We start from the raw sequence: 461373 nt of genomic DNA, 5'->3' as shown, positions 1-461373 counted from the left end.
CACGTCGAGGCCGTCGAACATGCGCTCCACGGTCCACGGCGAGCCGGGGTCGGGGACCGGGCAGTCCCCCGAGACCTGGGCGATCTGTCGCCCCGTCTCGCACTGGGTCGCCGGGGGCAGGGTCGAGGACGCGCCGCAGGGGGCCTCCTGGCTGATCGGATCGTCGCCCGTGTCCGCGCTGGTCTCGGCGTCGTCGCCCGCGTCGTCGAGGACGTAGACATCGTCGATGGCCTCGAGCGCGCCGCCGCGCAGGTGGGCGTCTTCGTCGTGAAGATCGCAGCCGGCGGTCAGGCTGGCGAGGCTGGCGAGGGAGAAGGTGAGCTGGCGAGAGAACTTCGGGCTTGCGGTGACCATGCTTGGCGCTCCGCAGCTCCCTTTGCGCGCCAGGGCGAGTGTCTGACGCTCCCTCGTGCAATCGGCCGCGCGCGCGGCCCGAAGCCGGGCGTGGGGCTCAGAGCAGGGCGTAGCGCAGGCCGCGATCGCGGATCACCAAGGTGTCCGCGCCGCAGTGCTCGAGCAGCGCGAGCAGGAGCGTCGCGCCGGTGACTATCAGGTCGGCGCGGCCCTTGCCGAGCAGCGGCACGGCCTGGAGGCGCTCGAGGCTCCAGGTCGCGAGCTCGTCTCGCAGCGCGCGGATCCGGTCGATATCCAGGCGCAGCCCGTCGACACGGTCACGCTCGTATCGCTCGAGGCCCGCGGCCAGGGCTCCGATGGTGGTCACCGTGCCCGCGAGGCCGACGAGCTCGGGCGCGGGCGCGAGCGGCTGGGCGGCCAGGCAGTCCCGCGCGGCGGCGGCGATCGCCGCGATCGCCGAGGCGCTCGGCGGGTGGCCGTCGATGAAGCGCTCGCTCATGCGCACCGAGCCCATGCGGTGGCTGACGGCCTGCTCGATGTCCAGGCCGCGGCCGACGATCAGCTCCGTGGACGCGCCGCCGATGTCGACCACGCGCAAGGGCTGGTCCGCGGGTTGCTCGAGGGCGATGGAGCGGTAGGAGAGCGCGGCCTCCTCGTCGCCGGAGATCATCCGCACCGGGGCGCCGAGGATTTCGGCGGCTGGCTCGAGGAAGTCCTCGGGGTTTTCGGCCATGCGCAGGCCCTCGGTGGCCACGGCCTCGAGGCTCTCGATGCCCTCGGCCGCGGCGATCGCCCGGTAGCGGCGCAGGACCTCGAGGGCGCGGGCCACGGCCTCGGTGGCCAGGCGACCGCTGGCCGCGACGCCCTGGCTGAGCCGGGCGACCGTGGCCTCGTCGCGGGCGATGGCCAGCGCGCCATCGGGGCCGCGGCTGGCGATCAGGAGCAAGATGGAGTTGCTGCCGATGTCGATGACGGCCTTCATGGCCGCGGCACGATCGCCCGCGGGCAGGGGCCTGTCCATGCCCCCGCCGCGCGTTCGTCTTTGATCTCGCCAGCGCGGGCTCAGGCCGCGGGTTTGTCCTTGCCGCCGCCGCCAAAGAAGTACTGGATGCCGCCGCCGAAGAAGAAGCCGTCCTTGATGCCGCCCTCGATGTTGATGCCGAAGGTGTCCTTGACGATGATCCGGAAGCTCCCGAGGACGTTGATCAGCGGGTAGACCGGCCAGGTGCCGCCGGTCTGGCGCGAGCCGAAGGCGTCGAGGTCTCCGCCGCGGCACTTGTCGCGGGAGCAGCTGGCGAAGGTCGTGCCCGTGGAGATCAATCCGCCGGGCGCCATGCCGCCGTTGTCGTCGACGTCCTGGCGGGAGATGTCGGACGCGTTCCCGTCCCCGTCCTGGTCCGTGCCGGGGTCGTCGTAGTAGCGCGGGGTGCACTTGCGGAAGTCCGCGGTGTCGCTGAGCGTGTTGCAGTCGGGGCCGACCTCGGGGCCGCCCAGGGGCGTGCGCGAGATGCCGTCGCCGACCAGCACGCCGATGCCGACGCCGCCGCCGCCGCCCAGCTGGATCTCGACGTCCTCGTTGCGATAGAGCGTGCCGCGGCCGATGAAGTTGACCTCGACGGTGAACATGCGCAGGTCGATCTCGGTGTAGTCGGCGGCCGTGAGGTCGCAGCTCGAGCCGGGACCCTCGTTGACCGTGCAGCTGTCGCGGTCCCACTCGCCGTTGTCGATCCACAGCGCGTCGGGCGGGGTGATGTTCAGGTAGCCGAGGTTGACCGAGATGTCGAAGGCCCGGGAGATCCGCCGGGTGTAGCCGCCGTTGACGTAGAAGTTGCAGCCGTCGACCTTCACCAGGCCGTTTTCCTCGCCCCAGTTCCCGACCTCGTTGCGACACACCGAGTTCGCGTAGGAGGCCAGGGCCTTGTTGAGGAAGTAGGAGGGGATCAGGTGGATGCCGCCGCTGACCCCGATGGCGTTGGCGTTGAAGTCGCCCTTCTTGACCGGCCCGGTCTGCTCCTCGAATTCGTCGTCTTCGTCCTCGCCCTCGATGTCGACCGGGTCGCCGCCGACGGGGTCGTCGGCCGGGGCCTCGCTGGGCCCCTCGACACCCTCGGCGCTCTCGCCCGCTTCGCCAGCAGCGTCAGCCGCGCCGGCCTCGGGGTCCGCGCTCGCGTCCGCGCCTGCCTCTGCGTCCGGCGGCGGCGGCTCGGCGAACCAGCTTTGCAGCTGCGGTGCGTGCGTGAGCTGGTGGACGTCCCCCGGGGTCAGCTGCACCGAGAAGGGGCTGGCCTCGGCGAGCCCTGGGATGGCCAGGGTCAGGGCGAGGGCGGTCGAAGGCAGAAGCAAGCGCATGGACCGATGATACGCCCGTGCGCTGGATGACCGCAAAAAGCTCCAGGTTGGTTGGACTCGAGCTGGCTCCGCCCCGAGGTGGTCGGGTGTGGGACCTCGCAATGTCACAGCTCGATCTCGCGCCACCCTCGGCCCAGAAATTTCCCCCCCATGGCCAGGCCCAGACCCCACACGTAGATCACCGCCGCCGTCCAGATGCCCTCGAGGCCCAGGCCCAGGTGGGGCCCCAGAAACCAGCTGAGGGGGACGAGCAGGCCAAAGTGGAGCAGGCCCTCGGCGACCATCACATAGGTGTTGGCCCCCGCCCCATAGAGCGCCTGGGAGAGCACCAGCCCGACGACCATCATGGGCAGGCAGGTGGCGATCAACCGCAGGGAGGTGGCCGCCGCCGCGGGCACCGCCGGATCGTTGGGGGCCCACAAGGTGATGATCTCCTGGGGGAAGAACCAAAACGCCAGGCCGATGGGGATCACGGCCAAGATCCCCAGGCGGACCGAGTCCCAGGCGTAGCGCGCCGCGAGCTCGGGCTTGCGCGCGCCCAGGCTCTGGCTGACGGCCGTGGCCGTGGCCGTGCCAAAGGCGAACAGCGGCATGAAGCACAGCGCGCCGGTGTCCATCAGCGCCTTGGTCGCCGCGGAGTAGGTGTTGCCGGTGCCCTCGGCGAAGTCGATCTGCCCGACGAACTTGAAGAAGAGCAGGAAGCCCGCCATCAAGATCACGCTGGCCGAGCCCGAGGGCAGCATCAGCTTGACGATGTTGCGGACCACCGCGCCGTCGAAGTTGCGCCGGCGGTAGAAGTCGAAGCGCAGGCGGTAGCGGGGCAGCGCGCTGACCCCGATCATGATCGCCATGCCCAGGTAGGTGGCGATCATCGAGGCCCAGCCGGCCCCGGCCAGGCCCATGCGCGGGATCCCCAGGGCCTCGTTGCCGTAGATCAGCAAGTAGTTGAGGCCGATGTTGAACACGTTCATGACCACGGCGGCGATCAGGTGCACGTAGGTGCGGCCGATGCCGTCGAAGAAGGCCTTGTAGGCCGCGGTCACGACCATCGCCCCGATGCCCAGGGCGCGCAGCTGCACGTAGGTGGTGCCGAGCTGCTTTTGCTCGAGGCTGGCCTCGGCCAGGAAGTCGACGGCGGCGGGGCTGAGGAACCAACCCACGAGCATGCCGACGATCCCCGCGACGACCGCGACCAAGGCCGCGTTGAAGAGCACCTGGCCGGCGCGCTTTTCCTGGCCCTCGGCGAAGCGCCGGCCAGTCATGGCCTGGGTGCCGTAGGAGACCGCGGCGAAGAAGCCGCCCACCGCCCAGTACAGGGGCATGCCCAGCCCCAAGGCCGCCTGCGAGGCCGTGGCCTCCTCGGCCTCGAGGCGCCCGACCATCAGGTTGTCCGCCGCGTTGACGAAGTACTGGGTCAGCATCGCCAGCATCACGAAGGAGCCCAGGTAGAGCACCTTGCGGATCAGCGGGAGCTCGGGGAGCAGGTGGAGGCCCTGGCGGGGCCGATCATCGAATTCGGTGAGCTCGACCAAAGCTGCGGGCGTTGTAGCTGTTTTTGCCGGGTAGGCGCGAACGCTGAGGTGGATCGGCCGTGGGTCGCAAGGAGCTGCCTCGTCGCGTGTGCGCGCGGATCCCGTGGCCTCGGAGGCGGTCGCACCGGCCACAGGGCCGCAGCGACCGCCGTGTGGCGCAGGGCACGATTCGAGCGCGGTGCAGCGCGCACGAGCGCGAAATTCAGGCCGCCTGCGTGGGCGTCGGCTCGCCGCGGTCCAGCCAGCGGTTCATGACCACGCAGGCCGTGAGGTCGCCGCTGACGTTGACCGCCGTGCGGCTCATGTCGAGGATCCGGTCGACGCCGATGATCAGCGCGATGCCGCTGGCCGGGACACCGATGCCCGTGAGGATCGTGCCGAGGATCACGATGCCCACGCCGGGGGTGCTCGGCGAGCCGATCGACGCTCCGATCGTCGTCACCATCATCATGATCAGCGCCGTGGTCGTGAGCTCGATGCCGTAGACCTGGGCCAAGAAGATCGCGGCGGTGACCTGATAGAGCGCGGTCCCGTCCATGTTGATGGTCGCGCCCAGGGGGATGATGAAGTCGGCCACCGGGGCGTCGACCTCGAGCTCCTCTTTGGCCGTGGCCATGGACAGGGGCATGACGGCGGCCGAGCTCGAGGTCGAGAAGGCGAGCAGCTGCACGCCGCGGATCGCCGCCAGGAACTTCAGGGGGCCGCGCCGGCCGAACACGGCGACGATCACCAGGTAGACCGTGAGCAGGCCGAGCAGGCCGAGGAGCACCGTGCCCACGTAGATGCTCATGCCCAAGATCGCGTCGAAGCCCACGCGGATCGTGATGTCACAAAGCAGCCCGAACACGGCCAGGGGCGCGATCGCCATGGCCCAGCTGACGACCTTCATGGTCGCCTGCTGGATCGCCTCGGCGAGCTCGAGCAGCGGCCGGCGCTGGGTCTCGGGCATGGTCACCAGCACGACGCCGGCGACGATCGCCAGGATCACGACCTGAAGCATGGCCTGGTCGAGCTGGGCCTCGAGGGGGTTGGTGGGGATCAGCGCGGTGAGCTGCTCGGGGATGCTGCGCTCGGGGAGCTCGGTCGACGTGGCGATGCCCCCGGCCTCGCCGACGGAGGCGATCAGCGCCGAGTCCACGTAGTCGCCGGGGCGGATCAGCAGCGCCAGGCCCGCGCCGATGCTCACGGCGACGGCGGTGGTCGCCACGAAGTAGGGGGCGATGCGCAGGCCGACCTTGGCGAGGAATTCGCGGTCGCCGGTGGAGTTGAGCCCGACGACGATCGAGGTCGTGACCAGGGGCAGGACGACCATCTGGATCAGCCCGAGGAAGACCCCGCCGGGCAGGGCGACCCAGTCGGCGACGAGCAGCGCGGTCTCGGCCGAGAGCAGGCCCACGCCGCTGGGGGCGAGGAGCAGGCCCACGCCGATGCCGGCGATCATCGCGGCGATGATCTGGGCCCACAGCTTGCTGCGCAGCAAGAACTCGATCTTGGCCAGCAGGGTCTTGGGGTCGAAGGTCTCGACTTCGCGCTTCACCGGGCGAGTGTCTCGTCTGAGGCTGCGGGGTCAACGACCACGGAGGGCTCTTCGCGCGCAAAACCCGGGTCATGTCGCGTCCGCGGGCCGTGGATTCCGATCACTGCGTGCTGCTAGCATCCGCCCCGTGCCCAAGACCTTGTCCTTCGACTGCTACGGGACCCTGATCGACTGGGAGTCGGGGATCGTCGCGGCCATGCAGCCAGTGATCTCCCGCCACGAGCTGGTCTGCTCCTCCGAGGATGTGCTGGCGGCCTTCGCCCGGGCGGAGTCGGCGGTCGAGGCCGGCGCCTACCGTCCCTACCGCGAGGTCCTGCGCCGGACCTTCTCGGGCATGGCCAAGGACCTTGGCTTCGCGCCCCAGGCCGACGAGCTCGAGACCCTGGTCGAGGCGCTGCCGAGCTGGCGACCCTTCCCCGACACGGTCGCGGCCCTGCGCGCGCTGAAGGCCGCCGGCCACCGCCTGGTCCTGCTCTCGAACATCGACGAGGACCTGTTCGCGCCGGGGACGGCCGCGGCCCTCGAGGTCGAGTTCGACGCGCGCTTCACCTCGGCGCAGGTCCGCGCTTACAAGCCCAACTCGGCGCTCTTCGAGCACGCCCGGGCGCGCCTGGGCCTGAGCGCGCGCGATCACCTGCACGTCGCTCAGTCGCGCTACCACGACCTCGAGCCCTGCCAGCGCCTGGGCATCCCGGCGGTCCACGTCGTCCGCGATAGCGGCCGCGAGCACCGGGCCACGCCGATGATCGAGGGCGCGTCCTCGGCCGCGTGGACCGTCCCCGACCTCGCGGCGGTGGTCGCCCTGGTCGCCGAGCTCGAGGCGGGGGCGGTGGCGGAGGCCCAGCGTTGAGCCCCCGGCGCGCCAAGTCGCTGGCCACCCTCGAGAAGCAGGTGACCCGCTGCCGGGCCTGCGATCGTCTGGTCGAGTGGCGCGAGGCGGTGGCCGAGAAGAAGCGGGCGGCCTTCATCGACGAGACCTACTGGGGTCGGCCGGTGCCGGGCTTTGGTGACCCGCAGGCCAGGCTGCTGATCGTCGGCCTGGCCCCGGCGGCCCACGGCGCCAACCGGACCGGGCGCATGTTCACCGGAGACCGCTCGGGCGACTGGCTCTACCGCGCCCTGCACGAGACTGGCTTCGCCAACCAAGCCAGCGCGCGAGCCAAGGACGACGGCCTGGCCCTGCGCGGGGCCTGGGTGACCTCGATCGTCAAGTGTGCGCCGCCGGCCAACAAGCCCACGGTGGACGAGCGCGACGCCTGCCTGCCCTTCGCCCACGAGGAGCTGCGCCTGCTGAGCCAGGTCCGGGTGCTCGTCGCCCTGGGCAACTTCGGCTGGGACGGGGCCCTGCGCCTGCTCGCCGCGCGCGGGCACCGGGTCCGGCCCAAGCCCAAATTTGGCCACGAGGTCGAGGTCGAGGTCGGGCCCTACACGCTCCTGGGCAGCTACCACCCCAGCCAGCAAAACACCTTCACCAAGCGCCTGACCCGGCCGATGCTGCGCGCCGTGTTCGCGCGGGCGGCCGCGCTGACGCGCGAGGCTTGAACCCATGGGGATCGGCGAGACGCTCAGCGACGAGCGCAGCACCCTCGCGGGGGTGGCCACGGGTACGCCCGACGGTGGCGTGGCGATCGTGCGGATCAGCGGACCCGCGGCCACGCGCGTCGCCGCGGCCCTCGTCGAGGGCGCGCTCCCGGCCGCGCGCCGGGCTGGGCTGCGCCACCTGAGGCTGCGCCCTGAGGCAGACGCGGGCGCGGCGAGCGAGCCAGTCGAGCACGGGACAGAGCAGGCCGTGGTCGTCGTCATGCCTGGGCCGCGCTCCTTCACTGGTGAGGACGTCGTCGAGCTGCAGATCCACGCCGGCGAGCGCAACGTCGCCGAGGTCCTCGAGGCCTGCCTGGCCGCGGGGGCCGTGGCCGCGGGCCCCGGGGACTTCTCGCGCCGCGCCTTCGAGCTCGGCCGCATGACCCTGGACCAGGCCGAGGGCGTGGCCGCGCTGATCGGCGCGCGCACCCAGGCCGCCCTCGAGCAGGCGCGGCGCCTGGTCGCTGGCGAGCTCGGCGAAGAGGTCGAGGACATGCGCGCCCGGGTCGGGCAGCTGCGCGTGGAGATCGAGGCAAACCTCGACTTCCCCGAGGACGTCGCCGCCGCAGACGAGGCTCGCTTCGCCGCCACCGCCCAGGCCCTGGCCGCCCGGGTCGAGGGCTGGCTGGCGCGCTTCGAGGCCGGGCGTCGAGCCCGAAGCCGCGCGCGAGTCGTGATCGCGGGCCCGCCCAACGCAGGCAAGAGCGCGCTCTTCAACGCGCTCCTGGGCCGGCGCCGGGCCCTGGTCTCGGACCTCGCCGGGACCACCCGGGACTTCTTGGAGGCCGAGCTCAGCGTGCCCAAGCTCGGCGTCGACGCAGAGGTCGAGCTGACCTTGGTCGACACCGCCGGCCTGCGCGAGGACACGGCCGACGAGCTCGAGCGCGCCGGCGTGGCCCTGGGCCGCGAGCAGCTCGAGGGCGCGGACCTGATCGTCTGGGTCGAGGGCGCGGATCAGCCCGCCGGCAGCGAGGACATCCCCGCGCTCGCGCAGCTGCGCGTCGAGAACAAGGCCGACCTCGAGGTCGATTCGCCTCGCCAGGGCTGGCTGCGAGTCAGCGCGCACACGGGCGCCGGCCTCGACGAGCTGCGCGCGGCCATCGGCGACGCGCTCTCGCCTCCGGGGGAGCAGTGGATCGGCCTGGCCCGCCACCGCGAGCGCGCGGCCGAAGCTCTGGCCGCGCTCGTCGAAGCGCGGGCGCTGCTGGCCGGCGGAGAGGGCCTCGAGCTGGCCGCGTTCTCGCTGACCGTGGCGGACCGGCGTCTGGGGGAGATCACCGGGCGGGCGGCGCTGGGGCCGATGGGGGCGGAGATCCTCGACGCGATCTTCTCTCGCTTTTGCATCGGCAAGTGAGCCCTGCGCAGAGAGGGTCGTCGGGGATCGATACAGTCGATGATCCGCCCTGAGTTAGGATCGCAGTCATGAGCGACGGGAGCGCCATCGAATGGACCGACGCCACGTGGAACCCGGTCCGGGGCTGCTCGAAGATCAGCCCGGGCTGCAAGCACTGCTACGCTCAGACCTTCTCGGAGCGATGGCGTGGGACGCCGGGGCACCCTTACGAGCAGGGCTTCGACCTTCGGCTGGTGCCCGAGAAGCTGGCAGATCCGCTGCGCTGGTCGCGTTCGCGGACGATCTTCGTCAACTCGATGAGCGACCTGTTTCACAAGGGCGTGCCAGACACGTACGTGGGCGCCGTCTTCGACACGATGATGCTGGCCAACTGGCACATCTATCAAGTCCTGACCAAGCGCGCGCGCAGGCTCCGTGACTTCACCCGGCGCGAGTATCCCGAGCTCGCAGATCACAAGCACATCTGGCTCGGTGTCAGCGTGGAGGACCGCCGCTGGGGCTTGCCGAGGATCGACGAGCTGCGCGAGACGACAGCCGGCATCAAGTTCTTGTCCGTGGAGCCGCTGCTCGAGGACCTCGGCGAGGTCGATCTCTCGGGCATCGACTGGGTGATCGTGGGGGGAGAGAGCGGCCCTGGTGCCAGGCCGATGAAGCCCGAGTGGGCGCTCTCGATCCGCGATCAGTGCCAGGTGGCTGGCGTCCCCTTCTTCTTCAAGCAGTGGGGTGGGCTCCGAAAGAAGCTCGCCGGCCGCGAGCTCGAGGGGCGCACCCACGACGAGCTGCCGGCGCTTCAGCGGGCGTCGCCTCCGGCCCGGGCGGAGCGGCATCGGCGGGTCGAGATCCTCGAGCGGCAGCTCGCGGCGGGCTGCTGACGCTACTCGCGCTGGCCGAGGCGCATCGACAGCTCCACGTCGTCGGGGAGCCCGAGCGACAGATAGCCGCTGCCCGGGTCGCGCACGTAGCTCGCGTAGTCCGGGCACATGTCGGCGTTGTCGGCGATGACCAGCGCGCCCGGTCGCAGCCTGGCCTCCACGCGATCGAGCACGTCGCGGTAGAGCGCCTTGGCGCCGTCGAGGAACACGAGGTCGATGGTCTCGGGCAGGTCGCGGGCGAGGGTCTCGAGCGCGTCGCCGGGGCGGAGCTCGACGAGGTCGGCCAGGTTGGCCTCGGCCAGGTTGGCGCGGGCGCGGGCGATCTTCGCGGGGGCGAACTCGGTGGTGATGACCAGGCCGCCGCCGCCGTCGCGCAGGGCCGCGGCCAGGTGCAGGGTCGAGATCGCAAAGGAGGCGCCGAACTCGACGATCGTCCGCGCCCGGGTGCTGCGGGCGAGCATGTAGAGCAGGCGCGCCGTGGCCTGCGAGACCGCGAGCGGGACGGCTTCGAACGCGGCGTAGAGCCGTAGGTAGTCGGTCTTGCTGTGAACCATCGCCTGGAGCTGCTCGCGCGTGAAGCCGGTGGGCTCGGGCAAGGGCGCGGCGTTCTCGGCGAACAGGCGCTCGAGCAGGGCGGGGAGGGGTGCTCGGGACAGGGTGCTCATCACCGTGTTAACGTGGCGGGGATCGCCCGGGCTGGCGATTCGCGTTTGGGCGAGGCGGATGAGCAAGGCCAAAACCCCGCAGCTTTACTCGAGAAAAGCGCCGCAGCAGGCTCGCTCGGCCGAGCTCGTGGGGGCGATCCTCACCGCGGCGGTTCAGGTTCTGGACCGCGAGGGCGCCGAGCGCTTCACGATGAAGCGAGTGGCCGAGCGCGCGGGGGTCAGCGTCGGCTCGCTCTATCAGTACTTCCCCAACAAGGCCGCGATCTTGTTTCGGCTCCAGTGCGACGAGTGGCGCGAGACCACCGGCGCGCTGCTGAAGATCCTCGACGACGAGGGCGCGCCGGCCAGCGAGCGCATGCGGGCCCTGGTCTTCGCCTACATCCGATCGGAGGTCGCCGAGGCGCCCTTTCGTGAGGCCCTGGGCGAAGAGGCGCCCGGCTATCGTGCGCTGCCCGAGCGCGAGCAGACGCAGGCCGAGGCGCTCGCGGCCCTGGAGCGCTTCGTCGATGGCCTGTGTCCGCGCGCGCCCACGGGCGAGCGCGCGCTGATCCGCGAAGTGATCGCCACGACGCTGAGCAGCCTCGGTGAGACCTTCTCTCGCCAGCCGCGGACGTCAGGCGAGGTCGAAGCCTACGCGGCGGTCGTGGCCGAGATGCTCGGCGTGTACACGGCGCACCTCGACGAGACTCGGCGCGTGTCGGGGGTCCGCGAAAATTTACTTGGAAACAAGCCCTGAGACCGGGTTAGCGCGCCGAATTTTTGACATTGGAGGTCGTCCGAAACCACCATCTGCGATGCCCAAGCAGCAGACCCGGGACAAGAAGAAGAAAAAGAGCCCTGCGGGTATTGCGAAGTACAACCCCGGAAAAGACGTGAAGTGGCACGGAATGATGGGCCGCGCGCAGCCGGGCTGGAACACCGACGGCATCAAGAAGCGACCTCGACGGTCCTTCATGGGCAACCGCGAGTCACAGGTGCTGCGCCATGTGTCGCGGCAATTTTTCCCCTATCTCAAGAAGGTGAAGAAGGCCAAGCCCATCGAGATTCAGATGATGTGGGCGAACGACAGCTTGTTCGTGGGGACGAACAAGGACACGCCGACGCGGGCGCTGGCCGAGGTCATCAACGATCCCGACGAGATCGCCAACGCGCTGGGGAGGGTGTGGGGCAAGTCGGGCGAGACCCACGAGCGAACGAAGCGCAGCGTCGCCAAGCTCGAGCGCCTCGCGAATTTCGACTTCTCCGTGGACGTCGATGGCTTCGACGTCGACCAGCTGGCCGATCTGGCCTCTTATGACGAGGCCTATCAAATATACACAATGTTGATGACGAAGGTCGCCGAGGCGCTGGACTGCAAGAACAAAAATGCGGCGATCAAGGCCCTCAGTCCCACGCACGCCGGGCGGCTCTACTATGTGCTCGAGGGCAACAACCGTGGGCGTCACATCGAGGAGAAATTCATCGACATCCTCGAGGCCGCCAACTTTCGCGGTCCGGCGATCATCGCGGGGGTCAAGCGGCCGTGCGGGACGTGCTGGATCCGCCTGAACAACGCGGTGAAGAAAAGTGGGATCAACGTCGAGTTCAGCCCCTACCCCGGGCAGATCTGGAAGGGCCAGGCCGAGTCGCTGAAGGTGAGCAAGAGCGATCTCGACAAGTACGTCGAGACCGGCACCTATCAGAGCTTTCCGGGGGGGACGGACTACGACTCGGGCTCCGACTCCGAGGATGACGAAGAGATGTTCTGATGAAGCCCGACGCGTCACTCGGGCTTCATCAGCAGGCCGGTGCAGTCGAGCTCGAAGCGCCACGTCCAGTTGGCCTTGGGCTCGACAAAGAGCACGGTGCAGGCGGCGTCGTAGGCGATCTCGTAGGGGTCGCCATAGGGGAAGAAGGAGACGTAGTCGAGCTGTGTCTGCGGATCGAGTGGATCGGTGCAGCTCTCGGCCCAGCTCGGCTCCCCACAGTCGGGGGCGCAGTCGCGGCGCAGGGCGACGACCGTATGGGCCGCAGAGTCGTCGCCGCAGCCCGCGAACTCCCAGTCTTGTATGAAGGGGGTCGAGATCATGTAGCCGCCGCCGGCCAGCTCGCGGCTGCGATCGAGGATCCTCGCGCTCGCATCTCCCTCGTGAGCGACGTCGAGGGCGATGCGCTTGCCCACGCCCATGCACTCGTTTTCCTGCGTGGGGCAGAGCATCGGGTCGACGGCGGCGAAGCTCAGCGGGGCGAGCCACTGCGCGGCGTCCAGGTCCAGGGCCGCGAGTATCCCCGGGCTCGGGGAGAAGTCGTTCCCGAAGGTGTAGAGGCCGAGGAGGGTGTGATCGCTGGCGCGGCGGATCGTGTAGCTGTCGCTGCAACCCTCGCAGCCCCAGTGCGTGCCCTGCAGACGCAGCTCGGCGCCGACGTGGAAGTCCATGGGCGGGGCCCCGTCGCCGACGCTGCGGATTTCCAGCCAGCCGTCGCTGACGCCGTCGAGGACGTCGGGGGCCGGCTCGGGGAGGCCGCAGCAGTCCGCGCAGGCGATCTCGACGGGGCCGCCGCTGGCGGGCGGCTCGTCGTCGCCGAGGGAGAGCGTGTCGCCGTAGCCGAGGGCGCCGCGGGAGCCGTTCCCCCAGCAGTAGAGCTCGTCGTCGACCAGGGCGCAGCTGTGGAAGAACTCGGCAGACACGGCCGTGACCGGGCCGGGAAACTCGAGGGCGTCGGCCGCGGTGGGCAGCTCGTCGTCGCCGAGGTTGGAGCCCTCGAGCTCGGGGTGTCCGATGGCGGAGGCGTGCCCCCAACAGTAGAGCGCGCCGGACTCTCCGATGGCGCAGCTGTGCGAGGCGCCGAGGCTCAGATCGATGATCGGCTCGGCGAGGGGCACGGGGCCGGCCTCGGCGGGGCTGGGGTCGAAGCCGACGGGCAGCGTGTGGCCGTAGCCGAGCTGACCGCTTGCGTTGCTGCCCCAGCAGCGCAAGCTGTGATCGTCGAGGAGCGCACAGATGTGGCCGGCGCCCGCCTCGATGGCGATGGCGGGCCCGCCGAGCTCGACAGGGGGGGCCGCGGAGGGCGGCTCGTCGTCGCCGATGGCCTCGCCGGGGTCCTGGCCGAGGCTCGGTCCGTAGCGGCCCCAGCAGCGCACGGCCCCGCCCTCGAGCAGGGCGCAGCTGTAGCCGTTGGCGAGGGCCATGTCCTCGACCAGGCCGCCGACGTCGATCACGCCCACGCTGCTGGGCAGCTCGTCATCGCCGACGACGAATAGCTCGGGGTCCGCGTAGCCCAAGACCGGGCTGTTCCAGCCGCTTCGCCCCCAGCACACGAGCTCGTCGCCAGCGGTGCGGACGCAGCTGTGCTCGGGTCCGACCCACAGCGCCGTGGCCGGCTCCGTGAGCGGGACGGGGCCGACGTCGATGGGGCGCTCGTCGTTGCCGATGTTGTTGACGTTGCCCTGGCCGAGGGCGCCGTTGAAGCCATAGCCCCAGCAAAACACCTGGCCGTCGTCCCGCAGGGCGCAGGCGTGCTCGTCACCTGCACCGATGGCGATGGCCGGCCCGCCGATCTCGACCCGGCCACAGGGGAGCTCGTCATCGCCGAGGTCGTAGGCGTGGCCCTGGCCGAGCTGACCGACTTCGTTGTAGCCCCAGCAGGCGACGCTGCCGTCTTCGAGGCGGGCGCAGCTGAAAAAGCGACCGACCGCGAGCTCGACGGCTGGAGGCGAGGGCTGGGGTTGGCCCATGTCGGGGATCCAACCCGTGTCCACGGTGTCGGTGTCGGTGTCGGTGTCGGTGTCGGTGTCGGTGTCGGTGTCGAGATCGGTTTCGCTCTCGTCGTCGGCGTCGGTCTCGCTGGTCCCCGCGTCGCTGGTGTCGTCCGTCGTCTCGAGCTCGCTCGATTCCGCTCCCGTATCCGTATCAGTCTGCGTGGCGCCGACCGAGTCCTCGGCTTCCTCGCTGCCAGGGGACTCGGGAACACACGCCAAAGGCCCCAGAAGTCCAAGATATCCGACGAATTTCCACGGGCGCCGCACCAGCATAGCGGGGGAGCGTAGCCGGAGAGTTGGGGCGGACAAGCTCGAATTGTCTCCGGCTCGGGGCCCTTCTCGCTCGACGCAATTCGAGCCGAGCGCTGTGAACCCTGCGATGTCTGGGCCGAGGCCGCGCTCAGGTGCGGGGCCGCTCGAGCGCCTCGACGAGGGCCGCGAGCTCTGGCGGGAGCGGCGACTCGAAGCGCACGCGGCCCCGGGCGGGGTCTGGATGATCGAAGCCGATCACCGCCGCGTGCAGGGCGTGGCGGCCCAGGCCATCGGCGAGGGCCCGCAGCCGCGGCTGCTTGGGTCGGCGGCCGTAGAGCGGATCCGCGAAGATCGGGTGACCCACGTGGCGCGCGTGCATGCGGATCTGGTGGGTGCGCCCCGTCTCGAGCTCGAAGCGCAGCAGCGCCGCGTCCTCGCCGAGCTGGCGCACGCGCGTCATCTCGGTCACGGCCCGGCGCTCGCCCTGGTCCGGTGCGAAGCGTCGGCGATCCCCGGGGTCGCGGCCGTGGCGAGTCTCGATCCGGCGCCGCTCGAAGTCCGGCCGACCCAAGACCACGCCGAGGTAGGCGCGGTCGATGCTGTGCGTGCGAAACTGCTGGGCGAGGCGCTCGAGGGCGGCCGCCGTCTTGGCGACGACCAAGAGTCCGCTGGTGTCGCGGTCGAGGCGGTGGACGATGCCGGGGCGCTCGGGACCGTTGCCCGGGAGCGAGGGCAGGCTCGAGGCGTCGTCCGAGCCAGCCGCGTCGCCCGGGCGCTGGCCGAGGTGATGGAGCACCGCGTTGACCAAGGTCCCGCGCGCGTGCCCCGGCCCGGCGTGGACGACCATGCCCGCGGGCTTGTCGATCACCAGCAGCTGGGGATCTTCATGGACGATCGCCAGGGGGATCGCCTCGGGGAAGGCGTGGGCCAGGTCGGGCGCCGGCGGCAGGCGGACGCGGACGTGGACCGGGCGCTCGAGCTTCATCGAGGCCTTGGCCGGCTTGCCGTCGACCTGGACGGCGCCCTCGGTGAAGGCCCGGGCCAGCTGCGAGCGCGTCAGCGACTCGAGGCCTGGGCGCTGGGAGAGGGCGCTGACCAGAGCGCGATCCAGGCGCTGGCCGAGGGCGCCTTCGCCGAGCTCGAGCTCGATGGGGTCTGTCATGTGCTCGGCCCAAGGGGCCGGAAGTCGTCGGCCCAAGGGGCCGGAGGGGGCGCTACCAGATCGTCGTGTCGAGGTTGGCCATCGTCTTGATGACCCGGTCGACGATCGCGCGGTCGAAGTAGTTGCGCCGGAACAGCTCGGGGGTCACGCGGCTGCGAAAGAGGTCGCGGCCCTCAGTGATCTCTTCGCCGAGCAGCTCGAAGAAATTGTCGTTGCGCAGCCCCTCTTCGATCTTGGCCTTGTTGTAGAGCTGGATGTCCGAGGCGATCGCCCGGGCGAGCTGCTGAGCGCGGGCTTCGTTGTCGATGATCTGCTGGGCCACGCCCCAAGTCTGCCACAGGCCCCGGCGAACCCGGGAATTTTGCGGCGGTGGGCGGGCTCGGATGGGGCAGGGACCCGCGCAGGACCGGCCAGGCGCGCTGCACGAGGGTTCAGGCGCGCTTGCCCGATGCGGCGATGGGGTCTAAGCAGCGCGGGTGCTGCTCCGCGTGCCGCACGAGACCAAGCTGCTCCCGGGTCGCCTCGTGGGCCGCTACAAGCGCTTCATCGCGGTCATCGAGCTCGACTCGGGGCCGCGGGTGCGGGCTCACTGCGTCAACCCGGGGCGCATGGAGGGCCAGGTCCGGCCGGGGGCGCGCTGCTGGGTGTCCAAGGTGCCCGAGGACAGCACGCGCAAGCTCCGCTACACCTGGGAGCTGACCGAGGAAGCAGGGATGATCGTCGGGGCCAACACGGTGGTCCCCAATCGCATCGTCGAGGCGCTGCTGGCCGCGCGGGTGCTGCCGGGCCTGCGTCGCTACCGAGCGCTGCGCCGCGAGGTCGGCTACGGCGAGCGCTCGCGCATCGACTTTCTGCTCGAGGGCGCCACGCCTCACTTCATCGAGGTCAAGAACGCCCACCTCGTCTATCCCGACGGCCGCGGCTACTTCCCCGACTCGGTCAGCGCCCGGGCGAGCGAGCACCTGCGGGCGCTGATGGCCGAGGTCGCTGGCGGGGCCAAGGCCTCGGTGCTGTTCACGATCCAGCGCCCCGACGCCCAGGGGATCCGGCCCTCGGACGTCCACGACCCGACCTTCGCCGCGACCGCCCGCGAAGCAGGCGAGGCCGGCGTGCGCTTTCGAGCCGTGTGCATCCGACCGACGCTCTCGGCCTACGAGGTCCTGCGCGAGATCCCCGTGGATCTGCGGGTCTACGACACGCAGCCTCGGGAGCGCTGGCGGGCCGAGCGGGCGGCCTGCTCGGGCTGGTCGCGGGCGGACCCGCCGAAGACCGAGGGCTAGAGCGGCGACCAGTTTGGATTCGCACCCTCAGGCACATCTGGGCGGCCCCGTGGTCTTTGTCGCTCGGCGCTCACAGTGGGTCCACCACAGCTTCGGCCTCGCTCCTCGCCACGAGACCGCCCAGACGCACCTGAGAGCACGCCTCCAAACTGATCGCCGCTCTAGGATCCCTGAACGTCCGCGCGTGTAGTCGAAGGTGCGGTTTTTTTGGGGCCCGGCCCGGCCCGCGGGAGACTGGGCCCGGTGCTTCGTCCGCTGCGGACCCTGCTTTGCCTCGCGGTCCTCGTCTTGGGGCTGTGGGCGGCCTTTGCCGTCGACCTCGGCGGTAAGACCTTCGCCGATCACGTCGACGCGATCAGCGAGACCCCCGAGGCCCAGGAGCTGATCGAGGGCGCGCGCGAGGAGATCAACCCCGCGCTCTCGGACCTGCGCGATCGCGTGCTCGGCGAGTACGTCGAGGCGCCGACCTGGATCCCCCCCGAGGCGCAGGGCCAGGCCCAGGTGGGGGAGGTGATCATCGATGATCCGCGGGTGCCGACCTCGACCCTCGGGGCCCGTGACCTCGGCCCGCAGGGGCGCCACCTGCCGGGCGCGCGCAACCTCGACGCGCCCGAGCCGAGCGAGGCACGCGAGCCACGCGAAGCGGAGCCCGGTCCGGACCTGGACTTCGGCTCCATCTACGCGAGCGACGATGATGACGATGACGGGGATGACGGCGATGACGACAGCGATGACGAAGATCTCGACCTCGGCGCGCCCCCGCCCGAGGTCGGCGAGGCGCCGCCGCTGCCGGGCGCAGCCACGCGAAGCGCCAGTCGAGCCATCGACGCGCCCGCTCTCGCGTCTGGTTCGAGCTCTGGCTCCGCGTTTGAAGTCGAGGGGAGCGAGGGCGCGATCGGAACGAAGACCAGCGATGCCGGCTTCGCGACGAGGTTCGTGGGCCAGTGGCGAAAAGAGCAGGCCGAGCGAAGCGTGCGAGCGCCCACCGAGGACGCCTCGCCCTGGGAGCCGCCGCTGCCGGGAGCCCGCTGAGCTCGGCCGGATCTCGCCGAGCTCGGCCGCGTGTGGGTCGAGGCGCGGCGATATGATGGCGCCCGTGCCCATCCCCGCGCCCTTCGCCGACGAGAGCCTCTACACCCCCGAGCACTGGTACATCCACGACGTCGTCGAGCTCGACGAGGAGCGGGTTGTTGGGATCTGCGACACGGCTCGCCTGGCCGACGAGCCCTTCGTCCGCGCCCAGCGAGCGTGGCCCGGCCAGCCCAAGCACGTGCCCGGCGTGGTCATGGTTCAGATCACCGGGACCTTGGGCAACATCCACGCCGTGTGCTCGCTGGGCCTGCTGATGAGCGAGGGCTGGGTGGGCTTCGGCACCAACATCCACGAGGCCCGCTTTCGCGGCATGGGGGCGATCGGCCCGCAGATGCGCTGCGAGCTCGTGGTCGAGCGGGTCCGGCGGCTGCGGGGCAGCGTGTTTGCGACCTACCGCTTCTCCTTCGATCAGGACGGGCGGCCGATCTACCGCGCGCGCCAGAGCGCGAGCTGGCAGCCCGAGCCGCGCTGAAGGGGCGCGGTCGGGGCGGCCGGGTCTCGCGCTGGGCTCGTTGGGCTCACTCGCCCAGGGCGGCGTCGACGTGGGCGTAGAGCGTCGCGCAGTCTCGGTCCTCGGGGTGGAGGAGCAGCTGGAGGCGCCGCTTCAGGCGGGCCTGGGGCTGGCCGAGCTGAGCGAGGACGCGCTCGCGCTGGGCGGCGTCTCCGGCGAGCTCGGTGAGGACGAGATCGGAGGCGCCGAGCTGCCCGTCCTCGGTGTCGCGCAAGTAGGCGATCGCGAGCTCGATGTTTGGGTTCTCGCGCAGCGCGGCCAGGGCCTCGGGCCGCTTGCCGAGGCCCAGGAGGACGCCGTAGTAGTCGCTGCGATAGCGCGTCTGTAGCTCCTCGGCGAAGGCCGGGTCGCGCTCGGCGAGCTCGAGCGCGATGACCAAGAGCAAGGTCCCGCTCGCCGCGCTCTTCGAGTCGAAGAGCGCAGGTCCCTCGCGGACGCCGGGCGCCGTCGCGTAGCTCTCGCGGGCGGACTCGAGGCTGGGCGCGAGCCAGTTGAGCTGGTAGCGCATGGCCCACTCGAGATAGTCGATGAGGGCGAGCTGCTCGGGCTCGGCAGCGTCGCCCAAGGTCGCGCGCAGGGCCGCATAGCGACGCAGCGCGCCGTGGCTCGCGGCGAAGACGTTCTCGTCGAGTTCACCATCGAGCCACATCTGGTGGCGCTCCCGCGCGTCGCGATAGTCCAAGGAAGCGGCCTGCGCTTCGCCGAGCAGGCGCTCGAGGCCGGCGAGGTCGTTGGCCACGGACGAGGCGTCGAACTCCCCGTCGTAGCCCTCGGGGTTTCCTGGCGCGAGCGCCCGCGCGCGGCGCTGCGCGTCGAGGCTTCGCTGACGAAGCCCGGACACGCGAGCCCGCGCGGCGTCGAGCTGGTCGCGGGGGAGCGAGAGCTCGAGCTGGGCGAGGGCGAGCTCCACGTCGTTACACGAAAGTGGCAGGTCAGCCGTGGGCAAGAGCGCGTCGAGCAGCGCCCGCTCGGCCCAGCTGTCGAGGAGCTGCGCGTAGTTGGAGATGGTGAGCCAGTTGTCGGGGGCGCGGCCGATCGCCCGCTCGTAGAGCTCGGCCGCCGCGCGCAGGTGACGAAGGTCGCCCGTGGCCTCGTAGCGGTACTGAAGCGAGACGGCGGCGTTGTTGGCCACGGTCGGGTTGGCTGCGCTCCCGCTGTCCTCGAGGAGCTTTGCGTTGACCGCGTAGGCCTTGTCGAAGAGGCGGTCGGCGAGCTCGTAGTTGCCCTCGCGCATCGCGAGCTGGCCGTCGACCTCGAGCAGGCTCGAGCGCACGAAGTCGGTGTCTTCGTCGGCTCGCTCGAGCCACGCGCGCCTGTCTTCGATGTTGGTGGCGAGGGTCGACAACGCGGCCGCTGCCGCCAGGGCGAAGTCGTGGTCCTCACCGGTCAGCGAGATCTTCGCGTGGGCCCGCTCGAAGAGCTCCCGGGCTCGGGCGTACTTGCCGAGGTTGCGATAGGTCTCGGCCGCCAAGAGCAGCTGCTCGGGGTCGTTGCTGTCGATCAGGATCTGGAGCTGGGCGTCGCCCTCCTCGGGGCGGCCGAGGCGGTGGCGGACCTGGGCCAAGGAGGCGTGATACTGCGGCATGCCCTGGGCCTCGCCTGCGATGGCCATGAAGCTGCGCTCGGCGTCGGCGAGCAAGCGCTCGCGGGCCTCGCCTTCGGTCGCGCGGGCCTGCTCGATGCGCACCGTGCCCAGGAGCAGGGCGGCGGGCACGATGTCGGAGGCGAGGGTGTAGCGCTCGCGCAGGGCGGTGAGCGCAGCGTCGCTGGCCTCGGCCTGAGCCAGCCAGCTGGAGAAGGCCTCGCGGATCGCGTCGTCGTCGCCCGTGAACGCCTCTCGATACTCGCTGGGAACCTCGCCCGCGTCGGCCTTGGCGATCAGCTCGTCTCGAAGCGCCGAGTAGACGGCGTCGTAGCTGCGCGAGATGTCCTGCAAGATCAGCAGGCGGACGTCGACGCTGGCCGCGAGGCGCTCGGCGGCCTCGTCGAGCTCGCCGCGCTCGAAGGCGATCGCCGCGGCCAGGTATTGGACATTGTGGATGGTGTGGCCGGGCTGGCCGAGGCTGTCGAGGCGCGCGGCGGCCTCGTCGAGCTCGCCGCGGCTGCGCAGCGAGGCGGCGAGGGCGAGGCTGAGATCCTGGGCCGCGGGCTCTCGCTCGAGGGCGGCGCGGAGGGCCGACTCGTCGCTCGCCTCGAGCAGCGCCGCGCGCTGGGGATCGTCGCGCAGCGCCTGCCCGCGCGCGCTCAGGGTGTTGGCGCGCTCGAGGGCGCCAGGTCGCAGGCCCGCCTCGGCGCAGCGCTTGGACCAGCGCGAGAGCTCGGGCTCGAGCTCGACGAAGAGCGCCGGGCTGTCGGGCAGCGTGTCGACGATCGTCGCGATCTCGGCCAGGACCTCGGGGTCGGCGGGGATCAGGTCGAGCTGGCGGATGGCCTCGGCTGGCCAGCGCTGGGCGATGCCGCGGGCCGAGCTCAGGCGCAGTTCATGAAGGCTGGACGCGACGCGAGCGCTGCGGCGAGCGTCGGCCAGCGGCGCGGCGAGCTGGAGGACGGCCAGGCGGGCGTTGGTGGCGTCGTCGTCGCCTTCGAGCTGGGCCTGCCAGTCGAGCAGGGCGTCGACCAGAGGCTGGGCCGGCGCGCCCTTTGTCATCACCCAGGGCATGGCCCGGAAGCGAGCGACGATCCCCTCGACGGTGGCGAGGTCCGCGGCGCTGGCCGGCTGCGAGAGCGCGCGGCTGGCCGCGGCCACCCACAGCTCGCTCGCCGTGACGAGAGACTGCTCGTTGGGCTCCTTTGGGCTCTCGCCCTGCTCGCCCTGCTCGCCCTGCTCGACCTGCTCGATCTGCTCGACATAGGTCGTCACCGCAGCCTCGTAGCGGCTCAGCGCGGTCTCGGGATCCTCGTCGACGATGCCGCTGGTGGTGATCTCGCCGAGCTCCCGGGCGAGGGCGCGCTCGGGTGACTGAAGGTAGCGGAGCGTGGGGATCGAGATGGCGAGGGCGATCGCCAGGCCGAGCAAGCCGCGTCTCCACCAGCGCATGGCCGAGGACACGGGGACTTTGCCCTGAAAGTAGTAGCCGTCGTCGGCCTCGTGGACCCGATAGGCGTCGACGGGCACGAGGGGCAGCCACAGCGCGGTCACGAAGCGCGTGGTCACGTAGCTGCCGTCCTCCCAGGGGTCGCGGTGGCCGTAGGTGCGCAGGCCGAAGCCGTTGATGGCGAAGAGCACCGGGGCGCTGTCGATGGCCTCGGGGCTCTCGACGACTCGCTGGGCGAGCGCGTCGAAGGGGGCGGGGGCCCGCTCGAGGCTCGCGGCGACGGCCCTGGCCTCGGCGTGGTGCCCGTTGCCGAGCAACCACTGGGCGTGGCGCAGGCGCGTGAAGGTGAGCGGCTCTCTAATCGCGGCGGCGTAGTAGCGGCGGACATGAGGTAGCTCGCTGACCGCCCGACAGCGCTCGAGCAGGGCCTTGGCCTCGCGGCTGCGCTGCCCGGCCGCGAGCAGTGCCGCGGCCCCACCTGCGCGCGCGACGAACAGCGCCAGCAGCTGGGTGCGCTCGTCCTCGTCGGGGGCCGGATCGAGCTCGAGTTTGCCTTCGGAGAGGCGCTCGTGGACATCGAGGAGCTCGTTGCCCAGGGCGTCGACGCGGTCGAGGAGGGCTCTCTCTCCCACCCACGTGCGGTTGGGATCGGGGTCTTGGGCGATCAGCAGCTGGCCCAGCTCGCTGACTCTACTCTCGTGCATGTCGGCGTTCATTGGGCCTCATGGTGAACCGGGTATGTGTGTCACACAAGCGTAAAACCATGCGAGGGCCGAGCTCGACGCTCGCCTCGTGATTGGGGGCGCACGGACGACATGTGGTCAGGGTTCGGAGCAGTCTGGCGGATGGTCGCTTTCGAGCTGGGCTGATAGCCTCGTCGCGCCATGAAACTGCACCTCGCGTTGCTCTCGAGCATCATCCCGCTCTCGCTCTCGGCATGTGCCGCTGGCGCCGACGGTGGCGATGACGGCTTTTTGATCTCTGCTGGCAACGTCGACGACGGCGACAACGCCGACGAGGTGTCTGGGACCGCCGAGGAGACGGGCGAGGGCACGGGCACGGAGAGCGCCGGCGATACGACCACCGAGTCGACGGGGTCCGAGTCGACCGGCGAGACCGAGACCGAGACCGAGACCGAGACCGGGCTCGAGGCGCTACCCTGCGACGAGGGCTTCATGATCTCGCCGAACCCCGCGGTCGCGGGGCAGGCCTTCGAGGCGGCCTACGCCAACGCGCAGCCCTTCGCGTACATCGGGATGTCGGTCGAGCAGATCGAGGGCGCCGGGGCGCCGGTGACGGGGAACGAGGATATTGGGGACGACGGCGATGGGAATTATGTCTGGACCTATACGGTCAATGGGCACGGGACGGGGATCGTCGAGCTGACCTTCACGAAGGAGATGGGGCAGGTCCAGGCGACCTGTCAGGTGCACGTGCTCTGAGTCATGAGGAGTCGCGGTCGCTGTGCCCGAGGTCTCGCTCGGGGGCGATCTGATCGCGGACGAGCTGCTTGAGCTCCTTGCTCTCGGGGAAGCGTCCGGCTTGCCCGCGGTCGAAGAGCGGCTGACCGTCGAGGCTCACGCGGAAGCGGCCGGCTTCGCTGGCGGGGACCAGGGCGACCTCGCCGAGCTCGTCGACGAAGGTGGTGAGCAGCTCTTGCGCCATCCAGGCGGCACGCAGTAGCCAACGGCAGCGGGGGCAGTACTCGATCTCGACGCGCGGGGTGGGCATCGATCCCAGCCTACATATGGTGACGCCTGGGCGGGGCTCGGTGGGCGCTAGCGCGCTGCGAGGGCGGCTGAGGCGAGGAAAAGCGGGGAGCGATCGGCGCAGACCCGCGAGCGGCGACGAAGGGGGGCGGTTGATCGTGGTCGCAGGCGCCGCCTGATGATGCGTATCGACTCGCGAGTTTTGCGCATTCGTGAAGGCGATGGTTTCGGCACACCATAGTCCCGGTGGCTGACGGCTCGAGAGCAGCCGTGGTCAGCACGGCTACGAAACGCGCGAGGTGACACCTCGCGTCGTCGACACCCAAGGACGAGACCGGCGTCCATTGTCACCCTGCGGGCGAAGACATCATGACTCAGCGAACGACCACCTTGATGACCACACTCTTGTCGGCGAGCTTGCTGACGCTGGCTTGTACCGACGACGACGTCCCGATCGGCGAGACGGACGACACCAGCTCCGACGACGAGATTGGAGATCCGACGACGGAAGAGTCGACGGACACGACGACAGAGGAGTCGACGGACACGACGGAGGAGTCGACGGGCACGACGGAGGAGTCGACCTCGGAGGAGTCGACCTCGGAGGAGTCGACCTCGGGGACGGAGGAGAGCGCCGACACCCTCGGCGATGACCTCGACGAGATCCCCCCGGAGGAGTGGGAGCCGACGCCCAACCCCGACGGCATCCCCTCCCCCGACGGGGACGTCTACGAGGACCTCGGCGAGGCGGACCCCGACGATGGCTTCCGTGCGCTGATCGGCCTGGACCTGCGCGAGCGCGACGCCCTCGAGGACTTCGTGCTCGACGTCTCCGACCCGAACAGCCCGGCCTTTGGCCAGTACATGACCGTCGATGAGCTGCTCGAGAACCACGCGCCGCTGGAGGAGGACTTCACCTTGCTCCAAGCCTGGCTCGAGTACGAGGGCCTGTCGGTCAACTACCTGGCCAGCAACCGCATGCTGATCCAGTTCAGCGGCCTTGTCGGCCAGTTCAACGAGGCCTTCAACACCACGCTGCACGTGTGCATGCGCGAGAACCCGCAGCAAGGCAACGACGACATCCCGGTCTACTGCACCCCGGACCCGATGACCTTGCCGATCTTCGTGGCCGACCGCAGTCCGGGCATCGTGGCCGCGGACTTGCCCGTCGAAGAGGGCAGCTTGCCCAACGAGCTCGGCGAGATCGAGGTGATCCCGCCGAGCGATGCGACCTCCGGCTCGTACCTGACCCCCGCCCGCGTGGCCCAGGCCTACGACGTGGACGATCTCTACGACCTCGGCTACGACGGCAGCGGCCAGAAGATCGGCGTGATCGTCGGGGCGACGATCCACTTCAAGTGGGCGCAGACCTTCTGGCAGAGCTTCGAGATCTCGCGCACCAACCCCGAGGTCATCCAGCTGATGGAGGCGCCGATCACCCGTTACATCGAGACGCAGCTCGACAACACCTGGGCCGGCGCCATGGCGCCGGGGGCCGAGATCATCACCTACGGCGCCCCGGACTCGCGCAACACCTCGATGGTGTTCGGCTACAACGAGGCCCTGACCCGGGCGCAGCTCGACGAGGTCTCGGTGGTCACGACCTCCTTCGCGCACCGCGAGGACTCGGAGCCCGAGGTGGTTCGCAACCAGTACGACGACTCCTCGCTGGTCGGCGCGGCCCTGGGCGTCACCGTGTTCGCGGCGACCGGCGACTCGGGACAGACCGACACGCCGAGCTCGAGCCCGTGGGTCACTGGCGTCGGCGGCACGCGCCTTTACTGGAGCTCGAACACCCTCACCGCGGAGGTCTTGTGGGACGAGTCCGGCTCCGGTGAGACCCTGAGCTTCGACATCCCCGAGTGGCAGATGGCCGCGGTCGCGGACTATCCCGACTTCGACTCGGACCACCGCATGACCGCCGACCTCTCGGCCGCAGCTTCACCCTTCTCGCCCTACTGGATCTATTACGACTCGACCTGGGCGCGCTACGGCGGCACGAGCTTCGCGTCGCCCGTGGTCGCGGGGATCATGGCGGTGATCAACCAGTACCGGGCGGAGAACGGCATGGCGCCGATGGGCTACCTCAACCAGATCCTCTACACGGACGAGGCGGTGCAGGCGACCTTCCGCGACATCACCTCGGGGTCGACGGAGTCCCACGCCGCGGCCTCGGGCTGGGACCCCGGCAGCGGCTGGGGGACGCCGCAGGCGCTGGACCTGGCGCAGACCTGGCCGACGCCCTAGGCGCCGCTCGTGCGCGATCAGAGGACTCGACGGGGCTCAGGCAGAGCACCGTCGAGTTCTCTCGTCATGCAGGCGGCCTCCGATAGGCGGCCCTCGATAGCTCACCATGCGCTCTTGGCGCAAACAAAAATCGAAGGACGGCCCAAATTCAGATGGTTTTTTCGGGATGCTGAAGGAAATTCGAATTATGGCGAATTGGGCGTCTCCGAGCAGAAGTGCGTGCCTCGCGCTTATGTTTATCGACAAAAAGACCAGAATTGAATTATTTTTATAGCGCTCTGAACAAAAATAAAGGCACATCTGCGGGCTACGCGCGAATCTTCGAGCGCTATGGCCTCGATCCCAGCTTGCTGTGGCGTCGCTCGGTGATCCGCGACGACACCCGCCCCCGTATGAGCGAGGTCGAAGATGGTCAGCTCGTCGAGAGCTTCCCACGTAGCTACCGACGTGGCGACGACGACTTCGATCACCTCGTGTTCGCGCTCAAGTACGACGGCGTTCATCCCTATGCGCTCGTCAAAGCGTTCCACTTCACCGACCGCGAGGCGCTCGCGCGACGTATCAGCGACCAGCCCACGTCCAGCTATGCCCGCCGGATCGCGTTCTTCTGCGAGCAGCTCGCGGGCCATGAGCTCGACATCGAGGACGCAAACCAAGGTCCGTGGGTGAGCGCCGCCGACCCTGAGCAGCAGTTTTGTGCGGCACCCCGTCGCCACTCTCGCTACCGCGTCGAGGACAACCTCCTCGGCGGTCGCGGGCTGTGTCCACTCGTGCGCCGGAGCGAGGCGATTGAGGCCGGCGTCGCCAAGCAGCTCGACCGTCGGATCGCCGAGATCATGGACGGGATCGATCTCGCCTTGCTCAGGCGCATCACTGGCTACCTCTACGCCAAGGAGACCAAGAGCTCGTTCGAGATCGAACGCGAGGAGCCAGGCACGCGCATCAACCGCTACCTCGCCCAGCTCGCCCGCGTCGACCGTCTACCCCTCGACGAGCTCGCAGGTCTCGTCGAGCTACAAAACTCTCTCGTCGATCCTCGCTACGCCGACACGAATATTCGCCAGGAGGGCGAACCCGAGGTCTATGTGGGTCAGACGATCGGCTGGCGCGAGCACGTGCACTTCGTCGGCGCGCCGAGCTCATCAACCCCGGCCCTGACCGAGGCCTGGCTGAAGCTGCGCGAATTCACTGGGCCCGGGGCTGCGGTCGCCGAGGCGGCTGCGCGCGCCTTCGCCTTCGTGTTCATTCACCCCTTCAGCGACGGCAACGGCCGGCTCCACCGCTTGCTCATTCACCACACCCTCGCCCGCCGAGGGTTCACCCCGCCGGGCTGCATCCTCCCTGTCTCGGCCGTCCTGCTCGCCGATCCCTCCAGCTATGACGCGGCGCTCGAGGACTTCTCGACCAAGGCCATGCGGCACACGGACTACGAGCTCGATCGAGACGGCCTGCTCACGATCCGTGACATGGATCTCGATCTGTACCGCTACCCTGACCTCAGCGCCCAGGTCGGCGCGACCTTCGTCTGGCTCGAGCGCGCCATCGAAGACGGGTTCGTTGGCGAGGCCGACTTCTTGCGCCGCTATGACCAGACCATCGCCCGCATGCGTGAGCTCGTGGACATGCCCGACCGCAAAGAGCAGCTGTTCATCACGCTGTGCCGAGACAACGGCGGCCGCCTGAGCAAGCGCAAGCGCAAGCAGTTCGCCGAGCTCGACGACGAGCTCGTTGCCGCGCTCGAGCAGATCGTCCGCGACGCCATGGGCTGAGGGCTGACGCGACGCTCGCTACCCGCCGGAGGCCAAGAACATGGCCGCCCATGGGTCTCGAACCCCGCGCGAGGCCAGGTCACTCGCAGACGGCCGCGCAGGACTCGAGCGCCTTCTCGACGCAAAACTCGTCCCAGGCCGTCTCGCAGCAGAAGTCATCGATGGCGCAGGTGCAGTTCTCCACGAAGGACACCTGGCAGCCCGGGGTGTCCTTGGCCGCACAGCAGTCGCCGTCGTTGCAGGTCGAGACGTCGAAGTAGTCGCAGTTGTCCGCGCACTGCAAGGTGCCCTCGCCGTAGCCATTGGTGGCGCAGGTCTCCCCGTCGAGGTTGCTGCCGTCGCAAGACTCGCCCTCGTCGATCGCCCCGTTGCCGCAGGTCTCGAGGGTGCAGGCGCTGGTGTCGTAGCTGTCGCAGTTGGCGTTGCAGGCCAGCTGACCGCCGGTGAAGCCCTGGGAGATGCAGCCCTGGCCCGCGAGGGCGGTGCCGTCGCAGACCTCGCCCTCGTCGACCTGGCCGTTGCCGCAGGTCTCGATCGTGCATCCGCTGGTGTCGAAGGCCGAGCAGCTCTCGGTGCAGGCGAGCACGCCGCCGTCGAAGCCCTGGGTGATACAGTTTTGGTTGTTGAGGTCGGAGCCGTCGCAGACCTCGGCGTCCTCGACGAAGTTGTTGCCGCAGGAGTCGCTGGCGCAGCCGCTGATGTCGAGGTCGGAGCAGTCGTCCTGGCAGACGAGCAGGCCGCCGTCGAAGCCGAGGCCGAGGCAGTTCTGGCCGCCGACGTTGAGGCCGTCGCAGGTCTCACCGGGCTCGATCTGGCCGTTGCCGCACACGGGGCCGCCGTCGTCGTCGTCCTCGTCTTCGCCCTGGTCGGCGGTGTCTTCGGTGTCGTCCTCCTCGCCCACGTCCGTGTCGGCGCCGGTCAAGGTGATCGAGGCGGCGAAGGTGTTGTTCGTCTCCTCGGCGCCGCTCGAGCAGGCGCTGGCCATGGCCGCGAGGGCGAGCAGGGCGTGAGGTGCGAGTCCGAGGCGGGGGGAGCGGGCGGAGGTCTGCACGGGAGAGAGGATTGTACATGTCGACGCCGCTGCGCTCACGCAGGGGGGCCTGGCCGATGGCGGTGGAGCTGTGACGCGCGCGGAGGGATCGCGTGTGCGGCGCGTGGACGCTGGCGTGGCGCACGGAGTGGAGCCGCTCGCGCGGACACCTACGCTGGAAAATTGACCTCGAGTGTAAGCCCTTGCAAACGTGGGCTGGGCAAGCTCGACCTCCCCGCCAGATTGTGTGGAGGTCGAGCTGCAACTGATGACGGGGACGACATGCCCAAAAAGTGCATGAATAAAAAGTGTGACAATTATGACTCTGTCGTCCCCGTGTCCAAAGGCTCGATGCCCGCGTGTCCGCTCTGCAAGGGCCTGCTGAGGACGGTCAGGGAAGACATCACGAAGAAGAAGAAGACCACGCCGGTCAAGAAGAGGCCTGTTCCCAAGCGGAAACCAAAGCCCATCGTCATCGAGGAAGAAGAGGACTCCATCGTCCTCGCGGGGGCGACCGCCAGGGACGTGAAGATCTGCTGTCTGCCCTACGGGAACGCGACGGTGACCCTCTTTCGCCAGACCAAGGGGCAACCCGAGGACCCCGGGATGCTGGTCTTCGTGGCCCACGGCGCCCAGAATTCGACCGCGACCATCGGCTTTGGGACCTCGGCGTTCGGCTTCCTCGTGCGCAACGGCCACAACCTGGTCCGCGACAACTACAACAATCGCCTCGTCGGCTTCGTGACCAAGTTTCAGTCGGCGCCCTACGCCTTTGCGACGGCGGGGACGCCCGACGTCTATGTCGGCTATCACGACGCCTACGAGCTCCAGAAGAACCTCGCGACCTTGGCGAGCGTCTTGCCCCTTTGCGACGTTGCGATCGTGACCGACGTCCGCGACGCCCAGCAAAAAGCCGCGAGCATGCTGCTCGAGGGCAAGGTCCCGCTGCCCATGGTGGTCGACAGGCTCGCGCTGATGGGCTACCGGCGCTACCTGATGTTCACCTGCCGGACGTCGACGACCTCCGGGCTCAAGGGCAAGGGCTACGCGGACGCGATCTGGACCTACGACGACGAGTTCCACATCAACGCCGACGACAGCGATTTTCGTCGGGTGACCGACAAGAGCGCCTTCGACTACGACGTGGAGAAGAACACGAACATCTGAGGGCTCAGGGCGTCCAGGCGCGCCAGCTGGTCGCGCTGGTCGCGGGCGCTCGGGGCAGCTCGGGGTGGGCGAGCTCCTCGCGCTGGGCGGCGTCGAGGGCCTCGGTCAGGGAGGTGGCGTCGAGGCGGGCCTGACCATAGAGCGCGCGGCTGAGGGCCAAGGTCGCGCGGTCGTCGACGTCTCGGGTCGGGGCGATGACGAGCTCGGCGCCCGCGAGCAAGAAGGCGGCGGCGAGGTTCATGCCGCCGTCGATGGCCTGGGGATCCGCCCGCCCGGCGCTGCAGGCCGCGAGCACGACCAGGGCGGGTGCGCGGCCGTTGGCGACGATGTCGGCGGCCTCGAGGCGGCCGTAGCCGGGGAGCTCGAGGGCGCTGCGCCAGCCGCCTTGCTCCCGGGCGTAGCGGCCGTGGCCGGCGTAGTGGAGCAGGGCTGGCTGGCGCTCGCTCGCGGGGGACCAGCTGTCCTCGACGCGCCAGCCGAGGGCGCGCAGCCGGGCCGTGGTCGCGCGGACCTCCTCGGCGACGGCGGCGAGGTCTTCGGCGCCGGCGATCACGGCGGCGAGGTCTTCGGCGCTGGTGCTCACGGCGGCGTCCCCCGGGGCCGCTCGTCGTTCGGGCGGGCGGCCCAGGCCCAGGGAGTAGCGCAGGCTCGGGGCCCGCGGGCCGAGGCGCTCGAGCAGGGCGCGCTGGATGTCGACGTTGACCAGCGCCCCGGTGGGGATCAGCCGCAGGCGCTCGAGCGCGCCGAGCTCGGGGGCGAGGCGGGCGAGGGTGTCGGCGAGCGCCTCGTCGGCGCTGGCGGCTCGGGCGATCGCCTGGCTGGGCCCGTCGCCGCCGTCGAAGGCGAGCAGCAGCCACGGCCGCTGGTCTTCGCCGGCGAGCATGACGAGGGTGCCCTCGCGCGGTTCGCCTGCCTGGGGCAGCACGGCCTCGCAGGACCACGCGGGCGCGCGGGCCTCGAGCAGTCCGGTGGCCTCGGCGATCCAGCCGCGGGCCTGGTCTCGCCCGGCCCGCAGCTCGCCCTCGAGGGCGGCCAGCTCGGCGTCGCTCAGGGCCCAGGCCTGGTCCATGCGCGCGTCGACCTGCTGGCGGTGGGCGCGGTGGCGGGCGAGCAGCTCGCGGTAGCGGGCGCGCTCTTTTTTGGGCAGGGCCGGGCGCAGCCGCGACCACAGCGCGCGCAGGTGCCTGGCGCGGCTGGCCGCGGCGACACAAAAAGCCTCCCGCTCGCGGCCCGCGTCGACCAGCAGGGCCACGCGCTCGGCGTCGGCGTGGGCGTGGCTGGTCACGAAGTCGCTGCGCCCGGCCTCGCCGGGGATCGCCAGGGCGAGGGCGTCGGCGACCTCGGCCGCGCGGGCGTGGGCGCGCAGGGCCGCCTCGGGGCGAGCGCGGGCGCGCTCGAGGGCCGCCCGGGTCACGGCCAGGCGCCACTCGTGCTCGCGGTCGTCGGTGAGCGCGGCGTAGCGCTCGGCCCGGGTCAGGCGGGCCTCGGCGGCCGCGAAGCGACGCCGCGCCACGGCGAGCTCGGCGGCCGCGAGCTCGACCCAGACCAGGTAGTGCGGATCCAGGGCCTGGCGATCGATGGCCGCGAGCGTGGCCGCGCCTGCGTCGAGCTGCTCGCCTTGGAGCTGCGCGAGGGCCAGGTTGAGGCGGGCTCGCTCGGCGCCGGCGTGGTCCTCGAGGGCCTCGAAGCCGGCGACCACGGCCTCGAGGCGGGCCAGGAGCGCGGCGCGCTGGGCCGGCGTCGCGCCTCGCTCACCGCGGAGCAGGGCGATCCACGCCGCGTTCGCGCGGATCTTCAGGGCCAGGGGGTCGGCGCCCTCGCCGGGCTCGAGGTGGGCCTCGACCTCGGCGGCGAGGGCCTCGGCCTCGGTGAAGCGCCCGAGGCGGGCGAGGGCCACGGCCTGCATCACCCGCGCGGCTGCGTGGGACTTCTGGGCGCCGGCGCGCATGGCCAAAGTGGCCGCGGCCTCGAACTCGACCAGGGACTCGTCGACGCGGCCGAGGCGGTGCTCGAGCAGGCCCTGGAGGTAGCGGACGCTGACGCGCGCGTCGATGGCGAGGGGGGGCAGGGCGCGGACAGCCTCGAGGTGACGCTCGACCGCGGCGAAGTCCGGGCGCTGGTCCAGGCTGACGAAGGCCGCCTGGATGTGGAGATCCGCCAGGCAGCTCAGGGGCGTGAGCGTGTCGTCGCTGGCCGCGGCGACGCGGGCCGGGGCCTCGAGCACGGCGTCGAGCTCCCCGGCGGTGTAGGCGATCTGTCCGGCCACGCAGCGCGCGAGCACGGCCTCTTCATGAGAAAGACCTGCGCTGCCGCGGGCGAGGCGATCGCGGGCCGTGTCCATGTCGCCGCGACGGGCCGCGTCGATGGCCTGCTTGCGGAGCGCGCGGTAGTCGGCGGAGAGCTCGACGAGCGCCACGGACCAGCTGCGCCCGCGCTCGTCTTCGAGGCGCAGGTTGCCCGTGGCCGCGGGCGGCTCGAGTTCGAACCATGCGCCCTCCGGGTCGCGCTCGATCGCCACCTGTCCGAGGGGGCGGCCGTCGACGAAGAGGGTCAGCGAGCGCGGCGGATCTTCGCCGGGGATCCACAGGCGCAGCGGTCGAGCCGCGGCCAGCAGGCAGCGGGTCGTGCCCTTTGCGAGAGTGATCGCCGAGCACCCGCGCAGGGCCAGGGGCGGCGCGGGCTCGAGGCGCGCGTCGAGCTCGGGCCTGGTCGCGGAGACAGTCGCGGAGACGGTCGCGGAGACGGTCGCGGAGACAGTCGCGGAGACGTTCGCGGAGACGTTGCGGCCCGCGGCGATGGCCTCGCCCGCCCGGGCGGCCCGGCAGGCCGTCGTGCTCGCGATGGCGACGGCGACGGCGACGGCGATGGCGGGGGCTCGCGTGGACCACAGCCGCGCTCGCCCTCGCCTGCGCAGGCTTCGACGGCTGCCCGCGGGTTCGCTCGGTGGGCGCTCGCTCAGGGCTCCCGCACCTCCGCGGCCGCTGGCGCCTGCCAGTGCCCCGACTTGCCGCCGCGCTTTTCGACCAGGCGCAGCTCGACGACCTCCATGCCGCGATCCATCGCCTTGCACATGTCGTAGATCGTCAGCGCCGCCGCGCTCGCGGCACACATGGCCTCCATCTCGGGCCCCGTGCGATCCACCGCCTCGACCGTGGCCTCGACGATGACGCCGGGAAGCTCGCGCGCGATCTCGAAGGCCACGTCGACGGCGGTCAGGCGCACGGGATGGCAAAGGGGGATCGAGAGCGAGGCCTGCTTGGCCCCGGCGATGCCCCCGAGGCGGGCGACGCCGAGCACGTCGCCCTTGCCGATCTCCCCGGCCTCGATCCTCGCCAGGGTCGCCGGCGCCATCTTGAGCCGGGCCCGCGCCCGAGCCATGCGCGGCGTCTCGGGCTTTCGAGAGACGTCGACCATGCGCGCGGCGCCGGCGGCGTCGAAGTGGGTGAGCTGGTCCTCGCGCTCTTCGGACATGGCGCGAGGGTAGACGAAAACGACGCGCGCGCAGGTGAGACCCCGGTGGTCACCTGCGCGGCGGCGGTGGAGGGCGCGCGCGCGAGCGAAGCCCTGCGGGGCTCGGCCCGCGATGCGCGAGGCTCAGCCCGTGATGCCGGGCTGGATGATGGGCAGGCTGCTGCGCTTGCGCTCCGGGCGGGCGACGACCGTCGAGAGGTCGCAGACCCAGCCGGTCTCGCCGGAGACCGCGGTGACGATCGCCGCGCGGGCGGCCTCGAGGTCGAGGCCCGACTCGTCGGCGCGGTGCAGAGCCTTGGCGGCGGACTCGAGCAGCGCCTGCATGCGCGGCGAGGGCTCGCGGTCGGCGTCGCTGCGCAGGCGGTAGTGCAGGGCGAAGCGACCCGTGGACACGAAGGCCGGGCGGCCCTCGTCGGGGTCGACCATCAAGTCGAGGGGCGCGGACTCCTCGGCGTGGATGAAGCGCAGGCCGCCGTCGGGGCGGTTGCGCACGAAGGTGGTGGGGCGCTCGCGGGCGTCGAGGACCGCGAGGCGTGCGTCGAGGGTGGCCTCGTCTGGCTGCTCGACCCCGCGGGCACGCATGCCGGCGCGGAGCAGCTCGCGGGGGTTGTCCGAGCGCGCCGAGAGGGCGCCGGTGCCCCGGGCCAGGCGGTGGGACTCCTCGAGGCCCGGGCAGAGCATGCCCACGCTGCACGAACCGCAGGTCTGCGTCGGCCAGACCCGCCCCTCGAGCTGGTGCCCCGAGTCGTAGTACTGGTTGGGACCGCGGTGGTCCATGTCGAAGTACTGCTCGTCGATGGCCAGCACGCCGAGCTCGTGGGCGTGGTCGGCGTGCGCCCCCAGGTGGCAAAGGGGCACGTTGTAGAACCAAAAATCCGCGCCGAGCTCGTCGAGGGTGTCGCCGAGGCCGACGAAGTCGACCTCCTCGTAGCCCAGCGCCCGGCTCTGGCCCTCGTCGACTCGGGCCAGGGCCCAGCCCTGGAGCGACTCGAACTTGAACTTGAAGCGCATCGGCACGTTGCTCAGGGACTCGACCACGTAGCGCGAGATCTCGACGAGGTGCTCGTAGTTCTCGCGGCAGACGACGACGTTGACGATCGTGAACAGCGAGCCGGTCGCGTCGATCTCGGCCATGGCCTTGGCCTGGCGATCGAAGGTGACCTTGTTGCGCGAGATCCCGTTGGCCAGCTCGGGGCTGTGGCCGTGGATCGACAGCTCGATGAAGTCGAGGCCGGCGGCGACCAGGCGATCGATGAAGCCCGGCTTGGACAGCACCGTGCCGTTGGTGGTCACGCCCACGCGGGTGTAGCCCAGGGACTTGGCCCGCGAGATGATCATGGGCAGGTCCTTGCGAAAGAAGGTCTCGCCGCCCATGAAGGTGATGTGCACGGCCCCGCGCTCGCGCAGGCGCTCGAGCACGCCGTAGACCTGCTCGGTGCTGGGGTCCACGAACTCGCTCCACGAGCGATCTTCCTCGAGACAAAACACGCACGCTTGGTTGCAGCGCTCGGCGATGTACAAGATGGCGGTGTGCATGGCTCGTCGTGATGATAACGCGTCCGACTGACACAACGAGCGGGCGCCACGAAGCTGGCCACGACCTGACCAGTTTGGACAGGCGCGCGGAACCGATCTCGCGGGCCGGTTTTAGCGGTAGCCCTCGGCCTGGAGGCTAAACAACCGCGCGTAGCGCTCGCCGCGAGCCATGAGCGCTTCGTGCGAGCCAGACTCGATCACGCGGCCATGGTCGAGGACCACGATGTGATCCGCGCTGCGCACGGTCGAGAAGCGGTGGGAGATCAAGATCGCCATGCGGTCGGCGGTCAGGCTGCGCACGTGCTCGAAGACCGTGGCCTCGGCCTCGGCGTCCATGGCGGCTGTCGGCTCGTCGAGCACGAGGATATCGGCGGCCGTGCGCATGAACGCGCGGCTCAGGGCGATCTTTTGCCACTGGCCCCCAGACAGCTCGCGGCCGTTCTCGAACCACCGCCCCAGCTGGGTCTGGTAGCCCTCGGGCATGTCGCGGATGAACTCGTCGGCCATGCCCATGGCGGCGGCCTGGCGCCAGCGCGGCTCCTCGGCGAAGTGGTCGACGTCGCCGGCGCCCACGTTCTCGCCGACGATCATCTGATAGCGGGCGAAGTCCTGGAAGATCACCCCCACGCGCCGGCGCAGCTGGGCCGGATCCCACTCGCGCAGGTCGAGGCCATCGAGGAGCACGCGGCCCTCGCTGGGTTGATAGAGCCGGGTGAGCAGCTTGATCAGCGTGGTCTTGCCCGAGCCGTTCTCGCCGACGAGGGCCAGGGATTGGCCCGGCCGCAGGTGGAGGTCGACGCCCTGGAGGGCCGGGGTCTGGGCGCCGGGGTAGGTGAAGCTCACGCCTTCGAAGCGGATCCCGTCGCCTGGTGCCGGGCCCTCGAGCTGGGTGCCGGCCTCGTCCTCGACGGCCTGGTCGAGATATTCGTAGAGGTTCGAGAGGTAGAGGTTGTCCTCGTACATCCCGCCGATCGCCGACAAGCTGGCCGAGACGGCGGCCTGGCCCTGGCGAAAGACCAGCAGGTACATGGTCATCTCACCAAGGCTGATCTGCCCGCGCACGGCGGACGCGGCGATCCACGCGTAGGCGCCATAGAAGGCCGCGGTGCTCAGCAGGCCGAGGCCAAAGCCCCACGCGCCGCGGCGCAGGGTCAGGCGTCGGTCCTCGGCGAAGACCAGCGCGAAGATCTCGCGGTAGCGCTGGAGCAGCAGCGGGCCGAGGCCGTAGAGCTTGACCTCCTTGGCGTAGTCCTCGCGGGCGAGCACCGTCTCCAGGTACATCTGCTTGCGGGTCTCGGGCGAGCGCCAGCGAAACAGGCGGAAGGCGTCGCCGGAGAACTTGGCCTCGGCGATGAAGGCCGGGAGCCCGCCGAGCACCAGGATCGCCACGGCCCAGGGCGAGAAGGCGAGCAGCAGGGCCGCGTAGCTGACCAGCGAGATCCCGTTTTGAACCAGGCCGAAGGTGCGGTTGACCAGGCTCAGCGGCCGCGACGAGGCCTCGCGCCGGGCCCGGGTGAGCTTGTCGTAGAAGGCCGAGTCCTCGAAGTGCGCGAGCTGCAAGCTCAGCGCCTTGTCCAGGATCATCACGTTCACCCGGTGGCCGAGCATCGCGCGCAGCAGCGACTGGCACACGCCCAGGCCCTTTTGGGTGCCCGAGAGGCCGATCATGATCCCCCCCTCGAGGGCGACCCAGGTCAAGGCGAGCTCGTAGACCGGCGCCCCGCCCTGGGCGACCACGCCCGCCGCCGCGACCACGGCGTCGACGATCTGCTGGCTGACCCAGGCCGCCGCCGCCGGCAGCAAGCCCGCGACCAGGGTCAGCGCCGCCAGGAAGACCGTCAGCTTGCGCGAGGTCGTCCACACCAGCTCGATGGCGCGGCGGCTGTAGCGGAACACGCCGAAGAACTCGCGCACGCCGAGCTTGGCTTGGGCCTCGCGGCGGGCTCTCGCGTGGGGTGGGGACATGGCGCGGACGCAGTGTGACGCCTGGGTGCGCGCTTGTCTGCCTGCCCGAGTGGATTGGTTGGGGCGCGGCCCACTCCTCGGTTGGACCCAAGGGGCAGATCATGTAGCGTAACGCCGTGCTGCGGAAGATCCGCATCGAGAGGTTTCGCGGCTTCGAGGAGCTCGAGGCGGAGTTGCACCCCACGACCGTCGTCGTTGGGCCGAATTCCTCGGGCAAGACCACGCTCCTCTACGCGATCCAGCTCGCGCTGAAGGCTCTCGACGACGGGCTCCACGCTGGCTCGTCGCGACTCGCCAGGGAGGGGGCCGAGGACGGGTGGATCGAGGTCGTCTACGGCGCCTTGATCGGGGATCACACCCGGTACCTCTCCGTCGCCGACTGGCAGGCGCTCTTTCACAACCAGCGGGTGGGAGACAGCGAGCGCTTGTCCATCGCGCTGTCTTTCGACCAAGGCGACCGGATCCGCGAGATCAAGGTCGATGTTCGCTGCGGCCGAAGCGCTCAGATCCGCCTCGACATCTGGATCTGCTCACCCGAGCTCGCCGCACGCCTCGAGTCCTTGTCCAAGCGAGGGGGAGCCGCCAACCGGGAGATCGTCGACTACGTCGGCCAGCATGGGCCGCAGGCGGTGCTGGTCCCCTCCTTTTATGGAGTCGTGCGCGAGGAGGAGTACCGCGCTGGTGTCGTCGTCGACCGCCTGCTCGGGGCTGGAGACCAGAGCCACATCGTTCGCAACCTCGTCTCGCGCCTGTCTGCCGACGCGCTCACTCGCCTCAACGCCTTCTTGACCGAGTCCCTCGGCGCGCGGATCGTCGAGCGTACTGCGGCCGCGGACTCGGAGTCCGTCTACCCCCTGGTCGTGCGCTTTCGTGACGAGGACGGCCCCCTCGAGCTGTCCGCTGCGGGAGCGGGGCTCATCAACCTGATCGCGCTCTACGCCGCACTCGAGCGCTTCCGCAGCGAGCAACGCCAGCGCTCGGTAATTTTTTTGCTCGATGAGCCGGAGGCGCATCTGCACCCGCGGCTGCAAGGCGAGATGGCCGAGCGCGTGACGTCGCTGATCGTGCGCGAGTTTGGCTCGCAGGTGGTCATGGCCACCCACGCCGTGGAGATCGTCAACCGCCTGTTTCGCCGGGAGGATACGGCGGTCTTGCGCGTGGATCGTGGCGCGCAGCGGGTCTCGCTGCTCCAGGGCCAGTCGGAGGTCGTCGCGGAGCTCGGTGAATGGGCCGACCTGACGCCTTTTTCGTTGATCAACTTCCTGGCCAGCCGTCAGATCCTCTTCTACGAGGGGGAGAGCGATCGCATCATCCTGGAGGGATGCGCACGGCTGCGCTTTCGGACGGACCTCGTCCGTAGGGATCGCTTCGAGTCGTGGACTCTCGCGCCGCTCCTGGGCAGCGGCAACGACAAGCTCGCGCGTCTGCTCCAGCGCCTCGTCGACAGCCAGCTGATCTCTGGACTCTCGAGCGGGGCGCCCCTGAAGGTCATGGTGGTCCTCGACCAGGACTATGAACGAGAGCCTGGCGTGCACGAGGAGCCCTCGGAAGGGCGCGTCCAGGGGACTCGAGTGGTCTGGCCGATGCACAGCATCGAGTCGCTCTTCTTGCGTCGGGAGGTCCTCTCGGCTTGGCTCAAGGCGCGCTGGGGAGCAGACACGCCCTCGGCGCTCGGTCAGTGGATCGATGACGCGCTGGCGGCGGCGGATGAAGACGACAAGCTCCTGCGGGCTGCCGAGTCCCAGCTACTCGCCAAGATCATATCGCGTGGGATCCCGGGGAAAGACGGGCAGCCCCTGCGTAGCGAGCAGCTGAGCAAGCATGCGCACCGGCTAGCCGTCGAGCGGGTCGCCGCCGAGCCGTCCAAGTGGCAGCGCGGCCACGACCGAGGCCGCTTCGTGCTCGGGAAGATCCGTGCGCGACTGCCTGCCAAGTTGGATGGCCATTTTCCGAGCAACATCCACGCGCTGATCGAGACGACACCCCTGGATCAGGTCGGCGCGCCAGATCGAGCGATCCCCGCAGAGCTCCGCGAGCTCCTCGAACTCATGGTGGCGCCGCCTCCGGGCGCGAGCTGAGGCTTTGAGCCGAAGGGGGCCAGGCGTGTGCCCGCGCTCGGGTGGTTGGACGGGGCGCCGGACCAGGAAGTAGGATCCAGGTCCGTGAGCGCGACCAGCGAACCCGCCGTCTTCACCGGCACCGTGTTGGTGGTCGACGACGAGAAGAACATCCGTCGGACCCTGCGCATGGTCCTCGAGGGCGAGGGGGCCACCGTCGTCGAGGCCGAGACCGGGGAGCAGGCCCTCGAGTACCTGGCCGCCGCGGTCTCCGCCGAGGCCGAGGACGAGTCGGCCGCGGCCTTGCCGGACGCGGTGATCATGGACGTGATGCTCGGGGGGATCTCGGGCATCGAGGTCCTCGAGCAGCTCGGCGGTCTGGGCGAGGGCGGGCGGCCGCCGGTGCCGGTGATCATGATCTCCGGCCACGCCTCGGTCCCCGACGCCGTCAAGGCCACGCGCCTGGGCGCCTTCGACTTCTTCGAAAAGCCGCTGTCGCGCGACCGGGTGATCGTGTCCGTGCGCAACGCCCTGCGCCAGAGCCGGGCCGAGCGCGAGCTGCGAGAGCTCCGCCACCGCATCCACGGCGAGATCATCGGGACCAGCGACCCCATGCGCGAGCTGATGCGCATGGTCGCCAAGGTCGGGCGGACCAAGGCCCGGGTGCTGATCACCGGCGAGAGCGGCACGGGCAAGGAGCTGATCGCCCGGGCGATCCACGAGGCCTCGGAGCGCCGCGACCACCCCTTCGTCAAGGTCAACTGCGCCGCGATCCCCCGCGAGCTGATCGAGTCGGAGCTCTTTGGCCACGAGCGCGGGGCCTTCACCGGGGCCACCGGCCAAAAGAAGGGCCTGTTCGAGGTCGCCGACCGCGGCACCCTCTTCCTCGACGAGATCGGCGACATGGATCTCGACGCCCAGGCCAAGGTCCTGCGCGTGCTGCAAAGCGGCGAGCTCACCCGGGTCGGCGGCCACGCGCCCACGCAGGTCGACGTGCGCGTGCTCGCGGCCACCCACCGCAACCTGCAAGAGCTGGCCGCGGCCGGGGAATTCCGCGAGGACCTGTTCTTTCGCCTGGCCGTGGTCCCGATCCGCATGCCGCCGCTGCGCGAGCGCCGGGAGGACGTCCCCCTGCTCGCCCGCCACTTCATCCGCCAGGCCTGCGAAGAAAACGGCCTCGCCCGGCGAGAGATCGCCCCGGGAGCCGTCGAGGCCCTGCGCCGTCACGAGTGGCCGGGCAACGTCCGAGAGCTGCGCAACGTCATCGAGCGCATGGTCGTGCTCAGCGACGGCGACCTCGACCTCGACGACGTGCCCCCGGAGCTGCTGCCCGAGCGTGGCGCGAGCGCGGGCGAGGACGCCGGCCTGGCCCCGGGCGAGGGCCCCTTCGCGGAGCTCCTGCGCGAGAGCTCCGACCTCCCGCTCAAGGCCTTTCGCGAGGCGGTGGAGCGGGCCTATATCCTCCAGCGTCTGCGCGAGCACGACTGGAACGTCTCGCGCACGGCCGAGGCCCTGAGCATCGAGCGCACGCACCTGCACCGCAAGCTCAAGATCCTGGGGATCCAGCGGGGGGAGCAGTAGCGATGGCGAGGGCTGCCGAGTGGGCACGCGTCGCGCTGGTCACCGCGCTGGTCGCCGCGCCGGTTTTGGGCTGCAAGGACGGCAAGGACGACGCCAAGGCCGAGCAGGCGAGCACCGAAGCCAGCGAGGCGCCCCTGCCCGAGGACGCCGAGGCCTTCCTGGCCGAGCTCTCGCCCCTCCCGGCGGGCGCGACCGGCCTGGAGATCCGCTACGAGGTCCGGGGCAGCCTGGCCGAGGGCGAGCTGACGATCCAGCAGGCCCCCGGCGGCTATCGCCGCGAAGACTGGACGATCCGCTGGGCGAGCGAGGACCCCGGCCACCCCGTGGTCAACGAGGGCACCACGATCATCACGCCCCGGGCGGTGTGGACGGCCCAAAAAGGCGAGCCCGGTGAGCTGGGCGAGCGCGACTTCGGGGCCCTCGCCGACGCCTGGCTGGCCCTCGACGAGGCGCCGCGCCGCGCCGTGGTCGAGGCGATCCGCGAGTGGCATGCGCTGCTCACCGAGCAGCGCGCAGCCCACCCCGGGGAGCGCGACGCGGTGCTCGAGGTCAGCTGTCTGCAGACGCGCATGGCCGCCCAGAACCTGTGCCTGTGGGAAGAGGCCGGGCTGTTCTTGCGCTACGAGGGCGCGGCCTTCGAGATCGTGGCCACCAGCATCGAGCGCGAGGCGAAGCTCGAGCCCTCGCGCTTCGAGATCCCCGCGTCGGCGCGGGCCGAGGCCGAGACGGTCGAGCTCGAGGGCCTGAAGGTCGACGCGATCCTCTCGGCGCTGGGCGAGGGCAGCTACGAGATGATGACCGGCCTGCTGACCCCGCGGGTCCAGCTGGCCGCCCTCGAGGCGCCGCCAAAAGCCGAAGCCGAAGCCGAAGCCGAAGCCGACTCGGCCGCAGGCGAGGCCAAGGGGCCCAACGCGGCCGAGTAGATCGCGGCCTTCAAACCGGTCGCCGCGCTCGCGGCCGTGAGCCAGGCCGAGGCCCGATGGCGTCGCCCCGCGCCGGCCTGGATGCGCACGCGTGAGTCATGCCGGGGTGGGGGGGCGAGGTAGGGGGGCGAGGTAGGGGAGCGAGGTAGCGAGTGGCCTCGAGTGACCGCGATGGCCACTCGCCGCCACTCACGAGAGGTGACGGCCACTGCCCGAGGGGAGAAGATGCGCCAACGATGGGTATGACTCGACGAGCCCTCCTGCGCCGCGCCGGCCTGCTCGGCGCCGCGACCTTGATCCCGCGCTTCACCGCCGGCTGCGGGGGCGGTGGCGAGGGCGAGGGCAGCGACGATGGCGATGGCGATGGCGATGCCGAGAGCGATACGGCGGGGGAGACCGGCGGCGACGATCTGCCGAGCTACGAGTGGGAGGGCGCGCTCGGGCCCGAGGGGATCTTCGCCCACGGCGTGGCCAGCGGAGACCCGCTGACCGACGCGCTGATCTTGTGGACCCGGGTCAGCCCCGCCGACGCGGACGAGGCCGTGGAGGTCTTCTTCGAGGTCGCCCTGGACCCCGAGTTTCAGCAGCGGGTGGCCGCCGACACCCTCCCGAGCCCGACGACGGCCGCGCGCGACTTCACCGTCAAGCTCGACCTCGACGGCCTCGACGCGGGGACCACCTATTACTACCGCTTCTACGCCCAGGGTCGCGTCTCGCCGATCGGCCGCGGGCGCACGGCCCCCGACGCGGCCAGCGAGCACCTGCGCATGGCCCTGTGCTCGTGCGCGAGCCTGGGCCACGGCTACTTCCACGCCTACACCGAGCTCGCCGCCCGGGCCGACCTCGACCTGGTGCTCCACGTGGGCGACTACATCTACGAGTACGGCTCGCTGGTCTATGGCGAGGCCCGGGAGTACGAGCCCTCTCACGAGTGCGTGAGCCTCGACGACTATCGCCGCCGCTACGCCCAGTATCGGCGCGAGGCCTCGCTCCAGGAGGTCCACCGCCAGCACCCCTTCGTGACCACCTGGGACGATCACGAGACCGCCAACAACGCGTGGTCGGACGGGGCCGAGAACCACGACCCCGATCAAGAGGGCGACTGGGAGGCGCGCCGGGCCGCCGCGCGCCAGGCCTACTACGAGTGGCTGCCCCTGCGCGAGGGCGAGGCCGGGAAGATCTACCGCGCGCTCGGCTATGGCGGACTCGTCGAGCTGATCGTCCTCGACACGCGTCTGGAGGGCCGCGAGGAGCAGCTCAGCCCCAACGAAGAGGGCGGCCTCGCGGGCATGTACGCCGCCGGTCGCCAGCTGCTCGGCGCCGAGCAGGAGGCCTGGCTGTTCGAGCGCCTCTCGGCCAGCGCCGCCCAGTGGAAGCTGATCACCCAGCAGGTCATGCTCGCGCACCTGACCTTCACCATCGATCAGGACACGGGCCTCAAGTGGCCGCTGCGCGGCGACACCTGGGACGGCTACGACGACGCCCGCCGGCGCCTGCTCGCCTACGTCGAGGACGAGGGCCTGCGCGACGTCGTCGTGCTCTCCGGCGACATCCACACCTCCTTTGGCAACGAGGTCACCTACGATCCCCTCGACGGCTACGACCCGGAGACCGGCGAAGGCGCGGTGCTCGTGGAATTCGTCACCCCCGGCGTGACCTCCCCGGGGCTGCTCCTCGACGACGCCACCCAGGCGGTGATCTCGGCCCAAAACCCGCACCAGCGCTACGTCGAGACCTTCCACCGCGGCTACGTGACCCTCGACATCACGCCCGCGCGGATCCAGGCCGACTGGTGGCACTTCAGCGGCGGGCAGATCGGCCAGGAGACCTTCTCGGCCAGCGCCCACGGGGCGGGGCGCATCGTGCAAAGCGGGAGCGCGCGCCTGGTCGAGGCGGCAGAGCCTGCGGCCGCCAAAGTCGACGCGCCCGCGCTCGCGCCCTGAGCTCGCGCGCGCTCATTTTGATCTTTGGACCGATGTCGCGATGACCTGGTCACCAAAGTTCGCCCGCCCGCGCGCGAACTTCCGGTGACTGTCCTCAACTATCGAGGCATGAAAATGCGCGGTCGAACGCTTGCGCGGGTGTGGGACACAAACGTACATACACGTCCCATGACCACGCTCTACGTCGGTGGACTGGGACCCGAGGCCGATGAGGGCGCGATCCGTGCGCTCTGCGTCGAGCACGGGGCCGTCGCCGAGGTCCGCGTGGCCCTCGACGAGGAGGGTCGCTGCCGGGGCTTCGCCTACGTCGACTTTGGCGACGACCTCGGGGCTGTCCGGGCGCGCGGCGCCCTCGATGGCCGCGAGATCGGCGAGTGGACGCTGCGCGTCGCGCTGGCGACCTGAGAGTCTGTGAATCTTTCCCCAGCGACGCACCTGACGACCTGCGGGAAAAATTCACAGACTCTGAGCCGAACGCTCCGCGGCTGGAACGAAAGCAGGCGCACCACTGGGAGGTGATGCGCCCAGGAGCGAGCGATGCGTGCCCGCGCGCGGCCGACTACTCGGCGGGCGCGTCCTCGGCCGGGGCGCCAGCGGCGTCCTCGGCCGGGGCGGTCTCGGCGGGCGCGGGCGCGGCCGCGCCGACGCTGTAGGTGGTCTCGAGCTCGCTGTTGGTCGCAAAGGAGAAGCTCTGACCGCCGGCGTCGATGGTGGTCTCGCTCTGGCTGTAGCCCGAGATCGAGACCGGCAGGCCGGCGTCGATGTCGAAGAAGATCGTGAACGCGGACTCCTCGAGCGAGGAGATCATCGCGGTCTGGCCCTGGCCCGAGAGCTCGGTCGCGCCGCTGCCCTCGACGGTGACGTCGAACTCGGCGATGTGCTTGCCGCCGCTCTCGTCGATGCCGCGCAGCGTCCAGGACTCGTCGATCTCCATGGGGATCTCGCCGAAGGGCATCTGCCGGGGCTCCTCGTAGGTGGGCAAGGTGACGGTCTTGCCGACCTCGAGGTCGACGGCGGGCAGGTCGGGGAGCTCGAAGAGCCCGAAGTCCGCGCCCGAGTCGTCGCTGCCTTGGTTTTGGGGCAGGCCCTTGGTCGCGTCGTCGTCGGTCTCACCCTTGTGATCCACGATCGACCAGGCCTCGGAGGCACGCAGCTCGGCGAGGAAGTCGAAGTCGGTCTGGCCTTGCTCCTCGGCCTGCTTCTTCATGAACTCGGGGTCGAGGTTGCCCGAGCCGGTGAAGTCGACGAGCTCGATGAGCTTGCCGTGGACCTCGAGCTTGTCGCCGGCGGGCTTGGCCTCGATCTGGCTGCGGGCCTGGAGCTCGGCCGCGCCGGAGCCCTCGCTGGTGGTCAGGTCGACCTCGAGCTTGGTCTCGGCGGTGAGCGTGAAGTCGTCGGCGTAGCGGTAGGCCTCGCCGCCCGCGCTGGGGACCGCGTCCTGGCCGGCGGCGCCGTCTTCGGGGGCCGCGCTCGCACTGCTGCCCTTGTCGCAGGCGCTGGCTCCGAGGGCGAGGGCGAGGGCGAGGATCGTCCCCGAGAGGCGGGGAGAGGTGCAAAAAGAGCTGCCCGGACGAGTCATCGGCGGCAACGCTACTCGCGCCCCATGCAGAGGTCAACGCACGTGACAGGTCTCGTCTGCGCGAGTTGAGCGGGTGCATGGACCCCAGGCTGGATTTTGTTAAAAGTCACGGCTGGTGCTCGACTTCCTCTCAGCGCTCTTCGGTCCGCGGATCAAGCTCCCCAGCGATCGGACCACTCGAATTTCCCGCAAGGTCCGCAAGGCCGCGAAGGAGCAGATCGCCACGCTCCAGCGCATCGTCGATGATATCGGCGGGCTCGAGGGCATCGCCGACATCGGTCAGAGCAAGCGCGTCCCCCGTGGCTTCTATGACCGGGTGGGCGACATGCACGCTGCCTTCGACCTCTACATCGCCAAGGTCCGCGAGGGCCTGGCGCTCGAGGGCGCGGTGCAGGCGGGCACGCCGGAGGGCCGCGGTGCCTGCTACGCGGCGCCCTTTGGCGTCTCGGGCATCGAGTCCCTGGCGATCTACCGGGAGATCCGCACCTGGAAGGACTTCCCCCAGGTCGCCCAGCGCCTGGCGGAGCTCGGCGAGCAGCAGTTCAAGGACATCCAGGCGGGGCACCGCGGTAGCGACCCCGAGAAGATCCGCATGACCAGCAAGGCGGCTGGCATGGGGCGCAAGCAGTTCGCCGAGCGCGGGGAGCCGTGCCCTTTCCTGGATCAGGGCAAGGGGCGCTGCCGGATCTGGGAGCGCCGGCCGGCGGTGTGCCGGATGCAGCACATCACGGGGGATCCGACGCTGGCGGATCCCCGCCACGAGCGCCACGAGCAGGTCGAGGTGGTCAACATCCGGCTGCCGGTGCGGCCGCAGGTGTCGCTGTCGCAGATCGACAAGCGCATGGGGTTGGGGATCTCTCCGTTTTTGTATGCGGGGGTGCTTCAGTTGCTTCAGCTCAGTGAGGGGCAGATGTTGCTGGAGGTTGGGGAGGCGCCTCGGCCGATGCAGCAGGATGGGCGCGTGGTGCAGCGGGCGAATCGCAATGTGAAGCATGCGAAGAAGTATCAGAAGAAGAAAAAGAAGAAGAAGAAGTGAGAAGGGGGTCCTCTGTTGAAGGGGGTCCTCTGTTGAAGGGGGTCCTCTGTTGAAGGGGGTCCTCTGTTGAAGGGTCCTCTCGTGGTCTTTTGCGAGGGTCTGCTCGCTCGGCAGACACGCGCACGGGACAGCAGGGGACCCTCTGCGCTCAGACAGGCTTGCTGACTCCGACGAGGGTCTCGTCGAAGGGATGGTGGCCTTCTCGGGGGTAGTCGCTCCGAAGGCTTGGTACGTACGCAAAACTCGCTCAGAGGGTCCCCTGCTGTCCCTTTTGTGCGCGTCTTTGGCGAGGAGGATCTCCGTCGCCGACGGTGGGGGGACGGTCTGCGAGCGAAGGGCAGTCTGCGAGTGAAGGGGTTACCTGCTAACGAAGGCGATCCGCGGGCGAAGGGCGATCTGTGAGCGAAGGGGCAGTCTGCGAGCGAAGGGCGACCTGCTAGCGGAGGGCAGTCTGTTAGCGAAGGGGTGATCTGCGAGCGAAGGGGTGATCTGCGAGCGAAGGGCGATCTGCGGGCGAAGGGCGGTCTGCGAGCGAAGGGCGATCTGCGAGCGAAGGGCGATCTACGGGCGAAGGGCGGTCTGCTAGCGAAAGGCGATCTGCGAGCGAAGGGCGGTCTGCTAGCGAAAGGCGATCTGCGGGCGAAGGTCAGTCTGCTAGCGGGGGGTGGTCTGCTGGGGAAGAGGTGTAGTCTGCCGGCGGGGGCTTGGAGATGGACGAAGCCCGCATCCGGCGGGGCCGGAGGCGGGCTCGTTGGGGGCGGTGTGCCCGGGGAGTGGTGGGGGATCAGTCTTCGCGGCGGCGGCGGATGCCGAGGGCGAGGAGCAGGAGGATGGCGGTGCCGGAGAAGCCGACGTTGGTGTCGAGCTCGGCCACGCTGCAGCCCTTCTTTTTGGCGGGGGGGTCGATGGGCGGGGGGGCTTCGCTGCTCTCGCTGGCGCCGTCGTCCTCGTCCTCGTCGTCCTCGCCGAGGTCGTCCTCGTCTTCGTCGAGGTCGTCGTCCTCGTCCTCGTCCTCGTCCTCGTCCTCACCGGCGTCCTCGGCCTCGGGGGCTTCGCGGCCGGTGTCGACCAAGGTGACCTTGCCCTTGGCGACGACGAGGTCGCGCTTGCCGTTGTTTTGGACGATCTGGACGCGGTACTCGCGGTTCTTGTTGAAGCCGATGTTCGACTCGAGGAGGATCGTGGTCGTGTAGAGCCGCGAGCCCTCGTAGTTCGGGTCCTCGTGGCGGTAGACGATGTACTCCTCGCCGTTGACCGTCTGATAGAACTCGGTGTAGGCGGGGCCAGGGGCGGCGTACTTGCCCATGCGGGCGTGGAGCTTGAGCTCCCAGTCGTCCTCACCAGGGATGCGGTCGACCTCGTCGGTCTTGGTCGCGGCTCCCTCGGCGGTGAGCTTGCCGTTGTCGTCGGTCTCGAGGGAGTCCACGCCGGTGCCGAACCAGATCTCTTCGGACTCGGGGCCGGCGGCCATGGCCGTGGTCGGGCTCAGGCTCACGGCGGCGGTGGGGACAGCGAGGGAGGCGGAAATCAGCAGGGCTCGCAGAATCGGTCGCATGGTCGTCTTCCGAGCCGCTCGTATACCACGCGAAGGCGCGAACGATGGCGGCGAGATGGGCTTCGCGTGCACGATACCGAGGGGCAGACTCTTGGTGCCCAGCCCTCGGTGGGGGAGTTTCGGGTGCGAGCGATGCGCGAGCGTGGGGTGTGGGGGTTTAGTTATTTATCCGAACTCGATCAGGAGCTCGTCGAGGGGCTTGCGAGTGAGCTGGGGGACCTCGCAGCCGGGGGCCGGGTAGCCGACGGGGAGGAGCATGAAGGCGCGCTCGTTCTTGGGGCGGTCGAGCAGCCGGGTCAGGAAGTTCATGGGGCTCGGAGTGTGGGTGAGCGTGGCCAGGCCGGCGTCGTGCAAGGCGGCGATCAAGATGCCCAGGGCGATGCCGCAGCTCTCCTGCACGTAGTAGTTCTTGCTGCGCTCGCCGGCTTGGTCGAGGTCATAGTCGACGCGCAAGACGACGATCAGCGCGGGGGCGTGCTCGAGGTAGGGCTTGTCGGCGTCGGTGCCGAGCGGAGCCAGGGCCGCGCGCCACTCCTCGCTCATGCGCCGCTCGTAGGTCTCGCGCTCCTCGGCCTCGGCGGCCTCGCGGACGCGGCGCTTGAGCGAGGGGTTGGTGATCAGCGCGAAGCGCCAGGGCTGCTTGTGGGCGCCGCTCGGGGCCTGGGCGGCGGCGTGGATCGCCTGGCGCACGACCTCGAGGGGGATCGGGTCGCTGGCGAAGTGCCGCACGCTGCGGCGGCGCTGCATGAGCTCGAAGAAGGCCTGCGCCCGGGTGCGCATCTCGGCTTCGGGGCGGCGCTCGAAATTCAGGGCCTCGGTCGGGTAGCGCTCGGTCACCACCAGACAATGGCCCGCGGTGGCCCGAGGTTGCGCGCGCGAAGGGGATGAAGCTCGTCCGTCGCAGTGAGCTCGCTCTCTCGATTCGCGCTGGGCTCTTGCCAGGGCGGCGCGTCGACGCGTATCACCGCTGCATGTCGTCGTTGCATCGTCTCCAGAGCGCTGGTGGTCAACATCGTTTCAGGCGGAGCTCGGGTCGCTCGTGGCTCTTGGTGCCCCTCGGCCTCGCGCTGCTGGCGAGCCCGGCGGCGGCCAACGAGGGCCAGTGGAAGCCCGCCCAGATCGCAGAGATCCACGAGCGCGCGGCAGCCCAGGGCCTGGCGCTCTCGGCCGAGGCGCTGTGGAAGCCCACGGGCGACGAAAAAGACGGCGGGCTGATGCGCGCCTCGGTCAACATCGGCGGGTGCTCGGCGGCCTTCGTGAGCGCCGAGGGGCTGATCGCCACCAACCATCACTGCGCCTACGGGGCGCTCCAGGCCAACTCGAGCGTCGAGCACGACTACCTGAAGGACGGCTTCGTGGCGATGACCCGCGCCGAGGAGCTGAAGGCGCCCGGCGGCTCGGTCAAGATCCTGCGCACGATCACCGACGTCACGACCAAGGTGCAGGGCGCGATCGCGGCGGTCGAGGACGAGGGCGAGCGCAAGGCGGCCTTCGACAAGATCAAAAACGAGCTCGTCGACGCCTGCGAGGCGGCCGGCGAGGATCGCCACTGTCGTGTGGCCGGCTTCTTCCTGGACTCGAGCTTCGAGCTGCACGAGTACGTCGAGCTCGACGATCTGCGCCTGGTCTACGCCCCGCCCTCGGCGATCGGGGAGTACGGCGGCGAGACCGACAACTGGATGTGGCCGCGGCACACCGGCGACTTCTCGCTGCTGCGCGCCTACGACGGCGACGGCAAGCCCTACGCCCCGGCGCACTGGCTCGAGCCGGCGACCGAGGGCGTGGCCCCCGGGGACTTCGTGGCCGTGCTCGGCTACCCGGGCAGGACCGAGCGCTACCTGTGGGCCGCCGAGCTCGAGCGCCATCAAAAGCAGTGGCTGCCCCAGTGGGTGATCATGTACGGCGAGTGGATCGACATCCTCGAGGCCGCGGGCGCCGAGGACCAGGCCGTGGGCATCAAGGTCGCGGCGCTGTCGAAGAGCCTGGCCAACCGCCACAAGAACGCCCGCGGCAAGATCGCGGGGCTCGAGCGCATGAAGCTGCTCGAGGCGCGGATCGCCGAAGACGAGAAGCTCGCGGCGACGGACGAGGGCGCCAAGGCGACCCTCGAAGCGCTCGAGGCCCTGTCGACGGCGCGCAGCAGCCGGGGCGCGCGGGCCTTCTTGATCCACAACCTGGGCTACGGGCCGCGCAGCTTGACCATCGCCCTCGAGCTGGTCGAGTGGGCCAAGCAGCGCGACCTCCCGGACCTCGAGCGCAAGTCCGGCTACCGCGACCGCGACCGCGAGCGCGTGGTCGAGCGCCTCGATCGCATGGCCAAGGACCACGACGCCGGCGTGGACGCGGCGATGCTCGCCTCCTTCTTGCGCTACGCCGACGCCCTCGAGGGCGAGCGCGTGGCGGGCTTCGACGCGATCATGGGCGCGGCCAAGGGGGCGGGCGCCGAGGCCCTCGACGCCTACCGCGAGTCCGCCGCGGCGGCGCTGAAGGGCTCGACCATCGCCACGGCCGAGGACCTCGCGGGCATGCTCGACGATCCCGCAAAGGTCGCCGCGAGCAAGGACCCGATGATCGTCCTGGCCCGGGCCCTGGTCGACGAGCGGGCGGCGCTCAGCGAGCTCGAGCGCGCCGAGGCCGGCCGCCTGCTCCGCCTCGAGCCGGCCTACTTCGCGCTGATCTCCAAGCTGCGCGAGCAGCCGGTCTACGCCGACGCCAACGCGACCTTGCGCCTGTCCTACGCCACGGTCCAGGGCTACGACAAGTGGAACGGCGAGACCCAAAAACCCCAGACCGTGCTCGCCGGCGCCGTGGCCAAGCACATCGGCGAGGGGGACTTCGACCTCCCCGACGCCGTGCTCGAGCGGGCCAAGGTCGCCGGCGCCAGCCGCTGGGCCGACCCGCGCCTTGGCGACCTGCCGCTTTGCTTCCTCGCCGACGGCGACACCACCGGCGGCAACTCGGGCTCACCGGTGATCAACGCCAAGGGGCAGCTCGTCGGCTTCAACTTCGATCGCGTGTGGGAGAACGTCGCGGGCGACTACGCCTGGCGGCCCAGCCACTCGCGCAACGTGATCGCCGACGCCCGCTACCTGTACTGGATGCTCGAGGAGATCGCCGGGGCCGAGCACCTGCTGCGCGAGCTCGGGGTCGCCGACTACCAGCCCAGCAGCGGGGCCGAGTCGGCGCCGGCCGGGGCCGCGGCGACGCCAGCAGCGGACGGGGCCGATGCCGCCACCGCCTCGTCACCTCGCTCGGGCTGCGGTTGTATGGCCGTCTCGGGTGATCGCGGGTGGTCCGGTGCGGCCCCAGGGCTTGGCCTGTTGCTGGCGCTGTTCGCCGTGGGCGGCCGCCGGCGTCGCTGGCTCGAGGAGGGGCGATCATGAGCGCCGACCAAACTGGTCGGATCGGAGACATGGCCCCTGGCGCGGCGCGCAGGAGTCGCTAGGACAACTATCGGTGGCCAACGAACCCGAGCCGTTGATCCGCGGGCGCTTGGTCCGAAAGATTGCTGCGTCCCTCGAGCGCCTGAGCCCGGACGAGGCCGTCTCGCTGCGGACCGAGCACGACCCGCTGCTTCAGGAGCTGTTCCGGGTCCCGGGCGAGGGCTGGGTCCCGCAGGCCAAGGTGATGCCGCTGCTCGAGACGATCGGGGAGCGCCTGGGGCCCGACGACTACTTCGAGATGCACCGCCAAGGCGGCCGCGAGGCGGTGCGCGGGCCGCTGATGTCGGGGATCCAGGACGGCTCGCTGCGCCTGTTCGACCTCGAGCCGCGCAGCGTCTTGACCCTGATGCCGCTGCTGTGGGGGCAGACCCTGCGCGGCTGCGGGGGCTTCGAGCCGGTCGACTTCATCGGCGAGTGCATGGCGCGGGCGACCTTGCGAGGGGTGCCGGTGGCGTTGCTGGGGAAGCTGTTTCGGGAGGCGGCGCGGGGGATCTTGGCGGGGACTTTGGATCTTTGTCGGGAGGGGGTTGGGGAGGTGGAGTTTGTCGAGGGGGAGGGGGCTTGGGTGTTCGAGGCTCGGTGGGTTGAGCTCTGATTTTTGGCGGGGGGGTCTCGGTGGGGCTGCTTGGTGGAGAGGGTCTTCTTGGTCTTTGGTGGGGGGCTGCTTGGTGGAGAGGGTCTTCTTGGTTTTTGGTGAGGGGCTGCTTGCTCGGCAGACACGCGCACGGGACAGCAGGGGACCCTCTGCGCTCAGACAGGCTTGCTGACTCCGACGAGGGTCTCGTCGAAGGGATGGTGGCCTTCTCGGGGGTAGTCGCTCCGAAGGCTTGGTACGTACGCAAAACTCGCTCAGAGGGTCCCCTGCTGTCCCTTTTGTGCGCGTCTTTGGCGAGAGGTGTCTCCGTCTCCAACAAAAGAAAGCGTCTTCGTCTCCGACAAAGGACGGCGTCTTCGTCTCCGGCAAAGGACGGCGTCTTCGTCTCCGGCAAAGGAAGGCGTCTTTGTCTCCGACAAAAGAAAGCGTCTTCGTCTCCGACAAAGGAAGGCGTCTTCGTCTTCGTCTTCGTCTTCGTCTTCGTCTTCGACTTTGAGAAAGGACGGCGTCTTCGTCTTCGAGAAAGGACGGCGTCTTCGTCTTCGAGAAAGGACGGCGTCTTCGTCTCCGATAAAGGAAGACGTCTTCGTCTCCGACAAAGGAAGACGTCTTCGTCTTCGAGCGGTTGATTCGGGCCTCGGGTGGTCGAGGTCGGTCCTTGGTCTTCGAGATATTGATGTGGCTGCTCGAGCGGGTTGAGGTTGGCCGCTCGAGCGGTTGATTCGGACATCGGGCCTCGAGTGGTTGGGGTCGGCCCTTGGTCTTCGAGATGCTGATGTGGCCGCTCGAGTGGTTGGGGTTGGCCGCTCTAGCGGTTGGGGTGGCCTTGGTCTTCGAGCGGTCGAGGTCGGCCCTTGGTCCTCGAGAGATGAGGTCAGTTGAGGCCGGCTCTCGGTCGTCGAGCGGTTGGGGTCGGTCCTCGAGAGTTGAGGTTGGTCTTCGGGTGGTTGAGGCAGGCTCCTCGGGCGGAGGTGGGTTGGGTGGTGGCGATGGTGAGGGGGTCGTGCTAGCCCGAGGGGCATGCCTGATCCGATGACTCCGGTTCAGCGAGCGGCTGCTGGGCAGGTGCTCCGTGAGGCGCTCGAGGCCAGGGAGCTCCTCGTCGTTTCTTTGTGTGGGGCCCACGCGTATGGGTTCGCGTCGGCGGACAGCGATGTGGATCTCAAGGGGGTGTGGGTCGCTCCGGCCAGGCGGCTGCTCGGATTTGCTGGGGTGCCGGGGGCGGTGGATCGTCAGGAGTGGGTTGGGGAGGTGGAGGTGGACTTCACGGTCAACGAGCTTGGTCAGGCGGCGCTGGGGGTGCTCAAGGGGAACGGGAACATGATCGAGCGGATCATGGACGGGGCGCCGCTGCATGCGGGCGAGGGGCTCGACGAGCTGCGGGCGCTGACTCGAAAGAGCCTTTCAAAGCGGGTCTACAAGCACTATCGCGGCTTTGCGACGGGGCAGCGCAAGGCGGTGGACCCAAAGGCGGTGTCGGCCAAGAAGCTGCTCTATGTGCTGCGCACGACGACGACGGGGGCCCACCTGCTCGAGAGCGGAGAGGTGATCCCAGACCTGTCGGCGCTGTGGGAGCGCTACGAGCTGCCAGAGGTGCCCGAGCTGATCGGCCTCAAGCGCGAGGCCGAAAAAGGCGTGCTGCCGAGCGAGGTGTGGACCATGGCGCGGGTCGAGGCCCTGATGACGCGCGCGTTCTCCCGCCTGGACCGCGCGCTCGAGGCCTCGAAGCTGCCCGAGCACCCCAGCGAGGACGACCAGGCCGCGATGGAGCGCTGGCTGATCGAACGCCGGCTGGCGAGCCTGAGCTGAGCGCTGCCCAAAGCCACCCGCCAGCCAACTTCTCTCGCAAGGGTGACAATGACAGCCCCCCACAGCGGAGGTGCCGTCACCGTCACGATCATCGTCACCATTACGACAATTGTTGAAGTCTGGCGCATGGCCAAGGCCTCGCACCAAAGAGACGCCCTTCCTTGGTTGGAGACGGAGACACCCCTCGCCAAAGACGCGCACAAAAGGGACAGCAGGGGACCCTCTGAGCGAGTTTTGCGTACGTACCAAGCCTTCGGAGCGACTACCCCCGAGAAGGCCCCCATCCCTTCGACGAGACCCTCGTCGGAGTCAGCAAGCCTGTCTGAGCGCAGAGGGTCCCCTGCTGTCCCGTGCGCGTGTCTGCCGAGCAAGCAGCCCCTCGCAAAAAACCAAGAAAGCCCCCAAGAAGCAAGACAGTCAGTGCCTCCCAAGCGACCCCCCAAAACTTGGGTCACACTCCCCCCGTGAACCAGCCCCCACCCAAGCGCCTGGCCAATTCCACCAGCCCCTACCTCCGCCAGCACGCCCAAAACCCCGTCGACTGGTACCCCTGGGGCCCCGAGGCTCTCGAGCGCGCCAAGTCCGAAGACAAGCCCATCTTGCTGTCCGTGGGCTACAGCGCGTGTCACTGGTGCCACGTCATGGCCCACGAGTCCTTCGAGGACCCCCAGACCGCGGCGCTGATGAACGCCAACTTCGTCTGCATCAAGGTCGACCGAGAAGAGCGCCCGGACATCGACGCGATCTATCAAAAAGTCGTCGCGCTCATGGGCCAGGGCGGCGGCTGGCCGCTGACCGTGTTCTTGACCCCGGACCAGCGCCCCTTCTACGGCGGGACCTACTTCCCCCCAGAAGATCGCTACGGCAGGCCCAGCTTCCGTCGGGTGCTCACCGCCCTGGCCGAGACCTGGGCGGACAAGCGCGAAGAGGTCGAGCGCCAGGTCGAGAGCTTCATGGGCGGGCTCGAGGACATCGCTGGCGCCCTCGACGAGGGCCTCGCCGGGGCCGGCGACGCGGGCTCGCTGATCCAGGCGCAGACGCTGAACGAGGCCGGGCGGCGGCTGCTCGCGGTCTTCGACGGCGAGCACGGGGGCTTTGGCAGCGCGCCGAAATTTCCCAACGTGCCGGCGCTGACGCTGCTCCTCGTTTTGGCCACGGCGGGCGAAGAGGACGCGGAGGCGGCCCTGCGCCTGGGCCTCGAGAAGATGTGGCGGGGGGGGATCTACGACCACCTGCGCGGCGGCTTCGCCCGCTACAGCACCGACGAGCGCTGGCTGATCCCCCACTTCGAGAAGATGCTCTACGACAACGGCCAGCTGCTCGAGCTCTACGCCCGAGCGGCCGTGGCCTTCGATGACCTCGGCTGCGCGCGCCGGGTCGTGGAGGAGAGCGCGGCCTACCTCGCGGCCGACATGCGCGACGCCGAAGGTGGCTTCTACTCGGCCACCGACGCCGACAGCGAGGGGGTCGAGGGCAAGTATTTTTGCTGGACGCCGGCGCAGCTCGAGGCGGCGCTGGGGGCCGAGGAGGCGGCGCGGGTCATGACCCTCCACGGCGTGCCGAGCGGGCCGACGGGCAACTTCGAGGCTGGGATGAGCGTGCTGTGGCGGCCGGTGCTGAGCGCGGCCGAGCTGGGGGGCGAAGGCGGGCCTGAGGGGCGCGCCGAGACGGAGGCCGAGCTCGACGCCGCGCTCGCGCCGGCGCGGGCCAAGCTGCTCGCGCTGCGCTACGAGCGGGTCCCGCCCCTGCGCGACGAGAAGATCCTGACGGCCTGGAACGCGCTGGTGATCGCGGGGCTGTGCGCGGCCGCGGACGCGGCCGAGCTGGCCTGGGAGGACGCCGAGGCGGCGGCGCGCTGGGACGAGCTCGCGCGCGCGGCCGCGGACTTCTTGCTCGCGCGCCACCGCGACGCAGGCGGTCGGCTGCTGCGGGCCTCGTGGCAGGGCCGCGGCCACACTCGCGCCTACCTCGAGGACCTCGCCCTGCTCGCCCGGGCCTGCCTCGCGCTGCACGAGCGCAGCCTCGAGCCGCGCTGGCACGAGGCGGCCGAGGCCCTGGGGATCGAGCTCTTCACCCACTATCGCCGCGAGGGCGGCGGCTTTCATACGGTGGCCGACGACGGCGAGGCGCTGCTCGAGCGCAGCGAGAGCCAGCACGACTCCCCCCTGCCCAGCGGCGTGAGCGTGGCGGTCGAGGTCCTCGCTCGGCTGGCGCTCGGGGGCGTGGCCTCGTCTGCGAGCGCGCCCGTGGAAGACGACGAGCTCGCGGCCCACCTCGAGCAGACCCTGGCGCGCTTTCGCGGCGCTCAGGCCCGGCCGTCGGCCAACGCCGGCTTGATCGTGGCCGCGCGCTGGCTCGGCCCCGCGGCCACCCACGTGACCCTCAGGGCCGAGCGCCACGATCACCCCGCGCTGCGTGAGCTGGTCGCCGAGCTCCGGCGGCTGCGTGGCCGCTCGCCGCGGCCGATCACCTGGAGCTTCTCGGCCCACGCCGGCGCTGGCGCCCACGCCCTGGTCTGTCGCGCGCAGACCTGCTCCATGCCGATCTCCGAGGTCGACGCCCTGCGCGAGCAGCTGCTATAGCAACGCCGCGATGCCCTACGTCGAGTACGCCAGCGAAGGCCGCCTGCTGTTTCGCACCGAGAGCACCGAGGGCGCGCAGCTCGTCCCGCGGATCCACGAGATCGTGGTCATCGACGACGAGCCCATGCAGGTCGTCGACGTCGAGTACTGGGCGCGGCGCGTGGGCGCCACGGATCGCCGCAACGTCTGGGCCACGGTCTACCTGATCCCGATCTCCAAGGACGACTGGCAGCTGCGCCTCGAGCGACGCACGCCCCGAGACAAGCCCGCCGGTCCGCCGGTCCGCTACTGAGAGGCGCCATGAAACTTCGACCCGACCTCGTCTTCGCCCTGCTGCCTGAGGAAGAGCGCGCGCGCGTCGAGGCCTACGTCCTCGACGACGCCGGCTTGGGCACGGACGTGTTCGGGACGACCACCGAGGGCATGGGCATGGCCTACGCCCTGGCCTACTGGCTGCATCGCTACTACTTCCGGGTCGAGTCCGCGGGCCACGAGAACGTGCCGGCGACCGGGGCCGGGGTCGTGGTCGGCAACCACAGCGGGGTCCTGCCCTTCGACGCGATCATGATCAGCGCCGACGTCTTTCGTCGCCTCGAGCCGCCGCGCCTGGTCCGCTTCATGGTCGACTTCTTCGTCTACCGCATGCCGGTGATCGGCACGCTCTTTCGCAGCCTCGGGCAGATCCCCGGGACCCGCCGCAACTTCGACGCGCTCATGGAGCACGGCCACCTCGTGGGCATCTTCCCCGAGGGCACCGACGCCCTCGGCAAGCCGGCCGACGAGCGCTACCAGCTCTACCCTTTCACCCACGGCCACGTCGAACTCGCGGCGCGCCACGGCGTCCCGGTGATCCCCTTTGGCGTGGTCGGAGCCGAGGAGCAGCAGACGGTGATCACCAACTTGCGCCCGCTCGCCCAGGCCCTCGGCCTGCCCTACATCCCGGTCACGCGCACCTTCCCGCTGTTCGGGCCGCTGGGGCTGCTGCCCAAGCCGGTGCGCTACTACATCCACTACGGCGAGGCGCTGACCATCGACCCCGCGGTGCTCGAGAGCATCGAGGTCCGCAGCCGCGAGGTCGAGCGCGTGCGCTCGGCCGTCGCCGAGCAGATCCGCCTGGGCCGCGAGGTCCGTGAGCGCAGCGAGGGGGAGCGATGAGCGAGGCGAGCTCGAGCTTGCTGCGTCCCGGCCAGCGCCGCGTGCTGGTCGCTGGTGCCCACCGCAAGATCGCCATCGCGCTGATCGAGCGCCTGCTCGCCGACGCGCGCGTCGACAAGGTCCTGGCCGTCGCCGAGGGCCCCTGCCCGGCCACGCTCTTGGCCCACGACCCGGAGCGCTTCATCTTCACCCAGGCGGCCCTGGCCAGGCGCCGCGCCGTCGACAACCTGTTCTTGCTCGAGCCCTTTCGGGACACGCCCGTGGATACGGTCTTGCACCTGGCCTTCTCGGGCAACCCCAAGGGCTACGACGTCTCGCGCCACGAGTACAACGTCAACGCGACCCGCCATCTGCTCGACGCCTCGCTGCGCCACGGCGTGGGCAAGTACGTGTTCTTGTCGAGCGACGCCGTCTACGCGGTCGGCCCACGCGGGGACTATCAGGTCGGTGAAGACGCCGAGCTCAACCTCGACCCGCAGGCGCCGTCGACCGTCCGCGACATCATCGACGCGGAGTTCTTGTGCCGCGCGAAGATGGACCACCCGGCCTGCGAGGTCATGGTCCTGCGTCCGGCCGGTGTGATCGGCGGCGGGGTGATGTCGGGGCTCAATCTGCTGTTCGAGAGCAGCCCCCCGGTGCTCCCGATCGGCTTCGACCCGATGATCAACCCCACGAGCAAGGAGCGCCTCGCTCGTGATCTACAGCTCGCGCTGATGCTCCGCGGTAAGGGCGTCTACAACGTCGCGGGGCCCGACTCGGGCCCATTGAGCCGCTTTTTGGAGGCCCGCGGGATTACAGCCATGCGGGTGCCTGGCCCCATGTTGCGCGGCGCGAACCGCTTTCAGCGGATGATCGGTCATACCCGCTATCACGCCGAATATCAGCCCAAGCGGCTGTTCTACTCGCTCGTTCTCGATGATGCGCGATTCGAAGCGGCCTTCCGCGCACACGCCGATGAAGTGTGAGGATTGGCGTTGCGCCGATCGCCGCGTGGGCAATTCGGCCAATTCTCGAGATATTGGCCAATTGGATCGGGGAGGCGCGAATGGCGAGGTGATCTCCCCCATCATCTGATTTGGGCGGGTACCTTCACTGGCAAGCTTCTTGCTCAGTGACTATGGCGAATTGAATTATCGATCCCCTGCCGGCTCAATCTGTTGAATTTGGCCATTTCAGGCCATGTGTGAGCTCCCTCGTAACGAGGGCACGATGTGTAGGTAGGAAACAAATGGGGCGAAGGCCCGGCCTTTGCGCCGGTGGCGTGCGCATCTGCGTCCCCCACAATGGGTCGCCGGCCTCCGCTTGACCGAGCGCCACGAACCACCGCCTCGACCCGTCGACCATCAGGGAGGGGCGGTTCCCGCGGCCCGCGACACTATCATTATGGCGAACCGAGCGTGCAGAACGACGCGGCCGATCGGCGCACCCCAAGCGCGCCGAGCTCGTGCCCCACGAGCGACCCACGAGCGACGTGGGTGGCATCCGCGAACGAACCCCCGAGCCCCACGGGCCTTGACCTCGCTGCGTCGTCTGGCGCAGCTGGTGGCCTTGCTGTGGATGGCGGCCTGCGCCGAGCAGGCCGTCGAGCAGCCCAGCGGCGGACAGATGGGCGCCTTCGTGCTCCTCGAAGACCCGCCGGTGCCTTCGCTGTCGACCATCGTCCACGCCGTGCGCGAGCGCAGCGGCACGGAGCAGGGCGAAGGGAGGGGCACCACGCGAGACGCGGACCCGGCGTCGCGCGTGCCCAGCTACGTGTGTGAGCGCTTCGAGGTCCGCATGCGCGAGGGCGGCCGGAGCTGGCATCGGCGCCTGCGTCGGACCTGGACCGAGGCGGATCGCGTCCGCTTTCGTTCCCTCGTCGAGCTCGTCGCCAAGGAGATGGGCGCCGAGCCGCGCCTGCTCGAGCTGTGGGCGCTGCGGGAGTCGACCTACAACCCCTACGCGATCCACGTGCTCAACCCGGATCTCGAGGCTTCGGCGACCAGCTGGCGAAAGCACCGCTGGGATCCCGAGCGCGCGGCGCAGCTCGAGGAGTCGATGGCGGCGCTCGGCGCCCGCGACCCCGAGTATTGGCAGGCCAAGGCCGAGCTCGCCCGGATCTCGCGCTTTCGCGGCAACGACTTCTACGACGCCCTCGTCGAGTTCGAGGTCGTGGATCGCGATGGCGCGCGTGCCCGCCGACGGACGAGCTATTGGGGCTACGGCTACGGCCCCTACGGCTTCAATCCGACCTACTTCCTGGCTACCTGGGACGCCGAGGCGCCGCCTTGGGTGTTCTGCAACGACGACGGCCTGGCGGCGATCGTCACGGCGATCTGGGCCGCCCGCGAGCACCAGCGCGAGTGCGAGTCGCTCGGCTTCGAGGGCAGCTACGAGGTCGTCAACCGCCGGTTCTCGGCCGGCCACTGCGCGGCGCGGCCCAAGGCGGACCGTCGCTTTGGCGAGCGCGCCCGCCGACGCGGCCTCGCGCCCGAGTCCGAGGCCAAGCTGGGCCGAGACTGGCCGGCCGACGCCAGCGATCGCGCCGTGCTCCTCGAGCACCTGCGCACCAAGGCCGCTGCCGAGGGGTTGCTCAGCCGCTACGCCCTCGAGGAGCGAGAGCTCGCTCGCTTTCGGCCAAACCCCCCCCAACCCGAGGTCGGCGCCGACGCGACGCAGGCGAGCGCGCACGGGGGCTGAGCGCCCTCGAGCGAGCGTCGGCCCATGCGCATGGTGGGTGCGCACGAGTCACATCGACGGTAGCTTTGGCAGTTGGTGAAGCCTGTGATCGGCGTCACCGAAAACCGAGGCTCCTGATATGGTTCGCGCGATGGCGACCCCGAGCTCTCCCACCATTCGCCACGTCGCCGAAGGCTTCGACAAGCTCCTGCCCTTCCTGCTCACGGCCGCGGGCCTGCTCCATCCGAGCCCGAGCACCTGGTACGCCTGCCTGGCCGTCGCCTTCGTGGCCATCGCGGGCCCGCTGCTCGCGGGCGCCGGCGTGGCGACCTGGTTCGCGGAGCGCTCGACTCGACGCATCCAGGGCCCACGCACCAAGCCCGCGGCCATCCTCGACGCCGCCCTCGAGTCGGCGCGGGCGTGCTGGGTGGCGGCCTGCATGGCCGCGTGGCCGCTGGCGCAGTGGCGCCTGGGTCAGCCGACCGGAATGATCCTCGACCTCGACGCGGCCGGGTTGAGCGTGGGCATGGTCGTGCTCCAGACGATCCTCGGCGTATTCGTCGTGGACGCGTGGCTATATTGGAAGCATCGCCTGCTGCACACCCGGGCGCTCTTCGTCTTCCACAAAAAGCACCACGCCTTTCGCGACCCCACCCCCTTCGCCGGCTTCGCCGTCGGCCCGGTGGAGTCCCTGCTGACCTTCTGGCCGATCTTGCTGCTGTGCATCCCCGCCGCCACCCACTGGGCCCCGCTCTACTTCGCCCTGGTGGTCGGCTTCATCTGCCTCAACTTCTACCTGCACTGCGGCGTCGCGCTGCGAGCCCTCGAAGCCGTGGTCCCCAAGACCGGCCTCAACACCTCGGCCTTCCACAACATCCACCACTCCCACGCGGTCGTGAACTTTGGCGAGGCGATGACCCTATGGGATCGCCTGTGCAAGACTCGCCTGGAAGATCAGGCCAAGTCGGCCGAGGTCTGAGCCCCAGCGCTGAGCCGCGCGCGCATCGACCATCGAAACGCGCCCTCCTCCGATCGGGCAGAGCGCCCTCGATGTCATCGCACGAACTCGTCGGCGACCTGCATCTGCACCAAACAATCCACGCAGACGCGACCGAAGTCAGGGATCTGTCCGAGTCGCATCATGCGGGAGTCTTCGCGGCAGAGCGGGGAGGCTCTCCGATAGCGGGAGGCTCTCCGAGAGATCACGAAGACCACCCCGCTGACCGAGGCTGAGCCGCTGACCGAGGCTGAGCCCCCTCCTGATCGAGGCTGAGCCCCCTCCTGATCGAGGCTGAGCCCCCTCCTGATCGAGGCTGAGCCCCCTCCTGATCGAGGCTGAGCCCCCTCCTGATCGAGGCTGAGCCCCCTCCTGATCGAGGCTGAGCCCCCTCCTGATCGAGGCTGAGCCCCTCCTGACCGAGGCGGAGCCACCCCCTGACAAAGACGCGCACAAAAGGGCCAGGAGGGGACCCTCAGGGCGAGTTTAGCGAACGTAGCCGCCCCGTCGACGCGCATCTCTTCATCAAAGGAAGGCAATCGCTCTGCGCAGAGACGGCCGCAGTCAGCGTCTGTCTGAGGCCTGAGGGTCCCCTGCTGGTCCGTGCGCGTGTCTGCCGGTCACCTCCATCCTCCTAAAAAGACCAAGCAGACCCGTGCGAGTGCCTGCTCCGCCCCCCCCGACCTTCACCGACCGAGGCGGAGATACCCCCCGACATAGACGCGCACAAAAGGGCCAGGAGGGGACCCTCAGGGCGAGTTTAGCGAACGTAGCCACCCCTCGACGCGCATCCCGTCATCAAAGGAAGGCAATCGCTCTGCGCAGAGACGGCCGCAGTCAGCGTCTGTCTGAGGCCTGAGGGTCCCCTGCTGGCCCGTGCGCGTGCATGCCGTCAGCACCCCCACCTCGAAAGACCACGAACCCCCCCTGCTGGCCCGTGCGCGTGCATGCCGTCAGCACCCCCACCTCGAAAGACCACGAAGTCCCCTGCTGACCCGCGCGCGTGCCCGCCGTCAGCACCCACCTCGAAAGACCACGAAGTCCCCTGCTGACCCGCGCGCGTGCCCGCCGTCAGCACCCCCACCTCGAAAGATCACGAATCCCACCGCCGCTGATACACAGCGACCCGAAGATACTCCCCCTCGACATGCCCAGGCCAAACGGGATGGTCGCCCCCCGGCCCCCACGACGCCACGCGCGTACAAGCTCGACCGCTGCGCTCAGCCGCCGACCACAGCGCACGATCGAGGGCGTCGCCCCCGAGGTGGTGACTGCAAGAGCAAGCCGCGAGCAGCCCCGCGGGCGCCAGGCGCGAGAGCAGCGTCGTCATCGTCCGCGCCATCGCGCCCGTGGCCCGGTCGAGATCCCGGCGGCTGCTCGCGATCTTGGGCGGGTCGAAGACCGCCGCCGCGAAGGGTCCCGCGAGGGCGTCGTGGTCGAGGGCGCCGAACATGTCCGCGGACACGAACTCGACGCGATCTTGGAGGCCGTTGGCCGCCGCGTTTTTGCGCGCGTGGGCGAGGGCGTCGCGGCTCTGGTCGACGGCGACGACCCGCCGACCCGCGCGCGCGGCCGCCAGCGCGAAGCCGCCGACGTGACAGCCGAGGTCGAGCACGGGGAGCTCGGGATCGATGGCCTCCCCGCCCAAGAGCGTGGCGAAGTGCGCCCGGTTGTCGCGCTGATCGTGGTAGGCCCCGGTCTTTTGAGCCGGCGGCGCGGGGGCGGCCATGCTCAGGCCTCGCTCGCGCCAGCGCAGCTCGCTGGGCGCGTCTTCACCGACGACGCGCAGCGGCAAGTCGAAGCCCTCGCGCGTCGCCGCGGACTCGGGCGCGAGGACGATCAGCCCGCGCAGGTCATCGCCGGGGCGCGGGCCGAGGTGCGCGACGAGGGCCTCGACGCGGGCGGCCATGGGCGCCGTCGTGATCTGCGCGACACGCCAGTCGGCGAAGCGATCCACGACTAGACCGGGGAGCCCGTCGCCCTCGCTGTTGACCTCGCGGTAGCCGGTGGTGGACGCGTTGGCGCCAGCGCCGAGGCCCATGGCCGCCCGCCCGGCGATGGCCGCGTCGAGGCGCCGCTCGAGCCAGTCGGCCGCGGGCGGGCGTTGCCCCAGGAGCCGCAAGATGATCGCGGACTCCGGTGAGTAGAGGCCGTAGCCCAGGGTCTCGCCGCGATGATCGACGAGCTCGGCGATGGCGCCGGGATCCGGCGGGCCGAGGACCCGGGAGATCTGCTTGCGGCGGACCCAGGGTCCCGCGCGCCGATCGAACCTGCCTGCGCTCTTGCGCCACTCGAGCCGTGGAGACACGCGGGGATGCTACCCGCGATTGGATCGACGAGGCGAGCGGCTCGGCGCGGGGGAGGGCGCGGCTACCCGAGGGCGAAGATCGCGGCTATGGTGCCCGCGATGCCGCAACTCCTCGCGCCCGCGTTGATCGCCTCGCTGTTGGCCGCGCCCGCAGTGGGCCGCGAGGCGCGTGCGGCTGCGTGGATCGAGGGGGCGCTGGCGCCTGCGAGCGGGGATGCGTCTGGGAGCAGTGACGCGAGCAGTGACGCGTCTGGGAGCAGCGACGCGCCTGGGAGCAGTGACGCGAGCAGCGACGCGCCTGGGAGCAGCGATGCGCCTGCGAGCGGGGATGCGTCTGGGAGCAGCGACGCGCCCGGGAGCAGCGACGCGCCCGCGACGACGGAGGGCGCGGCCCCGCCGGCCCCTCACCTCGAGGGTCTCCCCGCGCAGCCGGAGCAGCTCCCCGAAGACCAGCGCCCCGCCGGCGTGGGTCCCGAGCAAGAGCCTCCGCCGAGCGAGAACCTGCCGGGCACGCGCCCGCCGGGCGAGGGCCCCGGTGGCCCGCAGGTCCCCGAAGAAAACGAGCAGGGCATCGACCCCGAGCTCGAGGCCGAGTTCGCCCTGCGCGAGGACCTGCCCTACTTCCCCACGGCCGCGCGCAAGTCTGCGATCCGCCGCAACAACGAGGTCATGGTCCGGCCCTTCCGTCGCCCGGTCTACACGGTCGCGGGCGCGGCGAGGCTGGGCATCTTGCTCGGCGATGGCCGCGAGCTGGTCTCGTCCGTGGGCTGGGGCGCGGCCTTGCAGCTGGGGCTCTACTTCTTGCCGGTGTTCAAGTCGCGCTTTGGCCTGGAGTTCCAGGCCGGCCACTCGCGCTACCAGAGGCGCAGCAACTACGAGAACTTCTCGGGCGGCTCGGTCACGCGGGTCACCTTGCTCTCGCACTCGGACTTCAGCGGCGGACCCTCGGTGCAGATCCCCCTGGGGGCCGTGTTCTTGCGGGTCAGCGGCGCCGCCGGGGTGTCGCTCTCGACCTTGCAGCGCCCGATCTCCTCCGACTCCATCGAGGACGAGCTGGTCAGCCAGCCCGACTTCATGCTCCGCGGCGGCGCGGGCCTGGGGATCCCGATCCTCAACCGCCACGGCCTGTCCGTGGGCGTGGCGGCCCAGCACGTGTTCTCTCGCCGCGAGGTCGCCAAGGACCTCGGCGACGACGTCGACAGCGACGCTGGCGACGAGGACGGCAGCGAGACCTTGCTGCCCTTCTCGACCTCCCTCGAGGTCTTCTTGGCCTACCAAGCTTGGTTTTGAGCCTGGTTCGAGCTGGACCCGCGCTCAGCCGGCGATGGCCGCCGCAGGTTTCTGGGCGCGGATCGACAGGCGGTAGACGCTATTTTCGGTCTCGACGTAGAGCACCGAGTCGTCCGAGGTGGTCAGCACCCGGCGCACCGAGGTGGTCACCATGCGCCGCCCGTTGGGGTCGCGGAAGAGCACCATGCCGCGGCCGACGACGGGGGTGGACAGCAGGTAGCCTTCGTAGATCCTCCCGGTGGTGGAGGTCTGCAGCGAACCATCCTTCGCCGCGCGGATCTTCGTTGCGACCACCGAAAGCACCAGGAAAAAGAGTATCGCTCCACTTCCAACGATGCCACGGCATTTTTGGGTGACTGTGTGCCGCGATGTAGGAGCAATGACCTCGATTCAATCGGCGGCGCGTACGCCAGTTCGCACCATGCGGTCCAGACGGGCGATTGACTCGCTCTTGGTCCAGCCCTCGAGGCCCGCAGGCAGACGCACGCGCGTCCAGCCAGAGCGCTCTTCGAGCACGCGCACACGAGATCCGCCCTGCACGCGCAGGGCGATGGGCGAGTGAGCGCCCGGTCCATCGCGCAGCTCGACGGTCATATCCAAGACGATCGCCTCGGGATGTTGATGGATGGCGGACCACGACAGGGCATGGAGTCCGCCGCCGATGGCGAGGATCAGCGCGAGGGTCCACGCGGCCACGCTCGAGACGCGCTCCTTGCCTGGATCGGCGCCCGCGGGGCGGCGCCTGGCCCACGCGCGCGCGAGCACGACGAGGAGCAGAGCCCAGCCGGCGATCATGCTGAGCCACGCCAAGGCGGGGCCGGCCATGGCAGCGATCGCGAGGTCCCACCAGCTCGGTGGCTGCGAGATCTGGGCGTCGTCGGCCTTGGCGGCGACCTCGGCCTGGCGGCGGACGACGCCGAGGTTGCGCCGCGTGAGCTCGGCGAGCTCGACGCTGGGCCGCGCCTCGGGCTGGAGCGCGCGCTCGAGGTGATAGGTGGCACGCCCGAGCTCGCCGAGCTCCGCGTAGGCGGTGCCGAGGTCGTAGTCCAGCTGCGCCGAGCGACCCGGGAGCAGCTCGAGGGCGTGCTGCCAGTGTTCGGCCGCGCTCGCCCAGTCGCCGGCGTTGGCGGCCTCGCTGCCCGCGGCGTAGGCGTCGTCGACGACGTCGGCGCGGGCGATCCTCGGCGTCGCCAAGGTCGCGCACGCAGCCGTCACGGCCACGGCCAGGGTGAGGCCGGCCAGGCTCGACCTGGCACGCTTCGCGCCCACGCTCACTTGGGCCTCCAAGTTTTTTCGGCGAGGAGCGTCCGCGCGCGGGTGAGCTGCTCTTCGCGCTGGGCTGCGTCCCCAGCTCCGGCGCCAAAGCGCGCGGCGTCACACTCGTCGAGGAGCGCGCGCAGCTGCTCGAGCTGCGCTCGGGGGACGCCGCGCTTGGCGAGGAGCTCGATCAGCGGGCCGCGGGCCAGGCCGACCCCCTCGCCTCCAGCGCGGGCGATGGCGGCGTCCTGGAGGGCGCGCGAGAGCTTGTGGTGAAAGCCCTCGCCGGACTCGCTCGCGGCGGCGGCCTCGGCGAGGAGCTCGCGGCGTTGCTTGCCCAGCGCGGCGCGGCGGCGGGTGGCCTCGTCGGGGCCAAAGCGGTCCACGAGCCGCGCGCCCAGCCAGCCCAGGGCGAGCAGCGCAGGCGCAGCGAGCGTCCCGGTGCGCCAGCGCTCGTGGCTCAGCCAGCGCTCGCGCGGGCTGACGCGCTCGAGGGAGGCGCCGGCCAGGGGCGAGGCGAGGAGCTCGCGCTCGTCGTCTTCGCCGCGCTCGTCGTCCTCGCCGCGGCCGTCCGCGCTGCCTGGGGATCCCTCGGTGCCAGCGGCTGGCGCGGCGTTGGGATCCGCCGAGACCGACAAGGAGATCGGCTCACTGCGAGCGACGCGGTAGGCCTCGGCTTCGGGGTCGAAGTAGTGCAGCTCGAGGGCGGGGATCTCCACGGTCCCGGGCTGCTCGGCCACGAGCAGCATGGTGATCTCTCGCGAGCCCTCGAGCGCGCGGCCGCTGCGGTCGAGCTCGGGGGTCTGGGCCTTGGGCTCGTAGCTGCGCACGCCCTCGATGGTCGGCCACGGCTCGAGCTCGACGAGGTTGATGTTGCCGGCCCCGGAGATCGTCGCGCTCAGGCGTACGGCCTCGCCCTGGATGATCTCGGCGCGGTCGAGGCTGACCTCGAGGTCGAACTGGCCGACGTTGTTGGCCGGGAAGTTGGGCGGCTGGCCCGCGGCGGGCAGCGCCTTGACCTCGACGGCGAGGTCGGGCCCGCGGAAGCGCTGCGGCGCCCGGGGCCTGCGGCCAAAGCCGGAGAAGAGCGAGCGGACCTCGAAGGTCGGCCCGCCGATGGTCAAGGTGCCCACCTTCTGGGGGAAGAGCGCCCGGCGCATGCTCGGGTGCACGCGATAGGGGACGCCGTCGATCATCCGTCGCGGGGCTCGGCGCAGCTGCGGGACGGCGAGCTCCTCGCTCCAAAAGTCCTTGAAGGTCGGGGCGGTGGAGTACTCGGGCTGACCCTGCGTGCGCTCCCAGACCTGGAGCTCGTAGAACACCTGCTGGCCGACGTAGACCGAGGCGTCGTCGACCACCGGCCAGACGATGAGCTCCTCGGCGTTGCTCGTGGGCTGCGCCAGAGCCTCGCCGGGGGCGATGACCTCCGGGGCCGTGGCCCCCGTGGCCGTGAGCTTGGGCGTGCTCGCCGGGCTGTAGCGCTTGCCGTCGACCTCGACCTCCACGGGGATCTCGATCTCGCCGGGGGCGAGGGGCGCGAGCACGTAGCTGAAGGACTTCGTCGAGCGCCGGACCGTGCGCTGGCCGGTGCCAAAGGAGGCCGAGAAGCCCGAGGACGACCCGCGGGCCTCGAGCTCGACGTTCTTCAGCCCGGGGAACTCGGGGTCCGAGACCTGGCCGCCGTTGGTCTGCACGGTGATCTGCAAGAGCACGGCCTGACCGACCTCGACCGTCGAGGCGCCGAGCGAGGCCTCGATGACGACCTCCGCGGCCGCGGCCACGCCCGCGCGCAGGCCCACGGCCAGGCCGGCCAGGGCGGCGGCGCCCAGGCTCGTGTGCAAGAAGCGGCGGCGATCCAGGTGGCGGCTCACCAGTCCTTCTCCACGGGGCGCTGCTGGCCGCGGGGGCGACCGAAGAGGAACTCGTCTTGGCGATCGAGCGCGTCGAGGGCCGCGTCGAGGTCTCCCGCCTCGACCGGCTGAGCTTGCTGCTCTTGCTCTCGCTGCTGGTCGTCCTGCTGCTCTTGGTCGTCCTGTTGCTGCTGGTCGTCCTGCTGCTCTTGGTCGTCCTGTTGCTGCTGGTCGTCCTGTTGCTGCTGGTCGTCCTGTTGCTGCTGGTCGTCCTGTTGCTGCTGGTCGTCCTGTTGCTGCTGGTCGTCCTGCTGCTCTTGGTCGTCCTGCTGCTGCTGGTCGTCCTGCTGCTGCTGGTCGTCCTGCTGCTCTTGGTCGTCCTGCTGCTCTTGGTCGTCCTGCTGCTGCTGGTCGTCCTGCTGCTCTTGGTCCTGCTTCTCTTGCTCCTCTTGCTCTTTCTTCTCCTGCTCCTCCTTGCGGAGCAGGGCGAGCTCGAGGTTCCACTTGGCGTTCTCGTGGGTCGGCACCGCGCGCAAGCACTTGGTGTAGCTGGCGATGGCCGCCTCCCAGTCCTCGGCGTCCATGTCGAGGTTGCCGAGCTCGTAGAACGACGACGCGAGCACCTCGAGGTGCTCCGACTCGGTGCCGTGCTCGAAGTCCGAGCGCGCCCCCTCGGCGTCGCCCTTGGCCAGGCGGACCAGCCCGCGGTCGTAGAAGAGCTCGGGCCGCTCACCGCGGCGGGCCATGGCGGCCTCGATGTGGGCGAGGGCCTCGTCGAGGCGATCGGCGTCGAGGGCCTCGATCGCTGCGTCGACGTCGCTGTCGGTGCTCGCCAGGTTGCGGGCCAGCCACCCGGGCTCTTGCTCGTCGAGGCCGAGGAGATCGAGGAAGCGGTCGCCCAGATCGCCGGACAGATCGCCAGATAGCTCGACGAGGCCGAGGCTCAGGCCGAGGCCCAGGACCAAGCTCGCGCGCGCGCTCATGAGCGCACCTCCTTGGCGGTATTGCTGGCGCCGTGGGTGGGGGGATGGTGGACGGTCTCGAGGTGCGCGGTGCGGCCCTGGCTGGGAGGACGGCGGCGATCCCCGATGCCCAGAGCCGCGCTGAGCAAGACCAGCGCGGGGATCAGGAAGAAGGTGAAGCCCTCCTCGCGGTGGATCTGGATCGAGGACTCGCGCTGCGCCGTGGCCAGGCCCTCCATGAGCCCGCGGACGGCGTCGAGGCCGAAGCGGTCGGGGGAGACGTGGACGTACTCGCCGGCGGTGGCCTCGGCGAGGTCCTTCAGGGTCTCCTCGTCGAGGCGGGTCATGATCGGCTTGCCCTCGGCGTCGGTGGCGTAGCCCGCGGGCTCGCCCTCGGCGTCGTAGGTCATGATCGGCTCGCCGGAGGTCGAGCCGATGCCCACGGTGTAGATCCGGATGCCGAGCTGGGCCGCGCGCTCGGCGAGCTCGAGGGGGCGGCCCACCGTGTCCTCGCCGTCGGTGAGCAAGATGATCACCTGATCGGCCTGGGCCGGGGGGATGTCCGCGTCGTCGCCCTGGGCAGCGCCCGCGTCATCGTTGGCGTCCTCGTCATCGTCGGCGCCCTCGCCCTCGGCGCCCTCGCGGCGCACGGCGACCAGGAGATCGATGGCGCGGTCGAGGGCCTTGCCGATCGCCGTGCCCCCGGGGTTTTCGAAGCGCGGATCGGCGTGGGTCAAGAACAGCTCGAGCACGCTCATGTCGCTGGTCACCGGGAAGCCCCGGGCCTCGCCGGCGAACACGACCACGCCGACCCGATCTCCGCGCCGCCCGGACTCGTCGATGAAGCGGGTCAGCTCGGCCTCCAGGCGCTCGCTGCGGCTGGGGTAGACGTCCTGGGCGAGCATCGACTTGCTGTAGTCGACGGCCAGGACGATGTCCAAGCCGCGGGTCGGCAGGACCTTGGCCACGCCGCCGTACTGGAGGCGCATGAGCCCGAAGATCGTCGCGGTCATGGCCAGGAGCACGAGGATCGCCCGGGCCAGGCGCTTGCCCGGGTCCACGGTCGCCGTCAGGCGCTGGATCATCGTGGAATTGCCGAGGCGCTCCACGGCCTTGCGGCGGGCGTAGGCCCCCCAGGCGTAGGCGCCGACGGCCGCGAGGACGAGCAGCAGCAGCCAGCCCAGGCCGAGCTTGGCGAACACGAGCTCGCTCATGGGAACCTCCGAAGGCGGGTGTTGCGAAGGGTGACGTCGAGGAGCAAGAGCAGCAGCGCCGGCCACAGCAGCCAGTGGAAGAGCTCGGCGCGGATCTGCTCGCCCTGGATCTCCGAGGTGTCGAGGCGATCGAGGACGTCTTGAAAGCTGGTCTGGAGCGCCTGGATGTCCGTGGCCACGTAGGCGTAGCCGTCGGTGGCGCTGGCCAGGCGCTCGAGCTGGGCCGCGTCGACGCTCGTGGCTCCGAGCTCGCGGCGACCCATGAGCACCGTGTAGATCGCCACGCCGCGCTCGGCGGCCTTTTGCGCGACCGAGTCGGGGTCGACGCCCGGCGCGTTGTGGACCCCGTCGGTCAGCAGCAAGATCACCTTGCTGTCGGCCTCGGAGCCCTCGAGGCGGTTGAGGGCCACGCCCAGGCCCGCGCCGATCGCCGTTTGGTTGCCGTCGACCACGCCCAGGCGCAGCTGCGCGATGAGCTTGCGGAGCACCGCGTGGTCCATGGTCAGCGGCGCGACGGTCGAGGCCTGCGCGCCGAAGCCGACCAGGGCGATGCGGTCGTTGGGCCGGCGGGCGATGAAGTCGTCGATCACCAGCTTGGCCGCCGTCAGCCGGTTGGGCGGGAGGTCTTGGTTCTCCATCGAGCCCGAGAGGTCGATGGCGATCGCGATGTCGATGCCCTCGTGCTCGACGTGCTCGCTCATGCGCGTGGACTGGGGCCGGGCGCAGGCCAGGGTCAGCAGCAGCAGCGCGCCGAAGCGCAGGCCGTCGGGGAGGTCGGCGAGGACCACCCAAAAATTGTTGCGCAGGCCCGGCGTGCGCTGGAGGCTGCGCGTCCGGGTGAAGCGCATGGCCGCCGGGCGCGGGCTGAGCAGGGCGCGGAGCACCAGCGCCAGCAGCGGGAGCACGATCAGGGCGAGCGCCCAGGGCTGAGCCAGGACCACGTGGCGCAGGCCCTCGCCGAGGATCGTCAGGACCACGCCGATGGCGACGGCGGCGCAGAGCAGGCCGAAGCCCAGCACGCTCAGGGTCCAGCGCGCCGACCAGCTCACGACTTCACCTCCGCGTCGTTGGGGTCGTTGGGGTCGTTGGGGTCGTTGGGGTCGTTGGGGGCGCTCGGCTCGTCTCGCTTGGCCTCGGTCGAGGTCGGCGAGCTGGCAGCTGCGGCCGTGGCGGTGACATCCTCGGCTGGCGCCTGCGGGGGCGTGGCGGGGGCGTCTTCGGCCGCAGCCTGCGTGGGCCGCTTGGCCACGGGCTGGTCCGGGTCCCTGGGCTCGCGGGCAGGGGTCGGGGTCGGGGTCGGGGCTTCCGCGTCGCCCTCGTCGCCTTCGTCCTTGGGCATGCTGCGCTCGACCATGCCGCGGACGTGGCTCAGGGCCTCGCGGGCCTCGTCGGCCGGGGGCGAGAAGCGGGCGAACTTGATCAGGTCGCAGTCTTGCAGGAAGGCCAGGACCTCGCGCGGCTCGAGGGGGTCGATGGACACGCCGCCGCGGCCGAGCAGATCCTGGATCTCCTCGGTGGTCCGGTCGAGGGCGTCGAAGCCGAAGCGGTCGCCGATGTAGCGCTTGGCGATTTGAGTGAGGCGCACGTAGTAGTCCTGGTAGGCGTCGGCCTCGATCAGCGCCTCGCGCTCCTGGGCCAGGGCCTCGAGGTCGGCCAGGGCGCGCTCGTGGGCCGGCACGGGCGGGGGCAGGACCTCCGGGCGGATCCGCCGGCGCCACTGGATCACCACGAAGGCGATCAGCGCGGCGAGCAGCAGCCCGGCGAGCACGCTGTAGAGAATCGTGACCAGGCGGATCGCCGGATACTCGAGGGAGATCGGCGGATCCTCGCCCATGCGCTGGGGGTCGGACTCGTTGGCGAGCAGGCGCTCGACCTCGAAGGGGTGGGCCGCGACCACGTGGGTGTGGACCTCGCCCTCTGGGTCGACCCAGGTGATCGGGAAGCTCGGCACCGTCGCCGCGCCGACGTCGAAGTGCTGCAAGGTGATGGTGAAGCGCTTGCGCAGGTCCTGGCCGGTGGACTCGACCTCGCCCTCGACCACGTCGACGCGCTCGAGGGGCGCGAAGTCGAGGGAGATCGGCAGGTTCACGCTGTGCCCGGCCGGGAAGGCCACGATGACCTCCAAGGTGAGCAAGTCGCCGATGTGCGAGGGGTCCGGGGTCAGCCGGGTGGTGACCGTGATCGGGGAGTTGGGGTCGTTGGCCGGGGGAGGCGGCGCGGCTGCGGGGGCGCCCGCGCTGCTGGGGGCGGCGCCCATGCCCGGGCTGGGCTCGGCAGGGTCCGCGCCGGCGCTCGGTTCGGCCGGGTCTGGGCTCGCGTCCGGGTCAGTGCCGGGCCCCGGGTCGGCGGGCTCGGCCGGGTTTGGGTTCGCGTCTGGGTTCGCGTCTGGGTTCGCGCTGGGCTTGGGGTCGGCTGGCGCTGCGGGGCCGGCCTGGCCCGAGGCGCCCGGGGCAGGGGTGGCTGGGTTCGCAGCGTCGTCGGTCGGCGGCGCGAACACCAGGCTCAGGCTCAGCGCCAGTGCGTCGAGGCCGATCATCGCCGCATCCTCCGGGCGCGGCGCTCGAAGAAGGCGACCAGCGGCTTTTGCCAGTTCTCACCGCAGCGGATCGTCATGGTCTCGAGGCGAAGGCGACGCATCACGCCCTCGAAGCCCGCGCGCTCCTTGGCGACCTGCTTGGCGTAGCGCCGCGCTCGGCGGCCGCCGAGGTCGAAGAGCCCGACGCGGGCCTGGCCGAGGCTCTCGAGGTCCTCGAAGGCGACCAGCCCCAGGCCCGGGAGCTCGAGCTCGATGGGATCCTCGACGCGCACGGGGATCACGTCGTTGCGCCGGCGGACCAGCTTGAGCGCGCGCTCGAAGCCGGCTTGCTCGCCGGTCTGGGCCAGGCCGGCGTCGATGAAGTCGGAGATCAAGATGACCACGGCGTGGCGGCGGCCGAGGCGAGCCATGGTCTCCAGGCCCACGCGCAGGTCCGTGCGTCGGCTGCGGGGCTTGTGGGTGAGGATCTGCTGGACCACGGCGAGGACGTGCTTGCGACCCGAGCGCGGGGGCACGAAGACCTCCACGCGGTCGGTGAAGCCGATCAGCCCCACGCGGTCGTTGTTGCGGATCGCCGAGAACGCGAAGGTCGCGGCCAGCCGGGCCACGAGGTTGCGCTTGTCGGCCTCCGTCGAGCCGAGGTCGAGGCTCGCCGACATGTCGACCAGGAGCATGACGGTGAGCTCGCGCTCCTCGGTGAAGAGCTTGACGTGGGGCTCGCCGGTGCGCGCGGTGACGTTCCAGTCGATGGTCCGCACGTCGTCGCCGGGCTCGTAGGCGCGGACCTCCGAGAAGGCCACGCCGCGGCCCTTGAAGAGCGACTGGTAGGAGCCCGAGAGGTGCTGATCCACGAGCCTCGAGGTCTGGATCTCGATGCGTCGGACCTCGCGCAGCAAGGCCATGGTGGCCTCGCGGGCCTGGTCTTGCTCGGCTCGCTGCTTCGCTAGTGCCTGATCGGCGCGCGCCATGGGGCCTCGCAGGGGCTCAGGGGACGTTCACGTGCTCGAGGATCACGCGGACGATCTCCTCGACGGTCTTGCCCTCGGCCTCGGCCTCGTAGGAGAGGATCACGCGGTGACGGAGCACGTCCGGGGCCACGGCCTTGACGTCCTCGGGGGAGACGTAGCCGCGCCGGCGCAAGAAGGCGTGGGCGCGGGCGGCCTGGAACAGGGCGATGGTGGCGCGGGGCGAGGCGCCAAAGTCGATGAAGGGGCTCAGGCCCGACAGCTGCGCCGCCTCGGGCTCGCGGGTCGCCCCGATCACCGAGACGATGTACTCGCGCACGGGCTTCTCGACGATGATCTCCTCGAGGACCTTGCGGACCTTGGCGATGTCCTCGGGGCCGATGACCGCCGAGAGCTCCGGGGCCTTGGCCTCGCCGGGCTCGGCCACGCGCTCGATGATCTCCAGCTCCTCCGCCGCGTCGGGGTAGCCCACGCGGATCTTGAACATGAAGCGGTCGAGCTGGGCCTCGGGCAGGTTGTAGGTGCCCTCCTGCTCGATCGGGTTTTGCGTGGCCAGGACCAGGAAGGGCCGGGGCAGGGGGTAGGTGGTGTCGCCGATGGTCACGCTGCGCTCGGCCATGGCCTCGAGCAGCGCGCTTTGGACCTTGGCCGGGGCCCGGTTGATCTCGTCGGCGAGCAGCAAGTTGGTGAAGATCGGGCCCTGCTTGTTCGTGAACTCACCTTTTTGGTGGTTGTAGATCACGGTGCCGAGCACGTCCGAGGGCAGCAGGTCCGGGGTGAACTGCACGCGCTTGAACTGGAGCTCCAGGCAGCGGGCGAGGGTGTTGACCGTGAGCGTCTTGGCGAGGCCCGGGGCGCCCTCGAGCAGCACGTGGCCGCCGCAGATCAGGCCCATGAACACGCGCTCGACCATCTCTCGTTGGCCGACGACGACCTTTTGTACCTCGGAGAAGAGCTTGTCGACGAAGGCGCTCTCACGCTCGACGAGCTCGTTTTTCACGCGAATGTCGTATGCAGAAGTCATTTCGGCTGGCGGGTGTTTGCGCTGGCGGCGGCCCTGAACGGGTGAAGGGCGGCTCTCACGGCGCGGCTCGACCTTCGGCGGCCGAGCCGGAGTATAGGTCCGGCGCGCGCGAACCCAAGCCCGGCGGGATGATTCCCACCTCTCGGGAGAAAGTCTGTTCGCCTGGCTCCAAGTGGTCCTGAGCGTCATTTGCGCGGAAGCACGCAGGCGCCCCGTGCCGACCTTTGACCTCGGCGAGCGCAGCGTCTAAAACGCGCGACCATGGCTATCCGTGACCCCGAGCGCTACTTCGATCTGCGAACCGTCAAGCGGCACATCAAGCGAGGTCACGTGACCGAGACGGACTACGACCGCTTCATCGAGACCCTGCCGGACGTGACGGACAACATCACGCCGCCCGAAGAGGGGGGCGACTCCGACGGTTACGAGGAGAGCCAGGGCATCGAGGACGACTCGCCTGCCGCCGCGCCTGCGAGCCCGGGTGCTCCGGTCGCGGCCGCCCCGGCTGCGGCGCCCGCCCCCGCGGCCGCGCCCGCAGCTGCCCCGGCTGCGGCGCCCGCCCCCGCGGCCGCGCCCGCCCCCGCAGCAGCGCCCACGCCTGCCCCCGCAGCCGCGCCCACGCCTGCCCCCGCAGCAGCGCCCACGCCTGCCCCCGCAGCCGCGCCCACGCCTGCCCCCGCAGCCGCGCCCACGCCTGCCCCCGCAGCCGCCGCGCCGGTGAGCTCGGAGCCCGCGCCGGCACAGCCTGCGGCCAGCCCTGCGCCCGGCGGCGAGTCCCCTGCGCCCGGCGGAGAGTCCCCGGCGCCCGGCGGCGAGTTCAAGGAGAGCTGAGCCCGATGGCCGCCGCGTCCTCGGCTCGCCACGTCCTCGCCTTCGCCCTCGCGGTGGTGGCTGCGGTGGGCTGCCGGCGGGTCGAGGAGCAGGCGAACGAGCAAGAGCCTGCCATGGTGCGTGTTCGGCCCGAGCCCGCGCCGCTCGCGGTCGATAGCCAGGCGAGCGCGGCCGTCGTGGAGCTCCCCAATTTTGCGAGCGTCGCCGAGGACGTCGGGCCCTCGGTGGTCGGCGTGATCTCCACGGTCGAGACCGGCGAGACCAAGCTGCGCGGCATCGGCTCGGGGATGATCGTCTCGGCGCAGGGCCAGATCCTGACCAACGAGCACGTGATCACCGGCGCCCGCGCCCTCGAGGTGCAGCTCCCCGACGACACCGCCGTGGCCGCGGACCTGATCGTCGCGGATCCCCTGCTCGACCTGGCCCTACTCCAGCTGCGCGGCGACTTCAGCGGGCTCTTGCCCGTCGAATTCCGCGACCGCGACCCCAGGCCCGGCGAGTGGATCATGGCCATCGGCCAGCCCTTCGCGCTCGGCGACACGGTCACGGTGGGGGTGGTCTCTGGCCTCGGCCGCGACTACGCGGACCTCGGGCGTCCGCGGGACCTCGACCCCGCGGGGATCTGGTCGTTCATCCAGACCGACGCCTCGATCAACGTCGGCAACTCCGGCGGCCCGCTCGTCGACCTCGAGGGCAAGGTGGTGGGCATCACCACGGCCGTGCGCCGCGACGGGCAGGGCCTCGCTTTTGCGATCCCCTCGGCCATGGCGATCCGCTTCGTCGACGAGGTCCGCACCTACGGGCGCATGCGTCACACTCGCCTGGGGATCGGCGCCGACGACGAGTACGACGTCCCTGGCCTGGCCTCGGCCGTGCGCGTGACTCGAGTCGACCGCGACGGCCCCGGAGCTCGGGCGCAGCTGGAGGTTGGAGATCTGGTGATCGCAATCAACGGCCGCCGCGTCTCGCGTGTCTCGGAGGTCGCCTACCTGACCCAGCTCGCTGGGGTCGGGACCAAGCTGACCTTGACCATCGTGCGCGGCAAGGACGAGCGCACCCTCCAGCCGGTGATCGTCCCCGAGCTCGCGACTTGATGGGCCGGCGTCTCGCTCACAGATAGAAGAAGGTCCCGCTCTCGGTCGATCCCTTTGGGTCGCGCTTGTCGCCCGCGCCCGCGAGGTCGAGGGTCGTCGGCTCGCCGTGCTCGCGCTTGGCTTTGGGCGGGCCGGGGCGGTCGACGGGGATCGCCAGCGCCAAGGGAACGAGTGCGCGGGGTGAGAGCTTCGCGTCGAAGAGGTCCATGGCTGCCGGTCCTGTCGAATGCGGGTGTGCCTATTTGTGGCCACCTGTCCCTTCGACCAAAAAGGTGTACCAAGGGACAGGGGCTCGGGGCCAATGGTTTTTAGGTATCAAACTGGGTTAAATTGAAATGAAAGTAGTCTGGGTTGCTAAAAGCGCGTTCATTTGCGCACAATTCAGCTCATTATGATGCAATTTGGAGAGTTAAATCACCTCAGATGATATAGATATCATGAGTGTTCGATAAACATACATAAACATACACAATCTTCGCTGTCTCAATTTCAATTCATCACGCTTTGCCCACCCATTGGCTGGTCTTTTGCGTGAACCACCGTGATAGCGTCTGCCATGATCAAATCCCGTTCGCACTGGGCGACGTCGTTCTCCACGCTGTTTGCGCTATTTCTGACCGCCTGTCCCAGCGATGATGGTGGGGGCTCGGAGGGGGACGAGAGCGAGACCGGCGAAGACGAGGTCGGCACGACGGACGGCGCCGACACCACGGACGGCGCCGAGGGCACGACAGGGAGCGAAGAGGAGGGCACGGGGAGCGAGACGGGCACGGAGTCGGACACCGAGACGGACACCGACACCGACACCGACACCGACACGGACACCGGGGTGATCGAGCCGGACCCGCGCCAAGATGAGCTCGAGCGCTACGCGCCGCGGGTCTACTTCCCCGCGGACGAGTCCTACTGGCCGTCCTCCGTGGAGTGGAGCTTCGACTACACCGAGCGCTTCCCCGACGGTGAGGGCAGGTACTGGGTTCGCTCTCAGACCGAGCTCGACTCGCCCTCGGAGATCCTGCCTTACTTTGCAGGCGAGCTCGAGACCGCGCCGGTCTACGGCTACTGGGCGGAGAAGGAGGGGGGCATCGTCGACCTCGTCTACTTCATGTTCTACCCCTACAACCGCGGCAAGGAGGTCGCGGACACGATCTGGGGCAACCACGTGGGCGACTGGGAGCACATCACCGTGCGTCTGCAGACGACCGCCGAGGGCTACGAGCCGACCCACGTCTACCTCTCGGCGCACAACTTTGGCGGGGCCTACGAGTGGAACGGCGGCGAGGTCGAGATCCTCGACGGCACGCACCCGGTGGTCTACTCGGCCTGGGGTTCCCACGGGATCTGGGCCCAGCCTGGAGACCACAGCTACATGAGCATCGGGGAGGAGGCGCTCGGCTTGTGCGTGACGCTGATCTGCACCGACTTGGTGGACAGCACCTCGGCGGGGGTGGCCTGGGACACCTGGGAGAACGTCCAGGGCATGGACTTCTTCGCGCAGGAGGGGCTCGAGGGGGCACAGTGGCCGGTTTGGATGAGCGATGACTTCACGAACCCGGGGGAGGGGGATCCGCTGGTGCCGGGGATGGGGGCGATCTATCGCTGGGGAAACCAGGAGGACTGCTCGGTGTTGGGGATTCCGATTGATATTACGGATATGATTGGGATCTGTCGGCTGGAGGATGGGCCTACGGGGCCGGTGTCGAAGAGCACCTGGGGGGCGGAGCTTCAGTAGGGCTCTCTCTCGGGTTTTGATGGGGCGGCTCTCTTTCGAGGGTCGTCTTCATTTTTGGTTCCGGGGTTGGTCTTTTTAGGAGGGGGGAGGTGACCGACGGACACGCGCACGGGCCAGCAGGGGACCCCCAGGGCTCAAACAGATCGCTGACTTCGGGCGTATGTGCGTGGGGCGATCGCCTTCTTGGATGAAGGGAGATGCGTCGAAGGTAGGGTACGTTCGCTAAACTCGCCCTGGGGGTCCCCTGCTGGCCCTTTTGTGCGCGTCTTTGTCGGGGGGTGGCTCCGCCTCAGGCCGGTGGGGGGCGGTCTTTGGCGAGGAGTGGGCGTGGGGAGGGTGGCTCCGCCTCGGTCGGTGGGGGGCGGTCTTTGGCGAGGAGTGGTTGTGGGGAGGGTGGCTCCGCCTCAGGCCGGTGGGGGGCGGTCTTTGGCGAGGAGTGGGCGTGGGGAGGGTGGCTCCGCCTCGGTCGGTTGGGGGACGGTCTTTGGCGAGGAGTGGTTGTGGGGAGGGTGGCTCCGCCTCAGGCCGGTGGGGGGCGGTCTTTGGCGAGGAGTGGGCGTGGGGAGGGTGGCTCCGCCTCGGTCGGTGGGGGGTGGTCTTTGGCGGGAGGAGTGGGCGTGGGGAGGGTGGCTCCGCCTCGGTCGATGAGGGGCGGAGGAGAGCTCGTGGCTCGTTCGTTGTGGTTCTGGTCAGCTGCGCAGGCGCTGGATCTCCAGGCTGGTCTTGCAGCTGGGGCAGCGCGAGGCTTCGATGCGGGGGTGGAAGTTGCAGCTGGGGCAGGGGCGGCGGAAGAGGCGGCGCTCGGCGGCGCGGCGGGTGTAGAGGGCGACGACGGCCATGAGGGTGGCGAGGAGGACGAAGGCGAGGGCGATCAGGGGGGAGAGGAGGAGGGCGATGGTGAGGCCGAGGACGCCGCCGAGCTCGAGCCAGGCCAGCCAGGTGCGGGGGTTGAGGAGGTGATCCCCGAGGCCGGAGAGCTGCTCGTGGAGGCGGGAGCGGAGGTGGTGGGTGGCGACGGCTCCGCCGGCGCCGATCAGGGCGGCGCCCCAGTCGGGGAGGAAGGTGAGGTCGGCGGACTGGAGGTAGGTGGCGGCGAGGGCCCCGGCGCCGGCCCGGAGGGCGTAGGCGAAGAGGTCGACGAGGGCGCGGAGGTCTTCGTCTTGCTCGGCGAGCTCTTCGATCACGACGAGGGCGAGGAGCAGGCCGAGGCCGACGTTGCTGCTCATCCAGTCCTGGGGGTCCTCGAAGTGCGCCGCGCGGCTGGCGATGGCGAGGATGAGCAGGGTGAGGCTCGAGCGGGTGCCAGTGAGGGAGCTGGCGGTGAGCAGACGGGCGAGGGATTCGAGGATCACTCGAGCCACTCCAGTGCCCAGTCGAGGCTGGCGATGAGGAAGGTGAAGGCGAGGACGAGGAGGATGGCGGCGCCGACCAAGGTGGCGAGGGCGAGGGCGAGGGCGATCCACTCGCCCGGGGCGATTGGCTCGCCGGCGGCTTCGCGGCGGAGCTGACGGTGGATGTAGGCGCTCACGGCCCAGGCGGTGAAGATCACCTGGCCGGCGCTGATGATGGCTTCGAGGGGGAGGCCGATGAGCGGGAGCAAGGTCAGCAGCTGGGTGACGATCACGGCCAAGGACACGCCCACGCCCATGAGCGTGCGGGCGGTCCAGCGAGTCAGGGCTCGGCGCTTGACCCCGAGCATGGCGCTCGCGGGTTGGAGGATGCCCACGCGGATCCACGCGGCCGCGGCGAGCAAGGCGATGGCGCCCAGGAAGGGGATCCAGCCGAGGACGAGATGGAGAGCGCCAACGGCGGCGCTGACGAACCACAGCCGGCGGTTGCCCCGGGCTTTGACGGCGTCCGCGAGGTGCACACCCGCGAGCTCGGGGTCGATGGGGGCCTCGCAGCGCGGACAGGGCGCGAGGCGGAAGAGTGAGCGAGCGCCCAAGAGCTCGGCGCAGCTGGGGCAGCGGCCGTCGAGGAGCAGGGCGCGGTGATGGGCCTGCAGGGCGCCCTGCAGCGCGCTTGGGCCCAATCTATTCGAGGCGGAGGGGAGAGGGTCGAGCGTGGTCATCGAGGACCAGCCTACCAGCTGGCGGGCCGCGGAGGGGACGGCTCTCGACAAGCGCCTCGCTCTTTTCCACCCTAAGCCCAGCCATGGCTCGGTTTGCTCCGCTTCAGCTTGCCTTCGTGTCCGCCATCGCAGTCGCAACCGCCGGCCCGGCCTGCAGCTCGGGTCAGGGGAGCGACGCGAGCGACTCGTTTTACTCCTACGGTGGCGGCGGCGAGGTCGGGGGCTCGGATGTCCAAGACACGGAGTCCGACGATGGCGATGATCCTTGCGGTGGGGTCACGCCCTGCGAGGACGCGATCGCCGACATCCCGATCACGGGGGGGGTCGGGACCGCGTCCTTCCCCAGCGCCGAGCTCGATACCTCGGCCTGGGACGCCGTGGGGGGCACCGAGATCCCCGGGAGCGCCTCGAGCGAGAACCTGGTCGGGACCGAGGACAACGACACCATCGACGCCCTCGAGGGCAACGACACCATCGACGGCCTCGGCGGAGACGACCTGCTGATCGGCGGCGCGGGGATCGACGCGATCGAGGGCGGCAGCGGCAACGACCGCCTCGAGGGCGGGGCGGGGCTCGACACGCTCACGGGCTCGGCGGGCACGGACCTGCTCTACGGCGGGGCGGGGGACGACGTGATCGAAGGTGGCGCCGACGCTGACGTGCTCCTGGGCGAGGCCCAGAGCGACCAGCTCTACGGCGAAGAGGGCGACGACCGGCTCTTTGGTGGCGAGGGAGACGACCGCCTCGAGGGTGGGACCGCCAACGACGAGCTGTGGGGCGAGGACGGCGACGACAGCCTGCTCGGCGGCTTTGGCAGCGACTCGCTGATCGGCGGGCCGGGCAGCGACACGCTCAGCGGTGGGAGCGACGACGACGTCTACTACTGGCGCGTCGGCGACGGGGACGACCTGATCTCGGGGGAGGACAGCGGCAGCGATACGCTGTGGATCGGCGGCTACGCGGTCGAGCAGCTCAGCGCCCTGCGGGCCGGGAACGACTACCTGCTGATCCTCCCCGACGCGACCATCCGGATCGTCGGCTTCTACTCCAACATGAACCAGATCGAGTCGATCCAGACCGAGCTCTGAGCCCTCAGAAGTCCTCGAAGCAGGCCGGGCACAGGCCGTGGCTGAACAAGGTGTTGGGGTCGAGCAGCTCGGCGGCGACGTCGTAGGGGTACCACTCGTCCTCGGTCGAGCGCAGCGCCTGGCAGCTGCTGCAGATCGTGCTCACCGGCCGCGACTGCGCGGACCCGCTGACGTGGCGGGCGTGGAAGTGCACGAAGTTTGGGATCATCGCCCGCAGCTGCGCGGGCATGCGCTCGATGCCCTCGTCACCGTCGAGCTGCGAGGGCGTGGCGCTGTTGAAGCGGTTGATGGCCAGGCCCGCGTCGCAGACCTGCATGATCCGCTCGTACTCGGCGAAGTCGCAGGCCTTGCGCAGGCGCAGGTCGGCCGCGCGCTGGTGCGGGCCCTCGCGGCAGGCCAGCCAGGTCAGCTTGAGCAGCCGGCTCCAGCGCTCGTGGTTGGGGACGATCGCCGGCATGCTGAAGAGCTGCGCGAGCTCGTCGATCTCGATCACGCTCGCGTCCATCTGGACCAGCGAGAGGCTGTGATAGACGAAGCAGTAGGTGTTGACGCAGCGCAGCGAGAGGATCGCCAGCAGGGCTTGGACGACCTGCGGAGGCAGCGGCGCGGGCTCGACGAGGATCTTGCGGATCTCTGGCCAGCGCGCCTCCAACACGCCCTGCTCGGCCATGCGCTGATAGAGCTCGGGGACGCCGCCGCCGAAGAGCGAGCGGATCTCGTCGATGACGACCCGGGACATCGCTGCTTGATAGCAGCTCGCTATCGCGCGTCAGCGCGGGTCGACCGAATGGTCGTTTCGCGGCGAGAGAGCGCCGCGCAGGAGGGCTGGAGCCACCCCGCCGAGGCTCGCTGCGCCCTGCGCGGGCCCTCGGTCACCTGCGCTCTGGGCGGCGCTTTGGACTTGGGGGCTCAGGCGGCGTTGAGCTGGTCGCGCAGCGACTCGACGGCCGAGCGCAGATCGTCGTCGTCGGCCTGGAGGGCCTCGATGCGCTTGCAGGCGTTGATCACCGTGGAGTGATCCTTGCCGCCGAAGCGCATGCCGATCTCCGGGAAGCTCGCCTTGGTCAGCTGGCGACACAGGTACATGGCGATCATCCGCGGGCGCGAGATCCCCCGGTGGCGGCGCTTGCCCTTGAGGTCGCTGATGCGCACCGAGTAGAAGCCGGCGACGGCCTTTTGGATGGTGTCGATGGTCAGCGGGCTGCGCTCGCCGGCGACGCCCTTGCCGAGCACCGCGCGCACGAACTCGGCGTCGATGGCCGCCCCGCGCAGCTCGGCGAAGGCGGTGATCCGCAGCAGCGCGCCCTCGAGCTCGCGCACGTTGGAGGGCACGAGCTCGGCGATGGCCAGGGCCACGTCGCTGCGCAGGGGGATGCCGTCGCGCTCGGCCTTGGCCTGGACGATGGCGATGCGCGTCTCGAGGTCCGGCGCCTGGACGTCGGCGACCAGGCCCCAGTTGAGCCGCGAGGTCAGCCGCTCCTCCATGCCGGCCATGTCGGCGGGCACGCGGTCGGCGGTCACGACGATCTGCTTGCCGCTCTCGTAGAGCGCGTTGAAGACGTGGAAGAACTCGTCCATGGTCCGGTCGCGGCCGGCGATGAACTGGACGTCGTCGATCAGCAGGCAGTCGCAGTCCCGGCGGTAGCGCGTGCGGAACTCGTCGAACTCGTTGTTGCGGACCGCGGTCACGAACTCGTTCATGAACTGCTCGGCGCTGAGCAGCACGATGCGCATGCTCGGGTCCTTGCGGTGGAGCTCGTGGCCCACGCCGTGGAGCAGGTGGGTCTTGCCCAGGCCCACGCCGCCGTAGATGAACAGCGGGTTGAAGCGGGTGCCGGGCTCGTCGGCGGCGGCCATGGCAGCCGAGGCCGCGAGCTCGTTGCAGGCGCCCTTGATGAACGTGCCAAAGCGATAGCGCGGGTGCAGGCCCACGGGCGGCTGGGGCTGGCGACGGAGCGCGGGTGCGGGCGCAGGGGCGTACTCGCGGCGGGGCGCCGGCGTCGGCTCGACCTGGGCCGCGGCGGCGCGCCCGTTCGCTCGTTCGTCCGCGTCGCGAGCGGGCAGCTCGAGGTCCTCGACGACCTCGATCTTCACGGCGAAGCGGCGCTCGTGCCGAGCCTCGAGCTCGTCGAGGGCGAGGTCGAGATAGTGCGTCTCGAACCATTCCTTGAGGAAGCGGTTCGGCGCGTGGAGCTCGAGCAGATCACCTTCGACCCCCGACAGCCGGATCGGGCGTAGCCACATGTCGAAGGTCTGCTTGTCGAGACGCGGCTCGAGTTCGTGCAGTGCTTCGCTCCAGATGTCCGGCATGGCCCTCTTATCCACAGGTTCGGTCGGGGTTGTGGAAAACGTGTAACTTGTTGAAATCAAGGCGATTATTTTTGATACAAAGGGTCCCTATTCACAGCCTCGAGGAGAGACTGTGGCCTGGGGCTTCCGCTATCGAGAGGGAAGCAGCGACGAGGGCTGATCAGATCGTCCGTTCAGGTCGTCGGCGCGGATTTGCTGCCGCTGTCCAGCTTGGCGCGGGCCGCATCCGGGCGGGCCTGGGGTTGTACTCACCCCCCGGTGGGGCGATCAAGCGCGGGATCTTCGCTAGAAGTCAAGTGCTTGAAATTATTATGTTTCACGATCTGTGGCGGACATGCGACCGCAGCGCCAAGCTCCTGAAACCTACCCACCTGGATCTCCAACGCATTGAGATCACTTTGCTTTTGGAGGGCGATCGGCAGCCCGGGGGAGGCCGCCCGCAAGAGCAGCGAGTTTGCGGCCTCTCGGCGCCGCAAGTCCGCTTGTCAGGCGGGTTTGCGGGCGCGGCCCAAAGTGACGTCTCAACTTTCAAACTCCCGTGCCAACTACAAAAACAGCACCCCGACCTGGATCGAGGCTGTTCCACGGGGATCCATGATCTTTGGATCAAGACGCTGGTTCGGGCCGCGCTGCGCCTGCGACCTTCGAGTCACGGCGTGCGAGAGATCCCTCGTCGGAGCTGGCGCATTCTTGGCAAGTGATCCCATCTCGCGGTTTGACAGTGTCGACGGCCGCTGCTATCGATCCGCTCCTTTCGCCCCCCGGCCTGGGTTTGTTTCGAGGCATGCGGCGGGCTGGAGATCTTCGTCATGAGCAAGCGTACCTACCAGCCGCACAACATCAGCCGGGCCCGCACTCACGGTTTTCGGGCGCGCATGGCGACCCGCAATGGCCGCAAGATCATCGCCGCCCGCCGCCGTCGCGGGCGCAAGCGCCTCACCGTCAGCACCGGCGGCAAGTGAGCCCCCGTCCTCGGCGCGCCGCGCCGAGTGAACTGGACCCTCTTTCATGCGCCCGCGAGGATTCCCAGCCCAGCTGCGGCTCAAGCAGCGGCGGGAGTTTTTGCGGGTTCAACGTGGCGGACGCAAGATTCACGTCCGTCACTTCATCGTCTTCGTGAAGCGACGCCCTGCGCCGCGATCCCCCCAGGCCACCGAAAGTGGCGCTCGGGCTCGGGGATCGCAGGTCCAGGGCGCCTTGCTTCCCACGCGCTGTGGCATCACAGTGACCCGCAAGGTCGGCAAGGCCGTGGTGCGCAACCGGATCAAGCGCTTGGTCCGGGAGGTCTTTCGTCACGAGCGCACGCGCCTGCCTGAAGGGCTCGATGTGGTCTGGGTCGCCAAGCAGCAGGCAGCGGAGGTGAGCCTCGCCGGCGTCAGCGCGGACTTCGACCAGCTCCGCGCCGCGCTCGCGCAGCCGGCCAAGCGTCGCAGCGACAGCCGCAGCAGCGGCAGCAGCCGAGGCAAGGTGCGCGGCGAGGGTGGTGGCAACGAGGGGGGCAAGAAGCGCGGCCAGCGGCGCTCCGAGGGCGCTGGCAAAGCGCGAGATCGGCGGCACGCCGGCGGTCGAAGCGAGCGGGTGGTCGAGCCGCGACCGAGCGAGCGAGGAGATGGCGAATGAGTGAACCAGCGAGTGCCGAGATGACGACGAACGCGGGCTGGCGCACGCTCTTGCGGCTCCCGAGCCTCATGGCGATCGCCCTGGTGCGGGTCTATCAGCTGGTGATCTCACCGATGATCGGCCCGCACTGCCGCTTCACGCCGAGCTGCTCGCGCTACGCCTGTTCGTGTCTGCGCGACCACGGCCTGCTGCGCGGAAGCTGGCTCACGCTGCGGCGACTCGGGCGTTGTCATCCCTGGCATCCTGGCGGCTATGATCCGCCCCCGCCGGGCGCTGGTTGGCGCGCGGCGACGAAGCCGAGCGCCCTCGAGGCGTCGGCAATTCAGGCCATGAACGAGCATAGCGATCAAGTTGGGCGCCAGGACGAGCCTCGCGTCGAGCAAGAGCGAGAAGAGGCGAGCGACTGATGGAGATGAAACATCGCATGGTGCTGGCCGGGGCGCTCTCCGTCCTGATCCTGATCGGTTTCAACTACTTTTTTCCTCCGCCCACGCCCACCGAGGTCGAGGCTGAAGGAGACGAGATCGCCGCCGAGGGTGGCGAGCAGGGCGAGGGCGAGCAGGGCGAGCAGGCCGAGGGTGAGGCCCCCGAGAAGATCGAGGCCGCTGGCGGCGAGCAGCCCGGCGGCGAGCAGGCAGGTGGCGAGCAGCCCGGGACGAGCCCGGCGCCCGCGCAGGAGCGCGTCGAGCACCGCCTGACCAACGACCTCCTGGCGATCACCGTCGACAACCAGGCCGGTGGCCTGATCACCGGCGTGGAGCCGCTCTCCGAGCAGTTCCGCGACGAGGAGAGCGGCGAGGGCCTCGACTTCCTGCTGCTCGGCGACAGCCGCACCCTCGAGCTCGGCTTCGTCGCGGGCGAGACCGACTTTGGCTGGTCGCGGATCCCCGCCGAGGTCCGCTCCAAGACCGACCAGAGCATCGAGCTCGTCCGTCGTCAGGGCGACATCGAGGTCGTCGAGACCCTGACCCTGCTCGATGGCTACGAGGCCAGCTACCAGGTCATCGTCCGCAACTTCGGCGCCGGCGCGGTCAAGCACCGCGTCGAGCTGCGCACGCGCATGGGCCTGGGCGCCAAGAGCCGCTACGACATCCACCGCGGCCTGTGCCGGAGCACCGAGGACCTCGAGGACTTCGACGCCGGCGACGTCGAGGACGAGCACGAGGTCGTCAAGGGCGGCCTCGACTGGTTCGCCCTCGACAGCAAGTACTTCCTCCAGGCGGTCGTCCCCGGCGAGACCTTCTCGGGCTGCGAGGTCAGCAGCGACGAGGACAACCTGGCGATGCTCAACGCGGGCATCGGCCGCGAGGTCACCCTCCAGCCTGGCGAGCAAAAGCGCTACGAGTTCGGGATCTACCTCGGCGCCAAGGTCGACTCGATGCTCGCGGCCTTCCCGGCCAGCGAGGGCCTCGAGCTCCCCGCCATCGACATGGGCGAGGCCGTGGACTGGGGCTGGTTCGGCCGCCTGTCCAAGTACCTGGGCTCGATGATGCTCGACCTGCTGCGGTGGTTCTACGGGCTCACCGGCATCTGGGGCGTGGCGATCATCATGCTGACCGTCGTCGTCAAGCTGGTGCTGCTACCGCTGACCATCAAGCAGTACCGCTCGATGCGCAAGCTCAAGGAGATCAACCCCGAGATCCAGAAGCTGCGCGAGAAGTACGGCGACGACAAGGTCAAGATGAACCAGGAGATGCAGGCGCTCTTCCAGCGCGCCGGCACCTCGCCGCTCTCGGGTTGCCTCCCGATGCTGGTTCAGTTCCCGGTGTGGATCGCCCTGTACGCCATGCTCGGCGCCGTGGTCGACCTCTACCACGAGTCCTTCTTGTGGCTCCCGGACCTGACCCAGCCCGATCCCTTCTACCTGCTGCCGATCGGCATGGGTGGCCTGATGTTCCTCCAGACCCGGATGAACCCCAACACGGGCGACGAGATGCAGGCCAAGATGATGCAGTGGATGATGCCCGGCATCTTCGTGGTGATGATGCTCTTCCTGCCCTCGGGCCTGGGTGTCTACATCTTCGCCAACATCACGCTCTCGCTGATCCAGAGCTTCATCCAGCTGCGCATCCCCACCGGGGACGACGAGGGCAAGGCCGCCAGCGGGGCCTGAGGGCCCGTCGAGCGCGGGCCTTCCGCCCCCCCTTCCCAAGCCCCCCGCCGCACACTAGAGTTCACCACTCGGAGCCGCCAAAGGTCATGGCAGAACAAGATAGCCGCAAGGAAGACGATCTCGAGCAACGCATCACCGGGGCCGTACCGGTGGTCCGCTCTTTCCTCGAGACGGTCCTCGGTCTGCTCGGCGTCGAGGTCGAGGTCGACATCGACGTGGAGGACGACGGGCTGCACTGCGACCTCAACACCAGCGAGGAAGAGGGCGGGCTGCTGATCGGGCGCCACGGTGCGACCCTGGACGCGCTTCAGTACCTGACCTTGCGGGTGCTTCAGGCCGAGGGCCTGGGACGCATGCGGATCACCCTCGACGTCGGTGGGTATCGCAACCGGCGCGAGAAGGTGCTGCGCGACATGGTTCAGAACGTGGCCAAGAAGGTGCTCGACAACGGGCGGCCCTACCACTTCGAGCCGATGAGCGCGATGGAGCGGCGGGTGGTTCACATGGCGATGAGCGAGATCGAGGGGCTGCGGACGGAGTCCGAGGGTGAGGGGCGGCGGCGGCACGTCGTGGTGTTCCGCGACTGAGGGTGGAGCTTCTCTCTTCGAGGCCCTGGAGCTTTGCTCTGGGGCTTTTTCTTTTTTGGGGGTGCTTGGTCTTTTTGGGGGTGCTTGGTCTTTTTGGGGTGCTTGGTCTTTTTGGGAGGGGTGCTTGGTCTTTTTAGGAGGGTGGAGGTGACCGGCAGGCACGCGCACGGGCCAGCAGGGGACCCTCAGGCCTCAGACAGACGCTGACTGCGGCCGTATCTGCGCAGAGCGATTGCCTTCCTTTGATGAAGGGATGCGCGTCGAGGGGTGGGTACGTTCGCTAAACTCGGCCTGAGGGTCCCCTGCTGGCCCTTTTGTGCGCGTCTATGTCGGGGGGTATCTCCGCCTCGGTCGGTGGAGGGCGTGGGTTGGCGGAGGGAGGGAGTGGGTTGGTGGGGTCAGCTCAGCTGTTCGAAGGTTTGGCCGCCTTGGGCGTCTAGCTCTTGGTTGCCGACGAGCTCCATGGGGCGGTTGGTTTGGCGGGCGTCTTGGACGGCGTCGCGGAGCTTCTCGAACAGGGCGCGGTGGTTGGGGAGGCCGTGGAGGTCGAGGTTGGGGTCGCTCTGGTCGGTGCTGATCAGGGTGATGCGGCCGTTGCCGAGGAGGCGGTCGAGGACGCTTTGGGTGTACTTGACGTCGAGGACGCGCCACAGCTCGAGGCTGTCGACGGACTTGCCGAGGACGCCGTGCTCGGTCTCGACACGGCGGCCGGTGATCTTGAATTTGGTGGAGGTGTGCTCGAGGTAGGTCCAGGCGAGGCCGGGGACGCCGACGAGCCACAGGAGGCCGAGGATCCAGCCGGGGACGCCCCACTCCATCATGTTGATGAAGATGGCGATGGCGCCGGCGACGAGGGTGACCAAGGTCCACTTGAGGTAGCCGCCGAGGCTGGCGCTGTGCTTTGCGATGCCCTCGAAGAGGACCTCGCCGGAGCCGGGCTGAGCCATGGAGCCCTGCGGCGGCTGGGCGACGGGGCGTGTCTGCGGCGGCTGAGGCTCGGTCATGGACCCAAAGCTAGCAGGCCGGTGGAGAAGGCGACACACCTGCGGGCACGGCTTGTGTCGATGCGGCACAGTCGGCGAGGGCGCGAGTGATGGTTCGACGTGGGTGAGGGGCGTGGTGATGGCCGAAGCGGGTTTTGTGGGCGTTTGGATGGGACTTTGGATGGTGGTCAAAGGGCTGGCACAGCCTTCGCAACGCTGGGAGAGCGAGGGATGACTCGGCCCCGGACCACGACACGGGGGCGCGAGCACAACCACCAACACCATCCCTGAAACAGCACCAAGACAAAGGAGAACGATATGAACTGGACACAGGTCGAAGGACAATGGGATCAGATCAAGGGCAAGGCGCAGCAGAAGTGGGGCAAGCTCACCGATGACGACGTCGAGCAGTGCGCGGGCCGCCGCGAGCAGCTGGCCGGCAAGCTCAAGGAGCGCTACGGCGAGACCAAGGAGTGGGCCGAAAAGCAGCTCGATGAGTTCCTCTCCAAGATCTGATCGAGTCCACTGGAGGCGACGAGCGACCCGCTCTTTGCGAGGATTGTGCGAAGAGCCGCTCGCGGCCCGCGAGCTGGGCCGCATTCGAGAACCCACGCGCGAGGACGAGGTCTTCACCGGTGTATGCCGGCGGGGCCTCGTCCTCGTTTTTGGCTCCTAGGAGCCCGTGGTGAAACCCAGCGCGGCTCCTCGCGCTGGGATTTTCGTCGAGGGCGAGAAGCCAAAACGCCGCTGTACCGGGCGTACTGCAAGTTTTGGCGACAACGCCCTCGGCGAAAAGAGCAAGCGAGGTGTCGTGTTGGGCTTCACCACGGGCTCCTAGAGCGCGCGGGTTTTGGCCAGGTAGGGGCCGATGGCGTGCAGGCCGGGGAGGTCGCGGATGTCCCCGTCGAGGCGGGCGACGATCAGCTTCAGGGCGTCGGCGGGGAGCGAGGTGCAGAGCTGACGCACGGCCTCGAGGGCGCGGTGGTTGGCGTTGGCGGCGTCTTGGCGGACCTCGTGGAGGTGCTCGAGCATGGCGGCCAGGGCCTCGCGATCGTTGCGCGCGAGCTCGTCGCCAAAGAGCTCGACCAGGGCGGCGTCGACGTCGAGCTCGCCGGCCTCGGTGACGATGTCGATGGGCGCGGTGTGGGTCAGGCGCTCGTAGCTGCGGTTGAACACGGCCACGTCGATGTGCACGCCGCGGCCGGCGATGCCCGCGGCCAGGGCCTCGGCGTCGATCAGGTGGGTGGCGTCGCTCGAGCTGACGAGCACGAAGCTCGTGTCGGCGTCGCGGAGGATGTTCTGGATCGAGGAGGCGCGCTCGTGGAAGCCCTCGCGCATGCCGTAGAAGGCCTCGAAGAAGGCGACGGTCTCGTCGACGAGCTCCTTGCCGACCACGACCTGGAAGAGCTTGATCGCGGCGGCGCCGGAGCCCGCGAGCAGCTTGGCCCGCCAGCCCTTGTTTTGGCCGCCCTGGCTGATGAACCACTTGACCACGCCCTCCTCCAGGAAGGTGGCCAGGCGCGAGGGGGCGTCGAGGATGTCGAGGGCGTTGCGGGCCGGGGGGGTGTCGAGGACGACGAGGTCGTAGCGGCCGGAGTGCATGACCTCGTGGAGGCGCTCCATGGCCAGGTAGGCGTGGCTGCGGGCCAAGGTCCCGGCCATGGCCCGGTAGACGCGGTTGCGCAGGACCTTGTCGCGGGTCTCCTCGTCGGGGGCGACCCGGGCCATGAGCGCGTCCATGCTCGCGGCGTTGTCGAACATCGCGGCGTGCAGGCTGCCGGGGACCTCGACGCCCTGCGCGACCAGGTCGTCGGTGGGCACCTCGCGGATGTTGTCGTCGAGGCCGGTCAGACCGAGGGCGTCGGCGAGGCGGCGGGCCGGGTCGATGGTCAGGACCAGGGTCCGGCGCCCGAGCTCGGCGGCGCGCAGGGCGATGGCCGCGGACACGGTGGTCTTGCCCACGCCGCCGGGGCCGACGGCGACCAGCAGGCGCCGGGTCCTGAGCAGCTCGTCGAGGTCGGCGCTCACGAGACCCTCCCGCGGGACAGGGATTGATCGGGGCGGTGGCCGTCTGCCTCGCCGGACATCACGGCCTGGATGTGCTCGCCGAGGGTGGCGATGGTGTCGAGGTCGAGGTCGCGGCGGGTCACGCTGGGTAGCTCGATCATCGGCATGCGGATGTCCCGGCGCATGCGGTTGATCTGCGCGCGGGCGTTGGCCTGGTAGCGCATCGCTCGGCGGGCGAGGGCCACGTCGTCGAGCAGGGCCGCGCGCCCGGCCTGCTCGGCGCGCAGCTGCACGCGGTCGAGCAGCCCGGCCTGGGCGGGGCTCAGCGGGCGCTGGGGGACTTGGTTGACGAAGAGCAGGCCGAGGGCCACGTCGTGGTGGCGATCGAGGCGCTGCCACAGCTCGAAGGTCTCCTGGGCGGGGAGCTCCCGCGGCAGGGTGACCAGGCTCAAGACCGTGCGCTTGGGATCCGTGAGCAGGCTCGAGAAGCCGTCGATCAGCCGGCGCATGGGGCCGTCGCCGATCAGCCCGTCCATCACCGAGGGCAAGTTGAGCAGCATGATCGCGTGGCCGGTGGCGTCGAGGTCGACCAGCAGCATGTCCCAGCGCGGGCGCGAGGGGTGCTTGGGGTCGCGCTCGGCCTCGAGCAGGCTCAGCTTGTTGAGGGTCGCAACCTCGGACACGGAGGGCGCGGCCTGAAAGAACTTCTGCAGCGTCTTGTTGCGGGTGATCGCCCGGGCGACGCGACGCACGGGGATGTGGGCCTCGAAGTACTCGGCCAGGGCCGAGTCGAAGTCGAGGTTCATGGCCCACACGCCGCGGCCGACCTCGCGCGGCTCGTAGCCGATGTGGCCGGCGTCGAAGACGGCCTCCATGGAGGCGCGGTGGCCGAGCTCGACGATCAGCGGGCGCCGGCCCTGGCGAGCGGCCTCGAGGGCGAGGGCCGCGACCACGGTGGTCTTGCCCACGCCGCCTTTGCCGGTGAAGAGCAGCAGCCGGCGGTCGAGGAGGGTGGTCGGGGGGAGGTCGGACACGGGCGAGGCTCCCGGCGGTGCGTAACCCAGGGGACCTCCAAAGTCCACCGCGGGGTGCGCGGAGCGCCCAGGGGGCCGTGGGGCGCAGTCGGTGACGCCGTGGTGGTACCGTGGCGACGATGCAGCCCTGGTCGGCATGGCTTCAGGCGTCGCGCCCGCTGGCGGCTGCCAACGTCGCGGTCCCGCTCATCCTCGGGCAAGCCCTGGCTTTCGGCACGCGCGGCCAGTTCTCGTGGCAGCTCTTTGGCGTCGTTCAGCTGCTCGGCGTGCTCGTCCAGCTCTTCATCGTGTTCGCCAACGACTTCGCCGACCGCGAGGCCGACGCGCTCAATCGCTCGCCGACCCTGCTCAGCGGCGGCTCGCGGGTGATCCAAGACGGCAAGCTGCCCGCCCACGCGCTCAGCCTCGGGGCGTGGATCATGCTCGGCGCGCAGCTGGTCGTGGGCCTCTACCTCGGGTGGAGCGCGGGTCGCTGGTGGACGCTGGCGCTGCTCGGCCTGGCCGCGCTGCTGATGTGGGCCTACAGCTACTCGCCCCTGCGCCTGTCCTACCGCGGTCAGGGCGAGCTCCTCCAGGGTGTGGGCGTGGGCGTGGTCTTGCCGGTGCTCGGCTTCTACGTCCAGGCCGGGAGCTTCGCGGACCTGCCGATCTGGGGGCTGGGACCCTGCTTCATCCTCGCCTACGTCGGCAACCTGCTCACCGCGCTGCCCGACTACGAGGGGGACAAGGCCGCCAAAAAGCGCACCTACCCCGTGCGCTTCGGGCAATTCCAGGCCCGGCGTCACGCCCTGCAGATGTCCATGGTCGCCGTGGGCTTCGGCTGGCTGGTGGTCCCGGGCCTGCCCTGGTGGGCGCGGGTGTTGATCGTGACGATCCCACAGATCCCCCTGATCGCGGCCGCTCGCCTGCTCGGCACCGCCGACGCCAGCAACCAAAACGAGTGCCTGCGCTTCGTGCTGTGGGTGTCTGGTGCGGCGAACCTGGCGATGTTGGCCTGGACGCTGGCTGCGCTGATCCGCGGCTGGGTCGCCTGGGCGGGGGCCGGCCTGGCGTGAATCGTGCTTGCTTCGCGCGCGCCAACCCCGGATGATCTTTCGGCGCGGGGGGCAGGGAACCTGTCCGGCGGCTCGGTGTCTCGGGCCGCAGAGCGTCCTCCGTGCTTGCCCACCGCCCCGTGACCGCCCAGGAAAGCCGAGCCGAAGCCGCGCCGAGCGGATCGGCGGATCAGAGTGACGCCGCTGGTGCGTCCGACTCCAGCGGAGGCGAGGTCCAGCCGGAGGTCGACGCCGCCAAGGCGGCCCGCGACGCCCGTGACCGCCGCCTCGTCCGTCGCCTCAAGCAAGGTGACGAGCGGGCCTTTCAAGAGCTCGTCCACACCTACCAAGACCGGATCTTCGGGCTGATCTACCGGATGATCGGCAACCGCCAGGAGGCCGAGGACATCGCCCAGGAGGTGTTCATCTCGGTCTACCGGGGGATCGGCAACTACCGCGGCGAGGGCCGCTTCTACACCTGGCTCTACCGCATCGCCTCGAACACGACCAAGAACCGCCTCAAGTACCTCAAGGGCCGCAACTTCCACCGCGCCTCGGACATCGACGAGACCCCCGCCGCCCACGTCCACGGCCAAGACGGCGGCCCGGTGGTCGCGCTCCAGAGCCAGGTCCCCGGGCCCGAGGCCACCGTGCAGGGCAACCGCCTCGAGCAGATCGTCCAGCGCGAGATCGCCAACCTCGAGCCCGAGCACCGCCTGCTGATCGTCCTGCGTGACATCCAGGGCATGAGCTACGCCGAGATCCTCCAGATCACCGGGCTGCAAGAGGGCACCCTCAAGAGCCGCCTGCACCGCGCGCGCCTGGCCCTCAAGCAGGCCCTCGCGCCGCACCTGGAGTAGCGCGAACAAAGAGCTTTACCCGCGCCCGAGCAGGACTAGACTCAAGGAAGCACCGCGACCATGGCCGCCGACTCCAACGCCGAGCTGATGACAGCCTACCTCGACGACGCGCTCGAGGGCGGCGAGGCCGAGTCCTTTCAGCGCTGGCTCGACGAGTCGCCCGAGGCCCAGCAGGAGGTCGAGGACCTGCGCAAGCTGCTCTCGGTGGTCCGCGAGCTGCCCGAGATCGAGGCGCCGCCGGACTTCTACGAGAAGGTCGCCAAGAAGATCCGCCGCGGCAAGTTCGGCCCGCAAAACAACGCGCTGTCGCTGATCTCCCTGCCTTTTCAGGTGCTCAGCGTGATCGTGATCATGGTCGTCGCGGCCACCTATCTGATGCTCGAGATCGACCGGGACAGCGCGCGCATCGAGAAAGATCCGAGCGCCGCCGAGGCCCAGGAGCGGGCCCAACGCGAGCGCACAGCCGCCCAGTCCAAGGGCGCGCTCGAGCGCGAGTAGCCGCTGGTCGGCGCCGTCGTGAAGGGGAGCTCGAAACAAGCCCGCGGCGAGGCCTCGGCGCCCCTGCCGATCGCGGCGCTGCTGCCCGCGCTGCGCGAGCCCGGCCGCGCCGGGCAGAACCTGGTGATCGAGGCGCCCCCGGGCGCGGGCAAGACCACCGGCGTCCCGCCTGCGGTGCTCGAGCGCCTCGACGCCCAGGGGGATCCGCGGGCGCTGATCGTGCTCCAGCCCCGGCGCCTGGCCGCGCGCATGTCGGCCCAGCGCGTGGCGGCGCTGCTCGGCGAGCAGGTGGGCGAGCGCGTGGGCTACCGCGTGCGCTTCGAGTCGGCCGGCTCGAAGCACACGCGGATCTGGTTCATGACCGAGGGCGTGCTGCTCCGCCGCCTGCGTGAAGACCCCGAGCTCGAGGGGGTCGCGGCGGTGATCCTCGACGAGTTCCACGAGCGCAGCCTCGACGCGGATCTGCTCCTGGCCATGCTGCGTCGGCTCCAGCGCAGGCGCGAGGATCCCCTGGAGCTGATCGTGATGTCGGCGACCCTCGACGCCGAGCCGGTCGCCGACTACCTGGGGGCCGAGCGCCTGCGCAGCGAGGGGCGCAGCTTCCCGGTCGAGGTCGAGTATCGAAGCGGGCGCAGCCGCAGCGGTGAGCGCCCGCTCGAGGCCCAGGTCGCCGCGGCGGTGCTCGAGCTGATCGAGTCGGGGGTGCTCGGCGAGGGCGGCGAGGGGGGAGCTCGCGGAGGTGGCGAGCCAGGGCACGCGCTGGTGTTCTTGCCGGGGGCCCGGGAGATCCGCGCCTGCGCGGCGCGCTGCGCTGCCTTGGTCGAGCGCGCCGGCGTCGAGCTGCACACGCTCCACGGTCAGCTCCCGCGCGAGCAGCAAGACCGGGCCGTGGCCCCCTCGGCGCGCAGCAAGCTGATCTTGAGCACCAACGTGGCCGAGACCTCGATCACCGTCGACGGCGTGGTCGCGGTGATCGACAGCGGCCTGGCTCGCGTCGCCGACCTCGACCCGGGCACCGGCCTCTCGCGCCTCGAGCTGCGCCCGATCTCCCGGGCGTCGGCGGCCCAGCGCGCCGGCCGAGCCGGGCGGACCCGGCCGGGGATCTGCCTGCGCCTCTACAGCCGCCACGACCACGATCACCGCCCGGCCTTCGACCTGCCCCAGATCGCGCGCCTGGATCTCAGCGGCGCCCTGCTCGAGCTCGCGGCCGTCGGCGTGCACCCGGACTCGGCGGGCGACGCTGGCCAGGGCTTCGCGTGGTTCGAGGCGCCGCCCGAGGCCGCCCTGTCCGGGGCGCGCGGGCTGCTGGAGAGCCTCGGCGCCCTCGGGCAGGAGGGCGCGCTCACGGACATGGGCCGGGCCATGCTGCGCTACCCCCTGCATCCCAGGCTCGCGCGCTTGCTGGTCGCGGGCGTCGAGGGTCGAGTCGGCGCGGCGGCGGCCGGCGTCGCCGCCTTGCTGGCCGAGCGAGCGCTGCGCCGCCCGGGCACGCCGGCGCGGCGCAGCTGCGAGGCCGACGTGATCGAGGACCTCGAGCTCCTCGACGCGCGCCGGGACCGAGGGATCCCCCCCGAGGTCGACCCCGGGGCCCTGGCCGCCGCGCGCCGGGCCGCCGAGCAGCTGCGCAAGCTGGTCGCCAAGGCCACCGGCGGGGCCCAAAAGGGAGACGCGCCGCGCGGCGCCGAGCGAGACGCGGCCCTGCGCCTGGCCGTGCTCGCCGCCCACCCCGACCGCGTCGCCAAGGTCCGCGTCGACGAGCACGATCGCCGCGAGCTGGTGTTCGCCTCCGGCGGCTCGGCGCGCCTGGCCGAGGACAGCGGCGTGCGCTCGAGCTGGGCCGTGGCCCTGCGCAGCGAGGCCCGGCGCGAAGGCACGCGTCGACGCGTGGAGGTCCGCAGCGCCTGCGCGATCGCGGCCGAGTGGCTCTTGGACCTCTTCCCCGACGCGATCGAGGACGACGAGCAGGTCTACTTCGACGCCGCCCGCGAGCGGGTCGTCGGCGAGTCGGCGCTGCGCTACGGCAAGCTGGCGATCGAGTCCTCCGCCCTGTCTCGCCTGCCCCCCGAGCGCGCGACGGCGGTGTTGCGCGAGGCGGCTCGGGCCGCGGGCGCGGCACGCTTTTGCCCCGAGGATCGCGGCGTCTCGGCCCTGGATCAGCTGCGCCACCGGGCCGCGCTGGTCCACCGCGAGCGCGGGGACTTCCCGATCCTCGACGACGCTCGCGTCGCGGCCTGCCTCGACATGCTCTGCGAGGGCCGCAGCAGCTTCGCCGAGCTCGAGCAGGCAAACTTGCTGGCGACCCTCGCGGCCGAGCTCGGTACGGCCTACGGGGATCCGCGAGTCCTCGACCGCCTCGCGCCCGCGCGGGTCGGCCTGGCGGGCGGTCGCAAGCTGACGATCCACTACGAGCCCGACCGCGCGCCCTGGGTGGGCTCGCGGCTGCAAGACTTCTTTGGCACGGACCAGGGCCCCAGGATCCTCGACGGCGAGCTGCCCGTGGTCCTGCACCTGCGCGCGCCCAACCGCCACGACGTCGCCGTGACCACCGATTTGGCGGGTTTTTGGCGCGAGCACTACCCCCAGCTGCGCCAGCGCTTGAGCCGGCGCTACCCCAAGCACGACTGGCCCGAAGATCCCCTGAGCGCCTCGCCGCCGGCTCCCCGGGGCCCTCGCCGAGGTGGGCGTCGACGCTGACCAACGCCCTATCTGGGCGCCACCAATCGGGCGTAACCGAGACTCTTTGTCCAAACACCGCGGGCACGGGCGTGCATCGAGGCGGTATAAAAGCCGCATGTGTCTGCGTGCTTCGGTTCTCGACAAAGGTCGTCGCTGGGCTCGCGTCGCCGCGGTCGCCTGCGGCCTGAGCTGCCTCGCCCCGGCCACCGCCTCGGCCTTTTGCGGCTTTTATGTCGCGGGCGCCGGGTCCGAGATGTTCAACGACGCCACCGTGGTCGTGCTCATGCGCGACGGCAAGCGCACGGTGATCTCGATGCAGAACAACTACCAGGGCCCGCCCGAGGGCTTCGCCATGGTCGTCCCCGTGCCCACGGTGCTCGGCGAAGACGACGTCCGGATCCTCCGCAGCGAGCTCTTCGAGCGCGTCGACACCCTGTCCGCGCCGCGCCTGGTCGAGTACTGGGAGCGAGACCCCTGCGAGCTCGGAGGCACGATCGGCCTGGGCAACCTCGGGCTGATCGGCAAGGGCGCCGGCGGCGGTGGAGTCGGATACGGCCGCGGATCCGGCGGCCACACCGTCGTCGTCGAGGCCGAGTTCGCCGTGGGCGAGTACGAGATCGTGATCCTCTCGGCGCGCGAGTCGAGCGGCCTCGAGGCCTGGCTGCGCGAGAACGACTACGCGATCCCCGAGGGCGCCGAGCCGCTGCTGCGCCCCTACGTGCAGCAGGGCATGAAGTTCTTCGTCGCCAAGGTCGACCCCAAGAAGGTCAAATTCGAAAACGGCCGGGCCACGCTCTCGCCGCTGCGCTTTCACTACGACAGCGACCAGTTCAGCCTGCCGGTGCGCCTGGGTCTGATCAACGCCCCGGACCCCGAGTCCGGCGGCAAGCAGGACCTGATCGTCCACATCCTCGCCCCGCGCACGCGCTACGAGGTCGCCAACTACCCCAAGGCCACGATCCCCACCAACCTCGACGTCAAGCCCGAGACCGCCGAGCACTTCGGTGAATTTTATGTCTCGCTCTTCGACCACACCCTCGCCGAGGCGCCGCGGGCGGTGGTCACCGAGTACGCCTGGAGCGCGGGCGGCTGCGACCCCTGCCCCGGCCCGGACGCCGCGCTGACGGCCAAGGAGCTGCTCGAGTTCGGCGGCGACGTGCTCCCGAGCTGGTCCGACGAGCTCAGCAAGAGCAGCGTCGCCGTGGCCCGGGTGCGCCCGGGCAAGCCCGAGGTCAGCGGCGGCCTCGCCGAGGACATCGTGCGCCGGATCGTTCGCGCGCACATCAACGAGGTCCGCGCCTGCTACAACGACGGCCTGAGCAAGGGGCAGGCCCTGGCCGGCACGCTCGGCGTCGACTTCGAGATCGACGCCCTGGGCGAGGTCTCCAAGTCCGAGCTCGTGCGCTCGACCTTGAAGGACGAGGACGTGGGCGCCTGCGTGGCCAAGCGCATCGAGCGGTGGCGCTTTCCCAAGCCAAAGGGCGGCGGAGTCGTGACGGTCAGCCAGGGCTTCGATCTGACCGGAGGCATGGGCGGCCCCCTGCCGGCCACGGCGAGCTCCTTCGTGCTCACCCGCCTGCACGCGCGCTACGACGCCGAGGGCCTGGGTGAGGATCTGGTGTTCGAGGCCGCGCCGGCGCTCATCGGCGGGCGGGAGCTCATGGACAGCGCGGGCGAGCTCGAGCGCGGGGCCAGGTTGGCGTCGGAGGCCAACTACGGCTTCGTCACGAACAACAATTTCCAGGCCCGCTACGCCATCCGCCACGAGTGGACCGGGGAGATCGCCTGCGAGTCACCCCAGCGCGGGCGCTGGGGCGGGCCGCCGGCGCAGGGCGACAGCAGCGAGACCGTCGTCGCGCGCCAGCTCACCGGGGTCTCCCGGGGCGGCTCGCTGGGCAGCTTCATCACCGCGGGAGCCAGCGCGCAGCTCGGTGTCACGGCCGTGGCTGGGCCGCCCTCGACCCCGGATCCGCCAGCCGAGGACGCGAAAAAAGACGCGCCCGCCAGCGCTGCGGCCGACGACTCGGAGGCCGCCAAGGCGCCGGGCGAGCCCGAGCTCGAGGGTGGTGAGACGCCCGGGGCAAAGGGCTGCACCTGCGCCAGCGAGGCGCGACCGGGCTCGGCGGCTGGACTCGGCGGTCTGGGCTTGCTCGCCCTCGTGGGCTTCGGGCAGGCTCGACGACGTCGACGTCGTCGCGGGCCGTGACCGCGGCCGCGACCGCAGCTGCGAGAGGACACCATGAAGACACGCCGCGCGAGCGCTTCGATCGTTTTACTGAGCCTGGCTACGCTCGGTTGTCGAGGGGGCGGCCAGCCCGAGGCCGCGCCCTCTTCGACTGCCAAGACCGAGGAGGCGCAGGTCGAGCAGGCCCCCGCGAGCGCTGAGCCTCCGGCGAGCGAAGTCGACGCGAGCAAAGCTGCGCCGGGCGACGAGCCCCCGAAGCCCGAGGACTCGTCCGACGCGGTGGAGGCAGCTGCGTCCGCCGAGCCACCGGGCCCCGCGCTCTCCCTCGCCTTTCGCAGCGACAGCTTGATCACGATCTTCGACTCGGGGACCCAGGCCTTCATCATCTATGACGATGGGGTCGTCCCGCTGAGCGCCAAGCTCACGCGCGCGGAGATCCTCGCCGCGCCGAAAGCCTCCTGGATCGGGCGCTCGGCGCTGATGACGACCGTCGCCTACGTCCAAGCCGACGACGGCCGGGCCTGGTGGACCCTCGACGGCAGCCACACGCGTTCGCCGATGGTGGAGATCACCGACTATGTCCTGCGCGACGGTCAATGGAAGGCGGACTCGGCGGGCAACAGCGAGCACCTCGATCGCTACTTTTCCGAGTACCTGCGCGTGGGGGATCGCGTACTCGGCGTGCCGGCCTACACCCTGGCTGCCAAGTGGGAGGACGAATTTCAAGACGAGTCCGAGGCGTTGGCCGAGGCGGTCGAGCGCGAGCTCGCGGCGGCCTCGCGGCGCTTCGTGGACCTCAGCGACTCGGCGGGCGGCCCAGGCTCCAGCGAAGCGCTGCCGCCAGAGCCTCCCGAGGGCGCGATCTTGGGAGACATCGTCGGCGGCAGCGACGGCTGGATCTACGCGGTGGCCATCGGGTCGGGCGAAGATGGGCAGTTCCCCGAGGGTAGTAGGCAGCTCATCGCTTGGTCGCCCGGCGCGAGCGAAGCCAGGGTGCTCACCTTTCCCGATCCCGACTTCGAGCCGAAGACCCTGCGCCAGGACAACCATGGGGTGCTCGTCAGCGATCGTCTGCGCTTGATGGCCGTCGAGGCCGGCGTGTTCACCCCGGTGAAGCTCGAGCTACCCGCCGCGGCCCTGGAAGACATCAGTCTAGCGAGGCCACTGCGGGACATCGCGCGTGCGGACGACGGCGGGCTGTGGCTGCTCCTCAACCCGCAAACGAACTCCGACAGGTCGCTGTGGCACCGCGACACCGCGGGCCGCTGGACCCAGCTCTGGCTAGAGATCCCCGAGGCGCTCAGCGCCGACGTCGAGGCCGACAGCAGGTCGAAATGGGCGAGCCCTCTGCTCCTCGCCTGGTCCGAAGGCGCCCTGTGGATCGACGCCGAGATCGGCGTGCTGTGGACCTCGGACAACATCGACGACCGCGACATCGTTCGCTGGGGCATCTACACCACCGCCAGCTTCGACGCGCCGATCGTGCTCGACGAGACCCCCGCGGCCGAGCTCGCCGAGCTACGCGAGAGCTCGGCGATCTACTGAGACTGCGCAGCGCCCAGACGCGCCTCGAGGGGAGCCCGACGCTCCCCGAGGATGAGCCCGGCATCTCTCGGCGGCGGATACACCCCCGCAAGAGACCACGCCCCATCCACTCCCAGAGGCGGCGGGTACAGCCTCGGCAAAAGAGGCGCACAAAAGGGCCAGCCGGGGACCCTTCCCGCGAGTTTCGCGTACGCTCAGCAGCTTCGGAGCGACACCCCTGACGAAGGACAGGGACAGCCCTCGGACCAGCGGTAGACGTCAGCGAACTGTCTGAGCGGGAAGGGTCCCCTGCTGGCCCGTGCGCCTGCACCGACGTCGGCACGACCCTCGCAAGAGACCAAGCCCCATCTACTCCCGGAGGCGGCGGGTACAGCCTCGGCAAAAGAGGCGCACAAAAGGGCCAGCAGGGGACCCTTCCCGCGAGTTTCGCGTACGCTCAGCAGCTTCGGAGCGACACCCCTGACGAAGGACAGGGACAGCCCTCGGACCAGCGGTAGACGTCAGCGAACTGTCTGAGCGGGAAGGGTCCCCTGCTGGCCCGTGCGCCTGCACCGACGTCGGCACGACCCTCGCAAGAGACCAAGCCCCATCTACTCCCGGAGGCGGCGGGTACAGCCTCGGCAAAAGAGGCGCACAAAAGGGCCAGCAGGGGACCCTTCCCGCGAGTTTCGCGTACGCTCAGCAGCTTCGGAGCGACATCCCTGACGAAGGACAGGGACAGCCCTCGGACCAGCGGTAGACGTCAGCGAACTGTCTGAGCGGGAAGGGTCCCCTGCTGGCCCGTGCGCCTGCACCGACGTCGGCACCCACCCCGCAAGAGACCACGCAAAAGCCCCCGAAGGCGATCTCGAGCTCGGCCCCGCGCACCCAAAAGACAACGGCCGAGCCCCCAAGAGAGACTCGGCCGCAAGACCCCGCCGCGCAAAGTCAGCCAAGAACGCGCGAGCTCAGACCTCGTCCCAAGCCGCCTGCCCACCCACGGGCGTCTCGAGCAGCTTGTCCACGTCCTCCATGGTCAGCTTCTTCCCAACCTTGGTGTCCCGCCCAAGCGCCGACTCGGCCACCTTGCGCTTCTCCGCCCCGAGCTCGACCATCTTCTGCTCGACGGTGTGCTCGACCACCAGGCGGTAGACCATCACCGGCTTGTCCTGGCCGATGCGGTGCGCCCGGTCCGTGGCCTGATCCTCGACGGCCGGGTTCCACCACGGATCGTAGTGGATGACCGTGTCGGCCTCGGTCAGCGTCAAGCCGGCGCCGCCGGCCTTGAGCGAGATCAGGAACACCGGCGGCCCGCTCTTTTGCTGGAAGCGCTGGACCAGCTCGTCGCGGTTGGTGCTCCCGCCGTGTAGCCACAGATACTCGATCTCGAGCTCGTCGAGGGTCTCGGTGATCAGCTTTTGCATCTCGACGAACTGCGAGAACACCAGCGCCTTGCGGCCAGAGCCCACGCACTCGGCGATCAGATCGCGGAAGGCCTCGAGCTTGGCCGACTTGGGCACCGCGCTGCCCTCGGGCAAGTTGAGCAGGCGCGGGTCCGTGCACACCTGGCGCAGGCGGGTGAGCGCCGCGAGGATCGTCATCTGCGACTTCTCGATGCCGACCTCGCCGATCCGCGAGTCGATCTCCGACTTGGCGGCCTTGAGGATCCGGTTGTAGAGCGCGAGCTGGCTGCGCCCGAACTGCACGAAGATCGTCTGCTCGGTCTTCGGCGGCAGCTCCGAGGCCACGTCCTCCTTGCGCCGGCGCATGATGAACGGCCGGATGCGCGCGCGCAGGGTCTCGAGCGCCTTCTCGTCGCCGTCCTCGATCGGCTTGACGTAGCCCTTTTGGAACTCGCTGAGCTTGCCCAAGAAGCCCGGGGCCAGGAAGTCGTAGATCGCCCACAGGTCGACGAGGTGGTTCTCGATCGGCGTACCCGAGAGCGCTAGGCGGTGCTCGGCCTTGAGCTTCTTGGTCGACTTGGCCGTGCTCGTGGTCCAGTTCTTGATGTACTGGGCCTCGTCGAGGATCACGTAGCGGAAGCGGATCTTGGCCAGGTCGTCGATGTCCCGGCGCAAGATCGCGTAGCTGGTCACGACCACGTCGGTCTTCTTGAGCAGGCGGGTGTTCTCGGCCCGGTCGACGCCGTGCCAGACCAGCACCGAGAGGCTCGGGGCCCACTTCTTGACCTCCTGGCGCCAGACCCCGAGCACCGAGGTCGGGCCGACGATCAGCGAGGGCCGCTCGCCGTCGACCTCCTTGGCCTTGGTCAGCAGCGCCAGGGCCTGGACGGTCTTACCGAGGCCCATGTCGTCGGCGAGGATGCCGGCCATCTGGTTCTCGTGCAGCTGCCACAGCCAGGCGTAGCCCGACTTTTGGTAGTCGCGGAGCTTGGCGGTGAGCGCCTTGGCCTTGCGCGGGGCCCGGGCCGAGCGCTCGCCCGTCATGTTGGCCATCAGCTTCTTGACGTCCTTGGCGACCTTGGCGTCGGGGACCTCCTGGAGCAGGCGCGCGAGGGTGCCGAGCTCGAGGGTGCTGACCTCGGCGTTGCCCTGCTTGTCGAACTGCATGGCCCCGGCGGCGTCGGCCACGGGCTCGAGGATCTTGGGGTCGAGCTTGGCCACGGAGCCGTCGGCGAGCTCGACCCAGCGCCGGCCCTCGTGCAGCCAGCGCAGCAGGTCGCGCATGGAGATCAGCTCGGTCTCGCCCTCGACGTCGACCAGGGCCTCGACGTCGAGCACCGAGCCGCCCTTGTTGCGCACCGAGATGCTCGGCTTGGGGGCCTTGGAGCGCAGCTTGGGCAGCGCGGGGATCTTCTTGTCCCAGGCCTCGGGGAGCAGCGGCAGGCCGGCGACGATGAACTCGATCGCCGTGTCGCCGAGGGCCACGAAGGCCTCGTCGGCGTCGCTCCAGCGCAGCTTGCCGTCGTAGAGCACCTGGCGGGCGCGGGCCTCGGCCTCGAGGTCGCGGTAAAAGGCGATGCTCTCGTCGCCGATGGTCGCGGCGTAGCGGGCCGACTCGGGCTCGTGGCCGGAGATCGCCAGGGTCACGTTGTCGTAGCGGGCCGCCAGGGTCAGGGCGATCTTGCTGGCCCCGCCCTCGATGGTGACCACGAAGTTGTCGACCTCGCGGGCGTCGCTGGCGAGCTCGAAGAGGTCGCGCTTGGGCACGCCGACGGACTGCAGGCTCTCGCTGAGCGCGTCCATGTCCTCGGCGGCCACGCTCGCGTCCATGATGATCCGCGGCTGCTTGGCCACGGCCTCGAGGGTCCACGGCGGGGTGTCCGGGACCAGGAAGATCTCGGCGGTCGGCGGCCACAAAAACCAAGTCGGCGCGCCGGCGATCACCCGGCCCTCGTCGACCTCGAAGGTGCGCTCGCTGGCCTTGTGCTCCAAGAAGGCGTGGAGCTCGACGCGGGACTTCTTGGACTCGGCCCTGATGCGCAAGACCAGCGGCTCGGTGACGAAGATCAGCTTGCCGATGCCCTTGATCGAGACCGAGGCCTCGCGGGCAAAGTAGAGCATCCCGGCCAGGGCCACGTCCTCGAGCATGGCGGCGCCGTCATCGGTCTCGTCGACGGCCTGATCGAGGTAGTGGTTGATCAGCTTGTCGACGGCCGCCATGCCTTTGCGCTTGCGCTTGGCGGCGGTCACCGCGGAGCCGGAGCCGAACACGCTGACCTGCCACAGGCCGTGGCGCTGCTGGATCTGGTAGCGGTTGCGCGACTTGGCGTCGACGCTGGTGACCCAGGGGTTTTGGGTCATCGTCAGGTCGCCGCCCGAGAGGTACTGCTGGCGCAGCTCGAGGGCGAGGGCGACCCCGTGGTGGCAGATCTTCTCCCAGCCGTCGGTGAAGGTCGGGCACGAGCAGTTGCACTCGAGCTTGATGCGCTTGCCCCCACCGGCGACCACGCGCTTGAGCGTGGTGCTGTGGGGGACGGCGTGGGTGCCCTTGACCTTGCCGCGCACGGCCTCGCCGTCGATCACGACGTCGGTCACGGCGCGGTTGTTGAACAGCTCCTGTCCGGCGGTCATCGCCTTGGGGCTGGCGACCCGGACGAGGGCCTCTGGTTCGAGCAAGGGCAGCAGATTGTCGAGCGTGCTCAATTGCCGGTCTCCGTCGAGCGGCCTGCTCTGCGCGCTCTGGGACCTACGACCGGCCGCACCCTCGTTTGGTACGCGAACCCCAGTCGGCCCCGAGTGCGCGCGAGCCGGAAAATCGGGAAGCGCGAACGCGGGCGCACGAAGTCGTCAGATACGAGATTCGTGCGAGCTGGACGGGGTCTATCACGGAGATCTCTCTCGGTCTATACGTGAATTCAACGCCGCGGGCGCCGCGGACCGGCTTCGCGGCCCACTTGCGGCGGTTGTGCCTCGACGACGGCTCGCCTTCGCGCGAAGGTTGGGGCGATGACGCGGCGCCGCGCTGCCACTGGATCCGACGAAGAGCCCCGCCCAGGAGGTCTCGAAGGCCTCAATCCCGACGATCCTGGCGTCCGCTTGCTCGCCCGCGCCGTGGCTCAGGAGGAGCCCGAGGGCCTGCTCTTGGTCCATTGTGGCGAGCTGCCGGGCCTGCGCCCTGGCGCCACGCGGCTAATCCTCGACGTGCGCGAGCGCACGGGTTCAGCGCATCGCTGTGTGCCAGACGTGGATCCGCTGCCCGACGAGCTGTCCACAGCCAGCTTCTCGGCCGCCCTCGTCTGGCCGCGGGCGCACCTGGGCAAGGACTTCTCCGCGGCCTGCCTGGCCCGCGGCGCGCTGAGCCTGCGCCCCGGCGGGCGGCTCTACTGTGCGGCGCGCAAGCAAAAAGGCGGCAAGAGCCTCGGCCGGACCATGAAGGCGCTGCTCGGTGAGGACGCCGTGCAGGTCGAGGCCCGCGAGCGCGGCTATCACCTGTGGGTCGGCGAGCGCGGCCCGGGCTTCGACGAGGCCCTCGCTCGCGAGCTCGTCGGGCGGCGCTACGAGCTCGAGGATCCGATCCTCCGCGAGCTGACCCTCGCGAGCCGACCGGGGGTGTTCTCCCGCCGCGAGCTGGACGCCGGGACCCGGGCGCTGCTGGGCGTGGCCGAGGCCGTGGCCGCGCAGTGGGAGGGCCTCGGCCTGAAGCCGCTGCGGGTCTTGGATCTGTGCGCCGGCGTCGGCCCGCTGGCGCTGTGGTCGGCCCAGCGCTGGCCGCAGGCGCGGGTGCTGGCCGTGGAGAGCAACCTGCGAGCGTGTGCGATGCTGCGGGAGAACGCCGCACGCAACGGCCTCGACGAGCGGGTCAGCGTGCTCGAGCACGACGCCATGCCAGCCGTCGACACCCTCGAGGGGGCGCTCCGGGGCTTCGCCGGGTCGGTCGATCTCGCCCTGCTCAACCCGCCGACCCACGCCGACCCCGAGACCCTGCGTCGGCTCTTCGACCTGCGCGCCTGGCTCGCTCCCAACGCGCCGATGCTGCTCGTGGTCAACCGCCCCGGTCGCAGCGCCGAGCTCTTGCAGGAGCTCGGCGCGAGTGTCGATGGTGGGGAGCGCGACGGTTATTTCATTCTCCGTGCGGTGTTCGGCCGGTGATCGGTCGATTTGTCAGTCGAGGCAAAGTTATACGCAGTGTCGTTTTGAAATGAACATGGGGTCACTTCGAATCGAAGTTGACTGTTCATAGCGAAGGGCTGGCCTGCGCTCGAGCGTGGGCCAGTCGTGGGGATAGGCATACGCAAACGAAAATGTGAACATTCAATGTGCGCACTTTGCGTATCCTCGCGTGGCTGCGTTCATGCGAGAGTCTTGGCCAAAATGCGATTATCAATGCAGATAGGGGGCCATCCAATGAGTCTGCACATATGCCAATCTCGAGGTGTGGTGGCCTCGATAAATCTGCCGTTCTCAGGGTGTGCTCATTTTTAAGCTCCGTAAAATAACGGCGCTCAGGGGCGTGCCCGCGCGGTGTTTGTAGAATAGAAGCAATTGAGTCATTGCCATGATTCAAAAGGTGACATAGGTTGAGGGCAAGCCCTGGAGTTTGACCTTTACCTGGTGGTGAGTCTCGTGCGCCTCATGACGGAGCACTGTACGAATTTTGGCAAGTTATCCGACCTCGGGTGCGCGTGGCGTTCCGAGGGGGAATTTGAACTTCATGCTGGCGGCGGCTTCCTGCGCAGCGAAACTGCGAAGCAGCTGACCGCCGGTGACGGCCTGGTGATCGAGCTGGAGGTGAGCGAGCGCGTATGCCTGAGCTTGGTCGCCTGTGTCCGCTGGATCAGGGTCGACGACCGCGTGGGCCCAGTCGGCGCCTGGGTCGACTTTCACGAGCCCGAGGGCGAAGACCAGGCGCGGATCTATGCGTGCTTGCGGGAGAACCGCGGGCGGGTCGGGCCGCTGCTGATCCGCGGCGTGATCGAGCGGCGCTGCTGTCTGCGTCGCTTGTCGAGCGCCCGAGAGTCACGTTGCATGCTTTATGTGGGGCTCAGCGGCCGGCTCGAGCCGGGCCTGGCCGAGCTCTTCGCTCGCGAGCTCGACGAGCATCTATGTGAGATGCGCGAGCGCAGCTCGAGCCTGGCGCTGTTCTTGGACGCCGGTGAGTTCCGGCCCTCGCCCGCGCCCAGCCTCGACCACGTGCGCCGCTGGCTGGAGATCCTCGCCGCGGCGGTGCCCTTGCTCGGGGTGCTCCACGGCGGCGGCTCGGTCGCGATGATGCAGCTCAGTCGGATCGTCCGCGAGGCTGGGGTGGCCGACTCGCTGATGCGCGTGGACGAGATCGACGCCGCGCGAGCGACCTGGACGATGCTCTGCGACGAACTCGCGCAGCTCAGCCCCGTGAGCTGAGCTGAGCTGAGCTGAGCTCGCTCGCATCCGCGCGGAGGCCTGGGGGGCGCTCCTCCCCCTCTCTTTTTCTCCCCTCTCTCTTTTCTCTCCCTCTTCTTCTCTCCGATCCCCTCGATCCCGAAAGGACCCATGGCCAAGACGCTCCTCCTCGTTGATGACAGCCGCACGGCGCTGATGCTCCAGCGCGCGATGCTGGCGGAGACCGGCTACGAGATCGACACCGCCGCCAACGGCCGCGCGGCCCTCGACCGCGCCCGCGAGCGCCGGCCCGACCTCGTGCTCATGGACGTGATGATGCCCGAGATGGACGGCTTTCAGGCCGTTCGAGCGATGCGCGCCGACGCCGAGCTCGCGAGCGTGCCGATCATCATGGTCACGACCCGCAGCGAGTCGGTCAACGTGGCCGAGGGCTTCGCGGCGGGCTGCACGGACTACCTGACCAAGCCCTTCAACGCCCGCGAGCTGCTCGACAAGATCCGTGAGCACCTCGATCGGTGCGAGGAGGCGGCGGGCTCGTGATCCCCATGGAACTCGAGGAGGACCTGCTCGCGGCGCTCGAGCGCACCCGCGAGGCCCTGGCGATGCTGGCCGCCGACAGCGAGCAGCGCTCGTTGCTGATGATCAGCCTGACCCGGGAGCTCGGCGAGCTCGAGACCAAGATCTCCGAGGCGGCGGCGGGGGGCGAGCCCCTGCGGCGCAGCCGGGCGCTGAGCCAGGCGAGCTTGGCCGAGCTGCTCTCGGCCCTCGACGAGGGCATCGGCGGGTGCGAGCGCGAGCGTCAGACCTTGATCACGCGCTTCGAGATCGCCGAGCGCAGCGTGGCCGCGCTCGGTTCGCGGATGATCAGCGTCGAGGAGCGGCGCGAGACCCTGCTCAACTTGTGGGTCGCGGGCTCGCAGCTGCAAGAGGCGGAGAGCCGCGAGCGCGTGCGCGCGGCGATCCTCGAGGTGATCATCAACTTGATCGGCTGCGAGGAGCTCGGGGTGTTCGAGCTGCGCGAGGACGGGGGCGAGCGCCGCCTCGAGCTGCGCGCGTCCATGGGCCTCGACGAGGTCAGGCGCGAGCCGATCTTGCTCGAGGCGGAGGCCGAGGACGCGGGCGAGGCCTGGCTGATCGCGCGGCTGACGAGCCCACGCCCGGTGCCCTTCTTGGCCTCGCAAAAGGGCGCGAGCGTCGGCGGGCCGCCGGCGGTCGGCCGCGGCGCGGGCATGAGCGCCTGCTTGCCCCTGGTCGTCGACGGCCGCCTCGAGGCCCTCGTGCTGACCTGGGGTCTGCTCGGCCACAAGCTGCGCGGGTTCACGGACCTCGACCGCGCGCTGCTGCGCCTGCTCGCCGCCCACGCGGGCTCGGCCCTGGTCGCCGCGCACACCCGCGGGCCCGCGCAGATCCCCGAGCTCATCGGCGTCGCCGAGCGCTGAGTCGCCGATGACCGCCACCACCATCGACGCCAGCCCTGGCGCTCAGGGCTGGCCGCTACCCACCCCCATGTCTGGAGAACCCCGATGACCATCGAGCTCGGCGAACAAATGGCTGAGATCCTGGCCGAGTTCACCCTCGAGAGCCGGGAGCACATCGACCAGCTCGAGGACGCGATGCTCTCGCTCGAGCGCGACCCCAGCGAGGAGGCGGCGATGGCCGCCGCGTTCCGGGCCCTGCACTCGATCAAGGGCAACGCCAGCCTGCTGGCCCTCGAGCCCTTCGAGGCGCTGACCCACGCGGGCGAGACCGTGCTCGGGCGTGTGCGCAGCGCTGAGCTCGACCTCGAGGGGCCGGTCGTCGACGCGCTGCTCGGGCTCGTGGATCTGCTGCGCCGCATGGTCGATCGCCTCGCGGCGCTCGAGCCCGGGGCGAGCTTCGAGGCCCCCGAGGTCGGGCCCGCGCTGCGCAGCCTCGCGCCCTGGCTGGGCGGCGGACAGCAGCCCGGCCAGGGCGGGCCCGAGCCCGGCCAGGAGCTGCTCGCGCTCGCCGAGCACGAGGGCGAGGGCGAGCTGGCGACCGCGGCGAGCAAGATCCGCGTCGACGTGGCGCTGCTCGATCGCCTGATGAACCTCGTGGGCGAGCTCGTCCTGGCGCGCAACCAGATCCTCCAGCACGCCAGCGAGGGCCAGCTCAGCGCCGTGCTGGCCACGGCGCAGCGCCTGGATCAGGTGACCATGGCGCTCCAGGACGCGGCCATGAAGACGCGCATGCAGCCCGTCGGCACGATCTGGACGCGCTTCCCACGGGTCGTCCGCGACCTCTGCCACGAGCTCGGCAAGCGCGCCCGGGTCGAGATCTTTGGCCGCGAGACCGAGCTCGACAAGCAGATCGTCGAGGCCCTGCACGACCCCCTGACCCACCTGCTGCGCAACGCCGTGGATCACGGGATCGAGACGCCCGAGCGCCGGGCGGCGGCCGGCAAGGGCCGCGAGGGCACGATCCGCATCCGGGGCTTTCACGAGGGCGGCCTGGTCAACCTCGAGATCAGCGACGACGGGGCCGGCGTCGACCCGGCAAAGATCCGCCGCCGGGCCGCGAAGCTCGGGTGGAGCGCGGAGGCCCTCGACGCCCTCGACGAGCGGGCGCTGCACGAGCTGCTCTTCGTCCCCGGGTTCAGCACGCGCAGCGAGGCCGGCAAGCTCTCCGGTCGCGGCGTGGGCCTCGACGTGGTCCGGACCAACATCGAGCGCCTCGGCGGGACCATCGAGCTGCACAGCCGCCTCGGGCGTGGGACCACGGTCCGGGTCAAGATCCCCCTGACCCTGGCGATCGTCCCGGCGCTGATCGTGACCTGCGCCGGACAGCGCTTTGCGATCCCCCAGGTCAACCTGATCGAGATCGTGCGCGTGCCGGCGGCGGCTCGCCGCGAGCGCTTCGCGACGATCCACGGGGCGGCGGTCCTGCGCCTGCGCGGGCACCTGCTGCCGATGACCGCCCTCGCCCGGGCCCTGGCCCTCGGCGAGGGCCGCGGCGGGCCGAGCGAGGCCGAGCTCACGGGTGAGGGCGCCAGCGAGGGCGAGCCGCGAGACGCGACGGTGGTCGTGCTCCAGGCCGACGAGCAGCGCTACGGCCTGCTCGTCGAGGCCGTCCACGACACCGAGGAGATCGTCGTCAAGCCGCTGTGGTCGGTGCTCGACGAGCTCGGCTGCTACGCGGGCGCGACGGTGCTCGGAGACGGCGCGGTCGCGCTGATCCTCGACAGCGTCGGCCTGGCCGCGCGCGCGGGCCTGCTCGACGAGGTCCTCGCGGGGGAGCAGGAGCAGGCCCAGCGCGAGCTCGTCGAGGAGCCGGCGCGGCGGCGCGGGAACGCCACGGCCGGCCCGCAGCGTCAGTACCTGCTGTGTCGCAGCGCCGGCGCCGAGCGCCTGGCGATCCCCCTGGCCGAGGTCTCGCGCCTCGAGGAGATCCACGCCTCGAGGGTCGAGCGCATGGGCCCTCAGGAGGTCATCCAGCACAACGAGGAGATCGTGCCCCTGGTCCGGCTCTCGCGGCTGCTCGGAGGAGAGCTCGGCGCGGGGGCGCGCGCCGAGGCGCCTGGGGAGATCGGGGGCGAGCTCGATCGCCTGCAGCTGGTGATCCACCGCGTCGACGGCCGGCCCGCGGGGATCATCGTCGACGAGCTCCTCGACATCATCGAGAGCGGGGCGCCGGTCCAGCGCCCCGCGGCTCGCCCGGGGGTGCTCGGCTCGCTGGTGATTGACGGCCAGGTCACGGAGCTGCTCGACGTCGAGGGCGCGCTGCGCCTGGGGACCTCGAGCTTCTCGAAGGAGCACACACGATGATGACGAACACGCGGCGTCAGGTCTGCACCTGTTGGATGGCCGGGCAGCACCTCGGCCTGGAGATCGAGCACGTCCAGGAGGTCCTGCGCGTGCGCGCCATGACCCCGGTGCCGCTGGCTCCGCCGGCGGTCTGCGGGCTGATCAATCTGCGCGGCGAGATCGTCCCGGCCCTGGATCTGCGGGTCTGCTTCGGCCTCGCCAAGCGGCCCTTGGCCTGCGCGGAGATCGGCGCGGGCTCGGCTGTGCCCGGGGACGAGGACGCGGCCGAGAGCGAGGCGCACAACCTGGTCTTGCGGACCAGCGAGGGCCCGATCAGCCTGGTCGTCGACGAGATCGGCGACGTGCTCGAGCTCGACGAGCTCAGCTGCCAGCCGCCGCCGCCGAGCCTGCGCGGCCGGGCGCGGGCGCTGATCCGCGGCGTCCACGAGCTCGACGAGGGCCTGCTGCTCCTGCTCGACGCCGCGGCTCTGCTGGCGAGCGCGCGCGGAGAGGTCCAGGCCGCGGAGGAGCGCACGCCGTGAAAGGTGGCTCGCTTGCGCTGCTCGTCGAGGACAACCGGACGACCCGCCGGGTGGTCCGCAGCATGCTCGAGGAGCTCGGCTTCGTGGTCGCCGAGGTCGCGAGCGCCGGCGAGGCCCGGCGCTTCGTGGCCGGGAGCTCGAAGCTGCCGCGGGTGGCCTTCGTCGACTGGGGCCTGCCCGACGCCGAGGGCGTCGACCTGATCCGCGAGTGGCGAGCCCAGCCTCGCATGCACCGCTGCGCCCTGGTCATGTTGACGATCCGCGCGCAGATCGAGGCGATCAACGAGGCCCTCGAGGCCGGGGCCGACGAATTCGTGATGAAGCCCTGCACCGTCGAGGGTCTGGCGGCCAAGCTCGAGCTGCTCGACTTCCCCGAGCTCGATCGCTGCGAGGTCGGGCCCGTGGGCGCGGGGGACCTGCCTCCGCGGCGGCTGCTGATCGTCGACGACTCGGCCATCGCCCGGCGGATGATCGAGCTCGCCTTGCGTGGGCGCGAAGACGTCGAGCTCGTCGGCGCCGTGGCCAACGGTCGCGTAGCCCTCGAGCGGGTGCTCGCGGAGCAGCTCGAGCTGCTGATCCTCGACCTCGAGATGCCTCAGATGGACGGGATCGAGCTGCTCCGCGAGCTGCGCGAGGTCTCGCCGAACACAGAGGTGATCGTGTTCAGCAGCCACAGCCAGCGCGGCGCCGAGCAGACCGTGGAGGCCCTGCGCCTCGGGGCCCGGGACTACCTGCTCAAGCCCGAGCGCATGGACAGCATCGAGCAGAGCCTCGACTACGTGCGCGAGCAGCTCGGCCGGCGGATCGAGGCCCTGGGGGAGCGAGCCATGCCCGCCCTCGCCGCGCCGCCCCCCGTGGCCTCGGCGCCCGCCTTTCAGTTCACGCCGGCGCCCGGCGAGTGGGTCGAGCCCGAGGTCTTGCTGATCGCCGCGTCGACGGGCGGCCCGATGGTGCTCACGCAGCTGCTCACCGCCTTGCCAGGGCCGCTCGCCGTGCCCGTGGTCGTGGTCCAGCACCTGCCCGAGGACTTCATCCCGCTCTTCGCCGAGCAGCTCGCCGAGGCCTCGGGGCTGCACGTCAAGGTCGCCGAGCCCGGGGAGATCGCGACCGCGGGCGGGGTCTGGCTGGCCCCGGGCACCGCCCACCTGCGCCTGCGCCGTGACGAGCGCGGGCTGCTGTGCTTCGAGCACAGCCGCGGGCCGCGGATCCACGGCTGCCGACCTGCGGCCGACGTGCTCTTCTCTTCGGCGGCGCGCAGCGTGGGCGACCGCGCCGTGGCCGTGGTGCTCACCGGCATGGGCACCGACGGCTGCGAGGGCGCGCGCGAGCTGGTCGCCGCGGGCGGCCGGGTGTTCGCGCAGGATCGAGACAGCAGCGTGGTCTGGGGCATGCCCGGCGCCGTGACCCGGGCCGGCCTCGTCGAGCGCGAGCTCGAGGCCGACGAGCTCCCGGACGCCTTGGTCGCGCTCGTGGGCGAGCTCGGTGCGCAGGAGGGTCGACAGTGATGGGCACGGCCCCGCGCCCGAGCGCGGCCTTGGGCGCCGAGCAGCTCGACTTGCTGGCGGTCATGGTCGCCGAGCACACGGGCGTGCAGCTCTCGGTCGGTGAGGTCGGGATGGTCGAGGCGCGGCTGCTCGAATTCATGCGCGAGCGCGGGCTGAGCCTCGAGCAGGTCCTGGTCGAGGCCGCCTGCAACCGCAGGGGCGCGCTCGCCCGCGAGCTCGCCGAGCGCTTGACCAACGCGGAGACCAGCTTCTTTCGCGACCCGCTGCTCTTCGACGAGCTGCGCACCTGGGTGCTGCCCGAGCTGCTCGACGCGGCCCGGGGGCGGGAGCCCGTGGTTTTTTGGTGTGCGGCCTGCTCCACCGGGCAGGAGCCCTACAGCCTGGCGATGTTGCTCGCGACCTGGTTCCCCGAGGCCCTGGCCGCGGGCCGGGTGCGGCTGATCGCCACCGACGTCTCGCGCCGCAACCTCGAGCGCGTGCGCGCCGGCTGCTACACCCGCGGCGAGATCAACCGCGGGCTGCCGGCGGCCATGCTCGTGCGCTGGTTCGAGGACGAGGGCGGCTGCTGGCGGATCCACCCGCGGCTGCGCGAGCTCGTCGAGCTGCGCCACCTGAGCCTCATCGATCCCTGGCCCGCGCTGCCGAGCGTCGACCTGCTCTTGCTGCGCAACGTGCTGCTCTACTGGCCCATGGACCGCCGCGAGCTCGCGCTCGCCCGCGCGGCCAGGCAGCTCGCCCCGGACGGCCTGATGGCCGTGGGCGGGGCCGAGATTCTCCCGATCAAGTCCGCCTTCGAGGCGGTCCAACGCAAACGCTGGCGCTTCTACCGACCTACTTCGACCGCTACGCCTCTCTAAGGAGTGAACATGTCCGAGCAACCCGCGACCTCCGCTGTCCTCGAGCGCCCGGCTTTCGCCGCGGCCATGCTCGATTCCCTCGCCCACGCCGTGATCCTGCTCGATCCCGGCCTGAGTATCCGCTACCTCAACACCGCGGCCCTGCGCGCCCTCGAGGCCCTCGGCCCCGCGCTGCCCTGGACCGCCGGGGACTCCGTCGGCAAGTCCTTCGCGCTGCTCTGCGACGCCGCCGAGCTCCGTGATCGCGGCCGGCTGCCGTGGACCACCGAGCTCAGCCTCGGCGACGCCAAGATCCGCGTCGAGGCCACGGCGCTCTACGTCGGCGGCGACTACCACGGCCCGCTGCTCCAGTGGACGGCCCTCGACGGCTGCGAGGCGACGCGCTTCGGCCCGGTCGCGATGGCCGAGTTCGAGGGCTTGCGCACCTTCTCCCTGCGCCTCGAGCTCGGCCGCGAGCGGCAGATCACCGAGGTCAGCGAGGGGCTGGCGGAGCTGCTCGGCTTTGACCGCGAGGAGCTGCTCGGGAAGCGCTACGATCAGTTCGTGGCCGCCCCGGAGCGGTCGACGAGCGAGTACCGCGAGCTGTGGGAGGCCCTGCGCGCCGGGAAGATCCACGGCGGCGACTTCTTGCATCGCGGCCGCGGTGGCCGAGAGATCTGGCTGACCAGCCAGTACATGCCCCTCGGCAGCGAGGCCGACCCCGCCGGGCGTGTGGTGATCTACACCGGCGACATCACCGAGCCCAAGGTCCGCGCCGCGGACTTCGAGGCCCAGCTCGAGGCGATCTCCCGGGCCATGGGCAAGATGCACGTCGCCCTCGACGGCACCGTGACCGTCGCCAACGACAACATGTGCGCGCTGCTCGGCTACCCGAACGGGAGGATCGAGGGCATGAACCACACCGAGCTCGTCGGCGAGGTCGAGGCCCAGAGCACCGAGTACCGCGAGCGCTGGACCCAGCTGCTCGGCGGCGGGTTCATGGCCGGCGAGTTCCCCTACCTGCTCGCCAACGGCGAGACGATCTGGCTCAACGCCAGCTACAACTCGATCCTCGGCCTCGACGGGCGGCCCAAGGAGATCGTCGTCTACGCCGTCGACGCGACCGAGCGCCGGCGCCAGGCCGAGGAGATCGTCCGCCTCGGCGACCAGGCCCGGCGCGACGCCGACGAGCTCGTGCGCCGCGTCGACGCCATGCTCGCGGTCGTCAACGCCGCCGCCGAGGGCGACCTCAGCGGGGAGATCGAGATCGAGGCGCAGTACGAGGGCAGCGAGGACGCGCTGACCACGATGGCCCGCGGCCTCGCGCGCCTGCTCGCGGATCTACGCGACAGCATCGGCGCGATCGCCCGCAACGCCAACCTCGTCGGCGCCGCCTCGAGCCAGCTCTCGAGCCTCAGCGAACGCATGACCACCAACGCCGAGGACACCTCGGCCGGGGTCGTGGCGGTCGGCGAGGCCGCGGCCGACGTCGGCAGCAACATGTCGACGGTCGCCGCCGGCATCGAGGAGCTCGGGGCGAGCATGCGCGACATCGCCAAGAACACCATCGAGGCCGCGAAGATCGCCACCCGCGGCGTCGACGTGGCGCGGACGACCAACGACACCGTGCACGAGCTCGGGGTCGCCGGCGCCGAGATCGGCAAGATCGTCAAGCTGATCACCTCGATCGCCCAGCAGACCAACCTGCTGGCCCTCAACGCGACCATCGAGGCCGCGCGCGCCGGCGAGGCCGGGCGCGGCTTCGCGGTGGTCGCCAACGAGGTCAAGGAGCTCGCGCGCGAGACCAGCACCGCGACCGACGAGATCAGCGAGCGGATCACCGCGATCCAAAAGAGCACCGACAGCACGATCACCGCGATCGGCGACATCGGCGGGATCATCAAGCAGATCAACGAGATCCAAAGTGCGATCGCGGCGGCCGTGGAGCAGCAGAGCGCCACGACCAGCGAGATCAGCCGCAACGTCAGCGTGGCGGCCAAGCGCTCCAACGAGATCGCAACGACGATCGTCGCCGTGGCCGAGACCGCCGAGGGGGCCTCGAGCGTGGCCGGGGACGTGCAGGACGCCGCCGGACAGCTGCGCGAGATGGCCGAGACCCTCCAGGCCAGGGTCGGTCGCTTCCGCGGGGCCTGAGCTCGGCCCGGCTCGTCTCGTCCCAGGCACGAACACAAAAACGAACGCTCGCGCGAGTCGGCCCTTCGTTGGGCGCTCGCGCGAGCGTCTTTGTCTGGCGGGGTGTCAGGCGCTGGGGGCGTCGGCCTGCGCCCCGCTCAGTACATGATCCCTGCGCGGCGGTAGAGCGCCGCGAGCAGCCACATCGGGCCGATCAGCAGGAACTGGAGGTCCTCGAAGAAGGAGGGCTTCTTGCCTTCGATCTTGTGGCCGATGAACTGCACGATCCAGGCGACCACGAAGATCGTCAGCGAGCTGGCCCAAAGCGGCGTCGAGAGCCCGGCCATGAAATTGACGATGGTCAGCACGATCATGCCGAAGGCCGCCATGCCGATGGCCAGGGGGATCGAGAGCATCGCGTAGTAGAACACCGCGAAGGCCAAGAAGGCCGTCGCCCAGCTGAGCCACACGCCCTCGAAGGGCCCGGGGATCGCCGCGAGCAGCCCGAGCAAGCTGACGATGATCGAGGGGATGCAGATCCAATGGATCGTTTTATTGGTCGGGTTTTGATGGCTCTCCCCGTACGCATCCAGCCACTGTTGTGTGCTTCGCATGTCTGCCTCGTGTATCCGTCGAAGAGGGCCGGGACCAAGTAAACACCCGAAACCTCGACTCGAACCGGATTTTAGTCGAGGTCCCGGCGCCCGGGTCAAGCAAGAAGCGCCCGCGCGGGCGGGAAGACGGCCAAGGGCACTCAGTGCGGGCGGCGCGCGACGATCCACACGTAGGCAGGATCGTCCGGATTTGTCCCAAAAGGCCCCTCTGGCAGGGGGTGGGCCTCGATCGCCGCGAGGTCGAAGCCCGCGTGGCGCAGCAGCGAGCAGGTCTCGCTGACCGTGGTGATGCGCAGGTGATCGTGCTGCTCGAAGTACTGCCCGCCGACCGCGGCCCAGCGCCGCTCGTGCACGCGGCCCTCGACGGAGATGATCGTGGCCTGGCGACCGAGCTCGAGCGCGCGGCCGTCGGGCAGGCTCTCGTGGCGCACGCGCTTGCGGCCGAACACCGGCCACATCGCCAGCAGGTTGCGGTGATCGAGGATCAGCAGGCCGCCGGGGCGCAGGGCCTTGCGGAGCCGTCGCAGGGCCTCGAGCTGGGCGGGCTCTTCGGGGAGCAGGGCGAGGCGACCACGCAGCAGCAGGCAGGCGTCGAATTCGGCCTCGGCGAGGACGGTGCGGGCGTCGCCGTGGTGGACCCGCGTCGACAGCCCGCAGGCCTGGACGTGGTGGCGACAGGCGATCACCGCCTCGCGCTGGATGTCGAGGCCGCGCACCCAGTAGCCGCGGCGCAGCAGGGGGATCAGCGTGGTCCCCAGGCCGCAGCCGACCTCGAGCAGCTCTCGAACCTGGCGCTGCGCGTGTGCCTCGAAGCTGCGCTCGAGGATCCTCAGCTCGCTGGCCAGGGGCTCGCGCGCCTCGAGGGCCTGCAAGCTCGCGCGCCCGCCGGCGAGTTCGAACTCGAGCTCGCCGATGGCGTGGCCGGCCGCGAAGTCGCGCTCGCGGGAGTCGGAGACCACTCGGGTGGACACGGCGCGAGAATAACGCGCCAGGGCTCATGCATATGATCTGCATGAGTGCATGTCGAAAAACCCTGCATGTTGGCCGAACCCGGGGGAATTGCCGCTCGCGCCCGCCCAAGGCGAGTTTTCCCACGAGCGGCCCCTTGGATTTCATGCACATCCCCCAGTAGCGTGCGCCCGTGAAGCTTCACCAACTCGAGGGCAAGAGGGTCGGTCTGTGCGTCTCCGGCGGGCTCGACAGCAAGACCGTGGCGTCGCGCTTGATGCAGGCCGGGGTCGATGTCGTGTGCTTCACCGCTGACCTCGCGCAGCCGGACGAGGAGAGCATCGAGGGCGTGCGCGAGAAGATGCGCCCGACCGGCGCCGAGACGGTGATCGTCGATCTTCGCCAGGACATGGCGCGCGCCTGCTTTCGGATGATCCGCACCCAGGCCGTGTACGACGGCGGCTACTGGAACACCACGGGCATCGCCCGCGCGGTCACGGTCCGCGGTCTGCTCGGCCCGATGCAAGCGCGCGGCTGCACCGTGCTCGCCCACGGGGCCACGGGCCGCGGCAACGACCAGCTCCGCTTCGAGCGCTACACCAACGTGCTCGCCCCGAAGATGGGGGTCTACGCGCCCTGGCGCGACCCGGCGCTGCTCGAGCAGTTCCCCGGGCGCAAGCAGATGATCAGCTACCTCGCCCAGCAGGGCATCGAGGTCGAGACCGGCGGCGAGCGCAAGCGCTACTCGACCGACGCCAACTTGGCCGGCCTGTCCCACGAGGCCGAGGACCTCGAGGACCTCGAGACGACGATGACCATCGTCGAGCCGCTGATGTGCGTGTGGCCCAAGGACGCCCCGGACACCACGGAGACGGTCAGCCTGCGCTTCGAGAAGGGCGACTGCGTGGCGATCGACGGCCAGGCCATGGATCCCTTGCAGTGCATGCTGACGGCCAACCGCGTCGCGGGCCGCAACGGGGTGGGCCTCAACAACGCGCTCGAGAACCGGATCATCGGGACCAAGAGCCGCGGGGTCTACGAGGCGCCGGGCCTGACCTTGCTCGGCTACGCCCTGCGCGTGGTCTACCAGGCCGTGATGGACCGCCGCTCGACGCAGCTCTTCCACACGCTCTCGCAAAACTACGCCCAGCAGATCTACGACGGCCGGCTCTACGATCCCCAGGCTCGGGCGATCCTCGCGGCGGTCGACGTGCTGGCCGACTTTGCGACGGGGACGGTGGAGCTGGGGCTCTACAAGGGCAACATCTTCTTCAAGGCGCTGCGCGACTGCCCGCACTCGCTCTACAACCCGGCGGACGCGTCGATGGAGGCGAGCGACGGGCTCAACCCGGTGTCTTCGCAGGGCTTCGTGGAGGTGCTCGAGGTCGAGGCGAAGGCGCTCGCGCGCTCGGGGCAGATCGTGGGGTGAGCGCTCGTTTTCGAGGGCTCTCGAGGGGGGCTCCTGGTTCGGCTTCGTGCTGGCTGGGGGCCTTCTTCTTTTCTTGGGGGTGAGGATCGGATTGGTCTTTTGCGGGGATGATCTTGGGGTGAAGATCGGGTTGGTCTTTTGCGGGGATGATCTTGGGGGTGAAGGCCGGATTGGTCTTTTGCGAGGGTGTTCTTGGCCGGCGGGCACGCGCACGGGACAGCAGGGGACCCTCTGGGCTCAGACAGGCTTGCGGACTCCGACGGGGTGGCTGTGAGAGGGTTGTTGGCCTTTGCGAGAGGTGTGGCTCCGAAGTTTGGGTACGTATGCAAAACTCGCCCAGAGGGTCCCCTGCTGTCCCTTTTGTGCGCGTCTTTGTCGGGGAGTGGTTCCGCCGCGGGGAGGCGGAGGGGGTGGCTTCGTTGGAGGAGAGTCTCCGTCGAGAGGGAGGCGGAGGGGGGCTTCGTTGGAGGAGAGTCTCCGTCGAGAGGGAGGCGGAGGGGAGCTTCGTTGGAGGAGAGTCTCCGTCGAGAGGGAGGCGGAGGGGGGCTTCGTTGGAGGAGAGTCTCCGTCGAGAGGGAGGCGGAGGGGGGCTTCGTTGGAGGAGAGTCTTCGTCGGGAAGGGGGCCGGTTGGTCTTTTGCGGGGATGTTCTTGGGGGTGAGGATCGGATTGGTCTTTTGCGAGGGTGTTCTTGGCCGGCGGGCACGCGCACGGGACAGCAGGGGACCCTCTGGGCTCAGACAGGCTTGCGGACTCCGACGGGGTGGCTGTGAGAGGGTTGTTGGCCTTTGCGAGAGGTGTGGCTCCGAAGTTTGGGTACGTATGCAAAACTCGCCCAGAGGGTCCCCTGCTGTCCCTTTTGTGCGCGTCTTTGTCGGGGAGTGGCTCCGCCGCGGGGAGGCGGAGGGGGTGCCTTTGTTGGAGGAGAGTCTCCATCGAGAGGGAGGTGGAGGGGCGCTTCGTTGGAGGAGTGAGTCTCCGTCGCAAAGCTAGCTGCGAGGGGGCGAGGGGAGGTTTGGACCGTTCTACGAAGAAGCTCTTGGAGGCTTCGACGAAGCGGCGCGAGAAGGAGGATAGAGCCCGACCGTCCCCCAGATCGGAGACCCCTTCACCCTCTCCAGGGCCAGAGAGCTCCCCAATAAAAGACGCGCACAAAAGGGCCAGCAGGGGACCCGTTGGCCGAGTTTAGCGTACGCACCCCACCTTCGACGCGCCTCCCCTCATCAAAGAAGGCAACCGCCCACGCAGACGCGGCCGCAGTCAGCGTTTGTTTGAGGCCAGCGGGTCCCCTGCTGGCCCGTGCGCGTGCTCGCTACCGAGAGCTCCCTCGTCCAGAGACCGGAGACCCCCCGCCGGCAAGCACCCCGAGTCGAAAGACCGGAGACCCCCCGCCGGCAAGCACCCCGAGTCGAAAGACCGAAGACCCCCCGCCAGCAAGCATCCCGAGTCGAAAGACCGAAGACCCCCGCCAGCAAGCACCCCCGAGTCCAAAGACCGGATCAGACCCCCTCAGTCATCCACCGGCACCAGATCATCGTCATCCCCCCCATCGAGCTCATCCCCCGGCATCCGCTCGAGGTCGAAGCTCGCCACCAGATCGTGGTCCGTCGCATCCAGGACCCGCACCCGATGCACCTCCCCCGGCTCCGCCGTCCCGTCGCAAAGGATCACCTTCCCGTCGATCTCCGGCGCCTGCCCCTCGTGCCGCCCATCGAGCAGCAGCTCGCTCTCCGCCGACAGCCCGTCCACCATCACCTCGATCACCTCCCCGATCATCTCCTCGAACTTGCGCGCCCGGATCTCCGCCTGCATCTGCATCAGCTCCGTCGCCCGGGCCTCCGCGACCGCCGTGTCCACGCGCTTGGGCTGCATCGCCGACACCGTCCCGTCCTCCCGCGACCACGGGAACACGCCAAGGTGATCGATCTGGCCCTCGCCCACGAACTCGCGCAGGCGCGCGTAGGCGGCCTCGTCCTCGCCCGGGTGGCCGACGAGCATCGTCGTGCGCAGCCACAGGCGGCTGCCCGCGCGGGCCTCGGCCGCGCGCAGATCCTCGACGAGCTGGCGGACGACCTTCTCCGTGTAGCCGCGGCGCATGCTCTTGAGCACCCCCGTGTCGACGTGCTGCAAGGGCACGTCGAGGTAGGTCGCCACCTTGGGGTGCTCGACGATGCGCGAGATCAGCCCCGGGGTGACGGCGGTCGGGTAGGCGTAGTGCAGCCGGATCCAGCGCAGCTTCGGGATCTCGCCCAGGGCGTCGAGCAGGCCCTCGAGGTTCGAGGGCGCCATGCCGCGGGCGGCGAAGTCGGTGCCGTAGGTGGTCAGGTCCTGGGCGACCAGGCAGACCTCGCGGGTGCCGGCCTCGACGAGGCCGTGGACCTCCTCGACGATGTCGAAGACCGGCCGCGAGCGCTGCGGGCCGCGGAGCTTGGGGATGATGCAAAAGCCGCAGGGGCGGTCGCAGCCCTCGGCGATCTTCACGAAGTTGCTGTGCCCGGCCCCGTAGGTGCGGCGCGGCGTGGCGTGGTCGTAGAGCCACGCGCGACGGTCGAGCTCGCTGACGCCGAGGCGCGGGGCGGCGCCGGCGAGGACCCGCTCGAGGCCCAGCATGTCGGCGCTGCCCAGGAAGTGATCGACCTCGGGCATCTCGTCGGCGAGCTGCGTGGGGTAGCGCTGGCTCAGGCAGCCGGTGACCACCAGCTGCTTGGCCGCGCTGCCCTCGCCCCGAGTCGCGCCGGTCTTGACCGCCGCGAGCTCGAGGATCGTCTCGATCGACTCCTCCTTGGCCGCGTCGATGAACCCGCAGGTGTTGACCACCAAGGTGTCGGCGGCCTCGGGGTCGTCGACGAGCTCGTGGCCGCCAGCCTCGACCACGCCGAGCATGACCTCGGTGTCGACTTGGTTCTTCGGGCAGCCGAGGCTGACGAAGTAGACCTTCTTTTTGACGTTCGAGCTCGCGCTCGGGCGCCCGCCGATCACCGGGAGGGTCAGGGACATGGCGTCGACGTGTAGCCCCAGACCCGGCGTCCCGCAAACGGGGAGGGGGCGAGGGGGAGGGGGCGAGGGGGAGGGGGCGAGGGGGAGGGGGCGAGGGGGAGGGGGCGAGGGGCGAGGGGCGAGGGGAGGGCGCCGCGTGCTCACATCTTGGACTTTTCGCAGCCGCCGCCCGCGGCCTCGAGGCCGGCCTGGCGCAGCGCGTGCGCCGTGGGGCCCTCGCCCAAGGCGGCGCGGGCGTCGGCGCCGTGACCCTCGCCAAGCACGTCGCGCAGGTAAGGCTCGAAGTCGAAGGTGTCGGAGTGGTCCTGAGTGTGGCAGCCCAGGCAGAGGCTGCGCGGGGGCTCGAGCTGGATGTTGTCGGTGCGCGGATCCTCGACGTGGAGGCTCCCGGGGCCGTGGCATTGCTCGCACTGCACGTCGCGCAGGCCCTCGTTCTCGACGACCTCGCTGCCCCCGGGCTCGCGGAAGCCGGTCACGTGGCAGCCCACGCAAGACAGGTCGTACTGCTTGTTGGCGACCGCCAGGGTCTCGTAGGCGCCAGCGTGGACCGTGGTCTTCCACAGCGCGACGGCCTCCTCGTGGCAGTCGGCGCAGGCCTCGACGCCGACGTAGCCGGGCTTGCCCGGGGCCGGCTCGGGCGGCTTCACGCCGGCGAAGCGCTCGGCGTTCTTTTGCGCCACCCAGCCGTCGTAGCGCGACAGAGCGGTCTTCGCGGCGTCGTCCTCGGGCAGGCGGCAGCTGACCTTGGTCTGCGCGGTGATCACCGCGCCCGCGACCTCCGCGGGGATCGAAGGATCCTCCAGCTGGCTCTTCAGTGCGTCGCGGTCGGCCTCGAGGCGGGCGAGGAAGGCCGCGTCGGCGGCCGGATCCTCGGCGAGCTTGGCGAGCTTGGACTCGAGGCGCTCGAGCTCGGCGGTGAGCTGCGTGGCCGAGGGCTGGAGCGTCCAGGACTCGGGCAGCTCGCCCTCGGGGAGCTCGGGGCTGAGCGAGAAGGTGAGGTGGCTGATGCTCTGGCCGCGATCCCCGGGCTGGAGCAGCCAGGTCTGGCCGATCTGCACGGGCGCGCTGCCCAGGCGGCCGAGGTCCGCGTTCTCGAGCACGCCGCCCATGACGACGACGTCGAGGCCCTCGACCTCGCGGGCCACGGTCTCGGCCAGGTCGCGGGGGCCGTGGACGACGACGACCTGGAGATCTGCCTTGGCCAGCGCGGGCGCGAGGCCAGCGAGGGCCTCGACCGGGGCCTGGAGCGCGGGGAAGTCCGCCGCCCAGCTGCCCCGGGCGGCCTCGGCGAGCGCGGGATCGACGACGACCGTGACCGCGGCCTCGAGGCCGTGGCCGAGGGAGATCACCCGCAGCGGCTCCACGCCCGCGGGGTTCGCCGCGCCCTCGCCAGCGCCAGCGCCCTCAGTGGGGGCGACGTTGCCCAGGACCCGGGGCAGGGGGAAGGTTGCCAGGGACTCGGCGCCGGCCTCCGGCTCGGCGTAGTCCGTGGGGCCGAGGCCCGAGACCAGGCCATCGAGCTGGGAAAAGCGGGACTGGAGCAGCTTGGCTCGCTCCGCGGCCTGGGCCCAGGCCGCCTCGTCGACGGGGCCCTCGGGGCCCTCGGGATCCGGAAAGAGGAAGGAGCCCGGCTCGAGGATGAGGCGCTGGCCGGCCTCGGACTCGGCCTCGATGTAGCCGAAGGCGTACTGGAGCCCGCCCAGGGGGTCGGTGGTGCAGCCGCAGGGTGCCACCGTGCCCAGCTGCCGGCCGAAGGCGAAGAGATCGATCTCCACGCGCTCTGGGCGCGAGGCCTCGTCGGTGGTCCGCGGGGGGGCCTGCTCATCGCCGTTGGCCTGGGAGCCCGGGCCGTTCTTGCCCTTGCAGGCGCTGGTCGCCAGGCCGGTCGCCGCCGCGAGCGCGAGCAGGCAAAAGGACGCAGAGCGGGCGAGGGCGGCGGAGGTCATGCGATCACTCATGAACGAAGTCTTGGATGCGAAGGAGAGCCCGTGAAGGCGGCCTCGGGGACGATCCAGGCGCGATCCAAGCGCCCATGTCGAGGGACGGGGGTGGCCTGGCTCGGCCCCGAGGTTGACGAGGGGCTGTGCCCCCGCTAGGTTCGCGGGCCCTTTGGCCGCACGAGCGGCCGATTTCTCGTTCAGTCTTTCCGAGAGCACCATGGCCGTCAAGATCAGGCTCGCCCGCGGTGGCGCGAAGAAGCGCCCCTTTTATCGAATCGTTGCTTCCGACGCTCGCTCGCCCCGCGACGGGCGCTTTCTCGAGAAGCTCGGCACTTACAACCCCATGGTCGAAGAGGGTGGCCTCGAGATCAATCGCGCCCGCATCGAGTACTGGATGAGCGTCGGCGCCCAGCCGACCCACGCGGTCCTTCGTCTGCTGCGCAAGCAGACCACCACCGCCGCCTGAGCTCGCTCCGCTGCGCTCTCGATCCCTGCTCCCGAGGCGGGGGAGGCCGTAATCGATCGGCGATCATCGCCGTCCCACCCGGGCACCGAGGTCGGTCCCGGGTGCGGCCAATTCCACTCTATGCCTAGCCGCCATGGCGAGGCTGTGGGATGCTGGAGGGAGCCGGCTCTCCTGCCTCGCTCTCGACACGCTCTCTCGCTCTTCTCGCTCTCGGAGGCCCAATAATCATGTCCGCCAACGTCTCGCTCAAGGAGCTCATCGAGTTCATCGCCAAGGCCCTCGTCGACAGCCCCGAGGACGTCGACGTCTCGGAGATCGCTGGCGAGCAGACGGTCGTGCTCGAGCTGCGCGTGGCCAAGGACGACCTCGGCAAGGTGATCGGCAAGCAGGGCCGCACGGTCAAAGCGATGCGTGCGATCCTCAACGCCGCCTCGTCGAAGGTGCGCAAGCGGGCCGACCTCGAGATCCTCGAGTAGTCGATGTCCGAGCGTCTGGTCCTGCTGGGCTACGTCGCGGGCGCGCACGGCGTCCGTGGCGCGTTGCGGGTCAAGCTCCACAACGCCACCTCGAGCACCCTCGAGCCCGGCGTCGCGCTGCACCTGCGTACGCGCGGTGCAGGTGCAAAAGAGGGCGCGGGTGATGGCGACGCCGGGGAGATCAAGATCCTCAGCCGCTTCGCGCCCAAGCCCGGCAGCGACATGGTCCGCATGTGGCTCGAGGGCGTGGACAGCCGCGAGGGCGCCGACGCCCTGCGTGGCCGCGAGGTGTTCGTGCCTCGGGCCGCGCTGCCCGAGCCCGAAGACGACGAGTACTACCTCGACGATCTCGTCGGCTTGCCCGTCGTGCGCGAGCGCGAAGGCGGCGAGCCCGAGTCGCTCGGGACGATCACCGGGCTGAGCAGCAACGGCCTCCAGGACCTCCTCGTGATCCGCCTGCGCGGCGCCGAGTGGCTGCTGCCCGCGCTGCCCGTGTTCATCGTCGCGATCGAAGCGCAGCGCGTCGTCGTCGATGTCCACGACGACATGCTCCCCGAGTCGAGGTGAGCGAGGTGGAGGAGCACGCTCAGGCGGAACGCGGCGCCGACAGTGGTGCCGAGGGCGGCATCGCCTTCGAGGTCTTCACGCTCTTCCCGGAGATCGTCGAGGCCTTCGTCAACGCGGGGCTGATGGGCAAGGCCGTGACCCGCGGCCTCGTGCAGGTGCACTGCACCAACTTTCGCGACTTCACCCACGACCGCCACCGCACCGTCGACGACGCGCCCTTTGGCGGCGGCGCGGGCATGGTGATCAAGCCTGAGCCCGTCGTCGACGCCCTCGAGGCGGTCACGGCCGCGCGCGGCCCCATGCACCGCATCCTGCTCACGCCCTCGGGCGCGACCTTCGATCAGCGCGCCGCCGAACGCCTCGCTCGCATGCCTCGCCTGGCGCTGCTGTGCGGGCGCTACGAGGGCATCGACGATCGCGTGCGCGAGGGCTGGGTCGACGAGTGCCTGTCGATCGGCGACTTCGTGCTCAACGGTGGCGAGGTCGCGGCGGCGGTGATCATCGAGGCCGTCGGCCGCCTGCGCGAGGGCGTGCTCGGCAACCCCGACTCGATCGTCGAGGAGAGCCACCACGACGAGGGCGACTGGGGCACGGTGCTCGAGCACCCTCACTACACGCGGCCGGCCGAGTTCCGCGGCCGCGAGATCCCGCCGGTGCTCCTCGCCGGTGACCACGGCAAGGTCGAAGCGTGGCGCCGGCGTCAGGCTTGCCTGCGGACCTGGGCGCTGCGCCCCGAGCTGCGCCCGCGCTGGCGCCTGCCCGCGGAGCACCCCTGCACCCTGGTCGCCCCCGCCGACACGCCCGAGGGAGATCTCGAGGTCCTGCGCGAGCTCGCCGCAGCTGCCGGCTGGGGAATTCGAGTGATCGGCTCCAACATGAGGGATCTCAAGCAGCTGCGTCGGGCGCTTCGTCGGCGCCACGGCGCCGAGCCCTGGTTCGTCGGCGTCGGCCCCTGGCGCCCCGCAGATCCCCTCCCGCCTCGCGGCCCGCGACTGGTCCTGGATACCCTTGCCTTCGAACGAAGGGCGTTTCCTGGGCCTTTGGCGCTGTGGCTGGGCGAGCCCCAGGATCCCGCGGCGGCGGGGCTGATCTCGGCGTGGCTCGCGCTAGACACGGGCGAGGGCGCGCACGAGGACGTGAGGAGCAATCATCGCCGACGACTTGCGATCGCCTCGGCTTTGATCGACATTTCGCAGCCCCCCGCGGCGCGTGCCTCGGCCGTGTCGCTCGCTCAACTCGTCCTCGCGGCGATGCGGGCGGAGGGGTTGCTCCCGGCCTCGGCCTAGATCTAGGCCGGTGGAGCCCAGCCGAGGCACCAAGCAGAGGTTTTTCTCATGAGCCACGCCAGCCCCCTGATTCAAGAACTCGAGCAGGAGCTCGTCCGCCAGGACATCCCCGAGTTCCGGCCCGGAGACACCATCGCCGTCCACGCCCTGATCTCCGAGGGCGGTAAGGAGCGCGTTCAGGTCTTCGAAGGTGTCTGCATCCACCGCAAGTACAAGGGCCTGCGGGGATCCTTCACCGTCCGCAAGGTCACCGACAACATCGGTGTCGAGCGTGTGTGGTCCCTGGCCTCGCCGCGCGTGACCAAGATCGAGCTGGTCGCCCGCGGTCGTGTCCGTCGCGCCAAGCTCTACTACCTCCGCGATCGCCGTGGCAACGCCGCCCGCATCAAGCGCAAGGTCGGCGACTACAAGTCGGCGATGGCCGCCCTCGAGGCCGAGAAGGCCGAGAAGGCCGAGGCCAAGAAGGCGCGCAAGGATCGCAAGAAGGCCAAGCGCAAGAAGAAGAAGGACGCCAAGGATTGAGGCGTCGACCCTCGCGTCTCGTCGCCTGACGAGCGCGCAGCGGTGAACGAAAACGAGAGCCCGCCGACCTTCGAGGTCGCGGGCTCTTCGTGCTGGGGGCGCAGAGCTTTCTTCGCTCGGCGTGCACGCCTGGCCCGCGCGGGCCGATACCTCCAGCGTGGAGCCTCAGCACACCCGCGCTCGTGGTCAGGACGGTGAGCAGCGAGCCGCCGAGCTCCTGCGCCGCGCGGGTCTGGAGATCCTCGCGTGCAACGTCAGCCTCGCGCGCGCCGAGATCGATCTGATCGCCCGCGAGGAGGGTGAGGGAGGCGAGGTCACGGTCGTCTTCGTCGAGGTCCGCGGCCGCGCCGACGATCGCCGCGGGCACCCCTTCGAGACCATCGACGCGCGCAAGCAGGCGCGGGTGCGTCGGGCCGCGAGCGCGTGGCTGATCCGCCAGGGCTTGTGGGAGCGGGTCGCGGTTCGCTTCGACGCGGTGGCCGTCGTCGGTGAGCGCCTCGAGTGGTTGCGCGACGCGTTTTGAACCAAAACAAAACGGGCAGCGAATCTTCGCTGCCCGTCTTGGCTAGGGAGGGGGTGCCGGGCTCAGCCGGTCTCCTCGTCGCCGTAGCACTCGAGCCAGGCCTCGCCGGTGTTCGGCTCGCACTCGGCCTCGAGGTCGTCGAGGGTGTCGAGGTCGTCACGGCACACGCACAGGCGCTGGCAGCAGAACTGGCCGAGGCGCTGAAGCACGGTGCAGGAGAAGCCGGTGCTGCAAGAGGTCTCGTCGTCGTCGACCGCGGGGCGGTTGTTGAGCGAGGTGTTGTTGCAGTCGTCGTCGCTCGAGCAGGTCTTGGAGCACATCGAGCGCTCGAGCACGTAGTCGAGGCTGAGGCGGCAAGCATTGTTGACGCACTCGAAGATCTGGGCGTCGCCGCCGGCCGAGGAGTTGCACTCCGCGGAGGACGAGCACGCGGTCTCGGGCACCGTCTGCTCCTCACCGTAGACGCAGAGCAGGTCGCTACAGGAGAGCGCGGGGAAGGTGACCAGCTTGCTCGTGGGCGGCTCGACGGTGCCGTGGTTACACGGCGCACCAACGTCACCCTGGGAGCACCCAGCCAGCAAGAGACCGCCGACGAAAAACGCCGCAGCAGCGAAGGGGGAGGACTTCAGGCGGTTGATGAGCATCGAAGGGTCTTCCGTGCGTTCCTCGAGCGCTATGAGAGGCGTTGTCGTCGACGCCACGGCCGCATAGCGGGCGAGGGGAGCTGCATTCGGCATCCTACACGTCGAGAATCTAGGGTCAAGTGCGCGTTCACGACGTTCCGCTGAACGCGCTTCTCCCCGCGGGGCGCAGTCTGGCTCGCTGGTGTCGTACGCAGCGCCCCCGGGAAGGGGCCGTCGGCGCGGGGGGATGCGTGCGGCGAGAAGACGCGGCGACGAGAGATCTCGGTGACCTGAACGGATCTCGACGATCGAGGCTCACGTTTGGCATCGAGGGTTGGATTGGGGGTGAGCAATGCGCGCAGACTGGGTGTCCATTTGGAAAATTCCGCGGCGTCTAGATCTGCACCGGGGTCTCTCCCGTTGGTTTGCGCCGTTGAAGAGCCCTGCTCCAGCACTGCACCGAAGGGCGCCCCAGGTCCCGATCTCCTCGGGGTGCGCCTCGGGCTTGGATCCACGTTCGGGTGTCGCGGGTCCCGCTCGCTCCAGCTCGGAGGAAATGCGGGTGCCGCAACACACCGGGCTCGCCGGTCGCGGTCGTAAAGCCCGCTTGGAGGCGCCTAGCCGCGCTTGCGATCGTCGACGGGCCGCTGGTAAGGTCCCGTCGCCCCTACATGGGTCCAACGCGCCAGCGATCGCGATGAAAAAGCTCAGCCTGCTCAAGTCACTCCCGCTCCTCCTCGGCCTCGCGTTCGGAGTCGCTTCGGTGACGGCTTACGCCGCACCGCCGCCACCTCCGCCTGGCGACAGCGCACCGCCGCCGCCGCCCGGAGACAGCGGACCCCCGGCCCCTCCTGGACAAGACGGACCTCCGGCCCCTCCCGGACAGGACGGCCCGCCGGCCCCTCCCGGAGCGAGCGGCACGCCCAGCAACGAGCAAAACCAGGCCGAAGAGGCCTACAAGGCCGAGAGCTACGAGGCCTCCGCCCTCGTGTTCTACAAGGTCGCCTACGAAGGTCAGTCCGGCGACGCGACCCGTGCTCAGTTCTGGCTGGGCAAGGCGCTGTTCCAGATGGGCTTCTACGCCGGCTCGCTCGCGGTCTTCGACGAGATCGTCTCCGTCGGCCCGAGCCACCCCTACCACCAGCTCACGCTGCCCTGGCTCGCGTCGCTGAGCCGCAAGCTCCCCGAGGGCGCCGGCGTGCTCGAGAAGGTCGGCACCTACCGCCCGCAGGACCTCGAGAACGAGGCCTTCGACTCGGTGCGTGACGAGCTCTACTTCCTGCTCGGCCGCTACCACTACCGCAACGGTGACCTCGGCCAGGCGATCGCGCTGCTGTCTCAGGTCCCGCGCGAGAGCGACTACTTCATCCCGGCGCAGTACTTCCTCGGTGTCGCCGAGACCCGCGAGTACCACGGCCCCGAGGCGGTCGAGGCGTTCAAGAACGTCCTCCGCAAGAACCTCGAGCTGCGTCAGATGCAGGGTAAGAAGAGCGACCGCGAGGCCAAGAAGCTCGCGCGCATGTCCGACAAGAAGAAGCGCCGCCTGGGCATCTCCACGGCCGAGCTCGACTTCGCGGACCAAAACAAGCGCTTCGAGGAGCTCGCCAACATCGCCCTGGGCTACATCTTCTACCAGGTCGGCAAGTTCCCCACCGCGCTCAAGTACTTCAACAAGATCAGCATCGAGTCGCCCTACTGGCTGGACTCCGTGTTCGCGGCGGCGTGGTCCGAGTTCCGCCTGGTCGAGGTCGAGCCCGAAGCGGCCAACCGCCACTACCAGCGCACGCTCGGGTACATCCACACCCTCAACGCGCCCTTCTTCTACGACTACCTCTACCCCGAGGGCCTGATCCTCAAGGCGGTCACCTACTACTTCAACTGCCGCTACGCGTCGGCGAAGGCCTCGATCGAGGAGTTCAGCTCGCGCTACGTGCAGACCAAGCAGGACCTCCGGGATCTGATCGACTCCGCGCCCGAGGACTACGCCCTCTACGAGCTGTCGGTGAAGATCCGCGAGGAGCAGTCCGACCTCGAGCCCTTCGTGGAGATGGTCGCTCGCAAGTCGCTCCAGGATAAGACCCTGGAGAAGTACTACGACTACGTGAACCGCCTGGTCTTCGAGCAGGAGACCCTGTTCAAGGAGCAGAGCAGCGAGTTCCAGGGCAGCGGCCTCGGGGTGCTCTTGCTCGAGAACCTCGACCTGTCGCTGTCGATCGCCAAGGAGCGCACCGGCGCTCAGGCGCGTCTGCGCATCAACGACCAGATCGCCGAGATCAAGAAGCTCGAGAAGGAAGCGATCAAGGTCGAGTACGAGATCGTCGAGAAGCTCAAGAAGCTCGGCGAGGAGGGGGCCGGCGAGGACATCAAGATCAAGCCGGGTCCCGAGGAAGAGCGTTACAACTACAACGGCGAGTATTGGCAGGACGAGCTCGGCTACTACTACTACCGCGTCACCAGCGTGTGCGCCGAGTAGCGACTCCCACGGGAGTCACCGAGCGAGTCACTAGGTTCGAAGGAACACCGAGGCGAGCGGCGCTCTGAGCGTCGCCGCCTCCACCGCAAAAGGTCCAAGATGAGGTCGCACAACCGCTTCAATAGGTCCCGCACCATCGGTCTGATCACTGCGAGCAGTGTGGCGGCGATGCTGCTCGTCGCTGATGTTGGCTACGCGCAGGAGCCAGACGACAGCAACGTTCGCTACAACCGCCAGTCCAAGAAGACCAAGGCCAAGTCGGATCTGCTCGACACGAAGTTCAAGGAGCAGAAGCAGGCCGAGGAGAAGCGACGCGAGCGCGGCGTCCAGATGATGGAGGGCTCGCAGTTCGCTGCCCAGCAGCGCAAGGCCGTCGAACAGGAGATGGCCGACAAGCAGATCGAGTTCCTCAAGCGGCTGATCAAGACGACCGAGGCCTCGGACCCCGAGTATCCGGACTACCTCTTCCGCCTCGCTGATCACTACCTCGAGAAGAAGGCCTACTTCGACCTCCAGGCCGGCTCGCTCTACGAGAAGATCTACGAGGCCGAGGACGCCAACAAGGGCAAGCTCGCCAGCCAGCTCAAGGAGCAGCAAAAGCGTCACATGAAGGACGCCCGCTCCGCCAGCGAGGGCGCGGCCCGGATCTACGAGGCGCTCGTCAGCAACCCTCAGTTCGCCAGCTACAAGCGGATGGACGAGGCGCTGTACTACTACGCCTTCGAGCTCGGCGAGCTGGGTGAAGAGACGAAGATGCAGGCGGCCTACCAGCGCCTGATCAACGACTACCCCAACAGCCCCTACATCGCGAACGCCTACCTGGCCTTCGCGGACTACTACTTCGGCAAGGGCCAGATCGGCAACGCGGTCCGGCTCTACGAGCGGGTCACCCAGTTCAAGGACAGCCCGGTCTACGCCTACGCGCTCTACAAGCTGGCGTGGTGTCACCTCAACCCCATCGGTGAGTTCGACGCCCGCTACGACAAATCGCTGCACTACTTCGTGGAGACGATCAACGCCACGAAGGAGGGCCGCGCGGGCTCCGAGGCCAACGGCAAGCAGCTGCGCCGCGACGCTCGCCGCGACCTCGTGCGCGCCTACGTCCACGCGTCCAAGCCCTCGAAGGCCTGGGACTTCTTCCAGAAGGTCGGCAACGGCCCGGGCGCCGACGAGAGCGACGCCCGCAAGATGATGGAGCTGCTGGCCAACCAGTACTTCGGCGACGGCCAGTACCCCGAGTCGACCTTCGTCTACAAGGAGCTCCAGAAGATCTTCCCCGACGATCCGATGACCTGCGAGTGGCAGGGCAAGATCGTCGTCAACACGCTGGCGACCGACAACAAGGAGGTCCAGTGGAACGAGACCAACGCGCTCGCCTCCTACTGGACCAAGTTCAAGGACGCCGACGTCAAGAAGGCCGTCAAGAAGAAGTGCCGTGACAACGCCCTGGCCACCATGAAGCAGATGGCCACGGTCTGGCACGACGAGGCCGAGAAGACCAAGCTGCCGCGGACCTACGAGCTGGCCGAGAACGCCTACGGCGTGTTCCTCCAGACCTTCCCGGGGGACAAGGACGGCTACGAGCTCCAGTACTACTACGCCGAGCTGCTGTGGGCCCTGGCCACCAACTCCTACAACAGCAAGGACAAGGACGAGCGCCAGCGCGGCCTCGACTACTTCAAGAAGGCGCACGACCAGTTCGTGCGCACCCTCGAGCTCGACCCCGAGGGCAAGTACACCGCGGACGCTGCCTACGCGCAGATGCTCGCGATGAAGAACTACCTCGAGTACGACGAGACCGGCGGCAAGAAGAAGTCCTGCCAGCTCGACGATCAGGGCGTCTGCATCTACCGCGAGGAAAAGAAGAAGAAGCCCAAGAAGAGCAAGGACACCGAGGTCGACGCCGAGAACGACTTCCCTGAGACCGAGTACACGGACGAAGAGAAGCAGATGCTCGGCTCGTACGACATCTACACGAAGTACGTCAAAAAGAAGGACGACAAAGAGCTGCCCAAGATCATGTATCACCGGGCAAAGCTCATGATGGAGCACAACAAGTTCGACGAGGCGAAGCCGCTCCTGATGGAGATGGTGACCAAGTTCGACGACGTCAAGGAGGCGCAGATCTACGCCGCTTGGTGCTCGGCGATGCTCATCGACTTGCTGACCATCCGCTGGCTCGACAAGGACAACAACCCGGCCGAGGTCATCGCGGCCAGCGAGGAGCTCGAGGAGTGGGCGACCAAGCTCCAGGGCATGAAGATCTGGAACCACCCCGAGAACTCCTCGGTGCGCGAGGCCGTGCCCACGCTGCTCGCGGGCATCGGCTGGAAGAAGGGCATGGCCTACCGCGACGCGGGCGCGGCCTACGTCAACGGTGAAGAGGGCGGCGACCCCAAGGGCTTCGAGAAGTGCGCCGCGCAGTTCATCGAGGTGTTCAACAACTTCGAGGACCACGACAGCGCCGCCACGCTGCTGTGGAACGCCGCCGACTGCTCCGACGCCGCCTACCAGGTCGGCCAGGCCATCCAGATCCGCCAGGCGCTGCTCGATCGCTTCCCCGACAGCGAGCACGCCCAGGACACGCTCCACTTCCTCGCGGAGTCCTACCAGGCCGTGGCCTACTACGCGGACTCGGCCCAGCGCTACGAGGAGTTCGCCGAGCAGTACCCGAAGGACGACCGGTCCAGCAACGCGCTGCAAAACGCCTACCTGTTCCGCCTCGGCCTCGGTGAAGAGAGCAAGGCCAAGGAGAACCTGGGCAAGTACGAGTCCCTCTACAAGAAGAAGGACATCGACAAGGCCGCGAAGATCTTCTGGTCGCAGCACGACCTGCTCGAGAGCGAGGGGGCCAAGCGCTCCCACGCCGAGCAGTACCTCAAGACCTACGGCAAGCGCGGCGGCATCGACCGCAACGTGGTCGCCGAGGCCGTGATCGCGCAGATCGACTGGCGCCGCTCCTGCGAAGAGCCGCTGCTCTACGACTCCTGCATCACCATCAAGCGTCGTCGCGTGCTCTCGGGCGTCGAGGAGATCGAGCGGCGCAAGAAGATGGAGGAGAAGCAAAAGGCCGCCGAAGAGAGCGACGAGAAGACCCGCTTCCGTCCCCCCAGGCGCTGCGGTAGCCCCACCCAGGGCATCATCACCGTCCACCGCCGGGGCAAGAAGCGCCGCGAGGCCGCGCAGGCGCGCTTCAAGAAGATCCTCAAGCTCGTCGGCAACGGCAGCAAGATCAAGCTGCCCGAGGACGACGTGAAGCGCATCGAGGACTTCAAGAACGCCTGGGCCATGTCCATGGTCTACCGGGCGGACTCCAAGTACGAGGAGTACTTGACGCTCAAGATGCCCGAGGATCTCGATTTCACGGTCCTCGACTACTACAAGGACACCGGCGTCCCCTCGCTCGAGCGCAAGTACGAGGAGTCGCTCAAGAAGGCCGAGGACTCGAAGAAGCGCTTCGGCGAGTTCTTCCAGGAGAAGGTCAAGCTCGGCCAGGAGCTCAAGGACGAGTACGCGGCCGTCAAGGACACCGGCAGCCCCTACTGGGTGCTGGCCGCCGCGGCGCGCACCGCCTCGGTGCTCCAGAACTTCGCGGACCAGCTCTACCGCGCCGACGTGCCCCAGAGCTTCCGTACGCAGGAGCAGGTCTGGGCCTACTGTGACGCGCTCGCCGATCAGGCGCAGCCGCTGCAGGACGAGGCGCTCGCCGCCTACACCTACTGCATCGAGCGCTCGACGGAGTTCCAGTTCTTCAACGAGTTCTCGCGTCTGTGCGAGGAAGAGATGCAGCAGCGCGACGCCGAGAAGTACCCGGCGACCAACGAGCTGTTCGGCGTGTCCATCTACACCGCGAGCCGGATCGAGAAGGTCGGCGTGCTCGAGGATCCGATGGGCGGGCGCAAGAACCCGGTCAAGAAGAAGCAAGAAGAGACCGGGGGCGCGAGCGCCTCGGCCGACGCGGACGAGAGCAAGGAAGAGGAGGAGTAATCATGATCATCGATAAACTCTCCCCCATCGCGCTGTGCCTGGGCCTCGCCGTGGCCGGCTCCATGGTCGGCTGCAAGAAGAAGGGCGGGGACTCCAAGAACCCCGACAACAAGGAGCTCAAGGACGCCGGCAACGCCGAGGTCCCCGACGAGCAGGCCAAGGCCCAGTTCGCGGAGGCCTACGAGGCCTACGAGACGGCCAAGTCCGACGGCTCGCTGTCCGCCGCCGAGTGTGAGCGGGTGGCCAAGACCTTCCAGGAGGTCTACGAGAGCAACAAGCGCTCGATGCTCGTCGCTCGCTTCAACGTCGGCGCGCTCTGGGAGGAGTGCGGCGACATGGAGAAGGCCGCCAAGGTCTACCAGGAGCTCGGCGACAAGAACTTCCACCTCGCGCTCAACAACCTGGGCGTGATCGCGTGGAACAAGGGCGACACCAAGAAGGCCCTCGACCTGTTCAAGAAGTCCGTCGACGCCGACAAGAAGCAGGCCTTCGCCGCGCGCAACAACCTCGCTGCTGCGCACCGCGATCGCTACGCCGACAAGGTCAGCCAAGAGGACTTCGAGATCGCCGAGAAGCAGATCCAAAACGTCCTCGCCGTCGACACCAGCAACAAGGCGGCCTACGAGAACCTCGCGCGGCTCTACTACGACCGCGGCCGGCTCAAGGATCCCTCCTACCTGGTGCTCGCCAACCTGGTGGTGACCCAGGCGATCCGCGTGCTCGAGAAGGACAAGCAGGACAGCGCGGACATCCGCAACCTGCAGGGCCTGCTCTTCATGCAGCAGGACAACCAGATCGACGCGCTCAAGGCCTTCAAGAAGGCCGTCTCGATCGACGCGAACCACGCCGACGCGAACCGCAACATCGGCTTCATCGCGATCCGCTTCCGCGACTACCCGACCGCCGAGAAGGCCTTCGACACCGCGCTCAAGGACGCCAGCGTCAAGCGTGACATCGAGGTCTACATCGCCATGGGTGTGGCGAAGCGCGGCCTCAAGAAGTTCACCGAGGCCGAGGAGTGGTACCGCAAGGCCATGGAGATCGATAAGAAGGACCCGCGGCCCTGGTACAACCTGGCCGTCCTCAACCAGGACCACCTGGTGGGTCAGGACGACGTCGATCAGACCAAGCTCGAGGCGTTCTACAAGACTGCCCAGGAGCACTGCGGCAAGTTCATGAAGATGGCCGAGGGCAACAAGAAGTACGCCGACGCCTACGCCGATTGCGTCGACCGTGACGCGATCATCAAGGACACCTTCGAGACCTTCAAGGTGATGGCCGAGCTCGAGAAGAAGGCCAAGGAGCTCGAGGCCCTGGAGAAGAAGCAAGAAGAAGAGCGACGCAAGCGCTTGCTCGAGATGGAGCAGCAGGCCGCGGCCGCGGGCGAGGAAAGCCCGATGGAGGCCCAAGAGGCCGCCGCGGACGCAGAGGGCGGCGAGGGCGGCGAGTAAAGCCAGCTCGACGAGCATCCTCCGAGAGGGCGGCCCGGCATCCGGCGCCGCCCTTTTTCATGCGCTGCGTTTCCGCCTCGGCCCGGGCCCGCGCTCTCGACGCGGAGATTCGAGGGGGATCGAAGAAGATCCAAGCGGCAGGGGTGCTCGTTTGGGAGCTGGCCGTGGTTTCAGGAGCGCAGGCTGCGGCTCTCGACGCGGTCCGAGCGGCCGCGATCTCGCGGTGATCGCAACCATCCCCGAGCGCAAAAGATCGATTCTCGCCGCCTCCAAGCGCAATACGATGGTTTACACACATTCCTCGCACCGCTAATATCCCCAGCGAGGTTTCGCCTCGGCCGTCCCTTGGGCGGTGTGCTCCCCAGGAGTCCAGCCATGAAGTTCTGCAAGTCGATGCTCGTTTTTTCCGTCGCGTTCCTGCTCTCGGCCACCGCCTGGGCCGCCCCGGAGGACGCTGACGCGGCCGCCATGCGTGGGTCCGATGGTGGCGTCACCGTCTACGACTTCGAAGACGATGACGTCGACGGTGAGGTCCTCTCGCCCGAGGGCGCCAACCTGAGCTCGCGCGGCCGCAGCAAGCACGCCAGCATGATCACCATCCGGCCGCACTTCATCTCCGAGCTCATCAAGATGGCCAACGACATCTGAGGCCGGGGAGTGGCCAGCCCTCGCAGCAGGGGCTGGTCACGCCGCTCTGTGCGCGTGCTCACGGACCAGGTCCAGGACCTCGGGAAGAAAATCGCAAGCGCCAGGAACCTGCCCAGTAAGTCGCTGTCCAGACGCCCGAACCCGAACCCACTTCTCAACGACCGCCTGCGTGTGACGGTCTCCCAATCCCGAAGGGAGCGCACACGAGGCCCGACCGCCCGCAGGCGAACCAAGTATTTCGAGGACCGATGTCCAGCAAGACGCTCACGCTGAAAATTTTCCGGGCAGACGAGCTCGTCGACACCAAGACGCTCAGCCAAGACGTCATCAAGATCGGCAAGCTCAAGAGCAGCCACCTGTGCCTCGAGGACGAGGCCGTGGCGCGCATGCACGCAGTGATCGAGGTCTCGGGCAACGATGTCCGGATCATCGACCTCGGCAGCGCGACGGGGACCGTGCTCAACGGCGCGCCCATCGACAAGAACGCCTCGGTCAGCCAGGGCGATGTGCTGACCTTCGGCCCCTACCGCGTCGAGATCTCGTCGATCGCCGACGCCCAGGCCGTCGCGCCGGCGCCCGCTGCTGCGGCGCCGGTGGCCGCCTCGCCGAGCACCCCGCCGCCGCGTCCGGTGGCCGCCGCCGCGCCGATGGCCGCCGCCGCGCCCCCGATCCAGATCGACGTCGGCGCCGTCGAGGTCCAGGACGGCCGCCAGGTCGCCGAGGTCGTGGCGATGTACGGCCGCACCGCCCTCGACGTCGCGCACGTCGGCCAGGTCAAGAGCCGCAAGGCGAGCGCGCCGATCTTCATGGGCATCGGCGGCATCATGCTCGTCGGTGGCCTCGCGCTCTTCGGCTACGAGGTCACGCAGGACTGGGAGAGCTACTCCAACGAGCTGCGCGAGGCCAAGCAAGCCAAGATGACCGAGCCGACCAAGCCGGGCGCGGGCACCGGTGCCCTCGGCCTTGGGCTGGCGCTGCTCGGCATGATCCCCTTCGTCGCCGGCGCCATGCGCCTGAGCGAGAAGACCGTCGTCGACTACACCATCGGCGAGGGCCACAACGCGGTCTTCCACGTGCCGCCCCAGGGTCTGCCCGACTCGGTCGCCTTCCCGCTCGTGCGCAGCAGCGGCGGCGAGTTTGCGCTCAACTTCACCAAGGACATGTCCGGCGAGGTCACCCTCGACGGCCAGACCCTGTCCCTCGAGGAGCTGGTGTCCTCGGGCCGCGCTGGCGGCTCGGGCTCGCACTACAGCTTCCCGATGCCCCGCGGCGTCCAGGGCAAGGTCAACTATCAGGACATCACCTTCCACATCAACACGGTCAACCCGGGGGCGGTCGTCGCCGGTCGTGGCGACGTGGACTGGCCGTTTTGGGCCTACGTGGGCGGCACCGCCGTCATCGGCATCACCTTCTACCTGCTGATGCGCAGCATCCCCGACGACCTCCTGGCGATCAGCCTCGAGGACGGCGACGGCGAGCCGGCCTACGCCCGCTTCATGCACCAGCCGGACGAGACCAAGGAGGAGGAGCCGCCGCCCGAAGAGGAGACCGAGGCCTCCGACGACGCCGCTGGCGGCACGGGTCAGCGCCACGCCGGTGAGGAGGGCAAGATGGGCAAGCCTTCGAGCAAGTCCAAGTCCGGCCTCTACGCCATGAAGGGCCCGAAGAACGCGGTCCCGCAGATGGCTCGCAACTTCGACCCCGACATGGCTGCGCGCAGCGCCGGCATCCTCGGTGTCATGCAGCAGCAGGGCGGTAGCTTCCTGGCCTCGCCCCACGGCGGCGCGTTCGCGGTCGGCAACGACGACGAGGACGTCTGGGGTGGTCTGACCGGCAGCGAGGTCGGTGAGGCCTACGGCGTCGGCGGCCTCGGCCTGGTCGGCACCGGTCGCGGCGGCGGTGGCACCGGTGAGGGCACCATCGGCCTCGGCAACACCGGCCTGATCGGCAAGGGCGGCGGCGGTGGCTCGGGCTCGGGCTACGGCCGTGGCTCGGGCGCTGGCTTCGGTGGCCGCGGCAAGCGTGTCCCCAAGGTCCGCCAGGCCAAGGCCAAGGTCCAAGGTGCGCTCGACAAGGACATCATCCGTCGCATCGTCCGCGCGCACATCAACGAGGTCCGGTCTTGCTACAACGCCGGCCTGACCAAGGACCCCAACCTCCAAGGTCGCGTCGCCGTCAACTTCGTGATCACCGGTACGGGCAAGGTCGGCTCGGCGGTCGTCCAGGAGTCGACGATCAAGGACAAGAGCGTGGGCAACTGCATCGCCAAGGCGGTCAAGCGCTGGAAGTTCCCCAAGCCCCGTGGCGGCGGCAACGTCATCGTCACCTACCCCTTCAACCTCAGCCCCGGCTGAGTGACGCCCGCGCTGCACAGCGGCGCAGGGGATCGAGAAGAGCGGGCCTTTGGTCCGCTCTTCTCGCGTTCTCGGCCGCGAGCGCAGGATCGAGGGTGTCCTGCCATCACCGCAGTTGTAACCAGTAGCCCTGCTCGGTATCATTCCGCGCCCCTGAAGGTCTTCCGATGCGCCGCCACTTGACCGCAGTCTTCCTCGCCGCCGCCTTCTTGCTCCCCGCTTGCAACCTGACCAGCCAGGCGCGAGTGGACTCGATCAAGGCGATGAACGAGGGCATCCAGCAGCTGAACAAGAACAACATGTCCGGCGCCGAGCGGGCGATGCAGGAGTCCATCAAGAAGGACCCGACCCACGCCGAGGCCTACCTCAACCTGGGCAAGCTCTACCGCAAGCAGCAAAAGTGGGTCGACGCCGAGAAGGCCTTCCGCGGCGCCATCGAGAACATGGGCGAGGGCCAGCGCGGTGACTACTGGTTCGAGCTCGGCGCCGTGCAGGTCGCTCAGGCCGCCGAGCCCGGGACGAGCCGCGCCGAGCAGGAGACCAAGTGGCGCGAGGCGATCACCTCCTTCTCCGAGGCGATCAAGCTCAACCCCAACCTCTACAAGGCCCACTTCCAGATGGGCAAGCTGCACGAGCAGCTCGACGAGCCCGAGCAGGCCGACCAGGCCTACCGCAAGTGCATCGAGCTCAACGGCAACTACAGCCCCTGCTTCGTGTCGTTGGGCAACATGTACATCGACTACGGCTTCTCGAACGTGGCCATGGTCGTGCTCGAGACGGGCACCAAGGTCAACGAGACCGACGCCGACATGTGGAACGGCATGGGCCGCGCCCTGCTGAACCTCAACAAGCCCAAGGAAGCGGTCGACGCCTACAAGAAGGCCAAGCTGATCGACCCCGACAAGCCCGACGTGCTCTTTGGTCTGGGCATGGCCTACGCCGAGATCCCCATGCGCGAAGAGGCCGAGAAGACCCTCAACGAGTTCATGGACAAGGCCGGGAACTCGCCGGAGCACATCAAGAAGGCTGCGCAAGACACGATCATGCGCATGCAGGGCCCGATCTGATCTTCTGATCTTCTGCCCTGAACACCGGGCTCCAAACCAAGTCCAGGAGTGGGTCCAGGGCTGGGTCCGGAGCCTGGCCCGGCGCGCCGGGTCCTCGCGCAGGCAGATGTCGGACCGAGCCGCGTGGGCCGGCCCGCGAGCCCGGGGCTCCGCGAAGGGCTGATCCAATCTACAGCGCCTGGCCGTGAGGCCTCGTCCGTGCGGGCGGTGGCTCCGGCAAAAACGCGTTCTCGGGCCTGCGGGTTCACCGTGAAGGTGGTCTCGTGGCGTCGCCATGGTCGAGTGCGGCCCCGCCTGGAGCCGCTCTCGAGGTGCGCGACTTGGTGCCCGAGCGCGCGTCGTCGAGGTCGCAGAGCGCTCGGCGTGCAGGCGCCGCGTTGAGTGGTTTGGAGCCGACGTGTTATATCGGCGCCCCAGCCAGTGAAAATCCTCTGTGATGCTGGCAGGATAGGGCCCAGATGGAAGTCACCCAGCGGATCAAGGCGCGCCTCAAGCAAGTCCAGGACTGGAACTCTGTCATCGACGAGATCGAGCAAGAGGCCGCCGGCCTCCCGGACGCTTCCCAGCAGTCCCTCGCGCTCTTCGAACTCGCGCGCGCTTGCGAGGTCATGCTCCTCGACAAAGCGCGCGCGATGCAGTGCTACCAAAAAGCGTTCAAGCTCGATCAGAGCAACGTGACCGCTCTCGAGCATGCCCGGTTGATCTACCGGGACATGGCACACCTCGAGATGGTCAACAAGCTGATGAGCCTCGAGCTGCGCATCAACCAAGACCCCGCGCGCGCGCCTCGGCTGAACTACGCCTTTGGTTGTGCGCAGCTCAACTCGGGGCAGATCGACGCGTCCAAGCCTTACCTCGCGGCCGCGGCCAACGAGGAGCCGGACAACACCGTCTATCAGGCGCGCTTCCAGGAGACGCTCTACGATCGCAGCAACTGGAACTTCGGGCTCGACACGACCTTGGATCAGCTGCGCGCGCTGACGGGGGCCGACGATCCGCTGGCGGCCGACGTCGCCAACCGCGGTGAGCAGATCGGTGCGCTCTACATGCGCGCCGCTCGGATCCTCCAGCAAGAGCAGCCCGACGATCCGCGCCTGCTCCCGCTGCTCTTCAAGGCCCTCGACGCCGACCCGGTCAACGACGAGGCGGCCTTCGTGGCCGAGACGACCCTCGCCTCGGGCGGCCACCTTCAGCACATCCAGCAGCTCCAAGATCGCCGCGCCAGCTTGATCGCCGACGAGGCCGATCGCGTGGCGATGCTGACCGAGTTCGGCAACATCTGGCAGGTCCGGCTGCAAAACCCGGACATGGCGGCCTACTTCTACCGCCAGGCCCTCGAGCTCGCCTACGCCTCGGGCACCGCCTTCCCCGGTCAGCTCGCGGCCTATCGCGCCGTCAAGCTCGCGGGCGCGGAGAGTGGTCAGTACGAAGGCGTCGTCGAGCTCGCCGAGCGCGGCATCGCGATCGCCGATGCCGACGACGCCACGGTCCTGGCGCTTCAAGCAGGCGAGCTCGCCTGGCAGACCGAGGACATCGACGCGGCCCGGCGGCTGCTCGGTCGCGCGGCAGCCGACGCGGCTGGCAACCCGTTGATCGAGCAGTTCGAGGGGGCCTTCGGTCCGCTCGAAGCTGGCGACGATCAGGCCGAGGCGGCGGCAGCAGAGGCGGCGGCAGCAGAGGCGGCAGCAGCCGAAGAGGCGGCGGCAGCCGAGGCGGCAGCGGCAGCAGAGGCGGCGGCCGCCGAAGAGGCAGCGGCGGCCGAGGCAGCGGCGGCAGCGGAGGCCGAGGCTGCTGAAGAAGCAGCGGCGGCGGCGGCCGAAGAGGCGGCGGCAGCCGAGGCGGCGGCGGCCGAGGAGGCAGCGGCGGCCGAGGCAGCGGCAGCAGAGGCGGCGGCGGCCGAGGCAGCGGCGGCCGAGGAGGCCGAGGAGGCAGCGGCGGCCGAGGCAGCGGCAGCGGAGGCGGCGGCCGAGCAGGCGGCGGCCGAAGAGGCGGCGGCAGCGGAGGCGGCGGCGGCCGAAGAGGCGGCGGCGGCCGAGGCGGCAGCGGCCGCGGAGGCAGAGGACGACTCTGACGACTCCGACTCCGACTCCGACGCGGACGCGGACGCGGACGCGGACGCGGACGACGACGAGCCGCGGGCAGCGTCCGCAGACGACGGCAGCTACACCGAGGAGGAGCAGGCGCTCATCGACAAGGCCGAGCAAGCGTCCAAGAAGGGCGGCAAGCGGGCCATCGACGCCTGGCGGGCGGCGGTCAGCGCCATGCCCCTCAAGCAGATGCCGCGCGACCGGCTCAAGCAGCTCTACATCGACAACAACAAGTGGAGCAACGTCGCCGATCTCTACAAGGATCACATCAAGCACGTCAGCGACGAGGAGTCGATCCCGCTCTACTGGGAGCTGCTCGACCTCTACCGTGAGCGCCTCAAGCAGCCCGGCCTCGTGGTCACGACTTTGTCGCAGCTCGAGAAGCTCGTCGAGGCGACGGGCGACAACGAGGCGCTGCTCGAGGTCGTCGAGGCCCAGCAAGCGCAGTTCGAACAGATGAAGCGCTGGCCGGATCTGATCAGCCGGATCCGCCGTCGCGCCGAGCTCTACGAGGACCCGGCCAAGAAGACCGAGCTCAACCTCGAGGCTGGCCGCCTCTTCCTCGACAAGTTCAACAACCAGGCCGAGGCGATCAAGAGCTTCGAGGCCGTGATCGAGACCGACGAGTACAACGTCGAGGCCCTCGGCAAGCTCAAGGAGCTCTACTCCCGTCGCCGCGACTGGGAGAAGATGATCATGGTCCAGCAGCGGGAGCTCTCGCTGATCGAGGACCCCGCCGAGCGCCACGAGCAGATGCTCGAGGTCGCGCGCACGGCCGGCAAGAAGATCAAGAAGCCGGCGCTGGCGATCCAGCTGTGGAGCGCCGTGCTCGAGGGGGATCCGACCAACCTCGAGGCCCTCGAGCACCTCGAGAGCATGCAGGAGCGCGAGAAGGACTGGGAGGCCCTGGCCAAGACCCTGTCCACGCTGTGCGAGATCCTCGACGACGACAAGAAGAAGAGCCAGCTGCTCGTCAAGCTCGGCCTGCTCTACGCGGACAAGCTCGACGACAACGCCGCGGCGATCCGCACCTGGGAGACGCTGCACGAGCTCGAGCCCGACAACCGTCGGGCCCAGGACGCGCTCAAGAAGCTCTACCTGGCCGAGGGCGACATGGACTCGCTCGAGAGCTTCTACGCCAAGCAGGACAAGTGGTCCGAGTTCATCCGCGTGCTCGAGCGCGAGGTCGACAACGTCGAGGACCCGGAGCAGGCGACCAAGCTCAACCTCAAGGTCGCCAACCTCTACAAGACCCAGCTCGACAAGCCCGATCGGGCGGTCCGCTCGCTCGAGAAGGCGCTCGCCAAGGACGAGAACAACCTGACCTTGGCCGAGGCCCTGCTCGAGCTCTACGAGGAGGCCGGCGACGAGCGGCACATCTCGACGCCGCTGCAGATCAAGCTCCAGCACAACGAGGACCCCTACGAGCGCCAGCAGCTGCTCGCGCGCCTCGCCGACCTGGCGGAGCGGGTCCACAACGACCAGGCCCAGGCCTTCCAGTACTGGAAGCAGTCCGTCGACGAGGACCACACCCAGGCCGAGTCCGCCGACCACATGCGCCGGCTGGCCGAGGACACCAACCTCTGGGGTGAGCTGGTCGCGTCCTTCGAGCAGGCCTACGCCAAGTACGGCCCCGACGCCGAGAGCCTGCCCCTGCGCCTGACCGTGGCCGAGGTCTACGAGAAGCGCCTCGCCGACCTCGAGAAGGCGCTGACGGTCAACCAGGAGATCCTCGAGATCGATCCCGAGCAGGAGGTCGCGCTGGCCTCGCTCGAGAACCTCTACCTCGCGCTCGGCCGCGAGGAGGACCTGCTCAAGGTCCTGACCACCCAGCTCGAGCTCGCGACCGACGACGACGAGCGCCGGCAGATCCAGACGCGGATCGGCTCGATCCACGAGCAGCTCGGTCACGCCGAGCAAGCCGTCGCGGCCTACAGCGCCGTGCTCGACATGGGCGTCGAGGATCCGGCCGCGCTCGCGGCCCTCGACCGCCTCTACCTCGGGCTCGAGAGCTGGCAGGAGCTCGCCGACATCCTCCGCCGCGAGCTCGCGGTCGTCGAGGAGCAGGGCGAGGAGAGCGAGGCGGGGATGAAGCTCCCCGATCGCGCGACGATCCGCCATCGCCTCGGCGTGATCTTACAAGAGCACCTCGACGACGCCCCCGAGGCGATCGAGCTGTTCCGCGAGGTCCTCGAGTACGACCCCGACCACGAGGACGCGCGCCAGCGCCTCGAGAGCTGGCTCGAGCACGACGAGCTCAAGGTGACCGTCGCGACGATCCTGCGCGAGGTCTACCAGCGCCGCGAGGAGTGGCCGCAGCTGGTCACCGTGCTCGAGATCCTGGCCGCGGCCGAAGAGGTCACCCCGGATCGCGTGGTCTTGCTGCTCAAGATCGGCGAGATCCAGGCGACCGCGCTCGGCGACAGCCGGGCGGCCTTCGACGCCTACGCGCGCGCCTTCAAGGCCGACCCCGAGGACGAGACCGCCCAGGCCTCGCTCGAGCAGATCGCCAGCCTGGACGAGCGCTGGGCCGACTTCGCCGAGCTCTACGAGGGCGCGGTCGCCAAGGACCTGCCCAGCGAGCTGATGAAGCAGCTGCTCCACAAGCTCGCCTCGGTCTACGACACCCAGCTCGGCCAGGCCGAGCAGGCCGTGACCTGCTACCAGCGGGCCGTCGACATCGACCCCGAGAACCGCGAGGCCCTCGACGCGCTCGAGGAGCTGTTCCAGCGCGCCGAGAACTGGGCCCAGCTGCTCGAGGTCTACCGCAGCAAGGTCGAGTTCGAGGACGACCCCGAGCTTCGCCAGGGGCTGCGCTTCAAGATCGCCTATCTCCAGGAGGAGATGCTCCAGCAGCACGCCGAGGCGATCTCGACCTACAACGAGATCCTCGCCGACGACGACACCAACATGAAGGCGATCGTCGCGCTCGATCGCCTCTACCAGGGCCAGGAGAACTGGGCCGACCTCGCCGAGATCCTCGATCGTCAGCTCGCGCTGGCCGGGGATCCCGACGACATGATCCAGCTCAGCTTGCGCCTGGGTGAGGTCCGCCTGAGCAAGCTCGGGCAGGCCGGCCTGGCCGTCGAGATCTACCGCCGGGTGTTCGACTACGACCCGGGCAACGCCGACGCGCTCGCGGCCCTCGAGACCCTGCTCGACGACGAGGAGCAGCAGCTCACCGTCGCCAAGATCCTCGAGAACATCTACCGCTCGAGCAACGAGTGGGCCAAGCTGATCCGCGCCTACGAGATCATGGTCGCGCGCTCGCTCGACCCGACCGAGCGGATCGCCTTGCTCCACCAGATCGCGGAGCTCTACGAGATCGCCGGCGAGCAGCCCGATCAGGCCTTCGAGGCCATGGGCCGCGCGCTCAAGGAGGACCCGGCCAACGAGACCACGCAGCAGCGCCTCGACAACCTGGCCAACCAGATGGGCACCTTCGCCGAGCTCGTCGCGCTCTACGAGTCGGCGATCGAGGACATCGTCGACGACCAGCTGAGCATCCAGATCCTCGACAAGGTCGCGCAGATCTACGAGACGGTGCTCGACGATGCCGCGTCCGCGGCGGCCAGCTACGGCAAGATCCTCGAGATCGACCCGGGCAACTTCGCGGCCATCGACGCGCTGATCGAGGTCCACCGCCGGACCAACAACTTCGAGGCGCTGGTCGCTGCGGTCACCCGCAAGGCCGAGATGGTCGAGGACGCGGAGGACCGCAAGGCCCTGCTGCTCTACGCCGCGGACATCCGCGAGACCATGATGGAGGACGCCGAGGGGGCGATCGAGCTCTACCAGCAGGTCCTCGGCCTCGACGACGCCGACGCCCGGGCCCTCGACGCGCTCGAGAAGCTCTACCTCGGGCTCGAGAACTGGGAGGCCCTGCGCGACGTCTACCAGCGCAAGACCGAGCTGGCCGAGACCGCCGAGGACCGCCGCCAGGCCCTCCACGTCCTCGGTCAGGTCCACGACCGCGAGCTCGGCGACGTCGAGCGTGCGATCGACACCTACCAGGCGATCCTCGACATCGACCCCACGGACTACGACGCGATCCAGGCCCTCGACCGGCTCTACGGTCAGGCCGAGCGCTGGCACGACCAGCTGCAGATCCTCGAGCAGGCCGTGGAGGTCGCCGACCGCCACGAGGAGCAGACCGCCCTGCGTCACCGCATCGGCGCGCTGTGGGAGAACCAGCTCGCCGACCCGGTCCGCGCGGTCGAGTCCTACCGCGAGGTCCTGGCCCACGACCCCAACCACGAGCCGACCATCGAGGCCCTGGGTCGCATCGCCCACGGCGACACCCAGCCGATGATGGCCGCCGAGGTGCTCGAGCCCTTCTACGAGCAGCTCGCCGAGTGGGAGAAGCTGATCGACCTCTACGAGGTCATGGTCGAGCACACCGAGGACCCGCTCGCCAAGATCGAGCGCCTGCACAAGATCGCCGACACCTACGAGCGCCAGCTCCAGGAGTTCGACAAGGCCTTCGACACCTACGCCCGCGCCCTCGCCGTGGACAAGGAGGACGAGACCACCGTCGAGCAGATGACCCGGCTCGCCGAGGTCACCGGCGACTGGGAGAAGTACGCGCGGATCCTCGACGAGCAGTCCGAGGACATCATGGACCCGCTCGTCAAGGCCAAGATGCTCAAGCGCGTGGCCGCGGTCCGCCTCAACCAGCTCTCGGACGTCGAGGCGGCCATCGACCGCTACCGCAAGGTGCTGCTCGAGGACCCCGAGGACCGCGAGGCCATCGAGGCCCTCGACGCGATCTTCAGCCACCTCGAGCGCTGGGGTGACCTCGTCGAGAACCTCCAGCGGCAGATCACGATCACCGAGGACGAGGACAGCTCCATCGCCCTGCAGTACCGCATGGGCCAGACCTACCAGATCAACATGGGCGACCTGCCCAACGCGATCGAGGCCTACCGGGAGATCCTCAACATCCAGCCCGAGCACTCGCCGAGCCAGCAGGCCCTCGAATTCATCTTCTACGAGGGCGAGCATCAGCACGAGATCGCCGAGATCCTCGAGCCGATCTATTTCGCCGCCGAGCGCTGGGAGCCCCTGGTCAAGCTCGGTGAGGCCCGGCTCGAGTCGATCGAGGAGGCCGCCGACCGGTTCACGGTCATCCAAAACGTGGCCGAGATCTGCGAGCGTCGCCTCGGCGACATCGGTCAGGCCTTCTTGTGGTGGCTGCGCGCCTACATCGACGATCCGATGAGCGTGCAGATCACCGAGGAGATCGAGCGCCTCGGCGAGGCCACCCAGGAGTGGGGGGCGATCGTCGACGTCGGGGATCAGATCCTCGAGGACGCGGACTCGGTCTCGCCGGAGGTCCGCCAGCAGGTCCTGGCCCGCAGCGCGCGGATCCTCGACCAGAAGCTCCAGGACTACGGTCGGGCCATCGGCTACTACCGCGCCGTCCTCGAGCTCGACGAGGACAACGTGCCCGCGCTCGCGGCCCTCGATCGCCTCTACACCCAGGCGGCGATGTACGTCGAGCTCGCCGAGATCCTCCAGCGCCGGATCGGCGTCGAGATGGACTCGGAGCTGCTCGTCGAACTTGAGCTGCGCCTCGCGCAGAACTTCGAGGCCTACCTGGGCAACATCGACGAGGCGATCGCCGCGTACACGCGGGTGCTCGACAACGCCCCGGATAACGCGGCGGCGCTCGCGCGCCTCGAGGCGCTCTACCTCAGCCAGCATCGCTGGTCGGATCTCTTCGACAACTACCAGCGCATGGTCGACGTCGCGAACACCGACGACGACATGGCCGGCTGCTACCAGCGCATGGCGAAGATCGCCTCCGACGCCCTCGACCGCGAGTCCGACGCGGTCGACCTGTGGGGTCGCGTGCTCGACCTGCGCGGCGAGGATCCGCTCGGGCTCTTCGAGCTCGCCGGCCTCCACGAGCGGGCCGAGCGTTGGGAGGAGCTCGTCGAGATCCTCGAGCGCCTGACCTACGTGCTCGAGGAGCCCGCCGCCCGCGTCGAGGCCTACCAGCGCCTCGGCCGGACCTACGGCGAGAAGCTCGAGCGTGATCTCAACGCCCTCGAGGCGTGGACCAACGCCCTCGAGATCGACCCCGAGAACCTCGAGACCCTCGAGACCCTCAAGCGGCTCTACGAGGACAGCCAGGCCTGGGTCGAGCTGATCGACATCCTCTCGCGGATGGTCCAGCTGCCCGCGGGCGTGCTCGCCCACGAGCGCCTGCGCGACCTGTGGGCCCAGATCGGCCAGATCCAGGGCGAGTACCTGATGGCCACCGACGACGCGATCGCGGCCTGGCTGCAGGTCCTCGCCATCGTCCCCGGTGACATGGAGGCCCTCGCCGCGCTCGAGGAGCTCTACACCACCGAGGGTCGCTGGCAGGAGGCGATCCAGATCCTCGAGCGCAAGGCCGGGGTCATCGAGGACGAGGAGAGCAAGATCGACGTGCTCATGCAGGTCGCGTCGATCTACGAGGAGCAGCTCGAGAACAAGATGCAGGCCAGCGGGGCCTACCTCGAGATCCTCGACCTGCGCCCCGGTCACCCGCCGGCGGCCGACGCCCTCGACGCGATCTACCGCGAGACGGAGCAGTGGGACGCGCTCACCGAGCTGCTGATCACCCGCGCCGAGGTCGCTGAAGACGACGCCGTCGAGGAGAAGGTCTCCTTCCTCCAGCAGGCCGCCAGGGTCTACGAGGAGCAGCTCGGCGACCTCGACACGGCCTTCGCCATCCTCCAGGCGGCGTTCAACGTCGACTACTCGAACGAGGACACCTCGCGCGAGCTCGAGCGGATCGCGACCGCCGCCAACAAGTGGGGCGAGCTGCTCAACGAGTACAACGCGATCGTCAACGAGATCGAGGACCCGCTCGAGCGCTGCGAGCTGTGGGTCAAGATCGGCCGCTGGTACGGCGAGCACCTCGACCGCCCCGACTACGGGATCCAGTCGCTGCACAAGGCCCTCGAGCTCAACCCCGAGAGCGTCAACGCGCTGCGCGAGCTGTCGAACTTCTACCGCCGCGCCGGCCAGTCCGCCGAGCTCGCCGAGACCCTGGCGAGGATCGTCCCGCTCGAGCCCGAGCCCGAGGTCCAGGCGGCCACGCTGCTCGACCTGGCGCAGGTCCAGGAGGTCGGCCTCGGTGATCTCCCGGCCGCGATCGAGAGCTACCGCCGCGTGCTCGAGATCGACAGCGAGAGCACCGTCGCCCTCGACTCGCTCGCGCGCCTGCACGAGACCCAGGGCGAGTGGAACGAGCTCGTCGCGGTCCTCGACCGCCGCGCGCAGATCATGGACGACCCGGACGAGATCCTGGTCATCCGCAAGCGCATCGGCATGGTCCAGGAGGTCAGCTTGATGGACGCCGCGGCGGCCATCGAGACCTTCAAGGACATCACCGCGAGCGAGCCCACGGACCGCGACGCGCTCCAGGCCCTCGAGCGGCTGTACATGAGCCAGGGCAACATCGAGGACTACCTCGAGACCCTGGAGGCGGAGCTCGACGCGACCGCCGACGTCGAAGAGCAGATCCAGATCTACGACAAGATGGCCACGGCCCTCGTCGAGCACGCGGACGACAAGGAGCGGGCGACCGAGACCCTCGAGAAGATCCTCGAGCTCGACTACACCCGCGACGAGACCTACCGCCGCCTCGAGGAGCTCTACTACGGGCTCGAGAAGTGGACCGAGCTGGTCGAGACCTACCGCAACCACGTCGAGGCCATCGGCGACGTGGACATGAAGATCGCCCTGCTCCTGGCCATGGGCGAGTGCTTCGAGAAGCAGATCCAGGACGTCGATCGCGCGATCGACTGCTACCGGGAGATCCTCGAGCTCGACCCCAACCACTTCGAGGCCGCCAACACCCTCAGCCGCCTCCAGGAGGCGATCGAGGACTGGCCGTCGGCGGTCGAGACCATGGATCGCCTGGTCCAGCTCAACCAGGATCCGCAGGCTCGCCTCGAGCTGCTGACCCGCATGGGCCGGGTCTACTTCCAGAAGCTCGAGGACCAGGCCGAGTCCGAGCGCCGGCTCAACGACGCGCTGACCATCGACCCCGGCCACGTGCCGGCGCTGGTCATCCTCGCCGAGCTCTACAAGGCGCGCATGGACTGGCTCAAGGCCGCGCGCACGCTGCAGTCGGCCTCGGACTACGCGACCAACAACTTCGAGAAGACCAACCTCGCCGCCGAGGCCGGGTTCATCTTCCTCGAGGAGCTCGAGGACGAGGGCGCGGCCACGAAGATGTTCGCGACCGCGATCAGCATCGACCCCGAGCACGTCAAGGTCGGCAAGGTGCTCTCGCGCGTCTACTACGCGGCCGAGCGCTTCGACGAGGCCGACCCGATCTTCGACATGCTGGCCCGCAAGTCGGACCAGCTCGAGCTCGACGACGAGGAGCTGCGCGAGCTCTACCTGCGCGCCGCTCGGGTCGCGCGCAAGCTCGGTCAGGGCGAGAAGGCGCTCAAGCGCTACAAGTCGGCCTACGACATCGACTCGACCAACCACGAGGTGCTGACCGGCATGGCCGACCTGCTCTTCGAGCAGGAGAACTGGGACCGGGCCTTCAAGCTCTACCAGACCATCTTGGTCCAGCACCGCGACAGCCAGAGCGACGACGACACCGTGCTCGTCTACTACCGGCTGGGTACGATCAAGCGTCGGCAAAACGAGCCCCGCAAGGCGCTCAACTACATGGAGAAGGCCCTCGAGGTTCAGCCCTTCAACCGGAAGGTGCTCGAGGCGGTCATCGAGCTGCAGTCGGCGGCGAATGACTGGGAGGGCGTGATCCAGGCCAAGCGGGCCCTGGTCGACGTCGTCGAGAGCGACGAGGAGCGCTTCGAGCTCTACAAGGAGATCGGCGAGCTCTACACCGAGAAGCTCGACAACCGCAGCAAGGCGGCCGAGTCCTTCAACTCTGCCCTCGACCTGCGGCCGACGGACTTCCCGATGCTGCACACCCTGCTGGCGCTCTACCAGGAGACCAAGCAGTGGGACGATCTGATCAGCATCATCGATCGCATCGTCGAGATCGAGACCGAGGGGCTGCGTCGCAGCCGCTACAACTACACGGCAGCGGTCGTGCTCCGCGACAACCTCAAGGCCCAGGACGAGGCGATCGATCGCTTCAACACGGTCCTCGACGACGACCCGACCTACCTCAAGGCCTTCCAGGCCATCGACGCCTTGGTGACCAAGACCAAGGACTGGAAGACCCTCGAGCGCTCCTATCGCAAGATGATCAAGCGCCTGCCCGCCGATGGGGAGGACGAGCTCAAGCTCGCGCTGTGGAGCAATCTCGGCGAGATCTACCGGACCCGGCTGAGCAACTTCCAGTCGGCCGCCGAGGTGTTCACGATCGTCGCCAACCAGTACGACCCGAACAACCCCAAGTGGCAGATCATCCTCGCGGAGATCTACGAGCGCCTGCTCGATCAAAACCCGACCGAGTTCGCGCCCAAGGCCGTGGCCGCGCACCAGGCCCTGATCGCCCAGGAGCCCTACCGGATCGAGAGCTACCACGCGCTCTACAACATCTATCGGGCCAGCAATCAGCTCGATAAGGCGTGGTGCCTGGCGCAGGCGCTGGTCTTCCTCAAGAAGGCCAACGACGAGCAGCAGGCGCTCTACGAGGAGCACCGCCAGGAGGGCTTCGTGCGGGCGCGCCAGCGCCTGAGCGAGACCACGATGCGCAAGCACGTGTTCCACCCGGATCAAGACGCGTTCTTGACCGGCATCCTCGGCCTCGTCGCCCAGCCGCTCGCGGCCTGGCGGGCCAAGGAGCTGCCGCCCACCATCAAGGCGGACAGCCGCACCGACATCACCCTCGATCCCTCGCCCTTCGCCCAGGTGGCCAAGTACGTCAAGGACGTGCTCAACGTCAGCGCGCCCGACGTCTACCTGCGCCCCAACGAGCCCGGCGACATCACGGTGATCAACGTCAAGCGCGACGGCTCCGTGCACCCCTCGATGGTCGTGTACTCGAACATCCTGCGCGGCAAGAAGGAGCACCACCTCGTGTTCGCCCTCGGCAAGCACATGATGGAGCTCTACCCGCCGCACTACGCCTACGTGACCATCGACCGCTCGCCCCAGAGCCTCAAGCAGGTGTTCATGGCCTGCATGCGGATCTGCGGCATGCCGGTCCAGGGCGACACCGCCGCCCTCGACTCCATCGCCCGCGAGATCAAGGGGCGGATGAGCGCCGGCCACGTCGACCAGCTCGGCAGCCTGATGAAGAAGTTCATCCAGGCCGGCGGCTCGACCGACGTCAAGCGCTGGGCCGCGGCCGTCGAGCTGACCGGCTACCGCGTCGGCTTGCTGATGTGCGGCGATCTGCAGACCGCCGCGCTGATGGTCTCGCAGGAGCAGAGCCTGCTCGGGTCGACGATGACGCCGAAGGACAAGATCAAGGAGCTGGTGCTCTACTCGATCTCCGAGGACTACTTCGACGCGCGTCGGGGCATCGGCATCCAGGTCGGGTGACCGAGCGAGGCCTCGCCTCGCCACCAACAAACAAAGCAGGGACCTTCGCGGGTCCCTTCTTTGTTGGTTGCAGGCGGGGTCTCGGCGTCAGTCCGCGCTGGCCTGGGCCGTGGCGAGGCGCTCGGGCTCGAGCTCGGCGGTCGAGAGCATGGCCTCGAAGGCGCGGATCTTGGGCCCGTCGAGGGCGAAGAGCTCGGCGAGGAAGCGCGGCGACAGGGGCTGGTAGTAGGCGCGGACCTCGACGCTGTAGGGGCCGGCGGCGGCCGGGGCGTCGAAGACGTAGCTGAGGCTGTCGCCGCCGGCGACGAAGTCGAGGTCCGCGGCGACGCCGACGGGGGCGATCTCGGCGTCGGCGAGCTGCGCGTCCCAGCCGGCGGGGAGCAGGCGATCGTCCTTGTAGTAGGTCGCGCCGCGCAGCAGGCGGTAGGTGGGCGCGCCCTGGTCGTCGGCCATGATCGCCTCCCAGATCTGGGCCTGGTCCGCCGCCGAGATCTCGGCGTAGTGGGGCGCCGTGGGCCCGCCGGCGAGCTCGCTGGGCAGGACCTCGCCCTCGCCGTCGAGCAGGCGGCCGCGCTCGTCGAAGGCGCCCGAGCCGAACACGAGCTTGTCGTTGGCGTCGCGGACCTCGATCCACGCGAACACCCGCCGGCTGGGGAAGCTCGTCGGGAGCTTGTGGCCGGCGAGGTTGGTCAAGGTGATCGGCACGCGTAGCTGCTCGCCCTCGCGGGTGATCGTGCCCAGGTCGAGCTGGGCGGTGGCGCCCTGGAGCTGGTCGCGGGTCGCGGCGATGGTCGCGTCGAAGGCCGCGCTGGGGGCGTCGGGGTTGAGGACCTCGGCGTAGTCGCGCAGCAGGCCGAGGACCAAGGTGTTGCCGCCCACGAAGACGTGGCGCCCGTAGGGGCTGCGCGGGAACACGTTGTTGGGGAAGTCGTCGCCCGGTGGGCGGTGGGCGATGGCGGTGGTCGTCTGCACGCCGCCCTCGGAGCGCTTGGGCGCGTGGCAGTCCTGGCAGCTTGCCGCCGCCGGCCCGGGCTCGCCGAGCTCGGTCGAGTAGGCGGAGTTGCGCCACTCGAGGTAGGGCGCCTGCTCGGCCAGGGTCGAGCCCGTGGCCTGGCCGGCGGCGTCGAGGGCCTCGGTGTGCAGGGTGTGGCAGGTCGCGCAGGTCGCCGACTCGAGCATGTGCGGGCTCTCGACGGGGCTCATGTCGACGTGGTTGAGCATCGGCATCGGGAAGGGGTCGGCGTGCGGCCCGTAGATCCGCCCCTCGCCCGCCACGGTCCACCCGCCGGAGAAGGACGTCGGGGCGCCGAGCTGCTCGTCCTCGATCTGGTGACAGAGCGTGCACGAGACCCCGTCGCGGCCGAGGGCGCCGTGGTCGGTGTCTTCGCCGAGGGCAGCGATGCTCGGCGCGCTGGCGCCCGTGAGCTCGAGCTCGGCCGAGAGCAGGGGCGCGTGGCAGCGCATGCACTTGGCCTCGATGGCCGCGGCCGCGGATGGGGTCGAGAGGACCTCGCCCTCGACCATGGCGTGCCAGAAGGGGTCGCGGCCGGCGTTGGCCATCATCGTCCCGCGCCACAGGTTGTGCGGGGCGATCGCCCGGTCGAGCTCGTCGCGCATGGCCTGGGCCTGGTCGCTGTTTGCGTGGCAGTCCTCGCAGGTGTGGGCCGTGGCGACGCGGCCGGTGTGGACCTCGTGGCCGGGAGGGAGCGCGAGGGCCGAGAGCGCCCCGGCGTCGCCGGTGTCCTCGGCCTCGCTCGAGTCGGGCGAGTCGCCCGAGTCTCCAGCTTCTCCAGCTTCTCCAGCTTCTCCAGCTTCTCTGGAGGACGAGGACTCGCCGCCGCCCGAGCTGCCTTCGCCGCCGACCTCGTCGTCGCCGCTCGGGGTCCCATCGTGGGCGCATCCGAGCACGAAGAGCGCGAGGGAGAGTGTCGACGAGCGAGGGAGGGCGAGGCGCGAGTTCATGGCCCCCGAATAAGCACAGATCGTACCGAGCCACACTGTGACAAATGGCGCCTCGGATGCGCCGCCGCGGGCCCGATCTTGCTCTACGTCTGTCCCTGGGCGCCGCCCTGCGTCCTTTCCTGAAACGCGGCGTTGAAACCCGCCTCGTCCAGCCTGCGACAGAGCGTCGCTATTGGGGCTCTTGCGTGGTCCGGAAGGGCGCGGTGTGGTGGCGGCGAGGGGCCGCGTCGCCGGCCGGGGTCTCGCGCATGCCGGTGACGTTCCAGATCTGGATCGGCTCGCTCTTGCCCTTGACCTGAACGGGGCGGCGCTGCTCGGCGATGATGTAGTCGGAGGCGTGGCCCATGGTCGTGGGCGAGATGATGATCTCGCCGGCCTTGGCCACGCTGCACAGCCGAGAGGACACGTTCACGGCGTCGCCGATGACCGTGTACTGGAGGGTCTGCGAGGAGCCGATGGCGCCGGCGATCACCGGGCCGGTGTTGAGGCCGATGCCGATCTGCACGGGCTCCTGGCCGGCGTTGGCCCGGGTGTGGTTGAACTCCTCGAGCGCCTTGAGCATGTCGAGGGCGCAGCGAACGGCGCGGATCGGGGCGTCGGGCTGCACCACGGGGGCGCCGAACAGGCCGATGATCTCGTCGCCGACGTACTTGTCGAGGGTGCCGCCGTGCTTGAAGAGCACGTCGACCATGAACTCGAAGTAGGCGTTGAGGGTCTCGACCATCTCTTCGGGCGTGTGCCGCTCGGACATCGAGGTGAAGCCCCGGATGTCGGCGAAGAGCATGGTGACCTCGCGCCGGGCTCCGGCCTGGTCGAGGGTCAGGGCGCCGGACACGATCTCTTCGACGAGGTTGGGCGAGAGCAGGCGCTGGAACTCGGCCCGGGTCGCCGCCTCGTGCTCGATCTTCTTGGCCAGGCGGTGGTTTTGGATGGCCACGGCGGCCTGGGTGGCGATGCCCGAGAAGAGCAGCAGGTCCTTGTCCTGGAAGGCGCCGGTGGCCAGCATCGAGTCGACGTGGAAGGCGCCCACGAGCTGGTCGCCGACGAGCAAGGGCACGCACATGGTCGAGCGGATGCCCTGCATGATGATGCTCTTGGCAGCCTTGAAGCGCTCGTCGACCATGGCGTCCGAGGACAGCACGGCGGCCTTGTTGCGCTTGACCTCCTCGAGGATGGTGTTGCTCAGCTGGATCTGCTCGTCGGGCCGCTTTTGGCGGACGTAGGCGGGGGTCAGCGCGTCCGAGTCGTTGTCGTAGAGCAGGATCACGGCCCGGTCGGCGCGGATGATCTGGAAGGTCTCGTCGACGATCTGCTGGAGGAGCTTGTCGAGGTCCGTGTCGAGGGCGAGCTTTTGGGACAGCTCGTGGGCGACGCGGAGCTTCTCGTAGTCGGCCTTGAGCGTGGCGATGTCCTGGATGTCCGCGACGGGCAAGAAGCGCTTGCCGGCGTCGATGCGGTTGCGGACCTCGCTTTGGACCTGGCCCGGCATCATGGTCACGCGGGCGTTTTGCGCGGCCTGCTGGGTCTGGTGCTGGGGGTTGGACTCGACGAAGCGGAAGGTGGTGTTGCCGAGCTGGAGCTGGTCACCGTCGTTGAGCGCGCCCTCGCCGACGCGCTCGCCGTTGACCATGGTCCCGTTGAGGCTGCCCGCGTCGCGGATCATCCACCGGCCGTTGGGCCCCAAGGTGATCCGGGCGTGCTCCTTGGACACGATCCGGTCGAGCACCTGGATCGTATTGTCGGGGTGGCGACCGAGGGTGTTGAAGGCGGTCAGGGGATACTCGATCTGAGTCTCCCCGAGCAGGATGAGTTTGGCGGACATCGCCCAGTCGGTCTCGTCGTCGGTGTAGCCGGCTCGAAGCGCGATCCTAGGCTAGCTGTACCGCTCGATCAACTGGAGCGAGAGGGATGCCGCAAAGCGCGCATCAGGCCGGCCTCTTCGGAGGTGCAGGTCAGCCGCTGGCGGGCTTGTTTCGCACGTTGATGTCGACCTCGGTGCCCCCACCCTGCTCGCTCTCGTCGAGGTTCGCGCCGCCCTCCGGGGGGAGCTTGAGCACCTGGGTCGAGCAGGTCCACGCCGCGCCGCGCCCGGAGCGGGAGCAGGTCATCTCGATCTCGTAGACCCGTTCGAAGGGCTCCATGAAGGCGAGCTCGATCCACGCGGAGTAGAGCACGCCGAAGCGCGCCTGGTTGTCGTCGTCGACCTCGATCCAGTACTCGGCGTTGGGATCGTCGACGCCGACGAGCTGGAGCTCGCTGATCATCTTGTTGCGCAGGCGCTTGAGCTGGTCGGGGTTGGCCATCATGTACCCGGACTGCCCGGTGAAGTCCGAGGAGGTCTCGTCGATGACGCGCACGGCCTCGGACTTGCAGATGACCACGGGGATGAACACGTAGACGAGGTAGGCGCCCAACACGAGCCCGAGCAACAGCGCCACGACGACGATGTTGAACTTGCGGGGCTTTTTATAGCTGACGAAGTCGTTCACGGACCTGCCCGGACGCAAGTATACGCCCAAGGTCCAGGCGGGCGGCGAGGAAAGCCGGCGCATGTCCGCCCGTTCAGCAGCGCGCGCGGGCAGGGGGCCGAAACACCCGAGCAGGGTCGGCGGGCGGCGCTGTGAGAACCTGGTATCTTGCGGGGACTCGGCGGCGAGGAATGCCGCTATCATCTCGGTCCGCGTGTACCACTTGCCCGCATACCTCGCGCTCGAGCGCTGGGTACTCGCCCGAACGGTGGTGGTCGTCCAGCCCAGCGGGCCGGAGGGGCCGCGCCGACTGCTGAGCGCTGGCGCGCGCCAGGTGCTGGTCATCGGCGCGGACTTTCCCTCGGAGCCTGGCATGCAGGTGCGCCCAGCCACGGGCGCACGCCTGCCGCTGCGCGACGCGAGCGTGGACTTGGTGGTCTGCGTCGAGGCCTTTGGCTCGCTGCGTTCGACGGACCGCCGCGAGCTGCTCCGCGAGGGCCACCGAGTGCTGCGCGGCGAGGGGCTGTTCTGCGCGTGGATCGAGCAGCGCGAGGTCGAGGCCTTTGGTCGGACCCTGGCCGGCTCGTCGCAGCTCGACTTTTGGGGCCTCGAGGATCAGATGGCCGCGATCTTCTCGCGCGTCGACATGCTCGCGCAGATGCCCTGGCAGGGCTTCTCGCTCGCGCCGATCGTCGACGATGACGCCGTGGCGGGCGCGGGCGCGGGCGAAGAGCCGATGCTCGCCCTGCGCGAGGAGCTGCTCGAGGAGCCGCCGGAGGCCTCGCACTACCTGGCGGTGGCCAGCAAGTCGCGCACGCCCACGGGCCTGGCCCGGGAGTGCCTGCTGATCCCCCTGCCGCGCAGCGAGGTGTTCGGCTTCGATCCCCAGGCCGAGCGCGACAGCGCCGAGATCGAGGAGCTCCGCGACGAGCTCGACCGTCTGCGCGAGGAGCTGAGCCTGCGCGCGGCCAAGGTCGCGGCGGCCCACGGGCGCGTGCGCGAGCTCGAGGGTCAGCTCGAGAGCCTGCGCGCGCGCAGCAGCGAGGTCGAGGCGGCCGAGGTCGATCGCCTGCGCGACGGGCTGACCGAGGCCGAGACCCAGCTCAGCATCCTGCGCGCCCGCGAGCAGGAGCAGGGCTCGCAGCTCGCCAGGGTCGAGGACGAGCGCCAGGAGCTGCTCGCCGAGCTCCAGGCCGCGCGCGCCGAGCAGAGCGAGCGCGGGCGCAGCGTCGACGAAATCGAGGCCGAGCTGCGCGCCGCCCTCGAGCAGGCCAAGATCCGGGCGCGCGCGGCCGAGGACCAGATCCGCGGCCTCGAGGAGCGCCTGCGCAGCCAGGAGACGGATCTTCAGATCCTGACGCGGACCTCGAGCGAGCAGGACAAGGCGGTCGAGCGGCTCACGACGCAGCTCGAGAGCGAGCGCGCGGCCCTCGAGCAGGCCCGCGAGGACGAGCGAGGGCTGCGCGAGCGCATCGAGGCCCTCGACGGCGAGCGCCAGGAGCTGCGCCGGCAAAACGAGGTCTACGTCGCCGAGCGCGAGGGCGCGCGCAAGCTCGCCCAGCGCATGGAGGCCGAGCTCGAGGTCGCGAGCCGCCGCAGTCAGGCGCAAGACCACGCGCTCTCGGCCAAGATCGAGGAGGCCTCGCGCCTCGCCGGCGAGCTCCAGGCCATGCGCAAGCGCCTCGAGGAGGCCGAGCGCAGCTTGGCCCAGACGCGCACGCGGGCCGAGGAGCTCACGGCCACGGCCGCCCAGGGGGCCGAGCAGGGCCGCATGCTCGCCGACGTGGCCGTCGACCGCGACCGCCTGCGCGAGGAGCTCAGCCAGCGCACGCGCCAGTCGGAGGAGCTCGAGGCCAAGCTGTGGGAGACCCGCGAGGCCCTACAAAAGGAGCGCCTCGAGGGCGTGCGCGTGGCCAGCGAGGTCGAGCGCCTGCGCGAGCAGGTCGAGCGCGCCCGGGCCGAGGAGCAGCGCCGCGCGGGCGAGGTCCAGTCGCTCAGCCGAGAGCTGCGCGAGCTCGAGGTCTCGGGGGCGCAGAGCAAGGCGCTGCTCGAGGCGCGCGGCGAGCAGATCGCCCGACTCGAAAAGGAGGCCGCGGCCCTCGCCGGCCAGTCCGCCGACGTCGACTCTCTGCGCGCCGAGCTGCGCGAGCGCAACCACAGCATCGCGTCCTCGTCGGAGCAGCTCGCGGCCCTCGAGGCGCGCGAGCAGCAGGCCACGGCCGCCGCCGAGCAGCATGCCGCGAAGCTCGAGCAGGCCAGCGCGCGCATCGACGAGCTCGAGGGGGAGCTCGAGCTCCAGCAAGACGGCTCGGCGCAGCTGCGCGACGAGCTCGAGGTCCGCCAGGTCGAGGTCGAGCAGCTCGGCGCGACGGTCGAGAGCCTCCAGGCTCAGCTCGAGGAGGCCCGCGAGCGCGCCAAGCTGCGCGCCGGCGAGAAGCAGGCGATCCAAGGTCAGCTCGAGGAGGCCGCGGCCCTGCGCGACAGCCTGCGCCGGCAGCTGCGCGAGCGCGAGCAGCAGGTCGAGCGGCTCAGCAGCGATCAGGACAGCTCGAGCGAGCTCTCGGCCCTGCGCCGGGACCTCGAGGCCGAGACCGAGCGCGCGTCTGCGGGCGGCGAGGGGGCGGGCGAGGGGACGGGCAAGGGCCCCAGCAAGGACGAGATCGACGCCTGGCCGAGCTCCGCCCGCGCCGAGCTCGAGCGCCTGCGCGCGGCCCTGGCCCAGTCGACCCGCGAGCACGTCCGCGAGCTCTCGGCCCTGCGCGCCAGCGTTGGCGGCGGCAGCGAGAGCGAGCGGGTCGAGCGGCTGCGCCTCGAGCTGCAGGTGCGGACCACCGAGCAGGAGTACATGCTCGCGCGCCTCGACGGCGCCGAGCAGAAGATCTGGGAGATGACCGACGCCTCGGACCGCAACGCGGCCCGCTTCGCGGCGTCCTTGGCCCAGCTCGAGAAGCACAAGGAGACCGTCGACTCGCTCCTCGACGAGCTCGAGGTCACCCGCAACCTGCTCGCCGCCGAGCAGGCCCGGGCCCTCGAGCAGGAGCGGCTGCTGGCCAGCGAGCGGGCGAAGCTCGCCCGGGCGGGCATCGGCATCGAGGGCTTCCCCGCGGCCCGGCCCGACGACGAGGATCCCTTCGCCGACTTCGCCGGCTCGCTGATGGACCTCGACGGCGACAAGAAGAGCGCCAAGAAGCCGAGCGTGGCCGCGGGGCTCAAGCCGCGCCCGGCGGGGGGTCCACTCGCGCCGCCCGGGGCGAAGGCGAAGGGCGAGGGCGAGGAGGGGCCCACTGCCCAGGAGCTGGATCATGCCCTCGCGAGCTTGACCGACGACGACGATGAGGGGGTCAGCTTCGCCGACCTCAACCTCGACGAGTCGGGCCCGGCGCCCGCGGCCAAGGCCGCGCGCGAGGCCTCCGGGGAGCGGGCGAAGCAGGTCGACGCGGGGGACGAGGCCGGGGCGGGCGAGGCCGCGGCCAAGCAGGAGGGCGAGAGCGAGGCGCAGGCGCAGGCGAGGGAGGACGACGCTCCCGTGGCGCGCGGGCGCGGGCGCTCATCTTCTTCGGTGCAGGCCGCGAGCGGGCGTCCACGCTCGGGCTCGGGTCCCCAGGCCCGGCCGCGGGAGGACAGCCGGCCCGTGGTCACGCAAAATCAGGTCGGGCGCGCGCGGATGACCGTCGAGGCCGTGGACGACGACGAGTGGCCCGAGGACTGAGTCAGCCGGCCGCCGCCGCGAGCACCTCTTCGGCGTGCACGCCCGGGTCGACGTCGGGGTAGACCTCGATGATCTTGCCCTCCGCGTCGAGCAAGAAGCTGACGCGCTTGGTGTAGCCGGCCTTGACCGGGACGCCGAAGGCCTTGGCCCAGGACTCGTCGGTGTCGGCGATCAGCGGGAAGGGCAGCTCGTGCTCCTCGGCGAAGGCGCGGTGCGAGGCGTCGTCGTCCGTCGACACGCCGACCACGAGCACGCCGGCGGCCTGGTACTTGGCCCACACGTCTCGGAAGGCGCAGGCCTCGGTGGTGCAGCCGGGGGTGTTGTCGCGGGGGTAGAAGTAGATCACCGTCGGCTTGCCGAGGGCGCGCAGGTCGATGGCGGTGCCGTCGTGGGCGGTGGCGCTCAGGGCCGGGGCGAGGTCGCCCTTGGCGAGCAGGCCCTCGCCGCCGTCGGGGCGCTGGGTCTCGCCGCAGCCGAGCAAGCCGGTGGCGGCCACCGGGAGGCCGAAGGTGAGCAGCGAGAGCAGCACGAGCGAGGCGCGGGGAGGGCGAGGCATCGCATCGGCTATGGCCGATCGTCCCCGCGCTTGCAAGCGGCGCGCGCTGGGCTTGGGTAGATCCGTCGAAAAGGCGCGGGCCCGACCCCAGCTTGCTACTGTCCGCGCGTGCCAGGGCCTGGAACGCCACCGATGGCTGCCTTGCGTGTGGGCCCGCGGGCGCTGCTGCGCGGGCTGCCTGGGCTGGCGCCCGCGGCGGTGGTCGTGGCGCTGATCTTCTGCCTGCTGGTCCCGCTGCCGACGACGGTCGTGGATCTGCTGCTCTCGCTGAGCCTCGCCGGCGCCGTGCTGGTCCTGGTCGCGGGGCTGCGCCTGCGTCGGACCGCCGACTTCCTCGGCTTCCCGAGCCTGGTCCTGCTGCTGACCTCGTTTCGCCTGGTGCTCAACGTCTCGACCACCCGGCTGATCCTCGTGCAGGGAGACGCCGGCCGGGTCGTCGAGGCCTTCGCGCGGATCGTCGTGCGTGGCGACCTGATCGTCGGCGTCGTGATGTTCGCGGTGATCACCGCGATCCAGTACTTCGTGATCGCCCGCGGGGCCGAGCGCGTCGCCGAGGTCGCGGCTCGCTTCGCCCTCGACGGCATGCCCGGGCAGCAGGCGGCGATCGACGCGGACCTGCGCGCGGGGGCGATCGGGGCCCGCGAGGCCCAGGCCCGCCGCGCCGCCCTGGCCGAGCGGGCGGACTTCTTTGGGCGCATGGACGGGGTGATGCGCTGGGTCAAGGGCGACGCGATCGTCGGCCTGATGATCACGGGGATCAACCTCGTCGGCGGCCTGGGGATCGGCAGCTCGCGCGACGGCCTGAGCGTCGGCGAGAGCCTGGTCCGCTACGGCGAGCTGGCGATCGGCGACGGCCTGCTCGCCCAGCTGCCGGCGCTGCTGATCGCCCTGGCGGCGGCGCTGCTGGTCGCGCGGGTGGACAAGCATCGCCCCCGCGCCGAGCTGGCCTGGCTGGCCCCGGAGATGCTCGTGGTTCCGGCGGTGCTGCTCGGCGCGCTGGCCATGGTCCCCGGCATGCCTGGCCTGGCCTTCTCGACCACGGCCGTGGGCGCGCTGGCGCTGGCGCTCTTTCTCGGCGGGCGCCAGGGCGAGGCCGACCTGCGCGTCGAGCCGCGGCTGCGCCTGTCGGCCGCGGCGGGGGAGGGGCGGGCCCAGAGCGTGGACCGCCAGGCCCTCGAGCGCGGCCTCGAGAGCCTGCGGCGGCGCTGCGAGCAGGCCCTGGCGGTCGCCATCCCGCGCTTCGAACTCGAGGGGACGCCCGCGTTCATCGCTGGCGCCGAGCTCGAGCTGCGGCTGGGGGATCGCGTGATCGGCCGAGAGGTGGTGGCGGGTCGGGCCGATCTCGACGCGGTCTTGCTGGCGAGCTTCCACGCGCTGATGAGCGGCGCGGAGCACCTCGTCGACCTCGAGCTGATCGAGGCCGAGCTCGAGCGCGAGCGCCAGCGTCGGCCGGCGCTGGTCCGCGCGGCGCTGCGCGAGGTCGAGCTCACCGAGCTGCTGGCGATCGTCCGCGGCCTGCTGCGCGAGCGGGTGCCAGCGCCGAGCACCGAGGCGCTGCTGTCTGCCTTCGCCGAGCGCCGCGCGCTGCGAGACCCCGCGGAGCGCTCGCGCTGGCTCGAGCACGCCCGCGAGGCCCTGGCGGATCGCTGGGTGCGGGAGCTGTGCGACGGCGTCGCGCACCTCGGCGCGCCGCGCTGGCTGCGGCCGAGCGCGGACCTCGAGGACTTGGTGATCTCTCGCAGCGAGGCGCGAGAGCTCGGGCGAGAACACGCGCTCCACCTCGGGCCGGCGCAGCGCCGCCGGCTGCTCGGGGAGATCCACGCCGACGCGGGGCGACCGACGATCTTGGTGTGTGGGCCCGAGGCACGCCCGGCCTTCGCCGCGCTCTTGGCCGGCGCGCGCCCGCATGTGCCGGTGTTGGCGATCTCCGAGGTGAGGGCCGCTAAAATGGAGCTTCCGGCGACGGCGCGCCTCGAACTCCTCGAGCACGAAGACGGGGCGCCATGGTGAAAATGGACGGTATGCCAATACCGTGATGGCTTTGCTCTCGGCTCCCTGTCCCTCGATCCCGTGAACACGCGTTCTGGCTGGCGCACGCGCTGTTCGCACCAGATCATAAAAGGTGTAAGATGTTCGCTACCTGACTAGGTGTAGCGGCAAAGCGTCGCGCACCCATGCCGAGGCTTCGAGCCGATGCCAAAGCCGCCAACGGTTTCCAATCTGCGCCGAGGCGCGAGCACGCCGCCCAACCTGCCCAAGCGCACGATGGTCGGGAGGGGGCCAAAGCCCTCCGAGTCCGCCTCTGCCCCGCAGGTCGAGGTCCCGCCCCAGCCGAGCGCCCAGGCGCCGCAGCCTCCCCGCGCCGTCGCGCCCCCGAGCGCGACCCCCAAGGCCGCCGCGTCGTCGCCCACGCTGATCGCCGCGCCCGGGAGCATGCCGGGCCAGCGCGGGGCCGCGGCCGCCGAGTCGGCGGCCGGGATGGTCGTCGAGACGACGGCCGAGTCCATGGCGCAGTCTGCCGCGCAGAGCCTGACCGGGCGCCAGCTCGAGGCGCCGCTGCGCCCGACCGAGGAAGACTTCCAGGCGCGGCGCCACGAGCACCGCGGCACGCAGATGTCGGGCATCGAGCACCTCTCGGAGCCCGGGGCGGATCAGCCGCGCGTGCGCCTGGTCCCCGGCAAGGCCGTGCCCGGGACCCGCTACCGCATCCTCCGCTGGCTCGGCGAGGGCGGCATGGGCGTGGTCTACGAGGCCGAGCACATCGACATCGAGCGCAAAGTGGCGCTCAAGATCCTGCGCTTCGACCTCTCCCAAGAGGCCCAGATGGCCCAGGTCTTCCGCGACGAGGCCCGCGCCGCCAGCCGCGTCGGCTCGCGCAACATCGTCGAGATCTACGACTTCGGCGAGCTCGCCGACGGGCGCCTGTTCTTTTGCATGGAGCTGATCCCCGGCGGGGATCTGGTCCCGATCAGTCAAGACGACTGGATCGAGCCCCCGCGCCTGCTCGGCCTGCTGCGTCAGGTCTGCAAGGGCCTGGCCGCCGCGCACAAGGTCGGCGTCATCCACCGCGACATCAAGCCGGAGAACATCATCGCGGTCAACGAAGAGGGCCGCGAGGTCGTCAAGATCGTCGACTTCGGCATCTCGGCCATGGTCGCGGCTGGCTCTCAGGGTCAGACCAACATCGCCGGCACGCCGCACTACATGGCGCCGGAGCAGATCACCGGCAAGGAGTTCGACGGCCGCCTCGACATCTACTCCGTGGGCTGCATGGCCTACGAGCTGCTCGTCGGCGTCCCGCCCTTCGACGACGAGGACATCCAAAAGCTGCTCGAGAAGCAGCTCAAGGCCAAGCCCCAGCCGCTGACCGAGGTCCGGCCCGAGCGCGAGATCCCCCAGGCCCTGTCCGACGTGATCATGAAGTGCCTGGCCAAGGATCCCGAGGATCGCTGGCAGGACATGGTCGACCTCGAGGCGGCGCTGTGCGAGGCGCAGATCGCCGCGGGGCTGACGACGCCCTGGGACGACCTCCCGCTGCCCGACGTCGACCCCGAGCGCCGCGCGCGGCTCGTCCACGACATGCCCAACCCGAACACGATCGTGCTCGAGCAGGGCAACCGCTGGCTGCTGCCGCTGCTCGCCGGGATCGGGGCGCTGCTGATCGGCGTGGGCGTGACCTGGGTGCTCGTGGGCGGGGATCCGACCCCCGAGGAGGTCGACATGATCGACCAGCTCAGCGACGAGGCCCACCTCGCGGGCGCGAAGACCCAGTGGGTCTACCCGCCGGCCACCGACCCCGGCGCGCCGACCTCCTACCAAAAAGTCATCGCGCTCGAGAACCTCACCGGCAGCGCCGAGGAGCCCGGCGACGAGCGGGCCTCCGAGCTGCGCGAGGAGTTCTTCGAGACCCTGCGCGTGCTCGGTGATCGCTACTGGGACGTGCCCGGGGCGCGCAATTTGTCGCGCGACTACTACGCCATGGCCCACCTGTTCAAGCCCGAGGACGAGCTCGCGCGGGCGCGCTCGGGGTGGAGCATCAGCGAGCTCGCCGACTTCCGCGAGCGCGCGGCCGCGGGCGAGTTCACCCCCGACGAGCTGTCCGTGGCGCGCCTGCTCGACGCCTTCGCCGAGGAGGACGAGGCGCTGCTCGGTGAGAAGCTCGAGGAGCTGCTCGCCGGCCAGCTCGAGGGCCGCTCGCTGCTCGCGATGACCAAGGCCATCGAGGCCGCCCGGGGGATCGGTGTCGAGGTCGACCCGCTGCCCGGGTTCGCGCGCACGCCCGAGGAGCAGCCGGTCGAGGTCGGCGAGGACGAGGGCGAGGAGGCTGGTGAAGAGGCCGGCGAGGACGAGGGCGAGGTCGTCGAGGAGGGCAGCAAGAAGGGCGGGCGCAAGGGCGGGCGCAAGAGCGAGACCCTGGGCGGGAGCGGCCGCAACCCGGGCAAGGCCGCCGACCTGGCGAGCGAGGGCGAGGCGGCCCTGCGCGCCGGCAAGCGCACCGAGGCCAAGAGCCTGTTCGATCAGGCGATCTCCTACGACAACAGCAACGCCAAGGCGCTGATGGGCCTGTCGGACGTCTACTTCGACACCGGCGGCTCCCAAAAGGCGCTGCTCTACGCCGAGAAGGCGGTCAAGGCCGCGCCGCGCAACAGCAACTACCGCATCAAGCTCGGCGACGCCTACTACAAGGCGCTGCGCTACCGCGACGCCCTCGAGCAGTACGAGCGCGCCAAGTCGCTGGGCGCGTCCAAGGCCGACGCGCGCATCGACAAGGTCCAGGAGAAGATCGGCAAGTGAGGCGCGCTGGCGCGTCGCCGCGCCAACGCATGTCCGCGCTCAGTCGACCCGGTGCGGGCGCAGGGCCGGGCCGATGACGGGCAGCAGGCGCTCGGGGCAGCGGCACCAGGTCGTGGCCTGCTCGCCGGAGGTGGGCGTGGGTGTGGGGGTCTCGACGCCGGTCTCGCAGCCGCCGAGATCCTCGCGGACCAGGAACTCGTCGAGGTGCACGCGGAAGTGCTCGGCGGTGCCGAGGGCGTCGGCGCCGAAGAAGTCCCAGGATAGGCGCCGCGGCGGATCCACGAGCCAGTGCTGGGCCCGGGCCGCGAGCGTCGCGAGCGAGGCCATCAGCGTGTGGTCGTCGTCGACCTCGATGAGCTCGACCTCGGGATGCTCGGCGATGTAGCTGCGCGAGCTGTCGATGGGCACGACGGTGTCGCGGGTCCCGTGGATGATCGTGGTCGGGCAGGGCACGGCCGGGCGCGGCGGGTGCTGGCGGCCGTCCTCGACGAGGCCCCAGTGGACCTCGACGGGGGCGCCGGCGGGGCCGGGCATGGGCAGGCTGCCCGCTCGCTCCCAGTCGGCGAAGGCCTTGTCGCCGAGCAGCTGCGGCCAGCGCTGGGCGAAGTCGAAGGCCGGGCACAGCAGCAGCAGGCGATCCACGCGCTCGGGGTGGAGCGCGGCCCAGCGCGCGGCCAGGTAGCCGCCCATGCTCGAGCCGATCAGCCGCCAGCGCGCGGGCTCGGAGCGGGGGGAGCGGCCAGCGTCGAGCTGGCGATCGAAGCGGTCGAAGGCCTCGAGCATGCCGGTGTAGCTGAGCTCGGCGAAGCTCGGGTAGTTGAGGTCCGGGAGGTGCAAGGTCCGACCCAGGCCGTCGAAGACGCGGCGCAGGGCCTGGCCCTTGGCCGAGAGGCTGGAGGAGGCGAAGCCGTGGAGGTAGGCGTAGCGGATCGACATGGGTTCACCACAGCCAGGCGGCCCCGCGCACGCCGCTGCTGTCGCCCTGGGCCGGGGGCAGCAGCTGGGTCGCGATGTCCTCGGAGAACACGTGGCCGACCCACAGCGAGGGGATGCGCTCGTAGAGCAGCTTGCAGTTGGAGAGCCCCCCGCCGAGGACGATGGCGTGGGGGTCGAAGAGGTTGATGACCGAGGCGAGGGCCCGGGCGAGGCGCTCGGCGTAGCGCTCGAGGCTGGCCAGGGCGCTGGGCTCCCCGCGCGCGCCGGCCTCGACGATGGCCTTGGCGGAGTCGAAGGGCGCGCCGCCGCAGCGCGCGTGGTCCCACAGCAGCCCGCGGCCGCACAAGAAGGCCTCGATGCAGCCGAGCCGCCCGCAGTAGCAGCGCGGCCCGGGGCGCTCGTCGTCGCGCATGCGCGGCAGAGGGTTGTGACCCCACTCGCCGGCGATGGCGTTGACCCCGGTCAGCGGGCGGCCGTCGACGACCAGCCCGCCGCCCACGCCGGTCCCGAGGATCACGCCGAAGACCGTGGGCATGCCCTCGGCCGCGCCCCCGGGGGCGGACTCGGACACGGCGAAGCAGTTGGCGTCGTTGGCCATGCGGACCGGGCGAGCGAGGGCGGCCTCGAGATCCGCGGCGACCGGGTGGCCCATGAGCACGGTCTGGTTGGCGTTCTCGAGCAGCCCGGTCTGCGGGACGATGGCGCCGGGGTGACCCACGCCCACGCTGCAGCGTTGGTCCGCGCCCAGCTTGCCCTGCTCGCGCAGCTCGGTCTCGAGGCCCTGGATCACGCCGACGAGGGCGGCGAGGGCCTCGGGGTAGCTGGTGGTCGGCGTGGGCACGCGCCGGCGCAGGTGGAGCTGGCCGTCGTCGGAGAACACGGCGCCTTCGATCTTGGTCCCGCCGAGATCGACGCCGATGCGCAGGGGCGTCGCGTTCATGGCTTCTCGGGGGTAGGCGCGGGGGCCTCGACCGGCGGTTGCGCGCTGGGGTCGGCGGGCACGAGCTCGCGGGTGGCGGGGAAGGCGAAGATCCCCGGGTCGAGCTCGACGTTGGCCGCGAACTCGGTGGTCTTCTCCTCGAGCTCGAGCAGGCCCGTGATGCTGCTGCGCTTGGTCATCGCGAACTTGTAGCCCTCGACCTCGCCATAGTCCTCGACGGTGATCTCGACGGGCATGGTGCCCATCGACGTGACCTGGTCGGTCTTCATGGTGCGGATCAGCTTGGTCTCGACGTCGAGGCCCAAGGTCAGCTCGGGGCCGTCCGCGGACTGGAGCTCGACCTCCCAGATCTCGCCGCCATCCTCGAGGGTCTTCTTGCCCTTGGTCACCGCGGCGCTGAAGTGCTCGCGCCACTGGTGGGCCGGGAACATCATGGCGCTCTGGAGGTAGGAGGCGGCCTCCTCGCCCTCGAGGCGGCGCAGGCCGGTGATCGGATCTTCGGTCCACATCACCTCGCCGTCGTAGCCGGCGCGGCTCTTGCCCACGCCCTCGATCTCCTGCTCGACGTAGAACTCGCCGCCCTTGCGCCACCACAGCTCCGACTCGCCGCGGAGCTTTTGTTTGCCGGTGTCGATCTTGCCCTTGGCGTGGACGCTCTCGAACCTGGCGATGGCCTGCTCGCCACCGCTGGCCGCGACACACTCGGCGAGCAGCGCTTCACCGGCCGGGAGCGCCGGCGCGGCGGGGGCCTCGCCCGCGTCTTCGGCCGCGCCGGGGCTGGCTTCGTCCTTGGCGGCGTCCGTGGAGGGGGCGTCGGCTTTGGGCCCCTTGTCCTGGCTGGTGCAGCCGGCGGGCGCGAGCGCGAGCAGAGAGAGGCAGGCGGTGAGGAGCAGGCGCTTCATGGCGGTCGAGTCTGGTCTGTGCCAGAGCCGCTGGCCGCGTGGCCGGGGCTCAGGGCGAAGGTTCGGGGGAGGGCTGAGCTGGAGCGGGCTCGGTGTCTGGAGCGGGCTCGGTGTCTGGAACGGGCTCTGGCGTGGCCCCGAGCTGCTCGCGGAGCAAGGCCGCGGCGCTGTCGAGGACGGGGTCGCGGCCGGCGACGTAGTCGGCCCGGGACTCGTCGACGGCGTGCCCGGGGATCACCCCCTCGCCCTCGGCGGCCGCGCCCTTGGTGCTGTGATAGTCGCCGACCACGTACTGGAGCAGGCCGCCGTCGGGCAGCGTCTCGATCAGCGAAGGCAGGGCCATGCCGGCGCTCGGGCCGGCGCCGACGATGGTCACGCGGCCGATATCGCGCATGCCCATGGCGAAGATCTCCGAGGTGCTGGCCGTGCCCTCGTCGACGAGGATCGCCACCGGGCCGGTGAAGGCGTCGGGGTTGGCGTCGACCTTGAACTCCTGGTTGAACTCGCGCATCTGCAGCCGCCCGAGGCTGGCCGGCTTGTCGACGAAGATGCGCGCGATCGGGATCGACATCGCCCCGACGCCGCCAGGGTTGCCGCGCAGGTCGATGATCATCCCGCGCATGCCCTGGCCGCGCAGCTGGGTGACGCCGGCGCGGACGCGCTCGACCATGGGCAGCATCCAGTAGTTGAACGCCAGGTAGCCGATGTCGCCGTCCGCGTCGCCGTCCGCGTTCCCGTCGAGCATCCGCCAGTCGACGGTGGTCGGGAGGTTGCGGAGGTTGCCCAGGCTGATGCGCTCGCCCTCGGGCATGAAGCAGGGTACGGTGATCTCGCGGATCTGGTCGTCGGCCGCGGGGTCGAGGACGCTCAGCGCCTTGCTGCCCTCGGCCGGGCAGCTGAGCGTGGCGTCGATGGCCCGGCGCACGGCGAAGGCGACCTCGTTTTGGCTGGGGTCTTCGAGGCTGGCGATGGTCTCGGCGGCGAGCTCGGCGATGGACTCGCCCGCGACGGCGCTCAAGATCGCGCCCGTGGGCACGCCGCTTGGGTGTCCGCCGACCGCGGCGTCCACGATCACCGCGCCGCGCTCGCTCGAGCCGGGCGCGAGGGGGATCCAGCGCACGGCCACGGGGACCACGGCCGGCCCGCGCTCGCGCGCGTGGGTCTTGGCGTTGCCGCTGGGCGGCGTCGCCATCAGGTGGCTCTGGCCGAGCAGCCCGAGCAGCTCGTTGATCGCCGCGTAGGCGGCCTGCGTGTCCTCGCCGGCTTCGGCGACGCGCTTGGCGTACTGCTCGCGCAGCGCCGGCCAGTCGAGGCAGGACAGGGTGGGGTCGAAGTGCTTTTGCGCGACGGTCCGCCACACCGCGTCGAAGGTGGCGACGTGCGGACCTTCGGGCAGGGGCGGAAGCGAGCCGAGCTCGAGCTCAGCCCAGGATTTGCAGTCGGGCGTGTGCGGAGGACCCTCTGCCTCGAGCTCGGACAGGGAGTAGGGGTCCTCGCGCCCCTCTTTTTTGCCGCCCTTGCAGGCGGGGAGCGTCAGCCAGGCGCCGGCGAGGGCCAGCGTCGCCAACGCGCGAGCAGGCCGACGCATGGGCTACTCGTAGGTGACCGCCTCGAGGGCGCTGAGGTCGAGGACCACGATCTCCTGGCGGCTGAGCTTGAGGATGCCCTCTCGCTGCATGCGGTTGAGCGCCCGCGAGATCTCCTCGCGTACGGTGCCCAGCCGGGCCGCGACCGTGTTCATGTCGAGGGCGCGGGGGATCGTGTGCGCCTTGCCCTGCTCCGCGCCGCTGCGGATCGCCAGCGTGTAGAGGAAGCTGGCCAGGCGGCGCTGAACCGAGCGCAGGGACAGGTCCAAGATCAGGTCGATCAACCGGTTGGCCCGGAAGGCCTGGTGGCGCATCAGCGCGAAGGCCATGCCCTCGGACTGGGAGAGCAGCTTGATGACCAGATCCGAGTCGAAGCGCCAGACCTCGCCGTCGGACATGGCGAAGGCAGACGCGGCGCACTGGACCTCGCGGGGCAAGAAGCCCTCACCGATCAGCTTGCCCGGCCCTGCCAGGTATAGAATTTGCTCCCGCCCCTCCGAGGAGATCAGGCTGAGCTTGAATTCCCCAGAGCGAACGAGGAAGAGCCCAGGTCCTGGATCTCCTCGACGAAATACTGGGCGCTTGCGCTTGAGTTCCAGGCGTGAAGCTCCTTCGCAAAGGGGCTTCATGACCTCTTCTGGGACCTTGTCCCACCCGGTGTAGCGCAACAGATGGTTGCGGATTTCTTCGGCTTCCGCGGGCTCGACGGCCATGCGGGCGAGTGTAACGGTTTGCGGACGTGACGCCAAAGGGGCCCGGCGTTAAATCACGTCCTTTTGTCCCGACCTCGGCCCCCCTGAACAGGCGGCTATGCGAGAATCCGGCGCGCCGCCGTGACGGCCTGCATCAGGCCGAGGGCTCGCGCGGACGCGTCGCCACCGAGGGCGGCCACGTGCAGGGTCTCGTCGAACACGCGGATCGACTTGACCCCGAACTCGCGCTGGGCTCCGTTGCGCTTGATGCTCGCCTTGGCCCGGCCGCGGGCCACGATCGGTGTGATCGCCGCGAGCATCTCGAGATCGAGGTCCGTCTGGCTGTGGGAGACGATCATCCCGCGATCGTCGGCGATCAGCACCACGTCGATGCCTGCACGCTCCACGGCGCCGGACAGGGCCAGCTCGAGGGCGTCGGCCGTGCGGTTCGTGCGGTTTTGGCGGCGTTCCGTGACCCGGCGGCCGGGACGGGGGAGGGGAGTGATGCGAAGGGGCGTGCGCGCGGTCGATTGCATGGCGTTCTCGCTGGATGGCGCCCGAGTCTGGGCGGTGCTCAAATATCCTACATGTAGGACGAGGTGCTCCAGAAAAAAATGACGAAGCGGGCCAGGGAAGATCGCGCACCGGGGAACCCCGCGAGTCGTTGGTGGACCAGGCCGATGCCCTCCTTCACCATGAAAGTCGTGTCTTCGTCTCGCTGGTCCTTGTGCTTGGGTGCTTGCCTGGGCGTCGCCGCGACCTTGGTGGTGCAAGCCGCGATGCCCGAGGCCCAGGCCGAAAAGCGCCACCAGGCGCCCCTCGACCGGCAAAACTTCCACGCCAGCTTGGATCTGGTCCTGGATCGCCACGTGGACCCGGTCAACGCTCCGGATCTGCTGGCCCGTGGCCTCAAGCACATGATCAGCGGGCTGGATCCCTACAGTAATTATCTGACCGCGGCGGAGCGGGAGCTGGCCCGCGAGCGCCAGCGTCAGGGCGCCGAGGCTGGCCTGGTCACCAAGCTCCACCGCAAGGGCGAGCGCGCCGAGGTCGAGGTCCTGGCGGTGCATCCCAACAGCCCCGCGGCCAGGCGCGGCCTCGGCCCGGGGGATCGCCTGCTCGCCGTGCGCGGCGAGCCTTGCGAAGACATGCTCAGCAACGTCGAGGTTCAGATGATGCTCGCCGGGGCGCCGGGCGAGCGCATCGATCTCGAGGTCGACCAGGGGGCGGGCCGCGTCGCGTTCGCGCTCGAGCTCGCCAAGCTCCGCGTCGAGGATCTCGTCAGCGCGAGCCTCGAGGGCGAGGGCGGCGGGAGGATCGGGCGCGTGGCGATCCATGGCTTTCGCCCGGGCACGGCGCAGCGCGTCGAGGCCGAGCTCGCCGAGCTGCGCCGCCAGGCCGGCGCGGAGGGGCTCGACGGGTTGATCCTGGATCTGCGCGGCAACCCGGGCGGCGAGGTCGACGAGGCCGTGCTCGTCGCCGACATGTTCATCGCCCAGGGCGTGATCACCCGGACCCGCGGTCGCGGCGGGGTGATCTCTCGCGAAGAAAAAGCCACCGCCGCCGGCACGGATCGGAGCACGCCCTTGGTGGTCCTCCAAGACGAGCGCTCGGCCTCCGCCGCCGAGCTGCTGTCCGTCGCGCTCCAAGACAGCGGCCGCGCCCGGGTGGTCGGCGAGCGCAGCTTCGGCAAGGGCATGGTCCAGGAGGTGATCGGCATCGCCGACGGCTCGCTGCTGACCTTGACCGTCGCGCGCTACTACTCGCCGGAGGATCGCAGCATCGACGGTCGCGGGGTCACGCCGGACGTGCGGGTCAGCGACGCGAGCGGGGCGGCCGGGGTCCGGGCGGCCGTCGACGCGCTCGCCGACTGAGAGTCTGAGCGCGGCGCCGACTGAGCGCGGCGCCAACCCTGGTTGCTTCGAAAATACGAGAGCCGCGCGCGACTGCTGTCGCGGCGGCTCTTCGCTTTGCCATCCGAGTTTGGCCAGGCTTCTGGCCGGGGACGCTCGGCCTGGCTCAGGCGGCTTCGGTCTCGCGGGCTTCCTGCGGCTTGCTCGGCTGATGTGACCGGAACATGGCCCGGGTCTCCGAGGCGCGGCGCAGGTCGTCCAACATGGGGCGGACGATGACGGCGTCGACGAAGCGGTTGATGAACTCGATGTGGTTGGGGTCGTAGCGGAACATGATGTCGTCCTCGGCGTGGGGGGTGACTCGATGGCAGCGCATATGTGCGCGAACTCGCGTTTATTGCGATGCACGGCTCATGCCACATCGAAGATCGACGACTTCATGTGCAATCTTTGAATTCAGCCTCCTCGACACCCTCCTGTTTGCACAGGATCAGTTGCGTCCTTTGGCTACGTGTGTGGCCACATGTCCCGAAGTCCGTGTAAAGCGCACCGTGAGGTTGTTGGCTGGCATGTCGGCGACGTGGTCGAGGTGCAGGCCCTTCGTCGCTGCCAACTCGGTGAGGTGGTCGAGGTCGCGAACACCCCAGCGGGGATCTCGAGCGCGCAGGCGTTCATCGAAGGCCGCGTTGCTGGGTGCCGTGTGGGCACCTTCGCGCATGAAGGGGCCGTAGAGGATCAGCACGCCGCCCTGCTCGAGGACTCGCGCCGAACCGTCGAGCAGGCCGAGGCAGGCCTCCCAGGGCGCGATGTGGATCATGTTGGCGCAGAAGATCGCGTCGCAGCGCTCGACCGGCCAGGGGTCGTGGGTGGTGTCGAGGTGCAGGGGCGCCTGGACATTGTCGAGGTCCTCGTTCCAGGCGCGGATGCTGGGGAAGACGGCCGCGTCGATGTCCGTGGGCTGCCAGCGCAGCTTGGGGAGCGCCCGGGCGAAGTGGGCTGCGTGCTGGCCACTGCCGCTGGCGATCTCGAGCAGCACGCCGCTGGCGGGCAAGAGCGCGCGCAGCTGGGCGAGGATCGGCTCGCGGTTGCGGTTGGTGGCGGGGTAGTCGAGTCGGGGATCCTCGGACACGAGCCCTGCATAGCGCGCGGCTCCTCGGGTGGCCACGGCGGTGGTCATGGAACTCGGTGCCGCGTGTGCTCAGAACACCGCGCGAAAGCCGAGCGAGGGCAGCACGTAGCGGATCGCCTGGGGGTTCACGCAGCCGCGCAGGATCTCGGCGCTGGGATCGTCTGTCTCGGCCAGCGAGTCGCAGCGCAGCACCTCGCGGGCCAAGTTGGCGTTTGTCAGGTCGAGGTAGAGGTGGAGGCGAAGGTCGCGGAGCGTGAACACGCGCTCGACGCGGGCGTCGAGCTGCAAGAAGGCCGGCAGCCGGGCGTTGTTGCGGTGCTCGGCCATCGCGGTGTTCAGATCCTCGAGCGTGCCGTCGTCGAGGCGCTCGACGGTGGTGTAGGGCCGGCCGCTGTTGACGTGGAAGCGCCCGCCGAGGCGCCACTTGGAATTGATCGCCCAGCCGGCGACGGCGTTGAGGATGTGGCGCTGGTCCCAGGTCGCCGGGGCCCACCCGCCCACGGGGAAGTCGCGGTAGGACCAGCTCAGGGTGTAGGCCAGCCAGCCGTAGAAGCGCCCGTCGGGGATCAGCCGCAGCATGGTCTCCACGCCCCAGCTCCAGCCCGAGACGCGAACCAGGAAGTCCTCGTACTCGTCGACGGCGAAGCCCTCGCTGAGCTCATAGTCCTGCATGTTGCTCAGCCGCCCGAGGTAGGCGTCGGCGCTCAGCTCGGCCCACTCGGCCAGGCGCCACTCGAAGCCGAAGGCGCCCTGGATGTTGCGCTGGAGCCCGTCGCTGAGGCCGATGCTCTCGATCCCGGGGATCGGCAGGGGCGGATCCGGGGGCTGGTGGTAGACGCCCAGGCTCTGGCGCAGGGTCCAGCGCGGGGAGAGTCGCTCGCGGACCTGCACGCGCGGGTCGACGCCGATGGCCGTGCTCATGCTGCGGGCCTGGGGCAGGTAGGGGCTGACGCCGCGCTGGACCCACAGATCCACGCGCACCCCCGGGCGGATCTCGAAGCGCCCGCGGCGGTAGCTGAGGTCGGCGTAGAGCCCGGTGACCGAGACCTCGCGCTCGCCCAGGAGCAGCGCGAGGTCCTCGACGTTGGCGCCCAGCGAGGCGCTGGTCAGGCCGGCGGGCAGGCGGAAGATCTGCACCTCCTGATCCAGGCCGAGGCCGAGGTCGAGGTGCTCGCCCAGGGGGACGCGGGCGTCGATGCGCGGGGCCACGCGCCACTCGTCGATGCGGATGTCCTGGACGCCCGAGCGATCCAGGCCCAGGGCGAGCTTGTAGTCGATGCGCCCGCCGCCTCGCAGGCGCTGGCGTATGCGCTGATCGATGCGGTGGAATTCGAAGCGCACGTAGGGATCGGGGTCGTCGTCGACGGTGCTGACGACCTCGCCGTCTTCGTCGATCTCGTCGACGAGCGCCTGGGCCGGGCCGAGCTCGTCGTAGCTGCCGAAGACCAGCGCCGTGTAGCGAGCGCGCCGGCCGAGGTCGTGGTCGAGGCGCAGCTGGTAGTCCCAAAAGCGCAGCTTGATGTTGAGGCTGGGGATCGCCGAGAGGATCAGGCCGGTGTAGCTGTAGCGCCCGGCCATGCTCAGCGTGCCCCGGCCGGGGCCGCGGCAGTCTCGTCGGCGGCTGCGCTCGGCCTGCTTGCGGGCGCGTGCGCTGGTGGGCGTCGACGCGCTCTCCAAGCCAGCTTCGGCCTCGGCTGCGGCCTCGGCCTGGGCGAGGCAGTCGCGGTCGAGGGGACGATCGAAGGGGATCTCGAGCAGCGCCCCGGCGTCGGTCAGGCGCAGGTCGACCTCGCCGCGCAGGCGGTCGCGGCCGGCCTCGCGCGTGCGCCCCTCGACGATGCCGCTGGCGTAGCGGCCGAGGCGGACGGGCGCGCCCCCGGCGTAGAAGTCGACCTCTTCGATGAAGTAGGGGTGGATCACCGAGGGCCCGGCGGCGACGTGAAAGAGCAGGGGCACGCGCACGCCGTCGAGGTAGTAGCCGGTGTTGCCCGGAGCGGCCCCGCGCACGACCACATAAGGCAAGAAGCCCGCGACCTGTGAGGCGCCGGGGAGCGAGCGGACGACCGAGAAGGGGTCCCCCGCGCTGCCCGGGAGCTCGTGGATCTCTTCTTCGCGCAGCTTGGTCCGGCTCAGGGCGATCTCCGCCCGCTCGCTCTCGACCACGGTCCGATAGCGGTTGCCGCCGCGGGCTTCTTCGAGGCGCAGCTCGAGCTCGGCGCGCTCGCCAACGACGAGCTCGACCTCGAAGGTCAGCGCCTCGAAGCCCTCGGCGCGCAGCTCGAAGCGGCGCAGGCCGGGGGTCTGCCAGGCGCGCAGGCGGCCGCGCTCGTCGGTCTCGAGCGGCTCGGCGGTGGCGCTGACCTGCGTGTCCGCGGCCTGGCCGTCGGGCTCGGCCGCGGAGGTCGACGGGAGCGGGTAGACGCGCGCGCCGGCCACGGGGTCCCGGCGACCGCGGACGAGGACGGTGAGCACCAGCTGGGCGTGGGTGGCGGGGCCGGGCTCGGGCGAGTCGGGCTCGGGCGGGTCGGTCTCGGTCTGCCCGGTCTCGGGCGAGTCGGACTCGGCCTGTCCGGACTCGGCCTGCCCGGTCTCGGCCTGCCCGGACTCGGCCTGCGCTGAAGTCGAGCGCTCGCGGGTCGCCGCGTCGGTCTCGTCGCGCGGGGGGGCTGGTGGACCCAGCACCACGCTCGCGAGCAGGATCGAGGCGCCGAGCACCGGCGCATGATAGCGGGTCTGGGGTCGCTCGGCTGCGCGGGCGACTCGAGGGGCCGTCAGCCGAGGCCGCTGGCGACCTTGGCCGCTTCTTGGATCGTGCGCGCGAGCACGGAGCGGATGCGTCCGTCCTCCATGGTCAAGATCCCCGCGATCGTGCAGCCCGCGGGCGTGGTCACCTGGTCCTTGAGCGCCGCCGGGTGCATGTCGGTGTCGAGGACCATGGCCGCCGCCCCGCGGAACACCTGGGCCGCGATGGTCACGGCCACGTCCCGGGGCAGGCCCATCATCACGCCGCCGTCGGCCATGGCCTCGAGCATCACGTAGACGAAGGCCGGCCCGCTGCCGTTGAGGCTGGTGACCGCGTCCATGTGCTTGGGCTCGAGCTCGAGGGTGACGCCCACGGAGTCGAAGATCCGCCGGGCCAAGCTCAGCTGGTCGTCGTTGGCGGCGTTTGGCTGGTCGGCGTCGCGGCGGCACAGCACGGTCATGCCCTCGCGGATCAGGCTTGGCGTGTTGGGCATGGCGCGGATCAGCGCGGTCTCGGGCAGCCACGTTCCGAGCTTGTCCAGGGTCACGCCGGCGGCGATGGAGATCAGCAGCTTGCCCTTCAGGGCCTCGCGCATCGCTGGCTGATCCAAGATCCCGAGGTAGCGCTGCGGCTTGAGGCAGACGAGCACGACCTCGGCCCCGCGGCAGGCCGCGAGGTTGTCGGTGGTCGCCTGCACGCCGAGGCGGGCGTGGAGTTCCTCGGCCACGGCCTTGCGCCGGGCGGTGACGACGACGCGATCGGGGCTCAGCCAGCCGGCGCGCAGCAGGCCCTCGGTGATGGCCTCGCCCATGGTTCCACAGCCGAGCACGCACAGGCTCCCAGGGGTGTCGAGCATGACCGCGGTCGTAGCACACACTCGCAGATCGCGGCGAGTCTGGGCGCGGTAGCCTCGTAGGGCGGCTGTCACCCCCGGAGCTTCGAAGCGGCCCCGCGCGTGGTGGAAAGATTCTCGGACTCTCAGGTCTCGACGAGCGAGTCGAGCACGAGGTCGAAGCCCCGCTCGGCCTTGCCGCGATCTTCGTCGGGCACCTGGGTGTAGATCACGAGGGTGCGCGCCTCGAGCTCGACGAAGTAGATCTCGACGGTGTGCGCGACAGATTCGCCGAGCACGGAGGGCGCGTAGCGGACCTTTCGGCCCTCGCGCTCGGCCCCGAGCAGCTCGCGGTGGATCACCGGGCGATCGCCGCCGTCGAGTTCCTCGACGCTGGCGATGTCGGGGGTGCCCTCCTCGATGCCGAGCATGAAGTCGGCGGCGAGCTGGTCGTAGTTCAGCGGCACCGCCGGCGTGAACTGCTGGACGATGACCATGGCGTTGCCGTACTTCGACTGCACGTAGACCGTGGTCAAGGTGACCTCGTCGATGTCCTCGCGCTCGACCTGGGTCTCCCAGTTGCCGGGGTGGTCGAAGGCGAAGCCGTCGTCGGTGAAGTGCACCGGGTTGTCGACGTCGGCCTTGGGCTCGCCGAAGAGCCCGCAGCCCGCCGGCGCAGCGGCCAGCAGGCAAGCGGTCAGGAGCGACACGAGGAGAGACCGCGGCGAGCGCATGGCGAGAGGATAGCGACTTCGGCCGCGTCGCTGCTACCGTGCGAGCATCTGCACGCCCATGGTCTGTGGCCGGTGGCTCAGGGGCGGGCCGTCAGCGCGCGGCTCGGGCCAGGCGATCGGCGACGCCGGCCCAGCGTGCATCGTGGGCGGGATCGGGTACGGACTCGATCAGGATCGTTGCGCAGCCGAGCTCTTCCAGGGTGTGCAGCGCGGCATAGAGCATGCGGCCGTAGGCCAGGGGATCGTCGGGCATGCTCAGGGCGTGGACGCCCGAGATCGCGCTCGTATCGGCGTGCATGACCAGGGCGCCCACCAGCCCGCCATGGCCCGGCGCAGCGAGGCGCTCGACGAGGTCCTCGCGGCCCAAAATGTGGACGTGGGCGTCCGGCGCGTAGTGACGTTCGACCATGCCCGGCGACGCGCGGGGGAGCCCGTCGGCGATCACCGTGCCCCGCGTGAGCGGGCCGGTCAGCGCCTCGAGGGTGGGGATGGGCAAGCCGCCGGGCCGCAGCAGCGTGGGCCGCTCGCCGGACAGATCCAGCACCGTGGACTCGATGCCCACGGGCGTGGGGCCAGCGTCGAGGATCAGCGCCGCATCCTCACCCAAAGAGCGGCGCACGTGGGCCGCGGTGGTCGGTGACACGCCCTGGAAGCGGTTGGCGCTCGGGGCCGCGATGGGGCGCCCCGCGGCCGCGAGCAGGGCCCTGGCCACGGGGTGCGCGGGCGCACGCAAGGCGACCGTGTCCAGGCCGGCGGTCACGAGGTCGGGGACCTCGGCCCGCTTGGGCAAGATCACGGTCAAGGGTCCCGGCCAAAACGCGTCCGCCAGGGTCGCCGCCAGCGGCGGCCAGTCTTCGACGAGCTCGCGGGCCCAGCTCGCGTCGAGGACGTGGACGATCAGCGGGTTGTAGCTCGGGCGACCCTTGGCCGCGTAGATCCGCGCGACGGCCCGCGGCTCGAGGGCGGCGGCGCCCAGGCCGTAGACCGTCTCCGTGGGGAAGGCGACCAGGCCGCCCTCGCGGATCACCGCCGCGGCGCGCTCGATCGGCGCGGCCTGGGGCTGGTGAGGGTCGACGGCGAGGACGGCCATGGCCGGGCAGGGTAGCGCGGGTTTGGGGCGCGACCAAGCGCGGCTCAGTGAACCCACTCGCCGTTGTCGCAGGTGGCGTAGCACTGTCCGCTCGCAATGCAGTCGTAGCCCGGCCAGGCGCCACCGATGCAATACCCGTCGAGCTTCGCGCTGCAGGTCGCGCCCAGGGAGTGCATCGTGCCGTGGGCGTACTCGGTGCCGTTGAAATAGCAAGAGGCATCGCAGCCCGCGGTTGGGCAAGAGTCCTCGCAGGCGTCGCTGGAGCACTGCACGGCGGTCTCACCTTCGCACTGGACATAGCCAGAGGCGCTGTCGCTACAGACTTGGTCGCTGATGGTGCACTGTGAATCACACGATGTGGAGACCAGGCTTCCGTCGGCACACTCCGCCGTGCAAGAACCCCTGAATTGTTGCTCGCCGAAGGTCGTGCCAGTGTCGAGGGAGTCTACGTCGGTGTCGGCATTGGGGGCTTGTTGCTCGAGGTCCTCGTCCGATTGAATGTCGACGCAGGAGATCGACGCGAACATGGCCAAGGCCGCGAACAGAGTGCCATGAAGAGGCTTGCTGACATGCATGGCGGCGGTCTAACAGCTCGACGTATCACCGCGCAAACTAGTCGATTGGGACACGGTGTCAGACATGTGTCTGGCGTGCGCCTTTGATATATTTGTCATTCGTGATACGAGCGTTCGGGATACGAGGTGCAAGCACATGCACATTCTCGGGGATCGTCGACCGACCCCTCCGCAGGGGGGCAGGGCACGAAACCGTCGGGGGCCATCCCTCCGCACATGTCGGAGTTTGTCGGGCACGAATGACCGACGAGCAACGACGTCAGGTGCCGGAGCCCTTTAACTCCTCTGCATCGCGAACTAGACTGCGCCCGTGCGCACGCTTCATCTTCGCTGCGGCAGCGACATCCGCGACTCCCTCGGCGCCGCGGGCTTGCTCGAGGACGCCGACTTCCTCGAGTGGGCGGACCCCGTCTGCCAGGGGCCCGTCCTCGATCTCCCCGAGGCCGAGTACTTCGCGCGCCGCCGGGCCTGGATCAGCGCGGCCTGGGAGATCCCCCTGGCCGAGCTCGAGGCCAAGCTGATCTCCACGACCAGCCTGATCGCGCGGCTGCACGACTACGCCGAGGTCTGCCTGTGGTTCGAGCACGACCTCTACGATCAGAGCATGCTGATCCAGGTGCTCGCGGCCCTGGCCGAGCACCCCGAGCTCCACGATCGCCTGCGCATCGTGTCCATCGATCGCCACCCGCAGCTGCGCCGCTTCATCGGCTTTGGCCAGCTGCGCCCCGAGCACTTCCCGGCGCTCCACGAGGGGCGCCAGCGCCTGACGCCGGCGGCCTTCGAGCTCGCCCAGGCGGCCTGGAGCGCGCTGCGTCAGCCGGACCCCACGCGCCTGCGCGAGGGCGACTGGCGCAGCGAAGCGCTGCCTTTCTTGGCGGGGGCGCTCGCGCGTCACCTCGACGAATTTCCCGGCGAGGTCGACGGCCTCGGCCTGACCCAGCGCCTGAGCCTGGAGATCATCACGGCGCTCGAGGCCAGCCAGGGCGCGGCCTTTGCTGCCCAGGTGTTTGGGGCGCTGCTCCAGGGCAGGGAGCCGATGCCCTGGCTGGGCGACACGATGTACTGGAGCTACCTGCGCGAGCTCGCGGACCCGGCCGCGCCGCTGATCACCATGCTCGGGGACTTCCCCGGCGAGCAGCTCTCGCTCACGGACATGGGCCGAGCGGTGCTCGCGGGCACGTCCAACTGGCTCGACTTGGCCGGCCCGCCCGCGCTCGGGCCGTCTCGCTGGCGCGGCGGCGTGGAGATCATCGGCGCCCGCGGCTGAGCGCGGGCGCTCGGGCGGTCTTCGCTGGTTCAGCGCGCGCGCAGCTCGAGGCCGCGGCGGCTGGCGATCCACAGACCACCGTCGACGGCGAGCACCTTGGTGACGTCCTCGAACAGCCCGACCTCGGCCGCGCGCCAGCGCTTGCCCTCGCGGACCAGCAGGCCCTTCATGGTCGCGGCGTGGAGCGCCCCGTCGACGACCCGCAGGCCGCCCGGGTTGACCCGTCCGCCGCCGAGGACCTCGACCTTCCATTCTTCTTTCTGTTCGGGGGAGGGGCGCAGGCTGACCACGCCGCCGGCGTAGCTGCCCACGTGCACGACTTCGACCCCACCTTCGTTCTCCACGGCCAAGGCGGTGACCCAGTTGTCCTCGAGGTGGCCGGAGAGCATCGAGAGGTGGCGCCAGGTCCCGTCGGGGCGCCAGCGGATCAGGCCCTGGGTGGTCCCCAGCCACAGGCCGCCGTCCTTGGCCGGGGCGACGGCCCAGGTCGCCCAGCGCCGGGCCTTGCGGCCGAGGGGGCGCGGATCTCCCTGCTCGTCCATGAGCACCACGCCGGCGTGGGTGCCGACGATCAGCTCGCCCGCGGCGGTGGTCGCGAGGCTGAGCACGCTGTCGTGGGGCAGGCCCTGCTTGGTGGTCCAGCGCGTGACCGCGCCGCGGCTGTCGGTGCGCAGCAGCCCGCGGGCGGTGGCGATCCACAGCGCGCCGTCGGGGGTGCGGGCGAGGGCGTTGACCTGGGGATCCACGATGCCCTCGGGGTCGGGCAGGGCGGTCCAGCGGCCCTGCTCGAGCACCATCACGCCGCGGTCGAAGGTCGCGGCGTAGAGGCGATCTCCGACGCGCAGGAGGTCCGTGATGTCGCCGGAGGGCAGACCGGCGTCGAGGCTCGGGCGCCAGTCGTGGCCGCCCTCGTCGCGGGTCCACAGGCCCTCGGCGCTGGCCAGGCAGCGCCCGCCGTCCATCCCCCACAGCTGCCGGGCGGGGGCGAGGCCGTGACCGTCGAGGTCGACGAGGCCCAGGCCGCGGTCGGAGATCTCTAGCGCGCCGTCGACCATGGCCAGGGCGCGCGCGTCGTGGTTGCTCACCGTGATCGCGGCCTCGGCGCCGCGGTCGAGGGCGAGCACGCCGGCGAGGGTGCCGGCGTAGAGGCGGTCGTGGTCGACGGCCAGGCTCCACACCAGGCCGTCGACGCCGGGGAGCAGCTCGGCGCCGGAGATCCACGCGCCGGCGCCGGCGCTGGCCACGACGAGCTCCCCGTCCCAGGCCGCCAGGGCGGTGATCCGATCTGCGAGGGGCTGCTTGGCCAGCGCGGCTGGCTCGCTGCCCGCGAGGGGGACGAGCTCGTCGCCGCGCAGCTCGAGCACGCCCGCGCCCCAGGTGCCCACGTAGGTCCGACCGTCGAGCTCGAGGACGGCGCGGACCGGCGCCGAGCGATGGACCGCGAGCACGCGCGGGCTCGCCGGGCCGGCGTCGGGGTCGGCGGGATCGTGGTCGAAGGTGACCTTTGCGAGGCCGCCCTCGGTGCCGACCCACAGCTGATCCGCCTGGCCGTCGACGGCGGCGACGACATGGCTGCGGGTCTCGGGCAGGCCGTCGAGGGCGGTCAGGGGCGCCGAGGCTCGACCGTGAGCGTCGACGAGGACCAGCCCGCCCTCGGTCGCGGCCGCGCTCAGGCCATGCTCGAGGGCCGCGCAGTCGCGCACGTCTCGGGTCGCGGTGTGGACCTCGAGGGGTTGGCCGAGGACGCCAGCGGCGAGGCTGGCGAGGACCCAGGTGGTCGCGAGGGTGCTCATCGTCGCGGCTCCGAGTCCGAGTCCGGCGGCGCGAGCGGGAGCTCGGCGCGGCTGTAGTTGAGGGCGCGGTCCGTGACCACGACGCTGACGGTGGCCGGCCAGCTGATCGCCCCGCGGGGCTGCCAGCGGCGCGCGAAGTTTCCGGCCGTGCCGCGGCGCAGGTTCAGCGTCTGCCCGTCGGGCATCAGCAGCTCGACGCGGCGGGCGTCGAGGGTCGCGGCCTGCTCGGGCGCGCTCGGGTCGTGCAGGCCCTCGGCGCGCTCGCGGGCGGCGTCGGCCTCGGTCAGCACCTGGTGGGCGAGCACGTCCCAGGCGCCATCGTCCCGCGGGCGCAGCTCCAAGCTCAGCGCCGGCGCCTGCACGTCGATGGTGTAGTCGAGGTGGAGGATCTCGACGTGGCCGTCGGCGTGGGTGATCCGGACCAGGACCGCGTAGGTCCCTGGCTCGGTGTCGTCGTCGACCAAGAAGCGCACCGTCCACTGGCCGAGGGCCTCCTCCCAGCGCGCGGCCTTGGTCTCGCCGAAGGGGAACACGACCTCGACGGATTGGGCGTCGCGCGCGGCCGGGATGTGGATCTCGGGGTCGCCGGGCTGAAGGTCGCCGGGGCCGAGGTAGGGCGAAGGATCCCCACCCTCGAGGTCGCGGCCGGAGACCTGGGGATCTCGCTGCTCGGCCGCCCGCTGGCTGCGGCGCTCGATCTGGTAGCGCTCGTAGGCCTCCTCGCTCTCGAGCACGAGCAGGGCCGTGTGCTTGGCGAGCACGCCGTGCTCGACCGAGAGCGCCACGGCGCCGGCCTTGTCCCCGGCGGCCTCGAGGGCCTGGAGCTCGCGGGCCGCCCACTGCTGGCGGACGCCCACGGCGGGCTCGGGCGCGCCCAGGTCCACGCGCCGGGTCAGGACCTCGTCGCGCAGGAAGGTCTTGGCGTGGACCAAGATCGCCTCCGGGGCCGGCGCGTCGGCGGGCAGGCGCAGGTGGACCACGGGCTGCTCGCCCTCGAACCATGTCTTGCGCAGCGGCCCGCGGACCGAGGTGAGGGGGTCTTCGCTCGAACCTTCGAGGCCGGGCAGCTCGAGCTCGACCGCGCTGAGCCGGCGCAGGCTCGGGGCTTGGCGCAAGAATGTGGCGAAGGCCCGGGCTTGCTGCGGGGACTCGGGGCGCATGGTCCGGCCGCCGCTCGCTCCGCTGAGCGACTCGAGGGTGTCTCGGCTCTCGCGCTTGCCCAGGCTCAGGGCGTGCAGCGGGGCCCCGGCCAAGCTGGCCGCCGCGAGCTCGGCGAGGGCGGCCGGCTCGGTGGTGCCCCAGGTCGGGGTGCCGTCGCCGACGTAGACGACCTGGGTCAGGCTCGCGCCAGCGCTCTGGTGCAGCAGCGCGCCGACCTCGTCGAGGGCCGCGCCGAGATCGCTGGCGCCGTCGGGCTCGATGGCGGCGAGGAAGGCGAGCGCGGCGCGTCGGGTCTCGGCGCTGGCGCTCACGAAACCCTGGCCAAAGCGCCGCGTCTGGAGATCCGCGGCCACCAAGGCGAAGCTGTCGCGCGGGCCCAGGCTGTCGATCAGCGCGGCGACGGAGTCCTGCGCCAGGCCCCAGGATTCGAGGGCGCTGCGCGAGCTGTCGACGACGATGACCACGCGCCGGCCCGCGCTCGGATCGACCTCGGGGGCGGGGACCGTGGACCAGTCGAGCTCGACGCGGGCCGCCAGGTAGCGCTCGCCCGCGGCGCCTCGCTCCTGCACGTAGGCCGGCGCGGCGGCGACCTCGACGGGGACATAGAGGTTCTCGGCGGCGTCGTGATCGTCGACCGCGAGCACGGATTGACCGTCGACCGAGACCTCGACGTGGGGGATCTTGCCCTGCATCGCCGGCGCGGCCGTGGGCACGAGCAGCGCGCGGCCGCTGGGCGAGTCGGCGTGGGCGACCTGGGCCGCCTGATAGCGGAGGATCACCCGCTTGCGCTCGCCGGGCTGGATCGGGAACACGCGCAGCTTGAACACGCGCCCGGCCTCCCACTCGAGCAAGGCGGGGTCGCGCATGCTGTCGACGATCTCCTCGTAGATCTCCCGGGCGCGGCTGCGCTCGAGGATCTCGCCTTCGATCAGCTGGCCGTCGACCTCCATGGCCAGGCCGGTGACGATCGCCCCGCTCGGCATGGGGAAGCGGAAGGTGCCCTCGAGCAGCGCGTCGCCGGGGTTTTCGAATATGTGCTCGACCTCGTAGCGGGCGTAGCTCCCCGCCTGGTGCACGTCGACGCGCAGGGCGGTCAGGGCCAGGGGCGTGGTCTCGCCGCCGGCGGAGTCGACCTCGAGGCTGCCGGGGCCGAGGGGGGCCTGGGCGGCCTCGATCTGCGCGAGCCAGGTGGTCTGGGCCGCGTCCGGGTTGGTGGTGGAGGCGGCGACGCTCGTGCGCCCGGACTGCGGGTTGGTGGCGGCCGTGTTGACGCAGCCGGTGGCGAGCGGCAGGAGCACGGCCAAAGACAATAGGGGGGCCCAGGGGCGCATCATTCGTTCTCCTCGTTGTTGGCGGTCTCGACCTCGATCTCGGCCACGCGCACGGACTGGCCGACCCTGGGCAGCACGTAGGGGAAGACGTGCTGCGCCTCGCCCTCGCGGCCCTCGTCGACCACGATCATCACCTCGCCGCGGGCTTCCTTGAGCGCGCTGCCGCCAAAGTAGTGGACCTCGACGGCGTAGGTGCCGGCGGCGGCCTCGGGGGCGGTGAAGCTCTCGGGGCCGTAGCCGGTGGTCACGTCGTCGAAGAGCTCGCCGCCGAAGCGACCCTTGCGGTGCTGGTAGTAGACCTTCTCGCCCTTGGGGTTGGTGACCCACAGGTCGACGTCGGTGCGGTCCGTGTCCCAGCTGAGGTAGACCTTGATGTCGTTCTCGGACCCGCCGCGCAGCTCGAGGGCGTCGATCTTGGCGCTCCACTCGGCCCGCGCGGCGTCGCTGGTCTGGGCGCGGCGGTGGGCGGCGTAGATCTGGCCGAGGCGCTGGCGAGCGGGGTAGCGCAGGGCGGTGGGGGCATCTTCGTTACCGGCGATGGCCTCGAAGCGGGCGGCGGCGGTCTCGAGCTCGCCGCGGCGCATCGCGACGTCGGCGAGCTCGAAGCTCAGGCGCTGGTCCTCGGGTCGCAGGGCGATGGCGACCTCGAGGCGCTGCTGCGCGCCCTCGAGCTCGCCGCGGGCTTCGAGCACGCCGGCCAGGGCGCGCTGGGCCTCGGGATCTTCGGAGAGCAGCTCGGTGACGGCGGAGTAGGTGCGCAGGGCCTCCTCGGGGCGGCCGAGGTCGCTGAGGATGTCACCGATGAGGCGGACGACGACGAGGTTGTAGGCGTCGATGGCTCGCCAGGCGCGGGCGGCCTCGAGGGCCTGCTCGAGCTCGCCGGCGTCGATCAGCGCGTGAGTGAGGGCCTGGCGGTGCGCTCGCTCGCGCGGCTCGTCTTCGATGGCGGCGCGCAGGCGCTCGATCTCGGCCTGGCGCTCGGGGGTGGACTCGCGAGGCGGGCGCTGGTCGATGGGGGTGACCGTGAAGTTTGGCGCGGCCAGGAGGAGGGCGCTCAGGCATAGGGTTGGGGACATCTCGGGCGGGGGACGTCTTGGGCGCTGGGGGGTATTCCTTTGGGGGGAAGGTGCCTGGGCAAGCGCGGCGTGCTCGCGCGGATCCGCGGGTAGTCATCGGGCGAGCCCGCCTCGCAGGGCCAGGCCCGCGAGCCATCCCTACTCGAGGACGAGGGCGAGGATGGCCACGCTCAGCATCGCGCCGATGGCGAAGGCGATCAGCAGGAGCCTGAGCTTGGGCGCGATGCCAGGCGCGTCCTGGTATTCGGATTCGGGCCCGTCGGGGAGGTCGTCGGGGACGCTGCCGCCGTGCGCGAGGATCAGCTCGGCGAGCTGGGCCCGGAGCGCGTGGAGCTCGGGGAGCTCGCGCGAGGCGAGGACGCTGACGAAGGGGCCCGGGGAGGTCTCGGGCTCGGTCTCGGGGAGCTCGAGCAGGGGGCGATCGAGGAGCTCGGCGAGGGCGCGCAGCTCGTGCTCGGCTTCGAGCATGTGGCGCTGGATCGACTCGAGGTGCAAGCTGATCTCCTCGCTGGCGTAGCGGCGCAGGGGCAGCGAGCGGGTGTCGGCGATGATCGAGCCGAGGGTGATGTAGACGTCGCGCAGGCGCTGGGCGGTGTCGTTGGCGTCTGGGCGGGGGGTGGTCATGGGCTTCGAGGCGCGAGGGTGGATCACAGGGCGGGGAAGATGGCGTAGATGAAGAAGATCAGCGCGACGACGCAGGCGCCCGCGCCCAGGAAGGCCGAGGCGATCGGGTGGGGCTTGCCGGCCCTGTCGGCCAGGCGCCCGATGACCCCGAAGGCGAGGGGGGCGAGCCACAGGGCGCTGAGCTGGATCAGCGCCGTCTCCGAGAGGCTGTCGAAGAAGACCAGGTAGATCGAGCCGGCACCGAGGCCGCCCAGGCCCATGGCGCCGTTCCACAGCCAGGGGTGGCGAGGCTGCGCGGGCAGGGCGGGGGCCTGCGGGCGAGGGAGGGCGGCCGGGAGGGTCTGTGGCGCGGGCGCGTGGAGGAGCTCGAGGGCCGCGCGGGCGCTGGGGCTGCGCTTGCCGACGATCGGCTCGAGCATGGCCGAGAGCGCGCGGCGCAGGCCCGGGCTCAGGGGCAGGCCGAGGGCGTCGAGGTCGACCTTGCCGCTGTTCTCGTCGAAGGGCAGGTCCTCGGGGTAGCGGTGGCTGGCGGTGACGACGAGGGTCATGGCGGCCGCGAACAGGTCCGAGGCCGGGCGGGCCTGGCCCATCATCTGCTCCATGGGGATGAAGCCAAAGGTGCCGACGCTGGTCGAGGCCACGGAGTCGGCCGCGCGGGCGCTGCTCTGGATCGCGCCGAAGTCGACCAGGGTCACCTGCGGGCCGCTCGGGCCGGTGGCGAGCATGACGTTGGCGGGCTTGATGTCGCGGTGGACGAGCGGCGGGTGCAGGCCGTGGAGGTAGTCGAGGAGCTCGAGCAGGGCGCGGAGCAGGGCCTCGAGGGTGGCCGCGTCGAGGCGCTGGCCAGCGGCGATGTGCTCGGCCAGGGAGCGCCCCGGGGCGCGGGACTGGACCATCACCCAGCGCGCGGCGGGGCGCTCGGGCGTGTCGGCGTCGCCGCCGGGGTGCAGACCCGCGTCGAGGGGGTGGGCCCGCTCGCCGTCCCACACGAAGTGCTCGAAGGTCCGCGGCACGCCCGGGTGATCCAAGCTCGCCAGCGCCCGAGCCTCGCGCTCGAACAGCTCCATGGCCTTGAGGTCGTCGAGGCGATCCACGCGCAGGACCTTGAGCACGACCTCGGCCGCGTCGGACTCGCGGCGGGCGGCGTAGGTCTCACCAAAGCCTCCCCGGCCGAGGCTGGACTCGAGGGTGTAGCGATCGCTCAGGCCACACAGCTCGGTCCCGGGAGATAGCGCAGCGCTCGACATGCGCTCGCCACTCTAACAGCTCGGGAGCAGGCGGCTTCAGCTAGCTAGCTAGCTAGTTAGCTGGTCATTCGTCGTGGGTGATGATCCGCAGCGAGGGCTTGTCGAGCATCACCGTCGAGCGCGGGGCCACGCTGTGGGTCAGCCACACGTTGCCGCCGATCACCGAGCCGCGGCCGATCACCGTCTCGCCGCCGAGGATCGTGGTCCCGGCGTAGACCGTGACCTCGTCCTCGAGGGTGGGGTGGCGCTTGCGGCCGCGGGCGCGCTCGCTGACGTCGACCGAGAGCGCGCCCAAGGTCACGCCCTGGTAGAGCTTGACCCGCGCGCCGATCACCGTGGTCTCGCCGATCACCACGCCGGTGCCGTGGTCGATGAAGAAGCTCTCGCCGATGGTCGCGCCCGGGTGGATGTCGATGCCGGTGCGCCCGTGGACGAGCTCGGTCATCATCCGGGGGATCATCGGCACGCCGCGGCGGTAGAGGTGGTGGGCGATGCGGTGCACGGCGATGGCCGTGATCCCCGGGTAGGCGGTGATCACCTCGGAGCGGCTGCACGCGGCCGGGTCACCGTCGATGGCGGCGCGGACGTCCGTGGCCAGCAGCCCGCGGATCTCGGGGATGTGCGCGAGCAGGTCGATGGCGTGCTCGTGGGCCTCGACGGCGCCGATCTCGGCGGTGCAGGACCGACGCTCGCGCTGGATGTTGGTCGCCCGGGCGATCACGCGCTCGAGGCTGCGCAGGCTGCGGACGCAGCGCTCGCCCACGAAGTAGCGCGAGCTCAGCTCGTCGACCTCCTCGGCCCCGAGGTAGCCGGGGAAGATCAGCGAGAGCAGGTCGTCGAGGAGCTGGCCGATCTCCGCGCGCGAGGGCAGGTTGCTGCCGTCGAGGTGGTTGATGTTGCCGTGCTCCTGGTACGAGCCCAAGATGCCGTCGATCGCCGTCGCTAGCTGCCGCTTGATGTCGGGCACCTCGGCACTGTAGCTGGTTGCGCGAGGGAGGTCGTCGGCGCCGAAGCCGACCTCTGAAAATCCGATGGCTTTTGGGCGCATGGAGCCTCGCGGCGTACAATCGCTCGCGCCCGCCTGGAGGTTTCCTCGCTCGTGGATCACGACCCCCTCGACGACATCGTCCGCGAGCTCCTGTTGGAGCGCACCCGAGACCTCGACGGCCCGCGCCTCGCGGCCTACATCGACGGCTGGGGCAGCCTGCTCAAGCTGCTCGAGCGCAGCGAGCTGATCATGCCCTCGGCGCCCCCGCAGCTGCGCGAGGGCGTCGACATGCTCTTGCGGCGAATCCGCCTGGCGCAGACTCGCGTGCTCGAAGACGACGAGTAGCGCGTGCGCGCGCCAGGGCGCTGGACCTGGCGGGCGCGAATTCGGCGCAGCTTTCCGGCCAGGCCGCCGGAGGGTTAAGCTGACCCCACATGCCGCAGGTCGCCAAGGCCCTCGAGGGGCTCGAGCCCGCCGAACTCTGGCGCCAATTCGACGCCATCCGTCGCATCCCGCGACCCTCGCTCCACGAGGCCGGCGTGCGCGAGTACCTGCGTGCGCTCGCGTCGGCCCAGGGCTGGGAGTGTGAGACCGACGAGGGCGGCAACCTCGTGCTCCACGCCCCCGGCAAGGGCCGCGGTCGGGACAGCTCCCCGCTGGCGATCCAGGGTCATATGGACATGGTCTGCGAGAAGCGGCCCGACGTGGCCCACGACTTCTTTCACGACCCGATCAGCTTGCACCGCGAGCAGGCCGAGGTCGCCGGCCGAAGCCGCGAGATCCTCCGGGCCGAGGGCACGACCCTGGGCGCCGACAACGGGATCGGCTGCGCCACCGCCCTGGCCATCGCCCTGAGCCCCGGCCTCGACCACCCGCCTTTGGATCTGCTGTTCACCGCCGACGAAGAAGAGGGCATGAGCGGGGCCTTCAGCCTCGAGCCGGGCATGCTCCGCGCCCGCCGGCTGCTCAACTTCGACGCCGAGCAGGAGGGCAGCGTCTACCTGTCTTGCGCCGGCGGCCGCGAGCTCCACGCCAACTGGCGCCTGGATCGCGGCCCGCGCTGCAGCGACGACGAGGTCGTCCGCCTCAGCGTCGGCGGCCTGCGCGGTGGTCACAGCGGCGTCGACATCCAAGAGCCCCGGGCCAACGCGATCGCCTTCCTGGTCGAGCTCATGGTCGCCCCCGAGGTCGTGCTCGAGGGCGTGCGCCTGGCCAGCTGCGACGGCGGCGGGCGACCCAACGCCATCGCCCGCGAGGCCGAGACCTTGCTGTGGTGCGCCCGCTCCCGGGTCGAGGCCCTCGGTCAGGCCTTCGAAAAAGCCGGCGCGCGCCTGCGCCTGCCCTTCGCCGAGGGCGACCCCGGCCTCGAGGTCCGCTTCGAAGTGCTCGACGCCGAGCAGGCCGCCGCCGTCCCCGATCCAGTCTCGGCCATGACCAGCCGCGCGATCCTCGAGGCCCTCCGCGCCCAACGTCACGGCGTGCTGAGCTGGTCCACCGTCATCCCCGGCCTCGTCGAGACCAGCAACAACATCGGCTCGATCACCACCGACGGCGAGTGCCTGACCCTGGTCCAGATGGCCCGCTCGTCCAAGCCGCGCGCCGTCGAGATCTTTCAAGAGCGCTGCGAGCTGACTTTGGAGGCCTCGGGCGCCGTCGTCGAATTCCGCCACGCCTTCCCGGGCTGGGAGGCGCGCACCGACAACGAGCTCGTCGAGGTCGCCAAGCAGGTCTACCGCGAGCTCTTCGGCCGCCCCCCCCGGCTCGAGGCGATCCACGCCGGGCTCGAGTGCGGCGTGCTCGGCAGCCGGGTGCCAGGCCTGGAGATGATCTCTTTCGGCCCGGACATCTTCAACGCGCACACACCGAGCGAGAGCCTGGGCTTGGCCTCGGTGGAGCCTTTTTGGCGCTTCGCGGTCGGGGTGGTGGCGGCGCTTTGTGACTGAGGGTCGCGCGCGCGCTGCTACCATCGCCCCCATGCCGACCAAGCTCGAAGGCCTGCGCCTGTACGACAACAACTGGGCCCCGAGCCCGCGCCGGGTACGGATCTTCTTGGCCGAGAAGGACCTCGAGGTCGAGCTCGTGCCCGTCGACCTCGGCGAGGGCGGCCAGTTCGCGGAGCCCTTCGCGTCGCGCAACCCCTTCCAGGCGGTGCCGGTGCTCGAGCTCGAGGATGGGCGCAACATCGCCGAGTCCCAAGCGATCTGCCGCTACCTCGAGCACCGCTTCCCCACGCCGCCGCTGATGGGCCGCGACGCGGTCGAGGTCGCGCAGATCGAGATGTGGACGCGGCGGGTGGAGATCGACGGCTATCTCCAGGTCGCGGCGGCGCTGCGCCACAGCCACCCGGCCTTCGCCGGTCGAGCGGTCCCTGGGGTCCGCGAGGGCTTCGAGCAGATCCCTGCGCTGGTGGATCTCTCGAAGCAGGTGTTTGCGCGGATGATCGATTGCGTGGAGTCCCAGCTTGGCGAGCATCCTTTCGTGGCGGGGGAGAACTTCTCGGTCGCGGACATCGTGCTGCTCGTCACGCTGGACTTTGCGAAGGGGGGGAAGCGGATGGATTTGACGCTGCCGGAGCACACTGCGCGCTGGTATGAGGAGATCAGCGCTCGGCCGAGCGCTTCGGCCTGAGCGGAAGCTTTGCGGTCAATCTTTTGGAGGCGATCTTCGTCTACGGCTTCGCCAGGCAGCTCGGCGAGCACGCGCGTGGGGCAGGAGGCCTCGTGGTTTTTTGCGAGGGTGTTCTTGCTCGGCAGACACGCGCACGGGACAGCAGGGGACCCTCTGCGCTCGGACAGGCTTGCTGACTCCGACGGGAGGCTCGTTGGAGGGATGGTGGCCTTCTCGTGGGTGATCGCTCCGAAGGGGTGGTACGTACGCAAAACTCGCTCAGAGGGTCCCCTGCTGTCCCTTTTGTGCGCGTCTTTGGCGAGGGGTGTCTCCGTCGCCGGCAACGGGGGGTCTTCGAGTGGTTCTCGTTTGAGGGGGCCTCGTGGTTTTTGGCGAGGGGTCGGAGGACCTCGTGGTTTTTTGGCGAGGGTGTTCTTGCTCGGCAGACACGCGCACGGGACAGCAGGGGACCCTCTGTGCTCGGACAGGCTTGCTGACTCCGACGGGTGGCTCGTTGGAGGGATGGTGGCCTTCTCGTGGGTGATCGCTCCGAAGGGGTGGTACGTACGCAAAACTCGCTCAGAGGGTCCCCTGCTGTCCCTTTTGTGCGCGTCTTTGGCGAGGGGGGGCTCCGTCGCCGACAAAAGAGAGGTCTGCCTCTCGAAGCATGATCTTCCGCAAAAGGCCCCCCTCGAGCGCCCGAGCAAGGGCCATCCCCGCGAGCGCCGGCATGTTCTCCGCAAACGTAGAGCAGGCCGCTCGAGCGGAAGGGGCCCGCGCCGAGCACCGAGCCGGCTATGCTGCTTCGTCATGTTGGTCGCCCGCGACCCGGCGAGAGCGCAGGGGTGGGAAGGTTTCCGCCGAACAGGCCGCGGTGCAGCTTTCGAAGCAGAAGACCCCGCAAAAAGCCCCCCGCGAGCGCCCGAGCAAGGGCCATCCCCGCGAGCACCGGCATGTTCCCCGCAAACGTAGAGCAGGCCGCTCGAGCACAAGGGGCCCGCGCCGAGCACCGAGCCGGCTATGCTGCTCCATCATGTTGGTCGCCCGCGACCCGGCGAGAGCGCAGGGGTGGGAAGGCTTCCGCCGAACAGGCCGCGGTGCAGCTCTCGAAGCAGAAGACCCCGCAAAAGGCCCCCACGAGCGCCCGAGCAAGGGCCATCCCCGCGAGCGCCGGCATGTTCTCCGCAAACGTAGAGCAGGCCGCTCGAGCGGAAGGGGCCCGCGCCGAGCACCGAGCCGGCTATGCTGCTCCATCATGTTGGTCGCCCGCGACCCGGCGAGAGCGCAGGGGTGGGAAGGCTTCCGCCGAACAGGCCGCGGTGCAGCTCTCGAAGCAGAAGACCCCGCAAAAGGCCCCCCTCGAGCGCCCGAGCAAGGGCCATCCCCGCGAGCACCGGCATGTTCCCCGCAAACGTAGAGCAGGCCGCTCGAGCACAAGGGGCCCGCGCCGAGCACCGAGCCGGCTAGGCTGCTCCATCATGTTGGTCGCCCGCGACCCGGCGAGAGCGCAGGGGGGGAAGGCTTCCGCCGAACAGGCCGCGGTGTAACGACCGAAGCAGAAGACCCCGCAAAAGGCCCCTCATCCAGAAGCGAGCCCAAACCCAGGCGCCTGCGAAGCCGCCATCCGCCGCGGATTCACGATCGCCTCCCCCCGCATCCAAGTCTCCGCCCGATCCTGCATCGCCCCGCCCTCCGGCCCCCCGATCAGCTCCCCCAGCGCATAGCGAGCGCACTCGCGGTGCAAGAGCATGTCGACGGCGCTAAAGCTCCGCACGGCCTCGTCGAGCAGCCGCCGAGCCGCGCCCGACTCTCCCTCGAGGTTGCGCAGACCAGCCTCGGCCAGGGCCGCCAGTCCCGGCGCAAAGCATGCCTCGTCCTCCCGCAGCACCTCGAGCTGTCGGCGCGCGTCGGCGATCAGCCGCGCGTAGCTCCACGGCTCGGGCGCCCGACCCGGCATGCGGGCGGCGGGGCTGGTCCCCTTGCCCCGCAAACGATCCCGCAGCCGCGCCACGCTCGGCTGGCCATCACGCTGGTGGCGCTCGGCCACGGCCAGGGCCACGCGGCAGCGCGCCGAGCTCAGCTCCAGGCCCACGGTGCGCATGGTCGTGAAGTAGGCCAGCTCGAGCTCTCGCCACTGGGCCAGCAGCGCCGCCCAGGCCTCGCCCGGCTCCCCGCGGTAGAGCCCGATGTGCGCCTGGGCGATCAGGTCGCGGTAGTGCTGGCGTCGATAGCTGCGCTCGGGCCAGGTCGCGCCGGGCTGCGGGCTGATCCGCCGCAGCGCCGCGGCAGCGTGGCTGTGGGCCAGCTCGGCCCGGTCGGCGGCCAGCCACGCCAGGGAGGACTGACCGCTGAAGGCCTCGAGCAGGGCGAAGGGCTCGTCGCGCTCGACGGCCAGGGCCGCGGCGTCGGTCAGGCGGCGGCGCAGGCTCGAGAGCTCACCTTGCCAGGCCAGGGCGAAGTCGTGGTAGCTGGCGATCGTGGCTCGCTCCCAGGCGACGCCGGGCTGATCGGAGAGCAGGGCCTCGGCGGCCTCGCAGGCCTCGGCGCAGCGTCGCCAGCGACCTTGGGTGAACTCCTGGGCCGCGATCGCGCTGTGGTGCCAGGCGGCGTCCAGGGGGTCCTCCGTGCGCGCGCAGAGCTGGGCGCAGGCCCGCAGCAGCCGCGCGGCGGACTTCTCGAAGGGCGCGCCGATGTGGCTCTCGACGGCGACCTCGTAGGCCAGCGCCCGGGCCCGGGCCGAGTCGCCGCCCTCGCGGACGATGGTCTCGAGGTGCCGGGTTCGCAGGGCGTCGGCGAGCGAGCGGCTGATCGCGGTCAGCCGGGTGGAGATGAACCACAAGGTGTCGAGGCGGGCCTGCTCGCGTTCGTCGAGGTCGCTGTCGCCGGCGCTGCGTGGGCCGTCGATGAGCTGGCCGAGCTCGCGGCGGCGCAAGATCAGCCGGCTGCGTCGCCAGTTGGCGCCGACCAGGGCCTCGGCGGCGGAGCCGGGGATCGGGACGGCGAAGGCCCGCAGCAGGCTCTCGAGCACGCGCCAGGCCGCGTCGAGGGCCCCGTCGGCGATGTAGAGGGCGGCGGCGCGCAGCTCGAGCTCGCGGACGCGGGCGTCGGTCTTGGCGCTGCCCAGCATCTGCGCGGCGACCAGGAGGTGGCGGGCCGCGTCCTGGCGCTGGCCGAGCTCCGCCTGCGCCGAACCGAGCTTGATCATCAAGTTGGGGTGCTGGGCGTCGGGGTGGCGCTCGTCGAAGCGGGCGAGGGCCCGGCGGTAGGCGGCCGTGGCCCGGGCGAAGGCGAGGCGGGAGAAGGCGAGATCGCCGGCGGCGATCGCCTCTTCGATGCCGTCGGGGGCGTGCAGATCGGGCGGGCTCGCGCTCGCGTCTGCGTCGAGATAGGCCGAGAGCGAGTCGCCCGGGGGAGCGCCGAGCGCCTCCGCGGGCTCGTCCACGCGAAGCTCGAGAAGCTCGATGTCCGCGCGCTCGCGCTGGCGCGCCAGCCAGGGCAGGACGCCGAGGTCGCCGCGCTCGGGCGCGTCTTCACCCTCGGCGTCGCCACGGGTCTCGGCCTCGGCGTCGCCACGGGTCTCGGCCTCGGCGTCGCCACGGGTCTCGGCCTCGGCGTCGCCACGGGTCTCGGCCTCGGGGCCTCGGTAGCCGGCGATCACCAGCAGGCGAAAGTCCTCGCCCTCGTGGAGCTCGTCGTCGCGCAGCAGGACCTCGAGCAGCGCCCGGGAGTCCTCGTCGCCGGCCGCGATGTCGTCGAGCTCGAGCAGCACGGGTCGCCGCGCGGACAGGGCGACCAGCAGGGTGCGCAGCGCCTCGAAGGCCTGGCGGCGCAGCTCGTGGGGCTCGCTCGCCGGCGGTGGGGTAGGCAGGGCAGCGAAGCGAGGCAGCCTGGCGAAGGCGGGGAAGGCCACGCGCAAGGCCGCGGCGCCCGCGGGCAGCGGGGGCAGGACGTCCTCGGAGGCGGCGAGGTGCTCGAGCAGATCGACGAGGTGATCGACGCCCACGCCGAGGGCGTTGAAGCAGCCGCCGCCGCAGGGCGAGCGCAGGCTCCAGACGCGGCCAGCGACGGACTGGCGCAGCGCGCTGCCGAGCTCGGCGCGGGCTGGGGCGGGGCCGCGCAGGTGCAGGCACAGCGGCCGGCGCTCGGCCGTGACGCGCGCGAGCGCCTGCTCGAGGAGGTCGGGGGACCCCGGCGGGGCTTCGGGCTCGTCTGGCTCGGCCACGGCCTCTCGACGGTCTCCCGCGAGAGGTCGAGCCGTCAAGCGCCCGGATTCAGATCGGATCAGATTGGATCAGATCGCGTCGATTCGGTTGATCAAGGTCGCCGCGTAGGCGGCCCCGAAGCCGTTATCGATGTTGACCGTGGTCACCCCGGCGGCGCAGCTCGTCAGGCACGAGAGCAGGGCCGAGAGCCCCTCGAAGCTGGCCCCGTAGCCGGTGCTGGTCGGCACGGCGATCACCGGGCAGTGGACCAGGCCGGCGACCACGGAGGGCAGCGCGGCCTCGAAGCCGGCCACGCAGATGATCACCCGGGCGCGCTCGAGGGCCGGGAGCTCGCCCAGCAGGCGGTGCAGGCCGGCCACGCCGACGTCGGCCAGGGCCTCGACGCGGTTGCCCATGACCTCGGCGCAGCGCTGGGCCTCGATGGCCACGCGCTGGTCGGCGGTCCCGGCCGAGAGCACCAAGATCGTGCCCGGGTACCGGGTCTCGCGCGCGCGCCACAGGCTCAGCAGGCCGGAGCGAGGCTCCCACTCGAGCGACGCGTGCAAGGCCGCGGGCAGCCGCGCCTTGGTGGCTTCGAAGCCGGCCGCGTCGGCGCGGGTGCACAGCACGTTGGGGTTGCGGGCGGCCAGGCGCTCGATGATCTCGGCGATCTGCTCGGGGGTCTTGCCGGGGCCGTAGATGACCTCGGGGAAGCCCCGCCGGCGGGCGCGGTCGTGGTCGATGCGCGCCCACTGGAGGTTCTCGACGCGCGGGGCGTCGCCCTGGTCCAGGCGCATGCGCAGGCGCTCGAGGGCCTGCTCGCGGTCGATCTCGCCGGCCAGCAGGGCGTCGAGGATCGCTTGGTCCGCCTCGTGGCTCACGCGACCTCCCCCGAGCTGGAACCAGGGCCCTGGATCACGTTGAGCGAGCCCGAGCGAAAGCCCGCGAGGTCGAGGGTCACGAAGCGGTAGCCGGCGGCCTTGCAGGCGGCGAGCAGCTCGGCGCGCAGCTCGACGGCGCGGGGCAGGTCTTTGGGCGGGAGCTCGACCCGCGCGACCTCGCCGTGGTGACGCACGCGGAAGATCGAGAAGCCCAGGGCGCGCACGCCAGCCTCGGCGGCCTCGACCTGGGCGAGGACCTGGGCGCTCACGTGGGTGCCCGCGGGCACCCGGCTGGCCAGGCAGGGGGCGGCGGGCTTTTGATGGTTGGGCAGGCCCAGGCGGCGCGCCACGGCCCGGATCTGCGCCTTGCCAAAGCGGGCCTCGACCAGCGGCTTGCGGATCGACAGCTCGGCGGCGGCGCGCAGGCCCGGGCGGTGATCCCCGAGGTCGTCGAGGTTGTCGCCCGAGGCCACGGCGGCGAAGCCCTCGCTGTGGGCGAGGTCGACGAGGCGCTCGAAGAGCTCGGTCTTGCAGTGGTAGCAGCGGTCGCCGGCGTTGGCTCGATAGCCGGGGCGGGCGAGCTCGTGGGTGTCGATCAGCTGGTGGCGCAGGCCGAGCTTGGTGGCCAGGCGCCCGGCCTGCTCGCGCTCACTCTGGGCCAAGGAGGGGGAGACCCCGGTGACCGCGAGGGCCTCGTCGCCGTGGACGCGGGCCGCGACGGTCGCGACCAGGGTCGAGTCCACGCCGCCGGAGAAGGCGGTGATCGTCGGGCCGTAGCCGCGCAGCACCTGCTCGAGGCGCTCGAGCAGCGCGGCGGGGTCGTCGTCTTCGGGGGGAGGCAGTCGCAGCGCGTCCATGGCTTTGTCGACGGGTCTCAGCCGGGGAGCACCGACTGGTGGGCGAGGCGCTCGATGGCGGCCCGCACGTGGTGCAAGGGTAGATCGTGGGCCGCGGCGATGCGCGCGAGGTCGTCGTGCTCGGCCTTTGTTCGGCCGCCAGCCCGCTTGACGCGCACGGGACCCCAGGGCGAGTCCAGGGTCTCGATGCGCCGACGCAGCACCGTGCGCGCGACCAGCTGCTCGCGCACGCCGATGGCGGCGCTCTCACCGAGGATGCAGGCCAGCGCCGCGTCCCGGGCGGCCGGCGGCGCGAGGACCGTGAGCGCGACCCCGGGGCGGCCCTTCTTCATGGTCAAGGGCGCGTAGGCGACGTCCACGGCGCCGCGCTCGAGCAGGCGCTCGGCCAGCCACGCGAGCTGCTCCGGGGTCTCGTCGTCGAGGTGGGTCTCGAGCACCACGATCTCGTCGCGCTCGAGCTCGCCGGCGAGGGCCGCGAGGGGGCCCTCGGACTTCGAGGCGGCCCCGGGCCGCGCCAGGGTCAGGCGAAGGACGCTCGACGAGCGCGTGCCGGCGCCGTAGCCCGCCCGCAGCGGCTGGAGCTCGAGCTCGCCGGGGCGCAGCGCTCGGCCCCAGGCGGCGAGCAGGGCCGCGCCGGTGGGCGTGACCATCTCGCCCTCGCCCTCGCCGGGGCGCAGCGTGAAGTCGGTGAGCAGCTCGACCACCGCCGGCGCGGGGCAGGGCATGTCGCCGTGCTCGCAGCGGATCGTCCCCGAGCCGCCGGGCAGCGGCCCGCACAGCAGCGCGTCGACGCCCAGGCGATCCAGCCCCGCGCTCACGCCACAGATGTCGAGGATCGCGTCGGCGGCCCCGACCTCGTGGAAGTGCACGTGGTCCACGGGCACGCGGTGGACCCGGGCCTCGGCCTCGGCGAGCAGGCAAAAGGCACGATCCGCCATGGCCTTGGCCCGCGCGCTCAGGCCCGAGGCGGCGATGCGCTCGCGGATCTCCGGGAGGTGGCGGTGGGAGGTCTCGTCGACGACGCGAAAGTCTGCCTTGGTGCAGCCGAGGTGGCGGCGCATGGTCGCCTGAACCTCCAGGGCCCAGTCGGGCAGGCCGAGCGTGGCCAGCTGGGCGCGCAGCCACTCGACCTCGACGCCGAGATCGAGCACCGCGCCCACGAGCATGTCGCCAGCGAGGCCGCCAAAGGGATCGAGGAGCGCGATGGTCTTGGGGGCGGACACGTCGGGCGGATGTACAGCATCCACGCAGCCCGGACCAGCGCGCGCCAGCTTGCGCGCAGACGCGTGCAGCGTCGCGCATGGCTGAACTGGGCGCATGAATTGGGCTCACTCTTCGGTGATCACACCACTCGCGATCGCGGCCTCGCGTGAGCCTCGTCCACGCTGCGACAGGTCTGCGATGCGCGAGGAGTCGCGCTCACGCGTCGCGGATCACGGCCGCGGCGGCGGCTCGATAAAAGGCCACGCGAACGGGCGCGCGCGGGTGCATGCGCAGATCCACGAAGCGTAGCCCGCACTTCTCGAGCACGGCGATCGACGCGCGATTGCCCGGCATGGCGCAGCCGTCGAGGAGCGGGCAGCCGAGCGCGTCGACGGCCAGCGTGGCCAGTGCGCGCGCCCCCTCGGTGGCGAGGCCGCGACCCCAGGCCGCGCGATGCAGGCGGTAGCCGAGCTCGAGGGCATCCTCGCCCTCGGCGATGCTCGGGCGCAGGTGAAACCAACCCACGAAGGCGCCCTCGTGGAGCGCCGCGTAAAACCCCACGGGGTCGTCGGCCGACCAGGCGAGCATGCGCGGGAGCAGACCCTGCGTCTTGGTCTCGCCCTCGCCCTCGCCCTCCCCGACATAGTCGCGGCGCGTGTTGGGCACGCCGCCAGAGATGTAGCGCATGACCTCGGGATCCGAGTCGAGCTCGAGGAGATCGTCGAGGTCGCCGGCGTCGAGCTTGCGCAGGTGCATGCGTGCGGTGTCGAGGGTGAAGGGCACGTCTGGAGCGTGTCCGAAAACCCCGGCGGCTACAGCGCTTCATGCTGGAGGACCGGGTTGGGAGCGTGCGGCACGCTCGGTCCTGGACGGCCACGCAGCCCCGCTTTGCTGGCTGTTGGCGGCCCCACGCGTCGCGCAGTGTGCGTGAAGCCAGCGTAAACTGCGGCATAAGCGGACCCAAAGCTGGACTGCGCGGGCTGCATGGTGGCTCGTGTCGTGGCATGCCAAGAGCCGTGGGTGTGCGACCGTCGACTCTGGTCCCCTGGCTCTCGCTCTCGCTCTCGCTCTCGGGCTGCGCGGCGACGCCGGGCCCCGCCGGGGCCTCCGGCGACGAGCAGGGCGAGGTCGGTGTCGCCGACGAAGCTGGGCAGACCGCCCAGCCCCGCGGCACCCTCGAGGCGCTCGACGCGGCGCTGCGCGAGAGCTGGTCGGCGGCGGGGGTCGAGCCCAGTCCCCTCGCCGACGATGCCGAGTATCTGCGCCGGGTCAGCCTCGACCTGATCGGCCGCGTGCCCACCCGCGGCGAGGTCGAGCGCTTCTTGGCCGACGACGCCTCCGACAAGCGGGCTGGCCTCGTCGACGCCCTGCTCGCGAGCGAGGATCATGCTGCCTACTGGGCGGGGCGCTGGGCCGGGCGGCTGCTCCCCGATGACCGCCGGACCAAGCGCGTCGCCGAGGGCCCGCTCGAGGGCTACCTGAGCCAGGCGCTCCACGAAAACCGCCCGTGGACCGAGGTCGTCGACGCGCTGCTCACCGGCGAGGGCGAGCTCGACGACGCGCCGCAGCTGGGCTTCCTCGCCGCGCGGGCCGTCCGCGGTCAGGGCCGCGAGGCCGCGGTCGCCGAGCTGAGCTCGACCACCGCGCGGGTCTTCCTGGGCGCGCGCATCGAGTGTGCCCAGTGCCACGATCACCCCTACGTCGACTTCTCCCGCGAGGACTTCTGGGCGACGGCCGCCTACTTTGGTCGGACCAAGGTCAACATGGTGCGCGGCGAGGGACCGCCGAAGGTCACGGTCTCGGAGCGCCCCAAGGGGCAGCTGCGGGTCGCCCTCCAGGACGACGCCGACGCGCGCAAGCAGGTCGTGCGCCCGCGCTACATGGGCGCCGCGGCGGTCGACGCGGATCCGCCGGCCGAGACTACCGACACCGACTCGCCCGCGCAGCGTCGTGATCGCCTGGCCGCGGCGATCATCGCCGACCCGCGCTTCGCCGAGGCCACCGTCGGCCAGCTGTGGACGCAGCTGCTCGGCAGCGGCCTCGTCGAGCCCTGGGACGACCTGCTCGTCCACCGAGGCGAGCGCCCCGCGGCCCTGACGATCCTCGCCGAAGACTTCCGCGCCCACGACCACGACATGCGCCGGCTGCTGCGGACGATCGTGCTCTCGCAGGCCTACCAGCGCAGCTCACGGCCCAGCCCCGGCGTCGACACCAGCCCCGCGGCGACCCACGCCCGCGAGGCCGCCTTCGCCCAGGCGGTGGTCCGACCGCTGGGCGCCGAGCAACTCTTTGCTTCGGTGATGACCGCCACCGGCCTCGAGCAGCTGAAGGGGCGAGCCTTCCGCAAGGCCGTCCGTCAGCGCGAGCAGGTCGCCCTGCTCGAGTACGCGGCGGTGTTCGCCGACGACGAGCTCAGCTCGGCCGACGCGGCCGGCGAGGGCTTCACGGGCAGCGTCCCCCAGGCCCTGCTGATGCTCAACGGCGGGCTCACCAACCAGGGCGTGATCGCCCGGGCGGGGGGCAGCCTGGCTCAGATCCTCGCGAAGAGCGCCGACACCGATGAGCGCCTGCGCGACCTGTGGCTCACGGTCTACGGCCGCCCGCCGCGGGCCGAGGAGCTGGAGATCGGGCGGCGGGCCGTGGCCGCGAAGGGGGGCGGGACTGCCCAGACCGAGGTCTGGGAAGACCTGATGTTCGCCGCCCTCTACTCCACGGAATTTTCCTCCAACCACTGAAGCGAGCGAGCGCAGCCATGACCATCACCTCCATCGATCGTCGTCTCTTCTTGCGTGGCTCTCTCGCGGGTCTGCTCGCCGGCGCCGGCCTGGCCGCCGGTGCTGGCCTGGCTGGCGGTGGCAGGGCGCTCGCCGGCAGGCCAGACGCCGCCGGGATCCGCCCGGCCAAGCGCTGCGTGGTCTTGTTCATGAACGGCGGCCCCAGCCAGATCGACACCTTCGACCCCAAGCCCGGGCGAGCCAACGGCGGTGAGTTCGAGGCGATCGGGACGAGCCTGAGCGGTCTGCGGATCAGCGAGCACCTGCCCCAGCTCGCCGAGCGCATGGATCGCCTGAGCCTGATCCGCAGCCTCAGCGCCAAGGAGGGCAACCACGACCGCGCCCGCTACCTGATGCACACCGGCTTCGCGCCCCAGGGCGGCGTGGAGCACCCGGGCCTGGGCACGCACCTGGCGAGGCGCCTCGACGCCCTGCGCCAGGGCAGCGCGCCCAGCGACCTCCCGCGTCAGGTCAGCCTCAACGGCCCCGGCGCAGGACCGGGCTACCTCGGCGCGCGTTGGTCGACCTTCGCCGTGCCCAACGCGAGCAAGGCGGTCCGCAACCTCGCGCCTCCCCTCGACCTCGGCCGCGCCCGCGAGGACCGACGCGTCGCGCTGTGGCGGGAGCTCGAGCAGGGCTTCGCCGCGGAGCACCAGTCCGCGCGGGTCGAGGGCGCCCGAGCCGTCGGCGAGCAGGCCGTGGCCATGAGCTCCGCGGCCGAGCTCGCAGCCTTCGATCTCAGCCGCGAGCGCGAGCAGACCCGCGCGCGCTACGGGATCGCGAGCACAGGCGCGGACACGGTCAACGCGGGCATGGGCGGCCGCGGTCAGCGGGGGAGCTTCGCCGCCGGCTGCCTCATGGCGCGGCGCCTGCTCGAGGCCGGCGTCGACTATGTCGAGGTCGGCATGCGCGGCTGGGACACCCACGAGGACAACTTCAACCGCGTCCGCACCCTCAGCGGCGAGCTCGACATGGCCGCCTCGGCGCTGATCGACGACCTCGTCGCCAGCGGGCTGTGGTCGGAGACGCTGCTCGTCTGGGTCGGCGACTTTGGCCGCACCCCGCGGATCAACGCCCGCGGCGGCCGCGACCACTTCCCCAAGATCAGCGCCGTGCTCCTCGGCGGCGGGCCGATCCGCGCCGGCCAGGTCGTGGGCGAGACCGACGTCGACGGCCAGGAGATCCGCGAGCGCCCGGTGAGCGTGCCCGAGCTCTTTGCGACCCTGGCGACGGCCACGGGGATCGAGGGGGGAGAAGTGCACGTCACGCCGGCGGGGCGGCCCGTGACGACTGTCGACGAGGCGGGGAAAGTGATCCCAGAGGTGCTGTGACGCGACACACCGGTGGGAATTGGCTGGCCAGCTCGTCCTCGAGGCTGGCCGTGGATCTCGAGCGGCTGGTGTTCTAGATTGTCAGGGCATGGGCACTCCGGCAGACGACCAGCGTCTCATTCGGGGCATCGATGCATCCATGCTCGTGGAGCCGAGCGGTGACGAGATCGTCGTCGGTGGGCAGCTCGCGGCGCTCGTGGCTCTCAATGGGTTGTCCGAGCTCGATGATGGCGCCCGTGCAGGTGTCGAGTTTCTTTGCGGTAGAGTCCGAAAGCTGTTCATCTCACCTGCGCTCGAGACGACGTCTCGTGACGGGCTATACGAGCTGTGGTCGTCGCGTTCGGGGCAGGTGATGCGCGTGCTGGATGCGATCGCGGTGCTGCTCTACGAGGCGGCTCGCGCGACGCAAAGTGAGGTGATCTTTCGACGCCTCGAACATGGGGATCGAAGCGCGCTCTCTCGATGTGCCGATATTTTTCGAGAAGGCGGAGAGACCGAGGCCGGGGACGAGTTGATGAGAGCGCTCGCGTTGGCCGAGCAGGCTCGCCGACGTGTCATCGAACACCTCGAGAGAGAGGACGAGGACGGCGGGGACGGTGAGGACGGCGGGGACGGTGAGAAGGAGAACCCTCCGCTCTTCTTCAAGGCCTATCGACTCAACAACCTCATCGGTTTTCTCGGCGCCTTGCTCTGTCTCGAGGTTGGAGAGCGCCTCTTCAGCGCCCCGCTGACAGGGGGAACGCTGCGCGAGGGTCTCGCTCGAGAGGCCGTGGAATTTGCCGCAGAGGGGGCCCGCGGAGCGGCTTATATGGCTGCGGTCATCACGGGTATGGGTCTGAGGCGGCCTTCATCCTCCGAGAGACTGGAGACCTTCATGTCCTCGGTGAAGCGCGTGGACTTCATGCTCCAGGCGACGCGCCAGATCCCGCGAGTGTTCGGCGCGGACGTCCGCTTCTCCCTCGCCTTCCTCGAAGACCCCGAGCTCCCCGAGGACGACGATGTCCTCATGGTGATCGACACGAAGGCCGACCCCGACGAGGCCGTGCGTCTGCTCGACCAGCTGTGCGATCAGTGGTGGGATGAGGCCGCCGCCGCGCTCGGTGTCGAGCTCTTCCCTGTCCTGGGTGCCCTCGATGATTGATTGACGGAAAGTGAAGACGAGCGCAGATGAGTGAAGCCCGAGAGCCCTTCTCATGGGTCGCCTTCTTCGAGTTGGCGGAGACGCTAGCGAAGAACGACGACGAGGCGTCGCTGCGAACGGCTGTCAGCCGCAGCTACTACGCTGTCTACAATGGTGCCCGACTACTCCTGGAGGAACTCGACCCAGACTTCTCGGCGCACAGAACCCAAGAGAGTCACTCGCAAGTTTGGGAGCGCGTCTCCAGCTTGCCCCAACGCCAGGCCAAATCAATCTGTCGCAAGGGCCGAAGCCTGCGGGCCAAGCGGGTGAGCGCGGACTACGAAGCCAACGCAGGCCACTGGAGCCAGAACAGCGACTCCGCGCTATCCGAAGCATGCAGCGCCTTGAACGCGATTGAAGACCTGCTCTCCCGTCACGGCCAGTCGTGAGTTTTCCACGCCGGCCGTCTTGATCTGCACGCGCTGCCGAGAGACTCCCCAGCCGTGCGCTTCGCCCCTGCATTGCTCTTCCCCGCCCTCTTCTCCGCCGCCGTCGTCTTCGGCTGCGCCTCCGACCCCGAGCACTTCGAGTTCGAGGACATCGGCGAGGCCTGCGTCGTCGCAAAGGACGAGTCCCACACCATCGAGGCCGTCGTCGACGGCTGCGCCTCGCCCTGCGCCGAGAACATGGAGGTCGGCTGTGAGGTCAGCGTCGAGGGCGAGGTGATCGAGATCTCGACCTGGCTGCGCTACGACCTCGACCAGCAGCAGGACTGCATCGAGTCTTGCCTGATCGTCGAGGCGAGCTGCGAGGTCCCGGCCCTCGAGGATGGGGTCTACACCGTCCGCATGGGCGACGCCGAGGCCGAGCTCGCGGTCCCCGACGCCGGCGAAGAGGTCTGCGTCGAGGTGTAGCGGACACGAGAGAGGGGACCGAGGTCCCCAGCGCTTTGCCCGGTCTCCCGAGGCGCCCGCCGAGGCGCGCGGCCTCAGGGATGCAGGCTGCGCACACGGAAGCCCTCGCCGGCCCGGGTCAGCACGTAGACGTAGCCGAGCTCGTCGACATCGATCTCCAGGACCTCCTCGCCCTCGACCTGCTCGTCGACGTAGGTGTGGAGCCACTCGACCTCGCCGAGCCCGTCGACGTGCCCGATGAACATGTCGGCGCCCTGGGCCTGGGGCGCGCCGAGCACGACGCCGCCTCGATCCGCGCGCAGCCGAAGGGTGCTCTCGCCGAGATTGCCGATGCTCGAGAGCAGCTGGCCGTCGGCGTCGAGGCGAAGCAGCGTGCCCTCGCCGCTCGCGCTCGCACCCACGAAGAGCTGGCCGTCGCTCACGGCCACGGCGTGTAGCGAGGTGCCGGCGTCGTTGCTCTCGTAGACGCTGCTCATCTCGCCGTCGAGGTCGTAGCGCACCACGCTGCTGTGGGTGTGGGGCTCGTCGTCGTCATCGAGGATGGTCTCCTGCATGGGGGCGAGCAGGTCGCCAGCGTCGTCGAAGGCGAGCTGTCCGAACCTGGTCTCGACGGCCTCGACGCTCCCGGGGGCCTCGTACCAGCTGATGTGCGGCTTTTCGCCTGGCCCTTTGGTGTCGAACATGAAGAGCAGCGGCTCGCCGATGCCCCACGAGGCCTGGAGCGCGAAGCGGCCGTCGTGGACGACGATGTCTTCGATCTCGAGATTCAGGTCCCCGGTGTTGCCGATGTCCGAGACCCAGCGCTGCTCACCGACGCGGGAGTAGCCCGCGAGGTTCAAGCTACTATCGTCGATGCCCGCGACCAGAAATTCTCCAGTCGCGGTGTCGAGGGCGAGGGCCTCGGCCGCGAAGGGCAAGCTCGCCGCCCAGGTCAGCTCGCCGTCGCGTGCGATGGTCCCGAGCTGATCGCCGGCCACGATCGCGGCGCCGCCTGGGGTTGCGACGAGGTCGGGGGTCGTGGACAGCTCGGACAGCTCCAGGGTCCAGCGCAGGATCCCGCGCTCGGGGAGCTCGACCGAGACTGCGACGGCCTCGCTGTCGTCGATGTCCTCGGCGATGGCGACCGCCTGGAAGGTCCGCGGGCCGTTGTCGGCCACGCTGGCGGCGATCCAAAACGCCTCGAAGGGGGCCTCGACGTCGCTGGCGATCAGCTCGCCACGCTCGAGGTCGTAGAAGTCGACGCGCTCGACCTCGCCCGTGACCTCCGCGTGCAGGGTGACGACGCTGGCTTCGTCGATGGTGACCTGCTCGGTCTCGCCGTTGACCGTGAACGAGAGCAGATCGGGGTCCACGGAGGGCGCCTCGCCGGAGTCGGTGGAGTCGCCCGTGTCGGCCTCGCCGGAGTCGGTGGAGTCGGTGGAGTCGGTGGAGTCGGCGCCAGAAAAGTCACCGGTCTCGTCGCCAGCCGAGTCGGTGTCCTCGGCGAACTCCTCGGGCGAGGCGCAGGCGAGGGTGAGGAAGGTGCTCGCGCCGAGGACGAAGGGGAGGCGGGAGAGGGCGAGGGGTCGAGGGAGGGTGAGGCGAGGGAGGGTGAGGCGAGGGAGGGTGAGGTGAAGCTGGGGGAGCTGCGGTCGGGGAAGGCGAGGGGAGGGGATGTTCCGTTTGTGCATGCCACCCCCTTGAGCAACGCCTGTGCCACGGCTAAAGGGGGTGCTAGTGGCCGAATTCGGGGTTTGGTGGTCTACGCTGGACCCACTTCCGGGGGGATCGGGTGGATCCGAATTGAACCCACCTCGGTCCGCCTCGAGCCGTGATGCGCGGGTTCGAAGCTCGATGGCATCGAGTCCGGCGCGCATGCGCGCGCCAAGGGAGGTGCGTCAGTCGTGGCGGGCCCGCGAGCACCGGTCCAGCCCACATTTATTTGGACGCCCGAACGCAGATAGCTGGCAGAGCTGGCCCGAGTCGACCCCAGCCTGCGCTCGCGCAGCCCTCGGGGGTCCGAATCGACCCCGCCCTGCGCTCGCGCAGCCTTCGAGGGTCCAAGTCGAACCCCCCGCCCGCGAGCGACCCTGATCGGGTCCGAGTCGACCCCGCTCGCCCGCGAGCGACCCCACGCGGGTCCGAGTCGACCCGATCCTGCCCTCGAGTGCCTCGCTACTCGGGGTCGTAGATGCCGAGCTCCTTGAGCCGCTTGCGCAGGCGGTTGCGCCCGATCTTCAGGTGCTTGGTCGCCGCCCGGATGCTGCCGGCCTCCTCGAGCACGCGGGGCAGGTAGGCCCGGTCGAAGGCGAGGTGGCTGTCCTCGTAGCCGAGCTGCTGCTCGATGATCTCCCCGACCCCCGAGGCCATGCTCGCGCGCCCGCCGAGGCCGAGGTCTGCGCTGCTCAGCTCGCCGCGCTGCTTGATCAAGACGGCCCGGCGCATGACGCTGCGAAGCTCGCGGACGTTGCCGGGCCAGGGGTAGAGCAGCAGCGCCGCGCGGGCCTCGGGGCCCAGGGTCACGGCGAAGTCGTACTCGGCGCACAGGTCCTCGGTGAACAGCTCCGCGAGCAAGAGCGCGTCCTGCTCGCGCTCGCGCAGGGGCGGCATGGTCAGCAAGAACTCGTCGCCCAGGCGGTGGTAGAGGTCCTGGCGAAAGCGCCGCGACTCGACCTCGGCGAGCAGGTCGCGGTTGGTCGCCGCGACCACGCGCACGTCGATGGGGCGCTCGAAGCCCGGCTGGCCGAGGCGGCTGACCCGGCCGCGCTCGAGCACGCCGAGCAGCTTGAGCTGCAAGGACAGCGAGAGCTCGCCGATCTCGTCGATGAACAAGGTGCCGCCGTCGGCCTGCTCGAACAGCCCGGGCTGCTCGCGGGCGGCCGCGCCGGTGAACGCCCCGGGCACCGAGCCAAACAATGTCGCGTCGGCCAGGGTCTCGGGCAGGCTCGAGCAGTCGAGGGTCACGAAGGCCTGGCTGGCGCGCAGCGAGAGCTGGTGCAGCGAGCGGGCGGCGACCTCCTTGCCGGTCCCGGTCTCGCCCTGGATCAGCACGCGCAGCGGGGTCGCGGCGACTCTCTCGAGCTGGTGGAAGAGCTCTCGCATGTTGAGGCTCTTGCCGTAGAGCTCGCCGCAGCGCTCGTCGGCGTAGGCGAGCACGTCGACCTCGCCGATCTCGACGAGCTCGAGGGCGCAGTCTCCCGCCTTGAACACGTCGCCGGGGCCCAGGATCATGTGAAGGACGCGACGGCCCCCGAACCACAGGCCATTGCGGCTGCCGAGGTCGCGCAGCTCGGCGCCGGCGGTGGTCGGGCGCAGCTGGAAGTGGCGCTTGCTGACCGAGGCGCCCTCGAGCACGAGGTCGGTCGAGGGGCTGCGGCCGGCGATGACCGTGGGCTTGGTCAGCTCGACGTGGGTGCCGGCCTGGGGGCCGTCGAGGATCTTGAGGCCCAGGCGACCCGGGCGAGTCTCTCGCGTGCGCGCGCCGACGGACTTGCGCGTGGTCCGAGTGAAGTCTCCAGACATCAGCGGGGCTCAGTAGCCGCGGAGCTTGCGGAGCTCGCGGAGGTCCTTTTTCTTGGGCCGGCCGGCCCCACGCTCGCGGGTGACCACGGCGGCGGTCTCCTCCTTGGGAGGGGGCGGCGGGGTGTGGTCGATGTAGAGCGTGCGGGCGACGGAGGCCGGCCCGCGGCGCTCCCCGAGGGCGACGACCTCGAGCTCGCGGGGACCCCCGGGGGTGAGCACGTCGATGTGATCCCCGGCCTTGACGGGCTTGGCGGCCTTGACCGACTCACCGTCGATCTTGACGTGCCCGGCCGTGCAGGCGCTCGAGGCCGCCGAGCGGGTCTTGAACATCCGCGCGGCCCAGAGCCACTTGTCGACGCGGACCGAGCTTGGGGGGTCGCCCATCTCGACTACTATTTCGCAACTTTGCTCGCGGGGCAAAGTCACCGGGCAGGGCGCGCTAGCGTCGCAGCCATGGGCTCCTAGGAGCCCGTGGTGGAACCCAGCGCGGCTCCTGGCGCCGGGATTTTTGTCGAGGGCGCGAAGCCAAAACGCCGCTGTACCGGGCGTACTGCAAGTTTTGGCGACAAAGCCTTCGGCGAAAAGACCAAGCCAGGTGTCGTGTTGGGTTTCACCACGGGCTCCTAGGCCCTCGACGCGATCGTCCTCAGCGAGTGATCCGCCGCCAGATCCGCCGGCTCTCGAGGGAGAAGTTCTCGACCAGCACGTAGGCCGAGGGCAGGAAGATCAGGGTCATGAGCGTGCTCGTGGCCAGGCCGGCGGCGATGATGATCGCGATCGAGTGGTAGTAGATCCCCGCCAAGGTGGGGTGGTGGATCAGCATCGGGATCAGCCCGAAGATCGTGGTCGCGGCGGTCATCAGCACCGGGCGCAGGCGGTCGCGCCCGGCCACGGCGAGGGCCTGCTCGCGGGCCATGCCCGCGGCGCGCAGCTGGGTGACCTTGTCGACGAGCATGATCCCGTTGTTGACGATGATCCCGATCAGGATGAACAGGCCGATCATCGCGACCAGGTCGAAGGTGGTCTGCGTGGCCCACAGCGCCCAGGGGGCGCCAAAGCAGCCGAGCAGGCCGGTGACCAGGATCGCCCCGGGCTGCAGGAAGCTCTCGAAGAGCGAGGCCATGACCGCGTAGACGAGGATCAGGCACAGCCCGAGGTTGATGGCCAGCTCGACCATGTCGCCCTCCTCGACGCCCCAGCGCGTGCGCTCGCCGAAGGTGTAGCCCTGGGGGAGCACGAAGCCCTCTTGCGCGCGCTCGATGGCCGCCTGGTTGGCCTCGCGGTCCTCGCTGAAGAAGCGCACCTTCATGCGGACCTCGGTCTGACGATCGATGCGCTGGACCCAAAAGGGGCTGCGGGTGACCTCGACGGTGGCGATCGAGGCCAGGGGGACCTCGGTCGCCCCGCCGGCGGTGGGGGTGCTCAGGGGGATGCGCAGGTCCTCGAGCTCGTCGAGTCCGGGGCCGTCACCGGGGCCGTCGGCGTCGGCGTTGGCCTGGCCGGGCTCGGACAGGGAGCCCGTCGACAGGCGCAGCTCGACCTCGCCCTCGGGGCTGCGGATCTGGCCCAGCGACACGCCCTGGAAGGCCAGCGAGATCACCTCGGCGACCTCGCTGGCGCGCAGGTTCAGGCGCTGGAGGCGGTCGCCGTCGAGGCGGACCTGGAGCTCCTGGTTGCCCTCGTTGAAGGGCCCCGTGATCGTGTCGTAGGCCCCGGGCTCGGGGTCGTCGGGGTCGCCCTTCTCCAGGCGCTGCTCGAGGTGCTCGGCGAAGCGCTCGGACAGGGCGAAGAGCTCGCTCATGTCCTCGCCGCGGAGCACGAACTGGACCTCGCGGGGGTCGCGGTCGCGCATCCACCAGCCCTCGCGCTCGCCGACGTGGTAGCGGATCCCCGGCTGCTCGGGCAGCGCCGCGGTGATCCGCTGCTTGAAGTCGGCCATCTCCTGCTCGGACTGGATCTCGCCCGCCGGGTAAGCGTCGCAGTCGCCGCCCCAGTCGCGGTAGCGGCAGGTCAGGGTGTCGATGCCGATCCCGGCCTTGTCGGCGAGCAGCGCCGCCTCGGCGAAGGCCACGCGGGCCTCGACCTCGGCGAAGTCGCGGCTGCCCGTGAACTCGAGGCGGATGGGCATGGCGACGAGCTCCTCGTCCATGCCCATGTCGATGGTCATGTTCTTGGTCGGGTAGACCACCGTGGCGCACAGGCCCAGGCCGACGAGCAGGGTCAGCCGAGGGTGGCGGATCGTCCAGCGCACGAAGCGGGCGTAGACCCGGGCCACGGGCTCGAGCAGGACGTTGCGGGTCAGCTTGGGCGGCTTGGCCGGGTTGGGCGAGCCGGGCTTGCCCGCCCGCGAGCGGTAGCCGAACACCGTCAGCAGCGGCACGGCGAGCTGCGAGACCAGCAAGCTCGCGACCAGGGCCGTGACGAAGGTGGTCCCCAGCGGGATCATGAAGGTGTACATGTCGCTGGGCCCGCCGCCGATGATCATCGGCAAGAACACGATCACGCTCGACATGGTCGAGGCGACCGTGGCCAGGCCGACCTCGCGGGCGCCCTCGCGGGCGGCGACCAGGGCCGTGGCCCCGCGCTGGCGATGGAGCTCGATCGCCTCGACGATGACCACCGCGTTGTCGATCAGCATCCCGACGCAGAGCACCAGGGCCAGGAGCACGATGCAGTCGAGCTCGCTGCCGCGCAAGAAGAGCACGCCGCAGGCCGCGAGCACGCTCAGCGGGATGCAGGCCGCGGCGATCAGCGTGGTCCGAAAGCGGTGCAGAAAGCCGAAGAGCACGAGCACGCCGATCAGCCCGCCGTAGATCCCCGTGTCGCGCAGGTCCGCGAGGGTCTCGAGGATCATCTCACCTTGGTCCTCGAAGACGGCGACGTCGATGCCACCGAGGGCCGGGTCGCCGCGCAGGGACTCGACGACCTCGCGGACCTGCGCAGAGACCTCGACAGGGGAGGCGCCGGCGTCGGCGAAGATCTCGAGGTTGATCGCCGGGCGCCCGTTGAGCCGGCTGCCCTGGCGCTTCTCCTGGGGGTGGATGCCGACCGCGGCCACCTCGCCCACGCGGGCGAAGCTGGGCACCGACTGGCTCGTGCCATCCTCGACGATGGCCACGGCGTCGCCGGCATCGAGGATGGAGGTGGTCGAGGTCGTGCTGGTCGAGGTCGTCGTGCTCGAGGACTCGGCGCTCGCGGTCGCGCCGCGGCTCACCGGCAGGGAGGCGAAGTGCTCGGCCTGGGGTGGGGCGCTGGGGCTGCGCACGCCGACGTCGCGGGCGCTGCGGTTCAAGGTGCCGAGGCTGCGCCCGCGCTGGGCCTGGCGGATCACGTTGCTGAGCTCGGCGAGGTCGACGCCGTAGCCCTTGGCCGCGTCGAGGTCGAGGGCGATCTCGAGCTCGTTGGCCTCGACGCCGTCGAGCTCGACCCGGGCCACGCCCTCGATGCGCTCGATCGGTCGCATCACCCTGCGCTGGAGCAGGTCGTAGGACCCGTCGAGGTCCTCGTCGCTGGCGATGCGGACCTGCATGATCGGCTCGTCGGCGGCGCCCGAGGACGAGCTCATGTCGATGTTCTGAACGATCTCCGGCAGGTCACCGCGCGCACGATCGATGCGCTCGCGCAGCTCGAGCTTGCGCGCGTCGATGTCGGTGCCTGGCCGAAAGGTCAGGTGCATGCGCACGCCCCAAGATCCGCTGCTGACCCGCATGCCCTCGAGGTCGCGGACGCCAGCGATGACCTCCTCGAGCGGGCGGATCACCTCGCGCTCGATCGACTCGGGCGAGCTGCGGGTGAGGTTGACGCTGACGCGGACGAACTTGGTCGAGCCGGCCGGCAAGAACGCGAGCGGGAGCTTGTCGAGGGCGATCAGGCCGAGCAAGAAGGTTGCGACCAGCAACATCGTGACCGTGATCGGTCGCGCCAAGGCAAGGTCCGAGAGGCTCCAGCGCCGCACCCATGGACGGTAGCAGCTGGTAGTAGCGGGTAATAGCGCGGGCGAAGCCACGACATGTGCGTCACCCTGGCCGCGACCTCGCGGCGCGCTACGCTCAACTCATGGTTGTGATCTTGCTGCCCTTCTTCATGCCTTTGTTCTTGCTCGGCTGGGTGCTCGACACCGACGACGAGCGCGCATTGGCCAAAGAGGAAGCGCGGCGAGAGCGAGACTTCGGCGCGACCTGGGGGGTGCACTTCGCCCGCGAGGCCTGAGCCGCGATGACGGTCGCGCGAGCCTGCTCGCTCAGGCGCGCCAACTGTCGATGCGCCAGCGTCGACGGGCCCGGGTCGGGAACTCGCTGCCGTCGAGGAGCGCGAGCAAAGCCGGATAGACCCAGCTGGGGTCCCGGGTGACGGCGAGGATCGCGGCCTGGACCTGGGCCGAGCCGCGCGGCATCAGCAGCTTGTCGGGCCCCGAGCCGACGCGGCGGACCGGACCCGAGCCGGTGCAAAAGGCGACCTCGCAGCCCTCCATGGCGGCGCGCAGCTGGATCAACAGGCCGCGCTCGCCAGCGTCGAGCTCGGTCTCGGGGACCAGGCGCCCGCCAGGGCGCAGCGCGGCGGCGAGGTCGAGGCCACGCAGGGCGCGGGGCAGCTCGCGCAGGCTCCGGGCGAGGCTGCGCCGGCCCTCGACGCGGCGCCGGGGCTGGCGAAAGCCGAGCTCGAGCAGCTCGCCGAGCAGGGCCCGCTCGCTCTCGTCGAGGATGTAGACGCGGCGCTCGGCCACGAAGTCGGCGGGGTTTTGATCGGGGAAGAGCGCGGTCAGCTGGCGCTCGCCGTAGTCCTCGTGCACCGACTGGCGCAGGGACAGCAGGTCGCACCAGCGCTCGCGGCCGTCGGGCTCGATGCCGCGAAACAGGGGCAGGCGCGCGATGGTCCTGGCGTGCTCGCGGCTGCGTCGGGCGCAGCTCAGGAGGATCTGCGTCAGCCGGCTGCGGTCCGCCGTGGCCAGGCTCGCGCCGTCTCGGCACATGCCGATGATGTGCTCGACGGCCGCGGCGGTGATCGCCTCGAGGTGCGGGGTCGCGGCCTCGCGCAGCCGCGCCGCGCCGGCCCCCGGGCCGAGGTCGGGCAGGCTGCTGGTCTCGAGGGCGGCCTCGAAGCAGGGCGCGTCGGGGACGCTCATGTGCGCGCTGAGCAGGCCGTCCTGGAGCAGAAAGATCCGCGCGATGTCACCCTCGCGGGGGATCGCAAAGGTGCAGGGCGCCGAGCTCCCGGCGAGCTCGAGGTCGTACTGGACCACACAGATCGCCCCTTCGAAGCCGACCTCGGAGGCGCGCAGCAAGGGGCGGCCGTCGACGAGGATCGGCACCGGAGCGTGGCGGGCGACGTTGGCCAGCCACTCCTTGGCCCGGGCGCGGTCGAGCTTGGCCCCGCGCACGACGATCTGCGCGTCGCGGGGGCCCGGGGCCTCGAGGCGCTCGAGCCTGGCCGCCTGGCCGCGGCGCCACTCGAGGCGCATGGGCTGGCGGTTGCCGACGCTGGCCGGGGTGAGGATCTGCAGGGCAGAGGGGTCGAGGCCGACGAGGCCGAGGAGCGCGAGGGCGCCGAGGCGCTCGAGGGTGGAGAGCGCTCGGTGGCGGCGCTCGGTCGGGCGCGAGCCGTCGAGCAGGGCCGCGAGCTCGCGCAGGACCTCGGGGGAGATGCCCTCGCCCCCCTCGGCGCGCACGCGCAGCTGGTTGCGCCCGAGCTCGACCTCGACCCGCAGGGCGCCGGCGCGCAGGGCCTGGCGGACGAGCTCGGCGGGCAGCTGCCAGGGGCCCTGGAGCTGGGCCTGGGTCAGCTTGCGCAGCTCCGACTCGACGTCGATGGTCAGCAGGCTGCCGACGTCGAGGCGCTGGCCGTGCTCGCTCACGCGGGCGGACCTCCCCGGTCGTCGCCGGCTCGCGCGGCTCGAGCCGCTTGGGCGGATTCGGCCAGCGCGCGGGCGGCCAGCGGGGCGAGCAGTCGGGCCCGGCGCTGGCGGTCGAGGTGGAGGTGATCGAGGACGTGATCCAGGAGCGCGAAGGCGGCGGCCTCGGGGTGCTCGGCGCGGGCGTGCTCGGCCTCGATCAGCCACGGGTCGTCGGCCTCGATCAGCACCAGGCGATCCCCAAAGCGCCGGCCGACGCCAAACAGCCCACGCAGCGCTCGCAGGTCGAGGGTCGAGATCCGCTCGCCGAGCTTGGACACGGCGCCCACGCGCCAGCGCTCGCCTTGGCTGTTCAGGTAGTCGGCGAGGCCGAGGAGCAGGGGGGTCTGCAGGGCGCGCTCGAGCCGTCCGCCCCAGCGATCGAGGTCGACGGCCCCGAGCGAGGCGGCGACGGTGCGACCTTCGGGGGTCTCGACGTCGAGCACGGTCACGCCCCGGCGGCGGGCGAGGCGGCACAGCTCGGTCTGCTCGCCGCCGGCGTAGAGCCGACCCTCGGAGGCGAGCTCGCGGGCGCGCTGGAGCGAGATCGCCGAGCCCCCGCGCAGCGCGATGAGCCGGCGGTGAAAGAGCGAGGGCAGGTGGCGAAAGGCCGCCGGCTGGGCGAGCGCGCCCTGGAGCAGGCTGGACAGGTCGCCGCCCTCGTCGAGGAGAAAGCGCCGAGCGGTGCGTCGGGAGGCGGACACGCCCAGCAAGATCAGCCCGAGCAGGCCCGAGCCCATGGCCACCCAGGGCACCCAGGGCTGGCTGAGCAGGGCGATCAGCGCGGCCGAGACCGGCGAGCGCGGCCCCTCACCCTCGAGCGCGCCGCCGCCCTCGCCTGCGTCGGCGCCCGTATCGGCGCCCGCGTCTTCACCCGCGTCGGCGCCCGCGTCTTCACCCGCGCCTGCGTCGGCGTCCGTATCGGCGCCCGCGTCTTCACCTGCGTCGGCGGCCTCGTCGGGCTCGAGCACGTTGCCGGTCACGACCTCGGGCGGGGCGGGGGGCAGGCCGGCGACCGAGACCCCGTCGCTCGTGCTCTGGGCGGTCGCGTCGGCGACGTGCCAGCGCCCGTCCTCGCCCAGATACTCGGCCCAGGCGTGCAGCCAGGCCGAGACCCCGCCGAGGTGGCCGACCCAGCCCACGGCCATGCGCGCGTCGACGTCGGCGACCTGGAGCACCGCGACGAGCAGGCCGTTTTGCACGTCGCAGTCGCCCTTGCCGATCTCCAGGGTGCGCGAGATGAAGTCCTGGCCGCGGGCCCGCGCCGCGCTGTGGCGCTCGGCCGTCTCCTGGTCGGTCCGATAGCTGACGCGCTCGCGCACGAGGTCGACGGCTCGCTCGACGCGGGTCTGGAGCGGGAGGGGACGCAGGGCCCTGGCCGCGCGGGCGAGCTCCTCGGGGAGCATGTCCACGCGCGTCGGCAAGGCCAGGGCTTGGCCTGGCATGGTCGAGTAGCGCAAGACCCCGCTGACCGTGGCGTCGAGCTCGAGCAGGGCCTCGCCGGCCTCGCCAAGGGCGACCCGGGAGGGGAAGCGACTTTGGTTGACGCCCATGTAGCGCAGGCTGTCCGCGACCAGCACGTGGCCCGTGGGCACGGGCACCTGGATGCGCTTGCCCGCGTGCTCCTCGATGGCGACCAGGATCTCGAGGCAGCGCCCAGAGACGGCCTCGGTTTCGGTTTCGGTTTCGGCTTCGGCGGGGCAGGAGAAGCTCGGGTAGGGCTCGGCGCGCAGCCTGGTCTCGAGCTGGGCGTCGACGCCGATGCGGTCGATGATCAGCGCGGCGAAGTAGGGCCGGCTCATGGGGGGCCAGTAGTTCAAGGCCACGGGCTCGGCGGCGTTGGGGCCGAGGGGCGCGACGTCCTGGCCGTAATAGCGGTTGCTGAGGGCGCCCAGGCGCGTGTCCCCTTGGCCGCCATCGACGGCCCCGCCCGCATTGTTCGGATCGCCGGCCTCGACGTAGACGACCTTGGGCGGGGGGTCCGGCGTGGGCCACAAGAAGTGCCCGATGATCACGGCCAGCAGGGCGCCCAGGCCCGCGCCCAGGCCCGCGCGCCACCAGTGCGACTCGCTCATGCGCCGGGCGATGCCAGCGACGCGCTCGGCCAGGCTCGGCGGACGGATGCGCGCGAGCTGGCGCTCGACGAGGTGGCGCAGCTCGTTTTGGCCGAGCTTGACCAGGCGGCGCAGCGTTCGGGTGTCGCGGGCGTCGCTGCGCGAGAGCAGCAGATCGAGGCCGTCGCTCTCGAGCAGGGCCTGAGGCGCGAGGCCGCCGGGGAGCTCGGGGAAGCGCACCCGCGAGTGGCTGGTGTGCCCCGAGCTGCCCAGGAGATCGTCGAGGCAGGCCGCCGAGCGCACGCGCAGGCCACGGGAGAAGAGCTCGACCCGCGGCGCGTTGCCCAGGCCGACCACCCCGCGCACGTGCCCGCGGCGAAAGGCCGAGCTCGGCGCGGGCAGGGTGAAGGGGGCGTTGACCAGGTGGCCGTTGATGGTGATCGGCAGCGCCTTGTCGGGTGCGTCGCGCTGGCACAAAAAGCGCGCGTTTTGATGGGCGGCCTCGAACACCCGGCGGTGATCGTCACCGTCGCCGCCGCGGCGCTCGAGCACGATCTGGGTGCCCGGCTGCGTCTCGACGTCGGCCTTGACCGCGTCTTGCAGCGCCCCGTCCAGGCTCACCTGCCAGCTGGCGCCGCCAGCCCGCGGCCGCGAGCGGATCACGATCTGCTCGGGGTCGAAGCGGAGGATCGACCAAAAGCCCACGCCAAAGCGTCCGACCTGGTTGCTGCGCTCCTCCTTGCTCGAGGCGTAGAGCGAAAACAGGTAGCGCCGGGCGTGCTCGTAGCTCATGCCCTCGCCGTCGTCGCGGCAGTGGAGGCGGGTTCGACCGTTGCGCTCCTCGACGACGATCTCGACCCGGCTCGCGCCCGCGTCCCTGGCGTTTTGGAGCAGCTCGCGGACAAAAATCCACGGATCCGGGCCGTAGCGATCCGCCTCGACTCGCGCGCGCTCGCGAAAGTCGCTGGCGCCTTGCCCGCTCACTCCCCCAGTGTACTGGCTTTATCGATAAAGGCCCGTGGGTGACATCGCCGCCGAGTGCAGGGGGGGACGCGGCAGTGCAGTGAGCGCGGCTTCGACCTCGAGGTGAGCTGGCCATGGGTCGTCGCCAAGTCGGTCAGGCATGGCCCACGACGGGGCACTGACGCGCAGTGCTTTGGTAATTAGTACAGTGAGACTGGACTTTAGACCGAAGGTGGCACTCGGGGGAATCCAGTGAGACTGAACTTTTGGCGCGCGTTTTCGAGCGTGAATCTCGCCATCGACAGTATGCGGGTAGGACGCGATGGGGCATAAATCCTCAGGCGTACGTAGCGCCGCGCGAGAAATAGGAAATCCTTCTAGGTTTTTTTTATTGAAACACGATTATTTTGTGTCACTCAGTACTTTTTTACGAGAAAAATGCTCGATTTCGCACTCAATTTGATCTTTAGACCAGGATCATAGCCGCGCATAGCCTCAAATTTAGAAAAATCCAGTATTTGTTCAAATTGGAGTCTTGATCCCCAAAAAAATTTCAGCCAAGTTGTAGACATGAACAGCCGCACGGAAATCGACCTCGAAATCGACTTCACCGGAGCCGTCCTCGTGAAGTGGTCGGGACGGGCCAACGACCGCCGTCCTCAGGCGGTGCTCCAGCCCGTCTTCGAGCGTCTGATCTCCATGGGACGCTATCTCCGCTTCGACTTCGCGGAGCTGGAGCACATCTCCTCGTCCACGCTGGTCGTCATCCTCAAGTTCTTCAAGAAGCTCGACGCGATGGGCGTCGGCTTCGAGTACCGCTACGACGACTCGGTCGCGTGGCAGCGGATGACCTTCTCTCAGCTCGACGCCGTGATGCCTCGCTCGCCCGCGCTGGCGGCCTGAAGCGAGCGGCCCAAGGACTGACTGAGCTTCAGCAAAGGACCCACGCGAGCGGCCGCGTGGGTCTTTTGTTTTGGTTCGGGGCTCAGCCGCCGCCGGCGGCGAGGCGATCGAGGAAGTCGCGGGGGTTGGCCTTGGGCGGGATGTTGACCCAGGTGTCCTCGAACTCCACGGAGGCCGTGATCGCGTGGCCACGGGCGGCATCGTAGTCGCCCAGGCGGACCTCGAGGGTCGCGGCGTAGAAGTAGCGCAGGCCACGACGGAAGGGGTCGGGCTCGGCCTCGATGTCGAAGAGCAGGGCCTCGCGGGTGAGCTGGGCGACCTCGAGGGTGTCGGCGTTGGCGACGATCACCAGGGCCTCGAGGGCGTCGACGACCGCGAGGGCGGCGGGCTCGTCGAGCTCCTCGTCGCTGCGCATCAGCTCGCGGATCTGCGCGTGGAGGAGCTCGGTCGCTTGCAGGGTCTCGCCGCGGCCGAGCTCGGCGGCGGCGAGGCCGATCATCGCCGCGCTGTGCTCGGGCTGGAGCTCGAGGGCGCGGCGGTGGTGCTTGGTCGCCAGCGGCCAGCGCTCCCCGGTGCGGGCGATCTCGCCGCGCAGGTAGGCGCACTGGGCCTCCTGCTCGCGGTCACCGATCTCGCGGTAGCGGGCCGCGGCCTCGGCCGCGAGGGCGTCGGCCTCGTCGAGCTCGCCCTGCTCGAAGGCGATCGCCGCGAGCATGTAGGTCAGCGCGGGGTCGTCGAAGCCGCCCTCAAGGGCCTGGAGCAGGAAGGGCCGCGCGGCCGCGCCGGAGTAGGTCTGGAGCTGGACGCCGGCCCAGAGGTAGGCGAGGTCGGGGGTCAGGTGGCGCTCGGCGGCCAAGGTCGCGAGGTCGGCGTTCATGATCGCCCCAGCGCGGCGGCCGACCTCCTCGTTGGCCGGGCAAGACAAGGTGAAGCTAGCGACGCGGGCCCGGGCGATGCGGGCCTGGACGACCAGAGCGGACTGCTCGTCCCCAGCCGTGGCCTCGTCGAGGTTGGTGAGCAGGGCCTCGACGGAGAGGTCGTTGGGCTCGACGCGGGTCTGCGGATCGAAGTCGATGACCCGCGCGAGGCCGCCCTCGAGGTCCTCGGGCAGGCGCCAGGCCACGCCGCGGATGCAGCGTTCGAAATACAAGGCGGCGAGGTCCGCCCGGGCGACGGCGATCCAGTGCCGACCGGCGCCGCGGCTGGCCTTGCCGAGGGCCGCGTCGGCGGCTCGGGGCTTGCCCTCGCGCAGCAGCGCCTGGGCCTGCTCGAGCGCCGCGAAGGTCGGGGCGTCGACGTGGGACTCGGCGATCTCGACGAGCGGGCCGAGGTCCTGCCACGCCGGCCAGCTGCCCATGGGCACCTGCGCCGCGTTGCGGCGGCCGCGACCCCCGTCTGGCCCCACGCGCACGCAGGCCGTCATGGCCACTGTCGCGGACACGGTCGCGGTCGAGAGCGCGACCATCAAGGCGCCGCGCAGCAGTCGATCGAGCCGCGAGGGGCGAGAGCATGACGCCCCGCCGCGTGGGCAGGATCGAGACCAGCGCGTGCGCCCAGCTCCTCGCAAGCAGCCCTCCGCTCAGCTCGCCGGCTCGCCAGCCTCGGCCTCGGCCTCGGGGTCACGGCGGTCGGTGCAGATCTTCCCGTCGTCTTTCTCGAGCGTCTCGATCTGCTTTTTGGCCTGCTTTTGATAGCGCTCCGGCGCCCCCGAGCCGTCCTTGATGATGGCCTGGAAGTAGGCGACGGACTTGTCGCACTGGCCGAGCTTGGCGAAGGCCAGGCCCGAGTAATAGACGGCGTCGTGGATGACCTCGCTGTCCGGGGCGTTTTGCACGAGCCAGTAGAACTCGCCCAGGGCGCTGCGATAGTCACGCTGCGCGAACAGGGTCTGGCCGATCTCGAAGCGGACCTCGGCCTCCTTGGCGTCGGCGGGGTAGCGCGAGAGGTAGGTCCGAAAGAGCCGGCGAGCGCGGTCGTACTCCTTGGCCGAGAGCGCCTGCTCGGCCGCCCGCAGCAGGTCCGACTTGCCCTCGGGGATGTCGGTCTCGGCCTTGATCTGGGTCTCGAGGGCGGCGAGGCGCTGGTCGACCTCGGTGCGCGACTCGTCGATGTTCTGCGAGATCGCGGCGAGGCCGTTTTGGCTGTCCTCGGCGAGGCCGCGGACGTCGGCGAGGCCGAGCTCGAGGTCGTCGACGCGCACGCCCAAGGTGGCCTGGTTGTCGCGCAGCAGTCGCTCGGCCTTCTCGAGCTGCTCCTCGACCTTGGCCATCTGCTCCTGGGCGAGGACGAGGGTCTCCTGCAGCTGCGTGTCGCGCTCGGAGACCTTCTTTTTGAGATCGACGACCTCGCGCTGGAGCTCTTCGTGCTGCGCCGTGGTCGTGATGCAGCCTGCCATCGCCAGCGTCATCACCAGGGGGATCGCGGTGGTCAGGGCTCGTTGGACGCGCATGAAATTCTCCTGAATCGGCGCGACCCGCCGAGGGGCGGGTCGCGAGTTTGGCGGTGACGCTCGGCGACCGAGCGCCATTCCTACCAGATCCTACTGCCAGATGAATTCGACGCGGCGGTCGTCGGCGTAGGACTGCTCGTCGGTGCCGCGGGCCTCGAGGCTGCCCTTGGAGATCACCTGCATGTTCTCGGCGGGGACGCCGAGGTCGAGGAGGTACTTCTTGACGCCCTGACCGCGCTTGTCGGTGAGCAGGATGTTGTACTCCTCGGTGCCGCGCGGGTCGGCGTGGGCCTCGAGGTAGACCAGGCGACCCTGGTCGGCGATGCACTGGGCCGCCGTCTTGAGCTTCTCTTGGGTCTCGGGGGTCAGCTGCGGGCTGTCGAAGCCGAAGAACACGGCCGAGAGCTCGCACAGGACCTCGCCGTCGCCGCCGTAGTCACCCGAGAAGATGCACATGCCGGCGTCGCAGATCTCGTCGATGGCGCAGTCGTCATCGGTCATGCAGGAGCCAGCCGAGCCGGGGATGCCGTCGGAGCAAAGCCCGGTGCCGAGGTCACAGGTGCCAGCGGGGCAGTCCATGTCCTCTGCGCAGAAGTCACAGACGCCGGCCTTGCAGACCAGGCCGCCGGTGCAGTCGAGGCTGCTGGTGCAGGGCGAGCCCTGGGCCGAGCCGCCGGCGGCGGCCTCCGAGGGATCCACGCAGCGATACTCGTAGCAGACGTAGTCCTCGCCGTTGGGGCCCTTACCGGCGCACTCGCTGGTCTCGACGCAGTTTTGGCACGTACCGTCGACGCACTTCTCACCCATCTCTTGGTTGCAGTGCTTGTTCTTCTTACAGGCGGGGTACTCGGGCTTCTTGCAGCCGGTGGTCCCGGCCACGGTCATCAGACCGGCGGCGAAGAGGCCGAGGAGGGACAGGCGAGAGAGGCGAGCGGAGAGGGAACGCGTCGACATCGGGGGAACTCCGGGGGCTCATGGCGAGCCGGGCCAAGGATTAGCTGGCGGCCGAATCGGTGTCAACCGCGCATACTCGCGGCGTGGATGCGGATTTCGTAGAGATCGCCATCTACGCTGAAGCGCTGGCCGTGGGCCTGTCCTTCGGTCTCGACGATATCCGCGCGGGCCGCCGCGAGGACCTCGGGTCCGAGGGAGGGGCGGGGGCCGAGGGCCAGGCGATGGAGCACGTAGTCACTCCAGGTCAGCTCGGCGAAGCGCGCCTGGCGGACGACGAGGTCGTACTCGAGCTCGATCTTGGACCCGGCGTGGTGGCGGGCGACGAGCTCGACCCCGAAGGAGCGCTGCCCGCGAGGGGTGTCGACGACCTCGGTGAAGCTCAGGTGCTGGCCGTCGGCGACGACGACCTCGCGCAGCGGGACGACGACCTTGGCCTCGGTCCCCGCGTCGGTCAGCGCGACGATCTCGACGCCGAGCTCGAGCGGCCACAGGGCCTCGCTGCGGTCGCCGAACATCGGCGTCGAGAAGCTGGCCGCCGGCGCGCGCATGTCCGTTGGCGTGTGGGCCAGCGCCGGCGTGGTCGCCGTGACGCCGAGCAGGGCGGTGATCGTCGTGGCAAGGAGGGCTCGCATGCCCTTGCGATCCCGCACTTTTGGCTGTGATCAAAATTCTCTTCGCGGGCTCTGGCGAGGGGGTGGAGCTTCGATTTTTTTGCCTCATCCGAGCAGTGCTCGGCTGCGCAGTGGGTTGCTCGCGCGCGCTGATCTCTCGCCGAGCTTGATATCTATCGATATCCCTACACGATCGTGGGGCTCATGCTCGGCGTACGCATTGGGTTCGCCCGCTCGAGCACCGCCGCGAAGGGCACGCGCGCCTGGGCCCCGAAGAGCGCGTGCTTGTGCAGCTTGGCCCTGGTCAGGGCCGGCGAGCGGATGCCGCAGAGCATCCGCGCGAGGCTGCGCGGGGCGCCGAGGACCTCGGGTTGCTCGGCGCGCAGGGCCTCGGCCTGGGCCCACACGGCCGCGTCGATCGTGTCGCCATAGTCGCTCGGCAGCGGCGTCGCGGTCTTCGACGTGCACCACGAGCAGCGCCCGCACGCGGCCTCGAGCGGCTCGCCAAAGTGCTCGCCGAGGCCCGAGGCCTGGCAGCCGTCTCGACCGACGAGCGCGAGCACCTCGTGCAGGCGGCCGATCTCCTCGTGCTCGCGCTTGGCCATCTGCGCGTAGAGCTGATCGGCCAGCTCGTCGAGCTCCGTCGGCGCGCGCACGACCCGGTAGCGGTGGCGCAGCTGGCGTGCGCGCAGCTCGAGCATCTCGCGCTCGGCGAGGTCGTCGAGCACGCGCACGACCCGGCCGCGCGGGACCCCGAGCGCCTTGGCCGTGGCGTCGGCGTCGAGGTGAAACCACACCCGGCCCTTCTTGGTCTTGGTCAGCACGGCGCGCACGAAGCCGCGCTCGTGGGCGTCGATCTGCGCGAGGAGCTGCGCCGAGGGCATCAGCGGCTTGAACTCGTAGGCCGCGTAGAAGGGCGTGCCGCCGACGAGGTAGCCGCGCAGCTCGAGGTAGGTCAGCAGCGTGCGCAGCACGAGCTCGCGGACGTCGAACTCGCTCGAGGTCGAGCGCAGGGCGATGTCGAAGTCCTCCCCGAGGGCGAAGAGGTGCTCGAGCAGGCCGCCGATGGCCGCGCGCGTGGGCGTGTCGCCGTAGACGAAGTTCTCGAGGGTCACGAGGTCGTCGACGCAGGCCAGCAGCTCACAGGTCGAGGGGGCGCCGTCGCGGCCGGCGCGGCCGATCTCCTGGGAGTAGTTCTCGAGGCTCTTGGGCAGGTTGTAGTGGTAGACGTAGCGGATGTCGGGCTTGTCGATGCCCATGCCGAAGGCGATCGTCGCGACGACGACGCCGTCCGAGGAGCGACCAAACCAAGCTTGGGTCGCCGCGCGCAGGTCGGGATCCATGCCCGCGTGGTAGGGCCGCGCGGGCACGCCGTGGCGCGCGAGCTGCTCGGCGACGAGCTCCGCGGTCCGCTGCAAGGTGACGTAGACGATCGCCGGGCCTGGCGGTCGCTCGCTCAGGCGCGCGCGCAGGATCGCGTCGCGCTCCGACTCGGACACGGGCGTGAGCTCGAGGCGCAGGTTGGGGCGATGAAAGGGCGTCCGCACGGCGCAGCCCTCGTCGATGTCGAGGACCCGGCAGATGTCGTCGAGCACGGCCGGGGTCGCCGTCGCCGTCAGCGCGAGCACGCGCTCGGCCCCGGCTTGCTTGGCGAAGTGCGCGAGCTTGAGGTAGTCGGGGCGGAAGTTGTGGCCCCACTCCGAGATGCAGTGGGCCTCGTCGACGGCGAACAGGCTCACGCGCAGGCCGAGCAGGGACTCGCGGAGGCGCTCGTTGTTGAAGCGCTCGGGGGCGACGTAGAGCAGCCGCGCCTCGCCGCTGCGCAGCTGATCCATGGCCGCCTTGTACTCCTCGAAGCTCAGGGTCGAGTCGAGCTTGTGGGCCACGATCCCGCGCGCGCGCAGGGCCGTGATCTGATCGTTCATGAGGGCGATCAGCGGCGAGACCACGAGGGTCAGCCCCGGCAGCAAGGTCGCGGGGAGCTGGTAGCACAGCGACTTGCCGGCGCCGGTGGCGAACACGGCGGCGGCGGAGCGCCCGGCCATGAGGTGCTCGATGACCTCGCGCTGACCGGGGTTGAAGCTCTCGAAGCCAAAGCCCTCACGCAGGGCTGCGAGCAGATCGGTGTCGGACACGGGCGGGAGCATACATCCCCAGCAAAACCAGGATTTTGCCGCGATCGCTTCGTCATCGCCGCGGCACTCATCGATAAAGAGAGGATCGATCATGCCTGCCCGAAGCTCGATGACTCGCGCGCCAGCCCTGCTCGCCCTCGGACTCGCTGGCCTGCTCGCGCCCCCTGCCTTCGCCGAGGAGCCCGGCGGGAGCTCGATCATCGCGGAGGACTCGGCCGAGGTCTGCTCGTGGCCGACGACCGCCTTGGCGGGCTTCGGCGCCCCGCCCCTGTACGGGGTCGCGTGTGGCACCACGCTCATCCACCCCGAGCTGATCGTCGTTTACGAGGAGTGCGTCGCTCCGGTCACGTCGCCGGTCGACTTTGGCGAGCTCCCGTGGAGCGGGGCGCACCAGGAGGTCGATCTGCTCTCGACCCTCGCCGAGGACGCATGCGTGTACCACCCGAGCCGCCCCTTCGCGGTCTGCCGCCTCGCCGAACCCGTCGACCTCCCGATCACGCCGATCGTCTTTGGCTGCGAGACCGAGATCTTCGAGCTCGGTCGCCAGGTAGCGATGGTCGGCTACGGCGCCGACACCTACCCCGAGGGCGACGGCGAGGAGCCGACCAAGCGCTGGGGCTGGTCGAGGCTGGTCGCAGTCGATCCCTACACGCTGACGACCGCCGAGGATCAGGCGGTCGGCTGCGGCGCCTGGGATCTCGGCACGCCGCTCTATGTGCGCTACCCAGACGGCAGCTGGCACGTCGCCGGGATCGCCACCAAGACCGCCGACTGCAAGGCCCACACCTACTACGAGCGCCTCGACGTCTCGGCGGCGTGGATCGAGGACACCTTCGGCCTCGACGTCACCCCTTGCCACGACATCGACGGGACCTGGAACCCCAGCGACGAGTGTCAAAACCTCTCGCAGGCCGGACCGACGGGCACGGGCACCTGGGACGATTGGTGCGAGGGCACCCCCGCCGTCGCCTACAGCCAAACCTGCGGGCCGAACGGGCCCGATGTCGATCCCACGGTCGTCGTCACCTCGCCCGCGGATCAGGCGATGTTGGCGTCGGGCGAGGGCTTCGACTTCGAGGTCTCCGTGAATCATCCGGTCACCTCGCTCGAGATCTCGATCGACGGCAACGTCCAAGCCGCGAGCGACGAGACCTGGCCGTTCGGCTTCGGCCCCGTGATGTTGGCCGACGGCGAGCACACGCTGATCGGGATCGCCCACGGCGGGGACGGCGAGACGCGGATGTCCGAGGCCGTGGTCGTGTACATCGGAGCCGTGCCCTCCGATGACAGCGACAGCGACAGCGGCGACGAAGGCGAGACGGGTGAGACGGGTGAGACTGGGGACGTGGGCAGCGAAGAAGACGGAGACGAGACCGGCGACGGGCTCGTCGCCGAGGGCGAGGGCGAGGGCTGTGCCTGCGAGGCCTCGCGCCGCGGGTCTTCTGGGTGGGCTTTGCTGCCGCTCTTGCTGCTGTTCGGCCCGCGCTCGCGGCGTTTCCCACGATCGAGGGACGCCGGATCTTCCCGGTGATGGTCAACGGCTGCCTGTTTTACCCGCAGTGAGCGCCGTGCTCACTCATCGGGTGGGAGCCGTCGCCAGCTGACGCGCTCGGTCGAGTCGCGCCATCGGCTCGACCCTTGGCGCCATCGGTCCAAGGATTGGCGCCTGTGGTCGAGAATTTGTCGACCTCCGCGGGTCATCGTTGTCGAGCCATGACCAACGAGCGGCCAACCAAGCCCACCCGCCTGTCCACCACCTTGCTCAGCCTCGCCCTCGCCTTTGCGACCAGCGCCTGTGACCTGCAAGCGCCGAGCGAGCAGCACGAGCTCCAGACCCGCGCCGGGCCCTCGCTCTACGGCGAGAGCGACACCACCCCGTGGGCCGAGCGCGGGCGGCTGGTGGCCTTCAAGCGGGTCGACGTCCTCTCGCGCCAGGAGATCCGCGCGGCGCTCTACGACTTGCCCTTCATCGACGCCTACGCGGACTTCGGCCTCGAGGACTTCACGGAATTCTACACCGCAGAGGAGATCGACGAGGTCGTCCGCAACCGCGTCGCGGTCTATCAGGTCATCTACGAGACCGTCGATCCCTGGGGGCAGCCGACGACGGCCTCGGGCGCGGTGTTGATGCCTCTGCGCAAGGGCAAGCTGGCCCAGGGCCGCGCGCTGTGGGGCCTGCAACGTGGGACCGTTTTCCATGACGCCGACGTGCCCTCGTCCGGGGAGATGGTCGACTGGGGGATCTGGCGCGGGCTGCTGCCTGCGGCCGCCGGCTACGTGACCGCGATGCCCGACTACCTCGGCTTTGGCGCCTCGCGTCACATGGTCCACCCCTACTCGATCGCCGAGCCCACGGCGACGGCGAGCGTCGACATGCTGCGCGCGACTCGAAATCTCGCCGACGAGCTCGGGGTCTCGCTGCGCGAGGAGGTGTTCTTGTCTGGCCACTCGCAAGGCGGCCACGCGACCCTCGCAACGCAGCGGATGATCGAGGCCGAGTACGCCGAGGAGTTCGAGCTCGCTGGGGTCAGCGTCGCGGACGGGGCCTACGCCCTGTCGGGGGTGGCCACGGCGCTGCTCGAGAGCGAGACGCTGATCGCCCCGCAGGTCACGGCGATGCTCACCTTGGGGATCGCGGGGGTCTACGAGCTCGACCAGCCGCTCTCCTACTACTTCGAGCCGCCCTACGACGAGCTCGTGCTCGAGCTCTACGACAAGATCAAGGATAACGCCGAGATCATCGCGGGCCTGCCCTCGGGCGCGACCAGCGAGCTCTACACCGAGGCCTTCCTTGCGGACTTCCGCGGCGAGGGGGCGCAGGGCTTCAAGGCCGCGCTCGCGCTCAACGATGTCCACGTCGGCTGGAGCCCGGACGCGCCGCTGCGCCTGTACCACGGCGAGCTCGACGAGGTCATCCCCGCGGCCATGGCTCCCTTCGCGGCCGCGAGCCTGGCGGGTCCGGGCACACAGATCGAGGTCGAGCTGTTCGAGGGCGCCGGCCACCTGCAGTCGATCGTCCCCTCGACCCTGGCCAGCATTCACTGGTTCGACAGCCTGACCGACGAAGGCTACTAGTGTGCGCGCCAGAGGACTTGAAGGGTCCCAGGCGCCGGACCGCCGGCTGCTGACGAGGCGCGAGGAGGGAGTTTGTCGGGCACAAATGACTGACGAGCAACGAAGTCAGCGGCCGGTGCTCCAAGCCTGGGGCCCTTCAAGTCCTCTGGTGCGCGCACTAGGAGCCCGTGGTGAAACCCAACACGACACCTCGCTTGGTCTTTTCGCCGAGGGCTTTGTCGCCAAAACTGGCAGTACGCCCGGTACAGCGGCGTTTTGGCTTCGCGCCCTCGACGAAAAACCCGGCGCCAGGAGCCGCGCTGGGTTCCACCACGGGCTCCTAGGGTCGCAGCCGAAAGCTGCGAGGCGTTTGCCCCGACCAGCGCTTGAACGCCCGGGTGAACGCGCTTTGCTCGGAGAAGCCGGTCAAGAAGGCGACCTCGGCCAGCGAGTAGTCCGTCTGATGAAGCAAGCGCTCCGCCAGCTGGCGGCGCGCTTCATCTGCGAGCGACTGGTACGAGAGCTCGCGCTCGCGCAGCCGTCTTTGCAGCGTCCGCCCGCTCATCCCCAGCCGCCCGGCGATCTCGGACACGCGCGGCACCCCCTCGCTCAGGCGCTCGCGGACCTCGGCCCGGACCCGCTCGTCGAGGGGGAGCTCGATGGCCTCGGCCCCGAGCGCCCTGTCGAGGTGCTGGCCGAAGAAGCGATGGATCCCCTCGTCGCCGAGTCGGTTGGGTCGCGCCCTCAGCTCGCGCGCGAACACGAGCGCGTCGGTGTCTTGCTCGAAGCGCACCGGGCAGCCAAAGCTGGCCGCGAGCGCGGGCGCCGAGGCCAGCTTTGCGTGGCGATAGTGGACCTCGAGGGGCGCGACGTCCTCGCCCGCGGACTCCTTGATGATCGTCGAGATGGTCATCAGCGTGGCCTCCTTCGAGAGCAAGGCTCCCAGACGCCCGCCCGCCCGCTGGCTGGTGAGCAGCAGCCTGTCCCCGCGCTCGCGCAGCCCGAAGGTCGCGAGGCGATTGACGAGCCGGGAGTAGCGAAGCAGGCGATCGAAGGAGTCGCCGATGCGCGGGGCCGACTTCCACGCGAGCCCGAGCGCGCCGAGCTGCTCGCAGCGCATCGCGGCGCCCATGCGGACGTGAAAGTCGAGCGGCGCCTTGGTCTCTTCCGACAGCGCGGCGAGGGCCTCGAGCAGCGTGCAGTATGCGTCTTCGCTGATGTGCTGCTCGGGGTCCAGCGCGCTCGGGTCGATCCCGACGCTCTGCAGCAGCGCGCGCGTGCGCGGCCCAGGGTCCGCGCTCTCGATCATCTTGCGGGCGAAGAGCGTGGGGACTCCGGGCACCGGCGCACGATAGCGCGACCCGAGGCCGCGTGGTTCGGCTGGGATCAGCTGGGGTCAGCTGGGATCAGCTGGGATCAGGCGGGATGAACAGCGTGGCCACGGACTTGGCGATCAGCCAGCCCTCGTCCTCGCCCTCGCAGCGCCGGTAGATCTCGTCGTAGCGGCCGTAGACCGAGATGACACCCAGGCCTGGCGGGTCGGCAGGCACGAACTGCAAGAGCACGTACCACTCGCCGGTCGCCTCGGTCGCCGAGCCGACCTCGATGATCGGGTTGGTGACGTAGTGGGTGCTCCACCGGGTCGCGGCCGGAAAGGAGGTCTCGGACGCCGCGAGGATCGCCGCGCGACCTTCGAAGGTGCCAGCGGGCAAGGTGAGCACGGCGTCCTCCGTGAACAGATTGGCGAAAGCCTGTGCGCTCTGCGGGCCGGGGTTGGCGTGGACCGTGTCGATGGCCGTCGCGTAGCGTGCCTTGAGCTGCTTGATCTGCTCGATGGCGGTGAGCTCGCGCAGTTGTTTCATCACCTTTTGATCGTTGTTGTTTGTCATCTCGATAGCAGTCCTCGAACCCGAGGATCATGTCCGCCGCCTCGCTGGGGCGCAAGCTCGCTCGAGAGAGGGCGTCGGCGATCGTGCCGACCGAGGGGCCGACCGATGGGCCGACCGAGGAGATGGTCCCGAGTGCCGGTGTCGCGCGAGCGAGCTCGACCAAATTCAATAAGGGCTGAACTTGGCCGTGCTGGCGCGGCGCCGGTTCATGTCGGCGAGCTCGCTGGCGGTGTAGGCCTGGGGGCTGCCCTTGGGGGCGTTCTCGCGGATGAAGCCGATGATCGTCTCGCGGGCCTCGCCGGCCGCGTCGCGGCGGGCCTCGTCGAGCTCCGCCGCGTTCGAGTCGGCGAAGCCGGGCAGCGCCGCGGCCTCTTGTTCAGCGTCGTCGGGCTCGATGCACTCGTCCCAGCGCTGAAAGAGCAGCTCCCGGCGCGCGGGCAGGTCGCGGCGCTCGTCGGCCCAGAGCTTGTCGAGGTCCTTCTCGAGCCGGCGCAGGCGCTTTTTGAGCTGGCGCTTTTGAAAGTTGACGGCCATGCCCAGGCGCATCTCGAAGGTGGCCTTGAGCAGGGTGTACTTGGCCCGGGCGTAGGGGTCCTCGCCGGCGGCCTTGCTGAGCATGCCCCCGGGGTCGCCGATCCCGATCTGCGACCAGCTGCCCTTGGCGGCCTTGTTGCGGAAGTCGACGCGGCCGTCGTTCTTGAGGTAGGCGACGAAGCGCCCGCCGGGATCCCGGTAGACCATCTTGTCGCCCTCCTTGGTGAAGCTCAGGTCGGCGGAGCCCGAGGGCGGCGGGGCCGGGCCCTGGACCGCGCCCTTGCCTACCCCGGGGTTGGCGAGGCCCTCTTCGTAGGCGCGGCGCGAGCCCCCGAGCAAGCTGGGATCCACGATCACGCCGCTGCCCCCTCGCTCGCCGGCGGTCGCCGAGGTCCGCGAGGTGTCGCGCATGCCGGCGAGCAGTCCGGGCGCGCTCGGGGACTCGCTGGGCGAGGCCTCGGTCGGCGCTTGTGGGGGCTGAGTCCCCGCCGTGGGCGTGGGCGTGGGCGTGGGCGTGCTGTCGTCGGGGGCGAGGGCTGGGCGCTCGCTGAAGTCGTCGGGGGTCGGGGTCGGCTGCACGCTCGGCTCGAGGGCGGCCAGGGGCGCGTCGACGTCGATCTCGATGGGGATCACCGCGCCCGGGGTGAAGAGCAGGTCGCGCTTGGGCGCGCCGCCGGAGCGCGGGCCCTCGGGCAGCAGCGAGAGCACCACGACCATGCCGACGTGAAAGAGCGCCGAGCCGACGATCGACCAGGTCCACAGCTTGCGGGTGGCCATCACCGACGCGCCCCCCTCACGCTCGCGTCTCGCTCGGCCGCGTCGACGCGGCGAGTCGGGCGAGGGCCCGAGCCGGGGCCGTGGATGGACGCGAGGCGCACTGCGGCGAAGTGTAGGTCATGATCCGCTGGCTGACAGGTCCCCGCGGCGGCGAGGCGCGGGCGCAGGCGGGCGACACGCCCGGCCGGGAGTGGGCCATGAACGAGGCGCGCGCCGGTGAGCGTACACCGGCGACAGGGGCGGGTTTTGACGCAGCAGGAGCGATGCCGGCGGCCTCAGGAGGGCTGGCCTCCGCCGGGCGGTCGGCCCGAGCTGTCTCCAGGCGGGCGCGCGTTTTGGTTTTGGTTGGGGTTGCCGCGCATCTCGTCGCTCATCGGCCACACGTCGCTGGCCGCCGCGATGTCCTCCATCCGCGGCTGGGCCCCCGTGCGCGAGAGCGACGCGCGGATCATCGAGGACGAGTAGGAGCCCGAGGCGAAGGCGCCCGAGGCCGGCGCGCTGCGGACCACGCCGTAGTCGAAGCGCGAGGCGAACATGAAGTGCAGGCCCGCGACGATCAGCCCGGACACGCCGATCCACACCGCGAGCGAGGACACGCTGCTGTCGGCGTGGACGAGCGCGAGCTCCCGCGGGCGGAGGATCGCCACCGAGGCCAGCGTGCCGATCGCGACCACGCCCAGGAGGATCGCCGCCGCGCGCTGGCCTGCTTGCTTGTGGTCGCGCTCGCGGTCGACGAAGGCCAGCATGAGCGCGTGGAGCAGCCCGGCCAAGAGCAGCCAGACGACGATCGAGCCGATCCGCCAGGACTCGAGGGAGAACCTCGGCATGGGCGCGCTGACCCCCTCGAGGCTGGCGATCATTTTGTCGATGGTCGCGCGGTGGTGCGGGGCGTCGCGCGAGAGCACCGCGAACACGACCACCGAGGCGGTGTCGCCAGAGGGCGCGAGCACGCACTCGATGGACATGTCGTCGACGGTCCACTGCGCCCACGCCACCTGGGCGCCAGAGTCGAGCACGCGCATCCCCGACTGGCTCGGCGACTCGGTCCCGACCAGCGGCGCGACGACATCGGCCAGGGTCGCCACGGCCACGGCCTCGCTGGCGAAGGCGCGCTCGGGCACGGGCTCGAGGCGCTCGAAGACCGCGGCCGTCTCGGCGAAGCCGTGATCCTGGGCCGAGGCGACCTGCACCAAGTGCAGGCCCAGGGCCTCGTGCCAGCGCTGCGCCCGGCGCTGCGCCTCTGGCACGGCGCCGCTGCTCTGAGACCAGCCCGGCGGCACGACCACCTGCGCGGACGCCAGAACCCTCGTACCCGTTGTCAGCCACAGCAAGGCGGCGACAGCGAGCACCAGCATGGACATCCGGCGATCGCGCATGAATCGGATGTTGCCCCAACTCTGCTCGACGTCCAACGAAAGGGCGAGGATGGCACCCCGAGCGGTTGAGTTTGCTCGAGAGGACGGCCACGAAAGCATATTTATGGATATTTTATGAGGTAATCTATGGCTGCGAAAATATGGGTTAAATGGATGCTTGGAACAGTTTAAACTATTTTCCGTGGCATGTTTTCATAAAAACACGATTTGCAGCCGGTTGTTTTGGTCGGCAAAGGGGGGAAGCTATGGACGTCGAGACCACGCATGGAGACGCATACCCGAAGCCTGGCCAAAGCCCTCAGCTGGCGCGTGTTCGCCCTGGCCATCACCACCGGCGTCAGCTTTGCCCTCTCGCAGAGCGTGGCCGTCGCCGTGTCCATCGGCGTCGTCGACTCGGCGATCAAGATCGGCGCCTACTATGCCCACGAGCGGGCGTGGATGGGCATCCGCTTCGGGCTCAAGCCCAGCGAGGCCGACGGCGACGCGGCCTGAGCTGGCGCGCCATCGGCTCACTCGCGTCGCCTCGCTTGAGCTTTCGCTCGGTGCGGGCTGCAAATCTGTCGTGGATCCCCGCTCGCGGCGCCTCGGCGCGGCTGCGATGATGCTCGACCATGCAAGCCCCCGTGCTCGCGCTGGCCGACGAACTCCCCAACTACGAGGCCATCGGCCTCTCACCGGGCGTCGGCTGGATGTTCTTCGCCGCCGTGCTCTGCCTGGTGGGCTTCTTCGTGGCCCACCACGAGAGCTGGCGAAAATTCTGGCTCCGCCTCGACGATCCCCGGCCGATGGCCGCGATGCGGATCGTGTTTGGCTTTTGCGCGCTGTGCAACGTCAACGGCCTGTGGGAGCTCTTCGACTACCTGTTCATGGACGAAGGCATCTTCTCCACGGACGTCGCTCAGCACTTTCGAGCGCGCTCGCAGTTCGTGGGCTTTGGCGACGGCCAGGGCGACATGGAGCCCTGGGGCTTCTTCAGCTTCGGCGCCTTCCTCGAGTGGCTCGAGGGTCCCAACTGGTCGCTGCTGCTCATCGACAGCTCGCCCAAGTTCTTCTGGACCTACCTGGTGGTCTTCGAGGTCGTCATGGTGGCCTTCATCGTCGGCTTCCAGACCAAGTGGATCAAGTGGGTCGCGTGGTTCCTCTACATGGGGCTGATCCTGCGCAACACCTTGTTTTGGGAGGCGACGGAGAACGTCTACCGGGTGTTCTTCTTCTACCTGGTGCTCTCGCGCTGCGGTGAGGCGTGGAGCGTCGACAACTGGCTGCGCTGTCGGAGGCTGCGCAAGCAGGGCCGGCTCAGCGAGCCCGGCAAGCCCGAGACCGGCGAGGGCCGCGGGCTCGTCGTCGAGGAGGGCGGGGTCACCAAGGTCTTCGAGCCGATCTTCCGGGCGATCCCGGCGTGGCCGCGGATGCTGGTGATCCTCAACGTGGCCACGCTCTACTGCGCCACGGGCACGCTCAAGAACGGCCCGGTGTGGGCCCGGGGCGACTCCTTTTACTACTCCTTCAACCTCGACCACTTCTACCGCCTGCCCCCGCAGAAGCTCGCGGCGATCTTTGGCACGACCTTCTTTCGCCTCAACACCTGGATCGTGCACTGGTGGGAGGCCCTGTTCCCGCTCGTGGTCTTTGGGCTGATCGTGCGCTGGCACCGGCGCGAGGGCATCGCCAAGCTCGAGGGCTGGCGGCTATGGACCGCGCGCCTGGGCCTGGGCGGCTTCGTGGCGTGGTTCTACGCGATCATCCTCTACAGCTACCCGGTGCACTACAAGGTGCCCAAGGAGGGCTTCTCGCTGTTCGGGGTGTACACCTTCGCCCCGGAGGACTCGCTGCGCGCCGTGCAGTGGATCGTGGGCTTGGCGCTCCCCGTGGCCGCGACCGCGATCGTGCTCGGCTACCGCTGGCTGCGCCGGCGCAGCGACCTGCCCCGGGCACAGCGCGGGCGCCTGGCCTGGCTCGACCTCGACTGGGTCTGCCGCTGGCCGTTCGGCCGCCGCGTGTGGCTGGTGCTCGGGCTGATCTTCCACGGCCACCTGATCTTGATGATGAACATCGGGTGGTTCTCGCCGGGGCTGCTGGCCTGCTACTTCGCGTTCTTGAACGGCGAGGAGCTCGGCTACCTGGCGACCAAGATCGGCCAGGGCCTCAACCGCTTCTTGCGCATCCCCATGCCCGCGCACGTGATCGCCGGCGAGCCGCGGCCCACGGCGGACCGGCGCCTGCCGGCGATCGGGCGCAAGGGTCAGCCGCGCATCCAGATCGGCAAGGACCTCGTCCAGCCGCTGAGCGTCGTGTTCACGGCGGTCGCGCTCATGGTCGTCGGCGTGCTCGTGCGGGTCTGGACCGACGAGAACATGTGGGAGGACCTCGGGCGCCTGGCCGAGCGCGGCGGCGTCGAGCTGCCCGCGGCCTTGCTGGCGCAGGTCCCGGAGATCAACACCAACTGGTTCGTGGCCATGGTCCTGGTCTTGGGCCTGGTGGTCATGGCCCAGCGCATGCGCGGGTTTTGCTTCAACCCATGGTTTGGCCCGGTGATCGTCCTGGCGGCTGGCCTGACCAGCATGCTCGCCGCGCGCGAGACCCTGGACATGGCGGTGGCGGTCGCGGCGGTCGCCGTGCTCGCGACCTTGGGCAGCCGGGTCAAGCCCAGCCCCGCGGCCGACGACGCCGAGCGGGCCCGGGCCCAGGCCATGCGCCCCGGCGAGGGCGAGCGCTGGGCCTACGCGCCCCTCGGTCGGACTCTGCTCACGGTCTTTCTCATCTATCACATGGCCGCGGTCATCTACACGCAGATCCCCGAGAAGGACTCGTGGTCGACCTTCCGCAAGCCGATGAGCAGCGTCGTCGGCGACTACCTGCGGACCACCCAGACCACCCAGGGCTGGGGCATGTTCGCGCCCAACCCCCCGCGCCGGAACGTGTTCTTGCGGGTCATGGTCGTCGACACCGACGACGAGATCTACGACCTCAACACCGACGTCTACGCCTGCTTCGCCCCGGGCGCGACCGAGGACATCTGCGACGCCATCTACCCGCTGCCGTGGATCTGGTACACGCGCCAGCGCAAGATGAACCGGCGCATCGCTGGCAGCGAGGGCGGCAACGGCTCGTGGTATCAAAAGTGGCACGCGCGCTACGTGTGTCGGCGCTGGGAGCTGGATCGCGGCCACCTGCCCAAGCGGGTCGAGCTCTACCGGGTCACCTATCCGATCCGCTCACCCGAGAAGGCCTTCGGGAACCCCTACGATCCCAAGGAGCAGTACAACCGCTTCGGCAGCCACAAGAAGATCTACACGACCGAGTGCGCCAAGTCGCCGCTCGGGCAGATGAGCAACGAGGTCCGCGCCCGCCACGGCCTCGAGCCGCGGCCGGAGAAGGAGATCAAGCGCTGGAACAAGCACCGCTGCCGCGGCTGGGAGGAGAAGCTGATCGAGGACGCGCGCGCGCGCGGTGAAGAGGTCGACGTGCTCGATCCCGAGTTCGACGTCTGCCCGGACATGCCCCCCGAGGTGCGCAAGGCTCAGCAGGCGCTCGAGCGCGAGGCGGAGGCCGAGGCCGACTAGCGGTCGACCCCAGCGCGGATCTTCGCGCTGGGGTTCAGGATTGGGTCGCTCGCGGGCGCAGGCCAAAGCCCATGGCCTGGAGCCCGCGCAGCGTCACCAGGCTCGACCAGCTCGGCGCGCTGGCCTCACTGCTGGCCTCACCGCGAGAAAGTAGCGCCAGGCCGCGCTGACCCACGCTCGCGTCGAGGGCCCGCAGCTGCTCGTCGAGGGTCTCGCCGCCGGCGAGGTCGTGGAGGCCCTGGAGCATCGCCATGTTGGCGCCCACGAGCGGCTCGTCGCACAGCTGGTTGAAGAACAGGCGCTCGACGATCTCGATCAGCGCGCGCCGTTCGTTGCGCAAGATGATCCCCGGCGCGTCGAGCTCGAGCAGCCGCGCGAGGCGGTTGTTGCGGTTGATCACCCGCAGGTAGTGCTCGTCGATGTCCGAGGTCTCGAAGCGGCCCTCGGGGCCCGGGGGGATCAGCCGCAGCTGCACGGGCAGGACCCGCAGGCGCGTGATGATCGGTGACTGGTCCTCGCCGGCGCGCTCGAGGGCCCAGGTGATCGCGCTGGGCCCGGAGACCACCGTGGGCGTGTCGTCGCCGAGCTCCCCGAGGCGCTCGGCCGTGACCAGCTCGCCGACGGTGAAGCCCTCGCCGGAGATCACCAGGGCGGCGTCGCGGCGCTGGAGCATGCCCACCGCCTTGCGGTCGAGGCCGGTGCGCGCGTGCAGCCAGCTCGGGTCGGCCACGCAAAAGGCCGGGTGGAGCATGGGCTCGGCGAGCTCGATGACGCCAAAGCGATCCCGGCGCGGGGCGGGCGTGGCCGGCTCGTCGTCCGCGGGCAGCGACTCGTACTCGGCGTGGAGCTGGGCCCGCGGGTCCCCCGTGGCCAGGGCGCCGAAGATCCCCTCGTCGAAGAGCCCCCCGAGCGCGCCGTGAAAGCTGCGGTGGTTGACGGTCTCGTCCTTGCTGACCACGCCGCCCTCCTCGGTGGCGGGCAGGGCCTCGGGGTCGCGGGCCAGGACGAGCTCGAGGTGCTCGAGCTCGAAGTCCGCGGGCAGGCCGAGCAGGGTCCAGGGCAGGGGACTCACGGGGGCGAGGATACTGCCCCGAGCGCGGGCGAACAGAGACCGCGGCCACGAAAGCGGGGTCGCGGCGATGGCACGCGCGCGGCGAGTGTGCCTTGGCCTACGGGTGGGGGCGCGGTCAAAGACGCCGCGGTCACGACGTGACGCGGAAAAACAGACCACAGTGATCCGAGTACGCGCGGATCCAGCTGCGCCGCGCCTTCACCGTGGCGGCCTCGTTCCACCCGCGCACGCTGACGAGATCGTCTTCGATCTCGACGTTGTTCGAGGCGATCACGTGATCGAGGTCGGCGCTGGCGTACTGGCTGGCGCTGTGCCAGGTCGCAGCGTGGTCCTTGGGGACCAGGCGCATCTTGGCTCGGCGCGCGTCGTGGTCGAGCTGGGCGAGCTCGTCGGCGGCGCTGATGCGCTCGTGGGCGACGATATCCCTGGGGTAGGCCATACCCATGGTGTTGAGGTCGCCCATGGCGATGAAGCGGGCCGGGCCGGTGGCCGAGGCCTTGTCGAGGCCGCGCTTGACCTTCCAGATCTTGGCGAGGGTGTCGAAGCGGTTGCCGAAGTCTCCGGCGGCGCGGCCGCTGTCGACGTGGAGAAAGAGCAGGTTGAAGCGGGTCTCGCCACGGGTCAGGTTGAGCATCGCCCCGGGGCGCAGGTGTTTGTCGCGCTTGAACTCGCGCTTGGCGGTGAAGTTCTTCTTGGCGAACACGCCCCGCCGGGCGGCGATCAGGATCTCGAGGTTCTGGGGGCCGTCGGTCATGAAGAAGTCGTAGTTTGGGAAGTGATCGTCGAGGGCCTCGATGACGGTGGCGCTCTGGATCTCGTAGAGGGCGAAGACGTCGGGGCCCTGGCCTGCGTCGAAGCTGCGTATGAACTCGGCGACGCGGACGGTTCGGGCCTTCAGCTGGCGCTTGCCGAGTTGTTTGACGTTCCATGACAGCACGCTGAAGGCCATGGGGGTATCGTAGCGTTCTCGCTCCGGTTGGGGGCTTTTGCAGAGGGTGCTACTTCGATAGGTGCACCGCGGCCTGTTCGGCACAAGCCTTCCCACCCCTGCGCTCTCGCCGGGTGGCGGGCGACCCACAAACGAAGCAGCCTAGCCGGCTCGGTGCTCGGGGCGGGCCCCTTCCGCTCGAGCGGCCTGCTCTACGTTTGCGAGGAGCATGCTGGTGCTCGCGGGATGGCCCCTGGTCGGGGGGTCGGGAGGCGGTCTGTTCGGCGAAAGCCGTCGCTCTCGCCGGGGGTGTTTTGTGTCTGCGCGTGGTCGCTGGTGCTCGGGTCAGGTGTCTGGAGTGCTCGCGTCGAGCTCGTCGAGCATGGCGACGTAGTCGCGGGCAAACTGATAGGCGTCGACGTAGTAGCCGGCCGAGAGGTAGTTGCCGTCGCGGACGGTGTGGCCGTGGTCGCGCTCGGGGCCCTCGCGGCGCAGGGAGATCGGGCCGGGGATGAAGTCGTCGGGGGAGGCGAGGGCCTGGCTGACTTCTTCTTGGACCGTGGTCGAGTAGGTGCGGTAGTAGGAGCCCAGCCACAGGCCGGTCATGGCCCAGGCGCTCATCTCCTGGGCCTTGGACAGGCCGGTGGTCTTGCGCCCGTGGAGGACGGAGCGGCCGGTTTGAGGATCCTCGGCGCGGGCTGGGACGAGCACGCCGTGACAGATCGCGCCCACGGGCTTGTCGGCGCGCATGTGCTGGACGACGAGGGTCTGGATCTCGGGCGACTCGAGGTAGCGCTTCATGCCGGAGGCGTGGCCGCCGGTGAGCAGCAGGCCGTCGAAGTGTTGGTCGTCGTCGTCGATGCGTGCGTAGGGCAGGGGGTGTTGGAACGCTTCGCTGGCGGCCATGCGATCGTAGAGCTCGCGGGCGTGCTCGCCTGCGCGGAGGATCGGGCGCCACAGGGCGAAGCCGCGGCCGGTCAAGATTCGCGGGTCCGCCTGGGCGGGGCGTCCGTCGGGAGTGGCGAAGACGACCTCGTGGCCGGCCTCGCGCAGGGCGTGCCAGGGGACGGCGGTCTCGGTCGGATCGAAGTCGCTTTCGGGGAGGGGGAAGAGGATGCGCACCGCGGGACATCGTACGACCAATTTTGCCCCGCGCCCGTCGTCGCCAGTCATTACCCGCGGCGCCCCGAGACGTCGCTACAATGCGCGGGCCATGGACCACGATGAGCTGCGCCGCCTCCCCGCCTATCAATCGTTGACCGCGACCGAGCAGGCGGCCGTGGACGCGCGGCTGACCGGCTGGCACCTGGACAGCTCGGCGGTGGCGGCGAGCACCGGGGGGGTCCACGAGCTCGAGGCCAGCGATCTACGCTTTTGGCTGGCGTCGACGCAGACGCGGCCGTGGGACATGATCTCGCCTTGCGAGCAGCCAGCGCTCGCCGAGGCGCTGTTCAACGCGATCGTCGATGGCGCGCCGGGGCTCGCGCAGCGCCCGGATCGACCCGAGGTCGTCGCCAAGATCCGCGACCTCAGCCGGGCCCTGATCGCGGCCGAGGGCGCTCGCGGGCGCGAGGGCTTCGTCCGTGACGAGCAGCTCGCGGCCCTCGATCTCGGGCTCGATGAGCTCGCCGAGCTCGAGTCGGCGTGGACGGATCGCAGCTTGCTCGCCTGCGTCGAGGGGGCCGGCCTCGACGCGCTCGCCCACGCCCTGCGCAGCTACCGAAAGGAGACCGGCGGCGTGCGGGGGCTGCTGCTTCGAGCGGCGCGCAAGCTCGAGACCGGGGCCTTCGACCTCGCCCACGGCGGGCTGTTCGTGGCGACCGGGGCCGCGGATCACGAGGGCCACTACCGCGACGGCGTGTGGAAGAACTGGACGGCGGCCTACGAGGCGCGGCCGGCCAACTTTCGCCTGCCCCAGGGCGAGGACGAGCTGTGCGAGCTCATCGCCCAAGCCGAGGCCCTGCGCGTCGTCGGTGGCGGGCACAGCTTCAACGACTCGCCGCTGTCGAGCCAGACGATGATCAGCCTCGACCGCTACGACCGCGTGCTCGAGCTCGACACGGCTGCCAAGACCGCGCGGATCCAGGCCGGCGTGCGCCTGCGCGAGCTCAACAAGATCCTCGCCGCCAACGACCTTGGCCTGCCCGTGCTCGGCTCGACCGACGCCCAGTCGATCGCCGGTCTGACCGCCACCGACCTCCACGGCACCGGCCGCGACCACGGCTTTTTGTCCGAGCAGGTCCTGTCCTTGCGGATCATCGACGCCGCCGGCGCGGCCAAGACCGTGCGCCCCGGCGACCCGCTCTTTCACGCCGCGTTCGGGGCGATCGGCACCTGCGGGGTGGTCTGCGAGCTCGAGCTCCAGCTCGTCGACGCCTTTCGCATGCAAAAGGCCACCGAGATGGTCGACCGCGCCGCGGCCGAGGCCGGCATCGAGGACCTGCTCGCGGCCAACGAGCACATGAGCTTTTATTATGTCGGCGGCTCCGACGAGAGCGAGTCCGTCCGCGTCCACCGCTGGAACCGCACCGAGGCCCCGCTGACGCCCCAGTGGGAGAAGCACAAGATCCGCGCCGAGCTCAGCGACTTCGCCCTGAGCGCGTTCTTGCCGGGCGTCGCCGAGCTCGTCGCCGACATCGACGAGGACAGCTGGCTCTCGGACCGCCTCGCCCCCGACGATGCCCTTGTCATGCCCGGCGGCCGCGCCTTTGGCCGCAAGCTCTTCTATCGCCACGACGAGATCGAGTTCGGCCTGCCCTTCGCCAACTACCAGGCCTGCCTGCGCGAGATCCTGGCGATGCTGCGCAGGCGCGACTTCTTCTCGATCATCGAGGTCCGCTTCACCCCCGACCAGTCGCGCAGCCTGATCGGGCCAGGGGCCGCCCGGCGGACCGCCTACGTCGAACTGGCCACGCCGCTCTCGCAGGTGCAAGAGGAGGTCTTCGCCCGGGCGGAGGCGATCTTCCGCGAGCACGGCGGGGCGCCGCACCTTGGCAAGAAGACAAACGTGACGGCGCAGGACATGCTCGAGATCCATGGGGATCGCTTCTTGCGCTTTCAGGCGGTTCGTGAGGCGCAAGATCCGAACGGGAAGTTTCTAAACGCGTTCACGGGGCGGGTGTTCGGGCGAGACTGAGGCGGGCGAGGCGGCCGCTCCAGGTGCCTGGCCGCGAGGTGTGAGCCCGTCTGGAGTTTGCGGGCGGCCTGGCGCGGAGGTGGGGATTCGGGCGGGAATTCGTGGAGGTAGCGGTGTTTGGGCCGTTGTCTCGGCGCGGCGTGGGCGGCCATGCTTGAGGGATGGGGAAGCTGCGCATTCGCGACGCCATCCACGGGGATCTGGTCTTCGAGGGCGAGCTCGGCGAGCTCATGAGGGCGCTCATCGATACGCCGATCTTCCAGCGTCTTCGCCATGTGCACCAAAATGGGCTGACCCACATGGTGTTTCCTGGCGCGGAGCACTCTCGCTTCGTGCACTCGATCGGCGTGGCTGGGGTGGCGCAGCGGATGCTCGACGCGATCGAGGCGAACTCGGGAGAGACGTTCGAGCAAGGTGTGCGTGAAGCGACGGTTGTCGCGGCGCTACTCCACGACGTTGGCCATGCACCCTTCTCCCATACATTCGAAGAGATCGTTGGTCGCGACAAATTCGACCATGAGAAAATGGGAGTGAGGATCATCGAGGGTGATGAAGAGGGAGGCTTGAGGATGATCCTCGAGTGTCATCGGAAAGGGATGAGCAAGGGTGTCGCAGATTACATTCGCGGGAGCTCCAAGAGCTGGGCCAAGGCCATCGTCTCGAGCCAACTCGACGCGGACCGCCTGGACTACGTGCGTCGTGACGCGACCCTCGCGGGAATCGACAACCTTCGCCCCGACATCACCCGACTGATCGAGAACCTCACCTTGTACAAGGACCCGTCCTCGGGCCAGGACAAAGTCGTGGTCTACGACAAGGCCTTCGATGTCGTCGAGAGTGTGCTGCTGGCCCTCGATCACCTCTACGGCCGGGTCTATTTTCATAAGGCGGTGCGTGCGGCGACAGTCTTGCTCGAGGCATTGATTCGCCGCGCTGTAGAAATTGAGGGCAAGGCGTTTCCTGACAAAAGTGAAGTGTTCTGCAGGCTGTGCTCCGAAGGCGGCCGGATCTCGTTGAGTGACTATGTCGACGCTACTGAAGCCACGTTGTGGTGTCACGTCTCGCGTTGGAGGCGGGAGTCCTGGGTTGACCCTGTTTTGCATCATTTGGCCAAGTGTCTGGTTGGTCGAAAATTCCCCAAGACGCTCGAACTTCCCTATGACAACAACCTCGCCGTAGTCGACCTGCATGACAAAGCTATAAACCTAGTGAAGGAGCATTACGGCGAGGACTGGATCCCTTATCTGGTTAAACTCGACGACTCCATTCGGGTCAACTACAGGCGCTTCCAGGCTGGGGCAAAAATGCATGAGAAGGAGCCGATCTGGCTATACTCGCCCTCGTCTTCATCCGAGAACAGCCGGATCCTCGCCATCGAAGACGAGCCGCGCTCGAATGTCCGCATCGGCGGCGAGCGGATCTACAAGGGCCGGCTCTACGCGCCCAAAGAGGTGATCCGCGAGCTGCGCGGCTACGCGGAGCGCAAGAAGATCAAGCTCTAGAGCGGCAATCAGTTTGGAGGCGCGCTCTCAGGTGCGTCTGGGAGCCGCGCTGGGTTCCTCCACGGGCTCCTAGTCCGCCGCCGCCTGAGCCGGCGTCGGGATCACCCCCACCGGCAGGTGCGACGTCGCGGCCAGGGCCGAGCCGATGCTCGACACCCACAGCCGCTCCACCGTCCCCAGGTGCCGCGACCCGCAGATGATCATGCACCCATCGAGCTCCCGCGCGGCCGTGATCAGCTGCGTCACCGCCGAGCCGTCCACGGTCACGATCTTCGCGTCGAGGTCGTTTTGGGCCCGCCAGGCCTCGAGGTCGCGGACGCCGATCTCCCGGCGCTTGTGGTGGATGTCGTCCCAGGCGCCCTCGGGCAGGTAGGGCAGGCCCGTGGGCGAGCCCGCGTCGAAGGCGTGGACGAGGCGGACGCTGCGGCCGATGGCGCGGCCGAGGCGGATCGCAAAGCGGGCCGCGGTGGCGCTGGGCTCGTCGAGGGTGACGGCGCAGACGATCGGGCCGGCGCCGAGGTGGCGCAGCTCCAGGTCCGGGGGGACGACGAAGACCGGCGAGTCGAGGCGGCGCAGGAGCTTGCGGGCGACGCGGCCGAGGCGGACCAGGGCGAGGTCGTCTCCCTTGGCGCGGCGGCCGATGATCAAGCCGACGGTGCCCGCGAGGGCGCCGGCGGTGGCCAGGGACTCGACGACGTCCTGGGTCTCGACGGCGTCGACGTGGGCGAAGGCCTCGCGGGCGCCGCGGGCGGCCAGGCCGGCGTCGGCGGCCTTCCTGGCGTTGCCCAGGACCTGGGCCCGGGCGCCGGCCTCGGGCAGGTCGAGGAGCGAGGCGTCGACCATGTGCAGGCCCTCGATGCTCAGCTCGTGGCCGAGCTCGCCGCCCTTGTCTTGCTCGTGCAGCCAGCGCGCGAAGTTGATGGCGCCGTGGCTGTGCGGGCGCAGGTCCAGGGCCACGACCCAGCGCATCAGGTCTTTTTGGATCTCGTGATGTTCGCTCATGGAGTCGGCTCCGCGGGGGTCGAGATGGGCAGGACGAGCACGGGGCAGGGCGCGCGCCGGACCACGCGCTCGGCGACGGAGCCGATCATCCACCGGCGCAGGCCGGCCTTGCCCTTGCTGGGGATCACGATCAGCTCGGCGTCGACCTCACGGGCGACGTCGATGATCTCGCTGGCCGGATCGCCGACGTGGACCCGGCGCTGGGCCTCGCCGATGCCGGCCGTGGACAGCTGCTTGGCGAGGGCCTCGTCGGCGTGGGCGACGAGCTTCTTGTTGTCTAGCTTGCCGAGCACGACCCCGGGCGAGGCGGACTCGAGGGGCGGGACCACGTGCAGCACGTAGAGCCACTTGGGACCGGCGACCAGGCTGCGGGCGGTCTCCAGGGCCTCGATGGAGGCGGCGGAGAAGTCGAAGGGGAGCAAGACGATCTGCTCGCGCTTGTCATCGAGGGTCCAGGGCATGGGGCTCCAGTCTACTGCAAGCTCACTGCGGCCTGGGACCGCGCAGGACCAGCACGGGACAAGGTGCCAGCCGAACCACGCGCTCGGCGGTCGAGCCGATCAGCCAGCGGTCGAAGCCGCGGCGGGCGTGGGAGGAGATCACGACCAGCTCGATCTGCTCGCGCTCGGCGAAGCTGACGATCTCGGCGGCGGGATCGCTGGACACGCGCACGTGGGCCTCGAACTGGGGGACCCCGGCGTCGGTGATGGCCTCGCGCAGAGCGTCGAAGCCCTGGGCGATGGCTCGCTCCTCGTCGAAGGGGCCGCGCAGCAGCCGGCCGGGGGCGGTGACCGGCGGCGGGGTGATCACGTGGAGCACCGACACGCCGCCGCCCTCGGGCTCGTCGAGGTCGGGGACGAAGCTGCGCGCGACCTGCAGGGCTTTGCGCGAGGCCTCGCTGAAGTCGAAGGGCACCAAGACGGCGCGCTTGTGTAGCGTCCAGCTAGCGACGGGGTCGTCGGGCAGCGTGCTCATGGTCAGGACCCGTAATCCGGCGGTACGACGGCCACGGGGCAGACGGCGCTGGCGGCCAGCTCGCTGCCCACGGAGGTCACGAACAGGCGCTCGACGGCGTTGAGCTTGCGCGAGCCCGAGACGATCATCAGCGCCTTCTCCTGGGCCGCGAGGCGGCCGAGCTCCTCGGGCACGATGCCCTCGGTGACGACGCCGCGCAGGCCGGTGATCCCGTGCTGCGTGGCCCAGCGCTCCAAGGTCCGCTCGCCGCGGGTGCGCAGGTCGGCGCGGACCTGCTTGACCGACTCGGCGGGCAGGTAGCCCACGCTCCAGCCGTAGGGCATGGGCACGACGTGGGCCAAGATCAGCTCGCGGCGCAGCTCGTCGGCGAGCTCGAGGGCGAAGCGGGCGGCGCCCAGCGAGTCCTCCTGGGCGTCGCAGGCCAGGATGATCGGCCCCTTGCCGACGTCGGCGGCGCGCAGGTCCGGGGGCACGACCAAGGTGGGCGCCGTCAGCTTGCGCAGCAGCCGACGCGCGACGCCGCCGAGGCGCAGCAGCTGATCTTTGCCGCGCGGCGCCAGGCGGCCGATGATCAGCCCGCTCGCGGCCCTCGCCTTGCTGGCGAGGACGTCCTCGGGCGTGCCCGCGTCGACGAGCTGGAGATCGGTCAGCGGCGTCTCGTCGCCGGCGCGCTGGAGCGTGCTGGCGACCGCGTCCTCGGCCAGGCTCACGGCTTGCTCGCGCTTGTCGGCGCTCGCCAGCAGCCCGAGCTGGTCTTGCTCGATCACGTGGACGGGCACCAAGCTGGCGTCGCCCGTCTTGTCGAGCTCTGCCTGCAGCCAGCGCGCGAACACGAGCGGACCCTCGGCGCCCTCGCGCAGGTCCAGACCCAGGATCCAGGAGGAGGATGACGACATCAGCTCTGTTTTCCCTCGGGACGGCGCAGATTGCATCCTGAGCGCAAAAAATTCGCATATCAGAAAAACATGCGGACGTAGTTTGCATGCGCATTTCTTGCGCAGTAAACCGGTTCACTTTGGCCAAGTTTGAGGGCTTGATAGCGAGGATGAGCGACAAGAAGAAGGCGCGCGCCCGGATCTTGGTGGTCGACGACGAGACCGCAGCCCGCTCCGCGCTGACCGAACTTCTCCGCGAGGAAGGCTTCGACGTGCAGTCCGCGGGGGACGGCTTCAAGGCCCTGGGTCGCCTCGACAACTGGACGCCCGATGTCGTGATCACCGACCTCAAGATGCCGGGCATGAACGGCATCCAGCTGATGGAGAAGCTCCGCGAGCGGATCTCGGACATCTCCGTGGTCGTGATGACGGCCTTCGGCACGGTCGAGAGCGCGGTCGAGGCGATCCAGCAAGGTGCAAACGACTACCTCACCAAGCCACTGCATTTGGGTCAGCTTTTGGTGGTCGTCGAGCGTGTCCTCGAGCGCCGCGCGCTGATGCTCGAGACGGAGCGCCTGCGCGATGAGCTCGCGGCGCGCAGCACCGAGGAAGAAGAGATCGACTACCCCGGGCTGATCGGCCGCTCGCGTGCCTTTCGCGACATGATGAGCCTGGTCGAGCAGGTCGCGGGCTCCGACGCCTCGGTGCTCTTCGTGGGCGAGAACGGCACGGGCAAGGAGAAGGTCGCGCACACGCTCCACGAGCTCAGCAACCGCAAGCAGGGGCCCTTCGTGCCGGTGCACTGCGGCTCCATGAGCGAGGAGATGCTCGAGCGCGAGCTCTTTGGCTACGAGGCCGGCGCGGTGGCTGGGGCGGGCGAGCGCCGCGAGGGTCGCTTCGTCCAGGCCAAGGGCGGCACCTTGTTCCTCGACGAGGTCGCGGATCTACCCGTGGCGACGCAGGCCAAGATCGTCCGCGCCCTGCAAGAGGGGAGCATCGAGCGCATCGGCGGCACCGAGCCCGTACCCATCGACGTGCGCCTGGTCGCGGCCAGTGATCGCGAACTCCACGACGAGGTCCAGGCCGGGGCCTTTCGCGAGGACCTCTTCTATCGCCTCAACGTGATCTGCATCCGCGTGCCGACCTTGCGCGAGCGCCGTGACGACGTGCCGCTGCTGGCGATGCACTTCCTCAAGCGCCACGCCCGGGCCAACGGCAAGGCGCTCGGCAGCTTCACCGAGCGGGCCCTGGGCGTGCTGCTCAACTTCGACTGGCCGGGCAACATCACCCAGCTCGAGAACTGCATCGAGCGCGCCGTGGTCCTCGCCCGCGGCGACGAGATCGAGCCGCGCGAGCTGCCGCGCGAGCTGATGACCTCGGGGCGGACGGGCGACGAGATGCCCCAGGTGCCCGGGGCGAGCCTGCGCGAGCTCGAGCGCTTTGCGATCCTCAAGACCCTCGAGCACGTCGGCGGCTCGACCTCCAAGGCCGCGCGGATCTTGGGGATCTCGCCGCGCAAGATTCAGTATCGGCTCAACGAGTATCGCGAAGAGGACATGGCCGCGACGACCCCACGCAGCGGCGGCCCGCGCTGAGCAGGAGCAGCGGGCAGCGGGCAGCGGGCGCGCACGCGAAGCCGGGGCTTGGCGCGCGTGCTCGATGCCGCTCAGCTACTGGGCGCGGGCGAGCTCGATCAGCAGGGCCTGGAGCTCGGCGTAGTTGTCCGCCTCGGTGATCGGGTGATCCGTGAGGTTGTAGACCGCGGCGAGCTCACCCTCGGCGTCGAGGATCACCACGTCACGGTAGGCCGGCGCCCAGATCCCCCACCAGTCGGCGCTGACGGAGTCCTGAAGCCAGGGGATGTCGCGGCCCTCGCAGGTGGCCGCGTTGCCTGCCGAGTAGCCGGCCGCGTTGACGCCGAGGATGGCGATGGCGAGCTCCGGGTGGTCCTCGGCGAGCTCGGCCTGGAGGTCATCGAGGCGCCCGAACTGGGCGCGACAGAAGCCTCATGTGGCGTGGCCGAAGTACCACGCGGAGATCGAGCCGGCGTAGTCGTCGGGGTGGACGTCGCGCTCGAAGCTCGCGGAGGTCGGGTTGACGTCGGGGATGGCGGCGACGCTCAGGTCGACGGTCGGCTCACCGGCGGAGCCGGCACAGGCCGCGGTGGTGAGCGCGAGCGCCAGCGGCAGCGCGAAGAGCAGCGTGCGGCGAAGGGGCATGGCTGGATTCTACACGGCTTGGGCTCGACCCGAGGGCGCGAGCTCGTCCGGGCTCGAGGGGGAGGCGTGGGAATTCAGCTCACGGCAGCGCCGGCCGCGGCCGCGCGCGTGTCGATGATCGCCTGCATGTCGAGCAGCCCCTTGGCGTCGGCCAGCGGCCCGAGCTCGGGGTCGCCGCCGACGAGGCGGACATAGGCCAAGTTGGTGCCGAGGCTGAACGCGAGCTTGGTGTTCATCCAGCTCAGCTCCTGGCTGAGGCGGTCGCGGTAGGTGATCGCGGCTTCGATGACCTTGGCGACGGGCCGGGACAAAAAGCAGAGCAGGGCGATCTCGTCGTACTCGGCCATGCCCACGCGGACGCCCGCCTTGCGCAGGCCCTTGGCGAGGGCCTCGAAGCGGTCGGCGATCAGCTCGGGGTCGATGCCGGCGAGGGCGAGCACGTTGCTCGCGGTCTGGAGGGGATCGCCCTGCCACATCCGCCTGTGGTCGCTCAAGGTCTTGTAGATGGCCGCTGCCCGGGCGGCGAGGACCTCTGGGGGGTCGTCCTGGAAGCTCAAGAACGCGCAGGCCGGGATGTCTTCGGGGCCGGTCAGCAGCCAGTGGTGGGACTTCATGGCGTCGTAGATCGCCTTGACCCGCTCGAGGCGCAGGAGGTCGATGGGCGCGAGCGCGCCGCGGGTGCGCAGGGCCAGCACCGTGAGCGCGCGGTAGACGTGCGGGCGGCGAAAGCCGAGCTCGTTCATCATCGCGTTGGCGCGCTCGAGCTCGTCGCAAAACGCGTCCGCGTCGTCGCCGAGCTTGAGCAGGGCCGAGGCCAGGAGCAGGCGCATGGGCGCGGCGATGCCCGAGTACCAGGGCAGGCGAGCGTCGAGGCCCGCGCGCAGCTCGACCACGTCGCGGGTGATCTCGGCGGGGTCGCCGGGGGTCAGGACCAAGTTGACGGCGACGAAGCGCAGCGGCACGCGGTCGCCGAGCAACCCGCGGGTCTGCTCGAGGGCTTGTTCGAGCGCGAAGAAGCGCGACAGGGGATCGGCGATGAAGCCGGGGCCAACGTCTTCGGATCCGCGGAAGGGCATGGATACAGGATGACACGATGATCGTCGCGCGCTCCTCTGAGTGCACATGAAAACGGGACTTGGCTCGGGAGCCTGTGTTACACGCGACGACGGTGTTTTTCGACGCCCCGCGTTTCGCTTCGCTCGCGACCTTCGTGGCCAACTCGACCACGGCCAAGGTGTGGACGATCTCCATCCTGCTCAGCACTGGGCCCATTGCTTGTAAGAGCGAGCACGCGGAAAAACAGCGAGGATCAAATGACGCGCAGTCAGGCGAGCGCGAGGTCCAGCGCGACGCGAAGCCGCGGCCGGATCCCGTGCTGATTCAGCTCGCCCCCGCGGCGGATCCAATCACCGCACCTTTGACCGGTTGGACGCGCGCGCACTATCAGGCGATCTTCGCCCGGCTATTGGTGGGCTTCGTCGAGCACCGCAGCCCCGAGGGCGCGCGCACGCGCTATCCGGGCGGCGAGCACATGCCGGCGGCCATGGAGGGGGCGATCCGCATGCTCCCGGCCCTCGGCGCCTGGCTCGCCTGCGACTGCAACCCCGAGCGCGTGATCGTCGAGGGCCGCGAGCTCGACGTCCTGGCGATCGCCCGGGAGATCATCGTCTCGGGCACGGACCCGCGCAGCCGCGACTACTGGCGGCCGATCAGCCACGGCTGGGACCAGCGTCAGGTCGAGGCGGCCGCGGTGGCCGAGTTCCTGGTGCGGACCAAGGCGAAGATCTGGGCGCGCCTCGACGCGCAGGAGCAGGCCCAGGTCATGGCCTGGTTGCGCCCGGCCGAGGAGCCCCTGGCCGCGAATTGGCTGGCCCTGCAGATCACCCGCAACACCGCGCGCGCGGCCCTGGACCTGCCCTATCCCGAGGACGCCCTGCGCGAGCAGCTGGATCGGATCGAGGCCGACTACGTCGGCGATGGCTTTTATCGCGACGGCTACGCGCACCGCTTCGATTGGTACAACGGTCTGGTCACCCACGCCGAGCTGAGCTTTTGGCGAGCGACCCTCGGGGCGCGCGAGCCCGAGCGAGCGGCACGGCTGGCGGCGAGGACTCGGGCCTACCTCGGGCAGCTGCCCTACTTGATGGACAAGGAGGGCCGCGTGGCGCCGATCGGTCGCTCGCTGGGCTACCGCAGCGCCGTGCTCGCGGGCCTTGAGGCCTCGGTGCTCGCTGGCGACACCTTCATGGCCCCGGGCCTGGCGCGGCGGATGTGCTCGGGCAGCCTGCGCTACTTCGAGGAGGCCGAGCTCTTCGACGCCGACGCCACGCTGACGATCGGCTATCAAGGCGACCAACCTCGGGTGGCCGAGGCCTACCTGCGCCCAGGCTCGCAGTACTACCTGACCCGGGCCCTGCAGGTGCTGGCGCTGCCGCCCGAGCACCCCTTTTGGGCCGAGATCGAGCAGCCCCTGCCCGCGGACCTCGGCGACTTCATGCGCGCGCTCCCGGGGCCGGGCTGGATGCTGGACCACGACCGGGCCATCGATCGCCGGGAGCCCCAGGCGCGCGCCGGGGCCGGCCTGATCCTGCACAACGCCCGCTCGAGCACCGAGAAGGCCAGCTACTACGCGCGCTACAAGAAGCTCGGCTACGGCGCGTGGCAGTGGTTCGCCGGGCGCAGCGAGGGCCGCGAGAGCTACGACTCGCTGGTGGTCAGCGCCAGCGAGGGTCGCTTCACCCGGCGACGCTCGGCGCCCCAGGCCTGGTCCGTGGCCCCGGGCTTCGCGTGGCTGCGCTACGCCATGGCGCCGGAGGCCGAGGTCGATCCCGGCGGCTTGATCGACGACGACGACGCGCTCGGGGAGGGCAGCGAGCCCAGTGGAGGGGATCCCGACGCGCCGCCGGCAGACTGGCACTTCATCTCGACGGCCGCGCTGACGGCCATGCCCGGCCGCGCCGACCCTGCGGGCGCGCGGCCGATCGTCCGCTTGAGCTGCGTCGAGGCCAGCAGCGTCGAGGTGGCGCGGCCCTACGCGGGCAGCTTCGCCATCGCTCACGGCGAGGGCGCGGTCCGCCTGGGTGGGGGCGCGCAGCTGTGGCGCTACATCGAGAGCGGCCCGCGAGACCCCTGGGCGAAGGGGGCGGTGCTGCTCGCGGGCCTGGTGGGCTGGGGTCGCGCCGGCATCAACCTCGACTTCCCCGCCTCGCCGGCGCACGTCCTGGTCGATGACGCGGCCTTCGTGGGTCTGGGCCTGGCCAAGGGCGATCCAGGCGTCGCGCCCGGGACCAGGCGCTGCTTTGCGAGCCTCGAGCAGAGCAGCGAGCGCGACTTTCCTCCGGCGGAGGTGCTCGCGTCCACGCCCGCGGTGGTCTTCGACGGATCCGAAGCGCGCGTCGAGTGGCCGGCGGGAGGCTGGACCTGGGTCGAGCTCGGCGAGGACGTCGGCGAGCGGACGCTGGTGTTGCGCGTGGACGCAGCTGCGCCCAAAGAGCCCGACGCGAGCGCAGACGATGGGCGGGCCCCAGCCGAGGGGTCCGAGCGAGACCTCCCCGGTGAGGCGTCGGGCTCACAGGGGAGCTCGTCGTCGAGCTTGGAGCGAGCAGGCCTGCGCGCGAGCGGGCCGCTGCGCATGGTCTGGGTCAGCGAGGGCGACGACCCGATCGAATTCGTGGCGGTCGGTCTGCGCAGCCTGAGCGACGCGAATGGCCCGATCCTCGCGGCCATCGGCGACGCGCCCCTGGGCCTGGTCGCCTGCCACGGCGACGGTGAAGACTGGCGCTGCGAGGCCGACGGGCCGCTGCGCCTGCGTGTGGACAGCGGCGAGGACACGGCCGAGCTGCGCCTGCGCGAGAGCGGCTGGTGGGGCGTGGGCGGGGCGACCTTGGAGGCGAAGGCCGAGGTCCCTGTCCGCGAGGGGGTGATCCGCGTGGAGCCTCGCGCCCACGGGCTGGGGCCCGGCGCGCGCGAGACGACTACGGTGATGTTCGACGTTCGCGGCTGAGCGCTTTTCGGGGTCGAAGGCGTCGTGTTGTGTCGGGCTGGTACGCCTTGGTGCTCCATGGTGACGGCGACTTCCAGATCACCGTGAAGCCCGACGACTGAGCACCTTCGGGCGGGCTGCCTCGACCCATGACCTGCTAAGGTCGCCCCGTGCTCCAGCGTGCCAGCATCTTCCCGCCCGAGATCATCCACGGCTTCTCCACCCGCGTCGGCGGCGTCAGCCAGGGTCGCTTTGCGACCATGAACCTCGGCGGCCGCTGGGGCGACGCGCCCGAGGCCGTGGAGGAGAACCTGCGCCGCCTGGCGGAGGCCGGTGGCTACGAGCCCGCGTCCATGGTCCGCGTCCGCCAGGTTCATGGCGCGGAGGTCATGGCCGTCGGCGAGGTCGGCCCGGGCAGCGAAGCCGACGGGCTGTGGACTCATGCAGGGCACGCGTGGTCGGGGCCTGGGGCGGCGCCGGTGCTCGGGGTCATGACGGCCGACTGCGTGCCCTTGCTGCTTGTCGATCGCGCGGGCACGGTCGCGGCGGCCGTGCACTCGGGCTGGCGGGGGACCGTGGCCAACATCGCCGGGGAGGCGGTGGCGCGCCTCGTCGAGGGCGGCGGGGTCGCGGCCTCACAGCTGCTCGCGGCCATCGGCCCGTGCATCGAGCTCGACGCCTTCGAGGTCGGCGAGGAGGTGGCCGAGCAGTTCGAGGCGCGCTTCGTCGCTCGGGCGGGCTACGCCAAGCCCCACGTGGACCTCGTCGCCTGCGTCCGCGCGCAGCTCGAGGCCGCGGGGCTCCCCCCCAACCAAATCGAACGCGTGGGCGCATGCACCCACGCGAATCCGGGGCTCTACTTTTCCTACCGCCGCGACGGGGCGGGCATCGGCCAGCACCTGGCCTTCATCGGCCTGGCTCGCTGAGCGAAGCGCTGCCCAGCCCGCTGCTCGAGCAGCGGTCCAGCAGCGGGCTACTCGGCGGGAGCCTCGGCCGCGGCCGGGTCCTTCTGCTTCTTGTCGAAGTCCATCTCCTTGGGGTCCGTGAAGGCCCCGACGACGGACATGACGGCGATCCAGATGAAGAAGAGCCCGAAGAGCCCCATCATGGTCAGCATGCCGATGGAGGCAGGCGTCGTGAGCTTGACCTGAGCGGCCTCGCGCTCCCACTTGTTGTCTTGGATATCTGCGACGGACATCTTCGCCTCGAGAGGTGATGAAGGGACACCGGAAACTATCATGTCCTACATCACAGGATCCAGCCCCGCGTGCCCAAGCTGGGCTCAAAGTCCCGCGCGAAGCCCGTAGCCGGGCGTCGAAGCACGCTCGCGTGGTGTCGCGAGCGCGCTGGATCCGCCTCGCACACGCTGACGCCGAGTCGAGGCGCTGGCGCCCGGGGCGAGGTGCTGGCGCCTCGAGCCCCGAGTCGGCCCGGCGGGGCTCGGCTCAGTGTGTGTCGTCGACGAGCTTGCCGGTGCACAGGTCATAGACCTGCCCGGGCAGCCCGATGCGAAAGCCCAGGGCTTCGACCTGGGCGCGGTGGATCTCGATGTCGTCCTCGTGATGCATGAGGACCATCTTGTGGCGGATCGACTCGGGCAGCTTCTCGAGCAGGGAGAAGGCGCCGTGGACCTGGCCGGGGTAGTCGGTGAAGGTGCAGTCGTGGAAGTAGATGGTGGTCCGCGACTCGATGGAGCCGAGGAACTCGGCGTCGACGGTCGAGTCGCCGCTCCACCACGCGATCTTGTCGGGCTCGCCCTCGCCGCCGACGTGGAACTCGAGCGAGGTCGAGGGCTTGCCGGGGACGTGCTCGTTCTCTCGCGCGATCACCTGGAGGCTGCCGCAGTCGAAGGTCTCGCTGTGTCGCCAGGGGTTGTGCGCAGGCGGCTCCCAGCTGCTCGGCTCGATGACCTCGAAGTAGGCTTCGAGGGTGCCGGCGCGCGGGTTGCCGTCGATGGCGATGTAGCGCAGCGAGGCCGCCATGCTCTCCCAGACCTCGTCACGGACCGCGCTGTGGGCGATGAAGTGCGGGCGGGGGCCGCCGGCCATGATCGCCGGGACGCCGGCGGCGGCCTGGTAGTAGCGCTGGAAGGCGAAGTCCTCGAGGCCGTAGATGTGATCCCCGTGGACGTGGGTGACGAGCTGGCCGGCGAGCTGATGCCAGTCGAGGCCGGCCTCCCACAGCTGGTCCGGCGCCTGGCGCCCGCAGTCGATCAACCACCGCTCGCCATTGGGGAGCGCCAGCATCGAGCAGGTCGTCCCGTAGCGGCGAGAGAACGCGCCCCCGGTGCCGAGGAAGCGCAAGGTGGTCGAGCCAGCGGCCACGGTCGGAGCATTGTACAGCGTTGCCGACGGATCCAAAGAGGCACGCGAATTTCGAGGCCCGCGCGGGCGTCTTCGCCGGTCAGCTCGCGGCCGATGTGGCACGCTGACGCTGACGCTGACGGAGCTTGGTCGTCAGGGCCCACCCATTGAGCAGGACGATGGCGAGGACCAGCAGGAACATCAGGGCCGACGGCCACACGTCGAAGGGGCGCTGATCGACCATCAGCAGGTAGCCCTCGGGGTCGATGTTCAGCTGCCGCTCCACGCGGATGGCCGCGATGAAGGCGGCCGGCAGCGCCAGGCGGCCGTCGACGAGCGCGACCTCGCGCAGCGTCTCGCCCTCGAGGGCCCAGCCGGTCTCGGCCTTGTTGTCGCCATAGGTAAAGCTCGCGCTTTCGCCCTTGGCCTGAAGATCACCAGCCTCGACCAGGTAGGTCGCCCGGCGGGGCAAAACCAGGGCGCCTTGCTTGGGATCGGCACCGGCGAGGTCCTTGCCACCGTTGAGGGCGCGAGTCATGCGCTGGAAGACCTCGACCTCGGCGTCGGGGCCGACCCAGACCGCGAACACCCAGAACATCGAGCGCTTCTCGACGAAGGCCCAGGGCACGCCGAGCTCCGCGATCGCCGCCTCGGCATCGGCCTGGGTCTTCCAGGTGTCGAGGCCGAGCTGGGCCATACCCACCGGGAGGCGGGCGATGATCCGCAGTTGCTCCGCGTCGCCCAAGGTGGTGGTGCCGCCGTCGGCGAGCGCGACCTCGGGGCCGCCGGCGAGGACCGAGGTGGGGTCGAGATCGACGGCGTCGACGACTTCTTCGGCGTCGAAGAACTGCTGGAGCTTCTCCCACTGGGGCGTGGACTTCAGCCGGACCATGCGCCCGGAGAACTCGCCGGGGAACTCGTTGGTGGCCTTCTCGGTGGTCCGGGGCACCGCGACGAAGAGCGCGGCGTCGGCCTCGATCAGCCGCATGAAGCCGATCCAGCTGTCCCGGCCCTGCATGCGCGCGGCGTGCTGGACGTCGGGGTCACCCTCGATGTGGACCCACTCGTTGTCGAAGCGCTCGCTGAACTCGCCGTCTTTGTAGATGTCCCCGACCCGGCCGAGGTCGCGCGGCTCGCTCTGGGTCGCGTGCAAGAAGTAGGCGAAGTCGTTCCAGGTCGCGACCAGCAAGAACAGCCCGACGATGATCACCGCGACCGAGATGATCGGCGAGCGCCCCCAGCCGACCTTGCTGCGCATCCCCGCCTCTTCTTGGGTGAAGGGCCGGTCTCCCCGGGTGGGGTCGCCCCCAGGGTCGCCCGCGGCGGCTCGCGCGGCGGCGATCTCTCGATCGAAGCCGTCCCTGTCCAAGTCGTCGAGATCGTCCAGATCATCGAGATCGTTCTGATCACCGTCTCGATCGTCGAGAGCGTCGCTCTCGTCTTCGCGCTTGAGGTCCTCGGGCTCGCTCACGGGGACCTGGCTATACCACGACGCGGCGCTGTGGGCTGTCACGTCGACCGGACGCCCGGAGGGGGCGAAGGTTCCTCGGGAATCGCCTGCCCGCCCCGGAGCGTCCGCTCTAGGAGCCCGTGGTGGAACCCAGCGCGGCTCCTGGCGCCGGGATTTTTGTCGAGGGCGCGAAGCCAAAACGCCGCTGTACCGGGCGTACTGCAAGTTTTGGCGACAAAGCCTTCGGCGAAAAGACCAAGCCAGGTGTCGTGTTGGGTTTCACCACGGGCTCCTAGGACTACTTGGTCAGATGGGGATCGACAACGATCCCCAGCTGTGATCTGCTGCGGGGGTGACTCCAGAACAAATCTCCCGGGTGGGGGCCGAACTCGAGGAGTTTCTCGGCTACATCACTCATCAGATGGGTCGCAGCGAGCGGCGCGAGGCCCTCGCCAACTACATGCGTGGGCTTCTCCTCGATGGCGAGCGCAAGAGCATGGTGCCCATCGCTCAGCGCCTCGCAGCCGCGCCCGGTGACAGCGAAGCCATCCGCCAGCGACTCCAGCAGGCGATCACGATCGCTGATTGGGACGAGTGGGAGCTGTTTCGCCGACTCGCCCTGCGCGTCGAGGACAAGCTCCCGGGCCTCGACGCCTTCGTCATCGACGACACCGGCTTCCCCAAGAAGGGCAAGCACTCCGTCGGGGTACAGCGTCAGTACTCGGGGACGATGGGCCGCGTCGACAATTGCCAGGTCGCAGCAAGCCTCCACCTCGCCAGCGAGGCGGGCGGCGCTTGCATCGGCATGCGCTTGTTTCTTCCCGAGGTCTGGGCCAACGACCCAAGGCGCCGGACCAAGGCAGGCGTCCCCGAGGAGCTCTCCCATCAAACGAAGCTCGAGCTCGGCCTCGGCATGCTCGACCGCGCCCTCGAATGGGGGCTCGCGCCTCGACCGGTGCTCGCCGACGCGGCCTACGGCGACTCGACGGAATTCCGCAAGGGACTCGAAGAACGCGGGCTCCACTACGTACTGCGCATCTCCGGCAACGCGGTCGTATGGCCGCCAGGGACGTGCCCGAGCCCTCCTCCGTCCAAAGCTCCCGGCACCAGGGGGCGGCCACGAACAAAGTGGGTCTCCCCCGAAGGAGTCGAGCCCGTCTCGGTCGAAGAGCTGGCGAAGAGCTTGCCTGCCAGGCGCTTCCGTCACGTCGAATGGCGCCACGGGACGCGCGGGCCTCAGCGGCGGCGCTTCGCGGTGCTACGCATCCGAACCGCGCACCGGCATCGGTCAGGGCACCCACCGGGTGAAGTGCAGTGGCTGCTGTGTGAGTGGTCCTACAAGAAGAAGGAGCCAACCGCGTTTTATTTGTCGAACTTGCCCGCGAAGACCACGGTCAAGAGGCTGGTCTACCTGGCCAAGCTTCGCTGGCGGATCGAACGGGACTACCAGGAGATGAAAGGGGAGCTCGGCCTCGACCACTTCGAGGGACGAACATGGCGAGGCTTCCACCACCACGTCGCCCTGGTCGCCGCGGCTCACGCCTTTCTCACGCTCCACCGCGTGATTTTTTCCCCGGAGGACCCGGAGGCGGAAAGCACAGCGAGCCGAGCCGGGGCTGACCATCCAGGCATTCCGAGCGTTGCTACAAGTGGTCCTGCTTCACTTGCTGGGTCACTGTCCCATGTGCGGACGTGACATCGACCCACGGGGGCCACCGATCAGGCCCTCGCGGATGTGATCAAGTCGTACTAGGAGCCCGTGGTGGAACCCAGCGCGGCTCCTGGCGCCGGGATTTTTGTCGAGGGCGCGAAGCCAAAACGCCGCTGTACCGGGCGTACTGCAAGTTTTGGCGACAAAGCCTTCGGCGAAAAGACCAAGCCAGGTGTCGTGTTGGGTTTCACCACGGGCTCCTAGTCGTCGGCGCGGAAGATCCACAGCTCGTGGCGCCGCTCGACCTTGTCGTGGTCTCGAACGAGGATCTGCACCCGGTTGCTCCCCGCGGCCAGGGGGACCTCGGCGCTGAACCCGAGCGACTTGGCCTCCTCACCCTCGAGGGCGCGGTTGGCCAGGTAGAAGACCTTGCGCTCGGGCTGCGCTGGCCCCGAGGCGCGCACGGTCACGACCACGTCCCGGACCCGGGTGTGGTGGCGGGCGATCCCTTCGACCTTCACGCGCTCACCCGAGACCACACCAGAGCCGTCTTCGCCGATGGGCGAGAGCTCGAGCTCTGGGGGGTCGATCATCCTGTGGTCTCGACGCAGCGAGGCGGCCTTGCCCTCGCTCGCGGGCTCGACGAGGTCGCCGGGGACCCACAGCCGGCGCCCGGGCTCGGGGGCGTCGACGGCGAGCCAGTCTCCCGCGGCGGCCCGGGCGACGAGGACCTGCCCGGGGGCGAGCTGGGTGACCACGGGGGAGCTCGCGTCGGCGCCGTTGTAGAGCCGCGCGGGCCCGTCGGCGAGGACTCGGCGCCGGCGCTGCGCCGCGTCGAGCTCCACGGCCGCGGGTCGACCGGGGAGCACGCGGAGCGGCAGCTTGTCGTCGACGCCCTCGCGCAGCGTCGCGTCGCCGACGGTCAGCTCGAGCTCGAGGGGCAAGCTGGGGTCCGCGCTCGGGGAGATCGCCACGCCGAAGGCGCCAGAGAACTCGCCCCCCGCGGGGAGCGGGCCGCGGTAGACGAGGCCCTCTTCGAGCAGGCCCTGGCGCCCCGAGAGGTTGCGGAGGATCGCCCTGGGATCGCTCGAGGCCGCCCCGGCGTTTTGGGCCGAGAACGCGAACAGGACGTGCTCACCCGGCTGGATCAGGCCGTCGCCGTTGCCCTGGACCACGAAGGGCTCGAGCTCCTCGAAGCCGAGCTCGGGCTCGGGGCGCGCGGGCCCCTTCGCGGCGAGGTGGGGGTCGTCGATGATCCAGTAGTCCACGGCGAAGCGCGGCCGCGGGCGCCCGCTCACGCGCAGGCGCTCGCTGGCTGCGCCGTCGGGCTCGTCCCCAGGCTCGCCGACGTGGGCCGCGACGCTCAGGGTGTCGACGAAGTCTGGGTTCCAGGGCAGGACCTGGAGCTGGAGGTCGCGGCTCTCGCTGGCCCCGGGGGCGAGGGCGCCGACGAGCAGCTCGATGCCGTCGAGCTCGTCGCGGGCGCAGTCGGTGATCAGGTGGACGCGCTCGAGGTGGCGCTCGCTGGTGTTTTTGACCTCCACGTGCAAGGTGAAGGGCTCCCCAGCGAGGATCGGCTCGTTGGGCAGGCTCAGCGCGACCGCCACGGGGGTCTGCTCGTCGGCGGGGTCGTCGACGGCCGACCAGTCGATCTTCCACGGCTCCATGGCCGCGCGCACGTGCTGGTCTTCGCTGGCCGCGAGGCCCTCGACGAGGGCGGGCAGGGCCTCGAGCTGAGCCCGGCGGCCCTCGTGCTCACCCAGGCCCAGGGCGATCTCCCGGGCGAGGCGGATCTCCGGGTCCAGCATCTGCCGCGGCTCGCCCTCCTCGAGGGGCGGGAGGTCGGCGAGGCCGCCCGGGCCGACGGCGAGGTAGCGCAGCTGGAGCTTGCTGCGGGCGAGCTCGGCGTCGGCCTTGGCGCTGGCGTCGTGGACGGCCGAGGGCAGGTGCGCGGTCCGGGCCCGCTCGCGCTGCCGCTCGAAGCGCTCGGCGTCGTAGTAGCGGCCCACGCCCTCGTACTCGAACAGCTCCACGGGCAGCAGGCGCAGGTCCGGGATCACCCCGACGCTCTGGATCCGCCGGTCCCCGGCCACGCGGTACTCGGCGATGGTCATCTTCAAGGCGAGCTCGCGGCCGTAGGGCGTGGCCCGGCGCAGCTCCTGGACCGTGCCCTTGCCGAAGCTCGCGCGCCCGATCACGACCCCGCGGTCGAGGTGCTTCATCGACCCGCCGACGATCTCGGCGGCCGAGGCCGACTCCTCGTCGACGAGGGTGACCACCGGCAGGCCCATGGGCACGACGAGCTCTTTGGTCGCGTCTTGGTGCTCGCGGCCAAAGGACGAGCGCACGATCACCAGCTCGCCGGCGGTCACGAATTGATTGAGGATCCCGACGGCCTGGGCGAGCAGGCCGCCGGAGTTGCCGCGCAGGTCCATGACCAGGCCGGCGAGCTCCCCCGAGCCCTGGAACTGCTCGAGCGCCTCTTTGAGCTTGGCCGCGGTGTCCTCTTGAAAGGTGGTCACCTGCACGTAGCCCACGCGCCCTGGGAGCATCTCGGCGACGACCGTGGGGATCGCGATGCGCCCGCGGGTGATGGTCAGCTTCACCCGCTTGGTGTCACGCAGGACCTCGAGCACGACCTCGCTGTCCACGGGCCCGCGCAGCAGGCCCTGGGCATCGACGACGCCGAGGTTGACCGTCGATTGATCGTCGATCTCGAGGATCACGTCGCCGTCGAGGAGCCCCGCGGCCATGGCCGGCGAGTCGGGCAGCACGCGGACGACCTCGATGCGTCGGTTGCGGGCGACGATCTCGGCGCCGATGCCCCCGAAGCTCCCCCGCGTCTTGATGCCGAGCTCGGCGTTCTCCTCGGGCGTGAGCAGGATCGTGTGCGGATCCAGAGGGGACAAGAACCCGTTGATCGCCGCGTACTCGAGCTCGTGGAGCGGCTCGTCCTCGAGGCCGAGGACGTCGCGGGTGAAGGCGATCACCTCTTCGAGCAGCGCCGCCGCGCTGTCGAGGTCCTTGGCCTGGTCGAGGGAAAAGCGCCGCGACTGGTCGCGGACGGTGACCGCGAGCTGCCCGCCCTCGACGGTGGCGAAGAACTCGGGGGTGTGTAGGCCCAGGTAGTCGACGGCGGCCTCGAGCTGCCCGTGGGGGTCGAAGCGAGAGGCGTCGTAGTAGTCCTTGGAGACCGTGTGGATCGACCAGATCAGCAGCGGGAAGTCGTGGCCGGCGAGGAGCTCGTCCAGGGACGGCTCCGCGTCGTCTGTATCCGCTGTATCCGCCGCGTCGCCCTGACCCTCGGCGGCACCTTCGGCGCCAGGCTCACCCTCACTCGCGGAGGCCTTGCCCTTGCAACCGGCGGCTCCCGCGAGCAACACGAAGGCCAGCGAGATCGACCAAGGTCGCAGTGAGCGCATCGTGGCGCAGCATAGCCCCCCGACCTGGAATCGCCTGGAGACCTGCGACGTCGGCGTCATGGTCTGCGCGTGCGCTTTTTCAAAAGACATTCTTTGGAGCAAGTTTGATGTTATTCGCGTCGAAACGACGATCGGGCCATCACTAAGACCCCGAGATCATCGAATTTCTTTTCTGGCACGGGACAAGCATGTCATAGCGCTCGGTGCGTACCTCACTGATCGCCGTCGCCGCACTCGGGCTGTTGTCGACCCTCGCCTGCGCGGACGCGCCCATCACGGCCGCGGACCTCCAGGCCGACGGGCAGCTGCGTCCCAGTAGCCAGCAGAGCGTTCACCACGCCTCGAGCGAGGCCAACCGGCCCAAGGCGCAGCGCGCCGAGCGGCTGCGTGTGACCGGCCTGCTCGCGCCCCAGTCTCAGGGCGCTCTCGAGGACAGCACGCGCTTTTCGGTCGAGGGCGAGGCCATCTACCTCCACCTCCGCGCCGACGACCTCACCGAGCCCCGGCCCGTGACCTTCGTGTGGACCCACGGGGACGAGCGCCGCGAGACCATGGGCTTCCTTCAGCCCGCCGAGACCCTCGCCCCCGCCGCGAGCCTGCTCCTGGACCAACCCCTCGCCCGCGAGGGAGAGCAGGACACGAAAGACTTCGATCCCCTGGCCCACGCTGGCGCGTGGTCCGTCGAGGTCTACAGCACCGACGCCAACGGCCGCAGCCTGGTCTTCGAGCGCACCTTCGAGGTGCTCGAGGCCGAGACCTTCGCGGCCTACCAGGCCGAGCAGGTCGCCCTCGTCGAGCAGGGCCCCGCATGATTTTTTGTCCGCGTGTTTGACCACAGCTCCTGAGAGTCGAGTCGAAGACGCCCGTAGCATCCCGCTACGGGCGTTTTTTTATGGGCCGGCCCCGCCCCGAGGAGCACGCCATGGGCCGCCTCGCAGCGCCGGTCTGCGAGGGGGTGGATCAATCGCAAGGTGCGCCGTAGCATCCCCGCGATGGCGGAAAACAACGGCGCACTGGCTGAACACGAGGTCGAGGTCTTCGCTCGAGGGCTTTGGTACCTCGCAACCATCGACGGCGAGGCGGACGCTCGCGAGGAGAAATTGATCCGCGAGTTCCTCGCCGAGGCGAAGAGCGAGCTCGCGTGGGAGCAGGTCACCCGCGGGGACTTCGCGCCCATCGAGGCCGCGACCATGCTCGAGAACACCTTCCTCCGGCGGGTGTTCATGAAGGCCGCGGTGGCCCTCGTCCACGCCGACGGCGTGTACACCGACAACGAGCGCCAGGCGATCGGTGAGTTTGCCGACGCCTTTGGCATGAACAACGCCGAGTTCGGCGAGATCGAGCAAGAGGCCAAGCGCCTCGACATCACGGCCGCGGAATGACCCGCGCCTCGAGCAGTTTGCCGGCCCGGACCGAAGAGAAAGCGAGCGACGTCAGCACATGGGACTGATGAACTTCATCCGTAACGAGCTCATCGACATCATCGAGTGGCTCGATGACACCAACTACACCCTCGTCTGGCGCTTCCCCGACAAGGACCACCAGATCAAAAACGGCGCCAAGCTGATCTGCCGTCAAGGTCAGGCCGCCGTGCTCGTCAACGAGGGCGTGATGGCCGACGTCTTCGGCCCAGGGACGCACACCCTCGCGACGCAGAACATGCCCGTGCTGTCCACCCTCAAGGGGTGGAAGTACGGGTTCGAGAGCCCCTTCAAGGTCGAGGTCTACTTCATCAGCCTCAAGCAGTACCTCGACCAAAAGTGGGGGACGCCCAACCCGATCATCATCCGCGACCCCGAGTTCGCCGTCGGCAACCGCCCCGGTCGCGTGCCGATCCGCGCCTTCGGTAACTACAACTTCCGCATCGCCGACCCCTCGTTGTTCTTCAAGGAGATCGTCGGCACCAACGGCCTGGTCACCAGCGACGACATCGAGCGCTACGTCAAGAGCCGGGTGCTCCAGGCCTTCAGCAAGGCCGCCAGCCAGGCCAAGGTCAGCGTCTCGGACATCGCCGGCCACGTCGACGTGCTCGCCGAGACCGTGAAGACGGGCATCGACAAGGACCTCCAGGCCATCGGCCTACAGCTGACCAGCTTCATCATCGAGAGCATCACGCTGCCGCCGGCGATCCAAAAGGCGATCGAGGAGGCCGCGGCTCAGGCTGCGCGCGGGGTCGACAACACCATGGCCTGGGAAGGCATGCAGGCCATGCGCGACGTCGCCAAGAACGCCCACAAGGGCCAAGGCAGCGGGATCATGGGCGCGGGCATGGGCATGGGCATGGGCATGGGCATGGGCAACATGATGGGCAACATGATGTCGCCCCAGAACATGGGCATGGGCTACCCGCAGCAGGGTTACCCGCAGCAGGGTTACCCGCAGCAAGGCTATCCGCAGCAGGGTTACCCGCAGCAAGGCTATCCGCAGCAGGGCTACCCGCAGCAGGGCTACCCGCAGCAGGGTCAGCAGGGCGGCTATCGAGGCCAGCCTCCCCAGCAAGGTCAGCAAGGTCAGGGCGCCGGCTGGCATCCCGGCCCGCAGGGCGGCCCGCCCCAGCAGGCCCAGGCGCCCGCGCCGGCCGGTGGCGGCAACGACATCCAGTCCAAGCTGCAAAAGCTCAAGGCCGCCTACGACGCTGGCCTGCTCACCGACGAAGAGTACTCGGCCAAGAAGGCCTCGCTGCTCGACGCCTTCTAGGCCTGCGCCAACACGCAGCCAACACGCAGCCAACACGCCCCCCCTCCGGCGCCTGCCGGGCGGGGGCGTGCTCGTTTTCGAAGCACCGGGAACCCTCCGTGGCCCTCGCTGTCTGTGGCGCGGCGAGGCATTGATGCAGATGACGCAGGCGCTGACCCTTCGGACGACTCAGACTTCGACAACGACGCACGCGCGTCCACGCCCGCTCGTGGGTCTTTGCTTGTCCGCGCTCTTTCCAGCGCTGCTGGCCTGCACGCCCTACGGGAGCGAGCTGACGGACACGCTCAGCCCCGAGGACAGCCTCGACGCCGAAAATGGCGAGACCCTCGCGGACGATGAGCTGGCGGAGGTCGAGCGGATCTACGGCGAGGACGAAGACCGCGAGCGGGCGGTGGAGGTCCACGATCAGGACCTGCGCTGCATGAAGGGCGCGCGCTCGCGCGAGCTCCAGGTGGTCGGAGAGGACGGGGATCCAAACTTCGCCCCAGAGACAGGCATCGTGGGTATCCGCCGCGCGGGCAAGATCCTCGCCCTGCCGCTCCAGCACACCAGCTTCGACACCGTGGTCGTCGGCACCGTGGCCGAGACCGAGATCGTGCAGACCTTCGCCAACCCCCTCGAAGATCCGATCGAGGCCGTCTACCTGTTCCCCCTCCACGAGCACGCGGCCGTCGACGACTACTGGATGACGATCGGCGAGCGGACGATCCGCGGGCAGATGAAGACCCGCGAGGACGCGCGCGAGACCTACGACGCGGCCAAGCGAGACGGGCGCGCGGCCGGCCTGCTCGAGCAGCAGCGGCCGAACTCGTTCACCCAGAGCATCGCCAACATCCCGCCGGGTGAGTCGATCGAGATCACCATGCACCTCGTCCAGCCGCTCGAGCAAGTCGATGGGCGCTACTCGCTGGTCCTGCCCACGGTGGTCGGCCCGCGCTTCGTCCCCGGCACGCCCAGCGCCGGCGCGCAGGCGGGCCCGGGGCCGGCCCTCGACACCAAGCAGGTCCCCGACGCCTCGGCGATCACCGCCCCGCTCATGCCCGAGGGTATGACGAGCTGCGCCGACCTCGAGGTCCACGTGGCCCTCGAGTCCGGCCTGCGCCCCTACGGCCTGCGCTCGCGCTTTCACGACGTCGACATCCAGCGCGATGGCGATCGCGCCTTCATCCAGCTCGACGCCGACAGCGAGGGCGCGCCCGTGGTCGCCAACCGCGACTTCATCTTGTCCTGGGACCTCGGCCGGGCCCAGCCGAAGGCGGCGATCGTCGCCCAGCCCGACGCCGACGGTCAGGGCGGCTACTTCACGCTCACGGTGCAGCCGCCCAAGCAGGTCGCCGACGAGCAGGCCGTGGCCCGCGAGCTCGTGTTCGTCGTCGACAACTCGGGCTCGATGGGCGGCCAGCCCATGGCCACCGCCAAGGCGCTGATGCGCAAGGCCCTCGCGGGCATGCGCCCCGGCGACACCTTCACCGTGCTGCGCTTCTCGGAGGCGGCCTCGGGCCTGTCGGACGACCTGCTCGCGGCGACCCCCGAGAACGTCGCGCGCGGCCTGGACTATGTCGACGGCATGCGCGGCATGGGCGGCACGCAGATGACCGAGGGCATCCGCGCGGCGCTGAGCGTGCCCCACGACCCCGATCGCCTGCGCGTGGTCATGTTCTTGACCGACGGCTACATCGGCAACGAGGCCGAGATCTTCAGGCTCGTCGACAAGCAGATCGGCGACGCGCGGCTGTTCAGCCTCGGCGTCGGCTCGGCGCCCAACCGCTACCTGCTCGAGGGCATGGCCAGCGTCGGCCGCGGGGCGGTGACCTACGCCGGCACCGACGAGGACATCGAGCCGGTGGTCGAGCGCTTCTACGAGCGCGTGGCCACCCCGGTGCTCACCGACGTCGAGATCGACTGGCAGGGCCTCGCCGTCTCCGAGGTCTTGCCAGGCAAGATCCCCGACCTCTTCGCTGGCCAGCCGATCACCGTGTTCGGCCGCTACCAGGGCGCGCCCGCGGGCGATATCGTGATCAAGGCCAGGGCCAAGGGCCAGACGATCGAGCTGCCCGCGCGCTTCGACCTCGCCAAGGCCGAGGACGTGGAGGGCGTGTCCTCGGTGTGGGCGCGCGGCAAGATCGACGCGCTCAGCAGCTACCCGCACCGCGCCGACTCGTGGTCCGAGGCCGACCCCGAGACCAAGCAGGCGATCATCGACATCGCCCTTCAGCACCGGGTCATGACCGAGTTCACATCCTTCGTGGCTGTCGACCAGCAGCGCGTGGTCGAGCCCGACGGCACGGTCCGCACCGTCCTCCAGCCGCTCGAGGTCCCCGAAGGCACCGCCTACGACAACTTCGTCGGCGAGGCCTACGGCGTCGGCGGGCTCGGCCTGGTCGGCGCGGGTCGTGGCGGCGGCGGGGGCTCGGGCGCCGGCTATGGCTCGGGTAGCGGCACCGGCTTTGGCGGCCGCGGCAAGCGGGTCCCCAGGATCCGCCAGGCCAAGGCCAGCGTGACCGGCAACCTCGACAAGGACGTGATCCGGCGCATCGTCCGGGCCCACGTCAACGAGGTCCGGGCCTGCTACGAGACAGGATTGAGCGCCGACCCGAGCCTGACCGGGACCGTGGAGATCCGCTTCGAGATCGACGCCACGGGCAAGGTCACCTCTGCCACGGTTGCGAGCAACGACAGCGGCGACGAGGCGCTCGGACAGTGCGTGGCCAAGGCGGCGGGGACGTGGAAGTTCCCCAAGCCGGCCGGCGGCGGCTCGGTCACCGTGACCTACCCCTTCAAGCTCTCGCCGGGTTGAGAGGGGAGGGCGGGGGGAAAAGAGGGGGAGGGGAAAAGAGCGGCGGGGCTCACTTGCTGACGGCGCCCTTGGCCCAGCCGACCAGCGCCTCGAGGAAGGCCGGATCCACCGGCCGCGCCTCAAGGTAGCTCGTGTGGTTGGCCCCCTCTTCGCTGGGCTTGAAGTGATGGTCGAGCTCGGGGAAGCGGACCAGGCTGAGGTCGCGCTTGTACTTGCGGGCCGAGCCCTGCCAGGCGGCGACGTCGGCCACGGGGTCGACCTCGAAGTCGTTGCCGCCCTGGGCCAGCCAGATCGGCACGTGGGCCTTGAAGATCAGCGCCTCGGGATCCTCGACCAGGATCTCGCCGTACCACTGGGCCATGGGCTCGAGCTTCTCGGGCAGGCCCTCGCCGCTCTCGAGCGCCGCGAGGATGTCGGGCTGCGCCGCGAAGAGCTCGCGGTAGCTGCGGCCCGGCGAGGCGAGCAGGGCCACGGCGACGATCTCCTTGGGCCGCGTGGCCGCGAGCTTCAGCGCCCGCCAGCCGCCCTCGGCGTGGCCGACGGCGAGGATGTGATCGGGGTCGACCTCGGCCTGGACCAAGAGCGTGCGGAAGGCTCGCTGAGCGTCGAGCTGCTGCCCGGCCCAGCTCGAGGGCGCGTCCTCGCTCTGGCCGACGCCGCGCTCGTCGTAGCGGATCACCACGAAGCCCGCGTTGGCCAGGGCGTCGGTGAGCTCGTGGTAGCCCAGGTCCACCGCGGGCGGCCCCGCGAAGCCGTAGCGGTCCGCGGACACGCTGCCGCCGAGGAAGACCACGCCGGGGTAGGGCCCGGGGCCGTGGACCTCGGGCTTGGGGATCAGCACCTCGCCAAAGAGCGCCGCCTCGCCCTTTTGCCCGGGCAGCTCCACCGGGCGGATCTCGAAGCGCCGGTCGGCCGGCGGCGTGTAGCTCAGGCGCGCGGGCCCCGAGATCTCCCACTCCGGCCAGCGCGGGTGGGCCATGGTCGTGACCACCAGCTCGTCCTCGGGCACCTCGATGCGGACGATGCGGCCGCCCTCGAGCCAGATCTCCTCGCCCAGGCTCGTGTCGAGGACCACCGTCTTGCCGGTCTTCTCGACCTTCGCCGACCACAGATCCTCGCGCCCCGCCGACAAGCTGACGAGCTGCCACTCGTTTTCGCCGGCCACCAGCTCGCGGACGGCGAGCATCAGCTCCTCGTGGAGCGTCGACATGTAGCCCATGAAGGCCACCTCGGGCCGGTAGTTGAGCTCCTGGTGCTCGATCTTCTCGAGCCCCGCGTCGGCCTCGATGTTCAACACCTCGGCGCCGAGGTCGACCGAAAAGCGCAGCTGCGCGGCCACCGAGCGCTCCCAGCCGTCGACGAGCAGCCCGGCGTCGTCGAGGTGCAGCTGCGAGGCCCAGCGCAGCGGCTTCCCGCCCGGCGGCAGGAGCTCGACCTTGGTCGAAAACTCGTGCACCGATCGCCCGCCTACCTCGACCACGCCCTCGTAGCGCCCCCAGGAGTGGCCGATCTGCGTGCCGAGCTGCGTGAACTCGAACCCGCGGACCTCGCCGACCTCGTAGATCTCGGCCACGCTGCGCGCAGGATCGACCACCGCGCCGGCCTCGCTCGTCGCCCCCTCCGCGTCTGGATCCGCGCTCTGCGAGCCCGGCGGCGGCGGAGCCAGGCAACCCAGCACACAGGAGAAGGCGATCGTGGGGGCAATCGCTGGCCAAAGCGGGCGCATCCGTCGGACTATACAGCCGCCATGCCCTGGGACCGAGATCAGATCGCCGCACGCGCCGCCCGAGAGCTCCCCATCGACAGCGTCGTCAACCTCGGCATCGGTATCCCGACCCTCGTCGCCAACCACATCCGTCCAGAGCAGCGCGTGTTCTTGCACTCGGAGAACGGCCTGCTCGGCATGGGCCCCTTCCCGCGCGAGCGAGAGGTCGACGCCCAGATCATCAACGCCGGCAAGCAGACCGTGACCATCCTCCCCGGCGGCAGCACCTTCGACAGCGCCCTGAGCTTCGCGATGATCCGCGGCGGCCACGTCGACGTCGCCGTCCTCGGCGCCATGGAGGTCAGCGCTCGCGGTGATCTCGCCAACTGGATGGTCCCCGGCAAGAAGGTCGCCGGCATCGGCGGCGCCATGGACCTCGCAACCGGCGCACGCAAAGTCATCGCCGTCCTCACCCACCGCGACCGCAAGGGCCGCAGCAAGCTCGTGTCCACGTGCAGCCTCCCGCTCACCGCCATGCGCTGCGTGGACCTCGTGATCACCGAGCTGGGCGTGCTCGAGACCAGCAAGGGCAGCGACGACGACGACCAGGGCTTTCGCCTCGTCGAGCTCGCCCCGGGCGTCAGCGAGGACGAGCTGCGCGCGGCGACCGAGGGGGACGTGGTCTCCAGCGCGAGGTCGTGAGCAAGCACAACCGGTGGGGGCTTTTCTCGGGCTGGGGATCGTGTAGGTTTCGCAGCCCAACGTCACGGGCTCGTAGCTCAATTGGCAGAGCAGCGGACTCTTAATCCGCGGGTTGTAGGTTCGATTCCTACCGGGCTCACTCTCTGAAAACCGCCGTTTACGGCGGTTTTCTTTTTTGGGCGAGGTGGTGGGTACACATGATTGGTTGCCCGAGCGGTGACGATCACGGCGGGGCTGCGATGGCCTCACCGCCGTGCCGCGTGGGCGGCAGACGTGCACCCTGGTCTCATGCTGGTGAAGCCAAGCGAAGCTTGCGATCCATGGCTGGTGCACGACGAGACCCACGACATCGCGGAAGCCCTCCTTGCACTCGACACGCCAGGTACCTTCGCGCTTCGGCTTCGTGTCCCCGCCGAGGATCTGCACCTGTATCTGCGCAAGCTTGGGCCGATCGAGTTTCCGATCAGCCGCGCGACGGCCTCGCGCATGCTCGCTCTGGCGACGCGCTCGCCCTTCGGCTGGGGCGAGCACACGATCACCGATCCCGCGGTGCGCAGCGGATGGGAGCTGCGAAAGTCGAGGGTCAAGATCGACGGCCGTCGCTGGAATTCGGTGCTGCGTGAGCACCTCGCCGAGATCCGCGAGCAGCTGGGCCTGCCCGACGCCGGCCGTCTGCGCGCGTCACTCGACAAGCTGACGATCTATGGGCCGGGCGAGTTCTTCGTCCCGCATCAGGACACGGAGAAGGACGACGAGATGATCGCCACGCTCGTCGTGCTGCTGCCTTCGAGCTTCACGGGCGGCGCGCTTCGATGCTCGCGTGGGGACGAGCGGGTGGAGTTTCGTCGGACGAAACGAGGCGCCGAGGGGCTCGAGCTGATCGCCTTTTACAGCGACTGCAAGCACGAGATCCGTCCGGTGAAGTCCGGCCATCGTGTCGCGCTCGTGTACCGGCTCGGGCTCGAGCTCGACGGGGCACAGGCTCTCGCGCCGCCCGGCGAGGGCCAGGCGATCGAGCAGCTCGAGCGGGCGGTCGCCGAGCACTTCGAGCGTGGTGAAGAGAAGCTCGTCGTACTCCTCGATCACGAGTACACCCCGCGAAATCTCAGCTGGTCTCGGCTCAAGCATGGGGACCGCGTCCGCGCGGCGAGCTTGCGAGAGGTCGCGGACGAGCTCGATCTCGACGTTCACCTCGCGCTCGCCAACATGTACGAGGCCTGGCAGTGCACGCCGTCACTCTCGAGCTACTACTCGAATTGGTCGCGCTGGGACGAAGAGGACGAAGAGGACGAAGAGCAGGAGGACGACGACTACACGCTCGAGGACATGTACGACTCGAGCGTCACGCTGAGGCACTGGCGCAGCTCATCGGACGCGCCCGCGGACTACGACGATCTCGCCGTCGCGGAGAGCGAGCTGTCGCTCACGAAGGCCAACGACGCGTTCGAGCCGGTCGAGTCCAATTACGAGGGCTACATGGGCAACTACGGCGACACCCTCGATCGCTGGTACCACCGCGCGGCGATCGTGCTGTGGCCAAGGGCCAACGCATTCTTGGTCGAGGCCCGGCTCGATCCGCACGCAGCGATCCGCCAGCTGATCGCGCAGCGGCGCCGCGGTGAGTCAGACGTGAGGCTCAACGCCCTGGTGGACATCTGGCCGGACTGCGTCGGATTCGAGCTGAGCAAGGCGCTGGTCGCCGACGTGTTTCGCCTCGCAGCAATGCTCGAGGAGCCCGATATCGCCGCGGCGTTCCTGCTCCCGGTCAGGCCCGAGACGATGAGCGCAGGCGTCGTCGGGCCGCTGCTCGAGGCGACGCGGCGCCACGGACTGAGCTGGTGTGAGAGCGTGTTGAGCGAGTGGTATACAGGTCCGCGCTGGGGAGGAGGCTCGAGCGAGTGGTGCGCTCGCTATCCCTACGCCTGGCTCGCCAAGCTGATCGACGCTGACGGGGAGATCGGGCGGAAGCTCGCGGCGTTCATCGTCGCCAGGCAGTGGGACGAGGCGCGTGAAAAGTCGGTGACACCCGCCCGTGAGCGCTCGCCCTACGCCGAGACCGCCACCGCGGCCAGTCTCGCGGTCTTCGTGGACCTGCTGGGCGCGAGCGCGCTCGCGGGCGCGCGGGAGATCCATGACTCGATCATCGAGGACCTGAGCTCGGAGGACTCGAGGTTGACTGCGCTGGAGCTGGCGGCGGTGGTCGTCGATGCCCACGAGCGGATCGAAGGTTCGTGTTGGCGCGACTGGGACACGGCTCGGCTCCTGCACCACACGAAGCGCCTGCTCTCGGCGGCGCTCGCCGAGCCCGAGCGCGGGAAGGAGGACTGGCGGATCATCGTCCCGCGGCGCTGCAAGTCTGACGACTGCACGACCTTGTACGAGTTTCTCGGCTCGAACGAGATCAGCAAGGTCTGGCCGCTGAGCAAGGCCCGGCGCCAGAGCATCCACCGGGTGATCGATGGCGCTCACTTGCCGGTCAGCCACGTGACCGAGCGAAAAGGACGGCCCTACAAGCTCGTCTTGACCAAGCGCGTGCAGCTGTTCACGTTGGATGCGCGGCGGCGAGAGCGGCAGGCGGAGGCGTTGCTGCGGCTGAAGATGATCGACGTGTCGTCGTCGCGCTGAGCTGCCGCCCAGTCTCCGAGCAGGAGCGCGGCGCGCGGGGCTTCGTAAGGGTCGTTGCAGTAGCCTCAGTCGAGCAGCGCCAGCAGCTCGTCGCGGGTGATCGCGTGCGCCCCCGCGGCGTCGCCCACGGCCGCCTCCGCCAGCTCGCGCTTGCGGGCCTGCAAGCTCAAGATCCGCTCCTCCACGGTCTCGCTCGCAATCAAGCGATGCACCAACACCGGCTTGTCCTGCCCAATGCGGTGAGCCCGATCCGCGGCCTGATCCTCCACGGCCGGGTTCCACCACGGGTCGAGCAGGAACACGTTGTCGGCGGCGGTCAGGTTGAGGCCGGTGCCGCCGGCCTTGAGCGAGATCAGCATGACCGGCGGGCCGGCGGGGTCCTGGAAGCGGTCGACGACGGCCTGGCGGTCGCGGGTGCTGCCGTCGAGGCGGCAGTGCTCGAGCTTGGCGGCGGCGAGGGCCGGCTCGACGAGGTCGAGGAGGCCGGTCCACTGCGAGAAGACCAGGGCCTTGTGGCCCTCGTCGACGACCTCGACGAGGGTCTCGGTGAGCAGCTCGATCTTCGAGCTCGGGGCGCGGGGGTCTTCGCCCTTGCCCTTGGCCCGGCTGCCGCCGCCGGGGAGCAGGGCGGGGTGGCAGGCGGCCTGGCGCAGGCGCAGGAGGGCCTCGAGGACCTGCATCACGCCGCCGCCGGCGGCGAGGCGCTCGACGACCTGCTCTTGGGTGGCGGCCCGCACGGCGTCGTAGGTCCGGCGCTCGCTCGGGCGCAGCTCGCAGCGCAGGACCACGTCGGTGCGCGGGGGCAGCTCGGTCGCGACCTCGGACTTGAGGCGGCGGAGCACGAAGGGGCGGATGCGCTGGCGCAGGCGGCCGGTGGCCGTGGGATCGCCCAGGGCGATGGGCTTGACGTAGCGGTCGTTGAACTGGGAGCGACCGCCGAGCAGGCCGGGCTGGAGGAAGTGAAACTGGCTCCACAGGTCGTCGAGGTGGTTCTCGACGGGGGTGCCGGTGAGCGCGACGCGGAACTTGGCCTGGAGGCGGTAGGCGGCGCGGGCGACCTTGCTGGTCGGGTTCTTGATCGCCTGGGCCTCGTCGAGGACGACGGCGTCCCAGACCCGCGCGCCGAGGGCCTCGATGTCGAGGCGCAAGATCGCGTAGGTGGTCAAGATGACGTCGGCCGCGCGGGTCTCGGGGTCGTCGAGGCTGCGCTGCTGGCCGTGGTAGATGGCGGCCTGAAGGCCGGGGCGGAATTTTTCGATCTCGACGCGCCAGTTGTGGAGCACGGAGGTCGGGCAGACGACCAGCGAGCGCCGGCGGGGGCCAGCTTCGCTCTCGCCCTTGCCGGGCTCGGGGCCCGAGCGCAGCACGCATAGGGCCTGGAGGGTCTTGCCCAGGCCCATGTCGTCGGCGAGCAGCGCCCCGAGCTCGGCCTCGCGCAGGAAGTCGAGCCAGTCGACGCCGCGGCGCTGGTAGTCGCGCAGCTCGGCCTCGAGGTCCGCGGGCAAGCTGGCGGTGGGGATGCCCGAGAAGTCGCCGACGAGGGCGGCGAGGCGGTCGAAGCCGGGCGGGGGGGCCTGGTCGAGGGCGGCGGCGAGGGCCGCGAGGTCGAGGAGCGCGGCGCGGCGGCCAGCGTCGCCCTCGCGGGCGGCCGCGCTGGCTTCGCGGGCGGCGAGCAGGTCGGCGACGAGGTGGCCGTGCTCGCGCATGAAGGTCTCGGGGATCCGCCCAAAGCCGCCGTCGAGGAGCGGAGCGAAGTCCTCCCCGGCCTCCCAGGCGCGGATCACCGCGGCGGCGTCGGCCCGGTGCAGGCCTCGCCGCGCCCGGCTCAGGGCGCCGCTGCGGTCGAGGGGGTGAGCGTCGTCGTCGAGGCTGCCGAATTCGTCGGCGTCGGCGTCGGCGTTGCCGCCGCTGGGACCGGCCTCGAGCGCTTCGGCGCTGGCGCCCTGGGGCAGGAAGTAGAGCTCGAAGCTGCCGTTGTCGCCGAGCACCAGCTTGGGCTCGAGGGCCTCGCTCTCGACGAAGCCGTGGTGGCCGTCGCCGGACAGCTGAAAGTCGCGCTCGTCGGCGTCGGCCTCGATCTCGTCGAACACCCGGGTCAAGGCGATCGCCTCGGTCGCCCCGAGCACGCGCTTGACCCCGGGCTCGAGGCCCATGCGCTCGCGCAGACGCTCGCGCAGCAGCTCTTCGACCCGCAGGTTGCGGACCGGGAGCTCCCGCGCCGCGCCCTTGCCCCTGCCGATCAGCCGCAGGCGCTCACCGTCGGCCCGGGCGATCGGCGGGTCGCCGTAGACGATGGTCGGGAGCACCTGGAGGCCGGCGCTGGTCCGCTTGGTCTCGAGCTGGATCCGCGGGCGCACGCGCACGCTGCCCGGGAGCTTGGCGGTGTCCACGGTCACCGGGAGGTGCTTGCGGACCTCCGGGAGGATCTGCCCGACGAGCTCGCCGACCTCGCGCGCCTCGAAGATCCTGCCCTTGCGCAGCTCTTCGAAGCGGGCGCTGCTCAGGCCGTGGGGAGCGATGGCGTGGAGCCGACGGCCGCGGCGGAAGGCGCCGTTTTCGTAGAGCTCGGTGATGTCGGGGTCCTGCTCGACCCGGGCCAGAAATTCGCCGCGCTTGGTCTCGCTGACCCGCAGCATCAGACCCGGCGAGGGGGCGCCGATGTCCACGGCGCGACCGTCGAGCTGGACGTCGGCGCAGCGCGAGAGGAAGTCGAGCACGTCGGCCATCAAGGTCGGCGGGATCTTGGCTTTGACCGCGGGGCCAAAGCGCTCCTCGAAGGCGTAGTCGGCCTTGTCGGCGGTGTAGGCCGGGGCGCTCTTCTTGCGCCGGAGCTTGGCCAGGGCGGCCGGGAGCAAGACCTCGCCCTCGGGTCCGACCAGCACCCGGCGCAGGCGAAGCGGCCCCCGTCGGCTGCGCAGGCGGTAGGCGACGTGGGCCGGCGCGGGGCCCTCGACCTCGGCGACGATGTCCTTGGGCCCGGCGAGGCCCGGCAGGCTCTCACCGCGCTTGCGCGCCTGGTCCCAGACGATCGCCGCGGCCGCGACGTGCTCGCAGGAGTCGGTGCGGGCGTCGCAATCGCAGTTCCAGCTGCCGATCTCCGGCTCGAGGGTGACCGTGTGCGCCGGCATGCCGGGGAAGGTCTCGACGCGCAGATCGATCTCGTCGCCGCGGACGCGGAGTCCGTGGACCTTGCCTTCGCGCGCAGCCTTGACCGCCCGCGACCACTGGGCCGGCTTGCAGCCCTCGCGCACGCTCTGGAGGTAATCCTCCACGCAAGCGGACATAGTCCGCGGCCGCAGGCACCGCAAATGCGGAGGCTGCGCGAGCTCGGCGCCTGCTCGCAGCGCCTGGCCAGACCCGCTCTGGGCAGGACTCGCGCCCGGGCGTCAGGGGACCCGGCGCGGGGTGGCTCGGGCCCGGGACGCACGCAGTCGCGGCCGGGCCCGGCGGCTCCACCCGCGGCGAGGATGGGAGGGCGTCAGGCCCCAGTGATCGGCTCGGGCGCGGAAGGCTGCCCGCGCCGAAAGATCTGTTCCCGGTAGTAACGCAGCTCGCCGATGGACTCGAGGATGTCGTCGAGGGCGCGGTGCGACTCGGCCTTGGGGAAGGCCGGCAGCGCCGGGTACCAGCGCCGCGCGAGCTCCTTGAGCGCGGTGACGTCGACGCTGCGGTAGTGCAAGAACGCCGCGAGCGCGGGCATGTGTCGAACGATGAAGCGCCGATCCTGGCCGATGGAATTGCCACACAGGGGCGACGCCCCGGCCTCGCAGTGCTCGCGCAGGAAGTCCAAGGTGGCGCGCTCTGCCGCGGCCAGGTCGATGGTCGACTCGCGGCAGGCCTGGGTCAGGCCGCTGTCTCCGTGGTGCTCGATACACCACGGGTTCATGGCGTCGAGCACCGCGTCGGGCTGGTGGATCACCAGGTCCGGGCCCTCGGCGAGGACCTCGAGGTCGCCGTCGGTGACCAAGGTTGCGATCTCGAGCACGTGGTCGCGCTCGGGGTCGAGGCCGGTCATCTCCATGTCGAGCCAGATCAGCGGTGGGTGTTTCTCCACGGGGGCCTAGGTACCACCGCTGGCTAATGGACCGCCACCGAGCGCAGCTCGCGGTGCGCGTGGTGACGCTCGGCGATCTCCGCGAGGGCGTCGCGCTCGAGCGCGCGGTAGGCCGCGCACAGCAGGTCTCGACCTGGCTCGCGCCATGCGTCGGCGGCGAGCCAGTGCAGCTCGCGGCCCAACACCAGGGCGAAGGCCGGCCGCCCTGCCTCGAGCTGCGCGCGGGCCTGGGCGATCCACTGCGCGATCTGGGCGTCGCAGGCGAGATAGGCCGCGCGCGTGCGCGGCCTGCCGCCGGCCAGGTCTCCGCGAGGCTCGCCGTGCTCGGGCAGCAGCGCTGGACCCACGCCGCCGGCGATGCTCGGTCGCGCAGTGGATGTCAGCGGGGGCACGAGCTCGTCAGCTTCGCGCAGCAGGCGATCGAGGGGCGCGAACTCGTCGAGCACGCGTCCAAGCGCCAGGACTTCGGGGCGGCTGGCCGCCTTGGGGTCGTGTTCGCAGCGTTCGCGGAACTGGGCACGCAGGAGCGCGAGCATGCTCGCGTGTCCCGTGTCTCGGACACCGCTCGCGCCTCGCGTGTCACTCGCGACGATCGTCATCGGGAGCGCTCGCGGATCGTCATACCAAAGCCCGTAGTGAATGCCGCCATCAGCCAGGGCGATAGGTAGGAATTCGGGCGGATCCCAGTAAAAGCGGCAGTCGAGGCGCGGATCCAAGCCATCTCGCGGCTCGCGTTCGAGCCCCTCGTCCTCGAACCAGACCATGGCGCCAGCCCCAGCGACACGCAGATCCAAGCTGTCGAGCCCAGCTCGGGCCTGCGCGTCCACGCTGCGCTCGAAGGTCGCGTACGCGATCAGGTGGCGGGGGGCCCGCAGACCATGAGTGACCTGTAATTGGGCCAAAACGCCCGCAAAGCGGCGCTCACAAACATCCACGTCGTCCATCGCTGCCCATCATGTCAGGGCATTCGCCGCCAGTCAGTGCATCGAATGGCACCTGATCTCTCACCGATCAGCTGCGTTGGGGTGGGATCGAAACGCGCGTTTCAACGACGTGAGACGTTCGTGAGACGTCTGAGTCTTTCGATGCCTGTGTAGATTCTTGGCCTTTCTCCCCGGAAGAGAGTGTGTCTGCGCAGCGAGTGCTGCTATCCTGCCCGAGGTTACGTGTGGCCTGGCCGGCTGGGTCCCCCCCTTCCGCATCCACCCCAGTCGGCCAGGCCCCGGCCACCTTTTCACCGCGTCTTCGCTGCGACGAGACGAAAAGCGGGCGCTACGAGGGCCTCGGGGCGCCTCGACGGCTCGCCTTGGGTTGGGGGACCCGACGCCGTAGACTCCGCCGACATGACCACGCGCATCGGCATCAACGGCTTTGGCCGCATCGGGCGGTCCGTATTTCGCATCGCGGCGAGCAACCCGGACATCGAGGTCGTCGGCATCAACGACCTCGCGGATCCCCACAGCCTCGCCTACCTGCTGGAGTACGACTCGGTCCACCGTCGTTTTGGCAAGTCCGTGACCAGCGAAGACGACGCGATCATCGTCGACGGCAGCCGCGTCCCCTTCACGCAGATCCGCAACCCCGCCGAGGTCCCCTGGGGCGACTGGGGTGCCGACATCGTGATCGAGGCGACCGGCGCCCTCGTCCAGCGCGAGCAGGCCGCGGGCCACCTCCAAGGTGGGGCCAAGCGGGTGCTGATCTCGGCCCCGGGCAAGGGCGTCGACGGGACCTTCGTCATGGGCGTCAACCATGGCGACTACGACCCGGCCAAGCACAAAGTGTTCTCCAACGCCTCGTGCACCACCAACTGCCTGGCCCCGGTCGCCAAGGTCCTCGAGGACAGCTTCGGCGTCGAGACCCTGCTGATCACCACGGTCCACGCCTACACGATCAGCCAGGCGATCCTCGACCGCCCCGACAAGAAGGACCCGCGCCGCGGGCGTGCGGCCGCCGTCTCGATCATCCCGGCCTCCACGGGCGCCGCCAAGGCCACCGCCGAGGTCATCCCCAGCCTCGCCGGCAAGATGGACGGCATGGCCCTGCGCGTGCCCGTGCCCGACGGCTCGGTGACCGACATCGTGGCCAACCTGGCCCGCGACGTCACCGTCGACGACGTGCACGCGGCCCTGCGCGCCGCCGCCAGCGGCCCGATGAAGGGCTTCCTCGACGTCAGCGACGCGCCGCTGGTCTCCGCCGACATCATCGGCAACGCGCACTCCTCGATCGTCGACGCCCAGAGCACCATGGCCATGGGCGCGCGCACCGTGAAGGTGCTCAGCTGGTACGACAACGAGTGGGGCTACGCCAACCGCTGCGTCGACCTGGCGCTGCACGTGGCCGCCAAGGGCGTCTGATCCTCCCGTCCAACCATTCGAGCTCGGCTCGCGCGGCGCGGCGTCGATCCCTACCAGGGGGTCGGCGCCGCGCTCGCTTTCATGTTGTTCGCATACGACTCATGGAGTGAAGGCGCATGGCTTGGAGGACCATGGACGCGCTGCCATGCCTCGACCTCGACCTCGCCCGCTCACCTCCTTCGTTCCTGTTAGGATCGCGCTCGCTTGCGCGCAAGGCTGCGCAGAGCCGGACCCCGATGACACGTTCGCCGATGCCGAGCTGCGCGGGCTGGAAGATGGCCTCGAGCTCTACTGGAGCTTCGAAGACAACATCGGCTCACAGATCACGGATCTCTCGGGCAACGGGCGCTATGGGAACTTGATGGGGGGGGCGAGCCTGGTCGACTCGCCCCTGGGCCAGGCGGTCGTCCTCGACGGCGTCGACGACTACGTCACGATGTTCGGCCTGCGCGCGCCCGCGCTCTACGGCGGTGTGGACGGCAGCTTCACGCTCAGCGCCCGGGTCAAGGTCGCCGACAGCTCGCGCTACAACACGCTGTGCTACGGCTGCGGCCCCTTCAACGCCATGTACGTCGGGACTCAGGCCTACGGCGCGGTGGCCATGGCCGTCCTCGACGACCAGGCGAGCACCGGCTGGAAGTGGCCCAAGAGCACGGCGGGGATCGGCGACGAGACCTGGACGCAGGTCACCTTGGTCGTCGAAGAGGGGGCCAGCGCGCGCTGGTACCTCGACTGCGAGGCCGACGCGAGCCTCGAGGACGCGAACATCGGGCTGATCGACATGGGCTACTCCTCCGTGGGCCAGGGCACCGCGGCGGATCGCTGGTTCGAGGGGCAGATCGACGAGCTGCGGGTGTGGAGCCGGGCCCTGTCCGACGAGGAGCTGGGCGCGCTGTGTCCGGCCGTCGACAGCCTGGCCGAGGGCCTCGAGCTGCACTGGAGCTTCGAGGATCACGAGGGCGACCAGATCCTCGATCTCTCGGGCAACGAGCGCCACGGCACGGTGGTCGGCGGCGGGAGCTTCGTCGCCTCGCCCACCGGCGAGGCCCTGCGCCTCGACGGCGTCGACGACAAGGTCAGCTTCGCTGGCCCGCGGGCGCTCTCGCTCTACGGCGGCGAGGCCGGCGACTTCAGCCTGAGCGCGCGCGTCAGGGTCGACGACGCCTCGAAGTACAACGCGCTTTGCTTTGGCTGCGGACCCTTCACCGCGATGTACGTCGGGGATCCCTCGGCGCGGGTGTTCTCGAACCTGTGGGACCTCGACGCCCAGGCGGGGCTGTGGGCGCCTTCGTCCAATGGCTTGATCACCGACGACAGCTGGGCCGAGATCACCTTGGTGGTCGAGGGCGGCGTGGCGGCGCGGACCTACCACGACTGCAGCTTGGACGCGGAGCTGGTGGCCAATGTCGGCCTGCGCGACCCCGGCTACTCCGCCCTCGGCGAGAGCGCCAACCCCAACAACTGGTACGCCGGCGAGGTCGACGAGCTGCGGGTGTGGAGCCGGGCCCTGTCCGAGAGCGAAGTCGCCTCGATCTGCGCCGACCTGGACAAGGCCTGTTCGGGGCCGATCTTCGTCGACGTCGACGCTCCGTCTGGCGGCGACGGCAGCTCGTGGGCGGCGGCCTTCGACGATCTGCAGGCGGCGGTCGACCACGCGGCGACCTGCCCCGGGCGCGAGATTTGGATGGCCGAGGGTCAGTACGCGCTGGATCCGAGCGCGCCCGTGGCCTCGCTCTACGCCCCGGTGGCGATCTACGGCGGCTTCGCTGGCGACGAGACCAGCCTCAGCCAGCGCGACGTCGACGCGCACGTCGTCCGCCTCGGTGACAGCGGCTGGCTGACGCGGGTGGTGATCATCGCGGATCAGCCGAACGACGGCTTTGGTCCCGAGTCGCAGGTCCGCCTCGACGGCGTGACGATCTCCGGCAGCGAGGGCGGGGCGATCGACATCTACAGCGCGGACGGGGTCATGAGCGAGGTCGTGCTCGCCAACCTGGAGATCAACCAGAACACGGCCAACTTCCCGGGCGCGGGCCTGCGCGCGACCCGGGCCACGCTCGTCGTCGAGGACTCGAGCTTCGCCGACAACCAGGTGTCCTGGTACGGCGGCGGCGGGATCTACACGCTGTGGACCTCGGCGACGATCTCCGGCTCGAGCTTCACCGGCAACCGCGGCGGCCTGGGCGACGCGATCCACGTCGAGGCCTCGGGGAGCGTCGAGATCGTCGACAGCTACTTTGGCGACAACTTCGGCGGCTGGGCGGCGGTCTTCGTCGAGGACAGGGCGAGCGAGCCGGAGCTCGTCGAGATCGGGATCCGCGGCTGCACCTTCGAGGGCAACGAGGGCGCGATCTACCTCGAGGAGGCCACGGCGAACATCGAGGGCTCGCGCTTCCTGGCCAACGAGCCGTCCGGGGCGGTGCGGATCGCCGACGGCGACGCGGCGGTCGAGCCCGGCGCGGTCGAGATCCGCGGCTGCGCCTTCGTGGGCAACGAGGTGAAGTCGGGCCCGGGCGGGGCTCTGCGGGTCGATATCCCCGGGGTGGTGGTCATCAACTCGAGCTTCGTGGGCAACATCGCGAGCACCGTGGCCGGGGCCGTGTTCGGGCGGCCGACGATCATCGCGTCGAGCTTCACCGGCAACTCGGCCCCGCTCGGCGAGGCCGTCCACGCCTTCGCCGGCCCCGACATGTTCATGCACCACTGCGTGTCCTATCCCGACACGATCACCGGCCCGGACATCTACACGCCCTACTCCTGCGTGAACTCGAACACCCTGGGCGCGCCGCAGCTCCAGCTGGGCGGCGTGGACCCCTTTGTCCTCGCCGACCTCGATCTCGACGGCTTCGACGAGCTCTACCTCGATCCCGAGGGGCCCTGCGTGGGCCTCGAAGACGGGGTGCTCGATGCCATCGACTGGGCGAGCATGACCGTCGAGTCTTCGCAGTGCACCGACGCGCCCTGGCCCGAGCCGGGGGTTCACTACGAGCCACTTTTGGACGCGGGGGTCTGCGAGTAGCGAAGGCACGGGGCGACGGCTTCGAGACCGCCCAGTCGCTCGTTTCGAAGCCGGGCTTCGTGGACAAAGCGAGCCGGCGCGGGGATGATGGCGCCATGGGTGTCCGCTGGCGTCGCCTCCACTCGGCCCTCGGCGAGCTCGCGCTCGCGACCGACTCGGCGGCCACGCGTGTGGGCGAGCCGGCCCGGGTGATCCGGAGGCGCTGAGCTTGGCCCGCAAGAGTCGCCGCGCTGCGATCTACGGCGACTTTCAGACGCCGCCAGCGCTAGCGATGGAGGTCTGTCGCGCCGCGAGGGCGGTCGTCGAGGCCCCGGGGACCGTGGTCGAGCCGACCTGTGGCCGCGGCAACTTGCTGGTCGCCGCGCGCGAGGTCTTTGGTCGGCGACCCGAGCTCTTCGGTGTGGAGATCGACCCCGACTACGTCGCCGAGACGAGAGCGACGCTCGCCGGGCTCGCGCGCGCGGACCCGAGGGCGAGGGCGAGCGAGCGCGTGGTCGAGGCCGACGTCTTCGAGGTCGACTGGCCGGCGTCCCTGGCCGCGCGCCCAGGTCCGATCCTGGTCGTCGCCAACCCGCCTTGGGTGACCAACGCCGAGCTCGGCGCGCGCTCGAGCGACAACCTCCCGCCCAAGCAAAACCCCGGCCTGCGCGGCCTGGATGCGCGCATGGGCAAGAGCAACTTCGACCTGTCCGAGTGGGTCGGCCGCGTGCTGTTGGGGGCGCTCGCGGGCAGGGACGCCGGCTTCGCGCTGGTCATCAAGACCTCCGTCGCCCGCAAGCTCCTGGCCCACGCCTGGTCCTCGGGGCTGCCGCTGCGCGCGACGAAGATGCTCCTCTTCAACGCGCGGGTGCACTTTGGCGCGGCCGTCGACGCCTGCGTGCTGCTCGGGCGGACCGACGCCGCCGGCGAGCGCCGCTGCCCGGTCCACGTCGGCTTTGGACCCGACGCGGACCTGCGCCAGGTGATCGGCCACGACGAAGGCGGGCTGATCGCCGACCTGGACGCGCGCGCCCGCACCCGCCACCTCACCGTCGACATCGAGGGCGGGGTGACGGGGGGGAAGGTGACGGGGGGGAAAGATCAGGGGGGGAAAGATCAGGGGGGGAAAGATCAGGGGGGGAAAGATCAGGCGGGGAAAGATCAGGCGGGGCCGCGCCGCGCCGCGCCGCGCTGGCGCTCGGGCGTCAAGCACGACTGCGCCCGCGTGCTCGAGCTGCGCGTGGACGAGCAGGGGGCGCTGCGAAACGGCCTCGGGGAGCGCGTCGAGGTCGAGGCGGAGGCCCGCTACTGGCTGCTCAAGAGCTCCGACCTCGCCACGGGTCGGCTGACCCCTCGGCGGGCGGTGCTCTTGCCTCAGCGCCACGTCGGCGAGGACCCGGCCTGCCTGAGGGAGCGCGCGCCCTCGCTGTGGCGCTACCTCGAGGCCCACGCCGAGGCCTTCGACGCGCGCAAGAGCAGCATCTACGCCAAGCGCCCGCGCTTTTCGATCTTCGGCGTCGGCGACTACACCTTCGCGCCCTGGAAGGTGGCGATCGCCGGGCTCTACAAGACCCTCGACTTTCGCCTGGTCGGGCCGATCGAGGGCCGGCCGGTGGTCTTCGACGACACCGTCTACTTCATGGCCTTCGCCGAGGAGGCCGCGGCGCGCCGGGCCCACGCGCTGCTGACCAGCGAGCTGGCCGCGACCTTCTTCCGCGCCAACGTGTTTTGGGACGCCAAGCGACCGATCACCGCGACCTTGCTGCGCCGCCTGGACCTCGAGCGCCTGGCCGCGGCCCTCGAGGCGCGGCCAGAGAACTGACCCGGAGAATTGAAGCAGACAGCTGGGCGCGACTCAGGTCGCGCGCCAGCGGACGAGCTTGGGCTTGGGGTCTCGGCGCAGGACCCTGGCGAGCTTGTGGGCCTCGGCGAGGGCGAGACCCAGGGCCTCGTCGACGGCGCTGGCGTCGGGCTCGTCGGTGATCAGGCTGTGGCCCTCGGCCCAGCTCAGCTCCCCAGACCACTCGCGGCCGGCGGGGAGGTAGATCGTCAGGGCGTAGCGCGGCTCGCCAGCGGGCGAGGGCTCGGCGGCGCGCTCGAACACGAAGCGGGCGCCGGTCTTGGGGTGGAGGTCTTGGCTGGAGGGCTTCAAAAACGCAGCGTCCATCCCCCGGGGCTCAGGCCCACGCGGCGGCCAGCGCCGATGGTCCCGAGCTCGGGTTCGAAAGGTTCATCGCGGTTGGCGAGCAGCACCCCCGCGGTCACGCCCCCGACGACGACGGCCACGCCGCCGATGACCGCGACCCAAAACCACGCTTTTTTGTGGACCGGCTCGGGCGCGGGCTCGTCGGTGGTGGCGGGGGCGGGGGCGGGGGCGAAGGCTTGCTCGTGCTGGGCGATCAGCCGGTCGACCTCGGCGATGCGCCGCTGGGCGTCGACGCGGGCCTGGGCCTCCTGAGCCTCGTCGAGGTCGGCGTGGCCGATGTTGAGCACGTAATTTTCGTAGAGGCGGCGGGCCTTCTCGAGGTGCTCGAGCGCGTTGGAGAGGTCGTACCAGCGGGTGTAGGCCTGGCCGAGGTTGAAGAGCAGGGCCGGCTCGTGGCTGAGCTGATAGGCGCGCTCGAAGTGGGTGACGGCCTGCTCGTAGTTGCCCAGGGCGTAGGCGTCGCTGCCGGCTTGGTTCTCGGCGACGGCCTCTGCCAGCTCGGGCTCGGGCTCGGGCTCGGGCTCGGGGGCTTCGCTCGCTGCGTGCAGCGAGGGGGGGATCGCAAAGGGGCTGGCGGCGGCGGGCGAGGACGCGGTCGCCACGGCCAAGCCCACGATCCAGGCCGTGCAGCTCGTGGCGCTCAGAACATGCACTCGAAGTAGCCCTCCTGCGTCTCGCTGCACCCCTCCGGGCAAGAGGCGCTCCCGACCTGGCCGTCGGCGCACAGCTGGAGCACCTCGCCGAAGCAGCCGAGGTTGGACTCGCTCATGCACGGCTCGACGACCGGGGGCGCGCACAGGCAGATGGCGGGGAAGCCCACGCCCGCGCAGGCCGAGTCGGACAGGGGCCCGGCGTCGCCGCAGATGTCTGCGCAAAAATCGTAGAAGGCGCTGGGCGGGAGCGCGCTGATCTCCCCGTTCGCGCACTGGTAGGCCGTCCCAGCCTGGGCGTCGATGGCGGGGGCGCACAGGTAGCTGCCCTCGTCCTCGCAGGGGCTGCCGGGCGTCCACTCGCCCCCGGTCTCGGAGCCCGAGTCGGTCTCGGAGTCAGACTCGCTCTCGGAGTCGGACTCGCTCTCGCCGGAGTCGGACTCGCCGGAGTCGGACTCGCCGGAGTCGGACTCGCCGGAGTCGGACTCGCTGGAGTCCGAGCCCGTGTCTTCACCGGACTCGGAGCCCGCGTCGCCCTCGGCGGTCAGCCCGGCGCAGTCTTGGACCTCGCCGACGTCGAGCACCTCGCCGAGGGCCGGGACGTCGAGGTCCTCATAGATCGCGGAGGCCTGGGCCTCGTCGATGTCCTTGGCCTCGCCGTCTTCGAACCATCCGACGCGGACGCGGGCCCGGGCGACGGCGGGGCCCCTGCGATAGCCGACGGTGGCGAAGCCGTCGTCGAAGACCTCGGCGGCGATGTCGTCGAAGCTGGCCGCGTGGTGCTCGACCTCGGCCCCCTCGGCGTCGTAGCCGGTGATCTCGACGGTCACGGCCCGCGGCGAGAGCCCGCCGAACTCGCAGGGGTAGAGGCGCAGCTCGACGGCGTCTGGCTCGGGGGCGCAGGCGGCGAGCGGCGCGAGCGCGAAGGGGGGGAGCAGCAGGAGGAGCAGCAGGCCGAGTCGGCTGGGGAGCGAGCGGGGCTGCTTCGCCCCTTGGCTCACGACTGGTCCTCGAGCATCGCGCGCAGCTCGAGCAAGCCCGGGCCGAATTCCGCGCGCACCAGGTAGGGGTGGGTCCAGCCGAGCTCGACCTTCTTCGACCACGAGCCGTTGAAGAGCTCGACGACCCAGCGGCACCAGCCGGCGTGCGGAGCCACGTGCTGGCCGGGCCGGGCCGGCTCGAAGCGCACCCACATCCACGGCAGCTTGTGACGCAAGCTCCAGTTGCGCGCGAAGGCCCGGATGTCACGGGCGGCCGCGCGCTGGTGCACGTCGCTGAGGTACGCGGTGACGTAGGTGTTGTAGGAGATCACCGGGGCCTCGGGCGTGGCGGGCACGGCCCGGGTCAGGAAGTCGGTGACCTCCGCGGGGAAGTCGAGGCCGCGCAGCTCGGCCTTGGCGATCTTGGCCTCCCTGGCGCGCTCGTGGATGTCGACGGCCTCGCGCAGCCGGTCGAGGCGGCGGCGGTGGTCGCCCCAGACCGAGGCCTCGAGGCGCTCCTCCGCGCCGGGCACCTCGGGGTCGAAGGGCTCCGGGTCGCCGCCGACGCGGCTGAGGATCTCCGGGCCCGAGCAGGTCTCTTCACTAAAGGAAGCGAAGTCGGGCTTGGGACCGCTGCACAAGATCAGAAATTGATCGCGCTTGGCCCGGCCCAGGCGCAGGCGCTCGCGGGCGCCCCAGGCCAGGTCGTAGCGGCGCTGCTCCGCGTAGAGGTTGAGCCCAGCGTTGCAGCCGAACTCGATCAGGTGGGCGGCCTCGACCTCGAGCATCACGGCCGGCAGCAGCCACGCGAGGCCGCGGGAGGTCTCGTTGCTGATCGCCCGCCAGTTGGCCGCGCGCTCGAAGAGGTCGCCGCCCAGGGCCGAGACCGCGCGCAGCAGGTGGTGGCCAAACTCCTCGTCCCGGGGATCTCGAGCCTCGGGGCCTTCGCCCTCGGGCACGGTCTTGTAGTAGGGGCGAAGCTCGGCGACGCGCGGGTCGTTGGTGAGCACGTACCAGTGCAGGGCGGCGTTGAGCCGCAGGGCTGGATCGAGGTCGTTGATCCACCCGGTCTCACCGCCGTCGGCCTGGTCGGCATCGAGCAGGGCCGCGATGCGATCGCAGACTTCCATCACCGCTTCGACGCCCCCGAGCTCGCGTCCGGCCGCGTCGGGGTCCGAGAACCACTGCACGGCCTGATTGAGCATCGCGGCCGTCAGCTGCGAGTAGCCGCGGACCATGCTGGCCTGCACGGCCAGGTTTTGCCGGTGACGACTCCACGCCGGACGCGCTGGCATGCTCACCCATCTACCATCAAACGGGGCTCCAGCCCAAGGTTGGCGCCTCGCCCTTGCGGGGTGGGGCGAGTTCTGAAACGATTCCGCGGCCGTGAAGGGCCGCCTGCGACCTGTCGAGTACCTGGCCTGGGCCCAGACGGTGCCCAGTGGCGCGCGCTGGGATCTCACCGCCAGCGGCGTGCCCGACAGCTGCGGGTCGGGCCCACTGGCCATGCGCGCTGTCGCGCCCGCGGGTGAGGAGGCCGACGCCGGCCCCGAGGCCCACCCCCAAGTGGGCGCCTTCACCCTCGACGCCCTCGGCCTCGAGCTCGCTGACTTGTGCCGACGCGATCGCCGGGCGGAGATCGTCGCGGACTTCTGCGGGATCATCGGGGCGCGCTACGGCCTCGACCCCGAGTGCGTGGTCCCGACCCTGGGCGCGAGCGGAGCGATCACCCAGGTGCTCTTGGGTCTCGCCCGGCCCGGGGACCACGTGATCGTCGAACGCCCCACCTACGAGCCGCTGCACCGCATCCCCGAGATGTTGGGCCTGAGCGTGTCGAGGCTCGAGCGCAGGTTCGAGGAGGGCTGGGAGCCGCTCCCGGATCGCCTCGCTCGGCTGCTGACCCCCAAGACCCGCGCGGTCATCCTCTCGAGCCTGCACAACCCCTCGGGCGTGGCGATGCGCCGCGAGACCCTCGAGGCCGTGGGCGAGATGGCGGCGCGGGTCGGCGCGATGATCCTCGTCGACGAGGTCTACCTCGACTTCGACTTCGGTCGGCACGGTGAGGGCGAGGGCGAGGGCGAGGACGCAACGAGCGGCCCCGAGCCGCGCCCATGGCTGCCCGCCGCGCTGGCCATCGACAACGGCCTGAGCTGGTCCTCGACCACCAAGTGCTTTGGCTTCGCGGCCCTGCGCGCTGGCTGGGCCGTGACCCGAGACCGCGACGCGGCTCAAGCGCTGCGCCTGGCCAGCCACTACCTCCACGTGGATCCGCCCCTGCCCGCGCTGGCGATGGCCGCCGTGGTCATGCGCCGGGCCGAGGCCCTCGAGGCCCAGGCGGCCGCGGTGATCGCACGCTCTCGGGCGCAGATCGACGCGTGGATCGCCAGCGAGCCGCGCGTGGGCTGGGTGCCGCCCTCCGCCGGCCAGACCGGGCTGATCCGCCTGCCGGATCTCATGCAGGACCAGGTCTTCGCCGATCACCTGCGCCAGGGCTACGACACGCAGGTGGTGCCGGGGACCCTCTTCGAGGCCCCGGGCATGGTCCGCGTGAGCTTCAACCTCCCGACCGAGGCCCTCGCCGAGGCCCTCGCCAACTTCTCGGCGACCCTCGACGATCTGACGGGGCGCTGAGACCTTGGCGAGGCCCAAGCCAGGGCGGGCTGCGACCAACCACCGCGGTCAGTCCGGCCACGAAATTTCGCCCGAGGATCCGGGCGCTCGGCGGGCGGCGATCTTGGAGGCGCTCGCGGGGATCCCTCGCGGACGCGTCGTCGCCTATGGCCAGCTCGCGGCGCTCGCGGGCTATCCTGGCTGTGCTCGGCAAGTCGGCCGGATCCTCTCTCAGCTCCCTCCTGGCCACGATCTGCCGTGGCAGCGGGTCCTCGGGGCAGGCGGTCGCATCAGCCTCGAGGGAGCAGCTGGCCGTCGTCAGCGTCGCTTGTTGGAGGCGGAGGGTGTCGAGTTTCGAGCGAGCGGGCGCGTGGATCTTCGACGCTTTGGACTGTTCGAAGGACCAGGCTGAGCCGAACGATGAGCGGCATATGCACGTATCCTCACGATTCATGCAATCGAAGGTCGTCACTGGAGTGAGTGCGAGCTGCGGCGCGGGATCGGAGAGTGCCACCAGGAGCCAAGAAAACGCCGAAAAACGGCGTATCCGAGCGGCGTGGTGCTACGCGAAGCACGCAATGACGCCTCATTTGTAAAACTCTCGACCTCGGGGCCCATCCCGCAGTAGACACACCATGCGTCCAGTTCATCTGGCGTGAGGAGAAATTTTCGCCGTGACCAACAAGCTTTCCAACTACGCCCTTACCCTTTTTGCCTGCCTGGGACTGACCCTGTCGATCACCGCCTGTGGTGACAGCAGCGGCGACGACGACGTCGGCGACGACGACGAGGCCTCCGGCACCGAAGACACCACCGAGTCCGACAGCGGCACCGAGACGGAGACCGGCTCCGACGACGGTGAGACCGGCACCACGACCGAGGGTGAGACCGACGTCGGCGAGACCGACACCACGGAGGAGACCGCTGGCGACCTGCCCAACGGTGCCGCCTGCACCTCGGACGGCGAGTGCATGTCGGCCAACTGTTACGTGGTCCCCTTCCTGGGCGGCCAGTGCGGTGAGTGCAACGAGGACGCCGACTGCGACGCTGGTGGCTGCACCGCGCCCAACCCCTTCGAGTCCAACGGCTCCACGTGCAACATGGGTGAGCTGGGCGGCGGCTGCGAGAGCAGCGACGTCTGCGAGGACGGCCTGACCTGCGGCAACGTGCTCGACCTGCTCGGCCTGATCCAGATCAACACCTGCGGCAACTGCGAGACGGACGACATGTGCACCGACGACCAGATCTGCGCGCCGCTGGTCAGCGTCGAGGAGTTCTCGGGCGTCAACGACTGCATCGACCCCGGCACCCTCGAGCAGGACGCCTTTTGCAACCTCGAGGGCAACGGCGACAACGCCTGCGCGAGCGGCATCTGCTCGACCATCGACATCATGGGCCTGGCCGAGGTCGGCGCCTGCGGCCAGTGCAACTCCGACGACGACTGCGCCGGCGACACCTGTGTCGCGGGTGAGTTCGTCCTCGACAGCGGCATGCTGGTCGGCTCGACCTGCCAGTAGCGATTGCCCACGGTCCTCGGCGAGCCGCCGAGCCGTGTTCGAGGGAGGTCCCGCGGGGCCTCCCTTTTGTATTTGGTGCCCGCGGGCGCCCTCGGGTAGCGTTTGGCGTGCCGCGAGCAGCGCAGTCTCTGGAGCTGGACCTGGGTTTCGATGAGCCGAGCGCCGAGGTCGAGCCCGCGGCGGCCAGCGGGATCGAGCACGCGGTCGCGATCGTCAACCCGCGCGCCTCCAACGGCGCCGGCGGCAAGCGCTGGCCAAAGATCGAGGCCGCTCTGCGCGGGACCTGGCCCGAGCTCGAGGTCCGCATGACCGAGGCCCCGGGCCACGCCTCGGCGCTGGCCCGCGAGGTCCTCGGCGCCGGCGCCCAGCTGGTCGTCTCGGTCGGGGGCGACGGGACCAACAACGAGGTCTTCGGCGGCTTCCTCGACCCGAAGACGGGGCGCAACGCCTTCCCCGAGGCGGCCCTGGGCGTGGTCGCCAACGGCACCGGCGGCGACTTTCAGCGCATGTTCGGCTCGCTCCCACCGCTGCGCCAGGTCGAGCGCATGGCCGCGGCGCCGCTGCGCCAGGTCGACTACGGCCTCGCGCGCTTCGTGGATCACCAGGGGATCGCGCGCACGCGGCCCTTCCTCAACATGGTCAGCGTGGGGATCTCGGGGCTGGTCGACGCGATCGTCAACCAGTCCGGGCGCCCGCTGGGCAGCACGGCGGCCTACCTCAGCGCGGCGCTCAAGGCGATCTCGCGCTGGCGCAACCTCCCGGTCCGCCTGCAGATCGACGACCAGCCGGCGCGCGAGCTCGAGCTGACCTTGCTGTGCCTGGGCAACGGCCAGTTCTTCGGCGCGGGCATGTGGGCCTGTCCCACGGCGGCGATCACCGACGGCGAGCTCGAGGCGGTGCTGCTCGAGGCCTTCTCGCGCAAGCAGCTCGTCGGCGCGCTGGGGCGCAGCTTCAAGGGCCGGCACATCGGCTACCGGGGGATCGCCACCCAGCCCGCGCGGCGGGTGGTGATCGAGGCCCTCGACGACGCCGAGGTGCTCATCGACCTCGACGGCGAGCAGCCCGGGCGGCTGCCGGCGAGCTTCGAGGTCATCGAGGCGGGCCTGCGCCTGTGCCTGGCCTGAGGGGCATTGTCGCCTGCGTCGCCACGTTTCTTGTTAGACATGAAGCGTGAGTGAGAAGAACAACCGCGGGGTGTTCGTCGCCGTGAGCTTGTTGCTCAACGTGGGGATCGCCGTCGGCGTCGCCATGTACCTGGGGGCGCGCTCGATGTCGCCCGAGGTCCCGGAGCCCTCCGCGGTTGGCGTGCCGCTGGAGGTCGAGTCGTCGCCGGGGACCGAGCTGCCGCAGGTCATCCAGGAGGAGCCGGCCGCCGACGCGCCGGCCCTCGAGCTGCCCACGACGGATCTCGACGTCGCGCGCTCGGCCAGGCGCGCCGAGATCTGGACCGCGCTCGACGAGCGCCACGGGCTCGAGCCGCGCAGCGCCCAGGATCCCGCGCCCTCGCAGGACAGCGCCGCGTCGCTGCCGGCGCTGAGCAAGGCCTACGTCCGCGATGCGATCGCAGCTCGCCTCGCGGCGAAGGTTAAGGGCTGCTACGAGCGCGCCCTCGCCGAGCAGCCCACGCTGGCGGGCAAGCTGACCGTGCGCTTCGAACTCGTCGCGGCCGAGGGCCTCGGGGGCTTCGCCGAGACCGCCGAGGTCGTCGAGGGATCCTCGAGCCTGGACGCGCCGGCCGTGCGCCGCTGCACCCTGGCGGCGGTGTTGTCCGCACAGTTCCCCGCGCCGACGGCCGACGGCCGGGCCGTGGTGACCTATCCTTTCGTCTTCAGCCCCACGGGCGAGGGCTGAGAGTCTATGAATCTCATCTGCTTCGAGTGCCCCAGCTGCGGGGCCGAGCTCCCGCCTCGGGATCCCCGTGGCGAGCAGCGCTGCGAGTACTGCGGCGCTCGCTTCGCCCCCGAGGGCGCCGGCGGGGCCAAGACGAGCGCCGGCGCGGCCCTCGATCGCGCGGCCTTGCTCGCGGCGATCGCCGCGCTCGACGAGACCAAGCTCGAGCTCGAGCTGACCCGCGCCGAGCTGGCCGAGGAGCTCGCCCAGGAGAACGCGGCCGCGGCCGGCGAGCCCCCGAGCAGGCGCGCGCGTCGGCGGGCGCGCAGGCGCGAGCGTCGAAGCGAGCGCAGCGTCCTGCGCCGGATCTTCCTCGCGACCATCGAGCTGTTCGTGTTCGTGGCGACCCTAGCGAGCGTCATCGCGGCCCTGGTGGCCGGGGGCATCGTCGATCTCGACGACCTCCCCTTCCTCGGCGAGGACGAGCGCGAGGCCATCGAAGAACTGCGGGATCGCCTGAGTCAGGACGGCGTCGACCCCTGGGGCGGGCCGCCCTTGCTCACGACCATCGCCGGCGAGCCCGCGGTGGTCGCGAGGGTGCGCCGCGAGGGCGAGGACCTGCTCTTCGTCGACGCCTACGCCCTCGCCGACGGCCGCCGGCTGTGGCGGATCGGCCCGCTCAGCGACGGGCCCGAGGGCCTCGAGCACGTGCGCTTCGCCCTCGCGGGGGACTTCGTCGTGGTTGGGGCGTCCACGGGGCGCACCCTCTTCGTGCACGGCCGCGAGAGCGCGGAGCGGGTGCGGGCGGTCGAGCTCGGCCGGGACCTCGCCTATCTGTGCGGCGTCTCGCCCACGCAGGTCTACGTCCGCGTCGAGGGTCGTGGGCACCAGCTGCTGGATCCCCACAGCGGTGCGCTGTCGCGGGCCGCGGCGGCGCCCGCGGGGTGTGAGCCCGAGCAGGGCGACAGCCTGGATCCCAGCTGGGTGGACGTCGGGCGCCTGCGGGGGGAGCTGCGCGAGGGCACGGTCGTGACCCGGGCGCTGCTCGACCCTGGCGGGGCTGGCGGGGCGCTCTTCGTGCGCAGCGACGACGCGCAGGCGACCCCGCGGCTGCTTGGGTTCTCGCCGCCCGAGGGGAGCGGATCACGGCTGCGGCTGAAGCCCGCGCTGCTGCGTTGGACCGACGAGGGGATCGAGGGGGCGAAGAGCTGGCCGGTGGCGGGGACGCTCGCTGGCGGGGAGCTGGTCCTGGCCGCGTGGGAAGATCAGGCCGGCGCGCTGTGGCTGGGGGCTTGGGCGCTCGCGGACGGGAGCGCGCGCTGGCGGGTGGCGCTCGGGGCAGAGCTCGTGCTGGGGGTGTGGGCGGGGGAGGGCTACGTGCTGGTGGGTCGGAGCCACGTCGTGGAGGTCCGGGGGATCGACGACGGCGAGCTGGTGACCGTCATCGGCGAGCAACCCTGAGCCCTGCGCTACAGCGGGTCCTGCTCGCGCGGCTGATCCGGCGGCGTGTCGTCGCCGTGCTCGTGTCCGTCTTCGTCCTCGGGCTCGGCCGTGTCATCGAGCTGGCCGAGCCCGGCCTCGAAGTGCTCGATGCAGGCTTGTTCGTCCTCGAGCAGGTCGGGAGAGAGCTTGCAGTCGCTCTCGCAAAAGGGGCAGCAGCCGAGGGCGGCGATGGCCCGCTCGTGGCAAGTGGACGCGCTCGTGCTCCCGCAGGCCGAGAGCCCGAGCAGCGCGAGCGTGGCCGCGAGGGCGCCCATTGCCGGGCGCCGGTGGGACCGGGGCTCCGCGGGTGTCGTCGCTCGGCGCGCTCGCATGACGACTTCGTTGTAGCGCAGCTCGAGCGCGCCTTGGCGGTAGCGCGCCGTGCCAAGCCGCGCGCTCAGCCGCCGACTTCGAAGAGCAGCGAGATGTCGACGCTGGGTGCCGAGTGGGTCAGGGCGCCGACGCTGACGAGATCGAGGCCCATGCCCGCGAGGCTGGGCAGGCGCTCGAGGGTGACGCCGCCGCTGACCTCGAGCAGGACGCGTCGCTCGCCCTTGGGACCAGCGATGGCCACGGCCTCGCGCAAGGTCGCGTCGCTCATGTTGTCGAGCAGGGCGGCGTCGGCTCCGGCGGCGATGGCCTCGCGCAGCTCGTCGAGGGTCTCGACCTCGCACTCGACCCGCACGCTGTGCGGGGCGTTGGCCTTGGCGGCCGCGACGGCGGCGCGCACGGAGCCGGCGCAGCGGATGTGGTTCTCCTTGATGAGCACGCCGGAGCCGAGGTCGTTGCGGTGGTTGTGGCCGCCGCCGCAGCGCACGGCGTAGCGGTCGAGGGCGCGCAGGCCGGGCATGGTCTTGCGCGTGTCGACCACGCGGATGCCCTCGCCGGCGGCGTCGACGTAGCGGCGGGTCAGCGTGGCCACGGCGCAGGCGCGGCCGAGGAGGTTGAGGGCCGTGCGCTCGCCAGCGAGCAGCGCCCGGGCGTCGCCGGCGAGCGCGATGAGCTCGTCGCCGGCGCGGACGCTGGCGCCCTCTCGAGCGCGCAGCGCGATCGAGAGCTGGGGATCGACGCGGGCGAAGCTGCGCTGAGCGACCGGGCCGGCGCAGAACACCAGGTCCTGCTTGGCGATGATCCGCCCGCGGGCCGCGGTGCCCGGGGGGACCGTGAGCCGCCCGGTCAGGTCGCCAGCGGCGAGGTCCTCGGCGATGGCGGCGTCGATGATCGTGTCGATGGCGCCGAGCTCGGCGATGTCGAGGCTGCTGCTCATGGCTGGACCTCGACGGGGGCCGAGTTGGACTGGCTCGCCGTCTGGTTGGAGGCCTGGGGAGCGTCGGCCTGGGGAGGGGCGGTCTGTTTGGTGTCGGCCTGCATGGGCCCGGGCCGCCCCTGGGGGCGCCACAGCTCGACGGGGAGCCGGTGCTGCGTGGCCCAGCGCCGCAGCCGGGGGTCGGGGTTGATGACCCGCGGCTCGCCGACGCGCTCGAGCATCGGGAGGTCGGAGAAGCTGTCGGTGTAGAAGTAAGAGCGGTCGAGGTCGATGCCGTGGGTCTCGGCGAAGCGCCCGGCGGCGAGCAGCTTGCCGGGGCCGAAGCAGCTCGGCTCGACGTGGCGACCGGTGAGCTTGCCGTCGACGACCTCGACCTCGGTGCAGATCAGGTGGGGGATGGCGAGCATCTTGCGCAGCGGCTCCACGGAGAAGGTGGTGCCCGAGGTCAGCATCGCCAGCATGTGGCCGCGCTCGCGGTGCCAGGCGATCTGGGCGATGCCCTCGACGCAGATCTCGGGCTCGATGTCCTGGTGAAACCAGCGCTCGACCTCGGCGGCGAGCTCGAGCACGTCGCGGCCGGCGTACTCGCGCACGACCTCGGCGGTGACCTGCTCGTAGTCGAGGATGCTCATGCGGTACTTGACCAGCCACCAGACCGAGCGCAGGGCCGCGGCCACGGAGATCTGGTCGTTGCGCCACAGGTGCTCGACCCACTTGCGGGCCGAATTACAGGCGATCAGCGTGTGATCGACGTCGAAGAACGCCGCTACCTGACCCCGCTCACCGCCGCCATCTTGGACCTGACTCACCTTGGCGGGAAGGTACTCGCGAGCAGCATGTCCATCAACAGGTTGGAGGCGACGTGAAAGAGCGCTGGCGCCCACAAGCTGCCGCTGCGACGCCACAACCAGGCAAACACGAGGGCGGGGAAGAAGGTCGCCAGGCGAGCGGTGTTCGGCACGGTCACGAGGTGGCCGAGGGCAAAGAGCGCGCTGGAGATCACCGCAGCCCAGCCGAAGGGGACGCCGAGGAGCTCGCGCTTGGCGGGGAAGCGCTGCTCGAGGGCGCTCATCAGGTAGCCGCGGTGGAAGACCTCCTCGGGCAAGGCGACGGCGAACAGGCCCACGGCCAGGGCGCGGACGAAGCCCAAGCCGTAGTACTCGGTCCACTCCAGGGGGACGTAGAGACCCCGCGGCCAAAAGCCCCCCGGGTGGTGGCGGCACTGGCGAGCCAAGAAGGCCTCGAGGCCGCCGGCGCCTGGCGTATGCGCCTCGACGGCGATCACCGGGGAGAGCAGGCTGAGGTCGCCCTGGCAGACCCGCCAGTAGAACGTCCAGGTGCCCAGGGCGAAGATCGGGAAGATCAGCGCCGCCGCGATCGCGGCCCACACCCAGCCGCTGCGTCGCCACGGGGGGATCGGCATGTCGGGCCCGACCTGCCAGCGCTGAGCCAGGGTCGGCCGGTCACGGAGCATGGTCCCGGGCAGCAGGTAAAAGCCCGCGATCAGCACCACGCCGATGGACTCGGCGATCACCGGGGGCCAGGGCACCTGGCGCAGCGCGCCGTAGCCCAGGTAGAGGGCGGCGGTGACGAGCACCGCCCGGCGCGCCAGGCTGCGGGCCTGCGCGGGGGTGAGCTGCTCGGGCTGGTCCGGCCGATCGGGCTGCTCGGTGGTGCTCACGCGCCTTCCATTACCCGAGGGTGCCATGGCGGGAAAGTCGGGCGCGCCGCCGTCACCTCGCGTCACGAGTGCGTTAGCTGCGCATCCTCAGGGTTGTCGAAAATTTGTGCTCGTGATCTGGCCATGCCAGGGCTGAAGCATGGTCCAACCAAACCCGACCACCGGCACCTCCACCGATCGCCGCGGTAGCGGCCGCCGCGCACGTGCTCGTGATCGGCTGATGGACCGCGCCAGCCAGAGCTACACGCCGAATCCGGCGCTCTCGCGGGTCAAGCACGTCGAGAACCTGCTGCTCTTCATCGACGACGATCTGCGCGAGACGGCCCTGTCCATGGAGCGTATCGAGCGCTATCTGGTCTCGACCCTGGACGTGCTCGAGGGCGACGCGCTCGACCGCAACGTGGTCCAGGAACTGGCTACGGACTTGAGCGTCCTCGATCAGATCGACATGCTCACAGAGACCCTCGAGAGCCTCCGGCGGCGCATGGCTCGTCTCGCCGCCGTGCTGTAGCCTGCCGGGGGTCGGCCCGGTATGGCGATCCCCGAGCAGATCATCGAACGCATCCGCGAGTCCGTGGACATCGTCGACGTGATCGGTGGTCACGTCGGCCTCAAGCGATCGGGCAAGCAGTACAAGGGCTTGTGCCCCTTCCACGACGAGAAGACTCCGAGCTTCTACGTCGACCCCGTGCGCCGCAGCTTCAAGTGCTTTGGCTGCGGGGCCTGGGGCGACGTCTTCGACTTCGTGCAGAAGATCGAGGGCGTGGGCTTCTTGTCGGCCGTGCGCACCCTTGGCGCGCGCGTTGGCGTCGCGCTCCCGGACCAGAGCGAGGGCGACCTGCGCCGGGCCGAGGCGCGCGAGCGAGAGCGGGAGCAGGCCTACCAGGTCAACGCCGCCGCGGCCGAGGTCTACCGCGAGCTCTTGCTCTCGGGGGAGCACGGCGCGGCCGGCCGCGAGTATCAAGCGCAGCGCGGCATCGACGAGGAGATCGGCGAGTCCTTCCGCATCGGCTACGCGCCGGCGCCGGAGGAGGCTGGCTGGGACACCCTGGTACGCGAGCTCGAGCGGCGAGATCTCCCCATCGCGGTGGCCGAGTCACTGGGCTTGGTCGCCCGCAGCGAGCGCAGCGGTCGAGTCTTCGATCGCTTTCGCGGGCGGCTGATGTTTCCAATCATCCAACCCGGCGGTCGGGTGCTCGGCTTCTCCGGTCGGGTGCTGCCGCGCTTCGCCGAAGGTGCGGACGGCCAAAAGGCGCCCAAGTACGTCAACTCTCCCGAGTCGGTGCTCTACAAAAAGTCCCGAACGTTGTTTGGGATGCACGCCGCGGGGTCGGCCATGCGTGCCAAAGAGCGAGGAATCCTCGTCGAGGGCCAGATAGACGTGGTCTCGATGCATCAGCGCGGCTACACCGAAACGGTGGCGCCCCTCGGTACGGCGCTGACCAAGCCGCAGTGCGAAATGCTCGCACGCTTCACAAATCAGATCGTGCTTTGCTTCGATGGAGACCGCGCCGGCGTCAAGGCGGCGTACGCAGCCATGCCCTTGTTGCTCGAGGTCGGCATGGACGTCCGCGTGGCCGCGCTCCCCGACGGTGAGGATCCCGACAGCCTCGAGGCCGAGCAGCTCGCGAACTTCTTGAGGGCGCCCGGCTCGGGGATCGAGTGGCTGATGCGGCGCATGGTCGCCAAGGGGGCGAGGCAGTCGATCGAGTCCCGCGCTCGGGCTCTGCGAGCGCTTGTCCCGCTGCTGCGCGCCGTTCGGGGCCGAGACGCCCGCGGCGACTATTGCAATTTGGCTGCCGAGCTCCTCGACGTCCCCGCCCGTCGGGTCTGGTCCGCGGTCGGGGGTGGAGGAGGTGGGGCATCTAGCCACGGTCCGCAGGTCGAGCCGGAGATCCAGGCGGATCCGCCACCGTGGATGTCGCCCCCCCCCGAGCTTCTGGGTCAACACGGCGCCGAAGACTCGCAATTTCCTGCGGGTATGCCACACTCCGCGGCCATGCGCCCGGTCCCGGTCCAGCCCTTGCCGAGCGGACAGGCGAGCGTCACGGCCCTCTTGGTGGATCGGCCGGACCTCGCTCGCGTCGCCGAGCGCGAGGGTGTCCTCGAGCGCGTCACGGACCAGCGCCTTCGCCCCATCGTCGCCCGGGTGATCCGAGCGGCGCTACAAGGCGAAAAGATCCCCAGCGAGGGCGAGCTCCTCGAGCTCGTCGATCCCACCCAACACCGCATGCTCCACGCAGAGATCTTCGGCCACGGCTACCTCGAGGTCGAAGATCCCCACGCTGTCCTGGAGCACGGCTTGATCCTGTGCGAGCGTGACCAGCTCACACATGAGGTCCATACCCTCGAGCAACGCATCCGCGAGGCTCGCGCCAGCGGCGATGAAGACGCTGTCCGCGACCTCACCGTCGAGCGCATGGACGCCAGCCACCGCAAGTTACGGCTAGAAGCCGCCATGCGTAGGCACTAGTAACTTCCCCTGGTCTGACTTCACTTCGAGAAGCGAGAGGCACATCAGCGACATGTCCGCCAACAACCCCGCAGATGTCGAGAAGATCGAGAAGATCAAGAAGGCCGTTGTGGCCTTCGGAAAAAAGAAGGGCAAGATCACCGTCGAGGAGCTGCGCGAGCTGCTGCCTCCCGACGTCGTCGACCCCAAGGACATCGGGGAGTGGAAGACCTTGCTCGAGGATCAGGGGGTCGACGTGATCACCGAGACGGCCAGCAGCAAGCGCAGCAAGACCAGCAAGCGCAAGCGCGAGCGCGAGGACTCGGACAACACGCGGACCAACGACCCCGTGCGCATGTACCTGCGCAAGATGGGCTCGGTCTCGCTGCTGACTCGCGAAGGTGAGGTCGAGATCGCCAAGCGCATCGAACAAGGCGAGCTCGAGATGCTCGACATCGTGCTGCGCAGCCCGGTCGCCGTGCCCTACGTCCAGGACCTGTTCGACAAGGTCAAGCGCGGGCAGATGCGGATCAAGGACATCGTCCAGATCGCCACGCCCAACGACGGCCCGAACACCAAGGACGACACGCCGGTCAATCAGGAGGCGGCGTTCGAGAACATGCAGCGCCAGCTCGAGAAGATCCGGCGCCACCAAAAGGACATCGAGAAGCTGCTCACGGCCCAGGCCGCGACCCCGGACAAGCCCACGCGCGAGCGCGGCAAGACCGTGGAGCAGCAGGTCGTGGATCACGAGGTCGCGATCTGCGAGGCGATCCGCGAGATGTTCCTGGGCCGCAAGCCGATCGACGGCATGGTCGAGGAGCTCAGCTTGCTGGTCGACCGGCTCAACAAGGCCGGCCAGGACCTCACGATGTGCGAGAAGCGGGCGGGCATGGAGCTCGGCGAGCTGCGCAAGCTGTTCACCGACGTGCGCCTGTCCGAGGAGGAAGAGTTCAAGCTCTGCCGCCGCCTCGGCCTGCACCCCTCGGAGCTCCACGAGATCGAGGCGCGGATCAAGCTCGCGACCAAGCGCATCCGCCAGATCGAGCAGGAGACCGCCATGGGCTCCGTCGCGCTCATGGACCTGCACGGCGAGCTGATGCGAGCCAAGCGTCAGGCCGAGAAGGCCAAGGCCGAGCTCGTCGAGGCCAACCTCCGTCTCGTCGTCTCGATCGCCAAGAAGTACACGAACCGCGGCCTGCAGTTCCTCGACCTGATCCAGGAGGGCAACATCGGCCTGATGAAGGCCGTGGACAAGTTCGAGTACAAGCGCGGCTACAAGTTCTCGACCTACGCCACGTGGTGGATCCGTCAGGCGATCACCCGGGCGATCGCCGACCAGGCGCGGACGATCCGCATCCCGGTCCACATGATCGAGACCATCAACAAGCTGATCCGGACCAGCCGCTCCCTGGTCCAGGAGCTCGGCCGCGAGCCCACGCCCGAAGAGATCGCCGAGAAGATGGAGCTGCCCCTCGACAAGGTCCGCAAGGTCCTGAAGATCGCCAAGGAGCCGATCTCGCTCGAGACCCCGATCGGCGAGGAGGAGGACTCCCACCTCGGCGACTTCATCGAGGACAAGAACGCGGTCAGCCCGGCCGAGGTCGTGGTCAACCTCAACCTCGCCGACCAGACCCGCCGCGTGCTCGCCACGCTCACGCCGCGCGAGGAGAAGGTCCTGCGCATGCGCTTCGGCATCGGCGAGACCTCGGACCACACCCTCGAGGAGGTCGGCCAGGACTTCTCGGTGACCCGCGAGCGGATCCGTCAGATCGAGGCCAAGGCGCTGCGCAAGCTCCGGCACCCGAGCCGCAGCAAGCGGCTCAAGGCCTTCGTCGAGAGCTCCTGAGCGCGGGGCGAGGCCGCCGAGCGCAAAGCGAAGAGGCGCGACCGCAGCGGTCGCGCCTTTTCTCTTGCTGAGAGCTCTTCGCTCCATGGAACGCTGAGTTTTCGCGGTCCTCGATCGGGCGTGTTGGTACCGTACCGCGATGTCGAGCAAGTTCACCCCATCGCTCCTCGCCCTGCTGCTGACGGCCTGTCCGTCCAAGACCGAGGGCGAGAAGGTCGAGCCCGAGAAGACAGCGGACGAGAAAGCCGAGAAGGCCGACGGCCCCGAGAGCGAGGCTCCGGGGGTGGAGGGCGGCGACGCCAACGAGTCGCCGACCACCGCGGCCCACATGAAGGACCACTTCGCCAAGGCCGAAGAGATCAAGCTCGCGCTGATCGCCGGAGACCTCGAGAAGGCCCGAGAGCCCGCGAAGTGGATGGCCGAGCACCAGGCAGAGGTCGAGCACCCCGAGGCCTGGAAGCCGCACGTCGCAAAGATGCGCGAGGCTGCTCAGGCGCTGGGGAGCGCCGAGGACGTGGCCAAGGCCGCGGGATCCTTCGTCGTCATGGCTCAAAGCTGCGCCGCCTGTCACACGGCCATCGGCGGGCCCGAGATCGACGTCGGCGAGCCCCCGGCCGGCGACGCCTCCGGCGACGTCAAGGCGCACATGGCCACGCACCAGTGGGCCGTCGACGCGCTCTGGCAGGGCCTGATGGGTCCGTCCAAGGAAGCCTGGGTCGCCGGCGCAGAGGCCCTGGCTCAGGAGCCGCTGGGTCCCAAGAACCTGGCCCCCGGTCAGTCGGTCCCCAAGGAGATCGAGGCGCTGGCGACGCGCGTCCACGCCCTGGGCAGTGACGCCCGCGACGTCCCGGACGCCTCGGCGATCCCCGGGGAGGTCTACGGCGAGCTGCTGACGACCTGCGCGACCTGCCACGAGGCGCTGAAGAAGACGCCCTGAGCAGGGCGCCCTGAGCGAGCCCCGGGTCGCGTCGGCTGCGGGGCCGCTCGCCTTCTCGATGGTGTGTACATCCGAGACGAGCGCGGCGAGTTGGGCCGACCGCGAGGCTCACTGCGAGCCGACCCGCTTCGAGCTCGGTTCGCTCGGTCCGCGAGTGCACAAGGTCAAAGGGTCGAAGGCGTAGCAGCGCCCGGTCTCCGCGGCCGTCGAGCCCTCGACGCGAGAGACCTCGACGCTCGCCCGCAGGCGTCCCGCGACCTCTCCCGTCGGCCAGTAGAGCGCCGTCCCGGGCGGGAGGCGCTCGCGGCTCGCTCCAGGCGGCGGTGAGAGCGGTGTCCGCGGGGGGAGCTCCCCCTCGCCGACCACCCGCGCCTCGACATCGACGCAAGCCCGAGCGCTGCGGACGAGACGCGCTGTTTCGTCGACGAGCTCGACGCGGAGCGTCTGGTCTTCGTCGACTGGATGCAGGCGGGCCTCGCCGACGACCAGCGCGAGCGGGTCACGCCAGTCCCAGGCAAAGCCCGCGCGGGGCTTGTGCCCCGAGTGGACCGTCCCGGGGTGATGTCGGGCGCCGGTGCGCCCACCGGGGAGCTCCAGCTCGACGCTGAAGTCCGCGCTGCGCAGCTCGAAGCGCTGATCACCGAGGGCATGCAGGGGCGCGCCGCGAGCGATGGTCAGGCGCGTCGCGTCGGCGAAGCTCAGGTCGAGGCGCTCGAGAGAGACGGGGACCAGCGCAGCGACGGGCACGGCGAGCTCGAGCTCGACGTGGCGAAAGAGAGTATTTCGCGTCACGCACGACTCGTGAGAAGGCGTCGCAACGATCCACCCTTCGCGCTCGGAGAGAACCCGGAGGCCGAGCGGGCGCCCGCGGGGGAGCCGGGCGACCTCGGCTCCCCTGGGGCTCGCATGGAGCACGGTGTCGCCGGCGACGACCACGTGATCGAGGGGCTCGGGCTGCGTATCGACGTTGGGCCAGTGCGCCACCTCGCCAGCCTCGGCGGGCTGAACCGCCGAGGGATCGCGGGCCGGAGTCTCTCGTGCCGCGGCGACCTCGGGCGCGTGCTCCCTCGCCGGGCAGGCTGCCGCCGCCAGGGAGAGTCCGAGGACCAAGGTCACTCCCGGCAGGTGGCGCACCTGCTCATGGTACACCCGCTCGCTGGCTCGTCCTCCTGGTAAGGGGTCGCGGCGCCGTGAACCCAAGCTGATCCGGATCAGCCGCTCCCTGGTCGAGGACGTCGGCTAGGACTCCTCGGCGGCCTGCGAGTGGATCCGTCAGATCGAGGCCAAGGCGCTGCGCAAGCTCAGGCACCCGAGCGCAAAGAAGAGAGGCGCGGCCAGAGCGGCCGCACCCCTCTATTCGATCGTGACGCGCTGGCAGCGATGAGGCTCGGGGAGTGCAGCGAGCATGTTGAGCAGCGGGCTCCATACTGCGTCGGCCGCCAAGAACAAATCGACGTGAACTTCGTAGGTTTGCTCGTCGAAGATCGCGCTCTCGACCCCGATGAGCCCAAAGTTGCCCGCGTTCAGGGCTTCACGTGAGGGCGGGTAGGCGAAGCAAGACAACTCGAGCCAGCAAGCGATCTTCGCTTCGAGAACCTGTTCGGTCTCGACAGCGAGCGGGTGAGCGAAGTGGATGAGCACGGTGACACTCTGCTCTCCACTTTGGGAGGGGATGCGTTCGAGCGTGAAGGGGAGCGTTGACGGGTGTTCGGGATACCAGTCGTGCGGAGATGCGCCTGGGTCGTCGAGTTGGAGGAGTAAGGGCTCGGTCGCGGGGGGGTGCTGGTGGACGAAGAGCGAGCGGAGCTCGACGCTCGTCTCGTGAATCAGGCGCAGGTTGCTGGCCAAGACGCGAGCGTAGCGGAGGTCGACGCCTTGCAGGTCGTAGGTCCAGGACACACCGTCACCGAGAATGTCGATGCGGGAGCGGGCGAGGGATGGCCCGCCTGCTAGAGAGAAGGCGCCCTGCTCGATGAGTTCGGAAAAGCTCGTGGCGAGGGCTTTTAGCTCTTCTGTTTGTTCGCGGGTCGCCTCGGGGGCGAGGGTGACCTGCCACGTGTGGGTGCAGGCCGGGCGTTGGTCGAGCCAGGCTTCATGCTTCATCGGGGATGTCTTCTAGGAAGCGGCGGTACCACTCGAGGCTTTTTTCGTGGTCGTCGGGGCTACGGAGGAGAAAGGCCGGCTGAAACTTGTTGCTGAACAAAGGCTGCAGGCACTTGGCGATGGTGCGATGAAGAGGTAGCAGTTCGCCACGGTTGACATCTCCCAGCTGCGGCCATTCGCCGGCGAAGATCATCAGCCCGAGGTCCGTCTCGATGCAGCTCGCTTCATCCGGGAGCGCAGCAACGACTTTTTCAGGGGGGAGGTTGGTACGCTCGAGCAAGGTCTTACCGGTCATGGTCAGCCAGTTGAAGGAACGAAGAAAATCCTTGGCGTGATAGGTCACGTTGTGATCGAGATCGATCCCGATATAACGACGAGCGAGAGCGTAGGCGGCTTGGGTCGAGATGGATTCGTATACCCAGTTGTGTTCGAGGCTGTAGCCACCATGGCCAGACGCGAAGGGTAATCGCTCTGCCATACGTTGTGCCAACTCGAGATAGGCTGATCGGTTTTTCTCGAACCATTGTGGGGAAAAGCTGAAGCGCAGAAGGCTCGGGTGCCAGGCCTTGCGACGCTCTCCATTCCTCAGCTCCTCACAGACAAGCCGTACCCCCCAAGGGGAGGTGCTCGAGGGATGCTCCGCGCCGTGTACTTTCAAGGACCGATAGGGCTTCTGTTTGGACCCTTTACGCCACCAGCTGGCGGGTAACTTCAGGGTTCGGGCGGTCTTGGGCTTGTAGAGTGACATGGTCTCCGTCGCGTACCAGCGCAGGACATCTGATGGGACGATGCGCTCGTATGCGGCGAGGAGCTGGATGACTTCGTCACCGTATGTGGATATTGGATGATCGAGGTGGACTGCTAAATCGACGGAGAGCGTGGTGAGCAAGAATCCACTCTTGCTGTGGACATCAAATCGGCTGCTACTGTTCTGGGGGGCATTTTTCTTCATCGATGTCCTCGGGGGATAGTGACTCTACTCTCGTTGACCTGCCGCTGTCCACGTGATTATTTTCTGTTGCTGTAATCTCCTCATAGGCGGATTTTCTCGTGTCGGGGATCAGTGGCTTAGGATTTCCGTTGCAGGGAAATTTTGCATCGATTATTTTGAGGTTTCCACTTTCGTCGCGAAAGATCACGTCAGGTCGACGAAGGAACCCTTTGCCCGGTTCGTAGTTTTTGAACGCGTATTTTGCGAGTTTTACGGCTTGCCAGATATTGCTCTTTGATTGACCGCCGAATGGTGATGTTCTCGTATTTGAGACGACGAGTTGAGGCGGGGTTGTCATGACAACCCAAGTTTCGCTATAAATATATGGTTCGTGGTCTCTTAGCTTGTGCTCCATGCACGCATGTTTGCGTTTTCCTAGTTCTTTGCACTTTTCCCCTTTTCGTGGTTTGATGTCTTCATCACACCTATAGATCGCACAGTGAATCTTCATCTCGGCAGAGAGCTGTGATTTGATACTCGAGGTTCTCTGCAACACTCCAGCCAGTGTCGCCGCGTTAGCCGGCGACCCGCTCGGCCCACAGTTGTTCATCATCGGCTCTCCGAGCAGATGAACGCTCTTCCCCTCGAATCGTACATCCATCGTCCCGGGCCCGATGAACTTGCTCGGCCCGTGCGTGTTCGCAGAGATCAGCCCCCCGCCGGTCCCCTTCGAGGCCGCGTCGCCCTGACTGCCGAAGCTCGCCCCTCGGATGGCCACCGTCGCGCCCTCGACGGTCACCGTCTTGGTGTAGTTCTTGGGAGACGACCCGCTCTTACCGATATTCGGCAGCGGTGTCGGCACGAAGGGCGCCCCGGGCATCTTGCAGACGTTGGGCAGCGTCGCGCTTGCGGTTCCCTCACTGCCCTTGGTGACGGGTGTCTTTGGCGGGTTGATGCTCACGCTGGACATGGTGGAGTCTCTCTGGAGGTCAAAAAGGTTTATGCAAGCGCGCGGCGCCGCGCAGACCGCCCTCGGAGCTGGCCCAGATTAGCGCAGAAGGGCCGCGAGGGGCGCTGATGATGTGGCCGGGTATCCAGGTGTGGGCGGCGAGGATTGCGAAGAGTGGACCGGAGGCGGCGCCGACGTCTCCCCAGGATGAGGCTGGCGCGTGAAATGCGGTGGGATCGACGAAGGGCTGAGCGTTTGCTAGCGCGACGAAACCCCACTCCTCGCTGCGATAGCGCTCACCGTTGATGTCGCAGTAGACATCGTCGATGGGGACGCCGCGATAGCGAGGATCTGCGCAGGCGTGGGCGATAGCGGCCTGGAGGCCTTGGCCGAGGCAGATATCCTCGGTCTTGATCAAGGCCGACTCCTGCGCGGTGCCGACGCCCACGATGTGAGCCCGTGAGCTCAACTTGCGCGCACGCAGGACCTCGAGGGTGGTGAGCACGAGGAAGGCCGCGCCCTCGCCAGGGAAGAAGGCCGAGCGCGTGGTGAAGGTCTGTAGTTGACGGTGCTCGGCGAGCCAGTCGAGGGTATCGGCGTCGAGGTAGCTGTCGACGCCACCGACGATGCACCACTCGCAGGTGCCGGACTCGAGCTGGGTGATGGCGAGAGCCATCGCGTGGAGACCGGCGGCGTGCCCGAGAGGGAGGGGGGTGACTTCTAAGCCAGGGATGCCCGGCAGACCGTTCTTGGCGAGCTCGGTTGCGGTTGCCATCGCGTGGGCCTGAGTCCAGCCGGGCCTCGGTTCGGGTAGCCCGAGGAAGAGAGGCACGCGCTCGGCGGGGATCAGGCCCATGGAGCTCAGCTGATCGCTGAGCTCCTCGAGGGCGAGAGAGGCGAGAGGCACGAGGCGACGCCAGCCCAACAGTCTCGGTGCGAGAAAAGGAACACGTGCGGTCCGAAGAGGTTCCCCGGTGGGATCGACCATGAAGGGGTGCTCGGCGATGCGACAGATCCCAGCTCGTACAGCGGTGGCTGTGCTGTCTACGTATGCTCCCACGGGGGTCATCGCGGCCATGGTGAGAATATGAGTCGAGGCGGACATGGCTCAGCGAAGGTAGGGTTTCTCCCAGATCATGGAGTAGTCGAGGTAGTCGATGTCACGGTTTGCGACGGCCTGGGCGCTCTGCCAGACCATGATGAGCTGGCCCTCATCCGGCTCGATGGTGACCGTACTCAGGGCGCAGCGGAGGTCCTCGCTGTGTGCTCTGCCCGCGAAGTGCGTTCTACAGACGATGCAGAGCTTGGGGAGTTCGAGGACCAAGCTGCCACTCGGGCTGAGGTTGGTCAGCACGATGACCTCTCCGCCGCGCAGGCGGCGAGCGGGGCGCTGGTCGACGGGGGCGGACAAGAGCGCTGTGTCCTCGTAGTCGCTGGGAAGGAGAGGCCGCCTCTGTCGGAACCAAGCGTCGTCGTAGGTCCCCGCGAGCTCGAGACGCGGCGACCAGTGGCTGGCGAGGGCACCGAAGCCTGCGGGCCCTACTCGGGCAGGATCTCCACCTCTATAGAAGATGCTCGGTCCCGAGCGACCCAGGAGGTGAAAGGGACGGGCGGAAATGCCGCAGCCCACGGGGTTGCGTGTGTCGAAGCGATGGTTCCGAGGGTCGGCATCAGTCGTGTCCGTACCGCCGTAGCTGTGCTCGTAACGAATCGGGCGGCGAGTGAATGGCTCAGGGCTCGAGAGACGGATGCCTGGGCCACGTCGTTCATAGACGGTCTGGCCGCGGACGAGCAGTTGCTTGCTCGAGCGCTCGATCTGTACGCTGACGGGCAGTTCGAAGACGGGTCGATCGTTTGGAGCGTGGGCGGTGGCGTTGACCGTGAGGTCCGTCGTGGGCTTCATGGCGACGAGGTCGGCGTCATAGCGCAGGCTGGAGAAGCCGGCGTCCCCGAAATGCTCCGGCTCGAGTAAGGGGAGTTGTTGCTCGTCAGCGAGGTGAACGACGCCTCGCTGGTCGAAGCCGAAGGTTGCCTTGACGACGACGACCCAGTGATGGCGACCGTGCTTGTCTCGGACCCAAGTGCGCTCGGTTGCGTAGGGGGTCCTATTTGTCACCATCCACATGCGTCGACGTTGGCGCTGGGCCTCGTCGCATATGGTCGCCCGCGAGTGCGGATGGTTTGCGCTGGCTCAGCTCGGGTCTTCGAACTTCGGCGCCCGCTTCTGCATCCGAGCCATCACCGCTTCGAGCTGGTTTTTGCTCCCGAGCAGCGGCAGCTGAAGCTCGGTCTCCAGGGCGAGGGCCCCGCGGTCGTCGAGGCCCGGGGCCTGCTCCCACAGGGTCTTGGCCGCCCGGATCGCGTGGGGCGAGCGCTCGGCGATGGTCTTGGCCAGCGCGCGCGCCTCCGCCAGGGGGTCGTCGCAGACCCGCGTGACCAGGCCGAGGCGCGCGGCCTCGGGGGCGTCGAGCTCGCGGCCGGTGAAGGTCAGCTCCTTGGCGACGTCGAGGCGGACCAGGCGGCTGAGCGTCCGGGTGATGCTCATGTCGGGGATCAGGCCCCAGACGATCTCTTTGACGGCCAGGCGGGTCTGAGGGTGGGCCAGGCGGATGTCCGCGCCCAGGGCGATCTGTAGGCCGCCGCCGACGCAGGTCCCGTGGAGCGCGGCGATCACCGGGACCGGGACCTCGGTCCAGATCCAGCCGACGCGCTGGGCGATGTTGTCGACCCGGTCGCCGCGGGCCAGGAGCTTGTCTTGGTAGGCCTGGCCGGCGGCCATGAAGGACTTGAAGTCGAGGCCGGCGCAAAACGAGGGGCCCTCGCCGGACAAGACCACGGCGCGCAGCCCGGGCTCGGTCTTGGCGCGCTCGCCCGCGGCGACGATGCCCTCGAACATGGCGAGGTCGAGGCCGTTGTGCTTGTCGGGGCGGTTGAGGCGGATCTCGGCGATCCCGTCTTCGACGCTGTAGGTGACGCGCTCGCTCATCGCGGTGGTTTTACCACCCCGCGCGAGGGGGCCTCACCAGCGCGCGGGCCTCACCAGCGCACGGGCCAGACCACGCTCATCTCGTCGTCACGAAAGCGCTCGAACTCGGCGCGGCCGAGGACCTCGGAGATGCAGGTGATGGCGTCGGGCTCCGGCGTGGGGCTGGTCTCGTAGCTCTCGGCGCGGCCCTCGTTGCCGATGGTGATCGTCAGGCGGATGGTGGTGCCGGGTGCCACCTCGCACTCGAGCAGGTCGGCCTCGATCTCGTCGAGGGAGGCGAGCACCTGCGCCGTGCTCAGCTTGTCCGGGAGCGGGCCATCATCGCTGGGGGTGGGCGCGAGCGCGGAAGGGAGGGCGTCGGTGGGCTCGTTGGTGAGCTCACCGGGCGCAGCGCGAGGGTAGGGCTCAACCTCGGGGACCGGGCCTGGGTGCTCGCTGACCTCGTCGAAGCTGATCGCGAGGAGGACGGGGGGCGTGGTCAGGCTGTCGGAGATCCTCACGACGGGGTCGGCCCCGTCGGCGCGGGAGAACTCGAAGGCTGCGTCGCCGTCGTTGTCCTCCTCGTCGACGCTGAAGATGGGCATGCCCTGGGGGTCGAAGGTGCAGGTGGTGAAGCCCGTGGTGCTGGCGCCGTAGAGCCGCTGGGTGCCGCCATCGATGGTGCAGTCGAAGCGAAAGCGACAGTTGAAGTTTCCGTCGGTCTTCGGCTCGAACCACAGCTCGCAGCTGTCGCCGAGCGCGGCGACGGTGCCCGCCTGGGCGACGCGGGTGACCTTGCCCGTGTAGTGGAGCAGCGCGGGCGCGTCGGCGGGCACCGACGTGCTGCCTTGCGCGGGGAGGGAGGGGTCCCGCCCGCTGGGGATCGCCTCGTTGGGGATCGCCTCGATCACGACATCGGGCTCGGGCGTGTACTCGTACTCGGAGGTCGAGTCGAAGTCCCACACGTCCTCCAAGTCGATCTCCGACAGCCAGCGCACCCCGAACACGGCGCCGGCGATCAGCAGCACCGTCAACAGGCTGCGCCCGGAGCTCGACGAGGTGGACGACGAAGACGAGGAGGCCTTGGCGCGGGCGAAGGCGCGAGCTTGGGCCTCGGCGCGAGCCTGAGCCTGAGCCTGAGCCTGGGCCTCGGCGCGGGCTTGGTTTTGCCGGCGAAGGACATCGAGGGTGCTCTCTTCGCGGGCGGGCTCGCTGGGCTCGGCGGCGCGCGGGGGAGGGGCGCTGGCCTGGCTGGCCTGGCTGGTGAACTCGTCGGTGTAGAAGTCCTCGGCCGACGCGGAGAACACCCCGCGAGCGGGTGCGCCAGCGTCGGTCGAGAGCCGGTCGAGGTCGAGGTCGATCTCGAAGGCGCTCGCGGGCTCGTCGTTGGGGCGCTCGGTGGGCAGCGTTCGCCTGCGCCAGCCGAGGTCGCCGGCGATCAGGCGCTCGAAGTCCAAGCTCGCGTCGACGGCCGACTCGTAGCCCTCGTGGCCGGCGGTCAGCATGCGGTCGATGGCCACGCCCAGCGGCCCGGGGACGGTCTCGCGGGCGCGCCGGCGCTGATCGGGGAGGTTGCGGTCGCTGAGCCACTCGCCGGTCGCCGCGTAGATGAGCACGTGCGCGAGCTGGCGCAGATCGCTGCTGCGCGCGGCCTCGCTGCCCTCGGGCGTCGAGGAGATGAAGGCGTCCGCGAGGTGGCTGTCCTGCTCGAAGATCTGCTGGGCCCACTCGAAGCCAAAGAGCACGGGGTCGCGCCGCGGCGAGACGAAGCCGACCTTGCCCGGGTGGATGTGACAGTGGATCAGCGCCGGCATCGAGCGGTGCGCGTAGCTCAGGCCGATGAGCAGGGTCTGGGCCAGCTCGATGACCTCCGCCGCCGGCAGGGGGCCCTCGCTCTGCACGCGCTGACCGAGGGTTCCGCCGGCCAGCCAGTCCATGACCACGTAGGGCCGGGGATCGCTGACGCTCGAGACCTGGTGGATCTTGACCAGCCCGCGGGCGCGCAGATCCGCGAACGAGCGGTGGCCGTTGATGAAGCGCGCGCAGGCCTTGCGATCGCTGGGATCGGTGACGAAGAGCACGCCGACGCGCAGGTCGAAGCCGTCGTCGCGGGCCTCGTAGAGCACGCCGTTTTCGAGCTCGCCGCTGCGGGCGACGAGGCGGTAGCGGTAGGCGACGAGCAAGCTGCCGCCGCAGCTCGGGCAGACCTCGGGGGCCGCGTCGAGCTCCGGGTCTTGCTCGACCTCGTGCTCACAGTGGGGGCAGGCCAGCGAGGGCATCGCCCCGACGATAACGTGTTTCGAGGGCGCCGGCGCGGTGTGCACGGCGCCCCCGAGTGAGCAGGGCGTAGTGGGCAGCACGCCCACCCGCAGGGCTAACCGATGGGGACGGTCTCCGGGGGCACGTCGCCCTCGCAGCCCCACTGGAAGTTGTCGATGAAGGCGTAGCTGTCGAGGATCGAGTCGCTCATGTCGAAGATCGCGAACACGATCGTCACCGTCTCCCCGGGCTGCACGCCGGCCGAGGTCGTCAGCCACTTCGTGCCCGCGTGGCCCTCCATGCAGGTGCCGTGGAGCTCGGGGGCCGAGCAGCCGCCGTTGCACTCGGGATCGTTGGCCGCGTTGGCGTCGCGGTAGTCGAGGAAGCCGGCGTTGAGCGAGATCGGGGCGCCCTCGGCGTCGAAGGAGATGTTGCCCGTCCAGACCTCGGACTCGAGCCAGCCGATGTACATGTCGTTGTACTGCGAGCCGTAGTATTCGGGGTACTCGTAGCTGAAGAAGGCCAGGTTGTAGCTAAACGAGTTGACCGTGCTCGGCACGTCCGCGACGATGCGGATCTCCGTGTAGTCGTAGGCGCCGCCGTTGAGCTGCGAGTCGATGGTGCTCGAGCAGTCGCCCATGCCGACCAGGTCGACGTTCTCGAGGCAGTCGCCGTTGACGGGGTTGGAGTTGATCGGCGAGGGCAGGGTGATCGGATCGTAGGAGCCGAGGTCCGAGCTACAGCCGGCCGTGCCGTCGAGCTGGCTGACGTAGCCGCTGCCGATGACCGCGTACTTGGAGCCCTCTTGGGGAGGGAAGGCGCCCTGGTTGCCGAAGGACGAGCGCGTGCCGATGCCGTCGGCCGAGCCCGTGGTCGTGACCGTGACCTGGTTCTCGCCGTCGCAGTTGAGGCCCATGGCCCGGGCGATCGGCGTGCTCGCCTCCGCGTCACAGGGGCTGTGATCGGGGATGTCGCACTCGCAAAAATCACCCTCGCCACAGGGGATGGCGTCCTCGCCCGTGTCCAGCGACATGTCGAGCTTCACGCCGGTGGTCGAGCCCTCCTCGCCTTCCTCACCCTCCTCGCCCCCTTCGCCATCGGTGACCTCACCGATGCCGTCGCTGATGCCATCCTCGGAGCCGGTGTCCGTCGAGGGGCGATCGCCAGAGCAGCCAGGAGCCAGAAGTAGCGCAGCTAGCGAGGCCACCGAGGCTTGTACACATGTCGAACCCCAAATGTGACGAGACATGGACGGAAGCTACCAGCGTTTGAGGTCGGGCTCCAAGCCATCGATGGGGTTTCGACCGTAAATCTGAACGGCCTAATTTGTTACCAGCTATTTCGGTGGTCTGTCGGCTTACGGCCCAAATAGGGCGTGGCGTTTGGCGCAAGTGCGCGAGCGTGCCAGACCTGCTGCGGGTATAACGGCGAGCTCATGAGCGACGCCCCCGCACAGACCGCGAGCGCTTCCGTCCCCGAGATCGAGGAGCTCGGGCCGCGCTTCTTCGAGTTCGTTTCGGGCCTGCGCCGGCCCCTGGTGTTCTTGGACATCGAGGCGACCGGCACGGATGCCCAGCGCGACCGCATCATCGAAATTTCCCTGCTCCGCGTCGCCGCGGATCCCGTGACCATCGAGCAGCCGCGGACCTGGCGGGTCAACCCGCGCCAGCGCATCCCCCAAGAGGCGATCGAGATCCACGGGATCACCAACGAGGAGCTGGTCGACTGCCCGACCTTCCCGGAGCTCGCCGAGACCCTGGCCGAGCTCCTGCGCGGCGCGGACCTGGCGGGCTTTGCGGTCAGCCGCCTGGATTTGCGCCTGCTCAAGGCCGAATTCGCGCGAGCCAAGGTCGACCTCGACCTCGACGGCGCGCGCCTCGTGGACGCCCAGGTCGTCTACCACACCCGCGAGCCTCGCAACCTCGCCGCGGCCGTGGAGTTCTACTGCCAGCGCGTCCACGAGGGGGCCCACGGCGCCGAGGCCGACGCCATCGCCAGCCTCGAGGTCTTCGCCGGGCAGCTCGAGCGCTACCAGGACCTCGAGCTCCAGGTCGAGGCCTTCGACGACCTCGTCAGCTCGACGAACTCGGCCTTCGTGGATCAAAACCGCCGCTTCGTGTGGAAGGACGGCGAGCCGGCCTTCAACTTCGGCAAGCTCAAGGGCAAGCCGCTGCGCTGGGCCGCCGGCGACCCCGAGCACCGCAGCTACCTGCGTCGGCTGCTCAACGGCGGCAACCTCGAGGCCGAGGCGGGGCAGCTGGTGATCGAGGCGCTCCAGGGCAAGATCCGCACGAAGAGCTGAGCAGCCCAGGCCAGCCGCCCAGCTCGGCCCGACCCAGCTCAGCTGAGCTGGATCCAGCTCAGCTGGGTCCTGCTCAGCCCTGGACCCACTCGCAGATCCGCTCGATGGCGGTCAGCGTCTCCCCGCAGCGGCGGCGCAGGAAGTCCTCGTCCACGGGCGCGCTCGGATCGTCTTGTGCGGCGAGCTCGGCCAGCGCCGCCTCGCCGTCGAAGTTCACGTAGGCGAGGCGGGCGGTCAGCTCGGTGCGCGGCCGCCCGAACTCGACCCCGGGCAAGATCGCAACGCCGGTGTCCTCGAGCAGGCGCTCGCACAGCGCGGGGGCGTCCAGGATCCCACGCGCGGCCAGAGCCTCGCGGTGGGCCTCGAAGTCCGGGAACAGATAGAAGGCCCCGTGCGGCGCTGGGCAGTGGGCGCCGGCCGCCTGGAGCGCGAGCGCGGACCAGCGCCCGAGCCCCGCGAGCACCCGGCGCTCGTCGAGGAGGTAGCGCTCGATGTCCGGGCCGCCCTCGAAGGCTCGGATCGCCGCGTGCTGGATCGGCGCGCTGGTCGAGGTGAAGGTCTCGCTCGCCGCCGAGGCCATGGCGTCGAGCAGCCAGCGCATGCGCTTGGGGAACAAGAAGGTGCCCAGGCGCCAGCCCCCGGCGCCGCACCACTTGCTCAGGCCCGAGGAGATGATCGTGCCCTCGGGGTAGAAGGGCGCGATCGAGGCGTGGTTGCCCTCGTGGTGGAGCTCGCCGTAGATCTCGTCGCTGAGCAGGACCACGTTGTTGGCCATGGCCACGTCGGCGAGGGCCTCGAGCTCCGCGCGGCTGTAGCTGCGCCCGGTGGGGTTGGCCGGGTAGTTGAGGATCAAGATCCGCGGCCGCGAGGGATCCTCGGCGCACAGCTCCGCGAGGCGCTCGGGCTGGAGGTGCCAGTCGTTCTCGCGCAGGGTCTGAACCATGCGGACCTGACGGCCGATGATCCGCGCCTGGGGGGCGTAGGACACCCAGGCCGGCGTGGGGATCACCAGGTCGCCGTAGAAGACCATCTGCAGCAGGAACATCAGCTCCTTGCTGCCCGGGCCGATCAGCACGTCGTCGCCGGTGCGCACGATGTCGGCGCGGCGCGAGTGGTAGCCCGCGACCGCCTCACGCAGCGCGCGCAGGCCCTTGACCGGGAGGTAGTCCTTTTGGTGCGCGTTTTGTCGCAGAGCCTCGACCACCGACTCGGGCACCGGGAAGGGCGACTGGCCCAGGCCGAGCTTGTAGACCTGGCGTCCATCGGCGATCAGCTGGTTGCAGCGCTCGTTGATCGCCACGGTCGCCGAGTTGGGGAGGCCGCGGACGTTGAGGTTCAAGTTGATGCGGGGGCCGACGCTCACGCCCTCAAGATATCAAGCGCGCGTGCGTGCGCGTCATCGAGGCGCCGCCTGCCGGAAGCGAGTGCCAAGCGGATCTCCACGCGCCCGGTCGCGCCCAGCCGCGCCCGCCCTCGTCGCTCGCCGTGAAGTCGTGCGCGCGCCTGCTTGGATCTGCCGGGGCCGACAGCCCGCGAGCTGGCGACGAAGGGCGCGGGGAGGCTCACGGCTGCGTGGCAGCGAGACCGGCGCACGGTGAACCCGCGGCTCGCTCTCGAGTTCACGTAGACCCTCGCGATCGCGGCCGAGGTCGGTGATTTTGGAGGCTGCGCGCGGACGCCCGGAGCTCGCGAGCAGCGTCGAGTCGAGCGGAGGCTGCGCTGGTGATTGACGTTCGCATACGCGGTCTGGTGTGCGCTTTCTCGATTTCATTGCGGTCGCAGCGGTGCGAAGTCGCTTTCGCAATGGGTCCGACGCTTCGCGGACTGGACCACGACGCACAGCCAAGGTATCGAGCGCGGCGGCGCCGACCCTGCGCGCCACAGAGGTCCCATGGCCGCGAGCTACTTCGACGTCGACGGAACCCTGGTCAGCAGCAACTTGATGCACTCGGCCGTCTGGTACATGGCCAACGACGTCAACCCGCTGCGATCGGCCACCAAACTGGGCAAGCTCATCGCCCGGAGCCCCCGGCTCCTGTGGGCGGAGCTTCGAGATCGCCGCACCTTCAACGAGCTGCTCTTCGAGGTGTTCCGCGGGACGCCCGAGGACCGGCTGCACGTGCTCGCCGACGAGGCCTACGTGTGGTGCATGAAGGACCGGATCTACCCCGGCGCCCGCGACATCATCGCCCGGGCCAAGGACCTCGGCCACGAGGTCGTGCTGGTCTCCGGGGCCCTCGACTTCCTGCTCGAGCGCCTGGCCAAGGACCTGGGCGCCGACCACTACGTCGGCAACCGCCTGGAGATCCACGACGGCTACGCGACCGGCAAGATCCTGCGCCCGGTCGTCGCCGGGCCCACCAAGTCGCGGCTGATCGCCGACCACGCCCGCGACAACGGCCACGAGCTCGCCGACTGCTTCGGCTACTCCGACTCCTACTCCGACGTGCCGATGCTCTCGGTCGTCGGCCGCCCCGCGGTGATCAACCCGGATCCGGCGCTGCTGCGCATGGCCCGGACCTACCAGTGGCCGATCATCGAGCTCGAGACCGCCAGCAAATAGGGACGAACCCCCCGTGACCAGCCCCAACATCGTCTACCTCGACAAGCACAGCGCCCCGCGCGTGCAATTTTGCGGCGACAACCTCATCGAGGTCGACCTCCCGGTCGGCACCCGCTGCATCTACTCCAACCCGCCCCTCGAGCCGCTCAAGGACCTCGACGCGGCGATCCGCTACGCGATCACCCACCCCCAGGGCAGCGAGCCGCTCTACGCCAAGCTCCGCCCCGGCATGAAGGTGGTGATCGCGATCGACGACATCTCGATGCCGCTGCCCCCGATGCGCACCCCCGACGTGCGCGAGCGGGTGCTCAGCGTGGTGCTCGAGATGCTCGACGACTACGGGGTCGAGGACATCGAGATGATCGTCGCGCTGGCCTACCACCGGCGCATGACCGAGGCCGAGATCGAGCGCATGGTCGGCAAGCGGATCTTCGACCGCTTTTGGCCCGACCGGCTCTACAACCACGACGCCGAGGACGCCGACAACATGGTCGAGCTCGGGCGGACCGAGAACGACGAGCCCGTCGACATGAACCGGGCCGCGGCCGAGTCGGACCTGCTGATCTACGTCAACTGCAACCTCGTGCCGATGAACGGCGGCTACAAGTCCGTCGGCGTCGGCCTGTGCGGCGCCAAGACCCTCGCGGCGCACCACAACCCCTACGCGCTGCGCAAGACCGACTCCTACATGGAGCCGGAGAAGTCGCATATTCAGACGATCATCGATCGCATCGGTAAGTTGGTGCACTCGAAGCTGGACGTGTTCCACATCGAGACCACGCTCAACAACCGGATGTTCGATCGCAACCTCGACTTCCTGGCCAAGAACCCCGACGAGTACACGACCCGCGAGAAGCTGGCCCTGCGCGCGACCTTGTTCGCCCTCGACAAGTGCCCCGCGGGCCTGCGCGAGGAGATCTTCACGCGCTACCCGGCGCCCTACGGCGTGACCGGCGTGTTCGCCGGGGCCACGGAGCCGACCCACCGCCAGACCATCGCCAAGTGCTACGAGCAGTACTGCGTGCCCGTGGACGGCCAGGCGGACATCCAGATCACCGGCATCCCCTACATCTCGCCCTACAACGTGCACGCGTTCTTGAACCCGCTGCTGGTTCAGGTCATGGCCCAGGGCTACATGCACAACCTGCATCGCAACAAGCCGATGCTCAAGCAGGGCGGGACGCTGATCATCACCCACCCGTGCAGCGATCGCTTCGACCACGACCAGCACGCGTCCTACGTCGAGTTCTTCCACAAGCTGCTGCCCCAGACCCGCGACGCGGTCCAGCTCCACAAGCGCTTCGAGAAGGAGTTCGCCCGCAACCCGGCCTACATCCGCATGTACCGCACGGGCCAGGCCTACCACCCCAACCACCCCTTCTTCATGTGGTACTGGGGCGAGGGCGGACGCCAGTGGCAGGGCCGCTGCATCGTCGTCGGGGCCGACAACGAGTACGTGCCCGAGATCCTCGGCTACGAGACCGCGCCGAACATGACCGAGGCCATCCGCATGGCCAAGGAGACGGCGCCGCGTGATCCGCAGATCACCAGCCTCAACTTTGCGCCGATCATGATGACGGAGATGAAGTGAGGCCGCGATGAGCGAGCAGCAGCAGCAACTCGACGTCGCCGCCCAGCTCGAGGGCAAGAACCTGATCGTCATCGGGGCGACCGGCTTCTTGGGCAAGGTCTGGCTGGCGATGCTCTTGCATCGCTACCCGGGCATCGGCAAGTGCTACACGGTCGTCCGCTCGCGCCGGACGATCAGCTCGAAGGAGCGCTGGTGGTCCGAGGTCGCGCCCTCGCCGGTCTTCGACCCGCTGCGCGAGCAGCACCCCGGGGCCGCCTTCGAGGCCTTCTTGCGCGAGAAGATCGTGCCGATCGACGGCGACGTGACCCGCGATCGCATGGGCATCGACCCGGCGCTGCTCGACCGCCTCGAGGCGGCGATCGGCACCCCCGAGGCGATCCACGCCATCGTCAACGTCGCCGGCGTGGTCGACTTCAACCCGCCCCTCGACGACGCGCTCTCGGTCAACGCCTACGGCGCCCGCCACCTCGTCGACCTCTCGCGCAAGCTCGGCGAGGCGCCGGTGATGCACACCAGCACCTGCTTCGTCGTCGGCTGCCGCGACGGCGTGACCCTCGAGCGCAGCACCCTCGAGTTCCCCTTCCCGCGCGCCGACGAGCTCGATCTCGAGCACTGGGACGCCGAGCGCGAGATCGCCGAGTGCTCCGACCTCGTCGAGTCCACGCGCCGCCGGGCCGAGGACGCCCCTCGCCAGTCGCACCTGCTCGACGAGGCCAAGCGCAACCTCCGGGAGCGCCACGAGCCGCTGCGCGGCCAGGCCCTGAAAGACGAGCTCGACAAGGTCAAGCGCCGCTTCGTGCGTGAGCGGCTGATCGCCGCCGGGGCCGAGCGGGCCACCTTCTGGGGCTGGCCCAACATCTACACCTACACCAAGAGCATCGGCGAGCAGGTCCTGCTGCGCTCGGGCATCCCGCTGACCATCGTCCGCCCGGCGATCGTCGAGTCGGCCGTGGACTTCCCCAAGCTCGGCTGGTGCGAGGGCATCTCGACCTCCACGCCGATCATGTACCTGGTCTACCAGGGCCTGCAGACCATCCCCGTCGGGGAGCACTGCTACTACGACGCGATCCCCGTCGACCTGTGCTCGGCCGGGATGATCGCCGCGCTCGCGGCCCTGATCGCCGCGCGCCACGAGGTCTGCTACCAGCTGTGCTCCTCGGACAGCAACCCGCTCAAGACCCGCCGCGCCGGCGAGCTGATCGGCCTGGGCAAGCGGCTGCACTACAAGAATCGCAGCAAGGGCAACCCGCTGGTCAACATGCTCCAGGCCCACGCCGAGGCGGAGATCCTGCCCGTCGAGGTCTACGAGCGCCGCTCGGCCCCGGCGACGGTGCGCCGGGCCAGCAAGGTCGACCAGCTGCTCGCGCGCTTCGAGGACTCCCCGGTCGAGCGCTGGACCAAGCCCGTGCGCAAGCAGGCCCAGTCCATGGCCCGCCAGGCCAAGAACGTCAACATGGTGATGGAGGCCTTCATCCCCTTCATCGCGGGCAACGAGATGCGCTTCTCGGCCAAGAACACCCGCGCGTTGATGGCCTCGCTGACCGAGCGCGACCAGGCGCTGCTGCCCTGGAACCCCGAGGACATCGACTGGCGCGACTACTGGCTCAACATCCACCACAAGGGCGTCGAGGAGTTCTCGATCCCCCTGCTCGAGGACAAGCTGCGCAAGCAGGTCAAGCCGCTGCGCCGCCACGACAACCTCGTGGCCATGCTCGAGGACATGTGCGAGCGCCACGAGCACGCGCTGATCTTCCAGCGCCTCGAGGGTGACCCGCCCCAGCTCACGCGGATCACCTACAGCGACCTCGATCGGCGCTCGGCGGCGCTGGCCGCCAAGCTGTGGGCGGCCGGCGTGCGCAAGGGCGACCGCGTGGCCCTGGGCGGGCGCAACCACCCGGCGTGGGGGATCGCCTACTTCGGGATCCTGCGCTGCGGCGCCGCGGCGGTGCCGATCGACAAGGACTACGAGGCCATGCCCATGGCCACGGTCCTGCGCAAGTCCAAGGCCAAGCTGGCGATCTTCGACGTCCAGGTGGTCGAGATCCCCGAGCAGGCGCAGCTGTGCCCGCGCTGGGATCTGCACGAGGTCACCGGCGAGCCCCCGGCCGACGCGCCGGCGCCCAAGGCCCCCGAGGTCGAGATCGCCGACAGCGACCTCGCCAGCGTGCTCTACACCTCCGGGACCACGGGTGACCCCAAGGGGGTGATGCTCACCCACGAGAACTTCACGGCGCTGGTCGCCGCCTTGGCCCCGCTCTTCCCCCTCGGGCACGAGGACAGGGTGCTCTCGGTGCTGCCCCTGCACCACACCTTCGAGTTCACCTGCGGCCTGCTGCTCCCGCTCTCGCGCGGGGCCCGGGTCGTCTACCTCGACGAGATCAACGGGGATCGCATGGTCGAGGGCCTCGAGCTCGGGCAGATCACCGGGATGATCGGCGTGCCCGCGCTGTGGGAGCTGATCGAGCGCCGCGTGCTCACCGAGGTCCGTGACCGCGGCAAGCTGACCGAGCGGATCTTCGAGTTCACCCTCGACCTCAACCGCAACATCGGCAAGACCCTGGGCGTCGACCTCGGTCGCGTGCTCTTTGGCCAGGTCCACGCTCAGCTCGGCGGCAACCTGCGCTACCTGGTGTCCGGGGCCGCGGCCCTACCCAAGGACGTGCACCGCACCTTCCAGGGCCTCGGCCTGCACCTCGCCGAGGGCTACGGCCTGACCGAGGCCGCGCCGGTCCTGACCCTGTCCAAGGCCACGCCGCGCAACAAGGGCGGCAACGTCGGCAAGGCGATCCCCGGCGTCGAGCTCAAGATCGACGGCCCGAACAGCGAGGGCGTGGGCGAGATCCTCGCCCGCGGCCCCAACGTGATGGTCGGCTACGAGGGCGACGACGCCGCGACCGAGCAGGTCCTCGACGAGGGCTGGCTGCGCACCGGCGACCTCGGGACCCTCGACGACAAGGGCCGCCTGCGCATCGTCGGGCGCTCCAAGGAGGTCATCCTCTCGGCCTCGGGCGAGAACGTCTACCCCGACGACGTCGAGGTCATGCTCGGGCTCCCGCGCTTCATCAAGGAGCTGTCGATCGTCGGCGTGCCCGACCGCGACAAGGAGGGGGCCGAGCGCGTCGCCGTGCTCGCCGTGCCCGACTACGAGGGCGAGGACGTCGACCGCATCGAGCGGCGGCGCGAGGCCGAGGGCGAGCTGCGCAAGCAGATCGGCGAGCTGTCCCGGCACATGCGGCCCACGGTGGTCCACTTCACCGACGTCGACCTCCCGCGCACGGCCACCCGCAAGGTCAAGCGCAAGGACGTGCGCAAGATCCTCGAGACCCTGCGCGAGGCCGCCGAGGCCGTGGCCGAGGCCAAGGCGCACAGCGGTCAGGCCGGCCAGGCCTCGATCGTCGTCAGCGCGGTCGCCTCGATCGCGCGCAAGAAGCCCGAGGAGATCAAGCCGGAGCTCGACCTGCAAAACGACCTCGGCTTCGACTCGCTGATGATCGTCGAGCTCGCGTCGATCCTCTCGGCCTCGGCGCCCAAGCTGGGCGAGGTCGACCTCTCGGCGCTGCGCACCGTGTCCGAGCTCGAGGCCGCGTTCACGGCCGCGGTCGGGCGCAAGGCCGAGCCCTCGCGCACGCGCAACATCGAGAAGGACGACGAGGACTTCTACGTCCCCGAGTTCATCCGCGACCCGGCCAAGGCCGCGCTGACCGTGGGCCAGCTGTCCTTCTACGACCGCTTCATGCGCGTCGAGATCCACGGCAAGGCCAACATCCCCTACAACCGCAACACCCTGGTCGTCGCCAACCACGCCTCGCACCTCGACATGGGCCTGGCGAAGTACGCCCTCGGCAGCTACGGCCACGAGATCGTCGCCCTGGCCGCCGAGGACTACTTCTTCAAGAGCAAGTGGATGCGGGCCTACTTCGAGAACTTCACGAACATGGCCGCCCTCGACCGGCGCTCCGGGCTGCGCAAGGCCATGGAGCAGGCCGGCGAGCACTTCGACCGCGGGCGCACGGTGCTGATCTTCCCCGAGGGGACGCGCAGCACCGACGGGACCATGCGCGAGTTCATGCCGCTGATCGGCCACCTGGTCATGACCCACCGCGTGGACGTGCTCCCGCTGTGGCTCGGCGGCACGCACAAGGCCCTGCCCAAGGGCGTGAAGGTCCCGATCCCGCGCAAGCGCAAGGTCGAGGTCCGGATCGGGCCGCCGCTGACCATCGAGCAGCTCGAGCGGCGAACCGGCGGGATGAAGCGCGCCGACGCCTACCGCGAGGTCGCGCGCCTGTCCCACGACGCCGTCGCGGCCCTGCGCGACGGCTGGCAGCTCGACCTCGAGCGCGAGCCGCTGACCGAGGGCGAGGGCGCGAGCGGAGAGGCCGGCGAGACGGCTTCGCTGGCCTCGGCCAGGCCCGGGCGCAAGCCCAACGGCGTCTCGCAGACCCAGGCGATCTTCGACGACCTCCGCGGCCGCTTCGTGCCCGGGGCCGTCGACAAGCCGACGAGCTTCTACTTCTCCCTGGGCAGCGCCGCCGACGGAAAGTGGACCTTGAAGCTCGACGCCGAGCAGGCCCAGTTCGAACCCGGTCGCCCCGACGGCGGCAAGGCCGACTGCGTGCTCAAGACCTCGGTCGAGATCTTCGAGAAGATCGTGCGCGAGAGCTACACGCCCTCGGTCGCCGAATTCATGGCCGGCAAGGTCAAGTCCAACGACATCGCGCTGCTCCAGGTCTTCCAGCGCGCCTTCGCTCTGTGAGCACGAAAGCCATGACCATGACCCAGTCCACCAGCGCAATCGAGTCCGGCAAGCTGCTGATCACCGGCGCCACGGGCTTCTTGGGCCAGCACGTGGTCGCGGCCGCCCGCGCCGCCGGCTACGACGTCTCGGCCCTGGTCCGCGACGTCGAGGCCCCCGCCGCCCGCATGCTGCTCGAGGCCAAGGCCGAGGGCGAGCTCGAGCTCTACGCCGGCGACGTGCTCGACCCGGCCAGCGTCGAGCAGGCCGCCGAGGGCTGCGTGGCCGTGCTGCACTGCGCCGGCAAGGTCTCGCGCGCCGGCGAGGACGCCACCGAGATGACCCGGGTCAACGTCGGCGGCGTCGAGGTCGTGCTCGACGCCTGCAAGGCCGCGGGCCTGCGCCGGGCCGTGGTCGCGAGCACCAGCGGGACGATCGGGATCAGCACCGACCCCGAGCGCGTCGCCGACGAGCGCGACGAGCCGCCGCTCTCGCTGATCAACAAGTGGCCCTACTACCGCAGCAAGTACTACGGAGAGCAGTCGGCCCTGGCCCGCGACGCCGAGGACTTCGAGGTCGTGGTCGTCAACCCGGCGCTGCTGCTCGGCCCCGGGGATCTTCACGGCAGCTCCACCGAGGACGTGCGCCGGGCCCTCGAGCAGCGCTCGCCGGTGGTCCCGGCCGGCGGCTACGCCTTCGTGGACGCCCGCGATGCCGCCGAGGGCATGATCTTGGCCCTGCAAAAGGGCCGCGCGGGCCAGCGCTACCTGCTGGTCTCCTGCAATTGCCCGATCCGCACCTTCGTCACCCGGGTCGCCCGGGTCGCCGGCCTCGACGGCCCGGTCTTCGCCCTCCCGGACCACGCCGTGGTCGAGCGGGCCACGCGGTGGTTCGCCCGCCAGGCCCAGAGCCTGCTCGGTGAGGACGACGCGATGCCCGACGAGACCAGCATCGAGATGGCCCAGCACTACTGGTACGTGGACTCGACCCGGGCCGAGAACGAGCTCGGCTGGCGCGCCCGCGACCCGATGATCACCCTCGCCGACACCGTCGCCGACCTGCGCGAGCGCGGCATCGTCATGATGCGCGCGCCGGCCTAGTCCTCTGCCCAACCCCCAGCCTCCCCGGAGCTCGACCGTGTCAGGCGATCTTTCCAGCGCGCCGGCGATCCTCGCCAAGGGCCCCGGCCCGACCGTGGCGATCGTCAACCCCATGGCCCAAAGCGGCGCCGCGGGGGACAACTGGGCGCAGATCCGCGACGCCCTGCGCGTGCGCCTGGGCGGCCTGCGCACGCGCTACACCGAGGGCCCGGGCCACGCCGCGCTGCTGTGCCGCGAGGCCCTCGAGGCCGGCGCACAGACGATCTTGTCGGTCGGCGGCGACGGGACCTGCAACGAGGTCCTCGGCGGCTTCGTCGACCCCGAGGACGGCCACAACCGCTTCCCCGAGGCGACCTTGGCCGTGCTCGCCGCGGGCACTGGCGGCGACTTCCAGCGCATGTTCGGCCGGGCCCGCCTCGTCCGCCAGGTCGACCGCCTGTGCGCCGCCGAGACCCGCAGCGTCGACTACGGCGTGGCCCGCTTCGTCGACGACGACGGCCGCCCGCGCCTGCGCCCCTTCCTCAACGTCGCCAGCGTCGGGGTCAGCGGCGAGGTCGTCCGCCAGGTCAACGCCTCCAACGCCCAGCTCGGGGCCACGGCCAAGTACCTGCTCGGCACCTTCCAGGGCATCGCGCGCTGGCGCAACGTCCAAGTCGAGATCCAGCGCGACGACGAGCCCGCGCGCCGCGTCGACCTGACCTTGGGCATCGTCGCCAACGGCCAGTACTTCGGCGCCGGCATGTGGGTGGCCCCGCGCGCCGAGATCGACGACGGCCAGTTCGACTGCGTCGAGGTCACGGGCATGTCCAAGCGGACGCTGATCGCGACCTTGGCCAAGGTCTTCGAGGGCCGCCACCTGCGGGTCCGCGGGGTCGAGCACAGCCACGGCCAAAAGGTCAGCATGCGCCCGGTCTGGGCCGAGGCCGAGGTCCCCGTCGAGCTCGACGGCGAGACCGTGGGCCGGCTGCCGGCGAGCTTCGAGCTGCGCGCGGGCTCGCTGCGCCTGCGCGTGGGCTGAGAGACGCTGAGCGCCGCCCGGGCTTCAGGTCTTCGACTTGGACCTGGCTTTGGCTTTGGCCTTGGACTTGGTCTTCGACTTGGCCGCGAGCTTGGTCGAGGCCCTGCGCTGCGCGGACACCTCCTTGAGCGTCTCGATGAACAGCTCGAGGGCCGCCGAGCGCTGGGCCTTGCTCGGGTAGTAGAGATAGAAGCCCGGCACCGACGCGGCGTAGGGCTCGAGCACCTGGCGCAGCGTCCCCTCGCGCAGCTGGGTCTGCACGTGGGGCTCCATGGCGTAGGCCAGACCCAGGCCCTGCTCGGCCCACTTGATCGACGCCAGGCCGTCGTTGGAGACCAGGCCGCCGCGCACGGGCACGCGCCACGAGCGACGGCCACGCTCGAGCTCCCAGGCGTAGAGCGCGTCCGTGGTCCGCGAGCGGAAGGTCAGGCACTCGTGGCGCAGCAGGTCCTCGGGGCGCTGGGGCGTGCCGTGCTCGTCGAGGTAGCTGGGCGAGCCGACGACGATCAGCCGAAAGGCGTCGCTCAGGCGCAGGGCGATCATGTCGCGCTCGAGGTACTCCTCGAGGCGCACGCCGGCGTCGAAGCCCTCGCGCACGATGTCGACCTGGCGATCCTCGAACACGAGCTCGACCTCGATGCGAGGGTGGCGAGCGCGGAACACCGGGAGCACCGGCTCGATGACCATGGGATAGGCCGAGGGCGGGACCGTGAGCCGCACGCGGCCGACGACCTCGCCGGGCTTGGCCGAGACCTCGGCGAGCGCGGCCCGGGTCTGGGCGAAGGCTGGGGCCACGGCCGCGACGAGCTGGCGCCCGGCGTCGGTCAGCGAGACGCTGCGAGTCGTCCGCGCGAACAAAACCACGCCGAGGGTCTGCTCGAGCCGGCGCACGCCCTGGCTGACCGCCGAGCGCGAGACGCTGAGCTCCCGCGCCGCGCCGCTGAAGCTCTGCGCGCGGGCGACCGCCAAGAAGGCCTGGAGCTGGGCGAAGGGCAGCTGGTTCACGCTCTCAGTGCGCCCGAGGCGAGCTTCGCTGTCAAGCGCGCGCGAAGATCGGGCTTGCGTTCGCGGCCCAAAAACGGCTCATTGAAGGGGTAGGAGCGAGGGGCGAGATTGTCCAGTCTGGCTTGACAGCCATGTCTTTGGGCGACCTCTACCCGGTCGCCTGGTCGTGGCTCATCTTTTGTCCACGGGCGAGCTGGTCTCGCCCATCGCTCGAGGGCGCGCTGTCGATTGTCCTCGAGATGACCAAGGAGAGGTAGATACATGCTCGCATCCGTTTTTCATGGCGCCGGTGACATCCGCATCGACCAGGTCCCCGATCCCAAGATCGAGGCGCCGACCGACGCCATCGTCCGCATCACCCGAACCGCGATCTGCGGCTCGGATCTCTGGTTTTACCGCGGCCAGCAAGACTACGCCCCGGGCAGCCGCACCGGCCACGAGCCCATGGGCGTGGTCGAGGAGGTCGGCGCCGAGGTCCGTCACGTCCGCCCCGGTGACCTCGTGCTGGCCCCCTTCGCGATCTCCGACGGGAGCTGCGAATTTTGCCAGCACGGCATCCAGACCTCGTGCTCCCACGGCGGCTTTTGGGCGGGGATCACCGACGGCGCCCAGGGCCAGTACGTCCGCGCGCCCCTGGCCGACGGGACCTTGGTGCGCGTCCCCGAGCACGTGCACGAAAACGACCGCTTGCTCGACGCGCTCTTCCCTCTGACGGACGTCATGGGCACCGGCCACCACGCGGCCGTCTGCGCGGGGGTCGTGCCGGGCTCGACGGCGGTGGTGATCGGCGACGGCGCAGTGGGTCTATGTGGCGTGCTCGCGGCGCGCCGCCTGGGCGCCGAGCGGATCATCGCCGTCGGCCACCACGCCGACCGGCTCGAGAAGGCGCGCGCCTTCGGGGCCACGGACATCGTGTCGAGCCGCGGGGACGCGGCGATCGGCGAGATCCAGGCGCTGACCCGCGGCGGCGCCCGGCATGTGCTCGAGTGCGTCGGCGCGCACAGCTCGATGGCCACGGCGATCCGCGTGGCGCGACCGGGCGGGACGATCGGCTACGTCGGTGTCCCCCACGGCGTCGCGGAAGAGGGCCTCGACATCATGGGCCTGTTCTTTGGCAACTTGACCCTGCGCGGCGGTCCGGCGCCGGTCCGCGCCTACATGCGCGAGCTGATGGACGACGTGCTCGAGGGCACCCTCGACCCCTCGCCGGTGTTCGACATGCGCGTGGACATCGAGGGCATCCCCGATGGCTACGCCGCGATGAACGAGCGCAAGGCGCTCAAGGTGCTAGTCCAGCCGCGCTAGAAAGAAGAACGATATGCGTGACAGTAGCAATGATCACCCACCTCTCGTTCTACGCCGGCTGGCCGAGCGCGATGGCGGTCCAGCTGGCCAAGCAGCTCTTCGAGGAGCAGGATCAATGAGCGGCGTCTCGTACGAGGGCTCGGCCTTGCTCGCCGCGCTGATGGTCTGCGCGTGCGCGCATCAGCCCGCGCAGACCCAGTTTCAGGTCGATCGCGGCGCGGAGCGGAGCACGTCGAAGGGCGGCGCCGACGAGTTCACCGGCGAAGTCCGCGTTCAGATGCTCATGGCGCCCAACGGCGTGCGGGACTTCTCCGCGGCCTACGTGACCTTCGAGCCCGGCGCGCGAACGGCCTGGCATAGCCACCCCGCCGGTCAGACCCTCGTGGTCACCGAGGGCGCGGGCTGGGTCCAGCTCGAGGGTAGCGAGCGTGTCGAGATTCACCCTGGCGACGTCGTCTGGACGCCGCCGGGCGTACGCCACTGGCATGGCGGCACGCGCGAGAGCGCGATGACCCACATGGCGGTGCAGCAACAGGTCGAAGGCGGCGTCGTCGAGTGGTTCGAGCACGTCGACGACGAGACCTATGTCGGAGGAAAATGAGCATGAGCAGCACGAAATCCAACCCTCGCTACGACTTCAGCGGTCGCGTCGCGCTGGTCACCGGCGCCGGCTCGGGCATGGGCCTGGCCACGGCCAAGGCCTTCGCGGAGACCGGCGCATCCGTGGTCCTGGCCGACATCGACGAGGACAGCGTGACCAAGGCGGCCAAGGAGCTGAGCGACGCCGGCCACCAGGCCCTCGCGGTCACCTGCGACGTGGCCGACGAGGCCCAGGTCGCCGCGATGGTCGAGCGCAGCGTCTCTCACTTCGGCCGTCTCGACATGGCCTTCAACAACGCCGGGATCCAGGCGCCGCCCTCGGCGCTCGCGGACCAGCGCGCCGAGGACTTCGACCACGTCAACGGGATCAACCTCCGCGGCGTGTGGGCGTGCATGAAGCACGAGCTCGTGCAGATGCGAGCCCAGGGGAGCGGCGCGATCGTCAATTGCTCTTCGGTCGGCGGCCTCGTCGGCCTGCCGACCCTCGCGGCCTACCACGCGACCAAGCACGGCGTGCTCGGCCTGACCAAGAGCGCGGCGCTCGAGTACGCGGCGCAGGGCATCCAGATCAACGCCGTCTGCCCCGGGACCATCGACACCCCGATGGTCGCCGAGATGATGGCCAACCAGCCGGAGCAGATGGCGGAGATCATGAAAAAGCAGATGATCGGCCGGCTCGGACGCCCCGAGGAGATCGCCGCGGCGGTGCTGTGGCTGTGCAGCCCCGGGGCGAGCTTCGTGGTCGGCGTTGGCCTGCCGGTGGACGGCGGGTTCACGGCCAACTGATGCGAGCTCCCGGGTCGGGTCGGGTCGTTCGCTCGCGCCTCAGAGCCCCTGCTTGCCGATGCGGTGCTTGGGGTTTTGGGGATCGAGCACCGCCTTGGCCGCGGCCTCGCGGCGCTCGCTGTAGCGATCGACCAAAAACTCGCGCAGGTCCCGGGTCAGCAGCGTGAACTTGTAGAGCTCCTCCATCACGTCGACGACGCGGTCGCGGTAGGGGGAGTCCTTCATGCGCCCGTCGTCCTCGAACTCCAGGTAAGCCTTGGGCACCGAGGACTGGTTGGGGATCGTCAACATCCGCATCCAGCGGCCGAGCACGCGCAGCGAGTTGACCACGTTGTAGGACTGGGAGCCGCCGCAGACCTGCATGACCGCCAGGGTTCGACCCTGGGTGGGCCGGACGGCGCCGATCGACAGGGGGATCCAGTCGATCTGGTTTTTGAACACCCCGGTGATGGTTCCGTGCATCTCGGGGCAGGACCAGACGTGGCCGTCGGACCACAGCGCGAGCTCGCGCAGCGCTTGGACCTTGGGGTGGTCCTCGTCGTCGGGCCCCTTCACGGGCAGGCCGGCGGGGTGGAAGAAGCGGACCTCGCAGCCGAGGCCCTCGAGCACGCGGGCGGCCTCCTCGGCGAGCAGGCGGCTGTAGGAGCGCTCGCGCAGCGAGCCGTAGAGCATCAGGATGCGCGGCGGATCCGTGCGGATCTCGAAGTCCGGGAAGTGCGGGTGACGCAGCGCGGGCGGGTTGCCGTCGTGGTAGCTCATGGGGGGCTCAGTCCTGGGGTACCAAGAAGATCGCCTGCTTGTCCGCGGGCATCTCGGCAAGCTCGGCGGCGTCGAGTCGGGCGTAGATCTCGATCAGGTTGCCGCCGGGATCTTCGAGCCACAGCTCGTGCAGGGGGGTGCCGTGCCAGGTGGTCCGCGCCGGCTTGCGGATCTCCCACCCGGCGGCCGCAGCCCGGCGGTGCGCGGCGATCACCGCGTCCTTGCTGCCCACGTCGATGCCGAGGTGATAGAGGGTGTCGTGGTTCAAGGTCTTGCCGTCGTCGACGAGGATCACGAAGTTCGTGCGCAGGGCCTCGCTCACGAAGGTCACGTAGCGATGCGTCCACTCCTTGGGGGCGACGCCGAGCAGCCAGGTGTAAAAGCGGGCGGCGGCGGGCAGGTCGGGCACGCGGATGCTCGCGTGAAACTCCTTGGGGTCGGGGCCCTCGGGGACCTCGCGCAGGGCGGCGAGCACCTCGATGCGAGCACGCAGCTGGTCGCGCACGCTGCGAAAGCGCTCGAGTCGCGCGGCCTCGTCGAGGGCCGCGAGCGCCGGGTCGGCGGGATCGAAGAGCGGCCAATGCAGCCGCGGCGCGCTCGAGAGCGCGGCTGGGCAGACTTCGTCGGCGCACAACGTGATCACCAGCGTCGCGCCCTCGGCCTCGATGTCGGCGACCGACTTGGCGCGCTGCTCACCAATGTCGACGCCGAGCTCGGCCATCGCCGCGACCGCCATGGGGTGGACCTGGGTGGGCGCCGAGCCGGCCGAGCGCACGCGGACCGCTGAGCCGAAGTGCGCGCGGGCGAGGCCCTCGGCCATCTGTGAGCGGGCCGAGTTGGCGACGCAGACGAAGAGCAGGCTGTCGAATTGCAGTCCGGGCATGGCTGATCCTCAGGAAGCGGAAGAGGAGGAGGAGGTGGTGGTGGTGGTGGCGGGGAACCAACCCTTGGTGCGGTTGGCGAAGGCGACGAGCGAGAGCATCACCGGGACCTCGATGAGCACGCCGACCACGGTGGCCAAAGCGGCGCCCGAGGCCAGGCCGAACAAGCTGATCGCCACGGCCACGGCGAGCTCGAAGAAGTTCGACGTCCCGATCATCGCCGCCGGCGCGGCGACCTCGAAGGGGAGCTTCAGAGCCCGGGCCAGGGCGTAGGTCAGCGCGAAGATCCCGTAGCTCTGGATCAGCAGCGGCACGGCGATCAACACCACGCGACCGGGCTGGGCGACGATGGTCTCGGCCTGGAAGCCAAAGAGCAGGACCACGGTCAGCAGCAGCCCGAGCATGGACGTGGGCTTGAGCTTGCCGGCCAGGCGCTCGACGGCCTCGGGGCCGCCGGCTCGGCTGAGCCGCTTTTGAGTCAGCAAGCCGGCCGCGAGCGGGACGACCACGAAGATCACCACCGAGGCCAGCAGCGTCTCCCAGGGCACCTGGAGCTCGGTGACGCCGAGCAGCAGCCCGGCGATCGGGGCGAAGGCGAACACCAAGATGATGTCGTTGATCGTGACCTGGACCAGGGTGTAGTTGGCGTCGCCCTCGGTCAGGTGACTCCACACGAACACCATGGCGGTGCAGGGCGCCACGCCCAGGAGGATCATCCCGGCGATGTAAGCCTGGGCGTCGGCGGCCGGGACCAGGTCGGCGAACACCTGCTCGAAGAAGAGCACGCCCAGGGCCGCCATCGAAAACGGCTTGATCAGCCAGTTGACCGCCAAGGTGAGCGCCAGGCCCTTGGGCTTCTTGCCCACGTCGCGCAGGCAAGACGGCTCGACCTTGAGCATCATCGGGTAGATCATCAGCCAGATCAGCGCGGCGACCACGAGGTTGACCCGCGCCCACTCGAGGCCGGCGACGAGCTCGAAGAGCCCCGGCGCGAGCAGGCCCAGGCCGACGCCGGCGGCGATCGCCAGGCCGACCCACAAGGACAAGTAGCGTTCGAAGATGCCCATGGTGTTTGCTCTGATACGTCTCACAAGCCAGCGACGAGGGCCTTGAGCAGCGCGACCGCGCCGGGCTCGACGCAGTAGCAGACCCGCGGCCCGTCGACCTCGCCGCGGATCAAGCCGGCCTGCTTGAGCTGCTTGAGGTGCTGGGAGACGGTCGACTGGGCGAGGGGCAGCTCGCCGACGATGTCGCCGACGATGCAGCCCTCGTGGCGCACGAGCAGGCGGATGATGGCCACGCGCGCCGGGTGAGCGATGGCCTTGGCCAGGCGCGCGAGCTGCTCGTTGGCCGCCGCCTCGTCGCGGGGGACGGGAGGCGTGGGCCGAGCCGGTGGGCAGCAGGAGGTGGACTTGGGGCGCTTCACGGGAGCTGAGTTTGACCGTCCATCGTCGATTTACGATTGGCACTCGAAAAGGTCAAGTGCCAGGCTCGAAAAGCGCCGTCGTCATGGATGCAGGATTCTGGCAACCTCGACCCGCGATGACTCGCTCCCCCCGCCTGGCCCTGGCCACCTGCGCGAACCTGCCCGACTGGGAGGTCGACGACCGCCCGCTGCACGCCGCCCTCGCGCGCCGCGGGGCCAGCGTCGAGCAGCCCTGCTGGGACGACCCCGAGGTCGACTGGGCCAGCTTCGACGCCGTCGTGATCCGCACGACCTGGGACTATCAGCACCGCTGCCAGGATTTCGTGCGCTGGGCCGAGGCCGTGGAGGCGCGCACCAGGCTGTTCAACCCCGCGGCGGTCGTGGCCTGGAACACCGACAAGCGCTACCTGCGAGAGCTCGGTGAGCGCGGGGTCGCGCTCGCGCCGAGCCTGTGGCTCGAGCCCGGGGAGGCCGTGGACCTGCGCGCGGCCGTGGCCGACTTCGCCAGCGAGCGGGCCTTCTTCAAGCCCGTGGTGGGCGCGAGCGCGGTCGGGACGCGGCGCTTTTCGACCACCGACGCCGACGAGCTCGCCGCGGCCGCGGCCGACCTCGACGCGCACCTGGCCGCGGGCGAGGCGATGATCCTCCAGCCCTACCTGGCCTCGGTCGAGGACCAGGGCGAGCTCTCGGTGCTCGTCTACGACGGCGAGCCCTGCTACGGCGTGCGCAAGATCCCCGTGCCCGGGGACTACCGCGTGCAGGACGACTACGGGGCCAGCGACGAGCCCTGGCAGCCAGACGAGGCCGCCCGCGAGCTCGTCGCGCGCAGCCTCGCCGCCCTCGGCCAGCGCATCCGCGAGCTCGGCGGTCGAGATGAAGCGCTGCTCTACGCCCGCGTCGACATGCTCCGGGATCACGAGGGCGCGCTGGTCCTCAACGAGCTCGAGCTCGTCGAGCCCTCGCTCTTCTTTCGCCATGATCCGCGCGCGGGCGAGGGCTTCGCCGACGCGCTCTTGCGTCGGCTCTAGACTGCGGGCTCTTGTCGGCGTCCGATCGGCGTCCGATGGCGGGGCCGCGAGGCGGGCTCGGCCGTCGGCGCTGCGTCGCGTTCGATGGCGACGCAGCGCCCGGGCGTCTCGGCCCCGGATGGATTGGCCCGGCGAGATTGGGCCGGCGAGATTGGAGGATCGGGTCCGCCCCTGGGATGGGGCCGTTCGCTGGGGTCCGGCGTCACGCCTCGTCACCAGACCAGGCTGTGCGCCGGTGAATTTCGCCGTTTAGAGCGGTCTTTGTGCGCCGGTGACGAACGGTGACGGCACGGATCCGCGTGATCCAGCCGTGACCCTCGCGTCCCTGACCGTCAAGCAGGTGGGCGCCCATGCTGGTCGTGCGTCGGGGCCAACGCGGCCCGGCGAAGACTTCCCCACCTCCTCTCGACCCTCAGTTCAGGACCAGGACGCGACATGGCTACCAAGCTCGGACGCAAGCAGCTCCCCCCCGGCCACAAGGCCGACGACTTCAAGTACATCGGCCGCCCGGCCAAGGACCAGGGCGACTTCGACGAAGAGGTCGGCATCGCCGACATGGCCTCGGTCAACCAGTTCGAGAACCGCAACAGCTCGAAGTACTACCACGCTGGCGTCCTGCAGTCGCAAGGCAAGTGGTTCCTCTACACCGAGTGGGGGCGGATCAGCGGCGGCAAGAGCTGGTCGAGTGGCGCGCCCAAGTCCGGGATGGACTTCATGTTCACCGCCTGCACGAGCGAGGCCGAGGCCCGCGCGCTGTTCCGCAAGCAGTGCCGCTCGAAGAACGTCTCGCGCCTGACCCAGCAAGAGGTCGGCGGCAAGACGATCTGGGCGGCCAAGGTCGACAGCAAGGGCAAGGCCAAGGACGCCTACATCGTCCAGGGCCTCGCGACCCGCGAGCGCGGCCTGCCCGACGCCTACTCGATCAAGGACGACAGCGGCCTCGAAGACAAAAAAGCGGCGGCCGCCGCCAAGAAGAAGGCGGCCAAGAAGACGGCCAGCAAGCGCAAGCCCAAGCCCGGCAAGAACTACCAGCCCCAGGTGCTCGCCCTCGCCAACGACCTCGTCGGTGGCACCCGCGAGTACGCCCGCGCGGCCTCGGCCGCCACGGGGATCATCCCGACGATGAAGTCGATCACCGAGGTCCGCGACGAGCTGCTGCCCCTGGCCATGGAGCGGATCGCCGACATCAGCAAGCGAAACCCCCAGCGCAAGCGCGAGAGCCAGGACAGCTGGGAGCAGCGCCTGCTCGGTGAGCAGCTCGAGGACGACAAGCTGATCGCGCTGTCGAAGCTCGTCGCCGCCCTGGTCCCGCGGGTCATCCCCCTGCGCGGCTCCTCCCGCCAGCGCGCCGTGGCCACGATCTTGTCCTCGGCCAACGTGCTGGCGATCCAAAACGACCTCGACGCCTTCGCCAGCGCCCTGTCCAACGAGGACTTCAGCCTGGCCGAGGACGAGTCCGAGCGCGAGGTCATCGACCCCGGCAAGCTGCTCAACGCCGAGCTCACGTGGATCGACCCGAGCTCGACCAAGGGTAAGTGGCTGGCCGCGGTCTACGGCGCGATGAGCAACAACCGCCACAGCTACATGCGCGGCAAGCTGGTCATCAAGAACATCTTCGAGGTCCGTCGCCCCGACCGCGACGAGAAGTTCGTCGCGGCCGTCGAGACCGTCGCCAAGTCGCGCAAGGGCAAGTACGCCGAGACCGCGCGGCTCCAGCCCAGCAAGCGCTCGGACCTCGTCGACATCTCCGACTACGCCCGCCAGGCCAACGTGTTCCTGGGCATCCACGGGACCCGGGCCGTCAACATCCACCCGATCCTCGCCTCCAACCTCCGGCTCCCGCGCTCGCTGCCCGGCGCCCAGATCACCGGCGCTGCCTTTGGCCACGGGATCTACTTTGCGACCGACTGGCGCAAGTCCTACGGCTACACCGGCCACGGCAACAGCTACTGGTGCTCCGGCGGCAACATCCGCAACCGCGGGTTCTTCATGTTCCTCAACGACGTGATCATGGGCGACGCCTACATGACGCGCTCGTGCGGGAGCTGGTCCGCGCCGCCCAGCGGCAAGGACTCCGTCGCGGCCTACGACAAGTACGTGTCGAGCCTGGCCAACGACGAGCACATCATCTTCAACCCCAACTATCAGCGCATCCGCTACCTCGTCGAGGGTGAGATCAAATAGCGACTCGCAGGCTCAGGACACACAGATTCACCGATTCACTGATTCGCCGATTCACGAATTTCGACAGGACGAGACCATGACCACCACCACCGCCGCCGCCACCAAGACCACCTCCGACGACCAGCCCAGCATCGCCAACGACCGCACCTGGCAAGACGCCGTGTGCACCCTCGTCGACCACTTCGTGCGCACCGAGGCCTGCTTCTCGTCGGGCGAGCTCGCCAAGCTGCTGCGAGAGCAGCGCGTGGACTTCCGCTTCGCCGTGGCCGAGCTCGGCGAGTTCGTCAAAGACCTCTTTCACGAGGGCGCGATCGAGTACCGCGACGACTACGGCCGGGTCAGCCCCGCCGTGCAGGTGCCCCGGCGGACCACCGGCCGCAGCCGCACCCCCGCGGGCACCGAGGTGTTCGTCTACGCGCCCACGCCCGCGCTGGGGGCCAGCCACGACTTCGAGGTCGAGATCCCTCGCCCCGGGTTCACGCCCACCGCCCTCGAGCGCCAGCGCTTCGCCGCCGCCGTGGCCCAGGCCAACGCGCCGATGGTCGCCAGCGTCCACGGCGACGGCCGCCTGTGCATCCCTCGGCGCGCCTTCGAGGACCTCTCGCACGCGACCGGCGTGTCGATCAAGGGCGGCGACACGGTCTACGTCGAGGTCGACGACAGCGGCGACGCGCTGCGCGTCTACCTCGAGTCGCGGGCCGGCTGCAGCGCGCACGCGCTCTCGCCCGAGCGCGGGCGGGTGCGCTTCTCGGCGCCGGCGAACCTGAAGGCCTTCGCGGCGGGGGCGAGCTACGCGATCGTCGTCGACGGGGACGCGCTGCGCATCGCGCTGGGCTGAGCGAGGCTGGGCCGGGTTCGGTGATGCCTCGCCCGAGGGCGCGGAGCCGCGAAGGCCCGCGCCTTTTTGCGTTGCTCGAGTGCCTGCCGTAGCCCAAGTAGGCCATGTTCTAGACAGATGTCCAATCACGGTCTTGGTCACTGGAGGTCAGCGGCCTCGGACAAATATGATCGGCGAACCGTTGTTTCATGGTGAATGACCCGCATCTGGCGAACTCTGAGACAGCAAACACCCAGCGTAGGAAGACACTGTCTAGTCGATGCTCGAGCGCGAAGGACTCCAAGTCACGAGCCTGGAAGATGAAGCAACGCACGCCCTCGACTCGAGAGACGCCGCGGGCACGGAGGAAATTGCGCTCCATGGAGAGCACACGCTGGAGATTCGACGTAGCGCGGAGCAAGATCTGCTCGAGGTGACAGGACCCACCGGTGTCGCTGGGCTGTGCATCTCGATCGACGCGGAGGGGATATCCCTTCAGGTTACCGGTACAAAGGTGACGCTGGCGACCAGGGGCGCCCTCGCGATTCGCGCTGATGAGCTGGCGCTCCACGGGAACCGCGGCGTGACGATCACGAGCGACGCGGATGCGAGCTTTCGAGCGGCCGGAGATATCCACACCGAAGGTAGAATCCAGACGATTCGGGCGCGCCTGGGCAACGTCAACGTAGAGGCTAACGATGACGTCAAGCTCGAGGGAGAGCGGATCAAGCTCAACGCATAGTTGAGGTGTCTCGATGAACGAGGGCTCCATATGCGATTGGATAATCATACCCCTTACCCCGCCGGCCTCGCCCGGATGCTGTACAGAAAAGACCGGGTCGCCGCTGCTGCGCTCGTGCGTGTGACCTATGACCTGAATGGCGAAGAGCTGGTTCCAAGCGACACACAGCCCTGGCTCGTCTCCAACGAGCCGTGGGAGGGGCCACAGGGGGCCATGGCGAGCGACCTCGTGTTCTATCGGGGAGGGGTCGACGTGTTCTTGTTTGCGAACGCGGTGCCCGAAGGTGGCAGACCGACGACTCAGATGGAAGTCGCCGTGCACATCGGTGAGCAGTTCAGCCGTCGCGTCTGGGTGTTCGGGCCCAGGGTTTGGCAGCGTCGTCCGGGAGGCCTCGAGGCGACAGCGCCTCGCCCCTTCTCGTCGATGCCGCTGGAACTGGGGCAAGCTTATGGGGGGGAGGACGACTGGGACGGTCTGACCGTTCCATACGTGGAGAACCCGGAGGGACGAGGCTTTTATCTCTCGGAGGACAGCGCGGTCGCGCGGCCTTTGCCACATATCGAAGACCCGGAGCACTTGATCGAGAAGTGGGACGAGCGGCCTTCGCCGGTAGGGCTCGTGCCGATGCCGCTGAGCTCCCCCCTTCGCGCCAAAACGGGGGTGGCGCAGTTCGAAGGCGGCCGTGTCGAGATCAAGCCACGCTTCTTCAACGCAGCCTTCCCAGAGATGGTCGCCAGTCATGTCGACCCCGGAGATCTCGTCATGATCTCGGGGGTCTCGGCTTCGGGGCCGCTTCGTCTGCGGCTGCCCTATCACCGACTTTGTGTGCGCCTGCGCTTCGGCACAGAGGTCTATGAGCATCCACTAGCAATCGACCAGGTTGGATTCGAGGTGGAGGCGCGCAGGGTGTTCATCGCCTATCGCTTTCCCTTTCGGTACGTGTTGCATGAGCTCCAGGAGCGCTCTTGCGAACTGTTTGAAGGTGCTCCTGCTGCCGAGAGTGAGGTCTGCTCGTGATCTGCTGTGCGATCGCCAACTACCACCCGATGATTGGTGTCGACCTTCATAACGGCTATCCCTTGCTGGTTCCTGTGCCTTTGGTCCCCCTTGCTCCGCACCTGGTGTTTGCCATGGTTCGCTTTGGTCCGTGGTGGATGGCCAGCAGTCAGGAAAACCTCGATATCAAGATGCCGCCAGGCAACGCGATGGCCAAGGTGTTTGATATTGGTATGTTTGTCCCGCACATAACCTTTCCGGCCATGAATCATGTTGTTCATATGCTGATCAACACGCTTGGCAGCAGTTCGCAGGGGCATTTTGGGGTGTCGAGTGTGCAAACGCCAAAGGGGCCGCTGGCGGTGGCTCTGGCGCTCATCGTGAATCCTCAACTCGAATGTGGAGATCCATGTCCTCTGCCCACAGGGTTTGTCATCGCTCCCAATACCGTCATTGCAGGGATGACGCTCGGCGATTTTCTCGCAGGGGTGTTTTCAATGGCGATCACGAGTGCCGTTCAGTTCGCTTGCAGTAAAGTGGTGGACCTTTTGTATGATTTTGGACCGTCGCTCGTTAGTAAAGCGGGGAAGTGGGTGGGAGAACGTGCTGGTCGTTCGTTCGCGCAAGTTGGTGGTCATGTGAGCAGTGGAGTTGGGAAAGTTTTGGGAGCGATAGGCCGGGAGTTCGGAGACCTCGGCGAGATGATCTGTGAAGGTCTCGTTCGTACTGTTCGCCCTGAGATCTTGCTCCCGATCGTTCTTACCGCGGAGGTGTTGAAAAAAGTCGTCTCACGGTCGTTGCTCTTCTCATCTCGGGCTGTTGCTAGTGCTGTCAGGGGAGTTCTCAGTGATGTGGTAACTCCACTTGTTGGCCGCGTTGTCGCTCCAATTATCAGTGACGCAGCCAAACCAGTTCTGAACGAGATTGGTAAACTCGTGTTGGGTTGGATCACTGGATCTCCCATGGGGTATGCGTTCGGTTTTTCTGTGTATAATAAGGCTGTGTCCCTTACTGACAGTATGGCTGGGCTTCCAGCTGGGAGTAATCCCATTCAGTCGTTTTCGGAGTGGGCAGGGCATGGTCTTGCCGATATGCTGGAGGGGAACGCGGGGCAAGAGATTCATGACTACTTCGAGGATCCCTTTTGCTCTCCTGTGTACCCCTTGGAGACTCCTGTGACCGTCGTGTAGTGCGGGTGAGAGGGATTTTCATGATTGAAGAAAGTTGTAGATCTGGTGCTGTCTGTCAGCTCTCTGCAGAAGGTGACGGGGAATGGCTGCTTTGTGTCATTGCAAAGCGGACATACCTCATCACTTCGGGTGGTGAGTGCGTGCCGGACGATGAGCAAGTACCTCTCGTGCTGGAGCCCGTCAGGAGTCCAGAGGACCGCAACATGCTCGTCCGAGACATCGAGCTCATCCCTCTCAAGCCCAGAACGGACGTCGTGCTGCATGGCCACGCCTACACCGGCGGAGACCCGTGCGCAGCGCTCGAGGTGAGCCTGAGGGTTGGGCGCCATGAAAAGCGGGTTCTCGTGCTGGGTGACCGCCACTGCGCGCTCTCCTCGACAGGGAGGATCTTGATCTCGGAGCCCGAGCTCTTCGAGGCGATGCCGTTGACCTTTGCGCGGGCCTATGGGGGTCGTGATTGCGGCGCGGAGGAGGTGCATGGAAATCCCTTTGCCGTCTTCGAGCGCTACTTGGAAGGGACGAGTATCAGAGCGTCAAATCAGAGCCCTTACCTCTATCCGCGTAACCCTTGTGGAAAGGGCTATCTCATGGAGGCCAAGAGCGGGGCGGTCGAGCGCTGTGAGATGCCGAACATCGAGGACCCCTTTGACCGGCTCACGCCCGAGAGGATGCTCGTCGGTGACCCGGAGCGCTGGGTGGAGATGCCGCTTCCGCAGAGCTATGGGTGGGTGAACTGGGGATGGTTTCCTCGAGCCGCCTTTGCGGGCATCCAGCAGGTATTCGACAAACAACGACTGTCATCGATGCCGGAGATCGAGCGTGGGCTGCTGTCGAGGGAGCTTCTGAAGGTAGAGAGACAAGAGGACCTCGCGATCGAGAGCTTGCGACGCTTTGGAAATGGCGCATCTCTCGATATGCAGCTCCCCCACCTCGTGGGCGGCGAGGAGGTGGAACTCAGCCACCTGCACCCGATCGAGCGACGGCTTCGCTTCGCCATACCCGCTCCCCCACGAAGGATGTGCATCGATGGTCGAGAGGGAAAGCTGATCCCAACCCGCCCGGTGCTACACACCGTCTCGATCGAGCCGGACATCTCGCGCTTGACGCTGACTTGGCGGGGCAGCGGCCATGCCCGTCGCCCCTATACGCCCGTCGAGCTCGCGTCGATGCCCCTGCTCGTCGAGTGGTGAGCTGCGGGTCTCAATTCCAAGCTCTTCGCCAAGCCTGAGCCCAGATCGAGTAAGAACCATGCCAATCTCGCCAGTCGAATACACCTTCACGGCCGCCGACGGTCCCATGATCGCGTGGCAGGTCCGCAGCTTGGACGCCTACGAGGCCCTGTCCGAGCCCTATCAGATCACGCTGGTCCTGGTCTCCACCGACCTGGCCGCCGACGCCGAGCAGCTCCTGGGTTGCAGCTGTGAGCTCAGGATGGACCGCCAGGCGGTGGTTCGGACGCTGCGTGGTGTGGTGCGTTCGGTCGAGTTTCTGGGCGTGGACGCGAGTCGGCTGCACGTCCGCCTGGAGCTCGTCCCAGCCTTGCGCTTGCTCGAAGATCGCGTCGATACCCGGCTGTGGCAGGGCGCGTCGGTGCCGGATGTGGTCGCGGAGGTCCTCGGGGCGGCGCTGGGGGACTACGAGCGCAGCGTCGACCTCGGCGGCCTGACGCGCAGCTACGCGCCGCGGGTGACCATCGTCCAATATCACGAGAGCGACCTCGCCTTCGTCAGCCGGCTACTCGAGGAGGAGGGGATCAGCTACCGCTTCGACCACGAGCAGGGCGAGGCCGAGCTGATGCTGCTCGAGGACAGCAACGCCGGGGTCGAGGAGGTGGTGACGATCAACGACAGCGCGGTGCTGTTGCTCGACGCGAGTCAGCCGGAGCTGGCCGAGTTCGAGACCTTGCAGCAGATCGAGCTGCTCCGCGAGCTGACGCCGACGGCGGCCTATCAGCGGGTCTTCGACTGGTCGACGCCCACGTCGGCGCTCGAGGCCGTGGCGCCCGCGGGGGGAGAGCCGGACGACGACGAATTTGGGCGCAGACGCGAGCTCTACCACCATGGCCGCTTCGTCGAGGGGGATCCGGGGCCGAGGACCTTGCGCAAGCTCGGGCGCCGGCAGCAGCTGGGCAGACGGGTCGGCGGGGTGTCCAACGTGATCGGGCTCGAGCCGGGGCGGCGCTTCTCGGCCTTCGATGCCGAGCGTCCGGAGCTCTCGGCGGAGTATCTGATCCGGCGGGTGATCCACGCGGGGGACTGCCCCGAGGTGGTCCTGCAGCAGCCGGGCGGTCAGCCGCGCTATCAAAACCGCTTCGAGTGCCTGATCTACGCGGCCGGCAAGCCCTACCTGCCCGAGAAGCGGACGCCGCGGCCGCGGGTTCACGGGCCGCAGACGGCGATCGTCACCGGGCCCGCGGGCGAGGAGATCCACACCGACGAGTACGGGCGCGTGAAGGTCCGCTTCGACTGGGACCGGCAAAATGGACTCAGCGACGACACCTCGATGTGGACGCGGGTCGCCCACAATTGGGCGGGGCCCGGCTTTGGCACCTTCTTCGTGCCGCGCATCGGCATGGAGGTGGTCGTCGAGTTCCTCGAGGGTCGGCCGGACCAGCCCATGGTGGTCGGCTGCGTCTACAACGGCGACAACGCGATCAGCGTGGGCGTGCCGGCGAACAAGACCCAGAGCACGCTGAGGACCAACAGCTCACCGGGAGGCGGGGGCTACAACGAGCTGCGCTTCGAGGACGCGGCCGGCAGCGAGGAGGTCTTCATCCACGCGCAAAAAGACTTCAACGAGGTCGTCGAGCACTGCCACTCGACCCTGGTCAAGGTCGACCAGAGCAACACCGTGGGCGTGAACCAGACTCAGATGATCGGCGCGAACCAGACCCAGACGATCGGCGTGAACCAGACCGAGTCGGTGGGTGCGTGTCAGACGATGAGCGTGGGGGCGACCCGCACGAAGACCGTGGGCGCGGACGAGATGAACATCTTGAAGGCCAACCGCACGACCATGGTGGCCGCCAACGAGACGGAGGTGGTCCAGGGCCGGACCTCGGTGACCTCGGTCGGCTTCCACAGCGTGAGCAGCCTGTCGAGCTTCTCCCACTCGGTGATCGGCAAGAGCAGCCTGACGGTGACCGCGGGCGAGACCGGCTCGGGCGAGATTGCGATCTGCGCCGACGACAAGTACGAGCTCGACGCGGTCAACCGGATCGCGCTCGTTCAAGGCTCGGGCGCGAGCTCCTTCATCATGGAGGGCGGAGATGTCTCGTTTTACGCGAACGGGGCGTTCAGCTGCTTGGCCGACGGAGATCTGAGCTTGAGCTCCGGGAACGTGCTGAGCGTGAGCGGGGCGACCCGGGTGGTGCTCAACCAAGGCGGCGCGAGCATCGACATGATCTGCGACGTGGTCACGATCACGGCGTCGGAGGTGAGGCTGGTCGCAGGCGGCAGCTCCGTCGCCGTGATGCCGGGCCTCGTCGAGGTGGTCTCGCCGGGGCCGGTCTCGGTCAGGGGCTCGGTCATCAAGCTCAACTGCTGAGCCCGCTGAGCCGGCTACCACATCTTGATCATGAACAGCGAGTCGACCAGCCCCATGGAGTCGCGCTCGCGCTCGATCGCGCGGACCTGGCTGTCGACCTGCGTCCCGCGTAGCTGGGCCATGCGCTCCTCGTGCCTCGACGCGCGCGCGCGCTCGAGGCCGCCGTCGCGGACCCACTCGAGGATCTGCGTCAGCTCGCCCTCGTCGAGCCACACGCCGTGCTCCTTGCAGGTGTCGATGATCACCCGGCTGTACTTGCCGTACTGGCTGCGGTTCATCAGCGCCCTGCACTCGGGGCAGGGCCGGTAGCGCACGGCGGCCTCGAGCGTGACGCCCTTGCTGATGCTGGCCCCGGCTCCGCCGGCGCTCTCGGGCTGGAGCGAGGGCAGCTCGGTGATCATCTCTTCGGCCCGGCGGATCACGTGCTCGAAGGTCTGGCGCCCGAGCCACAGGCCGGCGCAGGCGCTGCACTCGTGCAGCGAGAGGTCCGCGCCGAGCTGGCGGCTGTGCATGTGCTGGTCGCCGCCGCAGGCCGGGCAGATGTAGTCGCTGAGCTCGCCCGCGCTGCCGTCGGCGGCGAGGGCCTGGCCGCAGCTGTGGCAGAAGCGGGCGGCGTCGCTGACCCGCGAGGTGCAGTGCGGGCAGATCGAGCGCAGGTCCTGCTCGTACTTGGCGAAGCTCGAGCCGCAGTGCTCGCAGGTCGGGCCGTCGCAGCGCGGCGCGCCGCAGCCCGAGCAACGGACGACGGCGGCCTCGTGGGCGGGGGGCTGCTCGACTTTCAAGACGGCGCCGCAGTGGCACCAAAAGCGGCTGCCCATGGGGTAGGAGGAGGCGTCGTACTGACGCTGGCAGTCGGGGCATGCGACCAAGATGCGCACGCCCCGATGGTAGCAGGGCTCACTCGCAGACGCCGGCTGGCTCGCCACACTCGCCTGCGCCGGCGCAGCTGCCGCTCTCACATTGGGCGTCGAACATGCAGTCCTCGCCAGCGAGCAGGGCCCCCGGGCAGTAGGGGGTGTCGCACTCCTGGGGCAGGGCCTGGCGGCGCTCGTAGTGCGAGGGGTTGATGACCACGCCCTCGAGGTTCATCTCGGGCAGGTCGGGGATCATCCCGCTGCGCTCACCCTCGGCGCGCTCCCACATGCGCACGAAGTCGTCGGCCGAGCGACGCAGCGGCTCGACGTCGGTGCCGAGCAGCTCGAGGTCGTCGAGCAGGTCGCCGAGCATGTCCATGCGGCCCAGGCCGATCTCGTCGAACTCGGTGCCGAGCTGGAGGCCCTCGGCGCGCTCGTCGCGAGCTTGGCACTGCGCCTCTTCGGTGAACGAGGCCGAGCAGGCCTGATCGCCGAAGCGCGGCCGGGTCTGCTGGATGAAGCCGTTGAGGTCCGAGCCCGTGCCGATGCTGACCCCGAGGCCGAGGCGGCCGTAGTCGTAGGCCTGGGCGAAGGACCGGCTCGAGCCGTGACAGCTGTTGTCGATGGCCGAGGGCGTGTAGTCGTTGACCTCTTCGTGGGCGGTGCGCAGGCCGATCATCCCGCCGGTCTCGCGGACCGTCTGCACGACCCACGAGGGCGTGGTCTTCTCCTGCTTGGCCTTGGCCGGGAGCATGATCTCGCGGAAGTGGGCGTGGGACAGGTAGAGCGGGTAGTAGTCGTTGTCGACGGCGATCTCGTAGACGTCGCCGACGAGCTGCTCGGACATGTGCGCCATGTCGATGAGCATGCCGCGGGCGATCATCTCTTCGACGAGCTCGCGGCCCTCGCTGGTCAGGCCCAAGGTGTTGCGGCAGTCGGCGTCGACGTCGAAGCCCAAGGTCAGGTCCTGGGTGGTCAGGCCGCAGTCGCTGTCGACGCGGCAGTTCTCGGCGAAGCCGGCGATCTGGAAGATCTCGTTGTGCGGGGCGGCGCCGCCGAAGCGGTTGTCGAGCTGGTGGACGAGCTGCAAGGTGCGCACGCCGAGGCCGTAGACCTCGTCGAGGGCCTCGCGCCAGTCGTCGTCACCAAAGATGTGCGAGGCCTCGATGCTCAGCACGATCGCCAGCTTGTCCTCGCTGACGATCCGCCGCGCGTCCTCGGCGGTCAGCGCGATCTCTGCCCAGTCGTTGTTCGCGGCCAGGGCGTTGGCCTGCTCGAGCTGGACGATCACGTCGGCCATCTCGTCGCACTGCGGGCGGGTGCGGTTCTCCTCGGGCACGGCCTCGCACAGCCAGTCGAAGGACACCGCCGAGATCACGCTGACGCGCAGCCCCTCGTTGTAGGCCTGCTCGAGCCAGCCCTCCCAGGACTGCTGGTGGGCGATCACGTCCCAGCGCGGCCAGCCCTCGTAGTCCGGGTAGCCGCCGGTGCGGTCGAGGTGCGTGCCGGTGTCGCCGGAGCTGCCGGGGACCTCGGCGATCAGCTCGGCGATGCCGTGGCCGCCGAGGGTGAGGATCGCCTGGAGGTAGGGGACCTGGGCCGCGGTCTCGCTGAGCAGGTCCGGGTCGCAGCCCTCGAAGAGAAACGAGAGGTCCTCCTGGAGCTGGGCGTGGTCGCCGGAGGCCCCGCCGTCACAAAGCGCGAGCGCGACCTCGGCCGCGCCGGAGGCCGAGCCGTGGAACCATCCGCCGCCAAAGGCCTCTTCGGCGAACATGTGCAGGTGGAGGTCGGCGACGCCCGTGAGCGGGTCAGGCTCGGGCTCGCCGGTGTCGGTGTCGGTGGCGGTCTCGGTCGCGGTCGCGGTCTCGTCGACCTCGTCGTCGCTGCCTTCGTCGGCTGGGGGGGTCTGGCAGGCGAGGCAGGTCAGGGCGGCGGCGAAGGGCAGGGCGGCGAAGCGGGGGGGAGACAGCACCATGGCGAGAGTGTAGCGGCTCCGCGCGCCTCGGTGCCTCACTGCGGGACGAGGACCATCCCCGACCGCGCCGGCAAGCTCACGCTCGTCCCCGACACGCTCTGGCCGCTGAGCAGGTCCTGGTAGTCGCCGCCGGGCAGCCCGCCCGCCGAGCGCTGTGCGTCGGCGCGGTTGAGGGCCACGTAGACCACCTCGCTGCCGTAGACCATCTCGTAGGTCAGGGTGTCGGCGTCCGAGGACAGGGTGTTGCGGCTGCCGCGACGCAGGGCGATCTGCTCGCTGCGGATCGCCGTGAGCGCGGCCAGGTGGTCGCGCAGGGCCTGCTGGGCGCTGCTGTAGCCCGACCACTGCATGAAGCGGCGGTTGTCGGGATCACCGGCGCCGGCCATGCCGTACTCGTCGCCGTAGTAGACCAGCGGGGCCCCGGGGATGGTCATGATCAGCGTGAAGCCCAGGGCCACGCGCTCGAAGGGCGAGGTGTTGCCGGGCAGGCTGATGTCGCTCCACGCGAGGTCCTTGCCGTCGGTCCACGCGTCACCCCACACCGGGTTGTCCTCGGCCAGGTGGATCACCCGCGGGATGTCGTGGTTGCCGATGAAGGTGCTCATGATCCCCGCGCCGTAGTAGCCGTCGTTGCTGTCCATGAACGAGGCGAGGTCGCTCATGTTGCCCTGGCGCATGATCAAGTTGGTGGCGATCTGCATGCGCAGCGGGAAGTCGAACTGGCCGTCGAGCATGGTCGACTTGACGTAGTAGGCGATCAGGTCGCGGTCGCCGTCGAAGGTCTCGCCGACCATGTAGAAGTGCTCGCCGGTCATCGGCTCGACCTCCGCGGCCACGGCCGCGCGCATGTCGAGCAGCCAGTCGTCCTCGATGTGCTTGACCGCGTCGAGGCGGAAGCCGTCGACGCCGGTGTCGGCGATCCACTGCAAGGCGTTGTCGACGGAGAAGGCCCGGGCCTCGGCGTTTGTGAAGTCGAAGTCGGGCAGGTAGGCGGTGAACCAGCAGCGCTTGCCCTCGTCGCCGCCCCAGCCGCAGCCGTCGCCGCACACACAGTTGCCGCCCTGGCCGTTGTCGTTGGGCCAAAACCAGTCGCTGTGCTCGGCGTAGACCCCCGCGCTCTCGTGGACGTGGTTCATGGCGTAGTCGACGATCACCTTGAGGCCGGCGGCGTGGGCGAGCTCGACGAGGCTCTGGAGCTCCTCGAGGGTGCCGAAGTGCTCCTCGGTGGTCGTGAGGTCCTGCGGCCAGTAGCCGTGGTAGGCCGAGTAGTAGTGGCCGTCGGTCCCGATCCCGCTCGCGCTGGTGTTGTTGGCGGGGACCGTCAGCCACAAGGTGTTGACGCCGAGGTCGTTGAAGTAGCCCTCGTCGATCTTGGCCATGACCCCGGCCCAGTCGCCGCCTTGCCAGTCGGCCTCGCTCTCGACGCCGATCGCCGCGTCGTTGCCCGCGTCGCCGTTGTTGAAGCGGTCGACGAACACGAAGTAGATGATCGCGTCGCGCCAGTCGAAGTCGCCGATCAGCCCGGGGTCGCAGGTCCACTCCTCGCAGGTGATCCCGTCGAGCTGGGAGTTGTAGCCGCCGAAGCCGTCGTCGACCTTGTCGGGGTTGTCGGGGTCCTCGATGTAGCTCTCGCCGCCGTTGATCTCGAACTTGTAGAGCACCGCCGTGTCCCAGGGCAGGGGCACGGTCGCCGTCCACGTCCCGCCCTGGTTGCTCATGTCCACCCCGACGTCCCAGCCGGTCGAGCTGAAGTCGCCGATCACGGTCACGCTCGAGTAGCCCATATCGGTCAGGGTGAACTCGTGATCGCAGCGCTTGTTGGCGTCGTCGCACTCGACCGGCCCGGTCTCGCCGCTGGTGTCCGCCGTGTCGTCGCCCTCGTCGGTGTTCGCGCCTCCGCTGGTCGAGCTCCCGCCGTCGCCGCCCGCGTCGGGGTCGAAGGTGTCGCCCGCGGGCGGATCCCCGTACTCGTCGTCGCTGCCGAGGCTGTCGACGGGGCAGCCGGCGAGGAGCAGCGCGCCTAGAGGGAGCGTGAGGAGCAGGGGCTCGAAGGCATATTTAAAAGACACGGCGCGCTAGGGTACCGCCTGGGCCGGGTCCGCTGCCAGCCTCGCAATGGGGAGGCGCGCCTATTGGGGCGTGCAGTCGCGGACGCGGATCGCCGCGGCGATCAGCAGGCCGTCCTCGGTCTTCGCCGGGCTCAAGCTGACGTCGATGGGCACCTCGCTGCCGTCCTTGTGGCGACCAAAGAGGGTCCGGCTCGCGCCCATGCTGCGGACCTGAGGATCGCTGGCGTAGCGGGTGATGTGCTCGCGGTGTCGCGCGCGGGCGGCCTCGGGGATCAGCAGCTCGAGCGGCTGCCCGACGAGCTCGGCGCGCTCGTAGCCGAACACGGCCTCCATGCGCCCGTTGGCGTAGACGACGCGCTGCTCGCGATCCACGGCGAGCATGGCGTCGGGGGCCGCCTCGAGGATCGACATGAACACGCGCTCGCGTCGGTGGCGGGCGTCGACGTCACGCAGCGAGCAGGCGATCAGGGTGCGACCGTCCGTGCGCACCGGGCTGAGGCTGATCTCGACCCGGAAGATCGTCCCGTCTTTGTGCTGGCCCTGAAGGTCGAGGCCGCTGCCCATGGGCCGGACCGCAGGCGCGGTGGCGTAGCGGGTGACGTGCTCGTGGTGGCGGGCGCGGAGGTGCTCGGGCACGAGGATCTCCACGCCCTCGCCGAGCAGCTCCTCGCGCGAGTAGCCGAACATGCGCTCGAGGCCGCCGTTGACGAGCACGATGTTGCCGCGCTCGTCGATCACGCAGCTGGGATCCGGGGCCGACTCGACCAGGCCCTGGAACTCCTGCTCGGACTCCTTGCGCTCGCTGACGTCGCGGCCGACGAGGTAGAGGACCTGCTGGTCGGGCAAGGAGCGCGCGTACCAGTCGATCCAGCGGCGCTTGCCGGACTCGTCGTACATGCGGATCTCGAAGCCTTGGTGGGAGGTGCCCGACCAGACCGCGGCGAGGGCGAGCTCGACCATGGTGTGGTCGTCCTCGGCCACGAAGTCGAGCAGCGCCGCGCCGGACCGGGCCTGCTCGTTAGAGCCCAAGATGGTCTCCCAGGCCGCGTTGGACTGGACCAGGCGGCCGCGGCGGTCGACGAGGGCGAGCAGGTCCAAGGACAGGTCGAAGAAGCGCTCGCGCTCCTGCTCGCTGCGGGTGCGCTCGGCCAGGGCGTTGATCCACCCCTGGACCTGGGCCCCGAGCTCCGCGGCGCCGCGCTGGCGCGCGCTCGGGTCCTTGGATAGGCCGCGCATGCAGGCGGCCTCGAGGGGAGCGGGGATGTCGGAGACGTGCCGGCGGGGCGGCTGCGGTGGGTGCTCGATCACCGCGGCCATGACCGCGGCCGCGCTCTCTCCGGGGAAGGGGGGCAGGCCGGTGAGGATCTCGTAGAGGATCGCCGCGAGGCCGTAGACGTCGGTGCGCTCGTCGACGCAGCTGAGGTCGCCGCGGGCCTGCTCCGGGGCCATGTACGAGGGCGTGCCCAGGCGCTCGCCGTCCACGGTCTCGCCGGCCCGGTGGTCGTCGAAGCGCTTGCTCGCGCGCGGGCGCTCGTCCTCGTGGCCGCTGCCGAGCTGCTTGGCCAGCCCCCAGTCGAGGACCACGACCTCGCCGAAGTCTCCGAGGATCACGTTGTCGCCCTTGAGGTCGCGGTGAATGATCCGCCGGGTGTGGGCAAAGGCGATGGTGTTGCAGACGCTGACGAAGGCGCCGAGGAGCGCGAGCAGATCGCCGCCGACCATGGCGTGGCCGTTGCGGATTCGAGACGCGTGAAAGTCGATCACGACCTCGCGCAAGGTCCGACCCCGCAAAAAGCGCATCGTGTAGAAGCAATGCGAGCCGTCGGGGCTGGCGCTGTAGTCGTAGACCGGGACGATGCCGGGGTGCTCGAGCTGGCCGGTGATCTTGGCCTCACGGAAAAAGCGCGCGCGGCTGGCTTCGTGGCCCGCGCGGTCGGGTCGCAGGCGCTTGAGGGCGACCTCGCGGCCGATGATCTGGTCATAGGCGCGCCAGACCTCGCCGATGCCACCCATGGAGTGAAGGTCGCGCAGTTCGAGACGTTCGCGAACTGAAAACCCACCTTCGCGATCGGGTACAAAGCCCATGCCTCCGACGCTGGCGCCGGCGCCGAGGCTGCTCGGGGAGCTCTTGGCGTGGAGTTTGGGGATGAAGTCGGCCGGAGCGAGCATCGTCATGGTCGCCCCCTGATCCGAAGGGGTGAGCTCGCCGGTGGTGGCGCGGGCCTCCTTGGGGAGCTCGTCGTGCGAGTTGTCGACGATGGTCTGGGTTCGCTCGCGCTCGAGCAGCGCGTCCACGCGGGCGCGGCCGTCAGAGGACAGCCAGCCACGCTCCAGCAGCAGATCCGCGAGGCTACGAGCCTGATCCCCACCGGCCCACAGCGCGCAGGCGTCGGCGAATTGCTGACGATCGATGAGACCGTGTCTCAAAGCCGCCACACCAAAGTTCAGGTTGGGGTCGTTTTGGTCAGCGCGGAAGATTGTCCATCGATAGCATGTGGCGAGTCGGGACATGGCCGCAGAAGCTGCACGGGGGAGGCGCAGCGAAGGCGAATGCTCTCGCCCTATGCGACGGGCCAATTTTGGTCATGGCGAATCATTTAGAGGCTGTTTGTAAATGCATGGGGCCACGGTCGTGACGATCGCGGCCCCATGGTGCAGCTTTGCCGAAGAGCGCGCCGCTCAGCGCACGTGCCAGGTGAAGGCGTCGTAGTGATCGAGGGTCTCCGCGGCCCAGCACGCGAACTGGCAGCGGCTCGCGTCTTGACCGTCGCTGGTGTGGGTGTAGCTGAACAGGTGGCGGATGCCGTTGGTGGTGCTCGCGTCCTCGAGGCGAAAGAGCACCTCGTTGGGATCGGTGATCAGGTTGTCCTCGCCCTGGTCACAGCTGTCTTCGGCGAAGCCGTTGGCCAGGCCGAAGGTGCGGCGAGCGTCCTGGTAGCTGTTGACGCGGTCGGTCTGGCCGAGGTCCTCCGTGCCGTTGGCGACCACCGAGATCTGGTTGGGGGCGACGTGGCAGGGCTCTTCGCTGGCCAGGGAGAGGATCCAGTCCCAGGTGACCGCGCCGAGGCCGACGCGCAGGGTCTGCTCGTGGACGAGCTCGCCCTCCTCTGTCCACAGCGTGCCGAGCTTCAGCCACTCGTGGCCGGGCTGGGCGCGGTAGTAGGCCCAGGCCTCGGGGTTGACGCCCGAGAGCAGCTCGAGGTTGTGGGGGGCGATGACATCGCCATACTCGCCGGGGTCGCCCTCGAGCAGGGTCTCGTTGGAGAGCTCGCCGCCGATCGCCCCGCCGTGGTTCTTGAAGATCACCGCCCAGCCGCCGCCGTCGGTGACCATGTCGCAGTAGACCGTGAAGGGCTCGCCCTCGTAGCCCTCGGGGGAGATGACATAAAAGTCGCTGTGTAGGGTGTCGTCGACCTCGAGCAATTGCTGACAGCTGCTCGGCACGACGCAATAGTCGGTGCAGCCGTCATTGGCGAGCTCGTTGCCGTCGTCGCAGGCCTCGTCGCCGTTGAGCTCACCGTCGCCGCAGTGCGCGGCCAAGGACGCGCAGTCGGGGTTGCAGCCGCCGTAGCTGCCGTCGTTGACTCCGTCGTCGCAGACCTCGCCCGCGTCGACCTGGCCGTCTCCACACACGCCCTCGGCGCTGGTGTCGGTGTCGGTGTCGGTGTCGGTCTCGGGGCCGATGTCGTCCTCGGAGCCCGTGCTCGTGGCGTCCTCGGAGCCGGACTCACCGGACTCGGACTCGCCGGATTCGGACTCGGTCTCGGCGCTGTCGCCTTCGTCCGAGCTGGACTCGACGCCGCCGTCGTCGCCGCAGGCCGAGAGCGCGAGGCCGAGGGCCATGGTCAACGCGCCGGTGCGCGGGAGCAGGGATTCGCGGATGAATTGCATGGCCGGAATCTATGGGGGCAAAAAGCGAGGGGCAACGTCGCTGGCGGGATTTGGATGTCCCGACTTGACGACGCGTGGATCCATGCGCCGTCCATGGGCCGCAATTCGGCTTTGCGTGCTCGTATTGGGTGCCTCGCTCACTCGCGCACGAGCACCACGGCGCTGCGCGGGCCGAGCTCGAGGCTGGCCCCGGCCTCGCTCACGTCGACGATGATCGCCTCGCCGAGGGCGTCGACGTAGCGCCCGGGCGGGACCACGCCGCCGGGCAGGGCGAGCTCGACGGGGTCGCTCGCCCGCGAGAGCGCGACGACCACGACCTCGCCGTTGCTGCTGCCGCTGCCGTTGCTGTTGCTGTTGCCGTCGCCGCCTTCGGCGATGCGCGCGTAGGCGTAGCTGTCCTCGCCCACGTGCAGGGTCTCGCGCAGGCTCGAGCGCAGCGCCGGGAGCTCGCGGCGCAAGCGGCCGAGGCGGCGGGCGTGGGCGAGCAGGGCCTGGCGCGCGGGCGAGAGGCTGTCGGGGTCGGGCATGACCCGGCGGCAGTCGGGATCTCCGGCGCCGGCGAGGCCGAGCTCGTCGCCGTAGTAGAGCACCGGCATGCCGGGCAAGGTCAGCTGCAAGGTCAGCGCGAGGGCGACCCGCTCGAGGGCCTCGCCCTCCTCAGGCTGGCTGGCGGGCGCGTCCCAGGGGTCGCCGTCGCCGTCGCCGACCACGGCCGAGATGAAGCGGCTGGTGTCGTGGTTGCCGAGCATCCGCCCGAGCACTGCGCCCGAGCCCTCGAGCTCGGCGTCGGTCTGGGCGAGCAGGGCGTCGAGGGCCGTGAACCCGGCGGCCTCGCTGGCCAGGGCGTCGCGGATCGCCCACATCGTCGGGAAGTCGAACACGCTGTCGAGGCCCTGGGGCCCCAGGTAGTAGCGCAGCGCCTGCACGCCCTGGCGGCCGCCGCCCACGAAGATCTCGCCGAGCAGCAGGCGGTCGTCGCCGGGGAAGCTGGCCTGGCGCAGGGCGTCGGCGATGCGCCGCGAGGCCGCGCGCGGCATCATCGGGACCGCGTCCACGCGCACGCCGTCGACGTCGAATTCCTCCACCCACCAGCGCAGCTCCTCGACCATGAAGTTCATGGTCGCGGGGTTCTCGAGGCGCAGGTCGGGGAGGTAGCTCGCGAACCAGCAGGTCTGGATGTACTGGTCCCAGGGGCAGCTGGCCGTGCCGCACACGCAGCTTTGGGGGTGCTCGTTGAACCACCCCTCGCTGGCCTTGGCGGCGACGATCGGGTGGTCTTCGTAGACGTGGTTGGGGACGAGGTCGAGGATCACCGCGATGCCGCGGGCGTGGGCGGCCTCGATGAGCGCGCGCAGGGCCTGCTCGCCGCCGATGCGCGGATCCACGGTCCGCGAGTCGAGCACCCAGTAGCCGTGGTAGCTCTCGTAGAGCCGGCCGTCGCTGCCCTCGCGGGCCACGTCGGGGTTTTGATAGACGGGCGAGAGCCAGATCGCGCTGACGCCCAGGGCCTCGAGGGAGCCGTCTTCGATCGAGGCCTGCACGCCGTCGAGGGTCCCGCCCGCCCGCGCAGCCGTGTTCACGGGATCATCGAGCCAGGTCCCGCCGGGGCCGCGGAAGCGGTCCGTAACCACCTGATAGAGGACCGCGTCCTGCCAGCGCGGGGCGATGGGGTCGACGAAGACCGAGACCGCGGCCTCGGCTGCGCGCCCGGAGGCGTCGCGGGCCTCGACCACGAAGCGATGTCGGCCGCGCTCGAGGCCCGCGCTGCGCAGGGCGAGGGCGCCCGAGTCGGCGGCGCTGTCCTCGGGCAGCACCTCGAGGCCCGCCGCCGTGATCGAGGCCACGTCGAGGGGATCGCCGTCCTGCCCCGTGAAGAAGTGGCCACGGATCGTGAGCGTGTCACCCTCGACGAGGGCCTCGTCGATCTCGACCGCGGGGTCCTCGCAATCGGCGATTTCTGCCCGTGAGACCTCGATATCGACCTGTGAGAGGGTGCGAAAGGTGGTTAGCGGGTTGTACTCGTCGATCCGTCCGACCCCATCTTCGACGACGAGGTAGCCATACTCGCCGGGGGGAAGCTCGATGGCCGCCGCCTGCCAGCCCTCGCCGCGATCCTCCATCGCCACCCCGGGGCTCGCCCACTCGTCCCAGCTACCGACGACACGCAGGGCCTCGCCATTGCTGTGCTCGGGCTGGGCCCAGACCACCAGCCGGCAGTCTCGCGTGGGCGCACTGTCTTGCGCGCCGCCGCAGCTGCTCAGGAGCCCCGCGAGCAGCGAGCCAGGCAGGGCTTTGCGGGCGAACCGGCGAAGCGGTCGAGTCGATCGGAGCGGGGGGATCACCGAAAAGAACTATACCGAAGGTGGGGGCGGCTGATGTAAGGTGGCGCCAGTGTCGAAGCTGGGCAGCGCCCTTCAACGGCTGATCGGCGGCTCGAGTGTCGCGCTGATCTTGCTCGTACCCGGGCTCGCGGTGGCCGCACCGCCGCAGAGCCCTCCGGGTGACGAGGAGCCTCCTCCTCCCTCCACGGATCTCGACGCCGAGGTCCTTCGCCAGCTGCAAGAGCGCCTCGACGCCCTCGAGCAGGAGGTCGAGGAACTCCGCGAGGAACGCGACGAGGCCCAGGAGGCCGCGGCCGCTGCCTCCGAGAAGGCCGACGCCGCGGCCGAGGCGGCGGCCAGGGCCGGTGAGCAGGCCGCCGCGGTCTCGGCGATCGAGGCGAGCAAGGAAAAAGAAGAGGAGCCCGAGCTCGACGTCCAGGACAAGGCCTTCGTCGACGCCCAGCGCCCGCCCAACTACGCCGACGGGTTTCACTTCGGCTCCTACGGTCGCGTGGTCGCGGCCGGTGACCTGCGCGGCCGCCCGGGCCGCGACGCCGACATCGTCGCCCGCGGCTCACGCTTCGACGAGTCGACCTACGCCGAGCTCGAGCTGCGCCGCGAGGACTACTGGGAGGCGACCGGCGCCTACACGCGGATCGTCTCGACCGTCGCCTTCTCCCACCCGATCTTCCACTACAACGGTGAGTTCGACGCCAAGCTGGCGCTGCGCAACCTCTACATCGAAGAGGTCGGCCTGGGCGCGAAGAACCTGTCCTTTTGGGCCGGCTCGCGCATGTATCGAGGCGACGACATCTACGTCCTCGACTGGTGGCCGCTCGACAACCTCAACACCATCGGCGCGGGCCTGGGCTACCAGTTCTCCACGGGCACCTTCCTCAAGGTCCACGGCGGCGTGCAGCAGCCCAACGACCCCTTCTACGTGCAGACCGTGCTGCGCTCGCCGGCCCTCGACCAGGCGGGTGAGACCGAGGTCGCGGTCCTCGATCGCCAGAAGATCGTGACCAGCTACAAGCTCGGCCACGTGTTCATGGGCGTGGGCGAGAGCGGCGGCGTCAAGCTCGTCGCCTACGGCGAGACCCACCACGTGCGCGCCGGCCAGCGCGAGCTCGACTACCGCGAGTTCGAAGAGGTCCCGGCCGACAGCGGCTTCGTCGCCGGCGGCGAGATCAGCTTGTTCACCGGCAAGCGCAGCACCCACGTCAACGCCTGGGTCCGCCACGCGTGGAACCTCGCCGCCTACGGTGACCTGCGCGCGCCCACGCAGCTGGCCGCCGACAACACCACAAAGGGCGCGCGCGAGCTGATCGTCGCCCTCGGCGGCAACTACGAATACAAGTTCTTCGGGCTCATGGGCGGGGCCTACTTCCGGCGCTTCCGCAACGCCAGCGAGGCCCTCGACTTCAACGACCTCAACGAGGGCATCGTCCTGCTGCGCCCGCAGATCTGGATCAAGAACATCGCCGGGGTCGCGCTCGAGGGCTCCTACCAGATCCAGCAGCGCGGCATCCTCACGGGCCTCGAGGCCGACGCCGACCCGGCGCCGGTGGTCGGCAGCCTCGGGCGCGTGGGCATCATGCCCTTTTGGGCGCCCAACGGCCGCGGCTCCTACGCCCGCCCGCACATCCGCGCCTACTACATGTTGACCGTGCGCGACGCGGGAGCGCGCTCGCTCTACGCCGTCGATGACCCCTTCAGCGTGCGCGGCGTCGATCACCTGATCGGCGTCGGCGCCGAGTGGTGGTTCGGCAGCACCAGCTACTTCCGGGACTGAACCTTGGCAGCAAACATGGGCCACGCAGACGCACGCAAGAACACCTACTCCCGGGGGCGCCGCCTTCGGCTCGGGCTCGGGGCCGCCCTGGCCCTGGCCTGCGCGCCGCTCTTGGGCAGCTGCCTGAGCTACGAGGGCTACGAGGACACCCCGGAGCTGACCGTGGAGGTCGAGGACTGGCGCGACGAGGTCATCTATCAGGTCCTCGTCGACCGGTTCTACAACGGGGATCAGGGCAACGACTACATGATCGAGCTCGACGCGCCGGCCCGCTACCACGGCGGCGACTGGCGCGGGCTCGAGGACAAGCTGCCCTACCTGGAGGAGCTCGGGGTCACGGCGCTGTGGATCTCGCCGGTGATCAAGAACGTCGAGACCGACGCCGACGTCGACGGCTACCACGGCTACTGGGCCCAGGACTTCACCGCGCTCAACCCCCACTTCGGCGACCTCGTGGCCCTGCGCCGCCTGGTCGACGCGGCCCACGAGCGCGACATGTTGGTGATCATCGACATCGTCACCAACCACGTCGGGCAGCTGTTTTATTACGACATCAACCTCAACGGGAACGCCGACGTCCAGCTCCAGGGCAACGGCACCGACTCGCCGGTGCTCCACATCAACGAGTACGACCCGGACTTCGACATCCGCGGGATCCAGTCCTTCACCTCGCTGGGCGAGGCCGGGCCGGCGCCGATCATCTTTGGCAACGACCCCTACTCCAACCACATGCCGCCCAGCCCCGAGGTGTTCCGCAACCCCGCGGTCTACAACCGGCGCGGGCGGACCTTGGACTTCGAGGTCGAAGAGCAGCTGCTGACCGGCGACTTCCCCGGCGGGCTCAAGGACGTCGACACCACGCGCTGCGACGTCAAGCAGGCCTTCGTCGACGTCTACGCGCGGATCATCGAGCAGAGCAACGCCGACGGCTTCCGCATCGACACGATCAAGCACGTCGAGTACGAGTTTTGGCGCTACTTCACCCAGCGCCTGCGCCAGCGCCTGGCCGAGAAGGGCAAGACCAACTTCATCATGTTCGGCGAGGCCTTCGACGGCCGCGACGACCTGGTCGGCTCGTTCACCCAAAAGCTCGCGCCCGAGGACCACGAGCTCGACTGCGCCAGCGACGGGCCGGCGCTGACCGGCGACCAGCTCGACAGCGCGTTTTACTTTCCGCAGCACTTCCAGGCGATCCGCGACGTCTTCCAGGACGCTCAGTCCACGGACCGGATCCAGAGCCTGTGGGAGCAGCGCACGACCACCTGGGGGACCGAGGCGATGACCGGGGGCATCGGCATCCCGCCCGCGGACGTGCCGATCAACTTCCTCGACAACCACGACGTCCCGCGCTTTTTGTACGCGGTCAACGACCGCGACGAGGACGTGGCCCAGCAGCTGCTGCGCAACGCCTTGCTGTTCTTGTACACCGCGCCGGGCGTGCCCTGCCTGTACTACGGGACCGAGCAGAACTTCGACGGCGGCAACGACCCGGCCAACCGCGAGGATCTGTGGAAGTCGGGCTTCGACACGACCAACACCACCTTCGTGTGGATCTCGCGCCTGGCCAAGATGCGCAAGCAGTACACCGCGCTGCGCCGCGGCGACCTCGGCGTGACCTGGGCGACGGCGCGGACCGGCGACGAGGAGGACGCGGGGATCTTCGCCTTCGAGCGTAACGGGGGCAACAGCGCCAACGGCTACGCCCTGGTCGTGATCAACAGCAACCAGAGCCACGCCAGCCGCACGGCCTACGAGGGCGAGGTGATGAGCGTGCTCGCCCCGGCGGGGACCGTGCTCAAGGACGCGATCTCCGGGGAGACCTGGACCGTGGGCGGGGACGGCAGCCTGGACATCACCCTCGACCCGATGACCGGCGTGATCTTGGTGCCCCAGTCCGACTGGGTCTCGATCCCCTGAGCGGCGCGCGAGCATGGTCAGCGTCAGGGGTAAGCAGATCGTCAAGCGCTTCGGCGAGACCACGGTCTTGCGGGGCATCGACCTCGACATCGCGGCCGGGCAGTTCGCGGTCCTCGTCGGGCCCAGCGGCTGCGGCAAGTCCACGCTCTTGCGCCTGCTCGCGGGGCTCGAGCGCGTGAGCTCGGGGACCATCCACTTCGGCGAGCGCGAGGTCACCGAACTCGAGCCGCGCGAGCGCGACATCGCGATGGTCTTCCAGTCCTACGCCCTCTACCCGCACATGAGCGTGCGCAAGAACCTCGAGTTCGGCCTGCGCCTGCGCAAGACCGACGCCGCGACGATCACCACGCGGGTCGAGGAGGTCGCGCGGATGCTCGACATCCACCACCTCCTCGATCGCCTGCCGCGGGCGCTCAGCGGCGGCCAGCGCCAGCGCGTGGCCATGGGGCGGGCGATCGTCCGCCGCCCGGCGCTGTTCTTGTTCGACGAGCCCCTGTCCAACCTCGACCCCGCGCTGCGCACCCAGGTGCGCGTGGACATCCGCAAGCAGCACGACGAGCTCGAGGCGACCAGCATCTACGTGACCCACGACCAGGTCGAGGCCATGACCCTGGCCGACGTGCTCTTCGTGCTCGAGGGCGGCGAGGTCCAGCAGCGCGGCGCGCCCATCGATATCTACCGCGCTCCGGTCAACTGCTTCGTGGCCAAGTTCCTGGGCAGCCCGGCGATGAACTTGGTCCCGACCACGCTGCACCGCGCGGGCTCGAGCTGGCGCGCCGGCGCGGTCGAGATCCGCGAGCCCGGGCCCTTCAGCGGCCTCGCCGAGGACAAGGCCGTCATCCTCGGCCTGCGCCCCCACGACCTCGAGCTCGCGCCCGCCGGCGAGGGCGAGCTGACGCTCGAGGTCGAGGTCGTCGAGACCCTGGGCCCCGAGCTCACCATTCACGGGGTGCTCACGGGCGACGCCGAGCGCCGACCCTTCATCGCCGCCTTGCCGGCCGAGCACCGCGTCGCCCGGGGCGACACGCTGCCGCTGCGGGTCGAGCGGCTGCACCTCTTCGACGCCGAGACGGAGCGCAGCCTGCGATGAGCGGGGCGAGCTCGCTCAGGCCGAGCGCGCGGGGCTGTGTGCCGAGCGAGGGACGAGACAAGACGAGGTCGAAGAGGTCGACGAGGTCGATGAGGTCGACGCCAAGGCGCTCGCGCCGAGCGGCGGCTCCGCTCGCGGCGCTGCTGCTCTTGTTGACCGGGCTGCTCTTCCCCGGCCTGGCCGCGGCCGAGGAGCCGCTGGTGGTCTGGCATGCCTACCGCGGCGCCGAGGAGCAGGCCCTCGAGCGGATCCTCGCCGAGTTCGAGGACGCCGAGGTCGAGGTCCTGGCCCTGCCCTACGACGCCTTCGCCTCCAAGCTCGAGTCCTTCGTGCCCCTCGGCCAGGGCCCCGACGTGTTCATCGACGCCCACGAGCGCCTCGGCAACTTTCGTGAGCGCGGCCTGGTCGCACAGATCCCCGCCGAGCTGATCCCCCGCGAGGGCGCTTACCTCGGCCAGGCGATCGCCGCGGTCACCATCGACGGCCACAGCTGGGGCCTGCCGCTCTCGCAAAAGTGCCTCGCGCTCTTCGTCAACACGCCGCTCGTCGCGACCGCGCCGGCGACCCTCGAGGAGATCGTCGCGCTGAAGGGCACGCTGCCCGAGGGCGTGTATCCCCTGGCCTACGAGGCCCGCGGCGCCTACGCCCACGCGGCCCTGCTCGCGGCCTTCGGCGGCGAGCTCCTCGATCCCGAGACCGACGACTACGCCTTCGAGGGCCCGGCCGCCGAGCGCTCCTTGGCGCTGGCCGTCGAGCTCGTCGAGGCCGGCGTGGTCCCCGAGGACGCCGACGGCGCCCTGGTCACCAACTTGTTCAAGGCCGGCAAGGCGGCCACGGTGTTCAGCGGGCCATGGTTTTTGGCGGATCTCGGCGACGAGGTCTCGTTCACCGTCGCGCCCCTGCCCGTGGTCGAGGAGACCGGCGAGCCCATGCGCCCGCTGCTGACGGTGGAGGCCGCGATGCTCTCGCCGCGGGGCGCACAAAACCCCGACGCCCTGCGCCTGCTCGCTCACCTCGCCAGCCCCGAGGCCGCGCAGATCCGGGCCGAGGTCGCCGGCAGCCTCAGCGCCCGGGCCGACGTCCCGGCGCCCGAAGATCCGGTGCTCCAGGCCTTCGCGCGCCAGGCCGAGCTCGCTCAGCTGATGCCCTCGACCTCGGCCATGCGCTCGCTGTGGGAGCCCGCCAATCGGGCGATCCGCAAGGTCATGCGCCACGACATGGAGCCCGGCCCGGCCCTGAGCGAGGCCCGGCGGCGCTTCGAAGACGTCCGCCGCCCGCCCCCCGAGCCGGCCTCGCCCACGCCGGTGCTCGTGCTCCTCGGTCTGCTCAGCCTGGCCGGCGCCGGCTTGCTGGTCCACCGCGGTCGCAAGCGCGCCGACCTGCTCGGCGACCTGCGGCGCTCGCTGCCCGCCTACGCCTACGTGGCCATCGGCGCCCTCGCGGTCACCGTGCTCGTGCTCTTGCCGATCCTCTTCGGCGCCGGCGCGGCGCTCTTCGCCGGCAAGCCGCACGAGATGTACTACGTGGGCCTCGCCAACTTCCGCGAGATCCTGAGCGCGCGCGGCGGGGAGCTGCTGTCGACGGGCTCCTTCTACGTGGTCCTGGCCGTCACCGTGCTGTGGACCGTGGTCAACGTGTTCTTTCACCTGGCGATCGGCGTCAGCTTGGGCCTGGTGCTCTCGCGCCCGGCCATGAAGCTCAAGGGCGTCTACCGGGTGCTGCTGATCGTCCCCTGGGCCGTGCCCAGCTACGTCACCGCCCTGGCCTGGCGCGGCATGTTCCACCGCCAGTTCGGCGCCGTGACCGGGCTGATCAACGCGATCAACGAGCTCTTCGGGTTCAGCATCGAGCCGATCGCCTGGTTCGCCCGCTTCTCGACCGCGTTCACGGCCAACGTCGCGACCAACGTGTGGCTGGGCTTCCCCTTCATGATGGTCGTGACCCTCGGCGCGCTCGCGGCCGTGCCCAAGGACGTGCTCGAGGCCGCCGAGGTCGACGGCGCCAGCCGCTGGCAGCGCCTGAGCCGGATCACCTTGCCGATGATCGCCCCGACCATGCTCCCGGCGATCACCCTGGGCGCGATCTGGACGTTCAACATGTTCAACGTCGTCTTCCTGGTCTCGGGCGGCGACCCCGACGGGACCACCGACATCCTGGTCTCCGAGGCCTACCGCTGGGCCTTCACCCGCGACGCCCAGTACGGCTACGCGGCCGCCTACGCCGTGCTGATCTTCTTGTTGCTCATGGGCACCAGCCGGCTCACGGACAAGCTGCTCGGCCGCGAGACCCTGGGAGGGAGCTGAGCCCGCCATGACCCCGCGCAAGGATCTGCTCGAGTCCGTGGCCGCCCACGCGGTCGTTTTGCTCGCCGTCGCCTTCTCGCTCTACCCGATCTTGTGGGTGGTCAGCCTGGCCTTCTCGGGCACCACCACCCTCGAGGCCCAGGTGCTGCCCGTGCCCGCCGAGCCGACCCTCGACAACATGCGCGAGGTCGTGGGCTCGCAGTGGGTCGACACCCAGGGCGACTCGCACTGGCTCTTTGGTCGCCAGCTGCTCAACTCCCTCGTGGTCTCGCTGACCACCGCCGTGGTCGGCGTGGGCGTGGCGATCCCCACCGCCTACGCCTTCGCGCGCTTCGAGTTCATCGGCCGCCGCGAGGGCATGCGCCTGCTGCTGGCCACGCAGATGTTCCCGGCCGTGGCCAGCGCGGTGCCGCTGTTCATGATCCTCGAGACCCTCGAGCTGCTCAACACGCGCACCGGCCTCGTGCTCTGTTACGCCAGCACCTCCGTGCCATTCGCCGTGTTCCAGCTGCGCAGCGCCTTCGAGGCCATCCCCGTCGACCTCGAGGAGGCGGCCATGGTCGACGGCGCCACCCAGTTCCAGGCCTTCATCAAGGTCGTGCTCCCCGTGGCCCGCCCGGCCATCGCGGTGACCTTCTTGTTCGCGTTCATGACCGCCTACAACGAGTTCATCCTCGCGGCCACGCTGCTCGACGACGAGCGCGCCTTCACCTTGCCGGTGGTGCTCCAGCGCTTCATCGGGGAGTACGACGCGCGCTGGGACCTGTTCGCGGCCGGGGCGATCGTGGTCTCGCTGCCGGTGATGCTGCTCTTCTATCAGGTCCAGCGTCACATGGTCGCGGGGCTCGGTGCGGGCGGGGTCAAGGGCTGAGAGTCTGCAGGACCAGCTCGGCGCCGCGGCGTGGCGACGAGTGCCGCTGTCGGGGCCGCCGGGACTGGTGGCGTTGCGATGATGGCTGTGATGGCTGTGATGGCTGGTGGTCGTTCGGTGCCACCGAGCCCCAGCCCGCCGCTCGGGTAGACTGATTGGCCTTGCCCCTCGGGGGGGCTCGGCAGCATGGGGACGCAGCGACGGATCGCGGTGATTGGGCTCGGCTACGTCGGCTTGCCGGTCGCCGTCGCGTTCGCCGAGCGCTTCCCCGGGACCCTCGGCTTCGACATCGACGCGGCGCGGATCCGCGAGCTCGCCGCGGGCTGCGACCGCTGCAGAGAGCTCGGCGAGGCCCGGCTCGCCGCCTCGGGCCTCGAGCTGACGGCCGACCCCGCGGCGCTCGCTCGCGCGGACCTGTTCGTGATCACCGTCCCGACGCCCGTCGACGACACCAACCACCCCGACCTCGGCATGCTCCGGGCCGCGACCGAGACCGTGGGCGCGGCCCTCGGCCCGGGGGGGATCGTCGTCTACGAGTCCACGGTCTACCCCGGCGTGACCGAGACGATCTGCGGCCCCCTGCTCGAGCAAGTCAGCGGCCTGCGCTGTGGCCGGGACTTTTCCCTGGCCTACTCCCCCGAGCGCATCAACCCGGGCGACAAAGAGCACGGCTTCGAGCGGGTCACCAAGGTCGTCGCCGGCCAGGACCAGACCACCCTCGAGCTCGTCGCCGGGCTCTACGCCGCCGTGGTCGAGGCCGGGGTGCACCGCGCCCCGAGCATCGCCGTCGCGGAGGCCGCCAAGATCATCGAGAACACCCAGCGCGACCTCAACATCGCGCTGATGAACGAGCTCGCGCTGATCTTCGACCGCCTCGGCATCGACACCCTCGACGTGCTCGCGGCGGCCAGGACCAAGTGGAACTTCCTCCCCTTCACGCCGGGGCTCGTGGGCGGCCACTGCATCGGCGTCGACCCCTACTACCTGACCGCGCGCGCCGAGCAGGTCGGCGTCCACCCCCAGGTCATCCTCGCCGGGCGGCGGATCAACGACTCGATGGGCCCCTTCATCGCCCAGCGCACGGTCAAGCAGCTGATCCGCGCGGGCGTGCGCATCGACGCGGCGCGGGTGCTGGTGCTCGGGCTGACCTACAAGCCCGACATCCACGACATCCGCAACAGCCGCGTGCCCTCGATCATCTCCGAGCTCGCGGACTACGGCGTCGCGGTCGAGGTCTACGACCCCATGGCCGAGCCCGGCGAGGTCGAGCGGATCTATGGTCTGCGCCTGCGGACCACGCCCGGCGACGGCTACCACGCCGTCGTCCTGGCCGTGCCCCATCGCGGCCTGTCCGAGCAGGTGCTCGCGCTGCTCGAAGATCCCTGCTTGCGCGTGATCATCGACGTCAAAGGCGCCGTGGAGCGCGACCGCGTGCCGGCACAGGTGGATCTGTGGCGACTGTGATCGCGCTGACCATTGCGACGGACTGCCGGGCCGAGCGAGCTGCGCACGATGTTCGAGCCGGGCTCGTGGGATGCGCGAGTCCAGCCCGAGGGTAGGGACGATCGCGATTGGCGTGAATGTCATCGCGGGACAATCACGACATCCACATCAACCATCGCTAGACTGGCTCTTCGTAGTGCATCGACGCGAGCACATGAAGGGCCGTCTGCCGGGGATGTATGCGCCCTGCCTCCTGCTCGGGCTCGGGCTCGGCTGCACCATGGCGAACCCGGAGTTCGACGCCATGGCCTTGGCCATGAGCGGGGACAGCTCTGGTGAGGACGAGGGGCGGCCAGAAGAGGAGAGCGGCGAGTCTGGCGAAGCCGAGTCCGGCAGCGAGAGTGAGTCCGGCAGCGAGAGTGAGTCCGGCAGCGAAGAGGAGACGAGCGAGGGCGCGCCCGGTGACGCCTGCCCCGTCGGCGACGCCACGCTCGTCGCCTGCTATCCCTTCGAACAACCGAACGCCGCCGCCGACGGATCCGGCAAGGGCAACCATGCGCAGGCCCAGGCGCTCGGGTTGAGCCCGAGTCTGTGGGGGTCGGCGCTGGACTGCGAGAGCAGCGAGCAGGTCAAAGTCTCCGACAGCGCGAGCCTCGACATCGACCTCGACCTGACCCTCGCCATGTGGGTCAGGCCCGACGGCGTCCCCGAGGGCGCCGCCGTCTGGCTCGACAATTCGGGTCAGTACGGCATGTTCTTCGACGTTGATGATGGCTTCGTGGCGTGGGTGCTCACTGTGGGCGACGGCTATCAAAAGGCCATCGTCGAGCATGAGCACATCCCGATCGGGGAGTGGAGCCACATCGCCGCGACCTACGATGGCGACCACCTGCGGGCCTATGTCAACGCGCAGCCCAGGGCAGACGAGGAGGTCGACGCGGGGCTGAGCGACAACGGCGAGCCGATGGCGATCGGCTACAACTATCCTGGCGGGGAGAGGTGTGTCGGGTTGATCGACGGGCTACAGATCTACGCGCGGGTGCTCGGCCAAGACGAGCTCGCCGTGCTCGCGCAGCAGCCCTGAAAGCGCTCGGTCGGGGAGGGGCGCTCGAGAAGGGGGACACTGAGAGGCGCTCGGGGGCGGGCTCTGCTATCGTGGGCGCAGGCATGCTCCGCGTCCGAAGGATCCTCCCTGCGCTGCTCATTTGCTCGTTCGCGCCGGCCTGCAGAGGAGAGGGAGAACCCCGGAGCTCTGAGCGCACGCCTTCGAGTGCGCATTTGCAGGGCAAGACGGAGGTCGAGACCGAGAAGAGTCTCGACTATCCAAACTTCCCGCCGGTCGACCCCGGTTCGATCGAGGAGGCAGTCGTGTTTCACGCGGATGAGGTCGTCGGAGACGGCTATCCTCGAGTTGCATGGAAATTGGGGCCGAAGCTCCACGCGGGGAAGTGGCTGGGGTTTGCTGGTGGGGCTGACGAGTTCTTGGGAGAGCACCACATCATCGTCAGTCACTACGCGCGAAAACCTCGCGGGGGCACGGCGGCAACCATCGAGAGTAGCGTGTTGCTGAACGTGAACACGGGGGAGGTGAGCGCTGAATTCGTCAAACACCTGGACGCGAGTTGGCGCCAGGGCATGGCCTTGGTCGAGGTCGAAGGAGAGCGAGGGCCCATGCTGCTGGACGTCGAGGGAGGAGCATTGGTCTCGGTGCTCCCCGAGGGCGAGCATGAGTATCGGTTCGGGAAAAACTACTGGGTTCGATTTAGCTCGATTGCAAGGCGTATTTGGATTTATGCCAAGGATCGAGACGGGAAAATTCACCTGTACGAATGGGAAGACAGGAGCAAGCCGCCACCTTTGCCAGATAATCCCTTCCCCTTCTTTCCCGATCTATGGGAGCAGACCCATGGACGCGCAGCCTTTGAGGAGGTCAGGGGAGAGGGGGCACCCTCAGGCTGTCCACGAGCCGCGCTGGTGCCTCCAAGGGGGTACGAGTGCCTGACCGACGCGGCGCGAACGCGAAGTATGTTGTTCTCTGGTAATTGGAGGTTCTCGGTCAAAGATGGGGTGGTCTTCAACCAGGCAAGCGGGGAAGGGGTAGACCTGGAGTCGCTTTGTCCGTCGAGCGAGTGGGGGGTAGGCATCGATGTCATCGAGGTAGACCCTCCCATGCTGCAGGTTTGCTGCGCTGATCAGGAGAAGCGTTGCTGGGTGTGGTCACCCGAGAACATCTATGCACTCTCGGAGGTAGTCTCGGGCAAACTCATCGCAGCGCAGAGCTGGCTCAGAAAAGGCGAGGAGGAGACCCTCGACCTCTACGACTACGGTGTGGCCGAGAAAGGCGCTTGGGTGGACCAGTTTCCCGAGCATCATGCTGCATATTTGATCGGTGACGACTATGCATGTGATGGGCTCAGCTATCGCTCATCCTATGGAAACCCCAGGAAGGGGGTAATGTGCATGTCTGAGAAGGGCGATGTGACCTGGGCAGAAGTCGTCGACAGTGAGCGAAAGGTTCGAACAAGTCGAGCGAGGAACGTCGAGGGGTTGGCCACGAGTTCCAGCGGGCGTGTCGTGGCGCTCGTGCGTAGGGGAGGGGTGTCTCATGTTTCCCTCGTCGACCTGGAGTGAGGACAGGGCGCGGCTATTTGTCGTTCGAGCTGCGCTCGAGGCGAAGTCGGACCTCTCCATTGACGAATACGTCAGTCCGGCGGGACTCCTGATTGTATGACGTGGAGCTGCTCGTTGATTCACCGTAGGCGGTGATCGTGATGTTCTTGATGCTGGGGTCAAAAATGGAAAATGTCGTGTTTGGGTCCCTGTTCTTCTCGTTCCATGACTTGTTGTCCTGCTTTCCTTTGATTTTCTCGATTTCAGCTTTTTCGTCGGGAATTTCCTTGAGCTGAGCGGGGCCAGAGAGTTCGTCTCCGAGAATGTTCTTCAGGTACTGGTATACACTCACAGCTCGATTTCTCGACAAGATCTGGTTCTCCAGCGCGCCGTGCGGCTGATCCGCATACCCCCGTAGCTCGAGCTCGACCCCCTTTTGCCCGAGCACCGCGAGCTCGCAAGCCGCGAACACCTGGAGCAGCCACAGCCCGTCGGGGAAGGGCATCGAGCCGTTGATCGGAAAGTGCACCGTGGCTCGAGAATTTGTCGTGTCGGCGTACTCGGGTTCGGCGTCGGCTTCGGGCAGCTCCTCGAGATCGTCGTCCCCGGAGACGATGGGGAAGATCTTGCCGACGAGCGTGGTCGCGCTCAGGCCGACACCCGCGCCCGAGCTCACGATGTCACTGAGGCCTGAGAAATTGAAGGGCAGCATGCCCGGGGGCTTGTCCTTCCCGCCGCCCTTGCAAAACAACACCGTCAGGCCTGCGCCCTTGCCCTTGATGCTGGAGAAGTAGGCGCCCCCGTCGGCGATGAACGCCGCGCCCGGGATGTTCTCGGGCTTCCACGCGGGGCCGTAGATGTTGTCGGCGGTGCCCGTGGTGGTGATGATCTTGGTGTTCCAGCCGATGTCTTTGGACTTCGAGGCCGTGAGCCCGAGGGCGACGAGCAGGTAGGTGGCGGAGAAGGGCAGATCTTGCTCGTTGCTGACGCTAAGCTCTCCGATGATCGAGATCGGGGACAGGGGGAAGCGGCGCTTGAGCTTGGTGCCGTTCTTTTTGACCGCCCTCCTCGTCTGCTTGGCGAAGTACTTCTTGAAGTCCTTGATGCCCTCGGCGTCGTCGGTGAGCTCTTCGAGGCTCATGTAGACCAGCTTGGCGTCGTAGCGCCGCCCACCGTGGAGCTTCCAGTCCAGGCCGAGGGTCTCGATGAAGTGTCGAACGCTGCGCGAGTCCTTGCTGGACTGGTCGAGGATGTGGTGGGTGTGGGTCAGGTAGGAGCGCCAGGTCGTGTCGAACATGACCTGGTGCTCCTCGAGGGTAGCGATGGTCGCCGCGGCGAATTCGTGGCGCTGGCTGTGATCGATCCCGCCCTTGCTCGGAGGGGCCTGGAGGGCGTTGGCGTAGGCGATGCCGACCAGGTCGTTGAGGGTCGAGGCGATGTTCTCGCGGCGTTGGGCGAGCTGCCTGGCGCCGGGGGGCTCCTCCCCGAGGGCCTCGTAGTAGGCCGCGTCGCCGATGTTGAAGTACTCCTCGACGAGGGTGGTGTAGGCGAAGGACTCGCTGTCTTCCCAGTCGCCCTTTTCGTAGGTCGAGCGGTGCGCTCGCACGCGGGCCGCGAGGATGAACTTGGGCAGGGCCTGGTGCTGCTCGGGCGTGGTCGGGAACCAGGCCATGGTCCGCAGGGCCTCCGGGATCCACGGCTTGTCGAGGTAGTTCTCGAACAAATTGGGGCGCGTGCTCAGGCGCCTGGCCTTGGAGAGCATCAGGGGTTGGAGGAGCTCGCGCAGGCGGGGATCGAGGTCGAGGTCATCGAGCTCGAGCTCGAGCTCGGCGGCCGACCCATCGGCGTTGCGGCGCAACCACCCACAGGCGGGCCCGCGCTCGGCGATCGTCGAGCCGGGGACGCGGGCAAAGAGGTGATAGTGCGTGCGCAAGCTGGCGTCGATGTCCGCGTACATGCGCAGGCGGCAGTGGATGAGCCGGCGGGCGTCGGGCAAGGTCGCCGCGTCGCCGCGCAGGTGGGCCTCGTCGACCGGCATCATCGCCGAGGTGTTGCTGTCGACCAGCGCGAGGAGGAGCTCGAGGTGCTCGCCGGCCTGGTTGATGAACAGGTGGTAGCGATCGTTGGCCTCGCGCCACTGGCCGGTGAGCACGAAGGGCTCGCGCATGTCGGTGTGGATCAGCGGCTCGCGCTCGCCGTTGCCGACGCGCATGACCGGCTCTCGCGGGGAGCTTGGCTGATAGTCGCGGCCCTTTCTCTGGTCCAAGTTGGGGTGCTGCTGGTGGCGAGCCCGGTGGGGTTTGGCCATGGGGTCGCAGTTTAGCCCGGAGAAGGTCGGTGGATCGACACGAGCGCGGGAGCTTTGCTAAGCTTGGCTTCGTTGATGACTCGCGCCACCGAGCTCCTTTTTGTGCTGCTGCTGTGTCTGCCGAGCTTGGCCTGCGACGAAGAGGGCGAGGTGCCCAGAGACGCGCCCGAGCCCTCGTCGGAAGACGAACTGCCCGAGGAGCGGGACTGGTCGAGCTTTCCGCCGGTGGATCTCGACGCCATCGAGGAGCTCGAGGTGTTCCACACGAAGAGCCTGGAGAGTGGGAGCTTCCCGCGTGTCCCAGTGGAGTATGGGCCGACGGTCTACCGCGGAAAGTGGCTGGGCTTCACGGGCGGGCACAATTACTTTCTGGGTGAGGACCACATCATCGTCAATCACTTCGAGCGCGCGCCAAAGGACTACTACACGGATCCGCTGGAGAAGAGCGTGCTGCTGAACGTGCGGACGGGGGAGGTGAGCGCGACCTTTCTGCGCCACATCGAGGCGAATTATAGGCGGGGTCTGGCGCTGGTCGAGGGCCTGGACGGGTCGGGGGTTCACCTGCTGGATGCGCAGACCGGATCGATGGTGCCGGTGTTGCCGGAGGGGGACCACGACTATGTCTATGAGAAGAACTACTGGATCCATCTTGGAGCCGTCGAGGATCGTGTTTGGGTCTACGCCGTAGACGACGAAGAGGTTGTGCACCTGTTCGAGTGGGAGGACATCAGCAAGCCGCCGCCGCTCCCCGACGCGCCCTTTCCCTTTTTTCCCGAAGAGTGGGCGCGAACATGGGGAGGGGAGCCCGACTTCGAGGAGGTGTCTGGAATGAGCGCGCCCGAAGAGTGCCGCAAGGCGCTGCTCCAGCCTCCTCGTGGCTACGAGTGTCTCGAGGGTAGTGTCGCAAGCAGTGACCCTCTTTCAGGTGGGTGGCGATTTTCTAGCTTTCGAGGAGATATCTTCAACTACGATGATGGTCGTGGCATGAATGTGAATAATTTATGTCCCGATGCGAAGTGGGGGGTCACCCTCAAGGCCATCAGCGCGCGTCCCCCGAAGGTCTCTGCGTGCTGCGAGGAGAACTGTTGGGTGTGGACGCCTGATGCTGTGTATCGGCCAGCTGGTGGGGTTTCCGAGTTCATTGCCCAAACACCTCATAGCCTGGCGTTCCACGAAGAGACCCAGGTTTATGATATTTTTGACTACGGCGATGATCGTCTCGCGCTGAGCGTTAGGTATGGTCATACCTATAGGGCTAGGGTCGTGGGGGAGTATCGGTGTGCTCATCTTCGCTACGGTCTTGATGATGCATTGCGAATTTTGTCGATTGCTTGCCATCCAACCGAGTGGGGGAGCAACTCGTGGGTCGAAATCGTTGATAAAGTGGCGGGGGTGCGTTCGGAGCGGTTTGAGGCGCCAGTGATTGTGATGGGCCACGATGGCGTTGGGGTGGTCATTCGAGGCGAGCCTTCTGCGCAGAGCGTTCAAACCGTTCAACTCGCCCACTTCTAGTGTGCGCGGCAGAGGACTTGAAGGGTCCCAGGCGCCGGACCGCCGGTTGCTGACGAGGCGCGAGGAGGGAGTTTGTCGGGCACAAATGACTGACGAGCAACGAAGTCAGCGGCCGGTGCTCCAAGCCTGGGGCCCTTCAAGTCCTCTGCCGCGCACACTAGTCGTCTTTTGTGAGGCGACCAAGCTGCAGTCGGACTTCGTCGTCGATGAGCAAGTCGACGCGGCGCGAATTGATATCGTAGTTCTCCGATTTTGACTCGATTTCGCCGTAGGCCAAGATTTTGATGTTTCCCTCGGAAGGGTCTTCCAATTCAAATAGTCCATCGGGGCGGGGGTGGAGTTGATGAGCCTGTCTATTTCATATTTTTCATCATGTATTTCTTTTAGCTGATCCGGTCCCGCCAGGTCATCCCCGAGAATGTTCTTCAGGTAGTTGTATACGGTGACCGACCGGCTTCGCGACAAGATCTGGTTCCTGAGCGCGTCGTGGGGCTGATCCGCGTAGCCTTTCAACGTGATCTTCATCCCCGGCTTGCTGAGCACCGCCAACTCGTTGGCGGCAAAGATCTCGAGCAAGACCTCTCCCCCTGGCACGAAGAGCGCGCCATTGATCGGAAAGTGCAGCGTCCCAGTCGGCTGCGAGCGGTACTCGGGTTGGTCTTGGGGCCCGGGCAGCTGGCGGACGAAGTCGCCGCCCTCGGCGTCGGCCAAGAAGAGCTTGCCGGTGAGGACCGAGCCGCCGATCCCCCCGGCGGCGGTGTCGCTGAAGACCTTGCCCTGACCCGAGAAGTCGAAGACGAGCGGGACCTTGGGCTTGCCTTTCTCGCTGCCCTTGCAGGTCAAGGCGGTGTAGCCGTAGCCCTTGCCCTCTCCTTCGGGGTTCTTTTTCCCGATCTTCTGTTTGCCCGTGGTCGCGAAGGCGCTGCCGTCGACGTAGAGGACCGGCCCCGCGAGGTTTTCGGGCTTCCACGCGGGGCCGTAGACGTGCTCGGCCTTTCCCTCTGACTGGAACGAGACGGTCGAGTCTCCCGCGGAGGCGGACTTTCCCAGGCCGCTGGCAAAGATCATGTACTGCGCTGAAAAGGGGACGTCGTCGTGGTTTTCGACGTGGACCTCGCCGACGATGGAGATCAGCTCGAGGGGCAGCCAGCGCTTGATTCGCTTGAAGACTTTGTCACCGTGCTGCTTGGCGTACTGCTGGACCTTCTTGAAGGCCCGCTCGCTCTGGCCCTCGACGACCATGTCGACGAGGCTGGAGTAGTTGATCTTGGCGGTGTAGGTGCGTCCGCCTTCGATCATCCACTGAAGCCCGAGGTCGTCGCTGAAGTGATCGGTGTCTCGGGTCGTGCCGCTCTCGTTGAGGATGTGGTGGGTGTGGGTGAGCAGGCTGTGCGGAAAGCCGTCGACGATCTCGAGGGTGGGCACGTCGAGGGCGCTGAGGGTGACCTGAGCGAAGAACAGGTCGAGCTGAAAGCTATCGATGCCCCCCTTGTCCGCAGGGGTGGTCAGGGCGGAGCTGCGGGCCCTGCCGACGAGGTCGTTGAGGGTCGCGCTGATGTTCTTGCGGCGCTGCTTGACCTGGCCGGCGTTGAGGTCGTCGCGGTCCTCGAGGTTGAAGTAGGCCTCGACGAGGCTGCGGTAGTCGAAGGTCTCGCCATCGTCCCAGCGCCCGGCCTCGTAGGTCTCGCGGTGGGCCGGGATGCGGGCGTCGAAGATGAATTTGGGGAGCGCCTCGATCTGCTTGGGCGTGAGCGGGAACCACCGCAAGGTCCGCATGCTCTCGGGGATCCACGGCTGGTTGAGGTAGTTCTCGAACACGTTGGGGCGGGTGTCGAGGCGCTTGGACTTGGCCTTGACCATGGGCTGGAGGCGCGTCGCGAGCTCGCTGTTGAGGGCGCGGAGCTCCGCGAGCTCGAGCCCGATCTCGATGGCCGTGCCCGAGGCGGACCGTCGCAGCCACCCGCAGGGGCGGTCGAGCTTGTCGATGGGATCACCGCCGACGCGCAGGCTCAGGTGATAGTGGCGCTCGTCGCTGGGGTCGATGCGCCCGGCCATGCGCAGGCAGCGTTGGTTGAGGCGGCGGCCGTCGGGGAGTGACCAGACGCCACCTCTGGCGCTCTCGTTCGCCTTGGGTTCGGCGACATGACCATTCTCGACCACGGTGAGCATCAGCTCGAGGTGGGGGCCGGCCTGGTTGATGAACACGTGGTAGCGTTGGCCGTGCTCGCGCCACTGGCCGGTGAGCACGACCGGCTGACGCTGATCCACGCGGGCCAGGGGCTCGCGCTCTGCGTTGCCGACGCGCATGCTGGGCTCTCGTGGGGTGCTCTGCTGGTATTGGAGCCCGTTTCGCCGATCCAAATTGGGCTGCTGTTCGTGGCGCGCTCGGTAGGGTTTGGCCATGGCTTGGGCTCGAAAATTTGGGGGGCTCAGGAATTGGGCGCGCTGGCGCTGCGGTGGAGCTGGCCGTAGCGCAGGTCCGCGAAGATCTCGCTCTCGCTCCCGTCCTCGGCGATCACCACCAGGGTGTAGCGCCGCGCGGTCGAGAGCTCGGGGTAGCGGATGGTCAGCTCGCCGTTGACGTTGACCACGCCCTCGTCGGGGAGCACGGTCTCGCACGACCAGCCGTCGTCGGCGCTGAGCCGGTAGCGCTCGGGGGCGGCGGGCTCTTCTGGGGTGAGGTCGGAGACGATGGTGAAGGGGCCGGTGGTCCAGTCGTTGGGCTCGTCGGGGAGCTCGAGCTCGAGGCGACGGGGGACGCGGCTGTCGTAGACGAGGGCGAGCTCGGGCTCGGGGTCGAGGGGGAGGCGCTCGACGAGGAGCAGCTCGACGAGGCGATCCCCGGCCCCGGGGTCGTCGGCCGGGCCGCCGCGGCCGGCGAGGGTCGAGGCGTAGCCGGCGGTGACGATCCGGCTCAGGGGGATGTCGCCGAGACTGAGGCCGAACTTGTCGAGCCAGCGCGCGAGCTCGTCGCGCAAGACCGCGAAGATCGCCGCGAGGGTGCGCGGGCCACAGACGCCGTCGAGGACCAAGGCGGCGTCGAAGCGGTCGTTGTAGTCGGCCTGGAAGGCCTCGACGAGGGCGCGGCTGTCCTCGCTCTCGTCGCGGCGCCACTGCGCCGGGGGCTGGTCGCAGACGCAGGACCAGGCCCGGCGCTCGCCGAGGTAGGCGAGGTAGGCGATCACGTCGCGGAGGCTGCCGTGGTCCCGGGCGATGGCGACGAAGCGGCGCTCGTCCCCGTCGAGGAGCACGCGGGCGAGCTCGGCCCGGCGCTCGCTGAGGGTCTGGTTGGCGGCGGCCGAGCCCGAGGCGCTGGCGTGGCCGACGATCAGCAGCCAGCGGTCGGGGTCCTCGTGGAGCGCGAGGCAGGCCTGGACGAGGGCGGCGAGGGGGTGGGCGTGGTCCGTCCACGGGGCGGGCACGAGCAGGGCCGAGGCGTCGTCGCAGCGCAGCTGCTCGGGCACGAGGCGGCGGAGGATCGGGCGCCCGAGCACCACCCAGTTGAGCGGGCCGAGGTCCACGCCGAGCTCGACCGTGGCCTCGGCTTCGCCCCCCGCACTGGCTGAGGCGGGGGGGCTGGCGAGGCGCCGGCCGTCGAGGCCGAGGTCGATGAACACGGCCCGGGCCGCGTCGTCGTCCTCCTCGGGCCACGGCCAGGGGCCGGGGCTGGGCCGCTCGCGGCTCCAGTCGGCCTCGTCGAGGGCGCTGAGGCGCAGGCCGTGGCGCCCTGGTCGATCGACCTCGAAGCCGGCCTGGCCGCCGCCATCCGAGAAGGCCTGGTCGCCGCCGAGCTCGACGGCCAGGCCGGGGAGCGGGCGGCCGTCGTCCTCGACGATGCACAGCGCCAGGCGATGGCCGAGGGCGGCGATGGGCGGGGCCTCGCGAGGCGCCGCCACGGGGGTGGTGAGCGAGCGCGGCTCGTGGCCGAGGGCCGAGCGCTCGGGGCGGGCCTCGGTCACGATCAAGCTGCCGCGCTCCATGGCACGCTCGAGCGCGTGCCATAGCTGGGCCGCGCTGGTGGTCGAGCCGGGGGTGCTCAGCCCCGCGTCCACGAGCAGGCGGCCGAGTCTCGCCAGGCTCGAGCGGCCCATGGCCACGCTGCGACGCATGGCCGTGAGGGCGGCGGCTGGATCCAGGCGCCGAGCTTCGCGGCCAGCTCGTCGACGCTGGACGGCGCGCGGAGTCCCGATGAGCCACGTGTCAGCGTCGATGCAGGTTCTGGTCATCGGAGTCCGAGCATAGCAAGTGGCGCCGAGTCGTGCGATATCATCTCCGAGCTCGCGACCATGTCCAGACTACCTGCCCCCCAAGCCCAGATCAGTTTTCAGCACGCCCCCGACAGCGCTTGGGAGGTCGGAGGCCTGCACTTCGTCGAGGGGATCAACACGCTCTATCGAGCGACCGTCGAGATCGAGAGCGAGGATGGCTTCGCGGACACGGGGGCGCTGCTCGGGGCGACCTGCGAGCTCACGCTCCAGCGCGGGGACTACCAGCCGCGGGCGATCTACGGCGTGGTCACCCGGGTCGACTACCTGGGTCAGGGCGACCACCACCTGCACGCCCGGGTCGTGGTCGAGCCAGCCTTTGCGCTGTGTCGCCAGCAGGTCCACTCGCGGATCTGGCAGGACACGAGCGTCCTCGACATCCTCGCGGCGCTGCTCGGGCCGACGCTGAGCGCCTACGAGCGCGAGCTCGAGCTCTCGCACCTGACTCGGGGTGAGCAGCCGCGGGACTTCTGCGTGCAGTATTGCGAGAGCGACTACGACTTCGCCTGCCGCTTGCTCGAAGAAGAGGGGCTCAACTGGGTGCTGGTCCACGACCGCGATCGCGGCCACGAGGTGCTCACGCTCTGCGACCAGATCGAGGACTACCCGAGCTTCGCCAACGTCGACGAGGACGTCCACCTGCCGCTGATCTCCCACTCGCCCGAGGAGGCCGCGGTCGAGTCGCTCCAGCGCTTCGAGTGGACGCGCAGCCTGACCACGACGAGCGTGACGATCAGCGAGTTCGACCCCGGCAGCCCGGGCGGCGTCAGCCAGGCGAAGACCGGCGAGGGCGACGAGCGCGAGCGGGAGCGTCGCTACTACGAGCACAGCCAGCGCCGCCTGGGGACGCGCCCGCTGGGTGAGCGCACCCAGGACTATGTCGACGCCCTGCGCCACCGCGGCAGCGTGGCGAGCTGCCGGTCCAACGCCCTCGGCCTGGCCGCGGGTCAGCGCTTCACCCTCTCGGGCGTCCTCCACGAGGGCACGCCTGAAGAATGGCTGGTGTTGCGCGCCGAGCTGAACTGGCACGCTGGCCAGGGCGCGCCAGGGCAGGTCGGCGGCGACGCGCGGGAGGCCCTGCGCGTCGACCTGGACTGTGCCCCCCTCGAGCCGGCGCCGCGCCCCCTGGAGCTCACGCCCAAGCCCCAGGTTCAGGGCCCGCAGACCGCCACGGTGGTCGGCGAGGGTGAGATCGACGTCGACGCCCAGGGGCGGATCCAGGTCCAATTTCACTGGCCCGAGGACCCGCAATTCTCGGCCGGGGCCTCGTGCCGGGTGCGCTGCGCCCAGAGCTGGGCAGGCTCGGGCTGGGGCGCCCAGTTCATCCCGCGCGTGGGCATGGAGGTGGTCGTGGAGTTCCTCGCCGGCAACCCGGATCGCCCGCTGGTCACCGGCTGCGTCTACAACGGCGCCAACGAGCCGCCCTTTGGCCTGCCCGGCGCGGCGACCCAGTCCGGCTGGCGCAGCGAGAGCTCGCCGGGGGGCGGCGGACACAACGAGCTGCGCTTCGAGGACGCGGTCGGGGCCGAGGAGATCTATGTCCACGCCGAGCGTGACTGGAGCGCGGAGATCAAGCGAGACCGCGCGCAGCGGGTCGGCCGACACGAGCGCCTCGAGGTCGCCGAGCAGCGCGAGCGCTCCGTCGGTGCCAGCGAGCACGTGGCCGTGGGCGCAGACCAGAGCGTCGAGGTCTCGGGCTCTCGCGGCCTGCGGGTGGGCGTGGACGCCAGCCAGCAGGTGGTCGGCAATTCGTCGCTGAGCGTGGGCAAGGACCGCAGCGTGCAGGTCTCGGGCTCGCTCACCGAGGTCGTGACCTGCACGGCCAACGAGACCGTGGGCATGGCCAAGACCGTGACCGTGGGCGGGGCGCTGGCCACGGTCGTGGGCGCGGCCATGAACACCTCCGTGGCCGGGGCCAGCCTCGAGGAGGTCGGCCTCGCCAAGTCGGTGTCGGTGGGCGGGGTCAGCAGCGAGGACGTGCGCGGGCCCAAGAAGGTCAGCGCGGTGAGCATCGAGCACGCCGCCAAGGACCAGATCAACGTCAGCGCTGGCGGGGCGCTGGCGGTCTCGGCCAAGTCGGATTTCAGCGCTGTCACCGAGGGCAAGCTCGCGGTGATCGGCAAGTCCAAGGGCGCCGTGGAGCTCGAAGACTCGCTGCTCATCAAGGTGGGCAAGGCATCGATCAAGCTCGACAAGAACGGGACGATCACCCTCTCGGGGGTCAAGCTCGTGCTCGACGGCAAGAAGTCGATCAAGCTCTCGGCCAAGAAGATCCATCAAAACTGAGCGCTGGCTCGGTCGACTGTGGATCTTCGCGTGGATGTGCAAAACGGCCGTTTCGTGGCCGTGCGAGCGCGCGAGAGCGGTACGAGGGGAGCCGTACCGTGGGCTGAACTCCAGGCGTGGACGGGACCCGCCACCGTGAGCGCGGGCGGGCAGAGGCCGAAATTCTCGCCATCTTCACGGTTCACCCGAGTGCAATGCTCGCCTAAGATGGGCCTGCGAGCGGACCGTGCGACACATCTACGACGACGAGAAGATCACGCTCGAGGCGAAGGTCGATGGTACCCCAACGGCGGTCGCCAAGATCAAGACCGTCGACTTTTTGGTGACGACCAAGGCCGAGGACGTGGAGACGGAGAAGCCGCCGATCTCCGCGCCGGTCGAGGTCGGCTTCCCTGCTTCGAGCGCCTCCCACGAGTACACGCCCGACCCGGTCGCCGACGCCAACGACTACTACGACCTCACCTACAAGGCGAAGATCACCCCGCCCGGCCGCGACCCGATCCTCCAGTCGGGCAGCGAAGAATTTCGCATCTGGCCGACGAAGATCGAGCTGACCTTCGAGGCCGACGACAACGAGGCCCACAAGACCGCCAAGTTCAAGTGGGTCCAGGGCGGGAGCGAGGGCCCGGTCGAGAAGTCCGACGACAGCGGCAAGTGGTCGCAGCGCCTGGCCAAGAAGACCTTCGAGGTCAAGATGGTCGCGCCCTGGGCCTTCGACGGCGACGTGACCCACGCGGGTTGCAAGCGCACCTACAAGGTCAAGCGCAACCCCTACGAGTTCGAGTTCATCGCCCCCGAGGTCGCCGACGCCACGCAAAAGACCAAGCAATACGTCAACTTGGACCCCGACGCCGCCGGCTGGTCGCAGGACAAGCCCTTTGGCCACGTGCTCGAGTTCAAGGTCGGGGGCAAGGGCGACGAGGACCGCGACGCGGCCGAGCGCCTGGCCCAGGAGAACGACACCGTCTTCATCGAGATCGAGTTCACGCCCGCGACCAAGCGCAACGACCCCAAGCCCAAGCTGCTCGACGACGGCCTCGACGGCGCGGCGGCCGGCTCGAACAGCGACAAGACCTGGAAGGGCAAGGCCAAGCTCGACGCCAACGGGCAGGCGACCTTCAAGGTCGAGCTCGGCTACGCCGGCGGTGACGTATGCAAGGTCAAGATCGGCTACGACGACGCCTGCGGCGACGCGAGCCTGGAGTTCGAGACCTGGCGGCGGCTGAGCTACGAGCTGCTCTACGCCGACGTTCAGGCGCCGGAAATGCTCGACGCGGGCGGCGGTCAGCGTGACCTGCCCCAGGGGATCAAGACCGCGGCCGACACCCGGCTGGGGGCGGCGTGCATCGAGTACAAGCTCGCTGCTGCGCACCAGTACAGGGAGGCGCAAGCGAAGGCCGGGACGATCGTCGACGCGGCGTGGATCGGCAAGGCGGGGCGCAAGCGAGTCTTGTCGGGGGGGAGGCTCGACAGCACCGACCCCGTGGCCTTCAACGCCGAGAACGACCGGACCATCCACATCAAGATGGTCGACGCCTGCTTCAGCTCTCATGTATCGACGAACAACCAGGCGCCGCAGCTCGACGCGAGCCCCTTCGTCTGGCAGTCGCAGGACTACCTGATCCCCTTTCGCCACGACGTCAGCGGCAAGACCTGGGAGGCCGTGATTGCGACGCCAGACAATTACAAGGGGCACCCGACCTTGAGCTTCACGGCGCAGACCTACTCGGACGTCGTCAATCGCGCCTATACCTTCGAGATCCGCGAGACGACCCAGGGCAAGACCTTGACCCTGAGCTACGGGCGCAAGCCCGACCAGTCGCCCGAGGACGCGCTGGCGGTCACGGAGGAGGCGAAGATCGGGCCGTTCATCCAGAGCCTGCTGACCGTGGCCGACGTCCGCAAGCAAAACAACGTCATCGAACTCGAGCTAAAGCACCCGAGCAACGCAGGCGCGCGGGCGGCAGACGTCCAGGGCAAGCTGCAGGCCAGCTTCGACGCCAACAAGCCCGAGATCTACACCCACCCTGGCCTCAACGACGACGGGTCGCTCAAGTCGGGCAACGTCGACGCGGGTTGGTTCGTGGCCAAGTCCTTCGACAAGGCCGAGATCACCTTGCCGACCAGCGCTACCAGTGACGGGAGCGAGCCCGGGGATTTTGTCGGGCCGCTGAGCGCGACCAAGTGCCCAGTCAAGGTCCAGTTCAAGGTCGATGAGACCTACGCGATCAACGGCAGCAGCTCGGGGGTGCGCCAGCTCTTTTGCAAGGACCCCGATCGTGTCGACGGCGCCCTGGCCTCGACGCTCTGCCACGAGCTCGGCCACTCCATGGGCATGACGATCATGAGCGGACGCTCGAAGATCCCGCCAGGTGAAGACCCCGCCCAGCACGTCGACGACGGCGGGACCTACTACCTCAACGGAAGCGCGCCCTACACCAATGGCATCCGCAACATCGGCGTGGGCCCGCACTGCGCCGAGGGGGTCCCCGGGGGAGACCGGGCCGATTCGCGCTTCAACGGCAAGAGCGGCTCGTGCGTGATGTTCCACTCCGGCGGCAACACAGACTCGCGGCCGAGCTACTGCGACACGTGCAAGAACTATCTCAAGGCGCGGAAGCTGACTGACATCCGCTCGAGCTGGAACGGTCGGGCGGATGCGGACTACTGACATGCGCGCCGACCTCCATCGCAGGTTCACTCTCGCGTTAGGCTTGCTCGCGCTCGCCTGCAAGACCCCTGGCGCGCCACCCGAACCCTCCCCGAGCGCGAGCCCGGAAGTCGAGGGCCCCGCGGATGCCTCCCCCGGACCCGCGTCGACGCCTCCCCCCGCCAGCCCAAAGGTAAGCCCCGTGCACGACATCGAACTCGGCCTCTCCGACGACGACTACTGGAACGATCCCAACAAGACCCAAGACGCCGTGATCGACGGGCTGTGGGCTCTCAACCGCGACGCGATCGCCATCGGTGCGCCCGCCTTCGTCTCGCTGCAAGCCCGCGAGACCCTGCCCCTGGTCGTCTACCGCGGGGCGAGCTACCGCGAGCTGTGGGCGCTGGGCATGCTCGACCATGGTCAGATCGTCGCCGTCGACCTCGAGCACAACCATGCCTACGTCGGGCCGGTGATCGCCGAGGAGGAGGCCGTGCGCAAGAAGAAGCTCAACCCCGCCGAGGCCCCGGCGGGGCAGGGTAGCGAGTCGCGGACCGCCGAGCTGCGCGGGGACCTCGGCCTCGCCTGGCAGCCCTCGACCTACGTGGTCACGGTCCTGCTGCGCGAGCACGCCTCGAACCGGGTCCGCGTCGAGCTCGGCAAGCAGGCCGGGGCCTACCACGACGAAGAGGTCGCCAAGTTCATCGCCGAGCAGCGCGCCCAGCCCAAGGCGCCGGCGGTCATGCCCGCGCCGGGCAACCCGGTACCCAGCTACGGCCCGATCGAGGGCTCGCCGGCGCTCCCCGAGGCGCTCGGCATCGAGATGGCTGGGGATCGCGTGGTCGTGCAGGAGCCCGGGGCGCGGGCGATCCTCCGCGGGGCCTTCCGCCTGCCCGCCCTGCCGGCGGAGCGCAGCGCGGACGGCTCGGCGGTGGTCGGGATCACCTTGGTCGTCAACGCCAGCGACAACCCGCAGTCCGGCGTCGCGCGGCTGCAGGTGCCCGCGCAGGAGGTCCGCGAGGGGATCGCAACCGGCTTTTTCGCCATCGACCTGATCGCCGAGGGGCTGACGAGCGGCCCGCAGACCTACTTCGTGTTCGCCTTCTCCGGCGAGGCCATGGCCGGGCCCACGCCCGTGGGCATCGTCGACAAGAGCATGCTCTGAGCCTGGGCGAGGCTCAGGGGGCCGAGTGGGAGGTCTCGAACTCGAGCACCTCGGGCACGGCCGTGACGCTCAGACCGATCCACTCCGAGTCGGCCTGGGGCGTCATGCGTACGCTCTCCATCTCGAATTCCTCGGGCTCGTGGAGCTCCGGGGCGACCTCCTCCTGGATCGCCTCGTGGCTGACCATGGGCACGTAGGGCATGCGCACGGCGATCAGGCTGCCGTGGACCAGGGCCGCGGCCACACGGCGGACGAGGGCGTCGTCGTCGAGGCCGAGCAGGCCCCAGCCGTCACGCTCGAGGCCGCCGTAGCTCAGGCCGGCTTCCTCGACCAGGGCGCGCAGCTCGATGGCCTGGCCGTCGTCGACGAGCGGCTGGAGCAGGCGCAGGGCGTCGTGCTCGTCGACGAAGTACTCGAGCTCGTCGTTGGGTTCGCGCTCGGACCACAGGCGCAGCTCGTAGTTGGCGAGTGTTCCCTGCAGACGTACGCGCATGCGCTCTCGGTCTTAGCACAACTGGCGCGCAAGTATCACGCGGTTGGGTGCCAGTCAGCGCGAGGTGATGGCGGCGCCCGTGGCGATGGGGTAGCCATGGGGGATGAGCTTCGCGCGTACACATCGGTGGGGTAGGGCTGCGGTCGTGGTCGCGGTCGCCGTGGGCGCTGTGGGCATGCCCGTGCGCGTCGAAGCTGGGCCACCGAGCGGGAGCGCGCCCGCGGCCGTGCTCCCCGTGAGCGATGGGGACGTCGCGATCGTCGAGGTTGTCGCCCCCGCGCCGGCTCTGCCAGCGGCCCGGACCTTCGCCGACGATCCCCTGGGCGTGCGCGAGTACGTGCTCGACAACGGCCTGCACGTGCTCTTGTCCGAGAACCACAGTCAGCCCGAGGTGTTCGGGGCGGTGGTCGTGCGCACGGGCGGAGCCAACGACCCGGCCGACGACACGGGCATGGCCCACTACCTCGAGCACATGCTCTTCAAGGGCACGACCAGGCTGGGGACCGCCGACTGGGCGGCCGAGGCCCCGCTCCAGGCGCGCCTGGTCGCGCTCTACGACGAGCTGCGCGCGGTCGTCGATGGTGGCGGCGACGCGGGCGAGCGCGCCCGGGTCGAGGCCGAGATCGCCGAGGTCGTCGCCCAGACCTACGCCCACGTGATCCCCAACGAGCTCGACCGCATGCTCGGCGAGATCGGCTCGACGGGGGTCAATGCCTTCACCGAGGAAGACCAGACCGTCTATCACAACACCTTCCCGGCCAGTCAGATCGACGCGTGGCTGCGGATCTACGCCGAGCGCTTCGTCGACCCGGTGTTCCGCCTGTTCCCCACGGAGCTCGAGGCGGTCTACGAGGAGAAGAACATCTCCATCGACAGGTTCGAGACCGCGGTCTACGAGGCCTTCGTCGAGCACGCCTGGCCGGCGCACCCCTACGGCACCCAGCAGATCCTCGGCGAGGTCGAGCACCTCGAGCGGCCCTCGCTGAGCGTGATGCGCCGCTACTTCGAGACCTACTACGTGCCCTCGAACATGGCGCTGGTGCTGGCCGGGGACTTCGACGCCGAGGCGATCCTCCCGCTGATCCAGGCCAGCTTCGGCCAGTGGCAGCCGGGCCCCGAGCCGGCGCGGCGCGGCGGCGAGGTCGAGCCCTTCGCCGTCGACGAGCGCTTCACGGTCCGGCTCACGCCCCTGCGCGTGGGCGCCGTCGGCTACCGCAGCGCGGCGATCGGCCACCCCGACTACCCGGTGCTGCGCGTGGCTCGTGAGCTGCTCTACAACGAGCAGGGCTCGGGCATGCTCGACGCCCTGGTCGACGAGGGCCGGCTGCTGATCACCTTGCCCTTCCCCCTCGACCACGCCGAGCACGGCCTCGAGCTGGTGTTCTACGCCCCGCGGCTGATCTTTCAGCGCTTCGCCCGGGCCGAGGCGCTGATCACCGGGGCCTACGCGCGCGTGGCCGCCGGGGACTTCGACGAGGCCGAGATGCTCGCGCTGCGCGACAACCTGCTGCGCGAGCAGGACCGGACCTTCGAGCGCAACGAGGGCCGCGCGCTGGCCATGGCCGAGGCCTTCAGCAAGGGCGACGGCTGGGCCCAGGCGCTGCGCGACCGCCAGCGCCTCCAGGGCCTGACCAAGGCCGAGCTCGTCGCCGTGGCCGGCGAGTACTTTGGCGAGCGCCGGCTGCTGATGCGCTCGCGGGTCGGCCGGGTCGACAAGACCCACCTGCACGAGCCGAGCTCGCCGCCGGTCGAGCCAGTGCGCGGGCGTAGCTCGGAATTTTATCGCGAGCTCACCAGCCGCGACGCGCCGGCGCCGACGATCGCCGAGGTCGACCCCGGGGTGGTCGCGCGCCGCGAGCTCGCGCCGCGGGTCGAGCTGAGCGCGAGCCCGAACCCGCACAACCAGCTCTTCGCCCTCGACGTCGAGTTTGGCGTGGGCAGCGAGGCGATCCCCGCCCTCGACGTGGGCGCGCCCTACCTGGCCCGGCTCGCCCCGGCCGGGACCACGCCGGCGGAATTTCGCCGCCAGCTGACCAGGCTGGGCCTGACCCTCGACGTCGAGGTCGACGCCCAGCGCTTTTGGCTGCACCTCGAGGGCCCCGACGCGCACCTCGAGGACGGGGTCGAGCTGCTCGCCGCGCTGCTCGACGACGCCGAGGCCGACGAGCGCCGCTTTCGTCAGCTGCGCAAGGAGGTCTGGGGCTATGAGCGGGTCAACCGAGAGGATCCGCGGCGCAGCGCCGAGGCCCTGCGCGAGTACGTGATGTACGGGGAGGGCAGCCGATACCTGCGCGCCTTTGGCCCGCGAGAGATCCGTCGCCTCGGCTCGCGCCGCGCCCTCGCGGCCGTGGCCGAGGCGCGCGGCTACGCGACCCACTTTCGCTACGTCGGCCCGCGCAGCCTCGACGCCCTCGAGGTCGTGATCGCCGAGGACTTCGCCGCCACGCTCACGGCCGAGCTCGCCCCCGCGGTGCCCTGGGTGATCCGCGAGCGCCAGCTGCCCGACACGCAGCGCGTCTACTTCATGGCCCAAAAGGGCGCGGTCCAGACCCAGGTGTTCTTCGCCGTCGAGGGCGAGCCGGTGCCCCGGGACCAGCGCGCCGCGGCCGACGCCTACACCGAGTTCATGGGCGGCGGCATGGCGGGGCTGATCTTCCAGGAGATCCGCGAATTTCGGGCCCTGGCCTACTCGGCCTGGGGGGTGCTGCGCCGCGACCCCGACACGGTTCAGGACAGCATGTTCTTGGCCTACGTCGGCTGCCAGGCCGACAAGACCGAGGAGGCCGTCGACACCACGCTCGCGCTGATCCGCGAATTCCCGGCTCGGGCCGAGGACCTCGAGGGCGTGCGGACCTCGCTGATCCACGCGCTCGAGACTGACGCGCCGAGCTTCCGCGGGCTCCAGGCGCGGCTCGAGCACTGGGCGCGCCTGGGCTACGCGGGCGACCCCCGGCCGGAGCTGCTCGCGGGCTACCAGCGCGTGGAATTCGAGGACGTGCGCGCGCTCTTCGAGGCGCAGGTGAAGGGGCGGCCGGTGACCTTGATGGTGGTGGGGGATCCGCGGCGCGTGGACCTCGAGCTGCTGCGCAAGTGGGGGGAGGTCGTGGAGGTCGATCGGCGCGAGGTGTTCTCGCGCTGAAGTTTCTGCTCGCCTTGCCTCGTCTTCCCCTCCCTTCCCTTGGTCATCGTGACGCTCTCGACGACCCCTTTGTTCGCCGAAGGAGCCTCGATAGAGGGAACTCGTCCTCATCCTCCAAGCCGGACCAATATTCGATGTGAGGGGTGAACGCTCGATCGTACTCACGAGCCAAGGTCTTCAGCAGCTCGATTTCTACATCGAGTCCCTCGAGTAGGCGTTCATTCGCGGACGCCAAGATCAGGTCGGCTAGCTCAAATCGCTGCGTAGGTAGGAGTTCTTCTCGCTGGAAAAACGTGACAAATTCATCGAGCCGGTCCCCGTCTGCGTTGATGATCCCCCAGTCTTGTGGCTCGTGGCCAAGGCCGAGATTGTCGGACATCTCCCTCAAGAGTTCGTCCGCCGTCTTCTGTGTTGGTGCCATGTTTCGTCTTCCTTCGGAGGATAGATAGTCCGGTGCGACCATCTGCGCTGGAGCTCAGCGCGCGCGTCGATACTGGGCCGGGCTCGCGCCGGTCATGCGCTTGAAGGCCCGCCGAAACGCGCGCTCGTCGGAGTAGTCGAGGATGAAGGCGACCTCCTCGACGCTGAGGCTGCGGTCGTCGAGCAGGGCCTTGGCCTGGGCGCAGCGGGCCTCGTCGAGGAGCTTGCGCAAGGTCGTGCCCTCGCTGGCGACGCGGCGCTGGAGCGCGCGCAAGGACACGCCCATGGCGCGGGCGAGGGCCTCGGCGCTGTACTCCTGGCGCTCGGCGAGCTCGGCGATGGTCCGGCGGAGGTCGCCGAGCTCGTCGGCGAGGGTGAGGGCCTCGGCGGCGAGGCGCAGGTGGCCCTCGATATAAGCGAAGAGCTTGGGGTCGTGGTTGGCCGGGGCCGTGTCGAGGGCGCCCGGGTGAAAGCGCAGGCCGGTGCGGGGGGCGGCGAAGCGCACGGGGGCCGCGAAGAAGCGCTCGTAGGCGGCGACCGGGGCCCGGGCCGGATGGCGGAAGTCGACGCCGGCGAGGGCCTCGCTCATGCCGAGGACCTCGCTGACGAAGCGCCAGCCCACGGCCAGGCCGACCTCCGCGCCCGCGCCGGCGTCGATGGGGTCCGAGGGGTGAGCGACGACCAGGGCCGCGCCGTGCTCGGGCGCGTCCTCGACGAGCTCGGCGCGCAGCGAGCTCGAGAGCAGGGCGCGGAAGCGGATGAAGGTCGACAGGCCCTCGCGCAGGTTTGGGGTGAAGCGGGCGGCGTAGGCCATCGGCCCGAAGAAGTTGGTGGGCGCGGCCTCGGCCATGCGCAGGGGCAGGGCCTCGCCAAGGTGGCGCTCGCTCAGCGCCCGCCAGATCCGGCCGACGACGAGGTCGTCGAAGCGCGCGTCGGGGACGAGCAGCTCGGCGACCGGGAGGCCGGCGGCGGCCTCGAGGCTCGCCTCGTCGAGGCCGTGGGCGAGGGCGAAGAGCGCCGTGTTGGCGACGATCGAGCCGGACATGCCCGGCTCGAGGCGCAGCTCGTCTGCTGGTGGATCTGCGCCCATGCTCGCTCGTCCTCGGACGCTCGAGCATAGCGCAGGGGGGCGGGTCGTTGGTGGGGGTCAGCAGGCGCCGGCGCGAGCGCGGGGGTCGAGGCGCCCGAGCAGGCCCTTCACGCTGGACTCGAGCTTGGCGCCGCCCAGATAGAAGATCAGCTCGCGGGCGGCCGCGTCGGTCCGCAGCAGCTCGAGCAGGCCGGGATCTCGGAGCAGGGCCTGGGGATCCGAGAGGTTGGCGCCCGCCATCCCGTCGAGCTCGAACTCCTTCATGACCTCGAGGGTGCGCGCGTGCTCGAAGCTCATGCCCAGGCTCTCGGCGGCGCCGCCGATCATCGTCGAGATGCCCTCCGCGCGGGCGTCGACGAAGCGCTCGAAGCCGTCTTGGGTCGAGGTCTCGATGTAGCGGGCGGTGTGCTTGGTCGGGTTCCAAAACCCGTGGCTGCTGCCCCGCGGCTTGAGCACGTGGTCGCCAGCGCGGGCCGTGAAGCGCAGGCCGCCGGCGCCGCCGACCTCGAAGTGCAGCTCGCCCTCGATGATGTACATGTGCTGGTCTTCGTTTTGATGCGTATGGAAGGCCAGGATCTCCCCGGGCCGGACCTCGCCCTCCATGACCGAAAAGTGGCCCGCGAGCTTGGCGTTGCGCGCGACGATCTTCATGTCGCTGGCGGTCGCCTCCTGGTCTGCGGGCTGAATGCGAAGGTCCTCGGTGGTGTAGGTGATGCTCATGTCGCGTCGTCTCCTCGCCTTCAAGATGACCCGGCGAGGGCCAGCGAGGCAGGGACACGAGGCGCCGAAGAGCGGACAGTTTGCGACGCGCCGCTGCTACTCGGTCAGCCCGCGCTCGACGATCATCCGCGTCAACGCGGCCCGCGAGCCGATGCCCAGGCGGCCGTAGATGTGATCGAGGTGGCTGGTCACGGTGCGCGGGCTGATCCCGAGGCGCTCGGCGATCGCGGCGTTGGTCAGGCCCTCGGCGACGAGCCGGCTGACCTCGAGCTGGCGGGCGCTGAGCGGGAGCGCGTCCTTGGCCGGCTGCTTGCGCTTGAAGGTGCCGGTGGACACCTCGCTGCCCAGGGGCACGGACTCGGTCGGCTCGTCGGTGTCGTCCTCGTCGAGGGCCTGGGCCGCGGCCATGTTCGCGCTCGCGCTCGCGCTCGCGCGGGCGGGGGGCGCAGGCGCGCGGGCGGGCGCCAGTGGTGGGGTGGTCAGCTTGCCCTCGCATTGGTGCACGAGGCGCAGCGCGGCGTCCGGGCCGAGGCTGATCACGTCGCCGTCGTCGAGGGAGATGCGCTCGACGCGGAGGCCGTTGACGAACATGCCGTTGGTCGAGCGCAGATCGCTGGCCTCGATCGAGCCGTCCTCGCGGACCGTGAGCTTGACGTGGCGCCGCGACACGCCGGCGTCGTCGATGAAGATCTCCACCCCCGGCAGGCGGCCGATCACGAACAACCCGGGGTGCAGGGGAAAGAGGTGACCCGCGCTGCGTCCCCCCGTGACCTCGATGCAAGGCTGGAGTGCGTCCTCCATCAGCGTGGATCCTATCAAGCTCGGGCCGTTCGTGGGACCATGCGCGCCCGATGAGCGAGTCCCTCGGCGCCCTCGCGGCCTGGATCGCCCTGGCCTGGGCGGGGCTGCTGGTCTGGCTGACGATCGGCGCGAGCTTGCGTCGGGCGGTGCTCGAGCGTGACGCGAAAGCGGCCAGGGAACAGGCGAGCGGCGTCGCTCGGGGCGTGAGCGTGCTGATCATCCGTCCCTGCGCGGGGGTCGACGAGGGTCTGCTCGACAACCTGTGCTCGATCCTCGCGGTCGACAGCCAGGCGACGCTCTCGCTGCTGATGTGCGCCGACGACCCCACAGACCCCGCCGTGGCGGTGATCCAGCAGGCGCTGCCGAGGCTGCGCGCGGCCGGCCTCGACGCGCAGCTGGAGATCCATCCGCCGACGGGGCCGAACCGCAAGGCCAGCCTGCTCGCCGCAGCCCTGGCCGGGGCGCAGGCGCGCGCGGCCGAGCTCGTGGTCAACGTCGACAGTAATGTGGACCTGCGCGACTACGATCTCGACAGTTTGCTGGCGCCGCTGCTCACTGGCGCGCGCGTGGGCGCCAGCTGGGCGCCCTGGGTCGAGGTTCGCAGCGCGGCCGGCCTGGGCCCGCGGGCCTCCGAGGCCGTACTCGGCGGCTCGCTGGCCGCTTTCCCGCTGCTGTGTGGCCTCGACCCCGGCGGCCTCGTCGGCAAGCTGTGGGCGGCGCGGCGCGAGGCCCTCGAGGGGATCGGCGGCTTCGCGCCCCTGGTCGACTACCTCGGCGAGGACTTCGAGATGGCCAGGCGCCTGGGGGCCGCGGGCTGGTCCGTCGAGGTCGCGCCGGTGCTCGGTCGCTCGCGGGGCGGGGCCGGTGGCTTTGCCAAGGTCGTCGAACGCCTCGCTCGCTGGCTGCTGGTCCTGCGAGGTCAGCGGCCGCTGCTGCTGCTCACCTACCCGCTGTTCTTCTTCGCAACCCCGGGGATCCTCGCGCTCGCGGCCCTCGGCGCTCGGGCGCGCCCGCTCGAGGCGCTGGTCGCCGCGAGCATGGCGGTGGCCGCCCGCGCCCTGATCACGCTCGCGGCCCGCTACTGGTCGGGGCGCATGGGCGCGGGTCACTACGGCGGCGCGCTGCTCGACGCCCCGCTCTCGGACCTGAGCTTGGCCCTGGCCTGGCTGCGCGCCCTCGCCAGTCGCGAGGTGAGCTGGCGAGGGCACCGACTGCGCGTCGCTCGAGGTGGGCGCCTCGAGGCCCTCGACGCGGACTAGTGTGCGCGGCAGAGGACTTGAAGGGTCTCAGGCGCCGGACCGCCGGTCGCTGACGAGGCGCGAGGAGGGAGTTTGTCGGGCACAAATGACTGACGAGCAACGAAGTCAGCGGCCGGTGCTCCAAGCCTGGGGCCCTTCAAGTCCTCTGCCGCGCACACTAGGCAAGGCCGGCGCCGCCCTGAGCGAGGCGAGCTCGCCGAGCAGGTCGGGCCGGCTCTGCAGGTCCTGGGAGCAGGTCCTGGACGCCGCTCAGGGCAGCTTGTCGCCCACGTCACACATGAAGTACGCGCTCGAGTAGCCGTTGCCAGCGATGTCGTTGTGCCAGCTGATCTCGCCCTCCGCCGTCCACTGGTAGTACATCGACGCGGTCACGTTGTTGTCGCCGTTGGGCTCGGTGATGTTGCTGACCTCGTGCACGTACCACGGGCCGTCGTCGCCGGCGCGCCAGTTGCAGCTGGCGTTGTCCGAGTTCATCGGCTGGCTGAGGCAGGTCGCGCCGTTGGTCATGGGGTAGATGCCCAGGATGCGCATGTAGTCGGCGCTCGCGTCGGGCCCGATGCCGTCGTCGTTGGCGATCGCCCAGCCGGCGTTCTTGTGATCGACGCTGCGGGGGATCCACAGCTGCATGCCCCAGGCGGCGCACTCGGTCTCGGCGCCCGCGGCGAAGGTCTGCGCCCCGGGGCTGACCTTCAAGAAGGTGTAGCCGCCGCCGTCGGAGACCATGTCGCACCAGACCTCGAAGGGCTCGCCCGCGTAGCCGTCGGGGGCGATCATGTAGCCGCCGTCCTCGAGCATGTCGTCGTATTCGATCAGCGTCAGGCAGCTGCTCGGGATCTCGCAGTTGTCCATGCAGCCGTCGGCGAGGTCGTCGTTGGCGTCGTCGCAGCTCTCGGGGCCGTTGACCTCGGCGTCGCCACAGTAGGCCGCGAGCTCGAGGCAGCCGGCCATGCACCCGCCGTAGGCGCCGTCGTTGACGCCGTCGTCGCAGGCCTCGACGCCCTCGTTGATGAAGCCGTCACCGCAGCTCGCGGCCACGCAGTCGGACAGGCAGCCGTCGTTGCTCTCGGTGTTTCCGTCGTCGCACTCCTCGTCGGCCTCGAGGATGCCGTTGCCACATAGGGCGTCGCCCTCGGTGGTCGACTCTTCGCTCGTGTCGTCCGCGGTCGTGGTCGCGTCGTCGTCGGTCGTGGACTCGTCGTCGGTGGTCGTGGACTCTTCGGTCGACGACTCGTCGGTGGTCGTGGTCGCGTCGTCGGTGGTGTCGGCGGTCGTGCCGACCTCGTCGTCCGTGGTCTCGGTGTCGGTGCCGGCGGTGTCCTCGGTGTCGAGGTCGCTGCCCTCGGAGGTGCTCGTGCTGCCGCCGTCGTCGGAGCAGCCGGCGAGCGCGGCAGACAGGGCCGCAGACAAGGTGATTGAAGTGATGAGGCGAAAGGAGGTGACCATGATGCGATAGTATTTGCATGGTTCCAAAACGTGTCGATGTCTATTTTCGGTCACCTGACTCTTGGAATGGTCATATTCAAAATCGCGCATTTGGGGAGGGGAGAAATGCCCCGCTCATCGAGCGTGATGTCATGATGCGTGGGGCGACGTTCGGCGGGCGAAGGGCCGCGCGCTCGGGTGGTTGCGCCCCAGGGGGACCGCGCTCCGGGGCCGCGGATCCAGCTCTCGTGACCGGGTCTGGGCCGCCCAGACAGGCCGCGCGCCCGTGGGTCCCCAAGCTCGAGGTGGTCCGTTACACTGCGGGCGATGTCAGACGCCCCCCTTCAGTCGCCGACCCCGATCACCATCGAGCCGCTGCCCGGGGGCTACGATCGGCCGGGGGCGCGCCGGCTGCTGAGCGAGTCCAAGTTGCCAGCGGAGATCCACAGGGTCGTCCGCGCCCCCTTTGGCCACACCGTGCTGAGCTTGCGGACCCTCGACGCCCTGGTCGAGGGCTTCGATCTCGCGCAGCAGGCCGGCCAGGCGATCCAGGCCGCGCTCATGGAAGACATCGCGCGCACGGGCTCGCTGGCGATCCCCGAGCCGACCCGAGACCAGCGCCTGTTCATCGGCGCGTTTACGACCACCGTGCTCCTGGATCAGCTGCGCGTCGACCTCGCGACCTTGGGCCCGGTCCCCAAGATCGAGAGCGACCTCGAGGCCGACGGGCTCGAGGACCTGCTCGAGGTCCCGGTCCCCGAGCTGCTCCCGCGCGTGGCCAAGATGGCGGCGAGCTACCTCCAGGTCCAGGCCAAGCAAAAGCCCGAGGCCGCCGATCCCAAGCTCGAGGTCCGCGAGCAGTGGGTGGTCAGCACGATCCACGCCTTCGCCGGCCAGCTCGCAGGGGCGGTCGATCGCCTGACCCACCTCGGGCGCCTGCGCCCCTTCGGGGTGGCCCTGGCCAAGCGCAAGGTCACCGTGGGCGAGCTGCGCTTCGAGGGCTTCCGCTCGCGGGCGGCGGGCGACCCGGTCACCGACCTCAAGCCGATCCGCGTCGAGGACATCGTCGGCAACAGCGACTACGTCGAGGCCGGGCTCAAGCTCGCCCGCGACGTCGCGGCCTTCGACCTCGAGGCCGGCTCGAGCCCCAAGCGCATCAACCCGGTGCTCTTCGGCCTCGGGCGGCCGGGCTGCGGCAAGACGATCACCGCCCACGCGATCGGCAACTACTTCCTGGACTATTGCCGCGCGCGCGACATCCCGGCGCGCTTCAAGGTCATCCGGCGCACGGACTGGGCCAGCGCCTATCAAAACGCCAGCGCCAACCAGCTGGTCAAGATCTTCAAGGAGGAGATCTACGGCTTCGAGGGGGTCTGCGGGGTCTACTGGCCCGACATCGACACCGCGTTCGCGAGCCGCAGCAGCGGCGACCTGCGCATGGAGGAGAAGAACAACCTCGGGGCGGTGTTCGGGATCTTCGACGGCACGCTGATCCCCAAGGACGGCAAGTGGTTCATGATCTGCGACGCCAACTACATGCAGATGGACGAGGCCACGCGCTCGCGCATCGCCCAAAACCCCTTCACCGTCACCGGGCCGACGACCCCCGAGGACTACGTCACGATGGTCCGCGACATCATGCTGCGCGAGGTCAGGCGCTTCATCCACCCCGAGGACCCGCGCTGGCTCGGCGTCGGCGAGGCCTGCGTGAAGTTCGACCTGTCCGGGCGCAACGTCGAGAGCATCGCCAACAACATCCTCTCGCACATCCAGGACTTCGAGTATCCGGACGAGTACTTCCAGGCCGACCTCGACCGCCGGCGCGAGATCATCGACGCGTGCAGCCGCCGCGTCGGCGTCGACGAGATCGTCGCGCGGATCGAGAAGTTCGCCGAGTTCCAGGTCGAGGCCGAGGACAAGGCGGCCCGCGACCGCTTCGAGCGCGAGGTCGAGGAGATGGTCCGCCAGCTCAACGCCGGGCGGGCGGCCACGGAGCGCGCCGCAGCGGCCGCCAAGGCCCATATCGAGGGCCAGGGCCTCGGCGGCGAGGGTTGAGTGGTACATTTGGGGTCCATGAGCGAGCGGCTAGCGCTCTTCGTCGCGTGTGCGCCGGGCCTCGAGCCCCTGCTGCTCGATGAGATCAACGCCCTGGGGGTGGAGGAGACGGCGACGGTGCCCGGCGGTGTGCGCTGCTTTGGGACCCTCGACGACGTCTACCGCCTCAACGTCGGCTGCGGCCTGGCGCTGCGCGTGCTCGTGCGCGTGGCCGAGTTCTTCGTGCGAGACTTCCGCAAGCTCGAGCGGGTCACGGCGGCGCTCGAGTGGGAGCGCTGGCTCGACGCGGACCGGGGCGTGCGGGTGCGCTCACACAGCAAGCGCTCGCGCCTGTATCACAGCAAGGCGATCGCCGAACGGGTCGAGCGCTCGATCGCCAAGCGCACCCGCGGCGCGGTCGCGGCTCACCCCGACGTGGGCGCGCGGGGCTTTGGCGGCGGTGAGCTCGGCGAGGGCTCGCGCGAGCCGACCTTGATTCAGGTCCGGATCGTCCGCGACCGCTGCACGATCAGCCTCGACACCACGGGCACGCTGCTGCACAAGCGCGGCTGGCGAGCGCAGACCGGCAAGGCGCCGCTGCGCGAGGACCTGGCCCGGGCGCTGCTCTTGCTCGCTGGCTGGCGGCCCGGGATGGCGCTGCTCGATCCCATGGCCGGCGCCGGGACCTTGGCGATCGAGGCGGCGTCGATCGTCGCCGGGCGCCCCCCGGGGGACGCCCGCAAGTTCGCCGTCGCCGACATGCGCATGCACGATCAGGCCCGCCTGGATCAGGTCCGCGCGGCGCTGCGCGAGCAGGCGGCGGCCAAGGTCGAGGGCGTGGGCCCGGCGAGCATCGTCGGCCGTGACCGCGACGCCGGTGTGGTCGAGGCGGCCCAGGCCAACGCCGCGCGGGCGGGGGTGGGCGAGCGGGTGCGCTTCGTGCAGGCGCCGCTGGGCGACTTCGACCTCGGCGAGCTCGCGGGCGACGGCCTGGCCCTGGTCTCGAACCCACCTTGGGGCCAGCGCACCGGCGACCCCAAGCGTCTGCGCAACCTCTACGCGACCTTCGGCAAGCTCGCCCGCGAGCGCTCGGCTCGCGTCGGCCTGGTCACCGCCGACGCGAGCTTGGCCCACGCCACCGGCCTGAAGCTCGAGCGCGCGCTGCTCAGCGAGCAAGGCGGCGTGAAGGTCGGGCTGTGGGTGGGCGAGGCCGGCTGAGGCACGCAGGGCCAGCGGCGGCTGGAACTGCGCGCGCTCGCTGAGACCACGTGCGCCAGCCCTGTGAATGGCTGCGTCTACGCGCAAAGTCCGGCGCTTAGACAAAACCGAGACAATTCTCGGACAAGTTCATGACCGCTGGAGACCCGTCGAGGACGGTGTTTTTCAGGCTTTAGTGGCAGTTTGGAGGGCACATGGAACCCGCGAAGTTGGTTGAGGTTCGTTACGAAGAGCGGCCGCCCAAGACTCGGTTGATGGTCTGGGTCGAGGGCACGCCCTTCATCCTCCTGCACTTCGTGCCGCTGCTGGCCTTGCTCCCGGGCATCGAGGTGCGGCCGATCGATTGGGTGGTCTGCGCCGCGCTCTACTTCGTGCGCATGTTCGCGGTCACGGGCATCTACCACCGCTACTTCTCGCACCGCACCTACAAGACCAGCCGGGTGTTTCAGTTCCTGATGGCCGTGCTCGCCCAGACCAGCTCGCAAAAGGGCGCGCTGTGGTGGGCGGCGCACCACCGTCACCACCACAAGTACTCGGACACGCCCCAGGACGTGCACTCGCCGATCCAGCGCGGCTTTTGGTACGCCCACGTCGGGTGGATGTGGGACAACACCGACGCCACCGACTACAGCAAGATCAAGGACCTGGCGAAGTACCCCGAGCTGGTGTTCCTCAACAAGGTCTGGTGGCTGCCCCCGACGCTGCTCGGCTTCGCGGTGTGGCTGAGCTTGGGCTGGTCGGGGCTGCTGATCGGCTTTTGCCTGAGCACCGTGCTGCTGTGGCACGGGACCTTCACCATCAACTCGCTGACCCACCTGTTTGGCAAGCGCGTCTACGAGACCACCGACGAGAGCCGCAACAGCTTCTTGCTCTCGCTGGTCACCCTCGGCGAGGGCTGGCACAACAATCACCACTACTACCAGGCCTGCACCCGCCAGGGCTTTCACTGGTGGCAGCTCGACATCACCTACTACATCCTGCGTGGGCTGGCGCTGGTCGGGTTGATCTGGGACATCCGCGAGCCGCCGCGCGAGGTCGTCGAGGGGACCTGGCGCCCGAGCAAGCACCGCGACGCGGGCGCTGCCGAGGGCAGCGGCGATATCGCCAAAGCGGCTTGATATCGAGCAACGACGCCCCGAGCGGGGCACGCAGGAGGGGATCGGCCATGGGTCGGTCCCCTTTCTTCTTTTGGCCGCGGGGGCTCGGTCGAGGAGCTGGCGCGGGAGAGCGCGATGGGGGGCGACGTCGGCCCCCCCCATCGCGCTGGGCGCGAGACGCCGCGCGAGTCCGCCGCACGAGTCCGCCGCGCCGCGGGAACCTTTGTCCTGGACATGCGAATCAGACGAGCGATGGCATCCGACGACGGCCCGAGGGCGAGCGAAGCAGACGAGATTGGCTCGGAGGGCGACACGCGCCAGCGCCTGTCGACCTTCGTCGCGGCCTCCTGCTCGCTCGTGCTGGTGTTCGCCGTGGCCGGGACGCCGATCCCGCTGTTCAATGTTTATCGCGTGGACAATGGGGTGACCAACGCCGAGCTCGGCGTGGTCTCGGTCGCCTATTTCATCGCCGCGGCCGTGGCCTTGCTGGTGCTGGGCAGGCTCTCGAATCACCTCGGGCGCAAGCCGGTCGCCCTGGCCGCGCTCGCCTGCGCCGGGCTGTCTTGTGTACTGATGATCGCCATGCGCGGGCCGGGGCTGCTGCTCGTCGGGCGCCTGCTTCAGGGCCTCGGCTGCGGGCTCGCCTCTTCGGCGCTCGGGGCCTACGTCGTCGACAACGCGCCGGAGCGCCCGCGCTGGCTGCCCGCGCTCGTGACCGGGAGCTCGCCGATGGTGGGCATCGCGTTCGGGGCGATGAGCTGCGGGGCGCTCGTGGACTACGGCCCCGCGCCGCGGGTGCTGATCTACGCGCTCATGGGCGCGCTGGTGCTGACCTGCGTCGTGCTCATCGCGCGTAGCCCCGAGACCATGGCCAGGCGCCCCGGCGCGCTCGCGTCGCTGCGGCCAGCGGTGCAGTGGCCCGAGGGCTCGGGCCGGGCGTTGATCGCCGTGGGCGCGGTGTTCGTGGGCACGTGGGCGATGGGCGGCTTCTTTCAGGCCTTTGGCCCGTCGATCGTCGTCGAGCGCCTGGGCAGCGACAGCGCCCTGGTGGCCGCGGCCGTGTTCGCCTCGGTGATGGTGCTCAACCCGATCGGCGGCCCGATGCTCAGGCGCCTATCTCCGGCCTGGGCGGTGCGCGTGGGCATGACGATCTTCGTGTTCGCGCTGATCTTTGTGATCGTCTCGCTGCGCGAGGGGGCGCTCGCGCCCTTGATCGCCGCCAGCTTGTGCGTGGGCCTGGCCCAGGGGGCCTCGTCGACCGGCGGGCTGCGGGCGCTGCTGCCCACGGCGGCGCCGAGCGAGCGCGCGGGCCTGCTGGCCGCGGTCTACCTGATCGCCTACGGTGGCACGGCGATCCCCGGGCTGCTCGCGGCCCAGCTCGTCCGCACCCAGGGCTTGTTCACCATCGCGCTCGGCTACGCGTCGATCGGTATGGTCGCCACATTGGTCGCGCTGATCGCCGCGCACAACCCCGAGCGCACGATTCAGCCGCTGCAAGAAGCCAGGTGAGCGCGAGAGCTCAGGACCCACGCGCCAGGACAAAACCTAGCCATTCCTCGAATTTCTCGACCGTGTATTCTCCGCTCGCAAGTGACGCCATCGCTTTGGCGACATCACTCGCGCGGCGCAGGTATTCGTCAAAGTCCCACGAATGATCCCCATGGTAGCCGAGCATTTGAGTCGATGTACTCCGCCGCCAGGACATTCCTACCCGCGAAGAAGCTCGAGTGGTGGAGGACGTCGAGGGTCCCGATCTCGACCTCCATGAGCTCGCGCAGGCACAAACTCAGGCAGCGGGTATGGCGCGGATTGAGGCGGTCGAGCACGCCGTCGATGGCATGCGCAGGGGGTCTGGTGCCATGGGATGCCGGTCACCAAGAACACGCGATATGGCGTGAGAATACTCCGCATAGATGCTGGCGGCGACCCGAGGCCCGGAAGAGATCTCGAGCCTCGTTCTCGAGGACCATCTCGAGCCAAGGCTCGATGCTCGAGCCGCGTCACTCATGCGGGCGAGGGCCTTGTCGGCAGAAATGAAGGTCTCGCGGACGCAGTCGTGGGCGTCGTCGCGGTCACCCAGCATGGAATGAGGATGTGCTGAAGAGGGCGCAGTGGCGGCAGACAGCGAGAACGCGCATTTTTCGCAGAATATGGCGCGCTCGACGATCGGGCCTCCGTTCTCGAGGTGGGGAATTTTCCCGATCTCGCGGGGGGTTATTGGACTCTCTGCTAAGATATGTGATATCACTCACTGTCAAACATATGCTTGCCAACTACAAAATGCTCGGGCAACCTGCTCGAACAGGCCGACATGTCTCAAATTGAAATGAAGCATCCTCACGAGTGGCGGCTCATCGGTGAGGTCATGGTGACATTCACGATTGAAGGAGAGCTGTCGGATCAGCTCTATGTCGACCAGTTCCTCGGGGATCTCAAAAAGAGCCAAGCTGAGGTCATTTTTTCTCTGGCGACAGGCTCGAACTCCATAACGGCATCGCAACGAAAAGCCGCTGCCGATGTAATGAAGTCAAAGAATCTGAAGGCTATCATTCTGACCGATAGCCGCGTGACTCGTGGAGTACTGACTGCTGTCGCATGGCTGGGTGGGAATGTGGTCGGCTTTCCCTGGGATCAGATTGACAGGGCGGTCGCAGCGACAGGGGCGAGTCCGCAAGTTCAGGAGCAGATTGTTGCATATGCAAACGAGTTCAAAAACAAGTGGGTGAAAAATCAATGACTAAAATCTCGAGGTGTATAGCGAGATAGTTTAGTTTGATACAATTGGCGAGAGCCATCGAGGTTGTCAATGAGAAATTGATGAGCAGCCTCGAGGTTCCCGCTGGACCCATCGAGATCGACCGCGGATGAGTTCGAGTCGCGTATCAGAGCCTCGAGCCTCGACATCTCAGATTGAGTCCACTCAATGGCTTGGCTCTCCGAGTGACCCCGATCTCGACGAAGGCAGTCGATGAGGTTTGGCATACCCTCCTGTCGATCACGGTCGAGCGATGCAATCTCATTGATATAGACTTGCCATTCGCATGTCGCGCTGAGCGCCTCGGCGAAGCTACCCCCTTGATACTCGCTCTGTGTTAGCTTGAAGTTCGCCAGAATTTCCCACAATGTATACCATACGCGGAAGAGCGTGGTCACCGAGCGAATTTCTAGAAACTCATCGAAAGAAGGTTGCTTGGATGTTTGGACAATCTCATTTCGCCTGATGTACGTTGATAGTGCGAGTTGGCGCTCCTGGCAGTAGCGAGTCGTCGAGTGGCCAAGACCGGCAATCCTCGAAAGATGATCGGAGTAGAGCTGTTCCAGAGGAAAGTATGGACTGGAAGGTTGGGGATCCTGACCGTCGAGTATGTCTGCGATGCGCCCAAAAAACAGCATGTCATCACAGCTCTGTTCGTCGAGTTGAAGGAACCATAAGTAGAGGTCCATTGTTGCGAGTGCGAGGTGCGTACTCGAAGACTGTTTTGGTGCGTTCGTCTTGACCCAGGTGATGGCGACCTCGTGCATCGGAGCCATGGCTTCCTTCAGGCCACGGTCGTCCAGCCACTCGAAGACCAGGGACTCTGCGCGGGCGAGCGTGTCCATGGCGAAGTTCATGCCGAGAGAGGTCGAACGAACAGTTGAAGTGGGCCACGGACTGTCGCAGAGATGTTCCACTCGGGCTCGGGAGCGCCTGGCTCGAAGCCCCGAAACCGCTTCAGCAGTTCTTCGACGCCAACTCGAGCTTCGAGCCGGGCGAGTGACGCGCCAATACAGTAGTGAGGGCCGTGACCAAATGAAAGCAAGTTTCGTTGTTCTCGGGTCGGGTCGAAGTTCTCAGCATCCTCGATGTTTTCGGAGTCGCGGCCCGCGGCACCGATGAGGATGAACACCATCGAGTTGGCAGGAATTGAGACGTCACCGACGACGACATCTTGGGTCGTGAAGCGCGCGACACTGTGTACTGGCGGATCGAAGCGGAGAACTTCTTCGATGAAGCTGGGAATTTGGGCTGGGTCTTGTCGGAGGCGGCGGAGCCCCGGATGGTTGAGAAAGCAAAGCATGATGTTTGCGAGAAGGTGGCGGGTCGTCTCGAACCCCGCGGGTAGAAGTAGACTCATAAATCCAAGGACTTGACTGGCGTCGAGGTGCTCTCCGTCGATGTTGGCCTCGATGAGGAGTGAGATGATGTCCCCGCGAGGGTTTTGTCGCCGTGATTCGATGACCTCTTGAATATATTGGGTCATGTCGGCGACTGTTTGCTTGACGCTTTTTGCATAGTCTGGCGGTGGCTCAATGGGGCTGATCGATGCGATGTGGTCTGCCCAGACTCCAAAGTGTGGCGTGAGGCTGGGATCGAGGCCGAGAATCTCAGCGATGGCTTGTGCGGGGAAAGGGACGGCGAAGCTCTGGATGAAATCGACCTGGTCATGACCGACCATCGCATCGGCGGCAGCAGCTGCGAGTTGTCGTATGCGTGGCTCGAGCTGCGCGATCATGCTCGGCGTAAAGGCGCGTCCGATCAGTGTCCGGAATTTGGTGTGTTCGGGTCCATCCATCGTGAGTGGTGAGTCGGCGAGAGGGCACTCGGGACACCACTCGGGGGCGACAATGGAGCGAAATGCTGTAGATGAGAACAATTCGGGGTGGCGTAGAGCATACTGGATGTCCTGGCTACGACTGAGCACCCATGCGCCCAAAGGCTCGACTTTCTGAACCGGATGATTGCGTAGATATGAGTAAGCGGGGTAAGGGTTACGACGAACTTCAGGGTCAAAGAGATTGATTTCTTTCATTACAGATATTGTATCTCATACTGGACCAGATGGTTAGTGCGAAGTCAGATAGAGCATAGGGGAGGATGTAGGATGCGTGGTCCGGGTCACATTTCCTGCTTGTGCGACGAGTAAGGGCACTCGCAGCCAGTTTTTTCATGATGACCTTTCAGAGCACAAAGTGGGTCCTGATCATGCGCGCTTCGGACAAACTACCGATATCAGTTGTTGGGCGCCGAACCCGATTATGACTTTAGTCACGTTTTGGCGGCGACAATCATTATTTTGGAGGAGAGTGGCCACATCCCGATAGGCGTGATCGCTCGCGGGCCCGGAGAGGCCGCAGCGGTCGGTGGCGCCGCAGTGGTCGAGCGAGCGCGCGCGCCAGCGAGGAGGTTGGCGCAGCCGGTCAGGCGCGCCTCAAGCGGACCACGGGTGAGCTCGGCGGTCACCTGCTCCGGCGCGGTACACGGGATCAGACGCATGGCCGAATCGGACATCCGATTCAGTTTCGCACGGATGGGCTCATTCGCCGGCTCTCAAAAGCCACGTACCCGCGACGTGCGATGTCGAGCCGCGACGACTACGGCCTCCCGCCTGAGACCCTTCAAGTCCTCTGGCGCGCACACTAGTGTGCGCGGCAGAGGACTTGAAGGGTCCCAGGCGCCGGACCGCCGGTTGCTGACGAGGCGCGAGGAGGGAGTTTGTCGGGCACAAATGACTGACGAGCAACGAAGTCAGCGGCCGGTGCTCCAAGCCTGGGGCCCTTCAAGTCCTCTGCCGCGCACACTAGCGCGGGAGCAAGGAGAGCAGCAGCCCGACGAGGCGCGCGATCCCCTGGACGAAGGAGGCGGTGGGCGCGGGCCGTGACGAGGCGGGCAGCGCCAGGCTGCCGCGAAAGTCGTTGCTCGACTTGAGCACCACGTGCGCGCGCGAGGTCTGGGTGACCAGGCGAAGCACGTTGTTTTGGTTGTGCTGCTCGTGCATCACGTCGATGTGCGCGTGCAGCTGGGTCGCGCCCACGGGCGGCGCGGGGATCGTGAAGCTGACGTCGCTCTGGTGGCTGGCGAGGGCGACCTGAGCCTCGCCGAGGACGATCTCGTGGTCGTCGTAGCGAAGCTCGATGCCCTCGCGCAGGGCGGCGAGCACGTGGCGCTCGTAGTCCTCGACGGCCATGTCGCGGAAGGAGACGCCGGGCAGCCGCGCGCGCATGACGTGGTGCATGCCGTCGGTCGACATGTGGACGTCGAGGCGGGCGCGCTCGGGTCCCTGACTGAGCTCGAAGCTCGCGATGTTCGGGGTGTGGGCCGCGGCCGATGGGGCGAAGCCCAAGCTGGCGACGATGAGCGCGAGGGTGCTGGCAGTCCTACGCATGATCCGCGGCCTCAGTCGATGCTCAGGACCATCAGCGCGGACGCGCCCATGATGCAGGTCGGCAGGTTGGGCGCCTCTTCGTGGAGCGCGTAGTAGTGATAGATGCCCGCGGGGAACTCGGGGGTGACGCCGAACTTGCCGTTGCAGGCGTCGAGGTCCGCGGGGACCGATCCGTCCTCGAGGGGCGAGTAGATCGGGTAGCCGTCCTTGGCGAAGCCGACCAGGCCCTCGGTCTGTTGCTGGATGTCGGTGCAGCTGACCTCGGTGATGTCGAAGGCGTCGAGGACCGACTGGGAGCTCTTCGCGTTGAAGTGCCAGTGCCAGTAGCCCGCGGGGTCTCCGTGGCCGCCGCAAGGATCGAGCGAGGGGATGCTCCCGCCGCTCGAGCCCGGGATCGGCGGGCCGTCGACCACGGAGGGCGGGTGGCCGGTGAGGGGCATGCCGTCGAAGAGCGAGACGCCGTAGAGCTCGACGATCTCGATCTCGTTGGGGGTGTCGAGGAGCACGGGCTCGACCGGGATCAGGAAGGTCAAGGTCAGGTCCTGGGTCGCCATGTTCAGGCAAGACGCGACCCCGCCCCCGCCGTTGACGGTGACGTTGCCCTCGTCGTCGACGATGTCGTAGCCGTCGGCCTCCATCGCGTTCCACAGCGTGTCCTTGAGCACCTGGAAGCCGGGGTTGGTCGGCCCGTCGTAGATGCCGACGCCGCCGATGTCGTCGATGGTCGGCGGACAAAAGGGGCCGGAGGAGCCCTGGTAGTTGGAGAACGAGAGCTGGTAGCACTGGGTGGTCGAGCCGTCGTCGAGCTGACAGTCGACGGTGGTCGGGTCGACCGTGAACAGGCCCTGGTCGAAGAGCTCGGGGAGCGCGGGGTTGTCGTCCGAGCCGGTGGTCTCGGTCCCGGCCTCCGAGCCGGTGGTCTCGGTCCCGGCCTCCGAGTCGGTGTCTGCGTCGGTCTCGGCGTCCGAGCCAGCGTCGGAGTCGGTCTCGGCGGTGGAGTCGGTCTCGGCCTCCGCGTCGTCCGTGCAGGCGCTGGGCAAGAGGAGGAGCGACGAGACGAGGGGAAGGGTGAGGTGGCGTGCGAGCATCGGCGGGCCTGTTCGCGCGATGATTTTGCAAGTTGCGGACCATCGACCTCCGGCCTGTTGAGGGGCTGCTGGGAGCCCGTCAGCAGGCGAGATCTGCAGAAGACGCATGCCTCATTCGCAGGTCGTGCGGTTCGAGCACGGGTGGACGCGGTCGAGCAGGGCCTCGGTCGCCCGCCACAAGGCGGCGCCGTGCTCGGGCTCGCGGGCCCGGGGATCGGGCTGCTTGCGGGCCCACTGGTGCAGGTAGATGCCGGTCTCACCCTCGAGCTCGGGGGCGAGGGCCAGGTAGAGCACGGGCTGGGCGGCTTTTTCGGGCGGCTGAAAGAAGAGCCGGAAGATCAGGCCGAGCAGGGGCTTGGACCAGCGCGGGGCCGCGCGGGCGAGCTTGGAGTCGACGGCCCCGGGGCACAGCGCGTGCACGGCCACGCCCTCGCCTTCGAGGCGGCGCGAGAGCTCCATGGCGTAGGTGAGCAGGGCGAGCTTGTAGCTGGCGTAGCGCGCGATGACCTCGCCCACGCCAAAGGGGGTGTGGGCGCCGAGCTGGTCGAGGTCCACGGCCGCGGCGCCGCGGTGGGCCTCGGAGGCCACGATGATCACCCGGGGCGCTCGCTCGCCCAGGGGGCCGAGCAGTCCGCGGCGGCGCAGGGCGTCGATGAGCACGACCTTGGCGAGGTAGTTGACCACGAACATGTGCTCGAGGCCGAGGGAGGTCTGACGATCGCCGAGGGGGACGGAGCCCGCGTTGCAGACGACCAGGTTCAGGTGGGCGCCCGTGGCCGCGAGGCGCTCGGCGAGGGCGTCGGCCAGGGCCTCGATGCGGTCGAGCTCGGCGAGGTCGACGGGGAGCATGTCGACGCGATCGCAGCCCGCGGCGGCGCGCAGCTGGCTGGTGACCTCGGGGGTGGCCGTTCGCGCGGCGCCGTAGACCTGCGCGCCGCGACGGGCGAGGCCCGCGGTGATCGCCGCGCCCAGCCCCGAGCTCGCGCCGGTGACCAGGGCGACGCCGCCGTCGAGGCGCGCGTGCTCGTCGAGGGAGCCGGGCGCGGGGCCTCGACCCAGGCCGCCGCGGATGCCCGCCCAGGTGGCGCCCAGGATGTTGTCGATACCAGCCGAGTCGGACACGCGAAGAGTGTACGCGCTCGCGCGACGAGGACTCTCTCGCGTGCGCGCAGCGTATCGCCCCCGAGGGCTCAGTCGTGGGCCAGGGCGCGCAGCAGGGGTCCGAGGTCGGCGTGGACGCGAACGCCGATCACCGCCGCGCTCGCGTCCACCCCCGGGAGCGTGAAGGTCCGATCCTTGGACGGGTCCGCCCGCCACAGGGCGTAGTCTTCGCCGGTCCCGGTCAGGGCGCTGCGGCCGTCGCTGGCGATCCAGCGCTCGGCCGTGTCCGCGAACTCGGGGAGCTGGGGGAGCGCCCCTGGCTCGCCGCAGGGGTCGTTGAGCGAGGGGCAGGTGCTCGCGCTCAGCGGTCGGCTGGCGACCCAGCGCACGCCGCCGCCGTGGCGGAGGTTGTCGCGGACCTGCCACAGCGCGCCGCGGCGCAAGACCAGGACCTCGGCCTCGGCCTTGGCCGTGGCGCAGCGCTGGCAGCCGGGGTCGGCGTCGGGATCGCGGCCGCGGCCGCGGCTTTGACCACGCGGGAGCTCGTCGGGGCTCGAGGTGCAGGGCAGGGCCTCGGTGTCCACGGGCCAGGGCGGCGGATGGGCGGCAGGGGAGAGCGCCTCGGTGCAGCCGAGCGCGCTCATGTCTGCGAGCGAGGGCGTGGACGGGGCGTCGATCAGCGCCGTGACCGTGGAGGTCGCGTCGTAGATGCTCCGCGCCCCCTCGCAGGCGCCGTTCCAGTCCCAGCCGAGGCTGTAGAGCACGCCGCCGACGATGGCGACGCGGGCACGCGTGGACGAGGGGGCGCAGGGGGCCGCGCTCGCCGGGTCCTTTGTCGGTGGGGCCGTGGCGTCGCGCTCGGCCTGGCCGTGGTCGTGGCCGTGGACTTGGCTCTGTTCCCCGTCCCTGTCCCCGTCATCGTCGTCTTTGTCCTCGAGCACGCAGCGGCAGCGCTCGGCCGCGAGCGGCTCGCCCGAGGCCGCGAAGTCCTGGCGCTGGAGCGCGCTGTCGAGGCAGGCGCCGGGCTGGTCCTGGTCCTGGTCCTGGTCGCAGCGCGGGAGCGAGAGGGTGTCGACGGGATCCCAGCGGCGCAAGATCGGGGGCTGCTGGCGATCGTCTTGGATCCACAGCCCCGGCGCCGAGAGAGGCCAGCCGACGCCAGGGTCGAGGGGGACGACCACGGTCTGCGTGGCCGTATAGAGCACGAAGCCCGGACGCGGCGGCTCGGCCGTGTTCGGGGTCGTCGCGCCGGCCCCCGCCGCGCCGCTCCCCGACAGAGCCTCGCCCGCAGCTGGCGTGGGGCCGGGGGCCCGCGCGGGGGACTTGGTCTGCTCGTGGCAGGCCGAGAGCGCGAGGCAGAGCAAACCCAGTCGGGCGAGTCGGAGGCGCACGGCTCATGATGCCCTCCCGGCGGCGCGCGGGCGAGTCACCCGTGGCACGCGAATTGACGGCGCGCGCCCGGGGGCGCGACCATGGCGAGGGATGGATCATCGAGAACCACGCCTGGGTCGCGTCGTCTTGTCACCCGCGGCGCCCGTGGTCGCGGGCAGCGTGGGCGAGTGGCGCTTGACCTACACCGTGGGCAGCTACGGCATCGACGAGGGCGGGACGATCAAGGTCGCCCGGCGCTTTGCGAGCGACTGGGGGCGGCCGCAATTCGAGGACCCCCGGGCCCTGGGCTACACCACGGTCACGACCACCGGCGCGGCCAAGCTGCGCCCGCGCTACGACCCCAAGGCCCACGTGCGCCCGTGGATGAAGTGCGTGGTCATCGACGTCTACGACGGCTGCCTCGCACCTGGTGACGAGGTCGTGATCACCTTTGGGGATCGCCGCGCCGGCTCGCCGGGGATCCAGGCCCAGTCCTTCATCGAGTCGGCCCACGAGATCCGCGTGCTCGTCGACCCGACCAACGCCTGCCTGGTCGAGCGCCTGCCCTCCTCGCCGGTGGTCCCCGTGATCTCGGGCGAGCCCGAGGCGCTGGTCGTGCTCGTGCCCACGCAGGTGGCCGTCGGCGAGGCCGCGGAGATCTTCGTGAAGGGCGAGGACCGCTGGGGCAACCCCACGCCGCCGCCCGAGGGTGTGGCGCTGTGTTGGCGGGGGGAGGGGCAGGGGGAGGGCCAGCAGGCCCAGGCAGAGATCGAGGGCGAGGTGACCCCCGGGGCGCGCCGGCCCGAGCAGCGCACCAGCTTGCGTCCGTCGACGGCTGGGAGCGGCCGGGTGATCGCCAGCTGGGGCGGGCGCGAGTACGCCAGCAACCCGATCACCACCCACGCCCAGCCCCCCGCCCTGGGCAAGTACTGGGCCGAGCTCCACGCCCAGTCCGACGCCACCGTGGGCACGGGCAGCGAGCGCGAGTACTTCGAGTTCGGTCGCGACTGGGCCCGGGTCGACGTGATGTCGCACCAGGGCAACGACTTTCAGATGGACGAGGGCGACTGGGCCCGGCTCGAGGGCTGCGTCCACGCGTTCCACCGAGACGGAGACTTCGTGGTCTTCCCGGGCTACGAGTGGTCGGCGAACACGGCGGCCGGGGGCGACCGCAACGTGATCTACCGCGAGGAGGGCCGGCCGATCATGCGCTCGAGCCACTGGCAGATCGACACCCCCGAGGACGCGCGCAGCCCCGCGCACCCGGCCAGCGATCTCTTCGCCAAGCTGCGCGAGCACGTCGGCGTGGGCGAGGTCCTGGTCATGGCCCACTGCGGGGGGCGCTACGCCGACATCCGCCGCTACTTCGACGAGGCGCTCGGGCCCCTGGTCGAGGTCGCCTCGTGCTGGGGGATATTCGAGTGGCTGCTGTGGGACGCCTTCGAGATGGGCTACCGCGTGGGCGTGGTCTGCAACAGCGACGGCCACAAGGGCCGACCGGGGGCCGAGGGTCCCGGGGCCGGACAGTTCGGGATCTTTGGCGGGCTGACCTGCGTGCTCGCCGAGTCGCTGACCCGCGCGGCCGTATTCGAGGCGCTCTTGCAGCGGCGCTGCTACGGGACCACCGGGCCGCGCATGGACCTCGACTTCGAGGTCGGCGGCGAGATCATGGGCGGCGCGCTGCGGGTCGCCCCCGGGCCGCTGCGCGTGCGCGCGTCGGTCCGCGGCGAGGCGGCGATCGAGGCGCTCGAGCTCTACCGCGGGCGCGAGCGGGTCTTCGTCGCCCGCCCGCCCGGCTTCGAGGCGGCGCTCGCCGACTCCAGGCGTCTGCGCCTGCGCTGGGGCGGCGCGCGGATCCGCGGGCGCGGGCGCCGGGCGGTCTGGGACGGGCGCGTGGAGGTCGAGGGCGCGCGCATCGAGGCCGTCGAGACCTTCGCCTTCGACTCGCCCCTCGACGGCGTGCTCGCGCGCTCGGACACCCACGTCGAGCTGCGCTCGCGGACCACCGGGGACCTCGACGGTATCGACCTGTGGCTCGACCAGGCGCGCGCGGGCAAGCTGCGCTTCTCCACCGAGCTCGGTGAGCTCGAGGTCGACCTCGCCGAGCTCGGCGCGGACGGCCACCAGGTCGACTTCGGCGGCCTCGACCTCCACGCCCGGGTCGAGCGCATGCCCGAGCGCCTCGTCGACACCCAGCTGAGCCTGGACCACAGCCTCGAGCTCGAGGCCGGCGCGCGCGCGCCGATCTTCGTCAAGGTGTTGCAAGCAGACGGTCACCTGGCCTGGGCGAGCCCCGTGTATGTCGACGTCGAAGGCTGAGCGAGGGCGCCTGCGCAAGCGCGCGAGCCTGGTCGCGGGCCCGGTGCTCGCCGCCGCCATGGGTCTGTTGGCCCACGCCGCCGGGCTTTCGTCGCCGGCGTGCTGGACCGCGGCGATCACCAGCCTGTGCGCGACCTGGTGGATCTTCGAGCCGATCCCCCTGGCCGCGACCGCGCTGATCCCCTTCGCGCTCTTCCCCATGGTCGGCGTCCTCGATCACCGCGCCGTCGCCCGGGCCTACGGCCACCACCTGGTCTTGCTGATGCTCGCCGGGTCCATGGTCTCCAACGCCATGGAGCGCAGCGGCGCCCACCGGCGCGTGGCCCTGGCCATGGTTCGCGCCGTGGGCGGCCAGGGCGGGCGGCGGCTGGTGCTCGGCTTCTTGCTGGCCGCGGCCACGCTGAGCATGTGGATGTCGAACACCGCGACCACGGTGATGCTGCTGCCGGTGGTGCTCGCGGTCATCGACGCCGCCGAGGACGAGGCCCTGACCTTGCCCCTGCTCCTCGCCGTCCCCTATGGCTCGTCGATCGGCGGCTGCGGCACGCCGATCGGCACGCCGCCCAACCTCATCGCCCTCGAGCAGCTGCGCGAGCGCGGCGGGGTCGAGCTCGACTTCACCAGCTGGATGAGCCTCGCGCTCCCGGTCGTCGTGCTGATGCTCCCGCTGACCTGGCTGTGGCTGTCTCGGCGGGTGCGCTCGGGCAGCCGCTTGAACCTGCCCACGCTCGGCGCGTGGCGAGCGAGCGAGCGCCGGGTGCTGATCGTGTTCTCGATCATGGCGCTGGCGTGGATGACCCGGACCGGGCCGCTGGGCGGATGGAGCGGGCTGCTCGGGGTCGAGAACAGCGCCGGCGACAGCACCGTGGCCCTGCTCGCCGTGGTCGCGCTCTTCTTGATCCCCAGCGGCGACGCAGATGGCACTCGGCTCCTCGATCGCCGGCTGTTCTCGACCGCCGGGGGCCAAAGCGGCGCCCCCGGCGAGCCCACGCCCCTGCCTTGGGGGGTGTTCGTGCTGATCGGCGGGGGCATGGCCATCGGCCAGGCGTTCACGGCCTCGGAGCTCGGCGCCGATCTCGGCGAGGCCCTGGGCTTCCTCGGGCGCTGGCCGAGCTGGGTCGTGGTCCCGCTGCTGTGTCTGGTCGCGACCTTCGCCACGGAGGTGACCAGTAACACCGCGGTGGCCAACATCCTCATGCCGATCCTCGCCGCGGCCAGCGTGGGCGCGGGCGGAGATCCCCTGGTCTTGCTGCTGCCCGCGGCGCTCGCGGTCAACCACGCCTTCATGCTCCCGGTGGCCACCGCCCCCAACGCGATCATGTATGGGAGCGGGCGCGTGAGCACCGGGCAGATGGCCCGCGAGGGGGTGGCGCTCAACCTGATCGGCGTCGCCGTGATCAGCGTGGTCACGCTGGCGCTGGTTCGCTGACCCTGGTCTTGTGATCAGCCTCGGCGCGGGCTTTCGCCGAGTTTTTGCGTCTCGACCGTGGCCTGTGCAGGGTGGGAGCATGTCCGCCAATCGCCGCCGCCACCGGGTCTTTTTCACGCGTCACTCCGAGTATCACCTGCGCAACGACGAGTGCGTGGGCGTCCGGGATCGCAGCACCGGGATGTGGATGGTGGATCACGCGGCGCTGCGTCTGCACGCGCTGCAATTGCCCGAGGTGCCCGATAGCGAAGCTTGGCTCGGGCGACGGATTCAATTTTGGGGCCGCGCCTCCGATGTGGTGACCTCGCCGGTGGTCGCCGTCGGTCGCCCCGAGATCGACGAGGTCGGCGCGTATGTCAGCCAGGCGCGGGCGGGTGTGATCGCGGAGCAGCCGTGCCCGCGGCTTCAGACCTGCCTGCCGGCCTGATCCGGCGTCTGGCTCGCGCCTGGCTCGAGCTGGCGGGGTGGGGATCGTGCCCTTTGCCGAGCAGGGGGATCGCGTCGGCGGCCGCGATCCGAACTTCACGGTGAACCCGCGATAGGCGCGTGCCTCGCCCGGCATTAGCGCGCTCGCGCTGGTTGCGGATTGCCCCGATCTCGAGTCGGGTCGATCATTGTTCTTTCGATCAATTATGCCGACATTCGCCTTTTGGGGCCTCGCCTGGTCGAGGGCTTCAAAGCGCGACAACGACCTGCGACGGCGCTGACACGTCTTGGGTCGAGGCGGTGAGTGAGCGCTTTCGCGACGCGAGGCGTGGTCCTAAACTCTGCGTGGGTGAGGATCTGAGCACGTGGCGGGGAGCAGCTCGAGAGCGACGGGAAAACGCGCCTCGGTGCGCGACGAGCTCGTTCGTGTGCTGGAAGCCACGGGCAGCGTCGACGCGTTCTTGCACGAGCTCATGGGCTTCCTCGTCGACCTCTCGAAAGAGCAGCCGAATCATCCGCTGCTCGGTGCCCTCGGCGAGCAGCTCTCGCGAGCCTCGAGCGCGCCCTTCGTGGCCGCGGCGATGCACGACCTGCGCTCCTTGTTGCAAGGGGTGACGAGCAGCCTCGAGTATGCGCCCAAGCTGATCGAGCGAGCCGGGCTGCTCGACCCGGACCGGCCCGAGGAATTTGCCCGATTGGCCATGTTGATCGAGGCCGTCGAAGACGGCAGCGCGGGAGCGCGCATGGCCGCAGACCTCGCCGGCGAGGCCTTCGAGATCTACCGCGACGTGCTCGTGCCCAGGCGCGACCTCGAGGAGATCAGCGAGCTCAACGAGGCCATCGACCTCGCGGTTCGCCTGGTCCAGCGCCACGCGCCCGTGGTCTTGGCCCTGGAGACCGAGGACGACTTCGAAGTCGGCGTGGGCCGCAGCCGCTTGCTGCGCGTGCTGATCAACCTGCTCAACAACGCCTCGCACGCCCTCGATGAGCTCGAAAATCCCGAGGGGGCGTCGATCACCTTGTCGAGCTGGGCCTCGGAGGACTTCGCCTTCGTGCAGGTCGCCGACGACGGGCCGGGGATCCCGGCGGCGGTCCGCGCGGAGATCTTCGAGCTTTTCTTCACCACGCACGGTGAAGGCTCTGGTATTGGACTTTATGTATGTAAGACCCTGGTCGACGAATGGGGCGGGATGATTCACGTCGAATCCCGCGAAGGTGAAGGGGCGCGCTTCACCTTCAGCATCCCACGCGCCCGCAGGCCAGGCTGAACGAATGGTGACGCAGAAGTCGCGCGAACCGCTGGATTTGGGGCGGCTCGAAGCTCTCGAGCCCCTCGGTCTCGAGCCGGGCATCATCGTCTGGGAGCGCTTTTGCGTCGTCGACAAGGTCCGCTTTGCGAGCCCGCTGTGGAGCGTCCAGGTCACGGACCTGTCCCGGGAGTTCGGTCGCTCGCCCCATCACCGCGTGGTGCTGCAATTCCTCCCGGTCAGCGATCGCGGACGCGAGCGGATCCACCGGGCGGTGAGCGCTGACGAGCAGGTCCAGCCGCGGGTGCGCGCGACCGTGGATCTGCCCGGGGGGGTCATGCTCGTTCACGAGCCCGTCGATGGCGAGCACCTCGGGGCGCTGCTCCCGGTCCGTGAGGCTCGTGCTCTCGCCCTGGCGCTATCGGGACTGTTGGTTCGTCTACACGAGGCCAAGGTCCGCGGCCTCGAGCTGCGCCTGGCGGATCTGCGCCAGAGCGAGGGGCGCCTGCGCCTGGAGGGCTTCGATCACCTGCTGGGCTCAGGCTCGCGCGAGGATGACCTCGCCGCCGTCCTGGCGCTGCTGCGTCGCGCCGCCGCCTCGCACCTCGGCGGGCTGCTCGAGCCGCCGCCGCGGACCGCCGCCGAGCTGTGGGGGCGCGCGCGCGCGCTGAGCCCGGGGCGCGTCGAGGGCCCGGTCATCCCCCTGAGCCAGCACCCGCCCTTCGTCGGCCGCCGTCGCGCTCGCCAGGCCCTCGAGCAGTCCTTCAACGACGCGCTCATCGCCCGCTCCTCGGTGACCTTGGTGTGCGGCGAGCAGGGCGTGGGCAAGAGCCGGCTGCTCGAGGAGTTCGCCAGCTGGCTGCGCTCGGAGGACCGCGCGCTGGTCTTGCGTGGCGAGTATCTGCGCGGCTGCGGCGAGAGCCGCGGAGGCCTGATGGGCGCGCTCGGGCGCCTGCCCGAGGCCCTCGCCGGCTGCCCGCCCGAGGTCGGCGAGCGCATCCGCGAGCGCCTCGCGCGGCGCGAGGGCGCGCTCGCCGGGGTGCTGGTCAGCTACGCGCCGGCCCTCGCCGAGCTCCTCGGCCAGCCCAGCGCGCCGCCGACCCTCGAGTTCGAAGAGGGCTTCTCGCGCCACGCCGCGGCGATCGCCGAGGGCGTGCGCTGCATCGGCTCGCAGGGGCGCCCGCTGGTCGTGCTCCTCGACAACCTCCAGCTCGCCGACCGCGGCTCCCAGGCCGTGCTCCGCCGCCTGCTCCTCGACGATCGCAGCCACCACACGATGATCGTCGCCGGCCTGTGCGGCCCCGCGCCCGCGGGCCTGTCCGACGGCCCCGAAGACGGCCCGTGGAGCCCCCAGCGCGACCCGCAGCTGCTCCTGCGGCGGATCAGCCTCGAGAGCCTGACGGTCGCCGAGCTCGAGCGCTTGCTGATCGCCGGCCTGCCGGGACCGGTGTCCGCCTCGCAGGAGGTCGCCGAGGTCCTGCACGAGACCAGCAAGGGCAACCCCCTCGTCGCCTGGGCCACGCTGCAGTCGTGGATCGATCGCCAGGTCCTGGTCCGCGGCGAGTCCGAGCAGTGGAGCCTGCGCAGGCGCAAGGTCGCCGGCTCGAGCCCGGGCGAGGTCTTCGCTCAGCGCGTCGACGATGCCTCCCTCGACGAGCGCTGGCTCGCCCTGCTCGCGGCGGTCGCCGGCGGGCACGTCGACGAGGCGTGGTTCCAGCGCGTCTCGGGCTGGGACGCGCGGCGCGTGGCCGCGGCGGTCGCCGGCCTCGAGGGCCACGGCCTGATGGGCAAGGTCGGCGAGGCCAGCTTGCGCTTCCCCCACGAGCTCGTCCGCGAGCAGCTGCTCGCGCGCACCCCCGCCGGGGAGATCCGCCGGGCGCACCGCGAGATCGCCAATTGGCTGGCCTCCCTCGGCCCGCGAGTCAGCGCCGCGCGGCTCGCCTATCACACCGATCGCGCCCTCGGACAGGAGTCGCACAACGACCCCAAGCTCGCCGAGATGCACCTCGCGGCCGGGCGAGAGATGCTCGGGGTCTACGATCTCGAGCGCTCGGGCTGGCACTTCACCCGCGCCCTCGTCGAGCGAGGCAAGGGCGACAGCCGCCTGGCCGCGGTCGAGGGCGCCGCCGACGTGGCGCTGCTCGGTGGCAAGTGCGAGGAGGCGGCGCAGCTCTACGCCGAGGCCGTCGTCGGCGCGGACGATCCCCTGGTCGCCAGCCGGATCGCAGCCAAGGCCGTGCACGGCCTGTTTCGCCGCTCGGCCGCCGGCGAGGCCGCGAACATCGGCCGGCTGGCGCTGGCGCGGGCAGATCGGCCGTTGCCGGAGGGTGAACTGCGCCAGGTCCTGGCGCTCGCGCGGGCGCGGGCGCAGCTGCGATTCTCGGGCCCGCGCGACGAGGTCGAGGACTCGCTGGCCGAGCAGCTGTGCTGGCTCTACACGCGCCTGGCCATGGTCCTGGTGCTCCCGGATCGGCGCAGCGCCACGCTGTGCATGCTCAGAGCGCTCCGCCTGGCCCGCGGCCACCAGAGCCCGGCCGCGGCCGGGGTGCTCGCGATTCACGGGGCCTCCAAGGTCATCGAGGGCGAGCTCGGCGAGGGCCGGGCCGAGCTCGACGAGGCCACGCGCCTGGCCGAGGTCACCGGCAGCGACTGGGCGCGGGGCGTGGTCGCGCACATCCGCGGTCACATGATCGAGCTGGCCAGCGGCAACTACGAGCACGGCCTGGTCTCCCTGGATCAGTCCGTGATGTATTTTCGTCGCACCGGCGACCTGTCGATCGCCGTGTCGAGCATGTTCTTCAAGGTCGTCTACGGGCGCAGCCGCGAGCCGCTGATCGTGCTCCACGGCTGGCTCGACGAGGCCACGTCTTTGGCCGAGAACCAAGGCGACGTCGTGCTCGAGCTCGGCATCGAGGCCCTGCGCCTGCTGCTGCGCGCGCGCGCCGGGGCGCGCAACATCGTCGAGGCCGCGGGCAGCCTGGCGGCGCGGCTCAACGCCCAGAAGATGATCAGCTTCGAGGGCTACCTGCCCCACGCTCACCTCGCGCTCGCGCTGCTCGAGGTCGGCGAGACCGCGCGGGCGCGCGAGCAGATCGAGCAGGCCTTCAGCCGCATGGTCGAGCGCGACAAGATGCCCGAGTACGGCTACGAGCTGTGGCTGGCGATCGCCTTGGTGCTGGTCCGCACCCGGGCCGCGCGCGAGGACGACCGCCGCATCGATCGCGCGCTGCGGGCCCTCGAGCGCGGCGCCCGTCGATCCCCGCGCCTGGTCGCCTTCGTGCAGCTGATCCGCATGCGCCGGGCCGTGGCCGCGGGCCGCCGGGATCGCGCGAGCGCAGCCGCGGCCGCGCTGATCGCCGGGCTGAGCGAGCACGGCCAGATCTACGAGGTCCACGAGGCCCACCGCACCCTCGGCGAGCTGCTGCGGGGCAGCGACGTGCTCGCGGCTCGGGAGCACGTCGGCCTGGCGCAGGAGCTCGCGGATCAGCTCGGCCTCGAGCAGGGTCGCCAGGCCGAGCGCGAGGCCGCCGAGGAGCTCGACGCGCCCAAGCCCCGGCCGCGCGAGCGCAGCAGCCGGGCGCACAGCGCCGCCTACCTGCGCGCCGTGGCTCGCAACGCCATCGTCGAGGTCGCCGAGGTGCTCGAGGGCTCGCGCCCCGTGTTGCTCGAGACCGTGGGCAACGTGCCGTGGATCTACCTGCGCGCCGAGCCCGAGCTGCGCGTCCACGGTGAGCTCGTCGAGCTCCAGTCGCTGCTCGTGCACCTGGCCTTGTGCGCCCGCGACAGCGTCAGCGAGCCCGAGCAGCTGCGCGCCGTCGGCAACCTCGAGGAGCTCGACGAGTCGCGCGCGGCCAAGATCCCCGGCGCCCTGCCAGGTCCCTGGGGGCGGATCGCCGTGTCCGTCGTCGACGCCAGCGAAGAGGGCATCCGCGGCGTCACGGGGGGCGTCAGCGCCTGCCGACAGGTCGCCATGCGCATGGGCGGCTTCCTCGAGGTCGAGCGCAGCGACGAGTCTTTGACCCTCGCCGTCTACCTGCCCCTCGAGCAGCACGCCGGCGCGCGCAGCAGCGAAGACGACGAGGTCGAGGCCAAGGCCAGCGTGTTCGTGCTCCACCCCGACCCGCTGATCCGCGAGACCCTCGCCGGCGCCGTCTCGCGCCTGGGCTACGAGGTCTCGAGCGCCGACCCGGACGAGGTCGACCTGCGCGAGCTCCCCGAGGTCGGCGTGCTCTTCTCCGACGGAGAGATCCTCGTCGACTACCTGTCCTTGCTGCCCGCGATCCCGACCCTGGTCGAGATCGGCAACCGCGGCGTCCGCAAGGCCAAGGACTTCCCGCTGCTGCGCGTGCCCTTCGCCCTCGGCGAGCTCCGTCGTCACCTCGAGGGTCGCTGAGCCCGCAAAGCTCGCGCTAGTGTGCGCGGCAGAGGACTTGAAGGGCCCCAGGCTTGGAGCACCGGCCGCTGACTTCGTTGCTCGTCAGTCATTTGTGCCCGACAAACTCCCTCCTCGCGCCTCGTCAGCAACCGGCGGTCCGGCGCCTGGGACCCTTCAAGTCCTCTGCCGCGCACACTAGTAGCGTCGGCGACGCGAGCGCCCCCGACGCTGCCGGCGCGCTTGCCTCGACCGAGAGCCGACTTAGGCTTCCGTCCGTGGACCGACCCATGTTCAGAAAGCCCACGCCCGAGGACCAGCGCGACCGCTGGTCTTGGCACCTCGGGCGGATCTTTGGCATCCCCACCCGCATTCACGCCAGCTTCGCCCTGGTCTTGTTGTGGATCGGGCTGACGACCTGGCGCAGCGCCCACTCGGGCTGGGCCGTGCTCTTCGGCGTCGCCTTCGCCCTGGCGGTCTTCACCTGCGTCTTGCTCCACGAGTTTGGCCACGCCCTGGTCGCCCGGCGCTTTGGCATCGAGACCCGGCGCATCACCTTGCTGCCCATCGGCGGCGTCGCCGAGCTCGAGCGCGTCCCCGAAGAGCCCCGCGCCGAGCTGTGGATCGCCATCGCCGGCCCGGCCGTGAACCTGGGGATCGCAGCCATCCTCGCCCTCGTCGCCGTCGCCACCGGCGTCTTGTCCGGCGGAGGCCTGCTCGCCGTCGTCCTCGAGGGCCTGCTGTGGGCCAACTTGATGCTCGCCCTCTTCAACCTCGTCCCCGCCTTCCCCATGGACGGCGGCCGCGTGTTCCGAGCCTGGATGCAGCGTCGTCACGGCCGCGTCCGCGCCACCGAGATGGCCGCCAAGCTCGGCACCGTCTTCGCCGTCGCCTTCGGCCTGTGGGGCCTCATTGGGGGTAACTACGTGCTCGCCCTGGTCGCCGTCTTCGTCTACTTCGCCGCCCGCCGCGAGCTCTCCATGGTCCGCTACCAGGCCGCCTGGGAAGCCCAACGCGCGGCCGCGGCAGGCTGGGCCCCCGACCCCCAACGAGGCTGGCCCAACCAGTCCACCAGCGGCCCCGGCCACCCCTCGGCCCAAGACCCCACCGCCCCGAGGGTCGTCTTCATCCGTCGCCGCTGACCCTCCCAACACGCGGCCAATCAAAGACCGGTCGAGCCGCGAGGCTCGCCCGGTCTTTGTTCATGCCCAACCTTCCAAGGCCCACCGCCGCCTCACGGAGAAGGAAGACAACCTTCCCTTCCCAAGGCCCACCGCCCCCTCACGAAGAAGGAAGACGACCTTCCCTTCCCAAGGGCCACCGCCCCCCCACGGAGACGAGACCCCCATGGGGGGTCACCACGTGCGGTCTCAAACTACATGCCCCAGCCCATCCCCCTCGCAGAGGGGGCGTTCGCCCGCGGAGCGGGCGGACGTGCATGGCCCCAGTTGCTGACGCACCGAGGGGGGTACTAAAGCCTGAGCTCGCCAAGCCCGCGGCGCTGAAACTCCCGCCGCAGCTTCGCGAGCCCGCGCTGCTGAAGCTGACGGATCCGCTCCCGCGAGAGCGAGTGCAGCTCCCCCAGCTCGCGCAGGGTCATCGGTTCGAACTCCTCGCTCGGCCGCGAGCCCAGCCCGTAGCGCCGACAGAGGATGTCGACCTCGATCGGGTCGAGAGTCGACAGCGCGTCGCGCAGGTGCGAGGCGAGGTTCTCGAGCTCGACGTGGGCGGAGATCGAGGGCGTGCTCGCGTCCTCGAGGCGATCGAGCATGCCGCGAGAGTCGTCGTCGCTGCTCGGGGCGTCGAGGCTCACGGGGCTGGTCAGGGTCAGCTTGCTGAGCTTGCGGACCCGGGCCTTGCTCAGGCCGGTGGCCTTGGCGAGCGCGTTGATGTCGGGGAGCTCGCCGCTGCGGACCTCGAGCTCGCGGGTGGCTCGCTGGAGGCGCTGGATGTCGGCGGACACGTGCGCGGGCAGGCGGACGACGCGGCCCTTGTTGGCCAGGGCGCGGTTGATCGCGTGACGGATCCACCACGTGGCGTAGGTCGAGAACCGGTAGCCGCGGCTGCCGTCGAAGCGATCGACCGCCTTGATCAGGCCGAGGTTGCCCTCCTGGATCAGGTCGGGCAGCGACATCAGGCGCTGGTCGTAGCGCCGCGCGATGGTCACGACGAGGCGGAGGTTGGCCTTGACGAATTCGTTCTTCCCCCAGCACAGCGCCTGACGACAGCTGCGGACGCGCTGCACGTAGCTGGCGAAGGGTCGGCTGCCCCGCGGCGGGTGGGCGACGCTGATGCGCACGCCCTCGCGGCGGTTGGCTTCGATCGCGTCGAGGTCCGCGGCGATCGGATCGCTGTACTGTCCGTCGCGGTCGAGCTCGCCGAGCAAGTTGGCGAGGTGCTCGCGATCTTGATCGAAGATCTTGCGGTTCGACTTGGTCTCGCGGTCGCGGTAGGCCCGAGCGCTGCGCCGCAGCGTGTCGAAGCCCTCGCTGGGCAGATCGTCGACGTTGTCGGCGACCATCGCTTGCTCGACGACGTCGACAATCGCCGAGGCGAAGGGCGGGTAGCCGAGCAGCGCTCGCCAGTAACGGCGGCGGCAGTCTGCGATGCGAGCGGACAGAGCCTGCTCCTCTTCGGCGCTGAGGATCTCGACTTTCGAGAGCTCGCCGAGGTAGGCGCGCATGCTGGTCCGCGAGTTGCGAGCGGTCGAAGCAGCTTGCTTCGTCTGGACATCCTTGTTGCGTTCGGTCGTCGACATGACTTGACCTTCCTTGGTGGGGCCCTTCCGTGGGCGGCGGCGGAGCACTGAGGAACTTCCAGTGTCAGTGCATTTTTACCGTACCAGTTCATGTCCTGGCGATGCAATATAGATTACAGAAAAAATAGTTGCGCGGATTACAGCATTGAAAACAACGTTTAAAGCGCACCTCTGCCAGGCAGAAGTGCGCTTCACACGATGTCAGGTTTTATATGTGAGGTGCCGATCGCGCAGTCTGGTAGAGATCTCCTATCCCGCGCTCAGGGCGCATTACCATCCTCCGCCGTCCGGCGCGCTAGCAGCCGGGGCCTTCGCAGACGCCGTCGACGTAGCAGTACCTGCTGGACGGCTTGCCCTTGGTCTTGCCGGGGCAGTCGCTCGAGCAGGCGGTGGTCTGATAGCGCCCGTCGCAGCTCTCGCCGACATCGCAGACGCCGTCGCCACAGCTGGACTCGCCGCCCCCGTCGTCGCTGCCCCCGTCGTCGCTGCCCCCGTCGTCGCCACCGATGAAGTCGTTGATCCAGCTGTCGTAGGCCGAGACGTTGGTGCTCACGCCGTACTCGATGCAGGCGGAGTCGCCGTAGGAGGTGATGCCCGCGACGTAGGTGCTGCCGTTGCGCTCGATGAACGCCGGGCCGCCGCTGTCGCCGTTACACGGCCCGAAGTTGGGGTCGCCGTCCTGGACGTAGGCGATCTTCGTGGACGAGACCTCGGAGATCGGGACCTCGGCGTGGAGCTTCACGCCGTACTCGGTCTTGGCGAGGTTGGAGTAGCCGAAGCCGACGTGGTCGAGGATCGTGCCGACGTCGCTGCTGGTCACGCCCTGGGCCGCGGGCAGGTGGGGGATCGGCGTGACGTCGGTGTTGGGGCTGGCCAGGCGCAGCAGGCAGATGTCGTTGTTGAGCTGAGCGCTGTTGTAGCTGGGGTGCATCAGCATCTCGGACAGCAAGAAGAGATCGCCGGTCCACGAGGTGCCGTCGTGGGCAGGGCCCTCGCCGAAGTAGACGAGGGCTCCGTTGGCCGACATGCCGTCACAGCAGTGCGCCGCGGTCATCACGACCTCGTCGCTGATCAGCGTGCCCGAGCAAAAGGGGCTGGCCGAGGCCGAGCTCTGGGCGGGGTAGTAAGCGTGGATGCCGACGGTGGCCTCGTACTCGGTGACGTTGCTGGTCGCGGGGTCGCCGTTGATGATGCGCAGGTCGCCATCTTCGATCGTGTCCGCGTCGTCGACGCAGGCGACGGCGGTACCGGCGGTGAGGGCGAAGAGGGCAGCGAAGATCACTCGGGTCGGGCGGTTTTGCATGAGCTTGGGGTTCTCCTGTTACGGGTTAGCCGACCGTGTGTACGTCGTGTTTTTCAAAGCCGGCGGGCTTTTTTTCATCGCGACGTTTGAACACTTTTCCTCACAACTGTCCTCACGTGCATACGAGTGTTCTTTCGACCAATGCGAAGTCATGAAAACGCGCCTCCACGCGAATGCGTGAAGGCGCGCTTTCACTCGATGCGAAACGAATTTTTTTCTACTGCGGGTTGGCCTGGCAGGCCTGGACGATCACATCGACCGCGCTCTGAAAGAAGGGCACGTAGTCGTCGTCACAGCTCGGACCGTGCAGGCCCTGGTCGCCGAAGTTGTTGATGAATTCGAGCCAGTGGTCGCCGGCGCCCTCGGTGAACGAGCAGTTGTTGTCCTCGAAGGGCGCGAGGCCGAGCACGACGATGCGGTCGAGGTCGCCGCCCTTGGCCGCGAGCACCTGCTCGAAGGCCTCGCTCGGCGAGTTGACCTCGTTGTTGCCGTCGTCGTCGCTGATGAAGGTGACCACGAGGATCGCGTCGTCGCGCAAGAAGCCCTCGTTGCAGCCGCCGGCGGTGTTGAGGGGATCGCTGACCGCCTGGACGAGGGCGTCGAGGGGGCGCTCGCTGGGGAAGCCGGCGAGGCCGACGTGGGCCATGCAGTCGAAGGTGTCGACCTTGTCGGGCTCGTCCTCGACGATGTAGCGGTTGCCGCCAAAGGGATCGCAGAACATGTTGCTCGCGCCCTGGCCCGCGGGCTTGACCACGCCGGCGCCGAGGGTGACGTCGCAGTCCTCGAGCTCGAGGGTGCAGGCGTAGGAGTCGGCGCCCTCGCAGGTCTCGTGCAGGTTGTCCGGGTTGGCGCAGTTGCCCGGCGAGCACCAGCCGATCAGGTCGGTGTCGGTGACCAGGATGTGGTCGTCGGTGTCGAGGCTGTCTTCAATGGCCTCGATGAACCCGGGGAAGGCGGCGGTCAGGGCCTCCTGCTCGGGGAGCATGGAGATCGAGTTGTCGATCACGAACAGGAAGTCGACCTTGTTGCAAAAGTCCTGGTCGGTGTCGGTCGACCCGTTCGTGGTCGAGCCCGAGCTGTCTTCGTCGGCGGTCTCGCCGTCCATGGAGGTGGAGCCGCTCTCGTCATCGGCGGTCTCGCCGTCCATGGAGGTGGAGCCGCTCTCGTCATCGGCGGTCTCGCCGTCCATGGAGGTGGAGCCGCTCTCATCATCGGCGGTCCCGTCGTCCATGGAGGTGGAGCTGTCCATGGTCCCGCTGCCCTGCTCGCCGGAGCCGTCCTGGTCTCCGACCTCGTCCATGGTCCCGCTGGCGCTCGCGGTCTCGCTGTCGCTCTCACCGCTGCCGTCACCGTCGGCCGCGCTGTCGCCACAGCCAAAGGCGAGGCCACCGAGGGCGAGGGTCATCAATTGCAATTTCAGTCCTGCGTGCACCGACCCATCCTAATCTGCCAGCGCACGTTTTACAGCTGTCGAAACCATCGTGGATGGCGCACCAGCGTGTCATTTGGTTCGCGAGCTTTGGCTGAATTGGATGGCGGTACCCTGACCTCGCGGCGGGGTACGGTAGGGATCTCGCTCAGTCACCGAGCTCGAGCAGCGCGCGATCGAGAAGCTCGCAGATCGCCTCGGCCTCGTGTTCGCGCAGGCACAGCGGCGGGCAGACGAAGGCCAGCGGTCCGCGCTGTGGCAGGTATGCGCCCAGGGACCAGGCGCGCGCGGACAGCTCGCTCGCGTCGCGGTCGAGCTCGAGGGCGCGCATCAGCCCGAGGCCGCGATGGCCAGTGACGTGGGCGTGACGCTCGACGAATTCATCGAAGCGCCGCGCGAACACCTGGCCGACGCGCTCGGCGTTTTGGGGCAGGCCCTCGCGCTCGAGCACCTCGATGCTGCCCACGGCGGCGGCGCAGCTGATCGGGTGGGCGTAGTGGGTCAGGCCGCACCACAGCACCTCGTCGTCGAAGCGCGCGGCCAGGGCGTCGCTGACGAGCACGCCCGCGAGCGGGGCATAGCCCGAGCTCAGGCCCTTGCCGACGGTCATCAGGTCGGGGCGCACGCCCCAGTGCTCGCGGGCGAACCATCGCCCGGTGCGCCCGAAGCCCGAGAAGATCTCGTCGTCGATCAGCAAGATCCCATGGCGGTCACAAAGCGCGCGCACCCCCGGCCAGAAGTCCGCGGGCGGGTGCTGCATGCCGTTGGTCCCGGTGAAGCCCTCGAGCAAGATCGCGGCGATGCTCTCCCCGCCCTCGCGCTCGATCACCGCCTCGGCGCTGGCCAGCCAGTCCGAGGGCTGCTCGCCGGCGGCCTGGCGCGCGGGGTAGGGATCCTCGATGTGCAGCGCCGGGCGCATGGTCGCGGTGAAGGGCTGCTTGCGCATGTCCCCGGCGACCTCGAGCACGGCCAAGGTCGCGCCGTGGTAGCTGTTGCGCCGGGTGATGACCTTGGTCCGCCCGGTCAGCAGGCGGGCGAGCTTGATGGCGTTCTCGACGGCCTCGGACCCGCCGGTGGTCAAGAAGGCCTTGGCCATGCCGGTCTTTTGCGCGAGCAGCTCGCCGAGCTCGGCGCGGATCGGCAGCACCGCCGCCGGGGCGCAGGCGGGCAGGGCCTGGATCTGCGCGATCATCCGCTGCTGGATGTGGGGGTGCTTGTGCCCGGCGTTGACGTTGTAGACCTGGCTCTCGAGGTCCCAGACCCAGCCCTTGCCGGCGACCTCGAAGCGCGCCCCGGCGGCGTCGGTGATCTCGAGGCCCTTGGCCCCGCGCTGCGCCGACCAGGTGAAGAAGAGGTGGGCGCGCTGGCGCTCGAGCAGCGAGGTCGAGGCGGGGTCGTGGTCGTGGTCGTGGGTCATGGCGGTGGTTCGAGGGCGGGGAAGCGGATCCACTCGAGCGGGTCGCCGGCGCGGCGGCGCAGGCAGGCGCGGCCGCTGGCGAGCTCGACGGCGAACAGGGTCTCGGCGCGGCGCCGCGGCGCGCTGGCGAAGGCGGCCTCCTCCACGGCGTCGAAGAAGTCGAGCACGCCCGCGAGGGTCTCGGGGCGGCGCTGGACGTAGAGCGTGGAGGCGAGCTCGAGGCGGCGGAAGCTCTCGGGGCTGCGCGGCCGGGCCTCGCGCTGACGCAAGGAAGGATCGAAGCAGTGGTTGACGTGGACGTGGCCGGTCTTGGGCCCGACGCGGGTCAAGATCCGCGCGCCGCCGAGGTGCTCGAAGCCCAAGAAGGTGTGGCCGTCGGCGAGCATCCAGCAGCGCCCGTCGACGAGATCGAGCGTCTCGATGCTGGCGCGCGCGGCCGCGAGCGAGTCGGCCGCGAGCAGGGCGTCGAGCACGGCCGAGCCGGGCAGGCCGGGGCCGGGGGCGGCGGGGCGCAGGTGCAAGCTGGTCAGCGCGGCCCCGCCTCGGGTGACGCCCGCGAGGCCGAGGCTCCCGGGCACGGCCAGGCGCCAGCCGCCGTGGTCGAGGGCGCGCAGCTCGATGTGCTCGGCGAAGGCGGGCTCGAGCTGCCAGGCGCCGGCGAGCACCGGACCGTCGGGGCCGGCGACGTACAGCGAGAGCCCGCGCTCGTGCTCGCCGCCGACGAGGGTCTCGACCACGCCGCCGTCGAGGGCGAGCAGGGCGTGGGCCGGCAGGTCGCAGGCCGCGGCCCAGCTCGCCAGGGCGTCGGCTTGCTCGGGCAGCTGCGCGCGGACGCGGGCAAAGAAGGGCGCGAGCGCGTCGAGCTCGACGCCGCCCTCGCGCAGCTGCGCGAGGCGGCCAGCGACGAGCTCGCGGGTCTGCTCTTCCACGCCCACGGGGTCGTCCAGGCCGTCCTCGAGCTCGGGCTCGGGGTGCAGCTCAGGCACTCGTCAGAGCCGCCTTCAAGGCCGCGCGCACGGGCCCGCGCAGGCTCGGGGCCTCGACGTCGAGGCGGGGGACGAAGACCAGGGTGCCCGGGGCGCCGACGCCCACGCGCACGCCCTGCTCGAGGCAGCGCGCCTGCACGGCCAGGGCGCGCGCCGCCTTGTCGGGGTCGTCGCTGGGGCCGAGGTCGAGGGTGCGGTAGAGCCCGCGGCCCCCGATGCGCGCGCCTTCGCCGGCCCAGCTGGCGGCCTCGACCACGAGGTCGTCGAGGGCGTCGATGGCCAGGGCGAGGTCGAGGCGATGGGCCGCGCGCAGGTGCTCGTGGGTGCGGATCATCGACAGCTCGTCGCCGTCCCAGGTCGAGATCAGCTGCAAGGGCGCGCCGATCCACCAGCGCGAGTCCACGAAGATCTGCCCGAGCTGGCCGCCCGGGTACCACAGCACCATGTTGGGCAAGAAGGCCTTGGGCAGGGCGTCGAGGCCCCACGGCCCGGCGCCGCTGCGGTAGCCGCCGGTGGCGGTCTCGACCACGACCAGGGGCAGGCCGTGGGCGTCGCAGGCCTTGCGCAGGGCCTGGGCGGCGGCGCCCTCGAGCACCCGCCCGGAGCGCTCGCCGACGAGCTCGACGTAGACGCCGATGATCGCCTCGGCGCCGCGGCTGGCGATCAGCGCCTCGAGGGCCGCGAGCGTGGCCTCGACGCCGGCCTGCTCCGGGTGGGGCAGGCGCGGCCAGTCGAAGAGGGCGAAGCGCGGGCCGAAGCCGGCGGGGTCCGAGAGCGAGCGCGCGGCCGCGGTGTTGTGGCCGAGGTAGCCGCCCTCGAGGCCGATGGCGAGGGTCGCCTGCGGCCGGCTCATCTTCAGGCAGCGCAGCGACTTGTCGACGAGCTCGTCGCGGGAGCTCGTGGTGTAGAGGTGGGCGGTGCCGCGGGGGAGGATCGCCCGCAGGTGCTCGGCGTAGTGGACCGAGTCGAGGGTCGCCCAGTTGCTCATGTTGAGCCGCGAGGCCGTCGGTCCGACGAGCTCGCGGGTGGCCATGAAGCTCGGGCGCGGGCCGAAGGGGGCCTGGATGCCCGCCGAGAGATCGTGGCCGCGGGCGTGCTTCTTGGTCAGGCGCGGGGCGTGCAGGGGCACGCGGTAGTACTCGGCCTGGGCGTCGCCGCCGTACTGGCCGTCGAGGATCATCGCCGGGTAGGCGCCGATCGAGCGGTTGAGCCCGGCCATCTCCTCGGTCGCGCCGATCTTGTTGCGCCCGGTGATGAAGTCGTAGCCGGCGGCCCGGGCCCACTCGACCTGGGCGCGCTTGAGCTGGCGGCCGATGCCGCGCCCGCGGGCGTCCTCGGCCACGGTCAGGTCCGCGGCGTAGAAGCCCAGGCCCTCACCGCGCTGCTCGTCGCGGTCCGGCCCGGGCACGTCGGCGTAGCGCTCGAGTGGCCCGCCGAAGCAAAACCCGAGCAGCGCGTCGGTCTCGACGTCGCGGGCGACCAGGCCCACGCCGTAGCGCGCCGCCTCGCGCAGGAAGTCCTCGCTGTCGGCCCGCTCGGCCTCGTAGGCCTGCTGCTCGACGGCCATGATCTCGGCCCAGTCGCCCTCTTCGACCTCGCGGATCTCCACGCGCCGCGCTCGCTTGCGCGTGCCGCCTTCCTTGACCAGGGCCGGGGCCGTGGGGTCGTCGAGGCGGCGCAGGGCCTCGGCGATCCGCGCGAAGAGATCGTCGAGGTGGCGCTGCTCCCAGCACGCGGCCAGGCGAAAGCGCATGGTCTTCTCGCCCGCGTGGTAGACCATCATGCCCCGGGCGAAGCGCTGGTTGATGAAGGCCTCGCGGTGGCCGGCCGTGGGCAGGTCGAAGGCGAAGGCCGAGCCGGCCACGCGCAGGTTCGAGACCAGGGCGGGGAAGGCCGCGGCCAGGCCGTCGAGGTGCAGGCGGATCGGGCCCTCGAGCTCGGCCTGGTCCTCGGCCTGCTCGGCGTGGATCAGCCCGCGCAGGGCCGAGGCCACGTTGACCGGCGTGGGCTCGGGGTCGGCCCAGCGCGAGAGCACCACGCCGAGCCCGGCCTTCTTGGCGCAGGTCAGCACGTCGGGCGCGGTCTCGGGCGTCTCGCCCAGGCCCAGGTGCTTCCACCAGAAGAACTGGCCGCTGGTCCCGAAGCCGGTCTGGACCTCGTCGACGACCAACGCCAGGCCGTGGGCCGCGCTCAGCTCGCGCACGCCGAGCAGGAATTCGCGGGTCAGGTGGATGTCGCCGCCCTCGGCCATCATCGGCTCGATGATCACGGCGTAGAGCTCGTCGGCGCGCTCGTCCAAGGTCGCGCGCAGGGCCGCGAGGTCGCGGGGGCAAAACACGGCCTCGTAGCCCGGCAGGTCCACGCCCTTGCGCTTGGCCGGGTTCGAGGTCGCGGCCAGGCTGGCGAAGGTCCGCCCGTGGAAGCTGCCCTCGAAGGCGAGCACGCGCCTGCGCTCGCCGCCCTCGGCCGAGGCGGGCGCGTGCAGCCGGGCGAGGCGCAGGGCCTTCTCGTTGGCCTCGGCTCCGCCGGCGCCCACGAAGGTCACGTGGTCGAGGCCGGCGGGGGCCTTGGATTTGACGAGCGCCGCGTAGGCCTCGAGCTCGGGCTGCTCGCCGACGGTGCTGTCGGGGTTGGCCCACAAGCTGCGATCGAAGCGGCCCTGGTGCAGCCCGCGGAGCACACCCGGGTGGGCGAAGCCGTGGGTCAAGGTCGCGATCTGGCTGCACGCGTCGAGCAAGACCATGGGCGCGTCGTCGATCGACACCAGGTAGGGTCCGCTGCATCGCCGGGTGTCGATGACCAGCGCCTTCTTCTCCCGGGGTACGAGCTCGCCGTGGTAGAGGCGCTCGAGCAGGGCCTCGGAGCGGGGCAGGGCCCCACCTTCGGGGATGCGCACGCGGGCCGTCTCACGGCGGATGGGCGCGTCTGGCGCGGGGGCCTCCTCGCGCTGGTGCAGCTCGAGGAGCTCGAGGGCTCGGGAATGCTCTCGGTCGTGGGTCACCGCCCCAGTGTAGCGACCCGCCCCGAGCGACGAACAGGCCGCGATTGCTCAGCCGCAGGGATCGCGGGGGGTCCAAGCGGGCCGGCGAGCCAGCGTGAGCTCACCTACTCGGGCGGTGTGAGCTGGGCGCGCGGGCGGCTGCGCTTCGCCGATCGCGGGGGCCTTGCTAGAGTCCGCCCATGGCTCGCCTAGACCTACGCGCCGCCTTCTATGGGGGGCCGGGGTTCACCCTCTACCACGCCTGGGGCCCGAATTCGGCGCTGCCCCTGAGCCCGCACTTCCACGACGAATACCTGATCTGCGCCCAGCTGCGCGGCGACGAGGAGTGTCAGGTGGGCGGGAAGACCGAGCACTTCCAGGCCGGCGACGTGGTGCTGATCAACCCCCAGCAGGTGCACACCGGCAACCAGACCGGCAACCAGGAACTCGAGTACCTCAGCCTCTACGTCGATCGCGCCTTCGTCGAGGGCCTGGCCCGGGAGCTGGGGGCGCCCACGCGCAGCCCCGAGTTCACCGTGGTCAAGGCCGACCACGACGGCCGCCTGGTCGACGGCCTGCTCGCGCTGCTGCGGGCCAGCTCCGGGAGCAGCCTCTACCCCACCCCGCGGGTGCCCCCCGACCCCGAGATCGAGCTGCCGAGCGCGGGCGACCCCGCCGCGAGCGCCGAGCAGATCGAGCTCGACGTGGCCGCCGCGCTCCAGGACGTCGTGCTGCTCGCCTTCGAAGAATTCTCCAACCTGCGCCAGCCCATGCTGCGCTCGAGCAAGCGCGTGGCTCACCGCAAGATCGCCCGCGCGCTCGAGTTCATCCACGACCTCGACGGCCGTGAGCAGGGTCCGCCCTCGGTCAGCCTCGACGAGCTCGCCGAGATCGCCGAGCTCAGCAAGTATCACTTCCTGCGCCAGTTCTCCTCGGTCGTGGGCATGACGCCCGGGGCCTACCTGCGGACCTTGAGGCTGTGCCACGCCGCCCGCAAGCTGCGGACGAGCGACGCGCCGATCCTCGAGGTCGCGCTCAGCGTGGGCTTTGCCGATCACCCCAGCTTCTCTCGCGCCTTCGCGCGGCACATGGGCATGACGCCCAGCGAGTATCAGCGCCTCGGCCCGCTGTGAGCCCCGGCGTGGGCGTGGGCGTGGGGCGGCCCGCTATGAGCCCGGGCGCCCTTCGTGGTACCCATCATGAAGCCCGGGGGTGCCCCGGCCCGCGACGATGACCGGTGACGCATCCTTGGAGCTCGATCTCGAACCGGGCGATCGCTACGACGAGTTCGAGATCGTCCGCGTGCTCGGCAAGGGCGCCTTCGCCAGGGTGTTCGAGGCGCGCAGCCCCGACTACGACGACGCCGTCGCCCTCAAGCTCTCGCGCTCGCCGATCACCAGCGAGTCCATGGCGATCCGGGCGCTGCGCGAGATCAGGATCCTCCAGAACCTTCGCAACCCCCACGTCGTGCACATCCTCGACAACGGCATGGGCCGTGACGAGCGCTGGTACATGGTGATGGAGCTGCTCCGCGGCAACACCTTGCTCGAGCTCCACGACTTCGATCGTCCGATGGAGCCGGCCCGGGCGACGCGGCTGATCTACGAGGCCTGCGTGGGCCTCGACGAGGCCCACGAGATGGGCATCGTCCACCGCGACGTCAAGCCAGAGAACCTGTTCATCTTGCGGGACAGCGGTCGGCTCAAGGTCATCGACTTCGGCCTCGCGCGGGCCTGGGACCCCGGCTCGACCATCGGCGAGAGCGCGACCGTGGGTCATATGCTGATCGGCACGCCGCACTACGCCCAGCCCGAGCAGGTCGAGTCCGGCGTGCTCGTCCCGGCCAGCGACGTCTACAGCCTGGGCATCGTGCTCTACGAGCTGCTCGCCGGGCGCATGCCGCTGTTCGCCGACGAGCCGCTCGCCGCGGTCCGCCGCCGCCTCTTCCACAGCCCGCTGGGCTGGCTCGGCGCGCACGTGCGCAACGAGCTCGTGCCCATCGATCGCTACCCGGAGGGGCAGGCGCTGCCGCGGGAGCTCGTCGACACCCTGCACTGGATGCTCGCGCGCGATCCGGAGCGCCGGCCGGCGCGAGGCTCGGTCGCCGCCGAGCACCTCGCGTGGGTGCTCCATCATCACTATGGACAATGTGTGACCGGGCTGCTTCGCACGATGCGGCCCGACGGGTCGAACCCGAGCCGCCTGTTACTGCCTGGATTGCACGCGCTCAGCAATGCGCCGGGTGCGTCGGTCGAGATCCCCGCCGCCGGCGCGGCGCGAACCTTCGCCAAGCTTCATTGGCTGGGCGTGGGCCACGAGGCCGTGCTCACGCCTCAGGAGCCCTTCGGCACAGTGTGGGTAAATGGTCACCTCCTCGAGGCGCCGGTGCGCCTCGTACCCGGGACCTACTTCGACGTGGCCGGTACTCGCATGCTGCTCGACTATCCTGCGCTCTAGGCCCAAAGTGGGGGGGCCATGTATGACTCCCAGGCGGTCCTCGATGGGTTGAGCGGCATCCCGGTGGCCTTCTTGATCATCGGCGCGGTGCTCTTCGCCGGCTTCTATGGTTACTACATCGAGAGCATCCGGCTCGGGCTGAAGCAGAGAACCTACTGCGTGCCGGTGGGCGCGAACATGTTCAACTTTGCCCACGACCTCGTGTTCGTGGCCATGTTTCGCCATTGGTTTCACGAGGTCGACCACTGGGTGTTCAAGGCTTTTTGGTGGGGCCTCGTGGTGTTCATGGCCATGGAGCTGTGCATCCACGCGCAGACCTTGCGCTACGGTCGGCGCGACCTCTTCCCCAAGCTCGGTCGCGCCCACTTCGTGCTCGCCTACCTGGGCATGCAGGCCGGCTTCGTCATCGCCTTTTTGTTCTTGCTCTCGCTGCTCCCCGGCGACGAGCTCTTCCTGGTCAAGATCAGCATCTCGGTCGCGCTCAACGCAGCCTTTGGTCTGGCATTCGTGCTGCGCCGCGAAGGCTCGAGCTCGCGGCTCCAGGCCGTGCTCTTGTTGGTCGGCGCGGTGACCATGTTCTTCGCGTTCTTGCCCCTGCTCTCCCCCTTCTTCGAGTCGGCCGTCTACCGCTCGCTCGGCGTGCTGGCGGTCAGCTGCGCCGCCATCTACCTGTGGATCGTCAGCCGCTCGCTTCAGCGCAGGCGCGCCGTGGTCAAAGCCGAGCCGGCGGGAAGCCGGGCGCGTTCGACAGACGTCAACGAAGGCCCAGCTTCGCCAGCCCGAAGCTAGGAGCCCGTGGTGAAACCCAACACGACACCTCGCTTGGTCTTTTCGCCGAGGGCTTTGTCGCCAAAACTGGCAGTACGCCCGGTACAGCGGCGTTTTGGCTTCGCGCCCTCGACGAAAAACCCGGCGCCAGGAGCTGCGCTGGGTTTCACCACGGGCTCCTAGCGCCTGGCGCGCTAGGCCACGCGCGAGCGCGCGCCTTGGGGATTTGCTACCCCGAGATCGATCCATCCCTCGTTCAACGTGGTAAGCCTGGCAAGCGCAGGCTGCCGTCCGTCCCATCCCGCGTCGCCGCCCTCCCCCTGATCATGGAGCTCACCCTCGTCCCCGGAGATCGCTACGAGGACTTCGTGATCCTGCGCGAGCTCGGCAAGGGGACCTTCGCCAAGGTCTACGCCGTGATGGCGCCGGACTATGAGGACCCCGTCGCGCTCAAGCTCTCGCGGGAGAGCGTGGTCGACGAGGCCACGGCGACTCGGGCGCTGCGCGAGGTCCGGATCCTCGAGAACCTGACCAACCCCCACGTCGTGCACATCCTCAGCCACGGCATGGGCGCGGACGACCGCTGGTACATGCTCATGGAGCTGCTGCGCGGCGACGACCTCCTGGCCGTGCATCACTTCCACGAGCCCATGGATCCGATCCGGGCCACGCGCCTGGCCTACGAGGCCTGCGTGGGCCTCGACGAGGCTCACCAGCAGGGCATCGTCCACCGCGACATCAAGCCCGAGAACCTGTGGATCTTGCCGGACGACCACCTCAAGGTCATCGACTTTGGCCTCGCGCGCGCCTGGGATCCCGGCTCGACCATGGGGATCTCGGCGACCATGGGGCACATGCTCGTGGGCACGCCCCACTACAGTCAGCCCGAGCAGGTCGCGGGTACCGAGCTGACCCCGGCGAGTGACGTCTACAGCGTGGGCATCGTGCTCTACGAGCTGCTCTCGGCGCGCATGCCCTTGTTCCCCAAGGAGCCCTGCAACGCGGTGCGCGAGCGCCTCCTCGACGAGCCGCTCGAGTGGCTCTCGGCCCACGTCAAGCGCCCCCTCGTGCCCCTGGACAAGTATCGCGACTGCCGCAAGCGCCTTCCCGCGCGGTTGATCCAGGTCGTCCACTGGATGCTGCAAAAGCACCCCGAAAAGCGCCCCCAGACGGGCGGGGCGGCAGCGCGCTCGCTAGCGTCGATCCTCCACGGTGAATTCGACACACCAGTCGCTGGGGTCATGAAAGTGCTTCACGGTGACAAGAGTCGCAGCAGCTCGCTGGTGATCCCCGGGCGTCACGTGATTGGGACCGGTGCCAAGAGTCTGGTTCAGGTCGGGAGCGACGGCAGCAACCTCGATCTCGTCAAACTCCACTGGCTGGGTCGAGGACATGACGCCGTCGTCGAGCCCGGTGCGCGAGACTCGCGGTGGTCCGTTCGCGTAAACGGACACCCGCTCGTCGGGCCTGTGAGGTTGGTTCCGGGCACCGTGCTCGACATCGGCGACGTTCGCATGGGCCTGGAGTATCCTTCCTGAGCCTCGACCGGGTTGTCCCGGGAGAGCTGGGGGTTCAGCTCGTGAGCATGCCGCGGACCACCCTGGGGAGGGTCCGTGGCGCGAGCAGGGAGGTCAGCGGGGCCTCCATGTTCATGACTTGCAGAAATTGTTGGTGCAGCGCGCGATCCTTGGCGCCGCCAAGGTAGAGCTGGTCGATGAGCCACAGCAGGGGCCTGACGAGAGGAGGGCGGTAGCCATCGACCTCGGGCCAGCGCTGGGCCTCGGTCGAGGCCATGAGCCAGGAGACCTTCGAGGTGTCCGTGAAGAGACGCTGGATTGCGTCGACGTCGCCCCCCTCGGACAGGTGCTCGTGCAGGGCGAGCGCCTGCAAAGCGGCGACGGTCATGCCCTGGCCAAACACGGGATCGAAGCCACAGGAGGCGTCACCGGCGACGGCAAAGCGTTGGGGGACGTGGCCCGCATAGCAACGTCGCACCTGGTAGGGGACCTTGAAGGCCTTGAGCTCGGACGCGGGCTCCGCGTGGGCGAGGGCGTCGTAGACGGCGGAGTTGGCGAGACCTTTGGACCACGCTCGCCAGGCCTCGAAGTCGGTGGGGGGGTGATCGCCGTGGTAGCCGAAGAAGGTCGACATCCAGCGCTCTCCCTCGAGGTGAAAGAGCGAACCGCCACGCGGGAGCGATGGGGGGCTTGGATGGACCAGCAGGGCGTCGACCTTCGGCGTCTGCTCGGGGTCGAAGCGGAGCTGCGCAGAGACGTAGGACAGGTTGATCTTGATCTTCTGCGTGGGGGGCTCCGAAAAGCCCCACTCCCGGCACCAGCGTGGCGCTCGCGAGCCGCGACCGCTGGCGTCGAGGACCAAGTCGGCGTCGAGACGCTCGCCATTGGCGAGCCGAACACCAGTCACACGCCTCGTGCCTGGATCGAGGATGGGCGCCTCGACGGCTGATCCGTACGCGATGTCGACCCCGTCGAGCAGGCCAATCTGCTCGATGAGCACGCGATCGAGCAGCGCGCGGCTTTGCATGAGCAAGCTGAGGCCGGAGTCGAAGCGCGGCCGCCAACCCCCCGTGGTGTGCCAGCGAAAGTCCGCCGCCATGTCGACCTTGCGGGCGCCGGCGTGTTCGAGCGCCGCGCGAAACCCCGGCACGAGGCTCTCGAGCGCGTTGGCCCCGGCGCGGAGCAAGAGGTGGATGTGCGAGGCCTGGGGGAGGCCTTTGCGCAGACCATCTTCGTTGGGAGCCTCGTCCCTCTCGAGGACGGTCACTCGCCGGGCGTGAGGGTGGAGCGCCGCGGCCAGAGACAGACCCGTGACACTCCCACCGATTATGATGACCCGATCTAGTGTCCCCATACTCGCCACCTATAGCTAGCTCGTGGATTCCATCCGAGGCGCCACGCCGGGCTCGACCACGGGCACCTCTCTCTCGCAGGCGAAGCCCTGCTCAGAGAATGCCAGTGACCGAATCGAGCGCCCGCAGTGCGCGAAGAGCGAAAGCCGTGGACAGCGCCTGGGACCCAAAGAAGATCCGCTTGCGGCCGTAGCGGAACAGGCTGTCCGCGGGCCAGCTGTCGTCGGGCTGCTGCATCTGCGCGAGCTTGCGGGCCTCGTCGCCGTCGTCGATGCCCAGCCAGTTCGCGCAGATGACGCGCTGGGAGATGTCGAGGGCGTAGTCGGTGCTGCCCTGGCGCTCGCGCACCGCGTCTCGCATGGGCTCGAGCAGCGCGTCGTGCACAGCCGGGAAGCGACGCACGACCCGGGCGAGGAAGTACAGGAAGCTGTCGGGGCTGTGGTAATAGCGCGTGCCCTCGACGAAGCTGCGTGTACGCAATACGCGCCTGACGTGGCGGAGGGTGGGCTCGAGCTCGTCACCGCGTCCGAGCAGGTGGCCGAGGTAGAGGACGTTTGCGCAAACGACGGGATCGATGATGCCGGCGCGCTCACCAGAGGGGTCGAAGTAAGTCTCGACGACGCCGCGCTTGTTGCTGTTGGCCAAGATGCGGTCGAGCGCGCGATGAGCACGCTGCGTGATCTCTTGCTTACCGCCACGAATCAGCACCGAGAGGCCGACAGAGGTGCAGTCGGCGTCGGCCGGGAGCCGGTCGTGATCCTTGAAAAAGTAGAACACGTCCTCCTCGCCGAGCTCTTTTTCGAGCATGTCGAGGACGCCCTGGACCAGCTCGCGGTGCTCGGGCTGACCGACGAGGAGGTCGGCCACCAGCATCGCGGTGAAGGATTCGGGGTGGACCTCCCAGCTCTCTTCGAGATCCCGGGAGGGGCCAGTGCGGCAAGGGATGTGGCTGCGGCTGAGCTGCCACGCTTCGTCGATGAGCCGCATTGCCGCCGAGAAATCGACGGGGGACGAGCTTCCGTGCTCGTTTGTGATGCCGCAAACGGTATTTTCTTCCACGATGGCTGCGACGCGAGAGTCTTCCATGACTTCAACCTGTCAGTTGGGGTACGCTATCAGCGCTGCGGACTACCATCCCACAAGGCTGCTTTACAGCCTCACTGTAAGAGGGGGCGTCTTTTGGATCAACAATTTTATTGCGGAAATTTCGATGAGAGCAGAATTTGTAGCGCGCATTAAGCGCGCATGTCTTTTTAGGCCGTAAATTGGAAAGATTTTGATCAAAAGGCCATGTCAAAAAATGACATTGTGAGACACGTCATTTTTTATAAATGCTGAACAATGATTCGCTCCAATTGCGCACTGTGTGGAATTATGCCCCATGGAATTCTCGATGAATACAGCTGAGTTACAAAAAATCATCTCATTCATTCGAGCGCGTCTGTCGCAAGGTGACAGAGTAGTCGAGGTCGTCGCATTGAACCCGGACTATGGCGTGGGGCTTCACGCTGGAGAGCAGGTCGAGGTTGCGGGAAAAGCACATATCCACAGGCCAATGCGCGTTTGGCTCGATCTCGCGGATCGCCTGCGGCTACGGCTGCGGACCCCGCAATTGGTGGATGGCCAGCCGCACCTGATCGCGCTGCGCTTCGAGCCGCTCGACGAATCGGCGCGCTGGCGGGATCACTCGCCGGCGGATCCGCGGGAGAAGTACGGCGCGAAGACCCGCTATCAGCGGATCTCCAAGCTCGAGGATCCAGATCTATTGATTGATCTCGACGAGGCTCTCGAGCGCCTGAACTTGCCCAGGGAGCCCCGTATCCTGGATCTGGGCGTCAACCGCGGAGACTCCCTGGCGATGATCCTCGGCCTTCGCCCGGCCTGGGCAAAGACGCTGCGCTTCGTGGGCGTCGACCACAGCGCTTCGGCGCTGGACCTGGCGCGTGCGCGTTGGGCGGAATTAGGGGATCGCGCAGACTTCATCGAGGCCGACCTCGGCGCGCTGGAGCGTCTCGAGTTGGGGCGCTTCGATCTGGTGCTCTCGATTGGAACGCTGCACAGCCCGGGTGTCGACCACCAGGTGGTGCTGCGCCATGTAGTCAAAAACCTGCTCGCGCCGGGGGCTGGGGTGATCCTCGGTGTACCCAATTGTACTCACATCGATGGTGAGCAGCTCTTTGGTGCGCGGACCAAGAACTTCACGCAGCCCGAGCTCTCGCTGCTGATCAAGTCAGTCGCCCATTACAAGCGCTACCTTCAGCAGCATCGCCGCAAGGTCTATGTGACGGGCAAATATTATGTGCTGGTCACGGGCGCCGCCGAGCTCGAGGGCGAGCGCGGCGGCTGAGGGCTCGAGGCTCTCAGGGCTCGAGGCCGATCTCGCGGCGTGCGGCGGCCTGGCGGCGACGTCGAGCCCACAGCTGCTGCCCGCCCACGGCGCCGACGGCGAGCAGCGAGAGCTCGAGGAAGTGCTCGCGGACGAAGGCGTAGAGCATGTCGAGCTGCTCGGTGATCGCCGCGCCGAAGTAGTAGCAGCCAAAGGTCCAGGCCAGGTGGCCGGCGAAGACCACGACGTAGAAGCGCTTGATGCCCACGCGGCTGACCCCGGCGAGGCTGCACACGATCAGCCCCGGGGCCAAGAAGAGCACCAGCAAGGACGCGCGGCCGATCCACTCGAGCAGGCGCTTGGTCCGACGGTGCGAGGCCACGCCGCGGCCCTCGAGCCAGATCAGCGCGCGCTCCCCCAAGTTGAGGCCGAAGTGGTAGGCGATCGCGGTCTGGATGGTCGACGAGACCATGGTGACCGTGAAGAACAGCCACAGGGGGACCAGCGGCGCGGCGATCACCATGTCGACGGCCGTGGGGCTGAGCAGGGGCAGGAGCACCGGGGCGTGGAGCAAGAGCACCGGCAAGAAGGCGATGGCCAGGCCGCGGGCGATGGAGGTCAGGGCCAGGCCCACGGCCCAGCCGCTGCGAAAGGGGGCGGGCTCCGGCAGCTCGGGCTCTGGGGACGCCTCGGGCTCTGGGGACGCCTCGGGCTCCGGGGGCGCCTCGGGCCGTGGCTGTGCCTCGGGCTTCGGCTGCAGCGACCCTCCCTCGGGGACCGACGTCGGCGCGCTCGCCTCCTTCGTGTCCGAGCTCGCTGCGTTGTCGTCGGGGTTCTCCACGGCTCTCGCGGGGGCTAACTTCGCCCGGTCGCGGCCCGGTGTCGAGGCTGCTGTACGGATTGCCAGTTGCCGTGAATTCGTCCGGGTGTGGGCCAGCGCGCGGCCTCTGGCGAGTCAGCCGCCGGACAGCTCTCAGCCCGCGGGCTCGGGATCGCCGGCCGTGGCCGTCATGACCTCGCGCTTGCGCGCAGACACGACCACGCCGCCGGGCTCTTCGACGGTGATCGTGAAGGCCGTGGGCGGGCCGAGGATCGGCAGCTTGGCGTCCACGGTGATCTGCTGGGTCTCGCCGCCAGCCTCGAGATCGAAGACCCCGCCGTCGACGGGCTGCTCGCCGCCGCGGCCGCTGTCGAAGATCCACAGCTGATACTGCGACTTGTCGGGGTCGTTGCCGGCGAGGCCGCTGAGGGTCAAGACCCCGGCCTGGTGGGCGCCGCTCCACACGATCGAGCCGCTGGCGCCGTCGAGGTTGGTGGGGTCCGAGCTCGGATCGAAGCGCCACTCGAGCTTGTCGTCGGCGCCGTCGATGTCGGAGAGGACGTCCTCGGGGCTCGGCTCGCCCGGGCCGCCGGCGAGGGTCCACAGCGCCACGGCGAGGATCAGCAGGGCCGCGATGGCGCTGACGTAGGCCGCGTAGCGGGTCAGGCGATCGTTGCCGGGTCGGGCGCTGGCGCCGAGCTCGGGGGCCTCGTCCTCGTCCTCGAAGTCGAAGTCGTCCTCGTCCCCGTCGTCGTTCTCGTCCTCGAGGTCGTCGTCGTCCCCGTCTCCGAGGTCGCTGTCGAGGTCGTCGTCTACTTCGGGCCGAGGTGGCCGAGCGCGCTTGCGCTTGCGCTTGGTCTTGGCCTCGAGCTTGGGGGGCGCCTCGTCGCTGTCGAGGTCGTCCTCGACGTCGTCATCGTCTGCCTCTTCGAGCGCTGGCTCGGGCGCCGGTGTCGAGACCTCGACCTCGTCTGCGGGGGCGGGGGCGGGGGCAGGCGCAGGCGCAGGCGCAGGCGGGGGGGCCAGGCCGATGGGCGCGGGCGCCCGCGCGAAGGCTGGCGCGCTGGGCTGGATCCCGGAGAAGCCAAAGTGGCGGGCCGCGTCGCGGAGCAGCTCACCTTCGACGGTGGCCGGGAGCGGCTCCACGTGGGGCAGCAGGGCGAGCTCGATGGCCGCGGCGGCGAGCTCATAGCTGGGATCGGGGGTGGAGCCGTGCTCCGCGAGCAGCACGCGCAGCTCCTCCTCCCCGCGCGCATCGAGGCCAGCGCAGGCGCGATCCGTGAGCAGGGTGTGCGCGCGCTTTTGCCGGTCGTTCATGGCGCGACCTCCCGGGTCCGGGCGAGCAGGCGCTTGCGCACGGCGACGATGGCCCGGCGGACCAGGGACCTGACCGTGGTCAGGGGCACCGCGCTGAGCTCGGCGACCTCGGCGTGGGTCATGCCCTGGCCGATGGCCAGGCTCAGGGCGCGGCGCTGGAGGGGATCGAGGGCGGTGAGCGCCTCGGCGGCGATGGCCGCCTCTGCGCAGCGCCCGAAGCTGCTCGAGGCGTCGTCGATGAAGGCCTCGGGCATCGGCCGCAGCGCAGGTCGGCGCGAGGCTCGACGGGCGCGCTGGATCATGCAGCGGCGGGCGAGCATCACGATGAACGCGGGCTCCGAGGTCCGCGCAGGGTCGTGGTGCCCAGCTCGCTGCCACAGGGTGTCGAAGACCTCGCGGACCGCGTCTTCGGCCTCGGCGGGGGTGGACGAGAAGCGCCGCGCGACGGTCCAGACCAAGGGCCCGTACTCGGCGATGCTCTGGCGAACCGCTGTGGGGTCCCCCGCGGCGACGCGGGCGAGGAGCGTCTGTGGGGTCGCGTTCAGGGCTCTTTGAGTAGCACCATCTCGCGCGAGCCCGAAACAAAGGGGGGGCAGCGCCGGCGGGTCGCTCAGCGCTGGCGGGGGCGCTGGCGCTCGATGGTGGTGTCGATCTTCGCCGAGACGACCAGCGGATCCACCCGGCAGGCCGCGCTGAAGTCGAGCACCGCCGCCTGCACGCCGCGAAAGAGCGCCGACTCTTGCCGCTGGGCTCGCAGCGGGAGGGCGATCCAGCGGACGGTCTCGCGGACATAGAACACGCGGAATTCCTGGCTGCCCTGGACCTGCCCCGAGGGCGTGTCGAGGCAGACCGAGCGCATGAAGTCCATGGCCGCCTCCGAGTCCAGCGACAGGTACATGGCGGCCGGCAGCCCGTACATGCACCAGTCGGCCAGGGCTGGGTCCGCCCCGGGGTCGTCGAGAGACTGGGGGCACCAGTAGGTGACGGCGTGATAGTCACCGTCGAGGTGATCCTGGACGAGCTCGTCGTGCCTCGGCGGGCGCGAGCGGGGCGCAGCGCAGGCGAGGGCGGCGAAGATGGCCGGGAGGCCCAAGGCCGCGAGCCGCTGTGTTCGTCTGGTTCGGCGCACGATCCTTTGTCCCCTGCCCACGAAAAGCGCGCAAGTCGCTACTTTTCGTGGGTGCGAATTGCACGCAGTTTCAGATGTGCTGCAATACAGTGCAAATAGCGGCTATACATTGTGCGTGGGCTTGTCGCTCATCCGAAAGAGCAAGAACAAGCGCCTCGATCGACCGGCTCGCATCGCGTTGGTGTTGGCGGGCGGTGCGATCACCGGTGGCGCGTTCAAGATGGGAGGGCTCAAGGCCCTCAATGACTTCCTCGTCGGCCGCGACATCGCCAACTTCGACATCTATGTCGGGCTCTCGGCGGGCGCGATGCTCAGCGTGCCGCTGGCCGCGGGTGTCAGCCCCGACGAGCTGATGCGGGTCATCGACGGGACGAGCACACGCTTCGCGCCCCTCGAGCCGCGCCACCTCTATACGCCCAACGTCGGCGAGCTCGCCGGGCGGCCCGCGGCCTTGGCCCGAGACTTTGCGACCTGGTATCCGAGCGTGGCCCTGGACTTCCTGCGCGGGCTGCCGGCGCTGCCGGGCACCTTCCACGACGCCCTGGGTGAGCTGCTGCGCTCGCCGGACTACGCCCACCTCGAGCGCATGGCCATGCGCATGCGCGACGAGGTCTCGCCGCGGCGCGGCTTCCCGGCGGTCAGCGACGCCGTGCCCACGGGCTTCTTCACCAACGCCCCGCTCGAGCGCTGGCTGCGTCAGAACCTCGAGCGCATCGGCGTCTCCAACGACTTCGCAACCTTCGCCGCCGAGCGCGGCCGCCAGCTCTACGTGGCCGCCTGCACCCTGGACACGGCCGAGCGGCGGATCTTCGGCCCCGACGAGGACCACGCGATCACGATCTCCGAGGCGGTGCAGGCCTCGACGGCGCTGCCGATCGTCTACAAACCGGCGCGGATCAACGGCGTCGACTATGTCGACGGTGCGGTGCGCAATACGGCCAATATCGACGTGGCCATCGACAAGGGGGCGGATCTGGTGATCTGCTACAACCCCTTTCGGCCGATCTGGAACGAGGACCGCCGCCCGGACCCCAACGAGCCCGAGAGCATGGTCCGCGCCAACAAGCTGCCCGCGACCCTGGGCGAGCGGCGGATCACCGACCAGGGCCTCAAGGGCGTGCTCAACCAGGTGTTCCGCACGCTCTTGCAGTCGCGCCTGGTGCTCGGCCTCGAGCGCTACCGCCACCACGCCAGCTTCGAGGGCGACATCGTGGTGCTCGAGCCCAAGGAGCACGACCTCGACTTCTTCGCCATGAACCCCATGGCCTTTTGGAAGCGCGACGCGGCCATGCGCCACGGCTTCGAGTCGGTGCGCAACACCATCCAGCAAAACTTCGACGTGCTCGAGGACGTGCTCGGGCGCTACGGCCTGCGCATGAGCCAGGCCGTGGCCTCGCGCCGCGCGGCCGAGCTCGAGCGCGAGCGCGGTTGGGGGGAGGCCGAGCGGCCGCGGAGCACCGGCGGGCGCCTGCCCTGGCGACGGGGCAAGCAGGCCATCGGTCAGTAGCCTGCTCAGTCCGGCGCGACCAGGGGCTGGTAGCCGCGCTCGGGCGTCCAGCGCAGGGCCCGGGGATCCTCGGGGTCGACGGCGGCCTGGCGCAGCGGGGTCTTGAGCGGGCGGAAGCCGTCGGTCAGCGCGACGGCGTCGCGGACCATGACCAGGGCCGGGCGCTGCTCCGGGCGCAGCTCGGCGACGAGCCGGTTGAGGGCGCTGCGCTCGAAGCCCTCGCCCACGACCAAGGCCGCGAGCACCCGCTCGCCGCCGCTGCCTCCGCTGGCGACGAGCAGCTCGCCGAGGGCGGGGGGGAGATCCTCGCGCCGGCGCCCGTGGACCACGGCCAGGGACACGCCGGCTACGGCGTAGAGCGCGTCTTCGATCTCCCGGCTCGACACCCAGCCGTGCGGGCCGGCGATCAGGTGGTTGCCGCGGTCGACGTACCAGATGTCGCCCTCGCTGTCGCGACGCACGATGTCCCCGGTCACGAACCACAGGTCGTGGCGCGAGAACACGCCCTTGCGGAAGGTCTCGGCGCGGGGGCTGGGCGCGCCGCTTTGCGGCTCGTCGCGGGCCGCCTCGGCGGCGCGCGGGTGGGTCTCGTCGACCTTGGCGATGAGCAGCCCGGCCTCGCCCGGGCGGCAGCGCCGGGCCAGGCCGGCGCCGTCGCGGAAGAAGTCGTCGGCCTCGAAGTCGTAGGCGACCACGGCGAGCTCGTTGCTGCCCGGGAGCGGGCGGCCGAGGGCCCCGGGCTTGCCGCTGATGTTGGCGAGCACGAGGTTGCCCTCGGTCGAGGCGTAGAACTCGCGGATCGACAGCGGGCCGAAGCGCTCCTGGACGCGGCGCCAGGCGTCGGCGCGCATGCCCGAGCCGGCGATCAGCCGCAGCGAGTGGTTGCCCTCGGCCGGCGAGGGCGGGGCGTCGAGCAGCGCCCGCCACATCTCGCCGGCGTAGAAGCTCACGGTCGCGCCGTAGCGGCGGACCTCGGTCCAGAAGGTCTGCGGGTCGAAGTCGCTGCCCAGGGCCAGGCGCGAGCGCCCGACCAGGGCGCCGCCCACGGTGACGAGCATGCCGGCGGGGTGGTGCAGGGGCAGGGCGCAGAGCACCGTGTCCTTGCTCGAGAGCAGGCAGGTCGCGGCCGCGCCGTAGGCGGACACGGCCCAGCGCGCGTTGCTGATCCGCGCCTCGCGAGCCGGCGACCACGGGCGGACGGTGACGATGACCAGGGCGAGGTCGCGGGCGCGGCCGGGGTTGGGCACGTACCAGGCCGGGAGCTCGACGGCGTCGGGATCGATGCCCTCCATGTCGAACACGCCCTCGGGCAGGGGCTGGGCTGGATCGCGCTGTGGCCCGCCGCCGAGCACGAGCACCGGCCCGGGGCCCTCGCAGGTCTGCCAGGCGACGCGGGCGAGCTCGGCGTTTTGGGGATCGGCGACGAGGGCCGCGAGCGGGCCCTTGGCGACGGCCCGAGCCAGGCTCTCGCCCTCGTTGGTCGGCTTGTAGAGCACGGCGACGGCGCCCATGCGGTTGATCGCCGCGACCAGCGAGAGGTAGCTGGGCCGCGCGCTCATGAGCACGCCGACGCGGTCGCCCGGGCGCAGGCCACGGTCGATCAGCCCGCGCACGATGGCGTCGACGCGGCGCTCGGCCTCGGCGTAGGAGAAGGCGCGACCGCGCCACAAAAAGAAGGTCCGCTTGGGCGAGCGAGCGGCCCGCTCGGACAGCTCGAGGCCGAGGCTGATGCGCGTGTCTGGCTGGAGCTGCTCGAGGGTGCGCAGGCGCGGGAGCTGGTAGCGCAGGTCGTCGACGGTCTCGCCGAGCTCGCGGCTGCCCTCGCTGACGCGGTCGAGGACCGTGCGCCCGAGGGTGCCGACGAGGTCGCCGATCATGTTGCCGACGGGCTCGAAGTCGGCCTCGATGTCGAAGCTCTCGACCTCGTCCCACTCCTCGCGCATGCGCTCGACCCGGGCGCGCTCGGCCTCGGGGTCGGGCAGGGCGCTGGGCCTGGGGCCTGCGCCGGCGCGCCAGCGGACCCACTCGATCACCGTCGGCCAGGTCTGGCTCATGGCCGTGGTGCCCACGACCAGGCCAAAGTGACCGGCGGGCAGGGGCAGGCCGTAGCTCTCGGACAGGGGCGCGGCCTTGGCGATCGCCTGGACCGAGGCCGGTCGGGCGATGTCGTCGCGGTCGCCATAGAAGTAGAGGATCGGCGTGTCGAGCTCCGCCAAGGTCGCGGTGCGGCCAGCGACCACGAAGCCCCCGGCGCTCATGCGGTTGGCGACGATGAACTCGTCGACGAAGGTCCGCAGCGCCGGCCCCGGCCAGGCCACGAAGCCCTCGCCGGCCAGGAAGCGCCGCCGGCTCTCGCGCTTGACCAGCGCCTCGCGGTCGTGGAGCTTGGCCAGGAAGTCGGAGATCTGCTGGAGCTCCTTGCGCAGCGAGAGCGCCTTGAAGCCCGTGGACGTCAAGAAGCCCGGCAGGCCCTCGATCTGCGCGAGCGGCTTGGTCACGGCCCGCCGCGCGGCGCCGATCAGCCGGCTGCCGAGCTCGGCGTCGAGGGCCGGCAAGTTGCGGTGGATGTCCACCGGGCTGCCAAAGGTGATCAGCGAGGCGATGCCCTCGCAGCGCCGGTAGGCGGCCGTCTGGTAGCAGAACATGCCGCCTTGGGAGTAGCCGACCAGGTGGACGTCGCTGCCGGTGGCCGCGCGGATCCGGTCGATGCAGTCGTCGACGGCGAGCACGTGGTCATCGAGGGTGCGCTCGAGGCCGCCCTCCTCGCGCTCCGGGGCGCCATAGTCGACGAGCCAGACGTCGAGGCCCGCGCGGGTCAAGGCCGCGACCGCGGACACGTCGGCGGCGACGTCGTAGATCTCCGAGGTCAGCATCAGCGGCGGGACCAGCAGCACCGGCGCGAGCGTGGACGAGCGCTGCGTCCCGACTTCGAGGGTGTCTGCGTTGGCGTAGCGCCGCAGCCGGTGGTGGCGCGCGTGGTGGACGATCTCGTAGGGCGTGCCCCAGGGCGTGCCGAGGCGGCCGAACTCGATGATCTCCTTGGCGTTGCTCACGGACGCGCGCAGGCGCTCGAGGCCGCCGCGAGCCGTCTTTCGCTTCCGTCCGCGCTTGGCCTTGCCCATGGCCGGCGAGGCTATCAGCCCGCGGCGCGCGTCGTCACGAAAGCGCGAGGGGATCCATCGCGGCGCCTTCAGTAGGGATCTGTAGCGAACCACGGGCGCGCGCCGAGATCGTCGACGGCGTGGCATGTCTCGCGGACTGCGCCCGCTGCGCGTATTGGCACTCGTGCACACGGCGCGCTGGGTGTTGAAATTGGGACGTCGCGCGGGGTGGGGTTCACTCCCACGATCCGTTCGGAGCGCAAGCTTGGCGAGTCAGATCACCACATCGGCGGCGGTGAGCCCGCGAGCGATCACGCTCCGCGACCATGCCTTGGGCTCACTCACGTCGACCCCGTGGCGTTGTGCCCCACTCGCCCGAGCGCTGCCGAGACAAGATTCCACAATCGAGGATTTCAGTATTCTCGTAATCCAAAATGAGGACATGAAATCGCTAGTAATTGTCCATCAGGACAGTAGCCTTTATTCATGACCAGCAAGGTTTCCTACGAGGGGAAGCAGAGTCTGCGCTGGATGCGGGTGGCGGGGTGTATGGTCACGTATATGGAGCCCAACGTCGACTTTGCCGACGCGGACTGGGACGAGTGGATCGCTGCCTTCTCGCAAGACAACATCCGCTCGCTCGTGATTGGCTCCTGGGACCCCACCCAGCCCACCCACCAGCAGTGGCGACGCGCGACCCGAGCGATGCGAGATCGGGAGCTCCCGGTCTCGGTGATCAGCGAAGCGCGGCACAACCTGGCCCTGGCCAAGGCCGCGTCCTGGTTGGGGACCGACATGCAGTCCTTTCGCTGGACCGAGATCAACGACGCGCTCAAGCGCATTGGTCTGGATCCGCAGCTGGTCCCCGCGGTCCGGGCCAAGATCGTCGCCCTGCGTGACGCGCACGGGCAGGTCGCCAGCGACGTGACCCTGGGCGCGAGCGCGCCCCCGCGGCCGCGCCGGCGCAGCTACGAATTCAGCCAGCCCCTCGAGGTCTCCGCGGACCTGGTCCAGGAGACCAACAGCGAGATTCAGGCGACCCTCGAGTCGCTACAAAAGCGGCTCAAGAACCGCAGCTGGAACAGCAAGGCCCAGGACTCGGGCTGAGCCCGCGCGGCGTCTGTTGTCTGCTGGTCATCTGGAACCATGAACGAAAGAGGGCGAGCACCCGTGGGTGCCCGCCCTCTCGCGTGTCCGCGCGTGCGCGGCTCGAGCTCGCTCAGCCCTTGGACTCGACGGGGCGGAAGGGGTGCAGGAAGGCCGCGAGCGCGCCGGCGTTGCGGGTCTGCAGGTAGATCTTGCCCTGGCCGGAGAAGTCGCAGACCAGGCCCTCGCCCGAGAAGAACAGCCCGCGGGTCCCACCGAACTTGCGCACGTTGTACTGCAAGCCCTCGGTGAAGCCGACGAGGTGGTCGTTGTCGATGGTGTAGCCCTCGGCGGGCACGTCGATCTCGTGCAGGGCGCCGTAGGAGCAGTAGTAGACCGTGCCCGGCCCGGTGATGCGCAGCATGAAGAAGCCGACGCCGCCGAAGAAGCCCTTGACCCCGCCGAACTTGGTGTCGAGGACCATCTCGTTGCCGACGTGGGCCACGTAGGCGCCGCTTTGCAGGAAGAAGTTCTCGCCGGCGGCGAGGTTCATGGCGCGCAGGTCACCCTCGGGGCCGGGGGCGATGAAGATGCGCTGGCCCGGGGCGGTGGCCGTGTAGGTGTTCTGGAACAGCGACTCGCCGCCCATGAGCTTGCGCTTGGCCGCGGCCATCAGGCCGCCGCGCATGCTGGTCTCCATCTTGATGGCCGTGTCCATGGCGACCATGGCACCGGCCTCGGAGACGATGGTCTCGTTGGGCTGGTCGAAGGTGACCTGGAGCATCCCGAAGTCGGGCGTATCGATGAGCTGGTGTTGCATGGCTCGTGATCCTTTCTAGCTTCGGGGGGTTCAGGACTGGCGCGCGGGCAGCATCCCGCCGACGGTCGAACCGTACTCGTTGGGGTTGCGGCTCTGGACGTACATGCGCCCGCGACCCTGCATGCGCAGGACCAGGCCCTCGCCGGACAGGAAGCTGGAGATCCAGCCCTTGGAGGCCTTGACGACCGAGTAGTTGATGCCGGCCGTGAACGCGACGATGTGCCCGGTGTCGACGACCATCTCGCCGTCGAGGTCGACGGTCTCGATGGCGCCGAAGGCGTTGAGCAGCACGGGGCCCGAGCCGGTGGCGGTCAGGAAGAACAGGGACTCACCGGAGAAGAAGCCCTTGAAGCCCTGGAAGTTGGTGTCGATGGCCACGCTGTCCGGGGCCGCGACGTAGCTGCTGCCCTGGATGACCAGCTGCTCGTTGTTGAGATCGTGGACGATCATGTCGCCGGTCAGCGAGGGCGCGAAGGTCACGTGCCCGGGCTGGTTCATGGCGGTGTAGGTGTTGGTGAAGAAGGACTCGCCGCCGAGGGCCGCGCGCTTGAGGCCCTTGAGCAGGCGCTTGCCGAAGCCGCCGTCGTTGGGGTTTTTGGCCGCTGCCTCGACGTGGATGTTGCGGGTCATCGAGACCATCGCGCCAGCTTCGGCGCGGATCATCTCGTTGGGCGCGAGGTTGACCTGGGCGAGGGAGTGAGCCGGACGGTAGAGAACTTGGATGTCCATGGTTGCGCTCAGCCTTTCTTGGATGTCCATGGTTGCGCTCAGCCTTTGAGGTAGGGGGTGATCCAGCCGACGAGGGCGCCGAGGTTGCGGGACTGAATCCACACGCGGCCCTGGCCGGTGAATTCACAGACCAGGCCCTCACCCGAGAACAGGAAGGACTTGAGGCTGAAGCCGCCGCCGCCGCTGCCGGCCGCGCGGACCTTGAAGGTCAGGTCGCCGTCGAAGGCGACGATGTGCCCGGTGTCGACCACGAAGGTGCCGTTGATCGGGACCTCGGTGATGCCACCGTAGCTGTTGATCCAGACGTCGCCCTGGCCGGAGCACTCCTGGAGGACCAGACCCTCGCCGCCGAGCATCGACTTGAGCCCGCCGAAGCGCAGCTTGGTGTCGACCGTGCCGGTGCTCGCCAGGTAGGCGCTCGCCTGGATGAAGAGCGTGCGGTTGCCGTCGAGCAGCTGGTGCATGATGTGCCCCGACAGCGAGGGCGCGAGCACGACCTCGCCGCCCTGGGGCCCGTGGAAGTCGTTGACGAACACGGTCTCGCCGCCGAGGAACTTGCGGGCCATGGCCGCGAAGAAGGCCTTGACCTTGGCGAAGAAGCCGGCGCTGCGGCCAGCGTTGAGGCGGGTGTCCATCTCGAGGCCGGGGGTCTGGCGGACCATGGCGCCGGCCTCTGCCTGGAGGACCTCGTTGGGGGCGAGCTGGACCTTCAGCCAGGCGAAGGCCGGTCCGAATTCAATTTGGTGCTGCATGGAGCTTTCCGTCGTGCGAGTTTGCGTACGATCGTTTTCGTGTGGTCGGGACGTGTCGGGGAAAGGGAGTCCGCCAGCGATCGTTCGATCTCGTTTTCGACGATCGGGTCGAGCACTTGCGGCGCGGGGCGAACAATCGGATATTGATGGGGGGTTACGCAAGTGGTCGAGCGAGTACGATCTGGTGACGAGAGTCCGCGACTCGGGAGTGATCTCTCGGCCAGTTCGGGGATTCCCCTTGGTCCGAGCTCCGGACACTCCCACGGCGGACCCACCAATTACGTCCCACCACCGCCCCCTGCACATCCGGGGCCGATTGAGCCGTCCACCGGAGGATTCAATGATCCCGGCCACGGCAAGGGATTGTGGCGAAACTTCGCTATCGCGGTGTTGATCGTCGGTCTGTTGGCTTGGGGGGGAATCTGGCTGCTCGGGGTCATCGCGGCCAAGCTCGTGGACTGGGTGCCCACCGATGTCGATGTGGCCCTGGGATCACAAAATTGGCAGGCGCTCGCGCCAGAGGAGTCTCGTTGCTCGAATCCTGGTCCGCTGGCTTACGTCGAGGAGCTGGTCCAACCTTTGACAGAGCAGGCCGACGGAGAATTCGAATTCCAGTTCGCGGTCGTCGATTCGGAGGAGGTCAACGCCTTTGCGCTCCCCGGTGGTTTCGTGACCGTGAACATGGGCTTGCTCGAGGCGGCCGAGACTGGAGAGGAGGTCGCTGCCGTGCTCGCCCATGAGATGACCCACGTCACCCATAGGCACGGGATGCGCGCGGTCCTCCGGCGCGTCGGCGGGCTGACGGTGATCTCGATGATCTTCGGCGGTACGGACTTCCAGAACCTGGCCTTCGCCGCCGAGGGCCTGGCCACGCAGGCCCACAGCCGCGACCAGGAGCGCGACGCCGACGAGGGCGGGCGCGAGCTGCTGATGGCCGCGGGCGTCGACCCGATCGGCATGGCGACCTTCTTCGAACGCATGGAGCGGGACCAGGGCTCGCTCCCGGGCGCGGCGGTCTTGCTCTCGACCCACCCGAACCCCGGGGAGCGGGCCGAGACCACCCGAGAGATCGCCGCAGGCTTCACGGCGACGCGGGATCTGCCTGATCCGCCGGCGGACCTCAGCTGCTTTTGACCTCTGCTACCCTCGCCAGGATGCGCCCCCCCATCTCGCTCCTGGCCTCCGCCCTGGCCCTCGCCACATCACTTTGCGCGGTCGGCTGTGACAAAGGAGGCGCCGGCGCGCAGCCGGAGGAGACCTGGCGCCTCGGTCACAGCGAGGGCTCCTCCCCGGACATCCAGGGCGGCGAGGCGCTCGAGGACGGCGACGTCGACGGGGCCGCGGCCCGGGGCGTCGCCCTGTGGAAGATGCAGCGAGCCATGCGGATGGGAGATCGGGGCTTCGCCGCGGCGGTCGGGGTGACCTCGGCGAAGTTCGTGGCCCTGGCCGCGCTCGACCGGGCCGGGAGCTCGGGGGAGGTCGCCTATTTTCGCTGGGACGAGGACCCGGCCTCGCTCGAGCGCTGGATCGTGGTCTCGGTGACCTTCGACCCCGACGAGGCCATGGAGCCGCAGAAGTTCGACGACCGCCCGAACGGCGAGCAGCGCCGGACCTTGGCCGCGCTGTGGACAGCCGAGGCCAAGGCGCAGGCCGACTACCCCGACGCGCGCTGGGTCGCCTACAGCTTCCGCGAGCGCGACGAGAAGAGCGGGCGGCTGCAGACGCGGCTGTACTTCATCGGCTCGGACGACCAGTCGCCGGACCTCGAGTACAGGGTGCTCGACCCCGTGAAGGCCAAGAAGCGGCCGGAGATCGTCGACCACCGGCTTCACCTCGAGGCTGGGGTCTGGGCCAAGCTCCCGCTGGTGACGCCCCTGACTCCGCCCGGCCCGCCGACCTTCGCCCGCGCCGTGGCCATCGCCACCGCGACCGGCAAGCCCGTCGAGGTCATCGATGGCGTGGGCGCCCACTACGAGGTCGAGCCTGACTCCGGGCTTGTGACCAGGAAGTGAGCGCCAAAACCTGGGTCTTCAAAAGAGGACCCTCACGCGAGACTGTCACCCAAAGCCCGAAATGGGCACCTGGACGCAGGCTGGGCGCGGACGCCCGCGCTCGGGTGCAGATCCCTCGCTGGACGGCGCTGACGGGACGCTATAGCCCGCCTTCATGCCAGCGACCCTCCGCAAGGTCTTTCTCTGGATACACCTCGTGCTCGGCGTGGCCACGGCCGTGGTCGCGCTGAGCTTGTGCGTGAGCGGGGCCCTGCTGGCCGCCGAGCTGCCGGTGACTCGCTGGGCGGAGCGCCGCCTCGTCGAGCCGCCGGCGACGGCGACGCCTGGGAGCCTGCCCGAGCTCGAGACCCTGGTCCCGAAGATCGTCGCGCAGAGCGAGCGAGCGCCCGAGCAGATCACGGTCGGCCACGACCCCCGGGACCCCCTGGTGGTGAGCTTCGGGCGGCGCGAGCAGAGCCTCTACGACCCCTGGACCGGTGAGGCCCTCGGCGAGGGTCCGGCGGGGATCGAGGGCTTCTTCCGCAAGGTGATGACCTTCCACCGGTGGTTCAGCCTCGAGGGCAGCGGGCGAGAGGCCGCGCGGGCCATCGTCGGCGTGAGCACCCTGATCTTCGTGCTGATGATCCCCACCGGCTTGCTGCTGTGGCTCCCGAGGCGCTGGCGGTGGCCGGCGGTGCGCTCGGTGCTGCTCTTTCGCCGCGGGCTCTCGGGCAAGGCCCGGGACTTCAATTGGCATAACGTGCTCGGCTTTTGGTCGGCGCTGGTGCTCCTCGTCCTCGCGCTCACCGGGGCGGGGATCGCCTATGACTGGGTCGGCAATGGCCTGACTCGGCTCGCGGGCGGCGAGGTCAGCGAGGGCGGCAGGGGGGGGCCCGGCAGGGGGGGGCCCGGCGGGGGGGGCCCGGCAACGGGGGGCCCGGCAACGGCCCGCCCGGCGCGGGAGCGGGCGGGGGCGAGGGCGAGGCGGCCGAGGCGTCGCCGCCCCTCGACGAGCGCCTGGCTGGCGTCGACGCGGCCTTCGAGCGCGTCGCCAGCCAGTCCGAGGGCTGGCAGCGGATCTCCTTGAGCCTGCCCGCGGACGCGGACAGCGAGCTGAGCTTTCAGGTCGATCGCGGCAACGGCCGCCAGCCTCAGCGCCGGACCTCGATCACCATGGCGCGGGGAGAGGCCAGCGCGGCGGCGCTCCAGGGCACGGGCTGGTCGTCTCTCGAGCGCAGCCAGCAGGTCCGCTCCTTCATCCGCTTTGGCCACACCGGCGAGATGTTTGGCGGGCTCGGCATGCTCTTGGCCGCGCTCGCCTCCCTGGCCGGAGCGGTGCTCGCCTACACCGGCGTCGCGCTGACCTGGCGACGCTGGCGAGCCTGGCAGGCCCGCCGCGAGCGAGACGCGTGAGCGCGAGCGAGACGTGCCCCGCGGTCCGAGTCGCTCGGGGCACGCATCGCTCGGAGCTGGTGTCGCGCCGCGGCGGTGGTCGTTTCGCGCTCAGCTCTCGAGCACGTGGGCGAGCAAGGCCGTGATATTGTCCTTGCCGCCGGCCTCGTTGGCCGCGTCGACCAGGGCCTCGCAGGCGCCGTCGAGCCGCTTTTTTCGCTTCTCGATGATCTCGAGGATCTGGGCGTCATCGAGCATGTCGTTGAGGCCGTCGGAGCACAGCAGGTAGATGTCGTCGACCTTGTACTCCTCGACGATCACGTCGACGTAGACCCGCTCGGACAGGCCGAGGGCGCGGACCACCACGTTGCGGTGGGGGAAATTGCGGATCTCGTCGCCGCTCATATCCTTCATGCGCTTCCAGTCGTTGAGCAGCGAGTGGTCCTCGGTCAGCTGCTGGAGCGCGCCGTCGCGGACGCGGTAGACCCGGCTGTCGCCGACGTGGCCGATGTAGAAGCGGCCCTGGTCGAAGAAGATCGACTCGACGGTGCAGCCCATGCCCTTCTTGGCGTCGTCGGCCGCGGCGGTCTCGAAGATCTCGGAGTTGGCGAGCTTGATCGCCGTGATCATCCGGTTCTTCTCGATCTCGAGCTGCGGCACGCGAAACGGCCAGGTCCGCGCCTTCTCCAGGCCGGTGCGCTTGTAGAAGTTGCCGATCACGTCCACGGTGATCTTGCTGGCGACCTCGCCGCTGGCGTGGCCCCCCATGCCATCGGAGACCACGGCGATGGGGAACTCGTCGGGGATCAACAAGTTGTCCTCGTTGTGATCGCGGACCCGACCAACGTCGGTCCTACCGGCGAAGCGGACTCGTTCGCGGCCGACGGCGAAGCTGATGCTCACGAGTTCCTTCCTTCGGGTCGCGGCTGCGAGGCCTGCATCTCGATGACGGTATCAGGGCCCGCGCGAGGGTTCCAGCCGTGGTGAGTTTGGGCCCGGGCTGCTAAGCTGTCGGTCGAATGCCGGATGCGGCTGGACGTTCACGTACGATCGAGCTGGATCCTCGCGCCGGGGGTCTGTCCGTGGCGCGGCTGCTCTTCGCGCTGCTGCGCCAGCGCTTCACGGGCACGCTATGCCTGTCCCAGGCCACGCTTGCGGGCCCACGCGCGTCCACGGTGTGGTTTCGCGGGGGGATGCCCGTGTTCACCGACTGGGAGAGCGAGGCCGCGCGCTTTGGCCAGCTCGCGCTCGCCGGCGGCCTGGTCGAGGCCCCCGACCTCGAGCGTGGCCTCGAGACCATGCGCGCGCAGGGGCGGCTGCTCGGCGAGGTGCTCGTCGAGCAGGGCAGCCTGAGCGCGCGCGCGCGCAGCGAGGTCTTGCGCAGCCAGTGCGCCGCCAAGCTCCAAGAGGCGTTCGCGGTCGATGCGCTCGCCGAGACCACGGCCCACATCGAGGTCGTCGAGCATCAGCTCGGCGAGGGCGATGATCTCGGCCCGGTCAACGTCCTGGCGCTGATCTTTCAGGGCATCAGCGCGCACTACGACGAGGCGCGCGTGCGCGCCGAGCTGGGCGCGGGCCTCGACGGAGATCTGGTCGCGACCCCGGCGGTGGTCCGCTACGAGCGACAGTTCGGGTTCTCGGAGCGGGACGCCGCGATCCTCACCGGCCTCGGCCGCGGGGTGACCTTGTCCGGGCTGATGCGCCCGGGCATCGACCCCACGCGGGCGCTGCAGATCATCCACACGCTGTGGTGCTGCCAGATGCTGCGGGTGGGCGAGGACGCCATGAACGCCATCGCCAGTGGAGCCACCGCCGCGAGCGCGTGGGCCCAGCAAGGCTTCCCGATCGGCGGGAAGGCGGCGGCCAAGGCAGCGCCGACCCCCGCAGCCAAGCCGGCGGCCAAGGCAGCGCCGCCGCCACCGGCAGCGAAGCCGGCGGCCAAGCCCACGCCGCCACCGGCAGCCAAGCCCACGCCGCCACCGGCAGCCAAGCCCACGCCGCCACCCGAGCCCGAGCCCGAGCCCGAGCCCGAGCCCGAAGTCGACGACGGCTTCGAGGAGGCCCTCGCCGCGCTCGAGGCCAAGGTCGCCGAGGAAGCCAACGCCTTCGCGCTCTTCGGCCTCGAGATCGACGCCGGCCGCAAGGAGATCCGCGCGGTCTGGGCCGAGCTCAGCAAGACCTTCCACCCCGACGCATTGGAGAGCCGAGATCGCGGCCACCTGCGCCCGCGCGTCGAGCCGGTGTTCGCGGCCCTGTCCGAGGCCTACAGCGTGCTCGGTGACAAGGACGAGCGGGCCAAGCTCCGCGGCGCGCTCGAGGCCGGGGGCACCTCGCTCAAGGCCGGCGAGGACGCGTCCACGGTGGTCCGCAACGCCTTCGAAGCCGAGATCATGGCTCGCGACGCGGACAAGCTGCTGCGCGCCAGCCAGTACGCGCGCGCGCAGGAGATCTACGAGCGGGCCCACGCCCTGAGCCCCAAGGACCCGGACATCGAGGCGGCCCTGCACTACTCCCGGCTGCAGGCGGGGGACCCGGCCTCGGTCGACGCCAAGACCACCGTGGCCCGCCTGGCCAAGCTCCTCGAAGACGCGCCGGGCTGCGCCCGCGGCTATTACTTCAAGGCGCTGCTCCACCTCCGCCTCGACGAGACCTACCTCGCCAAGACCGACCTCATCAAAACCATCGAGCTGGACTCGCGCAACATCGACGCGCAGCGCCAGCTGCGGGCGCTCAAGCTCAAGGAGCGCGAGGCCAGCGGCAAGTCCGAGAGCAAGAAGAGTGACAAGCGCAGCTTTGGATTGCGCGATCTGTTTGGAAAGAAGTGACGCCTTCGTGACGGGCCGATGCGCCCGCCGTGACGCGGGGTAGAGGTGGCGGCGGTGAGGTGGCGTGGCACACCTGGCGGCCGTGGACCGAGGGGGACGGAAGACGTAGCGTCCGGGCCATGAAGAGCATGAAGATGACGCGCCATGCGCTGTGGTTCGCTTGCCTCGGCTTCGCGCTCGGGGGGTGCTCCGACGACGCGCAGTCGGAGGAGGACTCCGGGACCGAAGACAGCGGGACCGAGGACACGGACAGCACGGGAGGCGACGAGGTCGGGACGGAGACCGGGACCGAGACCGGGACCGAGACGGGCACCGAGACCGAGACCGGCACCGAGACGGGCACCGAGACCGGTACGGAGACGGGCACCGAGACCGAGACCGACACCACGGAGACGGACACCGGGCTGACCTGCGAGGATCCAGGCGAGCTCGGCCCGATCTCGATCACGGCCCTCGAGCAGGCGCTGCCCGAGTTCATGCTCGAGGACGCGCTCGCGCTGAGCTTCGAGACCAGCGAGGACTACGCCGCCTTCTTCGCCGAGGCTCCCCCCGCGGCCCTCGACTTCGCGAGCGAGTGGGCGTTCATGTACTACGACGGCCAGCGCGAGGTCCCCTACCACGACCTGACGATCACCGGCCTGTCCGTCGAGGACGACTGCACCTTGGTCTACGACCTCCTGCGCCGCGAGCCCGGGCCCTCGTGCGAGAGCTTCGAGTGGGCGCGGCCGACGGGCGCGCTCGTCGAGCTGCCCGCGCCCTTCTCCTCGGCGCTGACCCTCGTCGAGGGCGAGGTCGAGGTCGAGGTCGTCGACTGCGAGGCCGATGGCGTCGGCGAGCACCAGAGCTGCAGCGCTGACACGCCCTGCGCCCCGGGCCTGATCTGCGCCGGTGTGACCCGCTCCGGCAGCGGGCTGTGCGGGTCCACGGATCTAAAGGGCGTCTTCGTGGACGAGAGCGAGCAAGAGATCCCCGCCGGCGACGAGCTGATCGTCGAGATGCTGGCGGACGACCTGGCCACGGTCGACACCGACGTGATCATCCGCGTCGAGCTCGACCACCCGGACCCGAGCGCGCTGACGATCACCTTGACCAACCCCGACAGCAACGAGGTCATGGTCTGGGATCAGGAGCTCGGCCCGGTCAACTACCCCTGGTTCGAGTTCGACGGGGAGTTCGTGATCCACCGCTCGCCCGTGGGCTTCTCCGCCGACGAGTCGGTCAACGGCACGTGGACCTTGAAGATCGTCGACGCGGGCGACAGCGGCGGCACGCTGAAGGGCTGGGGCCTGGAGATCATGAGCCGCTTCGACTGAGACTCGTCGAGCATGTGGCCACTCGTGGACGCCCTCGGCTGCGCGCAGCCGGGGGCGTCTGCAATTGCGCGCGCGCTCAGGCCTTGGGGCGCAGGCAGGCGAGGGCGGCGATCCCCGTGAGCAGCACGATCATCGCGCCCATGCACGCCTGGTGGATCAGCGTGAGCTGCTCGGCGACCTCGATGCGGGCCAGCGGGCGCATGGCGACGAGGTCGACGCGGGCCCAGGCCTCGTGGAGCTCGGGGAGCAGGACCAGGCGCTCGATCCCCGCGACGCCCGCGGCCAGCAGGGCGAGGGTCGGGCCCACGCGATGGGGGAGCCAGCGCCGGGCGACGGCGGCGAGCAGCACGCTCGCCGCGAGCACGACCTCGGCGCAGCGCATGGCCAGGGGCTGGCTCAGGGCGCGGGCCAAGTTCGCGTCGACCAGGGCGGTCTCGCCGCGGAGCATGGGGATCAGCAGCAGGTGACCAACCACGACGCCTCCCAGCGCCAGGGCGAGGCTCATGATGCCGATGATCGCCGTCGTTCGCACGTGGTCCATCGAGCACCGAAGCGCGCGCGTACGCAAATTTTGAGCGGCTTCACAGCCCCGCCCGGCGAGCCGCGGCGGCCTCGAGCTCGCGCGTCGCGTCGCGTCGCGGAGTCGCGGTGCTATGGTTCGCCCGTGGTGCGCTCGCAACGCCAAGACCCCCCGTGGACCCGTCGCCGCTTCCTCGCCGGGGCCTCCCTGGCCGCGGGCGCCGGCGTCGGTCTCGGCCTCGGCAGCTGGCCGCGCGCGGTCGAGGCCGCCGAGGAGAAGCTGCTCGAGGAGGCGACCAGCGACTACAACACGATCATGATCACCGAGCGCGGCTCGGTCCGGACCATGTACTTCGTGGTCGACGGCACGCGCTACATCGAGTCGCGCTGGGACATGGCCCACCCCAACAGCCTCGACCTCGACTACTCGCGCACGATGATGGCGGGCTTTTTGGTCAACCCCGAGCCCAAGCGCTTCATGATGATGGGCGTCGGCGGCGGGCAGATGTCCAACTACCTGTTCGAGCGCTTCCCTGGCCTCGAGATCGACGCCGTCGACATCGACCCCGAGGTCGTCCGCCTGGCCCGCAAGTACTTCGGCGTCCCCGATGACCCGCGCTACCGCACCCACGTGGGCGACGGCCGGCTGTTCATCGAGCAGGCCGAGGAGCCCTGGGACATGATCATGCTCGACGCCTTCCGCGGGGTGTTCGTGCCCTACCACCTCAAGACCCGCGAGGCCTACGAGGCCTGCCTGGCCAAGCTGCGCCCCGGCGGGGCCGTGGTCGCCAACCTCCACAACCTCACGCGCATGTACCCCCACGACCGCAACACCCTCGCGGCCGTGTTCCCCCAGCGCTACTCCTTCGTCAGCGAGAGCGGCAACCAGACCACCTTCGTGGCCTCGTCCTCGGCCGAGCGCGTGGGCACCTACGCGATCCGCGAGCACGCCCGCGAGGTCTCGACGCGCTTCGACTTCGACATCATGGGCCTGTGCGCGCGCTACTACATGCGCAGCGACTGGGACACGGACGCCTCGGTGCTCACCGACGACTTCAAGCCCGGCGAGCTCGAGACCGCGGCCGAGCGCCACAACACGACCTGCATCGCTGGCTGCGCCTACCCGGCGCGCTGAGCTGCACGCTCGCCCAAAAACGAGGACCCCGCGAGCGCGCCGCGGGGTCCTGTTTTTTGGGCCGCGTCGGCCCCGGGGATCACAGCTCGTCGATCACGCGGTAGAGCGCCGCGAGCACGCCCTCGCCGAGCTTGCGGCAGCGCTCCGGGGACCAGCCCTCGTCCTCGTCCGGGGCGTCGGCGTTGTCCTTGAAGGGCTGCTCGAGGGTCATCGAGAGCTTGTCGAAGTGGCCGGCGATCCAGTTGGTGGCCATGGTCATGTTGGCCTGGCCGGGGCCGGGCACGGGGTAGCCGTGCTTGGTCTGGAAGTCCGGGTTGGCGGCGACGAGCTCGGCCTCGTACTTGGCCTGGAGCGCGGCGACCTTCTCGCTCAGGCCCTCGACCCCCTCGCTGCCGGCGATGAAGTTGTAGGGCAGGGCCTCGTCGCCGTGGACGTCGAGGGCGAAGTCGAGGCCGGTGTCCTGCATCTTGCGCCGGACCAGGAAGACCTCGGGGCTGCGCGCCATGGTCGGCTCGAGCCACTCGCGGTTGAGGTTGGCCCCGGCCGCGTTGTTGCGCAGATGGCCCCTGCGGCTGCCATCTGGGTTCATGTTGGGCACGATCCAGAACACGGCCTTGGCCAGGAGCTCGCGGGCCACGGGGTCGTCGGGATCGAGGAGGCGGGCGAGCAGCCCCTCCATCAACCACTCGGCCATGGACTCGCCGGGGTGCTGGCGCGCGAAGATCCAGCACTGCTTCTTGCCGGCGGTCTCGCCCTCGCTGACGCGCAGCAGGTCCATGTCTTGACCGTCGACGCTGGCCCCGAGGCGCTCGTACTCGACGCGCGGAGACTCGCAGCAAGACGCCACGAGATCGTGGTGCCGCTCCATGGAGTAGGGAGCGAAATAGGCATAATAAACGCTGTTCAGTAGGGGTTCGTGGGCTAGTTGTAAAATTCCGTCCTCAAAAGTCGTGGTCTCGAGGCGCTGCCAAGTCTCGCGGTCGTAGCTGTAGCAGGCGCGGTAGTTGGTCCAGCCCTCGGGGAAGCTGACCTCGTCCGCGTTGACGATGCGCATGCGCACCGAGGTCCCGGCCGCGCCGGTGACTCGAAAGAAGAACCACTGCATGTGGTCGCCGCCCGCGTCCTTGCGGATCTTCAGTTGGATGTCGCGGGGGTCGGTGGCGTCGACGACCTCGATGTTGCCGGCGTCGAAGTTGGCGCTGATGTGAACCATGCTTGCTTCCTGTCTCGGGGGGCGCGGCGCGGTGGCCGGCAGCCCTGGTGGAGTACTCGCTGAGTGCGCGCAAGGTAGCGTGAAGCGGGATCTCGGCCCAGCGCGGCCGTCCCGAAGCCGCCTCGGGCCGGGTTTTGTGTCTGCTCAAAAGCGCCAAATATCGGCCGCGAGACCATGAAATCTGGGAAATTGTCGCGTGCGACCGTCCGGGGCCTTGCACGGGTGGCTGCCCAGACCGCACACTCGCTGACCACGAAGGTATGGCTCCTTCGAACGACGACAACGGCCGCGGGGCCGACCTCGACGACGACACGGCCCTCGATCACGAGGACGGCCGCTTTGTGGACGAGGTGGACGGAGACGAGGGGATCATCCTCGACGACGAGGTCGAAGACGGACTCGCGCCCGAGGCCGGCCGTCGCAGCCCTTCGCTGCTCTCGCTCTTGCTCCTGGTCGCCGGCGCGATCTGGATTGTTGTCGCGATGCTCAAGCTCGGCGACAGCGCCGGGATCGAGGGCATCCCGCCCGCGGCGATCGACGAGATCGCCCAGGACAGCGGCGTCGCGCTGCCCGACGTCGACGAGCCCGTGGGCTCGGACGCCGACGAGCAGACGAGCGCGTCTCCCGGAGAGATCGAAGACGAGGCCCAGCCCCCGGCGCCCGCGAGCGCGGACGAGGGCGAGGCGCTGGTCGACGACCCGGAGCGCAGCTCGGAGCCCGAGGTGGGCACACCCGGGAGCGAGCGCGGCCCGCCCGAGGGCTCGCTGCTGGCCGGCAAGGTCTGGCCACAGGACTATGTCGCCCCAGAGGTCGTGCACTACACGATCAAGCGCGGCGGCTCGATGAAGGTAGTAGCCAACCTATATAAGATCTTCCATCACGAGATCGAGGCGCTCAATCCCGGGGTCTCCCTCGACCGTGATCTCCCGCCGGCGACCAAGATCGTCGTCTACAAGCACACCCCCGGGGGGAGCAGCGAGTCCGTGAACTTCCCGGGCGACGGCGGTCTCGAGGGCGCCATGCCGATGGTCGACGGGCCCGGGCGCGTCATCAAGCACATCCCCTGGAAGGGCTGGGCGACGCGGACCACCGTGGCGACCCTCGACGCGGTCTTGCGCGAGTGGGCGCGGCGCTTCCCCAGCCGCCAGCCGATCCTCGTCGGCAACATGAGCGCGCGCGAGGGCGGCCGGCTCAAACCTCATAGTTCGCATCAGTCGGGCCGCGACGTCGACCTGAGCTATCCGCAGATCTGGGATCGCAAGGAAGAGCTCAATTGGCGGACGATGGATTCGAAGAACCTCGATCGTGAATTGACATGGTCGCTGCTCGAGCTGCTGCGCGAGACCGGCGCGGTCGAGGTGATCTTCATCGACAGCAAGCTGCAAAAGCTGCTCTACGACCACGCCGTGGCCACGAAGCGCCACTCAAAGGCCGCCCTGCGCGAGTGGATGGAATACCCCAATCCCCCCGGGAGCGGGAGCCCGCTGATTCGGCATGTTCGCGGGCACGCGGATCATATCCACGTACGCTTCAAGTGCACCGCGGCTGAAGATCGCTGCAAATCACGCGATCGCTGATTCGTGATCGCGTGATTGAGGCGGCCTAGAGCGGCGACCGGTTTGAAGGCGCGCCGTCAGGTGCGTCTGGGCGGTTCCGTGGCGAGGAGCGAGGCCGAAGCTGTGGTGGACCCACTGCGAGCGCCGAGCGACAACGACCACGGGGCCGCCCAGATGTGCCTGGCGGTGTGAATTCAAACCGGTCGCCGCTCTAGCGCGGTGATGGGGCAGTCGCGCTCAGTGGAGGTCGTTGAAGGCCTCGCTGTGGGCCTTGCGGACCTTTCGCGCGGCCTCGGGGCTGGACGGAGGAGGCGGCGCGGGGGCGAAGGCGGGCGCTTCGCTGGCCCCGCTCGCGCCCGAGCCGCCCGCGTCGGGCTCGTAGCGCGCGTGCGGGCCGGTGTGCTTGGGCGCCAAGCTGGCGAGCTCGGGCTCGAGCGCGGCGAGCTCTTCGGCCTGGGCGGCGAGGCGCTCGTCCTCGAGCGCCTCGGCGCGCTGGCTGGCCCAGTCGACGGCGGCGCGCAGCAGCTGCTTGGCCTGCTTGGTCTCGCCGCCGCGGGCGAGCTGGAGGACCTGCAAGGTCGCGGCGCTGGTCCGGGCGCGGGCGCCCGCGCGGGCGATCTCCGGGACCTGAGCGGCGGCCAGGGCGTCGGGGTCGGCGCTGGCGGTGGCCGCCAAGAAGGCGCGCTCGAAGCGGTTGCCGGTCCCGGTGTAGACGTCGGCGTAGCCGAGCTCGAGGTCGCTGAGCTCGACGGTCGCGCCCTCGGCGTGTGGACCGACGCCGAGGCGGACGATCAGCTCGAGCTGCTGACCCTCGGCGATGCTGCCCAGGGCGAGCTCGAGGCGGTTGGTGCTGGGGTTCCACTGCGGGGTGTGGCCGACGATCTCGAGGATGCGCACGCCGGGGCCGGGGCCGAGGGCGAGGCGAAGGTCGCGGGCGACGGTGCGCTGGATGTGCAGGACCTCGTCGCGGAACAGCTCGGCGACGGCGTCGGGCTCGTCGACGAATGCGAAGTGGCCGTGGGTCTGCTCGGCGAGGCTGGCGAGCAGGGTCTCGTCGTACTCGAGGCCGTAGCCCAGGGCGGTCAGCTCGACGCCGCGGGCGGCGAACTGCTGGCTCGAGCCGGAGATCGGCCCGGGGTCGTTGGGCACGCCGTCGCCGAGCAAGACCACGCGCTCGAGGATCGCGGGGTCGGGGCCGTGGCCGCTAGCGACCCCGCGCCCGAGCTCGACGAGCTCGCCTTGGTCCATGGCCACGGGCGCGCGCGAGAGCTGATCGAGGGCCAGGCGCATGCCGCCGGCGAGGTCCGTGGTCCCCCAGGCCTGCATCTTCTCGATCTCGGCCTTGGCCGCGGCGCGGCTGTGCTCGCCGATGATCGTGGACTGCATCAGGACCTCGGCGCGGGAGTGGAAGACGACGAGGGCGAAGCTGTCGCCCTCGGCGAGGGCGTCGACGAGCTCGGCCGCGGCCCGCTTGGCGCCGGCGATGGCCTCACCGCGCATCGAGGCCGAGGTGTCGACGACCAGGACCACGCGCGCCGGCGGGCGCGGGAGATCGAGGGCCTCGGGGGCCTGGATGCGCACGCGCGCGACGAGCTCGTCTTCGCGGTCCGCGGGCACGAGCTGGTTGGCCAGGGCCCAGTCGAGCTCGAGGTCGACGGGGGCGACGTAGGCCTGGTCTTCGAGGGGGTCCACGCGGTCGCGGTCGCGGGTCTCGATCTTCTCGCCGTCGAGGGGCGAGAGCACGACCTCGTCGCGCTCGCACGCGGTGGTGGTCAGCAAGCTCAGCAAGCTCAGGGCGGTCAGCAGCGTGGTCAGCGAAGCCTTGGGGCGGTGGTGTGGCATGGGTCAATCTCTTTGCGAGCGCGTCGTGGGGCTCGGCGTCATGGGCGAGCGCGGGGCGAAACGCGGGCTCGCGCGGCGCTCTTACAGCGAGGGGGACGCGACCCGGAGCCTGTGTTATCCACGTTCGCCGTGGACGCCCGCTGCAAGCGCCGCCCGCTCGCGGGCCTCGGCCTGGGCCTCGGCTTGGGCCTGGGCGGGCTCGGGGTGCTGGCCGCGGCGCCGGCCTGGGCGGCCTCGCCCCCGGCGCAGGGGGAGCAGGGCGCGCCCGGCCTCGCCCCGCCCACGGCCAAGGCGCCGCTGCGCTACGCCTACCCCCAGGACCTGCTGGCGGAGGAGGAGCCGCCTGCGGGCGCGGTGTCGATCCAGTACGTCGTCGACGTCGAGGGCGTACCCAAGGAGATCGAGGTCCTCGAGGGGGTCGAGCCGCGGATCGACGCGGTCGCGGTGGCGGCCGTGGCCGCGCTGCGCTTCGAGCCGGCGCGCTACGAGGGCGAGGCCGTGGAGGTCGTGCTCTCGATCGTGCTCGAGTTCACGCCGCCGCAGCCCGAGGCGCCGGCGGACGCGGGCGAGACAGAGAGCGAGGCCGCGGGAGCGGGAGCCGAAGAAGGCGGGGCGAGGGCCGAGGGCGACCCCGAGCAGGGGGTGCCGCGGATCATCGGCAAGCTGCTCGAGGCCGGCAGCGGCGTCCCGGTGAGCGGCGCCACGATCCTGGCCGTGCCCGCCGGGGACTACCCCGAAGGCCGCGTTCGCCAGCAGATCTACGCGGATGAGGAGCGCGAGCCGGCCTGGCTGGTGCGGGCCTACGCCGACGACGAGGGCGCCTTCGCCCTGCCCGGCGTGCCCGAGGGCAAGGTCCGGCTGATCATGCTCGCGCCCAACTTTCAGCGCCTCGAGTGGGTGGTCGAGCTCGCCCCCGGCAAGCAGCTCGACACCAAGTACTTCCTGACCCGGACCAGCGCCAACCCCTTCCGCACCGAGGTCACCGTCGAGCGCGAGACCATGCCCGAGGTCGTGGTCCGCAGCCTCGACCTCGAGCAGGTCAACGAGCTCCCGGGCGCCTACGGAGACGCGCTCAAGGCCGTGCAGAACTTCCCCGGCGTCGCGCGTGCGCCCTTCGGCGCCGGCCAACTGACGATCCGCGGCGCGGCCCCGGGGGACTCGGGCGTCTACCTGGGCTACCACGAGATCCCGACCCTGTTTCACTTTGGCGGGCTGACCTCGGTCTTCAACAGCGACATCCTCGCGCAGATCGACTTCATCCCCGGCAACTTCGACAGCCGCTACGGCGACGCCCTGGGCGGGATCGTCAACGTCCAGCCGCGCCGAGGCCGACGCGACGGGGTCCACGGCTACTTCGACGCCGACCTCTTCGACGCCGGCGCCCTGCTCGAGGGCCCGGTCGGCAAGGGCAGCTTCGTGGTCTCGGCCCGGCGCAGCTACGTCGACGCGATCTTGCCCTTCGTGATCCCCGACGAGGTCGGCCTCGGCCTGACCTTGGCCCCGCGCTACTGGGACTATCAGGCGCTCTTCGACTATCCGCTGCCCGAGCCCGTGGGCGGCGAGCTCTCGCTGCGCGTGTTCGGCTCGGACGACCGCACCCAGCTGCTCTTCGTCGAGGACAACGAGCTCGAGGCCGACGAGCGCGACAGCCTCGAGACAGTGCAGTGGTTTCACCGCGTCGACCTCGTCTATCGCAAGCTCGACGGGCCGTGGGAGTTTCTGATCACGCCCTCGTACAAGCGCGAGTTCAGCTCGGGCTCGATCTTTGGCGCGACCAACTTCGACATCGAGAGCGACACCTTCTCGGCTCGCGCCGAGCTCAGCTACCTGATGAGCGAGCGCGCCCGGCTGCGCGTGGGGGCCGAGTTCGTGGGCTCTTGGTACACGGGGCGCGTGGAAATCCCCGGCTACGAAGGCGGCGGCCCGAGCCCGGTGCTGAGCGAGGCGACGACCCGCGAGACCGACTACGTGCGCCTGCTGCCCGCGCTCTACACCACGGCGACCTTGCGCGTGGCCGAGCGCCTGACCCTGCTCCCCGGCCTGCGCCTGAGCCACTACGACGACCGCGGGGGGATCTCGCAGACCACCGTGGACCCGCGCCTGCGCTTTGTCGCCTCGCTGCACGAGAACACCGCGCTCAAGGGCGGCGTCGGTCTCTACACGCAGGGCCCGGGGATCCTCCAGGGCGACGCGATCTTCGGCAACCCCGACGCCTTGCCCGAGCGATCCCTGCACACGAGCTTGGCCTTCGAGCAGCAGCTGCCCTGGGGCGTGAGCGTGGAGCTCACGGGCTTTTACAAGCGGCTGTACAACCTGCTCAGCCAGAGCAGCGAGCTGGTCATGCCCCTGGGCGAGGAGCCGAGCACACAAAATTTCGCCAACGTCGGCACCGGCAACATCTACGGCGGCGAGCTGCTCGTCCAAAAGGCCCTCGGAGATCGCTTCTATGGCTGGCTCTCGTACACGCTGATGCGCTCCGAGCGGACGCCGGCCCCGGGCGAGGCCACGCAGCTGTTCGACTACGACCAGACCCACATCCTCACGCTGATCCTCAGCTACGACTTCCCCTACAACTGGCGCGTCGGCGCCCGCTTTCGCGTGGTCTCGGGCAACCCCTACACCGCGGCGGTCAACGGCCTCGTCGATGGCGGCGGTGGCGGAACGAGCTACATTCCGATCTACGGGCCGATCAACGGCGACCGCCTGCCGACCTTCCATCAGCTCGACCTGCGCATCGACAAGACCTGGGTCTACCGGCGGATCAAGGTCACCAGCTACCTCGACATCCAAAACGTCTACAACGCGGAGAACACCGAGTTCCTCAGTTACAGCTACGACTACCAGCAGGTCCAGCCGATCCTCTCGCTGCCGACGGCGCCCTCGATCGGGATGAAGATCGAGTGGTGAGCGGGCGGAGCGGGACGGGCGGCTCGGCAGGCGGCGGGAGCGGCCGCGGGTGGAGCGGGCTGTGTCGGGCCGGTGAGCGCCGTCGTGGGCGGGTCGAGCGGGTCGGACGGGGCGAGCAGGGGCGCTCTGGCGCGCTCGTGGGCGAGGTGTGCGGTAGGCCAAGGGGGGAGGCCCAGCCGCGGATTTCGCGGTTTTCCGCGGGCGAGCTTGCATCTAAAATGATCCCGGTCAGCGTGTCCAAGGCAGACCCATGACCGCGCGCCTTCCCGAACCCCGCCCACGACCCCGCGCAGCGCTCGCGCTGACGGTGGCGTTGATCGGCCCGCTGCTCGGGCTGACGGGCTGCTCGACGGTCGTCCAAGGCAGCGAGCCATGGACCCCGCCGAGCTACTGGGAGGACGAGCGCTTCGCGACCATCGATGGTCTGGAGATCTGCTACCTCGAAGCCGGCCCACCCCGGGACCAGCCCGGCGTCGAGACCATCGTCTTCGTCCACGGCTGGAGCGGCAACGTGCAGAACTGGTGGGACCAGTTCGAGCACTTCTCGCGCGACTACCACGTGATCGTCTTCGACGCGCCGGGCCACGGCAAGTCCGAGCGCGGGGAGCACGTCGACTACTCGATGGCGCTCTATGTCGAGGTCCTCGAGGGGATGTTCGAACACCTCGAGCTCGACCACGCGATCCTCGCGGGCAACTCCGCCGGCGGCTGGGTGGCCACCAAGTTCGCGCTCGCCCACCCCGAGCGGGTCGACGCGCTGATCCTCGCCGACGCGACGGGCACGCGCTACACGGGCTCCGTGGGCGCCGTCTTGCCCTTCATCAACGCGCGCTGGCTGCAGCTGTCGAACATGACCACCGGCGAGCACTACCCGGGCGCCGACCCCAAGAGCCAGGCGCGCCAGGAATTCGCCGCGAGCTTCGAGAACACCGTGGAGGAGGCGCCCTACCTCGAGGCCCTGGCCACCTTGCTGAGCCTGAGCTACGAGCGCATCGCGGTCGAGGAGCTCGCGCGCATCGACGAGCCCACGCTGGTGCTGTGGGGCGACGACGACCCGGTGATCCCCGTCAAGGCGATGACGGTGTTCGAGCGGACCATCGCGGACAGCCAGAGCTACGTGGTCCACCTCGGCGGGCACTCGCCGATGATGAATTCCCCCGACGAGTTCAATTGCGCCATGCGGACCTTTCTCGAGGGCGGCGATCTCGCGCAATGTAAGCAATATGCGCTGACCATCGAAAAGCGTCGCGACCGCCTCGCGGGTCGGGACTGGGGCCCACGCTACGAGTAGCGCCCGCGCGGGCACGCCCCTGGGTGTGGTTTCGAAGCCTCCAATGATCGCGTAGGCTAAACGGGCGCTCATGCCCGTCGAAGTTGTCGAGTCCGATGGCCATTGGATCTACGCGCAATTAGCGGGGCTCCACTACGTATACATGAGCGAGGCGACCGACGCGGCCAGCTACGATCGCCACATCGACTACCTCAGGCGGGTCATCGCCGAGCAACCCCTCGATCAGGTCGTGGGCGTGCTCTACCACGTGCCGCGGATGAGCGTGAGCCCGGGGCAGCGCCGAGCCATGAGCGATCTGCTCGCGGCCAGCTACGACAAGCTCGGGCCGGTGGTCTCGTCCTTCGTCATGGTCACGAGCTCTGCCTTCAACCGCGGGCTGCTCAGGACGATCTTTTGGTTCGCGCCGCCGCCCTACCCCTTCAACGTCGCGGCCAACCTGCGCGAGGGCCTGCGCTACCTCGCGGCGCGCGAGCCCGAGCTCGACCCGGACGCCCTCGAGCCGGTCTTGCTCGAGCTCGCCGGGCGGGTCAGCTGAGCGCCAGGGCGATCCAGCCCGCGAGCCCGCCCAGGGTCGAGAGCAGCGTGAGCGCGGCCAGGCCCATGACCATCCGGGGCGAGCGGTCCATGACGTGCTCGATGCGGGTGTTGGTCCGCTTCATCAAGGTGATCGGGCAGTTGACCTCGCACTCGCCGGCGCGGACGCGGTCGAGCTCGTAGAGCACCTCGGCGGCGCACTCGGGCCGCTCGCGCGGGTCTTGGTGGAGCCCGCGGCGGATGAAGTGGCGCAGCTCGGCGGGGACCGCCGGCTGGCGAGGGTGGTAGTAGGCCGGGTCCGTGGGCCAGGGCAGCGGCCGCTCTTGCACGGCGAGCACCTGCTGCATGGCGTTCTTGCCGTCCGCGTCGATATAGGGCGTCAAGGTCATCAGCTCCCAGAGCACGGCGTAGGCGCTGTAGATGTCGCTGCGCCCGTCGAGCTCGGCGACGCGGCCGGCGGCTTGCTCGGGAGACATGTACTGCGGCGTGCCGATCACCGCGCCGTCGATGGTCTCGCTGGTGGCGCGTCCGCAGTCGTTGGACTGGTCCGCGCGTTCGGGCGCAGACGGGTGACCGGGCTTGGGCTCGGCGGCGGCTGGCAGCTGCGCGTCTCGGATGCGGTGGGCGATGCCCCAGTCCATCAGCAAGACCTCGCCGAAGCGGCCGATCATGATGTTCTCGGGCTTGATGTCGCGGTGCACGAGGCCGCGGTCGTGGGCGTACTGCAAGGCCCGGAGCACGCCGGCGAAGATGTCGAGGCGTCGCTCGAAGGAGAAGCTCGCGTGGGCCTCGGGGTCGCCGGCGGCGAGGCGGGCGATGACCTCGGCCAGGGTCTCGCCCTCGATGTACTTCATGACGAAGAACAGCCCGCCCTCGTCGTCGACGCCGACGTCGTGGATCGGCACGATGTTGGGGTGCTCGAGCTTGCCCACGGTGCGGACCTCGTCGACGAAGCGCGCCACCGCGTGGGGGTCGTGCTCGTCGAGCAGGCGCTTGACGGCGACCTTGCGCCCGATGTCGTGGTCGAGGGCGAGCTTGACTTCGCCCATGCCGCCGCGACCGAGGAGCGAGGCGGCCTCGTAGCGGGTCTGCTCGCGGGGCACGAGCACGAGCTCGTCGCCCTCGCTGCGGACCTCGGGGAGCACGGTGAGGGTGCGCCGGCCCGAGGTGATGGAGGTCAGGGTGTGGCGGCTCTGCTCGCCGTCGCCGCGCGGGCTCGAGGTCGCGGGGTTTCCCCCGGGGAGCGTGCCCAGCTGGGTCTCGACGCTGCTCCCCGGCAAGGTCTCGCTGGACGAGGGAGGCGAGGCTTTGGGGGAGGGCGCAGGGCTCGGGCTCAGCTGTGTGTCCGACCCCTCGATGAGGCCGATCGAGCGCGGCGAGTAGGCGGCGGTCTCACGCGGTTGTTGGATCATGTCTGCGTCTCCCTATCCCTGCGCGGGGGACCACAGTTTACGCCGAGAACCACGCGCGGTTACGCGACATGGCCGCCTATTCGGGGGATCTGCGCCGTCAGCGTCCCCAGTAGTATCCAAACCACAGGCCGAGCAAGATCGTGTTGCTCATCGGCCGTCCCTTGGCCGCGGGCGTGAACCCGCGCCAGGCGAGCTCCGGACCGAGGGCCCAGCCGCCGGCTCGCTCGGGGCGCTTGCGCTCGGCGCCAGGAAAAAATTCGTAGCGCAGCGCACCCATGAACTTGGGGCCGCCCACGCCGCCGCGCTCGTCGCTGCGCTCGTCGAGGATCAGCCCGGCGCCAAAGCCGAAGCCGGTGTGGATCGAGAAGGGGTGGCGGGGCAGCGGATAGAAGCCGGCCTCGAACATCAGGCCGCCCTGCATCACGAAGGTGTCGCGGTTGAAGTAGAAGCCGCCGCCCGCGTCGAGGCCCAAGGTCAGCCAGGGGAACACGGCCTGACCCAGGCGCATGGCGCCGCCGCCACCGGGGATCGCGGCGGACTGATCGACCTCGAGGTTGGGCGAGTAGGCCCACGTCAGCGCCGGCCAGATCCCCATGCCCAGGTAGGTCCCGGAGATCCGCGGCGGCCGGACCCCGGGGGCTTCGAGCCGGGGAGGCTCGGCTGGCGCCGCCTCGGCCGGCGCCGCCTCGGCCGGGTCGGCGTCGACCGACGTTGGATGGTTGGTCGGCGCGTCAGCTGAGCTCGGTCCGCTGGGCGAAGCCGGCTCGCTGGCGTCGGAGGCCACGAGCGCGGGGGCAGGCGGCTCGCTGGCGGGGCTCAGTCGAGCGAGCGCAGCCAGCGTGATCGTGCACAGGGGCGGCACGCAGCCGAGCATGGTCCAGGCCGTCCCCGGCGCGCAA

At 69.6% G+C, this 461373-nt stretch carries 347 protein-coding genes, 1 tRNA gene and 3 pseudogenes (1 of these 351 cut by a window edge); 179 read left to right on the top strand and 172 right to left on the bottom strand.

Going from position 1 to position 461373, the window contains the following annotated elements:
• The 5 genes from G6O69_RS41515 to G6O69_RS08860 all read right to left on the bottom strand — a co-directional run.
• A protein-coding gene (locus G6O69_RS41515) for a S8/S53 family peptidase (protein WP_172303092.1) crosses the window boundary here: on the bottom strand, window positions 1–354 show its start. It extends 1710 nt beyond the left edge of the window; only the first 354 of its 2064 coding nucleotides appear in the window; it begins with the start codon at window positions 352–354; its stop codon lies beyond the left edge, outside the window.
• A 97-nt stretch (window positions 355–451) separates the two neighbouring features.
• Window positions 452–1375: a Ppx/GppA family phosphatase gene (locus G6O69_RS08875; RefSeq protein ID WP_172303091.1), complete on the bottom strand. Its 924-nt coding sequence runs from the start codon at window positions 1373–1375 to the stop codon at window positions 452–454.
• A 41-nt stretch (window positions 1376–1416) separates the two neighbouring features.
• Window positions 1417–2703, bottom strand: a complete 1287-nt coding sequence (locus tag G6O69_RS08870) for a hypothetical protein (protein ID WP_172303090.1) — start codon at window positions 2701–2703, stop codon at window positions 1417–1419.
• Between the two features lie 104 nt (window positions 2704–2807).
• Window positions 2808–4367 carry an MATE family efflux transporter gene (locus tag G6O69_RS08865; protein WP_176396725.1) on the bottom strand — a complete coding sequence of 520 codons (1560 nt, stop codon included), beginning with the start codon at window positions 4365–4367 and terminating at the stop codon, window positions 2808–2810.
• 70 nt (window positions 4368–4437) lie between these two features.
• On the bottom strand, window positions 4438–5772 hold the full coding sequence (locus tag G6O69_RS08860) for a dicarboxylate/amino acid:cation symporter (protein WP_346017020.1): 1335 nt from the start codon (window positions 5770–5772) through the stop codon (window positions 4438–4440).
• A 127-nt stretch (window positions 5773–5899) separates the two neighbouring features.
• On the opposite strand from G6O69_RS08860, the gene G6O69_RS08855 reads away from it, so the two are divergent.
• From G6O69_RS08855 to G6O69_RS08840, 4 genes are all read left to right on the top strand, one after another.
• Window positions 5900–6622 (top strand): HAD-IA family hydrolase, encoded by a 723-nt coding sequence (locus G6O69_RS08855; RefSeq protein WP_172303088.1) that lies wholly within the window; start codon window positions 5900–5902, stop codon window positions 6620–6622.
• The gene (locus G6O69_RS08850) at window positions 6619–7314 is read left to right on the top strand and encodes a uracil-DNA glycosylase (protein ID WP_172303087.1); all 696 of its coding nucleotides are present in this window, start codon (window positions 6619–6621) and stop codon (window positions 7312–7314) included. The genes G6O69_RS08855 and G6O69_RS08850 overlap by 4 nt, the downstream gene beginning before the upstream one ends.
• 4 nt (window positions 7315–7318) lie before the next feature.
• Window positions 7319–8707, top strand: coding sequence for a GTPase (locus G6O69_RS08845; RefSeq protein WP_172303086.1), 1389 nt, complete (start codon window positions 7319–7321; stop codon window positions 8705–8707).
• 68 nt (window positions 8708–8775) lie between these two features.
• Complete coding sequence (locus tag G6O69_RS08840; RefSeq protein WP_172303085.1) at window positions 8776–9579, top strand: phage Gp37/Gp68 family protein; 804 nt, start codon at window positions 8776–8778, stop codon at window positions 9577–9579.
• Between the two features lie 2 nt (window positions 9580–9581).
• Here the strand turns inward: G6O69_RS08840 and G6O69_RS08835 are convergent, their stop codons facing one another.
• On the bottom strand, window positions 9582–10244 hold the full coding sequence (locus G6O69_RS08835) for a class I SAM-dependent methyltransferase (RefSeq protein WP_172303084.1): 663 nt from the start codon (window positions 10242–10244) through the stop codon (window positions 9582–9584).
• 58 nt (window positions 10245–10302) lie between these two features.
• On the opposite strand from G6O69_RS08835, the gene G6O69_RS08830 reads away from it, so the two are divergent.
• Together G6O69_RS08830 and G6O69_RS08825 are read left to right on the top strand one after the other, a co-directional pair.
• Window positions 10303–10980, top strand: a complete 678-nt coding sequence (locus G6O69_RS08830) for a TetR family transcriptional regulator (protein WP_172303083.1) — start codon at window positions 10303–10305, stop codon at window positions 10978–10980.
• 58 nt (window positions 10981–11038) lie between these two features.
• The gene (locus tag G6O69_RS08825; protein ID WP_172303082.1) at window positions 11039–11992 is read left to right on the top strand and encodes a hypothetical protein; all 954 of its coding nucleotides are present in this window, start codon (window positions 11039–11041) and stop codon (window positions 11990–11992) included.
• 14 nt (window positions 11993–12006) lie between these two features.
• Here the strand turns inward: G6O69_RS08825 and G6O69_RS08820 are convergent, their stop codons facing one another.
• The 3 genes from G6O69_RS08820 to G6O69_RS08810 form a co-directional block, all read right to left on the bottom strand.
• The gene (locus tag G6O69_RS08820) at window positions 12007–14202 is read right to left on the bottom strand and encodes a hypothetical protein (RefSeq protein ID WP_172303081.1); all 2196 of its coding nucleotides are present in this window, start codon (window positions 14200–14202) and stop codon (window positions 12007–12009) included.
• A 181-nt stretch (window positions 14203–14383) separates the two neighbouring features.
• On the bottom strand, window positions 14384–15397 hold the full coding sequence (locus G6O69_RS08815; RefSeq protein WP_172303080.1) for an RluA family pseudouridine synthase: 1014 nt from the start codon (window positions 15395–15397) through the stop codon (window positions 14384–14386).
• A 52-nt stretch (window positions 15398–15449) separates the two neighbouring features.
• A complete protein-coding gene (locus G6O69_RS08810; protein WP_172303079.1) occupies window positions 15450–15719 on the bottom strand; it encodes a hypothetical protein in 270 nt (89 codons plus the stop codon).
• A gap of 154 nt (window positions 15720–15873) precedes the next feature.
• On the opposite strand from G6O69_RS08810, the gene sfsA reads away from it, so the two are divergent.
• The 3 genes from sfsA (at window position 15874) to G6O69_RS08795 (ending at window position 18241) form a co-directional block, all read left to right on the top strand.
• Complete coding sequence (gene sfsA, locus G6O69_RS08805) at window positions 15874–16677, top strand: DNA/RNA nuclease SfsA (RefSeq protein ID WP_172303078.1); 804 nt, start codon at window positions 15874–15876, stop codon at window positions 16675–16677.
• Between the two features lie 243 nt (window positions 16678–16920).
• Window positions 16921–17709, top strand: coding sequence for a hypothetical protein (locus tag G6O69_RS08800; protein ID WP_172303077.1), 789 nt, complete (start codon window positions 16921–16923; stop codon window positions 17707–17709).
• Between the two features lie 64 nt (window positions 17710–17773).
• Window positions 17774–18241, top strand: a complete 468-nt coding sequence (locus G6O69_RS08795; protein ID WP_172303076.1) for a hypothetical protein — start codon at window positions 17774–17776, stop codon at window positions 18239–18241.
• A gap of 46 nt (window positions 18242–18287) precedes the next feature.
• Here the strand turns inward: G6O69_RS08795 and G6O69_RS08790 are convergent, their stop codons facing one another.
• A complete protein-coding gene (locus G6O69_RS08790) occupies window positions 18288–22031 on the bottom strand; it encodes a hypothetical protein (protein ID WP_176396724.1) in 3744 nt (1247 codons plus the stop codon).
• Between the two features lie 168 nt (window positions 22032–22199).
• Between G6O69_RS08790 and G6O69_RS08785 the strand changes: the two genes are divergently transcribed.
• A complete protein-coding gene (locus G6O69_RS08785) occupies window positions 22200–22757 on the top strand; it encodes a hypothetical protein (protein ID WP_172303074.1) in 558 nt (185 codons plus the stop codon).
• A gap of 1 nt (window position 22758) precedes the next feature.
• Here the strand turns inward: G6O69_RS08785 and G6O69_RS08780 are convergent, their stop codons facing one another.
• Window positions 22759–23046, bottom strand: a complete 288-nt coding sequence (locus G6O69_RS08780; protein ID WP_172303073.1) for a SelT/SelW/SelH family protein — start codon at window positions 23044–23046, stop codon at window positions 22759–22761.
• Between the two features lie 347 nt (window positions 23047–23393).
• Here G6O69_RS08780 and G6O69_RS08775 point away from each other — a divergent pair, with 347 nt between their 5' ends.
• Window positions 23394–25271, top strand: a complete 1878-nt coding sequence (locus tag G6O69_RS08775; RefSeq protein WP_255215742.1) for a S53 family serine peptidase — start codon at window positions 23394–23396, stop codon at window positions 25269–25271.
• A gap of 392 nt (window positions 25272–25663) precedes the next feature.
• On the top strand, window positions 25664–27040 hold the full coding sequence (locus G6O69_RS08770; RefSeq protein ID WP_176396723.1) for a Fic family protein: 1377 nt from the start codon (window positions 25664–25666) through the stop codon (window positions 27038–27040).
• A gap of 79 nt (window positions 27041–27119) precedes the next feature.
• Here the strand turns inward: G6O69_RS08770 and G6O69_RS08765 are convergent, their stop codons facing one another.
• Window positions 27120–28091, bottom strand: coding sequence for a hypothetical protein (locus G6O69_RS08765; protein ID WP_172303071.1), 972 nt, complete (start codon window positions 28089–28091; stop codon window positions 27120–27122).
• 315 nt (window positions 28092–28406) lie between these two features.
• Between G6O69_RS08765 and G6O69_RS08760 the strand changes: the two genes are divergently transcribed.
• The gene (locus G6O69_RS08760; protein ID WP_172303070.1) at window positions 28407–29237 is read left to right on the top strand and encodes a hypothetical protein; all 831 of its coding nucleotides are present in this window, start codon (window positions 28407–28409) and stop codon (window positions 29235–29237) included.
• Between the two features lie 4 nt (window positions 29238–29241).
• Here G6O69_RS08760 and G6O69_RS42015 read toward each other — a convergent pair whose 3' ends face one another.
• The 4 genes from G6O69_RS42015 to G6O69_RS08740 all read right to left on the bottom strand — a co-directional run bounded on the left by G6O69_RS42015 (window position 29242) and on the right by G6O69_RS08740 (window position 36209).
• The gene (locus G6O69_RS42015) at window positions 29242–32307 is read right to left on the bottom strand and encodes a CHAT domain-containing protein (RefSeq protein ID WP_172303069.1); all 3066 of its coding nucleotides are present in this window, start codon (window positions 32305–32307) and stop codon (window positions 29242–29244) included.
• Complete coding sequence (gene moaC, locus G6O69_RS08750; protein WP_172303068.1) at window positions 32193–32708, bottom strand: cyclic pyranopterin monophosphate synthase MoaC; 516 nt, start codon at window positions 32706–32708, stop codon at window positions 32193–32195. Before moaC ends, G6O69_RS42015 begins: the two co-directional genes overlap by 115 nt.
• A gap of 123 nt (window positions 32709–32831) precedes the next feature.
• Window positions 32832–34244, bottom strand: a complete 1413-nt coding sequence (locus G6O69_RS08745; protein WP_172303067.1) for a radical SAM protein — start codon at window positions 34242–34244, stop codon at window positions 32832–32834.
• A 111-nt stretch (window positions 34245–34355) separates the two neighbouring features.
• Window positions 34356–36209, bottom strand: coding sequence for an ABC transporter ATP-binding protein (locus G6O69_RS08740; RefSeq protein WP_172303066.1), 1854 nt, complete (start codon window positions 36207–36209; stop codon window positions 34356–34358).
• 116 nt (window positions 36210–36325) lie between these two features.
• On the opposite strand from G6O69_RS08740, the gene G6O69_RS08735 reads away from it, so the two are divergent.
• From G6O69_RS08735 to G6O69_RS08715, 5 genes are all read left to right on the top strand, one after another.
• Window positions 36326–38287 carry an ATP-binding protein gene (locus tag G6O69_RS08735; RefSeq protein WP_172303065.1) on the top strand — a complete coding sequence of 654 codons (1962 nt, stop codon included), beginning with the start codon at window positions 36326–36328 and terminating at the stop codon, window positions 38285–38287.
• An 84-nt stretch (window positions 38288–38371) separates the two neighbouring features.
• Window positions 38372–39847 carry a sigma-54 dependent transcriptional regulator gene (locus G6O69_RS08730; protein WP_346017019.1) on the top strand — a complete coding sequence of 492 codons (1476 nt, stop codon included), beginning with the start codon at window positions 38372–38374 and terminating at the stop codon, window positions 39845–39847.
• 2 nt (window positions 39848–39849) lie between these two features.
• Window positions 39850–40770, top strand: coding sequence for a hypothetical protein (locus G6O69_RS08725; RefSeq protein WP_172303064.1), 921 nt, complete (start codon window positions 39850–39852; stop codon window positions 40768–40770).
• 242 nt (window positions 40771–41012) lie between these two features.
• Entirely contained in the window at window positions 41013–42713 is a 1701-nt protein-coding gene (locus tag G6O69_RS08720) for an alkaline phosphatase D family protein (RefSeq protein ID WP_172303063.1), read from the top strand.
• Between the two features lie 168 nt (window positions 42714–42881).
• Window positions 42882–43118, top strand: coding sequence for an RNA-binding protein (locus G6O69_RS08715; protein WP_172303062.1), 237 nt, complete (start codon window positions 42882–42884; stop codon window positions 43116–43118).
• Between the two features lie 154 nt (window positions 43119–43272).
• Here G6O69_RS08715 and G6O69_RS08710 read toward each other — a convergent pair whose 3' ends face one another.
• Complete coding sequence (locus tag G6O69_RS08710; RefSeq protein WP_172303061.1) at window positions 43273–44292, bottom strand: hypothetical protein; 1020 nt, start codon at window positions 44290–44292, stop codon at window positions 43273–43275.
• A 115-nt stretch (window positions 44293–44407) separates the two neighbouring features.
• Here G6O69_RS08710 and G6O69_RS42010 point away from each other — a divergent pair, with 115 nt between their 5' ends.
• Entirely contained in the window at window positions 44408–45328 is a 921-nt protein-coding gene (locus tag G6O69_RS42010) for a YkgJ family cysteine cluster protein (protein WP_172303060.1), read from the top strand.
• A 784-nt stretch (window positions 45329–46112) separates the two neighbouring features.
• Here the strand turns inward: G6O69_RS42010 and G6O69_RS08700 are convergent.
• Together G6O69_RS08700 and G6O69_RS08695 are read right to left on the bottom strand one after the other, a co-directional pair.
• Window positions 46113–46883 carry a hypothetical protein gene (locus G6O69_RS08700; RefSeq protein ID WP_172303059.1) on the bottom strand — a complete coding sequence of 257 codons (771 nt, stop codon included), beginning with the start codon at window positions 46881–46883 and terminating at the stop codon, window positions 46113–46115.
• Window positions 46884–47048: 165 nt separating this feature from the next.
• Window positions 47049–47720: a nitroreductase family protein gene (locus tag G6O69_RS08695; RefSeq protein WP_346017018.1), complete on the bottom strand. Its 672-nt coding sequence runs from the start codon at window positions 47718–47720 to the stop codon at window positions 47049–47051.
• A 134-nt stretch (window positions 47721–47854) separates the two neighbouring features.
• On the opposite strand from G6O69_RS08695, the gene G6O69_RS08690 reads away from it, so the two are divergent.
• From G6O69_RS08690 to G6O69_RS08650, 9 genes are all read left to right on the top strand, one after another.
• A complete protein-coding gene (locus tag G6O69_RS08690) occupies window positions 47855–50266 on the top strand; it encodes a S46 family peptidase (RefSeq protein ID WP_176396722.1) in 2412 nt (803 codons plus the stop codon).
• 73 nt (window positions 50267–50339) lie between these two features.
• The gene (locus tag G6O69_RS41510) at window positions 50340–50921 is read left to right on the top strand and encodes a hypothetical protein (protein ID WP_172303057.1); all 582 of its coding nucleotides are present in this window, start codon (window positions 50340–50342) and stop codon (window positions 50919–50921) included.
• A 1020-nt stretch (window positions 50922–51941) separates the two neighbouring features.
• Entirely contained in the window at window positions 51942–52730 is a 789-nt protein-coding gene (locus G6O69_RS08680; RefSeq protein WP_172303056.1) for a nucleotidyltransferase domain-containing protein, read from the top strand.
• A 464-nt stretch (window positions 52731–53194) separates the two neighbouring features.
• Window positions 53195–55312 carry a thioredoxin domain-containing protein gene (locus G6O69_RS08675; RefSeq protein WP_172303055.1) on the top strand — a complete coding sequence of 706 codons (2118 nt, stop codon included), beginning with the start codon at window positions 53195–53197 and terminating at the stop codon, window positions 55310–55312.
• A 10-nt stretch (window positions 55313–55322) separates the two neighbouring features.
• Window positions 55323–55604, top strand: coding sequence for a hypothetical protein (locus G6O69_RS08670; protein ID WP_172303054.1), 282 nt, complete (start codon window positions 55323–55325; stop codon window positions 55602–55604).
• An 8-nt stretch (window positions 55605–55612) separates the two neighbouring features.
• Complete coding sequence (locus G6O69_RS08665) at window positions 55613–56467, top strand: lysophospholipid acyltransferase family protein (protein ID WP_172303053.1); 855 nt, start codon at window positions 55613–55615, stop codon at window positions 56465–56467.
• Window positions 56464–57432 carry an NAD-dependent epimerase/dehydratase family protein gene (locus G6O69_RS08660; protein WP_172303052.1) on the top strand — a complete coding sequence of 323 codons (969 nt, stop codon included), beginning with the start codon at window positions 56464–56466 and terminating at the stop codon, window positions 57430–57432. Before G6O69_RS08665 ends, G6O69_RS08660 begins: the two co-directional genes overlap by 4 nt.
• 547 nt (window positions 57433–57979) lie before the next feature.
• Window positions 57980–59146, top strand: a complete 1167-nt coding sequence (locus G6O69_RS08655; RefSeq protein ID WP_172303051.1) for a hypothetical protein — start codon at window positions 57980–57982, stop codon at window positions 59144–59146.
• 130 nt (window positions 59147–59276) lie between these two features.
• Window positions 59277–60104 (top strand): sterol desaturase family protein, encoded by an 828-nt coding sequence (locus G6O69_RS08650; RefSeq protein WP_172303050.1) that lies wholly within the window; start codon window positions 59277–59279, stop codon window positions 60102–60104.
• A 1111-nt stretch (window positions 60105–61215) separates the two neighbouring features.
• On the opposite strand, the gene G6O69_RS42005 is transcribed toward G6O69_RS08650, so the two are convergent.
• Window positions 61216–62430 carry a methyltransferase domain-containing protein gene (locus G6O69_RS42005; protein WP_172303049.1) on the bottom strand — a complete coding sequence of 405 codons (1215 nt, stop codon included), beginning with the start codon at window positions 62428–62430 and terminating at the stop codon, window positions 61216–61218.
• A 99-nt stretch (window positions 62431–62529) separates the two neighbouring features.
• On the opposite strand from G6O69_RS42005, the gene G6O69_RS08640 reads away from it, so the two are divergent.
• Complete coding sequence (locus tag G6O69_RS08640; protein WP_172303048.1) at window positions 62530–63720, top strand: hypothetical protein; 1191 nt, start codon at window positions 62530–62532, stop codon at window positions 63718–63720.
• 24 nt (window positions 63721–63744) lie between these two features.
• Here the strand turns inward: G6O69_RS08640 and G6O69_RS08635 are convergent, their stop codons facing one another.
• The 9 genes from G6O69_RS08635 to G6O69_RS08595 all read right to left on the bottom strand — a co-directional run bounded on the left by G6O69_RS08635 (window position 63745) and on the right by G6O69_RS08595 (window position 73528).
• Window positions 63745–64023, bottom strand: a complete 279-nt coding sequence (locus G6O69_RS08635) for a hypothetical protein (RefSeq protein WP_172303047.1) — start codon at window positions 64021–64023, stop codon at window positions 63745–63747.
• A gap of 87 nt (window positions 64024–64110) precedes the next feature.
• Window positions 64111–64989: an SH3 domain-containing protein gene (locus tag G6O69_RS42000; protein ID WP_172303046.1), complete on the bottom strand. Its 879-nt coding sequence runs from the start codon at window positions 64987–64989 to the stop codon at window positions 64111–64113.
• A 2-nt stretch (window positions 64990–64991) separates the two neighbouring features.
• Entirely contained in the window at window positions 64992–66848 is a 1857-nt protein-coding gene (locus G6O69_RS08625; protein WP_172303045.1) for a BatD family protein, read from the bottom strand.
• Entirely contained in the window at window positions 66845–67810 is a 966-nt protein-coding gene (locus tag G6O69_RS08620) for a tetratricopeptide repeat protein (RefSeq protein WP_172303044.1), read from the bottom strand. The genes G6O69_RS08625 and G6O69_RS08620 overlap by 4 nt, the downstream gene beginning before the upstream one ends.
• Window positions 67807–69003, bottom strand: coding sequence for a VWA domain-containing protein (locus tag G6O69_RS08615; protein ID WP_172303043.1), 1197 nt, complete (start codon window positions 69001–69003; stop codon window positions 67807–67809). Before G6O69_RS08615 ends, G6O69_RS08620 begins: the two co-directional genes overlap by 4 nt.
• Window positions 69000–70052, bottom strand: a complete 1053-nt coding sequence (locus G6O69_RS08610; RefSeq protein ID WP_172303042.1) for a VWA domain-containing protein — start codon at window positions 70050–70052, stop codon at window positions 69000–69002. The genes G6O69_RS08615 and G6O69_RS08610 overlap by 4 nt, the downstream gene beginning before the upstream one ends.
• Window positions 70049–71539 carry a hypothetical protein gene (locus G6O69_RS08605; RefSeq protein ID WP_172303041.1) on the bottom strand — a complete coding sequence of 497 codons (1491 nt, stop codon included), beginning with the start codon at window positions 71537–71539 and terminating at the stop codon, window positions 70049–70051. The genes G6O69_RS08610 and G6O69_RS08605 overlap by 4 nt, the downstream gene beginning before the upstream one ends.
• Window positions 71536–72507 (bottom strand): DUF58 domain-containing protein, encoded by a 972-nt coding sequence (locus G6O69_RS08600; RefSeq protein ID WP_255215738.1) that lies wholly within the window; start codon window positions 72505–72507, stop codon window positions 71536–71538. The genes G6O69_RS08605 and G6O69_RS08600 overlap by 4 nt, the downstream gene beginning before the upstream one ends.
• 16 nt (window positions 72508–72523) lie before the next feature.
• The gene (locus G6O69_RS08595) at window positions 72524–73528 is read right to left on the bottom strand and encodes a MoxR family ATPase (protein WP_172303040.1); all 1005 of its coding nucleotides are present in this window, start codon (window positions 73526–73528) and stop codon (window positions 72524–72526) included.
• 261 nt (window positions 73529–73789) lie between these two features.
• Between G6O69_RS08595 and G6O69_RS08590 the strand changes: the two genes are divergently transcribed.
• Together G6O69_RS08590 and G6O69_RS08585 are read left to right on the top strand one after the other, a co-directional pair.
• A complete protein-coding gene (locus G6O69_RS08590) occupies window positions 73790–74359 on the top strand; it encodes a hypothetical protein (protein WP_176396721.1) in 570 nt (189 codons plus the stop codon).
• A gap of 5 nt (window positions 74360–74364) precedes the next feature.
• Complete coding sequence (locus tag G6O69_RS08585) at window positions 74365–75453, top strand: trypsin-like peptidase domain-containing protein (RefSeq protein ID WP_172303039.1); 1089 nt, start codon at window positions 74365–74367, stop codon at window positions 75451–75453.
• 16 nt (window positions 75454–75469) lie between these two features.
• Here the strand turns inward: G6O69_RS08585 and G6O69_RS08580 are convergent, their stop codons facing one another.
• Complete coding sequence (locus tag G6O69_RS08580) at window positions 75470–75661, bottom strand: hypothetical protein (protein WP_172303038.1); 192 nt, start codon at window positions 75659–75661, stop codon at window positions 75470–75472.
• 348 nt (window positions 75662–76009) lie between these two features.
• Between G6O69_RS08580 and G6O69_RS08575 the strand changes: the two genes are divergently transcribed.
• The gene (locus tag G6O69_RS08575; protein ID WP_172303037.1) at window positions 76010–77185 is read left to right on the top strand and encodes a Vps62-related protein; all 1176 of its coding nucleotides are present in this window, start codon (window positions 76010–76012) and stop codon (window positions 77183–77185) included.
• A 689-nt stretch (window positions 77186–77874) separates the two neighbouring features.
• Here G6O69_RS08575 and G6O69_RS08570 read toward each other — a convergent pair.
• Both G6O69_RS08570 and G6O69_RS08565 read right to left on the bottom strand, forming a co-directional pair.
• Entirely contained in the window at window positions 77875–78537 is a 663-nt protein-coding gene (locus tag G6O69_RS08570; protein WP_172303036.1) for a DUF4126 family protein, read from the bottom strand.
• A complete protein-coding gene (locus G6O69_RS08565) occupies window positions 78534–79256 on the bottom strand; it encodes a hypothetical protein (protein WP_172303035.1) in 723 nt (240 codons plus the stop codon). Before G6O69_RS08565 ends, G6O69_RS08570 begins: the two co-directional genes overlap by 4 nt.
• A gap of 116 nt (window positions 79257–79372) precedes the next feature.
• On the opposite strand from G6O69_RS08565, the gene G6O69_RS08560 reads away from it, so the two are divergent.
• Window positions 79373–80344: a calcium-binding protein gene (locus G6O69_RS08560; protein WP_172303034.1), complete on the top strand. Its 972-nt coding sequence runs from the start codon at window positions 79373–79375 to the stop codon at window positions 80342–80344.
• Window positions 80345–80348: 4 nt separating this feature from the next.
• On the opposite strand, the gene G6O69_RS08555 is transcribed toward G6O69_RS08560, so the two are convergent.
• On the bottom strand, window positions 80349–81083 hold the full coding sequence (locus G6O69_RS08555; RefSeq protein WP_172303033.1) for a hypothetical protein: 735 nt from the start codon (window positions 81081–81083) through the stop codon (window positions 80349–80351).
• 170 nt (window positions 81084–81253) lie between these two features.
• Window positions 81254–82654, bottom strand: coding sequence for a chromosomal replication initiator protein DnaA (dnaA, locus tag G6O69_RS08550; RefSeq protein ID WP_172303032.1), 1401 nt, complete (start codon window positions 82652–82654; stop codon window positions 81254–81256).
• Window positions 82655–83463: 809 nt separating this feature from the next.
• Between dnaA and rpmH the strand changes: the two genes are divergently transcribed.
• The 5 genes and pseudogenes from rpmH to G6O69_RS08525 all read left to right on the top strand — a co-directional run bounded on the left by rpmH (window position 83464) and on the right by G6O69_RS08525 (window position 86974).
• A complete protein-coding gene (gene rpmH, locus G6O69_RS08545) occupies window positions 83464–83616 on the top strand; it encodes a 50S ribosomal protein L34 (protein WP_172303031.1) in 153 nt (50 codons plus the stop codon).
• 46 nt (window positions 83617–83662) lie between these two features.
• The gene (gene rnpA / locus G6O69_RS08540; RefSeq protein ID WP_172303030.1) at window positions 83663–84274 is read left to right on the top strand and encodes a ribonuclease P protein component; all 612 of its coding nucleotides are present in this window, start codon (window positions 83663–83665) and stop codon (window positions 84272–84274) included.
• A 68-nt stretch (window positions 84275–84342) separates the two neighbouring features.
• A pseudogene (gene yidD / locus G6O69_RS41995) lies at window positions 84343–84540 on the top strand (membrane protein insertion efficiency factor YidD); the annotation flags it as partial.
• Between the two features lie 140 nt (window positions 84541–84680).
• On the top strand, window positions 84681–86387 hold the full coding sequence (gene yidC, locus G6O69_RS08530) for a membrane protein insertase YidC (RefSeq protein ID WP_172303028.1): 1707 nt from the start codon (window positions 84681–84683) through the stop codon (window positions 86385–86387).
• An 86-nt stretch (window positions 86388–86473) separates the two neighbouring features.
• The gene (locus G6O69_RS08525; protein WP_172303027.1) at window positions 86474–86974 is read left to right on the top strand and encodes a R3H domain-containing nucleic acid-binding protein; all 501 of its coding nucleotides are present in this window, start codon (window positions 86474–86476) and stop codon (window positions 86972–86974) included.
• Between the two features lie 398 nt (window positions 86975–87372).
• Here the strand turns inward: G6O69_RS08525 and G6O69_RS08520 are convergent, their stop codons facing one another.
• Window positions 87373–87978 carry a PH domain-containing protein gene (locus G6O69_RS08520; protein WP_172303026.1) on the bottom strand — a complete coding sequence of 202 codons (606 nt, stop codon included), beginning with the start codon at window positions 87976–87978 and terminating at the stop codon, window positions 87373–87375.
• A gap of 297 nt (window positions 87979–88275) precedes the next feature.
• Here G6O69_RS08520 and G6O69_RS08515 point away from each other — a divergent pair, with 297 nt between their 5' ends.
• The gene (locus tag G6O69_RS08515) at window positions 88276–88473 is read left to right on the top strand and encodes a CsbD family protein (protein WP_172303025.1); all 198 of its coding nucleotides are present in this window, start codon (window positions 88276–88278) and stop codon (window positions 88471–88473) included.
• Window positions 88474–88791: 318 nt separating this feature from the next.
• On the opposite strand, the gene G6O69_RS08510 is transcribed toward G6O69_RS08515, so the two are convergent.
• Complete coding sequence (locus tag G6O69_RS08510) at window positions 88792–89985, bottom strand: ArsA-related P-loop ATPase (protein ID WP_172303024.1); 1194 nt, start codon at window positions 89983–89985, stop codon at window positions 88792–88794.
• Window positions 89982–90998: an ArsA family ATPase gene (locus G6O69_RS08505; protein ID WP_172303023.1), complete on the bottom strand. Its 1017-nt coding sequence runs from the start codon at window positions 90996–90998 to the stop codon at window positions 89982–89984. The genes G6O69_RS08510 and G6O69_RS08505 overlap by 4 nt, the downstream gene beginning before the upstream one ends.
• 119 nt (window positions 90999–91117) lie before the next feature.
• Here G6O69_RS08505 and G6O69_RS08500 point away from each other — a divergent pair, with 119 nt between their 5' ends.
• From G6O69_RS08500 to G6O69_RS08475, 6 genes are all read left to right on the top strand, one after another.
• Window positions 91118–92053 (top strand): prenyltransferase, encoded by a 936-nt coding sequence (locus G6O69_RS08500; RefSeq protein ID WP_172303022.1) that lies wholly within the window; start codon window positions 91118–91120, stop codon window positions 92051–92053.
• Window positions 92054–92172: 119 nt separating this feature from the next.
• Window positions 92173–92892 carry a sigma-70 family RNA polymerase sigma factor gene (locus G6O69_RS08495; RefSeq protein WP_172303021.1) on the top strand — a complete coding sequence of 240 codons (720 nt, stop codon included), beginning with the start codon at window positions 92173–92175 and terminating at the stop codon, window positions 92890–92892.
• A gap of 60 nt (window positions 92893–92952) precedes the next feature.
• Complete coding sequence (locus G6O69_RS08490; protein ID WP_172303020.1) at window positions 92953–93390, top strand: hypothetical protein; 438 nt, start codon at window positions 92953–92955, stop codon at window positions 93388–93390.
• Window positions 93391–93408: 18 nt separating this feature from the next.
• Window positions 93409–96084, top strand: coding sequence for an ATP-dependent helicase HrpB (hrpB, locus tag G6O69_RS08485; RefSeq protein WP_172303019.1), 2676 nt, complete (start codon window positions 93409–93411; stop codon window positions 96082–96084).
• 97 nt (window positions 96085–96181) lie between these two features.
• Window positions 96182–98272, top strand: coding sequence for a DUF2330 domain-containing protein (locus G6O69_RS08480; RefSeq protein ID WP_172303018.1), 2091 nt, complete (start codon window positions 96182–96184; stop codon window positions 98270–98272).
• 33 nt (window positions 98273–98305) lie between these two features.
• Window positions 98306–99796: a hypothetical protein gene (locus G6O69_RS08475; RefSeq protein WP_172303017.1), complete on the top strand. Its 1491-nt coding sequence runs from the start codon at window positions 98306–98308 to the stop codon at window positions 99794–99796.
• Window positions 99797–100743: 947 nt separating this feature from the next.
• On the opposite strand, the gene G6O69_RS08470 is transcribed toward G6O69_RS08475, so the two are convergent.
• The gene (locus G6O69_RS08470) at window positions 100744–103881 is read right to left on the bottom strand and encodes a DEAD/DEAH box helicase (RefSeq protein WP_172303016.1); all 3138 of its coding nucleotides are present in this window, start codon (window positions 103879–103881) and stop codon (window positions 100744–100746) included.
• Between the two features lie 303 nt (window positions 103882–104184).
• Here G6O69_RS08470 and G6O69_RS08465 point away from each other — a divergent pair, with 303 nt between their 5' ends.
• The 9 genes from G6O69_RS08465 to G6O69_RS08425 all read left to right on the top strand — a co-directional run bounded on the left by G6O69_RS08465 (window position 104185) and on the right by G6O69_RS08425 (window position 115355).
• Window positions 104185–105327: a methyltransferase gene (locus G6O69_RS08465; RefSeq protein WP_176396720.1), complete on the top strand. Its 1143-nt coding sequence runs from the start codon at window positions 104185–104187 to the stop codon at window positions 105325–105327.
• A 483-nt stretch (window positions 105328–105810) separates the two neighbouring features.
• On the top strand, window positions 105811–106578 hold the full coding sequence (locus G6O69_RS08460; protein WP_172303014.1) for a hypothetical protein: 768 nt from the start codon (window positions 105811–105813) through the stop codon (window positions 106576–106578).
• 129 nt (window positions 106579–106707) lie between these two features.
• Window positions 106708–107097: a response regulator gene (locus G6O69_RS08455; protein WP_172303013.1), complete on the top strand. Its 390-nt coding sequence runs from the start codon at window positions 106708–106710 to the stop codon at window positions 107095–107097.
• Window positions 107073–107996 (top strand): GAF domain-containing protein, encoded by a 924-nt coding sequence (locus tag G6O69_RS08450; RefSeq protein ID WP_176396719.1) that lies wholly within the window; start codon window positions 107073–107075, stop codon window positions 107994–107996. Before G6O69_RS08455 ends, G6O69_RS08450 begins: the two co-directional genes overlap by 25 nt.
• Before the next feature lie 84 nt (window positions 107997–108080).
• Window positions 108081–110339 (top strand): chemotaxis protein CheW, encoded by a 2259-nt coding sequence (locus G6O69_RS08445; protein ID WP_172303011.1) that lies wholly within the window; start codon window positions 108081–108083, stop codon window positions 110337–110339.
• The gene (locus G6O69_RS08440) at window positions 110336–110860 is read left to right on the top strand and encodes a chemotaxis protein CheW (RefSeq protein WP_217909797.1); all 525 of its coding nucleotides are present in this window, start codon (window positions 110336–110338) and stop codon (window positions 110858–110860) included. Before G6O69_RS08445 ends, G6O69_RS08440 begins: the two co-directional genes overlap by 4 nt.
• A complete protein-coding gene (gene cheB, locus G6O69_RS08435) occupies window positions 110857–112365 on the top strand; it encodes a chemotaxis-specific protein-glutamate methyltransferase CheB (protein ID WP_172303010.1) in 1509 nt (502 codons plus the stop codon). Before G6O69_RS08440 ends, cheB begins: the two co-directional genes overlap by 4 nt.
• Complete coding sequence (locus G6O69_RS08430; RefSeq protein WP_172303009.1) at window positions 112365–113222, top strand: CheR family methyltransferase; 858 nt, start codon at window positions 112365–112367, stop codon at window positions 113220–113222. The genes cheB and G6O69_RS08430 overlap by 1 nt, the downstream gene beginning before the upstream one ends.
• Window positions 113223–113231: 9 nt before the next feature.
• Window positions 113232–115355: a methyl-accepting chemotaxis protein gene (locus tag G6O69_RS08425; RefSeq protein ID WP_172303008.1), complete on the top strand. Its 2124-nt coding sequence runs from the start codon at window positions 113232–113234 to the stop codon at window positions 115353–115355.
• Between the two features lie 137 nt (window positions 115356–115492).
• On the opposite strand, the gene G6O69_RS08420 is transcribed toward G6O69_RS08425, so the two are convergent.
• Both G6O69_RS08420 and G6O69_RS08415 read right to left on the bottom strand, forming a co-directional pair.
• Window positions 115493–115948, bottom strand: coding sequence for an Mpo1-like protein (locus tag G6O69_RS08420; RefSeq protein ID WP_172303007.1), 456 nt, complete (start codon window positions 115946–115948; stop codon window positions 115493–115495).
• Window positions 115949–116088: 140 nt separating this feature from the next.
• Window positions 116089–116919 carry a class I SAM-dependent methyltransferase gene (locus G6O69_RS08415; protein WP_172303006.1) on the bottom strand — a complete coding sequence of 277 codons (831 nt, stop codon included), beginning with the start codon at window positions 116917–116919 and terminating at the stop codon, window positions 116089–116091.
• Between the two features lie 170 nt (window positions 116920–117089).
• On the opposite strand from G6O69_RS08415, the gene argG reads away from it, so the two are divergent.
• Window positions 117090–118325, top strand: coding sequence for an argininosuccinate synthase (argG, locus tag G6O69_RS08410; RefSeq protein WP_172303005.1), 1236 nt, complete (start codon window positions 117090–117092; stop codon window positions 118323–118325).
• 1508 nt (window positions 118326–119833) lie between these two features.
• On the opposite strand, the gene rimO is transcribed toward argG, so the two are convergent.
• Together rimO and G6O69_RS08400 are read right to left on the bottom strand one after the other, a co-directional pair.
• Entirely contained in the window at window positions 119834–121321 is a 1488-nt protein-coding gene (gene rimO, locus G6O69_RS08405; RefSeq protein ID WP_172303004.1) for a 30S ribosomal protein S12 methylthiotransferase RimO, read from the bottom strand.
• 140 nt (window positions 121322–121461) lie between these two features.
• Entirely contained in the window at window positions 121462–123279 is a 1818-nt protein-coding gene (locus G6O69_RS08400) for a multiheme c-type cytochrome (RefSeq protein WP_172303003.1), read from the bottom strand.
• A gap of 199 nt (window positions 123280–123478) precedes the next feature.
• On the opposite strand from G6O69_RS08400, the pseudogene rpsP reads away from it, so the two are divergent.
• The 6 genes and pseudogenes from rpsP to G6O69_RS08370 form a co-directional block, all read left to right on the top strand.
• Window positions 123479–123700, top strand: a pseudogene (gene rpsP / locus G6O69_RS08395) (30S ribosomal protein S16); the annotation flags it as partial.
• Between the two features lie 254 nt (window positions 123701–123954).
• Window positions 123955–124203, top strand: coding sequence for a KH domain-containing protein (locus G6O69_RS08390; protein ID WP_172303001.1), 249 nt, complete (start codon window positions 123955–123957; stop codon window positions 124201–124203).
• A gap of 3 nt (window positions 124204–124206) precedes the next feature.
• On the top strand, window positions 124207–124770 hold the full coding sequence (gene rimM / locus G6O69_RS08385; RefSeq protein WP_172303000.1) for a ribosome maturation factor RimM: 564 nt from the start codon (window positions 124207–124209) through the stop codon (window positions 124768–124770).
• Window positions 124771–124829: 59 nt separating this feature from the next.
• Window positions 124830–125510 (top strand): annotated as a pseudogene (gene trmD / locus G6O69_RS41990) (tRNA (guanosine(37)-N1)-methyltransferase TrmD); the annotation flags it as partial.
• Between the two features lie 594 nt (window positions 125511–126104).
• The gene (gene rplS, locus G6O69_RS08375; protein ID WP_172302999.1) at window positions 126105–126578 is read left to right on the top strand and encodes a 50S ribosomal protein L19; all 474 of its coding nucleotides are present in this window, start codon (window positions 126105–126107) and stop codon (window positions 126576–126578) included.
• A 121-nt stretch (window positions 126579–126699) separates the two neighbouring features.
• Window positions 126700–127101, top strand: a complete 402-nt coding sequence (locus tag G6O69_RS08370; protein WP_217909796.1) for a YraN family protein — start codon at window positions 126700–126702, stop codon at window positions 127099–127101.
• Between the two features lie 62 nt (window positions 127102–127163).
• Here G6O69_RS08370 and G6O69_RS08365 read toward each other — a convergent pair whose 3' ends face one another.
• Window positions 127164–127745, bottom strand: coding sequence for a hypothetical protein (locus G6O69_RS08365; protein ID WP_172302997.1), 582 nt, complete (start codon window positions 127743–127745; stop codon window positions 127164–127166).
• Window positions 127746–128421: 676 nt separating this feature from the next.
• On the opposite strand from G6O69_RS08365, the gene G6O69_RS08360 reads away from it, so the two are divergent.
• The 8 genes from G6O69_RS08360 (at window position 128422) to G6O69_RS08325 (ending at window position 152264) form a co-directional block, all read left to right on the top strand.
• Window positions 128422–130197, top strand: a complete 1776-nt coding sequence (locus G6O69_RS08360) for a collagen-like protein (RefSeq protein ID WP_176396717.1) — start codon at window positions 128422–128424, stop codon at window positions 130195–130197.
• Between the two features lie 99 nt (window positions 130198–130296).
• Window positions 130297–134184 (top strand): tetratricopeptide repeat protein, encoded by a 3888-nt coding sequence (locus tag G6O69_RS08355; protein ID WP_176396716.1) that lies wholly within the window; start codon window positions 130297–130299, stop codon window positions 134182–134184.
• Window positions 134185–134186: 2 nt separating this feature from the next.
• Window positions 134187–135635: a tetratricopeptide repeat protein gene (locus G6O69_RS08350; RefSeq protein WP_172302994.1), complete on the top strand. Its 1449-nt coding sequence runs from the start codon at window positions 134187–134189 to the stop codon at window positions 135633–135635.
• Window positions 135636–135694: 59 nt separating this feature from the next.
• On the top strand, window positions 135695–135862 hold the full coding sequence (locus tag G6O69_RS08345; protein ID WP_176396715.1) for a hypothetical protein: 168 nt from the start codon (window positions 135695–135697) through the stop codon (window positions 135860–135862).
• 148 nt (window positions 135863–136010) lie between these two features.
• A complete protein-coding gene (locus tag G6O69_RS08340; protein ID WP_172302993.1) occupies window positions 136011–136283 on the top strand; it encodes a hypothetical protein in 273 nt (90 codons plus the stop codon).
• 248 nt (window positions 136284–136531) lie between these two features.
• Window positions 136532–138637, top strand: a complete 2106-nt coding sequence (locus tag G6O69_RS08335) for a TonB family protein (protein ID WP_172302992.1) — start codon at window positions 136532–136534, stop codon at window positions 138635–138637.
• 167 nt (window positions 138638–138804) lie between these two features.
• Complete coding sequence (locus G6O69_RS08330; RefSeq protein WP_172302991.1) at window positions 138805–139704, top strand: tetratricopeptide repeat protein; 900 nt, start codon at window positions 138805–138807, stop codon at window positions 139702–139704.
• Window positions 139705–140162: 458 nt separating this feature from the next.
• On the top strand, window positions 140163–152264 hold the full coding sequence (locus G6O69_RS08325; protein ID WP_172302990.1) for a tetratricopeptide repeat protein: 12102 nt from the start codon (window positions 140163–140165) through the stop codon (window positions 152262–152264).
• 87 nt (window positions 152265–152351) lie between these two features.
• Here G6O69_RS08325 and G6O69_RS08320 read toward each other — a convergent pair whose 3' ends face one another.
• The 3 genes from G6O69_RS08320 to G6O69_RS08310 all read right to left on the bottom strand — a co-directional run bounded on the left by G6O69_RS08320 (window position 152352) and on the right by G6O69_RS08310 (window position 156778).
• Window positions 152352–154226 carry a hypothetical protein gene (locus G6O69_RS08320; protein WP_172302989.1) on the bottom strand — a complete coding sequence of 625 codons (1875 nt, stop codon included), beginning with the start codon at window positions 154224–154226 and terminating at the stop codon, window positions 152352–152354.
• A 169-nt stretch (window positions 154227–154395) separates the two neighbouring features.
• The gene (locus G6O69_RS08315; protein WP_172302988.1) at window positions 154396–156048 is read right to left on the bottom strand and encodes an adenylate/guanylate cyclase domain-containing protein; all 1653 of its coding nucleotides are present in this window, start codon (window positions 156046–156048) and stop codon (window positions 154396–154398) included.
• A gap of 130 nt (window positions 156049–156178) precedes the next feature.
• Window positions 156179–156778, bottom strand: coding sequence for a hypothetical protein (locus G6O69_RS08310; protein WP_176396714.1), 600 nt, complete (start codon window positions 156776–156778; stop codon window positions 156179–156181).
• Window positions 156779–156908: 130 nt separating this feature from the next.
• Here G6O69_RS08310 and G6O69_RS08305 point away from each other — a divergent pair, with 130 nt between their 5' ends.
• Window positions 156909–160403, top strand: a complete 3495-nt coding sequence (locus tag G6O69_RS08305) for a methyltransferase domain-containing protein (RefSeq protein ID WP_172302986.1) — start codon at window positions 156909–156911, stop codon at window positions 160401–160403.
• A gap of 1 nt (window position 160404) precedes the next feature.
• On the opposite strand, the gene G6O69_RS08300 is transcribed toward G6O69_RS08305, so the two are convergent.
• Window positions 160405–160959, bottom strand: coding sequence for a peroxiredoxin (locus tag G6O69_RS08300; protein ID WP_172302985.1), 555 nt, complete (start codon window positions 160957–160959; stop codon window positions 160405–160407).
• Window positions 160960–161091: 132 nt separating this feature from the next.
• On the opposite strand from G6O69_RS08300, the gene G6O69_RS08295 reads away from it, so the two are divergent.
• Together G6O69_RS08295 and G6O69_RS08290 are read left to right on the top strand one after the other, a co-directional pair.
• Window positions 161092–162969, top strand: a complete 1878-nt coding sequence (locus G6O69_RS08295; RefSeq protein WP_172302984.1) for an FHIPEP family type III secretion protein — start codon at window positions 161092–161094, stop codon at window positions 162967–162969.
• 183 nt (window positions 162970–163152) lie between these two features.
• Window positions 163153–165753 (top strand): serine/threonine-protein kinase, encoded by a 2601-nt coding sequence (locus tag G6O69_RS08290; protein ID WP_172302983.1) that lies wholly within the window; start codon window positions 163153–163155, stop codon window positions 165751–165753.
• Between the two features lie 39 nt (window positions 165754–165792).
• Here the strand turns inward: G6O69_RS08290 and G6O69_RS08285 are convergent, their stop codons facing one another.
• The 6 genes from G6O69_RS08285 to G6O69_RS08260 form a co-directional block, all read right to left on the bottom strand.
• Window positions 165793–166689, bottom strand: coding sequence for a YqiA/YcfP family alpha/beta fold hydrolase (locus G6O69_RS08285; RefSeq protein ID WP_172302982.1), 897 nt, complete (start codon window positions 166687–166689; stop codon window positions 165793–165795).
• Window positions 166690–166693: 4 nt separating this feature from the next.
• Window positions 166694–167629 (bottom strand): ROK family protein, encoded by a 936-nt coding sequence (locus tag G6O69_RS08280; RefSeq protein ID WP_172302981.1) that lies wholly within the window; start codon window positions 167627–167629, stop codon window positions 166694–166696.
• Window positions 167626–168531 carry a hypothetical protein gene (locus G6O69_RS08275; RefSeq protein WP_172302980.1) on the bottom strand — a complete coding sequence of 302 codons (906 nt, stop codon included), beginning with the start codon at window positions 168529–168531 and terminating at the stop codon, window positions 167626–167628. The genes G6O69_RS08280 and G6O69_RS08275 overlap by 4 nt, the downstream gene beginning before the upstream one ends.
• Before the next feature lie 49 nt (window positions 168532–168580).
• Window positions 168581–170119, bottom strand: a complete 1539-nt coding sequence (locus G6O69_RS08270) for a S41 family peptidase (RefSeq protein WP_172302979.1) — start codon at window positions 170117–170119, stop codon at window positions 168581–168583.
• Window positions 170120–170122: 3 nt separating this feature from the next.
• Window positions 170123–170830: a Crp/Fnr family transcriptional regulator gene (locus G6O69_RS08265; RefSeq protein WP_172302978.1), complete on the bottom strand. Its 708-nt coding sequence runs from the start codon at window positions 170828–170830 to the stop codon at window positions 170123–170125.
• A 95-nt stretch (window positions 170831–170925) separates the two neighbouring features.
• Window positions 170926–171345 carry a hypothetical protein gene (locus G6O69_RS08260; RefSeq protein WP_172302977.1) on the bottom strand — a complete coding sequence of 140 codons (420 nt, stop codon included), beginning with the start codon at window positions 171343–171345 and terminating at the stop codon, window positions 170926–170928.
• Window positions 171346–171489: 144 nt separating this feature from the next.
• Here G6O69_RS08260 and G6O69_RS08255 point away from each other — a divergent pair, with 144 nt between their 5' ends.
• The gene (locus G6O69_RS08255; RefSeq protein ID WP_217909795.1) at window positions 171490–172683 is read left to right on the top strand and encodes a S41 family peptidase; all 1194 of its coding nucleotides are present in this window, start codon (window positions 171490–171492) and stop codon (window positions 172681–172683) included.
• 145 nt (window positions 172684–172828) lie between these two features.
• Here the strand turns inward: G6O69_RS08255 and G6O69_RS08250 are convergent, their stop codons facing one another.
• From G6O69_RS08250 to G6O69_RS08220, 7 genes are all read right to left on the bottom strand, one after another.
• Window positions 172829–173038 carry a hypothetical protein gene (locus tag G6O69_RS08250; protein WP_172302975.1) on the bottom strand — a complete coding sequence of 70 codons (210 nt, stop codon included), beginning with the start codon at window positions 173036–173038 and terminating at the stop codon, window positions 172829–172831.
• A gap of 114 nt (window positions 173039–173152) precedes the next feature.
• Window positions 173153–173791 (bottom strand): DUF938 domain-containing protein, encoded by a 639-nt coding sequence (locus G6O69_RS08245; protein ID WP_346017139.1) that lies wholly within the window; start codon window positions 173789–173791, stop codon window positions 173153–173155.
• Window positions 173792–173860: 69 nt separating this feature from the next.
• Window positions 173861–176506 (bottom strand): TonB-dependent receptor plug domain-containing protein, encoded by a 2646-nt coding sequence (locus G6O69_RS08240; protein WP_172302973.1) that lies wholly within the window; start codon window positions 176504–176506, stop codon window positions 173861–173863.
• 56 nt (window positions 176507–176562) lie between these two features.
• A complete protein-coding gene (proC, locus tag G6O69_RS08235; protein WP_172302972.1) occupies window positions 176563–177390 on the bottom strand; it encodes a pyrroline-5-carboxylate reductase in 828 nt (275 codons plus the stop codon).
• A 122-nt stretch (window positions 177391–177512) separates the two neighbouring features.
• On the bottom strand, window positions 177513–178100 hold the full coding sequence (locus tag G6O69_RS08230; RefSeq protein ID WP_172302971.1) for a hypothetical protein: 588 nt from the start codon (window positions 178098–178100) through the stop codon (window positions 177513–177515).
• 91 nt (window positions 178101–178191) lie between these two features.
• The gene (locus tag G6O69_RS08225) at window positions 178192–179190 is read right to left on the bottom strand and encodes an L-threonylcarbamoyladenylate synthase (RefSeq protein WP_172302970.1); all 999 of its coding nucleotides are present in this window, start codon (window positions 179188–179190) and stop codon (window positions 178192–178194) included.
• A gap of 44 nt (window positions 179191–179234) precedes the next feature.
• Entirely contained in the window at window positions 179235–179765 is a 531-nt protein-coding gene (locus G6O69_RS08220) for a hypothetical protein (RefSeq protein WP_172302969.1), read from the bottom strand.
• A 310-nt stretch (window positions 179766–180075) separates the two neighbouring features.
• Here G6O69_RS08220 and G6O69_RS08215 point away from each other — a divergent pair, with 310 nt between their 5' ends.
• A complete protein-coding gene (locus tag G6O69_RS08215) occupies window positions 180076–181032 on the top strand; it encodes a DUF1835 domain-containing protein (RefSeq protein ID WP_172302968.1) in 957 nt (318 codons plus the stop codon).
• 29 nt (window positions 181033–181061) lie between these two features.
• On the opposite strand, the gene G6O69_RS08210 is transcribed toward G6O69_RS08215, so the two are convergent.
• The 6 genes from G6O69_RS08210 to G6O69_RS08185 all read right to left on the bottom strand — a co-directional run bounded on the left by G6O69_RS08210 (window position 181062) and on the right by G6O69_RS08185 (window position 189312).
• On the bottom strand, window positions 181062–182825 hold the full coding sequence (locus tag G6O69_RS08210) for a hypothetical protein (RefSeq protein WP_172302967.1): 1764 nt from the start codon (window positions 182823–182825) through the stop codon (window positions 181062–181064).
• Window positions 182822–185284 carry a VIT and VWA domain-containing protein gene (locus G6O69_RS08205; protein WP_172302966.1) on the bottom strand — a complete coding sequence of 821 codons (2463 nt, stop codon included), beginning with the start codon at window positions 185282–185284 and terminating at the stop codon, window positions 182822–182824. The genes G6O69_RS08210 and G6O69_RS08205 overlap by 4 nt, the downstream gene beginning before the upstream one ends.
• 32 nt (window positions 185285–185316) lie before the next feature.
• Complete coding sequence (locus G6O69_RS08200; protein ID WP_172302965.1) at window positions 185317–186393, bottom strand: tetratricopeptide repeat protein; 1077 nt, start codon at window positions 186391–186393, stop codon at window positions 185317–185319.
• A gap of 138 nt (window positions 186394–186531) precedes the next feature.
• Window positions 186532–187017 (bottom strand): hypothetical protein, encoded by a 486-nt coding sequence (locus G6O69_RS08195; protein WP_172302964.1) that lies wholly within the window; start codon window positions 187015–187017, stop codon window positions 186532–186534.
• 23 nt (window positions 187018–187040) lie between these two features.
• Complete coding sequence (locus G6O69_RS08190) at window positions 187041–188264, bottom strand: serine/threonine-protein kinase (protein ID WP_172302963.1); 1224 nt, start codon at window positions 188262–188264, stop codon at window positions 187041–187043.
• A 64-nt stretch (window positions 188265–188328) separates the two neighbouring features.
• Window positions 188329–189312 carry a serine acetyltransferase gene (locus G6O69_RS08185; protein ID WP_172302962.1) on the bottom strand — a complete coding sequence of 328 codons (984 nt, stop codon included), beginning with the start codon at window positions 189310–189312 and terminating at the stop codon, window positions 188329–188331.
• Window positions 189313–189363: 51 nt separating this feature from the next.
• Here G6O69_RS08185 and G6O69_RS08180 point away from each other — a divergent pair, with 51 nt between their 5' ends.
• From G6O69_RS08180 to G6O69_RS08170, 3 genes are all read left to right on the top strand, one after another.
• Complete coding sequence (locus G6O69_RS08180; protein WP_172302961.1) at window positions 189364–189597, top strand: hypothetical protein; 234 nt, start codon at window positions 189364–189366, stop codon at window positions 189595–189597.
• Window positions 189598–189686: 89 nt separating this feature from the next.
• Window positions 189687–191195 carry a beta-Ala-His dipeptidase gene (pepD, locus tag G6O69_RS08175; protein WP_172302960.1) on the top strand — a complete coding sequence of 503 codons (1509 nt, stop codon included), beginning with the start codon at window positions 189687–189689 and terminating at the stop codon, window positions 191193–191195.
• A 31-nt stretch (window positions 191196–191226) separates the two neighbouring features.
• Window positions 191227–191880, top strand: a complete 654-nt coding sequence (locus G6O69_RS08170) for a glutathione S-transferase family protein (RefSeq protein ID WP_217909794.1) — start codon at window positions 191227–191229, stop codon at window positions 191878–191880.
• A gap of 1558 nt (window positions 191881–193438) precedes the next feature.
• On the opposite strand, the gene G6O69_RS08165 is transcribed toward G6O69_RS08170, so the two are convergent.
• The 5 genes from G6O69_RS08165 to G6O69_RS08145 form a co-directional block, all read right to left on the bottom strand.
• Entirely contained in the window at window positions 193439–196120 is a 2682-nt protein-coding gene (locus tag G6O69_RS08165) for a hypothetical protein (RefSeq protein WP_176396712.1), read from the bottom strand.
• Window positions 196121–196150: 30 nt separating this feature from the next.
• Window positions 196151–196942: a nickel pincer cofactor biosynthesis protein LarB gene (gene larB, locus G6O69_RS08160; RefSeq protein ID WP_346017017.1), complete on the bottom strand. Its 792-nt coding sequence runs from the start codon at window positions 196940–196942 to the stop codon at window positions 196151–196153.
• Entirely contained in the window at window positions 196939–197799 is an 861-nt protein-coding gene (larE, locus tag G6O69_RS08155) for an ATP-dependent sacrificial sulfur transferase LarE (protein WP_172302958.1), read from the bottom strand. Before larE ends, larB begins: the two co-directional genes overlap by 4 nt.
• A gap of 17 nt (window positions 197800–197816) precedes the next feature.
• Window positions 197817–199022, bottom strand: coding sequence for a nickel pincer cofactor biosynthesis protein LarC (larC, locus tag G6O69_RS08150; protein WP_172302957.1), 1206 nt, complete (start codon window positions 199020–199022; stop codon window positions 197817–197819).
• Window positions 199023–199218: 196 nt separating this feature from the next.
• A complete protein-coding gene (locus tag G6O69_RS08145; RefSeq protein ID WP_172302956.1) occupies window positions 199219–199785 on the bottom strand; it encodes a GNAT family N-acetyltransferase in 567 nt (188 codons plus the stop codon).
• A gap of 239 nt (window positions 199786–200024) precedes the next feature.
• Here G6O69_RS08145 and G6O69_RS08140 point away from each other — a divergent pair, with 239 nt between their 5' ends.
• The 5 genes from G6O69_RS08140 (at window position 200025) to G6O69_RS08120 (ending at window position 205141) form a co-directional block, all read left to right on the top strand.
• Window positions 200025–201737, top strand: a complete 1713-nt coding sequence (locus tag G6O69_RS08140) for a DUF1549 domain-containing protein (protein ID WP_172302955.1) — start codon at window positions 200025–200027, stop codon at window positions 201735–201737.
• A gap of 17 nt (window positions 201738–201754) precedes the next feature.
• Window positions 201755–203107 (top strand): DUF1501 domain-containing protein, encoded by a 1353-nt coding sequence (locus tag G6O69_RS08135; protein WP_172302954.1) that lies wholly within the window; start codon window positions 201755–201757, stop codon window positions 203105–203107.
• Window positions 203108–203195: 88 nt separating this feature from the next.
• A complete protein-coding gene (locus G6O69_RS08130; protein WP_176396711.1) occupies window positions 203196–204248 on the top strand; it encodes a hypothetical protein in 1053 nt (350 codons plus the stop codon).
• A gap of 26 nt (window positions 204249–204274) precedes the next feature.
• Window positions 204275–204676, top strand: a complete 402-nt coding sequence (locus G6O69_RS08125) for a hypothetical protein (RefSeq protein WP_172302952.1) — start codon at window positions 204275–204277, stop codon at window positions 204674–204676.
• A 54-nt stretch (window positions 204677–204730) separates the two neighbouring features.
• Window positions 204731–205141 (top strand): hypothetical protein, encoded by a 411-nt coding sequence (locus G6O69_RS08120; RefSeq protein WP_172302951.1) that lies wholly within the window; start codon window positions 204731–204733, stop codon window positions 205139–205141.
• Window positions 205142–205215: 74 nt separating this feature from the next.
• Here G6O69_RS08120 and G6O69_RS08115 read toward each other — a convergent pair whose 3' ends face one another.
• The 4 genes from G6O69_RS08115 to G6O69_RS08100 all read right to left on the bottom strand — a co-directional run bounded on the left by G6O69_RS08115 (window position 205216) and on the right by G6O69_RS08100 (window position 212597).
• Complete coding sequence (locus tag G6O69_RS08115) at window positions 205216–206811, bottom strand: Ig-like domain-containing protein (protein ID WP_172302950.1); 1596 nt, start codon at window positions 206809–206811, stop codon at window positions 205216–205218.
• Window positions 206812–207295: 484 nt separating this feature from the next.
• Entirely contained in the window at window positions 207296–208642 is a 1347-nt protein-coding gene (locus G6O69_RS08110; protein ID WP_172302949.1) for a sigma 54-interacting transcriptional regulator, read from the bottom strand.
• Window positions 208643–208651: 9 nt separating this feature from the next.
• Window positions 208652–209026, bottom strand: a complete 375-nt coding sequence (locus G6O69_RS08105) for an RNA-binding S4 domain-containing protein (protein ID WP_172302948.1) — start codon at window positions 209024–209026, stop codon at window positions 208652–208654.
• A gap of 262 nt (window positions 209027–209288) precedes the next feature.
• A complete protein-coding gene (locus G6O69_RS08100) occupies window positions 209289–212597 on the bottom strand; it encodes an efflux RND transporter permease subunit (protein ID WP_176396710.1) in 3309 nt (1102 codons plus the stop codon).
• A gap of 101 nt (window positions 212598–212698) precedes the next feature.
• On the opposite strand from G6O69_RS08100, the gene G6O69_RS08095 reads away from it, so the two are divergent.
• On the top strand, window positions 212699–212851 hold the full coding sequence (locus G6O69_RS08095; RefSeq protein WP_172302946.1) for a hypothetical protein: 153 nt from the start codon (window positions 212699–212701) through the stop codon (window positions 212849–212851).
• A gap of 31 nt (window positions 212852–212882) precedes the next feature.
• Here G6O69_RS08095 and G6O69_RS08090 read toward each other — a convergent pair whose 3' ends face one another.
• Both G6O69_RS08090 and G6O69_RS08085 read right to left on the bottom strand, forming a co-directional pair.
• Window positions 212883–214493, bottom strand: a complete 1611-nt coding sequence (locus G6O69_RS08090) for a hypothetical protein (protein ID WP_172302945.1) — start codon at window positions 214491–214493, stop codon at window positions 212883–212885.
• Window positions 214490–217567 carry a transglutaminase-like domain-containing protein gene (locus G6O69_RS08085; RefSeq protein ID WP_172302944.1) on the bottom strand — a complete coding sequence of 1026 codons (3078 nt, stop codon included), beginning with the start codon at window positions 217565–217567 and terminating at the stop codon, window positions 214490–214492. The genes G6O69_RS08090 and G6O69_RS08085 overlap by 4 nt, the downstream gene beginning before the upstream one ends.
• A gap of 549 nt (window positions 217568–218116) precedes the next feature.
• Between G6O69_RS08085 and G6O69_RS08080 the strand changes: the two genes are divergently transcribed.
• Window positions 218117–218449, top strand: a complete 333-nt coding sequence (locus tag G6O69_RS08080; RefSeq protein WP_176396709.1) for a hypothetical protein — start codon at window positions 218117–218119, stop codon at window positions 218447–218449.
• Between the two features lie 82 nt (window positions 218450–218531).
• On the opposite strand, the gene G6O69_RS08075 is transcribed toward G6O69_RS08080, so the two are convergent.
• The 5 genes from G6O69_RS08075 to G6O69_RS08055 all read right to left on the bottom strand — a co-directional run bounded on the left by G6O69_RS08075 (window position 218532) and on the right by G6O69_RS08055 (window position 224598).
• Complete coding sequence (locus G6O69_RS08075; protein ID WP_176396708.1) at window positions 218532–219914, bottom strand: tetratricopeptide repeat protein; 1383 nt, start codon at window positions 219912–219914, stop codon at window positions 218532–218534.
• Between the two features lie 114 nt (window positions 219915–220028).
• A complete protein-coding gene (locus tag G6O69_RS08070) occupies window positions 220029–220898 on the bottom strand; it encodes a tetratricopeptide repeat protein (RefSeq protein ID WP_172302941.1) in 870 nt (289 codons plus the stop codon).
• 90 nt (window positions 220899–220988) lie between these two features.
• Window positions 220989–221852, bottom strand: a complete 864-nt coding sequence (locus tag G6O69_RS08065) for an OmpA family protein (protein ID WP_172302940.1) — start codon at window positions 221850–221852, stop codon at window positions 220989–220991.
• Between the two features lie 62 nt (window positions 221853–221914).
• The gene (locus G6O69_RS08060; protein WP_172302939.1) at window positions 221915–222484 is read right to left on the bottom strand and encodes a hypothetical protein; all 570 of its coding nucleotides are present in this window, start codon (window positions 222482–222484) and stop codon (window positions 221915–221917) included.
• 164 nt (window positions 222485–222648) lie between these two features.
• Window positions 222649–224598 carry a RecQ family ATP-dependent DNA helicase gene (locus tag G6O69_RS08055; protein ID WP_346017016.1) on the bottom strand — a complete coding sequence of 650 codons (1950 nt, stop codon included), beginning with the start codon at window positions 224596–224598 and terminating at the stop codon, window positions 222649–222651.
• A 91-nt stretch (window positions 224599–224689) separates the two neighbouring features.
• Here G6O69_RS08055 and G6O69_RS08050 point away from each other — a divergent pair, with 91 nt between their 5' ends.
• Entirely contained in the window at window positions 224690–226129 is a 1440-nt protein-coding gene (locus G6O69_RS08050) for an Ig-like domain-containing protein (protein WP_172302937.1), read from the top strand.
• Between the two features lie 182 nt (window positions 226130–226311).
• Window positions 226312–227673 carry an alpha/beta fold hydrolase gene (locus tag G6O69_RS08045; protein ID WP_172302936.1) on the top strand — a complete coding sequence of 454 codons (1362 nt, stop codon included), beginning with the start codon at window positions 226312–226314 and terminating at the stop codon, window positions 227671–227673.
• 319 nt (window positions 227674–227992) lie between these two features.
• Here G6O69_RS08045 and G6O69_RS08040 read toward each other — a convergent pair whose 3' ends face one another.
• The gene (locus G6O69_RS08040; protein ID WP_172302935.1) at window positions 227993–228994 is read right to left on the bottom strand and encodes an AraC family transcriptional regulator; all 1002 of its coding nucleotides are present in this window, start codon (window positions 228992–228994) and stop codon (window positions 227993–227995) included.
• Between the two features lie 64 nt (window positions 228995–229058).
• Window positions 229059–229541, bottom strand: a complete 483-nt coding sequence (locus G6O69_RS08035) for a nuclear transport factor 2 family protein (protein ID WP_172302934.1) — start codon at window positions 229539–229541, stop codon at window positions 229059–229061.
• A gap of 29 nt (window positions 229542–229570) precedes the next feature.
• On the opposite strand from G6O69_RS08035, the gene G6O69_RS39335 reads away from it, so the two are divergent.
• Window positions 229571–229720 (top strand): hypothetical protein, encoded by a 150-nt coding sequence (locus tag G6O69_RS39335; protein WP_217909793.1) that lies wholly within the window; start codon window positions 229571–229573, stop codon window positions 229718–229720.
• On the opposite strand, the gene G6O69_RS08030 is transcribed toward G6O69_RS39335, so the two are convergent.
• The 3 genes from G6O69_RS08030 to G6O69_RS08020 form a co-directional block, all read right to left on the bottom strand.
• Complete coding sequence (locus G6O69_RS08030) at window positions 229707–230852, bottom strand: hypothetical protein (RefSeq protein WP_172302933.1); 1146 nt, start codon at window positions 230850–230852, stop codon at window positions 229707–229709. The two genes, G6O69_RS39335 and G6O69_RS08030, sit on opposite strands and share 14 nt — an antisense overlap.
• Before the next feature lie 16 nt (window positions 230853–230868).
• The gene (locus G6O69_RS08025) at window positions 230869–231051 is read right to left on the bottom strand and encodes a hypothetical protein (RefSeq protein ID WP_176396707.1); all 183 of its coding nucleotides are present in this window, start codon (window positions 231049–231051) and stop codon (window positions 230869–230871) included.
• 76 nt (window positions 231052–231127) lie between these two features.
• The gene (locus tag G6O69_RS08020) at window positions 231128–232228 is read right to left on the bottom strand and encodes a hypothetical protein (protein WP_172302932.1); all 1101 of its coding nucleotides are present in this window, start codon (window positions 232226–232228) and stop codon (window positions 231128–231130) included.
• Window positions 232229–232492: 264 nt separating this feature from the next.
• Between G6O69_RS08020 and G6O69_RS08015 the strand changes: the two genes are divergently transcribed.
• Together G6O69_RS08015 and G6O69_RS08010 are read left to right on the top strand one after the other, a co-directional pair.
• Window positions 232493–232720 carry a DUF2061 domain-containing protein gene (locus G6O69_RS08015; protein WP_172302931.1) on the top strand — a complete coding sequence of 76 codons (228 nt, stop codon included), beginning with the start codon at window positions 232493–232495 and terminating at the stop codon, window positions 232718–232720.
• Between the two features lie 119 nt (window positions 232721–232839).
• Window positions 232840–235791: a hypothetical protein gene (locus G6O69_RS08010; protein ID WP_172302930.1), complete on the top strand. Its 2952-nt coding sequence runs from the start codon at window positions 232840–232842 to the stop codon at window positions 235789–235791.
• A 34-nt stretch (window positions 235792–235825) separates the two neighbouring features.
• On the opposite strand, the gene G6O69_RS08005 is transcribed toward G6O69_RS08010, so the two are convergent.
• From G6O69_RS08005 to G6O69_RS07995, 3 genes are all read right to left on the bottom strand, one after another.
• Entirely contained in the window at window positions 235826–236863 is a 1038-nt protein-coding gene (locus G6O69_RS08005; RefSeq protein WP_172302929.1) for a hypothetical protein, read from the bottom strand.
• A 130-nt stretch (window positions 236864–236993) separates the two neighbouring features.
• Window positions 236994–237812 carry an endonuclease/exonuclease/phosphatase family protein gene (locus G6O69_RS08000; RefSeq protein ID WP_172302928.1) on the bottom strand — a complete coding sequence of 273 codons (819 nt, stop codon included), beginning with the start codon at window positions 237810–237812 and terminating at the stop codon, window positions 236994–236996.
• Between the two features lie 324 nt (window positions 237813–238136).
• A complete protein-coding gene (locus tag G6O69_RS07995; protein ID WP_346017015.1) occupies window positions 238137–238913 on the bottom strand; it encodes a type 1 glutamine amidotransferase domain-containing protein in 777 nt (258 codons plus the stop codon).
• 91 nt (window positions 238914–239004) lie between these two features.
• On the opposite strand from G6O69_RS07995, the gene G6O69_RS07990 reads away from it, so the two are divergent.
• Window positions 239005–240927 (top strand): D-arabinono-1,4-lactone oxidase, encoded by a 1923-nt coding sequence (locus G6O69_RS07990; protein ID WP_172302926.1) that lies wholly within the window; start codon window positions 239005–239007, stop codon window positions 240925–240927.
• A 161-nt stretch (window positions 240928–241088) separates the two neighbouring features.
• Window positions 241089–242429, top strand: coding sequence for an HD domain-containing protein (locus G6O69_RS07985; RefSeq protein ID WP_172302925.1), 1341 nt, complete (start codon window positions 241089–241091; stop codon window positions 242427–242429).
• A gap of 69 nt (window positions 242430–242498) precedes the next feature.
• Here the strand turns inward: G6O69_RS07985 and G6O69_RS07980 are convergent, their stop codons facing one another.
• From G6O69_RS07980 to G6O69_RS07965, 4 genes are read right to left on the bottom strand one after another with little or no spacing between them, the layout of a single operon-like run.
• Complete coding sequence (locus G6O69_RS07980) at window positions 242499–243431, bottom strand: universal stress protein (protein WP_172302924.1); 933 nt, start codon at window positions 243429–243431, stop codon at window positions 242499–242501.
• The gene (locus tag G6O69_RS07975; protein WP_172302923.1) at window positions 243428–243892 is read right to left on the bottom strand and encodes a universal stress protein; all 465 of its coding nucleotides are present in this window, start codon (window positions 243890–243892) and stop codon (window positions 243428–243430) included. Before G6O69_RS07975 ends, G6O69_RS07980 begins: the two co-directional genes overlap by 4 nt.
• A gap of 22 nt (window positions 243893–243914) precedes the next feature.
• Entirely contained in the window at window positions 243915–244406 is a 492-nt protein-coding gene (locus tag G6O69_RS07970; protein WP_172302922.1) for a universal stress protein, read from the bottom strand.
• A 2-nt stretch (window positions 244407–244408) separates the two neighbouring features.
• A complete protein-coding gene (locus G6O69_RS07965) occupies window positions 244409–245302 on the bottom strand; it encodes a universal stress protein (protein ID WP_172302921.1) in 894 nt (297 codons plus the stop codon).
• A 119-nt stretch (window positions 245303–245421) separates the two neighbouring features.
• On the opposite strand from G6O69_RS07965, the gene G6O69_RS07960 reads away from it, so the two are divergent.
• The gene (locus tag G6O69_RS07960; protein ID WP_255215733.1) at window positions 245422–246876 is read left to right on the top strand and encodes a sigma-54 dependent transcriptional regulator; all 1455 of its coding nucleotides are present in this window, start codon (window positions 245422–245424) and stop codon (window positions 246874–246876) included.
• Between the two features lie 75 nt (window positions 246877–246951).
• On the opposite strand, the gene G6O69_RS39905 is transcribed toward G6O69_RS07960, so the two are convergent.
• The 3 genes from G6O69_RS39905 to G6O69_RS07950 form a co-directional block, all read right to left on the bottom strand.
• Window positions 246952–247074, bottom strand: coding sequence for a hypothetical protein (locus G6O69_RS39905; RefSeq protein WP_255215732.1), 123 nt, complete (start codon window positions 247072–247074; stop codon window positions 246952–246954).
• Between the two features lie 213 nt (window positions 247075–247287).
• Window positions 247288–247500, bottom strand: coding sequence for a hypothetical protein (locus G6O69_RS07955; RefSeq protein ID WP_172302919.1), 213 nt, complete (start codon window positions 247498–247500; stop codon window positions 247288–247290).
• A 74-nt stretch (window positions 247501–247574) separates the two neighbouring features.
• The gene (locus G6O69_RS07950; RefSeq protein WP_172302918.1) at window positions 247575–248576 is read right to left on the bottom strand and encodes a DUF4003 family protein; all 1002 of its coding nucleotides are present in this window, start codon (window positions 248574–248576) and stop codon (window positions 247575–247577) included.
• 134 nt (window positions 248577–248710) lie between these two features.
• Between G6O69_RS07950 and G6O69_RS07945 the strand changes: the two genes are divergently transcribed.
• Window positions 248711–251503, top strand: coding sequence for a DUF2264 domain-containing protein (locus tag G6O69_RS07945; RefSeq protein ID WP_176396706.1), 2793 nt, complete (start codon window positions 248711–248713; stop codon window positions 251501–251503).
• 149 nt (window positions 251504–251652) lie between these two features.
• Window positions 251653–252408, top strand: a complete 756-nt coding sequence (locus G6O69_RS07940; RefSeq protein WP_346017014.1) for a polyphenol oxidase family protein — start codon at window positions 251653–251655, stop codon at window positions 252406–252408.
• A 47-nt stretch (window positions 252409–252455) separates the two neighbouring features.
• On the opposite strand, the gene G6O69_RS07935 is transcribed toward G6O69_RS07940, so the two are convergent.
• From G6O69_RS07935 to G6O69_RS07925, 3 genes are all read right to left on the bottom strand, one after another.
• Complete coding sequence (locus G6O69_RS07935) at window positions 252456–252680, bottom strand: hypothetical protein (protein ID WP_172302916.1); 225 nt, start codon at window positions 252678–252680, stop codon at window positions 252456–252458.
• A 247-nt stretch (window positions 252681–252927) separates the two neighbouring features.
• The gene (locus G6O69_RS07930) at window positions 252928–253806 is read right to left on the bottom strand and encodes an MBL fold metallo-hydrolase (protein ID WP_172302915.1); all 879 of its coding nucleotides are present in this window, start codon (window positions 253804–253806) and stop codon (window positions 252928–252930) included.
• 79 nt (window positions 253807–253885) lie between these two features.
• The gene (locus tag G6O69_RS07925) at window positions 253886–255298 is read right to left on the bottom strand and encodes a hypothetical protein (protein ID WP_176396705.1); all 1413 of its coding nucleotides are present in this window, start codon (window positions 255296–255298) and stop codon (window positions 253886–253888) included.
• Between the two features lie 80 nt (window positions 255299–255378).
• Between G6O69_RS07925 and G6O69_RS07920 the strand changes: the two genes are divergently transcribed.
• From G6O69_RS07920 to G6O69_RS07910, 3 genes are all read left to right on the top strand, one after another.
• Window positions 255379–255531, top strand: coding sequence for a hypothetical protein (locus tag G6O69_RS07920; protein WP_176396660.1), 153 nt, complete (start codon window positions 255379–255381; stop codon window positions 255529–255531).
• A 56-nt stretch (window positions 255532–255587) separates the two neighbouring features.
• Entirely contained in the window at window positions 255588–256931 is a 1344-nt protein-coding gene (locus tag G6O69_RS07915) for an IS701 family transposase (RefSeq protein ID WP_172302544.1), read from the top strand.
• 66 nt (window positions 256932–256997) lie between these two features.
• On the top strand, window positions 256998–257150 hold the full coding sequence (locus G6O69_RS07910; protein WP_176396660.1) for a hypothetical protein: 153 nt from the start codon (window positions 256998–257000) through the stop codon (window positions 257148–257150).
• Here the strand turns inward: G6O69_RS07910 and G6O69_RS07905 are convergent.
• Complete coding sequence (locus tag G6O69_RS07905) at window positions 257147–260308, bottom strand: MXAN_5808 family serine peptidase (RefSeq protein ID WP_172302913.1); 3162 nt, start codon at window positions 260306–260308, stop codon at window positions 257147–257149. The two genes, G6O69_RS07910 and G6O69_RS07905, sit on opposite strands and share 4 nt — an antisense overlap.
• A gap of 203 nt (window positions 260309–260511) precedes the next feature.
• Here G6O69_RS07905 and G6O69_RS07900 point away from each other — a divergent pair, with 203 nt between their 5' ends.
• The 4 genes from G6O69_RS07900 (at window position 260512) to G6O69_RS07885 (ending at window position 265802) form a co-directional block, all read left to right on the top strand.
• A complete protein-coding gene (locus G6O69_RS07900) occupies window positions 260512–261120 on the top strand; it encodes a hypothetical protein (RefSeq protein ID WP_172302912.1) in 609 nt (202 codons plus the stop codon).
• Between the two features lie 180 nt (window positions 261121–261300).
• Window positions 261301–261690: a TerB family tellurite resistance protein gene (locus G6O69_RS07895; protein ID WP_172302911.1), complete on the top strand. Its 390-nt coding sequence runs from the start codon at window positions 261301–261303 to the stop codon at window positions 261688–261690.
• Window positions 261691–261757: 67 nt separating this feature from the next.
• On the top strand, window positions 261758–263005 hold the full coding sequence (locus G6O69_RS07890; RefSeq protein WP_172302910.1) for an SPFH domain-containing protein: 1248 nt from the start codon (window positions 261758–261760) through the stop codon (window positions 263003–263005).
• 220 nt (window positions 263006–263225) lie between these two features.
• Entirely contained in the window at window positions 263226–265802 is a 2577-nt protein-coding gene (locus G6O69_RS07885) for a TonB family protein (protein ID WP_172302909.1), read from the top strand.
• A 49-nt stretch (window positions 265803–265851) separates the two neighbouring features.
• Here G6O69_RS07885 and G6O69_RS07880 read toward each other — a convergent pair whose 3' ends face one another.
• On the bottom strand, window positions 265852–267528 hold the full coding sequence (locus G6O69_RS07880; protein WP_172302908.1) for an alpha/beta fold hydrolase: 1677 nt from the start codon (window positions 267526–267528) through the stop codon (window positions 265852–265854).
• Between the two features lie 21 nt (window positions 267529–267549).
• Here G6O69_RS07880 and G6O69_RS07875 point away from each other — a divergent pair, with 21 nt between their 5' ends.
• From G6O69_RS07875 to G6O69_RS07865, 3 genes are all read left to right on the top strand, one after another.
• Entirely contained in the window at window positions 267550–268209 is a 660-nt protein-coding gene (locus tag G6O69_RS07875; RefSeq protein ID WP_172302907.1) for a 3-oxoacid CoA-transferase subunit B, read from the top strand.
• 66 nt (window positions 268210–268275) lie between these two features.
• Window positions 268276–268348, top strand: a tRNA-Lys gene (locus G6O69_RS07870).
• Window positions 268349–268497: 149 nt separating this feature from the next.
• Complete coding sequence (locus G6O69_RS07865; protein ID WP_172302906.1) at window positions 268498–270834, top strand: 2OG-Fe(II) oxygenase; 2337 nt, start codon at window positions 268498–268500, stop codon at window positions 270832–270834.
• 65 nt (window positions 270835–270899) lie between these two features.
• Here the strand turns inward: G6O69_RS07865 and G6O69_RS41985 are convergent, their stop codons facing one another.
• From G6O69_RS41985 to G6O69_RS07850, 3 genes are all read right to left on the bottom strand, one after another.
• Window positions 270900–274106: a DEAD/DEAH box helicase gene (locus G6O69_RS41985; protein ID WP_346017013.1), complete on the bottom strand. Its 3207-nt coding sequence runs from the start codon at window positions 274104–274106 to the stop codon at window positions 270900–270902.
• Window positions 274107–274312: 206 nt separating this feature from the next.
• Window positions 274313–274888, bottom strand: a complete 576-nt coding sequence (gene orn / locus G6O69_RS07855) for an oligoribonuclease (RefSeq protein WP_172302904.1) — start codon at window positions 274886–274888, stop codon at window positions 274313–274315.
• A 23-nt stretch (window positions 274889–274911) separates the two neighbouring features.
• Window positions 274912–275832 (bottom strand): ADP-ribosylation family protein, encoded by a 921-nt coding sequence (locus G6O69_RS07850; RefSeq protein ID WP_172302903.1) that lies wholly within the window; start codon window positions 275830–275832, stop codon window positions 274912–274914.
• Window positions 275833–276231: 399 nt separating this feature from the next.
• Between G6O69_RS07850 and gap the strand changes: the two genes are divergently transcribed.
• The 4 genes from gap (at window position 276232) to G6O69_RS07830 (ending at window position 282062) form a co-directional block, all read left to right on the top strand.
• Entirely contained in the window at window positions 276232–277242 is a 1011-nt protein-coding gene (gap, locus tag G6O69_RS07845; RefSeq protein ID WP_172302902.1) for a type I glyceraldehyde-3-phosphate dehydrogenase, read from the top strand.
• 145 nt (window positions 277243–277387) lie between these two features.
• Window positions 277388–280261 (top strand): LamG-like jellyroll fold domain-containing protein, encoded by a 2874-nt coding sequence (locus G6O69_RS07840; RefSeq protein ID WP_172302901.1) that lies wholly within the window; start codon window positions 277388–277390, stop codon window positions 280259–280261.
• Window positions 280262–280320: 59 nt separating this feature from the next.
• The gene (locus G6O69_RS07835; protein ID WP_176396704.1) at window positions 280321–280467 is read left to right on the top strand and encodes a hypothetical protein; all 147 of its coding nucleotides are present in this window, start codon (window positions 280321–280323) and stop codon (window positions 280465–280467) included.
• 2 nt (window positions 280468–280469) lie between these two features.
• Window positions 280470–282062 carry an SAM-dependent DNA methyltransferase gene (locus G6O69_RS07830; protein ID WP_172302900.1) on the top strand — a complete coding sequence of 531 codons (1593 nt, stop codon included), beginning with the start codon at window positions 280470–280472 and terminating at the stop codon, window positions 282060–282062.
• A gap of 33 nt (window positions 282063–282095) precedes the next feature.
• On the opposite strand, the gene G6O69_RS07825 is transcribed toward G6O69_RS07830, so the two are convergent.
• Genes G6O69_RS07825 through G6O69_RS07810 form a run of 4 tightly spaced genes read right to left on the bottom strand, consistent with a single transcriptional unit; the run spans window position 282096 to window position 285371 of the window.
• The gene (locus G6O69_RS07825; RefSeq protein WP_172302899.1) at window positions 282096–282392 is read right to left on the bottom strand and encodes a hypothetical protein; all 297 of its coding nucleotides are present in this window, start codon (window positions 282390–282392) and stop codon (window positions 282096–282098) included.
• Window positions 282389–283099 (bottom strand): tetratricopeptide repeat protein, encoded by a 711-nt coding sequence (locus G6O69_RS07820; protein WP_172302898.1) that lies wholly within the window; start codon window positions 283097–283099, stop codon window positions 282389–282391. The genes G6O69_RS07825 and G6O69_RS07820 overlap by 4 nt, the downstream gene beginning before the upstream one ends.
• Window positions 283087–284097 carry a hypothetical protein gene (locus G6O69_RS07815; protein ID WP_172302897.1) on the bottom strand — a complete coding sequence of 337 codons (1011 nt, stop codon included), beginning with the start codon at window positions 284095–284097 and terminating at the stop codon, window positions 283087–283089. The genes G6O69_RS07820 and G6O69_RS07815 overlap by 13 nt, the downstream gene beginning before the upstream one ends.
• Window positions 284094–285371 carry a DUF2332 family protein gene (locus tag G6O69_RS07810; protein ID WP_172302896.1) on the bottom strand — a complete coding sequence of 426 codons (1278 nt, stop codon included), beginning with the start codon at window positions 285369–285371 and terminating at the stop codon, window positions 284094–284096. Before G6O69_RS07810 ends, G6O69_RS07815 begins: the two co-directional genes overlap by 4 nt.
• Before the next feature lie 91 nt (window positions 285372–285462).
• On the opposite strand from G6O69_RS07810, the gene G6O69_RS07805 reads away from it, so the two are divergent.
• From G6O69_RS07805 to G6O69_RS07780, 6 genes are all read left to right on the top strand, one after another.
• A complete protein-coding gene (locus G6O69_RS07805) occupies window positions 285463–286707 on the top strand; it encodes an aminotransferase class I/II-fold pyridoxal phosphate-dependent enzyme (RefSeq protein WP_172302895.1) in 1245 nt (414 codons plus the stop codon).
• A 64-nt stretch (window positions 286708–286771) separates the two neighbouring features.
• Window positions 286772–287098 (top strand): MGMT family protein, encoded by a 327-nt coding sequence (locus tag G6O69_RS07800; RefSeq protein WP_172308169.1) that lies wholly within the window; start codon window positions 286772–286774, stop codon window positions 287096–287098.
• Window positions 287099–287360: 262 nt separating this feature from the next.
• Window positions 287361–288203: a hypothetical protein gene (locus G6O69_RS07795; RefSeq protein WP_172302894.1), complete on the top strand. Its 843-nt coding sequence runs from the start codon at window positions 287361–287363 to the stop codon at window positions 288201–288203.
• A 107-nt stretch (window positions 288204–288310) separates the two neighbouring features.
• Complete coding sequence (locus tag G6O69_RS07790) at window positions 288311–289327, top strand: diacylglycerol kinase family protein (protein WP_172302893.1); 1017 nt, start codon at window positions 288311–288313, stop codon at window positions 289325–289327.
• Window positions 289328–289373: 46 nt separating this feature from the next.
• Entirely contained in the window at window positions 289374–290054 is a 681-nt protein-coding gene (locus G6O69_RS07785) for an AgmX/PglI C-terminal domain-containing protein (protein WP_172302892.1), read from the top strand.
• 6 nt (window positions 290055–290060) lie between these two features.
• On the top strand, window positions 290061–291494 hold the full coding sequence (locus G6O69_RS07780; RefSeq protein ID WP_172302891.1) for a zinc ribbon domain-containing protein: 1434 nt from the start codon (window positions 290061–290063) through the stop codon (window positions 291492–291494).
• 8 nt (window positions 291495–291502) lie between these two features.
• Here the strand turns inward: G6O69_RS07780 and G6O69_RS07775 are convergent, their stop codons facing one another.
• The 4 genes from G6O69_RS07775 to mrtZ all read right to left on the bottom strand — a co-directional run bounded on the left by G6O69_RS07775 (window position 291503) and on the right by mrtZ (window position 294463).
• A complete protein-coding gene (locus tag G6O69_RS07775) occupies window positions 291503–291847 on the bottom strand; it encodes a hypothetical protein (RefSeq protein ID WP_176396702.1) in 345 nt (114 codons plus the stop codon).
• A 65-nt stretch (window positions 291848–291912) separates the two neighbouring features.
• Window positions 291913–292782 (bottom strand): carboxylating nicotinate-nucleotide diphosphorylase, encoded by an 870-nt coding sequence (gene nadC / locus G6O69_RS07770; RefSeq protein WP_172302889.1) that lies wholly within the window; start codon window positions 292780–292782, stop codon window positions 291913–291915.
• Window positions 292779–293591, bottom strand: a complete 813-nt coding sequence (locus tag G6O69_RS07765; RefSeq protein ID WP_172302888.1) for an HAD family hydrolase — start codon at window positions 293589–293591, stop codon at window positions 292779–292781. The genes nadC and G6O69_RS07765 overlap by 4 nt, the downstream gene beginning before the upstream one ends.
• On the bottom strand, window positions 293588–294463 hold the full coding sequence (gene mrtZ / locus G6O69_RS07760) for a myxosortase MrtZ (RefSeq protein WP_172302887.1): 876 nt from the start codon (window positions 294461–294463) through the stop codon (window positions 293588–293590). Before mrtZ ends, G6O69_RS07765 begins: the two co-directional genes overlap by 4 nt.
• Window positions 294464–294602: 139 nt before the next feature.
• Between mrtZ and G6O69_RS07755 the strand changes: the two genes are divergently transcribed.
• From G6O69_RS07755 to G6O69_RS07740, 4 genes are all read left to right on the top strand, one after another.
• Window positions 294603–294974, top strand: a complete 372-nt coding sequence (locus G6O69_RS07755) for a hypothetical protein (RefSeq protein ID WP_176396701.1) — start codon at window positions 294603–294605, stop codon at window positions 294972–294974.
• Between the two features lie 21 nt (window positions 294975–294995).
• Entirely contained in the window at window positions 294996–296936 is a 1941-nt protein-coding gene (gene dnaG, locus G6O69_RS07750) for a DNA primase (RefSeq protein ID WP_172302885.1), read from the top strand.
• 52 nt (window positions 296937–296988) lie between these two features.
• Window positions 296989–298764: an RNA polymerase sigma factor RpoD gene (rpoD, locus tag G6O69_RS07745; protein ID WP_172302884.1), complete on the top strand. Its 1776-nt coding sequence runs from the start codon at window positions 296989–296991 to the stop codon at window positions 298762–298764.
• A gap of 139 nt (window positions 298765–298903) precedes the next feature.
• Window positions 298904–299701, top strand: coding sequence for a hypothetical protein (locus tag G6O69_RS07740; RefSeq protein WP_172302883.1), 798 nt, complete (start codon window positions 298904–298906; stop codon window positions 299699–299701).
• A 108-nt stretch (window positions 299702–299809) separates the two neighbouring features.
• Here G6O69_RS07740 and G6O69_RS07735 read toward each other — a convergent pair whose 3' ends face one another.
• The 9 genes from G6O69_RS07735 to G6O69_RS41980 all read right to left on the bottom strand — a co-directional run bounded on the left by G6O69_RS07735 (window position 299810) and on the right by G6O69_RS41980 (window position 310115).
• Window positions 299810–300835, bottom strand: coding sequence for a hypothetical protein (locus G6O69_RS07735; RefSeq protein ID WP_172302882.1), 1026 nt, complete (start codon window positions 300833–300835; stop codon window positions 299810–299812).
• Window positions 300836–301054: 219 nt separating this feature from the next.
• Window positions 301055–301804 carry a hypothetical protein gene (locus G6O69_RS07730; RefSeq protein WP_172302881.1) on the bottom strand — a complete coding sequence of 250 codons (750 nt, stop codon included), beginning with the start codon at window positions 301802–301804 and terminating at the stop codon, window positions 301055–301057.
• Window positions 301794–302693, bottom strand: coding sequence for a type VI immunity family protein (locus tag G6O69_RS07725; RefSeq protein WP_172302880.1), 900 nt, complete (start codon window positions 302691–302693; stop codon window positions 301794–301796). The genes G6O69_RS07730 and G6O69_RS07725 overlap by 11 nt, the downstream gene beginning before the upstream one ends.
• 34 nt (window positions 302694–302727) lie before the next feature.
• Window positions 302728–303705, bottom strand: a complete 978-nt coding sequence (locus tag G6O69_RS07720; protein WP_172302879.1) for a PAAR-like domain-containing protein — start codon at window positions 303703–303705, stop codon at window positions 302728–302730.
• A gap of 19 nt (window positions 303706–303724) precedes the next feature.
• The gene (locus G6O69_RS07715; RefSeq protein ID WP_176396700.1) at window positions 303725–304591 is read right to left on the bottom strand and encodes a beta-ketoacyl synthase N-terminal-like domain-containing protein; all 867 of its coding nucleotides are present in this window, start codon (window positions 304589–304591) and stop codon (window positions 303725–303727) included.
• Between the two features lie 201 nt (window positions 304592–304792).
• Window positions 304793–305803, bottom strand: coding sequence for a DUF2169 domain-containing protein (locus G6O69_RS07710; RefSeq protein WP_255215729.1), 1011 nt, complete (start codon window positions 305801–305803; stop codon window positions 304793–304795).
• Between the two features lie 72 nt (window positions 305804–305875).
• On the bottom strand, window positions 305876–306670 hold the full coding sequence (locus tag G6O69_RS07705; protein ID WP_172302876.1) for a crotonase/enoyl-CoA hydratase family protein: 795 nt from the start codon (window positions 306668–306670) through the stop codon (window positions 305876–305878).
• A gap of 50 nt (window positions 306671–306720) precedes the next feature.
• Complete coding sequence (locus tag G6O69_RS07700) at window positions 306721–308928, bottom strand: hypothetical protein (protein ID WP_172302875.1); 2208 nt, start codon at window positions 308926–308928, stop codon at window positions 306721–306723.
• A gap of 95 nt (window positions 308929–309023) precedes the next feature.
• Window positions 309024–310115 (bottom strand): choice-of-anchor L domain-containing protein, encoded by a 1092-nt coding sequence (locus G6O69_RS41980; protein ID WP_172302874.1) that lies wholly within the window; start codon window positions 310113–310115, stop codon window positions 309024–309026.
• Window positions 310116–310343: 228 nt separating this feature from the next.
• Between G6O69_RS41980 and G6O69_RS07690 the strand changes: the two genes are divergently transcribed.
• Window positions 310344–311210: a 3'-5' exonuclease gene (locus G6O69_RS07690; protein ID WP_172302873.1), complete on the top strand. Its 867-nt coding sequence runs from the start codon at window positions 310344–310346 to the stop codon at window positions 311208–311210.
• 73 nt (window positions 311211–311283) lie between these two features.
• Here the strand turns inward: G6O69_RS07690 and G6O69_RS07685 are convergent, their stop codons facing one another.
• Window positions 311284–312573: an aminotransferase class I/II-fold pyridoxal phosphate-dependent enzyme gene (locus G6O69_RS07685; protein ID WP_217909792.1), complete on the bottom strand. Its 1290-nt coding sequence runs from the start codon at window positions 312571–312573 to the stop codon at window positions 311284–311286.
• 528 nt (window positions 312574–313101) lie between these two features.
• On the opposite strand from G6O69_RS07685, the gene G6O69_RS07680 reads away from it, so the two are divergent.
• The 5 genes from G6O69_RS07680 to G6O69_RS07660 are packed head-to-tail and all read left to right on the top strand — an operon-like array spanning window position 313102 to window position 322214.
• Window positions 313102–313773 carry an HAD-IB family hydrolase gene (locus G6O69_RS07680; RefSeq protein WP_172302872.1) on the top strand — a complete coding sequence of 224 codons (672 nt, stop codon included), beginning with the start codon at window positions 313102–313104 and terminating at the stop codon, window positions 313771–313773.
• A 13-nt stretch (window positions 313774–313786) separates the two neighbouring features.
• Window positions 313787–315364 (top strand): lactate racemase domain-containing protein, encoded by a 1578-nt coding sequence (locus tag G6O69_RS07675; protein WP_172302871.1) that lies wholly within the window; start codon window positions 313787–313789, stop codon window positions 315362–315364.
• A gap of 7 nt (window positions 315365–315371) precedes the next feature.
• Window positions 315372–320117: an AMP-binding protein gene (locus G6O69_RS07670; protein WP_172302870.1), complete on the top strand. Its 4746-nt coding sequence runs from the start codon at window positions 315372–315374 to the stop codon at window positions 320115–320117.
• Window positions 320114–321196 carry an NAD-dependent epimerase/dehydratase family protein gene (locus G6O69_RS07665; protein ID WP_346017012.1) on the top strand — a complete coding sequence of 361 codons (1083 nt, stop codon included), beginning with the start codon at window positions 320114–320116 and terminating at the stop codon, window positions 321194–321196. Before G6O69_RS07670 ends, G6O69_RS07665 begins: the two co-directional genes overlap by 4 nt.
• 37 nt (window positions 321197–321233) lie before the next feature.
• Window positions 321234–322214, top strand: coding sequence for a YegS/Rv2252/BmrU family lipid kinase (locus G6O69_RS07660; RefSeq protein WP_172302868.1), 981 nt, complete (start codon window positions 321234–321236; stop codon window positions 322212–322214).
• Between the two features lie 24 nt (window positions 322215–322238).
• Here the strand turns inward: G6O69_RS07660 and G6O69_RS07655 are convergent, their stop codons facing one another.
• Complete coding sequence (locus G6O69_RS07655; protein ID WP_172302867.1) at window positions 322239–323219, bottom strand: LysR family transcriptional regulator; 981 nt, start codon at window positions 323217–323219, stop codon at window positions 322239–322241.
• Between the two features lie 261 nt (window positions 323220–323480).
• Here G6O69_RS07655 and G6O69_RS07650 point away from each other — a divergent pair, with 261 nt between their 5' ends.
• From G6O69_RS07650 to G6O69_RS07640, 3 genes are all read left to right on the top strand, one after another.
• Window positions 323481–324524 carry a zinc-dependent alcohol dehydrogenase family protein gene (locus G6O69_RS07650; RefSeq protein WP_172302866.1) on the top strand — a complete coding sequence of 348 codons (1044 nt, stop codon included), beginning with the start codon at window positions 323481–323483 and terminating at the stop codon, window positions 324522–324524.
• A gap of 115 nt (window positions 324525–324639) precedes the next feature.
• Window positions 324640–325125, top strand: a complete 486-nt coding sequence (locus G6O69_RS07645; RefSeq protein ID WP_255215728.1) for a cupin domain-containing protein — start codon at window positions 324640–324642, stop codon at window positions 325123–325125.
• Window positions 325126–325127: 2 nt separating this feature from the next.
• The gene (locus tag G6O69_RS07640) at window positions 325128–325910 is read left to right on the top strand and encodes a glucose 1-dehydrogenase (RefSeq protein WP_172302865.1); all 783 of its coding nucleotides are present in this window, start codon (window positions 325128–325130) and stop codon (window positions 325908–325910) included.
• A 39-nt stretch (window positions 325911–325949) separates the two neighbouring features.
• On the opposite strand, the gene arsH is transcribed toward G6O69_RS07640, so the two are convergent.
• From arsH to G6O69_RS07620, 4 genes are read right to left on the bottom strand one after another with little or no spacing between them, the layout of a single operon-like run.
• Entirely contained in the window at window positions 325950–326669 is a 720-nt protein-coding gene (arsH, locus tag G6O69_RS07635) for an arsenical resistance protein ArsH (protein ID WP_172302864.1), read from the bottom strand.
• A 7-nt stretch (window positions 326670–326676) separates the two neighbouring features.
• On the bottom strand, window positions 326677–327552 hold the full coding sequence (locus G6O69_RS07630; RefSeq protein WP_217909791.1) for a VOC family protein: 876 nt from the start codon (window positions 327550–327552) through the stop codon (window positions 326677–326679).
• A gap of 9 nt (window positions 327553–327561) precedes the next feature.
• Complete coding sequence (arsB, locus tag G6O69_RS07625) at window positions 327562–328617, bottom strand: ACR3 family arsenite efflux transporter (RefSeq protein ID WP_172302863.1); 1056 nt, start codon at window positions 328615–328617, stop codon at window positions 327562–327564.
• A gap of 20 nt (window positions 328618–328637) precedes the next feature.
• On the bottom strand, window positions 328638–328976 hold the full coding sequence (locus G6O69_RS07620; protein ID WP_172302862.1) for a metalloregulator ArsR/SmtB family transcription factor: 339 nt from the start codon (window positions 328974–328976) through the stop codon (window positions 328638–328640).
• 116 nt (window positions 328977–329092) lie between these two features.
• Here G6O69_RS07620 and G6O69_RS07615 point away from each other — a divergent pair, with 116 nt between their 5' ends.
• From G6O69_RS07615 to tssI (G6O69_RS07580), 8 genes are all read left to right on the top strand, one after another.
• Window positions 329093–330004, top strand: coding sequence for a hypothetical protein (locus tag G6O69_RS07615; RefSeq protein WP_172302861.1), 912 nt, complete (start codon window positions 329093–329095; stop codon window positions 330002–330004).
• Between the two features lie 435 nt (window positions 330005–330439).
• Window positions 330440–332188 carry a hypothetical protein gene (locus G6O69_RS07610; protein ID WP_172302860.1) on the top strand — a complete coding sequence of 583 codons (1749 nt, stop codon included), beginning with the start codon at window positions 330440–330442 and terminating at the stop codon, window positions 332186–332188.
• Between the two features lie 76 nt (window positions 332189–332264).
• Entirely contained in the window at window positions 332265–333026 is a 762-nt protein-coding gene (locus tag G6O69_RS07605; protein ID WP_172302859.1) for a hypothetical protein, read from the top strand.
• Between the two features lie 259 nt (window positions 333027–333285).
• Complete coding sequence (locus tag G6O69_RS07600; protein WP_172302858.1) at window positions 333286–333747, top strand: hypothetical protein; 462 nt, start codon at window positions 333286–333288, stop codon at window positions 333745–333747.
• 36 nt (window positions 333748–333783) lie between these two features.
• Window positions 333784–334764 carry a DUF2169 domain-containing protein gene (locus G6O69_RS07595; RefSeq protein ID WP_176396699.1) on the top strand — a complete coding sequence of 327 codons (981 nt, stop codon included), beginning with the start codon at window positions 333784–333786 and terminating at the stop codon, window positions 334762–334764.
• Window positions 334761–335933, top strand: a complete 1173-nt coding sequence (locus tag G6O69_RS07590; protein ID WP_172302856.1) for a hypothetical protein — start codon at window positions 334761–334763, stop codon at window positions 335931–335933. Before G6O69_RS07595 ends, G6O69_RS07590 begins: the two co-directional genes overlap by 4 nt.
• A gap of 20 nt (window positions 335934–335953) precedes the next feature.
• Window positions 335954–337123 carry a DUF2169 domain-containing protein gene (locus tag G6O69_RS07585; protein ID WP_172302855.1) on the top strand — a complete coding sequence of 390 codons (1170 nt, stop codon included), beginning with the start codon at window positions 335954–335956 and terminating at the stop codon, window positions 337121–337123.
• A 58-nt stretch (window positions 337124–337181) separates the two neighbouring features.
• Window positions 337182–339479, top strand: a complete 2298-nt coding sequence (tssI, locus tag G6O69_RS07580) for a type VI secretion system tip protein TssI/VgrG (protein ID WP_172302854.1) — start codon at window positions 337182–337184, stop codon at window positions 339477–339479.
• A gap of 14 nt (window positions 339480–339493) precedes the next feature.
• Here the strand turns inward: tssI (G6O69_RS07580) and G6O69_RS07575 are convergent, their stop codons facing one another.
• From G6O69_RS07575 to G6O69_RS07550, 6 genes are all read right to left on the bottom strand, one after another.
• Window positions 339494–340357 (bottom strand): zf-TFIIB domain-containing protein, encoded by an 864-nt coding sequence (locus G6O69_RS07575; RefSeq protein ID WP_172302853.1) that lies wholly within the window; start codon window positions 340355–340357, stop codon window positions 339494–339496.
• Between the two features lie 19 nt (window positions 340358–340376).
• Complete coding sequence (locus G6O69_RS07570) at window positions 340377–342308, bottom strand: membrane dipeptidase (protein WP_172302852.1); 1932 nt, start codon at window positions 342306–342308, stop codon at window positions 340377–340379.
• A 35-nt stretch (window positions 342309–342343) separates the two neighbouring features.
• Window positions 342344–344377 carry an alpha-amylase family glycosyl hydrolase gene (locus G6O69_RS07565; RefSeq protein WP_172302851.1) on the bottom strand — a complete coding sequence of 678 codons (2034 nt, stop codon included), beginning with the start codon at window positions 344375–344377 and terminating at the stop codon, window positions 342344–342346.
• Between the two features lie 60 nt (window positions 344378–344437).
• Window positions 344438–346804, bottom strand: coding sequence for a PAS domain S-box protein (locus G6O69_RS07560; RefSeq protein WP_172302850.1), 2367 nt, complete (start codon window positions 346802–346804; stop codon window positions 344438–344440).
• Window positions 346805–347056: 252 nt separating this feature from the next.
• On the bottom strand, window positions 347057–348268 hold the full coding sequence (locus G6O69_RS07555) for a fibrinogen-like YCDxxxxGGGW domain-containing protein (RefSeq protein ID WP_172302849.1): 1212 nt from the start codon (window positions 348266–348268) through the stop codon (window positions 347057–347059).
• Window positions 348269–348405: 137 nt separating this feature from the next.
• Window positions 348406–350610 (bottom strand): alpha-amylase family glycosyl hydrolase, encoded by a 2205-nt coding sequence (locus tag G6O69_RS07550; protein WP_172302848.1) that lies wholly within the window; start codon window positions 350608–350610, stop codon window positions 348406–348408.
• Between the two features lie 49 nt (window positions 350611–350659).
• Here G6O69_RS07550 and G6O69_RS07545 point away from each other — a divergent pair, with 49 nt between their 5' ends.
• The 8 genes from G6O69_RS07545 (at window position 350660) to G6O69_RS07510 (ending at window position 362636) form a co-directional block, all read left to right on the top strand.
• Window positions 350660–352381, top strand: a complete 1722-nt coding sequence (locus tag G6O69_RS07545) for a carbohydrate porin (protein ID WP_172302847.1) — start codon at window positions 350660–350662, stop codon at window positions 352379–352381.
• Between the two features lie 3 nt (window positions 352382–352384).
• On the top strand, window positions 352385–354298 hold the full coding sequence (locus tag G6O69_RS07540; RefSeq protein WP_255215727.1) for an alpha-amylase family glycosyl hydrolase: 1914 nt from the start codon (window positions 352385–352387) through the stop codon (window positions 354296–354298).
• A gap of 13 nt (window positions 354299–354311) precedes the next feature.
• On the top strand, window positions 354312–355388 hold the full coding sequence (gene ugpC, locus G6O69_RS07535) for a sn-glycerol-3-phosphate ABC transporter ATP-binding protein UgpC (RefSeq protein WP_172302846.1): 1077 nt from the start codon (window positions 354312–354314) through the stop codon (window positions 355386–355388).
• 89 nt (window positions 355389–355477) lie between these two features.
• Window positions 355478–357691, top strand: a complete 2214-nt coding sequence (locus tag G6O69_RS07530; RefSeq protein WP_172302845.1) for an extracellular solute-binding protein — start codon at window positions 355478–355480, stop codon at window positions 357689–357691.
• A gap of 7 nt (window positions 357692–357698) precedes the next feature.
• Window positions 357699–358562 (top strand): ABC transporter permease subunit, encoded by an 864-nt coding sequence (locus G6O69_RS07525; protein WP_172302844.1) that lies wholly within the window; start codon window positions 357699–357701, stop codon window positions 358560–358562.
• Window positions 358563–358748: 186 nt separating this feature from the next.
• The gene (locus G6O69_RS07520) at window positions 358749–360026 is read left to right on the top strand and encodes a nucleotide sugar dehydrogenase (RefSeq protein WP_172302843.1); all 1278 of its coding nucleotides are present in this window, start codon (window positions 358749–358751) and stop codon (window positions 360024–360026) included.
• Window positions 360027–360201: 175 nt separating this feature from the next.
• Window positions 360202–361089 carry a LamG domain-containing protein gene (locus G6O69_RS07515; RefSeq protein ID WP_217909790.1) on the top strand — a complete coding sequence of 296 codons (888 nt, stop codon included), beginning with the start codon at window positions 360202–360204 and terminating at the stop codon, window positions 361087–361089.
• A 194-nt stretch (window positions 361090–361283) separates the two neighbouring features.
• Window positions 361284–362636, top strand: a complete 1353-nt coding sequence (locus G6O69_RS07510; RefSeq protein WP_172302841.1) for a hypothetical protein — start codon at window positions 361284–361286, stop codon at window positions 362634–362636.
• A 13-nt stretch (window positions 362637–362649) separates the two neighbouring features.
• Here the strand turns inward: G6O69_RS07510 and G6O69_RS07505 are convergent, their stop codons facing one another.
• On the bottom strand, window positions 362650–364923 hold the full coding sequence (locus G6O69_RS07505) for a hypothetical protein (protein ID WP_172302840.1): 2274 nt from the start codon (window positions 364921–364923) through the stop codon (window positions 362650–362652).
• Window positions 364924–364998: 75 nt separating this feature from the next.
• Here G6O69_RS07505 and G6O69_RS07500 point away from each other — a divergent pair, with 75 nt between their 5' ends.
• Window positions 364999–366435, top strand: a complete 1437-nt coding sequence (locus G6O69_RS07500) for a hypothetical protein (protein ID WP_172302839.1) — start codon at window positions 364999–365001, stop codon at window positions 366433–366435.
• Between the two features lie 105 nt (window positions 366436–366540).
• On the opposite strand, the gene G6O69_RS07495 is transcribed toward G6O69_RS07500, so the two are convergent.
• Window positions 366541–368838, bottom strand: a complete 2298-nt coding sequence (locus tag G6O69_RS07495; protein ID WP_176396698.1) for a hypothetical protein — start codon at window positions 368836–368838, stop codon at window positions 366541–366543.
• Between the two features lie 26 nt (window positions 368839–368864).
• Window positions 368865–370661, bottom strand: coding sequence for a hypothetical protein (locus tag G6O69_RS07490; protein WP_172302837.1), 1797 nt, complete (start codon window positions 370659–370661; stop codon window positions 368865–368867).
• A 60-nt stretch (window positions 370662–370721) separates the two neighbouring features.
• On the opposite strand from G6O69_RS07490, the gene tssI (G6O69_RS07485) reads away from it, so the two are divergent.
• The 3 genes from tssI (G6O69_RS07485) to G6O69_RS07475 all read left to right on the top strand — a co-directional run bounded on the left by tssI (G6O69_RS07485) (window position 370722) and on the right by G6O69_RS07475 (window position 376801).
• A complete protein-coding gene (gene tssI / locus G6O69_RS07485) occupies window positions 370722–372986 on the top strand; it encodes a type VI secretion system tip protein TssI/VgrG (RefSeq protein WP_172302836.1) in 2265 nt (754 codons plus the stop codon).
• Between the two features lie 226 nt (window positions 372987–373212).
• Window positions 373213–375657 carry a hypothetical protein gene (locus G6O69_RS07480; protein WP_172302835.1) on the top strand — a complete coding sequence of 815 codons (2445 nt, stop codon included), beginning with the start codon at window positions 373213–373215 and terminating at the stop codon, window positions 375655–375657.
• 181 nt (window positions 375658–375838) lie between these two features.
• Entirely contained in the window at window positions 375839–376801 is a 963-nt protein-coding gene (locus G6O69_RS07475; protein WP_172302834.1) for a hypothetical protein, read from the top strand.
• Between the two features lie 13 nt (window positions 376802–376814).
• On the opposite strand, the gene G6O69_RS07470 is transcribed toward G6O69_RS07475, so the two are convergent.
• Window positions 376815–377294 carry a hypothetical protein gene (locus tag G6O69_RS07470; RefSeq protein ID WP_172302833.1) on the bottom strand — a complete coding sequence of 160 codons (480 nt, stop codon included), beginning with the start codon at window positions 377292–377294 and terminating at the stop codon, window positions 376815–376817.
• Window positions 377295–377439: 145 nt separating this feature from the next.
• Here G6O69_RS07470 and G6O69_RS07465 point away from each other — a divergent pair, with 145 nt between their 5' ends.
• Entirely contained in the window at window positions 377440–380433 is a 2994-nt protein-coding gene (locus G6O69_RS07465) for a M16 family metallopeptidase (protein ID WP_172302832.1), read from the top strand.
• 43 nt (window positions 380434–380476) lie between these two features.
• Here G6O69_RS07465 and G6O69_RS07460 read toward each other — a convergent pair whose 3' ends face one another.
• The 4 genes from G6O69_RS07460 to G6O69_RS07445 form a co-directional block, all read right to left on the bottom strand.
• On the bottom strand, window positions 380477–380854 hold the full coding sequence (locus G6O69_RS07460) for a hypothetical protein (RefSeq protein ID WP_172302831.1): 378 nt from the start codon (window positions 380852–380854) through the stop codon (window positions 380477–380479).
• A gap of 54 nt (window positions 380855–380908) precedes the next feature.
• Window positions 380909–381943 carry an AraC family transcriptional regulator gene (locus G6O69_RS07455; protein WP_172302830.1) on the bottom strand — a complete coding sequence of 345 codons (1035 nt, stop codon included), beginning with the start codon at window positions 381941–381943 and terminating at the stop codon, window positions 380909–380911.
• 57 nt (window positions 381944–382000) lie between these two features.
• Complete coding sequence (locus G6O69_RS07450) at window positions 382001–382663, bottom strand: cupin domain-containing protein (protein ID WP_172302829.1); 663 nt, start codon at window positions 382661–382663, stop codon at window positions 382001–382003.
• Between the two features lie 96 nt (window positions 382664–382759).
• Entirely contained in the window at window positions 382760–383464 is a 705-nt protein-coding gene (locus tag G6O69_RS07445) for an FHA domain-containing protein (protein WP_172302828.1), read from the bottom strand.
• A 50-nt stretch (window positions 383465–383514) separates the two neighbouring features.
• On the opposite strand from G6O69_RS07445, the gene G6O69_RS07440 reads away from it, so the two are divergent.
• Together G6O69_RS07440 and G6O69_RS07435 are read left to right on the top strand one after the other, a co-directional pair.
• Entirely contained in the window at window positions 383515–384723 is a 1209-nt protein-coding gene (locus G6O69_RS07440; protein ID WP_172302827.1) for a glycosyltransferase, read from the top strand.
• An 85-nt stretch (window positions 384724–384808) separates the two neighbouring features.
• Window positions 384809–385021, top strand: a complete 213-nt coding sequence (locus G6O69_RS07435) for a hypothetical protein (protein ID WP_176396697.1) — start codon at window positions 384809–384811, stop codon at window positions 385019–385021.
• Here G6O69_RS07435 and G6O69_RS07430 read toward each other — a convergent pair.
• The gene (locus G6O69_RS07430; protein ID WP_172302826.1) at window positions 384973–386166 is read right to left on the bottom strand and encodes a fibrinogen-like YCDxxxxGGGW domain-containing protein; all 1194 of its coding nucleotides are present in this window, start codon (window positions 386164–386166) and stop codon (window positions 384973–384975) included. The genes G6O69_RS07435 and G6O69_RS07430 overlap by 49 nt on opposite strands.
• Window positions 386167–386472: 306 nt before the next feature.
• Between G6O69_RS07430 and G6O69_RS07425 the strand changes: the two genes are divergently transcribed.
• From G6O69_RS07425 to G6O69_RS07410, 4 genes are all read left to right on the top strand, one after another.
• Window positions 386473–388200 (top strand): AAA family ATPase, encoded by a 1728-nt coding sequence (locus tag G6O69_RS07425; protein ID WP_172302825.1) that lies wholly within the window; start codon window positions 386473–386475, stop codon window positions 388198–388200.
• Window positions 388201–388218: 18 nt separating this feature from the next.
• Window positions 388219–389397 carry a class I SAM-dependent RNA methyltransferase gene (locus G6O69_RS07420; RefSeq protein WP_172302824.1) on the top strand — a complete coding sequence of 393 codons (1179 nt, stop codon included), beginning with the start codon at window positions 388219–388221 and terminating at the stop codon, window positions 389395–389397.
• A gap of 209 nt (window positions 389398–389606) precedes the next feature.
• Window positions 389607–390515 (top strand): acyl-CoA desaturase, encoded by a 909-nt coding sequence (locus G6O69_RS07415; protein ID WP_255215726.1) that lies wholly within the window; start codon window positions 389607–389609, stop codon window positions 390513–390515.
• A 231-nt stretch (window positions 390516–390746) separates the two neighbouring features.
• Entirely contained in the window at window positions 390747–392003 is a 1257-nt protein-coding gene (locus G6O69_RS07410; RefSeq protein ID WP_172302823.1) for an MFS transporter, read from the top strand.
• A 128-nt stretch (window positions 392004–392131) separates the two neighbouring features.
• Here the strand turns inward: G6O69_RS07410 and G6O69_RS07405 are convergent, their stop codons facing one another.
• Window positions 392132–392320: a hypothetical protein gene (locus G6O69_RS07405; RefSeq protein ID WP_176396696.1), complete on the bottom strand. Its 189-nt coding sequence runs from the start codon at window positions 392318–392320 to the stop codon at window positions 392132–392134.
• A gap of 485 nt (window positions 392321–392805) precedes the next feature.
• On the opposite strand from G6O69_RS07405, the gene G6O69_RS07400 reads away from it, so the two are divergent.
• Complete coding sequence (locus G6O69_RS07400; protein ID WP_172302821.1) at window positions 392806–393231, top strand: hypothetical protein; 426 nt, start codon at window positions 392806–392808, stop codon at window positions 393229–393231.
• On the opposite strand, the gene G6O69_RS07395 is transcribed toward G6O69_RS07400, so the two are convergent.
• The 6 genes from G6O69_RS07395 to G6O69_RS07370 form a co-directional block, all read right to left on the bottom strand.
• Window positions 393225–394106: a terpene synthase family protein gene (locus G6O69_RS07395; RefSeq protein ID WP_176396695.1), complete on the bottom strand. Its 882-nt coding sequence runs from the start codon at window positions 394104–394106 to the stop codon at window positions 393225–393227. The genes G6O69_RS07400 and G6O69_RS07395 overlap by 7 nt on opposite strands.
• The gene (locus tag G6O69_RS07390) at window positions 394103–395284 is read right to left on the bottom strand and encodes a cytochrome P450 (RefSeq protein ID WP_172302819.1); all 1182 of its coding nucleotides are present in this window, start codon (window positions 395282–395284) and stop codon (window positions 394103–394105) included. Before G6O69_RS07390 ends, G6O69_RS07395 begins: the two co-directional genes overlap by 4 nt.
• A gap of 768 nt (window positions 395285–396052) precedes the next feature.
• Window positions 396053–396637, bottom strand: a complete 585-nt coding sequence (locus G6O69_RS07385; protein ID WP_172302818.1) for a hypothetical protein — start codon at window positions 396635–396637, stop codon at window positions 396053–396055.
• Between the two features lie 11 nt (window positions 396638–396648).
• Window positions 396649–397725, bottom strand: a complete 1077-nt coding sequence (locus G6O69_RS07380; protein ID WP_172302817.1) for a YHYH protein — start codon at window positions 397723–397725, stop codon at window positions 396649–396651.
• Window positions 397726–397836: 111 nt separating this feature from the next.
• Complete coding sequence (locus G6O69_RS07375) at window positions 397837–398847, bottom strand: SDR family NAD(P)-dependent oxidoreductase (RefSeq protein ID WP_172302816.1); 1011 nt, start codon at window positions 398845–398847, stop codon at window positions 397837–397839.
• A gap of 68 nt (window positions 398848–398915) precedes the next feature.
• A complete protein-coding gene (locus tag G6O69_RS07370) occupies window positions 398916–400217 on the bottom strand; it encodes a hypothetical protein (RefSeq protein ID WP_172302815.1) in 1302 nt (433 codons plus the stop codon).
• Window positions 400218–400308: 91 nt separating this feature from the next.
• Here G6O69_RS07370 and G6O69_RS07365 point away from each other — a divergent pair, with 91 nt between their 5' ends.
• The 6 genes from G6O69_RS07365 to G6O69_RS07340 all read left to right on the top strand — a co-directional run bounded on the left by G6O69_RS07365 (window position 400309) and on the right by G6O69_RS07340 (window position 411132).
• Window positions 400309–402516 (top strand): DUF3604 domain-containing protein, encoded by a 2208-nt coding sequence (locus G6O69_RS07365; RefSeq protein ID WP_172302814.1) that lies wholly within the window; start codon window positions 400309–400311, stop codon window positions 402514–402516.
• On the top strand, window positions 402497–403945 hold the full coding sequence (locus G6O69_RS07360; RefSeq protein WP_172302813.1) for an SLC13 family permease: 1449 nt from the start codon (window positions 402497–402499) through the stop codon (window positions 403943–403945). Before G6O69_RS07365 ends, G6O69_RS07360 begins: the two co-directional genes overlap by 20 nt.
• Window positions 403946–404024: 79 nt before the next feature.
• Window positions 404025–404372 carry a hypothetical protein gene (locus G6O69_RS07355; RefSeq protein WP_172302812.1) on the top strand — a complete coding sequence of 116 codons (348 nt, stop codon included), beginning with the start codon at window positions 404025–404027 and terminating at the stop codon, window positions 404370–404372.
• Window positions 404373–404778: 406 nt separating this feature from the next.
• Window positions 404779–405639, top strand: a complete 861-nt coding sequence (locus tag G6O69_RS41975) for a sensor histidine kinase (protein WP_172302811.1) — start codon at window positions 404779–404781, stop codon at window positions 405637–405639.
• Between the two features lie 4 nt (window positions 405640–405643).
• Complete coding sequence (locus G6O69_RS07345; RefSeq protein WP_172302810.1) at window positions 405644–410011, top strand: AAA family ATPase; 4368 nt, start codon at window positions 405644–405646, stop codon at window positions 410009–410011.
• 269 nt (window positions 410012–410280) lie between these two features.
• Window positions 410281–411132, top strand: coding sequence for a site-2 protease family protein (locus G6O69_RS07340; RefSeq protein ID WP_172302809.1), 852 nt, complete (start codon window positions 410281–410283; stop codon window positions 411130–411132).
• A 329-nt stretch (window positions 411133–411461) separates the two neighbouring features.
• On the opposite strand, the gene G6O69_RS07335 is transcribed toward G6O69_RS07340, so the two are convergent.
• The 6 genes from G6O69_RS07335 to G6O69_RS07310 form a co-directional block, all read right to left on the bottom strand.
• A complete protein-coding gene (locus G6O69_RS07335; RefSeq protein ID WP_255215725.1) occupies window positions 411462–412748 on the bottom strand; it encodes an RNA polymerase sigma factor RpoD/SigA in 1287 nt (428 codons plus the stop codon).
• 295 nt (window positions 412749–413043) lie between these two features.
• Window positions 413044–414051 carry a trypsin-like serine protease gene (locus tag G6O69_RS07330; protein ID WP_172302808.1) on the bottom strand — a complete coding sequence of 336 codons (1008 nt, stop codon included), beginning with the start codon at window positions 414049–414051 and terminating at the stop codon, window positions 413044–413046.
• Between the two features lie 217 nt (window positions 414052–414268).
• The gene (locus G6O69_RS07325) at window positions 414269–415483 is read right to left on the bottom strand and encodes a hypothetical protein (RefSeq protein WP_172302807.1); all 1215 of its coding nucleotides are present in this window, start codon (window positions 415481–415483) and stop codon (window positions 414269–414271) included.
• Between the two features lie 145 nt (window positions 415484–415628).
• Window positions 415629–416897, bottom strand: coding sequence for an aminotransferase class III-fold pyridoxal phosphate-dependent enzyme (locus tag G6O69_RS07320; RefSeq protein ID WP_172302806.1), 1269 nt, complete (start codon window positions 416895–416897; stop codon window positions 415629–415631).
• Complete coding sequence (locus G6O69_RS07315; RefSeq protein ID WP_172302805.1) at window positions 416894–417883, bottom strand: hypothetical protein; 990 nt, start codon at window positions 417881–417883, stop codon at window positions 416894–416896. The genes G6O69_RS07320 and G6O69_RS07315 overlap by 4 nt, the downstream gene beginning before the upstream one ends.
• A complete protein-coding gene (locus tag G6O69_RS07310; protein ID WP_172302804.1) occupies window positions 417876–420884 on the bottom strand; it encodes an aminotransferase class III-fold pyridoxal phosphate-dependent enzyme in 3009 nt (1002 codons plus the stop codon). Before G6O69_RS07310 ends, G6O69_RS07315 begins: the two co-directional genes overlap by 8 nt.
• A 179-nt stretch (window positions 420885–421063) precedes the next feature.
• Between G6O69_RS07310 and G6O69_RS07305 the strand changes: the two genes are divergently transcribed.
• The 4 genes from G6O69_RS07305 (at window position 421064) to G6O69_RS07290 (ending at window position 425626) form a co-directional block, all read left to right on the top strand.
• Complete coding sequence (locus tag G6O69_RS07305; RefSeq protein WP_172302803.1) at window positions 421064–421996, top strand: AraC family transcriptional regulator; 933 nt, start codon at window positions 421064–421066, stop codon at window positions 421994–421996.
• A 97-nt stretch (window positions 421997–422093) separates the two neighbouring features.
• Window positions 422094–423320, top strand: a complete 1227-nt coding sequence (locus G6O69_RS07300; RefSeq protein WP_172302802.1) for a serine/threonine-protein kinase — start codon at window positions 422094–422096, stop codon at window positions 423318–423320.
• A gap of 18 nt (window positions 423321–423338) precedes the next feature.
• A complete protein-coding gene (locus G6O69_RS07295; protein ID WP_172302801.1) occupies window positions 423339–424109 on the top strand; it encodes a hypothetical protein in 771 nt (256 codons plus the stop codon).
• Window positions 424110–424414: 305 nt separating this feature from the next.
• A complete protein-coding gene (locus G6O69_RS07290; protein WP_172302800.1) occupies window positions 424415–425626 on the top strand; it encodes a serine/threonine-protein kinase in 1212 nt (403 codons plus the stop codon).
• Window positions 425627–425660: 34 nt separating this feature from the next.
• Here G6O69_RS07290 and G6O69_RS07285 read toward each other — a convergent pair whose 3' ends face one another.
• Together G6O69_RS07285 and G6O69_RS07280 are read right to left on the bottom strand one after the other, a co-directional pair.
• Window positions 425661–426959: an FAD-dependent monooxygenase gene (locus G6O69_RS07285; protein ID WP_172302799.1), complete on the bottom strand. Its 1299-nt coding sequence runs from the start codon at window positions 426957–426959 to the stop codon at window positions 425661–425663.
• Between the two features lie 91 nt (window positions 426960–427050).
• Entirely contained in the window at window positions 427051–427944 is an 894-nt protein-coding gene (locus G6O69_RS07280; RefSeq protein ID WP_172302798.1) for a hypothetical protein, read from the bottom strand.
• 568 nt (window positions 427945–428512) lie between these two features.
• Here G6O69_RS07280 and G6O69_RS07275 point away from each other — a divergent pair.
• The gene (locus tag G6O69_RS07275; RefSeq protein ID WP_255215724.1) at window positions 428513–429304 is read left to right on the top strand and encodes a class I SAM-dependent methyltransferase; all 792 of its coding nucleotides are present in this window, start codon (window positions 428513–428515) and stop codon (window positions 429302–429304) included.
• Window positions 429305–429317: 13 nt separating this feature from the next.
• Here the strand turns inward: G6O69_RS07275 and G6O69_RS07270 are convergent, their stop codons facing one another.
• From G6O69_RS07270 to G6O69_RS07255, 4 genes are all read right to left on the bottom strand, one after another.
• A complete protein-coding gene (locus G6O69_RS07270; protein WP_172302797.1) occupies window positions 429318–430124 on the bottom strand; it encodes a VTT domain-containing protein in 807 nt (268 codons plus the stop codon).
• A 132-nt stretch (window positions 430125–430256) separates the two neighbouring features.
• Window positions 430257–431420 (bottom strand): anti-sigma factor, encoded by a 1164-nt coding sequence (locus tag G6O69_RS07265; protein ID WP_172301230.1) that lies wholly within the window; start codon window positions 431418–431420, stop codon window positions 430257–430259.
• Entirely contained in the window at window positions 431417–431965 is a 549-nt protein-coding gene (locus tag G6O69_RS07260; protein WP_172308161.1) for a sigma-70 family RNA polymerase sigma factor, read from the bottom strand. The genes G6O69_RS07265 and G6O69_RS07260 overlap by 4 nt, the downstream gene beginning before the upstream one ends.
• A gap of 65 nt (window positions 431966–432030) precedes the next feature.
• Window positions 432031–432549 carry a hypothetical protein gene (locus tag G6O69_RS07255; RefSeq protein WP_176396694.1) on the bottom strand — a complete coding sequence of 173 codons (519 nt, stop codon included), beginning with the start codon at window positions 432547–432549 and terminating at the stop codon, window positions 432031–432033.
• Window positions 432550–432670: 121 nt separating this feature from the next.
• On the opposite strand from G6O69_RS07255, the gene G6O69_RS07250 reads away from it, so the two are divergent.
• Entirely contained in the window at window positions 432671–434056 is a 1386-nt protein-coding gene (locus tag G6O69_RS07250; protein WP_176396693.1) for a patatin-like phospholipase family protein, read from the top strand.
• Between the two features lie 5 nt (window positions 434057–434061).
• Here G6O69_RS07250 and G6O69_RS07245 read toward each other — a convergent pair whose 3' ends face one another.
• Window positions 434062–437178 carry an alpha/beta fold hydrolase gene (locus G6O69_RS07245; protein WP_172302794.1) on the bottom strand — a complete coding sequence of 1039 codons (3117 nt, stop codon included), beginning with the start codon at window positions 437176–437178 and terminating at the stop codon, window positions 434062–434064.
• Between the two features lie 465 nt (window positions 437179–437643).
• Between G6O69_RS07245 and G6O69_RS07240 the strand changes: the two genes are divergently transcribed.
• On the top strand, window positions 437644–438264 hold the full coding sequence (locus G6O69_RS07240) for a hypothetical protein (RefSeq protein ID WP_172302793.1): 621 nt from the start codon (window positions 437644–437646) through the stop codon (window positions 438262–438264).
• A gap of 112 nt (window positions 438265–438376) precedes the next feature.
• On the opposite strand, the gene G6O69_RS07235 is transcribed toward G6O69_RS07240, so the two are convergent.
• The 3 genes from G6O69_RS07235 to G6O69_RS07225 are packed head-to-tail and all read right to left on the bottom strand — an operon-like array spanning window position 438377 to window position 440544.
• Window positions 438377–439063 carry a TIGR00266 family protein gene (locus tag G6O69_RS07235; protein WP_172302792.1) on the bottom strand — a complete coding sequence of 229 codons (687 nt, stop codon included), beginning with the start codon at window positions 439061–439063 and terminating at the stop codon, window positions 438377–438379.
• A 30-nt stretch (window positions 439064–439093) separates the two neighbouring features.
• Window positions 439094–439822, bottom strand: coding sequence for a TIGR00266 family protein (locus tag G6O69_RS07230; protein WP_217909789.1), 729 nt, complete (start codon window positions 439820–439822; stop codon window positions 439094–439096).
• 8 nt (window positions 439823–439830) lie between these two features.
• The gene (locus G6O69_RS07225) at window positions 439831–440544 is read right to left on the bottom strand and encodes a TIGR00266 family protein (RefSeq protein WP_172302791.1); all 714 of its coding nucleotides are present in this window, start codon (window positions 440542–440544) and stop codon (window positions 439831–439833) included.
• A gap of 387 nt (window positions 440545–440931) precedes the next feature.
• Here G6O69_RS07225 and G6O69_RS07220 point away from each other — a divergent pair, with 387 nt between their 5' ends.
• From G6O69_RS07220 to G6O69_RS07205, 4 genes are all read left to right on the top strand, one after another.
• Window positions 440932–441678 carry a M48 family metallopeptidase gene (locus G6O69_RS07220; RefSeq protein WP_176396691.1) on the top strand — a complete coding sequence of 249 codons (747 nt, stop codon included), beginning with the start codon at window positions 440932–440934 and terminating at the stop codon, window positions 441676–441678.
• Window positions 441679–441698: 20 nt separating this feature from the next.
• A complete protein-coding gene (locus G6O69_RS07215) occupies window positions 441699–442556 on the top strand; it encodes a hypothetical protein (RefSeq protein ID WP_172302789.1) in 858 nt (285 codons plus the stop codon).
• Between the two features lie 154 nt (window positions 442557–442710).
• Window positions 442711–443622: a PepSY-associated TM helix domain-containing protein gene (locus G6O69_RS07210; RefSeq protein ID WP_172302788.1), complete on the top strand. Its 912-nt coding sequence runs from the start codon at window positions 442711–442713 to the stop codon at window positions 443620–443622.
• The gene (locus G6O69_RS07205; protein ID WP_172302787.1) at window positions 443619–443948 is read left to right on the top strand and encodes a PepSY domain-containing protein; all 330 of its coding nucleotides are present in this window, start codon (window positions 443619–443621) and stop codon (window positions 443946–443948) included. The genes G6O69_RS07210 and G6O69_RS07205 overlap by 4 nt, the downstream gene beginning before the upstream one ends.
• 90 nt (window positions 443949–444038) lie before the next feature.
• Here the strand turns inward: G6O69_RS07205 and G6O69_RS07200 are convergent, their stop codons facing one another.
• Window positions 444039–444830: a Stp1/IreP family PP2C-type Ser/Thr phosphatase gene (locus G6O69_RS07200; RefSeq protein WP_172302786.1), complete on the bottom strand. Its 792-nt coding sequence runs from the start codon at window positions 444828–444830 to the stop codon at window positions 444039–444041.
• A gap of 116 nt (window positions 444831–444946) precedes the next feature.
• Here G6O69_RS07200 and G6O69_RS07195 point away from each other — a divergent pair, with 116 nt between their 5' ends.
• Both G6O69_RS07195 and G6O69_RS41970 read left to right on the top strand, forming a co-directional pair.
• The gene (locus G6O69_RS07195) at window positions 444947–446752 is read left to right on the top strand and encodes a hypothetical protein (RefSeq protein WP_172302785.1); all 1806 of its coding nucleotides are present in this window, start codon (window positions 444947–444949) and stop codon (window positions 446750–446752) included.
• Window positions 446753–446781: 29 nt separating this feature from the next.
• Window positions 446782–448065, top strand: coding sequence for a proprotein convertase P-domain-containing protein (locus G6O69_RS41970; RefSeq protein ID WP_176396690.1), 1284 nt, complete (start codon window positions 446782–446784; stop codon window positions 448063–448065).
• A 76-nt stretch (window positions 448066–448141) separates the two neighbouring features.
• On the opposite strand, the gene G6O69_RS07185 is transcribed toward G6O69_RS41970, so the two are convergent.
• Complete coding sequence (locus tag G6O69_RS07185) at window positions 448142–448606, bottom strand: hypothetical protein (protein WP_172302783.1); 465 nt, start codon at window positions 448604–448606, stop codon at window positions 448142–448144.
• 123 nt (window positions 448607–448729) lie between these two features.
• On the opposite strand from G6O69_RS07185, the gene G6O69_RS07180 reads away from it, so the two are divergent.
• A complete protein-coding gene (locus tag G6O69_RS07180; protein ID WP_172302782.1) occupies window positions 448730–449719 on the top strand; it encodes a fused MFS/spermidine synthase in 990 nt (329 codons plus the stop codon).
• A gap of 79 nt (window positions 449720–449798) precedes the next feature.
• Here the strand turns inward: G6O69_RS07180 and G6O69_RS07175 are convergent, their stop codons facing one another.
• Window positions 449799–450932 carry a carboxypeptidase family protein gene (locus G6O69_RS07175; protein ID WP_172302781.1) on the bottom strand — a complete coding sequence of 378 codons (1134 nt, stop codon included), beginning with the start codon at window positions 450930–450932 and terminating at the stop codon, window positions 449799–449801.
• A gap of 260 nt (window positions 450933–451192) precedes the next feature.
• On the opposite strand from G6O69_RS07175, the gene G6O69_RS07170 reads away from it, so the two are divergent.
• A complete protein-coding gene (locus G6O69_RS07170) occupies window positions 451193–452509 on the top strand; it encodes a penicillin-insensitive murein endopeptidase (RefSeq protein WP_172302780.1) in 1317 nt (438 codons plus the stop codon).
• A 216-nt stretch (window positions 452510–452725) separates the two neighbouring features.
• Here the strand turns inward: G6O69_RS07170 and G6O69_RS07165 are convergent, their stop codons facing one another.
• A complete protein-coding gene (locus G6O69_RS07165; RefSeq protein WP_172302779.1) occupies window positions 452726–454330 on the bottom strand; it encodes a VWA domain-containing protein in 1605 nt (534 codons plus the stop codon).
• A 129-nt stretch (window positions 454331–454459) separates the two neighbouring features.
• On the opposite strand from G6O69_RS07165, the gene G6O69_RS07160 reads away from it, so the two are divergent.
• From G6O69_RS07160 to G6O69_RS07150, 3 genes are all read left to right on the top strand, one after another.
• Window positions 454460–457237: a TonB-dependent receptor gene (locus tag G6O69_RS07160; RefSeq protein WP_172302778.1), complete on the top strand. Its 2778-nt coding sequence runs from the start codon at window positions 454460–454462 to the stop codon at window positions 457235–457237.
• A gap of 250 nt (window positions 457238–457487) precedes the next feature.
• Window positions 457488–458528: an alpha/beta hydrolase gene (locus G6O69_RS07155; RefSeq protein WP_172302777.1), complete on the top strand. Its 1041-nt coding sequence runs from the start codon at window positions 457488–457490 to the stop codon at window positions 458526–458528.
• Between the two features lie 70 nt (window positions 458529–458598).
• Window positions 458599–459063, top strand: coding sequence for a hypothetical protein (locus tag G6O69_RS07150; RefSeq protein ID WP_172302776.1), 465 nt, complete (start codon window positions 458599–458601; stop codon window positions 459061–459063).
• On the opposite strand, the gene G6O69_RS07145 is transcribed toward G6O69_RS07150, so the two are convergent.
• Together G6O69_RS07145 and G6O69_RS07140 are read right to left on the bottom strand one after the other, a co-directional pair.
• Window positions 459056–460474, bottom strand: a complete 1419-nt coding sequence (locus G6O69_RS07145; RefSeq protein ID WP_172302775.1) for a serine/threonine-protein kinase — start codon at window positions 460472–460474, stop codon at window positions 459056–459058. The two genes, G6O69_RS07150 and G6O69_RS07145, sit on opposite strands and share 8 nt — an antisense overlap.
• Window positions 460475–460571: 97 nt before the next feature.
• Window positions 460572–461348, bottom strand: coding sequence for a hypothetical protein (locus G6O69_RS07140; protein WP_176396688.1), 777 nt, complete (start codon window positions 461346–461348; stop codon window positions 460572–460574).
• Between the last annotated feature and the right edge of the window lie 25 nt (window positions 461349–461373).

Source organism: Pseudenhygromyxa sp. WMMC2535, assembly GCF_011083025.2.
The sequence above is the reverse complement of the archived record's forward strand: the minus strand, read 5'-3'. Positions and strand labels throughout refer to the sequence as shown.

Bases quoted from the DNA above. Each gene is read 5' to 3' on its own strand.
- G6O69_RS08520 (WP_172303026.1), bottom strand. From the start codon at position 87,978: ATGACCGAGCCTCAGCCGCCGCAGACACGCCCCGTCGCCCAGCCGCCG.
- G6O69_RS07280 (WP_172302798.1), bottom strand. From the start codon at position 427,944: ATGCGGCTCATCGACGAAGCGTGGCAGCTCAGCCGCAGCCACATCCCT.
- G6O69_RS07170 (WP_172302780.1), top strand. From the start codon at position 451,193: ATGGCTCCTTCGAACGACGACAACGGCCGCGGGGCCGACCTCGACGAC.
- arsB (WP_172302863.1), bottom strand. From the start codon at position 328,617: ATGGGCATCTTCGAACGCTACTTGTCCTTGTGGGTCGGCCTGGCGATC.
- G6O69_RS08390 (WP_172303001.1), top strand. From the start codon at position 123,955: ATGTCCGCCAACGTCTCGCTCAAGGAGCTCATCGAGTTCATCGCCAAG.
- G6O69_RS07320 (WP_172302806.1), bottom strand. From the start codon at position 416,897: ATGACCCACGACCACGACCACGACCCCGCCTCGACCTCGCTGCTCGAG.
- G6O69_RS07165 (WP_172302779.1), bottom strand. From the start codon at position 454,330: ATGCCACACCACCGCCCCAAGGCTTCGCTGACCACGCTGCTGACCGCC.
- G6O69_RS07690 (WP_172302873.1), top strand. From the start codon at position 310,344: ATGAGCGACGCCCCCGCACAGACCGCGAGCGCTTCCGTCCCCGAGATC.
- G6O69_RS08295 (WP_172302984.1), top strand. From the start codon at position 161,092: ATGGCTGCCTTGCGTGTGGGCCCGCGGGCGCTGCTGCGCGGGCTGCCT.
- G6O69_RS07410 (WP_172302823.1), top strand. From the start codon at position 390,747: ATGGCATCCGACGACGGCCCGAGGGCGAGCGAAGCAGACGAGATTGGC.
- G6O69_RS07450 (WP_172302829.1), bottom strand. From the start codon at position 382,663: ATGAGCATCACCTACACCACCGAGGACCTTCGCATTCAGCCCGCAGAC.
- G6O69_RS07935 (WP_172302916.1), bottom strand. From the start codon at position 252,680: ATGTCCGTCGCAGATATCCAAGACAACAAGTGGGAGCGCGAGGCCGCT.
- G6O69_RS08725 (WP_172303064.1), top strand. From the start codon at position 39,850: ATGGCGAGGGCTGCCGAGTGGGCACGCGTCGCGCTGGTCACCGCGCTG.
- G6O69_RS07460 (WP_172302831.1), bottom strand. From the start codon at position 380,854: ATGGCACCAACACAGAAGACGGCGGACGAACTCTTGAGGGAGATGTCC.
- G6O69_RS07175 (WP_172302781.1), bottom strand. From the start codon at position 450,932: ATGGTTCACATCAGCGCCAACTTCGACGCCGGCAACATCGAGGTCGTC.
- G6O69_RS07905 (WP_172302913.1), bottom strand. From the start codon at position 260,308: ATGCGCTCACTGCGACCTTGGTCGATCTCGCTGGCCTTCGTGTTGCTC.
- G6O69_RS08080 (WP_176396709.1), top strand. From the start codon at position 218,117: ATGAACAGCCGCACGGAAATCGACCTCGAAATCGACTTCACCGGAGCC.
- G6O69_RS08325 (WP_172302990.1), top strand. From the start codon at position 140,163: ATGGAAGTCACCCAGCGGATCAAGGCGCGCCTCAAGCAAGTCCAGGAC.
- ugpC (WP_172302846.1), top strand. From the start codon at position 354,312: ATGGTCAGCGTCAGGGGTAAGCAGATCGTCAAGCGCTTCGGCGAGACC.
- G6O69_RS07290 (WP_172302800.1), top strand. From the start codon at position 424,415: ATGGAGCTCACCCTCGTCCCCGGAGATCGCTACGAGGACTTCGTGATC.
- G6O69_RS07980 (WP_172302924.1), bottom strand. From the start codon at position 243,431: ATGAGCGAACATCACGAGATCCAAAAAGACCTGATGCGCTGGGTCGTG.
- proC (WP_172302972.1), bottom strand. From the start codon at position 177,390: ATGCTCGACACCCCTGGGAGCCTGTGCGTGCTCGGCTGTGGAACCATG.
- G6O69_RS08780 (WP_172303073.1), bottom strand. From the start codon at position 23,046: ATGCCCACCCCGCGCGTCGAGATCGAGTACTGCCCCCGCTGCCGTTGG.
- G6O69_RS08440 (WP_217909797.1), top strand. From the start codon at position 110,336: ATGATGACGAACACGCGGCGTCAGGTCTGCACCTGTTGGATGGCCGGG.
- G6O69_RS08275 (WP_172302980.1), bottom strand. From the start codon at position 168,531: ATGAAGCGCCTGCTCCTCACCGCCTGCCTCTCTCTGCTCGCGCTCGCG.
- G6O69_RS07505 (WP_172302840.1), bottom strand. From the start codon at position 364,923: ATGGCCAAACCCCACCGGGCTCGCCACCAGCAGCACCCCAACTTGGAC.
- G6O69_RS08815 (WP_172303080.1), bottom strand. From the start codon at position 15,397: ATGACAGACCCCATCGAGCTCGAGCTCGGCGAAGGCGCCCTCGGCCAG.
- G6O69_RS08700 (WP_172303059.1), bottom strand. From the start codon at position 46,883: ATGCGACCGATTCTGCGAGCCCTGCTGATTTCCGCCTCCCTCGCTGTC.
- G6O69_RS07330 (WP_172302808.1), bottom strand. From the start codon at position 414,051: ATGCAAAACCGCCCGACCCGAGTGATCTTCGCTGCCCTCTTCGCCCTC.
- G6O69_RS08710 (WP_172303061.1), bottom strand. From the start codon at position 44,292: ATGACTCGTCCGGGCAGCTCTTTTTGCACCTCTCCCCGCCTCTCGGGG.
- G6O69_RS08060 (WP_172302939.1), bottom strand. From the start codon at position 222,484: ATGCGAGCCCTCCTTGCCACGACGATCACCGCCCTGCTCGGCGTCACG.
- G6O69_RS07195 (WP_172302785.1), top strand. From the start codon at position 444,947: ATGCCGGATGCGGCTGGACGTTCACGTACGATCGAGCTGGATCCTCGC.
- G6O69_RS08300 (WP_172302985.1), bottom strand. From the start codon at position 160,959: ATGCCTCGCCCTCCCCGCGCCTCGCTCGTGCTGCTCTCGCTGCTCACC.
- G6O69_RS07360 (WP_172302813.1), top strand. From the start codon at position 402,497: ATGTCGACGTCGAAGGCTGAGCGAGGGCGCCTGCGCAAGCGCGCGAGC.
- moaC (WP_172303068.1), bottom strand. From the start codon at position 32,708: ATGTCCGAAGAGCGCGAGGACCAGCTCACCCACTTCGACGCCGCCGGC.
- G6O69_RS07425 (WP_172302825.1), top strand. From the start codon at position 386,473: ATGTCAGACGCCCCCCTTCAGTCGCCGACCCCGATCACCATCGAGCCG.
- G6O69_RS07265 (WP_172301230.1), bottom strand. From the start codon at position 431,420: ATGAACGACCGGCAAAAGCGCGCGCACACCCTGCTCACGGATCGCGCC.
- G6O69_RS07335 (WP_255215725.1), bottom strand. From the start codon at position 412,748: ATGTCGACGACCGAACGCAACAAGGATGTCCAGACGAAGCAAGCTGCT.
- G6O69_RS08600 (WP_255215738.1), bottom strand. From the start codon at position 72,507: ATGGCGCGCGCCGATCAGGCACTAGCGAAGCAGCGAGCCGAGCAAGAC.
- G6O69_RS07890 (WP_172302910.1), top strand. From the start codon at position 261,758: ATGAACTTCATCCGTAACGAGCTCATCGACATCATCGAGTGGCTCGAT.
- G6O69_RS08690 (WP_176396722.1), top strand. From the start codon at position 47,855: ATGTCGTCGTTGCATCGTCTCCAGAGCGCTGGTGGTCAACATCGTTTC.
- G6O69_RS07530 (WP_172302845.1), top strand. From the start codon at position 355,478: ATGAGGTCGACGCCAAGGCGCTCGCGCCGAGCGGCGGCTCCGCTCGCG.
- pepD (WP_172302960.1), top strand. From the start codon at position 189,687: ATGCCGCAGGTCGCCAAGGCCCTCGAGGGGCTCGAGCCCGCCGAACTC.
- G6O69_RS07430 (WP_172302826.1), bottom strand. From the start codon at position 386,166: ATGGTCACCTCCTTTCGCCTCATCACTTCAATCACCTTGTCTGCGGCC.
- G6O69_RS07720 (WP_172302879.1), bottom strand. From the start codon at position 303,705: ATGTCCAGCGTGAGCATCAACCCGCCAAAGACACCCGTCACCAAGGGC.
- G6O69_RS07400 (WP_172302821.1), top strand. From the start codon at position 392,806: ATGTCTCAAATTGAAATGAAGCATCCTCACGAGTGGCGGCTCATCGGT.
- G6O69_RS07585 (WP_172302855.1), top strand. From the start codon at position 335,954: ATGATTGAAGAAAGTTGTAGATCTGGTGCTGTCTGTCAGCTCTCTGCA.
- G6O69_RS08670 (WP_172303054.1), top strand. From the start codon at position 55,323: ATGCCCTACGTCGAGTACGCCAGCGAAGGCCGCCTGCTGTTTCGCACC.
- dnaA (WP_172303032.1), bottom strand. From the start codon at position 82,654: ATGCCGGACATCTGGAGCGAAGCACTGCACGAACTCGAGCCGCGTCTC.
- G6O69_RS07420 (WP_172302824.1), top strand. From the start codon at position 388,219: ATGAGCGAGCGGCTAGCGCTCTTCGTCGCGTGTGCGCCGGGCCTCGAG.
- G6O69_RS07710 (WP_255215729.1), bottom strand. From the start codon at position 305,803: ATGGTGACAAATAGGACCCCCTACGCAACCGAGCGCACTTGGGTCCGA.
- G6O69_RS07630 (WP_217909791.1), bottom strand. From the start codon at position 327,552: ATGCCCGGACTGCAATTCGACAGCCTGCTCTTCGTCTGCGTCGCCAAC.
- G6O69_RS07225 (WP_172302791.1), bottom strand. From the start codon at position 440,544: ATGCAGCACCAAATTGAATTCGGACCGGCCTTCGCCTGGCTGAAGGTC.
- nadC (WP_172302889.1), bottom strand. From the start codon at position 292,782: ATGAGCAGCAGCCTCGACATCGCCGAGCTCGGCGCCATCGACACGATC.
- G6O69_RS08350 (WP_172302994.1), top strand. From the start codon at position 134,187: ATGATCATCGATAAACTCTCCCCCATCGCGCTGTGCCTGGGCCTCGCC.
- G6O69_RS08345 (WP_176396715.1), top strand. From the start codon at position 135,695: ATGCGCTGCGTTTCCGCCTCGGCCCGGGCCCGCGCTCTCGACGCGGAG.
- dnaG (WP_172302885.1), top strand. From the start codon at position 294,996: ATGGCGATCCCCGAGCAGATCATCGAACGCATCCGCGAGTCCGTGGAC.
- G6O69_RS07215 (WP_172302789.1), top strand. From the start codon at position 441,699: ATGCGCCCCCCCATCTCGCTCCTGGCCTCCGCCCTGGCCCTCGCCACA.
- G6O69_RS08790 (WP_176396724.1), bottom strand. From the start codon at position 22,031: ATGAACGCCGACATGCACGAGAGTAGAGTCAGCGAGCTGGGCCAGCTG.
- G6O69_RS08170 (WP_217909794.1), top strand. From the start codon at position 191,227: ATGCCGACCAAGCTCGAAGGCCTGCGCCTGTACGACAACAACTGGGCC.
- G6O69_RS07640 (WP_172302865.1), top strand. From the start codon at position 325,128: ATGAGCAGCACGAAATCCAACCCTCGCTACGACTTCAGCGGTCGCGTC.
- rpmH (WP_172303031.1), top strand. From the start codon at position 83,464: ATGAGCAAGCGTACCTACCAGCCGCACAACATCAGCCGGGCCCGCACT.
- G6O69_RS08135 (WP_172302954.1), top strand. From the start codon at position 201,755: ATGACCATCACCTCCATCGATCGTCGTCTCTTCTTGCGTGGCTCTCTC.
- G6O69_RS08605 (WP_172303041.1), bottom strand. From the start codon at position 71,539: ATGATCGGCCTCGACGCACTGGCGCTGAGCCTGAGCCTGGTGTTCGCG.
- larE (WP_172302958.1), bottom strand. From the start codon at position 197,799: ATGGACGCGCTGCGACTGCCTCCCCCCGAAGACGACGACCCCGCCGCG.
- G6O69_RS07700 (WP_172302875.1), bottom strand. From the start codon at position 308,928: ATGCCCTCGCTGGCCTGCCCCCACTGTGAGCACGAGGTCGAGCAAGAC.
- G6O69_RS08315 (WP_172302988.1), bottom strand. From the start codon at position 156,048: ATGTCCGCCAAACTCATCCTGCTCGGGGAGACTCAGATCGAGTATCCC.
- G6O69_RS07840 (WP_172302901.1), top strand. From the start codon at position 277,388: ATGCCTCGACCTCGACCTCGCCCGCTCACCTCCTTCGTTCCTGTTAGG.
- G6O69_RS08360 (WP_176396717.1), top strand. From the start codon at position 128,422: ATGAAAAAGCTCAGCCTGCTCAAGTCACTCCCGCTCCTCCTCGGCCTC.
- G6O69_RS08220 (WP_172302969.1), bottom strand. From the start codon at position 179,765: ATGCATGTCAGCAAGCCTCTTCATGGCACTCTGTTCGCGGCCTTGGCC.
- tssI (WP_172302836.1), top strand. From the start codon at position 370,722: ATGTCCAGACTACCTGCCCCCCAAGCCCAGATCAGTTTTCAGCACGCC.
- G6O69_RS08595 (WP_172303040.1), bottom strand. From the start codon at position 73,528: ATGACTTCTGCATACGACATTCGCGTGAAAAACGAGCTCGTCGAGCGT.
- G6O69_RS07500 (WP_172302839.1), top strand. From the start codon at position 364,999: ATGACTCGCGCCACCGAGCTCCTTTTTGTGCTGCTGCTGTGTCTGCCG.
- G6O69_RS08075 (WP_176396708.1), bottom strand. From the start codon at position 219,914: ATGGTCGCGCTCTCGACCGCGACCGTGTCCGCGACAGTGGCCATGACG.
- G6O69_RS08310 (WP_176396714.1), bottom strand. From the start codon at position 156,778: ATGCGCCGGCTTTCCTCGCCGCCCGCCTGGACCTTGGGCGTATACTTG.
- G6O69_RS07810 (WP_172302896.1), bottom strand. From the start codon at position 285,371: ATGCCAGCGCGTCCGGCGTGGAGTCGTCACCGGCAAAACCTGGCCGTG.
- G6O69_RS08025 (WP_176396707.1), bottom strand. From the start codon at position 231,051: ATGGCCCACTCCCGGCCGGGCGTGTCGCCCGCCTGCGCCCGCGCCTCG.
- G6O69_RS07355 (WP_172302812.1), top strand. From the start codon at position 404,025: ATGTCCGCCAATCGCCGCCGCCACCGGGTCTTTTTCACGCGTCACTCC.
- G6O69_RS07440 (WP_172302827.1), top strand. From the start codon at position 383,515: ATGAGCGAGTCCCTCGGCGCCCTCGCGGCCTGGATCGCCCTGGCCTGG.
- G6O69_RS07990 (WP_172302926.1), top strand. From the start codon at position 239,005: ATGGACCACGATGAGCTGCGCCGCCTCCCCGCCTATCAATCGTTGACC.
- G6O69_RS07295 (WP_172302801.1), top strand. From the start codon at position 423,339: ATGTATGACTCCCAGGCGGTCCTCGATGGGTTGAGCGGCATCCCGGTG.
- G6O69_RS08250 (WP_172302975.1), bottom strand. From the start codon at position 173,038: ATGCGCTGCCATCGAGTCACCCCCCACGCCGAGGACGACATCATGTTC.
- G6O69_RS07520 (WP_172302843.1), top strand. From the start codon at position 358,749: ATGGGGACGCAGCGACGGATCGCGGTGATTGGGCTCGGCTACGTCGGC.
- G6O69_RS08490 (WP_172303020.1), top strand. From the start codon at position 92,953: ATGGCCGCCGACTCCAACGCCGAGCTGATGACAGCCTACCTCGACGAC.
- G6O69_RS08590 (WP_176396721.1), top strand. From the start codon at position 73,790: ATGGCTATCCGTGACCCCGAGCGCTACTTCGATCTGCGAACCGTCAAG.
- G6O69_RS08280 (WP_172302981.1), bottom strand. From the start codon at position 167,629: ATGAACGCGACGCCCCTGCGCATCGGCGTCGATCTCGGCGGGACCAAG.
- tssI (WP_172302854.1), top strand. From the start codon at position 337,182: ATGCCAATCTCGCCAGTCGAATACACCTTCACGGCCGCCGACGGTCCC.
- G6O69_RS07345 (WP_172302810.1), top strand. From the start codon at position 405,644: ATGGTGACGCAGAAGTCGCGCGAACCGCTGGATTTGGGGCGGCTCGAA.
- G6O69_RS39335 (WP_217909793.1), top strand. From the start codon at position 229,571: ATGTCCGCCGCCTCGCTGGGGCGCAAGCTCGCTCGAGAGAGGGCGTCG.
- rnpA (WP_172303030.1), top strand. From the start codon at position 83,663: ATGCGCCCGCGAGGATTCCCAGCCCAGCTGCGGCTCAAGCAGCGGCGG.
- G6O69_RS07775 (WP_176396702.1), bottom strand. From the start codon at position 291,847: ATGCGAGCGCGCCGAGCGACGACACCCGCGGAGCCCCGGTCCCACCGG.
- G6O69_RS08035 (WP_172302934.1), bottom strand. From the start codon at position 229,541: ATGACAAACAACAACGATCAAAAGGTGATGAAACAACTGCGCGAGCTC.
- G6O69_RS07525 (WP_172302844.1), top strand. From the start codon at position 357,699: ATGACCCCGCGCAAGGATCTGCTCGAGTCCGTGGCCGCCCACGCGGTC.
- G6O69_RS07285 (WP_172302799.1), bottom strand. From the start codon at position 426,959: ATGGGGACACTAGATCGGGTCATCATAATCGGTGGGAGTGTCACGGGT.
- G6O69_RS08045 (WP_172302936.1), top strand. From the start codon at position 226,312: ATGACCAACGAGCGGCCAACCAAGCCCACCCGCCTGTCCACCACCTTG.
- G6O69_RS08030 (WP_172302933.1), bottom strand. From the start codon at position 230,852: ATGGCCACCCGCAAGCTGTGGACCTGGTCGATCGTCGGCTCGGCGCTC.
- G6O69_RS07680 (WP_172302872.1), top strand. From the start codon at position 313,102: ATGGCCGCGAGCTACTTCGACGTCGACGGAACCCTGGTCAGCAGCAAC.
- G6O69_RS07155 (WP_172302777.1), top strand. From the start codon at position 457,488: ATGACCGCGCGCCTTCCCGAACCCCGCCCACGACCCCGCGCAGCGCTC.
- G6O69_RS07455 (WP_172302830.1), bottom strand. From the start codon at position 381,943: ATGGGCGCAGATCCACCAGCAGACGAGCTGCGCCTCGAGCCGGGCATG.
- G6O69_RS08715 (WP_172303062.1), top strand. From the start codon at position 42,882: ATGACCACGCTCTACGTCGGTGGACTGGGACCCGAGGCCGATGAGGGC.
- G6O69_RS07235 (WP_172302792.1), bottom strand. From the start codon at position 439,063: ATGCAACACCAGCTCATCGATACGCCCGACTTCGGGATGCTCCAGGTC.
- G6O69_RS08050 (WP_172302937.1), top strand. From the start codon at position 224,690: ATGCCTGCCCGAAGCTCGATGACTCGCGCGCCAGCCCTGCTCGCCCTC.
- G6O69_RS08445 (WP_172303011.1), top strand. From the start codon at position 108,081: ATGACCATCGAGCTCGGCGAACAAATGGCTGAGATCCTGGCCGAGTTC.
- G6O69_RS08640 (WP_172303048.1), top strand. From the start codon at position 62,530: ATGCCGCAACTCCTCGCGCCCGCGTTGATCGCCTCGCTGTTGGCCGCG.
- G6O69_RS07385 (WP_172302818.1), bottom strand. From the start codon at position 396,637: ATGCGTAGGACTGCCAGCACCCTCGCGCTCATCGTCGCCAGCTTGGGC.
- G6O69_RS07950 (WP_172302918.1), bottom strand. From the start codon at position 248,576: ATGCCCTTCCGCGGATCCGAAGACGTTGGCCCCGGCTTCATCGCCGAT.
- G6O69_RS07730 (WP_172302881.1), bottom strand. From the start codon at position 301,804: ATGAAGCATGAAGCCTGGCTCGACCAACGCCCGGCCTGCACCCACACG.
- yidC (WP_172303028.1), top strand. From the start codon at position 84,681: ATGGAGATGAAACATCGCATGGTGCTGGCCGGGGCGCTCTCCGTCCTG.
- G6O69_RS07965 (WP_172302921.1), bottom strand. From the start codon at position 245,302: ATGTCGTCATCCTCCTCCTGGATCCTGGGTCTGGACCTGCGCGAGGGC.
- G6O69_RS07650 (WP_172302866.1), top strand. From the start codon at position 323,481: ATGCTCGCATCCGTTTTTCATGGCGCCGGTGACATCCGCATCGACCAG.
- G6O69_RS08425 (WP_172303008.1), top strand. From the start codon at position 113,232: ATGTCCGAGCAACCCGCGACCTCCGCTGTCCTCGAGCGCCCGGCTTTC.
- G6O69_RS07895 (WP_172302911.1), top strand. From the start codon at position 261,301: ATGGCGGAAAACAACGGCGCACTGGCTGAACACGAGGTCGAGGTCTTC.
- G6O69_RS07185 (WP_172302783.1), bottom strand. From the start codon at position 448,606: ATGGACCACGTGCGAACGACGGCGATCATCGGCATCATGAGCCTCGCC.
- G6O69_RS07395 (WP_176396695.1), bottom strand. From the start codon at position 394,106: ATGAACTTCGCCATGGACACGCTCGCCCGCGCAGAGTCCCTGGTCTTC.
- G6O69_RS07985 (WP_172302925.1), top strand. From the start codon at position 241,089: ATGGGGAAGCTGCGCATTCGCGACGCCATCCACGGGGATCTGGTCTTC.
- G6O69_RS08015 (WP_172302931.1), top strand. From the start codon at position 232,493: ATGGAGACGCATACCCGAAGCCTGGCCAAAGCCCTCAGCTGGCGCGTG.
- rplS (WP_172302999.1), top strand. From the start codon at position 126,105: ATGAGCCACGCCAGCCCCCTGATTCAAGAACTCGAGCAGGAGCTCGTC.
- G6O69_RS08875 (WP_172303091.1), bottom strand. From the start codon at position 1,375: ATGGACAGGCCCCTGCCCGCGGGCGATCGTGCCGCGGCCATGAAGGCC.
- G6O69_RS08420 (WP_172303007.1), bottom strand. From the start codon at position 115,948: ATGCGAAGCACACAACAGTGGCTGGATGCGTACGGGGAGAGCCATCAA.
- G6O69_RS07150 (WP_172302776.1), top strand. From the start codon at position 458,599: ATGCCCGTCGAAGTTGTCGAGTCCGATGGCCATTGGATCTACGCGCAA.
- G6O69_RS08565 (WP_172303035.1), bottom strand. From the start codon at position 79,256: ATGACCACGCTCGACCCTCTCCCCTCCGCCTCGAATAGATTGGGCCCA.
- G6O69_RS08575 (WP_172303037.1), top strand. From the start codon at position 76,010: ATGATCAAATCCCGTTCGCACTGGGCGACGTCGTTCTCCACGCTGTTT.
- G6O69_RS07230 (WP_217909789.1), bottom strand. From the start codon at position 439,822: ATGGACATCCAAGAAAGGCTGAGCGCAACCATGGACATCCAAGTTCTC.
- G6O69_RS07495 (WP_176396698.1), bottom strand. From the start codon at position 368,838: ATGGCCAAACCCTACCGAGCGCGCCACGAACAGCAGCCCAATTTGGAT.
- G6O69_RS08065 (WP_172302940.1), bottom strand. From the start codon at position 221,852: ATGTCGACGCGTTCCCTCTCCGCTCGCCTCTCTCGCCTGTCCCTCCTC.
- G6O69_RS08020 (WP_172302932.1), bottom strand. From the start codon at position 232,228: ATGCGCGATCGCCGGATGTCCATGCTGGTGCTCGCTGTCGCCGCCTTG.
- G6O69_RS07305 (WP_172302803.1), top strand. From the start codon at position 421,064: ATGGCTCGCCTAGACCTACGCGCCGCCTTCTATGGGGGGCCGGGGTTC.
- G6O69_RS08335 (WP_172302992.1), top strand. From the start codon at position 136,532: ATGTCCAGCAAGACGCTCACGCTGAAAATTTTCCGGGCAGACGAGCTC.
- G6O69_RS07435 (WP_176396697.1), top strand. From the start codon at position 384,809: ATGACTGACGAGCAACGAAGTCAGCGGCCGGTGCTCCAAGCCTGGGGC.
- rpoD (WP_172302884.1), top strand. From the start codon at position 296,989: ATGTCCGCCAACAACCCCGCAGATGTCGAGAAGATCGAGAAGATCAAG.
- G6O69_RS08585 (WP_172303039.1), top strand. From the start codon at position 74,365: ATGGCCGCCGCGTCCTCGGCTCGCCACGTCCTCGCCTTCGCCCTCGCG.
- G6O69_RS07865 (WP_172302906.1), top strand. From the start codon at position 268,498: ATGCTGGTGAAGCCAAGCGAAGCTTGCGATCCATGGCTGGTGCACGAC.
- G6O69_RS08290 (WP_172302983.1), top strand. From the start codon at position 163,153: ATGCCAAAGCCGCCAACGGTTTCCAATCTGCGCCGAGGCGCGAGCACG.
- G6O69_RS08210 (WP_172302967.1), bottom strand. From the start codon at position 182,825: ATGAGCACCCTCGCGACCACCTGGGTCCTCGCCAGCCTCGCCGCTGGC.
- G6O69_RS08340 (WP_172302993.1), top strand. From the start codon at position 136,011: ATGAAGTTCTGCAAGTCGATGCTCGTTTTTTCCGTCGCGTTCCTGCTC.
- G6O69_RS08285 (WP_172302982.1), bottom strand. From the start codon at position 166,689: ATGTCGATCCGCTACGCCTACCTCCACGGCTTCGCCTCCTCCAGCCTC.
- G6O69_RS07740 (WP_172302883.1), top strand. From the start codon at position 298,904: ATGTCGAGCAAGTTCACCCCATCGCTCCTCGCCCTGCTGCTGACGGCC.
- G6O69_RS07490 (WP_172302837.1), bottom strand. From the start codon at position 370,661: ATGACCAGAACCTGCATCGACGCTGACACGTGGCTCATCGGGACTCCG.
- G6O69_RS08430 (WP_172303009.1), top strand. From the start codon at position 112,365: ATGGGCACGGCCCCGCGCCCGAGCGCGGCCTTGGGCGCCGAGCAGCTC.
- G6O69_RS07670 (WP_172302870.1), top strand. From the start codon at position 315,372: ATGAGCGAGCAGCAGCAGCAACTCGACGTCGCCGCCCAGCTCGAGGGC.
- G6O69_RS08525 (WP_172303027.1), top strand. From the start codon at position 86,474: ATGGCAGAACAAGATAGCCGCAAGGAAGACGATCTCGAGCAACGCATC.
- G6O69_RS08845 (WP_172303086.1), top strand. From the start codon at position 7,319: ATGGGGATCGGCGAGACGCTCAGCGACGAGCGCAGCACCCTCGCGGGG.
- G6O69_RS08455 (WP_172303013.1), top strand. From the start codon at position 106,708: ATGGCCAAGACGCTCCTCCTCGTTGATGACAGCCGCACGGCGCTGATG.
- G6O69_RS08130 (WP_176396711.1), top strand. From the start codon at position 203,196: ATGGGCACTCCGGCAGACGACCAGCGTCTCATTCGGGGCATCGATGCA.
- G6O69_RS08185 (WP_172302962.1), bottom strand. From the start codon at position 189,312: ATGCGCCCAAAAGCCATCGGATTTTCAGAGGTCGGCTTCGGCGCCGAC.
- G6O69_RS08620 (WP_172303044.1), bottom strand. From the start codon at position 67,810: ATGAGCGCGCGCGCGAGCTTGGTCCTGGGCCTCGGCCTGAGCCTCGGC.
- G6O69_RS08785 (WP_172303074.1), top strand. From the start codon at position 22,200: ATGAAACTGCACCTCGCGTTGCTCTCGAGCATCATCCCGCTCTCGCTC.
- G6O69_RS08200 (WP_172302965.1), bottom strand. From the start codon at position 186,393: ATGTCCCCAACCCTATGCCTGAGCGCCCTCCTCCTGGCCGCGCCAAAC.
- G6O69_RS07705 (WP_172302876.1), bottom strand. From the start codon at position 306,670: ATGAGCGAGCGCGTCACCTACAGCGTCGAAGACGGGATCGCCGAGATC.
- rimM (WP_172303000.1), top strand. From the start codon at position 124,207: ATGTCCGAGCGTCTGGTCCTGCTGGGCTACGTCGCGGGCGCGCACGGC.
- G6O69_RS07445 (WP_172302828.1), bottom strand. From the start codon at position 383,464: ATGGAGGACGCACTCCAGCCTTGCATCGAGGTCACGGGGGGACGCAGC.
- G6O69_RS08365 (WP_172302997.1), bottom strand. From the start codon at position 127,745: ATGCTCATCAACCGCCTGAAGTCCTCCCCCTTCGCTGCTGCGGCGTTT.
- G6O69_RS08270 (WP_172302979.1), bottom strand. From the start codon at position 170,119: ATGCGTCGGCCTGCTCGCGCGTTGGCGACGCTGGCCCTCGCCGGCGCC.
- G6O69_RS08830 (WP_172303083.1), top strand. From the start codon at position 10,303: ATGAGCAAGGCCAAAACCCCGCAGCTTTACTCGAGAAAAGCGCCGCAG.
- G6O69_RS08650 (WP_172303050.1), top strand. From the start codon at position 59,277: ATGGCGACCCCGAGCTCTCCCACCATTCGCCACGTCGCCGAAGGCTTC.
- G6O69_RS08265 (WP_172302978.1), bottom strand. From the start codon at position 170,830: ATGGCCGTCGAGCCCGCGGAAGCCGAAGAAATCCGCAACCATCTGTTG.
- G6O69_RS08555 (WP_172303033.1), bottom strand. From the start codon at position 81,083: ATGTCCCGGGTCGTCATCGACGAGATCCGCTCGCTCTTCGGCGGCGGC.
- G6O69_RS07275 (WP_255215724.1), top strand. From the start codon at position 428,513: ATGCGCGTTTGGCTCGATCTCGCGGATCGCCTGCGGCTACGGCTGCGG.
- G6O69_RS07245 (WP_172302794.1), bottom strand. From the start codon at position 437,178: ATGGGCAAGGCCAAGCGCGGACGGAAGCGAAAGACGGCTCGCGGCGGC.
- G6O69_RS08355 (WP_176396716.1), top strand. From the start codon at position 130,297: ATGAGGTCGCACAACCGCTTCAATAGGTCCCGCACCATCGGTCTGATC.
- G6O69_RS08500 (WP_172303022.1), top strand. From the start codon at position 91,118: ATGCAGCCCTGGTCGGCATGGCTTCAGGCGTCGCGCCCGCTGGCGGCT.
- G6O69_RS08835 (WP_172303084.1), bottom strand. From the start codon at position 10,244: ATGAGCACCCTGTCCCGAGCACCCCTCCCCGCCCTGCTCGAGCGCCTG.
- G6O69_RS08665 (WP_172303053.1), top strand. From the start codon at position 55,613: ATGAAACTTCGACCCGACCTCGTCTTCGCCCTGCTGCCTGAGGAAGAG.
- G6O69_RS08770 (WP_176396723.1), top strand. From the start codon at position 25,664: ATGAGCGAGGTCGAAGATGGTCAGCTCGTCGAGAGCTTCCCACGTAGC.
- G6O69_RS07875 (WP_172302907.1), top strand. From the start codon at position 267,550: ATGCCCTGGGACCGAGATCAGATCGCCGCACGCGCCGCCCGAGAGCTC.
- G6O69_RS08260 (WP_172302977.1), bottom strand. From the start codon at position 171,345: ATGCAATCGACCGCGCGCACGCCCCTTCGCATCACTCCCCTCCCCCGT.
- G6O69_RS08480 (WP_172303018.1), top strand. From the start codon at position 96,182: ATGTGTCTGCGTGCTTCGGTTCTCGACAAAGGTCGTCGCTGGGCTCGC.
- G6O69_RS08115 (WP_172302950.1), bottom strand. From the start codon at position 206,811: ATGCACAAACGGAACATCCCCTCCCCTCGCCTTCCCCGACCGCAGCTC.
- G6O69_RS08320 (WP_172302989.1), bottom strand. From the start codon at position 154,226: ATGAACTCGCGCCTCGCCCTCCCTCGCTCGTCGACACTCTCCCTCGCG.
- G6O69_RS07755 (WP_176396701.1), top strand. From the start codon at position 294,603: ATGGTCCAACCAAACCCGACCACCGGCACCTCCACCGATCGCCGCGGT.
- G6O69_RS08110 (WP_172302949.1), bottom strand. From the start codon at position 208,642: ATGTCTGGAGACTTCACTCGGACCACGCGCAAGTCCGTCGGCGCGCGC.
- G6O69_RS07850 (WP_172302903.1), bottom strand. From the start codon at position 275,832: ATGGACGACGTGGATGTTTGTGAGCGCCGCTTTGCGGGCGTTTTGGCC.
- G6O69_RS08775 (WP_255215742.1), top strand. From the start codon at position 23,394: ATGACTCAGCGAACGACCACCTTGATGACCACACTCTTGTCGGCGAGC.
- G6O69_RS07780 (WP_172302891.1), top strand. From the start codon at position 290,061: ATGAATCTCATCTGCTTCGAGTGCCCCAGCTGCGGGGCCGAGCTCCCG.
- G6O69_RS08740 (WP_172303066.1), bottom strand. From the start codon at position 36,209: ATGTCCCCACCCCACGCGAGAGCCCGCCGCGAGGCCCAAGCCAAGCTC.
- G6O69_RS07300 (WP_172302802.1), top strand. From the start codon at position 422,094: ATGACCGGTGACGCATCCTTGGAGCTCGATCTCGAACCGGGCGATCGC.
- G6O69_RS07140 (WP_176396688.1), bottom strand. From the start codon at position 461,348: ATGCTCGGCTGCGTGCCGCCCCTGTGCACGATCACGCTGGCTGCGCTC.
- G6O69_RS07975 (WP_172302923.1), bottom strand. From the start codon at position 243,892: ATGCCCTGGACCCTCGATGACAAGCGCGAGCAGATCGTCTTGCTCCCC.
- G6O69_RS08580 (WP_172303038.1), bottom strand. From the start codon at position 75,661: ATGGACCTCTTCGACGCGAAGCTCTCACCCCGCGCACTCGTTCCCTTG.
- G6O69_RS08465 (WP_176396720.1), top strand. From the start codon at position 104,185: ATGACGCGGCGCCGCGCTGCCACTGGATCCGACGAAGAGCCCCGCCCA.
- G6O69_RS08515 (WP_172303025.1), top strand. From the start codon at position 88,276: ATGAACTGGACACAGGTCGAAGGACAATGGGATCAGATCAAGGGCAAG.
- G6O69_RS08195 (WP_172302964.1), bottom strand. From the start codon at position 187,017: ATGACCACCCCCCGCCCAGACGCCAACGACACCGCCCAGCGCCTGCGC.
- G6O69_RS07615 (WP_172302861.1), top strand. From the start codon at position 329,093: ATGACTCGCTCCCCCCGCCTGGCCCTGGCCACCTGCGCGAACCTGCCC.
- G6O69_RS07645 (WP_255215728.1), top strand. From the start codon at position 324,640: ATGAGCGGCGTCTCGTACGAGGGCTCGGCCTTGCTCGCCGCGCTGATG.
- G6O69_RS08745 (WP_172303067.1), bottom strand. From the start codon at position 34,244: ATGCACACCGCCATCTTGTACATCGCCGAGCGCTGCAACCAAGCGTGC.
- G6O69_RS08095 (WP_172302946.1), top strand. From the start codon at position 212,699: ATGGTTGTGATCTTGCTGCCCTTCTTCATGCCTTTGTTCTTGCTCGGC.
- G6O69_RS08475 (WP_172303017.1), top strand. From the start codon at position 98,306: ATGAAGACACGCCGCGCGAGCGCTTCGATCGTTTTACTGAGCCTGGCT.
- G6O69_RS08125 (WP_172302952.1), top strand. From the start codon at position 204,275: ATGAGTGAAGCCCGAGAGCCCTTCTCATGGGTCGCCTTCTTCGAGTTG.
- G6O69_RS08070 (WP_172302941.1), bottom strand. From the start codon at position 220,898: ATGCGCGTCCAACGAGCCCTGACCACCGCGATCCCCCTGGTGATGACG.
- G6O69_RS08840 (WP_172303085.1), top strand. From the start codon at position 8,776: ATGAGCGACGGGAGCGCCATCGAATGGACCGACGCCACGTGGAACCCG.
- G6O69_RS08255 (WP_217909795.1), top strand. From the start codon at position 171,490: ATGCCCTCCTTCACCATGAAAGTCGTGTCTTCGTCTCGCTGGTCCTTG.
- gap (WP_172302902.1), top strand. From the start codon at position 276,232: ATGACCACGCGCATCGGCATCAACGGCTTTGGCCGCATCGGGCGGTCC.
- G6O69_RS08230 (WP_172302971.1), bottom strand. From the start codon at position 178,100: ATGCGCTCGCCGCGGTCTCTCCTCGTGTCGCTCCTGACCGCTTGCCTG.
- G6O69_RS07470 (WP_172302833.1), bottom strand. From the start codon at position 377,294: ATGCGCGTACGTCTGCAGGGAACACTCGCCAACTACGAGCTGCGCCTG.
- G6O69_RS07145 (WP_172302775.1), bottom strand. From the start codon at position 460,474: ATGATCCAACAACCGCGTGAGACCGCCGCCTACTCGCCGCGCTCGATC.
- G6O69_RS07600 (WP_172302858.1), top strand. From the start codon at position 333,286: ATGCTCGAGCGCGAAGGACTCCAAGTCACGAGCCTGGAAGATGAAGCA.
- G6O69_RS07365 (WP_172302814.1), top strand. From the start codon at position 400,309: ATGGATCATCGAGAACCACGCCTGGGTCGCGTCGTCTTGTCACCCGCG.
- G6O69_RS08400 (WP_172303003.1), bottom strand. From the start codon at position 123,279: ATGAGTGATCGCATGACCTCCGCCGCCCTCGCCCGCTCTGCGTCCTTT.
- G6O69_RS08000 (WP_172302928.1), bottom strand. From the start codon at position 237,812: ATGGCCTTCAGCGTGCTGTCATGGAACGTCAAACAACTCGGCAAGCGC.
- G6O69_RS07570 (WP_172302852.1), bottom strand. From the start codon at position 342,308: ATGGTGCTGTCTCCCCCCCGCTTCGCCGCCCTGCCCTTCGCCGCCGCC.
- arsH (WP_172302864.1), bottom strand. From the start codon at position 326,669: ATGAGCTACCACGACGGCAACCCGCCCGCGCTGCGTCACCCGCACTTC.
- rimO (WP_172303004.1), bottom strand. From the start codon at position 121,321: ATGTCCCTGACCCTCCCGGTGATCGGCGGGCGCCCGAGCGCGAGCTCG.
- G6O69_RS08105 (WP_172302948.1), bottom strand. From the start codon at position 209,026: ATGGGCGACCCCCCAAGCTCGGTCCGCGTCGACAAGTGGCTCTGGGCC.
- G6O69_RS08720 (WP_172303063.1), top strand. From the start codon at position 41,013: ATGACTCGACGAGCCCTCCTGCGCCGCGCCGGCCTGCTCGGCGCCGCG.
- G6O69_RS08330 (WP_172302991.1), top strand. From the start codon at position 138,805: ATGCGCCGCCACTTGACCGCAGTCTTCCTCGCCGCCGCCTTCTTGCTC.
- G6O69_RS07955 (WP_172302919.1), bottom strand. From the start codon at position 247,500: ATGCCCCTTCGCCGCACGCTGCTCTTCGCGCTGCCGCTGGCGCTCGCG.
- G6O69_RS07880 (WP_172302908.1), bottom strand. From the start codon at position 267,528: ATGCGCCCGCTTTGGCCAGCGATTGCCCCCACGATCGCCTTCTCCTGT.
- G6O69_RS07605 (WP_172302859.1), top strand. From the start codon at position 332,265: ATGACCACCACCACCGCCGCCGCCACCAAGACCACCTCCGACGACCAG.
- G6O69_RS08460 (WP_172303014.1), top strand. From the start codon at position 105,811: ATGACGGAGCACTGTACGAATTTTGGCAAGTTATCCGACCTCGGGTGC.
- G6O69_RS08825 (WP_172303082.1), top strand. From the start codon at position 11,039: ATGCCCAAGCAGCAGACCCGGGACAAGAAGAAGAAAAAGAGCCCTGCG.
- G6O69_RS07210 (WP_172302788.1), top strand. From the start codon at position 442,711: ATGCCAGCGACCCTCCGCAAGGTCTTTCTCTGGATACACCTCGTGCTC.
- G6O69_RS08190 (WP_172302963.1), bottom strand. From the start codon at position 188,264: ATGTCGAGCGCTGCGCTATCTCCCGGGACCGAGCTGTGTGGCCTGAGC.
- G6O69_RS07555 (WP_172302849.1), bottom strand. From the start codon at position 348,268: ATGCAATTCATCCGCGAATCCCTGCTCCCGCGCACCGGCGCGTTGACC.
- G6O69_RS07390 (WP_172302819.1), bottom strand. From the start codon at position 395,284: ATGAAAGAAATCAATCTCTTTGACCCTGAAGTTCGTCGTAACCCTTAC.
- G6O69_RS08225 (WP_172302970.1), bottom strand. From the start codon at position 179,190: ATGGCCGTCCTCGCCGTCGACCCTCACCAGCCCCAGGCCGCGCCGATC.
- G6O69_RS08615 (WP_172303043.1), bottom strand. From the start codon at position 69,003: ATGAGCGAGCTCGTGTTCGCCAAGCTCGGCCTGGGCTGGCTGCTGCTG.
- G6O69_RS08680 (WP_172303056.1), top strand. From the start codon at position 51,942: ATGCCTGATCCGATGACTCCGGTTCAGCGAGCGGCTGCTGGGCAGGTG.
- G6O69_RS08660 (WP_172303052.1), top strand. From the start codon at position 56,464: ATGAGCGAGGCGAGCTCGAGCTTGCTGCGTCCCGGCCAGCGCCGCGTG.
- G6O69_RS07380 (WP_172302817.1), bottom strand. From the start codon at position 397,725: ATGCTCGCACGCCACCTCACCCTTCCCCTCGTCTCGTCGCTCCTCCTC.
- G6O69_RS07970 (WP_172302922.1), bottom strand. From the start codon at position 244,406: ATGAGCACGCTGCCCGACGACCCCGTCGCTAGCTGGACGCTACACAAG.
- G6O69_RS08870 (WP_172303090.1), bottom strand. From the start codon at position 2,703: ATGCGCTTGCTTCTGCCTTCGACCGCCCTCGCCCTGACCCTGGCCATC.
- G6O69_RS07240 (WP_172302793.1), top strand. From the start codon at position 437,644: ATGACCAGCAAGGTTTCCTACGAGGGGAAGCAGAGTCTGCGCTGGATG.
- G6O69_RS07610 (WP_172302860.1), top strand. From the start codon at position 330,440: ATGGCTACCAAGCTCGGACGCAAGCAGCTCCCCCCCGGCCACAAGGCC.
- G6O69_RS07340 (WP_172302809.1), top strand. From the start codon at position 410,281: ATGTTCAGAAAGCCCACGCCCGAGGACCAGCGCGACCGCTGGTCTTGG.
- G6O69_RS08010 (WP_172302930.1), top strand. From the start codon at position 232,840: ATGCAAGCCCCCGTGCTCGCGCTGGCCGACGAACTCCCCAACTACGAG.